The organism is Enterobacter cloacae complex sp. P1B (genome assembly GCF_014982345.1).
In the GTDB taxonomy this organism is placed as follows: Bacteria; Pseudomonadota; Gammaproteobacteria; order Enterobacterales; family Enterobacteriaceae; genus Enterobacter; species Enterobacter bugandensis.
The window spans coordinates 1-326,826 of sequence record NZ_JADCLF010000016.1 but is presented as its reverse complement, the minus strand read 5'-3'; the positions used below and the strand labels follow the sequence as shown (position 1 = coordinate 326,826).

Annotated in this window: 345 protein-coding genes, 2 tRNA genes, 1 other RNA gene, 3 pseudogenes and 1 other annotated feature; of the genes and pseudogenes, 161 read left to right on the top strand and 190 right to left on the bottom strand. The window is 56.0% G+C overall.

Going from position 1 to position 326,826, the window contains the following annotated elements:
- Positions 1 to 102 precede the first annotated feature (102 nt).
- A tRNA-Gln gene (locus tag INF77_RS20375) sits at positions 103 to 177 on the top strand.
- Between the two features lie 108 nt (positions 178 to 285).
- On the opposite strand, the gene ubiF is transcribed toward INF77_RS20375, so the two are convergent.
- Positions 286 to 1,461 carry a 3-demethoxyubiquinol 3-hydroxylase gene (ubiF, locus tag INF77_RS20370; protein ID WP_193532226.1) on the bottom strand — a complete coding sequence of 392 codons (1,176 nt, stop codon included), beginning with the start codon at positions 1,459 to 1,461 and terminating at the stop codon, positions 286 to 288.
- Between the two features lie 135 nt (positions 1,462 to 1,596).
- On the opposite strand from ubiF, the gene miaB reads away from it, so the two are divergent.
- From miaB to rihA, 10 genes are all read left to right on the top strand, one after another.
- On the top strand, positions 1,597 to 3,021 hold the full coding sequence (gene miaB / locus INF77_RS20365; RefSeq protein WP_193532225.1) for a tRNA (N6-isopentenyl adenosine(37)-C2)-methylthiotransferase MiaB: 1,425 nt from the start codon (positions 1,597 to 1,599) through the stop codon (positions 3,019 to 3,021).
- 163 nt (positions 3,022 to 3,184) lie between these two features.
- Positions 3,185 to 4,231: a PhoH family protein gene (locus INF77_RS20360; RefSeq protein WP_028012349.1), complete on the top strand. Its 1,047-nt coding sequence runs from the start codon at positions 3,185 to 3,187 to the stop codon at positions 4,229 to 4,231.
- Positions 4,228 to 4,695, top strand: coding sequence for an rRNA maturation RNase YbeY (gene ybeY / locus INF77_RS20355; protein WP_003858677.1), 468 nt, complete (start codon positions 4,228 to 4,230; stop codon positions 4,693 to 4,695). The genes INF77_RS20360 and ybeY overlap by 4 nt, the downstream gene beginning before the upstream one ends.
- Positions 4,696 to 4,779: 84 nt before the next feature.
- On the top strand, positions 4,780 to 5,658 hold the full coding sequence (gene corC, locus INF77_RS20350; RefSeq protein WP_150143070.1) for a CNNM family magnesium/cobalt transport protein CorC: 879 nt from the start codon (positions 4,780 to 4,782) through the stop codon (positions 5,656 to 5,658).
- Positions 5,659 to 5,663: 5 nt separating this feature from the next.
- A complete protein-coding gene (lnt, locus tag INF77_RS20345; protein WP_045630864.1) occupies positions 5,664 to 7,202 on the top strand; it encodes an apolipoprotein N-acyltransferase in 1,539 nt (512 codons plus the stop codon).
- Positions 7,203 to 7,557: 355 nt separating this feature from the next.
- Complete coding sequence (locus INF77_RS20340; RefSeq protein WP_014831086.1) at positions 7,558 to 8,463, top strand: amino acid ABC transporter substrate-binding protein; 906 nt, start codon at positions 7,558 to 7,560, stop codon at positions 8,461 to 8,463.
- Positions 8,464 to 8,619: 156 nt separating this feature from the next.
- Positions 8,620 to 9,360 carry an amino acid ABC transporter permease gene (locus INF77_RS20335; protein WP_028012347.1) on the top strand — a complete coding sequence of 247 codons (741 nt, stop codon included), beginning with the start codon at positions 8,620 to 8,622 and terminating at the stop codon, positions 9,358 to 9,360.
- Positions 9,360 to 10,034: a glutamate/aspartate ABC transporter permease GltK gene (gene gltK, locus INF77_RS20330; RefSeq protein WP_028012346.1), complete on the top strand. Its 675-nt coding sequence runs from the start codon at positions 9,360 to 9,362 to the stop codon at positions 10,032 to 10,034. The genes INF77_RS20335 and gltK overlap by 1 nt, the downstream gene beginning before the upstream one ends.
- The gene (locus tag INF77_RS20325) at positions 10,034 to 10,759 is read left to right on the top strand and encodes an amino acid ABC transporter ATP-binding protein (protein ID WP_014883001.1); all 726 of its coding nucleotides are present in this window, start codon (positions 10,034 to 10,036) and stop codon (positions 10,757 to 10,759) included. Before gltK ends, INF77_RS20325 begins: the two co-directional genes overlap by 1 nt.
- Before the next feature lie 120 nt (positions 10,760 to 10,879).
- Entirely contained in the window at positions 10,880 to 11,821 is a 942-nt protein-coding gene (rihA, locus tag INF77_RS20320) for a pyrimidine-specific ribonucleoside hydrolase RihA (RefSeq protein ID WP_048999839.1), read from the top strand.
- Between the two features lie 54 nt (positions 11,822 to 11,875).
- Here rihA and INF77_RS20315 read toward each other — a convergent pair whose 3' ends face one another.
- Positions 11,876 to 12,358 carry a zinc ribbon-containing protein gene (locus INF77_RS20315; RefSeq protein WP_028012343.1) on the bottom strand — a complete coding sequence of 161 codons (483 nt, stop codon included), beginning with the start codon at positions 12,356 to 12,358 and terminating at the stop codon, positions 11,876 to 11,878.
- Positions 12,359 to 12,574: 216 nt separating this feature from the next.
- On the opposite strand from INF77_RS20315, the gene leuS reads away from it, so the two are divergent.
- The 14 genes from leuS to lipA all read left to right on the top strand — a co-directional run bounded on the left by leuS (position 12,575) and on the right by lipA (position 27,532).
- Positions 12,575 to 15,157 (top strand): leucine--tRNA ligase, encoded by a 2,583-nt coding sequence (leuS, locus tag INF77_RS20310; RefSeq protein WP_048338851.1) that lies wholly within the window; start codon positions 12,575 to 12,577, stop codon positions 15,155 to 15,157.
- A 14-nt stretch (positions 15,158 to 15,171) separates the two neighbouring features.
- Complete coding sequence (lptE, locus tag INF77_RS20305) at positions 15,172 to 15,741, top strand: LPS assembly lipoprotein LptE (RefSeq protein WP_045630867.1); 570 nt, start codon at positions 15,172 to 15,174, stop codon at positions 15,739 to 15,741.
- Positions 15,741 to 16,772: a DNA polymerase III subunit delta gene (gene holA / locus INF77_RS20300; RefSeq protein WP_193532235.1), complete on the top strand. Its 1,032-nt coding sequence runs from the start codon at positions 15,741 to 15,743 to the stop codon at positions 16,770 to 16,772. The genes lptE and holA overlap by 1 nt, the downstream gene beginning before the upstream one ends.
- Entirely contained in the window at positions 16,765 to 17,430 is a 666-nt protein-coding gene (gene nadD, locus INF77_RS20295; RefSeq protein ID WP_193532224.1) for a nicotinate-nucleotide adenylyltransferase, read from the top strand. Before holA ends, nadD begins: the two co-directional genes overlap by 8 nt.
- Before the next feature lie 268 nt (positions 17,431 to 17,698).
- Positions 17,699 to 18,016 carry a ribosome silencing factor gene (gene rsfS, locus INF77_RS20290; RefSeq protein WP_003858696.1) on the top strand — a complete coding sequence of 106 codons (318 nt, stop codon included), beginning with the start codon at positions 17,699 to 17,701 and terminating at the stop codon, positions 18,014 to 18,016.
- Between the two features lie 3 nt (positions 18,017 to 18,019).
- On the top strand, positions 18,020 to 18,487 hold the full coding sequence (gene rlmH / locus INF77_RS20285; protein ID WP_003858701.1) for a 23S rRNA (pseudouridine(1915)-N(3))-methyltransferase RlmH: 468 nt from the start codon (positions 18,020 to 18,022) through the stop codon (positions 18,485 to 18,487).
- A 28-nt stretch (positions 18,488 to 18,515) separates the two neighbouring features.
- The gene (mrdA, locus tag INF77_RS20280) at positions 18,516 to 20,417 is read left to right on the top strand and encodes a peptidoglycan DD-transpeptidase MrdA (protein WP_028012338.1); all 1,902 of its coding nucleotides are present in this window, start codon (positions 18,516 to 18,518) and stop codon (positions 20,415 to 20,417) included.
- Positions 20,418 to 20,419: 2 nt separating this feature from the next.
- On the top strand, positions 20,420 to 21,532 hold the full coding sequence (mrdB, locus tag INF77_RS20275; protein ID WP_013097590.1) for a peptidoglycan glycosyltransferase MrdB: 1,113 nt from the start codon (positions 20,420 to 20,422) through the stop codon (positions 21,530 to 21,532).
- A gap of 16 nt (positions 21,533 to 21,548) precedes the next feature.
- A complete protein-coding gene (rlpA, locus tag INF77_RS20270) occupies positions 21,549 to 22,658 on the top strand; it encodes an endolytic peptidoglycan transglycosylase RlpA (RefSeq protein ID WP_193532223.1) in 1,110 nt (369 codons plus the stop codon).
- Positions 22,659 to 22,797: 139 nt separating this feature from the next.
- Positions 22,798 to 24,009, top strand: coding sequence for a D-alanyl-D-alanine carboxypeptidase DacA (gene dacA / locus INF77_RS20265; protein WP_028012336.1), 1,212 nt, complete (start codon positions 22,798 to 22,800; stop codon positions 24,007 to 24,009).
- A 105-nt stretch (positions 24,010 to 24,114) separates the two neighbouring features.
- Complete coding sequence (gene ybeD, locus INF77_RS20260) at positions 24,115 to 24,378, top strand: DUF493 family protein YbeD (RefSeq protein WP_003858718.1); 264 nt, start codon at positions 24,115 to 24,117, stop codon at positions 24,376 to 24,378.
- A gap of 94 nt (positions 24,379 to 24,472) precedes the next feature.
- Entirely contained in the window at positions 24,473 to 25,114 is a 642-nt protein-coding gene (gene lipB, locus INF77_RS20255) for a lipoyl(octanoyl) transferase LipB (protein WP_028012335.1), read from the top strand.
- Positions 25,115 to 25,405: 291 nt separating this feature from the next.
- Positions 25,406 to 26,359, top strand: coding sequence for a YbeF family transcriptional regulator (locus INF77_RS20250; RefSeq protein WP_041910920.1), 954 nt, complete (start codon positions 25,406 to 25,408; stop codon positions 26,357 to 26,359).
- Positions 26,360 to 26,566: 207 nt separating this feature from the next.
- Positions 26,567 to 27,532: a lipoyl synthase gene (gene lipA / locus INF77_RS20245; protein ID WP_028012333.1), complete on the top strand. Its 966-nt coding sequence runs from the start codon at positions 26,567 to 26,569 to the stop codon at positions 27,530 to 27,532.
- 81 nt (positions 27,533 to 27,613) lie between these two features.
- Here the strand turns inward: lipA and tatE are convergent, their stop codons facing one another.
- Positions 27,614 to 27,814: a twin-arginine translocase subunit TatE gene (tatE, locus tag INF77_RS20240; RefSeq protein ID WP_028012332.1), complete on the bottom strand. Its 201-nt coding sequence runs from the start codon at positions 27,812 to 27,814 to the stop codon at positions 27,614 to 27,616.
- A 125-nt stretch (positions 27,815 to 27,939) separates the two neighbouring features.
- Entirely contained in the window at positions 27,940 to 28,728 is a 789-nt protein-coding gene (locus tag INF77_RS20235) for a deaminated glutathione amidase (RefSeq protein WP_193532222.1), read from the bottom strand.
- Positions 28,729 to 28,795: 67 nt separating this feature from the next.
- Here INF77_RS20235 and crcB point away from each other — a divergent pair, with 67 nt between their 5' ends.
- The gene (crcB, locus tag INF77_RS20230) at positions 28,796 to 29,179 is read left to right on the top strand and encodes a fluoride efflux transporter CrcB (RefSeq protein ID WP_041910922.1); all 384 of its coding nucleotides are present in this window, start codon (positions 28,796 to 28,798) and stop codon (positions 29,177 to 29,179) included.
- 218 nt (positions 29,180 to 29,397) lie between these two features.
- Here the strand turns inward: crcB and cspE are convergent, their stop codons facing one another.
- Together cspE and pagP are read right to left on the bottom strand one after the other, a co-directional pair.
- The gene (gene cspE / locus INF77_RS20225) at positions 29,398 to 29,607 is read right to left on the bottom strand and encodes a transcription antiterminator/RNA stability regulator CspE (RefSeq protein ID WP_002439184.1); all 210 of its coding nucleotides are present in this window, start codon (positions 29,605 to 29,607) and stop codon (positions 29,398 to 29,400) included.
- A 190-nt stretch (positions 29,608 to 29,797) separates the two neighbouring features.
- Entirely contained in the window at positions 29,798 to 30,415 is a 618-nt protein-coding gene (gene pagP / locus INF77_RS20220; RefSeq protein ID WP_048956861.1) for a lipid IV(A) palmitoyltransferase PagP, read from the bottom strand.
- Positions 30,416 to 30,808: 393 nt separating this feature from the next.
- On the opposite strand from pagP, the gene dcuC reads away from it, so the two are divergent.
- Together dcuC and rna are read left to right on the top strand one after the other, a co-directional pair.
- Complete coding sequence (gene dcuC / locus INF77_RS20215) at positions 30,809 to 32,176, top strand: anaerobic C4-dicarboxylate transporter DcuC (RefSeq protein ID WP_028012328.1); 1,368 nt, start codon at positions 30,809 to 30,811, stop codon at positions 32,174 to 32,176.
- Positions 32,177 to 32,270: 94 nt separating this feature from the next.
- Positions 32,271 to 33,080 (top strand): ribonuclease I, encoded by an 810-nt coding sequence (rna, locus tag INF77_RS20210; RefSeq protein WP_193532221.1) that lies wholly within the window; start codon positions 32,271 to 32,273, stop codon positions 33,078 to 33,080.
- Here the strand turns inward: rna and INF77_RS20205 are convergent.
- Positions 33,074 to 33,694 carry a flavin reductase family protein gene (locus INF77_RS20205; protein ID WP_193532220.1) on the bottom strand — a complete coding sequence of 207 codons (621 nt, stop codon included), beginning with the start codon at positions 33,692 to 33,694 and terminating at the stop codon, positions 33,074 to 33,076. The two genes, rna and INF77_RS20205, sit on opposite strands and share 7 nt — an antisense overlap.
- A gap of 270 nt (positions 33,695 to 33,964) precedes the next feature.
- Between INF77_RS20205 and rnk the strand changes: the two genes are divergently transcribed.
- A complete protein-coding gene (rnk, locus tag INF77_RS20200) occupies positions 33,965 to 34,375 on the top strand; it encodes a nucleoside diphosphate kinase regulator (protein ID WP_028012325.1) in 411 nt (136 codons plus the stop codon).
- Positions 34,376 to 34,498: 123 nt separating this feature from the next.
- On the opposite strand, the gene INF77_RS20195 is transcribed toward rnk, so the two are convergent.
- Positions 34,499 to 35,737, bottom strand: coding sequence for a zinc-dependent alcohol dehydrogenase (locus INF77_RS20195; RefSeq protein ID WP_028012324.1), 1,239 nt, complete (start codon positions 35,735 to 35,737; stop codon positions 34,499 to 34,501).
- Positions 35,738 to 35,918: 181 nt separating this feature from the next.
- Between INF77_RS20195 and uspG the strand changes: the two genes are divergently transcribed.
- Entirely contained in the window at positions 35,919 to 36,347 is a 429-nt protein-coding gene (gene uspG / locus INF77_RS20190) for a universal stress protein UspG (protein WP_028012323.1), read from the top strand.
- A 39-nt stretch (positions 36,348 to 36,386) separates the two neighbouring features.
- Here the strand turns inward: uspG and INF77_RS20185 are convergent, their stop codons facing one another.
- From INF77_RS20185 to ahpC, 6 genes are all read right to left on the bottom strand, one after another.
- On the bottom strand, positions 36,387 to 37,154 hold the full coding sequence (locus tag INF77_RS20185) for a DmsC/YnfH family molybdoenzyme membrane anchor subunit (RefSeq protein ID WP_041910926.1): 768 nt from the start codon (positions 37,152 to 37,154) through the stop codon (positions 36,387 to 36,389).
- Positions 37,154 to 37,711 (bottom strand): 4Fe-4S dicluster domain-containing protein, encoded by a 558-nt coding sequence (locus INF77_RS20180; protein ID WP_193532219.1) that lies wholly within the window; start codon positions 37,709 to 37,711, stop codon positions 37,154 to 37,156. Before INF77_RS20180 ends, INF77_RS20185 begins: the two co-directional genes overlap by 1 nt.
- The gene (locus INF77_RS20175; protein WP_063154718.1) at positions 37,708 to 39,984 is read right to left on the bottom strand and encodes a molybdopterin-dependent oxidoreductase; all 2,277 of its coding nucleotides are present in this window, start codon (positions 39,982 to 39,984) and stop codon (positions 37,708 to 37,710) included. Before INF77_RS20175 ends, INF77_RS20180 begins: the two co-directional genes overlap by 4 nt.
- Entirely contained in the window at positions 39,984 to 40,487 is a 504-nt protein-coding gene (locus INF77_RS20170) for a molecular chaperone (RefSeq protein ID WP_193532234.1), read from the bottom strand. The genes INF77_RS20175 and INF77_RS20170 overlap by 1 nt, the downstream gene beginning before the upstream one ends.
- A gap of 257 nt (positions 40,488 to 40,744) precedes the next feature.
- Positions 40,745 to 42,310: an alkyl hydroperoxide reductase subunit F gene (ahpF, locus tag INF77_RS20165; protein ID WP_028012318.1), complete on the bottom strand. Its 1,566-nt coding sequence runs from the start codon at positions 42,308 to 42,310 to the stop codon at positions 40,745 to 40,747.
- Positions 42,311 to 42,436: 126 nt separating this feature from the next.
- Positions 42,437 to 43,000, bottom strand: coding sequence for an alkyl hydroperoxide reductase subunit C (gene ahpC, locus INF77_RS20160; RefSeq protein WP_008501015.1), 564 nt, complete (start codon positions 42,998 to 43,000; stop codon positions 42,437 to 42,439).
- Between the two features lie 619 nt (positions 43,001 to 43,619).
- On the opposite strand from ahpC, the gene INF77_RS20155 reads away from it, so the two are divergent.
- The 3 genes from INF77_RS20155 (at position 43,620) to INF77_RS20145 (ending at position 46,500) form a co-directional block, all read left to right on the top strand.
- Positions 43,620 to 44,525 (top strand): LysR substrate-binding domain-containing protein, encoded by a 906-nt coding sequence (locus tag INF77_RS20155; protein WP_049138709.1) that lies wholly within the window; start codon positions 43,620 to 43,622, stop codon positions 44,523 to 44,525.
- Positions 44,526 to 44,665: 140 nt separating this feature from the next.
- Positions 44,666 to 45,889, top strand: a complete 1,224-nt coding sequence (locus tag INF77_RS20150) for a phosphoadenosine phosphosulfate reductase (protein ID WP_047367717.1) — start codon at positions 44,666 to 44,668, stop codon at positions 45,887 to 45,889.
- Positions 45,874 to 46,500, top strand: coding sequence for a ParB/RepB/Spo0J family partition protein (locus tag INF77_RS20145; protein ID WP_028012316.1), 627 nt, complete (start codon positions 45,874 to 45,876; stop codon positions 46,498 to 46,500). The genes INF77_RS20150 and INF77_RS20145 overlap by 16 nt, the downstream gene beginning before the upstream one ends.
- On the opposite strand, the gene INF77_RS20140 is transcribed toward INF77_RS20145, so the two are convergent.
- Complete coding sequence (locus tag INF77_RS20140; protein WP_193532218.1) at positions 46,501 to 47,661, bottom strand: pyridoxal phosphate-dependent aminotransferase; 1,161 nt, start codon at positions 47,659 to 47,661, stop codon at positions 46,501 to 46,503.
- 121 nt (positions 47,662 to 47,782) lie between these two features.
- On the opposite strand from INF77_RS20140, the gene INF77_RS20135 reads away from it, so the two are divergent.
- From INF77_RS20135 to INF77_RS20125, 3 genes are read left to right on the top strand one after another with little or no spacing between them, the layout of a single operon-like run.
- Complete coding sequence (locus INF77_RS20135) at positions 47,783 to 48,397, top strand: methylthioribulose 1-phosphate dehydratase (protein WP_048961266.1); 615 nt, start codon at positions 47,783 to 47,785, stop codon at positions 48,395 to 48,397.
- The gene (gene mtnC, locus INF77_RS20130) at positions 48,394 to 49,083 is read left to right on the top strand and encodes an acireductone synthase (protein WP_047367714.1); all 690 of its coding nucleotides are present in this window, start codon (positions 48,394 to 48,396) and stop codon (positions 49,081 to 49,083) included. Before INF77_RS20135 ends, mtnC begins: the two co-directional genes overlap by 4 nt.
- Entirely contained in the window at positions 49,080 to 49,622 is a 543-nt protein-coding gene (locus INF77_RS20125; RefSeq protein ID WP_193532217.1) for an acireductone dioxygenase, read from the top strand. The genes mtnC and INF77_RS20125 overlap by 4 nt, the downstream gene beginning before the upstream one ends.
- 53 nt (positions 49,623 to 49,675) lie before the next feature.
- On the opposite strand, the gene INF77_RS20120 is transcribed toward INF77_RS20125, so the two are convergent.
- Complete coding sequence (locus INF77_RS20120; RefSeq protein WP_028012311.1) at positions 49,676 to 50,146, bottom strand: SRPBCC family protein; 471 nt, start codon at positions 50,144 to 50,146, stop codon at positions 49,676 to 49,678.
- A gap of 42 nt (positions 50,147 to 50,188) precedes the next feature.
- A complete protein-coding gene (mtnA, locus tag INF77_RS20115) occupies positions 50,189 to 51,205 on the bottom strand; it encodes an S-methyl-5-thioribose-1-phosphate isomerase (RefSeq protein ID WP_193532216.1) in 1,017 nt (338 codons plus the stop codon).
- A gap of 104 nt (positions 51,206 to 51,309) precedes the next feature.
- Between mtnA and mtnK the strand changes: the two genes are divergently transcribed.
- Positions 51,310 to 52,509 carry an S-methyl-5-thioribose kinase gene (gene mtnK, locus INF77_RS20110; RefSeq protein WP_193532215.1) on the top strand — a complete coding sequence of 400 codons (1,200 nt, stop codon included), beginning with the start codon at positions 51,310 to 51,312 and terminating at the stop codon, positions 52,507 to 52,509.
- A 40-nt stretch (positions 52,510 to 52,549) separates the two neighbouring features.
- Here mtnK and INF77_RS20105 read toward each other — a convergent pair whose 3' ends face one another.
- From INF77_RS20105 to INF77_RS20090, 4 genes are read right to left on the bottom strand one after another with little or no spacing between them, the layout of a single operon-like run.
- The gene (locus INF77_RS20105) at positions 52,550 to 53,791 is read right to left on the bottom strand and encodes an LVIVD repeat-containing protein (protein WP_193532214.1); all 1,242 of its coding nucleotides are present in this window, start codon (positions 53,789 to 53,791) and stop codon (positions 52,550 to 52,552) included.
- Positions 53,788 to 54,852, bottom strand: coding sequence for a sugar ABC transporter substrate-binding protein (locus tag INF77_RS20100; RefSeq protein ID WP_193532213.1), 1,065 nt, complete (start codon positions 54,850 to 54,852; stop codon positions 53,788 to 53,790). The genes INF77_RS20105 and INF77_RS20100 overlap by 4 nt, the downstream gene beginning before the upstream one ends.
- Positions 54,853 to 54,871: 19 nt before the next feature.
- Positions 54,872 to 55,867: an ABC transporter permease gene (locus tag INF77_RS20095; RefSeq protein WP_069733597.1), complete on the bottom strand. Its 996-nt coding sequence runs from the start codon at positions 55,865 to 55,867 to the stop codon at positions 54,872 to 54,874.
- Positions 55,864 to 57,366, bottom strand: coding sequence for a sugar ABC transporter ATP-binding protein (locus INF77_RS20090; protein ID WP_193532212.1), 1,503 nt, complete (start codon positions 57,364 to 57,366; stop codon positions 55,864 to 55,866). The genes INF77_RS20095 and INF77_RS20090 overlap by 4 nt, the downstream gene beginning before the upstream one ends.
- Positions 57,367 to 57,525: 159 nt before the next feature.
- Between INF77_RS20090 and INF77_RS20085 the strand changes: the two genes are divergently transcribed.
- The 4 genes from INF77_RS20085 to INF77_RS20070 all read left to right on the top strand — a co-directional run bounded on the left by INF77_RS20085 (position 57,526) and on the right by INF77_RS20070 (position 60,280).
- Positions 57,526 to 58,614 carry an oxidoreductase gene (locus INF77_RS20085; RefSeq protein ID WP_193532211.1) on the top strand — a complete coding sequence of 363 codons (1,089 nt, stop codon included), beginning with the start codon at positions 57,526 to 57,528 and terminating at the stop codon, positions 58,612 to 58,614.
- Positions 58,615 to 58,671: 57 nt separating this feature from the next.
- Positions 58,672 to 59,415, top strand: coding sequence for an SDR family NAD(P)-dependent oxidoreductase (locus tag INF77_RS20080; protein ID WP_028012303.1), 744 nt, complete (start codon positions 58,672 to 58,674; stop codon positions 59,413 to 59,415).
- A 183-nt stretch (positions 59,416 to 59,598) separates the two neighbouring features.
- Positions 59,599 to 59,901 carry a type II toxin-antitoxin system RelE/ParE family toxin gene (locus INF77_RS20075; protein ID WP_017899060.1) on the top strand — a complete coding sequence of 101 codons (303 nt, stop codon included), beginning with the start codon at positions 59,599 to 59,601 and terminating at the stop codon, positions 59,899 to 59,901.
- Entirely contained in the window at positions 59,876 to 60,280 is a 405-nt protein-coding gene (locus tag INF77_RS20070; protein ID WP_028012302.1) for a helix-turn-helix transcriptional regulator, read from the top strand. The genes INF77_RS20075 and INF77_RS20070 overlap by 26 nt, the downstream gene beginning before the upstream one ends.
- On the opposite strand, the gene INF77_RS20065 is transcribed toward INF77_RS20070, so the two are convergent.
- The 7 genes from INF77_RS20065 to entC form a co-directional block, all read right to left on the bottom strand.
- Entirely contained in the window at positions 60,277 to 60,474 is a 198-nt protein-coding gene (locus INF77_RS20065) for a YbdD/YjiX family protein (RefSeq protein ID WP_006809671.1), read from the bottom strand. The two genes, INF77_RS20070 and INF77_RS20065, sit on opposite strands and share 4 nt — an antisense overlap.
- Before the next feature lie 59 nt (positions 60,475 to 60,533).
- On the bottom strand, positions 60,534 to 62,639 hold the full coding sequence (gene cstA / locus INF77_RS20060) for a pyruvate/proton symporter CstA (protein WP_017694336.1): 2,106 nt from the start codon (positions 62,637 to 62,639) through the stop codon (positions 60,534 to 60,536).
- A gap of 149 nt (positions 62,640 to 62,788) precedes the next feature.
- On the bottom strand, positions 62,789 to 63,202 hold the full coding sequence (entH, locus tag INF77_RS20055) for a proofreading thioesterase EntH (protein WP_069733602.1): 414 nt from the start codon (positions 63,200 to 63,202) through the stop codon (positions 62,789 to 62,791).
- Positions 63,202 to 63,957: a 2,3-dihydro-2,3-dihydroxybenzoate dehydrogenase EntA gene (gene entA, locus INF77_RS20050; protein ID WP_193532210.1), complete on the bottom strand. Its 756-nt coding sequence runs from the start codon at positions 63,955 to 63,957 to the stop codon at positions 63,202 to 63,204. The genes entH and entA overlap by 1 nt, the downstream gene beginning before the upstream one ends.
- A complete protein-coding gene (locus tag INF77_RS20045; RefSeq protein WP_193532209.1) occupies positions 63,957 to 64,811 on the bottom strand; it encodes an isochorismatase in 855 nt (284 codons plus the stop codon). Before INF77_RS20045 ends, entA begins: the two co-directional genes overlap by 1 nt.
- A gap of 10 nt (positions 64,812 to 64,821) precedes the next feature.
- Positions 64,822 to 66,432 carry a (2,3-dihydroxybenzoyl)adenylate synthase EntE gene (gene entE / locus INF77_RS20040; protein WP_063154730.1) on the bottom strand — a complete coding sequence of 537 codons (1,611 nt, stop codon included), beginning with the start codon at positions 66,430 to 66,432 and terminating at the stop codon, positions 64,822 to 64,824.
- Positions 66,433 to 66,441: 9 nt separating this feature from the next.
- Complete coding sequence (gene entC / locus INF77_RS20035) at positions 66,442 to 67,617, bottom strand: isochorismate synthase EntC (protein ID WP_063154731.1); 1,176 nt, start codon at positions 67,615 to 67,617, stop codon at positions 66,442 to 66,444.
- Positions 67,618 to 67,805: 188 nt separating this feature from the next.
- On the opposite strand from entC, the gene fepB reads away from it, so the two are divergent.
- On the top strand, positions 67,806 to 68,765 hold the full coding sequence (fepB, locus tag INF77_RS20030; protein ID WP_063154732.1) for a Fe2+-enterobactin ABC transporter substrate-binding protein: 960 nt from the start codon (positions 67,806 to 67,808) through the stop codon (positions 68,763 to 68,765).
- Between the two features lie 46 nt (positions 68,766 to 68,811).
- Here the strand turns inward: fepB and entS are convergent, their stop codons facing one another.
- The gene (entS, locus tag INF77_RS20025; protein WP_063438253.1) at positions 68,812 to 70,059 is read right to left on the bottom strand and encodes an enterobactin transporter EntS; all 1,248 of its coding nucleotides are present in this window, start codon (positions 70,057 to 70,059) and stop codon (positions 68,812 to 68,814) included.
- Between the two features lie 108 nt (positions 70,060 to 70,167).
- Between entS and fepD the strand changes: the two genes are divergently transcribed.
- The 3 genes from fepD to fepC are packed head-to-tail and all read left to right on the top strand — an operon-like array spanning position 70,168 to position 72,952.
- Complete coding sequence (fepD, locus tag INF77_RS20020; RefSeq protein ID WP_047367698.1) at positions 70,168 to 71,172, top strand: Fe(3+)-siderophore ABC transporter permease; 1,005 nt, start codon at positions 70,168 to 70,170, stop codon at positions 71,170 to 71,172.
- Positions 71,172 to 72,161 carry an iron-enterobactin ABC transporter permease gene (fepG, locus tag INF77_RS20015; RefSeq protein ID WP_120266909.1) on the top strand — a complete coding sequence of 330 codons (990 nt, stop codon included), beginning with the start codon at positions 71,172 to 71,174 and terminating at the stop codon, positions 72,159 to 72,161. Before fepD ends, fepG begins: the two co-directional genes overlap by 1 nt.
- Positions 72,158 to 72,952, top strand: coding sequence for an iron-enterobactin ABC transporter ATP-binding protein (gene fepC / locus INF77_RS20010; protein ID WP_193532208.1), 795 nt, complete (start codon positions 72,158 to 72,160; stop codon positions 72,950 to 72,952). Before fepG ends, fepC begins: the two co-directional genes overlap by 4 nt.
- 73 nt (positions 72,953 to 73,025) lie before the next feature.
- Here the strand turns inward: fepC and entF are convergent, their stop codons facing one another.
- The 3 genes from entF to fes are packed head-to-tail and all read right to left on the bottom strand — an operon-like array spanning position 73,026 to position 78,302.
- Positions 73,026 to 76,883: an enterobactin non-ribosomal peptide synthetase EntF gene (gene entF, locus INF77_RS20005; protein WP_193532207.1), complete on the bottom strand. Its 3,858-nt coding sequence runs from the start codon at positions 76,881 to 76,883 to the stop codon at positions 73,026 to 73,028.
- On the bottom strand, positions 76,880 to 77,092 hold the full coding sequence (locus INF77_RS20000; RefSeq protein ID WP_193532206.1) for an MbtH family NRPS accessory protein: 213 nt from the start codon (positions 77,090 to 77,092) through the stop codon (positions 76,880 to 76,882). Before INF77_RS20000 ends, entF begins: the two co-directional genes overlap by 4 nt.
- A gap of 10 nt (positions 77,093 to 77,102) precedes the next feature.
- Positions 77,103 to 78,302, bottom strand: coding sequence for an enterochelin esterase (gene fes / locus INF77_RS19995; RefSeq protein WP_193532205.1), 1,200 nt, complete (start codon positions 78,300 to 78,302; stop codon positions 77,103 to 77,105).
- A gap of 145 nt (positions 78,303 to 78,447) precedes the next feature.
- Between fes and INF77_RS19990 the strand changes: the two genes are divergently transcribed.
- Together INF77_RS19990 and entD are read left to right on the top strand one after the other, a co-directional pair.
- Positions 78,448 to 80,688: a TonB-dependent siderophore receptor gene (locus INF77_RS19990; protein WP_045631298.1), complete on the top strand. Its 2,241-nt coding sequence runs from the start codon at positions 78,448 to 78,450 to the stop codon at positions 80,686 to 80,688.
- A gap of 81 nt (positions 80,689 to 80,769) precedes the next feature.
- Positions 80,770 to 81,459, top strand: coding sequence for an enterobactin synthase subunit EntD (gene entD / locus INF77_RS19985; protein ID WP_193532204.1), 690 nt, complete (start codon positions 80,770 to 80,772; stop codon positions 81,457 to 81,459).
- Here the strand turns inward: entD and INF77_RS19980 are convergent.
- From INF77_RS19980 to betT, 7 genes are all read right to left on the bottom strand, one after another.
- On the bottom strand, positions 81,395 to 82,234 hold the full coding sequence (locus INF77_RS19980; RefSeq protein ID WP_193532203.1) for a metal ABC transporter permease: 840 nt from the start codon (positions 82,232 to 82,234) through the stop codon (positions 81,395 to 81,397). The genes entD and INF77_RS19980 overlap by 65 nt on opposite strands.
- Positions 82,231 to 83,079, bottom strand: a complete 849-nt coding sequence (sitC, locus tag INF77_RS19975) for an iron/manganese ABC transporter permease subunit SitC (protein WP_048959550.1) — start codon at positions 83,077 to 83,079, stop codon at positions 82,231 to 82,233. The genes INF77_RS19980 and sitC overlap by 4 nt, the downstream gene beginning before the upstream one ends.
- A complete protein-coding gene (locus INF77_RS19970) occupies positions 83,076 to 83,882 on the bottom strand; it encodes a manganese/iron ABC transporter ATP-binding protein (protein WP_028012282.1) in 807 nt (268 codons plus the stop codon). The genes sitC and INF77_RS19970 overlap by 4 nt, the downstream gene beginning before the upstream one ends.
- A 2-nt stretch (positions 83,883 to 83,884) precedes the next feature.
- Positions 83,885 to 84,796 (bottom strand): metal ABC transporter substrate-binding protein, encoded by a 912-nt coding sequence (locus INF77_RS19965; protein WP_193532202.1) that lies wholly within the window; start codon positions 84,794 to 84,796, stop codon positions 83,885 to 83,887.
- A 203-nt stretch (positions 84,797 to 84,999) separates the two neighbouring features.
- Complete coding sequence (gene nadS / locus INF77_RS19960; RefSeq protein WP_041910964.1) at positions 85,000 to 85,284, bottom strand: NadS family protein; 285 nt, start codon at positions 85,282 to 85,284, stop codon at positions 85,000 to 85,002.
- Between the two features lie 2 nt (positions 85,285 to 85,286).
- A complete protein-coding gene (locus INF77_RS19955) occupies positions 85,287 to 85,673 on the bottom strand; it encodes a type II toxin-antitoxin system RelE/ParE family toxin (protein WP_193532233.1) in 387 nt (128 codons plus the stop codon).
- Between the two features lie 138 nt (positions 85,674 to 85,811).
- Positions 85,812 to 87,845, bottom strand: a complete 2,034-nt coding sequence (gene betT / locus INF77_RS19950; protein WP_192978773.1) for a choline BCCT transporter BetT — start codon at positions 87,843 to 87,845, stop codon at positions 85,812 to 85,814.
- A gap of 128 nt (positions 87,846 to 87,973) precedes the next feature.
- Between betT and betI the strand changes: the two genes are divergently transcribed.
- From betI to INF77_RS19910, 8 genes are all read left to right on the top strand, one after another.
- Complete coding sequence (gene betI / locus INF77_RS19945) at positions 87,974 to 88,561, top strand: transcriptional regulator BetI (protein ID WP_023334836.1); 588 nt, start codon at positions 87,974 to 87,976, stop codon at positions 88,559 to 88,561.
- Between the two features lie 13 nt (positions 88,562 to 88,574).
- Complete coding sequence (gene betB / locus INF77_RS19940) at positions 88,575 to 90,047, top strand: betaine-aldehyde dehydrogenase (protein WP_193532201.1); 1,473 nt, start codon at positions 88,575 to 88,577, stop codon at positions 90,045 to 90,047.
- Between the two features lie 13 nt (positions 90,048 to 90,060).
- Complete coding sequence (betA, locus tag INF77_RS19935; RefSeq protein ID WP_041910968.1) at positions 90,061 to 91,725, top strand: choline dehydrogenase; 1,665 nt, start codon at positions 90,061 to 90,063, stop codon at positions 91,723 to 91,725.
- A 148-nt stretch (positions 91,726 to 91,873) separates the two neighbouring features.
- Positions 91,874 to 92,437, top strand: a complete 564-nt coding sequence (locus tag INF77_RS19930) for a fasciclin domain-containing protein (RefSeq protein WP_028012276.1) — start codon at positions 91,874 to 91,876, stop codon at positions 92,435 to 92,437.
- Positions 92,438 to 92,480: 43 nt separating this feature from the next.
- The gene (locus tag INF77_RS19925; RefSeq protein ID WP_193532200.1) at positions 92,481 to 93,035 is read left to right on the top strand and encodes an RNA polymerase sigma factor; all 555 of its coding nucleotides are present in this window, start codon (positions 92,481 to 92,483) and stop codon (positions 93,033 to 93,035) included.
- Positions 93,032 to 93,679, top strand: a complete 648-nt coding sequence (locus INF77_RS19920) for an anti-sigma factor domain-containing protein (RefSeq protein WP_028012274.1) — start codon at positions 93,032 to 93,034, stop codon at positions 93,677 to 93,679. The genes INF77_RS19925 and INF77_RS19920 overlap by 4 nt, the downstream gene beginning before the upstream one ends.
- Before the next feature lie 271 nt (positions 93,680 to 93,950).
- A complete protein-coding gene (locus tag INF77_RS19915; protein ID WP_028012273.1) occupies positions 93,951 to 94,691 on the top strand; it encodes an SDR family oxidoreductase in 741 nt (246 codons plus the stop codon).
- Positions 94,692 to 94,724: 33 nt separating this feature from the next.
- On the top strand, positions 94,725 to 96,419 hold the full coding sequence (locus tag INF77_RS19910) for a thiamine pyrophosphate-binding protein (RefSeq protein WP_193532199.1): 1,695 nt from the start codon (positions 94,725 to 94,727) through the stop codon (positions 96,417 to 96,419).
- Between the two features lie 32 nt (positions 96,420 to 96,451).
- Here INF77_RS19910 and INF77_RS19905 read toward each other — a convergent pair whose 3' ends face one another.
- The gene (locus INF77_RS19905) at positions 96,452 to 97,150 is read right to left on the bottom strand and encodes a GNAT family N-acetyltransferase (protein ID WP_048998934.1); all 699 of its coding nucleotides are present in this window, start codon (positions 97,148 to 97,150) and stop codon (positions 96,452 to 96,454) included.
- A gap of 200 nt (positions 97,151 to 97,350) precedes the next feature.
- Between INF77_RS19905 and INF77_RS19900 the strand changes: the two genes are divergently transcribed.
- From INF77_RS19900 to INF77_RS19880, 5 genes are all read left to right on the top strand, one after another.
- Positions 97,351 to 98,919, top strand: coding sequence for an ABC transporter substrate-binding protein (locus tag INF77_RS19900; RefSeq protein ID WP_193532198.1), 1,569 nt, complete (start codon positions 97,351 to 97,353; stop codon positions 98,917 to 98,919).
- Positions 98,920 to 98,988: 69 nt separating this feature from the next.
- Complete coding sequence (locus INF77_RS19895; RefSeq protein WP_048961395.1) at positions 98,989 to 100,002, top strand: ABC transporter permease; 1,014 nt, start codon at positions 98,989 to 98,991, stop codon at positions 100,000 to 100,002.
- Positions 100,002 to 100,835 (top strand): ABC transporter permease, encoded by an 834-nt coding sequence (locus INF77_RS19890; RefSeq protein ID WP_063438265.1) that lies wholly within the window; start codon positions 100,002 to 100,004, stop codon positions 100,833 to 100,835. Before INF77_RS19895 ends, INF77_RS19890 begins: the two co-directional genes overlap by 1 nt.
- Positions 100,828 to 101,664, top strand: coding sequence for an ABC transporter ATP-binding protein (locus tag INF77_RS19885; RefSeq protein ID WP_047367679.1), 837 nt, complete (start codon positions 100,828 to 100,830; stop codon positions 101,662 to 101,664). The genes INF77_RS19890 and INF77_RS19885 overlap by 8 nt, the downstream gene beginning before the upstream one ends.
- Positions 101,651 to 102,355 (top strand): ABC transporter ATP-binding protein, encoded by a 705-nt coding sequence (locus tag INF77_RS19880; RefSeq protein WP_193532197.1) that lies wholly within the window; start codon positions 101,651 to 101,653, stop codon positions 102,353 to 102,355. The genes INF77_RS19885 and INF77_RS19880 overlap by 14 nt, the downstream gene beginning before the upstream one ends.
- A gap of 43 nt (positions 102,356 to 102,398) precedes the next feature.
- On the opposite strand, the gene INF77_RS19875 is transcribed toward INF77_RS19880, so the two are convergent.
- The 4 genes from INF77_RS19875 to budA all read right to left on the bottom strand — a co-directional run bounded on the left by INF77_RS19875 (position 102,399) and on the right by budA (position 106,267).
- Positions 102,399 to 102,872, bottom strand: a complete 474-nt coding sequence (locus tag INF77_RS19875; protein WP_045260739.1) for a cold-shock protein — start codon at positions 102,870 to 102,872, stop codon at positions 102,399 to 102,401.
- A 131-nt stretch (positions 102,873 to 103,003) separates the two neighbouring features.
- Positions 103,004 to 103,774, bottom strand: a complete 771-nt coding sequence (locus INF77_RS19870) for a (S)-acetoin forming diacetyl reductase (protein ID WP_045631532.1) — start codon at positions 103,772 to 103,774, stop codon at positions 103,004 to 103,006.
- A 20-nt stretch (positions 103,775 to 103,794) separates the two neighbouring features.
- Positions 103,795 to 105,516 carry an acetolactate synthase AlsS gene (gene alsS, locus INF77_RS19865; protein WP_206689309.1) on the bottom strand — a complete coding sequence of 574 codons (1,722 nt, stop codon included), beginning with the start codon at positions 105,514 to 105,516 and terminating at the stop codon, positions 103,795 to 103,797.
- Positions 105,488 to 106,267, bottom strand: coding sequence for an acetolactate decarboxylase (budA, locus tag INF77_RS19860; RefSeq protein ID WP_028012263.1), 780 nt, complete (start codon positions 106,265 to 106,267; stop codon positions 105,488 to 105,490). Before budA ends, alsS begins: the two co-directional genes overlap by 29 nt.
- A 105-nt stretch (positions 106,268 to 106,372) precedes the next feature.
- Between budA and INF77_RS19855 the strand changes: the two genes are divergently transcribed.
- The 3 genes from INF77_RS19855 to INF77_RS19845 all read left to right on the top strand — a co-directional run bounded on the left by INF77_RS19855 (position 106,373) and on the right by INF77_RS19845 (position 108,147).
- The gene (locus INF77_RS19855; protein ID WP_088205189.1) at positions 106,373 to 107,254 is read left to right on the top strand and encodes a LysR family transcriptional regulator; all 882 of its coding nucleotides are present in this window, start codon (positions 106,373 to 106,375) and stop codon (positions 107,252 to 107,254) included.
- A gap of 313 nt (positions 107,255 to 107,567) precedes the next feature.
- On the top strand, positions 107,568 to 107,729 hold the full coding sequence (locus INF77_RS23510; RefSeq protein WP_108780325.1) for a hypothetical protein: 162 nt from the start codon (positions 107,568 to 107,570) through the stop codon (positions 107,727 to 107,729).
- The gene (locus INF77_RS19845; RefSeq protein ID WP_059357462.1) at positions 107,692 to 108,147 is read left to right on the top strand and encodes a hypothetical protein; all 456 of its coding nucleotides are present in this window, start codon (positions 107,692 to 107,694) and stop codon (positions 108,145 to 108,147) included. Before INF77_RS23510 ends, INF77_RS19845 begins: the two co-directional genes overlap by 38 nt.
- A gap of 191 nt (positions 108,148 to 108,338) precedes the next feature.
- Here the strand turns inward: INF77_RS19845 and INF77_RS19840 are convergent, their stop codons facing one another.
- Positions 108,339 to 108,998 (bottom strand): TetR/AcrR family transcriptional regulator, encoded by a 660-nt coding sequence (locus tag INF77_RS19840; RefSeq protein WP_370529630.1) that lies wholly within the window; start codon positions 108,996 to 108,998, stop codon positions 108,339 to 108,341.
- Between the two features lie 122 nt (positions 108,999 to 109,120).
- Between INF77_RS19840 and INF77_RS19835 the strand changes: the two genes are divergently transcribed.
- Positions 109,121 to 110,014, top strand: coding sequence for an NAD(P)/FAD-dependent oxidoreductase (locus INF77_RS19835; protein WP_193532196.1), 894 nt, complete (start codon positions 109,121 to 109,123; stop codon positions 110,012 to 110,014).
- A 53-nt stretch (positions 110,015 to 110,067) separates the two neighbouring features.
- Positions 110,068 to 110,448 (top strand): antibiotic biosynthesis monooxygenase, encoded by a 381-nt coding sequence (locus INF77_RS19830; RefSeq protein WP_193532195.1) that lies wholly within the window; start codon positions 110,068 to 110,070, stop codon positions 110,446 to 110,448.
- 296 nt (positions 110,449 to 110,744) lie between these two features.
- Here INF77_RS19830 and INF77_RS19825 read toward each other — a convergent pair whose 3' ends face one another.
- Positions 110,745 to 111,938 carry an MFS transporter gene (locus tag INF77_RS19825; RefSeq protein WP_193532194.1) on the bottom strand — a complete coding sequence of 398 codons (1,194 nt, stop codon included), beginning with the start codon at positions 111,936 to 111,938 and terminating at the stop codon, positions 110,745 to 110,747.
- Between the two features lie 177 nt (positions 111,939 to 112,115).
- Positions 112,116 to 113,252, bottom strand: a complete 1,137-nt coding sequence (locus INF77_RS19820; RefSeq protein WP_193532193.1) for an alpha/beta hydrolase — start codon at positions 113,250 to 113,252, stop codon at positions 112,116 to 112,118.
- A 173-nt stretch (positions 113,253 to 113,425) separates the two neighbouring features.
- Between INF77_RS19820 and INF77_RS19815 the strand changes: the two genes are divergently transcribed.
- Positions 113,426 to 114,310: a LysR family transcriptional regulator gene (locus INF77_RS19815; RefSeq protein WP_193532231.1), complete on the top strand. Its 885-nt coding sequence runs from the start codon at positions 113,426 to 113,428 to the stop codon at positions 114,308 to 114,310.
- A gap of 92 nt (positions 114,311 to 114,402) precedes the next feature.
- Here INF77_RS19815 and INF77_RS19810 read toward each other — a convergent pair whose 3' ends face one another.
- Positions 114,403 to 115,005, bottom strand: coding sequence for a site-specific integrase (locus INF77_RS19810; RefSeq protein WP_023320086.1), 603 nt, complete (start codon positions 115,003 to 115,005; stop codon positions 114,403 to 114,405).
- Positions 115,006 to 115,256: 251 nt separating this feature from the next.
- Between INF77_RS19810 and INF77_RS19805 the strand changes: the two genes are divergently transcribed.
- The gene (locus INF77_RS19805; RefSeq protein ID WP_047364322.1) at positions 115,257 to 115,763 is read left to right on the top strand and encodes an ATP-binding protein; all 507 of its coding nucleotides are present in this window, start codon (positions 115,257 to 115,259) and stop codon (positions 115,761 to 115,763) included.
- Positions 115,764 to 116,009: 246 nt separating this feature from the next.
- On the opposite strand, the pseudogene INF77_RS19800 reads toward INF77_RS19805, so the two are convergent.
- Positions 116,010 to 116,162: pseudogene (locus INF77_RS19800) on the bottom strand (ketopantoate reductase C-terminal domain-containing protein); the annotation flags it as partial.
- A gap of 448 nt (positions 116,163 to 116,610) precedes the next feature.
- Here INF77_RS19800 and INF77_RS19795 point away from each other — a divergent pair.
- The 3 genes from INF77_RS19795 to INF77_RS19785 are packed head-to-tail and all read left to right on the top strand — an operon-like array spanning position 116,611 to position 117,900.
- Complete coding sequence (locus tag INF77_RS19795) at positions 116,611 to 117,102, top strand: Hcp family type VI secretion system effector (RefSeq protein WP_049137589.1); 492 nt, start codon at positions 116,611 to 116,613, stop codon at positions 117,100 to 117,102.
- Between the two features lie 10 nt (positions 117,103 to 117,112).
- On the top strand, positions 117,113 to 117,469 hold the full coding sequence (locus tag INF77_RS19790; protein ID WP_045325586.1) for a tlde1 domain-containing protein: 357 nt from the start codon (positions 117,113 to 117,115) through the stop codon (positions 117,467 to 117,469).
- Positions 117,466 to 117,900, top strand: coding sequence for a hypothetical protein (locus INF77_RS19785; RefSeq protein ID WP_193532192.1), 435 nt, complete (start codon positions 117,466 to 117,468; stop codon positions 117,898 to 117,900). The genes INF77_RS19790 and INF77_RS19785 overlap by 4 nt, the downstream gene beginning before the upstream one ends.
- Before the next feature lie 53 nt (positions 117,901 to 117,953).
- Here INF77_RS19785 and INF77_RS19780 read toward each other — a convergent pair whose 3' ends face one another.
- Entirely contained in the window at positions 117,954 to 118,844 is an 891-nt protein-coding gene (locus INF77_RS19780; protein WP_193532191.1) for an oxidoreductase, read from the bottom strand.
- A 105-nt stretch (positions 118,845 to 118,949) separates the two neighbouring features.
- Here INF77_RS19780 and INF77_RS19775 point away from each other — a divergent pair, with 105 nt between their 5' ends.
- Positions 118,950 to 120,071, top strand: a complete 1,122-nt coding sequence (locus INF77_RS19775; protein WP_192971444.1) for a YbdK family carboxylate-amine ligase — start codon at positions 118,950 to 118,952, stop codon at positions 120,069 to 120,071.
- Here the strand turns inward: INF77_RS19775 and INF77_RS19770 are convergent.
- The 3 genes from INF77_RS19770 to INF77_RS19760 form a co-directional block, all read right to left on the bottom strand.
- On the bottom strand, positions 120,022 to 123,156 hold the full coding sequence (locus INF77_RS19770) for an efflux RND transporter permease subunit (protein WP_193532190.1): 3,135 nt from the start codon (positions 123,154 to 123,156) through the stop codon (positions 120,022 to 120,024). The genes INF77_RS19775 and INF77_RS19770 overlap by 50 nt on opposite strands.
- A gap of 9 nt (positions 123,157 to 123,165) precedes the next feature.
- Positions 123,166 to 124,230 carry an efflux RND transporter periplasmic adaptor subunit gene (locus tag INF77_RS19765; protein WP_193032128.1) on the bottom strand — a complete coding sequence of 355 codons (1,065 nt, stop codon included), beginning with the start codon at positions 124,228 to 124,230 and terminating at the stop codon, positions 123,166 to 123,168.
- 83 nt (positions 124,231 to 124,313) lie between these two features.
- Positions 124,314 to 127,022, bottom strand: coding sequence for a cation-transporting P-type ATPase (locus tag INF77_RS19760; RefSeq protein WP_193532230.1), 2,709 nt, complete (start codon positions 127,020 to 127,022; stop codon positions 124,314 to 124,316).
- A 488-nt stretch (positions 127,023 to 127,510) separates the two neighbouring features.
- Here INF77_RS19760 and INF77_RS19755 point away from each other — a divergent pair, with 488 nt between their 5' ends.
- On the top strand, positions 127,511 to 127,759 hold the full coding sequence (locus INF77_RS19755) for a DUF1158 domain-containing protein (protein WP_041910998.1): 249 nt from the start codon (positions 127,511 to 127,513) through the stop codon (positions 127,757 to 127,759).
- 56 nt (positions 127,760 to 127,815) lie between these two features.
- On the opposite strand, the gene INF77_RS19750 is transcribed toward INF77_RS19755, so the two are convergent.
- Both INF77_RS19750 and INF77_RS19745 read right to left on the bottom strand, forming a co-directional pair.
- Positions 127,816 to 128,157 (bottom strand): RamA family antibiotic efflux transcriptional regulator, encoded by a 342-nt coding sequence (locus INF77_RS19750; protein WP_028012253.1) that lies wholly within the window; start codon positions 128,155 to 128,157, stop codon positions 127,816 to 127,818.
- Positions 128,158 to 128,189: 32 nt separating this feature from the next.
- The gene (locus INF77_RS19745; protein ID WP_193532189.1) at positions 128,190 to 129,293 is read right to left on the bottom strand and encodes a RomA family MBL fold metallo-hydrolase; all 1,104 of its coding nucleotides are present in this window, start codon (positions 129,291 to 129,293) and stop codon (positions 128,190 to 128,192) included.
- A 190-nt stretch (positions 129,294 to 129,483) separates the two neighbouring features.
- Here INF77_RS19745 and INF77_RS19740 point away from each other — a divergent pair, with 190 nt between their 5' ends.
- From INF77_RS19740 to nfsB, 3 genes are all read left to right on the top strand, one after another.
- Positions 129,484 to 130,074 carry a TetR/AcrR family transcriptional regulator gene (locus INF77_RS19740; protein WP_028012251.1) on the top strand — a complete coding sequence of 197 codons (591 nt, stop codon included), beginning with the start codon at positions 129,484 to 129,486 and terminating at the stop codon, positions 130,072 to 130,074.
- Positions 130,064 to 130,432, top strand: coding sequence for an MmcQ/YjbR family DNA-binding protein (locus INF77_RS19735; protein ID WP_028012250.1), 369 nt, complete (start codon positions 130,064 to 130,066; stop codon positions 130,430 to 130,432). Before INF77_RS19740 ends, INF77_RS19735 begins: the two co-directional genes overlap by 11 nt.
- Positions 130,433 to 130,552: 120 nt before the next feature.
- Complete coding sequence (nfsB, locus tag INF77_RS19730; RefSeq protein ID WP_047367650.1) at positions 130,553 to 131,206, top strand: oxygen-insensitive NAD(P)H nitroreductase; 654 nt, start codon at positions 130,553 to 130,555, stop codon at positions 131,204 to 131,206.
- A gap of 27 nt (positions 131,207 to 131,233) precedes the next feature.
- Here the strand turns inward: nfsB and INF77_RS19725 are convergent, their stop codons facing one another.
- The 4 genes from INF77_RS19725 to INF77_RS19710 all read right to left on the bottom strand — a co-directional run bounded on the left by INF77_RS19725 (position 131,234) and on the right by INF77_RS19710 (position 133,521).
- The gene (locus tag INF77_RS19725) at positions 131,234 to 131,836 is read right to left on the bottom strand and encodes a hypothetical protein (protein WP_045260722.1); all 603 of its coding nucleotides are present in this window, start codon (positions 131,834 to 131,836) and stop codon (positions 131,234 to 131,236) included.
- Positions 131,837 to 131,914: 78 nt separating this feature from the next.
- A complete protein-coding gene (locus INF77_RS19720; protein ID WP_028012247.1) occupies positions 131,915 to 132,202 on the bottom strand; it encodes a helix-turn-helix domain-containing protein in 288 nt (95 codons plus the stop codon).
- Positions 132,183 to 132,512, bottom strand: coding sequence for a type II toxin-antitoxin system RelE/ParE family toxin (locus INF77_RS19715; RefSeq protein ID WP_028012246.1), 330 nt, complete (start codon positions 132,510 to 132,512; stop codon positions 132,183 to 132,185). The genes INF77_RS19720 and INF77_RS19715 overlap by 20 nt, the downstream gene beginning before the upstream one ends.
- A 139-nt stretch (positions 132,513 to 132,651) precedes the next feature.
- The gene (locus INF77_RS19710) at positions 132,652 to 133,521 is read right to left on the bottom strand and encodes a helix-turn-helix transcriptional regulator (RefSeq protein ID WP_193532188.1); all 870 of its coding nucleotides are present in this window, start codon (positions 133,519 to 133,521) and stop codon (positions 132,652 to 132,654) included.
- A gap of 107 nt (positions 133,522 to 133,628) precedes the next feature.
- On the opposite strand from INF77_RS19710, the gene INF77_RS19705 reads away from it, so the two are divergent.
- The gene (locus INF77_RS19705) at positions 133,629 to 135,065 is read left to right on the top strand and encodes an MFS transporter (RefSeq protein ID WP_048998955.1); all 1,437 of its coding nucleotides are present in this window, start codon (positions 133,629 to 133,631) and stop codon (positions 135,063 to 135,065) included.
- Positions 135,066 to 135,130: 65 nt separating this feature from the next.
- Positions 135,131 to 136,375 (top strand): mechanosensitive ion channel family protein, encoded by a 1,245-nt coding sequence (locus tag INF77_RS19700; protein ID WP_041911005.1) that lies wholly within the window; start codon positions 135,131 to 135,133, stop codon positions 136,373 to 136,375.
- Here the strand turns inward: INF77_RS19700 and INF77_RS19695 are convergent, their stop codons facing one another.
- From INF77_RS19695 to INF77_RS23330, 8 genes are all read right to left on the bottom strand, one after another.
- Positions 136,376 to 137,347 carry a LacI family DNA-binding transcriptional regulator gene (locus INF77_RS19695; RefSeq protein WP_047362669.1) on the bottom strand — a complete coding sequence of 324 codons (972 nt, stop codon included), beginning with the start codon at positions 137,345 to 137,347 and terminating at the stop codon, positions 136,376 to 136,378.
- 75 nt (positions 137,348 to 137,422) lie between these two features.
- Positions 137,423 to 138,565: a Gfo/Idh/MocA family protein gene (locus INF77_RS19690; protein WP_193532187.1), complete on the bottom strand. Its 1,143-nt coding sequence runs from the start codon at positions 138,563 to 138,565 to the stop codon at positions 137,423 to 137,425.
- Positions 138,558 to 139,583, bottom strand: a complete 1,026-nt coding sequence (locus INF77_RS19685) for a sugar phosphate isomerase/epimerase (protein WP_193532186.1) — start codon at positions 139,581 to 139,583, stop codon at positions 138,558 to 138,560. The genes INF77_RS19690 and INF77_RS19685 overlap by 8 nt, the downstream gene beginning before the upstream one ends.
- 15 nt (positions 139,584 to 139,598) lie before the next feature.
- Positions 139,599 to 140,834, bottom strand: coding sequence for an MFS transporter (locus INF77_RS19680; protein ID WP_193532185.1), 1,236 nt, complete (start codon positions 140,832 to 140,834; stop codon positions 139,599 to 139,601).
- Between the two features lie 243 nt (positions 140,835 to 141,077).
- Entirely contained in the window at positions 141,078 to 142,466 is a 1,389-nt protein-coding gene (gene pheP / locus INF77_RS19675; RefSeq protein WP_028012237.1) for a phenylalanine transporter, read from the bottom strand.
- 102 nt (positions 142,467 to 142,568) lie between these two features.
- Positions 142,569 to 144,542, bottom strand: a complete 1,974-nt coding sequence (locus INF77_RS19670; RefSeq protein WP_193532184.1) for a PhoX family phosphatase — start codon at positions 144,540 to 144,542, stop codon at positions 142,569 to 142,571.
- Positions 144,543 to 144,669: 127 nt separating this feature from the next.
- A complete protein-coding gene (locus tag INF77_RS19665) occupies positions 144,670 to 146,853 on the bottom strand; it encodes a TonB-dependent siderophore receptor (RefSeq protein WP_088205205.1) in 2,184 nt (727 codons plus the stop codon).
- Between the two features lie 456 nt (positions 146,854 to 147,309).
- On the bottom strand, positions 147,310 to 147,696 hold the full coding sequence (locus INF77_RS23330) for a S24 family peptidase (protein WP_227413935.1): 387 nt from the start codon (positions 147,694 to 147,696) through the stop codon (positions 147,310 to 147,312).
- A 157-nt stretch (positions 147,697 to 147,853) separates the two neighbouring features.
- On the opposite strand from INF77_RS23330, the gene INF77_RS19660 reads away from it, so the two are divergent.
- Entirely contained in the window at positions 147,854 to 148,948 is a 1,095-nt protein-coding gene (locus INF77_RS19660) for an acyltransferase (protein WP_193543100.1), read from the top strand.
- A 29-nt stretch (positions 148,949 to 148,977) separates the two neighbouring features.
- Here INF77_RS19660 and INF77_RS19655 read toward each other — a convergent pair whose 3' ends face one another.
- From INF77_RS19655 to INF77_RS19395, 54 genes are all read right to left on the bottom strand, one after another.
- Positions 148,978 to 150,939, bottom strand: a complete 1,962-nt coding sequence (locus tag INF77_RS19655) for a hypothetical protein (RefSeq protein WP_193532181.1) — start codon at positions 150,937 to 150,939, stop codon at positions 148,978 to 148,980.
- Complete coding sequence (locus INF77_RS19650) at positions 150,940 to 151,581, bottom strand: hypothetical protein (protein WP_193532180.1); 642 nt, start codon at positions 151,579 to 151,581, stop codon at positions 150,940 to 150,942.
- On the bottom strand, positions 151,581 to 151,817 hold the full coding sequence (locus INF77_RS19645) for a phosphoglycolate phosphatase (protein ID WP_193532179.1): 237 nt from the start codon (positions 151,815 to 151,817) through the stop codon (positions 151,581 to 151,583). The genes INF77_RS19650 and INF77_RS19645 overlap by 1 nt, the downstream gene beginning before the upstream one ends.
- Positions 151,818 to 151,825: 8 nt before the next feature.
- Positions 151,826 to 152,581 (bottom strand): hypothetical protein, encoded by a 756-nt coding sequence (locus INF77_RS19640; protein ID WP_370529629.1) that lies wholly within the window; start codon positions 152,579 to 152,581, stop codon positions 151,826 to 151,828.
- The gene (locus INF77_RS19635) at positions 152,574 to 153,992 is read right to left on the bottom strand and encodes a baseplate J/gp47 family protein (RefSeq protein ID WP_193532178.1); all 1,419 of its coding nucleotides are present in this window, start codon (positions 153,990 to 153,992) and stop codon (positions 152,574 to 152,576) included. The genes INF77_RS19640 and INF77_RS19635 overlap by 8 nt, the downstream gene beginning before the upstream one ends.
- Positions 153,993 to 154,057: 65 nt before the next feature.
- A complete protein-coding gene (locus INF77_RS23325; RefSeq protein WP_227413934.1) occupies positions 154,058 to 154,426 on the bottom strand; it encodes a hypothetical protein in 369 nt (122 codons plus the stop codon).
- A 40-nt stretch (positions 154,427 to 154,466) separates the two neighbouring features.
- Entirely contained in the window at positions 154,467 to 154,703 is a 237-nt protein-coding gene (locus INF77_RS19630; RefSeq protein ID WP_193532177.1) for a hypothetical protein, read from the bottom strand.
- A 9-nt stretch (positions 154,704 to 154,712) separates the two neighbouring features.
- Positions 154,713 to 155,387: a Gp138 family membrane-puncturing spike protein gene (locus INF77_RS19625; RefSeq protein ID WP_193532176.1), complete on the bottom strand. Its 675-nt coding sequence runs from the start codon at positions 155,385 to 155,387 to the stop codon at positions 154,713 to 154,715.
- Positions 155,387 to 156,322, bottom strand: coding sequence for a hypothetical protein (locus INF77_RS19620; protein WP_193532175.1), 936 nt, complete (start codon positions 156,320 to 156,322; stop codon positions 155,387 to 155,389). The genes INF77_RS19625 and INF77_RS19620 overlap by 1 nt, the downstream gene beginning before the upstream one ends.
- Positions 156,297 to 156,638, bottom strand: coding sequence for a hypothetical protein (locus INF77_RS19615; protein ID WP_193532174.1), 342 nt, complete (start codon positions 156,636 to 156,638; stop codon positions 156,297 to 156,299). Before INF77_RS19615 ends, INF77_RS19620 begins: the two co-directional genes overlap by 26 nt.
- Positions 156,635 to 157,351 (bottom strand): phage baseplate protein, encoded by a 717-nt coding sequence (locus INF77_RS19610; protein ID WP_193532173.1) that lies wholly within the window; start codon positions 157,349 to 157,351, stop codon positions 156,635 to 156,637. Before INF77_RS19610 ends, INF77_RS19615 begins: the two co-directional genes overlap by 4 nt.
- 1 nt (position 157,352) lies before the next feature.
- On the bottom strand, positions 157,353 to 158,924 hold the full coding sequence (locus INF77_RS19605; RefSeq protein ID WP_193532172.1) for a tape measure protein: 1,572 nt from the start codon (positions 158,922 to 158,924) through the stop codon (positions 157,353 to 157,355).
- 161 nt (positions 158,925 to 159,085) lie between these two features.
- The gene (locus INF77_RS19600) at positions 159,086 to 159,523 is read right to left on the bottom strand and encodes a phage tail assembly chaperone (protein ID WP_006809751.1); all 438 of its coding nucleotides are present in this window, start codon (positions 159,521 to 159,523) and stop codon (positions 159,086 to 159,088) included.
- Between the two features lie 36 nt (positions 159,524 to 159,559).
- Positions 159,560 to 160,006 (bottom strand): phage protein, encoded by a 447-nt coding sequence (locus INF77_RS19595; protein ID WP_193532171.1) that lies wholly within the window; start codon positions 160,004 to 160,006, stop codon positions 159,560 to 159,562.
- A gap of 2 nt (positions 160,007 to 160,008) precedes the next feature.
- Positions 160,009 to 161,349, bottom strand: a complete 1,341-nt coding sequence (locus tag INF77_RS19590) for a DUF3383 family protein (protein ID WP_193532170.1) — start codon at positions 161,347 to 161,349, stop codon at positions 160,009 to 160,011.
- Between the two features lie 19 nt (positions 161,350 to 161,368).
- On the bottom strand, positions 161,369 to 161,908 hold the full coding sequence (locus INF77_RS19585) for a hypothetical protein (protein ID WP_193532169.1): 540 nt from the start codon (positions 161,906 to 161,908) through the stop codon (positions 161,369 to 161,371).
- Positions 161,901 to 162,248, bottom strand: coding sequence for a hypothetical protein (locus INF77_RS19580; RefSeq protein ID WP_006809755.1), 348 nt, complete (start codon positions 162,246 to 162,248; stop codon positions 161,901 to 161,903). The genes INF77_RS19585 and INF77_RS19580 overlap by 8 nt, the downstream gene beginning before the upstream one ends.
- The gene (locus INF77_RS19575) at positions 162,245 to 162,712 is read right to left on the bottom strand and encodes a hypothetical protein (RefSeq protein WP_227413933.1); all 468 of its coding nucleotides are present in this window, start codon (positions 162,710 to 162,712) and stop codon (positions 162,245 to 162,247) included. The genes INF77_RS19580 and INF77_RS19575 overlap by 4 nt, the downstream gene beginning before the upstream one ends.
- Complete coding sequence (locus INF77_RS19570) at positions 162,697 to 163,104, bottom strand: DUF4054 domain-containing protein (RefSeq protein WP_160863186.1); 408 nt, start codon at positions 163,102 to 163,104, stop codon at positions 162,697 to 162,699. The genes INF77_RS19575 and INF77_RS19570 overlap by 16 nt, the downstream gene beginning before the upstream one ends.
- Positions 163,104 to 163,307 (bottom strand): hypothetical protein, encoded by a 204-nt coding sequence (locus INF77_RS19565; RefSeq protein WP_006809758.1) that lies wholly within the window; start codon positions 163,305 to 163,307, stop codon positions 163,104 to 163,106. Before INF77_RS19565 ends, INF77_RS19570 begins: the two co-directional genes overlap by 1 nt.
- Before the next feature lie 31 nt (positions 163,308 to 163,338).
- Entirely contained in the window at positions 163,339 to 164,277 is a 939-nt protein-coding gene (locus INF77_RS19560; RefSeq protein ID WP_193532167.1) for a DUF2184 domain-containing protein, read from the bottom strand.
- A gap of 9 nt (positions 164,278 to 164,286) precedes the next feature.
- Positions 164,287 to 164,796, bottom strand: a complete 510-nt coding sequence (locus INF77_RS19555) for a hypothetical protein (RefSeq protein WP_193532166.1) — start codon at positions 164,794 to 164,796, stop codon at positions 164,287 to 164,289.
- The gene (locus INF77_RS19550; protein ID WP_193532165.1) at positions 164,796 to 165,896 is read right to left on the bottom strand and encodes a DUF2213 domain-containing protein; all 1,101 of its coding nucleotides are present in this window, start codon (positions 165,894 to 165,896) and stop codon (positions 164,796 to 164,798) included. Before INF77_RS19550 ends, INF77_RS19555 begins: the two co-directional genes overlap by 1 nt.
- A gap of 12 nt (positions 165,897 to 165,908) precedes the next feature.
- Positions 165,909 to 166,715 carry a phage minor head protein gene (locus INF77_RS19545; protein ID WP_193532164.1) on the bottom strand — a complete coding sequence of 269 codons (807 nt, stop codon included), beginning with the start codon at positions 166,713 to 166,715 and terminating at the stop codon, positions 165,909 to 165,911.
- Positions 166,708 to 167,964 (bottom strand): DUF1073 domain-containing protein, encoded by a 1,257-nt coding sequence (locus INF77_RS19540; RefSeq protein WP_193532163.1) that lies wholly within the window; start codon positions 167,962 to 167,964, stop codon positions 166,708 to 166,710. Before INF77_RS19540 ends, INF77_RS19545 begins: the two co-directional genes overlap by 8 nt.
- A 9-nt stretch (positions 167,965 to 167,973) precedes the next feature.
- Positions 167,974 to 169,314 carry a PBSX family phage terminase large subunit gene (locus INF77_RS19535; RefSeq protein WP_193532162.1) on the bottom strand — a complete coding sequence of 447 codons (1,341 nt, stop codon included), beginning with the start codon at positions 169,312 to 169,314 and terminating at the stop codon, positions 167,974 to 167,976.
- On the bottom strand, positions 169,301 to 169,876 hold the full coding sequence (locus INF77_RS19530; protein ID WP_050806413.1) for a terminase small subunit: 576 nt from the start codon (positions 169,874 to 169,876) through the stop codon (positions 169,301 to 169,303). Before INF77_RS19530 ends, INF77_RS19535 begins: the two co-directional genes overlap by 14 nt.
- A 203-nt stretch (positions 169,877 to 170,079) precedes the next feature.
- The gene (locus INF77_RS19525; RefSeq protein WP_193532161.1) at positions 170,080 to 170,766 is read right to left on the bottom strand and encodes a Rha family transcriptional regulator; all 687 of its coding nucleotides are present in this window, start codon (positions 170,764 to 170,766) and stop codon (positions 170,080 to 170,082) included.
- Between the two features lie 450 nt (positions 170,767 to 171,216).
- A complete protein-coding gene (locus INF77_RS19520) occupies positions 171,217 to 171,630 on the bottom strand; it encodes a DUF2570 domain-containing protein (protein WP_193532160.1) in 414 nt (137 codons plus the stop codon).
- Positions 171,627 to 172,085, bottom strand: a complete 459-nt coding sequence (locus INF77_RS19515; RefSeq protein WP_193532159.1) for a glycoside hydrolase family 104 protein — start codon at positions 172,083 to 172,085, stop codon at positions 171,627 to 171,629. The genes INF77_RS19520 and INF77_RS19515 overlap by 4 nt, the downstream gene beginning before the upstream one ends.
- Positions 172,069 to 172,386 (bottom strand): phage holin family protein, encoded by a 318-nt coding sequence (locus INF77_RS19510; protein ID WP_063451792.1) that lies wholly within the window; start codon positions 172,384 to 172,386, stop codon positions 172,069 to 172,071. The genes INF77_RS19515 and INF77_RS19510 overlap by 17 nt, the downstream gene beginning before the upstream one ends.
- 792 nt (positions 172,387 to 173,178) lie before the next feature.
- Positions 173,179 to 173,790 carry a hypothetical protein gene (locus INF77_RS19505; protein ID WP_193532158.1) on the bottom strand — a complete coding sequence of 204 codons (612 nt, stop codon included), beginning with the start codon at positions 173,788 to 173,790 and terminating at the stop codon, positions 173,179 to 173,181.
- Positions 173,790 to 173,933, bottom strand: coding sequence for a hypothetical protein (locus INF77_RS19500; RefSeq protein WP_176178433.1), 144 nt, complete (start codon positions 173,931 to 173,933; stop codon positions 173,790 to 173,792). Before INF77_RS19500 ends, INF77_RS19505 begins: the two co-directional genes overlap by 1 nt.
- Positions 173,930 to 174,121, bottom strand: coding sequence for a hypothetical protein (locus INF77_RS19495; protein ID WP_193532157.1), 192 nt, complete (start codon positions 174,119 to 174,121; stop codon positions 173,930 to 173,932). Before INF77_RS19495 ends, INF77_RS19500 begins: the two co-directional genes overlap by 4 nt.
- On the bottom strand, positions 174,122 to 174,307 hold the full coding sequence (locus INF77_RS19490) for a hypothetical protein (RefSeq protein WP_193532156.1): 186 nt from the start codon (positions 174,305 to 174,307) through the stop codon (positions 174,122 to 174,124).
- Positions 174,295 to 174,492, bottom strand: a complete 198-nt coding sequence (locus tag INF77_RS19485; RefSeq protein WP_193532155.1) for a phage NinH family protein — start codon at positions 174,490 to 174,492, stop codon at positions 174,295 to 174,297. The genes INF77_RS19490 and INF77_RS19485 overlap by 13 nt, the downstream gene beginning before the upstream one ends.
- The gene (gene rusA / locus INF77_RS19480) at positions 174,489 to 174,884 is read right to left on the bottom strand and encodes a crossover junction endodeoxyribonuclease RusA (protein ID WP_193532154.1); all 396 of its coding nucleotides are present in this window, start codon (positions 174,882 to 174,884) and stop codon (positions 174,489 to 174,491) included. The genes INF77_RS19485 and rusA overlap by 4 nt, the downstream gene beginning before the upstream one ends.
- Positions 174,881 to 175,171, bottom strand: coding sequence for a DUF1364 domain-containing protein (locus INF77_RS19475; protein ID WP_193532227.1), 291 nt, complete (start codon positions 175,169 to 175,171; stop codon positions 174,881 to 174,883). Before INF77_RS19475 ends, rusA begins: the two co-directional genes overlap by 4 nt.
- A complete protein-coding gene (locus tag INF77_RS19470) occupies positions 175,164 to 175,340 on the bottom strand; it encodes a protein NinF (protein ID WP_193532153.1) in 177 nt (58 codons plus the stop codon). Before INF77_RS19470 ends, INF77_RS19475 begins: the two co-directional genes overlap by 8 nt.
- Positions 175,333 to 175,713 (bottom strand): phage protein NinX family protein, encoded by a 381-nt coding sequence (locus INF77_RS19465; RefSeq protein ID WP_193532152.1) that lies wholly within the window; start codon positions 175,711 to 175,713, stop codon positions 175,333 to 175,335. Before INF77_RS19465 ends, INF77_RS19470 begins: the two co-directional genes overlap by 8 nt.
- 1 nt (position 175,714) lies before the next feature.
- The gene (locus tag INF77_RS19460; RefSeq protein ID WP_193532151.1) at positions 175,715 to 175,948 is read right to left on the bottom strand and encodes a hypothetical protein; all 234 of its coding nucleotides are present in this window, start codon (positions 175,946 to 175,948) and stop codon (positions 175,715 to 175,717) included.
- Between the two features lie 163 nt (positions 175,949 to 176,111).
- Positions 176,112 to 176,288, bottom strand: coding sequence for a protein NinD (gene ninD / locus INF77_RS19455; RefSeq protein ID WP_146826575.1), 177 nt, complete (start codon positions 176,286 to 176,288; stop codon positions 176,112 to 176,114).
- Positions 176,285 to 176,722 carry a recombination protein NinB gene (locus INF77_RS19450; protein WP_193532150.1) on the bottom strand — a complete coding sequence of 146 codons (438 nt, stop codon included), beginning with the start codon at positions 176,720 to 176,722 and terminating at the stop codon, positions 176,285 to 176,287. Before INF77_RS19450 ends, ninD begins: the two co-directional genes overlap by 4 nt.
- Positions 176,703 to 176,879 carry a hypothetical protein gene (locus INF77_RS19445; RefSeq protein ID WP_193532149.1) on the bottom strand — a complete coding sequence of 59 codons (177 nt, stop codon included), beginning with the start codon at positions 176,877 to 176,879 and terminating at the stop codon, positions 176,703 to 176,705. Before INF77_RS19445 ends, INF77_RS19450 begins: the two co-directional genes overlap by 20 nt.
- Positions 176,880 to 176,881: 2 nt before the next feature.
- Positions 176,882 to 177,151: a hypothetical protein gene (locus tag INF77_RS19440; RefSeq protein WP_193532148.1), complete on the bottom strand. Its 270-nt coding sequence runs from the start codon at positions 177,149 to 177,151 to the stop codon at positions 176,882 to 176,884.
- 11 nt (positions 177,152 to 177,162) lie between these two features.
- Complete coding sequence (locus INF77_RS23320) at positions 177,163 to 177,369, bottom strand: hypothetical protein (RefSeq protein WP_227413937.1); 207 nt, start codon at positions 177,367 to 177,369, stop codon at positions 177,163 to 177,165.
- Positions 177,369 to 177,752 carry a hypothetical protein gene (locus INF77_RS19435; RefSeq protein ID WP_193532147.1) on the bottom strand — a complete coding sequence of 128 codons (384 nt, stop codon included), beginning with the start codon at positions 177,750 to 177,752 and terminating at the stop codon, positions 177,369 to 177,371. The genes INF77_RS23320 and INF77_RS19435 overlap by 1 nt, the downstream gene beginning before the upstream one ends.
- Positions 177,749 to 178,201, bottom strand: coding sequence for a transcriptional regulator (locus tag INF77_RS19430; RefSeq protein ID WP_193532146.1), 453 nt, complete (start codon positions 178,199 to 178,201; stop codon positions 177,749 to 177,751). The genes INF77_RS19435 and INF77_RS19430 overlap by 4 nt, the downstream gene beginning before the upstream one ends.
- Before the next feature lie 3 nt (positions 178,202 to 178,204).
- Positions 178,205 to 179,539, bottom strand: coding sequence for a replicative DNA helicase (locus INF77_RS19425; RefSeq protein ID WP_193532145.1), 1,335 nt, complete (start codon positions 179,537 to 179,539; stop codon positions 178,205 to 178,207).
- On the bottom strand, positions 179,526 to 180,044 hold the full coding sequence (locus tag INF77_RS19420; protein ID WP_193532144.1) for an HNH endonuclease signature motif containing protein: 519 nt from the start codon (positions 180,042 to 180,044) through the stop codon (positions 179,526 to 179,528). The genes INF77_RS19425 and INF77_RS19420 overlap by 14 nt, the downstream gene beginning before the upstream one ends.
- Positions 180,044 to 180,934, bottom strand: coding sequence for a replication protein (locus tag INF77_RS19410; RefSeq protein ID WP_227415170.1), 891 nt, complete (start codon positions 180,932 to 180,934; stop codon positions 180,044 to 180,046). Before INF77_RS19410 ends, INF77_RS19420 begins: the two co-directional genes overlap by 1 nt.
- On the bottom strand, positions 180,927 to 181,073 hold the full coding sequence (locus tag INF77_RS19405; protein ID WP_088130987.1) for a DUF2740 family protein: 147 nt from the start codon (positions 181,071 to 181,073) through the stop codon (positions 180,927 to 180,929). The genes INF77_RS19410 and INF77_RS19405 overlap by 8 nt, the downstream gene beginning before the upstream one ends.
- Before the next feature lie 34 nt (positions 181,074 to 181,107).
- Positions 181,108 to 181,386: a lambda phage CII family protein gene (locus INF77_RS19400; protein WP_193532984.1), complete on the bottom strand. Its 279-nt coding sequence runs from the start codon at positions 181,384 to 181,386 to the stop codon at positions 181,108 to 181,110.
- A 107-nt stretch (positions 181,387 to 181,493) separates the two neighbouring features.
- Positions 181,494 to 181,724 carry a YdaS family helix-turn-helix protein gene (locus tag INF77_RS19395; protein WP_045408360.1) on the bottom strand — a complete coding sequence of 77 codons (231 nt, stop codon included), beginning with the start codon at positions 181,722 to 181,724 and terminating at the stop codon, positions 181,494 to 181,496.
- 110 nt (positions 181,725 to 181,834) lie between these two features.
- Here INF77_RS19395 and INF77_RS19390 point away from each other — a divergent pair, with 110 nt between their 5' ends.
- From INF77_RS19390 to INF77_RS19280, 24 genes and pseudogenes are all read left to right on the top strand, one after another.
- On the top strand, positions 181,835 to 182,530 hold the full coding sequence (locus tag INF77_RS19390; protein WP_188245962.1) for a helix-turn-helix transcriptional regulator: 696 nt from the start codon (positions 181,835 to 181,837) through the stop codon (positions 182,528 to 182,530).
- A gap of 4 nt (positions 182,531 to 182,534) precedes the next feature.
- Positions 182,535 to 182,828 (top strand): hypothetical protein, encoded by a 294-nt coding sequence (locus tag INF77_RS19385; RefSeq protein WP_193543099.1) that lies wholly within the window; start codon positions 182,535 to 182,537, stop codon positions 182,826 to 182,828.
- Between the two features lie 324 nt (positions 182,829 to 183,152).
- Positions 183,153 to 183,413, top strand: coding sequence for a hypothetical protein (locus INF77_RS23315; RefSeq protein WP_227414014.1), 261 nt, complete (start codon positions 183,153 to 183,155; stop codon positions 183,411 to 183,413).
- Between the two features lie 2 nt (positions 183,414 to 183,415).
- Positions 183,416 to 183,643: a hypothetical protein gene (locus INF77_RS19380; protein ID WP_193532912.1), complete on the top strand. Its 228-nt coding sequence runs from the start codon at positions 183,416 to 183,418 to the stop codon at positions 183,641 to 183,643.
- A gap of 45 nt (positions 183,644 to 183,688) precedes the next feature.
- Positions 183,689 to 183,940: a hypothetical protein gene (locus INF77_RS19375; RefSeq protein WP_193532911.1), complete on the top strand. Its 252-nt coding sequence runs from the start codon at positions 183,689 to 183,691 to the stop codon at positions 183,938 to 183,940.
- Positions 183,909 to 184,247 carry a hypothetical protein gene (locus INF77_RS19370; protein ID WP_227414013.1) on the top strand — a complete coding sequence of 113 codons (339 nt, stop codon included), beginning with the start codon at positions 183,909 to 183,911 and terminating at the stop codon, positions 184,245 to 184,247. The genes INF77_RS19375 and INF77_RS19370 overlap by 32 nt, the downstream gene beginning before the upstream one ends.
- A 138-nt stretch (positions 184,248 to 184,385) precedes the next feature.
- The gene (locus INF77_RS19365; protein ID WP_193532910.1) at positions 184,386 to 184,538 is read left to right on the top strand and encodes a hypothetical protein; all 153 of its coding nucleotides are present in this window, start codon (positions 184,386 to 184,388) and stop codon (positions 184,536 to 184,538) included.
- A 444-nt stretch (positions 184,539 to 184,982) separates the two neighbouring features.
- Positions 184,983 to 185,114, top strand: a complete 132-nt coding sequence (locus INF77_RS23505) for a hypothetical protein (protein ID WP_062676590.1) — start codon at positions 184,983 to 184,985, stop codon at positions 185,112 to 185,114.
- Positions 185,099 to 185,245, top strand: a complete 147-nt coding sequence (locus INF77_RS19355; protein WP_193532909.1) for a host cell division inhibitory peptide Kil — start codon at positions 185,099 to 185,101, stop codon at positions 185,243 to 185,245. The genes INF77_RS23505 and INF77_RS19355 overlap by 16 nt, the downstream gene beginning before the upstream one ends.
- Before the next feature lie 75 nt (positions 185,246 to 185,320).
- Positions 185,321 to 185,494, top strand: a complete 174-nt coding sequence (locus INF77_RS19350; protein WP_193532908.1) for a hypothetical protein — start codon at positions 185,321 to 185,323, stop codon at positions 185,492 to 185,494.
- Positions 185,495 to 185,501: 7 nt separating this feature from the next.
- Complete coding sequence (locus INF77_RS19345; RefSeq protein WP_193532907.1) at positions 185,502 to 186,128, top strand: ERF family protein; 627 nt, start codon at positions 185,502 to 185,504, stop codon at positions 186,126 to 186,128.
- The gene (locus INF77_RS19340) at positions 186,129 to 186,551 is read left to right on the top strand and encodes a single-stranded DNA-binding protein (protein WP_193532906.1); all 423 of its coding nucleotides are present in this window, start codon (positions 186,129 to 186,131) and stop codon (positions 186,549 to 186,551) included.
- A 75-nt stretch (positions 186,552 to 186,626) separates the two neighbouring features.
- Positions 186,627 to 186,965, top strand: a complete 339-nt coding sequence (locus INF77_RS19335; RefSeq protein ID WP_193532905.1) for a hypothetical protein — start codon at positions 186,627 to 186,629, stop codon at positions 186,963 to 186,965.
- A 10-nt stretch (positions 186,966 to 186,975) separates the two neighbouring features.
- The gene (locus INF77_RS19330; protein WP_193532904.1) at positions 186,976 to 187,149 is read left to right on the top strand and encodes a DUF2737 family protein; all 174 of its coding nucleotides are present in this window, start codon (positions 186,976 to 186,978) and stop codon (positions 187,147 to 187,149) included.
- Positions 187,150 to 187,151: 2 nt separating this feature from the next.
- Positions 187,152 to 188,003 (top strand): phosphoadenosine phosphosulfate reductase family protein, encoded by an 852-nt coding sequence (locus INF77_RS19325; protein WP_227414012.1) that lies wholly within the window; start codon positions 187,152 to 187,154, stop codon positions 188,001 to 188,003.
- 25 nt (positions 188,004 to 188,028) lie between these two features.
- Complete coding sequence (locus tag INF77_RS19320) at positions 188,029 to 188,334, top strand: hypothetical protein (protein WP_193532903.1); 306 nt, start codon at positions 188,029 to 188,031, stop codon at positions 188,332 to 188,334.
- Positions 188,327 to 188,527, top strand: coding sequence for a hypothetical protein (locus INF77_RS19315; protein WP_193532902.1), 201 nt, complete (start codon positions 188,327 to 188,329; stop codon positions 188,525 to 188,527). Before INF77_RS19320 ends, INF77_RS19315 begins: the two co-directional genes overlap by 8 nt.
- A complete protein-coding gene (locus INF77_RS19310; RefSeq protein ID WP_193532901.1) occupies positions 188,527 to 189,243 on the top strand; it encodes a hypothetical protein in 717 nt (238 codons plus the stop codon). Before INF77_RS19315 ends, INF77_RS19310 begins: the two co-directional genes overlap by 1 nt.
- Entirely contained in the window at positions 189,243 to 189,527 is a 285-nt protein-coding gene (locus INF77_RS19305; protein ID WP_193532900.1) for a DUF4752 family protein, read from the top strand. The genes INF77_RS19310 and INF77_RS19305 overlap by 1 nt, the downstream gene beginning before the upstream one ends.
- Positions 189,528 to 189,673: 146 nt before the next feature.
- Entirely contained in the window at positions 189,674 to 189,874 is a 201-nt protein-coding gene (locus INF77_RS19300; protein ID WP_193532899.1) for a hypothetical protein, read from the top strand.
- Between the two features lie 12 nt (positions 189,875 to 189,886).
- On the top strand, positions 189,887 to 190,501 hold the full coding sequence (locus INF77_RS19295; protein ID WP_193532898.1) for a DUF5420 family protein: 615 nt from the start codon (positions 189,887 to 189,889) through the stop codon (positions 190,499 to 190,501).
- Between the two features lie 45 nt (positions 190,502 to 190,546).
- Entirely contained in the window at positions 190,547 to 190,768 is a 222-nt protein-coding gene (locus INF77_RS19290; RefSeq protein ID WP_193532897.1) for a hypothetical protein, read from the top strand.
- A 13-nt stretch (positions 190,769 to 190,781) separates the two neighbouring features.
- Positions 190,782 to 190,877 (top strand): annotated as a pseudogene (locus INF77_RS23310) (helix-turn-helix domain-containing protein); the annotation flags it as partial.
- 131 nt (positions 190,878 to 191,008) lie between these two features.
- On the top strand, positions 191,009 to 192,172 hold the full coding sequence (locus INF77_RS19280; protein ID WP_193532896.1) for a site-specific integrase: 1,164 nt from the start codon (positions 191,009 to 191,011) through the stop codon (positions 192,170 to 192,172).
- Between the two features lie 15 nt (positions 192,173 to 192,187).
- Here the strand turns inward: INF77_RS19280 and INF77_RS19275 are convergent.
- A tRNA-Arg gene (locus INF77_RS19275) sits at positions 192,188 to 192,264 on the bottom strand.
- 278 nt (positions 192,265 to 192,542) lie between these two features.
- On the opposite strand from INF77_RS19275, the gene INF77_RS19270 reads away from it, so the two are divergent.
- The 3 genes from INF77_RS19270 (at position 192,543) to fimZ (ending at position 195,427) form a co-directional block, all read left to right on the top strand.
- Entirely contained in the window at positions 192,543 to 193,241 is a 699-nt protein-coding gene (locus INF77_RS19270; RefSeq protein WP_126326935.1) for an EAL domain-containing protein, read from the top strand.
- A gap of 24 nt (positions 193,242 to 193,265) precedes the next feature.
- Complete coding sequence (locus tag INF77_RS19265; protein WP_028012233.1) at positions 193,266 to 193,982, top strand: response regulator transcription factor; 717 nt, start codon at positions 193,266 to 193,268, stop codon at positions 193,980 to 193,982.
- A gap of 812 nt (positions 193,983 to 194,794) precedes the next feature.
- Positions 194,795 to 195,427: a fimbria biosynthesis transcriptional regulator FimZ gene (gene fimZ, locus INF77_RS19260; RefSeq protein WP_088205206.1), complete on the top strand. Its 633-nt coding sequence runs from the start codon at positions 194,795 to 194,797 to the stop codon at positions 195,425 to 195,427.
- A gap of 51 nt (positions 195,428 to 195,478) precedes the next feature.
- Here the strand turns inward: fimZ and sfmF are convergent, their stop codons facing one another.
- From sfmF to fimA, 6 genes are all read right to left on the bottom strand, one after another.
- The gene (sfmF, locus tag INF77_RS19255; protein ID WP_028012231.1) at positions 195,479 to 196,000 is read right to left on the bottom strand and encodes a fimbria assembly protein; all 522 of its coding nucleotides are present in this window, start codon (positions 195,998 to 196,000) and stop codon (positions 195,479 to 195,481) included.
- A gap of 9 nt (positions 196,001 to 196,009) precedes the next feature.
- Complete coding sequence (gene fimH, locus INF77_RS19250; protein ID WP_041911033.1) at positions 196,010 to 197,017, bottom strand: type 1 fimbria D-mannose specific adhesin FimH; 1,008 nt, start codon at positions 197,015 to 197,017, stop codon at positions 196,010 to 196,012.
- On the bottom strand, positions 197,010 to 199,571 hold the full coding sequence (locus tag INF77_RS19245) for a fimbrial biogenesis usher protein (RefSeq protein WP_048960478.1): 2,562 nt from the start codon (positions 199,569 to 199,571) through the stop codon (positions 197,010 to 197,012). Before INF77_RS19245 ends, fimH begins: the two co-directional genes overlap by 8 nt.
- A 14-nt stretch (positions 199,572 to 199,585) precedes the next feature.
- The gene (gene fimC, locus INF77_RS19240) at positions 199,586 to 200,278 is read right to left on the bottom strand and encodes a type 1 fimbria chaperone FimC (protein ID WP_028012228.1); all 693 of its coding nucleotides are present in this window, start codon (positions 200,276 to 200,278) and stop codon (positions 199,586 to 199,588) included.
- 34 nt (positions 200,279 to 200,312) lie between these two features.
- Complete coding sequence (gene fimI, locus INF77_RS19235) at positions 200,313 to 200,858, bottom strand: type 1 fimbrial protein subunit FimI (RefSeq protein ID WP_028012227.1); 546 nt, start codon at positions 200,856 to 200,858, stop codon at positions 200,313 to 200,315.
- A gap of 68 nt (positions 200,859 to 200,926) precedes the next feature.
- On the bottom strand, positions 200,927 to 201,490 hold the full coding sequence (gene fimA, locus INF77_RS19230) for a type 1 fimbrial major subunit FimA (protein ID WP_028012226.1): 564 nt from the start codon (positions 201,488 to 201,490) through the stop codon (positions 200,927 to 200,929).
- 310 nt (positions 201,491 to 201,800) lie between these two features.
- Between fimA and folD the strand changes: the two genes are divergently transcribed.
- From folD to INF77_RS19205, 5 genes are all read left to right on the top strand, one after another.
- Positions 201,801 to 202,667, top strand: a complete 867-nt coding sequence (folD, locus tag INF77_RS19225) for a bifunctional methylenetetrahydrofolate dehydrogenase/methenyltetrahydrofolate cyclohydrolase FolD (protein ID WP_028012225.1) — start codon at positions 201,801 to 201,803, stop codon at positions 202,665 to 202,667.
- Position 202,668: 1 nt separating this feature from the next.
- Complete coding sequence (gene ybcJ, locus INF77_RS19220) at positions 202,669 to 202,881, top strand: ribosome-associated protein YbcJ (RefSeq protein ID WP_045356450.1); 213 nt, start codon at positions 202,669 to 202,671, stop codon at positions 202,879 to 202,881.
- A gap of 223 nt (positions 202,882 to 203,104) precedes the next feature.
- Positions 203,105 to 204,604, top strand: a complete 1,500-nt coding sequence (locus INF77_RS19215; protein ID WP_193532895.1) for a PTS transporter subunit EIIC — start codon at positions 203,105 to 203,107, stop codon at positions 204,602 to 204,604.
- Between the two features lie 83 nt (positions 204,605 to 204,687).
- Complete coding sequence (malI, locus tag INF77_RS19210) at positions 204,688 to 205,704, top strand: Mal regulon transcriptional regulator MalI (protein WP_028012222.1); 1,017 nt, start codon at positions 204,688 to 204,690, stop codon at positions 205,702 to 205,704.
- 73 nt (positions 205,705 to 205,777) lie between these two features.
- A complete protein-coding gene (locus INF77_RS19205; RefSeq protein ID WP_028012221.1) occupies positions 205,778 to 206,299 on the top strand; it encodes a metal-dependent hydrolase in 522 nt (173 codons plus the stop codon).
- Positions 206,300 to 206,341: 42 nt separating this feature from the next.
- Here the strand turns inward: INF77_RS19205 and cysS are convergent, their stop codons facing one another.
- Positions 206,342 to 207,727 (bottom strand): cysteine--tRNA ligase, encoded by a 1,386-nt coding sequence (gene cysS, locus INF77_RS19200; RefSeq protein ID WP_045260709.1) that lies wholly within the window; start codon positions 207,725 to 207,727, stop codon positions 206,342 to 206,344.
- A gap of 175 nt (positions 207,728 to 207,902) precedes the next feature.
- Here cysS and ppiB point away from each other — a divergent pair, with 175 nt between their 5' ends.
- The 5 genes from ppiB (at position 207,903) to mnmH (ending at position 211,971) form a co-directional block, all read left to right on the top strand.
- Complete coding sequence (gene ppiB / locus INF77_RS19195; protein ID WP_000256009.1) at positions 207,903 to 208,397, top strand: peptidylprolyl isomerase B; 495 nt, start codon at positions 207,903 to 207,905, stop codon at positions 208,395 to 208,397.
- 3 nt (positions 208,398 to 208,400) lie between these two features.
- A complete protein-coding gene (gene lpxH, locus INF77_RS19190; RefSeq protein ID WP_028012219.1) occupies positions 208,401 to 209,123 on the top strand; it encodes a UDP-2,3-diacylglucosamine diphosphatase in 723 nt (240 codons plus the stop codon).
- A gap of 119 nt (positions 209,124 to 209,242) precedes the next feature.
- Positions 209,243 to 209,752: a 5-(carboxyamino)imidazole ribonucleotide mutase gene (purE, locus tag INF77_RS19185; protein WP_193532894.1), complete on the top strand. Its 510-nt coding sequence runs from the start codon at positions 209,243 to 209,245 to the stop codon at positions 209,750 to 209,752.
- Complete coding sequence (gene purK, locus INF77_RS19180) at positions 209,749 to 210,816, top strand: 5-(carboxyamino)imidazole ribonucleotide synthase (RefSeq protein WP_193532893.1); 1,068 nt, start codon at positions 209,749 to 209,751, stop codon at positions 210,814 to 210,816. Before purE ends, purK begins: the two co-directional genes overlap by 4 nt.
- Before the next feature lie 84 nt (positions 210,817 to 210,900).
- Entirely contained in the window at positions 210,901 to 211,971 is a 1,071-nt protein-coding gene (gene mnmH, locus INF77_RS19175; protein ID WP_193532892.1) for a tRNA 2-selenouridine(34) synthase MnmH, read from the top strand.
- Between the two features lie 122 nt (positions 211,972 to 212,093).
- Here mnmH and INF77_RS19170 read toward each other — a convergent pair whose 3' ends face one another.
- The 3 genes from INF77_RS19170 to ybbA form a co-directional block, all read right to left on the bottom strand.
- Complete coding sequence (locus INF77_RS19170; RefSeq protein ID WP_193532891.1) at positions 212,094 to 213,239, bottom strand: porin; 1,146 nt, start codon at positions 213,237 to 213,239, stop codon at positions 212,094 to 212,096.
- 182 nt (positions 213,240 to 213,421) lie between these two features.
- On the bottom strand, positions 213,422 to 215,836 hold the full coding sequence (ybbP, locus tag INF77_RS19165; protein ID WP_193532890.1) for a putative ABC transporter permease subunit YbbP: 2,415 nt from the start codon (positions 215,834 to 215,836) through the stop codon (positions 213,422 to 213,424).
- Positions 215,833 to 216,519: a putative ABC transporter ATP-binding protein YbbA gene (gene ybbA / locus INF77_RS19160; protein WP_047367632.1), complete on the bottom strand. Its 687-nt coding sequence runs from the start codon at positions 216,517 to 216,519 to the stop codon at positions 215,833 to 215,835. Before ybbA ends, ybbP begins: the two co-directional genes overlap by 4 nt.
- On the opposite strand from ybbA, the gene tesA reads away from it, so the two are divergent.
- From tesA to INF77_RS19145, 3 genes are read left to right on the top strand one after another with little or no spacing between them, the layout of a single operon-like run.
- The gene (gene tesA / locus INF77_RS19155; RefSeq protein WP_028012213.1) at positions 216,490 to 217,113 is read left to right on the top strand and encodes a multifunctional acyl-CoA thioesterase I/protease I/lysophospholipase L1; all 624 of its coding nucleotides are present in this window, start codon (positions 216,490 to 216,492) and stop codon (positions 217,111 to 217,113) included. The genes ybbA and tesA overlap by 30 nt on opposite strands.
- Entirely contained in the window at positions 217,103 to 217,912 is an 810-nt protein-coding gene (locus tag INF77_RS19150; RefSeq protein WP_102863616.1) for an SDR family oxidoreductase, read from the top strand. The genes tesA and INF77_RS19150 overlap by 11 nt, the downstream gene beginning before the upstream one ends.
- A gap of 58 nt (positions 217,913 to 217,970) precedes the next feature.
- On the top strand, positions 217,971 to 218,825 hold the full coding sequence (locus tag INF77_RS19145; protein WP_193532889.1) for a co-chaperone YbbN: 855 nt from the start codon (positions 217,971 to 217,973) through the stop codon (positions 218,823 to 218,825).
- A 50-nt stretch (positions 218,826 to 218,875) separates the two neighbouring features.
- Here INF77_RS19145 and fetB read toward each other — a convergent pair whose 3' ends face one another.
- Positions 218,876 to 219,658 carry an iron export ABC transporter permease subunit FetB gene (gene fetB / locus INF77_RS19140; protein WP_045260704.1) on the bottom strand — a complete coding sequence of 261 codons (783 nt, stop codon included), beginning with the start codon at positions 219,656 to 219,658 and terminating at the stop codon, positions 218,876 to 218,878.
- Positions 219,651 to 220,322, bottom strand: coding sequence for an iron ABC transporter ATP-binding protein FetA (gene fetA, locus INF77_RS19135; RefSeq protein WP_193532888.1), 672 nt, complete (start codon positions 220,320 to 220,322; stop codon positions 219,651 to 219,653). Before fetA ends, fetB begins: the two co-directional genes overlap by 8 nt.
- A gap of 246 nt (positions 220,323 to 220,568) precedes the next feature.
- Here fetA and INF77_RS19130 point away from each other — a divergent pair, with 246 nt between their 5' ends.
- The 3 genes from INF77_RS19130 (at position 220,569) to INF77_RS19120 (ending at position 222,900) form a co-directional block, all read left to right on the top strand.
- Positions 220,569 to 221,426, top strand: coding sequence for a hypothetical protein (locus tag INF77_RS19130; RefSeq protein ID WP_193532887.1), 858 nt, complete (start codon positions 220,569 to 220,571; stop codon positions 221,424 to 221,426).
- A gap of 110 nt (positions 221,427 to 221,536) precedes the next feature.
- A complete protein-coding gene (locus INF77_RS19125; RefSeq protein WP_003858941.1) occupies positions 221,537 to 222,451 on the top strand; it encodes an SPFH domain-containing protein in 915 nt (304 codons plus the stop codon).
- Positions 222,448 to 222,900: an NfeD family protein gene (locus INF77_RS19120; RefSeq protein ID WP_063868998.1), complete on the top strand. Its 453-nt coding sequence runs from the start codon at positions 222,448 to 222,450 to the stop codon at positions 222,898 to 222,900. Before INF77_RS19125 ends, INF77_RS19120 begins: the two co-directional genes overlap by 4 nt.
- On the opposite strand, the gene cueR is transcribed toward INF77_RS19120, so the two are convergent.
- Positions 222,897 to 223,307 carry a Cu(I)-responsive transcriptional regulator gene (cueR, locus tag INF77_RS19115; RefSeq protein ID WP_063869000.1) on the bottom strand — a complete coding sequence of 137 codons (411 nt, stop codon included), beginning with the start codon at positions 223,305 to 223,307 and terminating at the stop codon, positions 222,897 to 222,899. The two genes, INF77_RS19120 and cueR, sit on opposite strands and share 4 nt — an antisense overlap.
- A gap of 108 nt (positions 223,308 to 223,415) precedes the next feature.
- Here cueR and copA point away from each other — a divergent pair, with 108 nt between their 5' ends.
- The 3 genes from copA to ybaK all read left to right on the top strand — a co-directional run bounded on the left by copA (position 223,416) and on the right by ybaK (position 227,437).
- Positions 223,416 to 225,914: a copper-exporting P-type ATPase CopA gene (gene copA / locus INF77_RS19110; RefSeq protein WP_193532886.1), complete on the top strand. Its 2,499-nt coding sequence runs from the start codon at positions 223,416 to 223,418 to the stop codon at positions 225,912 to 225,914.
- Between the two features lie 50 nt (positions 225,915 to 225,964).
- Positions 225,965 to 226,759, top strand: a complete 795-nt coding sequence (locus tag INF77_RS19105) for a TraB/GumN family protein (RefSeq protein ID WP_049000966.1) — start codon at positions 225,965 to 225,967, stop codon at positions 226,757 to 226,759.
- Between the two features lie 198 nt (positions 226,760 to 226,957).
- Positions 226,958 to 227,437, top strand: a complete 480-nt coding sequence (gene ybaK, locus INF77_RS19100) for a Cys-tRNA(Pro)/Cys-tRNA(Cys) deacylase YbaK (protein WP_193532885.1) — start codon at positions 226,958 to 226,960, stop codon at positions 227,435 to 227,437.
- A gap of 119 nt (positions 227,438 to 227,556) precedes the next feature.
- On the opposite strand, the gene ushA is transcribed toward ybaK, so the two are convergent.
- Positions 227,557 to 229,209, bottom strand: a complete 1,653-nt coding sequence (ushA, locus tag INF77_RS19095; RefSeq protein WP_193532884.1) for a bifunctional UDP-sugar hydrolase/5'-nucleotidase UshA — start codon at positions 229,207 to 229,209, stop codon at positions 227,557 to 227,559.
- Positions 229,210 to 229,373: 164 nt separating this feature from the next.
- On the opposite strand from ushA, the gene INF77_RS19090 reads away from it, so the two are divergent.
- The gene (locus tag INF77_RS19090) at positions 229,374 to 230,582 is read left to right on the top strand and encodes an MFS transporter (RefSeq protein ID WP_028012201.1); all 1,209 of its coding nucleotides are present in this window, start codon (positions 229,374 to 229,376) and stop codon (positions 230,580 to 230,582) included.
- A 232-nt stretch (positions 230,583 to 230,814) separates the two neighbouring features.
- Positions 230,815 to 232,491, top strand: coding sequence for a YbaL family putative K(+) efflux transporter (ybaL, locus tag INF77_RS19085; RefSeq protein WP_063154777.1), 1,677 nt, complete (start codon positions 230,815 to 230,817; stop codon positions 232,489 to 232,491).
- Between the two features lie 92 nt (positions 232,492 to 232,583).
- On the opposite strand, the gene INF77_RS19080 is transcribed toward ybaL, so the two are convergent.
- The 9 genes from INF77_RS19080 to INF77_RS19040 form a co-directional block, all read right to left on the bottom strand.
- Positions 232,584 to 233,888, bottom strand: a complete 1,305-nt coding sequence (locus INF77_RS19080; RefSeq protein ID WP_045260696.1) for an inosine/guanosine kinase — start codon at positions 233,886 to 233,888, stop codon at positions 232,584 to 232,586.
- Between the two features lie 62 nt (positions 233,889 to 233,950).
- Positions 233,951 to 234,913 (bottom strand): ferrochelatase, encoded by a 963-nt coding sequence (gene hemH, locus INF77_RS19075; RefSeq protein ID WP_045260695.1) that lies wholly within the window; start codon positions 234,911 to 234,913, stop codon positions 233,951 to 233,953.
- Between the two features lie 124 nt (positions 234,914 to 235,037).
- Positions 235,038 to 235,682, bottom strand: coding sequence for an adenylate kinase (gene adk / locus INF77_RS19070; protein ID WP_006809841.1), 645 nt, complete (start codon positions 235,680 to 235,682; stop codon positions 235,038 to 235,040).
- A gap of 195 nt (positions 235,683 to 235,877) precedes the next feature.
- Positions 235,878 to 237,752 (bottom strand): molecular chaperone HtpG, encoded by a 1,875-nt coding sequence (gene htpG, locus INF77_RS19065; protein WP_063155346.1) that lies wholly within the window; start codon positions 237,750 to 237,752, stop codon positions 235,878 to 235,880.
- A gap of 110 nt (positions 237,753 to 237,862) precedes the next feature.
- The gene (gene recR / locus INF77_RS19060) at positions 237,863 to 238,468 is read right to left on the bottom strand and encodes a recombination mediator RecR (protein ID WP_006809843.1); all 606 of its coding nucleotides are present in this window, start codon (positions 238,466 to 238,468) and stop codon (positions 237,863 to 237,865) included.
- Complete coding sequence (locus INF77_RS19055; RefSeq protein ID WP_003858972.1) at positions 238,468 to 238,800, bottom strand: YbaB/EbfC family nucleoid-associated protein; 333 nt, start codon at positions 238,798 to 238,800, stop codon at positions 238,468 to 238,470. Before INF77_RS19055 ends, recR begins: the two co-directional genes overlap by 1 nt.
- Before the next feature lie 54 nt (positions 238,801 to 238,854).
- Positions 238,855 to 240,783 (bottom strand): DNA polymerase III subunit gamma/tau, encoded by a 1,929-nt coding sequence (gene dnaX / locus INF77_RS19050; protein WP_041911056.1) that lies wholly within the window; start codon positions 240,781 to 240,783, stop codon positions 238,855 to 238,857.
- Positions 239,461 to 239,525: a sequence feature (DnaX frameshifting element), on the bottom strand. It overlaps the preceding gene by 65 nt.
- A gap of 88 nt (positions 240,784 to 240,871) precedes the next feature.
- On the bottom strand, positions 240,872 to 241,423 hold the full coding sequence (gene apt / locus INF77_RS19045) for an adenine phosphoribosyltransferase (RefSeq protein WP_000127359.1): 552 nt from the start codon (positions 241,421 to 241,423) through the stop codon (positions 240,872 to 240,874).
- Positions 241,424 to 241,574: 151 nt separating this feature from the next.
- Entirely contained in the window at positions 241,575 to 241,952 is a 378-nt protein-coding gene (locus tag INF77_RS19040; RefSeq protein WP_028012194.1) for a DUF454 family protein, read from the bottom strand.
- Between the two features lie 50 nt (positions 241,953 to 242,002).
- Here INF77_RS19040 and priC point away from each other — a divergent pair, with 50 nt between their 5' ends.
- Together priC and rsmS are read left to right on the top strand one after the other, a co-directional pair.
- Entirely contained in the window at positions 242,003 to 242,530 is a 528-nt protein-coding gene (gene priC / locus INF77_RS19035) for a primosomal replication protein N'' (RefSeq protein WP_193532883.1), read from the top strand.
- A 14-nt stretch (positions 242,531 to 242,544) separates the two neighbouring features.
- Positions 242,545 to 242,721, top strand: a complete 177-nt coding sequence (rsmS, locus tag INF77_RS19030) for a pleiotropic regulatory protein RsmS (RefSeq protein WP_136486489.1) — start codon at positions 242,545 to 242,547, stop codon at positions 242,719 to 242,721.
- A gap of 1 nt (position 242,722) precedes the next feature.
- Here the strand turns inward: rsmS and mscK are convergent, their stop codons facing one another.
- A complete protein-coding gene (gene mscK, locus INF77_RS19025; RefSeq protein ID WP_193532882.1) occupies positions 242,723 to 246,070 on the bottom strand; it encodes a mechanosensitive channel MscK in 3,348 nt (1,115 codons plus the stop codon).
- Between the two features lie 112 nt (positions 246,071 to 246,182).
- Positions 246,183 to 246,836, bottom strand: coding sequence for a multidrug efflux transporter transcriptional repressor AcrR (acrR, locus tag INF77_RS19020; RefSeq protein ID WP_023310602.1), 654 nt, complete (start codon positions 246,834 to 246,836; stop codon positions 246,183 to 246,185).
- Between the two features lie 141 nt (positions 246,837 to 246,977).
- Between acrR and acrA the strand changes: the two genes are divergently transcribed.
- From acrA to INF77_RS18990, 6 genes are all read left to right on the top strand, one after another.
- The gene (gene acrA / locus INF77_RS19015) at positions 246,978 to 248,171 is read left to right on the top strand and encodes a multidrug efflux RND transporter periplasmic adaptor subunit AcrA (RefSeq protein WP_028012190.1); all 1,194 of its coding nucleotides are present in this window, start codon (positions 246,978 to 246,980) and stop codon (positions 248,169 to 248,171) included.
- A gap of 22 nt (positions 248,172 to 248,193) precedes the next feature.
- Positions 248,194 to 251,340, top strand: coding sequence for a multidrug efflux RND transporter permease subunit AcrB (gene acrB, locus INF77_RS19010; RefSeq protein WP_047367620.1), 3,147 nt, complete (start codon positions 248,194 to 248,196; stop codon positions 251,338 to 251,340).
- Positions 251,341 to 251,849: 509 nt separating this feature from the next.
- On the top strand, positions 251,850 to 252,224 hold the full coding sequence (gene tomB / locus INF77_RS19005) for an Hha toxicity modulator TomB (protein WP_028012188.1): 375 nt from the start codon (positions 251,850 to 251,852) through the stop codon (positions 252,222 to 252,224).
- A 27-nt stretch (positions 252,225 to 252,251) separates the two neighbouring features.
- A complete protein-coding gene (locus tag INF77_RS19000) occupies positions 252,252 to 252,470 on the top strand; it encodes an HHA domain-containing protein (RefSeq protein ID WP_008499287.1) in 219 nt (72 codons plus the stop codon).
- A gap of 209 nt (positions 252,471 to 252,679) precedes the next feature.
- Complete coding sequence (gene maa, locus INF77_RS18995; RefSeq protein ID WP_028012187.1) at positions 252,680 to 253,231, top strand: maltose O-acetyltransferase; 552 nt, start codon at positions 252,680 to 252,682, stop codon at positions 253,229 to 253,231.
- A gap of 116 nt (positions 253,232 to 253,347) precedes the next feature.
- Complete coding sequence (locus INF77_RS18990) at positions 253,348 to 253,815, top strand: YlaC family protein (RefSeq protein ID WP_028012186.1); 468 nt, start codon at positions 253,348 to 253,350, stop codon at positions 253,813 to 253,815.
- Here INF77_RS18990 and INF77_RS18985 read toward each other — a convergent pair.
- Positions 253,787 to 255,247: a PLP-dependent aminotransferase family protein gene (locus INF77_RS18985; protein ID WP_193532881.1), complete on the bottom strand. Its 1,461-nt coding sequence runs from the start codon at positions 255,245 to 255,247 to the stop codon at positions 253,787 to 253,789. The two genes, INF77_RS18990 and INF77_RS18985, sit on opposite strands and share 29 nt — an antisense overlap.
- A 101-nt stretch (positions 255,248 to 255,348) precedes the next feature.
- On the opposite strand from INF77_RS18985, the gene INF77_RS18980 reads away from it, so the two are divergent.
- Entirely contained in the window at positions 255,349 to 256,059 is a 711-nt protein-coding gene (locus INF77_RS18980; RefSeq protein ID WP_059357441.1) for a GNAT family N-acetyltransferase, read from the top strand.
- Here the strand turns inward: INF77_RS18980 and ykgO are convergent.
- Both ykgO and INF77_RS18970 read right to left on the bottom strand, forming a co-directional pair.
- Entirely contained in the window at positions 256,056 to 256,196 is a 141-nt protein-coding gene (gene ykgO / locus INF77_RS18975; protein ID WP_003859006.1) for a type B 50S ribosomal protein L36, read from the bottom strand. The two genes, INF77_RS18980 and ykgO, sit on opposite strands and share 4 nt — an antisense overlap.
- A 2-nt stretch (positions 256,197 to 256,198) precedes the next feature.
- Positions 256,199 to 256,459 (bottom strand): type B 50S ribosomal protein L31, encoded by a 261-nt coding sequence (locus tag INF77_RS18970; RefSeq protein WP_006176933.1) that lies wholly within the window; start codon positions 256,457 to 256,459, stop codon positions 256,199 to 256,201.
- 219 nt (positions 256,460 to 256,678) lie between these two features.
- Here INF77_RS18970 and INF77_RS18965 point away from each other — a divergent pair, with 219 nt between their 5' ends.
- Positions 256,679 to 258,244, top strand: a complete 1,566-nt coding sequence (locus INF77_RS18965; protein ID WP_193532880.1) for an EAL domain-containing protein — start codon at positions 256,679 to 256,681, stop codon at positions 258,242 to 258,244.
- Here INF77_RS18965 and INF77_RS18960 read toward each other — a convergent pair.
- Positions 258,237 to 258,509, bottom strand: coding sequence for a metal-sensing transcriptional repressor (locus tag INF77_RS18960; protein ID WP_032637313.1), 273 nt, complete (start codon positions 258,507 to 258,509; stop codon positions 258,237 to 258,239). The genes INF77_RS18965 and INF77_RS18960 overlap by 8 nt on opposite strands.
- Positions 258,510 to 258,642: 133 nt before the next feature.
- Here INF77_RS18960 and INF77_RS18955 point away from each other — a divergent pair, with 133 nt between their 5' ends.
- Positions 258,643 to 259,467 (top strand): nickel/cobalt efflux protein RcnA, encoded by an 825-nt coding sequence (locus tag INF77_RS18955; RefSeq protein ID WP_150142955.1) that lies wholly within the window; start codon positions 258,643 to 258,645, stop codon positions 259,465 to 259,467.
- Between the two features lie 33 nt (positions 259,468 to 259,500).
- On the opposite strand, the gene INF77_RS18950 is transcribed toward INF77_RS18955, so the two are convergent.
- From INF77_RS18950 to INF77_RS18940, 3 genes are all read right to left on the bottom strand, one after another.
- Positions 259,501 to 262,593, bottom strand: coding sequence for a beta-galactosidase (locus INF77_RS18950; protein WP_193532879.1), 3,093 nt, complete (start codon positions 262,591 to 262,593; stop codon positions 259,501 to 259,503).
- A 102-nt stretch (positions 262,594 to 262,695) separates the two neighbouring features.
- Positions 262,696 to 263,766, bottom strand: a complete 1,071-nt coding sequence (locus INF77_RS18945; protein ID WP_193532878.1) for a LacI family DNA-binding transcriptional regulator — start codon at positions 263,764 to 263,766, stop codon at positions 262,696 to 262,698.
- A gap of 76 nt (positions 263,767 to 263,842) precedes the next feature.
- Complete coding sequence (locus INF77_RS18940; RefSeq protein ID WP_028012178.1) at positions 263,843 to 264,454, bottom strand: YitT family protein; 612 nt, start codon at positions 264,452 to 264,454, stop codon at positions 263,843 to 263,845.
- 86 nt (positions 264,455 to 264,540) lie between these two features.
- Here INF77_RS18940 and INF77_RS18935 point away from each other — a divergent pair, with 86 nt between their 5' ends.
- Positions 264,541 to 265,962, top strand: coding sequence for a PLP-dependent aminotransferase family protein (locus INF77_RS18935; protein WP_100170677.1), 1,422 nt, complete (start codon positions 264,541 to 264,543; stop codon positions 265,960 to 265,962).
- A gap of 80 nt (positions 265,963 to 266,042) precedes the next feature.
- Here INF77_RS18935 and INF77_RS18930 read toward each other — a convergent pair whose 3' ends face one another.
- From INF77_RS18930 to ffs, 3 genes are all read right to left on the bottom strand, one after another.
- Complete coding sequence (locus INF77_RS18930; protein WP_028012176.1) at positions 266,043 to 266,258, bottom strand: hypothetical protein; 216 nt, start codon at positions 266,256 to 266,258, stop codon at positions 266,043 to 266,045.
- Entirely contained in the window at positions 266,255 to 266,506 is a 252-nt protein-coding gene (locus INF77_RS18925; RefSeq protein WP_006176926.1) for a hypothetical protein, read from the bottom strand. The genes INF77_RS18930 and INF77_RS18925 overlap by 4 nt, the downstream gene beginning before the upstream one ends.
- A 258-nt stretch (positions 266,507 to 266,764) precedes the next feature.
- An RNA gene (gene ffs, locus INF77_RS18920) (signal recognition particle sRNA small type) lies at positions 266,765 to 266,861 on the bottom strand.
- An 84-nt stretch (positions 266,862 to 266,945) separates the two neighbouring features.
- Here ffs and INF77_RS18915 point away from each other — a divergent pair.
- Positions 266,946 to 267,342: pseudogene (locus INF77_RS18915) on the top strand (MGMT family protein).
- 33 nt (positions 267,343 to 267,375) lie between these two features.
- On the opposite strand, the gene INF77_RS18910 reads toward INF77_RS18915, so the two are convergent.
- A complete protein-coding gene (locus INF77_RS18910; RefSeq protein ID WP_028012173.1) occupies positions 267,376 to 267,903 on the bottom strand; it encodes a YbaY family lipoprotein in 528 nt (175 codons plus the stop codon).
- Between the two features lie 203 nt (positions 267,904 to 268,106).
- Here INF77_RS18910 and tesB point away from each other — a divergent pair, with 203 nt between their 5' ends.
- Positions 268,107 to 268,967, top strand: coding sequence for an acyl-CoA thioesterase II (gene tesB / locus INF77_RS18905; RefSeq protein WP_193532877.1), 861 nt, complete (start codon positions 268,107 to 268,109; stop codon positions 268,965 to 268,967).
- 94 nt (positions 268,968 to 269,061) lie between these two features.
- On the opposite strand, the gene amtB is transcribed toward tesB, so the two are convergent.
- The 5 genes from amtB to INF77_RS18880 form a co-directional block, all read right to left on the bottom strand.
- The gene (amtB, locus tag INF77_RS18900; RefSeq protein WP_014882787.1) at positions 269,062 to 270,348 is read right to left on the bottom strand and encodes an ammonium transporter AmtB; all 1,287 of its coding nucleotides are present in this window, start codon (positions 270,346 to 270,348) and stop codon (positions 269,062 to 269,064) included.
- A 35-nt stretch (positions 270,349 to 270,383) separates the two neighbouring features.
- Complete coding sequence (gene glnK / locus INF77_RS18895; protein WP_008503304.1) at positions 270,384 to 270,722, bottom strand: P-II family nitrogen regulator; 339 nt, start codon at positions 270,720 to 270,722, stop codon at positions 270,384 to 270,386.
- Positions 270,723 to 270,942: 220 nt separating this feature from the next.
- Positions 270,943 to 272,724 (bottom strand): SmdB family multidrug efflux ABC transporter permease/ATP-binding protein, encoded by a 1,782-nt coding sequence (locus tag INF77_RS18890; protein WP_049137520.1) that lies wholly within the window; start codon positions 272,722 to 272,724, stop codon positions 270,943 to 270,945.
- The gene (locus INF77_RS18885; protein WP_193532876.1) at positions 272,717 to 274,489 is read right to left on the bottom strand and encodes a SmdA family multidrug ABC transporter permease/ATP-binding protein; all 1,773 of its coding nucleotides are present in this window, start codon (positions 274,487 to 274,489) and stop codon (positions 272,717 to 272,719) included. The genes INF77_RS18890 and INF77_RS18885 overlap by 8 nt, the downstream gene beginning before the upstream one ends.
- Before the next feature lie 30 nt (positions 274,490 to 274,519).
- Complete coding sequence (locus tag INF77_RS18880; protein ID WP_008503307.1) at positions 274,520 to 274,978, bottom strand: Lrp/AsnC family transcriptional regulator; 459 nt, start codon at positions 274,976 to 274,978, stop codon at positions 274,520 to 274,522.
- Between the two features lie 115 nt (positions 274,979 to 275,093).
- Between INF77_RS18880 and INF77_RS18875 the strand changes: the two genes are divergently transcribed.
- A complete protein-coding gene (locus tag INF77_RS18875; RefSeq protein WP_150142952.1) occupies positions 275,094 to 276,140 on the top strand; it encodes a PLP-dependent cysteine synthase family protein in 1,047 nt (348 codons plus the stop codon).
- A gap of 42 nt (positions 276,141 to 276,182) precedes the next feature.
- Here INF77_RS18875 and cof read toward each other — a convergent pair whose 3' ends face one another.
- The gene (gene cof / locus INF77_RS18870) at positions 276,183 to 277,001 is read right to left on the bottom strand and encodes an HMP-PP phosphatase (RefSeq protein ID WP_150142951.1); all 819 of its coding nucleotides are present in this window, start codon (positions 276,999 to 277,001) and stop codon (positions 276,183 to 276,185) included.
- 101 nt (positions 277,002 to 277,102) lie between these two features.
- On the opposite strand from cof, the gene INF77_RS18865 reads away from it, so the two are divergent.
- Both INF77_RS18865 and queC read left to right on the top strand, forming a co-directional pair.
- Positions 277,103 to 278,803, top strand: coding sequence for an SgrR family transcriptional regulator (locus INF77_RS18865; protein ID WP_150142950.1), 1,701 nt, complete (start codon positions 277,103 to 277,105; stop codon positions 278,801 to 278,803).
- Positions 278,804 to 278,869: 66 nt separating this feature from the next.
- Entirely contained in the window at positions 278,870 to 279,565 is a 696-nt protein-coding gene (gene queC / locus INF77_RS18860) for a 7-cyano-7-deazaguanine synthase QueC (protein WP_150142949.1), read from the top strand.
- A 61-nt stretch (positions 279,566 to 279,626) separates the two neighbouring features.
- Here queC and INF77_RS18855 read toward each other — a convergent pair whose 3' ends face one another.
- The 9 genes from INF77_RS18855 to bolA all read right to left on the bottom strand — a co-directional run bounded on the left by INF77_RS18855 (position 279,627) and on the right by bolA (position 289,987).
- Entirely contained in the window at positions 279,627 to 280,025 is a 399-nt protein-coding gene (locus INF77_RS18855) for a YbgC/FadM family acyl-CoA thioesterase (protein ID WP_150142948.1), read from the bottom strand.
- 97 nt (positions 280,026 to 280,122) lie between these two features.
- Positions 280,123 to 280,503, bottom strand: coding sequence for a helix-hairpin-helix domain-containing protein (locus INF77_RS18850; RefSeq protein WP_045259901.1), 381 nt, complete (start codon positions 280,501 to 280,503; stop codon positions 280,123 to 280,125).
- Positions 280,504 to 280,651: 148 nt separating this feature from the next.
- A complete protein-coding gene (ppiD, locus tag INF77_RS18845; protein WP_028012162.1) occupies positions 280,652 to 282,523 on the bottom strand; it encodes a peptidylprolyl isomerase in 1,872 nt (623 codons plus the stop codon).
- Positions 282,524 to 282,735: 212 nt separating this feature from the next.
- Complete coding sequence (hupB, locus tag INF77_RS18840; protein WP_002444653.1) at positions 282,736 to 283,008, bottom strand: nucleoid-associated protein HU-beta; 273 nt, start codon at positions 283,006 to 283,008, stop codon at positions 282,736 to 282,738.
- Positions 283,009 to 283,218: 210 nt separating this feature from the next.
- A complete protein-coding gene (gene lon / locus INF77_RS18835; protein WP_023334706.1) occupies positions 283,219 to 285,573 on the bottom strand; it encodes an endopeptidase La in 2,355 nt (784 codons plus the stop codon).
- Positions 285,574 to 285,756: 183 nt separating this feature from the next.
- On the bottom strand, positions 285,757 to 287,031 hold the full coding sequence (gene clpX / locus INF77_RS18830) for an ATP-dependent protease ATP-binding subunit ClpX (RefSeq protein ID WP_028012161.1): 1,275 nt from the start codon (positions 287,029 to 287,031) through the stop codon (positions 285,757 to 285,759).
- A 125-nt stretch (positions 287,032 to 287,156) separates the two neighbouring features.
- Positions 287,157 to 287,780 carry an ATP-dependent Clp endopeptidase proteolytic subunit ClpP gene (gene clpP / locus INF77_RS18825; protein ID WP_014069126.1) on the bottom strand — a complete coding sequence of 208 codons (624 nt, stop codon included), beginning with the start codon at positions 287,778 to 287,780 and terminating at the stop codon, positions 287,157 to 287,159.
- Between the two features lie 260 nt (positions 287,781 to 288,040).
- On the bottom strand, positions 288,041 to 289,339 hold the full coding sequence (gene tig / locus INF77_RS18820; protein ID WP_008503318.1) for a trigger factor: 1,299 nt from the start codon (positions 289,337 to 289,339) through the stop codon (positions 288,041 to 288,043).
- A 330-nt stretch (positions 289,340 to 289,669) separates the two neighbouring features.
- The gene (gene bolA, locus INF77_RS18815; protein ID WP_003859051.1) at positions 289,670 to 289,987 is read right to left on the bottom strand and encodes a transcriptional regulator BolA; all 318 of its coding nucleotides are present in this window, start codon (positions 289,985 to 289,987) and stop codon (positions 289,670 to 289,672) included.
- Positions 289,988 to 290,293: 306 nt separating this feature from the next.
- Here bolA and INF77_RS18810 point away from each other — a divergent pair, with 306 nt between their 5' ends.
- The 8 genes from INF77_RS18810 (at position 290,294) to INF77_RS18775 (ending at position 299,166) form a co-directional block, all read left to right on the top strand.
- A complete protein-coding gene (locus INF77_RS18810) occupies positions 290,294 to 290,872 on the top strand; it encodes a lipoprotein (RefSeq protein WP_028012160.1) in 579 nt (192 codons plus the stop codon).
- Positions 290,873 to 290,917: 45 nt separating this feature from the next.
- Positions 290,918 to 292,393: a muropeptide MFS transporter AmpG gene (gene ampG, locus INF77_RS18805; RefSeq protein WP_028012159.1), complete on the top strand. Its 1,476-nt coding sequence runs from the start codon at positions 290,918 to 290,920 to the stop codon at positions 292,391 to 292,393.
- A gap of 478 nt (positions 292,394 to 292,871) precedes the next feature.
- On the top strand, positions 292,872 to 293,819 hold the full coding sequence (gene cyoA, locus INF77_RS18800) for a cytochrome o ubiquinol oxidase subunit II (protein WP_008503322.1): 948 nt from the start codon (positions 292,872 to 292,874) through the stop codon (positions 293,817 to 293,819).
- A 16-nt stretch (positions 293,820 to 293,835) separates the two neighbouring features.
- Positions 293,836 to 295,827 carry a cytochrome o ubiquinol oxidase subunit I gene (gene cyoB, locus INF77_RS18795; RefSeq protein WP_028012157.1) on the top strand — a complete coding sequence of 664 codons (1,992 nt, stop codon included), beginning with the start codon at positions 293,836 to 293,838 and terminating at the stop codon, positions 295,825 to 295,827.
- Positions 295,817 to 296,431, top strand: a complete 615-nt coding sequence (locus tag INF77_RS18790) for a cytochrome o ubiquinol oxidase subunit III (RefSeq protein WP_003859057.1) — start codon at positions 295,817 to 295,819, stop codon at positions 296,429 to 296,431. Before cyoB ends, INF77_RS18790 begins: the two co-directional genes overlap by 11 nt.
- Positions 296,431 to 296,757 carry a cytochrome o ubiquinol oxidase subunit IV gene (locus tag INF77_RS18785; RefSeq protein WP_006176899.1) on the top strand — a complete coding sequence of 109 codons (327 nt, stop codon included), beginning with the start codon at positions 296,431 to 296,433 and terminating at the stop codon, positions 296,755 to 296,757. The genes INF77_RS18790 and INF77_RS18785 overlap by 1 nt, the downstream gene beginning before the upstream one ends.
- An 11-nt stretch (positions 296,758 to 296,768) precedes the next feature.
- Entirely contained in the window at positions 296,769 to 297,656 is an 888-nt protein-coding gene (gene cyoE / locus INF77_RS18780) for a heme o synthase (RefSeq protein WP_003859062.1), read from the top strand.
- A gap of 148 nt (positions 297,657 to 297,804) precedes the next feature.
- The gene (locus INF77_RS18775) at positions 297,805 to 299,166 is read left to right on the top strand and encodes an MFS transporter (protein WP_193532875.1); all 1,362 of its coding nucleotides are present in this window, start codon (positions 297,805 to 297,807) and stop codon (positions 299,164 to 299,166) included.
- A gap of 32 nt (positions 299,167 to 299,198) precedes the next feature.
- Here INF77_RS18775 and INF77_RS18770 read toward each other — a convergent pair whose 3' ends face one another.
- Entirely contained in the window at positions 299,199 to 299,690 is a 492-nt protein-coding gene (locus INF77_RS18770; protein ID WP_023293165.1) for a YajQ family cyclic di-GMP-binding protein, read from the bottom strand.
- 121 nt (positions 299,691 to 299,811) lie between these two features.
- Between INF77_RS18770 and panE the strand changes: the two genes are divergently transcribed.
- Positions 299,812 to 300,723, top strand: coding sequence for a 2-dehydropantoate 2-reductase (gene panE / locus INF77_RS18765; protein WP_041911083.1), 912 nt, complete (start codon positions 299,812 to 299,814; stop codon positions 300,721 to 300,723).
- Positions 300,686 to 301,279 carry a protein deglycase YajL gene (gene yajL / locus INF77_RS18760; RefSeq protein WP_045259897.1) on the top strand — a complete coding sequence of 198 codons (594 nt, stop codon included), beginning with the start codon at positions 300,686 to 300,688 and terminating at the stop codon, positions 301,277 to 301,279. The genes panE and yajL overlap by 38 nt, the downstream gene beginning before the upstream one ends.
- Positions 301,280 to 301,366: 87 nt before the next feature.
- On the opposite strand, the gene thiI is transcribed toward yajL, so the two are convergent.
- A complete protein-coding gene (gene thiI, locus INF77_RS18755; protein ID WP_193532874.1) occupies positions 301,367 to 302,815 on the bottom strand; it encodes a tRNA uracil 4-sulfurtransferase ThiI in 1,449 nt (482 codons plus the stop codon).
- A gap of 178 nt (positions 302,816 to 302,993) precedes the next feature.
- Here thiI and xseB point away from each other — a divergent pair, with 178 nt between their 5' ends.
- From xseB to INF77_RS18735, 4 genes are all read left to right on the top strand, one after another.
- Complete coding sequence (gene xseB / locus INF77_RS18750; RefSeq protein WP_003859094.1) at positions 302,994 to 303,236, top strand: exodeoxyribonuclease VII small subunit; 243 nt, start codon at positions 302,994 to 302,996, stop codon at positions 303,234 to 303,236.
- Positions 303,237 to 304,136, top strand: coding sequence for a (2E,6E)-farnesyl diphosphate synthase (ispA, locus tag INF77_RS18745; protein WP_041911085.1), 900 nt, complete (start codon positions 303,237 to 303,239; stop codon positions 304,134 to 304,136). It abuts the gene before it with no gap.
- A 24-nt stretch (positions 304,137 to 304,160) separates the two neighbouring features.
- Entirely contained in the window at positions 304,161 to 306,023 is a 1,863-nt protein-coding gene (dxs, locus tag INF77_RS18740) for a 1-deoxy-D-xylulose-5-phosphate synthase (RefSeq protein ID WP_193532873.1), read from the top strand.
- A 62-nt stretch (positions 306,024 to 306,085) separates the two neighbouring features.
- Positions 306,086 to 307,060: an aldo/keto reductase gene (locus tag INF77_RS18735; protein ID WP_193532872.1), complete on the top strand. Its 975-nt coding sequence runs from the start codon at positions 306,086 to 306,088 to the stop codon at positions 307,058 to 307,060.
- A gap of 49 nt (positions 307,061 to 307,109) precedes the next feature.
- Here INF77_RS18735 and thiL read toward each other — a convergent pair whose 3' ends face one another.
- The 5 genes from thiL to nrdR all read right to left on the bottom strand — a co-directional run bounded on the left by thiL (position 307,110) and on the right by nrdR (position 310,715).
- Positions 307,110 to 308,081 carry a thiamine-phosphate kinase gene (thiL, locus tag INF77_RS18730; RefSeq protein WP_193532871.1) on the bottom strand — a complete coding sequence of 324 codons (972 nt, stop codon included), beginning with the start codon at positions 308,079 to 308,081 and terminating at the stop codon, positions 307,110 to 307,112.
- A gap of 77 nt (positions 308,082 to 308,158) precedes the next feature.
- The gene (gene nusB / locus INF77_RS18725) at positions 308,159 to 308,578 is read right to left on the bottom strand and encodes a transcription antitermination factor NusB (protein ID WP_006809908.1); all 420 of its coding nucleotides are present in this window, start codon (positions 308,576 to 308,578) and stop codon (positions 308,159 to 308,161) included.
- 21 nt (positions 308,579 to 308,599) lie between these two features.
- Positions 308,600 to 309,070, bottom strand: coding sequence for a 6,7-dimethyl-8-ribityllumazine synthase (gene ribE, locus INF77_RS18720; RefSeq protein WP_006176874.1), 471 nt, complete (start codon positions 309,068 to 309,070; stop codon positions 308,600 to 308,602).
- Positions 309,071 to 309,157: 87 nt separating this feature from the next.
- Entirely contained in the window at positions 309,158 to 310,261 is a 1,104-nt protein-coding gene (gene ribD, locus INF77_RS18715) for a bifunctional diaminohydroxyphosphoribosylaminopyrimidine deaminase/5-amino-6-(5-phosphoribosylamino)uracil reductase RibD (RefSeq protein ID WP_193532870.1), read from the bottom strand.
- Positions 310,262 to 310,265: 4 nt separating this feature from the next.
- Positions 310,266 to 310,715: a transcriptional regulator NrdR gene (nrdR, locus tag INF77_RS18710; RefSeq protein ID WP_193532869.1), complete on the bottom strand. Its 450-nt coding sequence runs from the start codon at positions 310,713 to 310,715 to the stop codon at positions 310,266 to 310,268.
- A 152-nt stretch (positions 310,716 to 310,867) separates the two neighbouring features.
- Here nrdR and INF77_RS18705 point away from each other — a divergent pair, with 152 nt between their 5' ends.
- Positions 310,868 to 311,407, top strand: a complete 540-nt coding sequence (locus tag INF77_RS18705) for a DUF3251 domain-containing protein (protein ID WP_193532868.1) — start codon at positions 310,868 to 310,870, stop codon at positions 311,405 to 311,407.
- A 270-nt stretch (positions 311,408 to 311,677) separates the two neighbouring features.
- Complete coding sequence (locus INF77_RS18700) at positions 311,678 to 312,562, top strand: nucleoside-specific channel-forming protein Tsx (RefSeq protein WP_028012146.1); 885 nt, start codon at positions 311,678 to 311,680, stop codon at positions 312,560 to 312,562.
- A 118-nt stretch (positions 312,563 to 312,680) separates the two neighbouring features.
- On the opposite strand, the gene INF77_RS18695 is transcribed toward INF77_RS18700, so the two are convergent.
- From INF77_RS18695 to queA, 7 genes are all read right to left on the bottom strand, one after another.
- Positions 312,681 to 313,361, bottom strand: a complete 681-nt coding sequence (locus tag INF77_RS18695) for a YafY family protein (protein WP_028012145.1) — start codon at positions 313,359 to 313,361, stop codon at positions 312,681 to 312,683.
- 14 nt (positions 313,362 to 313,375) lie between these two features.
- Complete coding sequence (locus INF77_RS18690) at positions 313,376 to 313,741, bottom strand: VOC family protein (protein ID WP_193532867.1); 366 nt, start codon at positions 313,739 to 313,741, stop codon at positions 313,376 to 313,378.
- Positions 313,742 to 313,883: 142 nt separating this feature from the next.
- Positions 313,884 to 314,855, bottom strand: coding sequence for a protein translocase subunit SecF (gene secF / locus INF77_RS18685; protein ID WP_028012143.1), 972 nt, complete (start codon positions 314,853 to 314,855; stop codon positions 313,884 to 313,886).
- A 10-nt stretch (positions 314,856 to 314,865) separates the two neighbouring features.
- Positions 314,866 to 316,713 carry a protein translocase subunit SecD gene (gene secD / locus INF77_RS18680; RefSeq protein ID WP_072031998.1) on the bottom strand — a complete coding sequence of 616 codons (1,848 nt, stop codon included), beginning with the start codon at positions 316,711 to 316,713 and terminating at the stop codon, positions 314,866 to 314,868.
- Between the two features lie 27 nt (positions 316,714 to 316,740).
- On the bottom strand, positions 316,741 to 317,073 hold the full coding sequence (gene yajC, locus INF77_RS18675) for a preprotein translocase subunit YajC (protein ID WP_000007630.1): 333 nt from the start codon (positions 317,071 to 317,073) through the stop codon (positions 316,741 to 316,743).
- Positions 317,074 to 317,095: 22 nt separating this feature from the next.
- Entirely contained in the window at positions 317,096 to 318,223 is a 1,128-nt protein-coding gene (tgt, locus tag INF77_RS18670) for a tRNA guanosine(34) transglycosylase Tgt (RefSeq protein WP_045259930.1), read from the bottom strand.
- Positions 318,224 to 318,276: 53 nt separating this feature from the next.
- Complete coding sequence (gene queA, locus INF77_RS18665; RefSeq protein WP_028012140.1) at positions 318,277 to 319,347, bottom strand: tRNA preQ1(34) S-adenosylmethionine ribosyltransferase-isomerase QueA; 1,071 nt, start codon at positions 319,345 to 319,347, stop codon at positions 318,277 to 318,279.
- Between the two features lie 92 nt (positions 319,348 to 319,439).
- Between queA and acpH the strand changes: the two genes are divergently transcribed.
- Together acpH and INF77_RS18655 are read left to right on the top strand one after the other, a co-directional pair.
- A complete protein-coding gene (acpH, locus tag INF77_RS18660; RefSeq protein WP_193031422.1) occupies positions 319,440 to 320,021 on the top strand; it encodes an ACP phosphodiesterase in 582 nt (193 codons plus the stop codon).
- A gap of 127 nt (positions 320,022 to 320,148) precedes the next feature.
- On the top strand, positions 320,149 to 320,751 hold the full coding sequence (locus INF77_RS18655; RefSeq protein ID WP_008503347.1) for a peroxiredoxin: 603 nt from the start codon (positions 320,149 to 320,151) through the stop codon (positions 320,749 to 320,751).
- Positions 320,752 to 320,794: 43 nt separating this feature from the next.
- Here INF77_RS18655 and INF77_RS18650 read toward each other — a convergent pair whose 3' ends face one another.
- The 3 genes from INF77_RS18650 to malZ all read right to left on the bottom strand — a co-directional run bounded on the left by INF77_RS18650 (position 320,795) and on the right by malZ (position 326,701).
- The gene (locus INF77_RS18650) at positions 320,795 to 322,180 is read right to left on the bottom strand and encodes a DUF3999 domain-containing protein (protein ID WP_193031424.1); all 1,386 of its coding nucleotides are present in this window, start codon (positions 322,178 to 322,180) and stop codon (positions 320,795 to 320,797) included.
- Positions 322,177 to 324,798 carry a DUF2339 domain-containing protein gene (locus tag INF77_RS18645; protein ID WP_193031426.1) on the bottom strand — a complete coding sequence of 874 codons (2,622 nt, stop codon included), beginning with the start codon at positions 324,796 to 324,798 and terminating at the stop codon, positions 322,177 to 322,179. Before INF77_RS18645 ends, INF77_RS18650 begins: the two co-directional genes overlap by 4 nt.
- Positions 324,799 to 324,883: 85 nt before the next feature.
- On the bottom strand, positions 324,884 to 326,701 hold the full coding sequence (gene malZ, locus INF77_RS18640) for a maltodextrin glucosidase (protein ID WP_193532866.1): 1,818 nt from the start codon (positions 326,699 to 326,701) through the stop codon (positions 324,884 to 324,886).
- Between the last annotated feature and the right edge of the window lie 125 nt (positions 326,702 to 326,826).

The following is a 326,826-nucleotide window of genomic DNA, read 5'->3' as shown; positions in this document are numbered from 1 at the left end:
CGCCAAGCGGTAAGGCACCGGATTCTGATTCCGGCATTCCGAGGTTCGAATCCTCGTACCCCAGCCAATTTAAAAGTCGTTAAGCAGTCTGTTTAACGCAATTGGGGTGTCGCCAAGCGGTAAGGCTCTGGTTTCTGATACCAGCATTCCGGGGTTCGAATCCCTGCACCCCAGCCACTTAAAACAAACAAGCCCGCTCTGCGGGCTTTTTTGTTTTTGTTGCTCAGAATAGTGCGGCCTGATGCCCTCCCCCTACCCCTCTCACACGGGGAGAGGGAATTAAGATTAGAGTCCGAGGGCGTATTTCAGCGCCTGACGCTTCAGCCCACCGGCACGCTCTGCCGCCATTAAGCCAATGTTACGCATAATGCGCACCGGGGCCAGGTCATTGCTGAAACCGGCATAGAACAGATCCATCCCTGACTGCATGATGAAGTTATCCGCCATACGGCGCGTCTGGTAGCGCTTCAGTACCTGATGGCTGGCCCAGGCTTCCGCGTGAGCGCGTGCGTTGCCCAGCACGTCCAGTAACGCATCGACGTCACGGTATCCAAGGTTGACTCCCTGCCCCGCCAGCGGGTGGATAGTGTGTGCCGCATCGCCCACCAGCGCCAGCCCTTCTCGGGCATACTGTAAAGCATGACGGCGCGTGAGCGGGAATGCACCTGCGGTGACTGGCGTCACGTTGCCAAGGCGGCTCGGGAAGTGAAGCAGGATCTCGCGCTGCAGCTGCTCCATCGACAGCCCCTGCAGCTGGCGAATGCGCGCCGGTTTGTCGTACCACACCAGCGAAGCCCAGTTATCAAACAGCGGCAAGAATGCATGCGGGCCGTTCGGCGTAAAGTGCTGCCAGGTGCTTTCGCCCGGCGCATTCTCACACTGAACGGTGATTAACATGCAGGATTGCTGATATTGCCAGGCATGAACCCCAATACCCGCCATCTCCCTGACCTGCGAGTTAGCGCCATCGGCCCCGACGACCAGCTTCACGGCCAGTTCATCGCCGCTGTCGAGCGTCAGCAAATAGCCGCTTTCATGAGGATGCAGTGTCTTAAGTGACGCAGGCATACGCAGCGTCACCTTCGGATGTGCCTCCAGCGCCTGCCAGAGCGCCAGCTGGAGCACGTTGTTTTCCACCATATAGCCCAGGCGCGGCAGCTTCAGCTCGCTGGCGTCAAACGACACGTGGGCATTTTCCCACTCCCAGGTTTCAAGGCGGCTGTAAGGGTGTGCGCGCATCGCCTGCACCGCCTCCCAGACGCCCAGGCCGCGCAACAGATCGACGGACGCCGCGCTGATGGCGGAAATGCGCACGTCCGGTTTGCTGGCGGGATCGAATGCCGGGGGAGCCGCCTGTTCAATAACGGTTACATCAAATCCCTGCTGCGCCAGCCCCAGCGCCAGCGCGCCGCCGACCATACCGCCGCCGACAACGGCAACTTCGGTGTGTTGGAGTGTCATGGTCAATTTTCCTTATTGGAGAATCCCTTAAGTTTACCGGATTTTTGCGGTCCTGAGACACACAACCTTCATACTGGTCACAACCCCACCAAAGCATTACAATACGCGGCTTGCAATCCTGAGCTGAGCAAGTCGATGACTAAAAAACTCCATATAAAAACCTGGGGCTGTCAGATGAACGAATACGATTCATCCAAGATGGCCGATCTGCTGGATACCACCCACGGATACCAGCTGACTGAAAATGCGAAAGAAGCCGATGTGCTGCTGCTGAACACCTGTTCAATTCGTGAAAAAGCACAGGAAAAAGTCTTTCATGTGTTAGGCCGCTGGAAGCTTCTTAAACGGAAAAATCCGGACCTGATCATTGGCGTGGGTGGCTGCGTGGCATCGCAGGAAGGTAAGCTGATCCGCCAGAGAGCCCCCTATGTGGATATCGTCTTTGGTCCTCAGACCCTGCACCGCCTGCCGGAGATGATCAATCAGGTTCGCGGTAACCGTAGCCCGGTCGTTGACGTCAGCTTCCCGGAGATCGAGAAATTTGACCGTCTGCCAGAGCCGCGCGCCGATGGCCCGACCGCCTTCGTCTCGATCATGGAAGGCTGCAACAAATACTGTACCTACTGCGTGGTGCCTTACACCCGCGGTGAAGAGGTCAGCCGCCCGGCGGACGACATTCTGTTTGAAATTGCGCAGCTTGCCGCGCAGGGCGTTCGCGAAGTGAACCTGCTGGGCCAGAACGTTAACGCCTGGCGCGGCGAGAACTACGACGGCACCACCGGCAGCTTTGCCGAACTGCTGCGCCTGGTAGCCGCGATTGACGGCATCGACCGTATTCGTTTTACCACCAGCCATCCGATGGAGTTTACCGACGACATCATTGACGTCTATCGCGATACGCCAGAGCTGGTGAGCTTCCTGCACCTGCCGATTCAGTGCGGATCTGACCGCGTGCTGAACCTGATGGGCCGCCCGCATACGGTGCTGGAGTACAAATCCACCATCCGCAAGCTGCGCGAAGCGCGCCCGGATATCCAGATTAGCTCTGACTTTATCGTCGGCTTCCCAGGCGAAACCGCTGATGACTTCGAGCGCACCATGAAGCTCATCGGTGAAGTGAACTTTGACGTCAGCTACAGCTTCATCTTCTCAGCGCGTCCTGGCACGCCTGCGGCTGACATGGTTGACGACGTGCCGGAAGAAGAGAAAAAGCAGCGTCTGTATATTCTTCAGGAACGCATCAACCAGCAGGCCAACGCCTGGAGCCGCCGCATGCTCGGCACCGTCCAGCGCATTCTGGTGGAAGGCACATCCCGTAAGAGCATCATGGAGCTGTCCGGTCGTACCGAGAACAACCGCGTGGTAAACTTCGAAGGCACCCCGGACATGATCGGTAAATTTGTGGACGTCGAAATTGTCGAAGTGCTGACCAACTCGCTGCGCGCGAAGGTGGTACGCACCGAGGACAAAATGGGCCTGCGTATTGCCGAGTCACCGGAATCCGTTATTTCTCGTACCCGCAAAGAAAACGATTCTGGCGTTGGGATTTACCAGCCTTGATCCTTCAGGCCTGTCTCTTCGGCAGGCCTTGTATTTCCTCTCATCACCCCCAATATCTACCGCAACGCTTGCGCCTTTATTCTGTGGCGTGAATAATTTCGGTAATGACCGTTCTATTGCGCCGTGTGGCAGCGGGTCAGTTAACCAATTAAAGAGGAACAGTTTGAACATAGATACGCGTGAAATTAGCCTTGAGCCCGCAGACAACGCTCGCCTGCTGAGCCTGTGCGGGCCGTTTGATGACAACATCAAACAACTGGAGCGACGTCTGGGTATCGAAATCAATCGTCGCGATAACCATTTCAAACTCACCGGACGCCCTATCTGCGTCAACGCGGCAGCAGATATTCTGCGCAGCCTGTATGTCGATACCGCCCCGATGCGCGGCGAAATTCAGGATATCGAGCCGGAACAGATCCACCTCGCCATTAAAGAGGCGCGCGTGCTTGAGCAGAGCGCGGAAAGCGTGCCGGACTACGGCAAGGCGATCAATATCAAGACCAAGCGTGGCGTCATCAAGCCGCGTACGCCGAACCAGGCGCAGTACATCGCCAATATTCTTGACCATGACATCACCTTCGGCGTGGGTCCCGCGGGTACAGGTAAAACCTATCTGGCGGTTGCCGCTGCGGTGGATGCGCTGGAGCGTCAGGAGATCCGTCGTATCCTGCTGACCCGCCCCGCCGTTGAAGCGGGTGAAAAACTCGGCTTCCTGCCCGGCGATCTGAGCCAGAAGGTCGACCCTTACCTGCGCCCGCTGTACGACGCGCTGTTCGAGATGCTCGGCTTCGAGAAAGTGGAGAAGCTAATCGAACGTAACGTGATCGAAGTGGCCCCGCTCGCCTACATGCGCGGCCGCACGCTCAACGATGCGTTCATCATTCTCGATGAAAGCCAGAACACCACCATCGAACAGATGAAAATGTTCCTGACGCGTATCGGCTTCAACTCGAAAGCGGTGATCACCGGTGACGTCACCCAGATCGACCTGCCGCGCAGCACTAAATCAGGCCTGCGCCACGCCATTGAGGTGCTGTCAGAGGTAGACGAAATTAGCTTTAACTTCTTCCACAGTGAAGACGTCGTTCGCCACCCGGTGGTCGCGCGCATCGTTAACGCCTATGAAGCCTGGGAAGAGGCGGATCAAAAACGCAGGGCCGAACAGGCCGCGGAACGTAAGCGCGAAGCGCAGGAGCAAGAACAGAAATGAGTCAGGTGATCCTCGATTTACAGCTGGCATGTGAAGACAATTCCGGCATGCCAGAAGAGGCACAGTTTCAGAAATGGCTGGATGCGGTAATCCCCCAGTTTCAGGAAGAATCAGAAGTCACGATTCGCCTGGTGGATGAAGCGGAAAGCCATGAGCTTAACCTGACCTACCGCGGGAAAGATAAGCCAACCAACGTGCTCTCTTTCCCGTTCGAAGCGCCGCCGGGTATTGAGATGCCGCTGCTGGGCGATCTGATCATCTGCCGTCAGGTGGTTGAGCAGGAAGCCAAAGAGCAGCAGAAACCGCTGGAAGCGCACTGGGCGCATATGGTGGTACATGGCAGCCTGCACCTGCTGGGCTACGACCACATTGAAGATGACGAAGCGGAAGAGATGGAGTCCCTTGAGACAGAGATAATGCTTGCTCTGGGCTATGAGGATCCGTACATTGCCGAGAAAGAATAGTCAGTTACTGACTACCATGCCGCCGCGCAGGGACATAGCGCGGCGGTTAACGTTGAACTAACAAGAGAACCCTTAACAAACGCCATGAGCGACGACAATTCACACAGTAGCGACACGACAACCAGTAAAAAGGGATTTTTCTCCCTCATTCTGAACCAGCTTTTCCACGGCGAGCCGAAAAACCGTGATGAACTGCTGGAGCTGATTCGTGATTCCGGGCAGAACGACCTTATCGACGAAGATACGCGCGAAATGCTCGAAGGGGTCATGGACATTGCCGAACAGCGCGTCCGCGACATCATGATCCCCCGCTCGCAGATGATCACCCTGAAACGTAACCAGACGCTGGACGAGTGCCTCGATGTGATCATCGAATCCGCCCACTCGCGTTTCCCGGTCATCAGCGAAGATAAAGATCACATCGAAGGGATTTTGATGGCCAAAGATCTGCTGCCGTTTATGCGCAGCGATGCCGAAGCCTTCAGCATGGAAAAAGTGTTACGCCAGGCCGTGGTCGTGCCGGAAAGTAAACGTGTGGATCGGATGCTGAAAGAGTTTCGCTCTCAGCGTTACCACATGGCGATTGTTATTGATGAATTCGGCGGTGTCTCAGGTCTTGTCACGATCGAAGATATTCTTGAGCTGATCGTGGGCGAAATCGAAGACGAGTACGACGAAGAAGAAGATATCGACTTCCGTCAGCTTAGCCGCCACACCTGGACCGTGCGCGCGCTGGCCTCGATTGAAGATTTCAACGACGCCTTCGGTACCCACTTCAGCGATGAAGAGGTCGATACCATTGGCGGGCTGGTGATGCAGGCCTTTGGCCATCTTCCGGCGCGCGGTGAGACCGTTGACATCGACGGTTACCAGTTCAAAGTGGCAATGGCCGACAGCCGACGTATTATACAGGTTCACGTCAGAACGCCGGACGATTCACCGGTGCCAAAACTGGAAGATTAATGTAAATGGCATTTGCCCCATTGCTTGAACGCCAGCGCGTCCGTTTGCTGCTGGCGCTGTTACTCGGAGCCAGCGGTACGCTGGCTTTTTCTCCTTACGATATCTGGCCCGCGGCCATTCTCTCCCTGATGGGGCTTCAGGGGTTAACCCTGAATCGTCGTCCGGTACAGGCCGCTGCGATCGGCTACTTCTGGGGGCTGGGGCTATTTGGCTCCGGCATTAACTGGGTCTACGTCAGCATCGCACAGTTTGGCGGGATGCCGGGGCCGGTTAACGTCTTCCTGGTCGTTCTGCTCGCCGCCTATCTCTCGCTCTATACCGGTCTGTTCGCCGGGATTCTCTCTCGCCTGTGGCCTAAAACCACCTGGCTGCGTGTCGCCATTGCCGCGCCAGTGGTCTGGCAGATTACCGAGTTCCTCCGCGGCTGGGTGCTGACCGGCTTCCCGTGGCTGCAGTTCGGCTACAGCCAGATTGACGGCCCGCTGAAAGGTCTGGCACCGGTAATGGGCGTTGAAGCCATTAACTTCCTGCTGATGGTGGTGAGCGGCCTGCTGGTACTGGCGCTGGTCACGCGCGGCTGGAAGCCGCTGGCTGTGGCCCTGGTGCTGTTCGCCCTGCCCTTCCCGCTGCGCTATATCCAGTGGTTCACGCCCGAGCCCGAGCGCGCCATGCAGGTTTCCATGGTGCAGGGGAATATCCCGCAGTCCATGAAGTGGGACGAAAAAGAGTTGCTGAACACGCTGAAGATCTACGCCAACGCCACCGAAGAGGTGATGGGCAAATCGCAGCTGATTATCTGGCCAGAATCCGCTATTCCCGATCTGGAAATTAACCAGCAGCCGTTCCTCAACATGATGAACGATCTGCTGGTGGCGCGCGGCAGCACCCTGATTACCGGCATTGTTGATGCGCGCCTGAATCAGCAGAACCGCTACGACACCTACAACACCATTATTACGCTCGGCAAAGACAGCGAATACAGCTACCACTCCACCGACCGGTACAACAAGAACCACCTCGTGCCGTTCGGTGAATTTGTGCCGCTGGAGTCTATTTTGCGTCCGCTGGCACCGTTCTTTGACCTGCCGATGTCCTCCTTCAGCCGCGGTCCGTACGTTCAGCCCCAGCTTCACGCGCACGGTCTGGCCCTGACGGCCGCCATCTGCTACGAAATCATCCTCGGCGAGCAGGTGCGCGATAACTTCCGCCCGGACACCGACTATCTGCTGACCATCTCCAACGATGCGTGGTTCGGTAAATCGATTGGTCCGTGGCAGCACTTCCAGATGGCGCGCATGCGTTCTCTGGAGCTGGCGCGTCCGCTGCTGCGTAGCACCAATAACGGCATCACCGCCGTGATTGGCCCGCAGGGCGAAATCCAGGCCATGATCCCGCAGTTCACCCGTGAAGTGCTGACAACCAAAGTCACGCCAACCACGGGCCTGACGCCGTACGCCCGCACCGGCAACTGGCCGCTGTGGATCCTGACCGCGCTGTTCGGCTTTGGCGCCGTGCTGATGAGCCTGCGTCAGCGTCATAAATAATCTTGCCTTCTGATGCCGGGTGGCGGCTGCGCCTTACCCGGCAATTTCCTCCCAATCTTCAATTCTGGCACGCCTGTTGCTTTATTTATTCACGTAAACGCTGTCTGGCTTAACGTGCAACCTTGTCGCACCAGTGTAGATCGTCGCTAGCACCGAAACGGTGCAACGGGAGATTATTGCCTCTGAATGGTGCGGCGCGCTTCGCAAAAATAAACAATAACGCAGCAAAATCTTTACATTAAGCCAGACTAAATGTTAACAAGCTTGCATAACACTGCACTCGCATTGCGCGAGATATAACAACATCACAATGGGTATCTATGCGTCACTGGCGCTGATAAGAAAGGAGTTGGGTATGCAATTACGTAAACTGGCCACAGCAATGCTGGTTATGGGAATGTCCGCAGGCGTGGTTCACGCTGAAGACGCTCCGGCAGCAGGCAGCACTCTCGACAAGATTGCCAAAAACGGCGTCATCGTGGTCGGCCACCGTGAATCTTCCGTCCCGTTCTCTTACTACGACAACACGCAAAAAGTCGTGGGCTATTCACAGGATTACTCCAACGCTATCGTTGAAGCTGTGAAGAAAAAGCTGAACAAACCTGACCTGCAGGTGAAGCTGATCCCAATCACTTCACAGAACCGTATTCCGCTGCTGCAAAACGGCACCTTTGACTTCGAGTGTGGTTCCACCACCAACAACCTCGAGCGTCAAAAACAGGCGGCCTTCTCTGACACCATCTTTGTCGTGGGCACCCGTCTGCTGACCAAGAAGGGCGGCGCAATCAAAGATTTTGCGGACCTGAAAGGCAAAGCGGTCGTTGTGACCTCCGGTACCACTTCTGAAGTCCTGCTGCACAAGCTGAACGACGAGAAGAAAATGGATATGCGCATCATCAGCGCGAAAGACCATGGCGACTCCTTCCGTACGCTGGAAAGCGGTCGTGCCGTCGCGTTTATGATGGATGACGCCCTGCTGGCGGGCGAACGTGCGAAGGCGAAGAAACCAGACAACTGGGATATCGTCGGTACCGCGCAGTCCAAAGAAGCCTACGGCTGTATGCTGCGTAAAGACGATCCGCAGTTCAAAAAGCTGATCGATGACACTATCGCCCAGGTGCAGACCTCCGGCGAAGCGGAAAAATGGTTCGACAAGTGGTTTAAGAACCCGATTCCACCAAAAAATCTCAATATGAACTTTGAACTGTCTGACGATATGAAAGCGCTGTTCAAATCTCCAAATGACAAGGCTCTTAACTAATTAGAACAACAGGGGCGGGATCTCCTGCCCTCTCGATTGTCGGGAAGCATGGACAGACATATACGCTGAGTGGTCGTTCCCCACTCAGCGCGAAAAAAGAGCTTCTCACCAATCTTCGAGGGTAGCGCTGCTACCCTCTTTTTTCTGGAGTTTATTATGTCAATAGACTGGAACTGGGGCATCTTCCTGCAACAAGCCCCGTTCGGCAACACCACCTATCTTGGCTGGCTGTGGAGCGGCTTTCAGGTTACCGTGGCATTATCGATAACGGCGTGGATCATCGCGTTTCTTGTCGGTTCGCTGTTCGGTATTCTGCGCACCGTCCCTAACCGTTTTCTTTCAACAATTGGCACACTGTATGTGGAACTGTTCCGTAACGTTCCGCTCATCGTGCAGTTCTTTACCTGGTATCTGGTCATCCCGGAACTGCTGCCGGAAAATATTGGCATGTGGTTCAAGTCGGAGCTGGATCCGAACGTGCAGTTCTTTGTCTCCTCCATGATGTGTCTGGGGCTGTTTACCGCTGCGCGCGTTTGCGAGCAGGTGCGTGCCGCCATTCAGTCATTGCCACGCGGACAAAAAAATGCGGGCCTGGCGATGGGCCTGACCCTGCCACAAACCTACCGCTACGTGCTGCTGCCTAACGCCTATCGCGTTATCGTTCCACCGATGACCTCTGAGATGATGAACCTGGTGAAAAACTCGGCCATCGCCTCAACCATCGGCCTGGTGGATATGGCTGCACAGGCGGGCAAGCTGCTGGATTACTCCGCTCACGCGTGGGAATCCTTCACAGCGATCACGCTCGCGTATGTTCTGATTAACGCTTTCATCATGCTGGTGATGAACCTGGTTGAACGCAAAGTACGCCTGCCGGGCAATCTGGGAGGCAAATAATGTACGAATTTGACTGGAGTTCTATTGTTCCATCCATGCCTTACCTGCTCGATGGCCTGGTGATTACCCTCAAGATCACCGCGATCGCTATCGTTGTGGGTATCGTCTGGGGTACCCTGCTGGCCGTCATGCGCCTGTCGAGCTTTAAGCCGCTCGCCTGGTTTGCGACTGCCTACGTTAACGTCTTCCGCTCCATCCCGCTGGTGATGGTGCTGCTGTGGTTTTACCTGATTGTTCCAGGCTTCTTACAGAATGTGCTGGGACTGTCGCCGAAAACCGACATCCGCCTGATCTCTGCGATGGTGGCGTTCTCGATGTTTGAGGCCGCTTACTATTCAGAGATTATCCGTGCGGGTATCCAGAGTATCTCCCGTGGGCAGTCCAGCGCCGCGCTGGCTCTGGGAATGACGCACTGGCAGTCCATGCAGCTCATCATTCTGCCTCAGGCGTTTCGCGCCATGGTTCCGCTCCTGCTGACCCAGGGTATCGTGCTGTTCCAGGATACCTCTCTGGTTTACGTTCTGAGTCTGGCGGACTTCTTCCGTACCGCGTCGACCATAGGTGAACGTGATGGTACGCAGGTCGAGATGGTGCTCTTCGCGGGTGCGGTCTATTTTGTGATTAGTTTAAGCGCGTCGCTGTTGGTCAGCTGGCTGAAGAAAAGGACGGTATAATGATTTCCCTGAAAAATGTTTCTAAATGGTATGGGCACTTTCAGGTGCTGACCGACTGCTCCACCGAAGTCAAAAAAGGCGATGTGGTGGTGGTGTGCGGGCCGTCCGGTTCCGGTAAGTCTACGCTGATCAAAACGGTTAATGGTCTGGAGCCTGTGCAGCAGGGCGAAATTGTTGTTAACGGCACGAAAGTGAACGACAAGAAAACCAACCTGGCCCAGCTTCGCTCTCACGTCGGCATGGTGTTCCAGCATTTTGAGCTGTTCCCTCATCTGTCCATTATTGAGAACCTGACGCTGGCTCAGGTCAAAGTGCTCAAGCGTGATAAAAAAGCATCGCGCGAAAAGGGGCTCAAGCTTCTGGAGCGCGTGGGGCTTTCTGCACATGCCGATAAGTTCCCGGCACAGCTTTCCGGCGGCCAGCAGCAGCGTGTGGCGATTGCGCGCGCACTGTGCATGGATCCGGTGGCGATGCTGTTCGATGAGCCCACGTCAGCGCTCGATCCTGAAATGATCAACGAAGTGCTGGACGTGATGGTCGAGCTGGCGCACGAAGGGATGACCATGATGGTGGTGACGCACGAAATGGGCTTCGCCCGTAAAGTGGCCAACCGCGTGATCTTCATGGACGAAGGGAAAATTGTCGAAGACTCACCGAAAGAAGAGTTCTTCGCCAACCCGAAATCCGAACGCGCGAAAGATTTCCTCGCGAAAATCCTGCACTAATCTTCTCGGTGCGCAATCTGCAGATTGCGCACTGCTTCACGCTTTAGATCTCTTTTTCTATTCGGCGTCACATCGCAGCGTTAACCTTGTCACAAAATAATGCTAAGAATGGAGAACGCTATGGCACACCCTATAATTCTCGACTGCGATCCGGGTCATGATGACGCGATCGCGCTCGTCCTCGCGCTTGCCTCCCCTGAACTGGACGTGAAAGCGGTCACCTCGTCCGCCGGAAATCAGACGCCGGACAAAACCCTGCGCAACGTTTTACGAATGCTGACGCTGCTGAAACGCACCGATATTCCTGTCGCAGGCGGCGCCGTTAAGCCGCTGATGCGCGAGCTGATCATTGCCGACAACGTTCACGGTGAAAGCGGGCTGGATGGCCCGGCGCTGCCGGAGCCGGGCTTTGCACCGCAAAACTGCACCGCCGTGGAGCTGATGGCGAAGGTGCTGCGTGAAAGTGCAGAACCCGTCACCCTGGTGGCAACTGGCCCGCAGACTAACGTTGCGCTCCTGCTGAACAGCCATCCGGAACTGCGCGGTAAAATCGCTCGTATTGTGATTATGGGTGGGGCTATGGGGCTTGGGAACTGGACGCCTGCGGCCGAATTCAACATCTTTGTTGATCCGGAAGCGGCGGAGATCGTCTTCCAGTCGGGCCTGCCGATTGTGATGGCGGGGCTGGACGTGACGCATCGGGCACAGATTATGGCAGACGATATTGAGCGCTTCCGCGCCGTGGGCAACCCGGTTGCGACAACCGTAGCCGAGCTGCTCGACTTCTTTATGGAGTATCACAAAGCCGAGAAATGGGGCTTTCACGGCGCGCCGCTGCATGACCCGTGCACCATCGCCTGGCTGCTGAAGCCTGAAATGTTTACCACGGTGGACAGATGGGTTGGCGTGGAGACGCAGGGGAAATATACCCAGGGGATGACGGTGGTGGATTACTATTCGCTGACGGGGAATAAACCGAATACGACGCTGATGGTGGATATCGACCGGGAGGCGTTTGTGGATTTGCTGGCGGAAAGACTTGCTTACTATTGTGCGGCCTGATGCCCTCACCCTGGCCCTCTCCCGGTGGGAGAGGGAACTAAACTGCGCTTTTACTTATGGCTCAAACGGGCGACGCTGGAACTGATCGTGCCCGCACTTCGGGCACAGCGGCAACACATCCGGCGTATATACCGCAATATGGTGATGGCACTTCTCGCACACCAGATTCCCCAGCCCCACCACTTCACCGCTCTGGTACACGCCGTGATGATTTAAATCCTGGAACACCTCGCGCCACTCCAGCTGGGTTTTATCGGTAATATCCGCCAGCTCCTGCCACAGGCTCTCTTTGATCACCCGCATAAAGACGCTGTCGGCGATCTCATCCTGGCTCTCTTCGTAGCTGCGCGCGAACTCTTCCAGATCGCGGCGTACGGCGCGCGTCACCTCTTCCACTTCGGTTCGCGTTAACTCACCCGTTTGCGTCACCCGTTCACGCGCCTGTTCGACCAGCGCGTCAATATCGCGCTCGCCGTTACGCAGCCGTTCCGTCAGTGTCGCCACCAGTTCGCGGTAAAATTGAGCAACCTTGTTCATCATTTTGCCTCCCGGGTAAGTAACTATTTCTAATAATAGACCTTATTTCGCCGCCGCTTTGTCAGGTCAAGCACAGACCCGGTAAATTCCTGCAAAGTGCAATTGCGCGAAAGGCTGTTTTGACGCGGGCGTTTGGGCTATGCTATGCGGATCTGAATTACCACATCCATTGGCTACATTTTTGTAGCTGTATTGAACACAGGACCACTGGCTGCCATGCAAGAGCAATACCGCCCGGAAGAGATAGAATCAAAAGTCCAGCAACACTGGGACGAGAAGCGCACCTTTGAAGTAACCGAAGACGAGAGCAAAGAGAAGTATTACTGCCTGTCGATGCTTCCCTATCCTTCTGGTCGACTACACATGGGCCACGTGCGTAACTACACCATCGGTGATGTGATCGCCCGTTACCAGCGCATGCTGGGCAAAAACGTTCTGCAGCCAATCGGCTGGGATGCGTTCGGCCTGCCTGCAGAAGGCGCAGCGGTAAAAAACAATACCGCTCCGGCACCGTGGACGTACGACAACATCGCGTACATGAAAAACCAGCTCAAAATGCTGGGCTTCGGCTATGACTGGAGCCGCGAGCTGGCGACCTGTACCCCGGAATACTACCGCTGGGAGCAGAAGTTCTTCACCGAGCTGTACAAAAAAGGCCTGGTGTACAAGAAGACCTCTGCCGTTAACTGGTGCCCGAATGACCAGACCGTTCTGGCGAACGAGCAGGTTATCGACGGCTGCTGCTGGCGCTGCGACACCAAAGTTGAGCGTAAAGAGATCCCACAGTGGTTTATCAAAATCACCGCTTACGCTGACGAACTGCTGAACGATCTGGATACGCTGGATCACTGGCCTGACACCGTTAAGACCATGCAGCGCAACTGGATCGGCCGTTCTGAAGGCGTGGAAATTACCTTCAACGTTGAGAACTACGACCAGACCCTGACCGTCTACACCACCCGTCCGGACACCTTCATGGGTGCGACCTATCTGGCCGTGGCCGCAGGTCACCCGCTGGCGCAGAAAGCGGCAGAGAACAACCCGGAACTGGCGACCTTCATCGATGAATGCCGCAACACGAAAGTGGCCGAAGCCGACATGGCGACGATGGAGAAAAAAGGCGTTGCGACGGGCTTCTATGCTAAGCACCCGCTGACGGGCGAAGCGATCCCGGTCTGGGCAGCAAACTTCGTTCTGATGGAGTACGGTACAGGTGCAGTCATGGCCGTTCCGGGTCACGATCAGCGCGACTACGAGTTTGCCACCAAATACAACCTGCCGATTAAAGCCGTTATTCTGGCCGCCGATGGTTCTGAACCTGACCTGTCCGAGCAGGCGTTGACTGAAAAAGGCACCCTGTTTAACTCCGGTGAGTTCAGCGGCCTCAGCTTCGAAGAGGGCTTCAACGCCATCGCCGATAAGCTGGCCTCACTGGGCGTGGGCGAGCGTAAAGTGAACTTCCGTCTGCGCGACTGGGGCGTGTCCCGTCAGCGTTACTGGGGTGCGCCAATTCCAATGGTGACCCTGGAAGACGGCACCGTCATGCCAACGCCTGAAGATCAGCTGCCCGTGATCCTGCCGGAAGACGTGGTCATGGACGGCATCACCAGCCCGATCAAAGCCGATCCTGAGTGGGCCAAAACCACCGTCAACGGCCAGCCTGCGCTGCGTGAAACCGACACCTTCGATACCTTTATGGAGTCCTCCTGGTACTACGCGCGCTACACCTGCCCGCAGTACAAAGAAGGCATGCTGGATTCTGACGCCGCCAACTACTGGCTGCCGGTAGATATCTATATTGGTGGTATCGAACACGCCATCATGCACCTGCTCTACTTCCGCTTTTTCCATAAGCTGATGCGCGATGCCGGCATGGTGAACTCTGACGAGCCCGCTAAACAGCTGCTGTGCCAGGGTATGGTGCTGGCAGACGCCTTCTACTACGTTGGCGCGAACGGAGAGCGTAACTGGGTTTCTCCGGTTGATGCGATCGTTGAGCGCGACGAGAAAGGCCGTATCGTGAAGGCGACAGACGCTGAAGGCCATGAACTGGTTTATACCGGCATGAGCAAGATGTCCAAGTCTAAAAACAACGGTATCGACCCGCAGGTGATGGTTGAGCGTTACGGCGCGGACACCGTACGTCTGTTCATGATGTTTGCTTCTCCGGCTGATATGACCCTTGAGTGGCAGGAATCGGGCGTAGAAGGCGCGAACCGCTTCCTGAAACGCGTCTGGAAGCTGGTGTACGAACATACCGCACAGGGTGATGCTCCGGCACTGAACGCCGCTGCGCTGAGCGAAGATCAGCAGGCGCTGCGTCGTGATGTTCATAAAACGATCGCGAAAGTGACCGATGATATTGGTCGTCGTCAGACCTTCAATACCGCAATTGCGGCTATTATGGAACTGATGAACAAGCTGGCGAAAGCCCCGCAGGACGGCGAGCAGGATCGTGCCATCATGCGTGAAGCGCTGCTGGCCGTGGTTCGCATGCTTAACCCGTTCACGCCACACGTCAGCTTCACCCTGTGGCAGGAGCTGAAAGGCGAAGGCGATATCGACAACGCGCCGTGGCCGGTGGCTGACGAAGCAGCGATGGTGGAAAACACCACGCTGGTGGTGGTCCAGGTCAACGGCAAAGTCCGTGGTAAAATTACCGTGGCGGTCGATGCAACTGAAGATCAGGTTCGCGAGCGCGCGGGCCAGGAACCTCTGGTTGCGAAATATCTTGAGGGCGTTACCTTACGTAAAGCGATCTACGTACCGGGTAAACTGCTCAATCTGGTCGTTGGCTAAGCGCGGGAGGAAACGTGCGACAACTGGCAACAATACTCTTATCTCTGGCGGTGCTTGTCACCGCTGGCTGTGGCTGGCACCTGCGCAATACCACGGCGGTGCCTGCTGAGATGAAAACAATGATCTTTGATTCCGGGGATCCAAACGGACCGCTCAGCCGGGCCATTCGTAATCAGCTGCGCCTGAACGGCGTTGAGCTTATTGAGAAAGGTACGCTGCGCCAGGATGTACCGTCTCTGCGCGTACTGGGAATGACGCTGGGCCAGGATACGGCGTCCATCTTCCAGGACGGCCGCACGGCTGAATATCAGATGGTGCTGTCGGTCAACGCGGCTGTACTGATCCCGGGTAAAGACATCTATCCGATCAGCGCAAAAGTGTATCGTTCGTTCTTTGATAACCCGCAAACCGCGCTGGCAAAAGATGCCGAACAGCAGATTATCATCAACGAAATGTACGACAAGGCGGCGGAACAGCTGATCCGCAAACTGCCGGGTATTGCAGCGTCTAACCGAGAAGGCTCTGACATTATTGAAAAACCGGATGCCAGTACGCCTCCTGTTTCTACCTCTCTGGGTAAATGATGATCAGGCTGTATCCTGAACAACTCCGCGTGCAGCTCAATGAAGGGCTGCGCGCGGCGTATCTGCTGCTCGGAAACGACCCGTTACTACTTCAGGAAAGCCTGGATGCCGTGCGGCATGCGGCCGCGGCTCAGGGCTTTGATGAACACCATACCGTTCAGGTGGATAACGCCACCGACTGGAACGCCCTCTTCTCACTCTGTCAGGCGATGAGCCTTTTTGCGTCGCGCCAGACAATCCAGATCCTGCTGCCGGAGAACGGCCCTAACGCTGCCATCAATGAGCAACTCGCCACGCTGGTCAGCCTGTTACACAGCGATCTGCTGTTGATTGTGCGCGGCAGCAAGCTCACCAAAGCGCAGGAAAACGCGGCATGGTTCACCCAGCTCGCGACCCACGCGGTGCTGGTCACCTGCCAGACGCCTGAGCAGGCGCACCTGCCTAAATGGGTCGCCGCGAGAGCGAAGCAGCACAACCTTCAACTGGACGATGCGGCGAACCAACTGCTCTGCTACTGCTATGAAGGCAACCTGCTGGCCCTGGCACAGGCGCTGGACAGGCTCTCCCTGCTCTGGCCGGACGGCAAGCTGACCTTACCGCGCGTTGAGCAGGCCGTTAACGATGCCGCACACTTCACGCCGTTCCACTGGGTGGATGCTCTGTTGTCGGCGAAAAGCAAACGCGCCCTGCATATTCTCCAGCAGCTGCGCCTGGAGGGCAGTGAACCCGTCATTCTGCTGCGCACGCTGCAGCGCGAGCTGTTGCTGCTGATAACGCTCAAGCGCCAGTCGGCCCATACGCCGTTACGCTCCCTGTTTGATAAACACCGGGTGTGGCAAAACCGGCGGGCAATGACCACCGAGGCCATCAACCGCCTGAGCCATGAACAGCTTCGCCAGGCGGTGCAGCTTCTGATGCGCGCCGAGCTCACCCTAAAACAAGATTACGGCCAGTCGGTGTGGGCGGAGCTGGAAAGCCTTTCCCTGCTGCTCTGCCACAAGGCACTGGCTGACGTATTTATTGATGGATAGTATGCACTCTTTACAGGCCCTGTATGGCGGCACCTTTGACCCGGTACACTACGGGCATCTGAAGCCGGTAGAAATTCTGGCAAATCTGATCGGCCTGCAGCGCGTTACCATCATGCCCAATAATGTTCCGCCGCACCGCCCCCAGCCTGAAGCAACCAGCGAGCAGCGTAAAGAGATGCTCGCTCTGGCTATCGCGGATAAGCCGCTCTTCAGGCTGGATGAACGGGAATTGCGTCGCGACACCCCCTCGTGGACGTCGCAAACGCTGCAGGAGTGGCGGGCCGAGCAAGGGCCTGACCAGCCGCTCGCCTTTATCATCGGTCAGGACTCCCTGCTCAACTTCCCCACGTGGCACAAGTATGAAACCATTCTGGGGAACAGCCACCTGCTCGTCTGCCGCCGTCCGGGCTACCCGCTGACCATGCGCGAAGCGCAATATCAGCAGTGGCTTGAAGAGCATCTCACCGATAACGTTGAAGATCTTCACAACCAGCCCGCCGGGAAGATTTATCTGGCGGAGACGCCGTGGTTCGACATCTCTGCGACCGTTATTCGCGAACGTTTACAGCAGAGTTTAGCCTGTGACGATCTGCTGCCTGCCCCGGTGCTGGCGTATATTCATACGCACGGGTTGTATCAGAAAACCGCAGATAAATAGCCGGAGGGCATAAAAAGCAGCATATTGATTATCCTGCCTTGACAGGTTAAGCCATACTGTTATCCTCCGCTGCCAGACTTTCCCGCCGATCGTTGCTTTACAGAAATTGTTTTACAAAAATGGCGATGCAATCTCAGGCGGAGGGTGGGATGATACCCGCCTTCAAAAGCCCGGACGGTGACATTTGTCCCGACAGGGGCGTCAGTTCAGGTATACTGTCTGGCCACGAATTCATAGTTGTACAATCTCATTCACCCAGGGGGAAAACTTGCAGGGTAAAGCACTCCAGGATTTTGTTATCGACAAAATTGATGACCTGAAAGGTCAGGACATCATCGCTATCGACGTTAAGGGTAAATCCAGTATTACCGACTGCATGATTATCTGCACCGGTACCTCTACGCGTCATGTTGTTTCGATTGCCGACCATGTGGTTCAGGAATCGCGCGCAGCAGGACTCTTACCGCTTGGCGTTGAAGGTGAAGCGACCGCTGACTGGGTGGTTGTTGACCTCGGCGATGTGATTGTCCACGTCATGCAGGAAGAGAGCCGTCGCCTGTATGAGCTGGAAAAACTCTGGGGTTAATGCGTGAAGTTGCAGCTGGTCGCCGTCGGCACCAAAATGCCGGACTGGGTACAAACCGGTTTTACTGAATATCTGCGTCGTTTTCCCAAAGACATGCCGTTCGAACTGGTGGAGATCCCCGCCGGGAAGCGCGGTAAGAACGCGGATATCAAACGTATTCTCGACAAAGAGGGTGAACTGATGCTTGCTGCCGCAGGCAAGAACCGCATCGTCACCCTTGATATTCCAGGTAAACCCTGGGATACGCCGCAGCTGGCGCATGAACTGGAGCGCTGGAAGCAGGATGGCCGCGACGTCAGTCTGTTGATTGGCGGACCTGAAGGGTTATCCCCCGCCTGCAAAGCTGCAGCAGAACAAAGTTGGTCTCTCTCTGCGCTGACGCTGCCCCACCCGCTCGTGCGGGTCCTGGTGGCGGAAAGCTTGTATCGCGCGTGGAGCATTACTACCAACCACCCCTATCACCGCGAGTAATGACTGACCAGGGTAGATTAAGCAGCGGATGAAACTACAGAATTCTTTTCGCGACTATACGGCTGAGTCCGCGCTGTTTGTGCGCCGGGCGCTGGTCGCCTTTACGGGGATTTTGCTGCTTACCGGCGTGCTGATCGCCAACCTTTATAATCTGCAAATTGTCCGCTTTACCGATTACCAGACGCGCTCTAACGAAAACCGCATTAAGCTGGTGCCTATCGCACCCAGCCGCGGCATTATCTACGACCGTAACGGCACCCCTCTGGCGTTAAACCGCACCATCTATCAAGTCGAGATGATGCCGGAGAAGGTCGATAACGTGCAGAACACGCTGGAAGCGCTAAGGAGCGTTGTCGATCTTAACGATGATGATATCGCGGCCTTCAAAAAAGAGCGCGCCCGCTCTCACCGTTTCACCTCCATTCCGGTTAAAACCAATCTGACGGAAGTCCAGGTCGCCCGTTTTGCGGTGAACCAGTACCGCTTCCCCGGTGTGGAAGTGAAGGGTTACAAGCGTCGCTACTATCCTTACGGATCCGCGCTGACGCATGTGATTGGCTACGTTTCCAAGATTAACGATAAAGACGTCGAGCGCCTCGATAAAGACGGCAAGCTGGCGAACTACGCCGCGACGCACGATATCGGCAAGCTGGGGATCGAGCGCTACTACGAAGATGTCCTGCACGGGCAGACCGGCTATGAAGAAGTTGAGGTTAACAACCGTGGCCGCGTCATCCGCCAGCTTAAAGAAGTGCCGCCTCAGGCGGGGCACGACGTCTATCTGACGCTCGATCTCAAACTGCAGCAGTATATTGAAACCCTGCTGGCGGGCAGCCGCGCCGCCGTGGTGGTCACCGACCCGCGCACCGGCGGCATTCTGGCGATGGTTTCCATGCCAAGCTATGACCCGAACCTCTTTGTTGACGGTATCTCCAGCAAAGACTACTCCGGCCTGTTGAATGACCCTAACACCCCGCTGGTGAACCGCGCCACGCAAGGCGTTTACCCGCCGGCATCAACGGTTAAACCGTACGTGGCGGTCTCAGCGCTGAGCGCGGGCGTCATCAACCGCAATACCAGCCTGTTTGACCCGGGCTGGTGGCAGCTACCGGGCTCTGAAAAACGCTATCGCGACTGGAAGAAATGGGGCCACGGCCATCTGAACGTTACGAAATCTCTGGAAGAATCTGCGGATACCTTCTTCTATCAGGTGGCGTATGACATGGGCATTGACCGCCTGTCTGAGTGGATGAGCAAATTCGGCTACGGACATTACACCGGCGTGGATCTGGCTGAAGAGCGCTCCGGCAACATGCCAACCCGTGAGTGGAAGCTGAAGCGCTTTAAGAAGCCGTGGTATCAGGGTGATACCATACCGGTGGGTATCGGCCAGGGTTACTGGACGGCCACCCCGCTTCAGATGAACAAAGCGATGATGATCCTCATTAACGACGGCGTGGTGAAAGTTCCGCATCTGCTGCAAAGCACCGTTGAAGATGGCAAAAAAGTGCCGTGGGTGCAGCCCCATGAAGCGCCGGTAGGCGACATCCATTCCGGATTCTGGGAAATAGCGAAAGACGGTATGTACGGTGTGGCAAACCGTCCAAACGGAACCGCGCACAAGTATTTCGCCGGTACGCCATATAAAGTGGCCGCGAAATCCGGTACGGCGCAGGTCTTTGGCCTGAAAGCCAATGAAACCTATAACGCACACCGCATTGCCGAACGTCTGCGTGACCATAAGCTGATGACGGCGTTTGCCCCTTATGATAACCCGCAGGTGGCGGTGGCAATGATTCTGGAGAACGGCGGCGCTGGCCCGGCAGTAGGGACCATCATGCGCCAGATCCTGGACCACATTATGCTGGGTGATAACAACACCGAACTGCCGGCTGAAAATCCGGCCGCCGCTGCGGCGGAGGACCAATAATCATGACGGATAATCCAAATAAAAAATCGCTGTGGGATAAAATTCACATCGACCCAGCCATGCTGCTGATCCTGCTGGCCCTGCTGGTTTACAGCGCCCTGGTTATCTGGAGCGCCAGCGGCCAGGACATCGGCATGATGGAACGCAAGATCGGCCAGATCGCGATGGGTCTGGTCATTATGGTGGTAATGGCGCAGATCCCGCCGCGCGTCTATGAAGGCTGGGCGCCCTATCTCTACATCTTCTGTATTATTTTGCTGGTGGCGGTAGATGCGTTCGGTGCCATCTCAAAAGGGGCACAGCGCTGGCTGGATCTGGGCGTTGTTCGTTTCCAGCCCTCGGAGATTGCCAAAATCGCAGTCCCGCTGATGGTGGCGCGCTTTATCAACCGTGACGTCTGTCCGCCGTCGCTGAAAAATACCGCTATCGCCCTGGTGCTGATATTCCTGCCGACACTGCTGGTTGCGGCGCAGCCTGACCTCGGCACCTCGATCCTTATCGCCCTCTCCGGCCTGTTTGTCCTGTTCCTGTCGGGCTTAAGCTGGCGTCTGATTGGTATCGCGGTGGTGCTGGTTGCAGCGTTTATCCCTATCCTGTGGTTCTTCCTGATGCATGACTACCAGCGCCAGCGCGTCATGATGCTTCTCGATCCGGAAACCGATCCGCTCGGTGCGGGCTATCATATTATTCAGTCCAAGATTGCGATTGGCTCCGGCGGCCTGCGCGGTAAAGGCTGGCTGCACGGTACCCAGTCGCAGCTGGAGTTTTTACCGGAGCGCCACACCGACTTTATCTTTGCGGTACTGGCGGAAGAGCTGGGACTGGTTGGCATCCTGATCCTGCTGGCGCTCTATGTGCTGCTCATCATGCGAGGTTTGTGGATTGCGGCCCGCGCGCAGACCACCTTCGGCCGCGTCATGGCAGGCGGACTGATGTTGATTTTATTCGTTTATGTCTTCGTAAATATTGGTATGGTGAGTGGTATTCTGCCGGTGGTAGGCGTACCGCTGCCGCTGGTGAGTTACGGAGGCTCGGCACTGATCGTGTTGATGGCCGGGTTTGGTATCGTGATGTCGATCCACACCCACAGAAAAATGTTGTCAAAAAGCGTATAAAAATAAGGGGATCGGAATGCGTAAGCAGTGGCTGGGTATCTGCATTGCGGCAAGTTTACTTGCGGCCTGTACAAGTGATGATGGTCAGCAACAGGCAACCGTCGCGCCGCCGCAGCCTGCGGTGTGTAATGGCCCAATCGTTGAAATTAGCGGTGCCGATCCCGTTTATGAACCGCTGAATGCCAGCGCGAATCAGGATTACGAGCGCGACGGCAAAAGCTACAAAATTGTGCAGGATCCGTCCCGCTTTAGCCAGGCTGGCTTTGCCGCCATTTATGATGCTGAGCCGGGCAGTAACCTGACGGCATCGGGTGAAACATTTGACCCAATGCAACTGACTGCGGCGCACCCGACGCTACCGATCCCTAGCTACGCCCGTATCACCAACCTGGCGAACGGCCGTATGATCGTCGTGCGTATTAACGACCGCGGCCCGTACGGTAATGACCGGGTGATTTCCCTGTCCCGCGCGTCTGCCGATCGCCTGAATACCTCGAACAACACCAAAGTTCGCATTGACCCAATTATCGTGGCGCAGGATGGTTCGCTCTCCGGGCCGGGGACTGCGTGTACCACGGTGGCGAAACAGACCTATGCCCTCCCCGACCGCCCAAATCTGGACGGCGGCATGGGAAGCGTCTCCTCGCCGGCAGAGCCTTCTCAGCCGGCGGGAGAAATACGCCCAATCAGCAATGACACCCTGCAAAGCGATGGTGCCACTGGCGCACCGGTAAAAAGCAGCGGCTTCCTTGGCGCACCAACCAACTTAGCCTCGGGCGTGCTGGAGAGCAGTGAGCCAACGCCAGCCCCTGTTGCCGCCCCCGTCGTGCAGCAGCCTGCTCCGGTGGCGGCTCCGGTCACGACCCAGAGCGCAGCCGTTGCCGCTCCCGCAGCAGCCAGCGGCGGCTTTGTCGTCCAGGTGGGCGCAGTGAGCGATCGGGCCCGTGCCCAGCAGTATCAGCAGCGTCTAAGTCAGCAGTTTGGCGTGCCAGGACGCGTTGAGCAAAACGGCGCGGTCTGGCGTATTCAGATGGGGCCGTTTGCCAGCAAGTCGCAGGCGGCATCCCTGCAGCAGCGTTTGCAGAGCGAGGCACAGCTGCAGTCCTTTATCGCTGTTACGAAGTAATTAATCGGCGGTATCCGAAATGTCAGTTTGTGTAAAACACATTCACAAACTCATGCTTAAAGTCGGATGCCTGCCTGAATAGCATTTGCTATAGTAAGGCACTTTTTTTAATTCCATCACGGATGTCGTAGTTCTGACCATGAAGACCACTTTTTCTGCTCGTTTTGTGCAGCGCATGGCGCTGACCACGGCCCTTTGCGCGGCTGCACTCTCTGCAGCTCATGCTGATGACCTGAATATCAAGACCATGATCCCTGGCGTTCCGCAAATCGACGCGGAATCCTACATCCTGATCGATTACAACTCTGGCAAAGTGCTGGCAGAACAGAATGCCGATGCCCGCCGTGACCCGGCCAGCCTGACCAAAATGATGACCAGCTACGTCATCGGCCAGGCAATGAAAGCCGGTAAGTTCAAAGAGACGGATCTGGTCACCATCGGCAACGATGCGTGGGCTACCGGGAACCCGGTTTTCAAAGGTTCCTCGCTGATGTTCCTGAAACCAGGAATGCAGGTTCCGGTTTCTCAGTTAATTCGTGGCATTAACCTGCAGTCCGGTAACGATGCCTGCGTAGCGATGGCCGATTTCGCCGCCGGTAGTCAGGATGCGTTCGTGGGCCTGATGAACAGCTACGTAAATGCCCTGGGTCTGAAGAACAGCCACTTCCAGACCGTACACGGTCTCGATGCAGACGGTCAGTACAGCTCCGCGCGTGATATGGCGCTGATTGGTCAGGCGCTGATCCGCGACGTACCTAACGAGTACTCTATCTACAAAGAGAAAGAGTTCACCTTCAACGGCATTCGTCAGACCAACCGTAACGGCCTGCTGTGGGATAACAGCCTGAACGTTGACGGCATCAAAACCGGCCACACCGACAAAGCCGGTTACAACCTGGTGGCCTCTGCCACTGAAGGCCAGATGCGCCTGATCTCTGCCGTGATGGGCGGTCGCACCTTTAAAGGTCGCGAAACCGAGAGTAAGAAGCTGCTGACCTGGGGCTTCCGTTTCTTCGAAACCGTGAACCCGCTGAAAGCAGGCAAAGAATTTGCTTCTGAACCCGTCTGGTTCGGCGATAACGATCGTGCTTCTCTGGGCGTGGATAAAGACCTCTACCTGACCATTCCACGCGGTCGTATGAAGGATCTGAAAGCAAGCTATGTGCTCAACACCACCGAACTGCATGCCCCGCTGCATAAAAACCAGGTAGTGGGTACCATCAACTTCCAGCTGGACGGTAAAACGATCGATCAGCGTCCACTCGTGGTATTGGAAGAAATTCCTGAAGGCAATTTCTTCGGCAAAATCATTGATTACATTAAACTGATGTTCCATCACTGGTTTGGCTAAAAATCGAACACTTGAAAGTGTGATTTTGATCCCCATATACTAAGTATCCTGATAACTCCCACCTGACGTGGGAGTTATTCTTTTTGACGTTACGCCGGAGCTGACATGAAAACCAAACTTAACGAACTGCTTGAATTCCCTACCCCGTTTACCTACAAAGTAATGGGTCTGGCGAAACCTGAGCTGGTTGATCAGGTGGTTGAAGTGGTACAGCGCCATGCGCCGGGTGACTACTCTCCGTCAGTAAAACCAAGCAGCAAGGGCAACTACCACTCGGTTTCTATTACCATCACTGCCACACATATCGAGCAGGTTGAGACGCTGTACGAAGAGCTCGGCAATATCGAAATCGTTCGTATGGTGCTGTAGTCCCTTTGCGGTTACCCGGTTTACCGGGTAACCCCTCTTCCCCGCTGTGATATACTCCCCCTCATCTTTTGTTTCTCGTCTTCGGAGACGCGTTTTGTATCAGGATAAAATTCTGGTCCGTCATCTCGGGCTGCAACCTTATGAGCCTGTCTCTCAGGCTATGCACGAGTTCACCGATTCACGCGATGACACAACCCCTGATGAGATTTGGCTGGTCGAACATCTGCCGGTATTTACGCAGGGCCAGGCGGGAAAAGCGGAACACTTATTAATGACGGGCGATATCCCGGTGATCCAGAGCGATCGTGGCGGACAGGTGACTTACCACGGTCCGGGTCAGCAGGTCATGTACGTCCTGCTTAATCTGAAGCGCAGAAAGCTTGGCGTACGTGAGCTGGTGACGTTACTGGAACAGACCGTCGTCAACACGCTGGCGGAGTATGGGATTGACGCGCATCCGCGTGCCGATGCGCCGGGCGTCTACGTTGGCGAAATGAAGATCTGCTCTCTGGGGCTACGTATTCGTAAAGGTTGTTCCTTCCACGGTCTGGCATTGAATATTAATATGGATCTTACGCCTTTCCAGCGCATAAACCCCTGCGGCTACGCCGGCATGGAAATGACGCAAATGCGCCAGTGGGTCGATACCGCTACGCCAGAAAATATACGTCCCGTGCTTCTGAAGAATGTGTTAGCGCTACTTAACAATCCCCCGCACGAATATATCCCTGCTTAATATATCATCCAGAATGGCTCGATAATTTGACGGGCCACTGTTTATTTACCGCTTTTACGCTTTACAATAATCCGCAGATTCTATATTTTCGAAGCGCCCGAATATTGCCCTTACATATTATTTAGCCTCCGGACAGCACGGCATACACAGGCTAAGTAACTTGAGTGATAATCACACAACTGTTTGTTTTTGATAAACAAGTGGAACAAAAGCAACACTTTACGAATCTCTACAAGCATAATAAATAAATTGAACTATCATTCATGTTGTGAATGTATACGGAGTGAAAGCGTGGAGTATAATAATTTACCAGCCAAACGCCTGAATGACCCTGGTGGCGAAGATAAGCCGCAAATTTTTCGGACTTTACGTAATATTGATCTCAATTTACTGACTATTTTTGAGGCAGTATATGTCCATAAGGGTATCGTTAATGCTGCGAAAATTCTTAATCTCACGCCATCGGCAATAAGTCAGTCAATTCAAAAGCTACGGGCTATATTTCCCGACCCCTTATTTATCCGTAAGGGCCAGGGCGTCACGCCAACGGCCTATGCGACACATCTCCACGAATACATCAGCCAGGGGCTGGAGTCGATTCTGGGTGCGCTGGATTTAACCGGAAGCTATGACAAACAGAGAACCATCACCATCGGCTGCTCCCCTTCTGTCGGCGTACTGGTGATGCCCGCGATCTTCCAGGCAGTGAAAGAGCATGCGCCTCAGCTTCTGCTTCGCAATGTGCCTCTTAACGAACCTGACGTTCAGCTTGCTCAGTTCCAGACGGACCTGGTCATCGAAAGCGGCAGCTTTAGCGCCCGAGCGCTGGGGCAAAATGTGCTTTACGCGGATAACCTGGTGCTGGTTTGCCGCAAGCAGCACCCCGTCCTCAGCGAGCCGTTATCCATTGAAAACCTGCGCAACTACGACCACTCGTCTTTCATGACCGAAGGGCAGTCTAACCACGCTCTGCGTCAGCGTATTGACGAAATTTTCCCGGAACGTCAGATCAGTTTCAGCAGTTACAATATGTTCACCACCGCATCCCTGATTGGCAGCAGCGATATGCTGTGCATCATGCCTTCACGCCTGTATAACCTGCTGCGGAAATGCTGGCCGCTGGAGAGTATTCCGCTAAGCCAGCTCAATGCAGAATCTATCGAGATTTCACTGCATTACAACAAGCTCAGCTTGCGCGATCCGGTACTGGAAAACGTCATCCGCATTATCCGTCAGGCCTTCTGACAGAGCGTACCCGTACACGTCCCTGCCGCTCGCTGGGCAAAAGGCACAAAACAACAACTATTTTACAAATTGGCGACCTGGCAGGCTGCTTTAACGCCCCTATAAATGATATACTGCCTGTCGTTCGTTCAAAAATAGTTGATAAATACAACATTCCCTTGAATTGAAACGCTTTCCTTCGATATTCGCAACTGGAACACGCACGCTATGAGTAAACCCATTGTGATGGAACGCGGTGTTAAATACCGCGATGCCGATAAAATGGCCCTTATCCCGGTTAAAAACGTGGCTACAGAGCGCGAGGCGCTGTTAAGAAAACCGGAATGGATGAAAATCAAACTTCCGGCAGACTCTTCGCGTATCCAGGGGATCAAAGCGGCGATGCGTAAGAATGGCCTTCACTCTGTTTGTGAAGAAGCCTCTTGCCCGAACCTTGCTGAATGTTTCAATCACGGCACCGCGACGTTTATGATTCTGGGTGCCATCTGTACCCGCCGCTGCCCATTCTGCGACGTGGCGCATGGCCGCCCGGTGGCCCCCGATGCCAACGAGCCGCAAAAACTGGCGCAAACCATCGCCGACATGGCGCTGCGTTATGTGGTTATCACCTCCGTTGACCGCGACGATCTGCGTGATGGCGGTGCTCAGCACTTCGCTGACTGCATTACTGCCATTCGCGAAAAAAGCCCGAACATCAAAATCGAGACGCTGGTTCCTGACTTCCGCGGCCGTATGGACCGTGCGCTGGATATCCTGACCGCGACGCCGCCGGATGTGTTTAACCACAACCTGGAGAACGTTCCGCGTCTTTACCGTCAGGTGCGTCCGGGAGCCGACTATAACTGGTCTCTGAAGCTGCTGGAGCGCTTTAAAGAAGCACATCCGCATATCCCGACCAAGTCAGGTCTGATGGTTGGTCTGGGTGAAACTAATGACGAAATCATCGACGTCATGCGCGATCTGCGCCGCCACGGTGTGACCATGTTGACGCTCGGCCAGTATCTGCAGCCAAGCCGTCACCACCTGCCGGTACAGCGCTACGTGAGCCCGGATGAATTTGACGAGATGAAAGCCGAAGCGCTGGCGATGGGCTTTACCCACGCGGCTTGTGGTCCATTTGTTCGTTCTTCTTACCATGCGGATATGCAGGCGAAAGGCGAAGAAGTCAAATAACGCCGTAATATTCATTTACAGTAATGCAAAAAAACCGGCCTCATGAGCCGGTTTTTTTTCGCAAGCCCTCAGGCATTGCCGTTACTCTTTGTGGGAAAGCTTCTCTGCCGGGATGTCGTCAGCGCTTTTCTTCGCGGCTGCGTCATCGTCGTTCATCGCTTTCTTAAAGCCTTTGATGGCAGCCCCCAGGTCACCACCCAGCGTGCGTAACTTCTTGGTACCAAACAGCAGGACGACCAGTGCGGCAACCACCAGCAGTTTGGTAATACTAATCTCACCCATAGATACCTTCTTTACTTAAAACAGGCTGCATTCAGCGCCAAAACCCGATCGTATTAACGGTCATTTGGCGCGTGCACACAATAGCAATCTGTAACAAGGTGAATCAAGCATTGTTGAAAAAAACATCACAATAATTGCGGTGGCGCAAAGCGACGGTTGCGAAGAACAGGTAATTGCTGACGCGCAAGCGCAACTCTTTCTAAAATTATCTCCGCCATCAGCAGAACCGGCGCTTCCGCTGCGGCGGCAATCGTCACTCCCAGGGGATCAACCACCCTGCTCTGCCCGATGTTTTTATTGCCGCACTCCCCGGCGGCAACAATATAACAGGTCGTGTCCAGCGCGCGTGCCGCAAGCAGCGTAGCCCAGTGTTGCTCTTTTAGCGGCCCCTTAACCCATGCGGCAGGCAATACCAGCACCTCCGCCCCCTGCAGCGCCAGATGCACCGCCAGCTCCGGGAAACGCAGGTCATAGCAGGTCATCAACCCCACCTTAAACCCGTCGATATCAATCAGCGGTGGGACGACATCTCCCGGATCAACGCGTCGCGACTCCTGGATGCTGAACGCATCATAGAGATGAAGCTTGGCGTAGCGCGCAACAATGGCACCGTCACGGATAGCCACCAGCGTATTCACTGCGCGACCCGGCGTTGAGGGAACGTGCACGGTTAAGACGGTGGTCATCGTACTGCCTACGCTCTGGGCGAGCAGCTGTTGTAAAAATTCGCCGTCAAGGGCCTGTGCGGACTTCACGGACAAATCCGGGTCGTTATCATCCCTTGCCAGCAACGCCTCAGGAAGCACCAGCAGCGACGCGCCTTTCTGTCGGGCCTGTATAATCAGGTTAACGCACTGCACTGCGTTAACCCGCCAGTCAGGCGTGACCGCAAACTGCCCTACCGCAACATACATATTTGTCCCCTCATTATAAACAGCGTTAAACTCGCTACTCTTACACATCAAATAGCAGGTATTTAGCGTGTTACAACTCCTTTTAGCTGTTTTTATTGGTGGAGGCACGGGGAGCGTTGCGAGGTGGTTACTGAGTATGCGGTTTAATCCCCTGCACCAGGCGATTCCATTAGGAACGCTGGCCGCCAACCTGATTGGTGCTTTTATTATTGGTATGGGGCTGGCCTGGTTTAACCGGATGACGCACATCGATCCTATGTGGAAAGTCTTGATTACCACCGGCTTCTGCGGCGGTTTGACGACCTTTTCAACCTTTTCCGCGGAAACGGTTTTTCTCTTTCAGGAAGGTCGTATCGGCTGGGCGCTGGTGAATATCGCGATCAACATGATCGGATCTTTCGCGATGACGGGGATCGCATTTTGGCTTTTTTCCTCTGTAAGCACGCATTAACTGCCGGAGCGTTAATGTTGGCTTAATTTTTCTCTGTCACTCTGAAGGCAATACTGAACGAGGGTGACAAATGAAACAGAGTCTGATGAGCGCAGGCATGGTGTTGTTGAGCGTACTGATCGTGGCCAGCTTCCTGAAAATTTACCTGCTTGGCTGATTCATAACGAAAAAAACCCGCTCAATGAGCGGGTTTTGAAATTCTTGCTGACGCGTCTGAATTACAGAGCGATTACGTTAGCAGCAGAAGGGCCTTTGGCACCGTTAGTGATTTCGAACTCTACACGCTGACCTTCAGCCAGAGTTTTGAAACCATTAGACTGGATTGCAGAGAAGTGTACGAACACGTCTTTGCTGCCATCTTCAGGAGTAATGAAACCGAATCCTTTGGACTCATTAAACCACTTAACGTTACCTTTAATCTTAGACATCAAAATTACCTTTACATTAAAAAACGACACAAATGCTGTGTCGGTTACCAGTACATCAATTGTGGGACCTTTTGTCCAGCGGATCTTTGACAAAAAGTGACTAAAGTCGCGTTAATTTTCACTGACAGATTTTTATCGCTTACGAATCAACGGCTGCACGTTTTTTCACCACCAGGTAATGTTTTGTCAGTTAAAACTGAAAACGCATCCAGGCGAAGTAAACGTTACCGTTGTTATACGTTCCCGGAATGTAGGTCATCTGGAACGTTGCAGGGCCGTAACCAACAGAGGCCAGAGGCAGCAATACGGGGATCGGAATGTACTTCCAGTTGTCGCGCGCGGTCACCCCGGCGGTATAGCCCAGACCAACGTGGAAGTTCTCATCCGCCAGCGGGCGCCAGGTTTTTTCCCAGCCGTAGCCGCCAATCGGTTCCCACTTGTTAAAGGAGTCTTTGAAGGCCATCAGGTAGATGCCATGCCAGTTTCCTTTTTCATCCCAGCGCGACTGACCAAAACCCGCTCCCCAGGGACGCTCGTTGTATTTATCCGTTTTCTCTTTGTCGTAAGCAAAGCGCGCATGCCACGTTATTGCCGGGACATAGAGATCATAATGTTCAGGCGCTGACCAGGTCTGCGAAACATTATCCGTAAAAGTAGAGAACCAACCTTTATCCGTCGCGTTGTTCTCTGCCTGTGCAACAGAACAAAACGTTAACTGGCCAATAATAAACAATAAAATAGAGAAAAAAGTATTACGTACAATCACAATGCAATTACCATTCTTGATATTCGAGGCAAAGTTTAACATAGAATAATTGAACCAAGCCTTAACGGCATCACCCCTACTCTTAAATATCAGGCCGCTTTTCGGGAATATTCCTAAAGCGGCGTTCTGCTTATCCCGAATAAACCCACATCATGTACGCCTAATGTCTGTTAACGGTCTCCAGTACTAACAGGCCAGACCACACAAAAGTTTAACATTTTGTTATCATTACATAGACATGTTACGCTGTCTTTGCCGGTCAAGATCCTTATGACATAAATGCCTTAGCCATGGCAAAAACGCTGTTATGCTGTTCGTTAGTCGTCTGTTTATTGATTTTAATCAGCAAGGGCGGCCCATTAATTCGGCACATTTTCATCCTTCATTTTTATATTAATTTTTTATATCTCAGGGCAGAAAGACACAGGGGAAATCATGCTTACGTTTATCGAACTCCTAATTGGGGTCGTCGTCATTGTGGGTGTAGCTCGCTACATCATTAAAGGATACTCAGCCACGGGCGTTTTATTTGTCGGTGGTCTAACGCTGCTGATAATCAGCGCAGTAATGGGTCATCAGGTTTTACCTGCCAGCGCAGCCAGCACGGGCTACACCGCCACGGATATTGTTGAATATATTAAAATCCTGCTCATGAGCCGCGGTGGCGATCTGGGTATGATGATCATGATGCTGTGCGGTTTTGCAGCCTATATGACCCATATCGGCGCGAACGACATGGTTGTGAAGCTTGCCTCGAAACCCCTGCAGTACATTAACTCGCCGTATCTGTTGATGGTTGCCGCCTATTTCCTCGCCTGCCTGATGTCGCTGGCCGTTTCATCGGCAACCGGGCTTGGCGTACTGTTAATGGCCACGCTTTTCCCGGTGATGGTAAACGTGGGGATCAGCCGTGGGGCAGCGGCGGCAATTTGCGCCTCCCCGGCGGCCATTATTCTCTCCCCGACGTCAGGAGACGTTGTGCTGGCGGCGAAAGCAGCCGAAATGTCGCTTATCGACTTCGCCTTTAAAACCACGCTGCCGATCTCGATTGTCGCCATTGTGGGAATGGGTATCGCGCATTTCTTCTGGCAGCGCTATCTCGATAAGAAAGAGAACATCAGCCATGAAATGATGGATGTAAGCGAAATCACCACCACAGCGCCGGCGTTCTATGCCATTTTGCCGTTTACGCCGATTATCGGCGTGCTCATTTTTGACGGGAAATGGGGCCCGCAGCTGCACATTATTACTATCCTGGTTATCTGTATGCTGTTAGCCGCTGTGCTGGAGTTCGTGCGCGGTTTCAACACCCAAAAAGTCTTCTCCGGCCTTGAGGTCGCGTATCGCGGTATGGCAGATGCGTTTGCTGGCGTGGTGATGCTGTTGGTTGCAGCAGGTGTCTTTGCCCAGGGTCTGAGCACGATCGGCTTTATCCAGAGCCTGATCTCCATCGCCACCTCGTTTGGCTCGGCCAGTATTATCCTGATGCTGGTCCTGGTGGTACTGACCATGCTGGCGGCAATGACCACCGGTTCCGGGAATGCGCCATTTTACGCCTTCGTTGAGATGATCCCTAAGCTGGCTCACTCGTCCGGTATCAACCCGGCTTATCTTTCCATTCCCATGCTCCAGGCCTCAAACCTGGGTCGTACCATCTCGCCTGTCTCAGGCGTGGTGGTAGCGGTCGCCGGGATGGCCAAAATCTCGCCGTTTGAAGTGGTGAAACGCACGTCAGTGCCGGTGCTGGTTGGGCTAATCATCGTCATTATTGCTACCGAAGTGCTGGTTCCCGGCGCCGCCTAAGTGAAATTCCTGATTACCTAAAAGCGCCTGCGGGCGCTTTTTGTGCTTTAATAACCCACAAAAATGAATTGCGCACAACCAATCAGGAAATCACATGTTCAGGAAGGATATCGTTATCCCGTCTGGCGCAGTAGCGCTTGCACTCAGTCTCTTCTCAGCACAGGCCGACCCCCTCAAGGCCACGCAGTACGGCGATTTCGATCGCTATGTGCTGGCTTTGTCCTGGCAAACGGGATTTTGTCAAAGCATGGTCGAGCGTAACCGCAATGAACCGGATGAATGTCGTCTGCAAAAAGAGCGCGACAATAAAACCGATTTTCTGACCGTTCACGGGCTATGGCCCGGCCTGCCGAAATCCATTGCCGCACGCGGCGTGGATGAACGTCGATGGATGCGGTTTGGCTGCGCCACGCGCCCTATCCCGAACATGCCGGAAGTGAAGGCCAGCCGCAAATGCGCAGCAGCCGAAACCGGGCTGTCGCTTTCCGGCGCGGCTAAGCTGAACGAGGTCATGCCGGGCGCGGGTGGAAACTCCTGTCTGGAACGTTACGAATATGCCAAACATGGCGTCTGCTTTGGTTTTGATCCCGATGCCTATTTCGGCACCATGGTGAGAATGAATCAGGAAATGAAAAACAGCGCCGTCGGTCATTTCCTTGCGGAAAATTACGGTAAAACCGTCAGCCGGAGTGATTTTGACAACGCCGTTGCCAAAAGCTGGGGCAAGGAAAATATCAAAGCCTTCAAGCTGACCTGCAACGGTAATCCGGCGTATCTGACCGAGATGCAAATTTCACTCAAAGCAGACACCATTAACGCCCCGCTTTCTGCGACATCCTTTGCTCCGCAGCCGCATCCAGGCAACTGCGGAAAACAATTTGTCATTGATAAGGCCGGTTACTGATCGCCCACCACCGGTCGCACCATGTCAAACCGGTGTTCGTCACTGATGCCATAGTAAGCCGTCGGCCCACCCGCACGCAGGATGGGCTGCGCTTTCGCCGTCTGGTATATCCCCTCTTCCAGCAGCGTTTCGGCAATATGGATCCCGACCACTTCTCCCAGCACCAGCCAGGTATCCACCGGCGTACCGTCGGCGCCGGTAAGCTGAATACACTGAGACAGGCGGCACTCAAAGTTGACCGGGCTTTCCGCCACGCGGGGGGCGCTCACCAGCTTGCTTGCCGCAGGCGTTAATCCGGAAAAGGTAAATTCGTCCTGGTCGTGAGGCAGCGTGGCAGAGGTCTGATTCATCGCTTCCGCAAGATCGCGCGTTGCCAGATTCCAGACAAACTCCTTTGTTTCAACAATATTACGCACGCTGTCCTTCCAGCCGTTGCTGGAAAAGCCAATGATCGGCGGGCGATAGTTAAAGCAGTTGAAGAAGCTATACGGCGCAAGGTTGAGCTGACCGGCCTGGCCGCAAGAGGAGATCCAGCCAATCGGACGGGGGCCGACAATGGCGTTCAGCGGGTCATGCGGCAGGCCATGCCCCTGAGACGGTTGGTAGAAGTACATAGCGCTCTCTCGTTGGTAAGGGCTGCAGCGAATGATGTTTCGCGCAGCGCCCGGGTTCAGAACATACAGCGTAACGCAATCCGCCAGTAATGAAGATTGAATAAATTTCAGTGAAAATTCATATGGCACATGAATGTGACCTTCATCACTTCAAACTTGCGCGTTCAGCCAGTATCATCGGGAGAGTTAAACCCTCGCTGCCAGACGGCGAGGGTTTTCTTTTGGATTGGTTTCTGCGTTAGACGCAGCATTAACGACATGGAGTAAAAAATGTCCAGACCTACAATCATCATCAACGAGCTCGACGCAGAACGTATCGACAGGCTGCTGGAAAAAGCAGAATTCGCCTCACTTCCGGTGGCCGATGCCCTGAATGAGGAACTCGACCGGGCGCAGATGTGCACGCCTGAGACGATGCCGCATAACGTGGTCACCATGAACAGCCAGGTGAAATTCCGCAACCTGACCACCGGTGAAGAGCTGACCCGCACGCTGGTTTACCCGGCTCAGATGACGGACAGCAGCGCGCAACTTTCGGTTCTTGCGCCGGTGGGGGCCGCACTGCTGGGGCTGCGCACGGGCGATACCATCCACTGGGACTTGCCGGGCGGTGCCTCCACCCATCTGGAAGTGCTGGAGCTGCTCTACCAGCCAGAAGCTGCGGGCGATTACCTGCGTTAATGTCATTCTGAACAAACGCGACCCGCGTTGCACAGAGGATGCGCCTGCATCCTCTTTCCGAACATCTTCACCCGATTGCGCTACATCGCAGGACAGTAACTTGAGCGCCACCGGCGAGTGACCTCACACCACGCCGCCCGGGAACGCATTTACCAGGCCCTTCACTTTTTGCTCAGCGGCCTCAGGCGTTTCCGCGCCGGGCACCAGAATCACCTTCCGGCACTCCTCCTCCCGTTTTTCGAAAATCTTATAGGCACGTTCCGCATCCGCCAGCGGGAGATAATGCGTCACAATCTCTTCCGGCGTCAGCAGCCCTTTTTCGATCAGCGGTAACAGTTCGCCCAGCCAGGCGTGGACGTGCGTCTGGCCCATCTTAAACGTCAGCCCTTTATCGAAGGCATCCCCAAACAGGAAGCCATGAATAAACCCGGCATACACGCCGGGTACGCTGACCACCCCGCCGCGCCGGACGGCAGCGATACACTGACGCAGCGCTTTGCCGCTGCTGCCCTCAATTTTAAGGTTGCTGAGGATCGTCTCCGTGGTGCTGCCCTTGGCTTCGAACCCGACGGCATCAATGACGGCATCGACACCCCGCTGCCCGGCGGTTTGCTCGATTATCTTTTCCGCCGCGTCGTTATCATCATCAAAATTGATGGGGATAGCACCGTAGCGCGCCTCGGCAAACCGCAGCCGATAGGGGTGATGGTCGATAACAAAAATCTGCTCAGCCCCTAACAGCCGTGCGCAGGCAATCGTCAACAACCCCACCGGACCGGCACCGAAAACGGCGACGCTGGAGCCTTTTTCAATCTGCGCATTTTTTGCCGCCTGCCAGGCGGTGGGTAAAATATCAGACAGAAACAGGGCCTTATCATCGGAGAGCAGCTGCGGCACCTTAAACGGTCCGACGTTGCCTTTCGGCACGCGCACATATTCCGCCTGCCCTCCCGGCACGCCGCCGTAGAGATGGCTATAGCCAAACAGCGCTGCCGGCGCGGGAATTTGCTTTTTGTTCAGCGCAGCGCCCTGCCCGGCATTGGTATTCTCACAGGCAGCGTACTGCTGCAGACGGCAAAAGAAGCAGTCACCGCAAGCGATGACAAAGGGGATCACCACGCGATCGCCTTTTTGCAGGTCCTTCACCTCTCGACCGCACTCGACGATCTCGCCCATAAATTCATGTCCAAAAATGTCGCCGTGCTGCACCTTTGGGATCTTTCCACGATAGAGATGCAGGTCGGAGCCGCAAATCGCCGTGGCCGTGACGCGCAGGATGATATCGTCGGGCTGTTCAATGATGGGATCGGGGACATTCTCAACGCGAACATGGTGCGGACCGTGGTACGTGAGTGCTTTCATGCGACCTCCGAAAGGTTTCAGGTAAGTTTATAAAGGGTAGCTACCCCTGAAAGTCTGCCGGGAAATACGCGCCTTTTGAGATTTATCCTGGCGAGAGACGAAAAGTGCCGAAGCGCTTACAGAAACCATTCATATTTTATGGTTGAATGTATCCAGCGTTTATAAACAAGGAGAAACGGTTATGTATAAGACAATCATTATGCCGGTTGATGTTTTCGAAATGGAACTGAGCGACAAAGCTGTTCGCCACGCGGAATTCCTCGCGCAGCAGGACGGAATTATTCATCTTTTACACGTCTTACCGGGCTCTGCCAGCCTGAGCCTGCACCGCTTTGCCGCCGACGTGCGTCGCTTTGAGGAGCACTTACAGCACGAAGCCGAAACGCGGCTGCAGACCATGGTCGGGCATTTCAGCATCGACCCTTCCCGCATCAAAACCCACGTCCGGTTCGGTAGCGTGCGCGATGCCGTCAATGAACTGGCCGCGGAGCTGAATGCAGACGTGGTGGTGATCGGTTCACGTAATCCTTCCATTACCACTCACCTGCTGGGATCGAACGCCTCCAGCGTGATCCGCCACACCCATATTCCGGTGATGGTGGTCCGGTAAATACCCACAAAAAACCCCGCTTTCGCGGGGTTTTGTTTATCAGTACAGGTGACCAATATTGACGATGGTGCTGACGGTATCGCCGAAGAAGGTCAGGCGGCTGAGCACCACGCCCACCAGCAGGAGCGCAAACACCGCTTTCTGCATCGGCTGGCGCTTCAGCGATAACGCGCCACCCACAACGCAGCACAGCAGGCTGCCCAGATAGAGCGGCGAGCTTAACCAGGCGTGAGCGGTCATTTTCATGATGGTACCGCCGCTGAGCCACATCACCGGCGCGGCAATCAGCAGCGCCATCAGGGCGATAATCCCCTGGCGCAGCGCGGCGTTTGATCCTTTCAGCCCGAGCAGCGGCGTTGCGGCACAGCCCATCACCCAGACCGTCGCAAAGAACAGCATCATGGTGATGCCGTTGGCAATGGCCTGCATCGCCGGTGCCGCGTAGGTCATTCCCTGCACCACCACCAGCAGGATCCCGAACAGGGACGCCAGCAGCGCTGCGCCTTTGTTTCCCTTACTCAGGAAGGCCAGCCCAATCATGGCGCCGTACAGGGTCGCGCCCAGAATTTCGCGGCTCAGCCAGGCATGTTTCAGGTTAATCAACGCGTTGTATGCGTGTTCCGGGTGCGCCAGATGCAGCACCGCGGCAATGGAGGCCACGCCCAGAATCAGCCCGGTAATCAGCCAGTGAAGGCGGGTTCCATGCACTTCACCACGCAGCGTGCGCCAGGTCAGGAGCAGCGTCATCCCGACGGACATCTGGCTTAGCACGGTAAAGATAACGAGCGGTAATTCGTACTTTTCCATTATTTATCCCTCGGCTGTTTTGGCTGACGGGCCAGAATGAAGCGCGTACCCGGATTAAGCTGAGGCATCTTCGGGAAGCCCGGCGGATACTGCACGGCATTGTTCGGCAGCGGATCGGCATCCAGATCGATAATCGACAGGGCGCCGACCGGACACGCGTTCACGCAGGCCGGGGCCATACCGATATCGAGACGTTCATAGCACATGCTGCACTTCTCCGCCTTTTGCGTCTCTTCATTGAAGCGCGGCGCGCCGTACGGGCAGTTACGGATGCAGTTTTTACAGCCGATACAGCGTTCAGGGTTATGGACCACCACGCCGTCATCACGTTTGGTATAGGCTTCCACCGGGCACGCCGCCAGACAGGCCGGGTTTTCACAGTGGTTACAGGCCAGCGAGAAAAACGCACGCTCCTCATGCGGATAAATTTCTTTATCCAGCGGATAGACATAGCGCCAGAAGCGATCCGGCTCAAGCTGGTTAAAGCTCTTGCAGGCCATGGCGCATCCGCGGCAACCAATACATTTATCACTGTTCACTAAAAATGCGCGTCTCATGCGTCTGCTCCTTCATTCGCGATAAGGGCAATGTCGACAAACTGGCTGTGGATCGCCGCGCCAGGCGCGCCGGTTGCCATCTTGCCCATATCGGCTGGCGTATCTTTCACGACGTTCTGCACGTTGTACTTAAGCTTGTTAAACCAGGACTCGTACATCACCAGGAAATCTTCCGGCACGTTGGTGGTGATTTTCGCCCGCAGCTCCACTTCACCCACGTCGTTAAACACGCGGACTTTCGCCAGCTCGCGAATCCCCTTCTTGTGCGCGGCGGCTGGGTGGATATAGACAAACGGCTCCGGCCAGAAGACCTGCATCCAGTCGAGGTTGACGAACTGAGAGTGAAGGCCGTACTGCAAATGCGGGGTAAACAGATGGAACGGCAGCTTGCCCTCCGCGGCAGGCAGATACTCCGGCAGCGCTTTATGGCCGTTCTTTTCACACAGCTCGGAGAGGAACTCATACTTGCCCGATGGCGTTTTAAACTTGCGGTCGTGCCAGGCCGCCGAGCTGACCATTTTGGCTTTCACCGGCCCATCCAGCAGATCGTCCCAGGAGCGGATACCGAACTGCTTCGCCATGCCCTCATTGAACTCAAGGTCGAGCCATTTTTTCTGGTCAATGTCCTGCGGGAAGGTACAGGAGCCCGGCTCCATTTTGTTGATGGTACGCGAGAGCAGCACGGCAATATCCAAATCGCTCTTGCACTCGTACATCGGTTTAATGGCCGGTTCATTCACCGAAAGCCAGTAATGCCAGTAAGACGACGACAGGTTCCAGTGCTCAAAGGTGGTGGTCACCGGCAGCACAATATCGGCATGCTGCACCGTCTCGTTGAAGAACTGATCGACGCAGACCACCATCTCCAGCTTGCTGAAGGCTTTTTCCATTTTGTTGCGGTCAAAGTCCTGCGCGAACGGGTTCTTGCACGCCACCCACAGCATACGAATGGGCGGATCGTTGGCATCAAGAATGCTCTGCGCGGTCTGGTTCAGGTTCAGCGCGCGGTCGGAATAGTGGCTCTTTTCGCCGCTGTCGCTGACGAACTCCCCTACCGGGCCGCTTTCTCCCACCATGCCAACAGATCCGACCGGTGGCTTCTGCGTCATCGCATGATAGTTGTAGCCCCAGGTCTGCAGATGGCCGTAGCGGGCACCGCCGCCTTCCACACCGATGTTGCCTGTCATGGCAACAAAAGCGTCAATGGCGCGCACGTTCGCCCCACCGTTGACGTGGCGCTGCATTCCGTAGCCGATCCAGACGGTGGCAGGTTTTACCGCGGTGAACTCTTCCGCCAGCTGGCGAATCACCTCTGCCGACAGGCCACAGATTTCAGATGCCCACTCCACGGTGATATTGCTGCGCAGATACTGTTCAAATTCCGGGAAACCGTGCGCGAAGTTGTTCACAAACTCCTGGTCGACGCGGCCAATATCCAGCAGGTGCCGCGCCATTCCCAGCGCCAATGCGCCGTCCGATCCCGGGCGCACGCGCAGATACAAATCGGCTTTCGCGGCGGTTTGCGAGAACAGCGGATCAATGACCACCACTTTCGCCCCTTTCTCACGCGCCTGATAGATGTACTTCATGGTATGCATGGAGCACCAGGCCGGGTTTGCGCCCCAGATAATGATGTATTTGGCTTTCACCAAATCTTCCGGGTCGTTACACCACATGTCGCCCATGTCGTAGTGCTGGGCATCGATCCCTGCTGGCCAGCATGGCGTACCAGCGAACCGCGTGGTGTAACCGAGAGAAGACATCATCCCCTCCACGGCATAACTCATCACGCCCAGGTTGCCGGAGTATTTAGACAGCGCCAGGCCGAGCATAGACCCGTCTTTCTTTTTAATCTCCAGCATCTTGCTGGCAATGCGCTGCATGGCCTCATCCCAAGAGATGCGACGCCATTTACCGCTGCCGCGCCCATCCTGGATCATCGGGTATTTAATACGGTCCGGGGAGTAGACCCGGCGCGGGTAGGTCAGCCCTTTCACACACGGGGCACCGTGTGTAAACGTGGACTCGCTTGCCCCGTCAACGAAGGTGATGACGTCATCTTTGACCCAGGTTTTTAAGCTGCAGGTGTCGTAGCAGTTACGCGGGCAAGCGTTACGGAAAATTTTGTAGGTTTTTGGGTTAAACGGAATGGGGGGCTGTGCCATGGCACATCGGGATGATAATAGTCCGCCGGGTAATGCGGCAACGGTACCCAGCGCAATCAGTCCTTTTAAAAAGGAGCGCCGGTTTAGCTGCCCTTTATCAATACTCATTATATTACTCTCGTCTTTAATTCATCAAACCAATTATTTATCTGCAACGCGAGACATTTAATTACGGTTGTTTTCGCGCAATCCTTTATTTTTGCAATAAATGCGGGGAGCCATAATTCAAGATGCCCCTGCACAAAGCGGGCGAGTGCGTCATGATATTGCGGCGAATGTCTGGCATGCGCGGAGAGCATCACCACCAGCTCCATTTCATAGCTGACGTGATCGTCGGGAACGCTATTTTCCCCGGTCACAAAAAGCCCGATGCTGCGCAGGAATTCGCGTACGCTCAGCGTTGTAGCGCCCATCAGCAGAGGCTCTTCGTCCAGATATACCGAGGCATAAGGCGGCGCCAATAGCGTTGCAGGGCCGACAAACAGGGCGTTGAAATCATACTCAACCTCTAACGCCTCATCCTGCTGCCAGGTTTCACTTTCCGGGAATAAAGGATGTAACGAAGCGCATCGCGATGCCATGTCCGCCGCGTTAAAGAAATCACGAAACATCAATCCCTTTATTTCAAATGGGGTTAACGCCTCATATATTGAAGAAGTGGATACATCTTTGTCATTCATATTAAATATAAATATTTATCGCTATAAAAACGACAAGATATTATCAGCAGGCTTATTATTTTCTTTGATCGAAGCAGGTAATTAACGCATGAAGGGGTTAATAACGAGGATAATTCAGGGTAAAAAAATCTAAAAAAAAGCCACCTCATAAAGAGGTGGCTACTGCAGGTATGTCTTACTTTCTTTTATTATGCGGTTTTGGTGCGGATCAGGTAGTCAAACGCGCTCAGGGAGGCTTTTGCACCTTCGCCAGTCGCGATGATGATCTGCTTGTACGGCACGGTGGTGCAATCGCCCGCGGCAAACACGCCCTTCACGCTGGTTTCACATTTGGCATCGATGATAATCTCGCCCATGCGGTTGCGCTCAATCGCGCCTTCCAGCCAGGTGGTGTTTGGCAGCAGACCAATCTGCACGAAGATCCCTGAAAGCTGCACGCTGTGCACGTCGCCGCTTACGCGGTCACGGTACTCCAGACCGGTCACTTTGCTGCCGTCGCCCTTCACTTCCGTGGTCTGCGCGTTCAGCACGATGTCAACGTTTTTCAGGCTGCGAACTTTATCCTGCAGCACCTGGTCGGCCTTCATCTCAGGCGCGAACTCCAGCAGCGTCACGTGTTCAACAATCCCCGCCAGGTCGATAGCCGCTTCCACGCCGGAGTTACCGCCGCCGATCACCGCCACCCGTTTGCCTTTAAACAGCGGGCCGTCACAGTGTGGGCAATAGGTCACGCCTTTGGTACGGTATTGATCTTCGCCCGGCACATTCATGTTGCGCCATTTTGCCCCGGTGGCAACGATCACGCTGCGAGCTTTCAGCACCGCGCCAGAGGCGGTTTCAATCTGGTGTAAGCCCCCTTCCACCGCCGCCGGAATCAGCTTGCTGGCACTCTGGCTGTCGATTACATCTACCTCGTAATCGCTGACATGAGCCTTCAGCGCACCGGCCAGCTTCTGACCTTCGGTTTTTGGTACGGAAATGTAGTTTTCAATATCCACGGTATCCAGCACCTGTCCGCCAAAGCGTTCGCCCATAAGACCGGTACGAATACCTTTACGTGCAGAGTAAACCGCTGCCGCCGCGCCCGCAGGGCCGGAACCGACAATCAGCACATCGTACGCATCGCGTTTGTTCAGTTCTTCCGCCGCGCGTTTTTCCGCGCCGGTATCCACTTTGGCGACGATTTCCGTCAGCGTCATGCGGCCCTGGCCGAACTCCTGACCATTCAGATACACCGCCGGAACACCCATCACGTTGCGATCGGTGATCTCATTCTGGAAAGTACCGCCGTCAATCGCCGTATGCTTGATGCGCGGGTTCAGAACCGACATCAGGTTCAGCGCCTGCACCACGTCCGGACAGTTGTGGCAGGAGAGCGAATAATAGGTTTCAAACTCAAAATCACCGTCGATATCGCGGATCTGCTCCAGCAGCGCCTGCGCTTCTTTTGACGGATGACCGCCGGTCCACAGCAGCGCCAGCACCAGTGAGGTAAATTCATGCCCCAGCGGAGAGCCGGCAAAACGCGGTCCCTTGTCCGAGCCCGGGTTAGTAATCAGGAAAGAGGGTTTACGAACCGCAAGCGAATTGTCTTCTTTGAAGGTCACTTTCGGCGACAGTTCAGCGATCTCCGCCAGCAGCTCTTTGATTTCTGCCGATTTCGCGCTGTCGTCCAGCGTGGCAATCAGCTCAACGGGTTTAGTCAGTTTCTCAAGGTAGGCCTTGAGCTGGGTTTTCATATTGGTGTCGAGCATAGTTCTTCCCTCTCTTAAGACGTCATCATGCAAGCTGCCTTTGCGGGCGGCCTGAATGCAACTTGCATCATGGTGCTGGAATGAAATGGGCGCGGGGGCGCCCATTGATTGCCGGATGGTGAAAACTTAGATTTTACCGACCAGGTCCAGGGATGGAGCCAGGGTCGCTTCGCCTTCTTTCCATTTAGCCGGGCACACTTCACCTGGGTGAGAAGCCACGTACTGAGCCGCTTTCACTTTACGCAGCAGGTCAGAAGCATCACGGCCGATACCTTCAGCGGTAACTTCGATAGCCTGGATAATGCCCTGCGGGTCAACCACGAAGGTTGCACGGTCGGCCAGGCCTTCATCTTCACGCATGTTGTCGAAGTTACGGGTCAGGGCGCCAGTCGGGTCGCCGATCATCGCGTATTTGATTTTCGCGATGGTTTCAGAGCTGCTGTGCCACGCTTTGTGGGTGAAGTGGGTATCGGTAGAAACAGAGTAAACGTCTACGCCCAGCTTCTGCAGTTCGTCGTAATGGTCAGCTACGTCACCCAGTTCGGTCGGGCAAACGAAGGTGAAGTCAGCCGGATAGAAGAAGAAGACGCTCCAGCGACCTTCGGTATCTTTCTCGGTTACTTCAATGAACTCACCGTTTTTGAACGCCTGGTTTTTGAAAGGTTTAATTTTAGTGTTAATCAAAGACATCTGTACTTCCTCCGTGTTTTCGTTGAGAGCTAAGGTAACCAACTTTGCTCATCGGGGCTAATGCGTATGCTTTATCAAATCAATCAGCCAAACCTTACAACTTCAACAAGACAGCAAGGTGAACCTGCTGCGGTACTCCAGAAAGTATAAAGGCCGCCTCAACGGGCGGCCCTGATACCTGAATTCCCCGCAGGTACATTCAGTGCCAGCCGAGGCTGGCGTTGCGTTGCGCTCTACATACCTTGTATCAAGGTCGTAACAGCAGGTTGATTACACCACCAGCACCCATCGAGAGCAATCCATCAAAAGCGCGTTCCTGCCTATGGCTGTGATAGGTTTTGACTGAGAGAAATACATTACGCTCGTAAATTAACTTTACGTAATCAATTTACGGCAATATATAAATGTCAACATTTATTAAATTGAACCCAGCCCATTCAAAGATAAAATTATCTTAATCTCACATGTAATTCTATTTCAATAATCCGATGGCGTGATATATTAAGATAACTTAAATAACACTTTAAGTTAGTTAACCACAAGGATTGTAAATGGTTAGCTTTAATCTATAGTTATCATCAATATGTTAACAACAGACTCACGGCAAACAGGATGACACATGGCAAATCTTTATGACCTTAAAAAATTCGACCTTAATTTACTGGTCATTTTTGAGTGTATCTATCAACATCTTAGCATCAGCAAGGCCGCAGAAACGCTTTACATCACCCCTTCAGCCGTCAGTCAGTCTTTGCAACGCCTGCGTGGCCAGCTTAACGATCCGCTGTTTATCCGTTCTGGCAAGGGGATCACCCCCACGACCGTCGGGACTAACCTGCACCTGCATCTTGAGCAAAACCTCAATCAGATTGAGCAGACCATCAACCTGATGCACCACACCGACATCAAGAAAAATTTTGTCATTTATTGTTCTCAGATGGTGACGCCAGGCTATCTTCTCGACCCCATTCAACTGTTAATGTCTCAAGAAAATTGTGAGGTAGAACAACGCGATATGCTTGTCTCTGCGGAGTCAGCAGAGGATTTACTGGCCTACCGTAAAGCCGATCTCATTTTTACCGTTGCGCCCGTGAATAACCGGTCCGTTGTCTGCTCGCATTTCACCACCATTCCCACCGTGATGATCTGCCGCGAAGACCATCCGAGAATTGGTACAGAAGTCTCCGCCGAGCAGTTATACAATGAGAAATTCACGATGTATCAAAGCACGAATACGGGCGTGAAGGAGTATCAGGTTCGAGCCAACGAAGCGTTCCCGGAGAGAAACATCGCGTTCCGTTCGGACTCTCTCAGTTCGCTCCTCTCCATGATCAGCATGTCTGATTTAGTCGGCTATATTCCTCTTTCCATTTTTGAAACCTATAAACACGCTTTAAAATTAAAGTCCGTAGCCGCGCCCTTCAAATTGCCCGAAGCGCAAATCTATATGGTCTACAACCGCGCGTCGTTAAACAGCAGTGTATTCGCCAGCTTTATTGAAAAATTGCATAAGTTGGCTCAATAGAATGGACGCGTCATCGCGAAGGTATTTCCAGCAAGAATAGAATGAAGGCGTAAAATAATTAGTTGAGAATGAAAACATATAATAACATGATGGCAGTTTAATAGCATTAACGGTATTCCATACGCAGGATGCGACTCATCATGTCTATCTATAAATACCCTCTTCAGGAAAACGTTCTGGAGGCTGCTTCAGAACGCATAAACTGGACGCTGCAAAATTTTACCCGCGTGTGCGTCTCATTTTCTGGCGGAAAAGATTCAACGGTGATGCTTCATCTTGCTGCGCAACGGGCGCGGCAGCTGAACAGAAAAATAGATGTCCTCTTTCTGGACTGGGAAGCACAGTTCTCCTGCACCATTGAGCATATTGAGAACATGAGGACCCAATATCGTGACGTCATCAATCAGTTCTGGTGGGTGGCGCTGCCGATCACCACGCAAAATGCCCTCTCTCAGTACCAGCCGGAATGGCAGTGCTGGGAACCCGGCATCAGCTGGGTCAGACAGCCTCCGCCTGATGCCATCACCAGTACGTGTTATTTTGATTTTTATCAGCAGGGAATGACCTTCGAGGCCTTCGTCAGGGACTTTGCCGAATGGTATGCGCGAAGGCGCCCCGCCGCAGTGATGGTGGGCATCCGCGCCGACGAATCCTATAACCGCTTCCTGGCAATCGCCTGCGCACGCAAGCAGCGCTTTTCCGACGACAAACCCTGGACGACCGTCGCGCCCGGCGGTCATGCCTGGTATATCTATCCTCTCTACGACTGGAAAACCGCCGACATCTGGACCTGGTTTGCCAAAACGGGCTGCGCCTATAACCCCCTCTACAATCTGATGTACCAGGCCGGCGTGCCGCCGCGCTACATGCGCATCTGTGAACCCTTTGGCCCGGAGCAGCGACAGGGTTTATGGCTCTATCATGTCGTTGAACCTGAACGCTGGGCCGCCATGTGCGCACGCGTCAGCGGCGTGCGCAGCGGCGGAATTTACGCGGGGCACGACAACCACTTCTACGGTCACAGAAAGATCCTCAAGCCCGACCACCTCAGCTGGCAGGAGTACGCCATGCTGCTCCTCGACAGCATGCCGCAACAGACGGCTGAACATTATCGCAATAAAGTCGCGGTGTACCTGCACTGGTATCAGAAGCGCGGGATGTCCGATCTTCCCGATACGCAGGAGGGTGACATCGGCTCAAAGGATATCCCGTCCTGGCGGCGAATATGCAAGGTTCTGCTCAACAACGATTACTGGTGTCGGGCCCTCTCCTTTAGCCCGAACAAACCAAAGCACTATCAGCGCTATAGCGAACGGATGAAATCAAAACGCAATGAGTGGGGGATCTTATGCAGCAACGACTGATTACCGAACTGGAAACCTATTTGCAGACGCTCACCGACGAGCAACGTATAGATGCCATCAATGCTTTTCGCCAGGCCATGCATCATCTCAGCCCGTTCAGCGACCAGCCCGTCGACTGCGTGCTGTGGATAAAGCAGGATGCTATCGTTGCCAACGACTACAACCCAAATAACGTGGCGCCGCCGGAAAAGCGTCTGCTGAGTCAATCGCTCGAGCTCGACGGGTTTACGCAGCCCATCGTGGTGACGGAAAGCGAGCCAGCGCATTACGAAATTGTCGACGGCTTCCATCGTCACGAAATCGGTAAAAGCAGGGCCGCGCTGAAGCGCCAGCTTCGGGGCTATTTGCCCGTCACCTGCCTGCGCAAAGATCGCCAGCAAAAGCTTGACCGGATGGCCGCCACCATCCGCCACAACCGTGCGCGGGGACGCCACCAGATCAACGCCATGTCCGACATCGTCCGGGAGCTGGCCCAGCTTGGCTGGAACGATGAGAAAATCGGTAAGGAACTGGGGATGGACAGCGACGAGGTGCTGCGCCTGAAGCAGATCAACGGCCTGCTGGAGCTGTTTGCAGACCGTCGCTATTCCGAAGCCTGGACGGTGAAATAGTCAGAGCGTCGCCAGACGCTCCGCCGCCGCCAGCAGCGTCGATTCCTGTTTCGCAAAGCACAGGCGGATCAGCTTATGCGGGAAGGGATCGGCGCAGAACACCGACAGCGGAATAGCCGCCACGCCCACCTCCGTCGTCAGCCATCGGCAAAAGCTGACGTCGTCCAGATCGGAAATCGCGCTGTAGTCCGCCAGCAGGAAGTAGGTCCCTTCACACAGCAGAATTTCCAGACGGCTTTTGCTCAGCGCATTTACAAACATATCCCGACGCGCGCGGTAAAAATCCGGCAGCTCGCGATAGTGCTGCGGTTCGCTGCGCAGCATATCCGCCAGCGCCAACTGGGCAGGCGTGTTGACCGCAAAGGTCAGGTACTGGTGCACCTTACGCAGCTCCGCGCTGATGGCCGCCGGGGCCACGCAGTACCCTACCTTCCAGCCGGTCATATGGTAGGTTTTTCCAAATGACGACACCGCAACCGCGCGCTCGCGAAGCTGCGGATGGGCCAGCACGCTGGCGTGCCCTTCCTCCGCAAAGCAGATGTGCTCGTAGACTTCATCGCTCAGGACGTAAATTTCCCGCTCGGCGATAGCCTGCCACAGCGCGGCAAAATCGGCCTTTTGCCACACCGTCGCCGACGGGTTGTGCGGAGTATTCAGGATCACCAGGCGCGTTTTATCACTCAGCAGCGCGGCGAACGCCTGCCAGTCAGGACGAAAGTGCGGCGGCTGGAGCGCCACGCGCTTCACTACACCACCGGAGAGTTCAACCGCAGGCGCATAACTGTCGTAGCTTGGGTCAAAGCAGATGACTTCATCCCCCGCGCGCACCAGCGCGGTGATGGCCGCATACAGCGCTTCGGTCGCCCCTGCCGTCACCGTGATATCGCTGTTCGCATCGGGGTGATAGCCATACAGCGCCGCCGTTTTGTCGGCAATGGCTTCCCGCAGCGCCTGCACGCCGGTCATCGGCGCATACTGATTCGCCCCCTGCGCCACGTGGTGCGCCAGACGTTCCTGCAAATATTTCGGACCGTCAAAATCGGGGAACCCCTGCGAGAGGTTAATGGCATTGTGCTGCTGCGCCAGGGCGCTCATCTGCGTAAAGATGGTGGTACCGAGATTAGGAAGTTTACTCTGCGGGATCAATACGTTATTGCTCATGTTGTCGTGCCTGCTTGTAATACTTATGTTGCTGCCACTATAACACGATGTTAGTCTTTGGCAATCAAGACGCTTAGACGTCTAAACCATATCAATATTCCTGGCCGAGGGGTAAAAGGAAATGACAGACAACCTGCTGCTCACACACCTGGTCGACGCCTGCCGCTGGATAGGCGCCAAAGGCTGGGCACCCGCCACCGGCGGTAATATGTCGGTGCGTCAGGACGAGCACCTCTGCTGGCTCAGCGAATCCGGCAAGGACAAAGGCAGCCTGACCACCGACGATTTTCTACAGGTGGAGATCGCCACCAACCGGGCGCCGTCCGGTCGAAAACCGTCGGCGGAGACCGGGCTACACACCCTTATCTATCGCCTGTTCCCGGAGGCTAACGCTGTCCTGCACGTTCATACCGTTAACGCCACGGTGCTGTCGCGTCTGGTCAAAGAAGCCGAACTGAATATCAGCGGTTTCGAGATGCAGAAATCGCTTACCGGGCAGACTACCCATCTGGATACCGTCGCCATCCCGGTGTTTGATAACGACCAGGACATCGACGCCCTCGCCTCGCGCATCGCTCATTACGCTCAGGAGCGTCCGCTTAATTATGGTTTTCTTCTGCGCGGCCATGGCTTAACCTGCTGGGGACGCGACGTGGCCGAAGCCCGCCGTCATCTGGAAGGTTTAGAATTCTTATTTGAATGCGAAATGCGTTTACGACAACTGGAGAGAGTATGATTCGCGCGATTGTGACGGATATTGAAGGAACCACCAGCGATATTCGTTTTGTCCATGATGTTTTGTTCCCCTACGCGCGTGAGCGGCTGGCGGCCTTCGTGACCGCCCAGCAGTACGCCGAGCCGGTCAAATCGATTCTGGACAACCTGCGCGATGAAATCAGCGATCCGCATGCCGGCGTCGGCGATCTCATCAACGTGCTGTTTAGCTTTATGGATGAAGACCGCAAATCGACGGCGCTCAAAGCCCTGCAAGGCATCATCTGGCAGGAGGGCTACATCAACGGTGACTTTACCGGCCATCTGTACCCTGACGTTCTGCCCGCGCTGGAAAAATGGAAGGCGCAAGGGATTGATCTCTATGTTTATTCCTCTGGCTCCGTTGCTGCGCAGAAACTGTTATTTGGCTACAGCGACGAAGGTGATATTACTCATCTGTTCAGCGGCTATTTTGATACCCACATCGGCGCCAAGCGCGAGGTGCAGTCTTACAAGAACATAGCGGCGCACACGGGCATCGCCCCGTCGCAGATCCTGTTCCTGTCGGATATTCATCAGGAGCTGGACGCGGCTGAACAGGCGGGTTTTCGCACCCTGCAACTGATTCGCGGTGAAGATGACGGCGCGAGCCATCACCATCAAATCCACCAGTTTGACGAGATTAATCCGGAGCAGATCCCTTCATGAGCGCATTGACCATTTATTCCGATAAAGACGCCAGTAAGCCTCTGTGGCACAGCACCGACGCCGCCGAAATCTCTCAACAGCTGAACGCTAAAGGCGTGCGCTTTGAGCGCTGGGCGGCAGACCGTGATTTAGGACAGGATCCTGCCCCCGAAGCCGTGATCGAAGCGTATCAACATGCGATCGACAAGCTGGTGGCAGAGAAAGGCTATCAGAGCTGGGATGTCATCAGCCTGCGCGCCGACAATCCGCAGAAAGAGGCGCTGCGCGCGAAGTTTCTCAACGAACACACCCACGGCGAAGACGAAGTGCGTTTTTTCGTGGAAGGTGCCGGGCTGTTCTGCCTGCACATTGGCGATGAGGTTTATCAGGTGCTGTGCGAGAAAAACGACCTGATTTCCGTGCCGGCAGGCACGCCGCACTGGTTTGATATGGGTTCAGAGCCGAACTTTACGGCCATTCGTATTTTCGACAATCCGGAAGGCTGGGTTGCCCAGTTTACGGGCGATGCGATCGCGGATGCCTATCCACGCCTGGCCTGATCTTTTCTCCCTCTCCCTGTGGGAGAGGGTCGGGGTGAGGGCACCAGCGCGCACTAAGCGTTAAGCCCTTTCACATACTTCACCAGCTGATCCAGCACTATCCCCCACCCTTCGTGGAAGCCCATCTGTTCATGCTGCTCGCGGATTTCCTTCGTCGGATGGCGCGCAATCGCCGTATAGCGGGTTTTCCCCTCCCCGACGTCTTCCAGCAACAAAATTGCCGTCATAAACGGCTTCTCGGCCGGTTTCCAGCCTTCGGTATAGCCGTCGGTAAACACCAGCTTTTTCCCCGGGTCGATTTCCAGGAAGACACCCCGGTTATCCATCCGCTGCCCGTCCACCTCAAACACGGTGTTGAACCGCCCGCCCACGCGCAGGTCGAGGTCGCATTCGGTCACCTTGTGCGGAGCAGGAATGAAGAAGTTTTTGATGTGCTCGGGCGTGGTCCAGCAGAGCCAGAGCAGGTCGCGCGGTGCGTCCACCACGCGCTCCAGTTTTAAGTCTGTTTCAGGATCGAGCGTCACGATGTTGTCCTCTCAGGGAACCCCCTTAAAGGATAGCCGGACTCAGGCAAATTTCCCTTCCGCCACCTCATCCGGCGTGACCACACCCGTATCCAGCACCCAGCCGCTAATCAGCGAGGCAGGCGTGACGTCGAATGCCGGGTTATAGACCACCGCGTTTTCCGGCGCCCACTGCACCGCGCCAAAGCTTCCGGCAACGCCCGTCACTTCGCTGGCGGCGCGCTGCTCGATGGGGATCGCATCCCCGTTCGGGCAGGCCGGGTCGAGCGTCGTTTGTGGGGCGGCTACGTAGAACGGAATGCCGTGGAATTTCGCCAGCACTGCCAGCGAATAAGTGCCGATCTTGTTCGCCACGTCACCGTTAGCGGCGATGCGATCGGCCCCCACCCACACGGCGTCCACCTGCCCTTTCGCCATCAGGCTGGCGGCCATGGAGTCGGTAATCAGTTGATACGGCACCCCCAGCTCGCCCAGCTCCCATGCGGTCAGCCTGCCGCCCTGCAACAGCGGACGGGTTTCATCCACCCAGACGCTGCTGACGTTACCCTCCTGATGCGCGCGGGCAATCACGCCCAACGCCGTACCGACGCCCGCGGTTGCCAGCCCGCCGGTGTTGCAGTGGGTCAGCAGACGGCTGCCGGGCTTCACCAGCGCGCTGCCCGCTTTTGCAATCGCGTCGCAAAGCCGTTTGTCTTCGTCAATCAGGCGCAGCGCCTCCGCCATCAGCGCCGGAACGAAATTCTCTTCCCACAGCGCAAGCTTCATGCGGTCGAGGTTGTTCATCAGGTTTACCGCCGTCGGGCGGGATGCGCGAAGCGTTTCCAGCGCCACCGCCAGCTCATCGCGGCTTTTGCCGTTTTCCGCCAGCAGCGCCAGCAGCAGGCTTGCAGAGAGACCAATCAACGGTGCGCCACGCACGCGCAGAGCGTGGATATGCCCAACCAGCGCCTCCACCGTTGAGGCATCCAGCCAGCGTTTCTCCTGCGGAAGCGCCTGCTGGTCGAGAATAAAGAGCTGATTATCCGCCACCCGCAGGCTGGTCGTCTGTAATGTCTGCATGTCGTTAATTCCCTGTTGCGTTGTTGTAGCACATTGTGTCAGGATGAAATCCAGATGTATAGACGTCTACATGTCTTAATTAGTTAACTCGTGAGGAGCAGGCCATGTCGCAATACCGTACCTTTACCGCTCAGGACGCCGTGGAGTATGCCAGGCAGTTTGGTGGGCTTGACGATCCGTCATCGCTGGTAGAGGCGCAGGAAGTGGGCGACGGCAACCTCAATCTGGTTTTTAAAATTTTCGACAGCGCGGGCGTCAGCCGCATCATCGTCAAACAGGCGCTGCCCTACGTGCGCTGCGTCGGCGAGTCCTGGCCGCTGACGCTGGATCGCGCTCGCCTCGAGGCGCAAACCCTGGTCGAGCATTACCAGCACAGCCCGCAGCACACCGTAAAAATCCACCACTATGACCCGGAACTGGCGGTGATGGTGATGGAAGATCTCTCCAGCCATCGCATCTGGCGCGGCGAGCTGATCAACAACATTTACTACCCGCAGGCGGCGCGCCAGCTGGGTGAATACCTTGCGCACGCGCTGTTTCACACCAGCGATTTCTACCTGCACCCGCACGAGAAAAAAGCGCAGGTGGCGAAATTCATCAACCCGGAGATGTGTGAGATCACCGAAGATCTGTTCTTTAACGATCCGTACCAGGTTCATGAGCGCAATAACTACCCTGCCGAGCTGGAAAATGACGTCGCCGCCCTGCGCGACGACGCCCCGCTAAAAATTGCCGTGGCCTCCCTGAAGCACCGCTTCTTCTCGCATGCCGAAGCGCTGCTGCACGGGGATATTCACAGCGGCTCGATTTTTGTGGCCGACGGCAGCCTGAAGGCCATCGACGCCGAGTTCGGCTATTTCGGGCCGATTGGCTTTGACGTCGGCACCGCCATCGGCAACCTGCTGCTCAACTTCTGCGGCCTGCCGGGCCATCTGGGCATTCGCGATGCCGCCGCCGCGCGCGAGCAGCGCCTGACCGATATTCAGGAGCTGTGGAACACCTTCGCGGAACGCTTTCAGGCGCTGGCAAACGAGAAAGCCCGCGACGCCGCGCTCAGCGCGCCAGGCTATGCCTCCGCGTTCCTGAAAAAGGTCTGGCATGATGCCATCGGGTTCTGCGGCACCGAACTCATTCGCCGCAGCGTCGGGCTTTCCCACGTCGCGGATATCGACAGCATCCAGGACGAGGCCATGCGCCACGAATGCCTGCGCCACGCGATCGCGCTCGGCAAAGCGCTGATTCTGATTGCCGACCGCATCGACAGCGCGGAAGATCTGGTGGCGCGGGTGCGGCAATACAGTTGATTTTCTCCCTCTCCCTGTCGGAGAGGGCATCAAACCGCACTCACCCCAGATACTCAATCACCGACAGCCCGGCGTTATAGTCCGTGCTGTAGATAATTCCCTGCGCATCCACAAACACGTCACAAGACTGGATCACTTGCGGGCGATTCGGCCGCGTGTCCATCATCCTCTCCGGTGCCGCAGGCACCAGCGCACCGGTTTCTACCGGGCGATACGGATTGGAGATGTCATACGCGCGCACGCCAGCATTCTGATAGGTGGCAAAAATCAGCGTTGAGCTGACAAAGCTCCCCGGCCGGTTCTCGTGCAGGTTGTGCGGGCCGAAATGCGCCCCTTTTGCCACGTAGTCGGTTTCATTCGGCTGCGGGAAGGTCGAGATGCTCACCGGGTTCGACGGCTCGCGGATATCAAACAGCCAGATCAGCTTCTCGCCGTCCTGCTGGTTATCCAGCACCGCTTCGTCCAGCACCACCAGCAGTTCCCGGTCCGGCAGCGGCAGGGCGGTGTGCGTGCCGCCGCCAAACGGCGGACTCCAGTTACGGTGGCTAATAAGCTTAGGCTGGGTACGATCCTTCACGTCAAGCAGCGTTAAGCCGCCGTCGCGCCAGCTGCCGTACGCCGTATCGCCGGCAATAATCGCGTGATGCAGCGCGTAGCGCTTTCCCTCCGGCCAGTTCGGCTGTTCGCCTTCGGCCTGGTTCATGCCCGGCAGCCACCAGCGCCCTGCCACCTCAGGCTTGCGCGGGTCCGCCAGGTCGATCGTCAGAAAGATGTAGTCGGTAAAACCGTCGATCAGCGCCGACACGTACGCCCAGCGGCCACCGACGTACCAGATGCGGTGTATGCCGATGCCGCTCAGCGAGAGAAAGCCAATTTCGCGCGGCGCGTCCGGCGTGGAGATATCAAAAACGCGAAGCCCGGCGCTCCAGCCCCTGTCCTGCACGTCGCTGACGGTCTCTCCTACCTGACGGGTATAGTAGACCTTCTCGTCGGCGAAGCGGGCATCGGCAAACAGATCCCGGGCGTTGATCACCAGCAGCAGGTCGTCATGCGCCTGGAGGTGCACGTTCCAGGTGCCCGGCGGCGCAGGCACATAGCCCGCGGGTTTCGGGTTTTTCGGGTCGCGCACGTCTACTATCGAAAAGCCCTGCGACACCATATGGCCGATATAGGCGAAACCGCGGTGCACCATCAGCTGCACGCCGTCCGGGCGACCGCCCTGATCGCTATGGCCGATCAGCCGCATATTGCGGCTGTATTCTGGCGTGGGGAGGATGCTCATTTATTTTTCGCTTCCAGCGTCGCAAACCACGGCGCGATAAAATCTTCCGTCTGGCCCCAGCCCGGAATGATTTTGCCCAGCGACGCTACGTTCACCGCCCCCGGCTGCGCGGTCAGCAGCGCCTGCGGGATCGCAGCGGCTTTGAAGTCGTAAGTGGCAGGCGTGGCTTCCCCGGCAATCTTGTTGGCGATCAGGCGCACGTTAGTCGCACCAATCAGCTTCGGATCCACCGCCACGCTCACCTTCCACGGGCTGCCCGGCTCGCGCATCAGCTGCAGATCCTGGTTGGAGATGTCGATGCTGTAGAGTTTAATCTCGGTACGGCCGTTCTCCTTCAGCGCCTTATACGCCCCCTGGCTGAAGGCATCCCAGGTGCCCCAGATGGCGTCGATTTTGCCTTTCGGGTATTTCGCCAGGATCGCGCCCACCTTGTTGGCGGTGTCGCCCTGCACGTCAGAAGAGACCGCGCCGATGGACTCCAGCTCTTTAATCTCCGGGTACTGCTTTTGCAATTCTTTATAGGCTGCCTGACGGCGCTCCATCGGCGGGAAGCCCGCCACCCACAGCTTGACGATATTGGCCTTGCCGTTGAAATCTTTCGCCAGCTGGCCGAAGGAGAGGTTAGTCAGGGAGGCATCATCCTGCTGGGTGACGGTCACGCCCGGGATCTCGCCGTTAACGGCGGTATCAAACACGGCGACCTTAATTCCGGCCTCCACCGCCTTCTTCACCAGCGCGGTGGAGTACGGATCGCGGCCCTGCGACAGGATGATCCCGTCATATTTCTGGCTGATGGCCTGGTTAACGAAGTCCTGGAATTTAGCGTCGTCACCGTTGCTTAAAAAGGTGCTGACTTTAAAGCCGAGCTTTTTCCCTTCCTGAATGGCCCCGGCAACAAACTGCGTGGTGTTGTCGTCCGAGCCGAGGTTACGGATCACCGCGATGCGGATCGGTCCGTCGTGGTTCGCAATGGCGGGCGGAACCGGCGCGGGCGTGGCCGCGAATCCCGGCAGAGAAGTGAGTAACCCCAGTGCCACCAAAGAGAGCGCAATCTTTTTCATTTTTTATCCCGTTGTGTTGTCAGCGTTTTTGTATGTAGGTAATCGCCAGTGCCACCGCGAGCACCAGCCCTTTTATTATGTCCATGGCGTAATACGGCACGGAGAGCATCACCAGCCCGTTCGACAGCACGCCGAGAATCACCGCCCCGACCAGCGTCCCCAGCGCATTCGGCTTGCCGGATCCGGCCAGCGAGAAGCCGATCCACGCCGCCGCCACCGCATCCATCAGGTAACCCCCGCCCGCGTTCACCTGCGATGAGCCAATGCGCGAGGCCAGCAAAATTCCGCCCAGGCCCGCCAGCAGCGAGGCAATCACGTAGGCCGCCACCTTGTAGCGCGTGGTGCGAATGCCGGAGAGACGCGCCGCTTCCGGGTTACCGCCAATGGCGTACATCCGGCGTCCGTGAGTGGTCAGCGACAGCCCCAGCTGCGCCAGAAGGGTCACCGCCAGCATGATGATGACAATGGTCGGCACCTGCCCCAGCAGGCTGAACGCCGCCGGAATGGTCCCTTCCGCCATGTCGCCGCTCGGCAGCACCATATTCTCGGTAATCGACCCGCCGTAGCTATAGGTCATCGCCACACCCTGGATGACAAACAAGCTGGCGAGCGTCGCGAGCATGTCCGGAATACGCAGGATGACGATCAGGAAAGCGTTAAACAGGCCGACCAGCGTGCAGAGCGCGAGAGTGATTACAATCGACTCGGTGGTGCCGAAGCCGTGCCAGACGAAAAGCGAAATCACCAGCGCGTTCGCTAGCGACGCCGTGGAGCCCACGGAGAGATCGAACCCGCCGACGGTCAATGAAATCGACACGCCAACGGCAATCACCGTCACGATGGCAATCGAGCGCAGAATATTGATGATGTTGTTCGGGTCGAGGAAGCTGTCCGACGCCAGGCCAAAGACGGCCACCAGCGCGACGACGGTGAGCAACATGCCCCATTTATAGAGAAAATCAAAAAGTTGCTGACGGCCAGACGCCGCCGGGGTCACTGAAAGGGCCTTGCTCACGACGCCGTTCCTCCGGTTGAATAATAAAGTAGTGTCTCTTCACGGGCCTCTTCCCCGGCGATTTCCGCCACGATGCGCCCGTCCCACAGGACGCAGATGCGGTCGCACAGTCCCACCAGCTCGGCAAACTCGCCGGAGGCGTAAATCACCCCTTTGCCCTCGCGAGCCAGGCCGTCAATCAGCTGGAACAGATCGGTTTTGGCCTTCACGTCCACGCCTTTGGTCGGCTCGTCGAAAATCAGCACGCTGGCGTCATTACGCAGCCACTTGCCGATGGCGACCTTCTGCTGGTTACCGCCGGAGAGACGTCGCAAAACCTGTCCGGGACCGCGGGTGCGAACGCCGACGCGGGCGATCACCTCCTCCGCCCAGCGCCACGCCTGACGATGGCCGAACATGCTCCAGCGCGAGAAGCTGTTATCGGCGCACACGGCAAGGTTCATGCTCACCGGCTCGTCGATAAAAATGCCCTCTTTGCGCCGCTCCTCCGGCACCAGCGCCAGGCCGCGCAGCACCGAGTCTGCCGGATCGCGCGGCTGCCAGGCCTGATGGTTCAACTCACCGCGCGCCACGCGGCTTTTGGTGGCGCCAAACAGCGCCTTGCAGAGTTCGGTTTTCCCCGCCCCCGCCAGCCCGGCAATCCCGAGAATTTCGCCTTTGCGCAGGTGCAGGGAGATATCCTTCAGCAGCGCGTCGTCGTGCAGTCCTTCCACTCGCAGCAGCGTTTCGTCGCCGTGCGGCGGTCGCGCGGGCGGGTAGATATCGCTCAGCACGTGGCCGAGCATCTTCTCAACAATCTCTTCACCGCTGAGATCGGCCATCGGGCCGGACTCAATCAGCTTGCCGTCGCGCAGCACCGTCAGGGTGTCGCAGATAGCTTTTAGCTCGTGAATGCGGTGGGAGATAAACACCACGCCGATGCCCTGCTGTTGCAGACGTCTTACCACCGCAAACAGACGCTCGCTCTCGTGCGCGTCCAGCGGCGCGGTGGGCTCGTCAAGAATCAAAAAGCGGCAGTGGTGGGACAAAGCGCGTGCCAGCAAAATCTGCTGCTTTTCGGCCAGCGAACAGCCGTCGATGGAGCGGCGAACGTCCAGCGTAACGTCGAGCTGCGCCAGCGCCTGCCGCGCCTGCTGACGAACGGTGCGCCAGCGGTAGCGGTGCCCCGGCTGCGCCAGCTGGTCGAGCATGATGTTCTCCGCAATGCTCAGCCCGGGGATCAGCGCCACGTCCACCTCCTGCTGCACGAGGTGGATGCCCAGCCGTTTGGCGTCCAGCGGCTCGCGAATGTTTACCGGCTGGTTGTTAATGGAGATTTCGCCTTCATAGTGGTCGTGCGTCCCGCACAGCACCGCCATCAGCGTTGATTTCCCCGCACCGTTGGCGCCCGTCAGCGCATGCACCGACCCGCCGTTCAGCGTGAAATCCACGCGCGTCAGCGCCTGAAAGCCGGAGAAGGCCAGGCTGATACCGCGCATTTCAAGACGACTGGAAACCATCCGCGTAAATCCTTCATAACTCTTCTGATTTATCGAATTTTTCACAGCTCCGGTTGACTGACAACGACGGAAAAGGCATAAGATAAAGCGAAATATTATTAGCCATCCGGATGTCCAGACATAACATCGGGTTAGCGCTTGCGAAAAAAGGACAACACCATGAGCAACACCGACATCCGCGTCGTGCCCGGCCCTGCGAACTACTTCTCCCATTCCGGAAGCCTTGCGCATCTGAATGACTTCTTTACCCCGGAACAGCTTTCCCGCGCGGTGTGGATTTACGGCGAGCGCGCAATAGAGGGCGCGCGCCCGTTCCTGCCGGAGAGCTTTAACGCGCCGGGGGCGAAGCACCTGCTGTTTAAAGGCCACTGCAGCGAGCGCGACGTCACCCGGCTGGTGAACGAATCCGGCAGCGAAGCCAGCGTGGTGATTGGCGTGGGCGGCGGCGCGGTGATGGACACCGTCAAGGCCGTGGCGCGCCGCTTAGGCGTGCCGTTCGTGGGCATTCCCACCATCGCCGCCACCTGCGCAGCGTGGACCCCGCTCTCCGTCTGGTACAACGATGCCGGTCAGGCGCTACAGTTTGAGATTTTTGACGACGCTAACTTTCTGGTGCTGGTGGAGCCGCGGATCGTTCTGAACGCCCCGGCGGAATATTTGCTGGCGGGCATCGGCGATACGCTGGCGAAGTGGTACGAAGCGGTGGTTCTCGCCCCACAGCCGGAAATCCTGCCGCTGACCGTGCGTCTCGGCCTTAACGGCGCGCTGGCGATCCGCGACGTGCTGCTGGAACACAGTGAGCAAGCGCTTGCCGACCAGCAGCGCGGCGAGCTAACGCAGGCGTTTCGGGACGTGGTGGACGCCATTATTGCCGGCGGCGGGATGGTCGGCGGCCTGGGCGAACGCTACACCCGCGTGGCGGCGGCGCACGCGGTGCACAACGGCTTGACCGTGCTGCCGCAGACGGAAAAATACCTGCACGGCACCAAGGTGGCCTACGGCATTCTGGTGCAGAGCGCCCTGCTCGGCCAGGACGACGTGCTGGCACAGCTGGTGGCGGCATACCGGCGCTTTAACCTGCCGACCACGCTTCGCGAGCTGGACGTCGACATCAATAACCGCGACGATCTCGACAAGGTCATCGCCCACACTCTGCGCCCGGTGGAGTCGATTCACTATCTGCCGGTGACGTTAACGCCTGAGGCTCTGCGCGCCGCGTTTGAGAAAGTAGAATCCTTCCGCCGTTAATTGCGCCGACGGGCTATACCTAATGATGGTTCTCACCACTCTCGTAACGAGGTCATCATGCAGATCGATTTAACAGGTAAAAAGGCGCTGGTTACCGGCGCCAGCCGCGGGCTGGGTCGTGCGATTGCCCTGTCGCTGGCGCGCGCCGGTGCCGATGTGGTCATCACCTATGAAAAATCCGCCGATAAAGCCCAGGCGGTCGCGGATGAAATTAAGGCGCTGGGGCGGCACGGCGAGGCCATTCAGGCGGACAGCGCCAGCGCGCAGGCGATTCAGGATGCCGTCACCCATGCGGCACGCTCTCTCGGCGGGCTGGACATCCTGGTCAATAACGCCGGTATCGCGCGCGGCGGCCCGCTGGAGTCCATGACGCTGGCGGACATAGACGCCCTCATCAACGTCAACATCCGCGGCGTGGTGATCGCTATTCAGGAAGCGCTGGTGCATATGTCTGACGGCGGGCGCATTATCAACATCGGCAGTTGTCTGGCGAACCGCGTGGCACAGCCGGGGATTGCCGTCTACTCAATGACCAAATCTGCACTGAACTCCCTCACCCGTGGTCTGGCCCGCGATCTTGGCCCGCGCGGTATTACCGTTAACCTGGTGCACCCCGGCCCGACCAACAGCGATATGAACCCGGAGGACGGTGAACAGGCTGACTCACAGCGTCAGCTTATTGCCCTGGGCCATTACGGCCAGCCGGAAGACGTCGCGGCGGCGGTCACTTTCCTAGCCAGCCCGGCAGCCGGGCAGATCTCAGGCACCGGTCTGGACGTGGACGGCGGTTTGAACGCCTGATCGCAATTTTCCTGCAAGCCTCTGTCGCCCGGCAGAGGCCTTGTCGAGCCGCCTCGACGGTTTGCGTTTTGCCTCTTACCTGCGCTTTTTTTCCGCTCTACAGTACCCCATAAGAAATTCGGAATTTATCTAATAGTCTTATTATTTCCTTATATTTTGTGTGGGCGTACAGTGGAGGTACGGATGAAGATCGTGTGGTCAAAAACAGCAGAGAAGCAATTTTCTAAAATCGATACGCGATATCAGAACCGCATTAAATTCAGGCTGGAGAAGATGGATGATAAAACATCACCTGTCGCGGATATCAAGAAATTATCTTCTCCCGAAAACCACTACAGGTTGCGATTAGGTGATTACAGGGTCATTTACACCTTCGGAGACCCGCCGGGTGATACCTGTTACGTAGTGGCGGTAAAACGCCGGACAACCACCACCTACCTTCATGAGGAGCATACGGAATATGACTATTCAGTTCATCAAGGATGAAGAAGGAAAAAAACAGTATGTTGTCATTCCCTACGATGAATATTTCCGCATGCGTTTAGCCATGCTTGAGTATGATGACGATGATGAAAACGACTGGGAAGACATCCCTTACGAATCAGATATCTACGATAACGTAGGTTTACCGGGTGAAGTGTGCGACGTCATGCATAGCGAGAACGTCAGCCTGCAGGCCGCATGGCGCATTCTGCGCGGCATGTCGCAGCAGGAGGTGGCGGAAAAACTCGGCATCAGCCAGTCCGCCGTATCACAGCTGGAAGCGCTGGACTCCCGTCCGCAAAAGCGCACACGCGAAAAGCTGGCGGCAATTTATGGCTGCAAGCAGGAGCAAATCAGCCTCTATTTACCGAAAGAGGGTTAACAGCACTTCGCCCCGCCCTTGCCGCCGTAACGGGCGTCCTGGCGGTCGCGGAAAAACTCTTCGTAGGTCATCGGCGTCTGGTCCGGGTGGTTGACGCGCATATGCTCGACGTAGTTATCGTAATCCGGCACGCCAATCATCATTTTGGCGGCCTGGCCCAGGTACTTACCTGCTTTAGAGAGGGTGTCGAACATCATTCTGGTCTCACTGGAAATGTAGGCCGGGTAAGCGCTAGCGCCACCCGGCACACAGGTTAATGCGCCCCTTTCGCCTGGGTCACAATCTCGTCCAGGTTTTCAGGCATCGGCTCATACGGCGTCTCTTTCGCCGTCGGCGTGTCGACCTTCAGCGCCGCCAGCGCGGTTTTCAGAGAATACAACGCCAGCACCACAACCACCACCATAAAGAAGATGGTCAGTCCGGCATCCAGACGGTTGTTGAATACCAGCTGAGACAGCTGTGACTCGGTGTACTGCGCCGGGATCTTGCCGCTGTCGATCATCGCCTGGAACTTGTTGGCGATCGCCAGGAAGCCCACCTTATTGTCCGGACTGAAGGCTTTTTGCCAGCCCGCCGTCAGGGTACAGATTAGCAGCCAGGCGGTTGGCACCAGCGCCACCCACGCGTAACGCTGGCGCTTCATCTTGAACAGCACCACCGCGCAGAGCATCAGCGCCATGCCCGCCAGCATCTGGTTGGCGATACCGAACAGCGGCCACAGGGTGTTGATCCCGCCCAGCGGATCGACCACGCCCTGATGCAGGAAGTAGCCCCACGCCAGCACGCACAGCGCCGTCGCCAGCAGGTTAGCCGGGAGCGAATCGGTCCGCTTCAGGTTCGGGGAGATCACCCCCAGCAGATCCTGGAGCATAAAGCGCGCCGCACGGGTTCCCGCATCCACCGCCGTCAAAATAAACAGCGCCTCGAACAGGATGGCGAAGTGATACCAGAACGACACGTCCATCAGCCCGCCCAGCGCGCCGTGCAGGATGTAGGCCATGCCCACCGCCAGCGTCGGTGCCCCGCCCGCGCGGGAGATAATTGACTGCTCGCCCACCTCATTAGCGATATGCGTCAGCGTTTCCGGGGTAATGGCAAAGCCCCAGCCGCTCACCACTTGCGCGGCAGAGGCGACCACGTCAACGGTGCCGGCCGGGGCCAGTACCGCCATCGGGCTGTTCATCGCGAAGTAAACGCCCGGGTCAATAATGCAGGCGGAGACCAGCGCCATAATCGCCACGAAGGACTCCATCAGCATGCCGCCGTAGCCAATCAGGCAGGCCTGATTCTCGTTGGCCAGCATCTTCGGCGTCGTCCCGGAGGCAATCAGCGCGTGGAAGCCGGACACCGCACCGCAGGCGATGGTAATAAACAGGAACGGGAACAGGTTACCAGTCCAGACCGGGCCGGTACCGTCGATGAATTTGGTCAGCGCAGGCATGGTCAGGGTCGGGCGCATAATCAGAATGCCGATGGCCAGCCCGACGATGGTGCCGATTTTCAGGAAGGTTGAGAGGTAATCGCGCGGGGCCAGCAGCAGCCACACCGGCAGCACTGCCGCCACAAAGCCGTAGCCCACCAGCATCCAGGTCAGCTGCACGCCGGTAAAGTCGAAGAATGGTGCCCAGGTCGGGCTTTCCGCCACCCAGCCGCCGGAGATAATCGCAAATACCAGGAACACCAGGCCAATGACAGAGACTTCACCGATGCGCCCCGGGCGCAGGTAGCGAATGTAAATCCCCATAAACAACGCCAGCGGAATGGTAAAGGCGACCGTGTAGGTTCCCCACGGGCTGTGGGTCAGCGCTTTCACCACGATCATCGCCAGCACCGCGAGGATGATCACCATGATCATAAAGGTCGCCACCAGCGCAATCACCCCGGCGGTTGCCCCCATCTCCTCTTTCACCAGCTCACCCAGAGAACGGCCGTCGCGACGGGTGGAGACGAACAGCACCATAAAGTCCTGCACCGCGCCCGCCAGCACCACCCCCGCGAGGATCCAGATCATCCCCGGCAGGTAGCCCATCTGCGCCGCCAGCACCGGCCCCACCAGCGGGCCTGCACCGGCAATCGCCGCGAAATGGTGACCGAACAGCACTTTTTTATCCGTCGGCACGTAGTCCAGCCCGTCGTTGTGGCGCACGGCTGGCGTCATGCGTGTGCCGTCTACGCCCAGTACCGTCTTTGCGATATAGCGGCCATAAAAACGGTACGCAATGAGATAAATGCAGACGGAGGCGACGACGATCCAGAGCGCATTGATCTGCTCCCCCCGGTTGAGGGCGATATAGCCCAGGGCAAAGGCTCCCACAACGGAGAGCACCGCCCACGTAAGGTATTTCCCTGAGTTGTTCATAGTTGTTGTCCGTTGTTGTGAAACAGTGAGATGTTACATTTTGTTTCTAGAACAACGGATAAAATTTAACAACTTTGAAACGCAATAATGCGTGGTCAAACCAGAGATTTACACCACAGTGTTAAGCCGATCACTTTCAGCTGAATGACTTACCCCAGCACCATCGTGCTCAACCGACAGGTACAGCACCGCCGCCCCTGCTCGTCGAATACCACGATCTCCCAGCTCTGGCTCGAACGCCCCAGATGCAGCGGCTGACACACGCCGCGCACCTTACCGTGAGAGACCGCGCGATGGTGCGTGGCGTTCAGCTCTGTGCCGACCACGTTCTGCCCGTCGCGGGTCATCAGAAAACCGGCCATTGAGCCCAGCGTTTCTGCCAGCGCCGCCGAGGCGCCGCCGTGCAGCAGGCCAAACGGCTGATGGGTACGGGCATCCACCGGCATCTCTGCTTCCAGCGTGTCGTCCCCGAGGCGGGTATAGACGATGCCCAGATGCGCCACCAGGGTGTTTACGCTAGTGGCGTTCAGTTCTTCAAGCGATAAATGACGTTTCCAGATCATTACGCCCCCAGCGTGGAGCCGCCGTCCACCACGATATCCTGCAGGGTAATATGGCTGGCGGCATCGGACGCAAGGAACAGCACGGTGGCGGCAATTTCCTGCGGACGGGCGATTTTGCCGAGCGGAATGCCGAGCTTGAACTGCTCGCCAAAGCCGCGAATGCGCTGCTGCTCCGCATCGTCGCTTTTCCACAGGGTGCGCTGCATGTCGGTGTCCGTTGAGCCCGGCGACACCAGGTTACAGCGCACGCCGCTGCCCGCCAGCTCCAGCCCGACGGTCAGCGCCAGGCTTTTCAGCGCTGCCTTCGACGCACCGTAGGCACTCATGCCGATGCGCGGGGTGTGCGCCGCGTCGGAGGCCACGGTCACTATCGCCCCGCCCTGCTGACGGCGGAACTGGCCCATCGTCTGCTGAAACAGGTTAAACGCGCCGCCGACGTTAACCGCAAAGGTCTGCTGCCAGTCTTCCTGCGAAAGCTCGTCCGTCGCGCCCATGCGCAGAATGCCCGCCGCGTTAACCAGCACGTCGAGGCGCTCAAGGGTGCCGAGTAAACGCCCGCAGACGTCGCCCACCTGCGCCGCGTCCGCCACGTCCAGCGTTTCGGTGGCAAACGGATAATCGTCCTGCGGGAAGGCCAGATCGAACCCGGTCACCCGCGCGCCCGCCTCCACAAAGGCCAGCGCGGTCGCATAGCCGATACCTTTACCCGCGCCCGTTACCCAAACCGTTTTACCGGTAAAATCGGCCCCCGCCATCACTTCACCTCACGGGAGAGCAGCGCCCACCAGGCGTCGAGGGTCGGATTTTTCGCCAGCATCACGAAGTCGATGTCGCCGTGCACCTTTCGCCAGCGGGCGGCCAGCGCCATCATGCGCACCGAGTCCAGACCGTAGTCGATCAGGTTTTCGTCATCCATCGGCTCGTCGGACTCGTCCAGCAGCGGCAGGATCAGCGCGCGCAGCGCGGCTTTCGTTGCCGGAACGGACGGCAGCAGCTCATCGGTCATCACCACGCGGCCAGAACGTCCTGCCACGTATTTCAGCGACATCAGGTGCTCGTCGCGGGTGAAGTCCGCCAGCGCGTCGGCGATAAAGAACGGCTTGATGTCGCGCATAAAGGCGTCGGTAGCGGTGGTCATGCAGCCGATGTGGGCATAAACGCCGGTAATCAGCAGCTGGTTGCGGCCGGTCTCTTTCAGCATCTGCTCCAGCGGTGAGCGGTGAAACGCGCTGTAGCGCCACTTCACCAGCACGGTGTCCGCTTCGTCCGGCGTCAGTTCATCCACGATACGCTGCTGCTCCGGCGAGCGGGTCAGGCCCGGCCCCCACATGTCGTTCAGCAGGGCGCGGTCTTCATCGCTCTGCTCTTTCGGCTGCGCGGTGTAGTACACCGGGATATTGTGTTCTTTGCAGTACGCGCGCAGTTTAGCGATGTTCGCCACCACCTGCTGCATCATGTCGCTATTTTCGCCCCAGAAGTTCAGGAAATACTCCTGCATATCGTGGATCAGCAGCGCGGCGCGCTCCGGCTCAAACGCCCAGTTCACCTTGTTGGTCGGCAGCTCTGCGGCGGTTGGCAGCGCGTAAGCGGTTAATTTTGGAATGGCCATTCTCTGTTCCTCAGCCCCGGGCGCGTTCAGCAAGCCACAGGCGCAACTGTTTCTTATCAACTTTGCCGACCGGCGTGAGCGGAAGCGCATCCACGCTCTCCACGCGGTCCGGCAGCTTAAATTCGGCAACGCCCTGCTCGCGCAGGAAGCGACGCACCTCAACCGCACGCAGGGGCTGTTTCACCACCAGATACGCACAGCTTTTTTCGCCTAGCAGGCTGTCCTCCATGCTCACCAGCGCGGCGTGGATCACCGCTTCGTGGCGCAGCAGCAGGTTTTCGATCTCTTCGGCGGCAATCTTTTCGCCACCGCGGTTGATCTGATCTTTCTCGCGCCCCTGCACGGTGATGTAGCCCTGCTCATCGATGGCGATCAGATCGCCGGAGCAGTAGAAACCGTTGGCATCAAAGGCGCTGGCGTTGTGCTCCGGGCTGTTGAAATAGCCGCGGAAGGTGTACGGGCCGCGCGTCATCAAACGTCCGACTTCCCCGCGCGGGAGCGGGTTGCCGTCCTCGTCCGCCACCCACACCTCGTCGTCCGGACACATTGGGCGGCCCTGGGTATTGATGATGCGCTCCGGCATATCGTCGAGCGCGGTGTAGTTCACCAGCCCTTCCGCCATGCCGAATACCTGCTGCAACTGGCAGCCGATTTCCGCCGGAATACGCGCCGCGAGCGTGGCGGAGAGGCGTGCGCCGCCCACCTGGAGCAGCTTGAGGGATTTCAGCTGCGCGTTCCCCGCGCCGTCGGCAATCGCCTGCAGCCAGAGGCTCACCGCCGGAGGGACCAGCGACGTCACGTTGATCTGATGCTGCTCAATCAGTGGGAAGCAGAGCGTGGCGCTCGGATCGTTCGCCAGCACCACGCAGCCGCCCGCCGTGAACACGCCTAACGATCCCGGCGAGCTCATGGCGTAGTTATGTGCCGCGGGAAGCGCGTTCAGATAGCGAGTCTGCGCAGTGATGCCGCAGATTTCATTGCTGCGGCGGATGCTGTAGTCGTAGTCGTTGTGCGTACGCGGGATCAGCTTCGGCGTGCCTGTGCTGCCGCCGGAGAGCTGGAAGAACGCCACCTCGTCTGCGGGCGTCGGGTTCGGGATGAAGTTGTCCGCCGGGTGCGCAATCGCCGCTTCCAGCGCATGTTCACCCTTATCGCCGCGCAGCAGCACGGCGCGAACCGAGCGGTGTTCATCCACAAAGGTATTGAGAAAATCATCCCCCGCGAACAGGGCATGTTCGCGATCGGCGATCAGCACGGCGGGTTTGATCTGGGCGGCGTAGGCGTTCAGCTCGCTGCGCTGATGGCTAAAGAGCGCGTTAACCGGCGCGACGCCGATCTGCAGCAGCGCGAAAAAGGTGATGTAAAACTCGGCCACGTTGCCGAGCTGCACCAGCGCGGTCTCGCCGCGGTGCAGCCCCTGCGCCTGGAGGGCAGACGCGAGGTTATTCACCGCCTGATGAAACGCGCGGTAGGTGATGTGCCGTTCGCCGTCGATAATCGCGACCGCATCGCTTTGCGCATGGTCCGTCAGGATGTGGGTCAGCGGCAGATCCTGCCAGTAGCCTTTTTCACGGTAGCGGCGGGCAAAATCCTCAGGCCAGCGGGTAAAAGGGATGGTCATGGGTATTCCTTAGTGCAAACCAAACACGTTAAGCATGGTGGAGAGCTTCACGCCCGTCTCGCGCCACTCGCCCACCGGGGAGGAGGCAGGCACAATGCCCGCGCCGGCAAACAGGCGAACGGTATTTTCGTGAAGACGCGCGCAGCGGATGGTCACCACCCACTCGCCGTTGCCTTCGCTGTCGCACCAGCCGACGATGCCGCCGAACAGCTCACGGTCGAACGGCTCCAGCTCGGCAATCAGTTCTTTAGCCGCCTGATGCGGGAAGCCGCTCAGGGCCGGGGTCGGGTGCAGCAGGCAGGCCAGCGTCAGGGCGTTTTCGTTCTCGCGCGCGTCACCTTCAACCGGCGTCGCCAGATGCCACAGCGTCGGCGTGGTGATGAGCTGCGGGGAAGACGGCATGCTCAGATGATGGCTGCGCGGCGCCAGAATGGCCTTCATCGCCTGGGTCACCAGGTCGTGTTCGTGGCGGTCCTTTTCGGAGGCCAGCAGCTTATTGCCCGCCTCGCGATCCAGCACGTCGTCCGGCTGGCGGCGCGCGGAGCCTGCCAGCGGCAGCGAGCTAAAGTGCCTGCCCTCTTTGCGCAGCAGCAGTTCCGGGCTGGCGCCGAGCAGCACGCCGCCGTCTTCCAGCGGCACGTGGAAGTTAAAACTCGCCGGGTTCTGAGCGATCAGACGCTCCATCAGCGCGCCGCTGTCCATTTTTTTGTCGGTGGCGATATCAATCAGGCGCGACAGCACTACCTTATTCACCTGCGGCGTGGCGGTGAGCGACGCGGCGCGCGCGACCATCTCTTCAAAAACGGGCTGAGCGGGGATCTCGGTGCGCTGTTCCACCCTCAGCGCCTGCGCGCCGGAGAAATAGCGTGCGGACTGCTGACGCGCGGGACGGGAAAACGTCTCCCAGCGTTGCGGAATAAACAGCGAAGACGGCTTGCGGGTATCGAACGGGATGGCCCCTACCATGACGGGATGAGCGATGCCGCTGGCTTTCGCATCCCGGAAAGCCTGGGCTAATTTCTGCTGGAACTGCCCCGCCGGATCGTCGCCGCCGACGGCAGGTTCAGAGAATCGGGCAAAACAGCCTGAGGTGGTAAAACTGCGGTAAGGCGACATAAAGAAAAAGCTGTCTGATTGCAGCGTGGTCGCGGTGTGCTGAACTTCCTCAGCCAGGGACGTGTCCATATCATCCTCCTCAAAATGATAAAAGAAGCAATAATGATTATCATTTATATTTTCGTCGGCTAACCTAATCCCACAGCGCGCCGCTGTCAACCGTCGGGCCATTAACTTCTGCGACAAACGCTTGCATCCCTTCCCGGCAACCATGAAAATGAGAAGCATTATCTTCAATAAAAACAGGATGCCGCTCTGTGAAAATCGCTGCCGTTTGCCGCAATGCCCTTCTTCTGACAGGACTTTTTGTTTTAGGACTAACCTCAGCCGCCGCCGCCGACTGGCCGCGCCAGGTCACCGACAGCCGCGGCGTGCATACGCTTGAGAGCAAGCCGACGCGCATTGTTTCTACCAGCGTGACCTTAACCGGCTCCCTGCTGGCGATTGACGCGCCGGTCATTGCCAGCGGCGCAACCACGCCGAACAACCGCGTGGCGGACGCGCAGGGTTTCCTGCGCCAGTGGGGGGATATTGCAAAACAGCGTAAGGTTGCACGGCTGTACATCGGCGAGCCGAGCGCCGAAGCGGTGGCCGCCCAGATGCCGGATCTGATTTTAATCAGCGCCACCGGCGGGGATTCCGCGCTGGCGCTGTACGATCAGCTCTCCGCCATCGCCCCGACGCTTATCATCAATTACGACGACAAAAGCTGGCAGGAACTGCTGACCCAGCTGGGCACGATGACCGGGCACGAGAAACAGGCCGCTGAACGCATCGCCGCGTTCGATAAACAGCTCGCGCAGGTGAAACAGCAGATGAAACTGCCGCCGCAGCCGGTGAATGCCATCGTCTACACCGCCGCCGCGCACACGGCGAACCTGTGGACGACAGAATCGGCGCAGGGCAAGCTGTTACACCAGCTGGGCTTTACGCTGGCGGCGTTACCCGATGGGCTGCACACCTCAAAAAGCCAGGGCAAGCGTCACGACATTATTCAGCTGGGTGGAGAAAACCTGGCGACGGGGCTGAACGGCGAAGGGCTGTTCGTGTTTGCCGGCGACGAGAAAGACGTGAATGCGATTTACGCCAACCCGCTGCTGGCGCATTTACCGTCGGTGAAAAACAAGCGCGTCTGGGCGCTGGGAACGGAGACGTTCCGCCTGGATTATTACAGCGCGATGCTGGTGTTAGACAGATTGAGTGAGTTGTTTAAGTAGGCATTTTCCCTCCCTCTCCCCGCGGGAGAGGGCCGGGATGAGGGCATCAGGCCGCACCGTCGTTCAACACGACCTCCTGCCTGAACCGCCGCAATTCCACCAGCACCACCAGTAAGATCGCGCCAACCATCGCTAACACAAACCCGCTGCTGCTCGCCGACGCCACCGGGGTCATTATCGCCCCCAGCCCGCCGAGGATCGCCGCGCCAATTGCATCGCCCGTCACGTTCTGCGCGGTCCACAGGCCGTTGATACGCCCCAGCATCCCTTCCGGCGTCTGGGTCTGGATCAGGGTGTACTGTAAAAGTGAGCTGACCGCACTCAGCCAGCCGAAAATCACCAGACACATCACCCCCAGCGCCCAGACCGGCATCAGGCTGAAGAAGCCGATGGCGATAAACGAGGCCAGCGTCGCCACCAGCATAATCAAGCCCGGACGCGCACTTTGGGCCAGGTTACCGCTGGTCAGCGCCCCGCAGGCCGCACCGAGCGGAATGGCGGCGTACAGCACGCCAATCTCTGAGGCGCTCATCTGCCACTCGCCCGCCAGCGCCGGGTAAAGCACGCGCACGGCGCTCGCCATCGTCAGCAGGCCGCCGAGCAGCGCAATGCCGCCAATCAGCGGGTTACTGAACAGAAAACGAATCGCGGCCATCAGCGATTTAAGCGGGTGTTCGCGCGGCTGCGGTGGCGGGGGCAGGAGCGGCAGACGCAGCAGCGTCAGGGTGGTGATAAAGGTGCCCGCCGCGGCAAGGCCGTAGTTCCAGGCCACGTTGCCCGTTGCCAGCAGCAGGCCGCCCACCATCGGCGAAATCACCGAGCCGAGGCGTACCGTGAGCATGGTGATCGCCCCCGCCTGCATCAGGTTCTCGCGGCCCACCAGCGCGGGCGTTGCCGCCAGCAGCGCCGTCACGCCGAGCGAGGCGAAAAAACCGTCCCACAGGCCAAGGGCATAAATCGCCATCAGCGACGGCTCCGGCAGCATGGCGTTCAGACACAGCCCGATAAAGCCCACCCCGCAGGTGCCGCGCGCCAGCAGGATCAGCTTCTTACGCTCGTAGCGATCCGCCAGCACGCCGCCGACCATCAGGCCGATAAACATCGCCCCGCCGGTTAAGGTGACGGATAGCCCCACCAGCCAGCTGGAGTGCGTCATAGTCTGGATCTGTACCGGCACGGCGACGCCGAGCAGGCCGAGGGACAAAATGGAGATAAAGCGAGCGATAAAAACGGCGCGATACGCCGGGTGCGTTTTCAACAGGCTGAGGTTAAGCAGCCAGGATTTTTGATTCATGACAAAGCCTTGAGTCTATTTCTACCCATTCCATGGGCGCACATGCTAACATAGCCAAATAAGATAGATAACGATAATCACTATCATTATCAAATCATGGATGTTGCTATGTCGTTTTCCTCTTCTGCGGTGCGCGCCATTGCCGTGCCCGTATTATTGCTACTGCTAATCCTTGCGATTGCACTCAGCCTGCTGGTCGGCGCGAAGCCGCTACCCGCGTCCGTTATCGTTGATGCGCTCTCCGGAACCTGTCAGAGCGCGGACTGCACCATCGTGCTCGACGCCCGCCTGCCCCGCACTCTTGCCGGACTGCTGGCCGGTGGCGCGCTCGGCCTTGCGGGTGCCCTGATGCAAACCCTTACCCGTAACCCGCTGGCGGACCCCGGCATTCTCGGCGTCAACTCCGGCGCCAGCTTTGCCATCGTGCTCGGCGCAGCGCTGTTCGGGTTGACGTCACCCTCTGAACAGCTGGCGATGGCCTTCTGCGGCGCGCTGGCCGCCTCGCTGGTGGTCGCGTTTACCGGCAGTCAGGGCGGCGGGCAGCTCAGCCCGGTACGCTTAACCCTGGCAGGCGTGGCGCTGGCCGCGGTGCTGGAAGGCTTGTCCAGCGGCATCGCCCTGCTCAACCCGGACGTCTACGACCAGCTGCGCTTCTGGCAGGCCGGCTCGCTGGATATCCGCACCCTTGAAACCTTAAACGTGGTGGCAATCCCGGTCATTATCGCCGCCGTCGTGGCGCTGTGTTTAAGCCGGTCGCTGAACAGCCTGAGCCTCGGCAGCGACACCGCAACCGCCCTCGGCAACCGCGTGGCGCGCACGCAGCTGACTGGCCTGCTCGCTATCACCGTGCTGAGCGGCAGCGCAACCGCCGTGGTCGGTCCGATCGCCTTTATCGGCCTGATGATGCCGCACATGGCGCGCTGGCTGGTGGGGTCGGACCACCGCTGGTCGCTGCCGGTCACGCTGCTGGCGACCCCTGCCCTGCTGCTGTTTGCCGACGTGCTGGGCCGCCTGCTGGTGCCCGGCGAGCTGCGCGTCTCGGTGGTGAGCGCGTTTATCGGCGCGCCGGTGCTGATCTTCCTGGTACGTCGCAGACGCGGAGGTGGCGCATGATGGCTCCTTCCCGTCGTTTACTCACCAGCGTCTTCCTGCTGGCTATCGCCATTACTCTGCTGGCGGTCTGGAGCCTGCAAAGCGGTGCCGTAACGCTTGATTTCGCGCAGGTCTTTCACGCCCTCACCGGCAGTGCGCCGCGTAACATCACCATGGTGGTCACCGAATGGCGACTGCCGCGCGTGGCGATGGCGATCCTGGTGGGCGCGGCGCTAGGCGTCAGCGGCGCGATTTTCCAGTCGCTGATGCGTAACCCCCTCGGCAGCCCGGACGTGATGGGCCTGAATACCGGCGCGTGGAGCGGCGTGCTGGTGGCGATGGTGCTGTTCGGGCAGCATCTGACGGCCATTACCTTTACGGCGATGGCGGGCGGCATTCTGACCTCGCTGCTTATCTGGGCCCTGGCCTGGCGCAACGGCATTGACACCTTCCGGCTGATCATTATCGGGATCGGCATCCGCGCGATGCTGATGGCCTTTAACACCTGGCTTTTGTTGCAGGCGTCTCTGGAAACCGCGCTCTCCGCCGGGCTGTGGTACGCCGGCTCACTTAACGGCCTGACGTGGGGCAAAACCTGGCCCGCCGCGCCGCTAATTTTGCTGATGTTTATCGGCGCCCTGCTGCTGGTACGCCGGATGCGCCTGCTGGAGATGGGCGACGACAGCGCCTGCGCGCTGGGCGTGAGCGTTGAGCGCTCGCGTCTGATGCTGATGCTGGTGGCGGTACTGCTGACCGCCGCCTCCACCGCCATCGCCGGGCCGATCTCGTTTATTGCCCTTGTCGCGCCGCACATCGCGCGGCGTCTTAGCGGCACCGCGCGCTGGGGCTTGACCCAGGCTGCCCTGTGCGGTGCGATGCTGCTGCTGGCCGCCGATCTCTGCGCCCAGCGGCTGTTTATGCCTTATCAACTTCCGGTGGGCGTGGTGACCGTCAGCCTCGGCGGGATTTACCTCATCGTCTTGCTCGTTCAGGAGTCACGCAAGAAATGACAGATTCAACAACCCGCTTGCGCGGCGAAAACTTGACCCTCGGCTATGGCAAAAAAATCATTGCCCGTGATTTAACCGTCGCCATTCCGGACGGCCACTTCACCGCGATTATCGGTCCGAACGGCTGCGGCAAATCAACCCTGCTGCGCACCCTGAGCCGCCTGATGTCGCCGACAGAGGGCAGCGTATTCCTCGATGGAGAGCAGATCCAGCGCTTCGCCAGCAAAGAGGTGGCCAGGCGCATCGGGCTGCTGGCGCAAAACGCCACCACGCCGGGAGATATCACGGTGCAGGAGCTGGTCTCGCGCGGGCGCTATCCACACCAGCCGCTGTTTACCCGCTGGCGCAAAGAGGACGACGAGGCCGTGAAGCGCGCGATGGAGGCAACGGGCATCACCGATCTGGCTCAGCAAAGCGTGGATACCCTCTCTGGCGGACAGCGACAGCGGGCGTGGATCGCGATGGTGCTGGCGCAGGAGACCTCCATTATGCTGCTGGACGAGCCGACGACCTGGCTGGACATCAGCCATCAGATTGACCTGCTGGAGCTGCTGAGCGAGCTGAACCGCACGCAGGGGTATACCCTGGCGGCGGTGCTGCATGATTTAAATCAGGCCTGCCGCTACGCCACGCATCTGATTGCGCTGCGCGACGGCGAGATTGTGGCGCAGGGCGCGCCGAAGGAGATTGTGACGCCAGAGCTGATCGCGCGGATCTACGGCATGCGCTGCATGATTATTGACGATCCGGTGGCGGGTACGCCGCTGGTGGTGCCGTTAGGTCGGCGGTAATAGCCGGGTGGCGGCTACGCCTTACCCGGCCTACATTCAGGCCCGGTAAGCGCAGCGCCACCGGGCATTTGCACTATCCTAAAATTTCCTTCAGTACCGGCCCAATCTTCTCAAACGCCTGCGGTGAAATGATATCCACGTGGGCGCAGTCCTGGCTGTAGACCTCCAGCTCGCCCACCCACGACGCCCAGGCCGTATGCGGATCCATCGTTCGGGTACGTTCAGCAACAAACAGCGTCGCTTTACCGTCAAAGCGTGAACTGTGCGCGGTGGTGAGCAACCGCACCGCGTCCTCGTAGTTGCCTTCAATGGTGTTAAACAATTCGCTGGAGCCCTGTCCCTGCTGGGCGGCGATAAACGCCTGACGCTCGCGCTCGATCTCCGCCAGCACTTCCGGGTCAAGGCCGTTTGCCTCTTTCTCCGCCCAGTTCTGGCTTTCCGGCGGCCAGGTATCCAGCAGGCCAAGGAACGCCACCGCTTCGCCCTGCTCGCGCAGGCGCGCCGCAATGCCCTGCGCCAGCGTGCCGCCGAGCGAATAGCCGAACAGGTAATACGGCCCGTGCGGCTGCTGCTTACGCAGCGTTTTAAGGTGATGTTCGATCACCCCATCGAGATCCGCGCACTGCTGCATCGGGCCGTTTGGCCGCGGCGACTGAATGCCGATGATGGACCAGCGCGGGCTGAGGTAGCGCGCCAGGACGCTGAACTGCCAGGCAAAGCCGGACGCCGGATGGAAGCAGAACAGCGTCGGGCCGTTGCTTTCACGCAGCGGCAGCAGGGTTTCATACCCCAGACGCTGCGCCTGTTCGTCGCTCATCTGCGAGTCCAGCAACGCGCTGAGCTTGCCGACCGTCGAGGCGACCATAATCTGCCCCGGCGTGACCTTGCGGCTGAACGCACGACCGAGCTGAGCCGCGAGGCGCATCGCCAGCAGCGAGTGGCCGCCAAGGGCAAAGAAGTCGGCGTCGATATCGTTCACTTCGCAGCCCAGCAGCGCAGAAAACGCCTGCGCCACGGCGGCTTCGGTTTGCGTCTCGGGTGCGCGACCGGAGGTTTTACTGGTCAGCTCCGGCAGCGGCAGCGCCTTGCGATCCAGCTTGCCGTTGGCGCTTAGCGGCAGCGCGCTGATTTGCAGCAGCACCACCGGCACCATATGCGGCGGCAGCTGTGCCCTGAGCGAGTCCAGCAGCGCGTCGCGATCCAGCGGTAAACCGGATTCGGAAACCACGTACCCCACCAGCTGGCGGGCATCGCCGCCCGTTGCCGCAGCCTGGTTGAACACGCACGCATGCGCCACGGCCTGGGCCACGTCCGGCAGCGACAGCATCGCCCGGTCGATTTCGCCCAGCTCAATGCGCTGACCGCGGATTTTCAGCTGGTCATCGCTGCGGCCCAGATATTCCACCGCCCCGTTGTCCAGCCAGCGGGCAACGTCTCCGGTGCGATACATCCGCTCGCCTGGGGCAAACGGATCGGCAATAAAGCGGCTGGCGGTGAGGTCGGGACGTCCCAGATACCCCTGGGCCAGCTGAATGCCGGTGAGATACAGATCGCCCGCCACGCCGAACGGCACCGGGCGCATCATCGCGTCCAGAATGCGCAGCCCCGTATTCCACACCGGGAAGCCGATCGGCACGCTGTTGCCCTCCACTGCCGCCAGCTCCGGGCCGTACGCCGGATACCAGCTCACGTCCACCGCCGCTTCGGTTGGGCCGTAGAGGTTGTGCAGCGGTACATGAGTGATCTGCTCCCACTCGCGGCACAGCGCCGTTGGCAGCGCCTCGCCGCTACAGAACACCTGCTTCAGCGTCCTGCAACAGTCGACGTTTTCCGGCGTCAGCGAGGCAACAAATGCCGCCAACATCGAGGGCACGAAGTGGGTGGTGGTTACGCCATATTCTGCGAAGAAGCTCTGCATCGCGTGCGGATCGCGGTGCGCGTCCGGCTCGGCCATCACCAGCTTTGCCCCGGCGATAAACGGCCACCAGAACTCCCACACCGACACGTCAAAGCTGCACGGCGTTTTCTGCGCCACGACGTCATGCGCCGCCAGTGGATAATGATCCTGCATCCACTTCAGGCGGTTAACGATGGCGGTATGCCCCACCATCACCCCTTTCGGGCGTCCCGTTGAACCCGAGGTAAAGATGATGTACGCGGTCTGCTCCGGCTTCGCCAGACGCAGAGGTTCAGCGCCTGTGGCTGGCAATAGCATGTTGTAACTAAATGAAGGTATCGGCAGATCGTTAAAGCGCGGAAGCTGCGCGTCGGTGGTAATGAGAAGCGACGGTTTCGCGTCCTCCAGCATCATCCGCAGACGATCGTCCGGGTAGCCGGTATCCAGCGGCAGCCAGGCGGCGCCGGCTTCAACAATCCCGTGCAGCGCCAGGGTCAGGAACACCGAGCGCGGAAGCGCCACCGCCACGCTGTCGCCCGGCTTCACGCCGCGCGCGCGCAGCAGGTTTGCCAGCGCGACCACCTGCTCACGCATCTGGCGGTAGTTCAGCTCAATATGGGCATCCGCCAGCGCGGGAGCGTCCGGCGTTTTGCTCGCCTGCTCCGCCACCAGATCCGCCAGCGTGGTGGAGGGCAGCGCCAGGCCGGTATCGTTGATGCGCGCCAGCCGGGCGTATTCCTGCTCGGATACGGTTTCCACGTCGCCACAGCGCAGGTCCGGGTTCGCGGCAAACTGCGCCAGCATCGCGTTCAGGCGCGAAACGTGGCGCTTCAGCGTCGCGTCGTCGTAACGCTGCCTGTTGGCGAGGATCTCAATGCTTAATCCGCCCTGCTCGTCCGGGAACAGCGCCAGCTCGAGATCGTTCACCGGGCCGGTCGCCAGCGTGTGGGTGATGGCCTCCACGCCGTCGATATCCAGCTGATAATCAAACACCTTCACGTTCAGCACCGGCCCAAATAAGGGTTCGTCCCCTGCGGCCCGCCCGCTGTCGCGCACGATCTGCTCGGCGTCGTAGCGCTGATGTCGGCGCATCTTTTTCAGCTGGTTCGCCAGGCGCAGCGCCAGCTCCGGCAGGCTCTCACGCGGATTAATATTCACCGCCAGCGGCAGGACGTTAAGCACCGGGCCGGTTGCGGTCAGCGCGGCGGACCCCATGCGGCGCATAAAGATAAACCCGGCGGCGTAGTCCAGCCGTCCGGTGAGGCGGCCCAGCCACAGCGCCACCAGCGCAAGCGCCAGATCGGTGCGCTGTGCCTGCCCGGCTGCCTGCGCCAGCTGGCTAAAGGCGCGAGTGTCCATTGCAATTTTCAGACGCAGAATGTCGGTAGTGGCGGCGCGTCCCGGCAGCGGCGCGGAGGAGAGCGAGACCGGAGGAGGAAGCTGTTTGCGCTGCCCGGCCCAGAAAGCACCGTCGCGCTGCCAGGCCTCGCTGTCGCGATAGCGCTGATACTCGTCAACGACCTCGGCGAACGGAGTAAATGGTGAGGCTGGGGTGGGATCCCCTTTATTCCATGCAGCGTAAATCGCGGCGATCTGGCGGGTAATCGCCGGGAAACTGAAACCATCCACCACCAGATGGTGATAGCGCTGATACCAGTACCAGCGGTTGTCACCGACCTGAATCAGCTGATGGAAAGCGAGCGGCTGACCGCTGTCCACGCGCAGATCCTGGCTGAGATCGGCCTCCATCAGCGCCACGGCGGCGTCGTGAGAATCAACGCGTACGATGGACGGCTCCGGCAGGATCAGGGTCTCATCGACCCACTGCCAGACCTCGCCGTTATCTTCAGCGAAACGCGTGCGCAGGGTATCGGCCTGCATCATGCCTTCAGCGATGGCTTTTGCCAGCAATGGCGCGTCGATATTCCCTTTCAGCTCGGTGTAGTGGGCCACGCTCCAGGCGTTTGGCAGCGAGGAAAGCTGCTCTGCCATCCAGATACCCGGCTGGGCGGCGACGAGAGGGAGACGGTTCATGCGCGCTCCCCCGCAAAAGAGGACGGCTCAAGCGTCTGCCAGCGTTGCGCCAGCCACTGCTGGCACGCCTCCTGAGAGTGCGGTTCGCAGACCACGCGCCAGCCCGCAGGCAATTCGCACTGCTGCGGCCACAGGCTGTACTGCCCCTGGTTATTTTGCAAAATGGCGAACTGTCCCTGCGGATTATCGAAAGGATTGCTGAATTCCATACAGACTCCGTTAGTGAATGAGTGGCTGCCAGAGGGTCATCAGCCCCTGCGTCAGCCCACCGCGCCAGCAAAGCGCATCGTGTCCGCCGTCAACCTGACGCCAGATAACCGGTTGCTGAGTGTGTAGTTCGGCGAGGATCGCCTGGTTTGCGCGCAAGATAAGCGGCTCGTTGCGCCCGGCTTCAAGAAGGATGCTTAACCCGCGAGGGGATATTTCGCCGGTTTTAAGTTGTTCGATTAACAGCCCGTCCTGCTGCCCGCCGCGGTGCGGCCACCAGTAGGAGCCGGACTGGCTGAGCACGCAGCCAAAACGCTGCGGCCAGTGCAGTGCGGCATAAAGGGAGGAGAGACCGCCAAAGCTTTGCCCTGCGACCACCGTACGGTCGGCGCGGTCGCTAAACGGCGCGCGTTGTTGGACAAGGGGGAGAAGTTCTTCCTGCACCGCCAGCCAGAAGTCGGGATTGCACGGTAGCTCGCGGTTACGGTGCTCTATATTAATAACATCGATTAAGACGTAGACCGCAGGCGGCAGGTTGCGCTCGGCGGTGAGCGACGCCAGCGCAGGCCAGACCGGCATGCTTTCGGCCCAGAACTGCCCGTCGAGCAGCACCGCCAGCGGGCGTTCCCGGTCGTCCCCGCCGGTGGTGAAAATCCAGACGCGACGGCGATTTTTCAGGCGTGTGCTTTCCCACTCAATGCAAATGGGCGCCTTGAAGGGCATATCGGGATGGTTCCAGCCCGGCTGTACGGGCGCTTCCGGCATTTCCAGCGCCGAGACGGCGTGCCCGCGCCCGCCGCGCCAGCTCTGCGCATTCAGCGGGTCAGAAATTGCGTGCGGCAGCAGCTTGCGCCAGCCTTCGCGCAGCGCCATGCGGTCCGGCTGCTCGCCTTCAAATACTGCATCGGCAAAATCGTTTTCGTTATCGGAGGGGATAAAACAGTAGCTGCCGCGCCATTCGGGGCTGAACTCCCCCTGCCACTGCCAAACGTCGGTATCGGGAATGCGTTCAAGCGATTGCGGGTGGGCATTCTGATGGTGGTCGGTCATGCCGGTAACGTAGAGCCAGACGCGTTTAACCGTTGAGGTCTGCTGGGTTCCTGCCGGGTCCCGCCACCAGAATGTGACGCGATAGTTTTCCTCATGACGTTGCCATTCCGGCCCGTTTTTCGACTGCCACCACGCTTCACTTCCGGTTGTTAACGCCGTCACCCTTATAACCCCATGTTTAGCAATATTTTTTGTTTCAGAGCAAATTTTATTGATAATATTATTGATAACTATTTGCATTTGCAATAGCGTATTGCCCGCGCTGTGGGAAGCGCGTTCATAAATAACCATAAAAGCGGGACGTACAATGAATAAGAAGATTCACTCTCTGGCCTTGCTGGTCAATTTAGGGATTTATGGCGTCGCGCTGCCCGCCATGGCAGACGACAACGCCGCCTCTGCGCAGCACGAAGACACCATGGTGATCACCGCCGCCGAGCAGAATTTGCAGGCGCCTGGCGTGTCGACCATCACCGCCGATGAGATCCGCAAAAACCCGCCCGCGCGGGACGTGGCGGAAATCATCCGCACCATGCCGGGCGTTAACCTGACCGGGAACTCCACCAGCGGCCAGCGCGGGAACAACCGTCAGATCGACATTCGCGGCATGGGCCCGGAAAACACCCTGATCCTGATCGACGGCAAGCCCGTCACCAGCCGCAACTCCATCCGCCTGGGCTGGCGCGGCGAGCGTGATACCCGTGGCGATACCGGCTGGGTGCCGCCGGAGATGATCGAGCGCATCGAAGTGATCCGCGGCCCGGCCGCCGCGCGCTACGGTAACGGCGCGGCGGGCGGCGTGGTGAATATCATCACCAAAAAGTTCGACGACCAGTGGCACGGCTCCTGGAACACCTACCTGAACGCGCCAGAGCATAAAGACGAGGGTTCCACCAAACGCACCAACTTCAGCCTGAGCGGCCCGCTGGGCGGCGACTTCAGCTTCCGCATGTTTGGTAACCTGGATAAGACTCAGGCCGACGCGTGGGACATCAACCAGGGCCACCAGTCTGAGCGTACCGGAGCCTACGCCAACACCCTGCCCGCGGGCCGCGAGGGTGTAGAGAACAAAGACATCAACGGCGTGGTGCGCTGGGACTTCGCGCCGATGCAGTCGCTGGAGTTTGAAGCGGGCTACAGCCGCCAGAACAACCTCTATGCGGGTGACACGCAAAATACCAACAACGACAACGCGCTGGTGAAGAAGAACTACGGCAAAGAGACGAACCGTATTTATCGCCAGAACTTCGCCGTGACCTGGAACGGCGGCTGGGACAACGGCATTACCACCAGCAACTGGGCGCAGTACGAACACACCCGCAACTCCCGCCTGGGCGAAGGGCTGGCGGGCGGTACGGAAGGCCTGTTCAACAGCAATAAATTCACCGACACCGATCTGGCCGACGTGATGCTGCACAGCGAAATCAACCTGCCGATTGATTTCATTGTGAACCAGAACCTGACGCTCGGCACCGAGTGGAACCAGCAGCGCATGAAGGATTCGACCTCCTTCTCGCAAACCCAGCAGGGTGGCACCATCCCGGGCATGAGCGAAGACCGTAGCCCGTACACGTCAGCGGAGATCTTCTCCCTGTTCGCTGAGAACAACATGGAGCTGACCGACAGCACCATGCTGACCCCTGCCCTGCGCTTCGATCACCACACCATCGTGGGCAATAACTGGAGCCCGTCTCTGAACCTGTCGCAGGGTCTGGGGGATGACTTCACCCTGAAGATGGGGATCGCGCGCGCCTATAAAGCGCCAAGCCTGTATCAGACCAACCCGAACTACCTGCTGTACAGTAAAGGCCAGGGCTGCTACGCAAGCTCCGACGGCGTGGGCTGCTACATGATGGGTAACGACGATCTGAAAGCGGAAACCAGCATCAACAAAGAGATTGGCCTGGAGTGGAAACGCGACGGCTGGCTGGCGGGCGTGACCTGGTTCCGCAACGACTACCGCAACAAGATTGAAGCGGGTTACGCGCCGATTGGCCAGACCTCCACCGGTAAAGTCACCACCGATATCTACCAGTGGGAAAACGTGCCGAAGGCGGTGGTGGAAGGTCTGGAAGGCTCCCTGAACGTGCCGGTCAGCGACACCATCAACTGGACCAACAACATTACCTATATGCTGCAGAGCAAGAACAAGGAGACCGGCGACCGTCTGTCGATCATTCCGGAGTACACGCTGAACTCAACCCTGAGCTGGCAGGTGCACCAGGATGTGTCATTGCAGTCGACCTTCACCTGGTACGGCAAGCAGCAGCCGAAGAAGTACAACTACAAAGGCCAGCCGGTGACCGGGTCTGAGAAAGACGAGGTCAGCCCGTACAGCATCGTTGGCCTGAGCGCCACCTGGGACGTGACAAAAAACGTCAGCCTGACCGGCGGCGTGGACAACGTCTTCGACAAGCGCCAGTGGCGCGCGGGTAATGCCCAGACCACGGGGAACGCGACAACCGGTGCGTATATGTACGGTGCGGGGGCGTATACGTATAATGAACCGGGTCGCACCTGGTACATGAGCGTAAACACAAGATTCTGATACAGGCAGTGACTTCCCCCTCTCCCTGTGGGAGAGGGTTGGGGTGAGGGCATCAGTCCGCACAATTCAGAGGGAAAAACCATGCACACCACCCACAGCACATTTTCTCTCGCCGGCCTCACCCTCCACCGCATCACCTTCGACCCCGCCACCTTCACCGACGCCGATCTCCTCTGGCTCCCCCATCACGCCCAGCTCGCTGACGCCGGACGTAAACGCAAGGCTGACCATCTGGCAGGACGCATCGCCGCCGCGCACGCCTTGCCTGACCACACCGTTCCCGCCATCGGCCCCAGCGGGGAACCGCTCTGGCCGGACGGAATTTCCGGCAGCATCACCCACAGCGGCACGGAGGCGATGGCTGTCGTCGCGCCATACCCTGCGCTTATCGGTATCGATAGTGAAGCGATCCTCGCCGAAAATGAAGCAAGGGAAATCAAAGATGGCATTATAGATGCCCAGGAAGAGCGTGTGCTTTCCCACTCGGGATACCCGTTCGCCCTCGCCCTGACGCTGGTTTTCAGCGCCAAAGAGAGCCTGTTTAAGGCCCTCTTTCCGCAGGTGCAGGCTTACATGGGGTTTGACAGCGCGCGCGTCACCCTGCTCGACGATAACACGCTCACGCTGGCATTGACCCGTCAACTGTCAGGCTTTAACGAAGGCACCGCCTTCACCCTGCACTGGCAACTGCGCGGTGAGCAGGCGATCACCCTGCTGTCACACGTTCCTGCCGACGCGCCTTCACGCTGGTCACCACAAACGTCACGATAAACACCACCGCGAACAGGACCACAATGGTCGGCGCGGGTGCGCTGTCGAGATAAAACGAGGCATACACGCCGCTGACCGACACCAGTACTGATACCGCCACTGCCACCAGCAGCGCCATGTGAAAGCGTCGGGCGATCAGCACCGCCACCGCGCCGGGGGCAATCAGCAGCGAAATCGACAGAATAATTCCCACCGCCTTCAGCGTCGCCACGATGGTCAGCGCGACCATGCACAGCAGGCCATAGTGCAGCCAGCGGGCGCGCAGGCCGCTCGCCTGGGCCTGCTGATAGTCAAAGCTGAAGAGCAGGAAGTCGCGCCACTTGAGGCCAATCACCAGCGCAATCAGGCCCGCCACGAGGCCGCTTTGCAGAATATCCATCCCGTTAATGCCCAGCATATCGCCGAACAGAATGTGGTCGAGATGCACCTCGGGTTTGACGGCGATATAGAGGATCAGCCCGGCGGCGAACATCCCGGAAAAGACGATCCCCATCACCGTATCCTGCTTGATCCGGCTATTGTCCTTGAGGTAGCCGGTGGCGACCGCGCAAAACAGACCGGCAACGAACGCGCCCAGCGCCAGCGGCAGGCCCATCACCCACGCCAGCACCACGCCGGGAAACACCGCGTGGCTCATGGCATCGCCCATCAGCGCCCAACCTTTGAGCACCAGAAAAACCGACAGCAGCGCGCAGGGCACGGCTACCAGAAGTGAAATCAGCAGCGCGTTGTTCATGAACGCAAACTGGAAGGGTTCAAGGAGCAGCGCCATCATGGGTGTGCCTCCTTCGCGCGACGACGGCTGGCGAGCAGCCCGTGCTTCGGCGCAAAGACGAACGCCAGCAGGAACAGCAGCGTCTGGGCGACCACAATAATGCCGCCGGTGGCGCCGTCCAGGTAATAGCTAGCCCACGCGCCGAGGAAGCTGGTGAGGCTGCCAATGGCGACGGCAATCATCAGCAGACGCGGGAAACGGTCGGTCAGCAGCCACGCGGTCGCGCCGGGTGTGACCACCAGACAGATCACCAGAAATGCGCCGACGGTTTGCAGCGCCGCCACGGTAGAGACCGCCAGCAGCGTGAAGAACAGGATCTTCAGGCGCTCCGGGCGCAGGCCGATGGCGCGGGCGTGGTTCTCATCAAAAAAGGTCACCATCAGATCTTTCCATTTGAACAGCAGGATAACCATCGACACCACGCCGATAATCGCCAGCTGGACGATATCCTCTGGGGCGATAGCCAGAATATTGCCGAGCACGATGGTCTGAATATTTACCGAGGTCGGGTTAAGCGAGACCATAAACAGCCCCAGCCCGAAAAAGGAGGAGAAGATCAGCCCGATAATGGCATCCTCCTTCAGGCGGCTGCGCTGGTTGAGAAACAGCATGCTGCCCGCCGCCAGCCCGCCCGATAAAAACGCCCCCAGCGAGAACGGCAGCCCGAGCATGTAAGCCCCCGCCACGCCCGGCACGATGGAGTGCGAGAGCGCATCGCCGATCAGCGACCAGCCTTTGAGCATCAGGTAGCAGGAGAGAAACGCGCACAGCCCACCCACCATCGCCGAGACCCACATCGCGTTAAGCATGTACTCATAGCCGAAGGGTTCGAGAAGCGCGTTCATTTGGCCTCCTGCCGGTGCGTCACGAAGGGTCGCTCATCGTCGGTAATGATGCGATCTTCCGAGCCGCTGAGCACCACGTGGCGCAGCACGCCGCTGAAGGCGCGCTCAAGGTTTTCGGCGGTGAAGGTGGTTTCCGTCGGACCGCTCGCCAGCACGGTGCCTTTGACCATCACCGTGTAATCGCAAAACTCCGTGACCGAGCCCAAATTGTGGGTCGAAACCAGCATGGTTTTGCCCTCGTCGCGCAACTCGCGCAGCAGGCTGATGATTCTGGCTTCGGTTTTAACGTCCACGCCGGTAAACGGCTCGTCGAGCAGGATCACCTCGCCCTGCTGGGCAATCGCCCGCGCCAGGAAGACGCGCTTCTTTTGCCCGCCGGACAGCTCGCCAATCTGCCGATGGCGCAGCTCAAGCATATCCACGCGCTTCAGGGCGTCGGTCACGATCTGCCGATCCTGCGCTTTAGGCCGCCGCAGAAATCCCATATGCCCGTAGCGCCCCATCATCACCACGTCCTCGACCAGCACCGGAAACGACCAGTCGACCTCTTCCGACTGCGGCACGTAGGCGACCAGGTTCTGGCGCAGCGCCCGGTGAGGCGGCAGCCCATGGAGGGTGATAGTGCCGCTCGCCGCCCGCACAAAGCCCATCACCGCCTTAAACAGCGTGGACTTGCCGGAGCCGTTCACCCCCACCAGCGCGGCAATCGATCCGCCGGGCACGCTGAACGACGCATTGCGCAGCGCCGTGTGGCCGTTGCGGTAGGTCACGGTCACGTCCGTGACGACAATCCCCTTTTGCATGATCACTCCTTCATGCCGTCGCGAATGCCCTGCACCAGCGTGCGGGTGGTCACGTTCAGCAGGTCGATATAGGTCGGCACCGGGCCGTTTTCCGCACTCAGGGAGTCAACGTACAGCACGCCGCCGTAGTGGGCGCCGGTTTCCCGCGCCACCTGACGCGCTGGCTTATCGGAGACCGTGCTTTCGCTGAATACCGCCGGGATGCGATATTTCTTCACCAGATCGATCACCTTGCGCACCTGCTGCGGCGTCCCCTGCCGATCGGCGTTGATCGGCCACAGGTAAAGTTCCTTCATGCCCAGATCCCGCGCAAGATAGGAGAAGGCGCCCTCGCTGGTCACCATCCAGCGTTTGTCTTCCGGGATGGCCGCCACCTGCTTGCGCAGCGGTTCGAGGGTCGCGACGATCTTCTGCTTGTAGGCCTCAGCGTTGCGTTGGTAGACCTGCGCGTTGGCCGGGTCGTACTTCACCAGCGCGTCGCGGATGTTATCTACGTAAATCAGCGCGTTGTCCGGCGACATCCACGCGTGCGGGTTAGGCTTGCCGTCGTACGGCCCCTCGCTGATGCCCATCGGGGTGATGCCCTGGGTGACAATCACCTCCGGCACGCCGTTCAGATGCTGATAAAAACGCTGGAACCACAGCTCCAGGTTCATGCCGTTCGCAAGGATCAGCTGCGCCTTTTGCGCGCGCTTGATATCCCCCGGCGTCGGCTGGTACTCGTGGATTTCAGCGCCCGGTTTTGTGATGGAGGTGACTTCCGCGGCATCCCCCGCCACGTTTTTCGCCATATCCGCGATGACGGTAAAGGTGGTGATGACCTGGAACTTTTCAGCCGCCAGCGCGCCCGTGCTGGTCGTAGCCGTGAGCAGCGCGCCGAGCAACAGACGCTTTAATCCTTGCCGTGGGTGCATCGCAGAAGTCTCCTGAGGTGGTGAAATTCAAAGCAAAATTAGCCTGTGCTATAAGGTATAGCACAGGCTATATTTAAATGAAAATAGTTATCATTAAAGTTATGTCAATGAAGGGCGGGCCTGACGGCGCTTCGCTTATCAGGTCTACGGAAAAGCAGTTGTGAAGGCCGGGTAAGCGCAGCGCCACCCGGCATAAGGGCGACTCACAGCCCGGCAAGTGCCTTGTAAAATGCAGGATTCTCCCGAATCACATTAAGTACCTTCGCCGCCAGCCCGGTTGGATTGCGGCGTTTGGACTCCCAGCTCTTTATCGTATCGACGCTCGTGCCAAGCGCCTTCGCCATTTCGCTTTGCGTGATATTGAGCTGCTCTCTGATGGCACGCACATCAGCAACTTCATAGCGGGTTACTCGGGAAGCGGCTTTTCTTCCGTTATGGATCTCAACGGCCTCTTCAAGCGAAGATTTTAATTCATTAAAAATACTCATTATTAGCCTCCACCTGCCTGATTAGGGTACATAGTACACCTCTCATTTACGGCACTGGAAGCAGTATTTTTCAGAATGGAAGTCAGCTTTTTAAGTTCTGCTTTCTCTGCCTCTGTCAGGCTGTCCTTTATGCATTTTGGATAGGCCATAATGAAATAGATCACCTCCTCCGTGGCCAGAAAGTAAATCACTCTGATACCCCCTCTCTTTCCCTTTGAGGCTGCCGCCATCCTTATTTTACGTAAACCACCCGTCTGCTGGATCAGGTCACCTTTTTCAGGCCACGCAATAAGTTCCTTTTGCAGATCCTTTAATTCATCATCCGTAGCAATGCTTTTAATCTGTCGGGTAAAGAGTGATGTTTCGATAAACTCTATCGCATGACTCATCCATAGTTCCTTCCCTAAACGCAGCAAAAGCCCGAATGCTTCAACACCAGGCTCATGCTGCATGGTTACTCTTCCTTGAGTAATGCTGCGCCAAATAACTGTATTTATATACAGCTTAAAGGTATTTTAAGAATCCGTTTAGACATCCGGGAACATCACGCTATTCCCCGGCGCTTCCCGGTGCAGGTGGATAAAGTTCAGGTGCCGTTCATACTGGTCCAGAATGTCCGTAATCACCTGCTCCTTGCTGTAATCCATCAAATCATTCCCCTGGCTACCCTCCAGTAAGAAGGTTTCCAGCCGGTAGTAGGTTGATTTCCCGCTGCGCGCCCGGTAGGTAAAGCCAGGTACCGAATACTGCTGCGGCCAGATCTGGTAGACAAAGTTCTGCTCGTCGCCCATGTGCACCAGCAGATCCAGATGTCCCAGATTTTCGCCCTCTTCCGGCGGCAGGTTTTTCAGCTCCACGTAGGCGCCGCGCAGCTTCAGCTCCTGCGCCACCTCTTCCATCGCCGGGAAGCAGACCGTCTCCATCATCTGTTTGGTGTAGCGCGTGCCCGGGTAGTTCATCAGGCGCGACAGGCGTTTCTTCCAGCTCAGCCTGTCCTGAGCGCCCATTGGCCGCGGCGCGGTGTCGCGGCTGGCGCTGACGCGTCGATAGTCTTCCACCTTGAGCGATTTATACAGCCCGGCCATCACGAAGAAGATAACAAAGCTGAACGGCAGGCCCATGATCACCGTGGTGTTCTGCAGCGCCGAAATGCCGTTGGTCATCAGCATGCCGAGCGTCAGCAGGCCGATGGCGACCGACCAGAAGATGCGCAGCCAGTTTGGCGCGTCGCTGTTGATGTCCTTCAGCTTCGAGGTGAAGTTCCCCAGCACCAGCGCGCCGGAATCCGCTGAAGTGACGTAAAACAGCAGGCCGGTGATGGTCGCCACGGAGGCGCTAAAGGTGAACGCCGGATACTGCGCCAGCAGGCTGTAGAAGCCGCGCTCCGGGTGCGCCATCGCTTCCTGGGCAAAGGTTGCGTTGCCGTGGATGATCTCGTGCAGCGCGCTGTTGCCGAAAATCGACAGCCACAGCAGGGTAAAGGTGAACGGGATGATCAGGGTGCCCATCACAAACTGACGAATGGTGCGCCCACGCGAAATACGCGCCAGGAACAGGCCAACAAACGGCGACCATGCGACCCACCACGCCCAGAAGAACAGGGTCCAGTTGTTCATCCACTCCACCGGGCGGTCAAAGGCGAAGCTGTTCAGCGTCATGCCCATGAAGCGGTTCACGTAGTCGCCCACGTTCAGCACCAGGGCGTTGAGCAGGAACGACGTGTCGCCCATAAACAGCACGAACAGGATCAGGCCCAGCGCCAGCGCCACGTTCAGCTCAGAGAGCACGCGGATGCCCTTATCCACGCCGGAGGTCACCGAAATGGTGGCGATAATCACCGAGAGCGCAATCAGCGCCGCTTTAGCCGCCATCGAATCCGGGATATCAAACAGCACGCTTAGCCCGTAGTTGAGCTGGACCACGCCAATGCCGAGCGTCGTCGCGATGCCGAAGATGGTGCCAATTACCGCCGCAATATCGACGCTGTGGCCAATCGGGCCGTTAATTCTTTTCCCGAAAATCGGGTACAGCGCGGAGCGGATGGTGAGAGGCAAATTATAACGATAGCTAAAGTATCCGAGCGCCATGCCCATCAGGGCATACATCGACCAGCCCGTCAGGCCGTAGTGGAACAGCGTCCAGACCATCGCCTGGCGTGCGGCCTCCATCGTCTGCCCCGCCCCTTCCGGCGGCTGCATATACTGCGTGACCGGCTCAGCTACCGAGAAGAACATCAGGTCGATGCCGATGCCCGCGGCAAACAGCATCGCCGCCCAGCTCAGCAGGCTGAACTCGGGCTTGGACTGCTCTGGCCCGAGCTTCACCGAGCCGAAGCGCGAGCAGGCAATGCAGACCACGAAGACGATATAGAGCGTCGCCGCCAGCAGGTAGTACCAGCCGAAGGTCTTCGACACCCAGTTCAGGGTGCGGCCAATCCACTCGGCAGAAAAATCGTTAAAGAAAATGGTTGTCAGGGAAAACAACAAAATCAGCCCGGCGGACGTATAAAAAACGACCGGGTTGATTTTGTCTTTTTCTCTGTCTTGTGAAAGGTCTGTCATCCAGTATCCCCACTGTTTTTGTAACTATTGAAATCCAAAATCGCAACAATTAAGACACATTTTATATTGAACGTCCAATCAAAAACCGTTTTAATAGATTACCAACGCTGATGAATGGAGTGGCAAAAATGCCCAAAGTGGGGATGCAGCCGATCCGGCGCAGGCAGCTTATCGACGCCACGCTGGAAGCAATTAATGAAGTGGGCATGCATGACGCAACCATTGCGCAGATCGCCCGTCGGGCGGGCGTGTCCACGGGGATCATCAGCCATTATTTCAAAGATAAAAACGGCCTGCTGGAAGCGACCATGCGCGACATCACCGGCCAGCTGCGCGATGCGGTATTAAGCCGCTTACGCGCCCTGCCGAACGGCAGCGCGGAGCAGCGTTTGCAGGCGATTGTCGGCGGCAATTTTGATGAAACCCAGGTCAGCGGCGCGGCGATGAAGGCCTGGCTGGCCTTCTGGGCGAGCAGCATGCATCAGCCGATGCTCTACCGTTTGCAGCAGGTCAGCAGCCGCCGGTTGCTCTCAAATCTGGTGTACGAGTTCCGCCGCGAGCTGCCGCGTGAACAGGCTGAAGAGGCGGGCTACGGGCTGGCGGCGCTGATCGACGGGCTGTGGCTGCGCGCCGCGCTCAGCGGCAAACCGCTGGACAAAACCCTCGCGCAATCGCTTACCAGCCACTTTATCAGCCAGCATTTACCGACCGAATAACCGAGGAGGAAGCATGTCCCGAATGGCAGAACAGCAGCTTTATATCAATGGTGGTTATACATCCGCCACCAGCGGTCGCACCTTCGAGACCATCAACCCGGCCAACGGTGAAGTTCTGGCGAGCGTGCAGGCCGCCGGGCGTGAAGACGTGGACCGCGCCGTAGAGAGCGCAACGCGCGGGCAAAAAATCTGGGCGGCGATGACCGCCATGGAGCGCTCGCGCATCCTGCGTCGCGCCGTCGACATCCTGCGCGAGCGCAACGACGAGCTGGCAAAGCTGGAAACCCTCGACACCGGTAAGGCGTTTTCTGAAACCTCGACCGTCGACATCGTCACCGGCGCGGACGTGCTGGAGTACTACGCGGGGCTGATCCCGGCGCTGGAAGGCAGCCAGATCCCGCTGCGCGACACCTCATTTGTCTACACGCGCCGCGAGCCGCTGGGCGTGGTGGCGGGCATCGGCGCGTGGAACTACCCGATCCAGATCGCCCTGTGGAAATCCGCCCCGGCGCTGGCGGCGGGCAACGCGATGATCTTCAAGCCGAGCGAGGTCACTCCGCTCACCGCCCTGAAGCTGGCGGAAATCTACACCGAGGCGGGCCTCCCGGACGGCGTGTTTAACGTCCTGCCGGGCGTGGGCGCGGAAACCGGTCAGTACCTGACCGAGCATCCGGGCATTGCCAAAGTCTCCTTCACCGGCGGCGTCGCCAGCGGCAAAAAGGTGATGGCTAACTCCGCAGCCTCGTCCCTGAAGGAGGTGACGATGGAGCTGGGCGGCAAATCCCCGCTGATTGTGTTTGACGATGCGGACCTCGATCTCGCCGCAGACATCGCCATGATGGCCAACTTTTTCAGTTCCGGACAGGTGTGCACCAACGGCACCCGCGTGTTCGTGCCTGCAAAATCTAAGGCCGCGTTTGAGCAAAAAATCGTTGAGCGCGTGGGCCGCATCCGCGCAGGCGATCTGTTCGATGAAAGCACCAACTTTGGCCCGATGGTCAGCTTCCCGCATCGCGACAGCGTGATGCGCTACATCGCCAAAGGCAAAGAAGAAGGCGCGCGCGTGCTGTGCGGCGGCGACGTGCTGAAGGGCGACGGGTTTGATAACGGCGCGTGGGTGGCCCCGACCGTGTTCACCGACTGCACCGACGAGATGACCATCGTGCGCGAAGAGATCTTCGGCCCGGTGATGTCCATCCTCACCTATGAAAGCGATGAAGAAGCCATTCGCCGCGCCAACGACACCGACTACGGTCTGGCGGCGGGCATCGTCACCGCCGATCTGAACCGCGCGCACGGCGCCATTCATCAGCTTGAAGCGGGCATCTGCTGGATCAACACCTGGGGTGAATCCGCCGCGGAGATGCCGGTTGGCGGCTACAAGCACTCCGGCATTGGCCGCGAGAACGGCGTGATGACGCTTCAGAGCTACACCCAGGTGAAGTCCATCCAGGTTGAGATGGGTAAATTCCAGTCCATATTTTAACCGGGAGGTTTATTTGCAATTTGACTACATCATTATCGGGGCCGGCTCTGCCGGCAACGTACTGGCTACACGACTGACTGAAGATCCGAACACCACCGTCCTGCTGCTTGAGGCGGGCGGGCCGGACTACCGCTTTGATTTCCGCACCCAGATGCCTGCCGCGCTGGCGTTCCCGCTGCAGGGCAAGCGCTACAACTGGGCGTACGAAACCGAGCCAGAACCCTTCATGAACAACCGCCGCATGGAGTGCGGACGCGGCAAAGGGCTGGGCGGCTCGTCGCTGATCAACGGCATGTGCTACGTGCGCGGCAACGCGATGGATCTGGACAACTGGGCGAAAGAACCGGGTCTGGAGCACTGGAGCTACCTCAACTGCCTGCCCTACTACCGCAAGGCAGAGACCCGCGACGTGGGGCCGAATGACTACCACGGCGGCGACGGTCCGGTGAGCGTCACCACCTCTAAGCCGGGCGTAAATCCGCTGTTTGAAGCAATGGTGGAAGCAGGCGTGCAGGCGGGCTATCCGCGCACCGACGATCTCAACGGCTACCAGCAGGAAGGCTTCGGCCCGATGGACCGCACGGTCACGCCGCAGGGCCGACGCGCCAGCACCGCGCGCGGCTATCTGGACCAGGCAAAACCGCGTCCTAACCTGACTATCCGCACCCACGCCATGACCGATCGCATTATTTTTGACGGCAAGCGCGCGGCGGGCGTTGAATGGCTGGAAGGCGAAAGCACCATTCCGTCAAAAGCGACGGCGAATAAAGAAGTCCTCCTGTGCGCAGGCGCCATTGCGTCACCGCAGATCCTCCAGCGTTCCGGCGTGGGCAATGCTGAATTGCTGAAGCAGTTCGATATCCCGCTGGTGCATGATTTACCCGGCGTGGGAGAAAACTTGCAGGATCATCTGGAGATGTACCTCCAGTATGAATGTAAGGAGCCGGTTTCCCTCTACCCTGCCCTGCAGTGGTGGAACCAGCCGAAGATTGGCGCGGAGTGGCTGTTTGGTGGCACCGGCGTGGGTGCGAGCAACCACTTCGAAGCGGGCGGATTTATCCGCAGCCGCGAGGAGTTCGAATGGCCGAACATTCAGTACCACTTCCTGCCGGTAGCGATTAACTACAACGGCTCGAACGCGGTGAAAGAGCACGGCTTCCAGTGCCACGTCGGCTCCATGCGCTCCCCGAGCCGTGGACACGTGCGCATCCAGTCGCGCGATCCGCACCAGCATCCGGCGATCCTGTTCAACTATATGTCCCACGAGCAGGACTGGCAGGAGTTTCGCGACGCGATCCGCATCACCCGCGAGATCATGCACCAGCCGGCGCTGGACAAATACCGCGGTCGTGAAATCAGCCCGGGCGTCGAATGCCAGACCGACGAACAGCTGGACGAGTTCGTGCGTAACCATGCCGAAACCGCGTTCCATCCGTGCGGCACCTGCAAAATGGGCTATGACGAGATGGCGGTGGTTGACGGTGAAGGCCGCGTTCACGGGCTGGAAGGATTACGCGTGGTGGATGCGTCGATCATGCCGCAGATTATTACCGGCAACCTGAACGCCACCACGATTATGATCGGCGAGAAAATTGCTGATGCGATTCGCGGGCGCGAGCCGCTGGCAAAAAGTACGGCCGCGTATTATGTGGCCAACGGGGCGCCGGTCAGGCGCTGAGGATATTTCCCCTCCCCCTGGCCCTCTTCCATACGGGAGAGGGCTTCCCACCCAAAATTTATTTTTATTTTCCTGCATCCAGTTCACCCCCTCCCCTCGTATATGCATATGTGAGCAATCCCTTTGCTCCCCAAACCGAGGAAAGATGATGAAAAAGCTAACCCGTGTTGCACTCGTCACCAGCGCTTTACTCTTCTGTGCAGGCACATCAGCCGCCATGACGTCAGGCTCCGTGATGGTAGGCGGAGCCGAAATGTTCCCGAGCAAAAATATCGTTGAAAACGCCGTGAACTCGAAAGATCACACCACGCTGGTGGCCGCCGTCAAAGCGGCTGGACTGGTGGAGACGCTTCAGAGCAAAGGGCCATTCACCGTATTTGCGCCGACCAATGCGGCGTTTGCGAAATTGCCTGCCGGCACGGTCGAGAACCTGGTCAAACCCGAAAACAAAGCCACGCTCACCAGCATCCTCACCTATCACGTGGTTGCCGGTAATTACGATATGAAGGCGCTGGAGCAGAAAATTAAACAGGGCGGCGGACACGCGGAGTTGAAGACCGTTAACGGTCAGCCACTGTGGATCATGAGCAACGGCCCGCACAACATTCAGCTTAAGGATGGTAAAGGCAATGTGGCGAACATTAGCACCTATGACGTTCATCAAAAAAACGGCGTGATCGATGTAATTGATACCGTCCTGATGCCTAAGTAGTTGTCTATACTTCGGAAGTGTGACGTTACCTTCCGGGAAAAACATGGATAACGCGCTGACAGAACAGCAGCAGAAATTAATGCAGGCGGTCGCAAACGGCGATCGCCGCGCATTTGAACAACTCTATCGACTCACATCGCCACACCTGTTTGCCGTCGCGCTGCGCATGCTGCGCGACCGCGCGTGGGCAGAAGAGATCCTTCACGACTGTTTTATCACCGTCTGGAGTAAAGCCGAAACCTACAACGCTGCACTGAGCACCCCGATGACCTGGCTTACGCATGTTGTTCGCAATCGCTGTATTGACTGGCTGCGCAGCGGGCAAACCCGCGCTGCCGAACGCGAGTCGCCGTATAACGAAGCGCTTATGCCCAGCGAGAACGATGAGCAGAATAACTGGCACGACGATGCGCAGGCAGAGCGTCTTAGGCATTGTCTCGAACATTTGAGCAGCGAGCAGCGCCAGAGCATTACGCTCGCCTACTATCAGGGAATGTCTCACAGCGACATTGCCGACTGGCTGCAGCAGCCTGTAGGCTCGGTGAAAAGCTGGATACGTCGGGCAATGGACCATCTTCGGGAGTGCGTGGGGCTATGAATGACGCAGAAAAACGCGACGACATGCTGGCAGCAGAGTATGCCCTCGGCACGCTGCGGGGAGGAGCACGGCTTCAGTTCCAGAAAAGGGTCCTCCGTGAACCGGCTCTGGCCGCCCGCGTGGCGTACTGGCAGGACATGTTCAGCACGCTGGATAGTCATCTTGTGCCCGTCCCTCCACCCGAGACGGTGTGGAAAAGAATCGCCCTCGACCTGCCGCCCAAAAAGCCTTTACGCCAAAGTCGGCCTTATCTCGGCTGGATGGTTGCGGCCTCACTCGCCGCCCTGACGGTCGTTGCCTGGTATGCCACCCGAGCCCCGGAACTCGCTCCGCTGATGGTACTCAACGATGCCCAACAGCACGGGCAGTGGGTCGTCAGCGCGGACGCCAGCCGCCAGCACCTGAGCATTGCCCCGCTTCGACCGACAGCTGTCGCCGCGCAACACAGCCTGCAGCTTTGGCTGATCCCAGGCGGGCAGGCGCCGGTATCCATGGGGCTGCTGCATAACGACATCCCCACACGCGTCACCCTCAGGAACGCAACGCTCCCTGCTGACGCCACGATAGCCATAAGCCTTGAACCAGAGGGCGGATCGCCCACCGGCCTCCCCACAGGCCCGGTGCTTTACAGTGGCAAACTGTAATCCTCAGGCCCTGTTTGCAGGGCCGTCATCGTCCCCTTTTTATTTATATAATATTCTCGGTTACCTATAAGAATTAAATATTAGGCCTGCAATTAATTTAATTATTAAAAAACGACATTGACAGACGCTTCCGTACTCCATTAAGTTTTAAACGAACATCATTTTATTCCCGATACAGAATATATCAAAAACCGCATTAATGAATTTGTCATTATTCATTAACGCTTCTCTGCCTTTTATTTTTTGCATCACTCAATAGCGAGATAAGATCATGAATATTAGTGCAAACAAGGTGGTTGTCATCACCGGTGCCAGCAGCGGTATTGGTCAGGCCATTGCCCTCCATTTAGCGAATAACGCGTTTTCGCTGGTGCTGGTGGCGCGCCGTCTGGACAGAATTAATGCCCTGGTGGATCAGATTATTCAACAGGGCGGCAAGGCGATTGCCGTAAAGGCTGACGTGACCCGTCAGGAAGAGGTGCAGCGCGCCATTGACGCTGCCGTTGCCGCATACCAGCGCGTGGATGTGGTGATCAATAACGCGGGCTTTATGGCTATCGCCCCCCTTAGCGAGCTGAAAACCGACGAATGGGACAAGATGATTGATACCAATCTGAAGGGCGTGCTGTACGGCATCGCTGCCGCGCTCCCGGTGTTCCAGCGTCAGGGCAGCGGGCATTTTATTAACGTTGCCTCCGTTGCGGGCATCAAGGTGCTGGCCCCTGGCGGCGTGGTGTATAGCGCCACGAAATTCGCCGTCCGCGCGCTGAGCGAAGGCTTACGTCAGGAGGCAGGTAAAACTATCCGCACGACGCTTATTTCGCCCGGTGCCGTCGAAAGCGAACTGCAATTCGGCAGCTCTGACGAAGAGAGTAAAAAATTTCTCCATGAGTTTTATAAGCAGGCTATTCCGGCTGACGCAATTGCCCGCGCGGTTTTATTTGCCATAGAACAGCCTGGCGACGTTGATATTAATGAAATTGTTGTGCGTCCAACGCAGGAAGAATTTTAGCCTGCGTTAAATAATGCTGAATGAGGTGTCATTATGATTAAATCATTAACGTCCTTATCAGATCTCAATATGCGAACGGGTGCCGATATTCTTCTTGAAGTGCTGGAGAGTGAAGGCGTGGAATATATTTTTGGCAACCCCGGCACCACCGAACTTCCGCTCATTGATGCCCTGCTTCGCCATGAAAATATTCACTATATTCTGGCGCTTCAGGAGAGCACCGTGGTGGCGATTGCCGACGGCTATGCGAAAGCCTCCGGCAAAACGGGCTTTATCAATTTGCATACCGCCAGCGGCCTTGGGCACGGTATGGGGAATCTCATTAATTCGCGGATTATGAAAACCCCGCTGGTGGTGACCGTTGGACAGCAGGATACGCGACACTACGTCCGCGACCCGCTTCTGTATGATGATATTGTTTCCATCGGCTCTCCAGTCATGAAGTGGGCGCAGGAGGTCACCAGCGCCGACCAGCTCCCGGTGCTGGTGCGCCGCGCGTTTCACGCTGCCAGCTATCCTCCTGGCGGCCCGGTGCTGCTCTCCCTGCCGATGAACGTGATGGAAGAGCTGAGCGACGCCGGGATACAGACGGCGTCGAGAGTAAACTACCACACCGTTGCGGGCTCGCTGGACGAGCTGGCGGAGGCGCTCAGCGAGATCGCGCCGGGCAGGATCATGATTGTGGCGGGCGACGAGGTGCACTCCAGCGGCTCGACGCAGGAGATTGTCCAGCTGGCGGAAGCGCTCGGCGCCCACGTCTACGGCTCCTCCTGGCCGCTGAATTTGCCATTTCCCACCCAGCACGCGCTCTGGCGGGGCAATATGCCCACCACCGCCAGCGAAATCGCCAGCGTCATCAATGCCTACGATGCCGTATTTATCATCGGCGGCAGAAGCCTGATGACCATTCTCTACAGCGAAGGGGACGCGATTCCGGGCTCGTGCGCTGTCTACCAGCTCTCCGCCGACATGAACGAGCTGGGTCGCACCTATGCCACCCGACTCTCGGTGATGGGGGATATCAAACTTTCCCTGAAGGCGCTCTTACCGCTGCTTGAGCAACGTCTGGTGGCAGGCAAACTGATCCATCAGCAGTTGCTTAAAACGGCACTCAGCGAACGTGAAAAAGAGTGGCAGCAGCAGGAAGAACGTCTGTCGGCAGAGCGGCTGCGCCCGCATATTTCGCCGATGGTCGCAGCCTGGGAGGTCATCCGCTCCATTCCGGCGGGTACCACCATCGTTGATGAAGCGATAGCGACCGCCAGGCATGTCCGCCGGTTCATCTCTGACCAGCAGCATCAGCGCTACTACTTTATGCGCGGCGGCGGACTGGGCTGGGGGATGCCTGCCTCCGTGGGGCATTCGCTGGGACGCGGACAGGAGCCGGTGGTCTGCCTGATCGGCGACGGGGCCTCCCTGTACTCGCCGCAGGCACTCTGGACGGCAGCACACGAAAATCTGCCGGTCACCTTTATCGTCATGAATAACAGGGAGTACAACATCCTGAAAAACTTTATGAAGAGCCAGGCCGACTACAGCTCAACGCGGCTGGGCCGTTTTATCGGAATGGACCTCGTGAACCCGCATATCGATTTTCAGTCGCTGGCCACCGCCATGGGCGTCCACTGCTGCCGGGTGACCGAGGCAGCGGATATCGCCGAAGCGGTAACGCGCGGCCTGCAGTCCGGAAAAACCAACCTGATTGAAATCGCTATTTCCGCGGATTAGCCGCGTGGTTGGGCTGTACCCTACATAAAAACTTATAACCGAAACGCCTCAAGCCGCTTTATTTGCCGTCCTTCCTCGTCAAAATTCGCCGCCGCCAGCCAGGCGCGCAGCTCCGCGTCTCTTTGCGGCCATTCGCCATCAATAATAGAAAGCATATCGCTGTCGCGGTTGCGGCCTTTCCGCACCAGCCGCTGGCGTAAGCGCCCTTCCCAGACGAATCCAAGCCGCTCCGCGGCGCTGCGCGATGCGGTATTCATCGAGTCGCACTTCCACTCCAGCCGTCGGTATTTGTGGTCAAAGGCGTTTTTCAGCAGCAGCCACACCGCCTCGGTGCCGATGCGGGTGCCTTTCATCCTGCGCGACCAGGTGACGTGGCCGATCTCCACCGAGCCCTGAAAGCGCTCGATCGCCATATAGCTCACCAGCCCGACCGCCTTTTCAGTGCGTAAATCCATCACGGCGAAGGGCACCAGATCATCATCCATCACCTTTCCGGACACCCAGTGTGCGGTGGCTTCCACGCTTTCAGGCCGGGTGCTGGCAAGCCACGTCCAGTCGCTGTCGTCGCCCAGCGCGTAGGCCTCAAAGAGATCCGCCGCGTGACGCCCGGCGTCCAGCGGCTCAAGACGGCAATACTGCCCGGTCAGCGCCGTGCGGGTTAATACCTGCGCGCACTTCCAGTCCGGGACGAGATCGTTAACGGTTTGACCATATTGATTGATTTCGGGCACGGGGGTGACTCCCTGAAAGGTAAGGATTTTGTTATAGCAGGTTAAAAGGGCGGCGAAAAGAGAGGCGTTTAATAACCAGGCCGCATGCGATATATCCGCATGGCATAAGCAAAGCAGAATTTCGACTTTGAAGAAATGTGGAGTCGACCTAACGTAGCGGAGCATAAAACAATCACAATATATTCTTCTCAGGGATCGCTATGACAAAAAAACTGTTGCCGTTACTGATGCTGGCTGCGCTCTCAGGCGCTACCCACGCCGCTACGCCGCCGACGACGCTGGTGGTTGCTCAGGGTCTTGATGACATCGTGAGCCTCGACCCGGCCGAAGCCAACGAGCTCTCCAGCGTCCAGACCGTGCCGAGCCTGTACCAGCGTCTGGTGCAGCCGGACCGCGATAATCCGGAAAAAATCACGCCGGTTCTGGCAGAAAGCTGGGACGCGGATGCAGCAGCAAAAACCCTGACCATCAAGCTTAAACCCGATGCAAAATTCGCCTCCGGCAACCCGCTGCGTCCGGAAGACGTGATTTTCTCTTATACCCGCGCCGTGACGCTGAACAAATCCCCGGCCTTTATCCTCAACGTGCTGGGCTGGGACGCGAGCAACATCGCCAGCCAGCTGAAAAAGGTGGACGATCATACCCTCCAGCTTCACTGGACGGCGGACGTTAGCCCCTCGGTGGCGCTGAATATTCTCTCCACGCCGATAGCCTCTATCGTCGATGAAAAAGAGGTTGCCGCGAACGTGAAGGATAATGACTTCGGCAACGCGTGGCTGAAAATGCACTCTGCGGGCAGCGGCGCGTTCAAAATGCGCGTCTATCAGCCGCATCAGGCCATCGTGCTGGAAGCCAACGATTCCGCCCCCGGCGGCGCGCCGAAGCTGAAAAGCATCATCATTAAGAACGTTCCCGATCCGGCTTCACGCCGCCTGCTGATCCAGCAGGGGGATGCGGACGTGGCGCGCGATCTGGGTGCAGACCAGATTAGCGCCCTGGACGGCAAGCCGGGCGTGAAGGTGCTGAGCATTCCGTCCGCCGAGCAGAATTACCTGGTGTTTAACACCGGCAACAGCGCCAATCCGCTGCTGAACAACCCGGCGTTCTGGGAAGCGTCGCGCTGGCTGGTCGACTATGACGGCATCACTAAAAACCTGCTGAAAGGCCAGTATTTTGTTCACCAGAGCTTCCTGCCTGTCGGCCTGCCGGGCGCGCTGGAAGACAATCCGTTTAAATTTGCCCCGGCAAAAGCGAAGGCAATCCTCGCCAAAGCGGGCATTAAGGACGCGCACTTCACGCTGGACGTGGAGAACAAGCCGCCGTTTATCACTATTGCCCAGTCGATGCAGGCGAGCTTTGCTCAGGGTGGCGTGAAGGTGGATCTGCTGCCTGCCGCCGGGAGCCAGGTCTATGCCCGCGTGCGCGCTAAGCAGCATCAGGCGGCGATTCGTCTGTGGATCCCGGACTACTTCGATGCGCACTCAAACGCCAGCGCCTTCGCGTGGAACGACGGGAAGTCCAGCACCGTGGCCGGTCTGAACGGCTGGAAAATCCCGGAGCTGAACAAGGCCACGCTGGCGGCGGTTGCCGAACCGGATCCGGCGAAGCGTCTGGATCTGTACAAGAAGATGCAGGAACAGCTGCAGCAGAGCTCGCCGTACGTGTTCGTCGATCAGGGCAAAACCCAGATCGCGGTGCGCGATAACGTGAAGGGATATCAGCAGGGACTGAACGCGGATATGGTCTGGTACGATCGCGTCACGAAGTAGCCCTTGTCCTTCTCCCTCTCCCGTGGGAGAGGGGGTCGTCCGTGCATATTTTCTGGATAACGATTTCCCATGCCGCATCTTTCCACCCGCGTGCTTCAGGGTCTGCTGACCCTGCTGCTGACGCTCTTCGGGCTGCTGCTCGTCACGTTTGCGCTTTCGGCGTTTTCCCCGGTCGATCGCGTGCTGCAGATCGTCGGGGATCACGCCAGCCAGTCAACGTACGATCAGGTTCGCCACCAGCTCGGGCTGGATCGTCCCCTACCCGTGCAGTTCTGGCACTATCTGCAAAATCTCGCCCACGGTGATTTAGGCACCGCCAGCGCCACCGGGCAGCCGGTGCTGCAGGATCTGCTGCACGCCTTCCCCGCTACGCTGGAGCTGGCGACGTTGGCGTTAATCATTGGGTCCGTGCTCGGCGTGACGGCCGGGGTGCTGTGCGCCCGCTACGCCGGTTCGCCGCTCGATGTCGCGATCAGAACGCTCACCCTGCTCGGCAACTCGGTGCCGATTTTCTGGCTTGGCCTGCTGATGCTGGCCCTGTTCTACGCGAAGCTGCAGTGGAGCGTGGGCCCCGGCAGGCTGGATGATATCTGGCAGTTCACCGTCGAGCCGCGCACCGGCTTTGCGCTGATAGACACCTGGCTTTCCGGCGATCGCGAGGCATTCCGCAACGCCATCAGCCACCTGGTGCTGCCGGTGCTGCTGCTGGCCTATTACTCGCTGGCAAGCATTACCCGTCTGACCCGCTCGGCCTGCCTCAGCGAAATGAACAAGGAGTACATCCTGCTTGCCCGCGCCAAGGGTGCCGGGGAGATGGCCATTCTGCTGCGCCACGTGCTGCCGAACATTCGCAGCACCCTACTGACGGTGATCGCCCTGGCCTATACCAGCATGCTGGAAGGGGCGGTATTAACCGAAACCGTGTTCTCGTGGCCGGGCATTGGACGATATCTCACCACCGCCCTGTTCGCCGGAGACACGACCGCGGTTATGGGCGGTACGCTGCTGATTGGCGTCTGCTTTGTGCTGATCAATAACCTTACCGACCTGCTTGTGCGGGCGACCGATCCCAGGGTGCGCTGATGCCGTTTTATCTCTTCTTACGCCGCCTGCGCCGCTCCCCTGCCGCCGTTTGCGGACTGACTGGCCTCGCGCTGCTGGTGTTTATTGCCCTGTTCGCGCCCTGGCTGGCGCCGGTTGATCCGAACTGGCAGGACGCTGCCGCGCGCCTGGAGGCACCTGGCGCCCGGCACTGGCTGGGCACCGACAGCTACGGGCGCGATCTGCTCTCGCGCCTGATTTACGGCACCCGTCCGGCGCTCGGGCTGGTGGCCCTGGTGACGGTCATTACCCTGCCCGCCGGGCTGCTGGTGGGCATTTTGTCCGGCTACTACGGCGGCTGGGTGGAGCGTATCCTGATGCGCTTTACCGACGTGGTGATGTCGATGCCGCGCCTGATCCTCGCCTTCGCGTTTGTGGCGATGCTTGGCCCGGGGCTGGTCAACGGCGCGCTGGCGCTGGCCTTAACGACCTGGCCCGCCTACGCGCGTCAGGCGCGGAGCGAGATTCAGCGTCTGCGCCACAGCGATTATCTGGCCGCCGCGGAGATGATGGGGATCCGCGGCCTGCGCCTGCTGGTCGGCCATATTCTGCCCCTGTGCCTGCCGTCCGCGATTGTGCGGCTGGCGCTGGATCTGGCGGGGATTATTCTGGCCGCCGCCGGTCTCGGCTTCCTCGGCCTTGGTGCGCGTCCGCCCATGGCCGAATGGGGGGCGATGATTGCCGACGGCATGCAGGTGATTTTTGACCAGTGGTGGATTGCCGCCATTCCGGGCGGTGCCATCCTGTTTGCCAGCCTGGCGTTTAACCTGCTGGGCGATGGCCTGCGCGACGTACTGGAGCCACAGCATGACTGAACACCGCGTTATCGTCGATGCGCTGAATATCGACTACCCCGCCGCGCGCGTGGTCAACAACCTGAGCTTTCGGCTTGGCAACGAACGGCTGGCGCTGGTGGGGGAATCCGGCTCCGGTAAGTCGATGTCCGCCCGCGCCCTGATGGGTCTGGTGCGTAAACCCGGTATCGTGAGCGCGAACCGGCTCAACGTGCTTGGCAACGATCTGCTGACCCTGAACGCCCGCCGCTGGCAGGCGCTGCGCGGCAACGGGATTGCGATGGTCCTGCAGGACCCGCGCTACGCCCTAAACCCCGTGAAAAGCGTCGCAGCCCAGCTTGATGAGGCGCTCACGCTGCATCAGCGCCTGACGCGCCCGGAGCGTGCGGCGCGCATTCACGACATCATCCGCGCCGTCGGGCTGAACGAGAACGTGCTGTCACGCTATCCCGGCGAGCTTTCCGGGGGCATGGGCCAGCGGGTGATGATTGCGATTGCGCTGATCAACAATCCGCAGGTGCTGATTGCCGACGAACCGACCTCCGCGCTGGACGCCCGCCTGCGCAACCAGATCCTCGAGCTGCTGGTACAGCAGTGCGAAGAACGCCAGATGGCGATGCTGTTAATCAGCCACGATCTGCCGCTGGTGGCGGAGCACTGCGACCGCGTGCTGGTGATGTATCAGGGTGAAAAGGTCGATGAGATGGCGGCGAACCGGCTCCCGCAGGCGACGCATCCGTACACGCGCACCCTGTGGACCTGTCGTCCAGACGCCCATACTTATGGACAGATGCTGCCGACGCTCGATCGTTCGCAGCCGTGGAAGGAGGCCAGCGATGGCGCTCGTTGAGGTTAACCAGGTGCAGGTCACCTTCGGGGAAAAAACGGCGGTCTCTGCCGCCAGCTTTAGCATAGAGAGAGGCGAGACGTTCAGCCTGATTGGCGAATCCGGCTGCGGCAAATCGACCCTTCTGCGCGTGCTGGCAGGGCTACAGCGCGAGTGGCGCGGCAGTATTGCCCTGCTGGGGGAAACGTTAACGCCAGGGCGCCGCTTTGAAGGCAAGCTTCGCCGCAACGTGCAGATGGTGTTTCAGGATCCGTGGGCCTCGCTGCATCCAAACCACACCATTGCGCGCACCCTGTCGGAGCCGTTAAGCCTACACGGCGAAACGCAGGTTGCGGAAAAGGTGGCCAATGCGCTGCACGAGGTGGGGCTTTCCGCCGACGCGGGCAGGCGCTACCCGCACCAGCTTTCCGGCGGCCAGCGCCAGCGCGTTGCCATTGCCCGGGCGCTGCTGCTGCGCCCGCAGCTTCTGCTGCTGGATGAACCGACCTCGGCGCTGGATATGTCGGTGCAGGCGGAAATCCTGAACCTGCTTAACCGCCTGAAGGCCGAGCATGAGATGACCTATCTGCTGGTGAGCCACGACGCGGACGTGATTGCCCATATGTCCGACCGGGCAGCGTTTATGGCGCACGGGGCGATCCAGAAGGTGTTTGACCGTGAGGCGATGTTACGGGGCGAGCACAGAATGGGTTAAGTTTTGCAGGCCGGGCAAGGCATCGCCGCCACCCGGCATAAAATTACTTCAGCAGCTTAACCGTCGCGTCGATGTCGATTTCATCTTCGGTAAAGATCATCGTCGTGTTCTGGAAGGTGGTGATCGCCAGCTTCTTCACCGTACGCATTTCGCCCGGCTTCTTGTCGGATTTTGGTTTGATGCTGTTCATCAGCAGACCCACCGACAGCACCGCGTTCTCTTTGTCGATTTTGGTCTCAACGGGCTCTTCTTCGCTGAATACCACGAAGGATTTGATCGAGGTGAGCTTCACGCGCTCGCCTGCAATATAGAGGTGCTTACTTTCGGGGATCACCTTCACCGCATACGCGGAAAGGCCTTTGGTGTTGGTGGTTGGCTCGAAGGTCACCGCAGCGTCTTTTTTAATCAGATCGGGGTTCGCGACCTTAATCACATGAAAATAGCGGTTGTCGCCGTTTTCATCTTTGATAAATCCAAAGCCTTTATCTTTAAACCACGTTGTGATTGTACCGTTCATCGCTGTTACCGCCTGTCAGATCGTAATGACTAAAGTTTTGCAGCGCGCAGTGTAATGCACAATGGCGGAGGAGACAAAAAAAAGCCCCTGCACGGGGGCAGGGGAAAACTCATGTCAGAGCTTATTAGAATTTAGTTGAACACCATCCCACCATCGATGAGCAGAGACTGGCCGGTCATATAGTCAGAGTCTGGCCCCGCAAGATATGAAACGCAGGCGGCAACATCTTCCGGTTCGGACAGGCGGCCAAGCGTGATGCGTTTGGCAAAGGTCTCGGTCCCGTAGCCGAGCGGTTTACCCGCCGCCTCGGAGACCTGACGGTCGATCTCCGCCCACATCGGCGTTTTCACGATGCCCGGGCAGTAGGCGTTAACGGTAATCCCCAGCGGAGCAAGATCCCGTGCGGCGGTCTGGGTTAAACCGCGCACCGCAAATTTACTGGAACTGTAGACGGCCAGCTCCGGGTTGCCGGTATGCCCCGCCTGTGAGCAGGCGTTGATGATTTTGCCGCCGTGTCCCTCTTTGCGGAACGCGTCAATCGCGGCCTGAATGCCCCAGATCACCCCTTTCACGTTAATGTTGTAGACCTTGTCGACAATCTCCGGCGTGATGGATTCGATCGGCGTGGACGGCGCCACCCCGGCGTTGTTGACGATAACGTTGAAGCCGCCCAGTTCGGTGCGGGCTTTCTCCACGGCCGCAAACACCTGCTCGCGGTCAGAGACGTCGACCTTCACGGCGACGGCCTTCCCGCCGCTGCGGGTGATTTCATCGGCAACCGCTTTCGCCGTCTCTTCGTTGTAATCGGCGATAGCGACGGCAAAACCATCCTTCACCAGACGAAGCGCGATCGCTTTGCCAATCCCCTGGCCTGAGCCGGTTACGAGAGCCACTTTTTGCATTTCTCTGTCCTTATGTTGATTCACAAAATCTGGCTGAGATGGAGCTGGCCCATCAGCAGCGGGTTATCGCTGTAGTCGACGGGAATGGCCACCACGGCCGGGCCATCGACATCCATTGCGGCACGCAGCGTCGGTTCGAGCGCGTCGGCACTCTCGACGGCAAAACCTTTTGCGCCGAACGCATCGGCATAGGCTTTGAAGTCGACCGGGCCGAACTCGACGCCGGAAAGACGCTGGTATTTTTTCTCTTCCTGAATGGCAACCATGTTGTAGGCGTTATCCACCCAGATGATGTGCAGCACGTTGGCGTTGAGGCGTACGGCGGTTTCCAGCTCCATGCTCGACTGCAAAAAGCCGCCGTCGCCGGAGACCGACACCACCTTGCGGCCCGGGTTGACCAGCCACGCGCCAATCGCCCACGGGAGCGCCACGCCCATGGTCTGCTGACCGTTGGAGATCATCACCTGACGCGCGCGGAAGCTGTAGAGGTAGCGGGCGATCCAGATGTGGAAGCTGCCCATATCGACGGTAAGCGTCACGTCGTTGTTCACGATGTCCTGCATGGCGCGCACGATGCGCAGCGGATGCAGGGCAAACTGGTTAAGCGATGCGCCGCGGCGGTCGAGGAGGTCCCGCTGATGCTGGCGATCGACCAGAATTTCCGAGGCGCGCTGGCTCAGTTCAAGCTTGTGCTCAATGCGGCTGGCGAGCAGGTTCAGCGTGGCGGCGATATCCCCCACCAGCTCCAGATCGGGAACATACTTGCGCTCCTCATAGGCGGGCAGCACATCGATGTGCACCAGCGTCGCGTCGCCGCTGTTCCACATAGAAGGCTCGTACTCCACCGGGCTGTAGCCGATGCAGATAATCAGATCCGCCAGATGCAGCAGCCGGTCGCCCGCCTGGTTGTTAAACAGGCCGACGCGTCCGGCAAAGCGGGTGAAGTGTTCCTGATTGACAGCCCCGGCGGCCTGGTAGGTGCTGGTGACCGGGATACGGCTTTTCTCCAGCAGCTTGCGCAGCGCGGCGCTGTTGGCGGGCTGGCTGGCCATCAGGCCGAGTAAGATGACCGGGTTTTTGGCCTTTTCGATAAGCTTCGCCACGTCGTTAATGGCGGATTCCGGTGCCGGCCCCATCAGCGCGGGACCGCTGGCGGGCAAAATCGCCCCCGTGGTGGGCTGGTCGACAATATCCTGCGGCAGGCTGACAAACGCCCCGCCCGGCCTGCCGTGCTCGGCGGCGCGAAACGCGTTGGACACCACCTCAGCAATCGCGTCCGGGGAGTTCACTTCCACGGCGTATTTCGTCACCGGGCTGAACATCGCGACGGTGTCCATGCTCTGATGCACCAGCTTCGCTTTATCTGCCCGCTTCACCGCCCCACCCAGCGCTACCACCGGGTCGCCTTCGCTGTTGGCGGTGGCAATACCGGTGATCAGGTTCGAACAGCCCGGTCCGGAGGTGACCAGCGCCACCCCGGCTTTGCCGGTCAGACGCCCCACTGCCGCCGCCATAAACGCCGCGTTGGCCTCGTGGCGTACGGGAATGATCTCGATGGAGGAGTCCAGCAGGGAGTCAAAAACCTTGTCGATTTTTGCCCCCGGGATCCCGAACACCTGCTTCACGCCCTGCGCTTCCAGCTGGCCGACAACCATATCGGCGCCGTGCGCCCACTGACGTGACTGTTTCTCACTGTTCACGGTAGTTCTCCTGTTAGTTTTCGACGGCGCGGATAGCCGCATCAAGGTTGCTAGGGTGCAGGTTGGCCTGTAAAAACGCGCTGTCGGCGGGCAGGTCAATCATCAGCTTGTGAATTTCACCGAAGGTGAGCACACCGCTCTCCAGCTGGTAGTCGAGCAGATGGCCGCCGCCCTGTCGGTCGTCGGTGATGAAGTGTTCGTGATAGCCCGCCACGTTTATCCCCTGCATATGCTGCGGCGTGCGGAACCCCACCAGCACGCCCTCGCGCTGGTTAAAGCGGAACACCGGCTGGTCGTCCAGCACATCGGTCATCGCCCGGTACGGCGGCGTCTGGCGCGGTACGGTGCGGGTGTGCGCGTGGCGGAAATTGCCGTCGATGCGCAGCGCGCAGAACAGGTTGTCGGAGGGGATCTGCTGGTCGATCACGTCGTGGATCTGCTGACGGCTGACCGGCCCGTCGAAGGTTTTGCGGTACTGCGGCTGGAACCAGGTCATCACCGCGAACGGGGTTTTTTGCTCCGGCTTCGCGGCCCGGGCGCTGCCGTCGGCGCGCAGCTGGTATACCTGGCTGCTGAAGGCAATCATTTCGCCGTCCAGCTCGTTAAAGGTGCCGAGGCCAAAATCGCCGTGTGCCAGCAGGTCGGCGATGGTGGTCTCCCCTTCGTAGACGCCGCTTAGCAGGGCGCTCATTAGCGATGTCTGATAGATCACGCTGTCAGGATGTTGAGCCGAGAACCCGCGCAGGGTCTCGCATAAACTCGCCTCACAGTCGCATGCAGATGAATGCATCATCATGCTCGTCCTCTTCAACTTTATTTATAAAGGTTAAATAAATGTTGACCCGATTCAGCAGAGAGTTCCAATATAGAATCCATGCTGGTTTGAGACGTTTTTGATATGGAACTTCGTTATCTGCGCTATTTTGTCGCGGTAGCACGCGAGCGACACTTCACCAGGGCGGCCAACGCGCTGGGTATTTCACAGCCTCCTCTGAGTCAGCAGATCAAACGGCTCGAAGAGGAAGTGGGCACGCCGCTGTTCAGGCGCCTGACGCGGGGCGTGGAGCTGACCGAGGCGGGAGAAGCCTTCTATGAGGACGCCTGTAAGATCCTGGCGCTGAGCGACGCCGCGCTGGAGAAAGCCCGGGGCATCGCGCGCGGGCTGAACGGCAGCCTGTCGATTGGCATTACCAGTTCGGATGCCTTTCATCCCAAAATCTTCGCCCTGATCCGCCAGTTTCAGGTGCAGAACATGGCAGTGCAGGTTCACCAGGTGGAAGCCAACATGTCGTCGCTGACCACGATGCTGGCGGAGGGTGAGCTGGATATCGCCTTTGTGCGCCTGCCGTGCGAAAGCAGCAAGGTGTTCGAATTAAAAATCCTCGACCGGGAGCCAATGGTGGTGGCGCTGCATCGCGATCATCCCCTGGCGACGTGCGGCGATCTGGCGCTGGAGGAACTGCGGGATACGCCGGTGGTGCTGTTCCCGCAGGAAGTCGCGCCGGGTCTGTATGACCGGGTTTACGGCTGCTGCGAGCGGGCCGGAATAAACGTGCAGCGCGCGCTGCAGTCGTCGCAGCTTTCCTCTTCCCTGAGCATGGTCTCCGCCGGCGGCGGGTTCGCGCTGGTGCCGAAATCCATGGCGGCCATTTCACCACCGAATGTCACCTACCACGCGCTGCGCTCGCCGGAGCTTTATACCGATATCGCACTCTGCTGGCGGCGCTTCGAACGTTCGCGGACGGTGAAGCGGTTTCTGGCGATGTTGAGCGAAGGGTGACGGCAGCGCGGCTGTGCCCGGCGGCGCTTCGCTTGCGCGAGCCTACGGTTCGTGTCGCGGGTTGGTTGGCTTGTTCGCGGTTTTGTAGGCCGGGTAAGGCGTAGCCGCCACCCGGCAATGCCTTTCTGGAAGCCGCCTCGCAAACTTTTAAGCAACCTTATGTAATTCAGGGGTTTCCCCTTTCCTTCCTTTTTTCATCGCCGTAAAGTGCCTGCGTTGCGGCACATCCGTAACCGGGCGTAGGAACCCGCATAACATGACACGGCAATTATTTTTGTCGCGACAGCGCTCATCCCGTTAAAATACGGTCGCGCTGGCGGAGCAACCGAAAGGTTGGCCGTTAGTCATGTGCGGTATTCCTACCTCCGTCAGCGCAACCACCCATGAGCGTAGGAACTTATGTGGTGGTCTGGAGTACGTTTTAAAAGGAAAATCACATGACAACTATCCCTTCTCTGTCTTATGCACTTTCTGAAGAAAGTGCTGTTCATCACCTTCTCCACCTGCAACTGCCTGAGTCTGCGGATCTCTTTGAACTCGCTGATGCCTGCACTGCATATGTGAGCGTGCTGGTTGAAACGGACGACGCGGTGACTTTTGCCACCCTTTGCGAGCGACTGCTGGCTGCGCTGAAACGGCTGCGCGAGTGCTGTGACTCAGAACTTCCACCGTATCTGGTGGAACGGCTCATTGCGGGGGAAAAGATTACCTCCTGCGTGCCAGAGTGCTGGCAAGAAACGGCGCTACAGGTGGATTATGCCGTGGCGTTAACGCTGGCAGTAATGGGCGGGACATTACCTGCGAGCGTGGCGAAAGAACTCACCGGGCTGTTGCATGATATGGTCTGGCTGCTGGCGGAGTTTGTGAAGGAGCCTTATATAACGGCGCACTGAGGCGGGTGATGGGTGGCCGGGGTTCTGCTGGGGTAAAAAGCAGGACTTTGGCCTTATTCAAAGTACAGAGTAGTTTGTTGAATGTCCGTTAAGAGCGAACAGCGGACATTCAGGTGGCTTGAAGGCGCGAAAATGCATCACGCCTGAGCTTTACGCTGCGACCATGACGTGAGCGAAAATATAGGGCAAGGTCACAGCCGTGATATCGCATCCTGGGTGCCACCGTGCGCGGCGATAAACATGCCGACGGCCGACCGACAATATGATTCGATTTCGTTGTCATCCCCTGCTCTGGCATCATCGAAGCGCGCGATAATCAGAAGGTCGGAGCCTTTGAAAAGCGCGGCAAACAAGCGAGCGGACTGAAGAGGATCGGGAACCTCCAGAAGCCCCTTCTCCTGAAACTGACGTAGAAGGACTTCGATTTGGGCGATGACATGAGCGGGGCCGGCTTCGTAATGGAGCTTGCTTAACGACTTTTGATTCGTCTTGTCGGCCATGACCATAGCTTCGACGCTACTTACATCGGGTCTCAACAGAGTGCGCAGCAGTAATGTTCCCACCGCCATCAATTGATCTTCAACTGAACCATCGACGCCTTCAAGAAGAACCTGAGGTGCAAACAACTGTTGGCAACCGGCCACAATAGCCGCACTGAACAGCGCCTCCTTATTCTCGAAATGCCGATAGATGCTGAGTTTGGATATCTTCGCCCTCTGGGCGACCTTGTCCAGGGTCGTCGCCTGAAATCCCATTTCTACGAATAGTTCGGAGGCGGCCTTAATGATTGTCTGGCCAAGGGCCTCGTTGACAGGGCGGCCCCGCCGGGACGGGTTGTTTTGATTGGTCACTATAAATACAGTCCTTGACAGTATCCTAATTATTTAATTACGATACCATGTAGTTTCATAAATGTGCAAGGTGCGCCAGAACTGGCTCATCTCCTTACATCCTCAATATGGAACTCATCACCATGAATGACGTCATCATCATCGGAGGCAGCTTTGCCGGTCTTGCTGCAGCCCTGCAGCTTGGCCGTGCCCGTCGCAAGGTCACGGTCCTCGATACTGGTCGGCAACGCAATCGCTTTGCTGGCCGTTCGCACGGCGTGCTCGGCCACGATCACAAGCCACCGCAGGACATCCTGGTCGAGGCACGGCAGCAACTGGCGCGTTATCCAACGATCAAGCAGGTCAACGCACGGGCCGAGAGCGTATCGGGCACCCTCGACGATTTTTGCGTCTTCACGGACGATAACGAAAGCCTGCGGGCGCGCCGCTTGATTCTGAGTTATGGCGTCGCTGACCAGATGCCTGATATTCCTGGCTTTGCTGATGGCTGGGGGACGTCCATCATACCATGCCCCTACTGCGACGGCTTTGAAGTCGCCGACCAACACTGGGGCCTCGTCTGGTCTGGCCCGCAGTCGCACAATCAGGTCAGGCTCTTCCATGACTGGACAGACAGATTGACTGTCTTTGGCAACGGTCATGACATCCCCCCCGACATACGGGCCGATCTGGCCGCCCGCCAGGTACCTATAGTTGATGGCAGGATCAGCGAAATCGAATCTTACGGGAGCCATAGTGCCACCATCAAGATCGAAACAGGCTCTGATGTTTCAGTCGATATTTTATTCGCGCATCCACGTACTAGGCCGTCCGCAAGCCTTCATGACGCGCTGGGCCTCGCCACGGTCAATACACCAACCGGCATCGCCCTCAAGACCGATGATCGCCGTGAAACCAGCATGCCAGGCATCTACGCCGCAGGTGACCTTGCCAACCCCGGTATCCCCTCGGTCACTACGGCAGCATGGCAAGGCACGATGGCGGGTATCTTCGCTCAGCAGTCGATGCTCAGTTGAGGACAAACAGCATCTATCATCCAGTTAAATTAACAATAGACAGGAGCACCACCATGGCCGCCGTAAAACCATTCAAACCGCTGGACGAGAAATTTCCGTTTGACCGCCAACTCGGTATCGAGGCCGGGCCTCTCGTGCTCCTCAACCTCTTCACGGTCGTAGAACCCGCCGACGAAGCAGGCTTCCTGAGCGCTTTCAAAGCGGCAGCCGAAGTCATAACGAAGCAACCGGGCTTCATTTCCATGCAACTACATCGTGCTATCGGCGATAATCCGACTTACCTGAACTATGTAGTATGGGAATCCACCGAGGCGGTTCGTGCGGCCTTCACTGATCCCGAGTTCCTCGCGAAACTTCCAGCATATCCTTCATCCGTTGTAGCCAGCCCGCACCTGTTTCAGAAGGTCGCCGTCCCCGGCTTCTGCACGGCCTGACTCCGGAAATATGGCTAAGTGCGACGGCTGATATCTCCACCCAGTTGTCGATGCTGAGCTGGGAGACTCGAAGGCGGAGTAAAACCTTTTGTGACGAGATAACGTTATCTCGCCAAAAAGAAACTAACGTCTCTCGCACAGCATAGACAACATTAATGATACTTACTTCCAATGTCCGCTCCTGGCACAGAGCGGACGATCTAACTGAGCTGAAGGTCCGCTGAGAGCGAGGAGCGGACATTCGCCCCTCTGTCGTATGTCCTTAAAGAGCACACACCAGATATAAAAGAATTGCGTTAGTGTACCTTCCTATTTTGACGGGATGTTGCATATGTCATCACTACCGCCCCCAGTAGTAACAAACCACTTAAACCAAATGCACTTCTCCATCCCAGACTGTCGAATGCCAGACCTCCAGCCGTTGAACCAAGCGCAATCGATAGCTGGATCACCGCAACCATGAGGCCACCACCCCTCTCTGCATCTTCGGGTAACGCTCGTGCTATCCATGTCCACCATCCTGTTGGCGCAGCCGTCGCAAGTAGCCCCCACAGGCTTAATAATACGGCAACGGCCCAGATGTGGTGTCCGACCAGCAGTAACGCACCAGTAATCGCGGCCATAAGCAACGGGATCATGATTAAGGTCTTGTAAAATTTGGCGTTCAGGAATGTTGAGACGATCATTGTGCCGACAAAACCTGCTATGCCTATTGCAAGCAAAATCAGAGAAAGGTTAGAAGGTCCCACTCTGGTGACGCTCTCCAGAAAGGGGCGCACGTAGGTAAACAAAGCAAACTGTCCCATAAAGAAGAGCCCGCAGGCAAGCATTCCCGTTGGTACGATGGCAACGCTGAACAGACGAAGCACAGACCCCTGTGGTTTTTGTGTTTTATCGCTTTCCATCGAAGGCAGGCTGAACCATTGCCAGATGAACGCAGCTATCGCAAGAGGGACGAGACATAAAAAGGCCCCACGCCAACCGACCGTTGTCCCCAGATAACTACCAAGCGGCGCAGCCACAACGGTGGCCAGCGCGTTACCGCCGTTAAAAATTGCCAGTGCGCGGGGAACCTGGTGCTGTGGCACGAGCCGAATGGCGGTTGCAGCCGACATTGACCAGAACCCTCCGATGACGACGCCAATCAGAGCCCTCCCCAGCATATAAACCGGATAGTCAGGCGCTATGGTGATAACTATTCCCGATATGGCCATTAAGACCGTCAGCCCCAGCAGAAGATATTTACGATTTAGATCCCCGGCAATATGGGAGATAGTCAGACTGGTCAGCACCGCCAGCGCGCCAGAGACGGCAATTCCTTGCCCTGCCAACCCTTCGGTAACGTGCAAATCGCGGGCAATGAGCGTAAGCAGGCTGACTGGCATAAACTCAGAAGCGATCAGCACAAACACGCAAAGCGTCATGGCAAATACGCCGCTCCAGTATGCATGCTTTTTTTCGTATGATGGTTTTAGACTTACAGTGGACATTATTAGCATCCCTTAATATCGAACCAGCCAGATTCAGGCGCAGTCGGGTCAGAAGTTATTCAGGGAATAACGACATAATAGGTGGGTGAGAATATGGGGCGATGTGACATATTCTGCGTCACACCAGGCAGGTAAAAGCCACCCGTTTATGACAGGTGGCCTGGTAAACCTTTCGGGTTACCTTAAGTTTGCTTTGAAAAATTGCTCAAATTTGGCAAATGGGATCTTACCCGCAACGTTGTCGTACAGATCAACATGGTTTGCCCCAGGGACAATCACTAACTCTTTCTCTTTGCTGCCGATTGCCTTAAAGGCATCTTCAGCAAAATAGCGTGAATGGGCTTTTTCGCCGGTCACGATGAGTGTAGGGATAGTAACTTCATTGGCGTAACTCAGCAGCGGCATATTCATAAATGACAGCGGCATGGTTGCATTCCAGGCACCGGTTGAGTTGACCGAACGCTCATGGAAACCACGCGGCATGCGGTAATAATCAAAGAACTCTTTCAATACTGGGTTTGGATTCGCGGGCAGAGTTTCCGGCAGAATACGATCGGAAGCGGTGACGTTGCCCTTCTCATCAACATAAATGTCATGCCCGCCTGGCGCGAAAGCGCCATTTTCCGCATCCTTCCAGCGCTGCGTGTTCAGATACTGCAATACGGCACGACGATCGGCAGTGGTATAGCGGTCTTTGCCATCGCCCACGCCATGCCCCATCGCACGGCTCATGTCATACATCACGCTGGTCGCCACCGCCTTGACACGCGTATCCATCGCGGCGTCGTTTAAGGCCATGCCGCCCCATCCGCAGATACCGAGCAGCCCGATGCGGTTGCGATCCACCTCTTTTTGCAGACCTAAGAAATCAACCGCCGCGCTGAAATCCTCGGTGTTGATATCCGGAGATGCGACGTTGCGCGGGTAGCCGCCGCTTTCGCCCGTGTATGAAGGGTCGAAAGCCAGAGTGACAAATCCCTGTTCAGCCAGCGTCTGCGCATACAGGCCGCTGGATTGCTCTTTCACCGCCCCGAAGGGGCCGCTAACTGCAATAGCTGCCAGCTTGCGTTCACCACGATCCTTCGGGATGTAGAGATCCCCGACTAAGGTGATCCCGTACCGGTTCGGAAAGGTCACCTTACGGTGATCAACTTTCGTGCTCTCAGCAAAAGTTTTATCCCATTTCTCGACCAGCGAAACGGGCGCGTTCGGATTGGCTGTATCAGCGTAACTCATATTTGTGACTCCACTTAATGATGCGCATAACAACAGGGCGGGTATCGCAGTTGTCAATTTTTGGGTGAAAGCAGTCATCAAAATCCCCTTCATAAAACGTGCCAGAAACAGGTTTCCTACGGACAACGCTGCTGTGCTTTGTTGCAATGCGCACATTATAGTTAGCAGAAATAGTACTGATTAGAGGGTGAAAAATGCTAAGATTGATAACATATTGTTCTGAATTGTGATGCGGCAGCAGGGGAAGGATGATGGCGAAACGGGAAAACTATAACGATCTCTATCTGTTTATGCAGGTCGTGCGAGAAGGGAGTTTTACTGCCGCCGCGCAGAGGCTTGGCCTGGCGCAGTCAGGAATTAGTCGTGCAGTGCGCGAGCTGGAAGAACGACTGGGCGTGCAGTTTCTGGTGCGTACCACGCGCAAGTTATCGCTCACCCATGCCGGCGAGTTGCTCTATCGAACCGTCGAATCTGGATTTGACGCTTTAGATATGGGGCTTGCCACGCTGGCCCATTATCGCCATACCCCATCGGGTACGGTCCGTATTAATGCCAGTCAGCACGCCATTGATAAAGTGCTGCTGCCGAAGCTGGCGGTGTTTAAACAACGCTACCCAGATATTCGGCTGGAGCTCATCAGCGAAAGCCGGTTTGTCGATATTATTGCTGAGCGCTTCGATGCCGGTATACGTCTGGGCTCGGAAGTAGGTAGCGGTATGGTCGCTGTGCGCATTTCGCCCGATATGGAGATGGCCGTTGTCGGCACGCCCGAGCACTTTCGTCGCTACGGATTTCCGCAAACTCCCTCCGATTTAGTTATTCATCCCTGCATCGCTTACCAGTTTGGAGACGGCAGCCTGTATGCATGGGAACTCAATCAAGACGGTAAAAAGATAACCCATCAACCTCAGGGACAATGGGCCTTTGCTGACAGCTATATGGAAGCCAAAGCCGCCCGGCTAGGCCTGGGACTGGCTTATGTTCCGGAGGAATTGGTTTCTGATGATATAGAACAGGGGGCGCTGATCAGAGTTTTGCAATGCTACAGTCAGCGCCTGGAAGGTTCATATCTCTATTATCCGCACCGCAATGTGTCACCCGCTCTAAGAGCGGTTATCGATACATTGAGAATTTAAGGGATAAAGATGAGGTGGTTCGCAGGCCTGGGTAATAGTTGAAAAACAACGTCCGCTCCTGGCACAGGGCTGCTGTTGCAGCCCTGACAACCTTAGACTTCAATCGATTCAGAGATCTCTAACGCATCATCGACTTCGATGCCTAGATAACGGACAGTGCTTTCCAGTTTCTTATGGCCCAACAGAAGTTGGATCACCCGGAGATTCTTGGTTTTCTTGTATATCAGGTAAGGTTTTGTTCTTCTCATGGAATGTGTGCTGTAAAGCGAAGCTTCGAGACCAAGCTTTTCTACCCACCCATGAAAAATTCGGCTGTATTGTCGGGTTGATATGTGCCGGTTAGTTCCGATCCGAGACCGAAACAAGAAGTCTTTACTGTGCAAATTGCCAAGCTTTATCAATGCAGCAACAGCTTCTCTTGTCCCTTTGGTTATCTCAAATTGCACAGGGCTACCGGTTTTCTGTTGCAGCACCGTTGCTCTGCTTGAAACCGAGCTACCATATGCAACATCAGATACTTTGAGGTTCACCAGATCGCAGCCTCGTAGCTTACTGTCTAAGGCCATATTGAACAGAGCTAAATCACGCGTTTTACCTTCCAGTTCAAGCCGGATTCGGATCCCCCAGATATGAGATATCTGAAGTGGTCTTTTTTGGCCTATGATACGGTCTTTATTCCACGGTGACGTGTTCATACTCAAATCTCCTGCAATGTGGGAGATTTGAGTATGGTTGTCTCTTATGAGCGAACAGCGGACATTAAGCGTATAAGTGAAAAAATGCTGGTTTTTCATCCAAACCCTGTTAACTTGAATGTCGATGAAAACACACTTTGTGCTATTCGAATCAATCATTATTATCACCTGTCGAATTCAGGTGGGATAACGTTCGCCATTTTCCCGCCGGTAAGGCGGGCCTTACCGGTAACAATCCAGTGAGGTAAACAATGGACATAAATGCAGTCACGACGCCTGAAAAACCTGTCCTGCACTTGTTATGTGGAAAAATTGCATCAGGAAAATCCACGTTGTCAGCAAAATTAGGATCATCACCTGGGACTGTAATTGTCAGCGAGGATCACTGGCTGGCTACCCTCTTTGCTAATGAAATGCAATCCATATCTGATTATGTGCAGTATTCATTAAGACTAAGAAATGCCATGAAGCCTCATCTGGTGTCACTACTAAAAGCTGGTTTATCAGTAGTTCTTGATTTTCCGGCAAACACACAAACAAATCGTGAATGGATGATGAGCATTATTATGGAGTCAGGTGCCAGTAATCAGCTGCACTATCTGAAAGTTTCTGATGACGTATGTAAATCCCGCTTACGCGTGCGTAATGCAGAAGGAGAACATGAATTTTCGACCTCAGATCAACAATTTGAAATCATAACGCATTATTTCTCAGAACCAACTGCTGATGAAGGGTTTAATATCGTTGAATACAGCTGAATCTACCTTTCTACACATAAGCCGTCTGCTGGCGGCTTATTAATTCTTCTAGCTTTTATAGCAATATTCGATTCTACAATGTTTTCAACGTCTGCTTTTGGCCCAGAGCGGACATTCATATTCATCTCCCTTCCTCTCTATCGGCCCGCCGCCACTGTCAGGTATGAATGCGATTATCACCTTGTTTAGAAAAGCGATGGGCAGCACGGCCGCCCATTACTTTGCCGAACGGAAAAACAGCGGCCGTTAACCCGGCCCCTCACTCCCCGCCGCCAGCAGCGGCACCACCACGTCGCTGATGGGCACCGCAATGCCGTGTTTGCGGCCGTAGCGCTGGATGACGCCGTTGCGGATATCCCACTCCATCGGGCGATCCGCCTGACGGTCGGCCAGGAATGACAGCATAAAAGATCTGCACTGGCAGCTAACCAGACGGCTATATAAGCCTCGGAAGTAGGATTTTCTGCTTAACCTCTTTAACCGTTTCAGGCATGTCGCTAGGGATTTGCGGGTATTCTGACGAACCATTATGAGCTTTTAACCAATTAATAAATCGTTAAATAGATATAAACCTAATAACAGCCCAAATATTTATTAGACTTTCAATCAATATTCACTTAATTAATACTTAAGTAAAACCATGGCATTAATCATTAATAAATTTTCGAGTTTCAAACCGTAAGATCCCACATTTTCTTAATTTATATCAACGAAAATGCAGATCATTTAATATCCAAATCGTACAAAAATTGACGACCCACTTTATAAGCGCTAGCGTCACCATGGTTACCTAACCAACTTAACCAAAAGGCTTTTTCAGGATTTTCTTAAATGGAGTTTTATACAAATGGCTATTCCCGCTTATTTATGGCTCAAAGACGACGGTGGTGCCGACATCAAAGGCTCTGTCGATATACATGGTCGTGAAGGAAGTATTGAGTTAATCGCACTGAACCACGGCGTAATGCAACCCACGGACAAGCATAACGGCAAAGCAACAAGTCTTCGCGTCCATTCCCCTTATTCTTTCGATAAAGAGATCGACGCCTCCAGCCCCTATTTGTACAAGGCTGTCAGCACAGGTCAGAAGCTAAAATCCGCAGAGGTAAAGTTTTACCGTATCAACGATGCCGGCCAGGAAGTGGAATATTTTTCCAGCCTTATGGAAGGAGTGACGATCGTCAGCGTCTGTCCAATGATGCTTGACGTCAAAGATCCTGACTATGAGAAACATAACCATCTTGAGCTGGTAGAACTGCTGTATGAAAAAATTACCTGGCGCTATGTCGACGGTAACATCATGCATTCTGATAGCTGGAATGATCGCAAAACGGCATAAGGAGAACGTTATGGTATGGAAGTATGAGCAGTCTACCGGCAAGATGTATAAAGACGGCAAATTAATTGAAACCGGATATTCCGGAGCTCTTACGAATAAAAACAACCCGGACCGTCAGCATGTAAAGGGACTGGGGCCACTGCCTCGCGGGACATATAAAATCGCGGGTCATTCGAATTCAAAAGGACCAATTACAATCATCCTTGAGCAAACCTCCGGAGAGAGTTTTGGTCGCTCAGAATTCCGCATTCATGGTGACCACAAGTATGGTCCAGCCGGGTTTGCATCAGAGGGGTGCATCATTCTCTCACTGTCAACGCGACGTAAAATCCTTCGTGACGGCGGTGACCTTGAGGTCGTGCGATGAAATACCCTATCGAACTCCTGCTATGTGCGCTCGCCGTCCCAGCCATTGCAGCCAGCACTGACTGGCCCTCAGCACTTAATGGAATCGCCTCTGGTGATGCAAACTGGATAGCGCAAGCCCCAACGCTGGCTGCCACGGCAGACGTCAAGCAGGCGCAACAGCTGGAGGACGCCTTAGCCGCAGCGCTCATAACAAACACGAACGCAACGCTGAAAGCGCTCCGCACCATTGACGCCGGAAAGTGGCCGCACATGGTAGGCAGCGATATTGTCTGCACGCCGCCTTTAGAGAAATCCCCCGAAGAAATCGACGCGTTCTATCAGCGTACCCGCCAGGCGCTGCTGGAAACGTTTGACGGTGCTCAGTGCCTCTGGATTCTGGAGGCAACCATGGAAGAGTTGAAAGCAGAGAAAGCCCGTCAGGCTAAGTAGAGACGCTACCCGGTGCACAACGGCCGGGTCTTTCCTTCACTCCAGACCCGGGCTCACCCCGGCCCCTCACTCCCCGCCGCCAGCAGCGGCACCACCACGTCGCTGATGGGCACCGCAATGCCGTGCCTGCGTCCGTAGCGCTGGATCACGCCGTTGCGTATGTCCCACTCCATCGGGCGATCCGCCTGGCGGTCAGCGAGAATCGACGTACCCAAATCCACGGGCGCGCGTTGGAAGTTCGCCAGGATCTCCTGCGCCACGTCATCGTTCAGCTTCGCCCCTTCAGCGCGGGCGACGGTCAGCCCTTCGCGCAGGTAGGCCAGCGCCAGCTCGCTGACATCCTCGCGCCTGAACATCCCGGCGCGGCGGTTGGCCAGCACCATCAGCCCGGCGACCGCGTTTTGCAGCAGCTTGCGCCAGGCGACGGTGGCAAAATCTTCCGAGAGCTCAACCGCGCAGCGCGTATCACGAAGCGCTTCGACCACCCGCTGCGCCTGCGGCGCGTCCGGTAGCGTCAGGCGCGGCTTCGCCCGGAGCCAGACGGAGGCATCCGGCTCGCGCTGCGCCGGGAACCAGACCACCGACGGCAGCACCGTTGCGCCACTGACCAAAGGCTCAAGCTGCGCCTTCTGCTCTACGCCGTTTTGCAGCGCGCAGACCACGGTATTTTCATCACACAGCGCGCGCAGCCACCCGGCGCTGTCGGAATTTTGCGTCGTTTTTACCGCCACAAAAACAAGATCTGCGGGGCGAGTAATGACGGACGGATCGGTGAATACCGGACCGGGCACAACCGTTTCCCCCTCGTCGTAACGCAGGCGTAATTCCGGATGCGCGGTGCGTCCGCAGAGCAGCGGCATGCGGCCAGCGTCATGCAACACCGCGGCAATGGTGGTGCCAATCGCACCGGGACCAATCAGCGCAATCACTGGATTCTCAGACATGGTTAACCCCTCTTTTCGCTAAGCCTGCTAACAGTTATACCACCCTGAAAAGTGAGCGCCACGTCGTTGTCTATACTCAACACACAACAGACAACGGAGTGCGCCATGCCTTTACCTGATTTCAAATCCTCTGAACCGTTCACCCTCGGCATCGAACTCGAACTGCAGGTGGTTAACCCGCCGGGCTACGATCTGAGCCAGGACTCCTCTGCCCTCATCGCCGCCGTCAAAGACGACATCAAAGGCGGTGAAGTCAAACACGATATCACCGAAAGCATGCTCGAAATCGCCACCGGCGTGTGCCAGACCATTGACCAGGCGGCGGCGCAGTTCTCAGTGATGCAGCAGAGCATCCTGCGCGCGGCGGCGGAGCAGCACATCCAGATCTGCGGCGGCGGGACGCACCCGTTCCAGAAGTGGCAGCGTCAGGAGGTGTGCGACGACGAGCGCTATAACGTCACGCTGGAGCGCTTTGGCTACCTGATTTTGCAGGCAACGGTGTTCGGACAGCACGTGCACGTCGGCTGCCGGACCGGGGATGACGCCATTTATCTCCTGCACGGCCTGTCGCGCTTCGTGCCGCACTTTATCGCCCTGGCGGCCGCCTCGCCGTACATGCAGGGCACCGACACGAAGTTCTCCTCGTCGCGGCTCAATATCTTTTCGGGGTTCCCGGATAACGGCCAGATGCCGTGGGTTAACAGCTGGCAGGAGTTCGAGGGGCTTTTCCGACGCCTGAGCGCTACCAGCATGATCGACAGCATTAAAGATCTGCACTGGGACATCCGCCCCAGCCCGCATTTTGGCACCGTTGAGGTACGGGTGATGGATACCCCGCTGACGCTCGGCCACGCGATTAATATCGCCGGGCTGATCCAGGCCACGTCTCACTGGCTGCTGACCACTCGGCCGTATAAGCATCAGGAGCGGGATTTTCTGCTGTACCGCTTTAACCGTTTTCAGGCGTGTCGCTACGGGCTGGAGGGGGTTCTGACGGACGTGCATACCGGCGAGCACAAAACCGTGGCGGAGGATATCGCCTGGCTGCTGGAGCAGGTTGCGCCGTCGGCCGAGAAGCTCGGCGCAACGAGCGCAATTAATGAAATTGCCCTGCTGTTAAAGCAGGGCAAGAGCGAGGCGCAGCGCATGCGGGACTTCATCGCCGACGGCGGCTCGCTTATTTCTCTGGTTCAGAAGCACTGCGAGCTGTGGGCAACGAGTCCGTAAGGCCGTGGCCCCACTCGCGCAGGCGCTGGAACAGCACGAACAGCGCGGGGATAAACACAATCCCTACCACGGTTGCCACCAGCATGCCGCTGAACACCGTGGTGCCAATGATGCGGCGGCTCTGGGCACCCGCCCCGGTCGCCAGCATCATCGGCAGGACGCCGATGATGAACGACACGGCGGTCATCATCACCGCGCGGAAGCGGCGCGATGCCCCTTCCCGCGCGGCATCGACAATCGCCATCCCGTCCATCCGCCGCGCGCGGGCGAACTCCACGATAAGAATCGCGTTTTTCGCCGCTAAGGCGATCAGCAAGACCAGACCGATCTGCACGTACACGTCGTTGGCGTAGCCCGCCAGCCACAGCCAGACCAGCGCCCCGCCGATGGCGAACAGCACCGAGAGCATCACGCTCGCCGGGAGCGTCCAGCTCTCGTACTGGGCGACGAGGAACAGCCACGCCATCACCACCGCCGCCAGCACAATCCATACCGCCTGGTTGCCGGTCTGCTGCTCCTGATACGACATGCCGCTCCAGGCGTAGTCGTACCCGGCAGGCAGGCTCTGCGCCAGAATTTCGCCCATCGCCGCCATCGCGGTGCTGCTGCTTACCCCTTCCGCTGCCGAACCGCTTACCGATACCGACGGGAACTGGTTGTACTGCTGAATAAATGGCGCGCCGACGGTCGGCGTGATGGTGACGAGGTTGCTCAGACGCACCCGCTCGCCGCTGTTGCTGCGCACGAACAGCTCGCTGATTTGCTCCGCGCGCTCGCGCCACTGCATCTCGTTCTGCATCACCACGTGGTAGACGCGGTTGTTGACGCTGAAATCCCCGGCGCGGGTGCCGCCGAAGGCGGTTTGCAGGCTGCTGAAGATGCGCGACACCGGCACGTCGAGGCGAGCCGCACGCTCGCGGTCAACGGTCAGCGTCAGCTGCGGCACGTTGCTGCTCCAGGTGGTGAACACGCGGCTCAGCTGCGGATGCTGGTTGGCTTTCGCCAGCACCTCACGCGTGACGCGCTCCAGCTCCGCCGGGCTCTGCCCCGCCTGCGCCTGAATGCGCAGGTCGAAGCCAGAGGCGTTGCCCAGCCCCGGCAGCGTCGGCGGCGCGAAGGTCATGATGGTCGCTTCCGGCAGGGCCAGCAGCTGGCGCTGAAGGGTGCCCATCACCTCGTCCAGCGGCGGGCGCTCGCTCCAGTCCTTCAGCATGATGGAGATAAACCCGCCGTTGGAGGCGCTGGTGCCGTTGAGGATGTTAAACCCGGAGACCTGAATGACGTCTTCCACCGCCGGGTTTTTAGCGATCAGCGCGCGCGCGGTAGCCATCACCGCTTCGGTGCGCTCCAGCGAGGCCGCCTCCGGCAGCTGGACGCTGGCGAAGAAGTAGCCCTGATCTTCCTGGGGCAGGAAGCCCTTTGGCATCGACATAAAGCTGAACGCCACCACCGCCGCCGCGCCTGCGGTGGCCAGCAGCGCCAGCCACGGACGCCGGTTGAATACGCTCACTATCCGGGTGTAAAGCGTGCGCGTGGCGTCCAGCCCACGGTTGAACCCACGGAAAATCGCGGCAGGCTTCGCCGGACGCGGGCGCAGCAGCATGGCACAGAGCGCGGGCGTCAGGGTCAGCGCCACCAGGCTTGAGAGCGTGACGGCGGTGGAGAGCGTCACCGCGAACTGGCGGTACAGCTCGCCCACAATTCCCGGCAGGAGCGCAACCGGCACAAACACCGCCAGCAGCACCAGCGTGGTAGCAATCACCGGCCCGGCGATCTGGCGCAGCGCCAGCGCGGTCGCCGCCGTGCGGCTCTGCCCTTCCGCCATCAGGGTTTCGACGCTCTCAACCACCACGATGGCATCATCCACCACCATGGTCAGCGCCAGAATAATGGCGAACAGGCTCAGCGTGTTGGCGGAGTAGCCGAGCGCGTAGAGCACCGCAAAGGTGCCCACCAGAGACACCGGAATGGCGAGGGCGACAATCAGCGTCGCGCGCCAGCTTTGCAGGAACAGGGAAACGACCACCACAACCGCCAGCATGGTCAGCGCCAGCGAGACGCCAATCTCTTTAATGGTGGCGGCAACAAAGGTGGTGGTGTCGAATTTTACCTCGTAGACCAGGTCGTCCGGGAAGCGCGTCGAGAGACGCTCCAGCTCCGCGCGCACCGCGTCGGCCACGCGCAGGGCGTTGGCGGACGGCGTTGGGTAGATGCCAAGGTAAGCAGAGTCATGCCCGTTCAGCTGTGCGCCCGAGCTGTAGCTGCGCGAGCCGAGCTCGATGGTGGCGACGTCCTTCAGGCGCACCAGCTGGCCCATCTCCCCGGCGCGAATAATGATGTCGGCAAAGTCTTCGGCCTGGCTTAAGCGCCCCAGCCCGTTGATGGTCAGCGTCTGCTGCTGGCCGTTGAATACCGGTGGCGTACCGATCTGGCCCGCCGCTCCCTGCACGTTCTGCTCGCGCAGCGCCTGCGCCACGTCATCGGTGGTCACGTTCAGGGCGTTCATGCGGTCCGGACGCAGCCAGATGCGCATGCTGTAGTCCCGCGCGCCAAACATCTGCACCTGTCCCACGCCCGGCAGACGCGACAGCGCCTCGCGCACCTGCGTGCTGGCGTAGTTGCTGACAAATAGCGGCGTGTGGGTGTTGTTCGGTGAGTAAAGGCTTACACCCATCATCAGGTTGGTGGCGCGCTTGCGCACCTGCACGCCGTTTTGCTGTGCCTCGGTCGGCAGCTGCGCCACGGCCTGCGCCACGCGGTTTTGCACGTCGATGGCGGCGAGGTCCGGATCGGTCCCCGCCGCAAAAGTGATGTTCAGGCTGTAGGTGCCTTCATCCGAGCTGGTGGACTCCATATAGAGCATGTGATCCACCCCGTTAAGCTGCGTCTCCAGCGGCGTGGCGATGGCCTCCGCCACGTCAGCCGAGCTGGCGCCCGGCCAGCTGGCAGAAACATTCACCACCGGCGGGGTGATCTGCGGATACTGCTCTACCGGAATAATCCTCAGCGCGATGGCCCCCAGCAGGGTGATGACCAGCGCAATCACCATCGCGAAGCGCGGGCGTTTGATGAAAAACGTCAGCATGATGGCTCCTTAATTGAGTATCTGGACGGCAGCGCCGGGCTGCACGCGCTGCGCGCCGTCGGTAATTGCTCGCTCACCGGGCTTCACGCCGGAGGCAATCTGAAACTGCTGGCCGATCTGGCCGGCCACGTTCAGCGGGCGCCTTTCGGCGTTGCCGTCGGCGTTAACCACCCAGGCGAAGAACCCGTCGCCGTTCTGCTGGACCGCGGCGGCAGGCAGCGTCAGCACCGGCTGCTCGCTCGCCGGACGCAGGTAGACGTTCACGTTGCCGCCGGGCAGCAGCTGGTGGCGCGGGTTAGCAAACTCGGCGCGCAGCATCACGCTGGCGGTGCGCGGGTCGATCCGGTTGTCCACGGAGGTAAGTTCCCCGCCGACGCGCTGGCCGTTGCTGTCGATCAGCGCCTGCCAGGCCTGCTTCATGGCGCTGATATCCGCGTGCTGTCCGGCTTTGGTGGCAAACGCGCCCTCTTCCAGCGCAAAGGCGATGCGAATGGGATCGAGCTGGACCACCTCCACCAGCACGCCGCTGGCAGGATTCACCAGGCTGCCCACGTGGAACTGGCTGTGGCCCACGCGACCGTCAATCGGCGAGGTGATGCGGGTGTAGTTCAGGGTGACGCTGCGGGTGTCGAGCCGGGCTTTCGCCTGCTCCAGCGCGGCGCTCGCCACGTCGCGCTGCATGCGGGCGTTGTCCACGTCGTGACGGCTGATGGCGTTGCTGTTGCCCAGGCTTTCGAAGCGGGAAAGCTGCTGCTGCGCCTGACGCAGCGTGGCTTCAGCGCTTCTCACTTCAGCCTGCGCCAGACGCAGTGCAGCGCGCGGCTCGGCGTCGTCCAGCTCGAACAGCACGTCGCCTTTTTTCACGTACTGCCCGTCGCGGAAGTTGATTTTCGTTATCACGCCTTCCGTGCGTGCGCGCAGTTCAACGGTGTGAATGGCTTCGATGCGGCCCGGGATCTGGCGCTCGGCGGCGTGGGCGGTCTGCTCCACGGTGGCGACGCGAACGGGGACCGCGGCGGCGAAGACGGGTTGCAGGGTACTGACAAGAAGTGCGAACAGGAGTGGAAGTTTCATGGGAGTACCTCAGCGTTGTTTCTCCCCTCTCCCCGGCCCTCTCCTCAAAGGGGCGAGGGTTAGGATGAGGGGTAAGATTTTCGTTATGCAGCCTTACGGAACCTGCGGGTCAGTCGCTTCTCGATTTCGACGACGAAGAACATCCCTCCAGCCACCGCCAGCGTCACGAACCAGTAGCGCAGCGGCAGCGCTTCGGTGCCGAACAGCATCTGCATAAACGGCAGGTAGATAATGGCCGCCTGGAGCAGGAACAGTACGCCCGTCACCAGCCAGATCCCTTTGTTCGCCAGCAGGCCGCGGTTGAGGGAGAACCCTTCGGTGTTGCGGCAGTTAATCATGTACACCCACTGGGCGCAGACCAGCATCTGCAGCAGCACGGTGCGGATGAACTCCGCGCTGTGCCCGCGCGGGGCCAGCCAGGCTTCAAGCGCAAAGGCGGCGATGGCAATCATGGTGCCGACGAAGGCCACGCGCCACACGGCGTAGGCGTCCATTACGTGCTGCCCGGTCTGGCGCGGCGGGCGGCGCATGATGTTGCGCTCGGCGGCCTCAAAGGCCAGGCCGAAGGAGAGCGTGGCGGAGGTCGCCATGTTCATCCACAAAATCAGCACTGGCGTTAGCGGAATGATGTTCCCCGCCAGCAGCGCAATCACAATCAGCAGCCCCTGCGCCAGGTTGGTCGGCATGATGAACAGGATGGTTTTCTTCAGGTTGTCGTAAACGCGACGTCCCTCTTTCACCGCGCTGGCTATGGTGGCGAAGTTATCATCCGTCAGGACCATGTCCGCCGCCTCTTTGGTGACTTCCGTGCCTTTGATGCCCATCGCGATGCCGACGTCTGCCTGGCGCAGCGCCGGGGCATCGTTTACGCCGTCACCGGTCATGCCGACGATTTCACCTTTGTCCTGCAGCGCTTTCACCAGGCGCAGCTTATGCTCCGGGCTGGTACGGGCGAAGATGTCATATTTCACTGCCGCTTCCGCCAGCTCGGCGTCGTCCATTTTCTCCAGCTGATAGCCGGTGACCGCCTGCTCGCTGTTGGTGATCCCCAGCATCTGGCCGATGCTCATCGCCGTCTGCGGGTGATCCCCGGTGATCATCTTGACGCGGATCCCCGCCTGCTGGCAGGCGTTAATCGCATCAATCGCTTCCGGGCGCGGCGGATCCATCATTCCGGCGATGCCGAGGAAGATCAGGCCGTGGCTCAGGTCGTCGTGCGTCAGCTCCTGCTCGCCGTTCGCCGGTTTGAACGCCGCGGCAACCATGCGCAGCCCCTGACGCGCATAGCGCTCCATCTCCGTTTCCCAGTACGCACGGTTGAACGCTTGCGCACCGTTACGCGTCTGCTGCTGGTTGCACAGGGCGAAAATGACGTCCGGCGCACCGGTAATCAAAATCTGCTCCTCACCGCCAATCTGGTAGTGGGTGCTCATGTACTTGTACTGAGAATCGAACGGGATCTTGTTAACCAGCGTGGTCACGACCGGCTCGAGGTGGGCCTTGGCCGCCAGCACCTTCAGCGCGCCCTCGGTCGGCCCACCGGTAATGCCCCACAGGCCGCGCTCGTCCTGAATCAGCTGGCTGTCGTTGCACAGGTCAACGGTGCGCAGGTACTGCTCCAGGACGGTGCCCGGCTGGATGTGAACCGGCTCGTCGCTGCCTTCCAGGTAGATATTGCCTACCGGCTCGTAGCTGTTACCGTCCACGCGGTAGCAGACGTCGGCGGTGATGATGGCTTTTACCGTCATCTCGTTCATGGTCAGGGTCCCGGTTTTATCCGAGCAGACCACGGTCATCGCGCCCAGGGTTTCAACCGTCGGCAGCTTGCGGATAATCGCCCGCTTGCGCGCCATCGCCTGCACGCCCAGGGAGAGAATGATGGAGATAATCGCCGGCAGACCTTCCGGTACGGAGGCAACCGCCAGGCTGATCAGGGAGAGCAGCAGCTCGCCCATCGGGATCTCGCGGAACATCAGGCTGAAGACGAACAGCGCGGCCATCATCGCCAGAATAATGACGAAGATGGCTTTACCGAGCTTGTCCATCTGCACCAGCAGCGGGGTACGGTGCTTTTCAATGCCCGCCATCATCTGGTTGATGTGGCCGAGTTCCGTATCCTTACCAGTCGCGGTGACCACGCCGATGCCGCCGCCTGCGCTCACGGTCGTCCCGGAAAAGACCATATTGGTGCGGTCGCCCAGCGGTAATTCGCCGCTCAGCGGATTCGTGTGTTTATCCACCACGGTGGACTCACCGGTCAGAATCGCCTCCTCCACGCGTAAATTATGCGCCTCGATTAAACGCATATCCGCCGGAATACGATCCCCCGCGCGCAATACAATAATATCGCCCGGAACTATTTCCGTCGTCGGTATGGTTTCATGGTTGCCGTTACGAATAACGCGCGCCTCGCTGGAAAGCATATTGCGAATACTCTTCAGCGATTTTTCCGCGTTGCTTTCCTGAATGTGGCCAATTAGCGCATTGATGACCGCCACGCCCAAAATTACCAGCGTATCGACCCAGTGACCCATTACCGCCGTTAATACCGCGGCGGCCAGCAGAACGTAAATCAGCACATCGTTAAAATGGGCCAAAAAACGCAGCCAGGCGGGTTTACCTTTTTTCTCCGGCAGCGCGTTCGGACCCTTTTTTTGCAGACGCGCCTGCGCCTCTGCACGATCCAGACCGCTGGCCTGGCTCTGCACGTGGGTAAGCACCTGCTCTGCGGTCTGCTGGTATGCCAGCCCGCCGGAAGGCGGCACGTTTGGGGAGTATTTTTTTTCAGTCATCATATTTTTCCTTCAATTTCCGGTGAACAGAAGCCTGAATTCCTTTCTGGCTTAAATAAATTGATTTTAAAGTCTTGCGGGTAAAATTGATCTACCGCAATATATTTACCACTGGGTTATTCAAAATTGATTAAAATTATTTCGACGAGCTGATTTTTACAAAATATTTCTAAACCAATCCTAAACGAGGGGGAACCATGTTTGGTATTTATCGCGGACGGCGCCTGGCGTTATACATTGTCGCAGCCATTGTTATTGCGACGTTAATTGGATATAGCACCTATATGTTTGTAAAATTATTTTCGTGATGTAGACATTTATTTACATAGCGCGATATTAATTTAATCATCAGGATTAAATTATTCTCCTTCCGCGCATTATTCTTCGGGGGAAGGAATTATTTAATTAAAAAAGGGCCGCCGGGTTGATATTGCTTTACGTTAAAGGATGCCGGACAATGACATTTTTAACTGACGATTAACATTACGATGAAACACCCGTTGGAATCGCTGCTGACTGCGGGGGGCATTTTATTGATGGCCCTGATCTCTTGCTTACTGCTACCCGCGCCGTCGCTGGGTCTGGTGCTGGCGCAGAAGCTGGTTCAAACCTTTCATATGGTCGATCTGAACCAGCTCTACACCATTTTGTTCTGCGTGTGGTTTTTACTGCTCGGCGCTATCGAATTCTTCATCCTGCGTTTCGTCTGGCGCCGCTGGTTTTCACTGGCGTCGTAGGCCAATAAAAAAGCCGGGTAGCAGCGATGCCTTACCCGGCCTTTGTTTCGTCAATTTCAATGCGCCCGACTATGGTTCTCTTTTCGGTAAGCCCCGGGCGGCTGATGGAAGGTGCGGGTAAAGATGCGCGTAAACGTCTGCTGCGATTCAAAGCCGTAGCGCAGGCAGATTTCGTACACGCGCTCGTCAGATTCACGCAGATCCCGCGCCGCCAGCAGCAGCTTGCGCTCGCGGATGTAGCGCCCCAGGCTTTCGCCTTTGTACTGCATAAACAGCCGCTGTAAATGCCACTTGGAGTAACCCGCGTGGCGGGCGATCTCTTCGATGCGTAGCGGCTGGTGTAGGTTGTCATCGATCCATTCGACAATCGTATCAATGACCTGAGCGGAAATCGTCATGCTGCTCTCCCCCTCTGTTTCTTGGTTCAACATTATTCCCACCACTCACGAAATTGTTGCGTGCTATCGCTCACACGGACCGGCTCACCCAGCTCCGGCGTCAGCAGCCGATAGTTTTTGTCCTTGCTGGCCCGCGCCAGCTGGATCAGCGGATCGTTCCAGGTGTGTTTCGCCAGCACGAAGCGTCCGTTATGCCCCGGCACCACCGCTTTCGCATTGAGGTCCGCCGAGGCCTGCGCCGTTTCATCCGGCAGCATGTGGATGTACTTCCAGTCCTGGTCGTACTGGCCGTTTTCCATGATGGCTAAATCCACTTCGCCAAACTGCTCGCCGATGGCCTTAAAGTGCGGGCCATAACCGGAATCGCCGCTGTAGTAGACCTTCTGCTCTGGCGTGACAAACATGAAGCTGCCCCACAGGGTCTGGTCACGCTTAATGCTGCGCCCCGAGAAGTGGCGCGCGGGCAGAACATGAACCGTCAGCTCATCGCTGATGTGCACCGACTGGTTCCAGTCCCGTTCGTCGATAATCTCAGGCTTCATTCCCCAGTAGCGCAGGTGGGATCCCACGCCGAGCGGCGTAACGACGCGCTTCACCTTCGGCAGCAGCGCCCGGATGGTGGCGTAGTCCAGATGGTCGTAGTGATCGTGCGAGATAATCAGCAGGTCGATTTCCGGCATGCTCTCCGCGCGCCACGGATACTCTCCCGCAAACGCTTTATTGAGGAACGAGAACGGCGCGGCGTAGTTGCCGAGGACCGGGTCGATCAGAATGCGTTTTCCCGCCAGCTGCATATACCACGAGGAGTGGCCGAGCCACACCAGCGTATCCTGCTCCAGAGGCAGGCTCGCCAGATCGGTTTTCACCAGCGGCAGCGGCTGCGCCGGACGAGCGTTTTCGGTTTTACGGGTCAGGAACTGCCACCACGCCACCAGCATGTTTTGCTGCCCGGTAAAGCCAGGCGTCGGGAGCGCGTTGTGAAACTTCCCGTCGCGATAGTGCGGAGAAGCCTCCACTTCCGTGAGCTGCGCACCCTGCGGCGGCTGGCCAAATCCGGCATTCAGAACAAACGGTAAACTCGCAGCTGAAGCAATAATCATGAGGAACACCACGCAGATGAAGAGAGGCTTTTTCATATCCTGACCCGATAACGCGCGCCATCCGATGGTTTACGCGAGGGAAACTTGATTATGAGTGAGTAAGCACTCATTATAGATATGATGATAAAGTCGTCAAGACGTTTTCGATCTTTGACATTCCGCGTTGCAGCGTGTCAAAGCACGTGTTTCAATCAGGGTTTTTATAATTGAAAGGGGGAAAAATTTAGTGGCACGTCCGAAGAGTGAAGATAAAAAACAGGCCTTACTGGAAGCCGCGACGGTGGCATTTGCACAGTCAGGTATTGCCGCCTCAACGGCGTTAATTGCCCGTAATGCGGGCGTCGCTGAAGGCACGCTGTTTCGCTACTTTGCTACCAAAGACGATCTGCTGAATGCCCTTTACCTGCACCTCAAGCAGGATCTTTGCCAGACCATGCTGGCGAACCTCGATCGCACCCTCACGCTTCCTAAAGAGCATACCCGCAATATCTGGAACAGCTACGTGGACTGGGGGATTCGTAACCCCGTTGCGCATGCGGCGATCCGCCAGATTGGCGTGAGTGAAAAGCTAAGCGCTGAAACGGAACAGGCGGTGAAAGAGATGTTCCCGGAACTTCACGAGCTATGCCGCCGTTCGGTGCGCCCGGTGTTTATGTCCGATGAATTCAAAACGTTTGGCGATGCGCTTTTCTTATCGCTGGCGGAAACCACCATGGAGTTTGCCACCCGCGATCCGTCCCGCGCCACCGATTTTAAAGCGCTGGGTTTCGAAGCCATGTGGCGCGGGCTGGCTCAGGAGGATAACGATGGACAGTAAATCCCTGCAGGCGCACGCAAAACGCGTCGCACTGGAGATGCCTTTCACCGAACACTGTTGGCCGTTTGGCCCCGAGTACGACGTGTTTAAGGTGGGCGGGAAAATTTTTATGCTGATGGCCACCGCGCACGGACGCCCCCACGTTAGCCTGAAATCCGACCCGGAAAAATCCCTGTTAAATCAGCAGATTTACCGTGGCGTTGAGCCGGGCTACCACCTCAATAAAAAACACTGGATTTCGCTCTACGGCACCGAGGACATCACGCCAGAACTGGTCGCCGACCTGATCGAGGATTCGTGGAACCTGGTCGTCGATAAGCTGCCGAAAAAAGACCAGAAATGGATACGCCCTGCCTGATTGTTCGTCTGCGCCGAACAGTATAACCGCTCGAATCGCACTTATCTTTTGCCGCTTCGCGCGGTAATCTGCTCTCCTTTCGCGCCCGCGCACGGGCGAATTTCATTACCAGGAGTAGTCATGGATATCATTTCTGTCGCCCTGAAACGCCACTCTACCAAGGCGTTCGACCCAACCAAAAAACTGACCGCTGAAGAAGCAGAGAAAATCAAAACCCTGCTGCAGTACAGCCCTTCCAGCACCAACTCCCAGCCGTGGCACTTCATTGTGGCCAGCACCGAGGAAGGAAAAGCCCGCGTGGCAAAATCCGCCGCAGGCACTTACGTGTTCAACGAACGCAAAATGCTGGACGCCTCTCACGTGGTGGTGTTCTGCGCGAAAACCGCGATGGACGACGCCTGGCTGGAACGCGTTGTCGACCAGGAAGAGGCCGATGGCCGTTTCAACACGCCGGAAGCTAAAGCCGCGAACCATAAGGGCCGCACCTACTTCGCCGATATGCACCGCGTGGATCTGAAAGATGACGACCAGTGGATGGCGAAACAGGTTTACCTGAACGTCGGTAACTTCCTGCTGGGCGTGGGCGCGATGGGTCTGGACGCGGTGCCGATTGAAGGCTTTGACGCGGCGATTCTGGATGAAGAGTTTGGCCTGAAAGAGAAAGGCTTCACCAGCCTGGTGGTGGTCCCGGTTGGGCATCACAGCGTGGAAGATTTTAACGCCACGCTGCCGAAGTCTCGTCTGCCGCTGAGCACGATTGTGACTGAGTGCTGATTCAAACGGGTCGCTGCACGCGGCCCGTTACGTTTTACTGATGACCAGCCTGCGGTGTGGATGCACATCGCGATCGCTTCCCCAGGCAAAGGCAATCCAGCGCTCTTCCAGCTCGGCGTAAGAGTTTACGGGCGTTAACGTCCATTCTTCTCCCACTGTACCGTCTGCCACGCTAATGCGATAGTTCATGGTGAACGCCCAGTCGATCATGCGCAGCCAAAACCGTTGCCCGTCCCCCGTTTGCTCGCTGTCGGAGACTACGATGTCGTATTCGCTGAGCACCCACTGGAAAAATAATTGCGGTAATCCGCTTATTACGCGCTGGTGGACGGCGCGCGGGGTGCGCCATACCATCACCTGCGTGGCGGCACCGTGGGGAAAGGTAATTTCTTTATGAAATGTAAGCTTCACGGCATACGCCGTATAAGGCTTACCGTCATCGGTAGTCACGAGACGATATTCATCACCATAACGCGATTTTAAAAGCCGGTATCCGACAGGCAGCAAGAACCCCGGCAGATGAAAATCCGCAGTACCCCGCGCCAGAAATGCTTCGGTATGTTCGACGTTTCGGGAGATAAGCCCAAGTTTTTGGCTGAACTCTGCGGAATCAATCATTAGTGGCGACATTAGTTGTTTCTCATCGCATAAGTATAGTCAACTTAACTTCCAATAGAAATCGCGTAAATTCAGCAAGTTGATTAAGCATCAATATAGCGTAATCTGCGGATGCTTTATCCCGCACACCAGCGCATAACGCGTTAATGTATCGAGACTCGCCCGGGTAATATTCGCTTCCATTCTTGATACCGTTGGTGCGCTGACGCCCATCCGCTCCGCCACCTGGGCGCGCGTCAGGCCAGCATGATTGCGCCATTGCGCCAGCATCTCCCGCAAACGCTCCTTGCGCTCTTCTGCATCAAAGGAAGCCTGAACCTCTGAATCGCTTAACAGTTCAGCCCTGAGTTCATCCCAGTCAATAATCTTCTTGCTCATCCAACATCTCCTGTTGTCGCTTCAGTGCCAGACGAAGTTCAGCAGAGGGCGTTTTTTGCGTCTTCTTAACAAACACGCGCAAAAGAAAAATCGTCTTTTCCCGCTGGTAAACATAGATACCTCGGGTATGGATCAGCCCAACGGTCCTTATTTCAAACAGGCCATGCGGCAATGGTTTGCTGTCAGGTTCCCGAAGAGCCGTCGGGTTTAAACGCAATTTATCAAGCTGGCGAATCAGCTTCGCCTTCACCCCAGCAGGTAGTAAGAGAATCTCTTCCCTTACCGCCTCATGAACGATAAGTCTGAACACGATATTTCATCCCTGATGATATTAGCATATAAGGCAATTTGCATTAAAGGCTAATTTAGCTTTTCGTGTCCCACCTTACCCATTTTTAACAGGAAGAACCGGAGCCGCTTTGATTACCTGAAAGCGCCTCGCAAAAAACTTACTTCCCCTGCGCCGCCAGCCATTCCATCGCCCTTTCCCCCGCCTCATCCACCGGGAGATACACCAGTAGCCGCGATCCGTTTCGCGGCGCGGAGTACCAGTACATCTGCTGCAGCGTAAAATCTCCCAGTTCTGGATGGGTAAACAGCTTGAGCTGGTTCTCCACGCCGCGCACGTCGTTGCGCTGGTGCCACAGGGTTTTGAACTCTTCGGACACCGCGAAGAAGCGCGCCAGTTTGGCCTCCCACAGCGGGTCGCCCCGGTGTTCGGCCATCGCCGCGCGGAAATAGGAGACGAAAATCGGCAGCACGTCGTCGCGTCTGCCGAGACGAGCGCGCCACGCCGGATGGGTAAGGAACAGGTAAATACAGTTGCGGTCTTCCGGCGGGATGGCGTTGAAATCGACGCCCATGAGATGCCCGAAGCTGTCATTCCACGCGACGATGTCGAAGTTGGGCTTCTGAATGCTGGCGGGTTTAGGCATCAGGGTATCGAGCAGGCGGCGCGTGCCTTCGCTGATACCCTCGCAGCAGACCGCCTGCGGGGCTTCACCCGGCGGCAAGCCGGCGAGCACGAAAAGATGCCGGGCCTCGGTCGGGGTGCACTGCAGCGCTTTTGCGATGGCGGCCATCACTGCGCTGGAGGGGTTGACGTCCCTGCCCTGCTCAAGCCAGGTGTACCAGGTCACGCCCACGTCAGCGAGCATCGCCACCTCTTCCCGGCGCAGGCCCGGCGTGCGCCGCCGACCGCTGCGCGGCAGGCCGAGACGCTGGGGATCGAGGCTTTCCCGCCGGGCACGTAAAAATGCCCCCAGCTGTTTTCGGGTGTCATCCTGAATTGAGGTGACGGGTTCAGACATCAAGGCCATAAATCCCCCTGCATGGTAGTGCCAGTACCAGTATAAGCAAGAACTGGTACCCGTTTATCAGATGGTTGATGCTACGACCATCTGATGAATGACGCAATGGAGTTACCATGAATACGTCAGTTGTTTCACCGGGTCGCGCAGGCCTGATATTGCTGTTAACCGGCCAGATGCTGCCGATGATTGATACCTCAATCACCAACGTGGCGCTGGACGCCATCACCCACTCGCTGCACGCCACCGCCACCGAGCTGGAGCTCATTGTCGCTCTCTACGGCGTGGCCTTTGCCGTCTGCCTTGCGCTCGGCAGCAAGCTGGGGGATAACCTTGGCCGCCGTCGCCTGTTTATGTGGGGCGTGGCCGTTTTTGGGCTGGCCTCGCTGCTGTGCGGGATGGCGGGAAATATTGAACAACTGCTGGCCGCACGCATCGTTCAGGGCGCGGGGGCAGCGCTCATCATGCCGCAGATCCTCGCCACGCTGCACGTCACGCTAAAAGGTAGCGCCCACGCGAAAGCCATTAGCCTGTTTGGCGGCATTGGCGGGATTGCGTTTATCGTCGGGCAGATGGGCGGCGGCTGGCTGGTGTCGGCGGATATCGCCGGGCTGGGCTGGCGTAACGCCTTCTTTATCAACGTGCCGATTTGTCTGGTGGTGCTGGCGTTAAGCCGCCGCTACGTGCCGGAAACCCGTCGTGAAACACCGTCGCGCATCGACTGGACAGGCACCGTGCTGCTGGCCCTCATTCTTTGCTGCCTGCTGTTCCCGATGGCGCTCGGTCCCCAGTGGCACTGGCCGTGGTCGCTGAAGGTTATGCTTCTTGCCATTATTCCGCTGGCCTGGCTGATGGCGCGGAACGCGCGCAAAAAGGAGAGAGAGAATGCCCATCCGCTGATCCCGCCACGCCTGCTTCAGCTTCGCAGCGTTCGCTTTGGCATCGTGATTGCGCTGCTCTTTTTCAGCGTCTGGTCCGGGTTTATGTTCTGTATGGCGCTGACCATGCAGACCGGTCTGGGGATGGCGCCGTGGCAGTCCGGGAACAGCTTTATCGCCCTGGGCGTGACCTATTTTATCTCTGCCTGGTTCGCGCCACGGTTGATTGCCCGCTACAGTACCAGCACGATTCTGCTGACGGGTCTGGCAATTCAGATAATCGGCCTGCTGGCGCTCATCGCGACGTTCCGGATTTGGGGCGTAAACAACACCGCGCTGACGCTGGCCCCTGCCACCGGGCTGGTGGGCTACGGCCAGGCGCTGATTGTAAACAGCTTCTACCGCATCGGGATGCGCGACATCCAGCCTGACGACGCAGGGGCCGCAAGCGCCATTCTCAGCACGCTGCAGCAGGCCGCGCTGGGTCTGGGACCGGCCATTTTCGGGGCGATTTTGCTGCACGGGCTGCAGCATTACCACGGGGATTACGCGCAGGCGATTACCCTTTTCCTGGCGGTGGAAACCGGCCTGATGGTTATCCTGGCGCTGGCGACGCTGCGCATGCGTCATCGTCTCTGCCTGCCGGTAGTGAAGGTCTGTGAGGCCGCCAAATAACCCTGTGAATTTGCATAATAGATCCGCAGCCGCCATTATGGGGCTGCAACAATACAGGAGACGTTATGCAGGAATTAATTGCTCAGGTTGAAGAGTTAGGGATTGAAATTAATCACACCACCTCTTTAGTGATTATCTTTGGTATTATTTTTCTCACCGCCATCATTGTTCATTTTATTTTGCACAAACTGGTGCTGCGCGCATTCGAGAAACGCGCGCAGGCCAGTAGCCATTTATGGCTGCAAATCATTACCCAGAATAAATTATTTCACCGTCTGGCCTTTACCCTGCAGGGGATAATCGTCAACGTTCAGGCGGTACTGTGGTTGCAAAAAGGCAGCGAAGCGGCGGAAATACTCACCACCTGCGCGAAGCTGTGGGTGATGGTGTATGCCCTGCTCTCCTTCTTCTCGCTGCTGGACGTGATATTTAATCTGTCGCAAAAGATGGCGACCGCCTCGCAGTTGCCGCTGAAGGGGATCTTCCAGGGCATCAAGCTGGTGAGCGCTATCCTGGTGGGGATATTGATTATCTCCCTGCTGATCGGCCAGTCCCCGGCGATTCTGATCAGCGGTCTGGGTGCGATGGCCGCCGTCCTGATGCTGGTGTTTAAAGACCCGATACTCGGCCTTGTGGCGGGTATTCAGCTTTCCGCCAACGACATGCTCAAGCTCGGCGACTGGCTGGAGATGCCGAAGTACGGCGCTAATGGTACGGTGACGGACATCGGCCTGACGACCGTTAAAGTACGCAACTTCGATAACACCATCACCACCATTCCGACGTGGGCGCTGGTCTCCGACGCCTTTATCAACTGGAGTGGGATGTCCGCCTCCGGCGGGCGACGCATCAAGCGCAGCCTGAATATCGATACCACCAGCATTCATTTTCTCGACGAGCAGGAGCAGCAGAAGCTGATTCAGGCAAAACTGCTGAAGCCTTATCTGGCCGCGCGCCATGAGGAAATCAGCCTGTGGAATCAGCAGAACGGCGAAGGGGAATCGGTATTAAACCTGCGCAAGATGACCAATATCGGCACCTTCCGCGCCTACCTGAATGAATATCTGCGTAACCATCCGCGTATTCGTAAAGATATGACGCTGATGGTGCGCCAGCTGGCGCCGGATGCCAACGGGCTGCCGATTGAAATATATGCCTTTACCAATACGGTAATCTGGGCGGAATACGAAGATATTCAGGCCGATATTTTCGACCATATTTTCGCGGTAGTGGATGAGTTTGGCCTGCGTATTCACCAGTCGCCGACCGGGAACGATATTCGCTCCCTGGCAGGCGTTATTGCCAGATAATCAGGTGCTGGCGCGGGAAATAAAGCGCCAGTCCATCATCACCCTTTCCGTGGGCGCATCCGGGTTGTCGATTTTGTTTAAGAGAAGATTGACCGCCTTGCGCCCGATATCGCGCGACGGCTGTTCGATGGTGGTAAGTGAAATCATGTCCGCCAGCTCCGTACCGTCAAAGCCGACCACGGCAATATCCTCTGGCACCCGCAGACCTGCCTGCTGAATGGCGCGCAGCGCGCCCGCCGCCAGCGTATCGGAAACGGCAAATACCGCATCCGGCGGATTATCTTTTAACAGGTTTTGCATCGCCGCCATGCCCGCCCCGGAGCTGAGATCGCTGGCATACTCCACCGCCTGATAGTCCAGATCCCGCAGGTGGATCACGCTCTTGTAGCCGCGTTCGCGCAGGCGGGCATACTTGTAGCTGAGATCGTGGTTGATCATCGCGATACGCTTGCGGCCGCCGTCGGCCAGCTGGCTGACGGCATGCTGTGAAGCGTCCACATCATTGATGCCGACGCAGGAGACCGCGCCCGCATCGGCGTATTCGGCGCACTGCACCCACGGTGCAGAACCAATCAGCGCGGCAAGTTCCGGCAGCTTCGAGAAGGCGTCCATGGTGATAATGCCGTCGACGATTTTGCCGGAGAGCAGGCTCAAGCCCGAGCGGGAGCGCTCGATGTCCGAGCCGGAGTTGCACAGCAGAATGCGGTAGCCGTTTTTCTCCGCCTCGGCTTCGATGCCCTTCACCACTTCGGCGCAGAACGGGTTGGCGATGTTGGACACCATCACCAGGATCATATAGCTGCGGGCGGTGCGCAGCTGACGGGCGAGCAGATTTGGCTGGTAGTTGCTCTCCTGAATCGCCTGCAGAACGCGCTCGCGGTTTTTCGCCTTCACGGTGTCGCTGTTATTCAGCACGCGGGAGACCGTTGCCACGGAAACCCCGGCCAGCTGAGCGATTTTCTGAATTGACATAGCGACGATACATCCTGCGGTTAGCGTTTTGTGCAGGCTACCATAAATTTGTTGCCCGGCGAACCGGGCAATGCGTCAGCATTCCACGCGCACCCAGCGCTGCTGCTGATGGCTTTTCACAATGGCATCAATGATATACATCACGTTTGCGCCATCGTGAAACGTCGCAAACTGCGGCGTCTCCGGCATTGCGCCCGCCTGCACGGCGCGGTAGAACTGCGCCATCATATTTTTGAAGGCATCCGGCCAGCCTTCAATATGCCCGCCAGGGAAGTGGGCGCTGTCGGCCACGTCAGGGTTCATCAGGCCTGGATCGTCGGTGAGCGTCTGGTTGGCCTGCGCACGATGGCCGATCCACAGCTGCTGCGGCACCTCCTGGTCCCACGCCAGCGAGCGCTCGCTGCCGTTGATCTCAAACGTCAGGCGGTTTTTACGCCCGGCGCTCACCTGCGAGACGCTAAAGCAGCCCTTGCTGCCGTCGTCAAAGCGGAACAGCACCGAGCCGAAGTCTTCGGTCGTGACCGGTTTGTCTTCATACTCCGCCTGTTCGTCATGGGAGAAGGTTTGATTCCCGCCCTTGCTGGCCCTGCGCGTCGGCCAGACGATGGAGAGATCCGCCATCACCTCGGTAATGCGCCGCCCGGTGACGAACTGCACCGTGTCGCACCAGTGGGAGCCGATATCCGCCACCGCGCGCGATGCGCCGCCGAGCGCGGCATCCACCCGCCAGTTGTAGTCGGTTTCCAGCAGCATCCAGTCCTGTAGGTAGCTGCCGTGTGAGGCAAAAATCCGCCCGAGGCTGCTTGCGCGCAGCATGCTCGCCGCCTGACGCACCATCGCAAACTGGCGATAGACGAAGCTCACGCCATGCACCACGTCCGCCTGCTCCGCCAGCGCCACCAGCTCGCGCGCCTCCTCAGGCGTCATGCACAACGGCTTTTCGGAAAACACGTGTTTGCCCGCGCGCAGGATCTGGCGGTTAATCTGTGCGTGCAGGTGGTTCGGCGTGCAGTTGTGCACTACGTGCAAATCAGGGTGCGCGAGCAGTTCCTCAACGCTGCCGTACGCGTGCGGTACGTTTAGCAGGCGCGCCTTTTCCTGCGCCTTAACGAGCGAGCCGTCACACAGCGCGACCACCTGAACAAACCCGAGGCGCCTGAGCGCCTCGATATGTGCCGGGCCAATAAACCCGCTGCCGACGATCCCGACGTTAATCATGACTGCCCCCTGCGGCGAAATCATCAAACGCCCGTCCGGAAACGGGAATGATATGGCGGCGGATAAATTCGCTGCCTTCGCGCGCGCCGGTATCGCCATCCTTCAGGCAGCACTCCCACTCCAGCACCGCCCAGCCGTCGTAGTCGTACTGGGTCAGCTTGCTGAAAATGCCCTTAAAGTCGATCTGCCCGTCGCCGGGCGAGCGGAAGCGTCCGGCGCGGTTGATCCACGGCTGGTAGCCGCCGTAGACGCCGCTGCGCCCGCTGGGGCGGAACTCGGCATCCTTCACGTGGAACGCCTTGATGCGCGCATGGAAGATGTCGATAAAGGCCAGATAGTCCATCTGCTGGAGCAGCATATGGCTCGGATCAAAGAGGATGTTGCAGCGCGGATGGTTATCCACCAGCGCCAAAAAACGCTCGAAGGTCACGCCGTCGTGCAGATCTTCCCCGGGATGCAGCTCAAAACAGACATCCACCCCCTGCTCGCCAAAGCTATCCAGTATTGGCCGCCAGCGGGTTGCCAGCTCCTCGAACGCTTCCTGAAAACGCTGCTCGTTATGCGGCGGCCACGGATAGAAAAACGGCCACGCCAGCGAGCCGGAGAAGGTGGCGTGCGCCTTCAGACCTAATCTTGCCGAGGCGACCGCCGCCTGCTTCAGTTTTTCGGTTGCCCACGCCCGGCGCGCCGCATCGTTACCGCGCACTGATGCGGGCGCGAAGTGGTCAAACGCGTCGCTGTAAACCGGATTCACCGCCACGAGCTGCCCTTCCAGATGGGTCGACAGTTCGCTGATAACCAGCCCGTGTGCGGCCAGCTTTGCGGTAATGTCGTCGCAGTAGGCCTGGCTCTCCGCCGCTTTCTCGACGTCAAAGATGTGCGGATGGTTGCAGGGGATCTGCACCGCCTTATAACCTTTACCTGCCGCCCATTCAGCCAGCCCGTCGAGCGAGTTAAACGGCGCTTCTGCGCCAATAAACTGCGACAGAAAAATGCCGGGTCCTTTCATCGTCCTCATACCACCTCCTGAACGTTACGCCTTGTCATCGTCATACTTAAACGTGAGAAGGAAAATCAGCGCGATCGCCGCGGCCGCTACCGCCGGGATCCACCAGAATGTCACCCACGCCTGCGGCACGGTCTGCCCTGCCACCAGGCGGTTATAGAGCGCGCCGGAAATCTGCGAGCCAAGCAGCATGCCGATGCCGTAGGTGAACATCACGATCATGCTCTGGGCCTGGCCTTTGACCTTTTCGCCTGCCACCCGGTCGGTGTAGATAAAGCCGACGACAAAGAAGAAATCGTAGCAGACGCCGTGGAGCAGAATGCCGAGATACAGCAGAATGCGCCCCTCCTCGCTGACGCCCAGCGCGAACATGGCGTAGCGCACGAACCACGCCAGCATGCCGATCAGTAGCATGACCTTCACGCCCAGACGGCGGAACAGCAGCGGAATGACCAGCATGAAGAAGATCTCGGACATCTGCCCGAAGGACATGGCGGTGCTGACGTCGGCAATTCCTGCATCCGCCAGATACGAGGCGGTGTAGGCGTAATAGGTGCCGAGCGGGACGGAGATCAGCATCGCGCAGACGGAGAAGACGAAAAAGTGGCGGGTTTTGAGCAGCGCGAACGCATCCGCGCAGAAGAGATCCCGCACCTTCACCGGCAGGCCTTTCGCGGGCGCAGGCGTGTGCGGCAGCGTCAGGCTGTAAAGCGCCAGCAGCACGGAGCTGGCCGCCGCTACCTTAAAGATGGTAACGCTGGACGCCACGCCGGTGACGCCGATGAAAATGCCCGCCACGATCCAGCCGATGGTGCCGAACACGCGCACCAGCGGGAAGGTTTTATCCACGTTCGCCAGGCTATGGAACGCGATGTTGTTGGTCAGCGCCAGCGTCGGCATGTAGCAGTGCGTGTAGCCAAACAGCAGGCCAATCAGCAGCGCGCCGTTCTCGGCAATCAGCGCCCCCGGCACGAACCAGAGGATCGCCGCGCCCGCGAGGTGCATCACCGCCATCACCTTCTGCGAGGCGAAGAAGCGGTCCACCAGCATCCCGAGCACGAACGGCGAAAGAATCGAGGCGATTGGCCCGGCGGAGAACGCATCGCCAATCAGCAGAGACATGTTGTGCTGGGTCATCACCAGGCCGAGCGTGACCGACCAGCTACCCCAGATAAAAAATTGCAGAAACATCATCAGCGACAGCCGCGGCACCAGTAGCCGGTGCTGCGCTATCGCCTTTTCACTACTTTCAGTTGACACCATGATAAGCCTCACCCGGAAAAAGTAATCGATTACAAAACAACTCAAATGAAAAGTAATCGATTACAAAATAAAGATCCTGTGGATCGTAGAAGATTTGGGAGGGGGGTCACGATAAAGATGAAGCAGTGTTTTGTAGGCTTGTAAGCGCAGCGCCACCGGGCGTGAAGGCAGGTGCGGTCTGGTTTGGTGCGGTCTGTTGCCCTCACCCCGGCCCTCTCCCACAGGGAGAGGGAGAAAAACGGGCTACTTTTTGCGTGAGAGCTTAAACGCGATAAACAGGAACACCACCCATACCGGCAGCAGCATTGCTGAAAGCCGCATCTCATCCATGGTGCACATCAGCACCAGAATCAACGCCAGGAACGCGATACAGAGGTAGTTCCCCGCCGGATAGAGCAGCGCTTTGAACTGCGTCTCGCGCCCCTTGCGGCGCATCGCCGCGCGGAAACGCAGGTGCGCCAGGCAGATCATGATCCAGTTCAGCAGCAGCGTCGCCACAACCAGCGCCATCAGCAGGCCAAAGGCCTGTTTCGGCAGCAGGTAGTTAATTAGCACTACCAGAGACGTAATCGCGCCGGAAAGGAACAGCGAATTGACCGGCACGCCGCGGCGGCTGACGCGGGTAAGGAACTTCGGTGCGTTGCCCTGTACGGAGAGGCCAAACAGCATACGGCTGTTGGAGTAGACCCCGCTGTTGTACACCGACAAAGAGGCCACCAGAATGACGAAGTTCAGTGCCGAAGCCACCACGTTGCTGTTGAGATCGTGGAAAATCATCACGAACGGGCTGCTGTCGGACTTCACTTCCACCCACGGATAGAGCGCCAGCAGCACCACCAGCGAGCCGATATAGAACAGCAGAATACGGTACACCACCTGGTTGACCGCTTTCGGAATGCTTTTATGCGGATCGCGCGCTTCGGCCGCGGTAATGCCAATCAGCTCCAGACCGCCGAAGGAGAACATAATCACCGCCAGCGAGAGGATGAGCCCTTTCCAGCCGGTCGCCAGGAAGCCGCCGTGCTGCCACAGGTTGTCGATAGTGGCCCGCTCGCCGCCGTGGCCGGAGAACAGCAGCCACAGGCCAAAGCCGATCATGCCGATAATTGCCAGCACCTTAATCAGCGCAAACCAGAACTCGGTTTCACCATACAGGCGCACGTTGACGAGGTTAACGGCGTTAATGATGATGAAGAAGGCCGCCGCCCAGATCCACGTGGGCACGTCCGGCAGCCAGTACTGCATGTAGATGCCTGCGGCGGTCAGCTCCGCCATCCCCACCAGCACGAACATCACCCAGTAGTTCCAGCCGGAGAGGAAGCCTGCGAACGGGCCCCAGTATTTATAGGCAAAGTGCGCGAAGGAGCCTGACACCGGCTCTTCAACGACCATCTCGCCGAGCTGGCGCATGATCAGGAAGGCGATAACCCCGGCGATAGCGTAGCCCAGCAGAACCGCCGGGCCGGCCATCTGAATGGCGGGGCCGATGCCGAGAAACAGCCCGGTACCGATTGCGCCGCCGAGGGCAATTAACTGAATATGTCGATTTTGCAAACCACGTTGCAGCGTCGGATTCTGATCCGACGAGGCTTCAGCGCGACCATGGCCTGAAGCGGATGACGCGTCTTTCACGCCCTACCCCTGTCTCTTTTTTAGAAGGGGCACGTTTTAACACTTCATGCTGGTGGTAGCAAGCTTAACGCCGGGCCAGCGCGTGCGCCCGGCGGATAAACGTCACGACCCGATAATTCCGCCGTCCGCTTTAACGATCACCACCGTCGACGATCGCGGGCGTCCGTTCGGGCTGGCGTCCGGCCAGTTAGAGACGGCGCGAGGATTGGCCGGGTCGGTAATATCATCCCCGCCCTCCCCTGGGTGCTGAATGTTGATAAACAGCGTGCGGTTGTCCGGCGTAAACGCAATGCCGGTGATCTCACACCCGCGCGGCCCGGTCAGGAAACGGCGATACTCGTTGGTGCCCGGAATGGTCGCCACCATCTGGTTATTGCCCATCCCCTCGTACGCTTTCTTATTGATGGTGCTGGAGGAGACGTCGGTCTGGATCCACAGGATGCCCTGATGATCGAAAGAGAGTCCGTCCGGACTGCCGAATGCCGCGCCCTGCATGGAGCCTTTGGCCTTCGGATCGTCGCCGTCGGTGCGTCCGGCCATGACCAGAATATCCCACTTAAAGCGCGCGGCAGCAGGGTCCGCGCCGTCTTCGTGCCAGTGCATGATATGCCCAAACACGTTGTTGGCGCGCGGGTTGGCGGCATCCACCGGCGCTTTCCCCTCTTTCCCGCGATCGCTGTTGTTGGTGAGCGTACAGTAGACGCTGCCGCTGGCGTGCGGATCGACGGCTATCCATTCGGGGCGATCCATTTTGGTCGCCCCCACCGCGTCGGCCGCCAGGCGGGTTTTAATCAGCAGATCGCCCTGGTTTTCAAACCCTTTACTCTTATCCAGGCCATTTTGCCCGAAGATTAGCGGCAGCCAGTCGCCGCTCCCGTCCTCGTTGAACCTGGCGACGTACAGCGTGCCGGAGGTCAGCAGCTGCATATTGGCTTCACGGTTCGCGGGATCGTATTTTTTGTCCGAGACAAACTTATAGATGTACTCAAACTTCTGATCGTCCCCCATGTAGACCACCACGCGGTTATCGGCGGCGAGCGTGACGGCTGCCCCCTCATGCTTGAAGCGGCCCAGGGCGGTGTGCTTGCGCGGTGTGGAGGTGGGGTTGTAGGGATCGATCTCCACGACCCAGCCGAAACGGTTGGGTTCGTTAGGAGTTTTATCGACGCTGAACCGCTCGTCCACCTCGTTCCAGCGGTAGGATTCATCGCTGTCGCTGATGCCGTAGCGTTTTTCCAGTAGATTGAGATCGGCTTTTTTGACAAAAATATCCGACCAGTTTTCCTCGCAGGTGAGATAGGTGCCCCACGGCGTGTGGCCGTTGGCGCAGTTTTGCATGGTGCCCAGCACGCGCTCCCCCTGCGGGTCGGCGGCGGTTTTCATTAAGTCCTGATGCCGCGCCGGGCCGGTAAGCTGCATCGGCGTATTGACGGTGATGCGGCGGGCATATGAAGACGGGCGTACCACCTGCCAGTCGCTGCCCGCTTTTTTCACTTCCACCACCGAGACGCCCATCGCGTTCTGCCCCTTGCGGGCCTTGTCGAGGCTCCAGTTCGCCGTACCGTCGGTAAACAGCATCCCGTTGTCGATGTATTCATGGTTCATCGCCAGCAGGCCATGCTCCGGGTTTTGCTCCCCCTGCGGCAGGCTAAACCACGCCATGCCGTCGTGGTGCATACCCGCCTGCACAGCCTGTTCGTCCGTGGTGTTGCTGGCGTCCGGCTTAAAGGCCGGCATGTTGTTTTTGATCCCCGTCGGGTCACCCCAACGATAGAACGGGCGGGCAATATAGCCTTCCGGCACCCTGACCGTATCTTCGGTAGAGACGTCGATGCTGGTAAAGCCCAGGGAAACCGCTTTTGCCAGCGCGGAAGGCTTCGATACCGCGGCAATGGCGTTCTCAGGTTTGATCAGAAACGGGAATGATACGGCGGCCCCCGCAACGGCCCCCATCTGGAGAAAACGGCGGCGGGAGAGGAACACCTCTGCCACCTCGGAGAATACCGGGTTTGCGCTGCGGTTAGCGATGTCGTCGCGATGTTCTTTTTTAAAAACGGATTTGAGGGGTCTGCCCATAGCGGCTTCCTGTCATTGGCCAAGAGGTAAAGAGTTGGCGACCAGTGTAAGAAGCTTTTATTACAATTTTATAACACGATGACGGAAGGATGGGGGCATCCGTGCCCCGGATAACGAGGTGGAACGCTTAGAACTCGTAGCCAACCGAGACCTTAAAGGTACGCGGTTCGCCCTGAGTGATGTAGGTACCGGAATCGTCCACGCTGGCCCAGTAGTTCTCATTGGTCACGTTGTCGATGCCCGCGCGCACGGTCATCTGGTTTGCGTTGTGGTTCACCGCGAAGCGATAGCGCATGCCCAGATCCAGCGTGGTGTAGCTATCCAGCTTTTTGCTGTTCGCGAGATCGGCATACTGCGTGCCGGAGTGGTTCACGCGCGCGGTCGCTGTCAGGCCGTCAACCGGCTTGATGTCGTACTCCGCACCCAGCACGGCGTAGAAGTTCGGAATACCGATCGCATCGTTGCCCTGGTTCACGCCGTTTTTGGTTTTGGTTAGCTCCGCCTGCAGCCAGGTGGCGCTGGCGTTCAGACGCATCCCGAGCATCGGCTCGCCGAAGACGTTCAGCTCCACGCCACGGTTACGCTGCTCCGCATCCAGGCCGTAGTGATTGTTAGCATCGAGGATCGCCGAGGGCATTTTAATCTCAAACAGCGCCAGGGAGCCGCCCACGCGCCCGAAGTCCGCCTTCACGCCCACTTCGTTCTGCTTAGAGTGAACGATGCCGGTGCTCTGGCCGTAGTTGGTGGCGGTGTTAGGTGCGGTTTTGCCCGGCTGCAGCGCTTCGGTGTGGTTGGCGTAGAGGGAAATTTCTTCCCACGGTTTGTAAACCACGCCGTAGGTTGGCATCCAGCGGCTGCCGTCGAAGCCGTCCGCGTCGTTCTCTGCGCCGGTAATTTTGTTATACCCGCGAACGACCACTTTCTGATGGCGCGCGCCTGCGGTGAACAGCAGCTTGTCATCAAACACGCCCAGGGTATCGCTCAGCAGCCAGCCCTGGGTGCGGGTGCGCCCGCTGGTCAGCGGATCGCTGTATTTACCGCCGGAGCCGTTGAAGTTGGTGCTGTCCGGCATATCCACGCCGGTGTTGTGGTAGATGTTGGTGGTCGGGTTATCCTTCGCCGCCGACATTTTCCAGGCGATTTTTTCGTTTTTGGTCATTGCGGAGTACCCGACGTTGACCTTGTGCGAGACGAAGCCGGTGTTGAAGTTGCCGCGAATGCCCGCCATCCCGCTGACGGAATCGCTGATGCGATTGGTATCCAGACGGCTGGCCGTCGCCTTGCCGCTCTTGTCCACCAGCTTCGGCGCGCTGTAGATCCCTTCTTCATGCGCGTGCTGCGCGCCCAGGCCGGTATAGGCCGTCCAGCTATCGGTGATGTCGTACTCGCTGCGCCACATCCCGAACTCGTTTTCGATATCGCTGTAGGCCCACTTCTGCGAGAAGTTACGATCGTTTTTCGGCGGTTCAGGCACGAAGTCCACCGCCGAGATGTTGACGCTGGTCGGGCTGCCGTGGAAGGTTTTCTTCTGATAGCCCAGATCCAGCGAGGTGCGGAAGCGGTCGCCTTTGTAGTCCAGGCCGGTGGAGAGCAGCGTGGTGCGGCGGCGATCGTTCGGTACGCCGGTTTCGCCTTCACGATGCACGAGGTTCACGCGCGCGCCGAACTGGTCGTTATCGCCAAAGCGACGCCCCGCATCCAGCGTGGTGCCAATCTGGGAATCCGAGGTGTAGTCCACGCCCACTTTCGCCTGCGGCGTTTCCCCGGCATGCTTTGGCTCAAGGTTAATCATCCCGCCCACGCCCGAGCTTGCCGCGCCGTTCATCAGGGAGTTGGCCCCTTTGAAGATCTCAATGCGGTCAACCATCTGGGCATCCACCACCTGACGCGGCAGCACGCCGGAGAGGCCGCCGAAGGTCATGTCGTCGCCGTCAAACTTCAGGCCGCGAATGCGGAAGGTTTCCGCGCTGTTGCCGTAACCCTGTACAAACTGCACGCCCGCGTCGTTCGCGACTACGTCAGCAATGGTTTTTGCCTGCTGATCTTCCACCAGCTTCGAGGTGTAGCTGATGATGTTGAACGGCACGTCCATGGCGTTCTGCTGGCCGAGCATCCCCATACGTCCGCCGTTGGCCACCTGCCCGTCAAGGAAGGCCGGCACCAGCTGGTCGCCACCGGGTTTAAAGTCGCCGGCAGGTGCAGACTGCACAACGATGGTGTCTTCTTTTTTATCCTCTGCCGCCCAGGCGGAATGTGTAACCGCGCCAATGGCGAGCGCCAGCAGCGTTTTGTGCATTTTGGTGTTGTTCATCGTTAACTCGTTTGAAAGTGCGCGCAAAAATAGCCCGTGGACGGGCCTTAGAATATATTGGTTGCAATGCAAATGAGAACTATACGCATTATCTATGCTTTGGCAAGCGCAAATCTCTGCAGGATCCTGCTCAAGTTAATGCGTGATAAAAGGGGATACTCACCTTGCGCTGAACCCTTTGAGCTCACACGCACGGAAAATTGAGGCCATTTTGGCAACCATGATGCAAATACGACAGAAGGAGAAAATCAGGCTGGTTTGAAACTGGCTTAAGTGCCTGTTTCTAAATGGCACGCCCTGTAGGATTCGAACCTACGACCTACGGCTTAGAAGTTCCTGGAACTACCTGAGCTAACAACAACTTACCCCATCACTACGGCGCTCACACGTCCCATCTTCGAAAAACATGCAAAGCCTTGCAAACCGATGCAAAGCTTTGTGTGTCCCATTTCTGTCTCACATAACCGGACAGTCATCAAACTCACCTGACCGTGCATCGTTGATGATATAGGTGATAACACCAAATATCGCATCCGGACTCGTGCCGTCATCGTACGCAGGTATCTCTTCGTGTCTTCCTGTCTGCAAATCTTCGAGATGAGGCTTTGGATGAGTGCGGTATCGCTTTATCCTCATCTCACCCTCCATTCTGCAAACCAGCAATGAGCCATCACACGGCCTCAGAGATGCGTCAACAACGAGGAGGGCACCATTGAGAATGCCTTCGCGATAATGCGTTGCACCGGCTCGCATGAAGTAAGTAGCCGCTGGCCTGCTTATGATGTGCTGGTCTAGTGATATGCGTTGCTCAACATAGTCTTGCGCTGGACTCGGGAATCCCATAACTCATCTCCGATAGTTACTGTATATGCATACAGTATTATCGATCGGTGATGCCGATCAAGTGCAATCTTCGCTAAGTAGTGTAGGATTACTCCTAACCATTTCAGAGCGCCAATGCTATCATTGGACAATATAAATATTATTTGGCATTAATTTTATGAAAATATATAGCATTCATTATCTTAGAGGTATTGCAGCGCTGTTTGTTGTCCTCTTCCACTTCAGGGGTTACCTGAATAATGTATACGCTCAATCCAACCTAGGTGATTTGCTTTTTTCAAAGGGAGCTTTCGGAGTGGATCTCTTCTTTGTGATAAGTGGATTTATAATATGCTTTGCTACAGAGAAAGAAGAATGCAACGCATCGTTGAAATTTGTTATCAGAAGATTCTTCAGGATTTACCCGCTGCTGATTTTATCAATGTCAGTGTACTTTTTGGCGGTAATTCTACGGCCTGAATCTCACGACCTAATGATGTGGTTTATCTGGTCGATAATCCCTCTTCACGTTGACTATCATGCTGGAGCGCCTTTCTTTGGTTACAATATGCTTGGCATTGCATGGACACTTACATACGAGATATCCTTCTATTTTATATTCCTTATTGCAATGAGCATTTCACATAAATACAGGATGCTTATTTCATCAATTGCTATAGTATCTATGGTATTTATTACTCAGATGCTTTCAGGCTCTCCTACTCTTGATGGCCTCAACAATAACTACATAATAAATGATTTTATAACGCTCATCTCTTCTCCGATATACATTGATTTTGTTTATGGTATAGCAACATACTGCATCTTTAAAAAATTCAAGCTTTCTGAAAGCAGGAGGGGTGGTGGCATTATCACTGTTTTCCTCGTGTGTACAATAATAATAGCAATATCAAGCATTTTCCTCACAAAGGATAGCGATCACGGTCCTCTATCGTGGGGGTTCATGGCATTTTTAATAGTGCTGTGCATGACACTTATCGAAGGAACTGTGAGGAAATATGAAAGCCCATTGTTGGATGTTCTTGGCAATGTTTCGTTCTCACTATATATGTGCCACTACATCATCATAGAAATATATAACAAATATTTCCATCAAGAATCAATTATCGGATTATCGGCATTGGTGATAATGACAACTATTTCAGTGATGGTATCAATAATTCTTTTTAGGTTTGTTGAAATGCCGTCTGTAAGCATGTCCAAGAAGCTTACTGCATTAGTAGATTCTGTCAGGCCAAAGGAATTTGCCTAGAATAGATGGCGCACATAGTGCGCCTTTTTCTATTTGCGTGCCGATATGATCATTCGCTCAAGAGCTCCGCCGTTTGCCTGGGCGCTTCCGGTTCTGAGATTGGCTCTAACAGTGATTTGGTCTCCAGCGTTGAGGTCTCCTATTTCAGCGTTAATCTCACCAATGTTATCTCTGTAATAACCAAGGCTTTTAACTACGTTGTTGACGTAAACGTCTAGCTGTACATCAACATCGGCATTGCAACGCAGTACTGCGGTTACTGTAACAGCTGTCAGGCCACCTGCTGGCACAGTGAACACGCCAGTGGATGCATTGTAGTTACTACTCCATCGGTAGGTATCGTCATTATATTCAGGTTCTGAGTAGATAATTGTGTTTACTGCTGTAGTGAATGTCTGTCCATTGGCATTTTTGGCAACAAGAATAGGCATCTGGGGGAAGTGTAGTATACCACCAACGATACCCTGGAGGCCTTTCACAAAGTTGTCACCAAACCCTTTATCGTCGCAGTAAACGTGGGCATTTCTTGCAACAATATTTGGCTGCGTCCTTTGAACTAGGCTGTACATTGACATGTTTCCTATTTGAATGAATCCTTGGAAATCTATCGCAGTGCTATTTACAGAGATAAACTCACCATTATCCTGAGAATGATAGCCATGAGATCCAATAAAACTAACGCCTGTTCTTTTGCTGATTGTATTGGTGATATTATTCGGGTTCCATATTACAGCGAGAGCCGCAGCAGTCTCAGTGTGTACGTGAACGCTTGCGAAATTACCGTAACTATTTCCATGGACTGGATCTACTATTGGCTCTACAAAGACTACGCCTCCAGTAATGTCTGCTGCATGAATAAGCTCACCACCAATGAACTTAACTTGAGCGCCTTTTACAGTTACATTAATTGGGTCAACACCAGGCAGTTCGGACTGTATCTGTGACACACAATTAACGCCGATAAAGTTGATGTATGTTTGTGTTCCAACGCAGTTTATTGGTCGTGGCGATCCAGTTATGTGACCACCGAATACAGAGATCTCACTTACTAACGCGTTTGGATAGTCATCATCACCAAATTTCCATGAGTTGATGCAATCACCAGGAACCACGCCAAAGAAGTTAATATTCGATACTCCCCCATTACCTTCAGACCAAACTCGGATTGAGGAGTTAATTCCAGGCTTCTTCTGCCCTGAAACTTCAAGCCGACCATAGAATGATGCGTTGCTGCCCTCACATATCCCAAAAACATGCTTGCCCGTGCTGTAAGTAGGGTAAATATAGCAATCGGCAATAATTGTGATTCCGTGAATATCCCTCATAGTGACAGGTGATGATATTTTGAATTCACCTGCAATGGTTCCTATTGCCATCCCATCATTGACTAATGCATCGGCCCAAGCTTGAAGTGCAGCATATGAATCTGTAGCTCCAGTTGGGTCAGCGCCGAAGTCTGCTACGGCATCTAGTTTTCTGGCGAATCGAGTAGATATTGGTGAATTAATCGACCCGGTGACGCCCGCCTGTTTGAAATGTGGAATGTCTGCGCCAGTATCTTTTGCCAGGTCAGATCGCAGAACAGAATCGCCTACGCCAATCCATGCATCTTGACCTGTCCCGCCTGTTGAGTCCGGGTTAGAGGCTGGGGGTACTTCTTTTGGTAAATTTCCTGACCAGTAATACCATGATTTTGTATCTTCGTCCCAAATGAAGTCACTCCTTTTAGAAAGCGCACCTCCACTCGTAAACGTATATTTCCCATCAATATAGCCTGAAAGCTTTTCGTTTACCTCATCTACTGATGGTACGTTTAGATTTGCTCTGGCCTGTGCAATATTTGTTATTTCAGAAAGATTGTTTTTTGCTCTCAGGAAGTGGGTAACTGGTAATTTTTGGTCGGTGTTGTTTTGGTTGATTAGTAGTTGGGCTGTATCGATTGTATCTGTTGCTGCAGGTAAGTCTGTGAGTTTTACTTTTTGTTCGGCCATTTAAGCAGTCCTGTACCATCCAGCTAATTTTATAAATTGATTTGTGATATTAAACTCTGTAGCAGAACCAAAATTCTCAGTCTCACCAGACACCAGGTGCTGGTGCGCACCTATATCTACATAATGTGAATGCGTGTCGCTGGATGTTGTTGTTGATTGGGTTGAAATAATGTCATCACTACTCCCATCCATCGCACCACCAGTCAAACTCCCAAGGCTTCGTAATTGAACGCTATGGGCGTGCGTGTAATTGGAGGTTTGCTTTAAGCCATGGTCAAAAAGGCTGGTAGTTATATTTACCGTATGTTTATGCTGTGGAATGTTGGACTGAGATAAAATCACTGAATCACTTCCGCCCTGTTGCATAACATCACTACCTGAGTTATTAGCAAGGCGTAACGTCTTTCCTGCCCCAGGTATTCTTGCCCATGTAGTTCCAGGCCATGTCACGTTTGGGTTTGTTGTATCAGTAAAAAAATGAACGCTACCTATTGGGTAGATTCCATCAATCATCACACCAAGAAGAACTGAGATGGTTAGGGATCTGTCATTTCCTGATTGGTTTACGTGTAATAAATCACTCAATTCTGCTGATGAAGCCGAAGGGAGGTCTGTCAGATATTTGAGAAGAATATCAGCCATTAAGCCCCCTCAAGCGCGGAAACTCGCGCTTTCAAATCAGAAATTTGTGCGTACAAGTCATTAAGTAAGGTGTTGAGATGGTTGGCCGCAAGTTTACTTCCGGCCGAAATTGAACCATCTGGCATGCGCACTGGAGGAACAAAACCGCTCGCCAGGATCTCATCTGGAACTGGCTCTTTGTTTTTCTGCCCGTCAGCGTAAGTGACGTCAGTATCTGCAAATGATGTGATAGCCATTTAATTTCTCACTTAGGCATAGCGCCGCAAAGCATCGTCCCGGAGACGCCATAGTCACGGGAGAATATAAGAAGGTAATCGTCGTCAGCGACGCCGAGATATGAGCCGTTTACTTCGAGTACGCCTGACACTGAACCAGCTGCATCAAGATATGATCCAGCAATGAATACAGACCCACGGTTAAGTCCAAGCGCTGTGTCGGTGTCTACCTGCATTGCTGTGTTATCACCGACCTGTAAGGCCTGCCCTGAGTTGGTGTCTATTCCTGCCAGGGAGAAACCATTTAGGCCATAATCGTGCGTTGAATAGGCTCTAACGCCCGCCACAGAGGCTCTGTCGACGATGGAATTGATGTTTGTCGGTACATAAGGTCCTGTTGCATGAACGCTGAATGCTGCAGGATGAAGCTCAACCAGTTCGACATCGGTACTTGATGTAGTGGTTGCCATTACGACCATGACGTTATCTGGCGTTCCGCTGAAGGCAGTCGCCAGTTTCGCCTGCATAATTGCCCGGCGATAATCATCGTCAGACATCCCATCACGACCGACATCAACGTACTGACCGAATCTGTCCAGTTCTATGCCGTGCGCGTTGTATATGCTTTGCGTCAGATAGATATATTTAGCGCGAGCTTCAATTTCAGGATGGAGAACGCCAACAGCTGCAAAGAGGTCTGGAACCTGACCGCCTTTTTTAAGCCAGTCAGTAGGCCTCTGTCGTATCAGAGCAAGGAAATCGATATCAATCCATTCATCAGACACCTGTGACCTCCACATTGGCAGCGGAGAACGAAGCGAAGGAGTTTTCAGCAACGGAAATGTTACTTTCGGCGAACGTAGTTCCGTCAGTACTTACCGTGATGGTCATTTTCCCGATGCCGGTAGTATTTGCGTAGATATATCCATAAATGCGCTGGGTAATAACGTCATCACCAAGTCCAAGGGTGGCACCGTAAGCCACAACGCCTTGCTTTATAGCGTCCACAACAGCGGCTGGTAACGGCTCCTCAGTATCCAGAAGAACAACGTCAACTTTGACGTAAATATCCACTTCTGTAGGCCTTGAGAAGTTCACGATATGTGGTCTCTCGTACCGGTCATACACAGTGATCGCAATTGAACCGTAGGTTGCTATTCCCGCCCCTTTGTACTTCCAGATAGCGTCAGCAATATCTTGCTCAAGACCTCCAGACACAATGGTGTGGATGGCTTTTGGTGGAATGCTATCCACGGTAGACATGGTGTCGTTTTCAATGACTTTTGCTAAGGTTACGCCGCTGACTTCCGTAATAAGGCGCGTCTCAATTGCTGGGATTGTGGCAGCACCGCCTGATGACGATCTGCTCTGATATAAACGTTGGCGGTAATCTGTGTCTGATTCACGATCGGAACCGGTAGCCCCCTGAACAAGGTTATTAACTCCAGTCCATCCGGTTATCGCACTTACAGGATTGTTTAGTCCGCCAACAGGAACGACTATCGGACCTGCTTCAGTAGCCTCAAAGATTGCCGGTGAGCCAATCAGCTGCCATGCCAAGCCAGCGCTAAGCGACACTGCATAACCTTCAATCAGGTTTTCAGAGGTGAGCCTGATTACTGAGCCATTTGCTGTTGCTGAATACTGACTTGTTGAGTCAACCACCGCTGCAAGACCTGTCGCAATGGTGTTTACGGTGTCTCCTGCGACCTTGGTGTAGGTATGATCAACGCCAGCAATCCGTACCGTGTAGGAGGCTTGCGTGTTGTTAGACACCCTCACCTCGCCATCAAGAAGCGTAGATCGTGAGATGGTGTAATCTGCAGTCAGTCTGAACTGGTAATTACCGAACGACGCTAGAGAACCAGCGGGAACAAGTCGTGATTCAGAGCCATAAATAACGGCGTTCACTTTTGTCTTGGTTTTTCCATGCCGGGTAATTCCACCCATCCAGTCGCCAAGGGCATCAAGGGCGAATCCCTCAGCAGAAGCAAGAAACCGGCTAGCCCACAACTCCTCTTCCGTTTCGAAGTGAATTGCGTTTTGCTCAGCTTCAATTCCGATCCACTGTCCGGTGGTCGAATCAGCCTCTCTGTTAATCGGTCCGACGACCGTTTCCATTGCATCACCGATTTCCTGAACCATCTCCGGTAATGTCGGCTTGTCAAATCCTGTCGCAGTAATGTAATCAGCCATATGCACCTTATTTCAGGCATAAAAAAGCCCCGCACATTGGCGAGGCATATTGAAGGGGTTATTTATCAGGGGTACTGCACCAACCCGTACTCAGTGTTAGCTGTAAACTCGATGCTAAGCTTTCGTTCGGCACGGTCAAAGTTGTAGGAAAACTCAACTATTCCGTTAACTCCCTCTACAGCCAGGATTTCTGTACGGATGGCTGATAGCGCACCATTAAGCGTTACCTGCTTACCTAGAATATCCTGTAGGTAAGGCGTTCCAAATTGGCTATCAAGGAACCACTCCCCTCGCCACAGGTTAAGCCTGAACTCCACCTGTTGCCTGACGCGCTCAGCGCCATCTACGTACTGAAGAAGGCCGTTAGTGAAAACGACTTTGTTATCTGTAAGTCTGAAATCTATCATCTTGGGCCTTATAATAAAAAAGCCCATATCTATGGGCTCATTCTTAGCTCAATTGCGAGATTATTTCTCAATCATCAAGGAGTCCAGTCTTTGGTGCAGGTTGGTTTTTACCTTTGTATATCCGTGATAATTCAGTTATCTCCTCATCCATTGAGCCTACACGGGAGCAGACCTTTTCCAGAAGGGAGATAATCTGCTTCTGATTGTCAATGTGCTCCTGGATTTTCCAGTACCAAAGGTTGAATTTCCTGAATACGATGAAAAGAACTATAAGAACTACCAGAATAATCAGCGCGTTTTCCATGTTGCCCCGCTAGTTAATAGGCTCTCCAGTGGTTCCACCACTATCGCCAGGATGTTTGTGAGTGCCTATTTTAATACCATTTATAACCACGTCACCAATTACCTGCATCGCCCCTGTAATGGTAGCCACCGATGTTTCACCTCCCGAGCCAGTCATGCCGCCCTGGTAGGTAAATAGTTGCTCAACAGTCATTCTTCCTTTAACGGTGTGCAGCGGTGTTGTTTCTTCCACCCCGCCTGGCGCGTTTATGGTCATTTTCCCGCTGGCATCAATAGCAATGAAGGCGTCGCCAAAATACATTCTCACGTCATCGTTTCCAGGAACAGCGTCGCTGTAACCAGCCCCTGGAATAACGTATGAGTCGATGATGTCGAATCGCCTTGTGTCGTCGCTTCCATCGGTTGCCTGCTGGCAGACCACCAAAAGGCACTTGTCGCCAGCCTGGACGGGGCCTTTCAATCCGGCCTGACCGTTTGCAAACTGCGGCCACACCATACGCAAATCGCTCAGTACCGGATAAGCGTTCGTATCGCCATCTGCGTATATTTTCTCGCCATCAGGCTTTACCGTTACCTTGCCACCTGAGTAACTCACCACGGTACATGGAAGTGCAGTGTTTACCGTGTCCATTTCCGAGCTAACAAGCCGTCTGAGCGCTTCTACTACATCACTGTTATCAGCCATCAGATAAACCTCAATAGCGCTTCCACGCTCCATTCCTGCCCGTGCGTATCACCGGTGTAATGTGCTTCTTCAACTCTGAAGAACTCCCCGTCTATGCCGCGTGATTTAAGCTGCACATAAGCGCCGGGATAAATGGCAGGGTTTAGCAGTGATTTCACCCGGTAGCCCTGCACCTCAAGAGTGACCCGGTCTTTTAGCTTCGCCGTTGGGTCTTCTACATCCACAACCGTCCTGACGATACCTTTCTGACCGTATTTTATTCCTTGCTTGGCTGCCGTCTTCTCGGTCATGGTTTTTGCTTCACGGCGGGGATAGCCGATCATGCCAGTGCCCTTCGACAGCACGACTGCCGTGTCTGCATAGACGCCACCCTTTTTGATAATCTGTATTTCGCTATCCTGAGCGCTCCACTCCAGCCCAAGATAATTACAGACCCTGTCCATGGCATCACGCACCCTGCCGTTATAGGCATATCCGCCGACATACTGCTTATCCTGAACCTTGCTGATGCTCTTCTTGATTGGCAGACCAAAGTTCTTCGCCACTCCATCCAGAACGGTCATTGCTGACGTATTTGGAGGGAAGGAAACGCTTATCTTGGCGTCGCGCAAAGGTATGACACTGTCCCTTAACTCCATTTCCGTTATGATGTCAGGACCATCCTGATACGTCAGGCTACGGCATGTGGTGCCAGTGAATATGGTGATAGCGCCGATATCATTGACGTAGCCAGCCTTGATGATGACCACGTTATTTACGGTTTCCATAAGAGTGATAGTTGTGGGAGCGGCGTTGTAGATTTTGAGTGATGCTTCGTTGGCGGTTTTGCTGGCTGTTTTGGTGATATCGAACTCAAAACGCAGGTCTTTAATGCTTACTGCCTCGCCCTGAGGCTGACCTATGATGATTTCACCCGTTCGCAGAAACAAACTCATCTATTTCTTCCTCAGTGGCATACACCAACAGGTGATCGCCTCCAATCGAATCGATATCAGGGCGTACCTTTTCACCATACATACGGATGAAATAGATATCTCCGGAGAAGTTATCGAAACTGAAGTTCTTTAGAAGCGGGTAATTCTGTACAAGCTTAACTCCAGTTATGATCGGCAATGACTCACGGTCATAGATACCAAGCGACCAGAAGCCAAAGCGCTCATTCCATCGCAGGCGAAGCGTAACCGGTGTATCGTCGAAAACAGCCTGCAATGTCTGGTCAGTAAATCCAGCCTGAAAATTTAGTGGGGTCATGGGGTAACATTACCTATGATGTTGCCTAGATATTCCTGAAGCTTACCGCCAGAACCTGATAATCCATCCAAGGCCTGACTCAGGATTGAACCAGTATTCTTACCAACGTTTTTGGTTGGCGTAGCCCGGTTAGCCGTAGCTGGGTCTGCTGAGTTTGATGTTCCGGCTTTAGCAGTGGCGCCATTACTGGTCACATCCGTTTTCCTGACGCCTACACCTGGCGGAACTTCTGTAGTAGCCGTACTGACGATATTTGCCTGAACAGCATCTATCGTAAAATTGACCGCATCACCATCATCCACCCTTCTTGGAATGTTAATTCCCTGAATGAGCATATTCTCGTAGGTGTAATTTTTGGTGTAGATGGTTACCAGTTCGTTTGAAAGATAGAGCGAGTCAAGCAGCTTGATCGCTGTGTTAACCCTGTCTTCCCCGTCGAAGCCGCTATCCAGAGCGTTTGCTACCTGAGTTAATACCCCGGTCACCGGCGCGTTGCTTATCATTCCGGCAACGGTAATCTTTTTCGGCTGACGGATGATGTGATCTGATATTGGCGACCCGTTTTCTACGGGATTCATTGTCACATCGCGCGTCCACTCATGCGTTTCCTGGTCCAGAGTGTCGAACTCAAGATTGCCGACGCCCGGGTCATTAAGCCTGAAGGTGCTATCGCCTGACGAGTTCCAGAGGAAGCCAAGCACATCAGTTGCCATGCTAACCTCCAGTGTTGAAGTTTAATGTGTTACCCAGCGCATTCCATCCGTAGTCACTGAATGCTGATTTAGCGCTATCCTGGAGGAATCTCACCTGCTCATCAGAGGTTCCGGCAGGGACTGAGATATTGCCTATATTGACATCAATCTTAGGACCAGCCGCTGCTGATGGTGGGGGCAGAGAAAGAGATTGGTAACTTGGGAGTAAAGTATTTCCAACTTTTGCGTCCTGATTGAAACCCCTTACCCCTGCAAGCATATCAGACCACATTCTCGGCACATCAAATGCACCGTTTGTTTGTGCATTTCCCCAGGACGCCCATTTACCCAAGTCCTCAACAAGCCATCCAGCCTTTTCTTTCAACCATGGTCCGAACCTTGTAGTTCCTAGCTTATCACCCCACTCCTGCGCCTTATCCTGGCTGGAGTTAAAGAAGTTGGTAAGGCTTTTGAGGACGTTTAGCGCCCACACGGCCATGTCCTTCATGTCTGTGAGCGCCACTTTCAAAGAGTTTATTGAATCGGTGTACTCAGTAACCGGACCGATCATGTCTCCAAGAAGTGACTTATTTCCATTGAGCCAGGAGTTGATGTCCTCACCAACAAGAAACAGAGCAGCAAGTGCAGCTATAACCAAAAATACCGGGCTTGTTAGTGCTGTAAAGGCTGCCGAGAGGAGGTAGACTGAACCAACCAGTCCTGCTGCGCCAAGAGCGACACCGAGCAGTTTTACAGCGTTCTCTGCGCCGCCAAGGGCATCTATCACAGAGTCCAGTGCATACTCGATTTTATCAGCCATCCACAGGAACTTATTTGCCACCCATGTCACAGCTCCGCTGCTTCTGTTCATTCTTGCAATAAATTGATCCCATTTATTACCAGCGATAGTCAACGCCTGCCCTATTGTTAATGGCATCTGCTGAAATGCTTTGTCAAATTCAGGGCCAATGGTTTTTAATGCTCCGATGACGGCTTTGGTTGTTAACTTACCATCAGCGGCCATCTTCTTTAATTCTTCGCGCGGTATCTTTAACGCTTCGCCAATTTTGTCGAGTAGCATTGGCGCTGCTTCTGCTAATGACCTGAATTCATCACCTTGCAAAACACCAGACCCAAGCGCCTGCGCGAACTGCAGCAAAGCGGATGATTGCTCTTCTGCTGTTGCCCCGCCAACAACCATGGCTTTTGAAACGGTGTCAGTAATCGACAGCAGTTCCTCTTGTGAGGTGACGACGCTTTTTGCGGCATTACCTACGCGAAGATAAAATGTTGCGTATGAGTCAATGGACTGACGGGAGTCCGCAGCATGCTTTGCAACTTCATCGAATGCCGTTGCGGAATCTGTTACGGTCTGGCTTAGCATCCCGATTCGAGCTTCAAACGATTGCATGCTATCAGCCGTTTTTGCGATATTTGATATTGTTACCGCACCAAATACTGTAGCCAGAACACCGCCAAGCGCACTGAATGACTGGATAGTTTTGTCAACTTTCCCGTCAACCTTATCCAGTCCTCTACCAACTGTATCCGAACCGGTTAATCCCAAGCGGATAAGCAATTCACGAATAACCATTTACTTCTCCATTGGCGCATTCAGATAGTCGGTCATCTCTATGAGGGCGTTAAGCTTGAGCAGGTCTTCGCATGTGATAAGTCCTGACTTCACCTCTGCAACCGTACACATATTTCTCATTATCGGACGCCATACCCATAGCTCTGTTTCAACATCTTCCCTTAACTTTCCTGGGTCGCGCTTTTCGCCAGTGATTGAACCCGATTTGCCAGCTCTTCTGGGCTTAACCCAAACAGGGTGAGAACTTTCGTAAAAAAAGGGGTGAAGTTGAGCTTCAGCACTTCCCAGCACAGCTCGAAGAAGTCGAACAGCGTGTCTACGGTGAACACAAGGTTCATTGCGTTAGGGCTGTCGATTTTCTTCTCATCAGTAACGCTGAATGTTGATGAATCGCGCAGGATAGGAATGATAACCTCCTCCAGCGTTTTCTCATCGATGCCAGCCAGTAACTGAATGGCGTTTGCATCACCGCCTGAAGCCAGGCCTTTATCAAGCAGCGTTTTCAGTTTTACTAAGTGCTTTGCCGCAGCGAAGGCGTTCATTTTGGCGGCTTTAAACTCTTTGTCACCGATATGGAAGGTAGCGAATTCCTGAGACATATGGACCTCAAAAAAAACCGCCCGAAGGCGGCATTGTTAAACGTTGTTACCACCGAGGGAGAATTTCAGGTCAGCGCATTCAAAGGTGTAAATGCGTTCACCAACCTCGTTAGTTGAGAAGGCCACGTCGCCAAGCTGATAAAGCCACGCCTGGCCTGCTGCAATAACAGTGCGACCAGAGAAGTCAGTTACTGATACCGGATAAACTGCCTTGCCGTCCTGCGTTATTGAATCAAGGTTCATCAGTGCAGATAGCTCATCGTTTGCCGCGGATGTCTGCAAAAGGTGCAGTTCGATCTGCCCACGCTTATCCGTTACTCGCGCACGACCTACTGAGCCATCGAGACCAGCACGCGATTCATAGAAGTTCGCGTTCTTACGAGCCGTAATGGAGTCTCCATCACTGAAGCCGGTTAATAGCAGTGGGCCGATAGTGACAAATACTTCTGAGCCGTCATAAGAGCCAGTTAATTCAGCAGACATAATTAGCCCTCGTAGCTATAGGTAAGTGAGCCGGTGATTTCTACCACCTGGATTGCGCCAGCCAGAAGCGCCACAAACTCGATATAGAGAGTTCGGGTAGCTTTGATATCAGCAGATACGTCGGCTGCATTTGGGTAAGTGATACGGAAGCCAGGGATTGTGTTACCCTCGCTGTCACGCTCATCAGGAGCGATTCCACCTGCCTGCTGCCCCTGAATAAGTGAACCGTTCAGGTTGTTGACGATGAGGGCAATACCGCCATTAGTGTAAGGCACCTTCTTCTGGCGGATCATCAGAGAAGCCATGTTCTTCTGAATGGTGTCTACAAGCCAGTCACGGAATCGCACAACATCAATCCATTCGCCAGATGCAACCTTACCTTTGTTAATCAGGTAGGTATTTTCTGCGTACTGTTCGTAGGCGTTAGCGTTCTTCTGGAAGATGTAGCTCTGCTCTGTGTCACTGAACTTGCTCGGCGTGATAGCAGCCAGTGTTTTAAGTGCCCACGTTTCGCCACCTGGCGCAATGGTGAAGCATCGGCCCATCCATGCCATTTCAGGATACTCAGTCGCGGCTGCCTTGTGAGCAATTAGCGCTGTACGAAGATATTGAAGGTCCTGCAACTGCGATGCGATATCGTCATCAGCAGACGTCCAGATATCAGCGGTATCGCTGCATGCGAAGAACAGTTTGGTCTGCGTCTCAGCCCATGCTGCTGCATCCTGAATTAGTGCGTCACCACGCTCTACCAGAGCAAATCCGTACCATCCCGGGTCTTCCTGCTGAATGGCGTTAAGGTCAGCTTCCAGTCCGTCTGCTGAGCCTGCGGTTGCGATTGACAGGCTGGTCACTGGCTTAACGATGGTTGCTGTCTCAGGAGCTTTCACTACCAGGTGCAACCCTTCAGCATCAGCGGTGCTGGTAAACAGCGCATCAACTACAGATTGTGCCGCCAGCGCTGTTTTCAGACCGGTATATACGTCAGAAGCATCATCGCCACTCGCTGCGGTGTACGTTACGGTGGTGCCATTCACGCTGAATGCGAAAATGTTGCCCGTTGTGATCGTCGCGCTGGTTACTGTCAGGTCAACAGAAACGGCGTTTCGTCGACCTACCCACGCCTGATTTGGGCGCGGGGTCTGACTAAATACTGCTGAGAGCGCTTTGAGCGTCTGCGGGTCAAGTCCGTCCTGCTGCGCCGCGCTGTAGCTTGAATATTTACGGATTCGCTCACTGAATGCCGTTGTCGGCGAAACTGCAAGTGGAATGCCGAATGACGCCTTCGCGATACTCGCTGTGTCCAGCGAAATATTCACGTTGGCAATCTGGCTTAGATTTGCCATTGATGAAACTCCGTGTTGATTAGTCGGATGTGACGGCGATAGTGAGGTGTGTTTCTATTCCGCCGATGTCGCCTGTCGCATCAACGGTTTCTATGAGCCCTACGTTATCCGTGTACTTGCCGGTATAGCGGAATGTAAGGTCTACATTCGCCATCGCTTCGAAGTTTGCTTCATCTCGCAGGCCTGTAAGGTCGTTAACCTGTGCGCTGTTTGCGATAATGAATTTTTCTCTGCGCATCAGGTAGCGTGATGTGGTTTTACGGATGTTATTAATCAGATCGTCGCAATGCTCTCGTGCGCTTCCGCCGTACACATTAACCATCACCGTTCCTTCTCTAACGCCGTGTGACGGCATTACACCTTCATCATCTACTTCGCCATGCTCATCTCTGCCTAAGGTCGTGCGCGTTGATACACGAAGCGTGGCATAAGGCAGAGGAAGCCGGGAGTTATTCTGATTGGCGTGAGCGAGAGGTACGGATAATAGCTGGGACAAAACACGGTAAGCGGCAGACTCTACAGCATCAGGAACGAAATTTGACACTGTGGTTTCAGCCATCGCGTTTCCTTACCACATAATATTTATAGTGGGGTATGATTCCGTTTTGCCATGGTTCACGGTGCTTAACTTCGTAGTTAAAACCATCAATAACGACAAGTGCAGGCTGAGCCATGGGGAAATCATCAGTAATCTGAAGCTTAGTGTCGCTGTACAGCCGACGATAATCAGTTAACCTCCTCCCTTCTTCCAGGCTCTCAATCTCCTGCGTATCTTTGATACTTTGCACGCTGAAGTAAGCGGTTGACTCCGTCATTACCCCATCAACAATCACGCCGTTAACCAAAGTCGAAGGCGATGGAGTAAATACCTGATAAGGCCTGCGAAACGGATTGCTCATTGTGACCTTCCGTAATCATGAATGGCGAAGGTGACTGAATTAAGCATTACGCCAGTGTCTATAAGCGGCTTTGATGAACCCTTCAGCGCTATCGTCACCGGAGAGTTTGGAGTCCAGGTGCCACCAGAAATACTCTTCTTGACGCCATCCACCATAAATACGCCAGCCGCACTCAGAAACTGAGAAAAGGTAGCTCTACCGAGCAGGATTTGCGTTACTCCATTTGTAGCGAACCTTTCCAGCCGAGAGACCGATGCGTCGAAGTATGTGCGCATGAATGGCCGCGATGGAATTGTCCTCGTACCGAATTCGTTCCATGCGGCGTATTCAGCGACAAGAACTCCATCATTTACCTCACCCTTCTGGATGCCGACGACTACCTCTTTGCTTCCGGTTGCCTTGAGCTCCCGCCTGAACCTTTCCCATTGCCGCTTGTTGTCTGTGATTTTTACGGACACAAGCATCCCCCCACGACTCCGCGAGTCATAATCGAGAATCCTGCCCCCCTCTTCTTGCGGAGCAGTTGCAGCAGGTTTCCGTATGTAGTCCCGCTGAGGTAACTGGAATCACTTGATACGTTGCCATAAGTGATTGCCAGATCACCTTCCTTGCGTGAGAGGATGCGACCAGATGATGTTGAGCCGTTATCAGAGTAACCGCCAGGCGATGCCATGATATGGGCCGCCATTAGAGCCAGAGCTACGTTATATGCGTCTCCGTACTCGTCTTCGCAGACAAACAGTGATGCCAGGTCGATGTAACCCTGAACAACCTCATCAGGAACAGCCGCAAATTCAGGCGCTAGCTTGCGGAAGATTTCCAGAGGCGTAAGACCTTCAAATGCGGCAATGTTCATTACTTCTTGTCCTTCTCTTTTTTCTCTACCTGACTGGCGGTTACGGCTTCATCTTTGTCAGCGAGTCGCAGCTCACCTTTGGTGATGGATGCCTGCACCGTTTTATTGTCCTTCCAGGAATCATCTACTTCGGCAGTCTGGCCTGGTGCCAGTTTCTGACCGGCGATGTAATACAGTCGTGCTGATGCGTTGGTAATCTTCATTGGTAATCCTTAAAAAAGAGGCCGAAGCCTCTTAAATGCCTTTGATCAGATGCAGGGTCAGCGGCAGGTAAACCTGCACACCGGTAGCGCGGCTGTGACATGGAATCTTGAATGCCAGGTTGTTAGCCTGAGGTGGCAGTTGTTCGAACGGCTGCGGGATTTCCATCGATGCGTTATCAGCGTTACGCTCCATAACCAGAGCGGCCTTGGTGCCTGCACCATCGATATCTTCCAGCTCGTTTACACGAATCCACTGCATACCAGGATATTGCTGGTTGAAGAAGGTCATGTAAGACGTATTGGTGTTTGGCATCGGCTTGGACAGGATTTTAAAGGCGCTTGGCGGCAGTGCGATCACGTTCGCAGAGTGCAAGCCTTTAGTTACCGTCTCGATTGCTGATACTGCATCTTCCAGTTCACCTGAAGCGATAGCGCCAGTGGTCCAGCCAGCAGAAGTGGTTACTGGAATGTTCGGGTGATCCAGAACGCCGACGATCTGATAGTCATCGTCACCGTAGAACGCCAGGTCATTAACCTTCACGTCGTGCGCTCGACGGGCCGCATTAGCGAGGCGAGTTGGCAGGTTCTTACCGGTTGCCTGTGATGCTCGGATTTCCATCAGGCTGTATTCGTAGAAGTTACCCAGGCTGAACACCTTGCCGGTTTCTTCACGATAGTTAACGCCGACATTTGGCAGGTCGTCAGAGTAGTCAGCGATGATACGCGCCATGCCTACTGCATCCCATACGCCGTAAGTGAACGTTTTGGCGTATGAAGGGATTTCTGATGTGACCGGGAAGAGAGTGGTCGCAGTCAGTGCAGGGTATTCGACTTCGTAAACCTTGGTTTTAACGTAGTCCAGCTCACGAGCCAGGAAGATTGACTCGCCTTCATCCAGTCGAATGCCGTTAGCCGCCGCACCGTGTTCAATAGCGAACAGGTCCGCTTCGTCGTAATTCATCTGTTCCATTATTGTTCCTTATGCGGTTGGCTGTGTAGCCTGGTTACGGATTTGAACTTCAGCCAGGTTAACTGTTACGCCAGCGCTGTTTTTGAAAGTGGTGAATCGGCCCGTAAACTTCCAGCCAAGCGCGAGAGAGCCACCTGTAGCTGCAACCTTCCCGACATCAGCGCCAGATGTAAGGACATTTACATCAGCGCCCATAGTTGGTGCTGCGGTTAGTGTTGTTACAGCCCAGATGCGGCCCCATGTCATTACGTTGACGGCATCACCGTCTTCATACTGACCGGTTACGCAGCCGTAGTGGCTGAAGCGGCAGATACCCATCAGGTTTGCTGCATCGCCAGCCGCAGATACTTGCTTAACTACGCGCTTGTCGTTAGCCACTGATACGCGAGCAACCACATAGCCAGGCTTGATAGCGCCTTGTGCTGCGTTGCAACCGTCTGTGATTTGATGGGTTGAATCTGAACGCATGCCAGGCATTGCGATCTGCATGTCGTTATCGTAGGAAGTCTGAACAGGCATTATGCTGTCTCCTTTTTGCCGTGCAGGCGGTCGAGGTATTTTTGGCGAGCAGCGGCAGAGCCTTTTTGTTCAGCTGAGTCATCGCGAGTTTCTGCTTTGTCCTGATTGACGATTTTGCGCTGCTGCTCCATAGGTGCTGACTCAATCGCCATGTCGAACGCGACGTTGATGTAGGTGTCGTCTTTGCCGTCGAGCTTGATAGATGGCTTCAGCTTGGCTACAACCGCTTTCTTGACGGCAATATCATCCAGGCCATCACACTTGATGCCGTGCTTCTCTGCTTTTGCTTCGAGTTCGGTGCGAGCTTTAATGGTTTTCTCTGCATCTTCGCGAGCCTGCTTCAGCTTGTTTTCAAACTCTGCTGCGTCAGCTTTCAGAGTGTCGCGCTCTGCTGTGATGGTGGAGATGGTTGTTTGCGCTTCGGACAGCTTGGTATTAGCGTCCTCTGCATCCTGTTTAAGGGCGTTGAACGCCACGACGACTTCAGGAGAAGCATCGTACTCAAGCCCGTTGTCGAGTCGCAATTTCTGCATTGTTTTACCTTTTGGTTGGTTGTCGTCATCGTCTAAAGTGATTTCTTCATCACCGTCGAGATTCAGTGTTGCTACATCACCGGCCCGGGCTTTAGATACGAGGGCGAGATGATTGATGCGGATGTTTCGCTGGACTGCGTCGTATGGCTGACCATTCCATTCGCCAGGAGTCTCATCGAGGTCGAGTCGGTAGCCGAGAGATAGTTGCTTTGTCCTGCCGCTGGTTGCTGAGTTAATGGCGTTCTCGTCATAGACCATGATTGGCACTTTGACGTTTTCACCATCCTGCCTGCCTGGCTCAAGCATGGTTCCGACCATGTGCTTTTTAGCGTTGCGGGAATTAACCGCACCCGGGTGACCGATAGTGATCGGCTTGCCTTTGAAGCTAGCCAGTGAGTCAGCGTTGAATACTTCTTCAGGTGGGCGTAGCTCGCGTCGAACTGAGCCGTCTGGATTTCGGTATAACTGGATGCCAACGCGACCTACTACCGGAACGTCCTCCAGATAACCATCCTCGTTTACGGACGCACGAAGCTCTCCCACATCGAAGCGAGATACTGTTTTCATGTTTTGCCTTATTTATTTGCCGATATCGAAAACTGAACCAGACCAGTCGGGCTCTGCGTAACATCGACACCGAACAGGTTGCCCCGGATGTCCATCAGGCGGCGGATTGCTCCACTTGTAGGAATTACCTTCTCGCGCTCTGTGCTCAGGTCTCTCGCGTTCATCTAGTACGCCTCGCCATTTGTATCCGGTTACCCCGGCATCGGCCTGACGCTGCTTCGTGAGCGCTGAATTAGCTTTGCCTATCTGGTCAACTGCGATCAGCTTTGCGCGCCTCTCAGTGACACCATAGCGCTCCTGAATCTGCTTCTTGATAGTGTCAGCACTTGAGCCATTCATTACGCCGCGCTGGATGATGCCTTCCATATCCGACAGTTCGTCAGCAGGAATGGATTTAATCAGCCTGGTGTTCTCTGATACCCATAACTCCTGCATCTCTCTCAGCCATGGCTCAGCGCGATAAGCATCAACACCAAGAACACCTGATGAGACGGGAACAGTGGTCTGTCCGGCAATAACAGCCTGCGATGGCGGGATGTCGTAGCCAGTTCCACCTTTCACAACCAGCCGCCATTGCTTGTCGTTAAACTGACTCGTTAGCGCGAAGAATGTCGGCAGTCGTTCAATTACTGGCTGAAAGATGCGGTTTCCAGCATTGCGGAGATAAGCCAGTACAGCCGACATATCGTCCTGCCAGCCATCGAACCGGATATCGCCATAGGCTGAGTTGATTTCTTTGTTGAATTGCCTGGTGGCCTTTACAAGCGCGTTGGTGTAGTCGCGTTCTATGCCGTAGGGATGAAGCCAGACTTTAGCCATTGCTCATCTCCGGATAGACGTAGCCTCCACGTTTTTTCAGTGTGGCGACACCTTCATCGTTGCTTACCCATCCAAGCTGCGAATAGCGTTCATCAGCCTGTGACCACTGGTTAGCCGTCTCCGCCTGCTCTTTCTCTGTTGGCACAGAGAGAGGCTTGAACTTAATCGTCCAGGTTTTATCAGTGGTGAGGAAGTTGACCGCCTTTTCAATCGCAGGTCTCGCCTCATCCTTCTGCTTGCGCCCAATCAGCTGCTTCCATGACTCAGGAACGGTGGTTTTATCCGCTCCCTGACCTGATGGCGTTTTGGTGAACAGGATTTGCTCATCGATGCCGGTCAGCGCTGATATGCGTAACTGCTTGCGGTCTTGTACATCTACCACGCCTTCAAGAGAGCCATTAAGCAGCTCGTACTTCTCCGTGTTCGCGTCCACGCCGATGGTGTTGCCGTTGCTGCGCGTCATGTCGACCATATTGAGACGTGCCTGCACAGCATCACGACCTTCACCGTCTTTGCACAGGTCAGCAAGGTCAGCAGCAGACCAGACTCCCTGCTGTTTGCGCTCAAGTAGGCTTGTAGCGTGTGCGTGGCTCATACCGTAATCAGTCAGTGCTTGATAGACGCCCTGCAAGCAAGAAGCGCCCCACCCTTGATTCTGATGGCGAATCTGGTTTGGCAGTCTTTCTCCGTCGAACACGTGGCATCTGCTGGCGTGAACGTAGTAAGGCGTTCCTGAGATAGGGTTGATCTGGTACTGAGTTATTTCTCCGTATGTCGCGCTTTCAGGGTTGGTATCGCGCAGGAAAGGCTGAACCTGATAGCGGTCGTACACACGGACAAACTCAAGTTCACCCTCGCCTATTGGTGACTGAAGGTCTCCGCCATCATTAACGCCGAATAGCATCAACGAGCCGCCATATAAGCGAGCCCATGCCACTGCGTCAGTAAACTGCTGCGTGAGGTTAAGCTCATCCCAGCGAGACATAATCTCAGGCTCATTGTTTGCGCCGTCTACGGTGAAGCCAGCACGAAACATTTCGTCGGCCACTACGTCAATGATGCGACGACCTAAACCGTCACCGAGATAGATGCTGTCGAGCGTCGCTTTGGTTAACAGGTGCGCTGTACGGATGCGGCTATACGCTGACCTGTCACCACCTGTTCCAATGTTCATGAACACGTTTTGGTAGCTGTCCATGTTCATCTTCTTGTCGATTTTCTTTTGCTGCCTGTTGTTGCGTTTAGCCATTGCCTCACCTTAACTGGCAAGGGCTTTAAGCCTCGCCAGAGCATTAGAAGTTGGCGCAAAGGCCATAATTAAAGAGTCGGCCATGTTTGGCGACGGGATGCCGCGTTTTTTCATGTCCTTTTTGCTCTCTACCTTTACCCTGCCGTTGTTGTCGTAATCGACGCGAGGGCGTGACAGTTCTGCCTTGAGGTATTCGAGATTTGTGATGTCAGATGAAAGGCTGATGAGTTGGTCATCAGGAAACGTCTCGCCATGCTCAATAGCTCGCCAGGTGTTATAGAAACGATTTCTCACTCCCCACCATGCCTGAGCCTTAAGGTTCGCGAACATGTCTTTGTTGGTCTTTCCTGGCTGGTATTCTCGGTCTGGCTCAAAAACTGCCGCCGCCGCATTGAATCCCTCTACCTGGCTTCTGGCGATGCGGTTTAATTGCGCCTTCACGCCAGCACCAACCCCTATCGAGTCGTAAATGACCTTGTCTGCGGCAATGGAGTCTGCGTACTGATTAACCCTGTTAGCAGACTCAATGACATCGCCTCGACTCCACTCCTGAACATCCTTAACTACTGAGCCATGTGCCATAGTGATCGCGTTGCTATCCTCGCCTTCATCGGCAACGTCAAAGCCGATTCTCTTAGCGCCAGATGCCTCAAAATTGAGTTTAATGTGTGCATCTACCGCTGCCGCTATCCAGGAAGGTTTAATAATCGCTAGGTCGCTATCTGCTACCGGCTGCCCTTCCCAGATGTGCTGATATAGGTCGAAGTCCTTACGCTTGCACTCCTCCATTTCGAGGCGCAATACATCGGGGAAGTGAGGGTTATCGTTCCAGTTGACCGTCAGCAGGCAAATATCATCCGGAGGGTTAATCACGAATCGTTGGTGTGTATCGTCCAGAATGTTCTTTGGGTTGTAGCTCACCCAAATTTCTGAGCCAGGCTTTCGAATCGTGGGAATCAGGACATCCCAGCTGGCTTTTGTTACTGCCTCAGCCTCTTCTACCCAGCATATGTCTATGCCTTCAAGGGATTTCACTTTCGTGATGTTGTTTTTAATCCCGTAAAACATGAAAAGGCTGTTCGTCGCCAGGTGGCGGATGTAGACCTTCTGTATTTCGAACTCGTGGTTATATCCCTCTCGCTCTATCGTGTCGGCGATAAGCTGGATAACGGAGTCGGCGATGCTCGCCTGAAATTCACGGGCACAAAGGAATCGGTATGTACCCCTCCGGGATATCTCGACGAGTAGCCTGGCTATAGACCATGACTTACCGCTGCCTCGCCCGCCCTTTGCCACCTTGTAGCGATGAGGCTTAATGAACGGCTTGAATACAGGGTTAAGTTTCGTCATCTTCAAAAAGTTCCGACAATGGCTTTGTGGCCGTAATCGTTAGCTTCGACTCTTTCGGAGGTTCCCATCCCTGCAACTCTGCAAGTTGTTTGATGGCAGCTTTCGGATCGTGAAGCTTGATTGATATTCCTCGCTTACCCGCCGTGAGCTCTGAGATTGCCGATAACGAACCGGCGCTCTGCAATGCAGAATCTTTAAACTTCCATCCAGCCTGGATGATGGGCTTGCCGTTATCGTCTGTGCCGAGCTCTACCTCGCTAAATTCAACCATCTCATGCAAAGATGCCCTTCCCATCACCGAAAGCCGCTCAAGGGCTTCCTGTCGCGTCATAACAGCGTTTGTGATGGCTTCCTTGTTCATCTCGTCGATAAATGCCTTTACCTTAGGATTGGTTAGGATTTCACTCGCACATGCACTGGCGGTTTCATCTTTCTTGGCCTTACCACCGGCTTGTTTGTACGCATCAATTTGGCTAAGCCCCTTCACGATGCCTAACGCAAACTTCTGCTGTAGTTTTGTCAGATCATCGAATAGGGCTTTCTGGTATTCAGTTAGCTCCATGTCGATTCCTTGTGGTTATTCGCTATCACCTGCGAGCATCCGTACACAATGTGGATTCCGCCTGATGTTTATTTATCCTCTCAAAGGGATAGCAGATGATTTATCCGCTGCTGGGGATATTCATTATCAAGCGCCCCGTCGAGACGCTTTGTAATGAAGAGCCGTTGTGAAAGTGGCTCTCACAGTGCAAATATGCACGGCGATTAAGCAGCGAGCCTGTGCTGCTCTTCAATAAGTGGCTTGCGGTGATTGCGATCGAACATACCGCGAAGCACTTCTTTCCGCTGCTCGAAGTCCCACCCCATGCTGATGAACACTGTATTAGCGCGTTGCAGTTCGGTGATGCAATGGATTTGCTCCGGAGTCAGGTAATCGCGGATAGGATCTTTTTTCCCGATTTCGTGATGCACACGAAACTTGGCAGCCGTCATGCCGAGTGCCAGACGGTTAATCAGGTCAGCTTCGTTGCTGAAGTGATGCGGAGCAATCTGCTTACCCTGAGCTTCACGCTCATGCTTAATGGCGTCTGTCATGGGTTTGTATTCCAGACGCGCAGAGTTGCGATCCATTTTCTTCTTCGCCAGCGCGCTACGCATAGTGAAGAATTCAGTGACCAAGCGTTTTTTGAATGACCGGACAATTTCGTTGTTTCGCATGTATGTAATCAGCAAAGTGGTTTGCTGTTCGTTTAGCAGTGCCACCCTTTGCTTTTGCTTGCCGCCGTTTGTTTCCAGGGTGCGGATTTCAAATCCGACCCCGCCGAATTCCTCAAGGTCACTTTTGTTACGGTCAACCAGTTTAATAATGGTGTCATGGTCTCTCCCAACACCTTCGGCGATGGCGGCAGTATTGGTGACCAGGTCGAGCTTCTTGATTTCTACTAATTGCATCGGTAATTACCTTTTAGTGATGAACCTTGTCACACAGGAGTCCGGCCCACAGAAGGCACCGATAGCCAAACCGGTATCCTCAAGGGTCATCCTGAAAGGTTCTGTGTAGTGAATTGCGTGTGTGAGACGCAGTATGCTTCAATCCTCGATTGTCATCGGAACTGAGAGGATCTGCCCCATGCTGCAGGGCGATGATGCTTTGTAGTGCCTTAGGCTTCCTCTTGGGGTTTGTCACACTCCAATAAAAAAGCCCCGCGGATGCGAGGCTGTGAGAATTTGCTACGGTTAAAGTCCAGAGGAGAGACTGTGTCAGAGGCTCAGGGATGAGCTTCTATCTCTTTTATTGTCCGTATCTGTCCATTGCAGATGTCCAGAGAAGTAAGAAGGTTTATGTTCATCTGGATGCTGTCACCAAAAGTCATCTTCTCAGGAACTACTGGCACAGGGCATTCAATCAGAAGATTCGCCGGAATAGGTATCGTTGGCGTTTTTACCGTCTCGTACTGAATCTGCTTGTCGGCGCAACTGGTCAACGACAGAATCAGGAATAAGCTCGATAGAGCACTTATTGTTTTTGAGCGCATCTTTCACTTCTTCCTGTAGGCGTTGTGATTTCATCTCGGCTGCTGACCGGCGACGCGCTTCTTTGTCTACAAGCTTATTCATGTCGCCTACGCGGTCAGCGAGGTTCTGCAAGGTATTAGCCAGATCGTCGTTTTTGCTGTGCAGCTGCTTAGCCTCTGCAATCAATGCAGCATTGCTGATTTTAAGCTGACGGTTATCCGTGCCTAACTTAACGATGAAGCCAATGATGATTGCAGCAAAGAAGAACGGGATGAGGTTCTTGATGAATGTCAGGTTCATTGTAGGGCACCTCCATAGGAGATGTACTTATTCACCAGGTCATCAATTTTATGCTCGTGCTGGCCATAACCAGCTCCCGGCAGAGAAGCCCAGATGTTTGAGCATTTGGTAATAGCTGCTTTGATGTTTCCCGATTCAATGTCAGGTAAAGCGTGGCGCTCTTTTATCTGCTGGATGGCAATAGCATCCTGGCTGGCAGGTGAAAAGTCTTTCAGGCCTAACTGTTTCTTATATGCATCGTAATATCGCGACAGAAGCTGGTATCTTCCGGCTGCTGTAGATTTAATGCCAAGGTTCGGCAGGCTTATCATTTTGCGAGGGTGATCTGCATAACTGGTAAATATTGATCCACCAACGACAACTTTATAGCCTTTATCACTACCCTTGATACGGCTGGTCCCTTCAGACCAGGCAAGCATGTCGAGAAACGCTTGCAGATTACTGCTTATCTTCATCGACTACTCCAGACGCCTTGTTCAGGAATCTACCTTCAAGGGCTTTGATAAGGGAAGAACCTGACCACCCAGCCATGCCGCATACGCCACCGGTGACCTCTTGAGGCCAGCCGTAGTGGATTGCGATCATGATCATGAGGAGTCCCGCGAATATCGACACGATGAGCTGTAGGCACATTGTCCTCCAACTAAACGCTTCACCGTTGAGGACTTTGAAGGAGTAACTGGCTATTGCGCCGACTAGAGTCATGCCGAAAGCGATTAGGATCGACCAGAGGTTCGGATCGCTTTTATATGGCATCTTGTGCATTTCCACCCCCAGATTTCGGGGATCTGTTCAAATTAGGAATTAACGTGGTTGTTGCATGAACAAATCCAGGATACGGTTATTTGTAACGTGGTTTGTTCGCGATTAACGGCGTGAGCAAATCTGGCAGGGGGCTGCGTCAACAGCTTCCTGCCGCCCACTTCACGAAGCCCAGCCAAGCGCTGGGTTTTTCATTTGTGTAAAACGTCCTACCCCGTCGCCACGAATGTGCAAGGGTATCTGGATGTGTTCTGGTGATTGGTGATAGGACGCTTTCAGAAAGGTCGTGCAATTAAGGCCGGTTACGTTTATCCGGCGTCTTTCGACCGATTGCCTGAGGTAGCAGGTAGGGTTGTGGTGGCCGGTGCTGATCTCCGGCTTAATGGCGATAGGCGTGTACCGACGCCTCGTTTTACTTCCTCCGCTTTAGCGGCTTCACCCTAGACCAGTTTTACGACATTCTCGTAAACCTAACCGCGGCAGATATGACCGGCACGGTGTGCCATATCACGGACCGGCGGGTTTCTCGCTCACCTGATTAGCGCATCAGCTTGCGCATTCACCACAACGGAAAGAGCACTGCCGCGCCAGGGAAGTGTGCCTGGTCTCACCGGGATGCCGTCACATACTCAATGCTCTTACCTGTTGTGCAAATGAAAAAGCCCTAAGGCGTGAACCTCAGGGCTTATTTGTTTGGCTGCTCTGTTCGCTTTTGCTCCGAGCATACACAAAATGTACTACTTCCATTTCGCGTTCGCAAGTTATTTAGGACAATTTACCTAAATATTATGCCGCTTGTGGAAATTCTTTCTCAATTTCGCGCCTCATCGCATAAAAGATTTCCGAATCGAGCACATTCTCGCACCAGACAATCCTTCGCCTGCATGACTGGATATCCATTCCGGTGACTGCACTCATCAGTCTGGCGATATCTTGCGTGCAATTGCGATTGCAATATCGCTTAATAGCTACATCGCGGACGGGGCTTTCACGGTGAAACGTCTTGACCATTACACGTTCAACGAAAGCAGCATCATCGGATTCTTTGGCGAGAGCGATGATGTTTCTGAACGATGATTGAGGGATGACCAGTTCGCGAGCTTTCTGATAGAGCACATCTCCACGCAGCCCATCTTCTTCGTAGAGGCGCATGACGACAGACTCAATCTGTTTTGCTTTGTCATCGCTCCACTGGCTACGAATCATCAGGCGACCGATTACGTTGATAGCACCACCAGGAGAATCATCTCCGGCGTTAACCTTTCCCCATACCTGCAGCATGTAGTGGACCCATGCTTTCTGGCGAGAGTTGATGGTTTTCTTTGGGTGCTTCCATACGCGGCGAAAATGAGCATCGTCGATGAAGTTGACCATACTGAACATTGGAGTTATTCGCATCAGTAATCCGCTCCCTTGCAGTGACACCAGATTTCAAACATGCGCTTCACCACTTCCCGGCAATAGAGCCCATCGGTATCTCTGGTCAGGTCATAGCGGTCGCCATGCTTCAGTCGCATATAGCATTCGAATGCTCTGTTCATGGCTTTATCCCCAAAACTTCTTTCAATTGACTCACGACCATCCTCGTTGCAAATGATTCGCCGTGATTCTTGCTCTGCATTTCAATTTCCATCAGCGCTGATTTAAGAAGGCCGCGAGATACTCTCACTGGAGTTCTGTTTTCTTCATTCAGCTTTTTAAGGCGCTCAAGCGAGTTTTTAACGTCCATCTAAGCTGCCTCCGGATCATGGTCTGGCTTATTCGTCCCCATGCGATTACGCACTTCCCGCAACTGCTCGCGCACATAATCAAGACTGCGCTCAAGCTCATGTTCTTTGCCAATCAGCACCTGCTCGGTATGCATATCGCGCTGACGCTGCCATTTGACTTGCTGGATGTTAGTTACTGAGCACATGTTTTACCTCGACCACCTTGATGAACCATGAGAACGCCGTTAACGATGGCGTGGTGTTGAGCTTCTTTGTCATACGCGTATCGATTAACCGTGTTGCGATGGCACGATAAGCGCCTGGCTACTTCCGTCTGATTCCCGTATGTCTCAATGAGCATTTCAGGGATGGTTTTGATAGAGGGTGTCATGCTGCCTCCAGTAGTTCTGTAATCATTGGCAAATTCCCGCACGTCTCAGTAACAACCAGCACAAGCATTCCACCTTTAATCGCCTGACAGCGCTTAATGCGCATATCGTCTATCTGACCGTCATCCAGCCAGAAGCCCGCACTGGTGAGTGCGTCAAAAACGGCTTTGGGCAGATTGTCCAAATCTCGTTTGCGGTTATCGGGAGGTGCTGCGTGGATGGTGATTCTGATGCGAGGTGTGATTTTTATGTCTAACTGTTGTTGCTGGATTATTTCGATTACTTCTTTTCGGTATCTCTTTCCCCAATCGCTGATGTAGTGGATTCCTCGTGCGTGTCGCCAGTACCGGTTATTGGATGGCGGCCAAGGTAGCTTGAGTAGATATTGAGTCATGCCTTTATCTTCCCCTCCTTGCGCAGAATGTCCTGAGTACGCATGACGCCTTCCAGGTGGTAAATCTTTGCGAATTCGTGATCGATGTTATGAGTCCTGCGGTCTATCTCGTCGTGACAACTGCTACATGCCCACGCTGCAAGAAGGTCGTCTGGCTTCATGCCGGTGCCGCATAATCCTGCCATTCGGTAATGCGCTAACACGGTGGTTTCAGGATTGTGGTTGCAGACGCCGTAGATACGCACCTGACATTCCCTGCCGCGCGCTTCTTTTCGTAGATTAGCCATCATCTTCCTCCGTCATAAATCCGTTAGGGTCGCGATACGCTACGGCCAATGAGGCGCATTCTTCGCAACAGTGCGTCTCGTTATTTGATAGCTCCTTCGTACAGCCTGCGCACAACGTTCTACGTATGCTCTGCTGCTCGTAGGATTGGGCTTCGTGTTGGCTAAGCATCGGCATGTTCCTGCTTCATCAGGAAAACTATCATTGCTGCTCTTAATGGGTTTCTATGTTCATAACCTGATGTCACTGTTTCGTCAGTACCGAAAGCCCCAATTGGTGCTTCATGTTCGAATGATGCCTCCCATGCACTGCCGTAACTATTCAATGAGATTTCGTTATCAAGGATAATCGGTCCGGCTGCTGACCAGTCATTGCAATAGTCCGGCAATGGGTTTAGAGGCTCAAAGGTGGTATCTGCATTTCCGTAATACCATTTGTTGGTATCATTTCCTGACGTTTCAGGCTTGCATGCCCAAAGCCCTTTAAAGATTACGTCACCTACCATTCTGTTAATTTCAAAATCTGATAACTGTGAATAGTCCATATCAATGCAACCTCGCTGCTGTGGTTTCTTCCGGCACTCCACCCTCAATTAATCGGATGAGTATTGTTTTATCGCCAATGTCTACGCAGATAGCTTTGTCGTCATCTGCGAAAGTTGTCGCTTCCAGATAGTCAAGCATGAGGTTGAATATCACGTCCCAGTGGTCGATACCGTCACTGGACATATTCTCAAGCAGGTCGTGTAACCTGTCGGCGTAATCGTCTGCTGTACTCATTGCCAAATCCTCGATTGATACTGACTCCTACCCTTTGGCTCGCTGGCGTATTCTGGCAACAAGGCTCCCACTACCCACAGGCGTGGGTCAGCGCTAAGGTGCTTTGTGGTTTGTACGTTTCGGGAGTGGTAGAGAGTGATTAGTTGGTTTGCTTCGTCTGTGGTCATTGGTGGGTGGTAGAAGTATGTTCGTCTTGCCACACATCCTCCTTTGTCTCGGGTAGTGGGAAGTCGCCTACAGGTGACCTTTCGCACCGTATACACCATCGATTCCAGTAAGGTTGATCTGGTCGGAATCGCTTATCGTCTTTCCGCTCTCCACATCGGTCACATCGGATCATGCCGCATCTCCAAATCTGGCTTTCCACTCTAGCGCTAATCTGGCTTCGTCAGACCACTTAACATTCTTCTCCGCTCCGAATGCCTGGATAAGCTCCAGAAGCTCTGCAAACTCACTGACACGCATCTTGCTGGTTGACTGGCCTATCACCACGAATCCATTTCCTACAAGGTTAGGCACTACATCCTGCTGCTTTAACGCTGCGGTGAAGATGCACTTCCAGCTTTCAGCATCCAGCCATCGACCATGCCATTCGACCTGACGCGAGACATCACCAAGACAGGCCCAGAGCTTCCGATTTTGATCGATGCTGCGGTTGCGCTCTTGTACTGTGACGATTATTGGCTTGGTTGGGTCGGGGAAGATTTGCTGTATGGCTTGAATGGCGTTCTGCTGATGGATGGGACTTCTTAGTTCAAACGTTAGTTTCCTCATGGCACTCCTCGTCAGGTGTGAATTCCTCAATTGACCATGAACCAACTATGTTCTGCTCAACATAGCGTTTGGCTTTCAAGTACCTAGTGAAAACTGCAACCGCCTCCATTTCACCCTCGAATCCCAAGGCGCAAACGACAAACACAGATTTACTCATACTCACTCCTTCACTTTGATTCCAGCGGCGCGGATGGCGCTTTCTACGCTATCAGCATCCATTGTGTAATGTGGCATGTAGTGCTCGTACGGACTTGATTCTGCCTTTGGTGGTAGCTTTATCTCGATAGCAGCGCGAGATGCCTGCCATGATTTCCACGCCACTTCGGTGGTATTAAATCGATATCGGTCATTGTCTATGCGATGCCTTTCTGCTGAACACATAGGCAGACTGTTTATCCACCGCTCAAACTGCTTTCTTGATTCGTCCATATTCCTCTCCATCACCGCTTGAACCAGGTGAAATTAGTAAACTGTGACATGTTTATGCCCATCAGACGCTTAAGCACCCTGTCCCGCGGGCTTCTCTTTGGCTTAGGCCTGCGCTTGTATCGCTCTCTAATCGGAAGACTTGAGGCTTTCCAGTAGCGATAATGCCGTACGCCTGACTCTTCCAGGTCTGCATTAATCAATTGAGCCAATGTGCTCATCATTCCTCTCCATCAGCGTGCTGGGGTGTTAGTTGGCATTGGCATTCAATGAGGATTGATTCTCCCCATGGATAAAATCCGCCACTGTCCTCCATGCCAGTTCCATTGCATCTTTCGCATCGCGACTCATGTTCATTAATGCATCTTTGATAAACGTGAAACGCTGGGTCATTTGAATCAGGAAGCCTGATATACCCAAACTCAACGCCGTTAAGAATGAACTGCCGCCTAGATTCAGATTCGAATTTGATGTCTTTAATAGCATTCTCAATCCGTGCTGCCCAACCTGGGATAATGTGCTTACCACCATATTCATCAGCCTTCGGATTGTATTGGCGCATTTCTTCTAAAATGTTTTCAAGTTTATAGATGTCGTATGTCATGATGCCCTCACCTCTCTTAATGTCTTGTTGATAAATGCAGTCAGTGGGTTAGCTGCGCCAAAGTTAAACACTGGCTTCTTGCTGTATACCCATGCGTTCTTGTGGCACCAGTCGCGATGCAGTTCACCGTTTTCATGAAGGTGTTTGAGCATCTTCGTAACCAGGCGCTTGTCGATTCCTGTTGCATTGGATATCTCAACTGCCATTCCGGTTTCGTGCTCATCCAGATAGCGCAGGACGGCTTCTGTGCGCTCATGATGAAGCGATGCTAACCGGTAATACTTAACGCTCTTACTGATGCGCTCAATCTCAATCTGACCGTCTGCGATAAGGTCACGCAGTAGCAGGTTGATATGTGATTTCTGGCATCCGAGGAGTTTTGCGAATTGTGGTGCTGAGGTGGGAATGTTTGTTACGAGATGGTTGAGTATTTTGTCTCGTGTGTTCATGGATTATCTCCAGTCGTTTGATTTCGACTCCGTCTGGTTGGCTGAAAACTGTTTAGCTGCCTCTTGCTGGTCAATATTCACGAAGTGCCCGTTCTTCCATCCCATGTAGAACGTCTGCGGCTGGCCAGAGCGGTATTTGCCGATGATGATTTCCGCGATCCCCTTCATGTTGCTGTTTTCGTCGTAAACTTCATCGCGATACGGGAAAATGATTACGTCTGCATCCTGCTCGATAGCGCCAGAGTCTTTCAGGTCTGAAAGGTTTGGTCGCTTATCCTGCCTCCCTTCTACGCCGCGGTTAAGTTGCGAAAGGAGAATTACAGGCACTTTATTGCGAAGGGTAAACTGCTTCAGCTTGCGGGTGATTTCAGCGATAGCCAGGTCGTTTCTGTCTGCTTTCGGCTTTTCAATGAGCCCAAGGTAATCAATGGCCAGGAAGCTTAACCCGCCGTCCATGTTAAGTCGCTCAGCATGGGCAATGCATTCGTCCACAGTAAACGCTCCGTCGATTACGTAATTGTCCTCTTCGAGCAGCGTTCCTGTTGCCGCGGTTAGTCGCGTGTAGTGCTCCTGAATCATCCCAAGGGGGTTGCGAAGTGTACCTACCGATAACCCAGCGCGGTCTGCGACATGGCGCTCTACCACCTGCATATCGGACATTTCCATCGAGATAAACAGCCCCTTCCCTTTCTGCTGCCCAATAGAGTTGGCGATGTTGATAGCCAGTTCCGTTTTACCCATTCCCGGGCGTCCAGCGATAATAATCAGGTCTGTTCGGTCAAATCCTCCGTAGGCATCGTCCATCGGCTGAATACCGGTGCGCAGGTACATTCCTGATTCTTCACCACGCATTCTGTTTTCCAGAACAACCATGTAATCATCTAGAAGGTCACCAATGCGCCGCGGTAGCTTGTCGTTGGTTTCGAACTGAAGCTTTGATAGGATTCCGCTAACTTCAGCGATACGATCATTCAGGTCATGCGTTCCGGCTCCCGCAAGAAGTTCTGCTGCTCGCTTAAGCTCAGCCTCGCCACGGCGTAACATCCAGCACTGACGAACACGTTTAGCCCATCCTCGGATATTTGCTGCTGATGAACACTTGCATGCTACATCAACCACAAAGTCCTTTGTCGCGGCCGGCACTGCATCCTTAACGGTGAACATGTCTACCGGCTCAGCCTTGTTGAGCAGTGTGACAATGGCCTGGTACATATTTCGAAGATGGTAATTAGCGAATGCCTCAGACGGGAGCTTTCCTGCGATCTCTCGCGAATCAATATGATCGCCTTTAACTAGCATAGAACCTATCAATTGCTCCTCAAAATCAAGACTTTCCATATGAAATAACCTCCATTAATTCCTCTTTATAAAAGCCTGGTACTTGCCCATGAACAGAGATTTTTGCTGTTAAGTAGGCCGCTCTTGCTTCTTTTTCTGAATTAAAATACCCAAGGAATATTTGCCGTTCTCCATCTCGTATCGAAGCCATCCATTTAGAATGCCCCTTATGCCAGCAATAGCCTTTTGCTCGGCGCATATTTCTCTGGTTTTCCTGAGGAGAAACGTCTCTGAGATTCGAAAGGCTGTTGTTTTTTGGATTCCCATCAATATGGTCAATGAACTTTGAAGGCCACTTCCTATTTGCAAGGAGCCAAATAATTCTATGGACTTTATATGATTTTCTGTTGAGCTTTACCCTGTAATGACCACTAGCTAGCAACCCTCCAGCCTCTTGCCCAGCCCGAACATTACGGGATGGTCCCGCTATCCATCGAAGCCCTGTTTTTGAGGACTCATCAATAGTGAAGAATCTCGAAAATAATTCAAAATCATAACTCTCCATCAGCTTCCCGCTCCTAAAATCTCGTCAATCTTCTTCTGCGTCAGAGCAGTATCAATCCCGTACACCTTTCCTTCAGGGTTGCCACCTAGCGCCCACTGCGTAGGCTGGTAGCCGTGCTCGATGTATCCGTTCAGGATGCTGTCAATATCACGTGGCTCCTTGCCAAGCTCTTTGCACTGCTTCAGGTAGGATGACCAGAGGCGCTTAATTCCATTCTCGGTCGACGTGGTTATGCTTCTGATGGTCGGCATACCAAGACGTTTGGCTTTACAGTTCCAGGTATTTTTGAAACGTTCTCGATCGAATGCCGGGACAGTAGAGCGAGGATTGGTTTGCCTGGCTCGTGGGTTTGTGCCTTTCTGACGGGGTGTTAATTTTTCATTATCAGACAAGCCCACTTCGTGGGTTTGGGTATTTTCTTTATTTTCTTTTGTAATAGTTTCTTTTGTGTGACTCTGTTTTGGTGACAGCCTTGTCACCGTTTTGGTGACATCTTTTGTCACCAACGCAGTGACATTATCACCAGAGTAGTGACACCCTTCGATATTCCATTCAGTGATGTTCTTATTCGGCCCGATTTGACTGCCTTCGCGAAGAATGACTTTCATGGCGATCAGCTCATTTTTGGCCTTGTTAACTTTCTGTCTTGGCAGCCTGGTAAGTTGGGCTAACTGGCTGTCAGATATGCGATCCAGCTTCTTGCCAAAGCCATATGTTTTACGGCAAATGGCATGAGCAACCTTGCTCTGATTCTTCGTTAAATCTGCGCCGATAAGCTCGTCATACAGGGCATTTGCAAGACGGGTATAACCATCTTCAAGTTCTGCCACACGACGCTCCACAGGCCGCTGTGTTGGCCTTAATTGTGTTACGGTTGCGAGATTACTCATGACCTTTCTCCTTCTGCATCAGCTTCACCTTCTCCAACTCAGCCCGAAATCGACCAGGCTGCTTGAAGCTGGACAGGAAGCGATCACGTAGTATGTTTTTGTGCATTTTGTCCTGGTAAGGACTGAGTGGTTTTGTCATAATTACTCCTGTTACTTGGCGTAACACAGTGTGCTTAAGCGCTCAGACTGCCACCAACAGCTGGGCGTTTTTCTTTTGTTAGAATCGATGCAACCTGCTGAGCAAGTCTCGCCATCTCATCATCAACAACTCCCCATTCAAGCACCGCCAGAAGCATCGAGAACTTGGGAATCCAGTCTCGTTTCCACCGGCTAATCTGTGCTTTATCGACACCAACAGCTGCTGCTGTTTTCTCTGTGCCAATCAGGGCGATCTTGTTAAGCAAGGCACTTTCAATTCTCATTGCCTCGTTGCGTTTGTTTGCGTGTTCCATTTGTAATACTTCCTTTAGTTAATAAGTGTTTACGCATCGGTTGATGCGTTGGTTTATCCCCGCATTTCGGCGGGAATGAGGCCAGAAGTGTTAAAGAGCGGTACTGCTTATGCGGCCATCAATTCAGGCCAAATACTTACCCAATCACCAGGATGCAGGTCCTTACGGGTCACGCTACCATTACTGAACTTCTCGATTAGTACGCATAACGCAGCGCCTAACTCATGATTCTTGCTAAGAGCTTTACGCAAATAGCCGATTGAAGTTCCGCATCGGGAGGCAAACTCGCGCTGCTCCTCAAGTGAGAGGGAGTTTAGATATGTACGAAGTTTCTCCATATCCTTTCTCCTTTCTCGTTGCATCATGAAAATAGTTTACCTACAGGTAAAAAATAAATCAATACCCGCAGGTTATTTACCGTGGGGTAATCTTGGATAAGATCTCTGCTATGGATAAATACGAACAGAGAAGACTGAAGCTCATTGAAATCCGGGACAGGTTCTGTAACGGGAAGGCAGCTGAGCTTGCGCGTCGAATAGAAAGAGAGCCGTCGTACATTTCAAGAATGCTCTACCCGGAAGGAAAGGCAGGGAGAAAACGCATTGCTGATGACATGATGGAAATCATTGAAAACGCATTCAGCCTTCCTCGCGGCTGGATGGACTCGATCACATCTGAGATGCCAAGCGCAAATGAAGAACTGGAATTTGCTGGAAGCATTCGCGCAGGATATGTTCCTGTAATTGGTGAGGCCGTTTTGGGAGTAGATGGCTCAGTGGATATGATCGAGTTCAGAGCCGGTTGGCTTCGAATTTATAGCGGTGACAAGGACGCCTATGGCTTAAAAGTCAAAGGCGATAGCATGTGGCCTCGCATTCAGTCTGGAGAATATGTCGTTATAGAGCCAAACACTACAGTTCATGCGGGTGATGAGGTGTTCGTACGAACCAAAGACGGTCACAACATGATTAAAATCATGAATAAAACTCGGGATGGAGACTATCAATTCAGTAGCGTCAACAGCGACCATAGGCCGATAACTTTAAGTGTTGATGATGTTGAAAAAATTCATTTTGTATCCGCTATAGTGAAGCACACGCGTTATGTGGATCAGGACGACGTTCCAAGAGTTGAAGAGGATTAACCTAGTGTATATTCCTGGGGCCTTATTATTAGTTGTTTTGGCATTCTGCTTGTATAAGCTTTATATAAAAACAGGAGCCGAGCATAAGTCAGGCCTCAGGAGAAAAGAAAAACTGATTTACGAAGCTGAATCGGTGGTTGAGAAGACAAAAAACATCTCGTGGAACGAGATGGACCATTCTCAGCAAGAGATGTATACCTGCGCCATAACCCGCCTGAACGTGCTTAAGTCCCTGAAACCCAATCAAACAGTCAACGAAAACATCCTGCCCGACTGGCCTGAAAATCCAAACATCTAGTTAAGATTAAAAAATAAATTACCTGGTTTTTCAATCAGGTAAACTTTTTCGTTCAAAATATTTACCCATGGGTATAGACATTGTTTTTACCCGTAGGTATATTTACTCCATCAGCAGGAAGCACTACTCACCAGGACGGTGAATCGCTCTTTAACATTGATGGGATTGTCCCGCCGAAATGCGGGAACCAAAGAGTAGTTGGCTTTGGAATGAATGCAACGATACGGATTATTTCCGTGAGGCCGTGTCGGCCGGTGAGCAAAGTTTGCGGAAACAAACCTGGAGCCGGTGCATTCATCTCAAAGCCAATCATCGGAGGTCAACATGATAATCGTTACTTATCTGGCTGATGATAACGCCAGAAATCGCCGCAGAGCACGCAGACAAGCTCAACGTGAACAGGCAATGCAGGACGCTTCTCTTGCACGCCGGGTAGCAAATAGCACATGCAGTACACGCGTAACCAAAGCCATTTCGCTTGCCGGAACGCGTCAGAAGGAAGTTGAGAGTGGCTCGGTATGTCTGCCAGATGTGGCGATTTTCGCAGCTGGTCATCGTAAGTCTAATAACGTAACAGCGAGGTAGTTATGGGTTCTATGAGTTATTGCCTGTTCCGAAACACGGCGGATGATTTCTCCGGTTGCCTGGAAAAAATAGGTAACGCGCAAAACATTAATGAGTTCTCTGCTGGAGAAGCAGGTGCGGCTCGTGATTTAAGGGAAATGGCAGAGCAATACATTGAATGGTTCGATCAACTGGAAACAGAGTCGCTTCCGGATGATGAAGAATACGATGAAGAAGATGGTGATGATTGAGGCCGCATAGTCGGCCTTCTTTTGGCAGCAAGCATTGAGGTGAGTATGACAATCAACATAATACCTCCAGAGGAAGCGGTAAAGAGGCTGAAAGAGAAAGGAATCACAACAGACACTGAAGAGTTAATAAGCCTCTACGGAATAGACCAGGCTGCACGAATCAGGAAGGGAGACAGGCTATGGATTGTTAATGATTCATCTACAAACCTGGGAAGCGCATATGGACATACGCTATCCCACGCAGTGCATATCTTCGTGCTGAGCTATGAAGAAAACAGGGATTCATTATTTGAGTGAGGTGAATATGAGAGGCTTCTCTGGTGCACCCGGACCTTGGGTGGCATCTAAAACAGACAGAAGTATCGGTCCAGCAAGCCGAGATGATGATCAATCGTATGGAATGATATTGCCGGTTGCATGGGTGGAGTTCGATGGTAATGACGAATTCCAGAAAGCAAACGCCAACCTGATAGCTGCAGCTCCAGAGCTTCTAGAAGCTCTGCAAGAGCTTGTCTTCCTTTACGAGCATGACGAAGGGTGCAGAGAGTTAACCGAATACAAGCGAGCCAAGGCAGCCATCAGCAAGGCTCTGGGGGAGGAGTGATGATTTGCCAATCATGCGGTGGTCAGGTGTATTGGAAGGGGCCATGGTCGAATCTGACACATACAGAATGCGAGCAGTGCGGTGCGGTTAATAACCAGACGGTTGAAGAGTCTAATGAAGACGATGGAGAGGAGTGATATGAAAATTACTGTTAGCGTTACAAAAGAAGAATTAAGCGAAATGGAAATGAGTGCGCCTGAGCTAAATCGAACGGTTCTGGAAGACTTAGACAATGCACGTGATTACGCAGGGTTCAATGTCGAAGTGCTAATTGTTGAAGAAGTCGAATAGCAGCTTATAGCTAATTCTCTGAGTTAGCTATTGGGTGTAATACCGCACCGTACTATCGGAGACGATTCGATAGTTCTGATAGATGGAAAAATCCCTCGTTATGTCTTTGCCGCCAGCAGTCAGGGCGGCATTCTTTTTGCCTGGAGGAAATGGTGAAACTTACGAAGACGCAAATAGACTGCCTAAAAGAAATTAATAAATATCGCGATTATCCATCTTACTGGAAACCAAAAACTCGCGAGAAGCTGGAGAAGCTTGGTCTTGTTTATGACCGAAACAAAGATATCAAATTCGCCCCCGCCTCATACCAGTTAACGGAACAGGGAAAACAGTATTTAGAGTCAATCACAGCCGCCTGAGTGCGGCTTTTTTATACCCGCATATCAACAGAGATTCACGAGTCTCTATCGCTATGCAATCAAACACAACATAAGGAATCCCACGATGACATTTGCTATCGCGGGCGGTGCCGTCGTGTCCGCCTATTATCCAACCGAATCCGAATTATCAAAACGTGTTCGCCGTCTTATTCGTGCTGCAAGAAAGCACCTGGAGGGTTTATGTCACCAGTTATAAATCACAGCCTGCTCAAAGCAGCGCAGAGCAAAGCGGTTATCGCTCGCTATCTCGGAGATGGTCGCATGTGGCAAGAGGCTCATGAAGCCATGAAGACCGCGATTAATCATCCTTGGCACCGCAAATCATGAGCATTGCAGATACCTGGTCAGAAGATGCCTTTGTGCGTCTCATGCAAGATTTAATTGGCAGCGAAGGAGGTTTCCATGCAGCAGCCGACAACAACAGTCGAAGAGAGTCAGAGAGCACGCCGCGTGACGACGATGCAGGCTCTGTTGTGGCGTTACAGGGGTGACAGAGAGCGCATGCGTATGTATCTCAACCTGTCGCGCTTAGAGGTGCTTAATCAACGTTATTTCCTGGGTGGATGCCCGTTCTGAGGTGATTATGGAACATAAAAAAGTTTACGCAGCTATCAGTGCTGTAGCCAAGGAAATGGCATCTACAGGCATTAGCAAGGACAGAGTTAACAAAGTTCAGGGATTCAACTTCCGAGGCATTGATCAGGTGTACAACGCACTGGCTCCTGCGCTGGTGACTCACGGGCTGGTAATTCTACCTCGGTTAACAGAGCGTACCTGCACTGAACGCATTAACAAAAACGGAACCGCCCTGTTCTATGTCGTGGTTAAAGCCGAGTTCGATTTTGTCAGCACAGAAGACGGAAGCATCCACACCGTTACAACCTACGGTGAAGCAATGGATAGCGGCGACAAGGCAACAAACAAGGCCATGTCAATCGCATACAAATACGCAGCGTTTCAGGCGTTCTGCATTCCGACAGAAGAGACCGCAATCGATGCCGATGCGGAAGTGCATCAGGTAGCACCGCAGGATGCAGAAGCCGCCCTGAAAGAGTTTGGCGACAAAGCAACACTTGCTCAGTCGGTTGAGGAATTGCAGGCGGCATACAAAGAGGTGTGGCCTAAATTAGGCGGAGTTAAATCATACGAAGAACGCGCGGCAGAGACTTACAAGACGCGCGGTCGTGAACTTCATAAACAGGCGGCATAAATGGCAATTAATACGATCACAATTTCCGGTAACGTTGGCAAGGATGCCGTTTTACGCGTCACGCCAAATGGTAAACACATCGCGTCATTTTCTCTCCCTGCAAAGTCAGGATTCGGTGAAAACGAAAAGACATCATGGCTGAACTGTAAGATGTTCGGCGCGATGGCTGAAAAGCTCTCTGTAGCGATCGTGAAGGGCGCAAAGATTACAGTTACAGGTGAGTTCGTTATTGAAGAGTGGACGAAGCCGGACGGCTCTCAGGCGCAATCACCAACCATTCTGGTGAGGGATATTGATTTGCCGCCACGCGGAACTGCAGGCAGCGACCAGTCACAGCAAAACAACCAGCCAAAGCAACAGAAAAATCAGTCAAAACCATCTAGTGAACCGCCAATGGACTTCGACGACGACGCGCCATTCTGATTTAACAACCACATGAACATTCTATTTCACCTCACGGAGGCGGCATAACTTCGCCTCCAGTTTAAGGATTAAGGCATGTCACCTGATGAAAATGGTTACTTCCGTGCACCTAAAAAACTGGAATCGAAGGACGAAGTTATTGCCCGGGTATGCGCTGGTCTGGAGCTTTATTACCAGCAGAAAGAGAACGGAACTCTGTCAAAAGATGAGCGTACTCCGCAGCAAATACAGGATGCAAAGGACGATTACTGGATAGAGAAGTTAACAAGGAAGTACGAAGCAAAGCTCTGGCATGACAACTTCATGGCCTCCTTCTCTCCTAGCTGGGAAACAGTCGGACCTAAACAACCATCAAGATGCAATGACCGTGACCGTGTTTACTACGGCCGATTTGGTCATGTACGCATGGACTGAGGAATTAATCATGATTGGAAATTACTACGACCCCGGAATCACTCCAAACGAACTGGTAGCACGCCACCGCTTTAAACCCATCAACGATATCCCACGCGAAGAAATGCTGAAGCGTCAATCATTCCCAAGCGTGAACGAGAACAAATTCCTTACAGCGTGGCTTAAGCAAGTCCAGAGGAGGTAGCCATGGGTATTCCACAGGTGGTTAGCTTCTCTGGCGGCAGAACGTCGGCTTACCTTGTTTACCTGATGGAGCAGAGAAGAACGTCTGGCGAGGACATTCACTACGTTTACATGGACACTGGCGCTGAACATCCGAAAACGTATGAGTTTATCAGAAATATCGTCAAGCACTGGAATATAAACCTTCACTGCCTTCGCGTAATACCTGACCCGGAGATGGGAAAGGCTAGCAGCTACGAAGAGTTAAGCGTTGATGAAATTGGCCCTGACCTCATCCCATGGAAACGTATGCTCAATAAGTACGGCCACCCATATGTTGGGGGGGCATTTTGCACGGACAGGATGAAATCAGTGCCATTCACGAAATACTGCCAGGAGCGATTTGGTAAAGGGAATTACCATACATGGCTTGGCATCAGGGCGGATGAACAAAACAGGCTTAGGGATGCACCTGGTTTTAGCTATCTGGCAGACATCAGCGATTTCGAAAAGCAGGATGTGCTCGATTGGTGGGAAGGGCAGCCATTTGACCTTGGCATTCAGGAGCACCTCGGGAATTGCGTATTCTGCATCAAGAAGAGCATGCAGAAAGTAGCCCTGGCAACAATGGATGAGCCAGAACTAGCTGCGCAATTCGTAGGCGTCCTGGAAAAGGAAATCCACACAGGAAGAGAGCCTGTTATGTATCGCGGCAATAACACTCTCAAATCCCTTATAGCGCTATTCAGCGACGTATCACGCGATGAACTCGCTTCACGAATGACCTCCATGCGGCAATACGATACAGGCTCATGCTCTGAGTCCTGCGAAGCTTTTTCTTGTCAGCTTGGATTTAACTTTGAGGATGCAGCATGAAACAAAATTTAGGGGAGGACGCCCAATGAGCAACATCGACAAACAAGCTTTCCAGGTAAGCAGATATGACCTGGTTAGTGGATACATGCAGAAGTGGCCTGATGGTGAGTTCGTTTATCACTCCGATTATCTGGCGCTGCTTGATGAGCTGGAAGCCAAAGACAAGCAGATTGCTGAGTTGGAGGCGAAGCTTGAGGCGGCAGATAAATTGCAGGATAGCTCGTTTCGTCATGGTCTTCAGCATGGCTTCAGTTTAGGTCAAACGGATAATCAGGCTGGATTTGAAGAGTGCTTATCAGCATATGGCACGCGGGGTAAAGATAATGGCTAATTCATTACTTGAAACATGCAATGACTGGCAAATTCTTCGCGCAGAAATATTGGCTCGAAATCCAAATATGGCCATGACACTTCAAAAGCTCGACATCATGATTGAGCATTCAGTTAGAGCAGCCATTGAAATATCACATCGTGTTGATTGGGATTTTAGTGAAGCGGAACGCAAAGCTAAGGCGGTGAAATAATGGAGCTTTCACGGGATAAGGTTAAAGAAATCATCAATGATGATTGGCTTTTGATGGATGATTGCGAAGGAAATAAAAACTGTGATGTTGTCAAAGAGCTGGCGCGTATCGCGCTGGCATCGCTCGAAGCGGAGGCTGTTGCGTATATCCGCTCAGCTCATAACCCAGATGGATTTTGTTTTGCTGATGGAATTCATCCGACGCATCGCCATCAAAGACTCCCTTTGTCGACATTGCAAGATGGATGCTATTGGAAGGTAACTCCGCTCTATACCGCCCCGCCAGCGCCGGTATCTGTGCCTGATGAAGCTACTCCAGAGAATATAGAAATCCTCGCCAGCACTTACGCTCCACGCAGCATTACCTACCAGTGGGATAGGGATGAGTGCAATGCAGCAGCTGACTCCTGGAACGCCTGCCGCGCCGCCATGCTTCAGGGTGCCGATGGCAACTCTCCGGTGATTCCGGATGGTTACTGCATCATGCCACTGAAGCTGACCGCCGATAATGGAGCCAAAGGCGCGTTATGCGGAGAGTTTCATGTTCAATACCGCATCGTTTGTCAGTCGTGCGTCGGTGAAGGTTGTGAAGACTGTAACCATACAGGCGGGTGGGATGCTGAAATTCCCGTTAGCTGGGACACCATAAAGCGAATTCATGAGGCAGCAGTAGAAACTTGCGCACTGCCAGCAGCACCGCAGCAGGAGGTGAAGTGATGAAAGAACTCAAAGACTTCAGCGCGACTGACTGGTTATTTTTCGCAACGCTCCTGATCGTATGGTTTTACATGGTTGCAAAAGCGTATAGCTGGTTAATAGGAGTCCTGATTCGCCGCGGTTGGAGATTGTGGAATCGCAAGGATGAGCAAACCCTGGCTATGGACTCGTTTTATGAGGCTTTCAGGCTGGCAGAAATAGAACCTGGGCAGAGGGTGGTTATTACTACCGAAAGCGGTATGCAGATTCACATACTTCGTCCAAAAGTTAAAGCCAATGCCTAACCCATTCGACGCATAACAAACCCGCACCCAGCGGGTTTTTCTTTATCCGGAGTCACCATGCAATACAACCCAGTTCTGGTCGCCATAGCGTGCCTTATTGCATGGATGGCTATCTCTTCACTCATTCACATGTCAGAGGGCTTGTTATGGCTAAATTTGCTGTGGGCGCGTTAGTGCAGCTTAAGTCTGGAGGCATCAGAGGGATGGTTGAGAGCCAGATTGAGCCGGATAGCGACCATCCGAAAGCATGGGTGAAATGGGATGACGGTAACTTCGATATTCGCCACGAACACGAACTTCGCGCGGCTACTGTTGATGAGCCTCGCGTGTATAAGAAATTAGCGTAAGGAGATGGATGAATGTCTGACCAGAGCAAATATTATGACTACTACATGGTTGAAGGTGATGATGTAAAAGCGCTCATCAAGTCATACGATACAATTCGAGACAAACGTAATGCACTACTTCCGGAAGCGGTTAAAAAGGTAGGCGCTATAGCATGGACTACAACCAGTAATTGGGGTGGCGGAGGCGGACTCTTAGAGAACTTCGTTTGGGAAAAGGACTTCAAATTCCCTTGCCCAATGACGATTAAAAGAGAGGATTTTTTCGATGGGAAGCGTGTCGTAATTGCTCGTGGGAAAGGAAATACTAAGGAAGGCAGGGAATTTAACAAAGAGCTTGATGCGGTGCGACAAGAGGTTAACAAGGAATTGAAGTCTTTGCCTGAATGGTCAGATTTCATCATTAACCACTATGGGATTATGCGCACTGGCATAGGTGGGAAATCAGGGAAAGGTTTTGGATTTGCCATGCTATCAACTCATGGTGGTCGGCATCCAGGCCGAGATGATGCGCTTCTTTTCAGAATTCCGAACGATAAAAGCGAAGATCGCAGCGCTGTAGTCATACCAGAAAACTTCAAGAAAATGACGTATGGGCAGTTTTACGACATCGTGAATACAGACAAATAGACCGCCGAAATGGCGGTTTTTTATTGGAGATGGATGATGGGAAAGATGACTTTTGTTGTTGAGTTTGAGGATGGTAAGGAGCCATCTGTAGGGTCACGGATGCAGATATGCGGTGGCAAGGTAATTTCTGTAGCATGGAGTGATTATCGGGATGACCATTTTAGTGAAGATGAAAAAGATATGATCAAAGATGTTCTGAATTTTATCCCGAGAGATAACCCTCTGCGCAATGGAATCCTGCAGCGCCTTGAATTGCTGACCTCATAACGCAGGAGTAACCATGGAATCACACAGCCTCACACTCGATGAGGCCTGTGCATTTCTCAAAATATCCAGACCTACCGCCACAAACTGGATTCGCACAGGCCGCCTTCAGGCAACACGAAAAGACCCTTCAAAACCCAAATCACCATACCTCACTACCCGACAAGCCTGCATTGCGGCGCTTCAGTCTCCGCTGCATACTGTCGGCGTGAGCGCGGGTGATGGCATTAAAGAGGAAACGAAATGTCACTCTTCCGCAGAGGTGAAATATGGTACGCATCGTACTCGCTCCCGGGCGGGAAGCGAATTAAGGAAAGCCTTGGGACTTCCGACAAGCGGCTCGCTACTGAGCTACATGACAAGCGCAAAGCTGAACTGTGGCGAGTAGACCGGCTTGGCGATTTCCCTGATGTAACGTTTGATGATGCGTGCATGCGGTGGCTTGAGGAGAAAGCCGAGAAGAAGTCACTTAAAGACGACCGCAGCCGCATGGCTTTCTGGCTGGCACATTTTGAAGGGGTTCGATTAAAGGATGTCACCGAGCAAAGGATTTACTCAGCAGTAAACAAGATGAGCAACCGCAAGCTGCTTGAGATATGGAAGATTCAGGCAGCAGCGGCGCAGAAGAATGGACAGCCAGCACCGACTTATTCAGCCTCCCCCGTCACCACTTCCACCAAGGCCAAACACCTGGCTCTGATGAAAGCTATTCTGCGTGCGGCAGAGCGTGACTGGAAATGGCTGGAGAAGGCACCTGTGATTAAGGTTCCTGCCGTAAGGAATAAACGGGTGCGCTGGCTGGAGCATGACGAAGCGAAGAGGTTAATTGAGGAATGTCCTGAACCGCTGAAGTCGGTTGTTAAGTTTGCGCTGGCAACTGGCCTTCGTCGTTCGAACATCATCAATATGGAATGGCAGAAAATCGACATGCAGCGTCGTGTTGCCTGGGTGAATCCTGAAGACAGTAAATCAAACAGAGCTATTGGCGTAGCACTGAATGATACGGCCTGTAAGGTACTGCGCGATCAGATTGGCAATCATCATAAATGGGTGTTCGTCCATATGAAAGCAGGTGTTCGTCCTGACGGCTCAAAGACGCCATCAGTGAGGAAGATGCGGGTTGATGACCAGAGCGCATGGAACGCTGCTTGTCGTCGTGCAGGGATTGAGGATTTCCGTTTTCACGACCTGAGACACACATGGGCAAGCTGGTTAATTCAATCTGGCGTTCCGTTGTCTGTGCTGCAGGAAATGGGCGGCTGGGAAAGTATCGAAATGGTTCGTCGATATGCCCACTTAGCACCTAACCATTTAACTGAGCATGCGAAGCAAATTGACTCGATTTTCGGGGTTGATGTCCCAAATATGTCCCACAACGAAATTCTGGAGAAAACAAAGGAGGCGTAAGTGCCTGTTTCTAAATGGCACGCCCTGTAGGATTCGAACCTACGACCTACGGCTTAGAAGGCCGTTGCTCTATCCAACTGAGCTAAGGGCGCACTGAGAAGAGTGAACTTCGCGGTGGTGAAACGCGAAGAATTATACGGTCAATGTCAGGTGAGTCAATGCCTTTTCCGTTTTCGGGGGCAATTACCGCTAGCCGATTGTAAATACGGCTATTTTCTCAACATTTCTCGCTGTTTCACCGTAAAATTTAGCGCTGCGAAAAGGCTTAGTTGCATTTAAGTAACGCCTGCTGTTTTCCTGCTCGTCGGCTCGTCACACTAGAGCGAGGTTTCCCGGCCGCCTGGAGGCTGACAGACAACAGGACAATGGAGTGACAGCGCAAAACCCGTTCGATACGCCCCCCCGATTACAGTTTATTTCTCAGGACATCGTCGGCATCAAACTGGAGCCTGTCGTCGCCCTCACCTCTCAGCGTCAGGTTGGCGTGGAGGTGCTTAGCATTCTGTCCGAAACGCAGCACAGCGAGGATTTTTTTCGCCATCAGTCGGCAGGCTGGTCAATGACGCTGCTTGAAGCGCAGCTTGCCGCACTAAAAAAGACGCCGCACGGTAATAACCTTTTTATTAATCTGCCGATAACCGTTATGACAGAGCCAGCGTCTTTTCAGCGGCTCATCAATCTGAAAAACACGCCGCTGAATATCGAGATTGTTGATCTCTCTGCCTTTCTGGCTTTCTCTGCCGCACAGAAGCAGCGCGTCATTCAAAACCTGTCGAAACTCCGGGAACAGGGGCACAGTATATGGCTGGATGACATCGACGAAACGGTCATTCAGCCGTTTTTATTTTGTCGATTACCGTTGAACGGCATCAAAATTGATAAGGGCGCATTCTGGCGTTTACGCGCCACACCCGCGCTGAGGCAGCTGGTTTTACGTTGCTTTCAGCTGGCCGGGAGCGTGCTCATCGAAGGTATTGAGACTGAACGCGATCGCACCTGGGCACTGCAGGCAGGCGCAGATCTCGGCCAGGGATATTACTGGCCGTCCTGGACATGGCCGGAGGATTAAAGAGCCATTTCCAGGAGGGAGACCATGCGAATGACAGTGCGCCGTTACCGGCGGCGGCGTACAGGAAGTGATGCACTGGGATTTACGCGCTCACCTTTTGCTCCCCCCTTTTTCGACCGGCTCGAGTTTTTGAGCCAGTCCATCAGCCAGCCCCGAAAAACCGACGCTCCGTTTATCATTCTGGTCACGGAGGATCATTTTCTGCGCACCGGTTTTCTCAATGGGCAGTTTCCCCTGAGCAGCTGTTGCGACTATATCTCACTGGATGATGCGCTCGGCGCTCAGGCACAATGGCCTTCAGCGCGTCTGGTGGTGGATGTAGAAAGCCGTTCCACCGGGCTAATTGATCAACTGGATCAGTTAAGAAGGCATAGCCTGTATCCCCCCTTCCTGACGCCGTGGCTACTGGTCCGGGCAGATAATTATGATACCCGCCTCTTCTGCAAAGCGGCGGGGCCTTTTCACGTGCTGGAACGTCAGATGAACGCGGCAGGGCTTCAACACAGCCTGATGGATGCCCGCCCACCGCAGGGGTCCGATAAAGACTGGTTTTCCCGCAATGAATGGCCCATTTTGCAGGAGCTTGCCCGCGGTAAGACGCTGCGTCAGATTGCCCTTCTGCAGAATCGCCCCTATAGCCGCATTATCTATCGTCTCAGCTGCATCCTGCTTAAGCTGGGGCTGAGCCATCGCCAGGAATTGTTACACCTTCTTAATAACCTCTCTGACTGCACGTTTTAACTTACGCACTAACTTCTTATTTCCTAAAGCGCTTTAGGAATTTACTTACCACGCATGTTATGAAATGGTTAAATTTTAACAATGTATTCGATTTTATAACTATTCCTAATTTATGGTTCGGAACCATGTGAAATGTCACAGAATGAACCAAAGGCAGCACTTTCCTCCATCCGTTAAGTGAATGCAGAAGGCGTTAATAAGATGATAATGATGTAAAAACAAGCAGCTTCGCTTAACTCTCCAGGAGCTGAAAGCAAAGTGGATAGCATGTTCTCCTGCGCGATGATGGCGTGACGTTGATGCGCCTTAAGCACTTTCAGATGAAGGTTTGACACCTTGCGAGGGCACTTTTTCGCCTCTTTGACCCTGGGTCGCCCGCCGAATCGACGGGCTTTTTTATTAACAATTACGCAACATAAAGAGACATCTGTTATTTTTTGTTATTACATAAAGATGAAAAGATGCGGTAAATGGGATAACAGGATATTTCCGCTAAATTTAAAAACATAGCCATTAAGATCCAGAAGATAATACAAACCAATAAGCGGAGACTAATTTACAGGGTTTTCGGAAAAAACTTACTCTGTATAATAAGATGCGTACCAAATCTGAATAAGAAAAATCTTTTTGCCAACACCAGCCAAATGAGATGACCGCGCTGAGGCACTGTTCTTTTCATTACGTAAACAAGGATGCTTTCGCTCTTTCCAGGGAAATACTACGGTATAGGGATCTGCACTTTATATCCTTCCGGCATTTCGAGAGTTTTACAAAACTCTGCATAACGCTTTTAACAATCTGAGGCATTAAAAATGAAACCGGCATCCGTTATCATTATGGACGAACATCCTATCGTCAGAATGTCGATAGAGGTCCTGCTACAGAAAAATAAAAATATCACAGTCAAGCTTAAGTCTGGCGATAGCCATGAAGTTCTTGACTGTATTCGTAATCATCCTATCGATTTGGTGATCCTTGACATCGAACTTACGGGCACAGACGCCTTCGCTTTACTGAAGAGAATCAGAAACTTAAACAAAGACATCAAGATTCTGTTCCTCTCCTCTAAATCAGAGTTATTTTACGCGGGTCGTGCGATTCGCGCCGGGGCCAACGGCTTCGTCAGTAAACGAAAAGATTTGGGTGAGATCTACAACGCCGTAGAGATGATTCTGATGGGTTATTCTTTTTTCCCGTCGGAAACGCTGAATTTTATAAACCATATGGGTTCGGGAAAAGGGATGGCAGTGGATATGCCATTATCGAATCGCGAGGTCACGGTATTACGTTATCTGGCGAATGGATTATCCAATAAGGAGATTGCTGAACAGTTACTGTTGAGCAATAAGACCATCAGTGCGCACAAATCCAATATTTATTCCAAGCTTGGCGTACAAAGCATCGTGGAATTAATAGATTACGCCAAAGCGCACGAGCTACTATAACCTGAATTCACTCCCTGCAGTTTATCCGAGCTGCAGGGAGTGCGGTCAGTGCTAATTATAATTAATCATGAAGGTAGCATCCGCATCAGCCCGTCCGGGCTGAGGGTTATCGGCCGTGGCAATATAATTGGCATAAAATGATAGGGTCGCATTCCCCTGTGCATCAACCGTCACCGGCTGGCTGGCCTGCTGAAGCGCCAGACGCGTTTTATCCGCATCCCTGATCTCGACGGCGACGTGGCTCGCTGTACTGGCATCATTCAGCGCCAGCAACCCGCTATTGCTCCCGTCAGCCTTACCCGAGAACGTAATGGACGCCGCCCCGGGCGGACAGCCGGTCAGCTTCAGCGTGAAGGGCATAGGCTGCGTGCGGCTCCCTGTGGTGTTGAGTTGCTTCGTGGGCCAGGTGCCCAGCGTGACCGTTTTGTCGCTATCGTTACCCTCTGCCACGCAGGTGAAATCGACAATATTGCCGTAGAGCCGAATATTAATTTCGCCCAATGCGGTTTCCGCCTGAGCCTGGGTGCAAAGCGCAAAGAGCGCCACGGTGATAAAACGGATCCCGTTTCGCATGTCTGCTCCTTAGTCGTAATCCACACGCAAATATCCGCGCGAGGTAAAGCGCCCTTCCGCTGGCTTGTTGCCCGTCACGCTCACCGGCCAGACCCGGATCCCCACCTGCGCCTGCGCGCTGTCGTCCAGGCGGAACGGAATTTTGCTCGTCAGGTTGTTAGGCGTGAGCGGCGCACCGCTCTCGTTGGCAATGATAAACCCCACATCCGGGTTATCCGACACCACCACATTATTGGAGACCTTTTCAGCCTCGACGCGCATCGTCAGCATAGCGTTTGCCTCCACGTTGGTGCATTTAATCGCGATGGTTTTGCTTTGCGATGAGACGCCCTCCGGCTTGTTACCCACGCCCGCCTTGCTGAACAGGGAGGCGCCAATGTCGCCGAAATCAAATTCAACCACATTGCCGGCGTTGATGGCGCAGCTCTGCGGCACCTGAATGGTTCCGCTGTAGCTGATGGTGTAGACCGGCGTGGTCAACGGATCGGAGGAGGTGGTAGTGACGTAAACGCGGAACATGGTGGCACGCGGGATCACCACCATATTGATAAAGCGTCGGGTCACCTTAAGACGGAAAATAAGGCTGGAATCCTGCACGCCAAACGGTTTGTTTTTTGAAACGTTCGGATGGCTCCCCATCTGGATATAGTTTTTGGGTGGATAAAACGCGCCAGCATAGCTATCCGTGATCTTCATCGCCCCGTCCAGATAGTCGTTCAGCTTCAGATACTGATAGCCATCGCTGGTCCCGGTGATCGGGTAATCCGTCACGTAGCTGCGCTTGGTGGTATTCCCGACGGTGCCCTTCGGGCAGACGGCGTTTACCCCCACCCACTGCGATTTCTCGCTGAGGGTGACAACCTGCCCAACCTGGTTATTCGAGCTGTTGAATTTATCCGTCAGGTCGTAATGCACCTCCGTCGGCACGCCCTTTTCATTGACGCACACGGTGGCTAACGCGTTTGTCGCGGGCAGGAGTGCCAGAAGCGACAAGGCAAAGATATGGATTTTAATCACAGCGGATCCCCTTAAGTGTGATCGCCTGTTGCAGGCTCTTTTCAGGCAAGCTGTAAGGCGCACGGCACTGGGACTGCGCCCCGTTACCCCACTGGACCAGCAGTTCGCCTTCCAGCGGCAGCCCACTCAGGTAAATTTGCCCGTCATCCCCCACCATGCTGGTCACGCCGCTCTGGGTTTCGCGCACCACGGCGCCGAACGGCACCGGCTGGTTGCCGCGCGTTACCGTCAGCAGGGCGCGCACGCCAATGCGGGTATCAAAGCTGGCGCGGACCAGCGCGCCTTTGGTCGGCACCACGCTGCTCACGTTGTTTTCGATGTCGGTGTTGTTGCTCATGGTATTGGTATCCAGCGCCACGCGGTTATAGCGGTAGACGGTGGCATACGGCATGACCGCGTAGCCTCGCCAGTCGGTCTTCACGCCGGTCTGGTTTTCCACGCTGACGCCTGATGCCCCCGGCGCCTTAATCAGCACGTTGGTATCGCCCAGCGGCTGGCTGAAGGTCACGCCGTCTGAATGGCCAACCACCCCGCCGGAGAGCTGCCAGTTGAGATCGTGCTGATCGCGGGAATAGTTGTAGCCCACGCCCAGCGTGCCGTAGGTTGCCTGCCAGTTGGCGCTGGCGCTTCCGCTTGAGCCGTTGTTGCTGGCGTGTCCCTGGGTCACGCTGTAGTTCAGGTTGCGGTCCTCAAGCAGCGTGCCGCTGACGCCGGTTTGCCAGCTCGTGTCGCCATCGCTGTTTCGGCTGGCGGATGCGGTGGCATAGGCGCGATCGATCGCGCTGTCCCGGCGATAGCCCTGGCGGGTAAAGAGGCTAAACGGCACGGAGACGTTAAACGACGCGATCCGGTCGGTACCGTCGATCCCGACGGATTTGTTCCACGACCATGACAGGGAGTAGTTGATCCCCTTCACGCCCCCCGCGTAGCCCAGCTGATACCAGAGGTTCGTTTCGTCCGTCCCCCAGTAGGTTTGCTCGCTCCCGGAGATATAGACCGAGCCGTAATCCCCCAGCGACTGGGAAATGTTGAGCTGGAAGCGGCCTTTTTTATTCCACGTCAGGTTGTGATAGCTCTGCACGTCCGGCACATCGTTATCGTCCTGGCTATCGGCATACTGGTAGCCCTCCATTGAGCGCCAGGCCACGTCGTCCAGGGTGTAAAACCCCTTCGTTGAGTAGCGGTAGCCCAGCAGCTGGAAGTTGGTGCCAAACCCGTTCAGCGATTTTGCATAGAGAAAACGCAGCGATTGCCCTTCATGTTTGCTGTCGTCCGCGAGCTGGCTGCGGGCGTGGGTGATATCGACGGAGACTGCGCCCCAGTCACCGAGGTTTTTCCCGGCACCGACGGCCACTGCGGTATAGCGTGACGCCAGCTGGGTGCCGCCATAGAGCGTAAAGCCGTTAGCAAGGCCGGTAATTAGGGTGCCCTGGGCGAAGAACGGTGTATCCTGGTCGCTGTTACCGCTGCGGTAATCCCCCGCCACGAGGTCATATTTCCAGCGCCCTTCACGCTGCAGGAGCGGCACGGTGGAGTACGGCACGGTGTAGCGCTGCTGGCTGCCGTCTTTCTCTTCCACCGTGACGTCAAGGTCACCGCTGGAGGAGGTCGGGTTAAGATCGGTAATGGCGAACGCGCCGGGCTGGACGTAGCTTTGATAGATAACGTAGCCGTTCTGGCGAACCACCACTTTGGCAGGCGTACGGGCAATACCGCGTACGGTCGGCGCGTAACCCTGCAGGCTGTCGGGGTACATGCTGTCAGACGAATAGAGCCGCCCGCCGCGAAAACCGACGCTGTCGAAAACGTCATTCCCGGTGTTGCTGTCGCCCAGCACCAGCTCACTTTTCAGTGGGATAACGGTGCGCTGCGCCCAGGTGCCAATATTCTGCCACTCGCTGCGCCGCTTCCCGTTATTTTGCGTGTAGCGCCATGCGCCGTTGTTGCGTAAACGCCAGGCACCATAGTTCAGCCCGCTCTGCAGGTTCAGGTAATAGCTGTCGTCTTCGCTTCCCCGGTTGCCCGTAAAGCTATAGTTCACCAGCGCGGCGGGAATGCCTTCATCCCACTGTTCAGGCGGAATATAGCCGCGCGCGCTGTTTTGCATTGCCACCTGCGGCAGGCTGACGTTCAGGCGCTGTGAAGCAAAGTTAAATACCGTTTCGCTGCCGGGAATGGCCGTGGTCAATGGAACGCACGTTTCACCCTGTACCTTCGCCAGCTCGGGAAATGCGGCAACATTGACGCCAAAGCGATCGAGCATCGCGCGCGTAATGCACGGCGACAGGCCGCCCGCCACCGGCGGCGTGTTCTCGGCCTGTTCAAAACGCACGTCCTGGGTGCCGATAAACTCATCGTTACGCCAGATATCCACGCGATAGATGCCGGGTGCCTGCTGGTGCCCCTGTTCAAAACGCGACAAATCCGCCACGCTGGCGGTGTCGTCGGATAAGAAGGCCGGGTTGAAGTAGCTTTCGCTCCAGCCAGCCTGCGGCCAGAGCGCGGCCATCAGCGCCAGTGCAACCGGGCAGTAACGTCCCTGGTGGTTTTTCATCGCCCTGACTCTGCTCACAGGTTGACGCTGCGCGCCGGTGTAATGGCACCGTAGTCATTCACGCTCTGCCAGGAGAGCGTACCGCCAGCCCCGGCAGGCAGCACCTGCTGAGCCGAGTTTTTCGGCGCGACCATCAGGTTTTCCAGCGTCTGACCGCCCAGCTTCAGGTTGACCAGAGTGATGTAATACGGCGAGGCGTTGCTGACTTTGAGATGGTTCCCCACGCGCTCAAAGCGCAGCTGGGAAAGCGCCTCATCCGGCTGCATCGCCAGGTTATTCGGGCGCACAAACAGCTTGATGCGCGAAAGGATCGCCAGCTGCAGCACGTTATTGTTTTCTGTTTTCGCTTTGTTCACTGACGGGATCGCCTTCACGTTCATGTAAAAGAGCGATTCGCGATCGGCGGGCAGCGCGGGCCCGGCGTAAATAATACGCAGCGTGTTTTCGCTGTCCGGCTCGCTAACGAACAGTGGCGGCGTGACGGCAAAGGTTTTTTCCTTTTGCCCGCTGGCATTTTCGATCCACGCGTTAATTAAGTAGCGTTCTTGTTTATTACTGTTGGTGATCGCCAGCGACGTTTGCTTCGCATCCGCCGGATAAATAACGCGCGTGGCCCCCAGCGCAATACCGCCGGAAGCATTCGCGCAAGCAGAAACCATCATTAAAATAAACGATAAAAGCAGTCCTGGTTTAATTAGCATATTCATCAAAACCGTACCTTTAATAATGTGTTCGCAGGTGTTATGGATAAATCAACGTAAACCAGACATCCGACTGAATATTGCCTGGCACGAGGTGTTCGGAAATAGCGCGATAGCGGGCGCTAAAATGAAATGCGAGCTCGCTGGTATTCACGGGCAACCAGCTGACGGCCGTCGCATTCGGGATAATCTGACGCTGCTGCTCATCAAAAAGCGCCAGCCCCACGCCGCTGCTGACAGGCGTTTCACCTGGCCGCGATGTCGCCAGAAAAACCTGCGGATCTTCCGCGGGCGTCACGCCCTGAAACTGGATCCCCACGATGCGGGAGACATCCACGCTGCAGTCCAGCAGCCGCACGGTGAACGGCACATTAACCGTTGAAAAGCTGCCCACACCGGAAAATGAATTGGTTCGGTACTGCCCCATGTCGATGCGCATATTCTGGCTGTCGGGCGCCACGGCGCAGCCGCCGTTTACCAGCTCCCCACGAAGATGCACCTTGCCGCCTTCGATCACCACGGTATGCGCCGATGCCGGGCAGGCCATCGCAAGGGTTAACAGCAGTAGTGTTCCAGTCCTTGTCATCCTTCGTTCCTGGCAGTAGCGTATGACGGGCCTCGTCCCTGAGGCCTGAACATCCCTGTGCGAGGGTATTATTCGTATTTCATTACGAAGGTGGCGTCAGCGTTCGCCTGGCCTGGCTCGGTGGTTGCAGCCGTTGATTTGTAGCGCGCGGTGAATTGCAGGGTGTTAGTCCCTTTAATCAGGTCTTTCGCGGCAGAGAAGGTGGCACCGTCCGGGGTCAGCACGCTGGATTTGCTGTCGAGGATCTCGATACCCACGCCTTTCGCGGTGTTGTCGTTGTTACCGGACGTCACGGCCAGCAGGGTTTTGTCGGTCGCGTCGATCTGGCCGGTGAAAGCAACGGCAGCGGTTTTCGCAACCAGCGGATCGCAGTCATTCAGTTCAATGTTGAACGGAATATTAGAGGTGGTGTCGCCCACTTTGGTGAATTTCGCGGTACGATACTGACCGAGATTAACCGTCTGCTCGGAAGAATCGGTATTTACTGAACAAGCAGCATTAACCAGTTCACCTTTAAAATGCACGGTACCGCCATTTACGGTAACCGGCGTAACGGGATCGGCTGCATTAGCGGCACCCGCGACCAGGGCCAGTGTTGCAATAACAGAAGAAGCAATGTTGCTGAGTTTCATGTCTATTCCTTTAAAATGTAAATAACCCTTCCCGCGAAAAATCGGGAATAAGAAATACGTTCAATTGCATAATTGAAAACTTATTTCGGAGGAGACAAAGTAGCTCAGGATGTAATTTTTAAATATGTCAAAACACTGCCATTTCGCCAGGTCACATCCTAATCCCGTCTAAGAAATTGACCATCACTTAAGAAGGGTTTTTGCGCCTCACGGATGAAAACTCGTAAAGGGTGACTGACAGCGGCGCTCGCTTCTGACAAAATACAGGCAATCCCCCCTTTCAAACGTTACAGACGGAATCTTCTCTCTGATGGCAGCAAAGATTATTGACGGTAAAACGATTGCGCAGCAGGTGCGCTCTGAGGTCGCGGAAAAAGTGAAGGCGCGTAAAGCCGCCGGAAAACGCGCTCCCGGGCTGGCCGTTGTGCTGGTTGGCAGCAACCCGGCATCACAGATTTATGTCGGCAGCAAACGCAAAGCGTGTGAAGAGGTGGGGTTCGTCTCCCGCTCTTACGATTTGCCGGAAACAACCAGCGAAGCGGAACTGCTGGAACTTATTGACACCCTGAATGCCGATAAAGAGATCGACGGCATTCTGGTTCAGCTGCCGCTGCCTGCGGGCATCGACAACGTGAAGGTGCTGGAGCGTATCGCGCCGGATAAAGACGTCGACGGTTTCCATCCGTACAACGTGGGCCGCCTGTGCCAGCGCGCGCCGCGTCTGCGCCCGTGCACCCCGCGCGGCATCGTGACGCTGCTGGAGCGTTATAACATCGACACCTACGGCCTGAACGCCGTGGTCATCGGCGCGTCCAATATCGTGGGCCGTCCGATGAGCATGGAGCTGCTGCTGGCCGGCTGCACCACCACCGTGACCCACCGCTTTACCAAAAACCTGCGTCACCACGTTGAAAACGCCGATCTGCTGATCGTCGCGGTCGGCAAGCCGGGCTTTATTCCGGGCGAGTGGATCAAAGAGGGCGCGATTGTCGTGGACGTCGGGATTAACCGTCTGGAAAACGGCAAAGTGGTCGGCGACGTGGTGTACGAAGATGCCGCGGCTCGCGCCTCTTACATTACGCCAGTGCCGGGCGGCGTTGGCCCGATGACTGTAGCAACACTGATTCAGAATACTTTGCAGGCATGCGAAGAGTACCACGATGTAGAGGAAGCATAAGATGGCCACATTTTCATTAGGCAAACACCCGCACGTTGAGCTGTGCGATCTGCTCAAGCTCGAAGGCTGGAGCGAAAGCGGCGCGCAGGCGAAAATCGTTATCGCCGACGGGCGGGTTTTAGTCGACGGCGTGGTGGAAACCCGCAAGCGCTGCAAAATTGTCGCCGGCCAGACCGTGAGCTTTGAAGGGCAGAGCGTGACCGTGACGGCCTGAGTCCTCCTCACCCTCTCCCCAAAGGGGAGAGGGGATCAAAAATCCCCCCATATCCATCACGGTTATTTATCGATCAACTTCAAATAATCACTATTTCATCTGTTGAAAGGTGAGATTTCAGTTGCGCGTTTTTCACTCTTTCCCCACGATAAGTAGAACGTTCTACTAAAACGTTCTACTTACAATAACAGCGCTTAAAAAGCGCTACTCGGGGGAAATCAGCATGAGTCTGATATCAGGGTTTGTTAAATCGCTGTCTAAGTTATCGATGATTGGTCGCGCCTTAATGCTGCCAATTTCACTGCTTCCCGCTGCGGGCCTCCTGCTGGCCTTCGGCGATAAGTTCCACCTGCCGCTGATGATGAACGCTGGCGGGGTTATCTTTGATAACCTGCCGATGCTGTTTGCCATCGGCTCTGCTGTCGGTCTGGCCTCGGAATCCGGCATTGCAGCACTCTCGGCGGCGGTGTCGGTGTTTGTCACCAACATCACCATCAGCACCGTGCTGAGCATTACGCCGGAAATGGCCTCACAGGGCGGAAAATATGCCATGGTGGTCGGCATCCCGACGCTGCAGATGGGCGTCTTCGGCGGGCTTATCTGCGGCATTCTCGCAGCCTGGTGCTACAACCGCTTCCACACCATGCAGCTGCCGGAGTTCCTCGGCTTCTTCTCCGGGAAGCGCTTTGTGGCGATCGCCACGGCGTTCCTCTCTTTCCTGATGGGGCTGCTGCTACCGTACGTCTGGCAGCATATTCAGGCCGGTATCGACGCACTCTCCGTGATCGTAAACGGTGATAACCAGGCGGCATCAACCTTTATCTTCGGGCTGGTGGAGCGCGCGCTGATCCCGCTCGGCCTGCACCACATCTGGTATCCGTCCTTCTGGTATTCGTTCGGGGATTACACCACCCAGGCGGGCCAGGTGATCCACGGTGACCAGACCATCTGGTTCAAGATGCTCGAAGAGGGGGTGAAATCCTTCAGCAGCGACACCTACCAGAACGCCGGTAAGTTCATGCAGGGCGAGTTCCCGCTGATGCTGTTCGCGCTGCCTGCTGCATGCCTGGCGATGTACCACGAAGCGCATACGAAGAATAAGAAAATCGCGGCCGGTATTCTCTTCTCCGCTGCCCTCACCTGCTTCCTGACGGGGATCACCGAGCCGGTAGAGTTCACCTTTATCTTCGTGGCGCCGATTCTGTACGTCTTCAACGCCATCATGGCGGGCCTGGCGTACATGACCATGTACCTGCTGCACGCGCATATCGCCAAATCGTTCTCGGCGGGCTTTATCGACTACCTGTCGTTCGGGATCCTGCCGTCGTTTAACGGCTATCAGACCAACTTCCTGAGTGCCATTATCATCGGCATTCCGATGGCGCTGATTTACTACTTCACGTTCCGCTTCGTGATCCGTCGTTTCGACGTGAAAACGCCGGGCCGTACGGAGGTGACCGCCAGCGCGAAAGACAAGTCCGATTCCGAACTTGCCACCGAAATCATCGGCCTGCTGGGCGGCGCGCAGAACATTGACTCCGTCGGCTCCTGCATCACCCGCCTGCGTCTGGAAGTGGCGAAGAGCGATGCGGTGGACAGGGACGGACTGAACGGGCTCGGCGCGCGCGGCGTGGTCTTCGTCGGCGACAACGGGATCCAGGTGATTTTCGGTGCCAGAGCACAGTTTATCGCCCAGACCATGTCCACCATGATCGGCAAATAATAAGATGCCTGAACGACACGTCTCCTGTACGCTGGGAGACGTGTCTTATCCGGCTGATAATCGGTAAATTTCAGGGAGCGGTTTTGAAGAAAGTCAGCATCATTGATGTCGCAAAGCACGCGGGCGTCTCGGTCTCTACCGTGTCGCTGGTGCTACGTCAGAAAGGGAAAATCTCAGAGGCGACGATCGAGAAGGTCAATGCCGCCATCACGACGCTGGGCTATGTTCATAACGTTGCCGCTGCCAACCTCCGCGCCAACACCTCCAATCTTATCGGCCTGATCCTGCGTGACTTCAGCGACAGCTTTTCCATCAAGGTGATGGCGAGCATCGTTCAGGAGCTGGAGAAGCAGGGTTATATGGTGTTTCTCGGCCAGCCGCTGAACGACCAGGAACATCTGGAACGGACCCTGCTGTCGTTTAAGCAGCAGGGCGTCGCGGGCGTTATTTATCTGGCGTCTGACACCCGTAACGCCGCTTTACCGGAGCAGATCCGCCAGTGCCCGCTGCCGCTGGTGGCGGTCTCGCAGTCTCTGCTGGACGAAAAATGCAATCTGGTCATGCGCGATAATCGCCAGGCAGCGAACCTTGCCGCACGCTATCTTATCGAACGCGGACACCGCACGATCGCCTACATTGGCGGGCGCGAGGGCTGTCTTATCCGCGAGCAGCGCCTGCTCGGCTTTCGCAGCGCGATGACGCAAAACGGGCTGGTCTGGCGCGATGATTATTCACCGGCCTGCAGCGACGACACCCAGGCCGCCGCGATGGCAACGCGCCAGCTGCTGGAGAAAAACAGCTCCATCACCGCCCTGCTTTGCCACTCCCCGGATGCGATGATCGGCTCCATTTCCGGCATTCACCAGGTGGGCCGCACCGTGGGGAAAGACGTGTTCCTGACCCAGCAGGTGGCGCTGATCGGTTTTGAAGATATGCTCCACGTCAACCTCACCTCCCCTTCCTTCACCTATGTCTCTTCGGCCAGCGATGAAACAGGACGACAGGCGGCGGGGCTGATTATCCGCAAGCTGAAGGAGCCGGATCTGCAAACCCAGCGCATTACGCTGTCCGGGCAGCTTATCGCCCGCGAGTCGGCGTAAAATCAGAATTTGACACAGGTTTGCTGCAGCGGATTCGCTGCTATATTGCCGTGATTTGCCATGGATAATTGCAATGCCTACCGTTATCACTCACGCTGCTGTTCCCCTTTGCCTGGGCTTAGGTCTGGGAACGAAAGTCATCCCTCCCCGCCTGCTGTTTGCCGGGATCGTGCTCGCCATGCTGCCGGACGCCGACGTGCTGGCGTTCAAATTCGGCGTCGCCTACGGGAATATTTTCGGCCACCGCGGCTTTACCCATTCGCTGCTGTTTGCCTTTGCGGTACCGATACTCTGCGTGCTGATTGGCCGACGATGGTTCCGGGCCAGCCTGACGCGCTGCTGGCTGTTCTTAACCGTTTCACTGCTGTCGCACAGCCTGCTGGATTCCGTTACCACCGGCGGAAAAGGCGTCGGCTGGCTGTGGCCGTGGTCAGACGAGCGCTTCTTTGCGCCGTGGCAGGTGATTAAGGTCGCGCCGTTTGCGCTGTCGCGCTACGCCACGCCGTACGGGCATGAGGTCATTATCTCGGAACTGCTGTGGGTGTGGCTGCCGGGGGTGGTGCTGATGGGGATGTTGTGGTGGAAAAGAAGGTAAAAGTAGGCCCGGTAAGCGTTAGCGCCACCGGGCGTTACAGACTTACTTACGACGCCAGGTCGTCCCCTGCGGGCCGTCTTCCAGAATGATGCCCATCTCGGTCAGACGGTTACGCGCCGCATCCGCCGCCGCCCAGTCTTTGGCCTGACGCGCTTCCAGACGCGCCTTGATCAACGCTTCAATCTCCGCCACTTCACCGTCATCCGCCTGCGCGCCGCTCTGCAGGAACGCGTCCGGCTCCTGCTCCAGCAGGCCGAGCACGGAAGAGAGCTTACGCAGATGAGATGCCAGCGCATTCGCCGCTGCCATGTCCTCTGACTTCAGTCGGTTCACCTCACGCGCCATGTCGAACAGTACGGAGTAGGCTTCCGGGGTGTTGAAGTCATCGTTCATCACCTCAACGAAGCGCGCTTCGAACGCTTCGCCGCCCGCCGCAGGCACAGATTTGTCGGTGCCGCGCAGCGCGGTGTACAGACGCTCCAGCGCCGAGCGCGCCTGCTTCAGGTTCTCTTCGCTGTAGTTCAGCTGGCTACGATAGTGGCCAGACATCAGGAAGTAGCGCACGGTTTCCGCGTCGTAATACTTCAGCACGTCGCGCACGGTAAAGAAGTTGCCCAGCGATTTAGACATCTTCTCGCGGTCAACCATCACCATCCCGGAGTGCATCCAGTAGTTTACGTACTCGCCGCCGTGGGCGCAGGTAGACTGTGCGATTTCGTTTTCGTGGTGCGGGAACATCAGATCCGAACCGCCGCCGTGAATGTCGAAGTGGTTGCCCAGCTGCTTGCAGTTCATCGCGGAACATTCAATGTGCCAGCCCGGACGGCCTTCGCCCCACGGGGATGGCCAGCTTGGTTCACCCTCTTTGGACATCTTCCACAGCACGAAGTCCATCGGGTTACGCTTCACGTCAACCACGTCCACGCGCGCGCCGGCCTGCAGCTGGTCCAGGTCCTGACGGGAAAGCGCGCCGTAGGTTGGGTCCGTCGGGACGGAGAACATCACGTCGCCGTTGTCTGCCACATAGGCGTGACCGCGTTCGATCAGCTTTTCGGTGATCTCGATAATTTCGTGGATATGGTGGGTCGCACGCGGCTCGCTGTCCGGACGCAGAATATTGAGGGCATCAAAATCTTTGTGCATCTCAACAATCATGCGATCCACCAGCGCAACAAAGCTTTCGCCGTTTTCATTAGCGCGCTTGATGATTTTGTCGTCGATGTCGGTGATGTTACGCACGTACTTCAGGTTATAGCCCAGGAAGCGCAGGTAGCGAGAGACCACGTCGAACGCGACAAAGGTACGGCCATGGCCGATATGACAGAGATCGTAAACCGTAATACCACACACGTACATGCCGACTTCCCCGGCATGGATAGGTTTAAATTCCTCTTTTTGGCGCGTCATTGTATTAAAGATTTTTAACATCGAAGATTCCATGTAAACACGTGTGTGAGTTGTTTGTTCCCTATAATACCCATAATTCGGAATAGGATCAGCACACAATGCAAGGTGATCGCGTCCTGTGGTTATGCTATAACAAGCCCCTATATATGACCCGAAGGCGGGTCGATGTACCACAATAACGGAACAGGATGCAAAAATGGTTACTTTCCACACTAATCATGGCGATATCGTAATCAAGACCTTTGATGACAAAGCGCCTGAAACAGTTAAAAACTTCCTGGACTACTGCCGCGAAGGTTTCTACAACAACACTATTTTCCACCGCGTGATCAACGGCTTTATGATCCAGGGCGGCGGTTTCGAGCCTGGCATGCGCCAGAAAGAGACCAAAGAGGCGATCAAAAACGAAGCGAACAACGGCCTGAAAAACACCCGCGGTACGCTGGCAATGGCCCGTACTCAGGCACCACACTCTGCCACCGCGCAGTTCTTCATCAACGTAGCGGACAACGACTTCCTGAACTTCTCCGGCGAAAGCCTGCAGGGTTGGGGCTACTGCGTGTTCGCAGAAGTGGTTGAAGGTATGGACGTGGTCGACAAGATCAAAGCCGTCTCTACCGGCCGCAGCGGCATGCACCAGGACGTTCCTAAAGAAGACGTTGTGATTACAAGCGTGACCGTCAGCGAGTAATTCGTGGCGACACTCTTTATTGCGGACCTGCATCTGCAAACAGAAGAACCGGCGATAACCGCCGGTTTTCTGCGTTTTTTACGCGGTGAAGCGAAAAGCGCTGATGCGCTGTACATCCTGGGCGATCTGTTTGAAGCCTGGATTGGCGACGACGATCCTAACCCGCTGCACCGTGAAATGGCTGCCGCCATTAAAACGCTGGTAGATTCCGGCGTCCCCTGCTACTTCATTCACGGCAACCGTGATTTCCTGCTCGGCAAGCGCTATGCCCGCGAAAGCGGTATGACGCTGCTGCCGGAAGAACAGGTGCTCGATCTCTATGGCCGCAAGGTGCTGATCATGCACGGCGACACGCTCTGCACCGACGATACCGGCTACCTGACGTTTCGCGCCAAGGTCCACACCCCGTGGATCCAGAAGGTGTTCCTTGCCCTGCCGCTGTTTATCCGCAACCGCATCGCCGCCAGAATGCGTGCGGGCAGCAAAGCCGCCAACAGCAGCAAATCCCTGACCATCATGGACGTCAACCCGCAAGCTGTGGTGAGCGTGATGGAAAAGCATGGCGTTCAGTGGCTGATCCACGGTCATACCCATCGCCCTGACGTGCATTCTCTGAGCGCCAACGGTGAACCGGCCCATCGCGTGGTATTGGGCGCATGGCATACTGAGGGTTCGATGGTCAAAGTCACCCCGGAAGGTGTCGAACTGATCGCTTTTCCGTTTTAACGTTTTCTCGTCGTTTCGCTTGTTTCTCAGCCACGCAACCGTTTTCCTTGCCCGTATAACATGCTATTCTCTGTGCCCTCGAAAGCAGTGTGTTTCGCACCACAGGAGTTTTAAGACGCATGTCTTCCCGCAATAATCCGGCGCGTGTCGCCATCGTGATGGGGTCCAAAAGCGACTGGGCTACCATGCAGTTCGCCGCCGAAATCTTTGAAATCCTGAATGTTCCGCACCACGTTGAAGTGGTTTCCGCACACCGTACGCCGGACAAACTGTTCAGCTTCGCCGAAAGCGCCGAAGAGAACGGGTATGAGGTGATTATTGCCGGTGCGGGCGGCGCAGCACATCTGCCGGGCATGATTGCCGCCAAAACCCTGGTGCCGGTTCTGGGCGTCCCGGTACAAAGCGCCGCGTTAAGCGGTGTCGATAGCCTCTACTCCATCGTCCAGATGCCGCGTGGTATTCCTGTCGGCACGCTGGCAATTGGCAAAGCGGGCGCGGCGAACGCCGCCCTGCTGGCCGCGCAAATTCTTGCAACGCACGACAAAGATTTACACCAGCGCCTGGCGGAGTGGCGTAAAGCCCAGACCGACGACGTGCTGGATAACCCGGACCCGCGGGGTGCGGCATGAAGCAGGTTTGCGTCCTCGGCAACGGCCAGCTGGGCCGCATGCTGCGTCAGGCTGGCGAACCGTTGGGGATTGCCGTCTGGCCCGTCGGGCTGGACGCCGAGCCGGAAGCGGTGCCGTTCCATCAGAGCGTGATCACCGCCGAAATTGAACGCTGGCCGGAAACCGCCCTGACCCGCGAGCTGGCGCGCCATAACGCCTTCGTGAACCGCGACGTGTTCCCGATCATTGCCGACCGTCTGACGCAGAAGCAGCTGTTCGACAAGCTGGGCCTCGCAACCGCCCCGTGGCAGCTGTTGTCTGATAAAAGCGAGTGGAATGACGTCTTCGCCATACTGGGCGAGCTGGCGATCGTGAAGCGCCGCGTGGGTGGCTACGACGGCCGCGGCCAGTGGCGCCTGCGCGCAGGCGACACCGCCGAGCTGCCGGACGACTGCTACGGCGAGTGCATCGTTGAGCAGGGCATCAACTTCAGCGGCGAAGTGTCGCTGGTTGGCGCACGCGGGCACGATGGCCGCACGGTGTTTTACCCGCTGACGCATAACCTGCATCAGGACGGCATTCTGCGCACCAGCGTCGCCTTCCCGCACGCCAATGCCGACCAGCAGGCGCAGGCGGAAGAGATGCTTTCTGCCATCATGCACGAGCTGGGCTACGTAGGCGTGATGGCGATGGAGTGCTTCATCACGCCGTCGGGCCTGCTGATCAACGAGCTGGCGCCGCGCGTGCACAACAGCGGCCACTGGACGCAAAACGGCGCCTCCATCAGCCAGTTCGAACTGCACCTGCGCGCCATCACCGACCTGCCGCTGCCACAGCCCGTCGTTAACAGCCCGTCGGTGATGATCAACCTGATCGGGACCGATCTGAACTACGACTGGCTGAAGCTGCCGCTGGTGCATCTGCACTGGTATGACAAAGAGGTTCGCGCGGGTCGTAAAGTGGGTCATCTCAACCTGAACGACAGCGATACCGACCGCCTGAGTGCCACCCTGGAGGCGATCGTTCCTCTCCTGCCGCCAGAATACGCGAGCGGAATTGTCTGGGCACAGTCAAAGCTCAAGTAAGACATCTGCGCCGGGGAGTTGACCTTCCCCTTCCCCGGCGTACAATCCCCGCCCATTGCTGCTGAGTTTTCTTCTGGAATCACCATGAACGATGGAACGGACTATCGCGCGATCCTCGCGTCTGATACCCCTTTAATCGACGTTCGCGCGCCGATCGAATTTGCCCAGGGTGCGATGCCCGCCGCACTCAACCTGCCCTTAATGAACGACGACGAGCGTGCCGCCGTCGGTACCTGCTATAAGCGCCAGGGACCCGACGCCGCGCTGGCGCTCGGCCATAGCCTGGTGAGCGGCGAGACGCGGGAGGCGCGCATTAACGCCTGGCGCGAAGCCAGCCTTGCGCACCCCGAGGGCTATCTCTGCTGCGCGCGCGGCGGTCAGCGCTCGCATATCTCTCAGGCCTGGCTGAAAGAGGCTGGCATCGACTACCCGCTGATCCGCGGCGGCTATAAGGCCCTGCGCCAGACGGCGATTCAGGTCACCATTGAGCAGTCGCAAAAGCCGATGGTGCTTATTGGCGGCTGTACCGGCAACGGTAAAACGCTGCTGGTGAAGCAGCACGCGCAGGGCATCGATCTGGAAGGGCTGGCGCACCATCGCGGCTCGTCGTTTGGCCGCACGCTTACGCCGCAGCTTTCCCAGGCGAGCTTCGAGAATCACCTTGCGGTTGAGCTATTGAAAAAAGACGCCGCGCGCTGGGTGCTGGAGGACGAGGGCCGGATGATTGGCTCCAACCACCTGCCGGAGTGCCTGCGCGACCGCATGGTTGACGCCCCTATCGTTGTCGTCGAAGACCCGTTTGAAACCCGACTTGAGCGCCTGCGCGAAGAGTATTTTGACCACATGTGGGCGGATTTTTCTGCCGCGTACGGTGAGGAGGCGGGCTGGAAGGAGTACAGCGATTACCTGCACCACGGCCTGTTTGCCATTCGCCGTCGGCTTGGGCTACAGCGTTTTGCGGAATTTACGGCGCTGCTGGACGCGGCCCTTGCCGAACAACAGCGAACGGGCAGCACCGACGCGCACTTCAGCTGGCTTGTACCGCTGCTGAAGGACTATTACGACCCGATGTACGGCTATCAGCTGGAGAAGAAAGCGGAGAAGATTGTCTATCGCGGGACGTTCGCAGAAATTGCCGAGTGGCTTAATCGCTAAAAAAAGCCGGGTGGCGAGGTAAAAGCAAAACGGCAACCTGGGTTGCCGTTTTTAATGTTTTTTCCCTCTCCCCGTGGGAGAGGGTCAGGGTGAGGGCATCAGGCCGCACCCTACATGACACCTTAGAAGTCGTAACGCAGACGCACCAGGTTCATGTCGCCCAGGTTGTCGGTGCTGGAGGTGAACACGTGTTCGTAATCCACGCGGAAACCGTAATCCAGCTGGAAGCTGATACCCACGCCGTTGTCGATGCGCTGGTAGTTACGGCCGTTCACGTACTCGATGCGGTCACCCATGAAGTAAGGCTGGATGGATTTCACCGCGTACTGACCGATTGGGAATTTGTACCCTGCGAAGTATTCAATACCCCACGCGTCGCCCGCAAAGTAGTCGTTAACAGACACTTTTTTGGTGGTCAGGAAGTTCTGGTACCAGCCGCCGCCAGCGGAGAAGGTCCAGTTGTCCGGCGTCCAGCTCAGCGCAGTACCGACAATATTCTGGTCGTAGGATTTGCTGTCGCCGTTGTCCGGGTTACGCATGTCCGCGCGGGTGTAGTTCCACGCAGCGCCCCAGGTCAGATCGGTGGTCAGGTGGTAATCGATACCCAGTGAGCCGCCGCCTTTACGCTTGTAGCGCAGACCGTTGCCCGGCAGGTATTCGCTGTCTTCAAACAGGTAGGATGCATAGATGTCCGCATCGCCCACGGTTTTCTTATATTTCAGCATCTGGCGTGAACGGTAAGAGCCGTCGTAGTCGCCGTTGATCCCGTTACCCGGCGCCTGGCCGATCATGTCGTAGTCCCAGATATCGGTTTTCGCGCCCACCACATCGTAGTACACGCTGTTCTGCTGGCCGAAGGTCAGCGTACCCCAGGTATCGCTCTTCAGGCCGGTGTAGAGCATACGGCGTGAGGTGTCGTGCGCGCCGTCGGCGTAGTGGTTATCCCAGTTAAACTGCGCCGGAATGTTCACCCCCAGCTCGTAGTAGCTGATCCAGCTGATGTCATCGAACAGGTAGTAGTCTGCCGCGAAACGGAAGCGGGTACCGCCGTCAAAGCCGTTACGCTTGTAGCCGTTTTTGCCGTCATCGCCGGTCATGTTCTGGAATTGCGGACGAATACTACCGCCAACGGTGAAGTTCAGGCGGCTCAGCGGGTTACCCGCCTGAGGATCCTGCTTAAGTACGGTGATTTCTGCCTGAGATGCAAAAGTAGCCAATGCCACTGCCGCGCCGATCGTTGCCGCCAGCGCTGATTTTTTTATAGTCATTATTTTTCCTTAATAGACACGCTGCTAAATATTTAGCTGGTGAATATTAACCGGAAATTTTCGGGCTGTGTGGGCGGGTTTTTAATGTTTTGTGCTACTAAATGCGTTGGCATTATCACTTTGTGCTATTTAAGCATTACGCACCGGCATAAAAACCGGTGCGTAATTATTACCATGCCAAATCAATTCACAAACTGCCGGAACAGGGCCTTGCCCTTTAACAATCGAGCCCCGAGCCAGCCCCCGCAGAGGGAGAGCAGCACCGCGCCGCAGAGAGGGAGTACTAGCCAGAGACGCCAGTCAGGCTCCCACGGGAAGTCGAAGACCTTTGTCTGCAGCACCGCCAACGCCGTCTCCGCGCCAATCGCCGCAACCAGACCCGCCACCAGCCCAAGCAGCGCAAACTCGCTCCAGAGCGTCGCCCGCAGCAGCCGCTTACCCGCGCCGAGCGTGCGGTAGACTATCAGTTCCTGATGACGCTGGCGCATGCCCACCTGCACCTGCGCCAGCAGCAGCAATATGCCGCAGATTGTCACCAGCACCACCATCACCTCCAGCGCGCGGCTCACCTGCTCCAGCACCTGCCCGACCTGTTTGAGGATCGCGCCAATATCCAGCAGGCTCACCGTCGGGAACTCCCGGTTAAGCTGCGTCAGCATGCCGTTGCCGTTTTCCCAGCGGAAGCTGGTCAGCCAGCTCTGCGGCTGCCCGTCCAGCGCGCCCGGCGGGAAGATGAAGAAGAAGTTTGGCCGCAGGCTTTCCCAGTCCACTTTACGGAGGCTGGTGACTTTGGCGGTAAAATCCTGGGTATCACCGGTGAAGGTCACGCTGTCCCCGAGCTTCACGTTCAGGCGCGTCGCCAGCCCCTCTTCCATCGACACCTCTCCCGCTTTCGGCGGCCAGCTACCGGCGGTAATCGGGTTATGGTCGGGACGTTTCTCCTGCCAGGTCAGGTTGAGTTCGCGGTTAAGCGACTCGTCCTTGTTCCCCTCGGTTGACTGGCCGTTGATCCGCGTCAGACGCGCACGGACGATGGGATAGAACGACTCGGGAATAATGTGATGCTCCGACAGGAAGCCCTTCAGCGGCGTCACCTGTTCCGGTGCGATGTTGATCAGGAAATAGTTCGGGCTTTCCGGCGGAAGCTGCTGCTGCCAGCGATCCAGCAGATCCCCGCGAAGCACGAGAAGCAGCGCCAGCAGCATAAACGACAGCGAAAAGGCCGACAGCTGGCTGAGCGTTGACCAGGGCTGATGCAGCAGGCGGTTGACCGCCAGCCGCACCGGCAGGGATTTTACCGTCAGCCTTTTCAGGACGTTGAGCAGTATCCAGCCCAGCACGCCGCACAGCAGCGCCAGTACCACCGCGCCGGCCAGCACGGCCCACAGCAGGGTGCTGCCGCCCATCAGCCAGGCCAGCAGCCCGACCGCAACAGCAATAATCGCCGGAAGATAGAACTTCAGCGGCCAGACGTTCGCCACCACATCATTGCGCAGCACCCGCAGCGGCTGCGTCGCGAGCAGCAGGCGGTACGGGCGCAGCCCCACCAGCACCGAGATCACCGTCATCGCGCCCATCGCCCACAGCCACGGCCAGAGGCTTGCCGGGGGCAACGCGGCCGGCAGCACCGGTTTCAGCATCACCATCAGCAGTTTTTCAAACAGCAGGCCTATTATTCCGCCGGTAAGCGCTGAGAGGGCCAGCAGCATCAGCCACTGGCCGACGATCAGCTTGCGCAGCTGCGCCCGCCCCGCGCCGAGGGTTTTAAGGATCGCCACCAGGTCGTAGCGGCTGCGGCAGTAGTGCCCCATCGCCACGGCAACCGCCGCCACCGCCAGCAGCAGGGTTAACAGCGCCGACAGCAGCAGGAACTGTTGGGAACGTTCGAGGGATTTGCCGAGCGCCCCTTCGTCCTGCTCCAGACCGTACCAGCGGTGTTCCGGCTTGAGCTGCGGCAGAAGCCATTTTTCATACGCCTCCAGCTGCGCGGGCGTGCCGCCAAACTTGTAGCGCCAGGTGACGCGGCTTCCCGGCTGGACGGCGTTGGTTTTCGCGACATCGGCGGTGTTCATCAGCAGGCGCGGCGCGAGCTGGAACGGGTTAAAGCCGGAGTCGGGCTCCTGCACCACTTCCCCGGCGATCTTCAGCGTGGCATCGCCAACGTCAATACTGTCGCCGGGTTTCAGGTTGAGAAGTGCCATCAGGCGCGATGCCAGCAGCACCGTGCCGGGCGTCGGCTTTAGCCCCGGCGGACTGGTTTGTAATTCCCCGTACATCGGGTAGATGTCGTCCACGGCCTTCACGCTGGCGAGCTGCGGGGTGTCCCCCGCGAAGGTCATGGTCTGGAAGGTGAGCTGCTCCCCCACCTTTAGCCCTTCCTTGCGCGCTTCCTCAATCCAGCCAGGCGGCACAGGACGCGAGCTTTGCAGCGCCCGGTCCCCGGCCATAAATTCGCGGCTCTGCTGGCTGAGCCCTTTTTCCATACGGTCGCTGACGCTGCCGAGCGCCAGCACACAGGCCACCGCCAGGCTTAACGCCAGCCAGACAATGAGCAGCGAGGGCGAGCGCCATTCGCGCCAGAACCAGCGGGCGATCATGCTTCCTCCTGAAGAATACCGTTCACCAGCCGCAGGCGGCGGTCGCAGCGGGCGGCCAGCTGCGGATCGTGGGTCACGAGGATCAGCGTGGTGCCATGTTCGCGGTTAAGCGAAAACAGCAGGTCAGCAATTTTGTCGCCGGTTTTACGGTCAAGGTTGCCGGTGGGTTCATCGGCAAACAGCACTTCCGGGCGGCCGTTAAACGCCCGCGCCAGTGCCACGCGCTGCTGCTCGCCGCCGGAAAGCTGTGCCGGAAGATGGTCGAGGCGCTTGCCCAGGCCGAGCTGTTCCAGCAGCGCTTTGGCGTGATCGCGGCTTTCGCGACTCTTTTCGCCGCGCAGCAGCGCCGGGAGCTCGACGTTTTCCAGCGCGTTCAGGGTCGGGATCAGCATAAAGGACTGAAAGACAAAACCGATATGCCGCGCGCGCAGCGCGGCTCGCGCCTCTTCATCAAGCTGGTGCAGCGGTTGCCCGACCAGGTGGACTTCGCCGCTGCTGCCGTCGTCCAGACCGGCCAGAATCGCCAGCAGCGTAGACTTGCCGGAACCGGATTCGCCAATCAGCGCGATGGTTTCGGCGCGTTTGACAACGAGTTCAACTCCGGTAAGGATTGAAAGCTCCTGCTCCCCCTGACCGACGGACTTCTTAAGACGATGAACTTCAACACTGTTTTCCGCTGGCATTTGCCCTTCCTGTTTTTGATGCTGATGACCTTCCGCGCGGCGGCAGCGGACACGTTACTGATTCTTGGCGACAGCCTGAGCGCGGGCTACCGCATGGCGGCCAGCGCGGCCTGGCCGGCTCTGCTCAATGACAAATGGCAAAGCAAGACGACCGTTATCAACGGCAGCATCAGCGGCGATACCTCGCAGCAGGGTCTGTCGCGCCTGCCTGCGCTGCTCAAGCAGCATCAGCCGCGCTGGGTGCTGGTTGAGCTTGGCGGTAATGACGGCCTGCGTGGCTTCCAGCCGCAGCAAACCGAGCAAACGCTGCGCACCATTTTGCGGGACATCAAGGCGGCAAACGCCCAGCCGCTGCTGATGCAAATTCGCCTGCCCGCCAACTACGGTCGTCGGTATAATGAGGCCTTTAGCGCGATCTACCCTAAGCTTGCCAAAGAGTTTGATATTCCGCTCCTGCCATTTTTCATGGAAGAGGTCTATCTCAAACCTCAATGGATGCAGGACGACGGTATCCACCCCAATCGCGATGCGCAGCCGTTTATTGCCGACTGGATGGCAACGCGGCTGGCTCCTTTAGTTAAACATGACTCGTAATTCAGCGGAGTTCCTGACAGGTAAAGTTATGCAAAAATCGGTCTTAATTACAGGATGTTCCAGCGGAATCGGCCTTGAAAGCGCGCTTGAACTAAAGCGCCAGGGATTCAGGGTGCTGGCAGCGTGCCGCAAGCCTGACGATGTCGAGCGCATGAACGGGCTGGGCTTTACCGGCATACAGCTGGATATGGACTCGCCGGAGAGCGTTGAACGCGCCGCCGACGAGGTGATAGCCCTGACTGAAGGCCGTCTGTACGGTCTCTTTAATAATGCCGGTTACGGCGTGTATGGCCCGCTGGATACGCTCTCGCGCGAAACGCTGGAGAAGCAGTTTTCAACCAATTTCTTCGGCGTCCATCAGCTCACCATGCGTCTGCTCCCGGCCATGCTGCCGCACGGCGAAGGGCGCATCGTGATGACATCGTCAGTGATGGGGCTGATTTCCACCCCGGGCCGCGGCGCCTACGCCGCCAGCAAATATGCGCTGGAAGCCTGGTCCGACGCCCTGCGCATGGAGCTGCGCCACAGCGGCATCAAGGTCAGCCTGATTGAACCCGGCCCGATCCGCACCCGCTTTACCGAAAACGTTAACCAGACCCAGGCGGATAAACCGGTCGAAAACCCCGGCATCGCCGCACGTTTTACCCTCGGGCCAGAGGCGGTGGTTGCCAAAGTGCGCCATGCTTTTGAGAGCGAGCATCCCAAAATGCGCTATCCGGTGACGCTGGTCACCCATGCCGTCGGCTGGTTAAAGCGCCTGCTGCCGGGCAGGATAATGGACAAAATTTTGCACGGCTGAGTTGAAGCGACGACGCTCATCCCCATGTAAAGAGTAAACCGACAAAAGAGAAAGCCGCATGTCCGTACAGAATATCGTCAATATTACAGAAGCAAACCTGCAACAGGTCCTCGAACAGTCGATGGTTAAACCGGTGCTGTTCTACTTCTGGTCTGAGCGCAGCCAGCACTGTCTGCAGCTGACGCCGGTGCTGGAAAGCCTTGCCGCGCAGTACAACGGTCAGTTCATTCTGGCGAAACTGGACTGTGACGCCGAGCCGATGGTGGCGTCGCAGTTTGGTCTGCGCGCCATTCCAACCGTTTATCTGTTCCAGAACGGCCAGCCTATCGATGGCTTCCAGGGCCCTCAGCCGGAAGAGGCGATTCGCGCCCTGCTGGATAAAGTGCTGCCGCGCGAAGAAGAGCTGAAAGCGCAGGAAGCGATGGCGCTGATGCAGGAAGGCAAATACGACGAGGCGCTGCCTTTGCTGAAAGAGGCGTGGCAGCTGTCGAACCAGAACAGCCAGATCGGCCTGCTGCTGGCGGAAACGCAGATCGCCCTGCACCGTTCAGAAGACGCGGAAGCCGTGCTCAAGACGGTACCAATGCAGGATCAGGACACCCGCTATCAGGGGCTGGTGGCGCAGATTGAGCTGCTGAAGCAGGCGGCGGACACTCCGGAAATTCAGCAGCTGCAGCAGCAGGTGGCCGGCAACCCGGCGGATGCCGCGCTGGCAAGCCAGCTGGCGCTCCAGCTGCATCAGGTGGGACGTAACGAAGAGGCGCTGGAGCTGCTGTTCAGCCACCTGCAGAAAGATCTGGCTGCCGCAGACGGTCAGGCGCGCAAGATGTTCCAGGAGATCCTGGCCGCGCTGGGCACCGGAGACGCGCTGGCGTCGAAGTATCGTCGTCAGTTGTACGCGCTGCTCTACTAACAAAAAATGCCCGGTGGCGCTAACGCTTACCGGGCCTCCAAAAACGGATATTACCCCGTCTTTTTCAACTGCGTCACCACCAGCTGGTGGCGCGGGTTGTAGAACTTCCGATAGGTCAGGTAGCAGGCAATGATAGTGGACAGGCTCGCCGTGGAAAGCAGCATAAACGTCACCATGATCTGATACTTAATCGCTTTTACCGGATCGATACCGGCAAAGATCAGCCCCGACATCATGCCCGGCAGGCTCACCAGCCCCACCGTTTTGGCAGAATCCACGGTCGGGATCAGCGATGAGCGAATGCTCTCACGAATCAGCCGCGCTGAAGCCACTTTTGGCGTCGCCCCCAGGCTTAACTTCTCCTGCAGCTGCTGCTGTTCACTGCTGAAACGCTGGCCGAGGTTGTTGTAGCACAGGCCAACGGCCACCATAGCGTTTCCCGCAATCATCCCGGAGATAGGGATCACCTGCATCGGCGTAAACTCAATCGAGCCAGAGAGCACCAGCACCGCCAGGGTGAGCGCCGTCCCGGTGGTAATCGCGATAAATGACGAGATAAACGCCTTATCAATATATTTACTGCGTTTCTGCGCGTTCCACGCCGCGTTAAAGCAGATGAAGAGCACCATCAGCAGCGTCAGCACCGCGTGGTTGACGTTGAAAATATACTTCAGCACATAGCCGACGATGATGAGCTGAACCACCGCGCGGCAGATACTCCAGACAATATCTTTTTCCAGGCCCAGCTTTTCCCGGTAGCTGACGACGATAGCGATCAGCACCAGCACCATCGAAAACGCCAGAGATTCATTGGTAATGTTATGCTCACCCACGGTTGGCCTCCTGCATTTTCCCGCCGTGCGGCTGGAGCGTAATCACGTCATCCGCATGGGTAATTTCGTTTGAGTCGTGCGTCACCCACAGCACGGCAATATTCTGCTCGCGGGCGTAACGATGAATAATCTCGTTGACGTTGCGTTTGTTGGTATCATCGAGCGCGCTGGTGATCTCATCCAGCAGCAATACCTTCGGTAAGAACTGCAGATTACGGATCAGCGAGACGCGCTGCTTTTCGCCGCCCGAGAGCTCACTGATGGATTTGGTCAGCGTCTCCTCCGCCAGGCCAAAACGGGCCAGATCGTCGATGAATTTTTCCGGCTCCGGCGTTTTATTGCGGATTTGCCACGGAAAAATCAGGTTATCAAAAACCGTGTCGCCAAAAAGTACGGGCGTTTGGACGCAATAAGAGACCTGCTGGCGATAGCTTTCCGGGGAAAGTGACGCAATATCCTGCCCTTCAAACAGAATGGTTCCCTCCGTTGGGCTCAGCAGAGAGGCCACGATCTTCAGTAAGGTGCTTTTACCGCAGCCTGACGGCCCCGTTATCAGCTTGAACTCACCGGGAGAAAGGTTAAACCCGACATGCTGAAGGATCGTGTTATTTGCGACACGAAAGCCGACGCCCTTTATCTGCAAAACTGCATTTTCGTTGTTCATATTTTTTCCAGTAACTCCTGAGCGTAATTAGCATAATCCGTGCCGCACGTTCGTCACAACGCGTTTTAGCGCCCCCTTTCGCCACCAAGACTTCCGATTGTGTTTACCGTGCATTCATTAGACATGCTTTACACTTTCGCTTTACAGTTTACGCCGTGACCTTAGCGACACTTCCGTATCCCTGGTTTAGAACATTCGTTAAAGTGGTGTTAAGCTCTGCCCGCAACACAATAAGGAAGTACAAGAATGTCTAATATTCACACTTTTTATGAGTTTTCTGAACTTGAACCCGGCGTGAAAACCATCGATCAGCTGCTTGCCGCCATTGCTTCAGAATCCGTTACGGCTTATGTGTTCGGGGGAGAGCTTGTCCGGTTCGTTAATGGCCTGCTGAAGATGAAGCCGGTCATTCAGCTGAAGAATTGCCGCTTTGCGTTTGATAACGGCACTCGCTTCGTTGAAATCGACGGCAGAGGGAATGTCAAAGAGTTCGAGCCGGGCAAGGTTCCGGCCTGGTTCCAGTCTCCCGGTGAGTTTGCCCGCGGCCAGTGGCTGGTCAACCATGATTTTGCGGACCTGATGACGCCGGAATTTATCCGCGCGTTTATTGAGCGCTTCCCGGACGTAAGCAAACGACGCGAACACGCGAACCTGCTGTTCGATCTGCAGCTCAATAAGCTGGCGCCCGCGCAGCCTGCGGCGAAAAAGACAGGCAACGTTCAGGGCAAAACAACCAAACCCAAAGTCACCGATCTGCAGTCTTTCGAACTCTTCAGCCAGTTTTATGCGCGTATGAAAACGGCAGTCTGTGCAGACCAGTTCCCGACGCTGCAAATTCTGACGGGACACGACGCCGTCAACGACGCACCCACCTCTCTGAAGGGCGCGGTACGCACCTGGTTTAAAGGGATCACCGGTCAGCTTCCGCCGAACAACAAGCGCGTGGGCGCGGGCAATGCGGAACTGTTCTGCGCGCCGATCCGCGAGCAGCTGCGCCAGGTCGAAGAGATTGGGCTGGAGACCTTCTATCACGGCCTGTCGAAAGCCATCGCCGATGCGGGTGACGATGCGCTGATCGCTGACTTTACCTACAGCTACCACTAACGCTCTGCCCCGCCCGTCGGACGGGGCGAATTTTAGCCCATTAGCCGATATACTTACGAATAGCAAACACGCGCTTTTTCTCATCAAAGCATGCAAAACAGGAGGTTTTTATGCTCATCGTTGTTCCCGTCCTTATATTCGTTGCGCTGGTTATCGTGGGCGCAGGTGTCAAAATTGTCCCTCAGGGTTACCAGTGGACCGTAGAGCGCTTCGGCCGCTATACCAACACGCTGCAGCCCGGCCTAAGCCTGATTGTTCCGTTCATGGACCGGATCGGCCGCAAGATCAACATGATGGAGCAGGTGCTGGATATCCCCTCTCAGGAAGTGATCTCCAAAGATAACGCCAACGTTACCATTGATGCCGTCTGCTTTATTCAGGTGATTGATGCGCCGAAAGCGGCCTATGAGGTGAGCAACCTGGAGCTGGCGATCGTCAACCTGACGATGACCAACATCCGTACCGTGCTCGGCTCGATGGAGCTGGACGAAATGCTCTCCCAGCGTGACAGCATCAATACCCGCCTGCTGCACATTGTTGATGAGGCAACGAACCCGTGGGGGATCAAAGTCACCCGTATTGAGATCCGCGACGTGCGCCCACCGGCAGAGCTGATCGCCTCCATGAACGCGCAAATGAAGGCCGAGCGTACCAAGCGTGCCTATATTCTGGAAGCCGAAGGGGTCCGTCAGGCGGAGATCCTCAAAGCGGAAGGGGAAAAACAGTCGCAGATCCTGAAAGCCGAAGGCGACCGTCAGTCCGCGTTCTTACAGGCGGAAGCGCGTGAACGTTCGGCAGAGGCGGAAGCCCGCGCGACGCAAATGGTATCCGAGGCGATTGCCGCCGGGGATATTCAGGCCGTGAACTACTTCGTCGCGCAAAAATATACCGATGCGCTGAAGGAGATCGGCTCTGCGAACAACAGCAAAGTGGTGATGATGCCGCTGGATGCCAGCAGCCTGATGGGATCTATCGCCGGGATTGCCGAACTGATCAAAGACGGCGGAAACGAGCGTAAAAAATGATTGAACTCATCGTTGCACATCCACATGCATTCTGGCTAAGCCTCGGCGGCCTGCTGCTGGCCGCCGAGATGCTGGGCGGCAACGGTTATCTGCTGTGGAGCGGCATTGCCGCGGTGATTACCGGGCTGGTCGTCTGGCTGCTGCCTGTCGGCTGGGAGTGGCAGGGCGCGCTGTTTGCCGTACTAACGCTGGTGGCCGCCTGGCTGTGGTGGCGCTGGCTGAACAAACGCGTTCAGGAGCAGAAGCCAGTCGACGCGCATCTCAACCAGCGAGGGCAGCAGATCGTGGGTAAACGTTTCACGCTTGATAACGCGCTGATCAACGGACGCGGCCATATGCGCGTGGGGGACAGTTCGTGGCCGGTTGTGGCCGATGATGACCTCAGCGCCGGAACGCGGGTTGAGGTCATTGCGGTGGAAGGTATTACTCTGCGGGTTAAAGCCTGTTAGGCGTGGGTTTTGCGGTGGCAGCAGCCGGAAAGATTGTCGATAATCGGGCAGTCGGCGCTGTCATCTCCCGGGCAGGATTCCGCCAGCTGTAACAGCTGCTCACGCATTGCCTGTAATTCGATAATATGGCGTTCGATCTCCGCCACTTTTTCCAGCGTACGTTTTTTCACGTCGGCACTGTGGCGCTTCGGATCGTTAAACAGGTTTACCAGTTCCCCGCACTCTTCCAGGTTGAATCCAACCTGTCTTGCCTGGCGCAGTAACGTCAGTTCATCAAGATGCAGCTGCGTATAGCTGCGGTAGCCGTTCTCACTGCGCAACGGTGGCGTCACCAGCCCTTTTTCCTCATAAAAGCGAATCGCTTTGCTGGTTAAGCCGGTTTTTTTCGCAACATCGCTGATATTCACATTTCCCCCTTGACCTTCCCCTTGATGGAAGGTTTAACCTTCATAACAGTTAGCGAAAAGCAGAGTGAAGGTCAACAATTGACCAGAACATTATACGGGAGTTTTGTTATGTCTCACACTATTGACCTGACGCTTGACGGCCTCTCCTGCGGCCACTGCGTCAAACGCGTTAAAGAAAGTCTGGAACAGCGCCCTGACGTGGAAAGCGCTGAGGTGACTATCGATCATGCCGCCGTGACCGGCAGCGCCAGCGCCGACGCGCTGATTGATACCATTAAACAGGCCGGTTACGGGGCGGAGTTAAGCCACCCAAAGGCTAAACCGCTGGCAGAGTCATCATCCCCGTCGGAAGCACTGACAGCGGCCACTCCTGAGCTTCCGGTAGCGGATGACATTGATAACAGCCAACAGCTGCTGATCAACGGCATGAGCTGCGCCAGCTGCGTTTCACGGGTACAGAATGCCTTGCAGGCGGTCCCGGGCGTAGCGCAGGCACGGGTAAACCTGGCGGAGCGTACTGCGCTGGTGATGGGCAGTGCCTCCGCCGCAGATTTAGTGCAGGCCGTGGAAAAAGCAGGCTACGGGGCGGAGGCCATCGAAGATGATGCCGAGCGCCGCGAACGCCAGCAGGAAACGGCTATTGCCACCATGAAGCGCTTCCGCTGGCAGGCGATCGTCGCCCTGCTGGTCGGTATTCCGGTGATGGTGTGGGGCATGATGGGTGACAACATGATGGTCACCGCAGACAACCGCACGCTGTGGCTGGTGATTGGTTTAGTTACCCTTGCGGTCATGGTCTTTGCGGGTGGGCATTTTTATACCAGCGCCTGGAAGAGCCTGAAAAACCGCACGGCGACGATGGATACGCTGGTTGCGCTCGGTACCGGCGCGGCGTGGCTGTACTCCATGAGCGTGAACGTCTGGCCCCAGTGGTTCCCGATGGAAGCCCGCCATCTCTATTATGAAGCCAGCGCCATGATTATCGGCCTGATTAACCTGGGCCACATGCTGGAAGCGCGTGCCCGTCAGCGCTCCTCGAAAGCGCTGGAACGCTTGCTCGATTTAACCCCGCCGACGGCCCGCGTGGTCACGGACGATGGGGAAAAAAGCGTCCCGCTGGCAGAGGTACAGCCGGGTATGACGCTGCGCCTGACCACCGGCGACCGGGTGCCCGTCGACGGTGAAATCACCCAGGGCGACGCCTGGCTGGATGAAGCGATGTTGACCGGGGAGCCGATCCCCCAGCAAAAATCACAGGGCGATGCGGTTCATGCCGGTACGGTAGTGCAGGACGGCAGCGTGCTGTTCCGCGCCAGTGCCGTCGGTAGCCACACCACGCTGTCGCGTATTATCCGCATGGTCCGCCAGGCCCAGAGCAGCAAGCCGGAGATTGGCCAGCTTGCTGACAAAATCTCGGCCATTTTTGTGCCGGTAGTGGTCGGCATTGCGCTGCTGAGCGCGGCGATCTGGTATTTCTTCGGCCCGGCACCGCAGATTGTCTACACCCTGGTCATCGCCACTACGGTGCTGATCATCGCCTGTCCGTGCGCTCTTGGCCTGGCGACGCCGATGTCGATTATCTCCGGCGTGGGCCGTGCCGCCGAGTTTGGCGTGCTGGTCCGTGATGCGGATGCCCTGCAGCGGGCGAGCAGCCTGGATACGATTGTCTTTGATAAAACCGGTACGCTGACCGAAGGCAAACCGCAGGTAGTGGCCGTGAGTACCGCTGGCATTGCGCAAGAGGATGCGCTGCGCCTTGCCGCCGCGCTGGAGCAAGGTTCCAGCCACCCACTGGCCCGCGCCATTCTCGATAAGGCGAATGCTTCTGCCCTGCCGCAGGTCAGCAATTTCCGTACCCTGCGCGGGCTTGGCGTCAGCGGTGAAGCCGACGGCCACGCGCTGCTGCTGGGTAACCAGGCATTGCTGAATGAAAACGGTGTTGATACGTCCGCGCTGGAAGAAGAGCTGAAAGCACAGGCGTCTCGGGGCGCCACCCCGGTTCTGCTGGCGGTGGATGGCAAAGCCGCCGCGCTGCTGGCCGTGCGCGATCCGCTTCGCCAGGACAGCGTGGATGCCTTACAGCGCCTGCACCGCGCGGGCTATCGCCTGGTGATGCTGACCGGGGATAACCCGACCACCGCCAACGCCATCGCGAAAGAGGCCGGTATTGATGAGGTCATTGCGGGCGTGCTGCCGGACGGCAAAGCGGACGCCATCAAGAACCTGCAAAGTCAGGGTCGCCAGGTGGCGATGGTGGGCGACGGCATCAACGACGCCCCGGCGCTGGCCCAGGCGGACGTAGGGATAGCCATGGGTGGCGGGAGCGATGTCGCCATTGAAACTGCGGCCATTACGCTGATGCGCCACAGCCTGATGGGCGTTGCCGACGCCCTGGCCATTTCGAAAGCCACGTTGCGCAACATGAAGCAGAACCTGCTGGGGGCGTTCGTCTATAACTCGCTCGGTATTCCGGTTGCCGCGGGCATTTTGTGGCCGCTGACCGGCACCCTGCTGAACCCGGTGGTTGCGGGTGCGGCGATGGCACTCTCCTCCATTACCGTGGTGAGCAACGCCAACCGTCTGCTGCGGTTTAAACCGAAGGATTGAACCTTGTTCTCGTACGCGCTAGCATGACCCTTTCCGGTCATGGAGCGCGTATGAGTCTGTTTAATCGTATAAAAGCATCGTTTCGCGCCCTCTTCCCCCGCCGCTATGCCTGGCCCGGCCTGGATATTTCGCTTCCCGGCGGGCAACACCTGCACCTGGTCGGCAGCATCCATATGGGCACGCAGGGAATGTCTCCTCTGCCATCCGGTCTGATAAAACGCCTGAAGCGCGCCGACGCGCTGGTCGTCGAGGCGGACATTTCCGGCCACGAGTCGCCGTTTGCCGGGCTTGAAAGCGATCTCCCGCTGGCGGAGCGCCTGAACGACGACCAGCTCGCGGAGCTGAGGCGCGTGGCGGCAGAAACCGGCGTGTCGCTCTCCATGATTGACAACCTGCCGCTGTGGCAAATTGCGATGGTGCTGCAGGCCACGCAGGCGCAGCGTCTGGGCCTGCGCGGTGACTACGGCATTGATTACCAGCTGCTGAACGTGGCGCGGGCGCGCCGTATGCCCATCATCGAGCTGGAAGGGACGGACAGCCAGATTGCGCTCCTGCGCCAGCTTCCTGACGACGGTCTGATGCTGCTGGATGATACCCTGACCCACTGGCACACCAACGCGCGTCTGCTGCAAACCATGATTGGCTGGTGGCTGGATGCGCCGCCCGCGGACGGTAAGCTGGCGCTTCCGTCGACGTTCAGTGAATCGCTTTATGATGTGCTGATGAATGCGCGCAACAAAGCCTGGCGAGAGACGCTGCATGCTTTACCTGCGGGGGAGTACGTGGTCGCGGTCGGGGCGCTGCATTTATACGGCGAAGGGAATTTGCCGTCGCTGTTGAAATAAAAAAATGGCCAATATCTCTATTGGCCCGTCAAAGAGGAATTTCATCGTTTTTATTATACCGAAGTGACCTTCGGCTGAGCCGATTGTCGCTCAAAGTGACCATCACTGCCAACACTATTGCGCAAGATGGTGCTATTTTTTAGACAAACGTCAGGCGTATGCTGGCTGCATGAATTGTCTGTCGTAAGAAGGATAGCTATGACTCCCGCCGTTAAATTACTCGAAAAAAACAATATTTCTTTCCGGATCCATACCTACGATCACGATCCGAACGAAACCAACTTTGGTGATGAAGTGGTGCGCAAGCTGGGGCTGAACGCTGACCAGGTCTATAAAACGCTGCTGGTCGCAGTGAATGGCGATATGAAGCACCTCGCCGTGGCGGTGACTCCCGTGGCAGGGCAGCTGGATCTGAAGAAGGTCGCCAAAGCGCTGGGGGCGAAAAAGGTCGATATGGCGGACCCGATGGTTGCGCAACGCACCACGGGCTATCTGGTGGGCGGGATCAGCCCGCTCGGACAGAAAAAACGCCTGCCGACGCTGATCGATGCGCCTTCGCAGCAATTTGAGACGATCTATATTTCGGGCGGTAAACGCGGGCTGGATATTGAACTGGCCGCGGGCGATCTGGCGAAAATGCTGGACGCGAAGTTTGCGGATATTGCCCGCCGGGAGTAAAAAAAGCCGGGTGGCGGCTACGAGGTAAAAGCAAAACGGTAACAGGCGTTACCGTTTTTTGTGTTCGCGCCCTCTCCCGGTGGGAGAGGGTTGGAGTGAGGGCATCAGGCCGCACAACACTACTGCCAGCTCACCTCACCTTTCGACTCATAGGCATTCACGTCAATCGGCGAGTTCTGCTCGATGTACTGCTTCAGCACTTCCGCATCAATAAAACCGGTGTTTACGTAGCCCGGTTTATTATCGATGTGCGGATAGCCGTCGCCGCCGGTGGCGTTAAAGCTTAACGTCGCCAGACGGTAGGTTTTCGCAGGGTCTACCGGCTCGCCTTTGATTTTGAGATCGTTGAGCTTGCCGTCCTTCGCCACAAAGCTGACGTTGGCAAACTGCGGATAGGCACCCGAGTCCGGCTTCATCTGCGCCACGGCGGTCAGGTAGTCAACGACCTCTTTCCCGCTCATATCCGCATACACCACCACGTTGCCGAACGGCTGCACCTTCAGCACGTCTTTATAGGTGATATTTCCGCCTTCGATGGAGTCACGAATGCCGCCGCCGCTCATCACGCCGAAGTCCGCATTCGTGCGCGCCATCTGCGCCGCCAGCACCAGATGGCCCATGTTGGTCTGCACGAAGCGGACTTTACTGCGGTCCCCTTCCAGACGACCGTTCAGCGTGCCGATTTTCACGTCCAGCTGCGCCTTGCCTTTGTTCTGGAACGGCGTCAGCAGGGAGAGCATCTGCTGGTTTTCAGCAATCTCTGGCGTGTAAAGTACGCGCTCGCTTTTCCCGTCCGGGTAGGTGACTTTCTTCTTCAGGTTCACCGGGATGAGCTGATAGCGCACCAGCTTCATCTCACCGTTACGAAACTCAAAGTCCGCCCGACCCACGTATTTACCCCACTCGTGGGCCTGCACAATCCAGATCCCGTTCTGACGATCTGGCGCACACGGCGTGCCCGGCACGTAGTCTACCTGCTTTTTGTTCTCCGACGCCATGCACACCGGATCCTGCGAGTGACCGCCCACAATCATCGCCAGCGAGCCCGCTGGCAGGCTGCGCGCCATCTCCACGTCGCCGGGCGCATTGGAGCCGTGCTCGCCGTTATCGTAGTGTCCCATGTGGGTAGTGGCGATAATCACGTCCGGCTTTTCGTTCTGCTGCAGCTCCTGAATCACCAGCTTCGCTTCGTCTGCCGGTTTGCGGAATTCGATATCGGTGAAGAACTCAGGGTTACCGATTTTTGCCGTATCGTCGGTGGTTAAGCCGATGACCGCGATTTTGAGATCCTGACGCTTAAACAGCGCCCACGGTTTAAACAGACGTTCGCCGGTGCTTTTCTGGTAAATATTGGCGGAGAGGAACGGGAATTTGGACCATTTCTCCTGCTGGCGCAGCACGCTCAGCGGATTGTCAAACTCGTGGTTGCCGACGGCCATCGCGTCGTAACCGATTAAATTCATGCCGCGGAAATCGGGTTCAGCATCCTGTAAATCCGATTCCGGCACGCCGGTATTAATATCCCCGCCCGACAGCAGCAACACGCTGCCGCCCTGGGCCGCCACCTCTTTGCGAATGCCGTCCACCAGCGTTTTTTGCGCCGACAGACCATACTCGCCGTATTCACTGCGCCAGAAATGACCGTGATGATCGTTGGTATGCAGAATGGTGATTTTATAGGTTTTATCTTTTTCATACGCCTGCGCGGGCAGGCTTGCCAGGCCCCATGCGGCAATAAGCGCCAGCGCGACGCCCCGCTTCATTAACTTCATCTTCTCTCTCCCTGACCAATAGACAAAGGCAAAAATTACAGTGACTAACAAGAATAGACAAATAAGTTTTCAGAATTGCGACTTTCTTCAAATGTCACGGACGAGTATGTTAGTCGGATAATAATTACTCCCTGCATCTCTAATAACAAATTGACGTGGTATTTATGGCAATCAGTGAATCAACCCAGCCCGCTCCGGGCGCGCCGGCGTCGCGCACCTCTTTTAAAGTTTTAGGCGCAATCAGCCTCTCGCACCTGCTCAACGACATGATCCAGTCGTTGATTCTGGCGATCTACCCGCTGCTGCAGTCCGAGTTTTCGTTAACCTTCGTACAGATCGGGATGATCACCCTGACCTTCCAGCTGGCCTCGTCGCTGCTGCAGCCGGTGGTGGGTTACTGGACGGATAAATACCCGATGCCGTGGTCGCTGCCGATAGGCATGTGCTTTACCTTAAGCGGGCTGGTGCTGCTGGCCATGGCAGGCAGTTTTGAAGCGGTTCTGCTCGCCGCCGCGCTGGTGGGCACCGGCTCGTCCGTCTTCCATCCGGAGTCCTCACGCGTGGCGCGTATGGCCTCCGGTGGCCGTCACGGGCTGGCGCAGTCACTCTTCCAGGTCGGGGGCAACTTCGGTAGCTCCCTCGGCCCGCTGCTGGCGGCGGTGATTATCGCCCCGTATGGCAAAGGCAATGTGGCCTGGTTTGTGCTGGCCGCCCTGCTCGCCATTGTCGTGCTGGCACAGATCAGCCGCTGGTACGCCGCCCAGCATCGCGTGAACAAAGGGAAACCTAAAGCGAAGGTTATCAATCCCCTGCCTCGTAATAAGGTCATTCTTGCGGTCTCCGTGCTGCTGGTGCTGATTTTCTCGAAATACTTCTATATGGCGAGCATTAGCAGCTATTACACCTTTTATCTGATGCAAAAATTCGGATTATCGGTACAAAACGCGCAGTTTCACCTGTTTGCTTTCCTCTTCGCGGTGGCCGCAGGAACGGTCATTGGCGGGCCGGTGGGGGATAAAATTGGCCGTAAATATGTCATTTGGGGCTCTATCCTCGGGGTGGCACCGTTTACTCTTATTTTGCCGTACGCAAGCCTGGAATGGACCGGGATTTTAACCGTGATAATCGGTTTTATCCTCGCCTCCGCGTTTTCCGCCATCCTGGTCTATGCTCAGGAGCTGCTGCCGGGCCGTATTGGTATGGTTTCCGGGCTCTTTTTCGGTTTCGCCTTTGGGATGGGCGGCCTTGGCGCAGCCGTATTAGGGATGGTTGCGGATCACACCAGCATCTTCCTGGTTTACAAAATCTGCGCTTTCCTGCCGCTTCTTGGGATGTTGACCATATTCCTGCCTGATAATCGTCATAAAGCGTGATTTACGGGTAGCTAAAGTTATGCTTTGGCTACCCTCACCCCTTATGCGATAAGGGTTTCCTCTTCATCCCCACTCTGAATTTATCAATATGCGCCTTTTTAATCGCATATTGCCGTTTTATTCAAACTTCAACAATTATTCATAAACATAAGGGCAAAAATTGTCATAAACTATTACCTGGCTTTTTGGTATTCACGCCAAAAATGGAACACTCACCACGAAAGGAGACGGAATGCACCACGCCACACCGCTTATTACCACCATTGTTGGTGGACTTGTGCTCGCTTTTATTCTTGGCATGATTGCCAATAAGCTGCGTATTTCTCCTCTTGTCGGCTATTTGTTAGCGGGTGTACTGGCGGGGCCTTTCACGCCAGGCTTCGTAGCGGATACCAAACTGGCGCCAGAGCTGGCGGAACTGGGCGTGATCCTGCTGATGTTTGGCGTCGGTCTGCATTTTTCGCTGAAGGACCTGATGGCGGTAAAGTCGATCGCCATACCCGGAGCGATCGCCCAGATAGGGGTGGCGACGCTGCTGGGCATGGCGCTTTCGGCAGTGCTGGGCTGGTCGCTGATGACCGGCATCGTCTTTGGGCTGTGCCTCTCCACCGCCAGTACCGTGGTGCTGCTGCGCGCGCTTGAAGAGAGGCAGCTGATAGACAGCCAGCGTGGGCAAATCGCGATCGGCTGGCTGATTGTAGAAGATCTGGTGATGGTGTTGACGCTGGTGCTGCTGCCCGCCGTCGCCGGGATGATGGAAAAAGAGAACATTGGCTTCGCCTCGCTGGCGCTGGATATGAGCATCACCATCGGTAAGGTGGTGGCCTTTATCGCCATCATGATGCTGGTGGGCCGCCGTCTGGTGCCGTGGATCATGTCCCGCAGCGCGGCGACCGGCTCCCGCGAGCTGTTTACTCTCTCCGTGCTGGCGCTGGCGCTGGGCATCGCCTTCGGTGCCGTTGAGCTGTTTGATGTCTCCTTTGCCCTGGGGGCGTTCTTCGCCGGGATGGTGCTGAACGAATCCGAGCTGAGCCACCGTGCGGCGCACGACACGCTGCCGCTGCGCGATGCGTTTGCCGTGTTGTTCTTCGTCTCCGTCGGGATGCTGTTCGACCCGCTGGTGCTGATCCAGCAGCCGCTGGCCGTGCTGGGCACGCTGGCGATCATTATTTTTGGTAAGTCGCTCGCGGCTTTCTTCCTGGTGCGAATGTTCGGCCACTCCCCGCGCACGGCGCTGACCATTGCCGCCAGCCTGGCACAGATCGGCGAGTTCGCCTTTATTCTGGCCGGTCTGGGCATGGCCCTGAACCTGCTGCCGCAGGCGGGGCAAAATCTGGTGCTGGCGGGGGCAATCCTCTCCATCATGCTAAACCCGGTATTGTTTGCCCTGCTGGAAAAATACCTCGAGAAGACCGAAACCCTCGAAGAGCAGACGCTGGAAGAGGCAACGGAAGAAGAGAAGCAGATCCCGGTGGATATTTGTAATCACGCCCTGCTGGTGGGCTTTGGCCGCGTGGGTAGCCTGCTCGGCGAGAAGCTGATGGCGCAGGGCATTCCGCTGGTGGTGATTGAGACGTCACGCACCCGCGTGGATGAGCTTCGCGAGCGCGGGATTCGTGCGGTGCTGGGCAATGCGGCAAACGAAGAGATCATGGAGCTGGCGCATCTGGACTGTGCCCGCTGGCTGCTGCTGACCATTCCAAACGGTTATGAAGCGGGTGAGATTGTGGCCTCCGCGCGTGAGAAGTGCCCCGGTATTGAGATCATTGCCCGAGCGCACTATGACGACGAAGTAGAGTACATTACCGAGCGCGGCGCGAATCAGGTGGTGATGGGCGAGCGTGAGATTGCGAACACCATGCTGACGCTGCTGACGAAGCCGCCAATTGAAGAGGCGGTTACGGGGTAAGTTTGCTGCGGCCTGATGCCCTCACCCTGGCCCTCTCCACAGGGAGAGGGAACAAATACTAAAAACGGCAACCACAGGTTGCCGTTTTGCTTTTACCTGTCCCAGTACGCCTCTTCGAGGCTGTCTTCTCGTTCCGGCAGTCCACGCGTTAAGCGTGGAGAATGCTGGTTCAGCACCTGGTAGCTCACGCGGTTGGCGTACTTGCACACCTGCGCCAGCGACGAATAGGTCAGCCAGCTGAACTTGTGCTTGCTGGAGTTCGGCACGTTAGTTTTGTGATAGGCGTTCGCGGTAATGTCATGCAGCAGCGCGGCCAGCGCGCCGTCGCCCGCGCCGTTAGTGTTCATGATCTTCTCCGGCCCGCCCATATACGGCGCAATGTGGGAGTAGATACGCAGCGGATTCACGCAGTCTTTGTGGCGCATGCCGCGGCTGAACTCGTACTGGTTGAACTCGGCAATCGCCCCCGGCAGCAGCGGGTGCTGGGTTTTGCGCTTGCTCTCTTCTTCGGTGAAGCCCGCCATATACAGCCCAACCGGACCCGCGGTGCAGAGCACCAGATCCACCCAGTCCAGCGCTTTGTCGGACGCCAGCAGCGGATCGCTTTCACCGGTCAGCGCCTCGGCCTCTTCTTCGTTCATCGCCAGAATCGAGACGTGCTCTTTCAGGAAGGTCTGCCACCACTCCGGGTTATCGGCAATCACGAATTTGGTGCCCAGCGTCAGAACGACGGGCACGTCGTACTTTTTCGCGTACTCAATCGCCTTCATGGTCGCTTCCGGCATCGGCTCGCCCGGCTTGCAGCGCACCAGGTAGGAGGTCAGCACCAGCGCAGACGCGCCCGCGATCACCTCTTCGGGAATGCTTTCCGCGCGCAGCTTGTTCATGTGGCCCGGGCTGATGGCAAAGGTACGCTCGCCGGATTCGCCGATCAGCGTAAAGCAGCGGCCAATCGGCCCGTCTACGCCCTGGAGATAGTTAAGATCGGTGCGGCTGGAGGTGTTGCACAGGTAGCGGTAGGCGTAGCCACCGATTTCGATATTGCTGCACATCACGCCGAGCAGCACCGAGCGGTCATCTGCCAGCACCGAGTAGTTGTGCATGGTGTTGCCGATGGTGCCGCCAGCGAACTGATGGGTAATCAGATTTTCGCGCACCAGCTCCTGGTACAGCGCTTCGGCAACGTCGTCCTCAATCACCAGCGAGTGACCGGCGCTCAGACCGTAACGGGCGACAAACTCATCATCCACTTTCGCTTCAATGTCCACCAGCGTCTGGTCGATACCGACAACCCAGGCCGCGCTGGTTTCATTTTCAGGCTGGATTTGCTGCAGGAGCGGATCGCGGGCATCGACGGGAAAGTAGTGTTTGGATTTGCGTTTACCGGGAAATTTCATGGTCTGAACTGTACGAAGAATATGGGCCGGGAATGGTAGCACAAACCCGGCCCGGAGTGCGATCAGCGGCTGTTCGTCACCAGCGAGACCATCATGTCGATATGCTCAGGTGAGTCGTTAAGCGCCGGAATGTACTCATACTTTTCGCCGCCGGCCTCAAGGAAAAATTCCCGGTTTTGCACCGCGATCTCCTCCAGCGTTTCAAGGCAGTCCGCCGAGAAGCCCGGCGACATCACCTGAATGTGCTTTACGCCCTTCTCGCCGAGCATTTTGAGGGTTTCATCGGTGTACGGCGTCAGCCACGGCTCGCGGCCAAAGCGCGACTGGAAGGTCATCATCACCTTCTCCGGCGGCAGGCCAAGGGCGGAGACCAGCTCGCGGGTGGTATCGCGGCAGCGCTGGGGGTAATCATCCCCTTCATTGGCGAAACGCTGCGGAATACCGTGATAGGAGAGCAGCAGCAGATCCGGCTCGCCGTGCTTTTCAAACGATGCTCGGGCGCTGTTGGCAAGCGCCTTAATGTAGAGATCGTTATCCGCATAATCGCGAATAAAGGTCACGCCCGGAATGCGGCGGCGGGTTGCCAGAATGCGGGCAAGCTCGTCCCAGACGGCGGCCACCGTCGAGCAGGAGTACTGCGGATACAAGGCCAGCACGACGATATGATCCACGCCCTGTGCCAGCAGCGCATCGACGGCGCTTTCCAGCGAAGGTTTACCGTAGCTCATGCCGAGTGCGACGGGCATATCCGGCAGACGGGCGGCCAGCGCTTTTTCCTGACGACGGCTGTACACCATCAGCGGCGAGCCCTCTTCCATCCAGACGGACTGATAAAGTTTGGCGACGCGCGGAGAGCGAATCGGCAGAATGACGCCACGCAGCAGCGGCCACCACAGCAGTCTCGGAAAATCCACGACGCGCGTGTCGCTTAAAAATTGTCGCAGGTAGCGTTTTACCGCCGCTGGAGTGGGTGCTTCTGGGGTGCCCAGATTGGCAAGCAGGATGCCGGTTTTCGCCTGACTCATTCACGCCTCTTAACCATTTGATAGGTTGTCAATTGTAGCGGAAATGCGTTTAAACGAAACCCATTGCTGTAATAGGTAAGATGAGAATATTTCTCACCCGGAAGCCCGGGTGAGAGGCGCGTGATTAGCCGAGGATTTTTTCCAGCTCTGCACGTACGTCAGCCACGGCTTTGGTGCCGTCAACTTTGGCGTATTTGGTGTTACCCGCCTGCGCTTCTTTGGTGTAGTAGCCAATCAGCGGCGCGGTCATCTGATGGTATTCCACCAGGCGTTTACGCACGGTCTCTTCCTGATCGTCTTTACGGGTGGTCAGCTCTTCGCCGGTCACGTCGTCTTTGCCTTCAACCTTAGGCGGGTTGAATTTGATGTGGTAAACGCGGCCAGAGGCAGCGTGCACGCGACGGCCAACGATACGGTCAACGATCAGCTCGTCCGGTACGTCGAACTCCAGAACGTAGTCCACGTTGATGCCCGCTTCTTTCATGGCGTCAGCCTGAGGAATGGTGCGCGGGAAGCCGTCCAGCAGGAAACCGTTACGGCAGTCTTCCTGCGCAATGCGCTCTTTAACCAGCGCGATAACCAGCTCGTCGGTTACCAGCTTGCCTGCGTCCATGATGTCTTTCGCTTGTTTACCCAGCTCGGAGCCAGATTTTACAGCGGCGCGCAGCATGTCACCGGTGGAGATTTGCGGAATACCGTATTTCTCCATGATGAACTGAGCCTGAGTTCCTTTACCCGCGCCCGGAGCGCCAAGCAGAATAATACGCATTGCGAAAATCCCCTCAAATGTCGTTTCAATTTTTCAAAAGCGCTAAACAATACCACCAGAACGGGCGTGGCTCAAGGAAGGCGGGAAGGCTGAAACGGTTAATGGGGGGAGATAATTTGGGAGAGTGCGGTCTGGTGCCCTCACCCCGGCCCTCTCCCACGGTGGGAGGGAGAAGACCAGGGGAGACGTGGTCAGTTACGCCAGCAGCAGCGCATTCACACGTTTAATGAACAGGTTAGGATCTTCCAGGGTGCCGCGCTCGGCCAGCAGGGACTGATCCAGCAGCAGTTCAACCCACTCGGCAAAGCGAGCTTCATCCTGGGTATCCGCCGCGCGTTTCACCAGCGGATGATCCGGATTAAGCTCAAAGATATATTTCACTTCCGGCACAGCCTGGCCCGCCGCGGCGAACAGCTTCGCCATCTGGGTGCTCATTTCGTCCGCATCGGTGGTGACAATCGCCGGAGTATCGGTCAGACGGTGCGTGAAGCGCACCTCTTTCACGCGGTCGCCCAGCAGGGTTTTGACACGCTCAACGAACGGCTCCAGCGCCTTCTCGGCTTCTTTCGCGTTTTCGTCCACTTCATCCGCCAGCTTGTCGATGGACTCGTCGGCTTTGGCAACAGACTGGAACGCCTTACCGTCGAACTCGGTCAGGTAGTTCATCATCCACTCGTCGATGCGGTCAGACAGCAGCAGCACTTCGATGCCTTTCTTACGCAGCAGCTCCAGGTGCGGGCTGCTCTTCGCTGCCGCATAGCTGTCGGCGGTGATGTAGTAGATCTTCTCCTGCCCTTCCTTCATGCGGGAGACGTACTCTTCCAGCGACACGGTCTGGGCGGAGGAGTCAGTGTGCGTAGAGGCGAAGCGCAGCAGTTTGGCGATGGTTTCAACGTTCGCCATGTCTTCCGCCGGGCCTTCTTTCAACACCAGGCCGAACTGTTTCCAGAAGGTCTGGTATTTTTCCGCGTCGTCTTTCGCCAGTTTTTCCAGCATCTGCAACGCACGTTTGGTCAGGGCGTTACGCAGATTACGTGTGACGGTGCTGTCCTGGAGGATTTCGCGGGAGACGTTTAGCGGCAGATCATTGGAATCTATCAGGCCACGAACAAAGCGCAGGTAGTTCGGCATGAACTGCTCGGCGTCGTCCATGATGAAGACGCGCTGCACGTACAGCTTCAGGCCGTGCTTGTGATCGCGGTTCCACATGTCCCACGGTGCCTGTGCCGGGATATACAGCAGGCTGGTGTACTCCTGCTTCCCTTCCACGCGGTTGTGGCTCCAGGTCAGCGGGTCGGTAAAGTCGTGGGCGATGTGCTTGTAGAACTCGTTGTACTCGTCGTCTTTGATTTCAGCCTTGTTACGCGTCCACAGCGCCTGCGCCTTGTTGATTTTCTCCCAGGAAACAACGGTTTCACCGTCTTTCTCTTCCTGTTTTTCAATCTCTACCGGCAGCGCGATGTGGTCGGAATATTTGCTGATAATGGAGCGTACGCGCCAGTCGTTCAGGAAATCGTCTTCCCCTTCGCGCAGGTGGAGGGTGATTTCGGTGCCGCGATCCGCTTTGGTGATGTCATCAACGGTGTATTCGCCTTCCCCTTTGGATTCCCACAGCACGCCGTTCTCGGCGCTGTCGCCCGCGGCACGGGTACGCACGGTGACTTTGTCCGCCACGATGAACGCCGAGTAGAAGCCTACGCCGAACTGGCCAATCAGCTGGCTGTCTTTCGCCTGGTCAGAGCCCATGGACTCCAGGAACGCTTTGGTGCCGGATTTGGCGATGGTCCCGAGGTGGTCGATCACCTCGTCGCGGTTCATCCCGATGCCGTTATCAGCGATGGTCAGGGTGCGGTTCTCTTTGTTGAAAGAGACGCGCACGCGCAGCTCGCCGTCGCCTTCATACAGATCCGGGTTGGACAGCGCGCGGAAGCGCAGCTTGTCCGCCGCATCGGAGGCGTTGGAAATCAGCTCACGCAGGAAAATTTCTTTGTTGGAATACAGGGAATGGATCATCAGGTGCAGAAGCTGTTTTACTTCTGACTGGAAACCACGGGTTTCTTGTCCTTTCATCTAAGTCGACCTCAACAATGCCATTTAATGGGGTTGTAAAACGTTGAGTGAGAGATGGGGATAAGGGGGGAAATTTTCAAGCGGAGGCCGCGCGCGCAGCCTCCGTTTGGTCAGAAAATAATCTTGTGTCGTCCGGCCAGCGAGTGCGACAGCGTGGTGCCATCGACCATCTCCAGCTCGCCGCCGACCGGCACGCCGTGGGCGATGCGGCTGGCGTCAACACCGTACTGCGCGCACAGCTCGGCGATATAGTTGGCGGTTGCCTCCCCTTCCACCGTCGGGTTGGTGGCGAGGATCACCTCTTTGATGGTTTCGGACTCAAGACGCTGTTCAAGGCGATCGAGACCGATATCGTCCGGGCCAATGCCGTCCAGCGGGGAGAGATGCCCCATCAGCACAAAGTAGCGGCCGGAAAACTGCCCGGTTTGTTCGATGGCGTAGATGTCCGCCGGACTCTCCACCACGCAAATCTGACCGTTTTCCTGACGACGCGGGTTCGTACAGATGTTACACACGTCCTGCTCGGTAAAGGTCCGGCAATCCGCACAGTGACCAATTTCTGACATGGCGCGGGTCAGAGCCTGCGCCAGGCGCATCCCGCCGCTGCGGTCGCGCTGCAATAGCGTAAACGCCATGCGCTGCGCCGACTTCGGGCCAACGCCCGGCAGGCAGCGCAGTGCTTCCATTAACTGCGTGAGCAGCGGACTGGTTTGCATCAGAACGGCATCTTAAAGCCCGGCGGCAGCTGCATACCGCTGGAAACAGAGGCCATTTTCTCTTTCTGGGTTTCGTCGATACGGCGAGCGGCATCGTTAAACGCGGCTGCAACCAGATCTTCCAGCATTTCTTTGTCGTCTTCGAGCAGGCTCGGGTCGATTTCAACGCGACGGCAGTTGTGCGCACCGTTGATGGTCACCTTGACCAGACCGGCACCGGATTCACCCGTGACTTCCAGCTGAGCGATCTCTTCCTGCATCTTCTGCATTTTTTCCTGCATCTGCTGAGCCTGCTTCATCAGGCCACCCAGACCGCCTTTTCCACCAAACATAGGCTTCTCTCTTCTTTCACGTTTAAGGATTACAACCGTAAGTCAGACTCACGATCAAATGGGGCGAATACTCTCTTCATCCAGATCGGCGTCGAAGAACCGGCGCAGGGTCTGGATGTTGTTATCCGCAATAATTGCCTCGCGCGCCTGCGCGAGCTTCTCTTCATAAATGGCCTGGCGCCACTCGAGCGGCGTTTTCACTGCCGGATTATCATCTTCAATGATAGTCAATTCAACCGGTGAACCCTGTAAAGCAGCAAGCGCCTCGGCCAGCGCCTTTTGCGCGCCAGGGGAATTGAGGTGCCGCTGGCCCGGACGCAGGTGCAGACGCACCTGATTGCCGTCCTGCTCTTTCCAGGCGTTCAGCGCGACCTGCTCCACCAGCTTCGGCAACTGGAGTTTGCTGACCTCAGCGGCCCAGGCGTCGCGCGCGATGGACTCTTCGGCGAGCTTAGCGGAAAGCTCCGGCGTTTTTTCATGCTCCAGCGCCTTTTTCAGCGCTTTCGGCGTGGCGACCACTTCCTTGACCGTTTCAACAACGGTGGTCGCCTTCCAGCGGTAAGCCTCTTCTTTCACCGGGGCTTTCTGCTCGAGCGCGGACGGTGCCGGACGCGACTGTACGCGCTCCGTTACCGAGGCCAGTCGTTCAAGCGCGGCGTTGTTCACCGGCCGCGCTCTTCCTGGCGCTGCCGGTTCACTCTTTTTTGGTTTGGTTACTCCCTGCGCACGCTGCAGCTGGCTGCGTGCGGCAAGCACCGAACTGGTGGCATCCGACAGCGGCACGTTTTGCTGTGGCGGCGGCGTCGGCTGCGGTGGCACCTGCTGCGGTGACATCACCGCCGTAGGGGCGACCGGGGCAAAAGACTGCCGCGGCGCTTCCGGCTCCGGCAACGGCATGCGCGGGTGGAACGCCAGCGCGCGCAGCAGCGTCATTTCGACGCCCATCCTGGGGTCCGGCGCGAACGGTAACTCTTTGCGGCCAATCAGCAACGTCTGGTAATACAGCTGCACGTCGGCAGGCGGCACGGTGCGGGCAAGTTCACGCATCCGCTGTTCAATGGCGGCCATGTCCGCACCGATGGCCGACGGAGACAGCTGCAGCATCGCCACGCGGTGCAGCAGGCTGAGCATCTCGACCAGCAGCGCTTCCCACTCAATACCGCGGGCAGCGGCCGCGTTCACCAGCGACATCACGCGCTCGCCGTTGGCGGCAATCATCGCTTCGATGAGCGACAGCGCCTGATCGTCATCCAGCGTGCCGAGCATGGTGCTGACCGCTTCGGTCGAGAGCTTGCCGTCACCGCTGGCAATCGCCTGGTCGGTCAGGCTTAGCGCATCACGCAGGCTGCCGTCAGCCGCGCGGGCCAGCAGCTGCAGGGCGCGCGGCTCGTGAACGATCTTCTCTTCATCAAGGATGTGCTCAAGCTGAGCGCGGATCTGCTCAACGTCCAGCGCCTTCAGGTGGAACTGCAGGCAGCGCGACAGGATGGTGACCGGCAGCTTTTGCGGATCGGTGGTCGCCAGCAGGAATTTAACGTGCGCGGGCGGCTCTTCCAGCGTTTTCAGCAGGGCGTTAAAGCTGTGGCGCGACAGCATGTGCACTTCATCGATCAGGTAGACCTTGAAGCGGCCGCGCGCCGGGGCGTACTGCACGTTGTCGAGCAGATCGCGGGTGTCTTCCACCTTGGTGCGCGAGGCGGCGTCGATCTCGATCAGATCGACAAAACGCCCCTGCTCGATCTCGCGGCAGTTGTCACACACGCCGCACGGGGTGGCGGTGATCCCGGTTTCGCAGTTCAGACCTTTCGCCAGCAGACGGGCAATAGAGGTCTTACCGACGCCGCGGGTGCCGGAAAAAAGATAGGCGTGATGGATGCGACCTAGCGACAAGCCGTTCGCCAGGGCCGTCAGCACATGTTCCTGACCGACAACGTCAGCAAAGGTTTGTGGTCGCCATTTACGGGCTAACACCTGATAACTCATGGGCAGGCTCTGCAACGCTGGAAGGTGAATTTATGGAGGGGAATGCTATCACAACCTCACCCATTGAGCGAGGTTGTGAAAACCGGGATTAATGACCCGGGAAAGGCACCAGGCTGTAGCTGGTAATGCCCTGTTTTTCCAGGCGCTGTTCACCGCCAAGATCGAACAGGTTGATGATGAAGGCCGCGTCGGTCACTTCACCACCCAGACGGCGGATCAGCTTGACGGTCGCTTCAATGGTGCCGCCGGTTGCCAGCAGATCGTCCACCACCAGCACTTTGTCGCCAGGCTTGATCGCGTCAACGTGGATCTCCAGCTGATCGGTGCCGTACTCCAGCTCGTAGCTCTCCGCGATGGTTTCACGCGGCAGTTTGCGCGGCTTACGCACCGGCACAAAACCCACGCCCATCGCCAGCGCAACCGGTGCGCCAAACAGGAAGCCGCGGGCTTCGGTACCTACTACTTTGGTGATCCCGGCGTTTTTATAACGCTCCACCAGCAGTTCAATGCTGAGCGCGTACGCTTTCGGGTCTTCCAGCAAGCTGGTGACATCACGGAAAAGAATGCCAGGCTTTGGATAGTCCTGGATGCTTTTGATGCTATTTTTCAGATATTCAAGCTGCTGTGCAGTTGCGGTCATCGGTTTGTGCCTAAATGAAACAGTGTTACTCACGGCGCGCGACGAGTCGGTCAAAGTAACAGTTGTTTAACCTTTGACCAGGCGCACCTGTGCTCGAAAACGGTCGAATTTACTGGCTGCGCGCCATAATTGCAACCGCCATGATGAGGCTTCAGTGCTTTTGTTGCTTTTCATCAACCACGGGGATCCGCCACATGAAGATCAGCAGGCAGGCCAGGATCGCCAGCAGCAGAATACGCACCCACATCATGTTCACCAGCCATAACGAAACGGCGAAGGTGATCAGGATAAAGGCAATGGCGCGCGGCTTGGCCCCGGGCGGCATGGCCCGGTGTTTTTGCCAGTGCCGCAGGTAGCCGCCAAACCACGAGCGATACAGGAGCCAGTGGTGAAAACGCGGCGACGAGCGGGCGAAGCACCAGGCGGCCAGCAGGATAAACGGGGTGGTCGGCAGCAAGGGCAAAACCACACCCAGCGTACCCAGCACTACCGCGAGCCAGCCAATGATGATTAAAATAGTACGCTGCATAATGCGAATCGTTATCAAACTGAACGGCTACTTTACCACTGGAGAGCGCATTGAAAACAGCACTGCTTCTTGAGAAGCTGCAAAATCAGCTGATCGCTCTGCGGGCGCAGGCCACGCCGCTGATGGGACACGCCACGCTGAAACCGCGCTTTGACCGGCAGCTTTTCCGCACCCGCAGCACCGTCATTCAGGATTACCTTGCTGAGATGCAGACCAACCTCGATGAACTTCGCCACGCGGTTGAGAGTGAACAGCAGGAACAGGTGGTGTGGCTTGTGGAGCATCTTACCGAGCAGATCACCGCCCTGCACCGCGAAATCGCCGCCTGGCCGCTACGGGCGTGGGACAGCGCCTCGCCTGGGCTGGGAAAATGGCAGCGCAAGCGGCTGGAGAACCAGGAGTTTGAGCGGCGTCTGTTTGAGATGAAGCGCGAGCGCGAAGCCCGCCTGAACAACAGCGAAACGCTGGAAGAGCAGCAGCTATTGATGCGCGAGATTAGCGCGCTGGAAGGCCGAATCGTCCGCTGCCGTCAGGCGCTGGATGAGATTGAACGCGTGATTGAACGCCTGACCCGTTAACTGGAGCCACATCTATGTCACTGGAAAATGCACCCGACGAGGTCAAGCTGGCCGTCGATTTGATTATGCTGCTGGAGAATCATGAGATCCCGGTCGAGACGGTGCTTAAAGCGCTGGAGATTGTGCGGCGGGATTTTGAGGGGAAACTTCCCCCTCACCCTAACCCTCTCCCTGTGGGAGAGGGAAAATAGATTAAGCCGGAGTCGGGTCGTCGCCCTTAATGTCGCGCTTCACTTCCGTATGCTCATCACCTTTCTCATTATGCAGGTGAACCTCAAGCTGGTTGAAGGCGATGTTAATGTTGTTTTCACGGCACAGGCGGTCGATCGCGCGGTTCAGTTCATCAACGGTGTAGCTGCGATCGCGAAGTTCACGCACGTATAAACGCAGCTCGTGATCCAGCGTGCTTGGCCCGAAGGTGGTGAAGAAGACGTCTGGCGCAGGATCGTGCATGACTTTTGGATGCGATTTAGCGGCTTTAAGCAATACCTCTTTCACTTTATCCAGATCGGAACCGTAGGCCACGCCGAGGCGAATCACCACGCGCGTGGTGGTATCCGAGAGCGACCAGTTGATCAGACGCTCGGTCACGAACGCTTTGTTCGGGATGATCACCTCTTTACGATCGAAGTCAGTGATGGTGGTCGCACGAATTCGGATCTTGCTGACGGTCCCGGAGAACGTACCGATGGTGACGGTATCGCCGATACGCACCGGACGTTCGAAGAGGATAATCAGGCCGGAGACAAAGTTACCGAAGATCTCCTGCAGGCCAAAACCAAGACCGACCGAGAGGGCCGCCGCCAGCCACTGCAGTTTATCCCACGAGACGCCCAGCGAGCCGAATACCGTCATCGCCCCGACGATAATGATGACGTAATTCAGGATGGTGGTGATGGCGTAAGACGCCCCCTGGCGCAGGTTCAGCCTTGAGAGCACCAGCACTTCCAGCAGACCCGGCAGGTTACGAATCAGCGCCCAGGCCACCACCGACGACACCAGCGCAAACAGCAGGCTGCCCATGGTGACGCTTTTCATCACCGCCGCGCCGGCTTCGGTACCGTTGTACTGCCAGAGGGTAATACTGTCGAGATAGGCGAAGACGGTAATTAAATCAGACCAGATCGCCCAGAACATCACCGCAAACAGCGCGATCATCACCAGCATGGTGATACGCAGCGTCTGCTGGTTAACCTGCTCCAGCGCGATGGTCGGCTCTTCCTGCGGCTCCGCGCCTTCAGCCCCCTCTTTCACCTGATGCTGACGACGCGCAATGGCACGACGGTAAGCAATGCGGCGGGCCGCGACGCTTAAGCCGCGCAGCACGGTCTGATAGAGCAGGTTCCAGACGATCACCAGATAGACCGTCTCGATCCAGCGCCCGGACAAGCGCAGCGTGGTGTAGAAGTAGCCCGTTGCCGTAAGCACCATCAGCGCCAGCGGAATGATCGCCAGCACCGTCACGGTGGCCAGACGGATATTGTGGGACTCTTTATCACGCCAGCTGTCGCGGCACATCGGCCACATCAGGATCGCAATCAGCAGCAGGTTGAGCAGAATGACCAGTTGACCCAGCACATCATCCATCAGATGCAGCGGGGAAAGCTCAGCGACCACCGACCAGAAGTGTAGCGGCAGGAGCGCCAGGCTGACGCGCACAATCTGGCGACGCCAGTGGCTGGTCAGCTGCGCAGGCATGTTGAAGTGACGCACCGCCACGCCGTCTTTTTCGAGCACCTTCCAGCACACGCCAAATACCAGCCAGAACAGCGCCAGTTTTTTACTGAACGCCCAGAGCAGATCGCTGACGTTAAGCTGCATCGTGAGCAGGATCAGGCCCACGGCCAGAATAATCAGGCACACCGGCAGCGCGCGAATGAGATCGATCAGAATCGCTTTTGGCGTATGGAGCTGGCTGTCGTTACGCAGTTGCCCCACTTCCGAGGCCAGCTTCGCCTGGTACTGTTTCAGCCATTTCAAACGCCAGCGGATCAGACCGGCAATCAACAGCAGCGGTAAGCCCGCCAGGAAAGCAATCATTACCGCAGGCCAGGCTTTCTCCCAGTTCACGGTGATTTTCATGCTCTTAATCTGCGTTTTCAGCGTCTCCGGGAAGGACTTAATCCAGTCCCAGTCCATCGGCTTGTTGCTGTTCACCCAGAAAATCTGCTGCGTCAAAATCTCCTGCAGGCTTTTTGACACGCTGACCAGCTGCTGCTGGTTGATCTGCAGGTTAATTGCCATCATCAGCTGGTTGCCCAGCTGTTTATTGAGCTGGTCCAGCAGTTCACGGCGCATATCCACCACCTGGAGCAGCGCGTCATGCACTTCCGGGTTTACGTCACTGGAGTGCCCCTCTTCAATTTTGGCGACGAAAGCATCACTCTGGAAAAGGGCATCGCGCTGCTGGTTGACGTCAAACTGCTCCAGACGTAAATCCGCAATGCGGTTGGTCATGTCCTCCAGCTCGTCGGCAGACGGCAGCGTCTGCTGCTGCTGGTAGAGAATACGCGACAGCAGTAGGCTGCCCTTCAAGACCGCGATCTGCTCTTTGATGTTGCGCTCCGCCTGCAGCGCGCGATCCAGCCAGTTCTTCACTTTGATATTTTGCTGAACCAGCGAGTTGCCGCTTTCCGTCGCCAGTATCAGGCGCTGGCTGAGCTGGTGGTTAGCCTCAAGCTCCTGTTTCACCAGCGGGTTGGCCTGAATGCGGGCAGTTTCGTCCGGCGAGACGGCTTCCTGAGCGGTTTTTTCCGTCAGGGTCAGGCGTTTGCTGTTTACCGCCTCCTGCAACAGCTGAAGCTGATGCTCCAGACGATTAATATTCGCCGTCACGTAATCACGCTGTTTCTGGAGCGTGTCCTGCAGCACCGTATTCCCTTCCAGGCTTTTACGCTGCTGTTCGATTTGCGCATTGAGCAGCGACTGCTGAACCAGCAGCAGGGTTTGCTGGGTCGGGCGCAGCGTGCCCTCCCCTACCGTCGTGCCGTTCAGGCGGTTGCGGATCTGCTGCAGCTGCTGAGACGCGGCGTACATCGCGTTTTGCACGCGCTCGGGCTGGGTTTGCAGGGAGACGAGCTGACTGTTGTAGGTCGCGAGGTCAGACTGTGCGGTTTGCAGATCGTCGAGCAATTGCGCGACGCGCGATTCCAGCTGGCGTAAGGAGAGCGTGGAGAGCGTTTTGCGCGTTTCATCGTCGTTATCGACGTCGCTCAGCGCGCTCAGCGCTTCCGTGGCCTTACGCATGTTCTCCGGCGCCTGCGCCACCTTCTGACGAAGCTGGGTGGTTTCAGCTTTAACGCGCTCAATCTTATCAATGTTTTCCAGCGTTTCCGTCAGATCCTGCTGGGTGAGTTTCTCCTGAGGAGAGAGCTCTTTTTGTTTGTTCAGGGTGTCGAGCTGCGACTGAATTTCACTGCGCGAGGGAATATCAGTGCTGTTGTCTGCGCGGGCCCAGGAAAGCGGCGCGGTGGAGAAGAAAAACAGCATAGCAAAGAGCAATGCAAATACAGGATGTTGCGAGCGATTGATGGGCAGCATAGTTGTGAATGATGTCAGCAGATGACCGAAAATAGTCCGGCGTGAAGAATATCACGCTCGTCGGAAGCAGAATAGCGAGAACGTAAGCCTCTGAGATAAATCCTGGAAGGGCTCAGGCCGTGAGCGAAGGCGCGTCGCTGCGCAGCGTCGGGCAGAGCTGTAGCATTTCCAGTAAAATCGCCACGTAGCTGCGGGCTTCCTCTTTGAGGTCAAAGGATTGCGGCGCAAAAAGCCAGTTTTCCATCAGACCTGAAATGTAGCTGCGCATCAGGATGGCTGCCCGGCGGGTGAGTAAATTGGCCGGTAACAGCTTTGCTTGCATACACAGGTTCAGGTTCTGTTCGATACGATCGTAGCTCTCCAGGCTGAGGCTGCGCTGCGCCTGTTGCACCACCGCCATTTCGCCCACGAACTCACATTTATGAAAGATAATTTCCATCATTAATCTGCGACGCTCTTCAACTACCGTTGCTTCAAGGATATATACTAATATTTCTCTTAATACTGAGAGTGGATCGTCAGGGAATTTTGCCCGATACTCACTCTCGAGATCGCTAATGCTGGACTCTGAAAGCTCCCAGATTTCACTGAACAGATCTGACTTATCTTTAAAGTGCCAGTAAATCGCTCCCCGCGTCACACCGGCAGCCTGAGCAATTTGCGCCAGCGAGGTAGAAGAAACACCCTGCTGAGAGAACAAACGTATTGCCACATCCAGAATGTGTTGTCGGGTTTCCAGCGCTTGTTGTTTAGTTTTTCGTGCCATAGGTGGGTGAATTTACAGGAGTCAGATTTACATACATTTGTGAATGTATGTACCATAGCATGACGATAATATAAACGCAGCAATGGGTTTTTAGACTCAGGACCCTTGATCAATTTGAAATCGGACACTCGAGGTTTACATATGAACAAAAACAGAGGGTTAACGCCTCTGGCGGTCGTTCTGATGCTCTCAGGCAGCTTAGCGCTTACAGGATGTGACGACAAACCGGCTCAACAAGGAGCTCAGCAGGCGCCAGAAGTCGGCGTTGTGACACTCAAATCTGAACCTCTGCAGATCACCACAGAATTACCAGGCCGTACAAACGCTTACCGCATTGCGGAAGTGCGTCCTCAGGTTAGCGGCATTATCCTGAAACGTAACTTTACCGAAGGCGGCGATGTGAAGGCCGGTGAGTCTCTGTATCAGATTGATCCCGCGACCTATCAGGCTTCTTATGAAAGCGCGAAAGGTGACCTGGCTAAAGCACAAGCGGCGGCAAAAATCGCTCAGCTGACGCTGAACCGCTATCAGAAACTGCTCGGCACGAAGTACATCAGTCAACAGGATTACGATACCGCGCTGGCAGATGCCCAGCAGGCTAACGCGGCCGTGGTAGCAGCCAAAGCGGCTGTCGAAACTGCACGCATTAACCTGGCCTATACCAAAGTGACCTCCCCTATCAGCGGTCGTATTGGTAAATCTGCCGTGACGGAAGGGGCGCTGGTGCAGAACGGGCAGACCACTGCGCTGGCTACCGTCCAGCAGCTTGATCCGATCTACGTTGACGTGACGCAGTCCAGCAACGATTTCCTGCGCCTGAAACAGGAGCTGGCTAACGGCACCCTGAAACAGGAAAACGGCAAAGCCAAAGTGGAGCTGGTTACCAACGACGGTATCAAGTTCCCGCAGGAAGGTACTCTGGAATTCTCTGATGTGACGGTCGACCAGACCACCGGTTCCATCACCTTACGTGCGATTTTCCCGAACCCTGACAAAAATCTGCTGCCAGGTATGTTCGTTCGCGCGCGTCTGGAAGAAGGAACGAATCCAACCGCACTTCTTGTTCCACAGCAGGGTGTGACCCGTACGCCACGCGGCGATGCGAGCGCACTGGTTGTTGGGGCAGATAACAAAGTCGAAACGCGCAATATCACCGCCACGCAGGCGATTGGCGATAAATGGCTGGTGACGGAAGGTCTGAAAGATGGCGATCGCGTGATTGTTACTGGTTTGCAAAAAGTACGTCCTGGCGCGCAGGTAAAAGCACAGGAAGTGACATCTGACGATAAACAACAAGCTTCGGCCGCTGGCCAGTCAGAACAAACCAAGTCTTAACTTAAACAGGAGCCGTTAAGACATGCCTAATTTCTTTATCGATCGCCCCATATTTGCGTGGGTGATCGCCATTATCATCATGCTGGCCGGGGGACTTGCGATCCTGAAGCTGCCTGTTGCGCAATATCCAACGATTGCGCCACCGGCGGTAACGATCTCCGCAACCTACCCGGGGGCTGATGCGAAAACGGTACAGGATACCGTGACTCAGGTTATCGAACAGAACATGAACGGTATCGATAACCTGATGTACATGTCCTCAAACAGTGACTCCACCGGTACGGTTCAGATCACCCTGACCTTTGAATCCGGTACGGATGCGGACATTGCGCAGGTTCAGGTGCAGAACAAACTGCAGCTGGCAATGCCTCTTCTGCCGCAGGAAGTGCAACAGCAGGGCGTGAGCGTCGAGAAATCGTCCAGCAGCTTCCTGATGGTTGTCGGCGTTATTAACACCAACGGCACCATGACGCAGGAGGATATCTCCGACTACGTGGGCGCCAACATGAAGGACGCCATCAGCCGTACGTCCGGTGTGGGTGACGTTCAGCTGTTCGGTTCCCAGTACGCGATGCGTATCTGGATGGATCCGAACAAACTGAACAACTTCCAGCTGACGCCGGTTGACGTGATTAACGCGATTAAAGCGCAGAACGCCCAGGTGGCAGCAGGTCAGTTAGGCGGTACGCCGCCGGTGAAAGGCCAGCAGCTTAACGCGTCCATTATCGCGCAAACCCGTCTGACCTCCGCCGATGAGTTCAGCAAAATTCTGCTGAAGGTGAACCAGGACGGTTCGCAGGTTCGTCTGCGCGACGTGGCCAGGGTTGAGCTGGGTGGTGAGAACTACGACATCATCGCGAAGTTTAACGGTAAACCGGCGTCCGGTCTGGGTATCAAACTGGCGACAGGCGCGAACGCCCTGGACACCGCGACGGCGATCCGTGCGGAACTGAAGAAGATGGAACCGTTCTTCCCGTCAGGCCTGAAAATCGTTTATCCGTATGACACTACGCCGTTCGTTAAAATTTCGATTCACGAAGTGGTTAAAACGCTGGTAGAAGCGATCATCCTGGTGTTCCTGGTGATGTATCTGTTCCTGCAAAACTTCCGCGCGACGCTGATCCCAACCATCGCCGTGCCGGTCGTTCTGCTGGGGACCTTCGCCATCCTTGCAGCCTTTGGGTTCTCGATAAACACCCTGACGATGTTCGGGATGGTGCTCGCCATCGGCCTGCTGGTGGATGACGCTATCGTGGTGGTAGAGAACGTCGAGCGCGTGATGGCGGAAGAAGGTTTGCCGCCGAAGGAAGCCACCCGTAAATCTATGGGCCAGATCCAGGGCGCGCTGGTCGGTATTGCGATGGTGCTGTCCGCGGTATTTATCCCGATGGCCTTCTTCGGGGGCTCTACGGGTGCGATTTACCGCCAGTTCTCCATTACCATCGTCTCCGCGATGGCGCTGTCGGTACTGGTAGCGTTAATCCTGACGCCAGCGCTGTGTGCCACCATGCTGAAGCCGGTTCAGAAAGGCGGTCACGGCGAGCATAAAGGGTTCTTCGGCTGGTTTAACCGCATGTTTGATAAGAGCGCGCACCACTACACCGACAGCGTGGGCAATATCCTGCGCAGCACCGGTCGTTATCTGCTGCTCTATATCATCATCGTAGTGGGGATGGCGTTCCTGTTCGTTCGTCTGCCAAGCTCGTTCCTGCCAGATGAAGACCAGGGCGTGTTCCTGACGATGGCACAGCTTCCGGCAGGGGCGTCGCAAGAGCGTACCCAGAAGGTGCTGGACGAAGTGACGGACTACTATCTCACCAAAGAGAAAGCGAACGTTGAATCCGTGTTTGCGGTTAACGGCTTTGGCTTTGCGGGTCGTGGTCAGAACACCGGTATCGCCTTCGTTTCTCTGAAAGACTGGGCGGATCGTCCGGGCGATGAGAATAAAGTTGAAGCGATCACGGGCCGTGCCATGGGCACCTTCTCGCAGATTAAAGATGCGATGGTCTTCGCCTTTAACCTGCCAGCGATTGTTGAACTGGGTACGGCGACCGGCTTCGACTTCCAGCTGATCGACCAGGGCGGTCTGGGTCACGAGAAACTGACACAGGCGCGTAACCAGCTGTTCGGCGAAGTGGCTAAACACCCTGACCTGCTGGTCGGCGTACGTCCAAACGGACTGGAAGATACGCCGCAGTATAAGATCAACATCGATCAGGAAAAAGCGCAAGCGCTGGGCGTGTCCATCAGCGACATCAATACCACGCTGGGCGCGGCCTGGGGCGGTAGCTACGTCAACGACTTCATCGACCGTGGTCGCGTGAAGAAAGTGTACGTCATGTCCGAAGCGCAGTACCGTATGTTGCCGAACGATATTAACAACTGGTACGTTCGCGGCAGCAACGGTCAGATGGTGCCGTTCTCATCCTTCTCAACGTCACACTGGGAATACGGCTCTCCGCGTCTGGAACGTTACAACGGTCTGCCGTCGATGGAAATCCTGGGTCAGGCCGCACCAGGCCGAAGCACCGGTGAAGCCATGAACCTGATGGAAGAGCTGGCCAGCAAACTGCCTGCGGGTATCGGCTATGACTGGACTGGTATGTCCTATCAGGAACGTCTGTCCGGTAACCAGGCCCCTGCCCTGTACGCCATTTCACTGATTGTGGTCTTCCTGTGTCTGGCGGCGCTGTACGAGAGCTGGTCAATTCCGTTCTCCGTTATGCTGGTGGTTCCACTCGGGGTTATTGGTGCGCTGCTTGCGGCAACGTTCCGTGGATTGACCAACGACGTGTACTTCCAGGTAGGCCTGCTGACAACCATTGGCTTGTCGGCGAAGAACGCGATACTTATCGTTGAATTCGCCAAAGATCTGATGGAGAAAGAGGGTAAAGGCCTTATTGAGGCGACGCTGGAAGCGGTGCGTATGCGTCTGCGTCCAATCCTGATGACCTCTCTGGCGTTCATCCTCGGCGTAATGCCGCTGGTTATTAGCTCCGGTGCAGGCTCCGGTGCGCAGAACGCGGTCGGTACAGGTGTAATGGGCGGTATGATCACCGCGACCGTACTGGCTATCTTCTTCGTCCCGGTGTTCTTCGTGGTGGTGCGCCGCCGCTTCAGCCGGAAGAATGAAGATGTTGAGCACAGTCATTCGGTAGAACCTCACTGATACCGGTTTCATATAATAAAAAGGCCGCATTTGCGGCCTTTTTCATTTTCAGAAAAAATCATAAAATAAGCTTATTGAGGTCCTATTTATTTTCTGTCATCTTAAACAGACATATCATATTTAACTGATAACTTAATAGGTGAATTCAGGATTTTTTTAAATCTATTTCCCTGCTTAAGTTGTTAGGAATATTCCTAATTAAAAGTTAAGACAAACGGAACTCCGGATGTGAACTTTTCTTATGGCTGTAAGCTAAGCCAATGAAATGTAAGGAAGCGAAAAAACTATCGTTAATCCTGATAAAAAAGTTCAGTTTCGGATGAACATTTGCGTTGACGCTCGCAGCCTGCGGTTTTATTTGTAATTTTTCGTAATAGCGCGGTGAAATCCAGGAAGGAGTGGCTTATAGTTAGGTTATCAGGAACACAGCGCTCATGTAGCTAAGTCAGATGTATCCATCCCGACAATGATGTTCGGTGAGTAAGAAATCACTCAGAAGGGGATGCGCTATGGACGAGTACTCGCCAAAAAGGCATGATATCGCGCAGTTGAAATTTCTCTGCGAATCCTTGTACCATGACTGCCTTGCCAATCTTGATGAAAGCAACCATGGCTGGGTAAATGACCCAACGTCTGCCATCAATTTACAGTTGAATGAGCTGATAGAGCATATCGCTACCTTCGCACTTAATTATAAAATTAAGTACAATGAAGATAATAAGCTCATTGAGCAAATTGATGAATACCTGGACGACACCTTTATGTTGTTCAGCAGTTACGGCATTAACACTCAGGATTTGCAAAAATGGCGTAAATCGGGAAACCGGCTATTCCGCTGTTTCGTCAACGTGAGCAGAGCTAACCCGGTTAGTCTTTCCTGTTAAAATTATTACAATTACTAAGGTGAATTTATGTCTGATAAACCACTCACAAAAATCGATTATTTGATGCGCTTACGACGTTGTCAGTCAATTGACACCCTTGAACGCGTCATTGAAAAGAATAAATACGAGCTTTCTGATAATGAACTGGCGGTATTTTATTCAGCCGCTGACCATCGCCTTGCAGAGCTAACGATGAATAAGCTGTATGACAAAATCCCTACTTCTGTATGGAAATTTGTTCGTTAATCTTTGAAGTGTGTCTGTAGAGGTTCTACGCCACGTTATAAGCTGTATTCACCTGTCCCGTTATGCTCCCTGCGCGAAAGCCAGGTCTCCGTGTTAAACGCGCTCATCAGCAACAATGTTGTGACTGTGGTCACATCGGCCTTCCGGGAACGTTCCCCTTAACGCCTGTTGCGATTACCCTTCAGGAATAACATCCAGAGAGGTTTCCGATGAGCATAGAAAAACAGAAGATGATTTCAGGTGAACATTACCGCCCTGGTGATGAGACGTTACGCGCCGACCGGCTGCGGGCGCGCCATCTGCTTCACCGCTATAACCACACCGCGCCTGACGAAAAAACAGAACGCCAGAACATTCTGGCGGAACTGCTGGGACAAAGCGAAGGGGCGTATATTGAGCCGAGCTTCCGCTGTGACTATGGATATAACATTTATCTGGGCAAAGACTTTTACGCCAACTTCGATTGCGTAATGCTGGATGTCTGCCCTGTACATATTGGCGACAACTGCATGCTCGCGCCGGGCGTTCATATTTATACGGCCACCCATCCGCTGGATGCGCAAGAACGTAACAGCGGAGTGGAGTTTGGTAAGCCCGTCACCATTGGCAATAATGTCTGGATTGGTGGACGTGCGGTCATTAACCCAGGCGTCACTATCGGGGATAATGTGGTTGTGGCTTCCGGTGCCGTCGTGACGAAAGACGTGCCGGCTAACGTCGTCGTGGGCGGCAACCCGGCGAAAATCATCAAAACGCTGTAACGATCCGGGGAGCCAACTGTTATGGTCTTTTAGCGCCCGACTGTTACTTTTTTCAGCCTGATGGCTCCCCTAAAATTGGCAGATACCCTGTATTGTCAACTCTCAAAAGGCCAAAAATGACCGAGATACAGCGCCTGCTTACCGCTACCATCGACGATCTTAACCACCGCGAAAAGCGAGACAATCGCCCGCGCTTTAGCATTAGCTTTATCCGCAAACACCCCGGGCTGTTTGTTGCCATGTATGCCGCCTGGCTGGCGACGCTGATTGTCATGCTGAAGTCCGAAACGCTGGTGGACTCCGTCTGGCTGCTGGTGGTGCTGTTTGTCGTGTTTAACGCCTTTTTCTTTTTCGACGTGAATCCCCGCTACCGTTACGAAGATATCGACGTCCTCGATTTCCGGGTCTGCTACAACGGCGAATGGTACAACACGCGTTTTGTGCCAAATGAGCTTATCGACAGCATCCTGCACTCTCCGGCTGTCGAAACCGTGCACAAAGAGAAGCTGCAGAAAATGGTCGCAACGAAAGGCCAGCTCTCTTTTTATGATGTTTTTACCCTTTCCCGCCCTGCTGCTGCGTAATTAACGCCTGCAGGCGTCGGATACCCGGCGCAAACTGCGAAGCAGAGGTGTTGCCGTAACCTAAAACCAGGCCGGTTTGCCCCTGCTTCGTCTCCAGGTAATAGCCGCTCAGCGCAGCAGGTGCCAGCTGAAATGCCCTCGCTTTCTCCACCAGCCGCTGGTCGTCGATACCGTCAATCGCCAATGCCAGGTGCATTCCCCCTTCACCGGCAAGAACACGGTGCGGAGTATAAAGCTCTGCGCTCAGCACCTCCCGCAGCTGGCGGTAACGCTTACGATACAGGCGACGCATGGCGGCAAGATGACGGGCATAGTGCCCCTCCTCGATAAACAGCGCCAGGGTGCGCTGTTCTGCGCGATGCCCGCCGCGCAGCAGCGAGCCGATGGCCGGACGCGCCGCTTTCGCCAGCGCTGGCGGTAACACCATGAACCCCATTCGGAGCGACGGAAACAGCGTTTTACTGAACGTCCCCAGATACACAACGGGCGCGTTGTTGACCATGCCCAGCATCGCCGGTACGGGCTCGCCGACATAGCGGAACTCGCTGTCGTAATCGTCCTCAATGATCCACGCCTTGTGCTGGCGGGCCAGTTCCAGAAGCGCCAGACGCCGCCGCGCGCTGAGCACGCTCCCGTAAGGAAACTGATGCGACGGCGAAGTGAAAATGAGCGCAGGTGAAGGCGCATGCAGCCCTTCCCAGCACATTCCCTCGTCATCCACCGGTATGCCGGTCATCGCAAGGCCGGTTTTGACGAAGGCGCTTTTGGCCCCGCTGTAGCCGGGATTTTCCACCCAGGCGACATCCCCCGGCTCGCTTAACAGCATCGTGCACAGATTGACGCCCTCCAGCGCCCCTTCGGTTATCACAATCTGGCTGGCGTCGCAGTCAATGCCGCGAGAAAGCGCAAGGTGACGGGCGATGGCTGCCCGCAGCGACGGCTCACCGGCCGGGTCGCCATAGCCCAGCAGAGCGCTCCCCTCCTCCCGCAGGACACGATCGTACAATCGCCGCCACAGCGGCAAGGGGAAATAGTTGATGGCGGGCGTTCCCGGCGTAAAGGCCATCACCGGGGTGTCGCGCGACACAGGCGCAGGCAGCTGGACGACACGTTTTGCCAGCCTGACCTCAGGATCGGTCAGAACCCGCGGGCTGGCACGATGGGCGAATTGCGCCACCCGCGTCCCCTGACGGTTACGCAGCAAATAGCCTTCGAGCGTGAGCTGGTCCAGCGCCGCATTGACGGTGTTCCGTGAAACGGAAAGCTGCTGCGCCAGCGTTCGCGAGCCGGACAGCTGGCTGCCGGACCGAAGCCTTCCGCCCAGTATGGCCTCCCGCAAAGCGAGATAGAGCGCGCGCTGGAGCGTCTCTTCCCCACGCGTTTTAAGCGCAGCATGGAGCAAGGTATAAAGTTCATCGCCCGGTATGTTCATCTCATCTCCTTGTGGTACCACCAAAACATAGCTGAGTGGTTCTTTTTAAGGAACCAGTAATTTTCTAATCTGGAACTCTTCTCAACGTCACGGAAATAGAGATGAAGACATTCAATGAGTTTGGACAACCTGTGGGCGAAGCCCTTACCGACTGGCAGCCTCGCCCTCATCCGTCCCGGGTAGTACTGCAGGGGCATTATTGTCGGCTTGAACCGCTGCGCGTGGAGCATGCCGGGGCGCTGTTCTCCGCCTATGCTCTGGCCGGAGATACCCGGAGCTGGACGTGGCTTCTGCGTGAACCCGATGCCACGGCCGCTGAGTTTGCCGAATGGGTGGCAAGCGTGTGTGAGTTATCTGACCCGATGCACTTTACCGTTATAGATAATCAGACCCAGGCCCCGGTCGGGACGCTGGCCCTGATGCGGATCGATCCTAAAAACGGCGTTGTGGAAGTGGGACACGTTCACTTCTCCGTGCTGTTAAGCCGCACGCCCATGTCAACAGAAGCGCAATATCTGTTGATGCGGTACGCGTTCGATACCCTGGGCTACCGGCGATATGAATGGAAGTGCAACAGCCTGAACGAACCATCACGCAAAGCGGCACTGCGTCTGGGCTTTCAGTTTGAAGGCCGTTTTCGCCAGGCGCTGGTCATAAAAGGCCGTAACCGGGATACCGACTGGTTTTCGATTCTCGACAAAGAGTGGCCGGCGCTGGCGAGCGCCTTTGAAAGCTGGCTTGCCACCGACAATTTTACTGCCGATGGCAAACAGAAAAGATCCCTGGAAAGCTGGCGAGAAACGCGCGTCTAGCGTCTTTTTTTACGTCCCTGCACCGCCTTAAAACGCGGATTGGATTTGCAAATCACGTATAAGCGTCCCTTGCGTTTGACTATCTGGCAATCCGGGTGACGCTGTTTTGCGCTGCGCAATGAGTTAAGCACCTGCATGGTTAGCCCCGCTTCGCATTAAGAAAACCGCCAAAACGCTTGCGGAAGCGCGCTGCGCTGCCATCCGTGGAAAACGTTTTTTGCTTACCGGTATAAAACGGATGCGATTTTGAAGAAACCTCGATAGTGATGTACGGATACGTTTCACCGTCGAGCTCAATTTCGCGGTCGGTTTTAATGGTTGAACCCACTTTAAAGTATTCATTGGCACTGGTGTCGTGGAATACCACGGTGCGATACGCTGGATGGATGTTTGGTTTCATCATAAACCCTTTGTGTTTTGTTATAACATAACAAAATAATATCCAGGCAAGGTTGAAAAAACAACCCTCTCTCTCCTGAGGATATTTTCTAATTTGCTTTAGATAACATGAAAACCCTGCCCCCACGTGCTATAACTATTTCATTTCGCGGTAAAATCTTTCTCTTCAGGCAGGAAACTCAGCGTCCGGATTCGGGCATATGAGAAAGGAAACGACAGCATGAAAACCCGACATCTGGTCAGTCTGGTGACTGGCGTACTTATCTTTTCCGTGCTGGTTCCCATTTGCCTCAGCATCTGGCTTGCCCATCGCCAGGCAGAAGAGAAATTTGTTGATGCGCTGGATAGCTATGCTTCTCGGGTGCTGATGCGCACCGACAGGGTCGTGGATCAGGCTAAAGAAGCGTTAAATCACCTGCAGGGATTTAAGGGCGTTCCCTGTAGTCCGCTGCATTTGAGGGAAATACGTCGGGTCGCGTTCTCGTGGCGCTATATCCAGGAGGTGATCTATATCGACAACCTTAAACCCCTCTGCTCTTCGCTTGAGCAGGCGAGTAAATCCGCCGCTTATCCTCCCCCCATGCGTATCACCGAAGATGGCTACAGCGCGTGGCTTACCGCACAGAACGATCTTGGCTTTCACCGCTATATGGCCGTGCTCGGGAAGGGCCATTACCTTGTTCTGGTCGATCCTGCCTCGCTTGTGGATGTGATCCCTTTCGGGGCGATTGCCATTGATGCCGCTCTGGTGGGAAGCGCAACGCATCTTATTTTCGCCAGCAGTAACACGCTTGATCCGCATATCCGCGATCGGATCAACGATCGAGGCGTCTCCAGCGTTCAGTACAAGGGCTCCATGTACGTGATGAAGCCGGTACCTGAGCTTGGATTTACTGTCGTCACGTGGGCGGCGCTCACCCCCCTGGCTGAAAGCTGGCACCGACAGCTGCTTTTCTGGCTGCCGTTTGGCGTCCTGATAAGCCTGCTGGCGGCACTGTTTGTCCTGCGGATCCTGCGACGTATTCAGTCGCCGCGCAATCGCCTGCTGGACGCCATTAACAGCCGCGATTTTGTGGTTCACTATCAGCCCATCGTGGCGCTGTGCAGTGGAAAAATCGTGGGTGCGGAAGCGCTTGCGCGCTGGCCCCAGCCAGACGGAAGCAGTCTCTCGCCTGATATATTTGTGCCGCTTGCCGAGCAAACCGGCCTCATCTCGCAGCTGACGCAGTTAGTTATGGAAAAAGTGTTTGAAGATATGGGCCACTGGCTGCAGCTCCACCCCGATCAGCATATCTCCATCAACCTCGCCCCGGCCGATTTGACCTCCGGTAATCTGCCGCCTTTACTGAGTCAACTCCTGAATAAGTGGCAGATTCATCCCCGACAAATCGCCCTTGAGTTAACCGAGCGTGGCTTTACCGACCCCAAAATCAGCGCGCCGGCTATCGCCGCGTTTCGCCGTTCGGGCCACCCTGTCTACATTGATGATTTTGGCACGGGCTATTCCAGCCTCAGCTATCTGCAGCATCTCGATGTCGACACGCTAAAAATTGACAAATCGTTCGTGGATGCACTGGAGTACAAAAACGTAACGCCGCACATTATCGAAATGGCGAAGTCGCTGCAGCTGGCAATGGTGGCGGAAGGCGTGGAGACCGAAGGGCAGCTTACCTGGCTGCACCGCCACGGCGTGCAGTATGGGCAGGGGTGGTTCTACAGTAAGGCGCTGCCCAAGACGGAATTTATCCTTTGGGCAGAGAACAACCTCGCCACGCGCTCTACTTAAGATAGGATTTGATCACCTGCAGCACGACGCCAAGATCGGCTTCACGCTGCGCCTCTTCGGGCTCTTTCACGACATGATCGGTAAGATGCCCTTCAATCACCTGCATCATCATGCCATTGACCGCGCCACGGATCGCTGCCAGCTGCTGTAACACCTCGGCACATTCGTGATCGCGGTTGAGCATTTTCTCCAGCGCGGTGCTCTGCCCCTGAATTTTCTTCAGGCGAGTCAATAACATCTTCTTATCGCGAACGGTATGTGACATCTCTGTCTCCCTCAGTTTTGGCTTTTAAAGCATATCACGCTCTACTCCCCCTGAGTATTTTTCTACTGGGGGGTAGTATTAGGCTACTGGGGGGGAGTACTATTTGCGCACGCTTTCCATACTGGAAATTTCAATGAACGATTTTGCTTCACTCCTGCAGCAGGGTAATGCCTGGCTGTTTGTTCCCAGCGCTATCCTGCTCGGTGCGCTGCATGGCCTGGAGCCGGGCCACTCAAAAACAATGATGGCTGCCTTTATCGTGGCTATCCGCGGCACGCTGAAGCAGGCGGTGCTGCTCGGTCTGGCGGCTACGCTTTCCCATACGGCGGTAGTCTGGATCATTGCCATGGCAGGACTATGGTTTGGCCGCGGCTGGGACGCACATACGTCTGAACCCTGGTTCCAGCTGATCTCCGGGGTGTTGATCGTTGCAATCGCCCTGTGGATGGCTTGGCGAACCTGGAAAGAGAGCCGGCCGCACGATCATCATCACGATTGCCACCACCATCATGACCATGATCATGACCACCACCATGATCATCACCATCACCATGAACACCCGCTGGTTGAAGAGGAGTGGCAGGACGCCCACCAGCGCGCGCACGCGCAGGATATCAACCGGCGTTTCAACGGACAAAACGTGACGACAGGACAGATCGCGATGTTTGGCCTGACCGGCGGGCTTATCCCCTGCCCGGCGTCCATCACCGTTCTGCTGATCTGCCTGCAGCTGAAGCATTTTGCGCTCGGCGCGACGCTGGTATTTAGCTTCAGCATCGGTCTGGCGTTAACGCTGGTCGCTTCCGGCGCGATTGCCGCCTTAAGCCTTAAGCACGCGACAAAACGCTGGCCCGGATTTAGCGAACTTTCCCGCAAAGCGCCGTGGATCTCCGCCGCGCTGATTATCGTGGTAGGGATTTACATGAGCCTGCATGGCCTGAGTGGCATTCTGGCGTAAGCAGGCGGCCACGCCCGGTGGCCGCCTTTCTGGTCAGATAAGAGTCTGCTGCCAGCTAAAGGTATAACGAAGCTGGCGCGTCTGCAGGATAAATTCCGGCGAAACGCTGGGGCTCCAGGAGTCATCGCCGCCCACCCCCATATGAAACGCATCGAGGTTGAGCCAGCACCCCGGCTCTTCCCGCAGCAGATGATGATGGGTTGTCTCACGCAGCTGCTGCTGGCTATAGCGGCCCACTGAGAAATGGAACGCGCCATTCAGCTGATGCGCACCCAGCACAAGTTTGCGGGTATCGCAGCGCAAACCATTTTCCGTCGGGAAGATATACGGCGTGTGCATGTCTGCCAGGGGCAGTGTCCAGCGCCCCTGCTGCGCCGCCAGCTTTCTGTCCGGGTAGTTTTCATGCGGCCCCAGCCCCAGCCAGTCAACCTTTTCTGGCGTTTCAGCGAGATGAACGCTCAGGCCAATGCGCGCGGGCTCCGGGATATCAGACGCAATATCGACCTGAATGTCGCCATGCAGAACCCCCTGCTCGTCCACCCGCCAGATTTTACGGCTCAGGAACAGCGCCCTGCCGCGATGCTCCAGGACATTAAGCGTGGTAACCACCACCTCACGCGCATGCTGCTCTGCCTCACAGTGCAGCATGCGCGAGGTGAGATCGTACATGCCCGCCGCTTTCCAGCGTTCAACCCACGCGTTTGGATCGATGCGCGTCGCTTCGCTCACCCCAATGTCGTTGTCCAGCGGCGCGCGGCTGACGTTATCCGTCACGGGTGAAAGCAGCGTTTCAACGCCATTTCGCCACCATTGAGTCAGGTATCCGGATGCGCGATCGAACTGCCATCGCTGTTGACGATGCGTGACCTCCAGGATGCGATCGTTTTGCGTTAAAACCGGCGGCTCGCCCGCAGAGGCTGGCGGTGCGACAAACAGCGGAGACGGAAGCAGCCACTGTTCCCACGCGCAGCGATGGTCAGCCGGTGACCACGGCGTTGCCCGCGGCTGGCGAACCTCAACGTTCAGCCAGATTTCACCCGGCCCGGCCTTCAGCTCCGGCAGGTCGAGCTCCAGACGCCGGGCGCCTTCAGGCGTTATCGCGAGCGTCACCTCACCTGCGGCCAGCACGTCTCCGTCCCGGGCAATCGTCCAGCTCAGCACCTCGTTATCAGTAGGGCGGAACAGGTAGCCGCTTTGCACCTCAATCACCAGCGGAGAGGTACTGACCAGCGTAAAGGTAAAGAACTGCTGGGCGCGCTGCGCCTCGTACAGCGCCGGATGCGGCGTGCGATCGGGGAAGACCAGGCCATTGAGGCAGAACTGGCGATCGTTCGGCGTATCGCCAAAGTCCCCGCCGTAGGCCCAGAACGCGTTGCCCTTTTCGTCTTTCTTCGTCAGTGCCTGATCGACCCAGTCCCAGACAAACCCACCCTGCAGGCGAGGATGGCTGCGAAACGCCTGCCAGTATTTCGCAAACCCGCCGAAGCTGTTTCCCATCGCGTGGGCGTATTCACAGAGGATCAGCGGACGCGTTTCGTCGGGCATGCCGATCCATTTCTTGATTGACCATTTAGGCACCGCCGGGAAAGGCTGATCCCAATCGACCCGGGCGTACATCGGGCAAACAATATCGGTCGCCGCCGTATTCGCCCCGCCGCCTTCGTACTGTACCGGGCGCGTGGGATCGGTGGTTTTCAGCCAGCGGTACAGCGCATCATGATTCGCGCCGTGGCCGGACTCGTTACCCAGCGACCAGATGATAATTGAGGGATGATTGCGATCGCGCTGCACCATGCGGGTTACGCGCTCACTCATGGCGGGCAGCCAGCGTGGATCGTCAGCGAGGCGGCTCATCGGCACCATGCCGTGGGTTTCAATATTGGCTTCGTCAACGACGTACAGCCCGTAGCGATCGCAAAGCCGGTACCACAGCGGATGGTTCGGGTAGTGCGAACAGCGCACGGCGTTAAAGTTATGCTGCTTCATGATCTCGATGTCGCGACGCATGGTCGCCTCGTCCATCACCTGACCGTATTCCGGGTGATGCTCGTGACGGTTAACCCCGCGGATCAGCAGCGGCTTACCGTTAAGCTTCAGCAGGCCGTTGCTGATGTCAACGCGGCGGAAGCCCACATCGCACGCCTCAACCTCCAGCACCTCACCCTGCAGGCCGAGAAGCGCCATCGTCAGGCGATACAGTTCCGGCGTTTCAGCACTCCAGAGCGCGGGACGATCAATGGGGATCGCCACCGTTAAGCGTTCGTCCCAGCTGCCGCGCTCGTCCACAACGGCAGACCCCGGACGCCGGGAAACGCTGGCGCATTTTTCACCCTTGCGCCACAGGGTAAAGACCACCTCGCAGTCTGCAAAGCCCGCCCCTGCCAGCGTGACATCTGCCTTAAGCACCGCGCGGTCCAGCTCCGCATTCAGGTCCGTCACCACGCGATAATCGGCAATCTGCGTTTCGGGTTTATGCAGCAGCGTCACATCGCGGAAAATACCACTCATGCGCCACATGTCCTGATCTTCCAGATAGCTACCGTCGCACCAGCGCAACACCATGACCGCCAGGCGGTTCTCACCGGGCCGCAGGACCGTCGAGAGATCGAATTCGGCAGGCAGCCTGCTGTCCTGGGAATAGCCCATCCACCGCCCGTTGCACCACAGATGAAACGCAGAGTTCACGCCGTCAAAGATGATGCGGGTCTGCCCGCTCTGAAGCCACGCGTCATCCACATCAAATGTGAGCGAGTAACAGCCGGTTGGGTTTTCCTGCGGCACAAAAGGCGGATTAACGGGGATAGGATAGGTGACGTTGGTATAGATGGGCGTGTCAAACCCCTGCATCTGCCAGTTCGACGGCACGGGCATCGCAACGGCGTCCGCACAGTCTTCGGTTACCCACGCCTCCGGGATTTGCTCAGGTGCAGGAAAGTAGTTAAATCGCCACACCCCATTGAGGGAGCGTCTGCTGGCGGATACAGCATCAACCAGGGCAGGCTGTTCAAGACGCCAGCTGTGTAACGGCGCATGTGCCTCCAGACGGTTCCACTGGGTGACACCCGGGTTTTCCCAGTCCCGTCGGGCCAGAATGGCGCTGAGAGTCAGCGATAAAGTGTTGGGCATATTAACCTCTTTGCGAAGCGCTCACAATTTTGGTTAACATGCCCTGGCACCCGGCGACGGTAAAGCACGCAATCGCGGGGTAGCGAGTCCGATCACAAAGTTTTATTTGCGGGCAAGCTGCCCGGCAAGGAGGGCCAGGCTTCTGAGCTGCTGCGCCAGATCCTCGCGTTCGGCCTGCTGCGGGGTGCGGCGCGCGCTGGAATGTCGGGTCACCAGCGTTACCGGCAGCTGAACCTGCCAGCATTCCTCCCCCCCGCTGGGGGACAGAAGCCACTCCACGCTGCGCTCGCCAGCCTCGCGAAACGCCTGACGAATGGTCGTCAGCGGCGGAGAAAACCAGGCGCTGTCGGCCGTATCGTCAAACCCGACCACCGATATCTGGCCAGGAACAGCTATCCCTTTTTCCGCACAGGCGCGCATTACCCCAAGCGCCATCTGATCGTTCGCCACCAGAATGGCATCCGGCAGTACCGCCCCCGAGAGCAGCACATGTCCCTTCTCATAGCCGCTGACCGCGCTCCAGTCGCCGTAGGCCACCGCAGCCGCGTCGAGACCCGCCTGCGCCAGCGTCGCTTTCCATCCCGCCAGACGCGCGCGCGCAGAGACCGAGCTTTCCGGCCCGCTCAGCAGGGCAATATGCTGATGCCCCAGCGAAAGCAGATGCTCAACGCCCAGGCGTGCCCCCTCTTCGGCGTTAAACACGAGGCTATTTACCTGCGCTGACGGTGACACGTCGAGGAACAGCACCGGGACGGGCGTCGCCAGCGACCTGAGCGCTTCGGCGTGCGGATCGTCAAGCGGCACATTTACCAGCAGCGCGTCTACCCGCTGCGCCAGCAGCGCCTGAAGCGCCGCCTGACACTGCTGCGGCTGCTCCACCATGGAAATCAGGACGCTCGCCCCGTGCCCTGCAGCCCGGGATTTTACCGCCGAGACAATTTGCGAAGGCGCGTGCAGCGCCAGATCGGTGGTGATGAGCCCCAGCGTACGGGTGCGTTTCCCCGCCAGCTGCTGCGCCCGCAGATTGGGAACGTAATGCAGCTCCGCCATTGCCTGCTGCACCTTTTCCCGCGTGCGGGCAGAGACGTGCTCCGCGTCGTTAATCACGCGGGAAACGGTCTGATAAGAAACCCCCGCAAGGAGGGCGACATCATAAAGAGTGATTGCTTTCATGCGTTCTGGCATCGCGATTTTCGAAGTGTCTATTCTGGCACAGCGACGCCATTAAAACATGTGAGCGCTTCGCAAATTAAACAACCCGCTCCGGCTGCGTCATTTTCTCACCGCGCGGCTTCTGGCGGAACCAGGGCAAACAGAGCTGGATAAGCGGGCCAATGGTCAGAGCATACGCCACGGTTCCCACCCCAAACGAGCCACCCAGCACGCACCCAATCAGCAGGACGGACACTTCGATGGAGGTACGCACGCTGCGAATGGACCACCCCAGCCGGGCGTGAATGCCGGTCATCAGGCCGTCGCGCGGACCAGGCCCGAAACCGGCCCCGATGTACATGCTGGTGGCGATCGCGTTCATCACGATGCCCGACACCAGGAAAGCGATGCGCACGGATAACGAACTCAGTTCGGGGATAAGCGCCATGCTGGCGTCCGCCGCCAGACCGATACAAATCACGTTGCTGATCGTGCCAAGACCGGGCATCTGACGCAGTGGGATCCACAGTAAGAGCACCGCAGCCCCGGTCAAAATGATCACCGTTCCGATGCTCATCCCCAGCTGTATTCCCACGCCAAGGTGAAACACATCCCACGGATCGACCCCCAGATCCGCACGAATAAACATCGCGGTGGAAAGCCCATACAGCCCTAAACCGACATAAAGTTGTAGCAGACGACGTACCATTTTTATCTTCTCCAGTGAACCCGACTTTCATCCTGACCTAAAATGGCACTAAGATTAATGTCCAGTTTTTAAATAGTGGACTGCTTATGTCATCACGCCGCTTCGGAAGCCAATCTGTGGTACGCCTTTTAGGGCACTGGCAGCAAACTTCATCCCGCACTCCGCTCTGGCGCCAGCTGGCTGACGCGCTGCGCTTATTAATCCTTGATGGCCGGCTGGCGCTGCATACGCGCCTGCCGGGTGAGCGTGAGCTGGCGACGGCGCTGAACGTCAGCCGGACCACCGTCAGCAGCGCCCTCGCCCACCTGCGTGAAGAGGGTTATCTTGAAAGCCGCCACGGCAGCGGGTCGCGCGTCATCCTCCCGGATGCACGCGCCGTTCCCACCCTTTCCGCAGCGAGCGTCGCCCTGGATCTTTCCACTGCCGCCCTCAGCGCCGGGCCGGAGATCCACCAGGCTTACACCCATGCACTTACGGCTATTACTCAACACCTCTCGCTGACGGGCTACGAGCAGCTTGGGCTGCCGGCGCTACGGGAGGCCATCGCTGCGCGCTATACCGCGCGAGGTCTTCCAACCCGGGCAGACGAGGTGATGGTGGTCAACGGTGCCGTCAGCGGGTTCGCGCTGGTGCTGCGGATGATGGCCGGACCGGGGGATCGCGTCGTGGTCGATCACCCCACCTATCCGCTGGCGATTGCCGCTATTCAGGGAGCACAGTGTCGGCCAGTAGGAGTGTCGTTGCCGGAAACGGGCTGGGATACGGATGGCTTTGCGGCTACGCTTGCCCAGACCGCGCCGCGCCTGGCCTACCTGATGCCAGATTTTCACAACCCAACCGGTCGATGCATGGATATCGCCACCCGTCAGGCAATCGCTGATATAGCAGCCCAGACCCGCACGGCGCTGGTCGTGGATGAAACGATGGTCGATCTCTGGTTTGATTCGCCACCGCCGCCACCGCTGGCATCGTTTAACCCGCAGGCCAGCGTGATTACGCTAGGCTCTGCCGGAAAAAGCTTCTGGGGCGGGCTGCGTCTCGGCTGGATCCGCGCCTCCTCGCGTACTATCGCCACGCTCGCCCAGACGCGCGATACGCTGGATTTAGGCTCGCCGCTGCTTGAGCAGCTGGCAACGCTGTGGCTTATCGACAATAGCGAGCGTTTTCTGCCCGCTCGCCGCAAGATGCTGGCGGAACGGCGCGATCGATGCAGTAACCTGCTGCGAGAACATTTCCCGGAGTGGACGTTTCATGAGGCGGAGGGTGGGCTCTCTTACTGGATCGAACTTCCTGGCATGCTGGCGACACAGCTTGCCGCACGGGCAGAAATTATCGGGATTAACCTGGGCACCGGGACGCGGTTTGGCTTATCGGGGGCGTTTGACCGCTTTTTACGTATGCCCTTTTCGCTGGAGCCAGCGGAGCTGGAAGCGGCATTGCTGCGGATTAAACCGTTATGGCTCGCGCTAAATTCAAATACGCCAGCAGTAAAACGCCGCCTGGTTTAATATTAAAATTTTGAACTGGATCATAAAATAAAAACTGCTGACTGTAATATATGCAGTCAGCAGTTTTCACTGGTCAGGATTTAGTGCTGAGGAGGAATGGGGAAACCTTTCAGGGAAATAACGAAATTATCACCGTCTTTCTTTATTTTTGCACCGGTATCACACCAGTCAGACGCAATACGAAAGAACTCATCGCTTCCAACATTCCAGCCAAGACGTACATGCTTCACGTAGCCTGAACGCAACAGAGCGCAGGCCTCGTTGTAGTCACTGGCAGTTGACAGTTGTTGTTTCATTTTCTCTTCTTCAGAAGTTTACGTAGAGCCTTGATTTCTTTAGGAGTAAAAGGAGAAACACTCTCTTCTTCCGTATGCTGATTATCAATATCCTCTTCCGATACTCCCGCCTCTTCTACTGCTTCAAACGCCAGCAGCAGCAGTTTCTCTGTGGTCACGCTTAAATTTTCGTTATTTACTTCCGCATAGTGGCGGAGTCTTTCTTTTAGCGCTTCGTCAATTTTAACATTTAAAACTGCAGTAGCCATGTTTGTCACTTCCCTTCGGAATAAGTACTTTATTTAATACACGAAGTTATCACTGTTATCCAGATCTATATTTTTTTGAATTTTGACGAAAATAGACGTCCAATTATAAAATGCCAGTCTATTATTACAGGTTTATGACAGTAATATTTCAGAGCGATGAAATATATATTACACGGTATAGGCATTATTTTATTGTGGAATAAAGGCTAAAAAGAGATGGGAACAGGAAAGATGGATGAGGCCACAAATGGGTGGGGGCCCTGCCAGCTACATCCCGGCACCCACGTCGTCTGCCCTGGCTGCTTCCTTCCGGACCTGACCTGGTGAACAGAGTAGCGTTGCGGGAGAACCAACAGAGCCCCCATTGAGAGCGTTGATAACCAACGCGCTGGCGCATTATCCCTGTGCGAAGAGCCAATTGCAAGCGACCAGGAACCGGATGCTGGTTTCTTGCGCAAACAGGCGCAGCAATCAGGGCGATCTTCGTTTACCATGACGGTCCAAACATCCCCACAGGTGAAGGTATGGACGAAAACGACTCCTTTCCCCAGCGCGTATGGCAAATCGTGGCCTCGATTCCGGAAGGCTATGTCACCACCTACGGTGATGTGGCAAGGCTGGCAGGCTCTCCACGCGCGGCGCGACAGGTCGGTGGCGTCCTGAAGCGGCTGCCGGAGGGAAGTACGCTGCCCTGGCATCGGGTGGTAAACCGTCATGGCGCTATCTCGCTGACCGGGCCGGATCTCCAGCGTCAGCGTCAGGCATTGCTTTCAGAGGGTGTGCAGGTGTCGGGCGCAGGACAGATTGATTTGCAGAAATACCGCTGGGTGTACTAAACCCTCCCCCGAAGGAGAGGGTAAGAGCAACAGTTACATCTGGGTCGGTGGGGTTGGCAGAGACGGCTGATTGGTCTGTGGAGCAACCGGGACTTCGGTTTGCTGCACCGGCACCAGATTCAGGTCGATTTTGGTTCCACCGTGGTTAATCGCTTCCTGGACCGTATCGGTGATAAAGACCAGCTTGCCGTTGATGGTTACCGCTGCGCTCAGCAGAATACGGGCATTCGGCTGCACGTCTGACGGGTTATACGGCAACACGAAGCTAAACGGAGCCTGCTTACCTTCAGTACGGACCGCGCGCTGAGCCAGCACCTTCGACGGCGCGTCCGCCAGGGAAGCATCAGACAGCGTGACCGTTAATACCGCATCCGGCGGCAGAGCGACTCTCTGTTTAATCCAGATTGTACCGGAAACGTTAGGCTGCTGAATGGATTGCTGTGAAAGGGTATTAATCCCGTTCGGATCTGCAGCTGGTACCGGCACCTGGGCGCTCTTACCGGCACAGGCGGACAACGCCACCGCAATAGCTACACCACTTAGCATGGGCACGAGTTTCATTGAAGTCTCCTTATCATCAATGCACCAGCGGGATCGATCCCATCCGATGTCGTTTCAATCACATAACGTTTTTAAGTGTGGCACAGATCACCGATTAATGCCTAAAAACGTGCCGACATTCAGATTATTCTACCCATCGGACCACTTTCATTTCTGCGTTATACTCTGCCTATCTTTCGCTACGGCGTTTATTGAGGATAATTATGAGTCAGGCACTGAACAATCTGCTGACATTACTGAATCTGGAAAAAATTGAGGAAGGACTCTATCGCGGGCAGAGCGAAGACCTCGGCTTACGTCAGGTTTTCGGCGGCCAGGTCGTTGGACAAGCGCTCTACGCTGCAAAGGAGACCGTCCCTGCAGACCGCCTGGTGCACTCATTCCACAGCTATTTCTTACGCCCTGGCGACAGCGCAAAACCGATTGTGTATGACGTTGAAGTCCTGAGAGACGGCAACAGCTTCAGCGCACGCCGCGTGGCGGCCGTTCAGAACGGTAAGCCTATCTTTTATATGACCGCCTCTTTCCAGGCGCCGGAACCGGGGTATGAACATCAGAAAGTGATGCCGCCAGCACCGTCGCCGGACGAACTCAAATCAGAGACCGATATCGCCCGCGCGCTGGCGCATCTGCTTCCGCCGCAGGTCAAAGAGAAGTTTCTCTGCGATAAACCGTTGGAGATCCGCCCGGTTGAGTTTCACAACCCCATGAAAGGCCACACCGCCGAGCCGAAGCGTCAGGTCTGGATCCGCGCCAATGGCGCCGTGCCGGAAGATTTCCGCGTGCATCAGTATCTGCTGGGCTACGCGTCAGACTTTAACTTTCTGCCGGTTGCGCTACAGCCGCACGGCGTTGGTTTCCTTGAAAAAGGGATGCAGGTCGCAACCATCGATCACTCCATGTGGTTCCACCGTCCGTTCAATATGAATGAGTGGCTGCTTTACAGCGTGGAGAGTACGTCAGCGTCGAGCGCTCGCGGGTTTGTGCGTGGAGAGTTTTATACTCAGGACGGCGTGCTGGTCGCTTCTACGGTGCAGGAAGGGGTAATGCGTAATCGCGGATGATGGTGTGCGGCCTGATGCCCTCACCCTGCCTCTCTCGCATGGGAGAGGGAATAAACATTAAAAACGGCAACCGAAGTTGCCGTTTTGCTTTTTATTAGGCGTTATACGCATTCTCGCCGTGGCTGTTGACGTCCAGACCTTCGCGCTCCTGCTCTTCCGGTACGCGCAGCCCAACGGTCATATCCGCCAGCTTATAGCCAATGAAGGCGACAACGGCAGACCACACCACGGTGATAGCGATACTTTCCAGCTGCACCAGCACCTGATGAACCATGGTGACACCTTCTGCGTAGCCCACGCCACCCAGTGATTTCGCGGCGAAGATGCCGGTCATGATACAGCCGACGATGCCGCACACGCCGTGGACGCCGAACACATCGCAAGGGTCATCCACGCGCAGCACGCGTTTCAGTGCGGTGACGCCCCACAGACCTGCCAGGCCCGCGACCAGTCCCACCAGCAGCGCACCACCGACACCCACATAGCCACACGCCGGGGTGATACCGACCAGACCGGCAATCGCCCCTGAACAGGCACCCAGCAGGGAAGGTTTACCGCGTACCGCCCACTCGCCGAATACCCAGGAGAGAATTGCACCCGCCGTCGCCACAACGGTGTTCACGAAGGCCAGCGCGGCGATTTCGTTCGCGGCACTTGCGGAGCCGGCGTTGAAGCCGAACCAGCCAAAGTAGAGGATAGCCGTACCGGTAAACACCATCGGCAGGTTATGCGGTTTGAACGCCTCTTTACCGAAGCCCACGCGTTTGCCAATCAGGTATGCGCCCACCAGGCCCGCTACCGCGGCGTTGATATGGACAACGGTACCGCCCGCAAAGTCCAGCGCGCCGTGCGTTGCCAGCAGACCACCGCCCCAGACCATGTGCGCAATCGGCACATAGGAGAGGGTCAGCCAGACCACCACGAAGATCAGAACGGCAGAGAAACGGATGCGCTCCGCCAGCGCCCCCACAATCAGCCCGACGGTAATGCAGGCGAACGAGCCCTGGAACGCGACGTGGATGTACTGGTAGAAGCTGCCCATCAGCGCGGTCAGCTCAATATTTTTCAGCATTACCCAGTCGAAGTTACCAAAGAAGGCGTTGCCGGTACCGAAGGCCAGCGAGTAACCGTAAACCACCCACAGCACGCAGACCAGCGCGAACGTCACGGCAACCTGCGTCAGCATGGAGAGAACGTTTTTGCCGCGGATCAGGCCGCCGTAGAACAGCGCAATGCCCGGGATAGACATGAACAGCACCAGCGCGGTGCTGATCATCATAAAGGCGTTATCGGCTTTGTCTGCCACGGCAGGAGCAGCCAGCGCCAGGCCCGGCAGCAGTGCCAGCGAACCCAGACCCGTTTTAAGTGTTGCTATCTTCATTTTCTCGATCCCTATCACTGTGTGCCAGGCGTTATTTACAGTGCCGCTTCGTCAGATTCGCCGGTACGAATGCGAATGACGCGCTGCAGTTCGGCAACGAAAATTTTGCCGTCGCCAATTTTGCCGGTGTAGGCCGCTTTGCTAATCACATCAATCACTTCATCAAGCTGATCGTCAGCAATCGCGACATCAATTTTTACTTTTGGCAGAAAGTTAACGCTGTATTCCGCCCCGCGATAAAGCTCGGCATGACCCTTCTGACGACCAAAGCCTTTCACTTCGGTGACAGTCAGTCCCTGAATACCCATTGAGGACAATGCTTCACGCACGTCTTCCAGTTTGAATGGTTTGATTACCACCGTAACCAGCTTCATAGATCCCCTCCAGTCAGAATTCGGTAATGGCCGCAGCTCACGCAGAAGGTATTGCAAGGGGTGTGCCAGAAATGAAATGGAGGGAGAAAAGCGGTGCGACGAGCGTTATGCCGTCTTCCTTAATGAACCGGCGAAAAAAAACGCACCATGTCGGTGCACGGTGCGTTTCAGTATTGCACCAACAGGAATGACTGTTAGCGCGTTGCTTTGTTTTGGTGCATCAGGCGCTGAGCGACTCTTCCTCGCGCACGCTGGCGGCCAGTTCTTCGCCCGCCAGCTGAAGCTGATACATCTGCCAGTAGCGCCCTTTGGCTTCCAGCAGTTCACGGTGCGTGCCGCGCTCCACGGCTTGTCCACGATGCAGCACCAGAATGGTATCGGCATCGACAATGGTGGAAAGGCGATGGGCAATCACCACCAGCGTAGTATGGTCGCGTACCGCGGCCAGCGCCTGCTGGATAGCCTGCTCGGTGCCGGAGTCAATGCTGGCCGTCGCTTCATCCAGAATCAGCACCTGCGGAGTTTCAATCAGCACCCGCGCCAGCGCGAGAAGCTGCTTTTGCCCAACGGAGAGGTTGTTTCCCTGCTCGCCCAGCCGGGTATTAATCCCGTCGCTAAACCCGCGCGCAAGGTCTGCCAGCTGCACTTTTTCCAGCACCTCCCATACCTGCTCCTGAGAGTAGTCTCGCCCCAGGGTCACGTTGGCGTAGAAGGTATCGGCCAGGACGACCGGATCCTGCTGCACCATCGCGACGCCTTTACGCAACACGTTGTGGCTGAGAGACGCGAGCGGGCGTCCGTCGAGGCGGATTTCGCCTTGCGTGACCGGGTAGTAGCCCATCAACAGGCTAGCGAGCGTGCTCTTGCCGCTGCCCGTATGTCCCACCAGCGCCACGAAACCGCGCGACGGGACATCCAGCGTAATGTCCTGCAACACCAGCCGGTCTTCGCGATAGGCAAACGAGACGTTATCAAAGGCAATGGCGCCGCTTTGCAGAGGTCGCTCGTCACGACCGTAAGCCTGGCGCGGCCTGTCCATCAGCTCAAACACGCGCTCGCCGGCGACGACCGCCTGCTGCAGCATCGATTGCTGGGTCGTGAGCTCGATCAGCGGCTCGTTAAGGCGCCCCAGATAGCTAATAAAAGCATATAGCACGCCCACTTCAATCGTACCACTTGAGCTCAGGCCAAAGAGCATCAGTAAACCGCAAAGCACCAGCGCAGAGAAAAGGCTGAGCAGCGGACGCAGCAGGAAGCCGTCGAGGCGCAGCGTCTGCATACGCGCCATATAGTGCGATCGGCTGGCTTCGCCCATCCGCTCGCCAAAGCGCGCCTGCTGGCGGAACTGCTGGATGACGCTCATGCCGTTAATCACTTCGTTGAAGCCATCGTTAATGTCGGCCAGATAGGCGCGCACCCGACGCACGATTGGCGTGCTGTAGCGCTGGTAGATGATCATCACGATCAGCACCGCCGGGAAGATGGTAATCGCCACCAGCGCCATGCGCCAGTCGAGGCTGAACATCGCCACCAGCATCGCGCCGATCAGCGCCGCACTGCGTAACACCGTCGCGACCACGGTGACGTACAGGTCGCGGATCACTTCGGTATCGTTGGTCACGCGCGAAATCACCTGCCCGACCGGCTGGATATCAAACTCGCTGAGCGGCTGGCGAAGCGCCGCGTCCATTACATCCGTGCGCAGCTGCTGAACCACGCCCACGGCGGCACGGTTAAACAGCAGCGACTGCGCATAGTGCAGCCCTGCCGCCGCCAGCTGCAACCCAACGTAGGCCACGCCTAAGCCCGCCACCAGCCCCAGAGGCAGGTAGCTTTTGGCGACCATATTGTCGATGAAGTAGCTGATGAGCAGCGGCCCGCTCACCTCAGCAATCGCCGCTATCCAGAGTAAAAGCACGGCCACGGAGAGCGGTTTGCGCCACGGCGAGCCGTAGGCCAGCAGACGTTTGAGCGTCGGCCACATCGTTCCGAGCTTACGCATTGGTGGCCTCCTGATCCTGTTCCGGCGCATCGTCCAGCGCCGCCTCAAGTTGTTGATAGCGGTACATATCGCGATACCAGCCCGGCTGCTCGGCAAGCGTTTCATGCTGCCCGCGCTGGGCAATGTGTCCGTGCTGTAAGACCAGAATTTCGCTGGCCTCGGTGAGCGCTGACAAACGGTGGGCGCTGATAATCACCGTGCGTCCGTCGCCCCACTGGCGCAGGTTGTGCAGAATCTGATGCTCGGTACGACCATCCACGGCGGAAAGCGCATCATCCAGAATGAGGATTTCCGCATTCAGCAGCAGCGCGCGGGCAATCGAGATTCGCTGTTTCTGCCCGCCGGACAGCATGACGCCACGTTCCCCGACCTCCGTTTCGTAGCCCTGCGGCAGACGCAAAATATCGTCATGTACGCTGGCTAAGCGCGCCACATGTTCGATCTCTTCCTGCGTCGCCGACGGGTGACCAAGCGCAATGTTATTCGCCACGGTGTCCGAAAATAAAAACGGCGTCTGGCTGACTACCGCCAGACGGCCACGCCACTCGTCCAGCAGCAGGTTCGCCAGGGGGATATCATGGAAACGGATATCGCCCTCGGTGACGTCAAAGTGGCGCTGAAGCAGAGAGAGCACGGTACTTTTTCCGGACCCCGTCGGGCCGCAGATGCCCAGCATCTGGCCCGGCCGCAGCGTAAAGCTAACGTTCTCCAGCACAGGATGTTCCGTTTGCGGATAGACAAATTTGCGAACGTCGACGTTCATAACGCCGCGCCCTTCCGGCACCGCTTCGCTGCCGTCATTGACTACCGGCGCTTCGGCCAGCATGGCGCGGATGCGGCTGTAGGCGGCGCTGCCGCGCTCTACGATGTTAAACATCCAGGCCAGCGCCAGCATCGGCCAGATCATCAGCCCCAGATACATCGCAAAGCTGGTCAATTGCCCAAGGGTCAATGTGCCCTGCACCACCATCCAGCTCCCGCCGCCAATGGCAAGCAGGTTTGCCATGCCGATTGCGACATAAATCGTTGGATCAAATCGCGCATCAATGCGCGCGACGCGCATGTTTTTCGCCCCCGTGTCTGCCGCATCGGCCGCAAACAGCGCGGACTGCCGATCTTCCAGGCCAAACGCTTTGATCATGCGGATGCTGGTCATGCTCTCCTGGGTGCGATCGTTCAGAGAAGAAAACGCCGCCTGCGCCAGCTTGAAGCGCTCGTGCAGCTGTTCGCCGTAGCGATTGATCGCCAGCGCCATGATCGGCATCGGCAGCAGGGCGAGCAGGGTTAATTGCCAGCTGATCTGCGTGGACATGACGATCAGCACCGCACAGCCCATCACCAGCGAGTCCACCAGCGTCAGCACCCCTTCCCCGGCGGCAAAGACCACGCGATCGACGTCGTTCGTCGCGCGGGCAATGAGATCCCCGGTGCGATGACGCAGATAAAATTCGGGATGCTGTCGGCTCAGATGGCGGTAAAAATCTTCACGCAGCTCAACGGCCAGCTGATAGGACGCACCAAACAGCAGCACGCGCCAGACGTAGCGCAGGAGATAAACAATGACCGCCGTCAGCACCAGCGTGCCGACCCACATCAACACCCGTGCGGTGGTGTAATGCTGTTCAGTGACGCCATCCACGACGTAGCCCACCACCTTCGGCGGGATCAGCTGCAAAATGGCAATGATAATAAGCAGGGCGACTGCACCGAGGTAGCGTTGCCACTCCCGACGAAAGTACCAGCTTAATTGGGCAAATAATCGCACGCGGTTTGTTCCTGAAGGTATTTTACGAAGTTATTCAATGGGTAAGGCTGTGGTGTACTTAATCTGTTCCATGGCGAAGCTTGAGGTGACGTCCGACAAGCCCGGGACGCTGTTCACCAGCCGCTTGTAGAAATCATCATAGCGCTTCATGTCAGCCACCTGGACGCGCATCAGGTAGTCGTACTCGCCGGCCATACGCCAGAAGCCGAGCACCTCGGGCATCTCAGACACCTGAGTGACGAAGCGGCAATACCACTCGCTGCTGTGGTGTTGGGTTTTTATCAGCACAAATGCCGTCAGCCCAAGCCCCAGTTTTTCGGGATCGAGTAATGCGACGCGCCCCAGAAGGATGCCGTCATCTTCCAACTTTTTTAGGCGCTTCCAGCACGGTGTGGTGGTCAGATTAACGGCATCTGCCAGCGCCTGCAAAGAGAGGGTACAGTCACTTTGCAGCAATGAAAGGAGCTTGCGGTCAATTTTATCTAGCATACCCACCTCATAGAGAAAATTTTTCTCCCTTCATTCTATTTTAAAGGCCAGATAGCAACAATTTTTTCTGTGCTTTTCGCTATGCTGGGCACAAAATGACAAACGGATAACTACGATGAATAGCACCTGGGTTAAACATGCCATCAGCGAAATCAATGCCGACTACCAGCGCTCGGCGGATACCCACCTGATTCGCCTCCCCCTGCCGGGATTTGACGGTATTCATCTCTACCTGAAGGATGAAAGCACCCATCCTACCGGTAGCCTGAAGCATCGCCTGGCGCGCTCTCTGTTTTTATACGGTTTGTGCAACGGCTGGATCAAAGAAGGCACGACCATTATTGAATCCTCATCCGGTTCAACGGCGGTGTCTGAAGCCTATTTCGCTCGTCTGCTGGGCCTGCCGTTTATCGCCGTGATGCCCTCCTGCACAGCAAAACGAAAAATCGAGCAGATCGAATTTTACGGCGGACGCTGTCATTTTGTGGAAAGCGCCTGCGAAATCTATGCCGCCTCTGAAATGCTCGCCCGCGAGCTAAACGGCCACTATATGGACCAGTTCACCTTTGCCGAGCGCGCAACGGACTGGCGCGGCAATAACAACATTGCCGACAGTATTTTCCGCCAGATGACCCACGAACCGCATCCGGTTCCGTCGTACATTGTGATGAGCGCCGGTACGGGCGGCACGTCAGCCACTATCGGACGCTACATTCGCTGTCAGGGCTACGATACCCAGCTGATGGTGGTTGACCCCCAGAACTCCGTGTTCCTCGACTACTGGCAAAGCCGCGATGCTGGCCTGCGCAGTCCGGTGGGCAGTAAAATTGAAGGAATTGGCCGCCCGCGCGTGGAACCGTCGTTCATTCCTGACGTTGTCGACGAAATGCTCCGCGTGCCGGACGCCGCCAGCGTCGCCACCGCGCACTGGCTGGAAACGCAGCTCGGCCGCAAGGTGGGTGCATCAACGGGCACCAACATGTGGGGCGCACTGCAGCTTGCGGCGCGCATGCGCGAGGAAGGCCGTACCGGCTCCATCGTCACGCTGCTGTGCGACAGCGGCGAGCGCTACCTTGAGACCTATTACAATGCGGAGTGGGTACAGGCCAACATCGGCGACATCACCCCGTGGAAAGCGCAGATTGCGAAGCTGCTGAAATAAAAAAAAAGCCAGACCGAAGTCTGGCTTGCTGGAAGGGTCTCACTATTCGGGGGAATATGGGAGGTTGTTGTTGTCCAGCCAATGCGTCAAAAAATGGGACACCGCTTCGTTGCCGCAGTGTCCGATAACCGGCAGATGAGGAAGCTCTGCGATCAGCTGCGGCATCGCATTCCCCATAATCAGGCCGCGCCCCACGCTGCCCAGCATTTCGCGGTCATTCATGGCGTCGCCAAACGCCATACACTCCTGCAGCGTTAAGCCCAGGTGGTCGCTGAGCACCGCCAGAGCTGAACCTTTGTTACAGCCCACCGGCAGGACTTCAAGACAATCCACCGCCGAGAAGGTCAGGTGCGCCCGGTCGCCCAGCGCCTCATTTAACTGAATGCGTAAGCGGCAAAGATCGTCGTGATCGCCACAGAAGCAAATCTTGGTCACCGCGTGGGCGGGGATCCGGCGCAGATCGATAAGCTGGTATTTGAAGCCGCTATAAACATGCGCGTGCAACAATTCGGGGATTTCGCTTCCGGTGAACCAGCCTTGATCGTTGAATACGTGGATACTGGCATGCGTGTCCCACGTGCTGTGCAGAACAATATCCGCCACTTCCGGGTTGAGATCCTGGCGGTGCAGCACCTCTCCTTCAACGGTGTGAATGCGCGTTCCGTTACCCGTGATTAAAAACGCATCCAGGGAAAACGTGCCCAGCAGATGACGCATCTCCAGCACGTGGCGGCCAGTGGCAAACGTCAGGGTGACATCACGCTCGCGCAGACGCTTCAGGGTACTCAGCGTTTTCTCCCCCAGACGGTGATCCGGCATTAACAACGTACCGTCCATATCAAATGCAGCGAGGCGGGCCATGATTGCTCCTGAAATGTGATGCGATTAACTTGTGCATCAGTATCGTGTGAGATATACGGAAGTAATAGTGAATAGATGAAAATTATTGTTCCGGGTTTCTTATGCGCCAGCTTAACCGTCTTAACCAGTATCAACGCCTGTGGCAACCTTCCGCTGGCGCTCCACAGCAGGTCACCATAAGTGAGCTTGCCAGCCGCTGTTTTTGTAGCGAGCGGCATGTTCGCACCCTGCTGCGTCAGGCTCAGGAGGCGGGCTGGCTCAGCTGGCACGCGCGGTCTGGTCGCGGCAAGCGCGGTGAGCTGACGTTCCATGCCAGCCCGGAGTCACTGCGCAATGCGATGATGGAAGAGGCGCTGAAGAGCGGACAGCAGCATAACGCGCTGGAGCTGGCCCAGCTTGCTCCTGAAGCACTGAGATCGTTGCTGCATCCGTTTTTAGGCGGGCAGTGGCAAAACGACACGCCGACGCTGCGCATCCCCTACTATCGCTCGCTGGAGCCGCTTCAGCCGGGCTTTTTGCCTGGCCGGGCGGAGCAGCATCTGGCGGGACAGGTATTTTCAGGCTTGACGCGTTTTAACGGTAACAGCAGTGAACCCACGGGCGATCTCGCGCATCACTGGGAGGTCTCTGCTGACGGGCAGCGCTGGCACTTCTACATTCGCTCCACCCTGCACTGGCATAACGGCGATAAAATAGAAACGGCGCAGCTCCAGCGAAGCCTGACGGCACTGTTGACGCTTCCCGCCCTGCGCACCCTGTTCAGGAGCGTTTTACGTATCGAAACAACGCATCCACAGTGTCTGACATTTATGCTGCATCAACCGGACTATTGGCTGGCGCACAGGCTGGCAACCTACTGCAGCCGTCTGGCGCATCCCGACTATCCTGAACTTGGCTGCGGCCCTTTCCGGCTGGCCGCCTTTGAGCCCGACCTGGTTCGTCTGGAAAGCCATGAGCAATACCACCTGAGCCATCCTCTGCTCAAAGCCATCGAATACTGGATCACCCCCCAGTTGTTTGATTACAGGCTGGGCACCAGCTGTCGTCACCCGGTGCAAATCGCGATTGGCGAGGCCGATGAGCTTGAAACCCTGAGGCTGGTCAGCAGCAGCACCAGCCTGGGCTTCTGTTACCTCACGCTGAAACAGAGCGCGCGTCTGAGTGAGATCCAGGCGAAGCGGCTTATCAATATCATCCATCTCTCCAGGCTTCTGCACACGCTTCCGCTCAACGAAGGACTCATTACGCCCACCGAGGAACTGCTTCCCGGCTGGACAATCCCCGAATGGCCTGACTTAACGGACGTTGCCCTGCCTGAGGCGCTGACGCTGGTTTACCATCTTCCCGTTGAGCTTCACACCATGGCCAGCCAGTTAAAGGCGTACCTGGCGCAACAGGGTTGTGACCTGACCGTCATCTTCCACGACGCCAAGACGTGGGACGGATGCCAGCAGCTTGCCGATGCAGACATCATGATGGGGGACAGGCTGATTGGCGAAGCGCCAGCGTATACGCTTGAGCAGTGGCTGCGCTGCGATGCCCTGTGGCCGCACGTGTTAAGCGCACCGGCCTACGCCCATCTGCAAGCCACGCTGGATGCGGTGCAGTCTCAGGCCGAAGCTCGGGACCGACACGCCGGTCTGCAAGCCATTTTCAACCGCCTGATGGAGAATGCGGTGCTGACGCCGCTTTTTAACTATCAATATCAAATCAGCGCCCCGCCGGGGGTCAACGGCATACGCCTCAACACCCGCGGCTGGTTTGATTTTACCGAAGCCTGGCTACCCGCCCCCAAATCGTGAAGAAGCTGGTCGCCGCCGTAGCCAGACGGTAACATAATGGTTTTACCGTAACAGTCGAGATGATTTATGAAACGTGCCGTCGTCGTGTTCAGCGGAGGACAAGACTCTACAACCTGCCTGGTTCAGGCCATTCATCAGTATGATGAAGTTCACTGTGTGACTTTCGATTATGGCCAGCGTCACCGCGCTGAAATCGACGTTGCCCGTGAACTGGCCCTTAAACTGGGGGCACGCGCGCACAAGGTGCTGGACGTTACGCTGTTAAATGAACTGGCCGTCAGCAGCCTCACCCGGGACAGTATTCCTGTACCGGACTATGAACCCGATGCCAGCGGCATTCCGAACACGTTTGTGCCGGGGCGTAATATTCTGTTCCTGACCCTGACGGCGATTTATGCCTATCAGGTAAAAGCCGAAGCGGTAATTACGGGCGTATGCGAGACCGACTTCTCAGGATACCCGGACTGCCGCGATGAGTTTGTCAAAGCGCTCAACCACGCCGTCAATCTGGGGATGGCGAAAGAGACGCGCTTTGAAACCCCGCTCATGTGGCTGGATAAAGCCGAAACCTGGGCGCTGGCCGACTACTGGGGCAAGCTGGATTTGGTTCGCAGCGAAACCCTCACCTGCTATAACGGCATCAAAGGCGACGGTTGCGGCCAGTGCGCCGCCTGTAATCTGCGCGCTAACGGGCTTAACCATTACCTGGCTGATAAAGTCGGCGTGATGGCGGCAATGAAGCAAAAGACCGGGCTTAAATAGCGTTTTTTGACCGTGCTGTCGCAAAACAGGTGTCGACAGCACGAGTGCGCCTTAATATGTCTTATACGATCATCAACTCCAGCTTTTCCCGCAATTCCCCTTCCAGCGGCAGCGCTTTCTGAGTTTTCAGATCGATACAGACAAAGGTGATCAGTGCATCAGCCACCCCCTGCCCTTCTGGATCGAGCGTCACCACCTGGCTTAACACGCCGCTTTTGCCGTTTAGCTGTTGTACCTGGCTGGTCACGGTGAGCACATCGCCCAGCACGGCCGGACGGCGATAGTTGATGTTGATATTGACGACCACGAACGCGATGTTGTGCGCGGTCAGCCACTGAAAGCTTTCGCTGTTTTCCAGCCCGTCCCAGCGCGCTTCTTCAAGAAACTCGAGATAGCGAGCGTTATTGACGTGCTGATAAACATCAAGATGGAAACCGCGTACTTTGATTTTTGTCTGCATGGCGCAATAGCCTTTCATTGTTATAGGATCAGAGGTCATAACTGGTATGACCTCTTTATCCTGGCAAACTTTTGCCGCAGTGCAAGAAATTGCGTTATTACAGTGTCAGGTGTGAGAGGTTGCGCTCAACCAGCGCGCTGCCCATGCCCGGAACCTGTTTGAGATCGTCGACCGTTTTGAATGGGCCGTACTCTTCACGATAGCTGACGATAGCCTGCGCTTTTTTCAGGCCCACGCCATTCATTGCGCGGGCGAGATCCTCTGCCGAGGCCGAGTTAATGCTGACCCGCGTACCGTCATCATCCGCATTTTTACCGGCGTCAGCCGCTTTGGTCTGCCCTTGCACCGGCGCGGCCGCATCAGACTTGCTCTGCGTAGCCTGTGGTTTGGCGGCGGTCGCCGCCGCCTGCGCGCCCGCGCTCATCCCGGTGGTGGCAATAGCCAGCGTAATTAACAGTGCTTTGATTCCACATTTCATGCTGTTATCTCCTTGTTTGTTGACAGCCACGCAACGATAGCCGCCTGTGAAAACAGGCACAAACAGCAGATTGCAGAAATGGAAAAGGCCGCGAAAGCGGCCTTTAGTTTTTGCAGAGCGTTACGAAAATCTGCGAGCAGACACGTAATTACTGCTGCTGAGTCATGACATCGCCCAGCTTGATTTTGGCGTCTTTACGCAGGTTGCTCATCATGGCTTCGAAAGCAATCTGAGCATTGTTCTGAGTAATGCCCTGAACCATCGCCTTCTTCTGCGCTTCTGGCAGAGTGCCGGCTTTCACGTCGTCCAGCGCCAGCAGAACAACGTTACCCTGCATATCGGTGGTGGTACCGAAGCTTGGCTTGTCTTTTGCCGGCAGCGTCAGGCTAAACGCGGCCTGACTGATTGGGTCCTGACCGGTACGGCTCAGCGTTTTCGCCTCACCGAAGCTCAGGCCAGCCGCTTTCAGCGCGTCCTGTTTACCCGCTTTCAGATCGGCCAGAATCTTCTCAGCGTCCAGTTTAGCCTGCTGTTCTGCTTTGTTGTGCTTAACCTGAGCGACGACCTGATCCTTCACTTCCGCCAGCGGTTTGACCGCTTCTGGCTTGTGCTCGCTGACGCGCAGAACAAAGGCGCGATCGCCGTCAACGGTAATGATGTCAGAGTTGCTGCCCGGCGTGCCGTTCTCGCCCACCAGACCACCGTTAAAGATGGCATCAGAAACCGGTTTGAAGTTCAGCTCTTCCGGCAGGTTGTCACGACCAAACCAGCCGGTCTCAACTGCTTTCACACCCGCCGCCTGCTCTGCACCTGCCAGAGATTCGTTGTCGTTGCTGGCAGCATCGCTCACCTTCTGCTGCAGCGCGTAGTAGGCATCCAGGGCTTTTTCCTGTTTCACTTTCGCGGCAATATCATCACGAACTTCAGCCAGCGGCTTGGTTTTCGCCGGGGTGATGTCGTCCAGACGCACGACCAGGAAACCAACGGATGATTTAATCACACCAGACAGCTGGCCTTTCTCTTTCAGGCCGGCATTTTTCAGCTCGTCGGGCGTGGTTGCGTCTTCCAGCCAGCCCATATCACCGCCGTTTTTCGCAGAGATAATGTCGGTGGATTTCGCTTTCGCAAGGGTGGCGAAATCAGCGCCTTTGTTCAGCTCATCCAGTACCGCCTTAGCATCTGCTTCAGTTTTGGTCTGAATCACGCTGTAGCGGTTACGCTGCGGCTGAGTGAATTGATCCTGATGCTGGTCATAGTAAGACTGGATCTCGGCATCAGACGCGCTTTCCTGCAGCGCAGCTGCATCCAGCTTGATGTAGCTGACGCGGAACTGCTCCGGAGAAACAAAGGCGTTTTTATTCTGCTCGTAGTAAGCATTAACGTCTGCGTCGCTCACCTGCTGTTTCGCCGCCAGGGCGTTCACATCAATTGTCGCTTCACGGACCACGCGCTGCTGGGCCACCAGCGCGGCCAGTTCGTCGGTTTCACCTTTAAGCATGAAATCGGTACCCACGACAGCGTTAATGAGCTGCTGGGTTGTCAGCTGGTTACGCAGCGCCTGCGCGTACTGATCCGCCGTCATGCCCATCTGGTTAACGATACTGTTGTAACGCGCGTTGTCGAATTTACCGTTAGACTGGAATGCCTGAGTGGCGAAGATCGCTTTTTTGACCTGCTCGTCGCTGATGCCAAGGCCCAGCTTTTTGGCATACTGATCCAGCAGCGCTTCGTCGATAAGACGGTTCAGTGTCTGTTGGCGCAGGGTTTTCATGTACCCTTCATTCGCCGCCAGTTCAGAGAATTGGTCGCCCAGCTGTTGCTGCATACGGTTACGCTCACCGGCAAAAGCATTCTCGAACTGACCACGGCTGATTTCCTGGCCATTCACTTTTGCGGCATAGTTTGCGCCACCGCCAATAAGGTAACTGCTCACGCCGGTCAATATGAACGACACGATAATGATACCGAAAATAATCTTGAGCACGAGACTGTTAGCAGCCGTGCGTAAGCTGTCCATCATGGTGTAACAACACTCCGCTGTAGGTGACTGGTTACCTGACGCTGACGGAAAATCCTGCCCGTCGCGCGTGAAGGCGTATTGTGACAAGAAAACGGGGCGATTGTCAGCCCACAACTCGCATAAACTCGCACAAATCAGGTCTGGACAAACAAAAAAGGCACATCAAACGATGCGCCCTTGTACTATCCGGCTTCCCTGAAACGGGAAAGCAATCAGTTTACTGCGTCTTTCAGCGCTTTACCTGCACGGAAACCCGGCACTTTAGCAGCAGCAATGGTGATCTCTTTACCGGTCTGAGGGTTGCGGCCAGTACGGGCAGCACGCTCTTTAACAGCAAAAGTACCGAAGCCTACCAGTGCAACGTCGTCCCCAGCCTGCAGAGATTCAGTAACAGAAGCAATTAATGCATCTAACGCACGTCCAGCTGCAGCTTTAGAAATATCAGCACCAGCAGCAATTTTGTCAATCAGTTGAGATTTATTCACTGTTCTCTTCCTCTCTTTATAATTTATATCGCGCCTGAGTCCTTCACAACGCGACCGCGCAGCAGTTATATCAGGCCTGCCATGACCTTACAACACCCGTTGTTGATGGCTGACCTAATCAGCAATCTAAATTAGCTATACAAAAAAAGGCTGGCAAGTGCGAAATGACTTACCAGCCTTGTTTTTATTGACGCTCTTTGCGCGAGGTCACTATTTTGCGGTTACAACCTGCATTCCGGACGGTTCATTCTGCAGTGCGAGACTGAGAACTTCCTCAATTCGCTTAACAGGATGGATCTGCAGATCGGCAATCACGTTGTCCGGAATCTCTTCCAGATCGCGTTTGTTTTCGTAAGGGATCAATACGGTTTTGATCCCACCGCGGTGTGCCGCCAGCAGTTTTTCTTTTAACCCGCCGATTGGCAGGACCTGACCGCGCAGGGTAATTTCACCGGTCATTGCCACATCGGCACGTACCGGGTTGCCCGTCAGACAGGAAACCAGAGCGGTACACATGGCAATACCCGCGCTTGGGCCATCTTTCGGCGTCGCCCCTTCAGGAACGTGAACGTGAATGTCGCGTTTTTCGTAGAAATCCGGATTGATACCCAGTTTTTCCGCGCGCGCGCGCACCACGGTCAGCGCAGCCTGGATGGACTCCTGCATCACTTCACCCAGCGAGCCGGTGTAGGTCAGCTTGCCTTTGCCCGGCACACAGGCGGTTTCGATGGTCAGCAGATCGCCGCCCACTTCCGTCCATGCCAGACCGGTCACCTGACCCACGCGGTTTTCGTTATCCGCGCGGCCGTAGTCGAAGCGCTGAACGCCCAGGTAGGCATGCAGATTGTCACCGTTAATCACGATGTGCTTCAGGCTCTTATCCAGCAGCAGCTGTTTTACCGCCTTACGGCACAGCTTAGATATTTCGCGCTCAAGGCTACGCACGCCCGCTTCACGGGTGTAGTAGCGGATGATGCCGATAATCGCGCTGTCCTCGACGGTCAGCTCGTTGGCTTTCAGCGCGTTACGCTCAATCTGCTTCGGCAGCAGGTGCTGTTTAGCAATGTTCAGCTTTTCGTCTTCGGTATAACCGGAGAGGCGGATCACTTCCATACGGTCCAGCAGCGGTGCCGGTATGTTCATGGAGTTGGACGTCGCCACGAACATCACATCGCTAAGGTCGTAGTCCACTTCCAGATAGTGATCGCTGAACGCCACGTTCTGTTCTGGATCAAGCACTTCCAGCAGAGCAGACGCCGGGTCGCCACGCATGTCCGACGACATTTTGTCGATCTCATCAAGCAGGAACAGCGGGTTTTTAACCCCCACTTTCGCCATTTTCTGGATCAGTTTACCCGGCATGGAACCGATGTAGGTACGGCGGTGACCGCGGATTTCCGCTTCATCACGCACGCCGCCCAGCGCCATACGGATGTACTTACGTCCGGTCGCTTTGGCGATGGACTGACCCAGAGAGGTTTTACCCACCCCCGGCGGTCCTACCAGGCACAGAATTGGGCCTTTAATTTTGTTTACTCGGCTTTGTACCGCGAGGTACTCAAGGATGCGGTCTTTCACGCGTTCCAGGCCGTAGTGGTCAGTATCGAGGATCTCCTGGGCCTGACGCAGGTCTTTCTTGACCTTACTGCGGGCGTTCCACGGAACCTGCACCATCCACTCAATGTAGCCGCGCACGACGGTTGCTTCAGCCGACATCGGAGACATCATTTTCAGCTTCTGCAGTTCTGCTTCGGCTTTCTCTTTCGCCTCTTTCGGCATCTTCGCCGCGTCGATTTTACGCTTCAGCGCTTCGTTTTCGTCCGGTGCGTCGTCCATCTCGCCCAGCTCTTTCTGAATGGCCTTCATTTGCTCATTCAGATAGTACTCACGCTGAGATTTTTCCATCTGCTTTTTCACGCGGTTACGAATGCGCTTCTCAACCTGCAGCAGATCGATTTCAGACTCCATCATCGCCATCAGGTATTCCAGACGTTCGTTAACGTCGGACATCTCCAGCACGGACTGTTTGTCAGCCAGCTTCAGCGGCATGTGTGCAGCGATGGTGTCCGCCAGACGCGCAGGATCGTCGATGCTGTTCAGTGACGTCAGCACTTCTGGTGGGATTTTCTTGTTCAGCTTGATATAGCCTTCGAACTGGCTAATCGCGGTACGTACCAGCACTTCCTGCTCGCGCTCATCAAGTTCAGGCGAATCAAGGTACTCTGCCTTGGCAGAGAAGTGTTCGCCATCATCTGACAGCGTGGTAATACGCGCACGCTGTAAGCCTTCGACCAGCACCTTCACGGTGCCGTCCGGCAGCTTCAGCATTTGTAAAATAGAGGCCACGGTCCCGACGGTGAAAAGATCGTTTACACCCGGCTCATCCGTTGATGCTTCTTTCTGGGCCACCAGCATGATTTTTTTATCATGATCCATGGCAGCTTCGAGGCAACGGATAGATTTTTCCCGCCCTACAAATAAGGGTATGACCATGTGCGGATAAACCACCACATCGCGCAACGGCAATACGGGGATTTCAATGCGTTCAGAACGCTCAGGATTCATAGAGCTCTCTCTTAGTTTAGTGTCCGCCAGGTAAGCTGGTCATGTCACAGTGCTTCACATAACCATTAACATGTATCCAGTATATGGGGATGTTTCCCACACATTCAACGCTATGAATACGGAAAAAGTAAAGGGGAGATAAAATCCCCCCTTTTTGATTAACTGCTTGTATGATTTGGTGAATTATTCGCCAGATGCCTGCTGGGCTTCCGGTTTACCGTAAATCAGCAGCGGCTTGGATTGGCCGCCGATCACGGACTCGTCGATAACCACTTTTTCGACGTCTTCCATCGACGGCAAATCGTACATGGTGTCGAGCAATGCCGCTTCAACGATAGAGCGCAAACCACGCGCACCGGTTTTACGGGCCATCGCTTTCTTGGCAATCGCATCCAGCGCTTCGTCACGGAATTCCAGCTCAACGCCTTCCAGATTGAACAGCGCCTGATACTGCTTGGTCAGCGCATTTTTCGGCTCTTTCAGGATCTGAATCAGCGCGTCTTCGCTCAGCTCATTCAGCGTTGCCACAACCGGCAGACGGCCAATGAATTCAGGGATCAGACCAAATTTGATCAGATCTTCGGGCTCAACCTGCGAAAGCAGTTCACCTTCGTTGGCTTTCTCGGACTTCGCCTTCACCGTTGCGCCAAAACCGATGCCGGAGCCGGTTTCAACACGGTGGGAAATGACTTTATCCAGACCAGCAAACGCGCCGCCGCAAATAAACAGGATCTTGGAGGTATCGACCTGCAGGAACTCCTGCTGCGGATGTTTGCGTCCACCCTGCGGCGGAACGGCCGCAACCGTACCTTCGATCAGCTTCAGCAGGGCCTGCTGCACGCCTTCACCCGACACGTCACGGGTGATGGACGGGTTGTCTGATTTACGGGAGATCTTGTCGATCTCATCAATATAAACAATCCCGCGCTGTGCTTTCTGAACGTCGTAATCGCACTTCTGCAGCAGCTTCTGAATGATGTTCTCAACGTCTTCACCCACATAACCGGCTTCGGTCAGGGTGGTGGCATCCGCCATGGTAAACGGAACATCCAGCAGGCGCGCCAGGGTTTCCGCCAGCAGCGTTTTACCGGAGCCGGTTGGCCCGATCAGCAGAATGTTACTTTTGCCCAGTTCTACGCCATTGCTGGTGTCGCCGTTACGCAGACGTTTGTAGTGGTTGTATACCGCCACCGCCAGCACTTTCTTGGCCTGCTCCTGACCGATGACATAGTCGTCAAGGTGATGACGAATCTCATGCGGCGTTGGCAATGCGCTACGCTCACGGTGCGGCGCAACTTCTTTAATCTCTTCGCGAATGATGTCGTTACATAAATCGACGCATTCGTCGCAGATATACACGGACGGCCCGGCAATCAGTTTACGCACTTCATGCTGGCTTTTGCCGCAAAAAGAGCAGTACAGCAGTTTGCCCGAACCATCTTTGCGTTTATCTGTCATGAGTCCAAACCTCTTTTTAAGTTCTTTGTGCCGCACATGACGACGCAAATGCCATTCTAAGACGCGTGTGCTTTAAGCAGCGTGCCGCCCTACCTTAGTATAGCGGCACACTCGCGTCGCGGGCATCAATTACGATGGGTCAATACGGAGTCGACTAAGCCGTACTCAACTGCCTCTGGAGCAGAGAGGAAGCGATCGCGCTCGGTATCGCGCTCGATCTGCTCAAGAGATTGACCTGTATGCTGCGCCATAAGTTCATTCATGCGCGCTTTTACTTTCAGAATTTCACGGGCGTGGATTTCGATATCCGTCGCCTGCCCCTGGTAACCCCCCAGCGGCTGATGAATCATCACGCGGGAGTTAGGCAGGCAGAAACGCTTACCTTTCGCCCCTGCGGTTAACAGGAAGGCCCCCATGGATGCAGCCTGCCCCATACAGATAGTGCTGACATCTGGCTTGATGAACTGCATGGTGTCATAAATGGACATGCCCGCCGTAATCACACCGCCAGGCGAGTTGATGTACAGGTAAATGTCTTTTTCCGGGTTTTCCGCTTCCAGGAACAGCATCTGCGCCACGATCAGGTTAGCCATATGGTCTTCTACCTGGCCGGTCAGAAAGATAACGCGTTCCTTGAGCAGACGGGAATAGATATCGAAAGAACGCTCACCGCGTGAGGTCTGTTCAATAACCATTGGCACCAGCGCCATATGGGGTGCAAAGTTATCTCGTTCGCCACTGTATGACATTTCCGTCTCCTGGTTCAAAATTGAAAACACCTGCTGTACTGATTGTAACCTTATGGACGGATTATCAGCCAGTCTCAATCATCGTGATTACATACTTATGGGGTTCGCCACACCCTATTTCAAGCATAACAACCTTTTGTTGTAACGCTAACACTGAAAGGGCGTTTTAGCACCCTTCCAGAACCCATGCAGCGATAAAAAAAACCCGTCGCCGGAAGGCAACGGGTTTTTTGTTCAAACTTTAAACCGTTAGAGCGAAATTACGCCTGCTGGTTCATCAGTTCGTTGAAAGAGGTCGCTTTTTCGGTCACTTTCGCTTTCGCCAGTACCGCTTCAACAGCCTGCTCTTCCAGTGCGACGTTGCGCATGTTGTCCATCAGCTCTTTGTTCTTACCGTAGAACTCGATCACTTCTGATGGATCTTCGTATGCAGACGCCATCTCTTCGATCAGGCCCTTCACACGTTCTTCGTCAGCTTTCAGCTCGTGGGTACGAATCACTTCGCCCAGCAGCAGGCCAACAACAACGCGGCGTTTCGCTTGCTCTTCGAACAGCTCACGCGGCAGTTCCATCGCTTGCTGCTGGTTGCCACCGAAGCGCTGTGCAGCCTGACGGCGCAGCACATCGATTTCGCTGTCGATCAGGGCAGCAGGAACGTCGATTTCGTTCGCTTTTACCAGACCTTCAATCGCCTGAGATTTCACGCGGTTACGCACAGCACCGTTCAGCTCGCGCTCCATGTTCTTACGCACTTCGGTACGCAGGCCAGCAACAGAACCATCTTCCACGCCGAAACGCTTGATGAACTCTTCAGTCAGTTCTGGCAGTTCGCGCTCTTCAACTTTCTTCAGGTTGATGACGAACTTCGCTGCTTTACCTTTCAGGTTTTCAGCGTGGTACTCTTCAGGGAAGGTCACGTCGATGGTGAACTCTTCGCCCGCTTTGTGGCCTTTGATGCCGTCTTCGAAGCCTGGGATCATACGACCCTGGCCCATTGCCAGTACGAAGTCAGACGCTTTGCCGCCTTCGAACTCTTCGCCGTCTACAGAACCGGTGAAGTCGATGGTTACGCGGTCTTCCGCGTCAACAGCGCCTTCTTTCTCTTTCCAGTTCGCCTGCTGCTTACGCAGGGTGTCCAGCATGCCGTCAACGTCTTCGTCGGTCACGGAAACGATCGGTTTTTCAACTTCGATAGATTCCAGGCCTTTCAGCTCAACTTCCGGGTACACTTCGAACTCTACGGAGTAGGTGAAGTCTTCGCCCAGTTTGTATTCGCCTGGCACGTAGTTTGGCGCGCCGGCTGGATTGATTTTTTCTTTGATGATCGCGTCGATAAAGTTGCGGCTCATCAGTTCACCCAGCACATCCTGACGCACGGAAGCGCCATAACGCTGAGCAACAACATTCATTGGTACTTTGCCCTTACGGAAGCCGTCAATACGTACTTTTTTTGCTACGTTGACCAGCTCGCTTTTCACAGCAGTTTCGATGCTGTCAGCAGCGATAGTAATCGTTACACGGCGGCCAAGGCCTTGAGTGGTTTCAACTGAAACTTGCATCTTGTTACCTCAAAAAAATCACAGTGCTCGGTCAACTCTGAATCTGTCTGTTATACCGGGATGCTCTCTTAGTGCAGATTCACATTCCCTGTCGCCAGAATCATCCCGAAGACATTCAATAAGACGCGGCATTATAGCGGCATCACTTAGGTGAGTCGAGAACGGTTGGAGCATGTTGCTGCGGCTTTTTTCACACTTTAAGGCTATTTTTAGCCTTAAAATCGCACCATCCGCTCAAAACTCAGACAAAACAAAACGGCCCGGAGGCCGTTTTGAGGAAATCTGTAAGCAACATACTGGAAAAGCTCCAGCCGTTGCAAATCCGATTTATCAGGCGATGGTGCCTGCACCGCGACAAGGCGGCGACGCAAAAACCGTATCCTGCAAGCCTTCCCATTCCTTAATGGTGTAGGTATGCAGTGCCAGCGCATGCACGGTCGTGGAGAGTTCTTCCGTCAAGGTGCTGTAGATCAGGCGATGTCGGTTCAGGAAACGTTCTCCCGTGAAGCGATCGCTAACCAGAACCACTTTAAAGTGGCTTTCAGAACCTGCCGGCACGTTATGACGATAGCTTTCGTCGACGACTTCGAGGAACACAGGGTTGAACGCTGCCCTTAATTTTTCTTCTATCTGTTCACGTATCATCATGAAATTACTCCTCCGACAACGCTAAGATGTCACCCATCCCTTTAAATGTTAGCCGCTTTTACCGTTTCCATTACACCTTGACAACAAATATTTAGCTTTCGTCTGATTTTCTCATTCAAATGCATGAAGTTCACTGTGAGACTCATACCTGTCGTCTCTGGCGGGAGGAGAAAAAGGATGAGCTGGTCAGTTTTCAGACAAGACGATGAATTTACATGCGTTGACCACTTCCCCTGGCCGTAGTCGATGATATGATGGCGGCAATTTTTCTCTCTTTAATGCTTACGATTCGTTGAGAACCTGAAAATGTTTAAAAAACTCTTCTTTCCGTTGGTAGCCCTTTTTATGCTGGCAGGCTGTGCGACTCCGCCTACCACTATTGATGTCTCACCAAAAATCACCCTGCCTCAGCAGGACCCAAGCCTGATGGGCGTCACCGTGAGCATTAACGGTGCCGATCAGCGTCAGGACCAGGCGCTGGCAAAAGTGACCCGCGACAACCAGCAGGTGACGCTGACCGCGTCCCGCGACCTGCGCTTCCTGCTGCAGGAAGTGCTTGAGAAGCAAATGACCGCTCGCGGCTACATGATTGGCCCAAGCGGCGCGGTTGATCTGCAGATTATCGTCAACAACCTGTACGCAGACGTCTCTCAGGGCAACGTGCGCTACAACATTGCGACCAAAGCGGATATCGCCATCATTGCCACCGCGAAGAACGGCAACAAGATGACCAAAAACTACCGCGCCAGCTACTCTGTTGAAGGCGCGTTCCAGGCCTCTAACAAGAATATTGCTAACGCCGTTAACAGCGTGCTGACGGACACCATCGCCGATATGGCGCAGGACACCAGCATTCACGACTTTATCAAGCAGAACGCACGTTAATCCTGCTCACTGACCCGGTGCTTCACCGGGTCAGTTCATAAGAACATGTCCAGTCACTACTTACGCATTTTCCAGCAACCGAAATCAGCGATTCTGCTGATCCTCGGCTTTGCCTCCGGTTTACCCCTCGCGCTCACCTCCGGCACGCTTCAGGCGTGGATGACGGTTGAGAACATCGATCTCAAAACCATTGGTTTCTTCTCGCTTGTCGGTCAGGCGTATGTCTTTAAGTTCTTGTGGTCGCCGGTGATGGATCGCTATACGCCGCCGTTTCTGGGGCGTCGTCGCGGCTGGTTAGTGATGACACAGGTCCTGCTGCTGCTGGCGATTGCGGCGATGGGCTTTCTTGAGCCGACCACACAGCTCCGGTGGATGGCCGCGCTTGCGGTGGTGATAGCCTTCTGTTCCGCCTCTCAGGATATCGTGTTCGACGCCTGGAAGACGGACGTGTTACCTGCGGAAGAGCGCGGTGCCGGTGCGGCGATCAGCGTGCTGGGCTATCGCCTCGGGATGCTGGTCTCCGGCGGGCTGGCGTTGTGGCTGGCCGACCGTTATCTCGGCTGGCAGGGTATGTACTGGCTGATGGCTGCCCTGCTCATCCCCTGCATTATCGCTACGCTATTTGCACCCGAACCGAGCGACGTCATTCCGGTTCCCCGCTCGCTGGAGCAGGCCGTGGCCGAACCGCTGCGTGACTTTTTTGGCCGCAACAATGCCTGGCTGATCCTGCTGCTCATCGTCCTTTATAAGCTGGGCGATGCCTTTGCCATGAGCCTGACCACCACCTTCCTGATCCGCGGCGTCGGTTTTGATGCCGGTGAAGTGGGCGTGGTGAATAAAACGCTGGGACTGTTTGCGACCATCGTCGGTGCGCTTTACGGCGGCGTATTGATGCAGCGCCTGACGCTGTTCCGCGCGCTGCTGATCTTCGGCATCCTGCAGGGCGCATCTAACGCGGGCTACTGGCTGCTGTCGGTGACTGACAAGCATATGTTCAGCATGGCCGCGGCGGTGTTCTTTGAAAATCTCTGTGGCGGCATGGGGACGGCGGCGTTTGTCGCCCTGCTGATGACCCTGTGCAATAAATCGTTTTCCGCTACGCAGTTTGCGCTGCTCTCGGCGCTCTCGGCCGTTGGCCGCGTGTACGTAGGTCCGATTGCCGGCTGGTTTGTGGAAGCCCACGGCTGGCCAACGTTTTATCTCTTCTCGGTCGCGGCTGCCGTGCCGGGGATTTTATTATTGCTGGTGTGTCGCCAGACGCTGGAATATACCCAGCGGACCGAACACTTTATGCCGCGTACTGAATATCATCGCGCCTACCGATTTGCGTTACGTCTGCTAATGGCGGGCTGCGGCGCGCTGGCGCTATGGCTTGTGGTACTTATCGTTAACGCCAGTACGTCTCTGGCGCTCCCCCTCGAAGCTCTTCTGCTGGATGCAGGAGCCCTGCTGGCCATCGCCGGGATCCTGACGGGCGGTTTGCTCGATTTTATGGCATTGCGTAAAACGCAGATGACCTGAAGAAAAAGTGAAAGGTTATTTCCCGTTGTAATCACTAACCGAAATTATAACGGTGAAATAGCCAACAGCCGCTAAAAAAAATATTTGTTGTTTTGTGCGGGATAGGATTTGGAAATTATTGGAGCCAATTCCAAAACGCTATTTTTCATTAAACGATTCAGCATTGGAAAGTTTGATTTTTCGTTTTTTAGATGTCTTTTTATTGATAATTAATTGTTAATTTTTTGTATATTTTTAACAATGGTTATACCAATTGCCCCTTTTAGGGTATGCTTGGGGGTCCTTTCGTTATAAAGCCCATATCATGCGGCTTCGGTCATAAAAACCGACATAATCTGCAACACTTGTGACACGTGCGGCAGAACCCGGTAACACCTTCCTGACACAGGCCTAATGATGTTTACAGTAATGTAACCTTCCCGTAAAATGCCCGCACACTTTAAACGCCACCAGACTCCCGTGGAATTGAGGTCGTTAAATGAGACTCAGGAAATACAATAAAAGTTTGGGATGGTTGTCATTATTCGCAGGTACTGTATTACTCAGTGGCTGTGATTCTGCACTACTAGACCCCAAAGGACAGATTGGACTGGAACAACGTTCACTGATATTGACGGCTTTTGGCCTGATGTTGATTGTGGTTATTCCTGCCATTTTGATGGCTGTTGGTTTCGCCTGGAAGTATCGTGCGAGCAATAAAGATGCGAAGTATAGCCCGAACTGGTCACACTCCAACAAAGTTGAAGCTGTGGTCTGGACGGTACCTATCCTGATCATCCTGTTCCTTGCCGTACTGACCTGGAAAACCACTCACGCACTTGAGCCAAGCAAGCCGCTGGTTCACGATGAAAAACCTATTACCATTGAAGTGGTCTCCATGGACTGGAAATGGTTCTTCATCTATCCAGAGCAGGGCATTGCTACCGTGAATGAAATCGCCTTCCCGGCGAACACTCCGGTTCAGTTCAAAGTGACCTCCAACTCCGTAATGAACTCCTTCTTCATCCCGCGTCTGGGTAGCCAGATTTACGCGATGGCCGGTATGCAGACGAACCTGCATCTGATCGCGAATGAAGCAGGCACCTACGATGGTATCTCCGCCAGCTATAGCGGCCCGGGCTTCTCAGGTATGAAGTTCAAAGCTATTGCGACGCCGGACCGTGCCGCTTTCGACCAGTGGGTTGAAAAAGCGAAACAGTCTCCAAACACCATGTCTGACATGGCGGCGTTCGAAAAAGTGGCTGCACCTAGCGAATACAACAAGGTGGAGTACTTCTCTAACGTGAAACCAGATTTGTTCAAAGACGTTATTGGCAAATTTATGGATCACGGCAAGAGCATGGACATGACCCAGCCAGAAGGCGAGCACAGCGCGCACGAAGGTATGGAAGGCATGGACATGAGCCACGCGGAAACCGCTCACTAAGGGGCCGAGGAAGAAAATGTTCGGAAAATTGACACTGGATGCAGTGCCCTACCATGAACCGATTATCATGGTTACGGTGGCTGCAATTATCATTGGTGGCGCGGCCTTAGTTGGCCTGATCACTTACTTCGGTAAGTGGAGCTACCTGTGGAATGAGTGGCTGACTTCGGTTGACCACAAAAAACTCGGTATCATGTACTGCATCGTCGGTATCGTCATGTTAATTCGTGGCTTTGCGGATGCAATCATGATGCGTAGCCAGCAGGCACTCGCGTCTGCGGGCGAAGCCGGCTTCCTGCCACCGCACCACTACGATCAGATCTTTACCGCCCACGGCGTTATCATGATCTTCTTCGTGGCGATGCCGCTGGTAATCGGTCTGATGAACGTTGTCGTTCCGCTGCAGATTGGCGCGCGCGACGTAGCGTTCCCGTTCCTGAACAACTTGAGCTTCTGGTTCACGGTTGTCGGCGTTATCCTGGTTAACCTGTCACTGGGCGTGGGCGAATTCGCACAGACCGGCTGGCTGGCTTACCCGCCGCTTTCGGGAATTGAGTACAGTCCGGGTGTAGGCGTTGACTACTGGATTTGGGCGCTTCAGCTCTCCGGTGTCGGTACCACCCTGACCGGTATCAACTTCTTCGTGACCATCCTGAAGATGCGTGCACCAGGTATGACGATGTTCAAGATGCCGGTATTTACCTGGGCATCTCTGTGCGCCAACGTACTGATTATCGCGTCGTTCCCAATTCTGACCGTCACCATCGCGCTGCTGACCCTGGACCGCTACCTGGGCACCCATTTCTTCACGAATGATATGGGTGGCAACATGATGATGTACATCAACCTGATTTGGGCCTGGGGTCACCCGGAAGTGTACATTCTGGTTCTGCCTGTCTTCGGTGTGTTCTCCGAAATCGCGGCAACCTTCTCGCGTAAGCGTCTGTTTGGTTACACCTCTCTGGTGTGGGCAACCGTGTGTATTACCGTTCTGTCGTTCATCGTTTGGCTGCACCACTTCTTTACCATGGGTGCGGGCGCGAACGTAAACGCCTTCTTCGGTATCACCACCATGATTATCGCCATCCCTACCGGGGTGAAGATCTTCAACTGGCTGTTCACCATGTACCAGGGCCGTATCGTGTTCCACTCAGCAATGCTGTGGACCATCGGCTTCATCGTGACCTTCTCCGTAGGTGGGATGACCGGCGTACTGCTGGCGGTGCCAGGTGCTGACTTCGTTCTGCACAACAGCCTGTTCCTGATTGCGCACTTCCATAACGTTATCATCGGCGGCGTGGTCTTCGGCTGCTTCGCAGGTGTGACTTACTGGTGGCCTAAGGCGTTTGGCTTCACGCTGAACGAAACCTGGGGTAAACGCGCGTTCTGGTTCTGGATCATTGGCTTCTTCGTGGCGTTTATGCCGCTGTACGTGCTGGGCTTCATGGGTATGACCCGTCGTCTGAGCCAGCAGATCGATCCGCAGTTCCACCCAATGCTGATGGTTGCAGCGGGCGGTGCAGCGCTGATTGCCTGCGGTATTCTGTGCCAGCTGATTCAGTACTACGTGTCCATCCGCGACCGTAACCTGAACCGCGACCTGACCGGTGACCCATGGGGTGGCCGTACGCTGGAGTGGGCAACCTCTTCTCCACCACCGTTCTATAACTTTGCCGTAGTGCCGCACATTCACGAGCGTGACGCATTCTGGGAAATGAAAGAAAAAGGTGAAGCGTACAAGCAACCTGAGCATTACGAAGAGATCCATATGCCGAAAAACAGCGCTGCGGGCATCGTGATTGCCGCTTTCGCAACGGTATTTGGTTTCGCAATGATCTGGCACATCTGGTGGATGGCGATTGTTGGCTTCGCTGGCATCGTAATCAGCTGGATTGTGAAGAGCTTTGACGAGGACGTGGACTACTACGTACCAGTCCGTGAAGTTGAAAAGCTGGAAAATCAGCATTTCGACGAGATTTCTAAAGCGGGGCTGAAAAATGGCAACTGATACTCTGGCGCACTCAACTGCCCACGCGCATGAACATGCGCACCATGATACAGGACCGACCAAAGTCTTCGGTTTCTGGATCTACCTGATGAGCGACTGCATTCTGTTCTGCTGTCTGTTCGCGACCTATGCCGTTCTGGTGAACGGCACAGCGGGCGGCCCGACCGGCAAGGACATCTTTGAACTGCCGTTCGTTCTGGTTGAAACCGCACTGCTGTTATTCAGCTCCATCACCTACGGCATGGCGGCTATCGCCATGTACAAAAACAACAAGAGCCAGGTTGTCTCCTGGCTGGCGTTGACCTGGCTGTTTGGTGCTGGCTTTATCGGGATGGAAATCTATGAATTCCACCACCTGATTATGGAAGGCTTCGGTCCGGATCGCAGTGGCTTCCTGTCCGCGTTCTTCGCGCTGGTGGGTACCCACGGTCTGCACGTGACCTCGGGTCTGATCTGGATGGCAGTACTGATGTTCCAGATCTCCCGCCGCGGCCTGACCAGCACTAACCGTACCCGTATCATGTGCCTGAGCCTGTTCTGGCACTTCCTGGACGTGGTATGGATCTGCGTGTTCTCTGTTGTCTATCTGATGGGGGCGATGTAATGAGTCATTCTAACGATCATGGCGCTTCCCACGGCAGCGTAAAAACCTACATGACAGGTTTCATCCTGTCGATCATCCTGACGGTGATCCCGTTCTGGATGGTGATGAGCGGTTCTGCGTCCAAGCCGGTTATCCTGGGAGCAATCCTGGTGACCGCGGTGATTCAGATTCTGGTGCATCTGGTTTGCTTCCTGCACATGAACACCAAGTCCGATGAAGGCTGGAATATGACTGCCTTTATCTTTACCGTGATTATCATCGCTATCCTGGTAGTCGGTTCCATCTGGATTATGTGGAACCTCAACTACAACATGATGGTTCACTAAGAGCGGCGAGTATGTTTAAGCAATACCTGCAAGTCACGAAACCAGGCATCATCTTTGGCAACCTGATCTCCGTAATCGGAGGGTTCCTGCTGGCCTCTAAAGGCAGCATTGATTACACCCTCTTTATTTACACGCTGGTCGGTGTGTCACTGGTGGTTGCGTCCGGTTGTGTATTTAACAACTACATCGACATGGATATCGACAAGAAGATGGAAAGGACCAAAAATCGGGTGCTGGTTAAAGGCCTGATTGCCCCTTCCGTCTCGCTGGTGTACGCCACCTTGCTGGGTATTGCTGGCTTTATGCTGCTGTGGTTTGGTGCTAACCCGCTGGCCTGCTGGCTGGGGGTGATGGGGTTCGTGGTGTATGTAGGCGTCTACAGCCTGTATATGAAGCGTCACTCCGTCTACGGCACGCTGATTGGTTCTCTCTCCGGCGCTGCGCCGCCGGTGATTGGCTACTGCGCCGTCACGAACGAGTTCGACAGCGGTGCGCTGATCCTGCTGGCTATCTTTAGCCTGTGGCAGATGCCGCACTCCTATGCCATCGCGATTTTCCGCTTCAAGGATTATCAGGCAGCGAACATTCCGGTTCTGCCGGTCGTGAAGGGCATTTCAGTTGCCAAGAACCACATCACGCTCTACATCATCGCTTTTGCCGTGGCAACGCTGATGCTTTCTCTGGGCGGTTACGCCGGATATAAATATCTGGTGGTAGCGGCCGCGGTGAGCGTCTGGTGGCTCGGCATGGCCCTGCGCGGCTACAAGGTGGAAGATGACAAAGTCTGGGCACGCAAGCTGTTTGTGTTCTCGATTGTCGCCATCACCTCCCTGTCCGTAATGATGTCCGTAGACTTCATGGTGCCGGACTCGCAAAACCTGCTGACTTACGTCTGGTAAGTTTATGTGATGATGAAAAGGGTGCTTCGGCACCCTTTTTTATTCACGAAATCTATTAATTACGCATGTAATATTTGTTAAATAAGCCTTTATTTACCCCGCCCCTTCCCCGCACTACACTATGGCCTGCTTTTGAACTGAGGTGGTAATGAACGATTATAAAATGACGCCAGGCGAGCTGCGTGCGACCTGGGGTTTAGGGACTGTTTTCTCGCTACGGATGCTTGGCATGTTTATGGTCCTGCCCGTTCTGACCACGTATGGCATGGCGTTACAGGGTGCCAGCGAAGCGCTGATTGGTGTGGCGATCGGTATCTACGGCCTGGCGCAGGCAATTTTCCAGATCCCTTTTGGCCTGCTCTCTGATCGGGTGGGCCGCAAGCCGCTGATTGTCGGCGGGCTGCTGGTCTTTGTGCTCGGGAGCGTTATTGCCGCCCTCTCCCACTCCATCTGGGGCATTATTCTTGGCCGCGCCCTGCAAGGGTCCGGTGCGATTGCCGCCGCGGTGATGGCGCTGCTGTCAGATTTAACCCGTGAGCAAAACCGCACCAAAGCGATGGCGTTCATCGGCGTGAGCTTTGGCGTGACGTTTGCGATTGCGATGGTGCTCGGTCCCATCATTACGCACAAACTGGGTCTGCATGCCCTGTTCTGGATGATTGCGGTGCTGGCGACCATCGGGATCGCACTCACCCTGTGGGTTGTGCCAGACAGTAAAAATCACGTCCTTAACCGTGAATCCGGGATGGTTAAAGGCTGCTTTAGCAAAGTCATCGCCGAGCCGCGTCTGCTAAAGCTTAACTTCGGCATTATGTGCCTGCATATTCTGCTGATGTCCACCTTTGTTGCCCTGCCCGGTCAGCTTGCCGCAGCAGGTTTCCCGGCGGCCGAGCACTGGAAAATTTATCTGGTCACGATGCTGATTTCGTTTGTCTCTGTCGTGCCGTTCATCATCTACGCCGAAGTGAAGCGCAAAATGAAGCGCGTCTTCGTGGGCTGCGTGGCGTTACTGCTGATTGCCGAGATCGTGCTGTGGGGTGCCGGCCCGCACTTCTGGGAGCTGATCGCAGGCGTGCAGTTGTTCTTCCTGGCGTTTAATCTGATGGAAGCGCTGCTGCCGTCACTGATCAGCAAAGAGTCCCCCGCCGGTTACAAAGGCACGGCAATGGGCATTTACTCCACCAGCCAGTTCCTCGGCGTGGCGATCGGCGGCTCGCTTGGCGGCTGGGTCGACGGCCTGTTTGATTCACAAACCGTATTTCTCGCGGGCGCGCTGCTGGCAACAGTCTGGCTGCTGGTCGCCAGCACCATGAAAGAGCCACGTTACGTGAGCAGCCTGCGGGTAGAAATCCCGGATGACGTGGAGATTAGCGACGCGCTGAAGCAGCGTCTGGAAGGAAAAGAAGGGGTCACAGAGGTACTGATTGTTCCCGAAGAGCGCAGCGCTTATGTCAAAATTGACAGCAAAGTGACGAACCGCTTTGAGGTGGAGCAGGCGCTGAAGGCCTGAAAAAAAGCCCGGTTGAACCGGGCTTTTTTGTCTTAATCACGGAAGTTTTTAAACTGGAACGGCTGTCCCAAATCCCCGCCGCGCACCAGCGCCATCACGGACTGGAGGTCATCGCGAGATTTACCGGTCACGCGAATTTCTTCGCCCTGGATCTGCGCCTGCACCTTCAGCTTGCTGTCTTTAATAAGCTTCACGATCTTCTTCTGCACCGCGCTCTCGATGCCCTGCTTCAGTTTGGCTTCTACAAACCAGTTCTTACCGCTGTGGACAAACTCGTCCGGCACGTCCAGAGACGTTCCTTCGATGCCACGTTTTAACAGCTTGGCACGCAGAATGTCGAGCAGCTGATTCACCTGGAAATCAGACTCGCTCAGCACCTTAATGGTCTTATTTGCGTCGTTCAGCTCAAACGACGCCTCAACGCCGCGAAAATCGAAACGTGACTCAACTTCGCGGGTTGCGTTCTCAACGCCGTTGCGAACTTCCTGGATATCAACTTCGGAAACAATATCGAAAGATGGCATCTTTTCTTCTCCCTTCACTTTTGTTGCGTTGCATAATACCCGCTACGAGGCATAACTCAACAGAAGCTTAGCTGTATAATTAAGCTGTAACACCTGGCGCAGTTGCAGGTGAGGAGGAACAATGAAAATTACGGTGCTCGGATGCGGAGCGCTCGGCCAGCTGTGGCTGACCGCGCTGTGCAAGCACGGACATGAGGTTCAGGGCTGGCTGCGCGTGCCCCAGCCCTATTGCAGTGTCAACCTGATTGGTGAAGACGGAAGCATTTTTAACGAATCTCTCACCGCGAACGATCCTGATTTCCTGGCGCAAAGCGACCTGTTGCTGGTGACGCTCAAGGCATGGCAGGTCTCAGATGCGGTTAAGACTCTGGCCGCGCAGCTCCCCCCCACGTCCCCCATTCTGCTGCTGCATAACGGTATGGGAACCCTTGATGAGCTGAAAAGCGTCCCGCAGCCTCTGCTAATGGCGACCACCACCCACGCTGCGCGTCGCGACGGGACTATTATCGTGCATGTCGCCAGCGGCGTGACGCACATCGGCCCGGCCAGAACACAGGATGGCGACTACAGCTATCTGGCCGATGTTCTGCAAAAGGTCTTGCCGGACGTCGCCTGGCACAACAACATCCGCCCTCAGCTGTGGCGCAAGCTGGCTGTAAACTGCGTGATCAATCCGCTGACGGCGCTGTGGAACTGCCCGAACGGGGAACTGAAAAACCATCCGCAGGAGGTGGCATCCCTGTGTGCAGAAGTCGCGTCGGTCATTGAGCGAGAAGGCCTGCACACCTCAGCAGAGGATTTACGCTGTTATGTCGAGCAGGTTATTGAGAGTACGGCTGAGAACATCTCCTCGATGCTGCAGGACGTTCGGGCATTACGCCATACGGAGATAGATTACATTACCGGCTATCTGCTAAAGCGCGCCCGCTCGCACGGCATCGCCGTGCCGGAAAACGCCCGTCTGTATGACCTGGTTAAACGTAAGGAGAGTGAATATGAGCGCGTCGGCACTGATTTGCCTCGCTCCTGGTAGCGAAGAGATGGAAGCGGTCACCACCATTGATTTACTGGTACGTGGCGGCATTAAGGTAACAACCGCCAGCGTAGCCAGCGACGGCAATCTGGCAATCACCTGTTCACGAGGGGTGAAAATCCTGGCAGACGCACCGCTTGTCCAGGTTGCTGACGGCGATTACGACATCATCGTCCTGCCCGGCGGCTTAAAAGGCGCGGAATGTTTCCGCGACAGCCCGCTGCTGGTTGAAACCGTGCGTCAGTTTCATCTGTCCGGCCGCATCGTCGCGGCAATCTGTGCCGCCGCTGGAACAGTTCTGATTCCGCACGACATCTTCCCCATCGGCAATATGACCGGCTTCCCGGGGCTTAAGGATACGATCCCGGAAGAGCATTGGGTGGATAAACGCGTTGTCTGGGATCCGCGCGTCAACCTGCTGACCAGCCAGGGACCCGGCACCGCGATTGATTTTGGCTTAAAGATTATTGATCTGCTGGTCGGGCGGGAGAAGGCCTACGAAGTGGCGTCGTCGCTGGTGATGCCGGCGGGGATTTATAATTACTATGAAGAGTAGTGCATAAAAAAAGCCGGGTGGCGCGAGCTAAAAGCAAAACGGCAACCTTTGGTTGCCGTTTTTAATGTGAGGGCACCAGGCCGCACGCTACGGACGATACACCTTCACATTCGCGAATCCCTGCTCGCGCAGGTACAGCGCCTGCAGGCGGCTCATCACCCCGCGCTCACACCACAGCAGATACGTTTTGCTCTGATCGAGGTCGCCAAACTTAGTGCTCAGCTTGTAGAACGGCAGAGAAACCACCTCTACGCCTTCAACCTTCAGCGGCTTGTCATCCTGCTCGTCAATGGAGCGGATATCCAGAATCGCATCGTTCGCACCGAAACCGCTCACGGTTTCCACTTCAACCACTTCCTGCTCGGTCTGCTGGGCAATCTCGCGGATGTCGATGTTGGACGCTTCTGCCACTACTCTTTCCAGGATGCTGAAATCGAAGTTCTCTTCTTCCGCTTCGACCTTCGCCTTCACAGCCTTGACGGTCGGGCTTTTAGAGATCACACCGCAGTATTCCGGCATGGTGCGGGCAAAGTCTTCGGTGCCGATTTCGCGCGCCAGGTCGATGATGTGCTCTTTATCGTGGGAGATCAGCGGACGCAGGATCAGCGTATCTGATACGTTGTCGATCAGACGCAGGTTGGTCAGCGTCTGGCTGGAGACCTGGCCCAGCGCTTCGCCGGTGACCAGCGCCTGCACGCCATAGCGCTCGGCGACTTTGGACGCCGCGCGAACCATCATACGTTTGAGGATCACGCCCATCTGGCCGTCGTCCACTTTTTCAAGGATTTCGCCCACTACCGGCTCAAAGTTGATCGCCACAAAACGCACGCGGTGGGAACTGCCGAAGCGGTTCCACAGGTAATGCGCCACCTGACGAACGCCAATTTCATGCGCCGCGCCGCCCAGGTTGAAGAAGCAGTAGTGCACGCGGCAGCCGCGACGCATCAGCATGTAGCTGGAGACGCCGGAGTCGAAGCCGCCTGAGATCAGCGACAGCACATCTTCCTGCGTGCCGATCGGGAAACCGCCAATACCTTCATAACGGCCCTTAACCAGCAGCAGACGATCGTTCTCGATCTCAAGGTTAACGGTGACGTCCGGGTTAGTCAGGCGCACGCGCGCCGTCTCAACGTGCTGGTTCAGACCGCCGCCGACGTAGCGCTCGACTTCAATCGAGCTAAACTCGTGCTTACCGCGACGCTTCACGCGCACGCAGAAGGTTTTGCCTTCGATCTGATCGCGGTACTGTACCAGCGCCTTTTCGAAGATATCGTGCATATCGCTGAACGGGACGTCTTCCACTTCCAGAATATGGTGAATACCTGGAATACGGGTCAGCGCGTCGCGAATATCAAGGCGTTTGCTTTCGTCTTTCGCGCGGACTTCAACGTGGTCCCAGTGACGCACCACGGCGAGCGTTTCGTCGTAGTGTTTTAATACGTTACGAATGTTCCCGGTGAGAATTTTAATAAAGCGCAAACGCACAGATTGGCTTTTGATGGTGATTTCAGGGAACAATTTAATGATAAACTTCATGGCGGCAATGTTTCTTAGGCAAGCTTATAAAGGCTTGTAGTGGAAAATGATACAGCAGCCCACACCCGTGGCTGCATCCAGGCGCGCAAGTATACCACCATCGCGCCACTCGCGTTATTTGATAATTGCCCCGAGTCCGTTACCATGTTGGGGCGAAGAATATAAGAGTTAATTCACTATGCCGAAGAAGAACGACGCACCGGCCAGTTTTGAAACTGCGCTGAGTGAGCTTGAGCAGATTGTTACCCGCCTCGAGAGCGGCGATTTACCGCTGGAAGACGCCCTCAACGAATTTGAGCGCGGTGTGCAGCTTGCGCGCCAGGGGCAGGTAAAACTCCAGCAGGCCGAGCAGCGTGTGCAGATCCTGCTTTCCGACAGCGAAGACGCTAAAACCACGCCATTCACACCGGACGCCGAGTAAATGGATTTTACCAACGCGCTTCAGGCGCGCGTCGTTCGCGCCAACGACGCCCTGCGCCGTTTTATTGCGCCGCAGCCTTTTCAGAACACTCCACTGGTTGAAGCCATGCACTATGGCGCACTCTTAGGGGGAAAACGCCTGCGTCCGTTCCTGGTGTATGCCACGGGCAACATGTTTGGCATCAGCGATAATACGCTGGACGCCCCGGCTGCCGCCGTGGAGTGCATCCATGCCTACTCGCTGATCCACGACGATCTCCCGGCGATGGACGACGACGATCTGCGCCGGGGTCAGCCAACCTGCCACATTAAGTTTGGCGAGGCGAATGCCATTCTGGCGGGCGATGCCTTGCAGACGCTGGCGTTCTCGATTCTCAGTGATGCGCCGATGGCGGAAGTGGCCGACCGCGACCGCCTGGCGATGATCTCCGAACTGGCAATGGCCAGCGGCGTGGCCGGCATGTGCGGCGGTCAGGCGCTGGATCTTGAAGCGGAAGGACGTCAGGTTAATCTGGAACAGCTGGAGCGTATTCATCGCCATAAGACGGGCGCGCTTATTCGTTCCGCCGTTCGCCTGGGCGCGCTGAGCGCGGGTGAGCAAGGGCGCAAAGCCCTGCCGATTCTGGACAGATACGCAGAAAGTATCGGTCTGGCATTCCAGGTTCAGGATGACATTCTGGATGTGGTGGGCGATACTGCAACATTGGGTAAACGTCAGGGTGCGGACCAGCAGCTTGGCAAAAGTACCTATCCCGCCCTGCTGGGTCTTGAGCAAGCCCAACGTAAAGCCCGGGATCTGATTGACGATGCCCGCCAGTCGCTGAATGAGCTGGCCGCGCAATCGCTGGATACCTCGGCACTGGAAGCGCTAGCGGACTATATAATCCAGCGTGATAAATAAACTATATATCTCGATGAGCCTTTGATGAGTTTTGATATTGCCAAATACCCGACACTGGCGTTAGTTGACTCCACCCAGGAGTTACGTCTGTTGCCGAAAGAGAGTCTGCCGAAGCTGTGTGACGAGCTGCGTCGCTACCTGCTCGACAGCGTTAGCCGCTCCAGCGGCCACTTCGCCTCCGGGCTTGGCACGGTTGAGCTGACCGTGGCGTTGCATTACGTCTATAACACGCCGTTCGATCAGCTTATCTGGGACGTGGGCCACCAGGCCTATCCGCACAAAATTCTGACCGGACGTCGCGATAAAATTGGCACCATTCGTCAGAAGGGCGGCCTGCACCCGTTCCCGTGGCGCGGTGAGAGCGAGTATGACGTGCTGAGCGTCGGCCACTCCTCAACCTCCATTTCTGCGGGCATCGGTATTGCCGTTGCCGCCGAGAAAGAGAACAAGCAGCGCCGCACCGTCTGCGTGATTGGCGACGGGGCGATCACCGCCGGGATGGCTTTTGAAGCCATGAACCACGCGGGCGATATCAAGCCGGACATGCTGGTTATCCTCAACGATAACGAAATGTCGATCTCCGAGAACGTCGGCGCGCTGAACAACCATCTGGCGCAGCTGCTTTCCGGCAAGCTTTACTCGTCGCTGCGGGAAGGCGGGAAAAAAGTTTTCTCCGGCGTGCCGCCGATCAAAGAGCTGCTCAAGCGTACCGAAGAACACATCAAAGGCATGGTCGTGCCGGGCACGCTGTTTGAAGAGCTGGGCTTTAACTATATCGGCCCGGTGGACGGGCACGATGTGCTGGGTCTGGTGTCCACACTTAAAAACATGCGCGACCTGAAAGGCCCGCAGTTCCTGCATATCATGACCAAAAAAGGGCGTGGCTACGAACCGGCGGAGAAAGATCCGATCACCTTCCACGCGGTGCCAAAGTTCGACCATACCAGCGGCTGCCTGCCGAAAAGCAGCGGCGGAATGCCGAGCTACTCAAAAATCTTTGGCGACTGGCTGTGCGAAACGGCGGCAAAAGATAACAAGCTGATGGCGGTCACGCCTGCTATGCGTGAAGGCTCCGGCATGGTCGAGTTCTCCAAAAAATACCCGGACCAGTATTTTGACGTCGCCATTGCCGAGCAGCACGCGGTCACCTTCGCGGCGGGCCTGGCGATTGGCGGCTACAAGCCGGTGGTAGCGATTTATTCCACCTTCCTGCAGCGCGCCTACGACCAGGTGATCCATGACGTTGCCATCCAGAAGCTGCCGGTGCTGTTTGCTATCGACCGCGCGGGCATCGTGGGGGCCGACGGCCAGACGCACCAGGGGGCGTTTGATCTCTCCTTCCTGCGCTGCATCCCGGACATGGTCATCATGACGCCAAGCGACGAAAACGAGTGTCGTCAGATGCTGTATACCGGCTACCACTATCAGGACGGCCCCTGCGCGGTACGTTATCCACGCGGCAATGCCCTTGGCGTTGAACTACAGCCGCTGGAAAAACTGGAGATCGGTAAAGGTCTGGTGAAACGTCGCGGCGAAAAAGTGGCGATCCTGAACTTTGGTACGCTGATGCCGGAAGCGGCAAAAGTCGCTGAAGCCCTGAACGCGACGCTGGTGGATATGCGCTTTGTGAAGCCGCTCGATGAGTCTCTGATTCTGAGCATGGCGGAAAGCCATGACGTGCTGGTCACGCTGGAAGAGAACGCCATCATGGGCGGTGCGGGCAGCGGCGTTAACGAGGTACTGATGGCGAACCGTAAATTGGTTCCGGTGCTGAACCTCGGCCTGCCGGACCACTTCATCCCGCAAGGCACTCAGGACGAGGCGCGTGCCGACATCGGCCTGGACGCCGCCGGTATCGAAGCCAGAATCCGCAGCTGGCTGGCCTGATCCCTCCCCTTTTCTGCTCCTGCTATGCTTAAACGTATTGTTTAAACAGCAGGAGCGGAACCATGCAATACACGACATTAGGAAAAACGGACCTCAAGGTGTCCCGGCTTTGCCTGGGCTGCATGACCTTTGGCGAGCCTGACCGGGGAAATCACGCCTGGACGCTGCCGGAAGAGAGCAGCCGCCCTATCATCAAGCGCGCCATAGACGGCGGCATCAACTTCTTCGATACCGCCAACAGCTACTCTGACGGCAGCAGCGAAGAGATTGTGGGCCGCGCTCTGCGTGATTTTGCTCGTCGGGATGAGATTGTGGTCGCCACCAAGGTGTACTACCCGTCAGGCGATCTGGCTGAAGGCCTCTCTCGCGCGCAGATCCTGCGCTCCATTGATGACAGCCTCAGACGCCTGAACATGGATTACGTCGACCTGCTGCAAATTCACCGCTGGGATTACAACACGCCAATTGAAGAGACGCTTGAAGCGCTGAACGATGTCGTGAAAGCGGGTAAAGCGCGCTATATCGGCGCGTCGTCAATGCACGCATCTCAGTTTGCTCAGGCGCTCGATCTCCAGGCGCAGCACGGCTGGGCACGCTTTGTCACCATGCAGGATCACTACAACCTGATTTACCGGGAAGAAGAACGCGAGATGTTGCCGCTCTGCTACCAGGAAGGCGTGGCGGTGATCCCGTGGAGCCCGCTGGCGCGCGGACGCTTAACTCGTCCGTGGGGAGAAACCACGGCGCGGCTGGTATCGGATGAAGTGGGTAAAAATCTTTATTCCGGTACCGAAGCCAGCGATGCGCTGATTGCCGAACGTTTAGCCGGGATCGCCGACGATATCGGCGCAACGCGCGCGCAGGTGGCGCTGGCGTGGCTGCTGGGCAAGCGGGGTGTCGCCGCACCGATTATTGGTACATCGCGGGAAGAACAGCTGGACGAGTTGTTAAGCGCGGTGGATTTATCGCTGAAGCCGGAGCAGGTTGCCGAGCTGGAGACGCCGTATCAGCAGCATCCGGTGGTGGGGTTTAAGTAAACACTTGCCGGGTGGCGTACGCTTACCCGGCAATACTGAGCGCACAAACTTACCCGAAGTGATCGTACCCTTTCCAGTCCAGCGTAACGGGCGCACCGTCTTTCACAAACTTCAGCCCTTCACTCTCCGGCATGATCTGACCGATGCAGGTAAACTTTGCGCCAAGATGGGCTAATGCCACATCCAGCGTTCCACGGTTCAACTCTGGCACCGTGAAACACAGCTCGTAGTCTTCCCCACCGGAGAGCGCCCAGCGCAGCGCCTGCTCAGGCTCCACATGGCGAAGCAGTTGCTCCGAAAGCGGGAACAGATCCAGGTCAACGCGCGCGCCCACCCCGCAGGCCTTCAGGATATGGCCGAGGTCCGAGATGAGACCGTCAGAGAGATCGATAGCCGAACTGGCCCGCTCGCGCAGCGCCTGACCGTGCAGAATACGCGGTGTCGGGCGCAGGTGGCGCTTCACCAGATACGCCGCATCGTCAGCGTCCGTCACGTTTAAGCGTTCCTGAAGGATCGCCAGCCCTGCCGCGCTGTCTCCCGGCGTACCGGTCACGTAGATCCAGTCGCCCGGTTTAGCGCCCGAGCGCTTCAGCGCGCGACCGAGCGGCACATAGCCGTGGATCGCCAGCGTCATCGACAGCGGCCCGGCAGTCGTATCGCCGCCAATCAGCTGCATATCGTAGTAGTTCAGCTGTTCAAACAGCGCATCGCTGAACGCTTCAAGCCAGGCTTCATCCACCTCCGGCAGCGTCAGAGCCAGCGTCAGCCAGGCCGGGTCGGCGCCCATTGCCGCCAGATCGCTGACGTTGACCGCCAGCGCTTTATACGCCAGATCGGCAGGATCGATATCAGGTAAGAAATGACGTCCGCACACTAAGGTGTCGGTGCTGATTGCCAGCGTCTGCTTTTCAGGAATATTGAGAAGTGCACAGTCATCGCCAATGCCGGTTTCAACATCAAGACGAGAGGTTCTGACACGGTCGAAATAACGGGCAATCAGGGAGAATTCGCCGCATGCCATACGTTATGCCTCAGCAAATAAAAGAAAAAACCGGAGCCGCACTGCCCGTCAGGCAATGCAGAACTCCGGTTTGCGGATCACTTTTTGTGGGGACGGATCGCAGGTGCGGCTTTATCAAGTACGCCGTTAACGAACTTATGGCTGTCTTCAGCGCCGAAGGTTTTCGCCAGTTCGATCGCTTCGTTGATGGCCACTTTGTACGGCACATCATCACGTTTAGACAGCTCAAACAGCGCGATACGCAACACTGCTTTTTCCACCTGACCCAGCTCTTCGAGCAAACGGGACAGGTATGGCTTCATCAGGCCATCGAGATACGCGCTATTAGTCGCCACTCCCGACAGCAGTTCACGGAAGTACAGAACGTCAACGTCTTTCACGTCCTGTTCTGACAGGAACTGGTATTCAACATCAGCGATGTCGTTCTGGGACAACTGCCAGGAGTAAAGTGCCTGGACGGCACATTCACGGGCGCGGCGACGAGCAGCAGGTTTCACGGAATTCCCCTTACAAAAAAATCAGGCCTTAATGGCTTTCAATACATTGATCATTTCAAGCGCGGTCAGTGCAGCTTCTGCACCTTTGTTACCGGCTTTGGTGCCAGCACGTTCGATGGCTTGTTCAATACTTTCGGTGGTCAGCACGCCGAACGCGACAGGAATTTCAGCATCCTGCGCAACGTGTGCCAGACCGTTGCTTGCACCGCCCGCAACGTATTCGAAGTGCGCAGTGCCGCCACGAATAACGGTACCCAGCGCAATCACCGCGTCATATTTACCGGTTTTCGCCAGCGCGCCCGCCGCCAGTGGCAGTTCATAAGCGCCTGGAACCCAAACAACGGTAATGTTGTCATCTTTAACCTGGCCGATACGTTTCAGGGCGTCAATCGCACCTTCCAGCAGGCTATCGTTGATGAAGTTGTTGAAACGCGCAATGGTGATGGCGACGCGAGCGTCCGGGGTAGCTACAGCAGCTTCAATAATGTTCATACTCTTCCTTTACGGGTTCATTTGGCCCCGCAGGGGGGCGGATTTTATCATAATACTTTGCGCACTGCTTCCCTATTTCGGGAGCAATTACGCTGTCGTTAAATGGAGGCAGACATCCGGACCCACCGGACGAATCTCGCTGAATGTGAGTTGCGGTGCGTCGGCCAGTTTTTCAAGGCCAGGCAGCACAAACAGGCCGCGCGCGTCGTGACCTAACAGTTTAGGCGCAACGTAGACGAGCAGTTCATCCACCAGCCCCGCCTGGAGCAGCGCGCCCGCGAGCGTCGGACCGGCTTCGACCCAGATACTGTTCACCTGCTGCTTGCCGAGCAACATCATCAGCACCACGAGATCCAGATGTCCGTTATGCTCCGGCACCATAATGCTGCGCACGCCTTCCGGCCATTCGCGCGTATCTTCTTTGGTGTGCGCAATCCAGGTTTCACCCGGCTGATGCACGATGCGGTGCTCCGGGGTCACGCGGTTCTGGCTATCAATAATAATACGCAGCGGCTGGCGCAGGTTCTCCTGCGGATAAAGCGCCTGGGTATCGGCATTCAGCTCATCCCAGCGCACGGTCATGGCCGGATCGTCAGCCAGAACGGTTTCACTGCTGGTGAGGATAGCATGGCTTTGCGCACGCAGACGTTGCACATCGCGCCTTGCCTGCGGCGAGGTGATCCACTGGCTTTCACCGTTCGCCATTGCCGTACGGCCGTCCAGCGAGGCGCCCAGCTTGAGCTGAATAAACGGGAAGCCGGTGCGCATGCGCTTCAGGAAGCCTTTGTTGATGGCTTCCGCATCTTGCATCATCAGGCCGTGGCTGACATCGATCCCTTCCTGTTGCAGACGATACAGGCCGCGGCCCGCCACCTGCGGGTTAGGATCCTGCATAGCGGCGACCACGCGCGAAACCCCTGCCGCAATCAGCGCTTCACAGCACGGCGGCGTGCGCCCGTGGTGGCTGCAGGGCTCCAGCGTCACGTAGGCCGTCGCGCCTCGCGCTTTCTCCCCCGCCATACGCAGGGCATGCACTTCAGCATGCGGCTCGCCTGCGCGATAGTGAAACCCTTCCCCCACGATCTCGCCATCTTTCACGATAACGCACCCGACGTTGGGGTTAGGATGGGTGGTAAAACGACCGCGCTGCGCCAGCTTCATGGCTCGTGCCATGTACTTCTCATCCTGCATGGGCTTAATCCTGTAAGCGGGCGATCTCTTCGCCAAACTCTTTGATATCTTCGAAACTGCGGTAGACAGAGGCGAAGCGGATATAGGCGACCTTATCGAGCTTTTTCAGCTGCTCCATCACCAGGTTGCCGATCATTTTGCTCGGCACTTCACGCTCGCCCAGGCCACGCAGGTAAGATTTAATGTGGTTTAACGCCATTTCGACATCATCCGCGCTGACGGGCCGTTTTTCGAGGGCCTTCAGCATTCCGCTGCGCAGTTTCTCTTCGTTAAACGGCTCGCGCACGTCGTTACTTTTTACCACGCGCGGCATTACCAGCTCTGCAACCTCAAAGGTCGTGAAACGCTCGCTGCACACCAGACACTGCCGACGACGGCGCACAGAAGACCCTTCGCCCACAAGGCGAGAGTCGATGACTTTGGTATCCACAGCGGAGCAGAATGGGCAATGCATACGGTATCCCTGTTATCTGGTTAACTGATTTTCATTTTACCCTGATCTGGCCCGACAACAAAGGAGGAGCTTTTTTGAGATAAAGGATCTATGTCCGGCGGTACGTTGCTGGCTACCATTATGGGGATCCGTCATTTCAAGGAATAAACGCTATGACAAGACGTTACCTGAAAATTTTACTGGTGGGGAGCCTCTTCACCCTTAGTGCCTGTGCACAGCAAACCGAAGTCCGCCAGATGAAACAAAGCGTGAATACGCTCAACACGGCGATGGACAAACTGAACAAAGAAACGGTGAAGATCACCCAGCAAAACGCGCTGAACGCTAAATCCACCAGCGGGGTATATCTGCTGCCAGGAGCGAATACGCCTGCCCTGCTTAACAGCCAGATTGGCACGCTGAAGATGTCTCTGGTGAATGTGGCGGCGAATGCGGATGGTACGCGCGCAACATTACGTATTCACGGTGAGTCCAACGAGCCGCTGCCCGCCTTCAGCGGCACCGTAGAGTGGGGCCAGATCCAGGGCACCACGGAGAGCTACCAGGAGGTGAACGTGAAGAACCAGCTGTTCACCGCTCCGGCCAGCGTCTTAGCGCCCAGCGATGTGGATCTTCCACTTCAGCTAAGCGGACTTACGCCTGAGCAGTTAGGCTTTATCCGCATTCACGACATCCAACCTGCCGCGCAGTAATCCCTTCCTTTTGAGCGGAGTGAAATGTCACTCCGCTAACATTTACATTTCGTATGGATTGGCAACAGAAATGATTGCCGCTACAATCCCGGCCGTTTAAAGTACGCAAACGTGAACGCAATCGATTACGCGTGTGAGAGATATGTGAAACAACACATATTTTTGTGAGCAGGGATTCCTATAATAGGCACCGCAGAAACACGAAATATTTAGAAACGCAATTCGCGCATTTTTCACTCCCGGAAGGGAATTTCAATCAGTGGCATGATTATGAAAAAAACATTACTCGCAGCCGGTGCAGTTCTGGCACTGTCCTCCTCTTTCACTGTTAACGCAGCGGAAAACGAGAAACCACAATACCTCTCCGACTGGTGGCACCAGAGCGTTAACGTGGTAGGCAGCTACCACACCCGTTTCGGACCGCAGATCCGCAACGATACCTACCTGGAATATGAAGCGTTCGCCAAGAAAGACTGGTTTGATTTCTACGGCTATATGGATGCGCCTGTGTTCTTCGGTGGTAACACCGATGCGAAAGGTATCTGGAACCACGGTTCCCCACTGTTCATGGAGATTGAACCGCGCTTCTCCATCGACAAACTGACCGGTACCAGCCTGGCGTTTGGTCCGTTCAAAGAGTGGTACTTCGCAAACAACTACATCTACGACATGGGCCGCAATAAGTCCGGTCGTCAGAGCACCTGGTATATGGGTCTGGGTACTGACATTGACACCGGCCTGCCGATGAGCCTGTCCCTGAACGTGTATGCAAAATACCAGTGGCAGAACTACGGCGCAGCGAATGAAAACGAGTGGGACGGTTACCGTTTCAAAGTGAAATACTTCGTGCCAATTACCCAGCTGTGGGGCGGTAATCTGAGCTACATCGGTTTCACTAACTTTGACTGGGGCTCAGACCTGGGCGACGACGATTTCCGTGACCTGAACGGCAAGAAAGCGCGTACCAACGATTCCATCGCCTCCAGCCACATCCTGGCGCTGAACTACGATCACTGGCACTACTCTGTTGTTGCGCGTTACTGGCACAACGGTGGCCAGTGGAACGACGACGCGAGCCTGAACTTCGGTAACGGCGACTTTAGCGTCCGCTCTACCGGCTGGGGTGGTTACCTGGTCGTGGGTTACAACTTCTAATCAATGCGGGATTGTGCGGGCTGGTGCCCTCACCCCTTCCCTCTCCCACGGGAGAGGGCGCAAACACAAAAAACGGCAACATCGTTGCCGTTTTGCTTTTACCTCGCCACCCGGCTTTTTACTGCTTCACCTTGCGCAAAAAATCCGCCAAAGACCTGTCCGCACTCTCACTGAACCGCCTCTCCGTCATTACAACATTGAGACACCGGTCGAGCCGGAAACAGCGGTAGTCATCGCGCCGTTCACACCATGCCGCCAGCAGCCAGCGCTCCCCCCAGAAGAACAACCCCAGCGGCTGTACCTCACGTTTTGAGAGTAGCCCGGCTTCATCACGATAATGCAGCGCTAATACGCGCTGAGCAGAAATCGCCTGGTGAATCATGTCAAAATCGCTGCGGGAGTGGCTTTGCATGCAAAAATCCGGGGCGTAGATACGCGTTTGCTCCGCCTTTCTGCGGCTCTCCTCGGGCAGAATAGCCAGCACCTTCTCCTGGGCCGACTCCAGCTCGCGCGACAGCGATTCACCTCCCCAGGTTTTGAGCAGGCGAATCGCGACCATCAGCGCTTCGGATTCCTTATTTGTCAGCATCAGCGGCGGCAGGTCAAAACCCGACATCAGCCGATATCCGCTTCCCGCCTCGCCTTCCACCGGCACGCCGGAAAGCGACAGGTCGCGGATATCGCGGTAGACCGTGCGCTCGGACACGCCAAGCCGGTCCGCCAGATGCGCTGCCGTTGTCAGACGCCTGCCCCGCAGAATCTGCACAATCTGAAACAAACGGTCAGCGCGTCGGGTCATAACGTCATTCGCTCTCAGGCAGGTTGATGAAGGCCGACGCGGTTACCCTCGCTGTCGGTAAACAGTGCGATAGTGCCGATACCATGCGGCAGTTCCAGCGGGCCAAACACGCACTCGCCGCCCGCAGAGGCAATGCGATCGAGCGTGGCCGCCAGATTGTCAGTATGCAGGTAAATAATAGCGCCCTGCAAAGAGGGCGTAACGCCGTCAAATTTTGCCAGCGCTCCTCCGGTTGCGGGATCCTCATGCGGGAAAACCGCCAGCTCGGCAATGTCCATTTTCTCGCGACGCAGCGCGAGCTGCATCACCGGCTCATAAAATTTGATGGCGCGATTCATATCCGAAACCGGAATTTCAAACCAGTTAATTACGCTTTTCATACATCCTCCTGCCTGTTGTTTGGGTTCAGAAGGAGTCTACGGCAGGGCTCCTGACAGCATACTGTCAGGAGTGTTTGTCAGGAGCAGATTAAAAAAATCCCGGTCAACAGACCGGGATTCAGATAACGCGCTAAACGTCGCCTTACGGCAGAATGGACGGCTGATCCGCCCCTTCTTTCTCAACCTTCTGCTGGAGCAGGTGCTCACGCTTCATGCCAAGTTTCAGTGCCAGAGCGGACGCCACGTAAATAGACGACGCCGTACCGATGGAGACACCGATCAGCATGGTCAGCGAGAAGCCTTCCAGCACCGGGCCACCGAAGAGGAACAGCATCAGGATCACCATCAGGGTAGTACCGGAGGTGATCAAGGTACGATGCAGCGTCTGGGTCAACGACACGTTAAAGATTTCGTACGGCGTGCCGCGACGGATCTTACGGAAGTTTTCACGGATACGGTCAGATACCACGATACTGTCGTTCAGTGAGTAACCGATCACGGACATCAGGGATGCCACGATGGTCAGGTCAATCTCAATGTGGAACAGAGACAGTATGCCCATGGTGATCACCACGTCGTGCGCCAGGGCGATAACCACACCGGCCGCCAGTCGCCACTCGAAGCGGAAACCGACGTACACCAGGATGGAGATCAGCGCCACCAGCAGCGCCATGGCGCCGGTTTGCGCCAGGTCCGCACCCACGCTCGGGCCGACGAACTCAATACGCTTGACCGCCGCGCTCTGGCTGGTGGTTTCGTTAATGACCTGTACGACCTTGCTGCCCAGCTCCTGGCTGCCGTTGGCATCGTGCACCGGCGGCATACGCACCATGATGTCGCGGCTGCTGCCGAAGTTCTGCAGCAGCGGCTCTTCAAAGCCCGCTTTCTGCAGAGACAGGCGCATCTGGTCCATATCGACCGGTTTTTCCAGGGAGATCTCGATGACCGTACCACCGGTGAAATCCAGCCCCCAGTTAAAGCCCTTCACGCCCATAACGATGATGGACAGAATCAGCAGTAAACCTGAAATGCCGAAAGCCCAGTAGTCCCAGCGCATAAAGTCCCAGACTTTACGGCCATGGTTCAATTGTTCAACAGTATATTCCTGTGCCACAACGCACTCCTCAGATAGACAGCTTTTTGACGCGCTTGCCGCCGTACAGCAGGTTCACGATGGCACGGGTGCCGACAATAGCGGTAAACATTGACGTTGCGACACCGATACCGGTGGTAATCGCAAAGCCTTTGATCGCGCCAGTACCCACTGCATACAGGATAAGAACCTTAATCAGTGTTGTTACGTTCGCATCGAAGATAGAGCTGAACGCGCCTTTATAACCTTCGTCAATCGCCTGCTGGACAGAGCGACCGTTGCTCAACTCTTCTTTGATACGTTCGTTAATCAGTACGTTGGCGTCGACCGCCACCGCAAGGGTCAGAACGATACCCGCAATCCCCGGCATGGTCAGCGTCGCCCCCGGCAGCAGAGACATAATGCCGATGATCAGCACCAGGTTTGCAATCAGCGCGGAGGTCGCAATCAGACCGAACTTCTTATAGAAGAAGATCATGAAGAGGATAGAGACCGCCAGACCGGCCAGACACGCTTCCAGACCCTGCTGGATGTTTTGCATACCCAGAGTTGGACCAATGGTACGTTCTTCAACAATCTGAATTGGCGCAATCAGCGCACCGGCACGCAGCAGCAGCGAGAGCTGACGCGCTTCGTTCGGGTTACTAATACCGGTAATACGGAAGCTGTTACCCAGACGAGACTGGATGTTGGCGATGTTAATCACCTCTTCCTCTTTCACCAGCACCGCACGACCGTTTGCATCTTTCTTACCGCTGTCTTTGTACTCCACGAACAGGGTCGCCATCGGTTTGCCGATGTTGTCCTTGGTGAAGTTAGACATGATGTTACCACCCGCGCTATCCAGCGAAATGTTGACCTGCGGCTGGTTGTACTCATCCTGGCTTGAAGTGGAGTCGGTGATGTGGTCACCGGTCAGGATCACGCGCTTGTACAGCACAACCGGCTGACCTTCGCGGGTCTGTTTCACTTCGGAGTCACCCGGAATACGGCCAGACGCCGCGGCAGACTGATCGACATTGGAGTTCACCAGACGGAATTCCAGCGTCGCGGTCGCACCGAGGATCTCTTTCGCACGCGCGGTATCCTGGATACCCGGCAGTTCAACCACGATACGGTCAGCACCCTGACGCTGTACCAGCGGCTCAGCCACGCCCAGCTGGTTTACACGGTTACGCAGAATGTTGATGTTCTGCTGAACGGCATATTCACGCGCTTCTTTCAGACGCGCATCGGTCATCACCGCGCGCAGCTGGTTGCTGCCCTGAGAGGTGATCACCAGGTCACGGTGACGTTGGGTCAGGTAATCTACAGCCTGATCGCGCGCCGCGCTGTCGCGGAACGTGATGCTCATGCCGTAGTTATCTTCTTTACGCACGGTAGTGTATGGGATGCCTTTGTCGCGCAGATCGCTGCGCAGGCTGTCGATATTCTGTTCCTGCAGCTTGCCGAGCGCGGTATCCATATCCACTTCCATCAGGAAGTGAACGCCGCCACGCAGGTCAAGACCCAGCTTCATTGGCTCTGCGTTCAGCGCAGCCAGCCAGCGAGGGGTTGCAGGAGCAAGGTTAAGCGCCACGACATATTTGTCACCCAGCACGCCCATCAGCGCTTCGCGAGCGCGGAGCTGCGTGTCGGTGGTGTCGAAGCGAGCAAGAATTGCACCCTCTTCCAGAGCCACAGACTTAGCGGTAATTTTTTCTTCTTGTAACGTTTTCTGGACCTGGATCAGCGTTTGCTCACTGGCGGCGACACCGCGCGCGCCAGTGATTTGAACGGCCGGATCCTCACCATACAGGTTGGGAAGCGCGTACAGCAGGCCGACGATAATCACGACGACCAGCATGATGTACTTCCACAAAGGATAACGGTTTAACACGGCAGTTCCCTTTGGGAAAAGTTGGGATTACAGCGCCTTCATGGTGCCTTTCGGCAGAACGGCAGCTACGAAGTCACGTTTGATAACCACTTCAGTGGTGTCGTTCAGGGCGATAGCAATGTAGCCGCTTTCAGCCACTTTGGTTACGCGGCCGACCAGACCACCGTTGGTCAGCACTTCATCGCCTTTCGCGATGGAGTCCATCAGCTTTTTGTGCTCTTTGGTACGCTTCTGCTGTGGGCGCAGGATCATGAAGTAGAAGATCAGACCGAACACAACCAGCATCAGAATCAGAGACATCGGGCTGCCCTGCGCCGGAGCACCTGTTGCCGCTACCGCATCAGAAATAAAAAAGCTCATTCAAATTCCCTCATTATTAATATTAATCAACGTTCAACGGTGGAACATCCCGCCCCTGACGTTGGTAAAAATCGGTCACGAAGCTCTCTAATTTACCCTCTTCGATAGCCTTGCGTAAACCAGACATTAAGCGCTGATAGTAGCGAAGATTATGAATCGTATTGAGACGCGCGCCCAAAATCTCATTACAACGATCGAGATGATGCAGATACGCGCGAGAATAATTGCGACAGGTATAGCAATCGCACTCGGAATCGAGCGGGCTGGTGTCACTCTTATGCTTCGCGTTACGGATTTTCACCACGCCATCGGTAACGAACAGATGACCGTTACGCGCGTTGCGGGTTGGCATCACGCAGTCGAACATATCAATGCCGCGACGTACGCCTTCCACCAGATCTTCGGGTTTACCCACACCCATCAGGTATCGTGGTTTATCCGCCGGGATTTGCGGGCAGACGTGCTCCAGAATGCGGTGCATGTCTTCCTTCGGCTCACCCACAGCCAAACCGCCGACAGCGTAGCCATCAAAACCTATCTCTACCAGACCTTTAACAGAGATATCGCGTAAATCTTCGTAAACGCTGCCCTGAATGATGCCGAACAGCGCATTTTTGTTCTGCAGGGAGTCAAAACGGTCGCGGCTGCGCTTCGCCCAGCGCAGAGACATCTCCATAGAGCGTTTCGCGTAGTCCCAGTCTGCCGGGTACGGCGTACATTCGTCGAAGATCATCACGATGTCGGAGCCGAGATCGTACTGAATCTCCATCGACTTTTCGGGATCGAGGAAAATCGGATCGCCGTTGATCGGGTTACGGAAGTGTACGCCCTGCTCGGTGATCTTGCGGATATCGCCCAGGCTGAAGACCTGGAAGCCGCCGGAGTCGGTCAGGATCGGGCCTTTCCACTGCATAAAATCGTGCAGATCGCCGTGGAGCTTCATGATCTCCTGACCTGGACGCAGCCACAGGTGGAAGGTATTGCCGAGGATAATCTGTGCGCCCGTGGCTTCAACTTCTTCCGGCGTCATCCCTTTTACGGTGCCGTACGTGCCCACAGGCATAAACGCGGGGGTTTCCACCACGCCGCGATCAAACACCAGGCGACCGCGACGCGCGCGGCCATCGGTGGTATCGAGTTCAAATTTCATTTTTTCTCCGACGTCAGAAAAACAGTCCAACGTTGTCATACGGTGCCGCGGACTTATTCCCCGACACGCTCATTCAAAGCCAGCGGATTGTACGTGATAAACATCGCGTCCCCGTAGCTAAAAAAGCGATATTTTTGTTCTACCGCAGACTTGTACGCATTCATCGTATGCTGATAACCCGCAAACGCAGAGACCAGCATAATCAGCGTCGATTCAGGCAGATGGAAGTTGGTCACCAGCGCGTCAATCACTTTGTACTGATAGCCCGGGTAGATGAAGATCTGCGTATCGCCAAAGAACGGCTCGATAAGACCGTTTTTAGCTGCCTGCGCAGCGCTCTCCAGTGAACGCACGGACGTCGTACCGACGGCCACGACGCGGCTACCGCGCGCTTTCGCCGCCAGCACCGCGTCCACCACATCCTGCGGCACTTCGGCATACTCGGAGTGCATGATGTGGTCTTCAATGCTGTCCACCCGTACCGGCTGGAAGGTGCCCGCGCCGACGTGCAGCGTCACAAACGCCATCTCAACGCCCTTCGCGCGCAGCTTTTCCAGCAGCGGTTCATCAAAGTGCAGACCTGCGGTTGGCGCCGCGACCGCGCCAGGCTTCTGGCTGTAGACGGTCTGGTACAGCTCGCGATCGGCCTCTTCGTCCGGGCGCTCAATGTACGGCGGCAGCGGCATATGGCCGATGGCGTTCAGGATGTCGAGCACCGTGCGCTCGTCGTCGAACGCCACCTCGAACAGCGCGTCGTGGCGCGCGGTCATGGTCGCCTTGATGCTTTCGTCATCACCCAGCAGCAGCTCCGCGCCCGGCTTCGGCGCTTTGGAAGCGCGAATATGTGCCAGAATACGTTTATCATCGAGCATACGTTCGACCAGCACTTCAATCTTGCCGCCGCTGGCCTTACGGCCAAACAGGCGCGCCGGGATCACGCGGGTATTGTTAAAGACCAGCAGATCGCCAGGGTTGAGCTTGTCGAGCAAATCGGTGAAAGTACCGTGCGTCAGCTCGCCCGTTGGCCCATCCAGTGACAGTAAGCGACAGCTGCTGCGCTCAGGCATGGGATAGTGAGCAATCAGGGATTCAGGTAGTTCAAAGGAGAAATCGGCGACGCGCATGACGTATACTCGTGACTTAAAAACAGGCGGCATAGTCTAGTGCTCACACCCTTTTGCTGCAACAACTAGCCGCCACTGGACAAATAAAACGCATGAATTTTCTCGCTCACCTGCATCTCGCTCACCTCGCTGACAGCTCCCTTTCCGGCAATTTGCTGGCCGATTTCGTGCGCGGCAACCCCGCTGAAGCGTATTCTCCCGAGGTTGTCGACGGGATTTTTTTGCACCGCCGCATTGATGTCATCACTGATAATCTGCCCGAGGTGACGGAAGCGAAAGCGTGGTTTCGCCCTGAAACGCGCCGCGTTGCGCCGATCACGCTCGACGTGATGTGGGACCACTTCCTGTCTCGCCACTGGGAACAGCTCTCGCCGGAGATGCCGTTGCCGGCGTTTGTGCGCTACGCCCACCAGCAGGTGTCGATCATTTTGCCCGACTCGCCGCCGCGCTTTGTGAATCTGAATAACTACCTGTGGTCGGAACGCTGGCTGGAGCGCTATCGCGAGATGGACTTTATCCAGAATGTCTTGAATGGCATGGCGAGCCGTCGCCCGCGGCTGGATGCGCTGCGGGACTCCTGGTACGACCTGGATGAGCATTACGATGCGCTGGAGAGCCAATTCTGGCAGTTTTATCCGCGCATGATGGCGCAGGCGAAAAACAAGCAGCTCTGACAGCACGATCATTGATAGGTAAAAGCTGGCGGAACGATTGTCACCACCTCTTTGTCTTATCCACGAACACTCTCTATACTGGCTCGCGTTGCGTTCCAAATAACCTTAGTATCTACAGGAGAATCATATGGTTCTGGTAACTCGTCCGGCTCCGGATTTTACAGCTGCAGCAGTTCTGGGCAACGGTGAAATCGTTGAAAACTTCAACTTCAAACAGCACACCAATGGTAAAGCGACCGTTCTGTTCTTCTGGCCAATGGACTTCACTTTCGTTTGCCCGTCTGAGCTGATCGCGTTCGACAAACGTTATGAAGAATTCCAGAAGCGTGGCGTGGAAGTGGTTGGCGTCTCCTTCGACTCTGAATTTGTACACAACGCATGGCGTAACACCCCTGTCGACAAAGGCGGCATCGGTGCGGTGAAATACGCAATGGTTGCGGACATCAAACGCGAAATCCAGCAGGCTTACGGTATCGAACATCCGGACGCTGGCGTTGCGCTGCGCGGTTCCTTCCTGATCGACGCAAACGGCATCGTTCGTCACCAGGTTGTGAACGATCTGCCGCTGGGCCGTAACATCGACGAAATGCTGCGCATGGTTGACGCGCTGCAGTTCCACGAAGAGCACGGCGAAGTGTGCCCGGCTCAGTGGGAAAAAGGTAAAGAAGGTATGGCTGCGTCCCCAGACGGCGTTGCTAAATACCTGTCTGAGAACGTATCCAGCCTGTAATCGGCACGGTTTACGAAGAAGGCCCGCTTATGCGGGCCTTTTTTTATGCCTTACGCTGCGTCTCTCGCCAGATGCGCCAGGCCATTCCCGCCAGCAGAATTACGCCCGCAATTAGCACGCCCCACACCAGCAGCGCGTTCATCCGGCTCTCCCGCTCGGACGCAGAAGTAGCGGTCAGACGCCCCTCGCCGCCTAACGCGACATCATCCAGAATGTCGGCCTGCGGCAGGTGCTCCATATCATAGGTTTTGCGCAGGTCGGCGGGGATCAGCATGTCAGGCTCCACGCTGGCAGGCTTTGCAGCGCCATTACCCCAGGCAAGCACGTATGGCGCTTTTCCCTGCGCGTTGAACACCAGATCATAGCGGTCACGATGCCCGGTGACGCCCGGCAGGTATTCCGGCAGGCGCGCATTCAGCGTCGTGATTTTCACCGCCTGCACCAGGCCTCCGCTAAGCGAAACCGGTGGAGACGTTTTGCCCTCCAGACGGTAAAGCACCTCTTTTTTCAGGGGGTGCCATGTGTCTTTTTCCGTACTCCGCCACGCTATCTCCACGGGAAGGACGCCGTCGCCATTCAGTAAAATGCTGATAGCACTCAGCGGCTGCGGCTGCGCCCAGTGCCACTGCGCTTCGCTTGTCGATAGCTGCTCCCCTACCCCCTCAAGAGCGATCGCGTCCGGCGTCGCCCGCGCAGGAGCGCTAATCGCGTTAACGCCGGTTAAGGTCACCCCCTGGCTCTGAGCATTCAGCACGACCAGGAGATAGCGATTCGTATCGGGAGACAAAACGATATCGGTATCGATCCGATCGAGCTTAAGACGATCCTGCCCGCTCATCACGTCCAGCAGCGGCATATCCTCGCGCAGGGTATACCAGCGCTTAAGATCCTCGCTGTAGTAGACCGACGCCGTTCCCTGCCACGGCGCCTGCGGGGTATTCCAGAGCAGCTGCAGCTGGGACAGGGCAATCTCACCCGTAGACTGCTCCGGCAGGGTCAGCAGATAATGCTGCCCGGCTGCGGCGGCTTTTTGCCCCTCCAGCACAATCTCTACGCCGTTTCCGGAACGGAGCAGGATCTTATCGCTGCCCTCATCCCCACGCGCAGGCGAAAGCGGTGAGGCGTCCAGAGGAAAGAGGCGCAGCGCCGTGGATTGCGCTGCCACCTGCGGACGCGTCGCGGTGACCAGGCTGAAAGGAACCGGCTCGCCCGACTGGTTAAAGACGCGAACGTCATGCAGATCCGGCGACGTGCTCTGCGTATAGACAGCGAGCGGCAGCGTCACCCGATACCACTGGGAAGGAGCAGACGTATCTAGCGAGCGGCCAAAGGCATAGTCCCGGGGCGATTCCGTTTGTACCTCGTCGCAGAACGCCGGGCCTGCAAGCGCCAGCAGAGCGGTACAAGCTACCGCTTTCATCCATTTCATTTTTCATCTCCTGTTTTGGGCGGTAACGGCGAGAAATACCCCACGATCAGCACCAGTATTGCCACGCCGATAAACGCCACCGCACGCGACAGACCGCCTCCACCCGCGCTGTCCACCAGCATCAGTTTAACCATCACCACGCCCAGCAGCGCGGCACCGCCAAGCCACTCCTGACGGGAAGCCCTACGGGTGGCGTGGACCATGATCACCAGCGCGCTCAGCATCCAGAACAGGGCAAACGAGGTCTGGATCAGCCGCGAATCCCACAGCGACGCCATATTCCAGGCCACGTCGCCGTACCAGGCCAGGGCGCGCATCAGCGCACCGTTAAGCCACCAGAAGCCAAACGCCATAATCGCGACGGCAGGCCACGGACGGGCCAGCGAGAGCTGCGTCGGGTAGTAGCGATCCACCGCCCGGTAAAAGACCACCAGCCCCAGCAGCGCGAACGCCGCGCCTTCTTCAAGCGGGTTCACCAGCGGCAGCCAGGTCTGACGATAAACTACGCCGTCCTGGAAATTGGTCACCACCAGCAATACCAGCAGCGCCGCGAGCACGGGGATCGGTGCTATGCACGCGTAGAGAGCGGGCCACTCCCGGAACGGCCACCCGCGACGGCGCACCGCAGCAGAGAGCGCCATAATCACCCCGCCGCCTGCGGCCATCGCCAGCCCGCTGCCCCAGGCCGCCATGCCCCACGGCAGCGACCGGGCAAACCAGTAAAGCTCCGCCGCCAGCGCCAGTAATATCATCCAGAACAGCGCCAGATGCAGCCCCATAGAGATGCGCGGCGCTAAACGGGCGCCGTCGCGCCGCAGCAGCATCAGCGCGGCGGGAAGCGCAATACCCCAGGCCAGATTTGACCAGCCGGCGGCAAACATCTGCTGGTGCGAGAGCTGATAGCCCACCATCACCAGCATCAGCGGCCACAGCAGCCATTTGCTGGCATCCAGCTCCCGCCATGCCAGACGAACGGCAGCCTGCCGCCAGCCCCAGACCGACGCCGCCGTCAGCGCCAGCACGCCCGCCAGAACAGGCAGTTCCTGCTTCAACACCAGCCACGACGCGCCAAATAGCGCCACGAGCCAGAACAGCAGCCCGCCTGCCAGCAGCGCCCGGCTAACCGGCAGAAAGAGGTTCCGCCACAGCCAGGCCGCAGCCAGCCAGCAAAGGCTGAGGATGGCGAAGATAAGCAGCAGGCTCAGCGGCGTAACGCCGTTCATCTGCGCCCACAGCGCGCTGCCGAGCGCCAGCCCCAGCAGCGCCGTCCCGCTATAGCTCATGCGCCGCTGGTGCTGCTGTACGCCCAGCCAGAGGATGCCCAACCCCTCCAGCGCCCAGGCCATCGCCGTCCACCGCGCGGAGAGCGCGAGCGGAATCGCAAGCGTGGCAAACCCGCCGCCGATCGCCAGCGCCGCCATCACCAGCGGTCGCCCGATGGACGGATAGCGGCGCAGCGCAAGGAAAGCGAGGGCCAGATAAAATGCGCCGTATCCCAAAGCGCTCAGGGCCGGACCATATTCCCAGTGCCGGGTCATACCGTACTGCATCCCAAAGCCTATCAGCGGCGGGGCAAACAGCAGCACGCCGTCAATAATCTGCTTTCCTTTCTCCTGCGCCCGCAGCGACAGCGCCACGCTCAGCACGCCGAATATCAGCGTATTGGCAATCAGGAACAGCTGGCAGATCCAATAGTCTTCAGGCTGGTACTCACTCAGCCCCCACAGGCCGCCCACGCCAAAGGTAAAGAGCAGCCCGAGCAGGTTAAGCTCGCGCCAGTGCTGCCAGATGCTGATGGCGAGAATGCCGATGGAAAGCAGGAGATAGAAGGAAAACAGCGCCACAAAGCTGCCGCCCCCGGTAGATAGTAGTAGCGGCGCAAGATACCCGCCGAGGCTCGCCAGCATGGCAAGGCTCAGCGCTTTCTGCAGCACGGCCAGCCCAACGCTCGCGGCGCAAATCACCACCAGTAGCGCAAAGGCCAGCGTCATCGGCAGCATCTGCCAGAGCCGGAAGGCGCCAAAGACCGTCAGGTAGAGAATGCCCGTCGCCCCGCCCTGTAAGATAAGCGCGTAGATCGGCTGCTTGTGCCGCAGCCGCCACCCAACCGCCAGCAGCACGATGGCAAACAGCGCCGTCGCCACCAGGCGCAGCTCAAGCGGGAACAGGGAGTGTTCAACGGTATAGCGCAGCAGGAAAGAGAGGCCGAGGAAGAGCAGCAGAATGCCAAGCTTCGCCAGGGGATTACCCTGCATAAACCAGCGCGTCAGCGACGTCACAATGCCGCCAAAGGCAGAAGGCTGCTTAGCCGCAGGCGCAGGGGCCGGAGCGGGTTTTGCCTCGGCTGTAGGAATGTCGGGACGCCAGGGATCGACAGGCGCGGGCGCGTCCTCAGCCACAGGCGCGGTCACGACAGCCGGAGTGACCGCTTGCACCTGTTCTGTCTCCGGCGCTACCTGAGCTGCGCCGCGCTGCTCAAGCACCTCAATGCGCTGGCGTAGCCGGGCGATCTCCTGCTGCGCCGCCGTGCTTCGATTAAACCCGATAACCGCAAGCACGGGGGCAACCAGCAGCGCAAAAACCAGGAATAAACAGCCAAGGATGTAAAGCTCGTCCATGTTTCCACCTTCACCGTAAACGATCCGTTAAGATTGACACAAATCGTTGCATTTGCGCCATCTTAAAAGGGGAAACTTTAGCGCATTAGCTGCCGAGCCAGACCGTCGCGGATACCGCAGGCAGCGCCAGCACGCCATCCTGTATCGTCGCCTTACCCTCTTTGTTCGTCCACGTCGCCACCTTAAGCAGCGGCGAATCATCCAGCACCACTTCGCAGGCCTCGCCCCGGTTAATCGCCACCAGCACGCGCTGCTGATTATAGACGCGGACAAAGACCACCACATTATCGTGGGCGTACGCCACCTGACAGCCGCCGTAGCGCAGGGCGAGACTCTGTTTGCGCAGCTTCGCCAGCCGCTGATACAGGCTGAACAGCACCTTATCCTGTTTCTCTGCCTCCCACGGGAAGGTTTTGCGGCAGAACGGATCGTTGTTGCCGTCCAGCCCCACTTCGTCTCCGTAGTAAATGCACGGTACGCCCGGCCAGGTGAAGAGCCAGGTGACCGCCAGCGGCAGACGCGCCACATCCTTGCCGAGCAGGGATTTAAAGCGCGCGGTGTCGTGGCTATCGAGCTGGTTAAACATCCGCAGCTGCTGCTGATGCGACAGGCCAGCGCGATAGTTATCCATCCACGCGGCGCAGGTTTCAGCGTCGATATGGTTCGGATCGTAGGAGATATCGGTGTTAGCCAGGAATCCCCACAGCGGGAAGGTAAAACCGCGATAGTTCATCGCCGCATCTTCGGCATCGTTTTGCAGCCACTGGCGCGCGTCGCCAAAGTGTTCGCCAAAGACAAACGCCTCCGGCTGAGCCGCTTTCGCCGAACGCGCGATCCCGGCCACGTGCTGAAGGTTATTTCGCGCCCCGCCCGCTTCACCGAGCATATGCACCACGTCCAGACGCCAGCCGTCCATATTCCACGGCGCCTTCAGCCAGTGACGCACGATGCTGTCTTCCCCGCCGTAAATCTCGTTCACCAGAGACGGGGACTGGAAGTCCAGCTTCGGCAGGCTCGCGTAGCCCAGCCAGTCCAGCGCGCGGCCCTCCTCGCTAAAGCTGTACCAGTCGCGCTGCGGCGAATCCGAGTTATGGCATGCTCCCCCCATCGACTGGTTATGCCGGTCAAACCACGCGTGCGAATCGCCGCTGTGGTTGAAGACACCGTCCAGAATGAGGCGCATGCCTTCTTTTTGGGTGTTCTTACGCAGGCGCAGCAGCGCCTCGTCACCGCCAAACTGCTCGTCAACGTGGCGATAATCTTCGGTATCGTATTTGTGTACGCTCGGGGCTTTAAACACCGGGTTGAGGTACAGCGCCGTCACGCCGAGTTTTTTCAGGTACGGCAGCTTTTCGCTGATGCCGTCGAGATCGCCGCCGTAGAACGTCGAGCCGCCCGCCTGCGCCGTCACCGGTTCATCCCATTTTTTCAGGATGATGTCGTGACCCGCGGCATGATGGTAATAGACCTTGTCCTGGCCGGCGGTGCGTTTTTCGCTGCGCGCAAAGCGGTCCGGGAAAATCTGATAAAAGACCTGATCGTTAACCCACTGCGGGCCGTTATCCGGGTAATCGACGGCGAACTGCTCCAGCCGGGCCGGAGGGAAACGGCTAAACCCCTGCGGGGTAAACCACAGCTGGCGGTTGTTCCATAAAAGCTTAAAGCTATAGCGACGGCGCGGCTGCCCGCTGCGCAAATCGATATTCGCCCGCCACGCCGTAATCCCCGGCTGCGGCTGGCTGCGCAGCTTGTGCATTTTCAGCCCGGTCTCTTCGTTATCAATTTCGGCGCGGAGCGTCACGCGTTCCGGCTGATTTTCCCCCGCCAGCCAGAGCGTAATCACAAGGTTGTCTTTGTTTTGCTTAACTAATGGGGCAACCGGAAGGTGCCAGGCATTTAACATCACGAATCCCCTCTGATGAAATTGACGTCACCTTGCCACAGGGTGGTTAAGGATAGCTCACCATGACGAAATTTATTGGGGGAGGAGGACGGGGGAGGAGGCAAAAATCCCCTCTCCCGGGAGGG

Bases quoted from the DNA above. Each gene is read 5' to 3' on its own strand.
- ubiF (WP_193532226.1), bottom strand. From the start codon at position 1,461: ATGACACTCCAACACACCGAAGTTGCCGTTGTCGGCGGCGGTATGGTC.
- miaB (WP_193532225.1), top strand. From the start codon at position 1,597: ATGACTAAAAAACTCCATATAAAAACCTGGGGCTGTCAGATGAACGAA.
- ybeY (WP_003858677.1), top strand. From the start codon at position 4,228: ATGAGTCAGGTGATCCTCGATTTACAGCTGGCATGTGAAGACAATTCC.
- corC (WP_150143070.1), top strand. From the start codon at position 4,780: ATGAGCGACGACAATTCACACAGTAGCGACACGACAACCAGTAAAAAG.
- lnt (WP_045630864.1), top strand. From the start codon at position 5,664: ATGGCATTTGCCCCATTGCTTGAACGCCAGCGCGTCCGTTTGCTGCTG.
- INF77_RS20340 (WP_014831086.1), top strand. From the start codon at position 7,558: ATGCAATTACGTAAACTGGCCACAGCAATGCTGGTTATGGGAATGTCC.
- INF77_RS20335 (WP_028012347.1), top strand. From the start codon at position 8,620: ATGTCAATAGACTGGAACTGGGGCATCTTCCTGCAACAAGCCCCGTTC.
- gltK (WP_028012346.1), top strand. From the start codon at position 9,360: ATGTACGAATTTGACTGGAGTTCTATTGTTCCATCCATGCCTTACCTG.
- INF77_RS20325 (WP_014883001.1), top strand. From the start codon at position 10,034: ATGATTTCCCTGAAAAATGTTTCTAAATGGTATGGGCACTTTCAGGTG.
- rihA (WP_048999839.1), top strand. From the start codon at position 10,880: ATGGCACACCCTATAATTCTCGACTGCGATCCGGGTCATGATGACGCG.
- INF77_RS20315 (WP_028012343.1), bottom strand. From the start codon at position 12,358: ATGAACAAGGTTGCTCAATTTTACCGCGAACTGGTGGCGACACTGACG.
- leuS (WP_048338851.1), top strand. From the start codon at position 12,575: ATGCAAGAGCAATACCGCCCGGAAGAGATAGAATCAAAAGTCCAGCAA.
- holA (WP_193532235.1), top strand. From the start codon at position 15,741: ATGATCAGGCTGTATCCTGAACAACTCCGCGTGCAGCTCAATGAAGGG.
- nadD (WP_193532224.1), top strand. From the start codon at position 16,765: ATGGATAGTATGCACTCTTTACAGGCCCTGTATGGCGGCACCTTTGAC.
- mrdA (WP_028012338.1), top strand. From the start codon at position 18,516: ATGAAACTACAGAATTCTTTTCGCGACTATACGGCTGAGTCCGCGCTG.
- mrdB (WP_013097590.1), top strand. From the start codon at position 20,420: ATGACGGATAATCCAAATAAAAAATCGCTGTGGGATAAAATTCACATC.
- rlpA (WP_193532223.1), top strand. From the start codon at position 21,549: ATGCGTAAGCAGTGGCTGGGTATCTGCATTGCGGCAAGTTTACTTGCG.
- dacA (WP_028012336.1), top strand. From the start codon at position 22,798: ATGAAGACCACTTTTTCTGCTCGTTTTGTGCAGCGCATGGCGCTGACC.
- ybeD (WP_003858718.1), top strand. From the start codon at position 24,115: ATGAAAACCAAACTTAACGAACTGCTTGAATTCCCTACCCCGTTTACC.
- lipA (WP_028012333.1), top strand. From the start codon at position 26,567: ATGAGTAAACCCATTGTGATGGAACGCGGTGTTAAATACCGCGATGCC.
- tatE (WP_028012332.1), bottom strand. From the start codon at position 27,814: ATGGGTGAGATTAGTATTACCAAACTGCTGGTGGTTGCCGCACTGGTC.
- INF77_RS20235 (WP_193532222.1), bottom strand. From the start codon at position 28,728: ATGTATGTTGCGGTAGGGCAGTTTGCGGTCACGCCTGACTGGCGGGTT.
- cspE (WP_002439184.1), bottom strand. From the start codon at position 29,607: ATGTCTAAGATTAAAGGTAACGTTAAGTGGTTTAATGAGTCCAAAGGA.
- pagP (WP_048956861.1), bottom strand. From the start codon at position 30,415: ATGTTAAACTTTGCCTCGAATATCAAGAATGGTAATTGCATTGTGATT.
- dcuC (WP_028012328.1), top strand. From the start codon at position 30,809: ATGCTTACGTTTATCGAACTCCTAATTGGGGTCGTCGTCATTGTGGGT.
- rna (WP_193532221.1), top strand. From the start codon at position 32,271: ATGTTCAGGAAGGATATCGTTATCCCGTCTGGCGCAGTAGCGCTTGCA.
- INF77_RS20205 (WP_193532220.1), bottom strand. From the start codon at position 33,694: ATGTACTTCTACCAACCGTCTCAGGGGCATGGCCTGCCGCATGACCCG.
- rnk (WP_028012325.1), top strand. From the start codon at position 33,965: ATGTCCAGACCTACAATCATCATCAACGAGCTCGACGCAGAACGTATC.
- INF77_RS20195 (WP_028012324.1), bottom strand. From the start codon at position 35,737: ATGAAAGCACTCACGTACCACGGTCCGCACCATGTTCGCGTTGAGAAT.
- uspG (WP_028012323.1), top strand. From the start codon at position 35,919: ATGTATAAGACAATCATTATGCCGGTTGATGTTTTCGAAATGGAACTG.
- INF77_RS20185 (WP_041910926.1), bottom strand. From the start codon at position 37,154: ATGGAAAAGTACGAATTACCGCTCGTTATCTTTACCGTGCTAAGCCAG.
- INF77_RS20180 (WP_193532219.1), bottom strand. From the start codon at position 37,711: ATGAGACGCGCATTTTTAGTGAACAGTGATAAATGTATTGGTTGCCGC.
- INF77_RS20175 (WP_063154718.1), bottom strand. From the start codon at position 39,984: ATGAGTATTGATAAAGGGCAGCTAAACCGGCGCTCCTTTTTAAAAGGA.
- INF77_RS20170 (WP_193532234.1), bottom strand. From the start codon at position 40,487: ATGTTTCGTGATTTCTTTAACGCGGCGGACATGGCATCGCGATGCGCT.
- ahpF (WP_028012318.1), bottom strand. From the start codon at position 42,310: ATGCTCGACACCAATATGAAAACCCAGCTCAAGGCCTACCTTGAGAAA.
- ahpC (WP_008501015.1), bottom strand. From the start codon at position 43,000: ATGTCTTTGATTAACACTAAAATTAAACCTTTCAAAAACCAGGCGTTC.
- INF77_RS20155 (WP_049138709.1), top strand. From the start codon at position 43,620: ATGGCAAATCTTTATGACCTTAAAAAATTCGACCTTAATTTACTGGTC.
- INF77_RS20150 (WP_047367717.1), top strand. From the start codon at position 44,666: ATGTCTATCTATAAATACCCTCTTCAGGAAAACGTTCTGGAGGCTGCT.
- INF77_RS20145 (WP_028012316.1), top strand. From the start codon at position 45,874: ATGCAGCAACGACTGATTACCGAACTGGAAACCTATTTGCAGACGCTC.
- INF77_RS20140 (WP_193532218.1), bottom strand. From the start codon at position 47,661: ATGAGCAATAACGTATTGATCCCGCAGAGTAAACTTCCTAATCTCGGT.
- INF77_RS20135 (WP_048961266.1), top strand. From the start codon at position 47,783: ATGACAGACAACCTGCTGCTCACACACCTGGTCGACGCCTGCCGCTGG.
- mtnC (WP_047367714.1), top strand. From the start codon at position 48,394: ATGATTCGCGCGATTGTGACGGATATTGAAGGAACCACCAGCGATATT.
- INF77_RS20125 (WP_193532217.1), top strand. From the start codon at position 49,080: ATGAGCGCATTGACCATTTATTCCGATAAAGACGCCAGTAAGCCTCTG.
- mtnA (WP_193532216.1), bottom strand. From the start codon at position 51,205: ATGCAGACATTACAGACGACCAGCCTGCGGGTGGCGGATAATCAGCTC.
- mtnK (WP_193532215.1), top strand. From the start codon at position 51,310: ATGTCGCAATACCGTACCTTTACCGCTCAGGACGCCGTGGAGTATGCC.
- INF77_RS20105 (WP_193532214.1), bottom strand. From the start codon at position 53,791: ATGAGCATCCTCCCCACGCCAGAATACAGCCGCAATATGCGGCTGATC.
- INF77_RS20100 (WP_193532213.1), bottom strand. From the start codon at position 54,852: ATGAAAAAGATTGCGCTCTCTTTGGTGGCACTGGGGTTACTCACTTCT.
- INF77_RS20090 (WP_193532212.1), bottom strand. From the start codon at position 57,366: ATGGTTTCCAGTCGTCTTGAAATGCGCGGTATCAGCCTGGCCTTCTCC.
- INF77_RS20085 (WP_193532211.1), top strand. From the start codon at position 57,526: ATGAGCAACACCGACATCCGCGTCGTGCCCGGCCCTGCGAACTACTTC.
- INF77_RS20080 (WP_028012303.1), top strand. From the start codon at position 58,672: ATGCAGATCGATTTAACAGGTAAAAAGGCGCTGGTTACCGGCGCCAGC.
- INF77_RS20075 (WP_017899060.1), top strand. From the start codon at position 59,599: ATGAAGATCGTGTGGTCAAAAACAGCAGAGAAGCAATTTTCTAAAATC.
- INF77_RS20070 (WP_028012302.1), top strand. From the start codon at position 59,876: ATGACTATTCAGTTCATCAAGGATGAAGAAGGAAAAAAACAGTATGTT.
- INF77_RS20065 (WP_006809671.1), bottom strand. From the start codon at position 60,474: ATGTTCGACACCCTCTCTAAAGCAGGTAAGTACCTGGGCCAGGCCGCC.
- cstA (WP_017694336.1), bottom strand. From the start codon at position 62,639: ATGAACAACTCAGGGAAATACCTTACGTGGGCGGTGCTCTCCGTTGTG.
- entH (WP_069733602.1), bottom strand. From the start codon at position 63,202: ATGATCTGGAAACGTCATTTATCGCTTGAAGAACTGAACGCCACTAGC.
- entA (WP_193532210.1), bottom strand. From the start codon at position 63,957: ATGGCGGGGGCCGATTTTACCGGTAAAACGGTTTGGGTAACGGGCGCG.
- INF77_RS20045 (WP_193532209.1), bottom strand. From the start codon at position 64,811: ATGGCCATTCCAAAATTAACCGCTTACGCGCTGCCAACCGCCGCAGAG.
- entE (WP_063154730.1), bottom strand. From the start codon at position 66,432: ATGACCATCCCTTTTACCCGCTGGCCTGAGGATTTTGCCCGCCGCTAC.
- entC (WP_063154731.1), bottom strand. From the start codon at position 67,617: ATGGACACGTCCCTGGCTGAGGAAGTTCAGCACACCGCGACCACGCTG.
- entS (WP_063438253.1), bottom strand. From the start codon at position 70,059: ATGAATCAAAAATCCTGGCTGCTTAACCTCAGCCTGTTGAAAACGCAC.
- fepD (WP_047367698.1), top strand. From the start codon at position 70,168: ATGTCGTTTTCCTCTTCTGCGGTGCGCGCCATTGCCGTGCCCGTATTA.
- fepG (WP_120266909.1), top strand. From the start codon at position 71,172: ATGGCTCCTTCCCGTCGTTTACTCACCAGCGTCTTCCTGCTGGCTATC.
- fepC (WP_193532208.1), top strand. From the start codon at position 72,158: ATGACAGATTCAACAACCCGCTTGCGCGGCGAAAACTTGACCCTCGGC.
- entF (WP_193532207.1), bottom strand. From the start codon at position 76,883: ATGAACCGTCTCCCTCTCGTCGCCGCCCAGCCGGGTATCTGGATGGCA.
- INF77_RS20000 (WP_193532206.1), bottom strand. From the start codon at position 77,092: ATGGAATTCAGCAATCCTTTCGATAATCCGCAGGGACAGTTCGCCATT.
- INF77_RS19990 (WP_045631298.1), top strand. From the start codon at position 78,448: ATGAATAAGAAGATTCACTCTCTGGCCTTGCTGGTCAATTTAGGGATT.
- entD (WP_193532204.1), top strand. From the start codon at position 80,770: ATGCACACCACCCACAGCACATTTTCTCTCGCCGGCCTCACCCTCCAC.
- INF77_RS19980 (WP_193532203.1), bottom strand. From the start codon at position 82,234: ATGATGGCGCTGCTCCTTGAACCCTTCCAGTTTGCGTTCATGAACAAC.
- sitC (WP_048959550.1), bottom strand. From the start codon at position 83,079: ATGAACGCGCTTCTCGAACCCTTCGGCTATGAGTACATGCTTAACGCG.
- INF77_RS19970 (WP_028012282.1), bottom strand. From the start codon at position 83,882: ATGCAAAAGGGGATTGTCGTCACGGACGTGACCGTGACCTACCGCAAC.
- INF77_RS19965 (WP_193532202.1), bottom strand. From the start codon at position 84,796: ATGCACCCACGGCAAGGATTAAAGCGTCTGTTGCTCGGCGCGCTGCTC.
- nadS (WP_041910964.1), bottom strand. From the start codon at position 85,284: ATGAGTATTTTTAATGAATTAAAATCTTCGCTTGAAGAGGCCGTTGAG.
- INF77_RS19955 (WP_193532233.1), bottom strand. From the start codon at position 85,673: ATGAGTCATGCGATAGAGTTTATCGAAACATCACTCTTTACCCGACAG.
- betT (WP_192978773.1), bottom strand. From the start codon at position 87,845: ATGACAGACCTTTCACAAGACAGAGAAAAAGACAAAATCAACCCGGTC.
- betI (WP_023334836.1), top strand. From the start codon at position 87,974: ATGCCCAAAGTGGGGATGCAGCCGATCCGGCGCAGGCAGCTTATCGAC.
- betB (WP_193532201.1), top strand. From the start codon at position 88,575: ATGTCCCGAATGGCAGAACAGCAGCTTTATATCAATGGTGGTTATACA.
- INF77_RS19930 (WP_028012276.1), top strand. From the start codon at position 91,874: ATGAAAAAGCTAACCCGTGTTGCACTCGTCACCAGCGCTTTACTCTTC.
- INF77_RS19925 (WP_193532200.1), top strand. From the start codon at position 92,481: ATGGATAACGCGCTGACAGAACAGCAGCAGAAATTAATGCAGGCGGTC.
- INF77_RS19920 (WP_028012274.1), top strand. From the start codon at position 93,032: ATGAATGACGCAGAAAAACGCGACGACATGCTGGCAGCAGAGTATGCC.
- INF77_RS19915 (WP_028012273.1), top strand. From the start codon at position 93,951: ATGAATATTAGTGCAAACAAGGTGGTTGTCATCACCGGTGCCAGCAGC.
- INF77_RS19910 (WP_193532199.1), top strand. From the start codon at position 94,725: ATGATTAAATCATTAACGTCCTTATCAGATCTCAATATGCGAACGGGT.
- INF77_RS19900 (WP_193532198.1), top strand. From the start codon at position 97,351: ATGACAAAAAAACTGTTGCCGTTACTGATGCTGGCTGCGCTCTCAGGC.
- INF77_RS19895 (WP_048961395.1), top strand. From the start codon at position 98,989: ATGCCGCATCTTTCCACCCGCGTGCTTCAGGGTCTGCTGACCCTGCTG.
- INF77_RS19890 (WP_063438265.1), top strand. From the start codon at position 100,002: ATGCCGTTTTATCTCTTCTTACGCCGCCTGCGCCGCTCCCCTGCCGCC.
- INF77_RS19885 (WP_047367679.1), top strand. From the start codon at position 100,828: ATGACTGAACACCGCGTTATCGTCGATGCGCTGAATATCGACTACCCC.
- INF77_RS19880 (WP_193532197.1), top strand. From the start codon at position 101,651: ATGGCGCTCGTTGAGGTTAACCAGGTGCAGGTCACCTTCGGGGAAAAA.
- INF77_RS19875 (WP_045260739.1), bottom strand. From the start codon at position 102,872: ATGAACGGTACAATCACAACGTGGTTTAAAGATAAAGGCTTTGGATTT.
- INF77_RS19870 (WP_045631532.1), bottom strand. From the start codon at position 103,774: ATGCAAAAAGTGGCTCTCGTAACCGGCTCAGGCCAGGGGATTGGCAAA.
- alsS (WP_206689309.1), bottom strand. From the start codon at position 105,516: ATGCGGCTATCCGCGCCGTCGAAAACTAACAGGAGAACTACCGTGAAC.
- budA (WP_028012263.1), bottom strand. From the start codon at position 106,267: ATGATGCATTCATCTGCATGCGACTGTGAGGCGAGTTTATGCGAGACC.
- INF77_RS19855 (WP_088205189.1), top strand. From the start codon at position 106,373: ATGGAACTTCGTTATCTGCGCTATTTTGTCGCGGTAGCACGCGAGCGA.
- INF77_RS19845 (WP_059357462.1), top strand. From the start codon at position 107,692: ATGACAACTATCCCTTCTCTGTCTTATGCACTTTCTGAAGAAAGTGCT.
- INF77_RS19835 (WP_193532196.1), top strand. From the start codon at position 109,121: ATGAATGACGTCATCATCATCGGAGGCAGCTTTGCCGGTCTTGCTGCA.
- INF77_RS19830 (WP_193532195.1), top strand. From the start codon at position 110,068: ATGGCCGCCGTAAAACCATTCAAACCGCTGGACGAGAAATTTCCGTTT.
- INF77_RS19825 (WP_193532194.1), bottom strand. From the start codon at position 111,938: ATGTCCACTGTAAGTCTAAAACCATCATACGAAAAAAAGCATGCATAC.
- INF77_RS19820 (WP_193532193.1), bottom strand. From the start codon at position 113,252: ATGACTGCTTTCACCCAAAAATTGACAACTGCGATACCCGCCCTGTTG.
- INF77_RS19815 (WP_193532231.1), top strand. From the start codon at position 113,426: ATGGCGAAACGGGAAAACTATAACGATCTCTATCTGTTTATGCAGGTC.
- INF77_RS19810 (WP_023320086.1), bottom strand. From the start codon at position 115,005: ATGAACACGTCACCGTGGAATAAAGACCGTATCATAGGCCAAAAAAGA.
- INF77_RS19805 (WP_047364322.1), top strand. From the start codon at position 115,257: ATGGACATAAATGCAGTCACGACGCCTGAAAAACCTGTCCTGCACTTG.
- INF77_RS19795 (WP_049137589.1), top strand. From the start codon at position 116,611: ATGGCTATTCCCGCTTATTTATGGCTCAAAGACGACGGTGGTGCCGAC.
- INF77_RS19790 (WP_045325586.1), top strand. From the start codon at position 117,113: ATGGTATGGAAGTATGAGCAGTCTACCGGCAAGATGTATAAAGACGGC.
- INF77_RS19785 (WP_193532192.1), top strand. From the start codon at position 117,466: ATGAAATACCCTATCGAACTCCTGCTATGTGCGCTCGCCGTCCCAGCC.
- INF77_RS19780 (WP_193532191.1), bottom strand. From the start codon at position 118,844: ATGTCTGAGAATCCAGTGATTGCGCTGATTGGTCCCGGTGCGATTGGC.
- INF77_RS19775 (WP_192971444.1), top strand. From the start codon at position 118,950: ATGCCTTTACCTGATTTCAAATCCTCTGAACCGTTCACCCTCGGCATC.
- INF77_RS19770 (WP_193532190.1), bottom strand. From the start codon at position 123,156: ATGCTGACGTTTTTCATCAAACGCCCGCGCTTCGCGATGGTGATTGCG.
- INF77_RS19765 (WP_193032128.1), bottom strand. From the start codon at position 124,230: ATGAAACTTCCACTCCTGTTCGCACTTCTTGTCAGTACCCTGCAACCC.
- INF77_RS19760 (WP_193532230.1), bottom strand. From the start codon at position 127,022: ATGACTGAAAAAAAATACTCCCCAAACGTGCCGCCTTCCGGCGGGCTG.
- INF77_RS19755 (WP_041910998.1), top strand. From the start codon at position 127,511: ATGAAACACCCGTTGGAATCGCTGCTGACTGCGGGGGGCATTTTATTG.
- INF77_RS19750 (WP_028012253.1), bottom strand. From the start codon at position 128,157: ATGACGATTTCCGCTCAGGTCATTGATACGATTGTCGAATGGATCGAT.
- INF77_RS19745 (WP_193532189.1), bottom strand. From the start codon at position 129,293: ATGAAAAAGCCTCTCTTCATCTGCGTGGTGTTCCTCATGATTATTGCT.
- INF77_RS19735 (WP_028012250.1), top strand. From the start codon at position 130,064: ATGGACAGTAAATCCCTGCAGGCGCACGCAAAACGCGTCGCACTGGAG.
- nfsB (WP_047367650.1), top strand. From the start codon at position 130,553: ATGGATATCATTTCTGTCGCCCTGAAACGCCACTCTACCAAGGCGTTC.
- INF77_RS19725 (WP_045260722.1), bottom strand. From the start codon at position 131,836: ATGTCGCCACTAATGATTGATTCCGCAGAGTTCAGCCAAAAACTTGGG.
- INF77_RS19720 (WP_028012247.1), bottom strand. From the start codon at position 132,202: ATGAGCAAGAAGATTATTGACTGGGATGAACTCAGGGCTGAACTGTTA.
- INF77_RS19710 (WP_193532188.1), bottom strand. From the start codon at position 133,521: ATGGCCTTGATGTCTGAACCCGTCACCTCAATTCAGGATGACACCCGA.
- INF77_RS19705 (WP_048998955.1), top strand. From the start codon at position 133,629: ATGAATACGTCAGTTGTTTCACCGGGTCGCGCAGGCCTGATATTGCTG.
- INF77_RS19700 (WP_041911005.1), top strand. From the start codon at position 135,131: ATGCAGGAATTAATTGCTCAGGTTGAAGAGTTAGGGATTGAAATTAAT.
- INF77_RS19695 (WP_047362669.1), bottom strand. From the start codon at position 137,347: ATGTCAATTCAGAAAATCGCTCAGCTGGCCGGGGTTTCCGTGGCAACG.
- INF77_RS19690 (WP_193532187.1), bottom strand. From the start codon at position 138,565: ATGATTAACGTCGGGATCGTCGGCAGCGGGTTTATTGGCCCGGCACAT.
- INF77_RS19685 (WP_193532186.1), bottom strand. From the start codon at position 139,583: ATGAGGACGATGAAAGGACCCGGCATTTTTCTGTCGCAGTTTATTGGC.
- INF77_RS19680 (WP_193532185.1), bottom strand. From the start codon at position 140,834: ATGGTGTCAACTGAAAGTAGTGAAAAGGCGATAGCGCAGCACCGGCTA.
- INF77_RS19670 (WP_193532184.1), bottom strand. From the start codon at position 144,542: ATGGGCAGACCCCTCAAATCCGTTTTTAAAAAAGAACATCGCGACGAC.
- INF77_RS19665 (WP_088205205.1), bottom strand. From the start codon at position 146,853: ATGAACAACACCAAAATGCACAAAACGCTGCTGGCGCTCGCCATTGGC.
- INF77_RS23330 (WP_227413935.1), bottom strand. From the start codon at position 147,696: ATGGGATTCCCGAGTCCAGCGCAAGACTATGTTGAGCAACGCATATCA.
- INF77_RS19660 (WP_193543100.1), top strand. From the start codon at position 147,854: ATGAAAATATATAGCATTCATTATCTTAGAGGTATTGCAGCGCTGTTT.
- INF77_RS19655 (WP_193532181.1), bottom strand. From the start codon at position 150,939: ATGGCCGAACAAAAAGTAAAACTCACAGACTTACCTGCAGCAACAGAT.
- INF77_RS19650 (WP_193532180.1), bottom strand. From the start codon at position 151,581: ATGGCTGATATTCTTCTCAAATATCTGACAGACCTCCCTTCGGCTTCA.
- INF77_RS19645 (WP_193532179.1), bottom strand. From the start codon at position 151,817: ATGGCTATCACATCATTTGCAGATACTGACGTCACTTACGCTGACGGG.
- INF77_RS19635 (WP_193532178.1), bottom strand. From the start codon at position 153,992: ATGGCTGATTACATTACTGCGACAGGATTTGACAAGCCGACATTACCG.
- INF77_RS23325 (WP_227413934.1), bottom strand. From the start codon at position 154,426: ATGGGCTTTTTTATTATAAGGCCCAAGATGATAGATTTCAGACTTACA.
- INF77_RS19630 (WP_193532177.1), bottom strand. From the start codon at position 154,703: ATGGAAAACGCGCTGATTATTCTGGTAGTTCTTATAGTTCTTTTCATC.
- INF77_RS19625 (WP_193532176.1), bottom strand. From the start codon at position 155,387: ATGGCTGATAACAGTGATGTAGTAGAAGCGCTCAGACGGCTTGTTAGC.
- INF77_RS19620 (WP_193532175.1), bottom strand. From the start codon at position 156,322: ATGAGTTTGTTTCTGCGAACGGGTGAAATCATCATAGGTCAGCCTCAG.
- INF77_RS19615 (WP_193532174.1), bottom strand. From the start codon at position 156,638: ATGACCCCACTAAATTTTCAGGCTGGATTTACTGACCAGACATTGCAG.
- INF77_RS19610 (WP_193532173.1), bottom strand. From the start codon at position 157,351: ATGGCAACTGATGTGCTTGGCTTCCTCTGGAACTCGTCAGGCGATAGC.
- INF77_RS19605 (WP_193532172.1), bottom strand. From the start codon at position 158,924: ATGGTTATTCGTGAATTGCTTATCCGCTTGGGATTAACCGGTTCGGAT.
- INF77_RS19600 (WP_006809751.1), bottom strand. From the start codon at position 159,523: ATGTCTCAGGAATTCGCTACCTTCCATATCGGTGACAAAGAGTTTAAA.
- INF77_RS19595 (WP_193532171.1), bottom strand. From the start codon at position 160,006: ATGTCTGCTGAATTAACTGGCTCTTATGACGGCTCAGAAGTATTTGTC.
- INF77_RS19590 (WP_193532170.1), bottom strand. From the start codon at position 161,349: ATGGCAAATCTAAGCCAGATTGCCAACGTGAATATTTCGCTGGACACA.
- INF77_RS19585 (WP_193532169.1), bottom strand. From the start codon at position 161,908: ATGGCTGAAACCACAGTGTCAAATTTCGTTCCTGATGCTGTAGAGTCT.
- INF77_RS19580 (WP_006809755.1), bottom strand. From the start codon at position 162,248: ATGAGCAATCCGTTTCGCAGGCCTTATCAGGTATTTACTCCATCGCCT.
- INF77_RS19575 (WP_227413933.1), bottom strand. From the start codon at position 162,712: ATGCTTGTGTCCGTAAAAATCACAGACAACAAGCGGCAATGGGAAAGG.
- INF77_RS19570 (WP_160863186.1), bottom strand. From the start codon at position 163,104: ATGAACATTGCCGCATTTGAAGGTCTTACGCCTCTGGAAATCTTCCGC.
- INF77_RS19565 (WP_006809758.1), bottom strand. From the start codon at position 163,307: ATGAAGATTACCAACGCATCAGCACGACTGTATTACATCGCCGGTCAG.
- INF77_RS19560 (WP_193532167.1), bottom strand. From the start codon at position 164,277: ATGGAACAGATGAATTACGACGAAGCGGACCTGTTCGCTATTGAACAC.
- INF77_RS19555 (WP_193532166.1), bottom strand. From the start codon at position 164,796: ATGCCTGTTCAGACTTCCTACGATAACGACATGCAGATCGCAATGCCT.
- INF77_RS19550 (WP_193532165.1), bottom strand. From the start codon at position 165,896: ATGAAAACAGTATCTCGCTTCGATGTGGGAGAGCTTCGTGCGTCCGTA.
- INF77_RS19545 (WP_193532164.1), bottom strand. From the start codon at position 166,715: ATGGCTAAAGTCTGGCTTCATCCCTACGGCATAGAACGCGACTACACC.
- INF77_RS19540 (WP_193532163.1), bottom strand. From the start codon at position 167,964: ATGGCTAAACGCAACAACAGGCAGCAAAAGAAAATCGACAAGAAGATG.
- INF77_RS19535 (WP_193532162.1), bottom strand. From the start codon at position 169,314: ATGACGAAACTTAACCCTGTATTCAAGCCGTTCATTAAGCCTCATCGC.
- INF77_RS19530 (WP_050806413.1), bottom strand. From the start codon at position 169,876: ATGGAGCTAACTGAATACCAGAAAGCCCTATTCGATGATCTGACAAAA.
- INF77_RS19525 (WP_193532161.1), bottom strand. From the start codon at position 170,766: ATGCAATTAGTAGAAATCAAGAAGCTCGACCTGGTCACCAATACTGCC.
- INF77_RS19520 (WP_193532160.1), bottom strand. From the start codon at position 171,630: ATGAACCTGACATTCATCAAGAACCTCATCCCGTTCTTCTTTGCTGCA.
- INF77_RS19515 (WP_193532159.1), bottom strand. From the start codon at position 172,085: ATGAAGATAAGCAGTAATCTGCAAGCGTTTCTCGACATGCTTGCCTGG.
- INF77_RS19510 (WP_063451792.1), bottom strand. From the start codon at position 172,386: ATGCCATATAAAAGCGATCCGAACCTCTGGTCGATCCTAATCGCTTTC.
- INF77_RS19505 (WP_193532158.1), bottom strand. From the start codon at position 173,790: ATGCGAATAACTCCAATGTTCAGTATGGTCAACTTCATCGACGATGCT.
- INF77_RS19500 (WP_176178433.1), bottom strand. From the start codon at position 173,933: ATGAACAGAGCATTCGAATGCTATATGCGACTGAAGCATGGCGACCGC.
- INF77_RS19495 (WP_193532157.1), bottom strand. From the start codon at position 174,121: ATGGACGTTAAAAACTCGCTTGAGCGCCTTAAAAAGCTGAATGAAGAA.
- INF77_RS19490 (WP_193532156.1), bottom strand. From the start codon at position 174,307: ATGTGCTCAGTAACTAACATCCAGCAAGTCAAATGGCAGCGTCAGCGC.
- INF77_RS19485 (WP_193532155.1), bottom strand. From the start codon at position 174,492: ATGACACCCTCTATCAAAACCATCCCTGAAATGCTCATTGAGACATAC.
- rusA (WP_193532154.1), bottom strand. From the start codon at position 174,884: ATGACTCAATATCTACTCAAGCTACCTTGGCCGCCATCCAATAACCGG.
- INF77_RS19475 (WP_193532227.1), bottom strand. From the start codon at position 175,171: ATGGCTAATCTACGAAAAGAAGCGCGCGGCAGGGAATGTCAGGTGCGT.
- INF77_RS19470 (WP_193532153.1), bottom strand. From the start codon at position 175,340: ATGCTTAGCCAACACGAAGCCCAATCCTACGAGCAGCAGAGCATACGT.
- INF77_RS19465 (WP_193532152.1), bottom strand. From the start codon at position 175,713: ATGGACTATTCACAGTTATCAGATTTTGAAATTAACAGAATGGTAGGT.
- INF77_RS19460 (WP_193532151.1), bottom strand. From the start codon at position 175,948: ATGAGTACAGCAGACGATTACGCCGACAGGTTACACGACCTGCTTGAG.
- ninD (WP_146826575.1), bottom strand. From the start codon at position 176,288: ATGATCCGATGTGACCGATGTGGAGAGCGGAAAGACGATAAGCGATTC.
- INF77_RS19450 (WP_193532150.1), bottom strand. From the start codon at position 176,722: ATGAGGAAACTAACGTTTGAACTAAGAAGTCCCATCCATCAGCAGAAC.
- INF77_RS19445 (WP_193532149.1), bottom strand. From the start codon at position 176,879: ATGAGTAAATCTGTGTTTGTCGTTTGCGCCTTGGGATTCGAGGGTGAA.
- INF77_RS19440 (WP_193532148.1), bottom strand. From the start codon at position 177,151: ATGGACGAATCAAGAAAGCAGTTTGAGCGGTGGATAAACAGTCTGCCT.
- INF77_RS23320 (WP_227413937.1), bottom strand. From the start codon at position 177,369: ATGAGCACATTGGCTCAATTGATTAATGCAGACCTGGAAGAGTCAGGC.
- INF77_RS19435 (WP_193532147.1), bottom strand. From the start codon at position 177,752: ATGACATACGACATCTATAAACTTGAAAACATTTTAGAAGAAATGCGC.
- INF77_RS19430 (WP_193532146.1), bottom strand. From the start codon at position 178,201: ATGAACACACGAGACAAAATACTCAACCATCTCGTAACAAACATTCCC.
- INF77_RS19425 (WP_193532145.1), bottom strand. From the start codon at position 179,539: ATGGAAAGTCTTGATTTTGAGGAGCAATTGATAGGTTCTATGCTAGTT.
- INF77_RS19420 (WP_193532144.1), bottom strand. From the start codon at position 180,044: ATGGAGAGTTATGATTTTGAATTATTTTCGAGATTCTTCACTATTGAT.
- INF77_RS19410 (WP_227415170.1), bottom strand. From the start codon at position 180,934: ATGAGTAATCTCGCAACCGTAACACAATTAAGGCCAACACAGCGGCCT.
- INF77_RS19405 (WP_088130987.1), bottom strand. From the start codon at position 181,073: ATGACAAAACCACTCAGTCCTTACCAGGACAAAATGCACAAAAACATA.
- INF77_RS19400 (WP_193532984.1), bottom strand. From the start codon at position 181,386: ATGGAACACGCAAACAAACGCAACGAGGCAATGAGAATTGAAAGTGCC.
- INF77_RS19395 (WP_045408360.1), bottom strand. From the start codon at position 181,724: ATGGAGAAACTTCGTACATATCTAAACTCCCTCTCACTTGAGGAGCAG.
- INF77_RS19390 (WP_188245962.1), top strand. From the start codon at position 181,835: ATGGATAAATACGAACAGAGAAGACTGAAGCTCATTGAAATCCGGGAC.
- INF77_RS23315 (WP_227414014.1), top strand. From the start codon at position 183,153: ATGATAATCGTTACTTATCTGGCTGATGATAACGCCAGAAATCGCCGC.
- INF77_RS19380 (WP_193532912.1), top strand. From the start codon at position 183,416: ATGGGTTCTATGAGTTATTGCCTGTTCCGAAACACGGCGGATGATTTC.
- INF77_RS19375 (WP_193532911.1), top strand. From the start codon at position 183,689: ATGACAATCAACATAATACCTCCAGAGGAAGCGGTAAAGAGGCTGAAA.
- INF77_RS19370 (WP_227414013.1), top strand. From the start codon at position 183,909: ATGAAGAAAACAGGGATTCATTATTTGAGTGAGGTGAATATGAGAGGC.
- INF77_RS19365 (WP_193532910.1), top strand. From the start codon at position 184,386: ATGAAAATTACTGTTAGCGTTACAAAAGAAGAATTAAGCGAAATGGAA.
- INF77_RS23505 (WP_062676590.1), top strand. From the start codon at position 184,983: ATGACATTTGCTATCGCGGGCGGTGCCGTCGTGTCCGCCTATTATCCA.
- INF77_RS19355 (WP_193532909.1), top strand. From the start codon at position 185,099: ATGTCACCAGTTATAAATCACAGCCTGCTCAAAGCAGCGCAGAGCAAA.
- INF77_RS19350 (WP_193532908.1), top strand. From the start codon at position 185,321: ATGCAGCAGCCGACAACAACAGTCGAAGAGAGTCAGAGAGCACGCCGC.
- INF77_RS19345 (WP_193532907.1), top strand. From the start codon at position 185,502: ATGGAACATAAAAAAGTTTACGCAGCTATCAGTGCTGTAGCCAAGGAA.
- INF77_RS19340 (WP_193532906.1), top strand. From the start codon at position 186,129: ATGGCAATTAATACGATCACAATTTCCGGTAACGTTGGCAAGGATGCC.
- INF77_RS19335 (WP_193532905.1), top strand. From the start codon at position 186,627: ATGTCACCTGATGAAAATGGTTACTTCCGTGCACCTAAAAAACTGGAA.
- INF77_RS19330 (WP_193532904.1), top strand. From the start codon at position 186,976: ATGATTGGAAATTACTACGACCCCGGAATCACTCCAAACGAACTGGTA.
- INF77_RS19325 (WP_227414012.1), top strand. From the start codon at position 187,152: ATGGGTATTCCACAGGTGGTTAGCTTCTCTGGCGGCAGAACGTCGGCT.
- INF77_RS19320 (WP_193532903.1), top strand. From the start codon at position 188,029: ATGAGCAACATCGACAAACAAGCTTTCCAGGTAAGCAGATATGACCTG.
- INF77_RS19315 (WP_193532902.1), top strand. From the start codon at position 188,327: ATGGCTAATTCATTACTTGAAACATGCAATGACTGGCAAATTCTTCGC.
- INF77_RS19310 (WP_193532901.1), top strand. From the start codon at position 188,527: ATGGAGCTTTCACGGGATAAGGTTAAAGAAATCATCAATGATGATTGG.
- INF77_RS19305 (WP_193532900.1), top strand. From the start codon at position 189,243: ATGAAAGAACTCAAAGACTTCAGCGCGACTGACTGGTTATTTTTCGCA.
- INF77_RS19300 (WP_193532899.1), top strand. From the start codon at position 189,674: ATGGCTAAATTTGCTGTGGGCGCGTTAGTGCAGCTTAAGTCTGGAGGC.
- INF77_RS19295 (WP_193532898.1), top strand. From the start codon at position 189,887: ATGTCTGACCAGAGCAAATATTATGACTACTACATGGTTGAAGGTGAT.
- INF77_RS19290 (WP_193532897.1), top strand. From the start codon at position 190,547: ATGACTTTTGTTGTTGAGTTTGAGGATGGTAAGGAGCCATCTGTAGGG.
- INF77_RS19280 (WP_193532896.1), top strand. From the start codon at position 191,009: ATGTCACTCTTCCGCAGAGGTGAAATATGGTACGCATCGTACTCGCTC.
- INF77_RS19265 (WP_028012233.1), top strand. From the start codon at position 193,266: ATGCGAATGACAGTGCGCCGTTACCGGCGGCGGCGTACAGGAAGTGAT.
- fimZ (WP_088205206.1), top strand. From the start codon at position 194,795: ATGAAACCGGCATCCGTTATCATTATGGACGAACATCCTATCGTCAGA.
- sfmF (WP_028012231.1), bottom strand. From the start codon at position 196,000: ATGCGAAACGGGATCCGTTTTATCACCGTGGCGCTCTTTGCGCTTTGC.
- INF77_RS19245 (WP_048960478.1), bottom strand. From the start codon at position 199,571: ATGAAAAACCACCAGGGACGTTACTGCCCGGTTGCACTGGCGCTGATG.
- fimC (WP_028012228.1), bottom strand. From the start codon at position 200,278: ATGAATATGCTAATTAAACCAGGACTGCTTTTATCGTTTATTTTAATG.
- fimI (WP_028012227.1), bottom strand. From the start codon at position 200,858: ATGACAAGGACTGGAACACTACTGCTGTTAACCCTTGCGATGGCCTGC.
- fimA (WP_028012226.1), bottom strand. From the start codon at position 201,490: ATGAAACTCAGCAACATTGCTTCTTCTGTTATTGCAACACTGGCCCTG.
- folD (WP_028012225.1), top strand. From the start codon at position 201,801: ATGGCAGCAAAGATTATTGACGGTAAAACGATTGCGCAGCAGGTGCGC.
- ybcJ (WP_045356450.1), top strand. From the start codon at position 202,669: ATGGCCACATTTTCATTAGGCAAACACCCGCACGTTGAGCTGTGCGAT.
- INF77_RS19215 (WP_193532895.1), top strand. From the start codon at position 203,105: ATGAGTCTGATATCAGGGTTTGTTAAATCGCTGTCTAAGTTATCGATG.
- INF77_RS19205 (WP_028012221.1), top strand. From the start codon at position 205,778: ATGCCTACCGTTATCACTCACGCTGCTGTTCCCCTTTGCCTGGGCTTA.
- cysS (WP_045260709.1), bottom strand. From the start codon at position 207,727: ATGTTAAAAATCTTTAATACAATGACGCGCCAAAAAGAGGAATTTAAA.
- ppiB (WP_000256009.1), top strand. From the start codon at position 207,903: ATGGTTACTTTCCACACTAATCATGGCGATATCGTAATCAAGACCTTT.
- purE (WP_193532894.1), top strand. From the start codon at position 209,243: ATGTCTTCCCGCAATAATCCGGCGCGTGTCGCCATCGTGATGGGGTCC.
- purK (WP_193532893.1), top strand. From the start codon at position 209,749: ATGAAGCAGGTTTGCGTCCTCGGCAACGGCCAGCTGGGCCGCATGCTG.
- mnmH (WP_193532892.1), top strand. From the start codon at position 210,901: ATGAACGATGGAACGGACTATCGCGCGATCCTCGCGTCTGATACCCCT.
- INF77_RS19170 (WP_193532891.1), bottom strand. From the start codon at position 213,239: ATGACTATAAAAAAATCAGCGCTGGCGGCAACGATCGGCGCGGCAGTG.
- ybbP (WP_193532890.1), bottom strand. From the start codon at position 215,836: ATGATCGCCCGCTGGTTCTGGCGCGAATGGCGCTCGCCCTCGCTGCTC.
- tesA (WP_028012213.1), top strand. From the start codon at position 216,490: ATGAACTTCAACACTGTTTTCCGCTGGCATTTGCCCTTCCTGTTTTTG.
- ybbA (WP_047367632.1), bottom strand. From the start codon at position 216,519: ATGCCAGCGGAAAACAGTGTTGAAGTTCATCGTCTTAAGAAGTCCGTC.
- INF77_RS19150 (WP_102863616.1), top strand. From the start codon at position 217,103: ATGACTCGTAATTCAGCGGAGTTCCTGACAGGTAAAGTTATGCAAAAA.
- INF77_RS19145 (WP_193532889.1), top strand. From the start codon at position 217,971: ATGTCCGTACAGAATATCGTCAATATTACAGAAGCAAACCTGCAACAG.
- fetA (WP_193532888.1), bottom strand. From the start codon at position 220,322: ATGAACAACGAAAATGCAGTTTTGCAGATAAAGGGCGTCGGCTTTCGT.
- INF77_RS19130 (WP_193532887.1), top strand. From the start codon at position 220,569: ATGTCTAATATTCACACTTTTTATGAGTTTTCTGAACTTGAACCCGGC.
- INF77_RS19125 (WP_003858941.1), top strand. From the start codon at position 221,537: ATGCTCATCGTTGTTCCCGTCCTTATATTCGTTGCGCTGGTTATCGTG.
- INF77_RS19120 (WP_063868998.1), top strand. From the start codon at position 222,448: ATGATTGAACTCATCGTTGCACATCCACATGCATTCTGGCTAAGCCTC.
- copA (WP_193532886.1), top strand. From the start codon at position 223,416: ATGTCTCACACTATTGACCTGACGCTTGACGGCCTCTCCTGCGGCCAC.
- INF77_RS19105 (WP_049000966.1), top strand. From the start codon at position 225,965: ATGAGTCTGTTTAATCGTATAAAAGCATCGTTTCGCGCCCTCTTCCCC.
- ybaK (WP_193532885.1), top strand. From the start codon at position 226,958: ATGACTCCCGCCGTTAAATTACTCGAAAAAAACAATATTTCTTTCCGG.
- ushA (WP_193532884.1), bottom strand. From the start codon at position 229,209: ATGAAGTTAATGAAGCGGGGCGTCGCGCTGGCGCTTATTGCCGCATGG.
- INF77_RS19090 (WP_028012201.1), top strand. From the start codon at position 229,374: ATGGCAATCAGTGAATCAACCCAGCCCGCTCCGGGCGCGCCGGCGTCG.
- ybaL (WP_063154777.1), top strand. From the start codon at position 230,815: ATGCACCACGCCACACCGCTTATTACCACCATTGTTGGTGGACTTGTG.
- INF77_RS19080 (WP_045260696.1), bottom strand. From the start codon at position 233,888: ATGAAATTTCCCGGTAAACGCAAATCCAAACACTACTTTCCCGTCGAT.
- hemH (WP_045260695.1), bottom strand. From the start codon at position 234,913: ATGAGTCAGGCGAAAACCGGCATCCTGCTTGCCAATCTGGGCACCCCA.
- adk (WP_006809841.1), bottom strand. From the start codon at position 235,682: ATGCGTATTATTCTGCTTGGCGCTCCGGGCGCGGGTAAAGGAACTCAG.
- htpG (WP_063155346.1), bottom strand. From the start codon at position 237,752: ATGAAAGGACAAGAAACCCGTGGTTTCCAGTCAGAAGTAAAACAGCTT.
- recR (WP_006809843.1), bottom strand. From the start codon at position 238,468: ATGCAAACCAGTCCGCTGCTCACGCAGTTAATGGAAGCACTGCGCTGC.
- INF77_RS19055 (WP_003858972.1), bottom strand. From the start codon at position 238,800: ATGTTTGGTGGAAAAGGCGGTCTGGGTGGCCTGATGAAGCAGGCTCAG.
- dnaX (WP_041911056.1), bottom strand. From the start codon at position 240,783: ATGAGTTATCAGGTGTTAGCCCGTAAATGGCGACCACAAACCTTTGCT.
- apt (WP_000127359.1), bottom strand. From the start codon at position 241,423: ATGACCGCAACTGCACAGCAGCTTGAATATCTGAAAAATAGCATCAAA.
- INF77_RS19040 (WP_028012194.1), bottom strand. From the start codon at position 241,952: ATGCAGCGTACTATTTTAATCATCATTGGCTGGCTCGCGGTAGTGCTG.
- rsmS (WP_136486489.1), top strand. From the start codon at position 242,545: ATGTCACTGGAAAATGCACCCGACGAGGTCAAGCTGGCCGTCGATTTG.
- mscK (WP_193532882.1), bottom strand. From the start codon at position 246,070: ATGCTGCCCATCAATCGCTCGCAACATCCTGTATTTGCATTGCTCTTT.
- acrR (WP_023310602.1), bottom strand. From the start codon at position 246,836: ATGGCACGAAAAACTAAACAACAAGCGCTGGAAACCCGACAACACATT.
- acrA (WP_028012190.1), top strand. From the start codon at position 246,978: ATGAACAAAAACAGAGGGTTAACGCCTCTGGCGGTCGTTCTGATGCTC.
- acrB (WP_047367620.1), top strand. From the start codon at position 248,194: ATGCCTAATTTCTTTATCGATCGCCCCATATTTGCGTGGGTGATCGCC.
- tomB (WP_028012188.1), top strand. From the start codon at position 251,850: ATGGACGAGTACTCGCCAAAAAGGCATGATATCGCGCAGTTGAAATTT.
- INF77_RS19000 (WP_008499287.1), top strand. From the start codon at position 252,252: ATGTCTGATAAACCACTCACAAAAATCGATTATTTGATGCGCTTACGA.
- maa (WP_028012187.1), top strand. From the start codon at position 252,680: ATGAGCATAGAAAAACAGAAGATGATTTCAGGTGAACATTACCGCCCT.
- INF77_RS18990 (WP_028012186.1), top strand. From the start codon at position 253,348: ATGACCGAGATACAGCGCCTGCTTACCGCTACCATCGACGATCTTAAC.
- INF77_RS18985 (WP_193532881.1), bottom strand. From the start codon at position 255,247: ATGAACATACCGGGCGATGAACTTTATACCTTGCTCCATGCTGCGCTT.
- INF77_RS18980 (WP_059357441.1), top strand. From the start codon at position 255,349: ATGAAGACATTCAATGAGTTTGGACAACCTGTGGGCGAAGCCCTTACC.
- ykgO (WP_003859006.1), bottom strand. From the start codon at position 256,196: ATGCAGGTGCTTAACTCATTGCGCAGCGCAAAACAGCGTCACCCGGAT.
- INF77_RS18970 (WP_006176933.1), bottom strand. From the start codon at position 256,459: ATGAAACCAAACATCCATCCAGCGTATCGCACCGTGGTATTCCACGAC.
- INF77_RS18965 (WP_193532880.1), top strand. From the start codon at position 256,679: ATGAAAACCCGACATCTGGTCAGTCTGGTGACTGGCGTACTTATCTTT.
- INF77_RS18960 (WP_032637313.1), bottom strand. From the start codon at position 258,509: ATGTCACATACCGTTCGCGATAAGAAGATGTTATTGACTCGCCTGAAG.
- INF77_RS18955 (WP_150142955.1), top strand. From the start codon at position 258,643: ATGAACGATTTTGCTTCACTCCTGCAGCAGGGTAATGCCTGGCTGTTT.
- INF77_RS18950 (WP_193532879.1), bottom strand. From the start codon at position 262,593: ATGCCCAACACTTTATCGCTGACTCTCAGCGCCATTCTGGCCCGACGG.
- INF77_RS18945 (WP_193532878.1), bottom strand. From the start codon at position 263,766: ATGAAAGCAATCACTCTTTATGATGTCGCCCTCCTTGCGGGGGTTTCT.
- INF77_RS18940 (WP_028012178.1), bottom strand. From the start codon at position 264,454: ATGGTACGTCGTCTGCTACAACTTTATGTCGGTTTAGGGCTGTATGGG.
- INF77_RS18935 (WP_100170677.1), top strand. From the start codon at position 264,541: ATGTCATCACGCCGCTTCGGAAGCCAATCTGTGGTACGCCTTTTAGGG.
- INF77_RS18930 (WP_028012176.1), bottom strand. From the start codon at position 266,258: ATGAAACAACAACTGTCAACTGCCAGTGACTACAACGAGGCCTGCGCT.
- INF77_RS18925 (WP_006176926.1), bottom strand. From the start codon at position 266,506: ATGGCTACTGCAGTTTTAAATGTTAAAATTGACGAAGCGCTAAAAGAA.
- INF77_RS18910 (WP_028012173.1), bottom strand. From the start codon at position 267,903: ATGAAACTCGTGCCCATGCTAAGTGGTGTAGCTATTGCGGTGGCGTTG.
- tesB (WP_193532877.1), top strand. From the start codon at position 268,107: ATGAGTCAGGCACTGAACAATCTGCTGACATTACTGAATCTGGAAAAA.
- amtB (WP_014882787.1), bottom strand. From the start codon at position 270,348: ATGAAGATAGCAACACTTAAAACGGGTCTGGGTTCGCTGGCACTGCTG.
- glnK (WP_008503304.1), bottom strand. From the start codon at position 270,722: ATGAAGCTGGTTACGGTGGTAATCAAACCATTCAAACTGGAAGACGTG.
- INF77_RS18890 (WP_049137520.1), bottom strand. From the start codon at position 272,724: ATGCGTAAGCTCGGAACGATGTGGCCGACGCTCAAACGTCTGCTGGCC.
- INF77_RS18880 (WP_008503307.1), bottom strand. From the start codon at position 274,978: ATGCTAGATAAAATTGACCGCAAGCTCCTTTCATTGCTGCAAAGTGAC.
- INF77_RS18875 (WP_150142952.1), top strand. From the start codon at position 275,094: ATGAATAGCACCTGGGTTAAACATGCCATCAGCGAAATCAATGCCGAC.
- cof (WP_150142951.1), bottom strand. From the start codon at position 277,001: ATGGCCCGCCTCGCTGCATTTGATATGGACGGTACGTTGTTAATGCCG.
- INF77_RS18865 (WP_150142950.1), top strand. From the start codon at position 277,103: ATGCGCCAGCTTAACCGTCTTAACCAGTATCAACGCCTGTGGCAACCT.
- queC (WP_150142949.1), top strand. From the start codon at position 278,870: ATGAAACGTGCCGTCGTCGTGTTCAGCGGAGGACAAGACTCTACAACC.
- INF77_RS18855 (WP_150142948.1), bottom strand. From the start codon at position 280,025: ATGCAGACAAAAATCAAAGTACGCGGTTTCCATCTTGATGTTTATCAG.
- INF77_RS18850 (WP_045259901.1), bottom strand. From the start codon at position 280,503: ATGAAATGTGGAATCAAAGCACTGTTAATTACGCTGGCTATTGCCACC.
- ppiD (WP_028012162.1), bottom strand. From the start codon at position 282,523: ATGATGGACAGCTTACGCACGGCTGCTAACAGTCTCGTGCTCAAGATT.
- lon (WP_023334706.1), bottom strand. From the start codon at position 285,573: ATGAATCCTGAGCGTTCTGAACGCATTGAAATCCCCGTATTGCCGTTG.
- clpX (WP_028012161.1), bottom strand. From the start codon at position 287,031: ATGACAGATAAACGCAAAGATGGTTCGGGCAAACTGCTGTACTGCTCT.
- clpP (WP_014069126.1), bottom strand. From the start codon at position 287,780: ATGTCATACAGTGGCGAACGAGATAACTTTGCACCCCATATGGCGCTG.
- tig (WP_008503318.1), bottom strand. From the start codon at position 289,339: ATGCAAGTTTCAGTTGAAACCACTCAAGGCCTTGGCCGCCGTGTAACG.
- bolA (WP_003859051.1), bottom strand. From the start codon at position 289,987: ATGATGATACGTGAACAGATAGAAGAAAAATTAAGGGCAGCGTTCAAC.
- INF77_RS18810 (WP_028012160.1), top strand. From the start codon at position 290,294: ATGTTTAAAAAACTCTTCTTTCCGTTGGTAGCCCTTTTTATGCTGGCA.
- ampG (WP_028012159.1), top strand. From the start codon at position 290,918: ATGTCCAGTCACTACTTACGCATTTTCCAGCAACCGAAATCAGCGATT.
- cyoA (WP_008503322.1), top strand. From the start codon at position 292,872: ATGAGACTCAGGAAATACAATAAAAGTTTGGGATGGTTGTCATTATTC.
- cyoB (WP_028012157.1), top strand. From the start codon at position 293,836: ATGTTCGGAAAATTGACACTGGATGCAGTGCCCTACCATGAACCGATT.
- INF77_RS18790 (WP_003859057.1), top strand. From the start codon at position 295,817: ATGGCAACTGATACTCTGGCGCACTCAACTGCCCACGCGCATGAACAT.
- INF77_RS18785 (WP_006176899.1), top strand. From the start codon at position 296,431: ATGAGTCATTCTAACGATCATGGCGCTTCCCACGGCAGCGTAAAAACC.
- cyoE (WP_003859062.1), top strand. From the start codon at position 296,769: ATGTTTAAGCAATACCTGCAAGTCACGAAACCAGGCATCATCTTTGGC.
- INF77_RS18775 (WP_193532875.1), top strand. From the start codon at position 297,805: ATGAACGATTATAAAATGACGCCAGGCGAGCTGCGTGCGACCTGGGGT.
- INF77_RS18770 (WP_023293165.1), bottom strand. From the start codon at position 299,690: ATGCCATCTTTCGATATTGTTTCCGAAGTTGATATCCAGGAAGTTCGC.
- panE (WP_041911083.1), top strand. From the start codon at position 299,812: ATGAAAATTACGGTGCTCGGATGCGGAGCGCTCGGCCAGCTGTGGCTG.
- yajL (WP_045259897.1), top strand. From the start codon at position 300,686: ATGAGCGCGTCGGCACTGATTTGCCTCGCTCCTGGTAGCGAAGAGATG.
- thiI (WP_193532874.1), bottom strand. From the start codon at position 302,815: ATGAAGTTTATCATTAAATTGTTCCCTGAAATCACCATCAAAAGCCAA.
- xseB (WP_003859094.1), top strand. From the start codon at position 302,994: ATGCCGAAGAAGAACGACGCACCGGCCAGTTTTGAAACTGCGCTGAGT.
- ispA (WP_041911085.1), top strand. From the start codon at position 303,237: ATGGATTTTACCAACGCGCTTCAGGCGCGCGTCGTTCGCGCCAACGAC.
- dxs (WP_193532873.1), top strand. From the start codon at position 304,161: ATGAGTTTTGATATTGCCAAATACCCGACACTGGCGTTAGTTGACTCC.
- INF77_RS18735 (WP_193532872.1), top strand. From the start codon at position 306,086: ATGCAATACACGACATTAGGAAAAACGGACCTCAAGGTGTCCCGGCTT.
- thiL (WP_193532871.1), bottom strand. From the start codon at position 308,081: ATGGCATGCGGCGAATTCTCCCTGATTGCCCGTTATTTCGACCGTGTC.
- ribE (WP_006176874.1), bottom strand. From the start codon at position 309,070: ATGAACATTATTGAAGCTGCTGTAGCTACCCCGGACGCTCGCGTCGCC.
- ribD (WP_193532870.1), bottom strand. From the start codon at position 310,261: ATGCAGGATGAGAAGTACATGGCACGAGCCATGAAGCTGGCGCAGCGC.
- nrdR (WP_193532869.1), bottom strand. From the start codon at position 310,715: ATGCATTGCCCATTCTGCTCCGCTGTGGATACCAAAGTCATCGACTCT.
- INF77_RS18705 (WP_193532868.1), top strand. From the start codon at position 310,868: ATGACAAGACGTTACCTGAAAATTTTACTGGTGGGGAGCCTCTTCACC.
- INF77_RS18700 (WP_028012146.1), top strand. From the start codon at position 311,678: ATGAAAAAAACATTACTCGCAGCCGGTGCAGTTCTGGCACTGTCCTCC.
- INF77_RS18695 (WP_028012145.1), bottom strand. From the start codon at position 313,361: ATGACCCGACGCGCTGACCGTTTGTTTCAGATTGTGCAGATTCTGCGG.
- INF77_RS18690 (WP_193532867.1), bottom strand. From the start codon at position 313,741: ATGAAAAGCGTAATTAACTGGTTTGAAATTCCGGTTTCGGATATGAAT.
- yajC (WP_000007630.1), bottom strand. From the start codon at position 317,073: ATGAGCTTTTTTATTTCTGATGCGGTAGCGGCAACAGGTGCTCCGGCG.
- tgt (WP_045259930.1), bottom strand. From the start codon at position 318,223: ATGAAATTTGAACTCGATACCACCGATGGCCGCGCGCGTCGCGGTCGC.
- queA (WP_028012140.1), bottom strand. From the start codon at position 319,347: ATGCGCGTCGCCGATTTCTCCTTTGAACTACCTGAATCCCTGATTGCT.
- acpH (WP_193031422.1), top strand. From the start codon at position 319,440: ATGAATTTTCTCGCTCACCTGCATCTCGCTCACCTCGCTGACAGCTCC.
- INF77_RS18655 (WP_008503347.1), top strand. From the start codon at position 320,149: ATGGTTCTGGTAACTCGTCCGGCTCCGGATTTTACAGCTGCAGCAGTT.
- INF77_RS18650 (WP_193031424.1), bottom strand. From the start codon at position 322,180: ATGAAATGGATGAAAGCGGTAGCTTGTACCGCTCTGCTGGCGCTTGCA.
- INF77_RS18645 (WP_193031426.1), bottom strand. From the start codon at position 324,798: ATGGACGAGCTTTACATCCTTGGCTGTTTATTCCTGGTTTTTGCGCTG.
- malZ (WP_193532866.1), bottom strand. From the start codon at position 326,701: ATGTTAAATGCCTGGCACCTTCCGGTTGCCCCATTAGTTAAGCAAAAC.